The organism is Microbacterium aurugineum (assembly GCF_023101205.1).
GTDB lineage: Bacteria > Actinomycetota > Actinomycetes > Actinomycetales > Microbacteriaceae > Microbacterium > Microbacterium aurugineum.
Window position 1 is genome coordinate 1,013,311 of sequence record NZ_CP078078.1, and the last position, 456,776, is coordinate 1,470,086.

The following is a 456,776-nucleotide window of genomic DNA, read 5'->3' on the forward strand; positions in this document are numbered from 1 at the left end:
GTCTCCTCCGCCTGTATCCCAAGGAGCTCCGCCGGCGTCGTCGGTGTAACTCTCGGGTCGCTGATCCGTCCGCGGGTCAGCGACCCGAGAGCGCCTTCATGATGCGCTGCGGCGACACCGGCTGGGCGGTACCCAGGCGCTGCGCGAACACACTCACGCGGTACTCCTCCAGCAGCCAGCGCACCTCGACGAGCGAAGGCGTCGCGTCGCGGCGGAGGGGGATCGTGCCCCCGGCGTCCTCGAACGCGTTCGCCATGCGCTCGTACTCGGTCATGCGGGCGCGGTCCTTGCCCGGCTCGCTGGCGAGGGTCTTCAGGCGGTCGAGCATCCCCTCCAGGTAGCGGGGGAACTGTGCGAGACGGTCGACACCGGCGGCGGACACGAAGCCGGCATGCAGAAGGCCGCTCAGCTGGGTGCGGATGTCGTTGAGCGGTCCGAGCAGCGCGAGCGAATTCTGGGACTTGATGCCGCGTTCGACGTCGCGGGATCGGGTGAGGATGCGTGCGACCAGCGAGACGCACGCGAAGAGATCATCGACGAGCGTGGCCGAGACCGCGTCGCGCACCGTCGCGAAGTCCGCCTCGTTGCGCACGATCCCTTCCGGCACGACACGCTCGATGGCCTTGCGGGCGACGGCCGCCCGGCAGTCCTCGATGAGAGCGGCGGCGGACGGGTACGGCGAGGCGGCGAGTGCCAGCTTCTCCTGACTCGTGAGGTGCTCCTGCACATACGAGGAGGGGGAGGGCACACCGAGCAGCACCAGGCGCAGCACGCCGTCGCGGGTGGAGGCGGCAGCGGCCTCCGGGGTCGACTCGACCCGCACCGACACGCTCTTGCCCTGGTCCACGATGGCGGGATAGCCGCGCACGACACCGCCGGCGACCCGGGTGTCGAGCACCTCGGGCAGGTCTCCGAAGGTCCACCCCGTGAGGCCGGTCTGCTCGACCGGAGCCGCGGCGACGCGTTCGGGCCCGCGACCTCCACCGGAGCTCCCGGATCGGGGAGGGGCGGCGATCGAGCGGGCGACGCTGCTGCGCGCACGGTCGGAGAGTCGCGTCTGCAGCGCCCGCAGATCGCGGCCGGAGCCGACGATCCTGCCGCGCTCGTCCACGGCGCGGAAGTTCATGCGCAGGTGCGGAGGGACCCGCTCGTCGTCGAAGTCGGTCGCGGACACGAGCTGGTTCGCGAGCGGCTGGATCCGTCGGGCGAGCGCTTCCTTGAGCGTGCGCGGAGGGAGTCCGCCGTGCGACTCCGGGCCTTCCTCGATGAGCTCGGCGCCGAACTTCTCGGCCCAGTCGGCGGCGGGGACGACATGGCGCCGGATCGCCTTGGGGAGCGCGCGCAGCAGCCCCGTCACGAGTTCGGCGCGCAGCCCCGGAACCTGCCAGTCGAAACCGCGGTCCTCGATCTGCGCGAGCAGCGGCAGCGGCACGACCACGCTGACGCCGTCGTCGTCGGCGCCGGGCTCGAACCGGTACGCGAGACCGAGCACCTGGTCGCCCTGCGTCCACCGCGTCGGGAACTCGCGCTGATCCGCGCGTTCCTCGTCGTCGATCAGGTCGCTCTCGCGCATCACGAGCAGCTTCGGCGTGGTGGCCATGGCTTCGCGCCACCAGCTCTCGAAGGAGCGCACATCGAACACCTCGGCGGGGATGCGTTCGTCGTAGAACCGGAACACGGCCTCGTCGCCGGCGAGGATGTCGCGACGGCGCTCACGCTCCTCGAGCTTCTCGAGGCGTTTGCGCAGTTCGGCGTTGCTGCGCCAGAACGCACTCACCCGCTTGTCGATGCGCGCCGGATCCCACTCGCCCTCGACGAGCGCATGCCGTACGAAGAGTTCGCGCGACGCCGCCCGGTCGATGCGCGCGAACTGCACGCGCCGTCGCGGGATGATCTCGAGCCCGAACAGCGTCACCTTCTCGAAGGCGACCGCGGCCCCGGCATCCTTCGACCAGTGGGGCTCGGTGACCTGCCGCTTGGCGAGGTCGCCCGCCAGGGGTTCGGCCCAGGCCGGGTCGATCGCGGCGACCGTGCGGGCGAACGTGCGCGAGGTCTCGACGATCTCGGCGGCGATCACCGCGCGAGGACTCTTCTTGCGCAGCCCTGACCCGGGGAAGATCGAGAAGCGGATGCCGCGGGCGCCCCGATACTCCGCGATGCGGCGGCCTTTCGGCTCCTTCGCGGGGGAGTGCGACTTGCCGGCGGGTGCCGTGCGTTCGTCCAGGATGCCGATCTGCGAGAGCAGGCCGGACAGCAGGGCGCGATGGATGGCGTCGGGGTCGCTCGTCCCGGTCTCGTCGCGCGGGCGGTCGGGGGTCTTCACGAGGGTGCGGAGTTGACGGTGCACGTCGAACCACTCCCGCACCCGCACGTAGTTGAGGTGCTCGGAGCGGCAGAGTCGGCGGAACGCACTCGAGCCGAGCTCGCGCTGCTGCTCGCGCAGGTGATTCCAGAGGTTCAGCAAGGTCAGGAAGTCGCTCGTCGGGTCGACGAAGCGTGCGTGCTGCCGGTCGGCCTCCTCGCGGCGCTCCTCCGGCCGCTCGCGCACGTCCTGGATCGTCATTCCCGAGACGATCGCGAGCACGTCGCGAGTGACCGAGCCGCCCGATCCCGTGCGTCCCGCCTCGATGAGCATCCGTGCGAACCGCGGGTCGATCGGCATGCGCGAGATCTCACGCCCCGTGCGCGTGAGGTGCGGGGAGCCGTCACGGCGGGAGGGCTCGACCGCGCCGAGCTCGGTGAGCAGGTCGAATGCCGCCTTCACGCCGCGGGAGTCGGGCGGGGTCAGGAACGGGAAGGCGCTGATGTCGCCGAAGCCGAGCGAGAGCATCTGCAGGATGACCGATGCGAGTGACGTCCGCAGGATCTCGGGCTCGGTGAATTCCGGCCTCCGGTCGAAGTCCTCCTCCGAGTAGAGGCGGATCGCGATGCCGTCGCTGGTGCGGCCCGCGCGGCCCGAGCGCTGGTTCGCCGAGGCCTGCGAGATCGCCTCGATCGGCAGGCGCTGCACCTTGGATCGGTTGCTGTAGCGCGAGATCCGGGCGGTACCGGTGTCGATCACGTACTTGATGCCGGGAACGGTGAGACTCGTCTCGGCGACGTTGGTCGCGAGGATCACCCGGCGGCGCACGCCAGGCACCCGACTGCGCTCGAACACCCGGTGCTGATCTGCGGCCGAGAGGCGTCCGAACAGCGGAAGCACCTCGGTGGGGGCACGGTCGTTCGCGTATGCGCCGCGAACGGCGTCGGTCGCGTCGCGGATCTCGGCTTCGCCGGGCAGGAACACCAGCACATCGCCCGGCGCCTCCCGGTCGAGCTCGCGCAGCGCGGAGACGATCGCCGAGACCTCGTCCTCCGGGTCGCCGGCCTGATCGTCCTCGTCGGGGTCCTCCGACGGTCCGCGGTAGCGGATCTCCACGGGATAGGTGCGCCCGGACACCTCGATGATCGGAGCCGGGGTGCCGTCGGCCGCCGCGAAGTGCTTCGCGAAACTCTCCGGATCAATCGTCGCCGAGGTGATGACGACCTTGAGGTCGGGGCGCTCGGGCAGGATGCGTGAGAGGTAGCCGAGGAGGAAATCGACGTTGAGGGAGCGCTCGTGCGCCTCGTCGATGATGATCGTGTCGTAGCGCGTGAGCAGTCGGTCGCGGTGGATCTCGTTGAGGAGGATGCCGTCGGTCATCAGTGCGATGCGGGTGGCATCGGAGACCTTGTCGGTGAAACGCACCTTGTAGCCGACCAGGGTGCCGAGCTCGACCTGGAGCTCTTCGGCGACACGCTCTGCGATGGTGCGGGCCGCGAGGCGGCGTGGCTGCGTGTGGGCGATGCGCTCCCGCCCGAGTTCGAGGGCGATCTTCGGCAGCTGTGTCGTCTTGCCGGATCCGGTGGCCCCCGCGACGATCACGACCTGGTGGTCGCGGATGGCGTCGGCGATCTCGGCCCTGGCTGCGCTGACGGGCAGCTCCGGCGGATAGGAGATCACAGGGGAGGACATAGCCCTCCATCGTACGACGGGTTCGGCCCCCTACGATCAACGGGTGATCAACGCACTGCCTCCCGTCCGGTGGTTCCGCGAATTCGGGCGACCTCCGCGCATCCTCGGCCTCGATGTCGCCCGGGCCCTGGCCATCCTCGGCATGGTCGGAGCGCACATCGGCGAGACCGAGTCGTTCGACTGGTTCGAACCGTCGACGTGGACCTCTCTGGTGAACGGGCGTTCGTCGATCCTGTTCGCGGTGCTCGCCGGAGTCTCGATCGCGCTGATGACCGGGCGCAGCACGTTGCCTGAGCGCGAGCGCATCCCCGGCCTCCGACTGAATCTCATCGGCCGGGGTGCGGTGATCTTCGTGATCGGCCTGGCGCTGGAGATGCTGAACACCCCGATCGCGATCATCCTCACCCTTTACGGGCTCCTGTACGTCGCGGTGATCCCGTTCCTGCGCTGGCGGCCCTGGCAGTTGCTGCTCGCCGCCGCCGTGCTCGCGCTGCTCGGGCCCGCGCTGCTCGCGTTCCTGAACGCGGTGATGCTGCACCCCTTCGGGTCGGGCATCGGCTTCGTCCTGTACGGCACCTATCCGATCACGGTCTGGCTGGCGCTCGTCCTCGGCGGTATGGCCCTGGGGCGGATGCACGTGGAGCAGGTGCGCACCGCCGTGGTCGCGCTGATCGTCGGTTTCGTATTGGCGGTCGCCGGGTACGGCCTCGGTGCCCTCGGACAGGCCGCGGGGATCACCGGCGCCGTCAGCAGGAGCTCGTCGTTCAGCGGGAGCTCGTCGTTCGAGGGGAGCTCGTCCGGGTGGGCGGAGTACCCGCAGGCGCTCGCCGAAGCGGATCCCGGGGGAGCGGTGCTCCTGGCGGTCTTCTCGGTCGATCCGCACAGCGGGGGAACGGCCGAGGTCCTCGGCTCCGGGGGCTTCGCACTCGTCGTGATCGCGCTGTGTCTGCTGGCGAGTCGACCCTTGCGGGGGGTGCTGCTGCCGTTGGGAGCACTCGGATCCATGCCGTTGACGGCATACAGCGCGCATGTGCTCTCGATCGTCCTGGTGAGCGGACCCGGTGGGTTCTTCTCGAGCAACGATTTCTGGGCGGCGACCACGCTGGGGCTGCTGGTGCTCACGACGCTCTGGTCGATGTTCTTCGGGCGCGGTCCGCTGGAACGCCTGGTCGGGCGCGGCGCCGCGGCGATGGCGGCTGTCCCACACCGGTCCTAGGCTGGGGCGATGAGCATTCCTGCACTCGAACTGAACGACGGCAACTCCATCCCGCAACTCGGCTACGGCGTCTTCAAGGTGCCGCCGGCAGACACCGAGCGTGCGGTGAGCGAGGCGCTCGAAATCGGCTACCGCCACATCGACACCGCGGCGATCTACGGCAATGAAGAGGGCGTGGGCGCCGCCATCGCCTCCTCGGGCATCGCACGCGACGACCTGTTCATCACGACCAAGCTCTGGAACGACCGCCACCACGACGAGGAGCCGCGCGCGGCCATCGCCGAGAGTCTCGAGAAGCTCGGTCTGGAGAAGGTCGATCTGTACCTCGTGCACTGGCCCACGCCGGCCAAGGACGACTACGTGCACGCTTTCGCGAAGCTGGTCGAGCTGCGCGACGCGGGCCTCACCCGCAGCATCGGCGTCTCGAACTTCCTCGTGCCCCACCTGGAGCGCACGGTGAAGGAGACGGGCGTGGTTCCCGCAGTGAACCAGATCGAGCTGCACCCGGCCTACCAGCAGCGCGACGTGGTCGCCTGGGCCGACGCGAACGGCGTGCGCATCGAGGCATGGGGTCCGCTCGGGCAGGGCAAGTACGACTTGTTCGGGACGCCCGCGGTCGCGGATGCCGCCGCGGCGCACGGTGTCACCCCGGCACAGGCCGTGCTGCGCTGGCACCTGCAGAAGGGCATCATCGTGTTCCCGAAGTCGGTGCGCGCCGAGCGTCTGCGCGAGAACCTCGATGTGTTCGGCTTCGAACTGACCGACGCCGAGGTCGCGGCGATCGACGCCCTCGACCCGCTCGACGGCTCGGGCCGCGTGGGGTCGCACCCGGACGAGGTCAACTGACCCCGTGATACCGGGGCTCTCGGGCCCAGATGACGCCCCGTGTCGCCGTGCGCGACAGGGGGCGTCGTCGTGAGTACCGTCGAGGCATGACAGCTCCGTTCCGCGTCGTCGCCGTGTCGGGATCCCTGCACGAGCCCAGCAAGACCACCGCCCTGGTCCGCGCGATCACGGCCGCCGTCGCCGAGCGCGCCGACGTCGAGGCGCAGCTCATCGAGCTGACGCAGATCGGTCCCGGGCTGGCGGGTGCGCTGCACCGTGACCAGCTGGCGCCGGAGGTCGAAGCGCAGTTGCAGGCGATCGAATCCGCCGACCTGCTCATCGTGGGCAGCCCCGTCTACCGAGCCTCGTTCACCGGGCTCTTCAAGCACCTGTTCGACTTCGTCGGTCAATACGACCTCGTGGGAAAGCCCGTGCTGCTCGCCGCGACCGGCGGCGGGGAGAAGCACGCCCTGATCATCGAGCACCAGCTGCGGCCGTTGTTCGCGTTCTTCCAGGCGCTCACCCTTCCGCTCGGGGTGTACGCGAGCAACACGGACTTCGACGGCTACGAGATCGCTTCCGACGTGCTGCGCGCCCGCATCGCGCTGGCCGCGGATCGTGCCCTGCCTCTGGTCGGCTACGCGGCCTCCCGTCCGGTGGAGCTGCTGGTCGGCTGAGCGCGTCACCGTCGCGCGGCGTAGCGTGAAGGCATGACCAACCGGCTCGCCGACACCCTCAGTCCGTACCTCCGTGCGCATGCCGACAACCCCGTCGACTGGTATCCGTGGGGCGAGGAAGCGTTCGCGGAGGCGAGGCGACGCGATGTGCCGCTGTTGATCTCGATCGGCTACTCGACCTGTCACTGGTGTCACGTGATGGCACGCGAATCGTTCGCGGACCCGGAGACCGCCGCGCGGATCAACGAGGGCTTCGTCGCGGTCAAGGTCGATCGCGAGGAGCATCCGCAGGTCGACGGTGCCTACATGGCCGCGGCTTCGGCGTTCACCCAGAACCTCGGTTGGCCGCTCACGGTCTTCGCCACCCCGCGCGGGCGCACCTTCTTCGCCGGCACCTACTGGCCGCCGGAGGCTCGGCCGCCGATGCCGGCGTTCCGTGACGTCCTCGCCGCGGTCGGGGAGGCGTGGACACTGCGGCGGGTGCAGGCAGAGGAGTCGGCGGATGCCGTGACCGATGCGCTCACCCGTGCGGCGGAGGCCACGCCGTCCGAACTCCCGGACGTGGTCGCGATCGCGACGGCTGCGGAGTCGATCGCCCAGCGGGAAGATCAGCAGTTCGGTGGCTTCGGCGGCGCCCCGAAGTTCCCCGTCGCCACCACCTTGCGATTCCTGCAGCATCCGCTCGTGCGGGAGGGTGCTCCGGAGGCGGGGGCGTCAGCGGGGCGCGCGCTCGCCGCGATGACCCGATCGGACCTGCGCGATGCCGACGGCGGGTTCTTCCGCTACGCCACCCAGCGCGACTGGACGGTGCCGCACTACGAGCGGATGCTGACCGACAACGCGCAGCTGCTCGACGTCGCGCGCGACGCGGGGGAGGAGGACCTCGTCCGCGGGATCGTGTCATTCCTGACCGGGGTCCTGCAGCGAGACGGCGGCGGGTTCGGTGCCGCCCAGGATTCGGAGTCGTGGGTCGAGGGCGCTCGCAGCGAGGGCGGGTACTACCGGCGTGCGCTGCCCGAACGTGCGGGCCTTGCGCCGCCCGCTGTCGATGGCAAGGTGATCACCGGGTGGAACGGCCTCGCGATCGGTGCGCTCGCCCGGGCCGGGGCGACCTTCGGAGAGCGGAGCTGGATCGATGCCGCCGCGTCCGCCGCCGACGAGGTGCTGCGGGTCAACCGCGATGCCGACGGCGCTCTCGTCCGCGCGTCCTTCGAGGGGCGGGCCTCTGCCGCGGTCGCGACCGCGGCAGATCGTGGACTTCTCGCCGACGGTCTGTTCGCTCTGGCCCTGGCCACCGGCGAGGCGACCTGGGCGGTGGCGGCCCGCGGGATCCTCGACGACGCACTGGAGGGCACAGCGGGTGAGGATCCGTTGCTGTCGGCCCAAGGGATCGCGGCGTCGCCCGACCAGACCGACGGCGACCTGCCCTCGGATGCCGCGGCCGTGGCCGGCGCCGCACTGACCGCCTGGTGGCTGGGAGCGGGGGACCGGTATCGCGCCGCTGCTGTGTCGACGGTGAGCATGCTGGCCGCGCGGGCGCTGGAGCAGCCCTTCGCCCACGGCACCCTGCTGCGGGTGGCTGCGGGCCTCGCGATCCCGCCGCGCCAACTCGTCGTGGTCACCGGAGCGCGCGACAGTGCGCTCGGCCTCGCAGGCAGGGGCGCGGATGCCGAAGTCGTCGCCGTGGTCGCGCCCGATCAGGCGCGGGCGTTCACGGATGCCGGATTCAGCCTGTTCGAGGGCAAGGACGCGGTGGCGGAACGCGCCTATGACTGCCGCGCGTTCGTGTGCCGGTTGCCCGTGAGCGACCCGGCCGAGGTGTCGATCGGGCGGTGACGGTCAGTTCTGGTTGCGCGGATGCCGGCGGGCGGTGCGCTCGTTGCCGCGGCGGTAGTTCCCGGTCGCGCGCGCCATCAGCAGCTGCGCGTCGCCGCTCGCGGCCTGCGCGAGGAACTCCTGGGCCCGTGCACCGCGCAGCACGGTCGCGGTGACGCCGCGATGGCGGATGACGACGTCGTCACCGCGCACCGCGAACTCGAATCCGGAGGGGCTGCCCATGCGGCGAGCCTAGCGCCCGGTGATTCGGTGGCTCGACGGCGCGGTGCTCACACCCAGCCGGGCAGCCAGTTGTGCAGCAGCCAGAACTGGTACGGCACGCTCATCCCGGTCCACAGCGGCAGGAAGAACACCGACACGAGAACGACGAACGCGAGGAAGATCAGCACCGTGCGCTCGCCGGACTGCCGACGGTACAAGGGGTCTTCGCGTCGTCCGGCGATGACCCGCAGCGTCATGGCGAGCGCGAGCACGAGGAACGGCATCATCACCACCGTGTAGAACTGGAAGATCGTGCGCTCGGGGAACATCAGCCACGGGAGATAGGTGACCGCTAGGCCGACCAGGGGGACGGTCAGTGCGGGCGCGATCGGCTGCCGGGTGATCCAGCTCCGCACCAGCCGGTAGAGCAGGTACACCGCTGCCGCCACCCCGCCGTACCAGATGAGCGGATTCGGGACGGCGGAGATCACGCCGATGCAATGGTCCGTGCCGCAGCCGGTGGGATCGGAATCCACCCAGACCGCCGTCGGGCGCAGCAGGAACGGCCACTCCCAGGCGGGACTCGCGTAGGGGTGTCCGCGGCTCAGGCCGACGTGGAAGCCGAGCATCGACTCGTGGTACTTCCACAGCGCGAGCAGCGGGTTCGGGTCGCTCTGCCGGTCGTAGCCCCCCGAGGTCAGGAGCCACCCCGTCCAGCTGACCAGGTACACGGCCAGCGCGGGGAAGACGAAAAGGACGAACGAGACCGGCCCCTGCCGGAACGCGGCGGCGGTCGGCCACAGCACCACGCCGGCCCGACGCCTCGCCAACGCGTCGGTCACCACGACGTAGAGGCCGAAACCGGCGAGGACGTACAAGCCCGACCACTTCACGGCAGAAGCCGCACCCAGGGCGGCACCGGCGGCGATCAGCCACGGCCGGCGCCACAGCACCGGCCCCCAGAACGGGTCGGGCGTCTCGGGATCGCGTCGCTCGAGCTGCGGGATCGTGCGCTGCCGATCGATGAGGACGAACAGCACGCCGAGCAGGACGAAGAACGTCAGGATGCCGTCGAGCAGCGCGATCCGGCTCATCACGATGCTCAGGCCGTCGATCGCCAGGAGCGTTCCGGCGACGGATGCCACGACCACCGATCCGCTCAGACGCCGCGCGATCAGATACACCAGGAGGACCGAGCCCGCTCCGAGGATCGCGGTGGCCAGACGCCATCCGCCGCTGTTCTCGGGCCCGCCGATCGCCATGCCCAGCGCGATGAGCCACTTGCCGAGCGGGGGATGCACGATGAACGAGCCCGCATCCGAGAGCGGGAGGCTCTGCCCGGTCGCGAACGCCTCGTTCGCCTCGCCACCCCAGGTGCCCTCGTAGCCGAGCGTCCACAGGGACCAGGCGTCCTTGACGTAGTAGGTCTCATCGAAGGCGAGCTCATGCGGGTGGGACACGCCGACCAGGCGCAGCACCGCCGCCACCGCGGTGATCACCAGCGGCGCGAGCCACCGGATCGCGCGGCCCCAGTCCGGGTCCTGCAGCAGCCGGTCCCGCAACCGTCCGTAGTGCGTCAGCCGCGCCTCGGGGGCGGGCAGGAGCGGGTCGGGCGCGGTCACCGCTCCAGCCTAGACAACGCCCCTTTCGGGGGAGCTGCATCCGGCGCGCCTAAGCTGGGCGGGTGATCATCCTCGCCGCCACCCCGATCGGAAACCTGGGCGACGCGTCGCGACGCCTCGTGGAGGTGCTGGAGAACGCGGAGGTCGTCGTCGCGGAAGACACCCGCACCACGCAGCGTCTGCTCAAGGCGCTGCAGATCGACAATCGTCCTCGCCTGATCGCACTGCACGACCACAACGAGAAGCAGAAGGCCGCCGAACTGGCTGCGCTCGCGGCGGAGACCGACATCGTGGTGATGAGCGATGCAGGAATGCCGACCGTCAGCGACCCCGGCTACGGGCTGGTGGCCGAGGCCGTGGCGCAGGGGGTCACCGTCACCGCGATCCCCGGTCCGAGCGCCGTGCTGATGGCGCTCGCGATCTCGGGACTTCCGACCGACCGCTTCACGTTCGAGGGGTTCCTCCCGCGCAAGCCGGGGGAGCGGCGATCGACCCTCCGCGCCCTGGCCGCCGAGCCGCGCACCATGGTCTTCTTCGAGTCTCCGGCCCGGCTCGCGAGCGTTCTCGCCGACATGGGCGCTGCGTTCGGCGACGAGCGGCGGATCGCGGTGTGTCGTGAGCTCACGAAGCTGTACGAGGAGGTCCGCCGTGGCACCGCGGCCGAGCTCCACGATTGGGCCGAGAACGGCGTGAAGGGCGAGATCGTCGTCGTCGTCGAAGGAGCGGCGCGCCGGGATGCCTCCCCGGAAGATGCTCTGGCGCAGGTGCAGAGGCTGGTCGCGGAAGGCGTCCGCTTGAAGGACGCGTCCTCCGAGGTCGCCGCGCTCACCGGTCTCTCCTCCCGCGACCTCTACCAGGCCGCCCTCGCCGCCCGCTCCGGGGCCGGTGCCTGAGGTCGCCACGACTGCGGTTCGTAAGAATTGCGGGGAATCCGGGAACGTCCGCCGCGTTACCCTCAGGTCATGACGAACCCGACGCGTGCGACGAGGGAGGACACGTTCCGCGCCGCTGCAGCGGGGTTGAGTGCATCGTTCCTCGCCGTCGGCCTGGCGGAACTCGTCGCCGCGGTGGTGGAGCCGAGCGCGAGCCCGTTCGCCGTGATCGGGAGCGGGCTCATCGACCTCGCTCCGAGCTGGGCGAAGGACACCGCCATCGCGCTGTTCGGCACCGGTGACAAGGCGGCCCTGATCGTGGGCATCGCCGTGGTGCTCGTGGTCGTCGCCGCTGTCGCGGGAATCCTGGAGCGACGACGGTCCGGTGTCGGTGCCGTGGTCCTGGGAGCGCTCGGCGCTCTCGCCGTCGTCGCGGCGATGGTTCGCCCCGGCGCGGGGCCGTTCGCCTGGCTGCCCGGGCTGGTCGCCGGTCTCGTCGCCGTGGTCGTCCTGCGCCTCCTGATCGCCCGACTGCGTCCGGTCGCAGGGCTCGGACCCGACGACGAGGACCGGAGACGATTCCTGCTGTGGACCGCGGGTGTCGCCGCAGCGGGTGCCGTCGCGCTCATCGTCGGCAACGTCGCGCGCGGCGCGAGCCGATCGATCGAAGCGGTCCGCGACGCGCTGCGGCTGCCCTCGGCGGCACGCGCAGCAGCGGCGGTTCCCGCCGGTGCCGAGCTGGGGATCCCCGGCCTCGCCCCTGTCGTCACTCCGAACGTGGACTTCTACCGCATCGACACCGCGCTCATCGTGCCGCGGGTGGACCCGGCCGACTGGTCGCTGCGCATCCACGGGATGGTCGAGCGCGAGATGGAGATCACCTGGGACGAGTTGCTCGCGATGCCGATGCAGGAGTCCGACGTCACGCTCGCGTGCGTGTCGAACGAGGTCGGCGGATCCCTGATCGGCAATGCACGCTGGCTCGGGCTCCCCGTGCGGGATCTGCTCGCGCGCGCGGGCGTCGACGCCGATGCGGACATGGTGCTCTCGACCTCGGCCGACGGGTTCACGGCGTCCACACCGATCGAGGCCCTCACCGACGACAGCGATGCGCTGCTCGCGATCGGGATGAACGGCGAGCCGCTGCCGATCGAACACGGCTTCCCGGTGCGGATGGTGGTGCCGGGGCTCTACGGCTACGTGTCCGCCACGAAGTGGGTCACGCAACTGGAGGTGACGCGGTTCGACCGCGCCACCGCCTATTGGACGACACGCGGATGGTCCGAGCGCGGACCCATCAAGCTGCAGTCGCGCATCGACGTCCCTCGCCGGGGGCAGCAGGTCACCGCGGGGGATGCGGTCATCGCGGGGATGGCCTGGCAGCAGCACGTCGGCATCGCGGGAGTGGAGGTGCGTATCGACGACGGGCCGTGGCGCGCGGCCGAGCTCGCGACCGCGATCTCCACCGACACGTGGGTGCAGTGGAGCCTCGACTGGGTCGCGGAGAGCGGCACGCACACCATCGAGTGCCGGGCGCTCAACGTCGACGGCGAGACGCAGACATCCGATCCTGCGGCTCCCGCCCCCGACGGCGCGCAGGGTTGGCATCGCATCGACGTCTCGGTGGCCTGAGCGCGGGATGCGACCGCCGCCCACACGGCGTAACCACGCCCCGCATCCCACCTAGAATTGCTCCATGCCCGCAGGCGAATCGTTCTACATCACCACACCCATCTACTACCCGTCCGACGTGCCCCACATCGGCCACGGGTACACGACGGTGGCCGTCGACACGCTCGCACGGTGGCACCGCCAGGCGGGCGACGACACCTGGATGCTCACGGGCACCGACGAGCACGGCCAGAAGATGCTGCGGGCGGCCGCGGCGAACAACGTCACGCCGCAGGAGTGGGTCGACAAGCTCGTCAGCGAGAGCTGGTTCCCGCTGCTGACGACGCTCGACGTCGCCAACGACGACTTCATCCGCACCACCCAGGAGCGCCACGAGATGAACGTGCAGACGTTCTTCCAGCGCCTGTACGACCGCGGCTACATCTATGCGGGCGAGTACGAGGCGCTCTACTGCGTGGGCTGCGAGGAGTTCAAGCCCGAGTCGGAGATCGTCGACGGCACCGGTCCCTTCGAGGGCCTGAAGGTGTGCGCCATCCACTCGAAGCCGCTGGAGCTGCTGCAGGAGAAGAACTACTTCTTCAAGCTCAGCGAGTTCCAGGACCGGCTGCTCGAGCTCTACAAGACGCGACCCGACTTCGTGCGCCCCGACTCGGCGCGCAACGAGGTGGTGTCGTTCGTGAGCCAGGGCCTCAAAGACCTGTCGATCTCGCGGTCGACCTTCGACTGGGGCATCCCGCTCCCGTGGGACGAGTCGCACGTCATCTACGTGTGGGTCGATGCGCTCCTGAACTACGCCACGGCCGTCGGCTACGGCTCCGATGAAGAGACCTTCGAGCGTCGCTGGCCCGCCTACCACGTGGTCGGCAAGGACATCCTGCGCTTCCACGCCGTCATCTGGCCCGCTCTGCTGATGGCGGCCGGCCTCGAGGTGCCGCAGGGCGTCTTCGCGCACGGCTGGCTGCTGGTCGGCGGCGAGAAGATGTCGAAGTCGAAGCTGACCGGCATCGCGCCGACCGAGATCACCGATGTCTTCGGGTCCGACGCCTACCGCTTCTACTTCCTCTCCGCGATCGCCTTCGGACAGGACGGGTCCTTCTCGTGGGAAGACCTGTCCGCTCGCTACCAGGCTGAGCTCGCCAACGGCTTCGGCAACCTGGCTTCGCGCACGACGGCGATGATCGAGAAGTACTTCGAGGGCATCGTGCCGCCGGCGGCCGAGTACACCGAGAAGGACCTCGCCATCCAGAAGATCGTCGCGGAGGCGGCGGCGAACGCGGATGCGGCAGTCACGCAGTTCCGCATCGACGAGGCCATCGCCGCGATCTGGACGATCGTCGACGCCCTCAACGGCTACATCACCGAGAACGAGCCGTGGGCGCTGGCCCGCGACGAGGACCAGCGCGCGCGTCTGGGCACGGTGCTCTACACCTGCGCGGAGGGGCTGCGCGCACTCGCCGTGCTGCTGTCGCCCGTGATGCCGCAGTCGACCGAGAAGCTCTGGATCGCGCTCGGCGCTGCGGAGACCTTGGGTCGTCTGCAGGACCAGCCGATCCGCGAGGCCGGAGCCTGGGGCGTGCTGCGCCCCGGTACCAGCGTCAACGGCCTCGCACCGCTGTTCCCGCGGGTGGAGTCCACGGCCTGAGCCGGCCGGACGAGATGGCGGACACCTATGTGCGCGAGCGCTCGGGCGACGGCCGCAAGGATCTGAAGTACCCGGCCGCCCCCGAGCCGCTGACGGTTCCGGTGTACGACAACCATGCGCACCTGGAGATTGTCGACGGCGACGAGCCGCTGTCGCTGACCGAGCAGCTCGATCGGGCGGCGGCGGTGGGCATCGCCGGTGTCGTGCAGGCCTCCGGCGACATCGAGTCCTCGCGGTGGGCCGTCGAGGCCGCGGCCGCCGATCCGCGAGTCCTGGCTGCGGTCGCGATCCATCCGAACGACGCGCCGACGTATGCGGAGGAGGGGCGTCTCGACGAGGCGATCGCGGTGATCGACGAACTCGCCGCGCATCCGCGCACCCGCGCGATCGGCGAGACCGGGCTCGATTTCTTCCGCACGGAGCCGGAGCGACGGGCTCCGCAGTTCGAGTCGTTCGAGGCGCACATCGATCTCGCGAAGAAGCACGGCATCGCCATGCAGATCCACGATCGGGATGCGCACGACGCGGTGCTGGAGACCCTCGCCCGTGTCGGTGCTCCGGAGCGGACGGTCTTCCACTGCTTCTCGGGAGATGACGCGATTGCGCGCATCTGCGCGGACGCCGGCTACCACCTGTCGTTCGCGGGCAACGTCACGTTCAAGAACGCCCAGAACCTGCGCGACGCGCTGAAGGTCACGCCTCTCGATCGCCTCCTGGTCGAGACGGATGCGCCGTTCCTCACCCCCGTGCCACTGCGGGGCCGGCCGAACGCGCCCTACCTCGTCCCGATCACGGTGCGTTTCATGGCGGCCGAGCTCGGTGTGGAGGTGGATGAGCTGTGTGCCCAGCTCGCCGAGAACACGCTCAGGATCTACGGTTCGTTCGTCTGAACCTGTTCCACCGGCTTCGCAGTACACGTGTCGGGAGATTGCTCGTATGTCGGAGCAAAAGGGCGATTCCTCCCGACAAGCGCCCATCCTCCCGACAAGTGCGCAGCGGATGTCCGGTCGGTGATGGGCGGAAGGATCAGGCGGCGTCGATCGGATCGGGATCGGCAACCGGCTTCGCGCTCACGATGTGTGAGATCGGCTTCCACACCAGCAGCAGTGTGAGTGCCGCGCCGCCGAACGCGAACCACCACGGGGCGGTCAGGCCCCAGACCTGGGCGATCACGCCGCCGAGCGCCTGCCCGACGATCATGCCGCCGAACACTCCGACCATGTTCACGGAGGCCACGCGGCCCTGAAGCTCAGCGGGGACCAGCCGCTGCCGGACGGTGGTCGAGATCGTCGCCCACACGAACGCGTACGCGCCGAAGAAGAACATGATGATCAGCGCGACCCAGCCGGTGGTGGTCAGCGCGAACGACAGATGCATGAGCACTTCGAGCGAGAGCACGATGCGCATCAGGGTGGCGAAGGACACGTGCCGTTCGAGCCACCCGAAGCTGAGGGTCGCGAGGATCCCGCCCGCCGCCGATGCGGTCGTGAGTGCCCCGTACCCGACCGCGCCCATCTGCAGGTGTTCCGTCGCGTAGAGCACGAGCACACCCCAGGGAGCTGCCCACGTGATGTTGAAGACGAGGATGATCAGCACGAGCATCCGCACCGGGGGATTGCGCCACAGCCACCGCAGCCCCTCGGCGATGTCGGTGTGCACGGGCGAGTGGGCCTCGGCGGCTCGGGGCGGCACGGGCGTCTTCGCCATGCGGGAGATGAGGACGACCGCGAGTGCCACGCACACCGCTTCGAGCAGGAACGGCCAGGCCATGCCCGCGGCGAACAGGAACGCGCCCAGCGGGGGACCGGCGAACTGATTCGCGACCAGATAGCCGGCCTGCAGGCGGGCATTGCCGATGCCGAGGTCGGCGGGCTTCACGAGCATCGGCAGGAGGGTGCTCCCCGTCGTGTCGACGAACACCTCGGCGGTGCCGTAGAGGAAGGCGACGGCGAGCACGATCCAGATGTTCGCGACGCCCGTGACGAGGAACACGCACAGCGCGACGAGGACCACCGCGCGTGCGGCGTTCGCGAGCATGACCAGTCGGCGACGGTCGAAGCGGTCGGCGATCGCCCCCGCGTGCAGGCCGAAGAGCAGCCACGGGAGGAACTGCAGGATCGCCCCCGTCGCCACCAGCATGGGCGATGACGTCATGGATGCGATCAGCAGGGGAGCAGCGGCGAGGGCCACTCCGTCACCGACGTTGCTGGTCCACGACGACGCGAGCAGCCAGCGGAAATCCCGGCCCATGCGACGTGGGGCGACGATCTCTCCGAGTGATGGCACCAGAGAAGACTACTGACGGCGGGGGACATCTGCCGCGTGGGGGACAATGGGAGGATGACCGTCACCCTGCTCGGCGCCACCGAGATCCGCCGCCTCGCCGCTGAGCTCGACGTCACTCCGACGAAGAAACTCGGCCAGAACTTCGTCACGGACGCCAACACCGTCCGCAAGATCGTGCAGGCGGCCCGGGTGCAGCCGAGCGAGCGCGTGGTCGAGGTCGGCCCCGGACTCGGCTCGCTCACGCTGGCGATCCTGGAGACCGGGGCTTCGGTCACCGCGGTCGAGATCGATCACCGCCTCGCCGCGCGACTCGCCGAGACCGCCGCCGCGCACGGCGTGGAGGCCGAGCGGCTCACGGTCGTCGATGCCGACGCCCTGCGCATCACGGAACTGCCCGGAGAGCCGACCGTGCTGGTCGCGAACCTCCCGTACAACGTGTCGGTGCCGGTGCTGCTGCACTTCCTCGAGAGTTTCCCCTACCTGCAACGCGGCGTGGTGATGGTCCAGGCCGAGGTCGCCGAGAGGCTCGCCGCCGAGCCGGGCTCCAAGATCTACGGGTCGCCCAGCGTCAAGGCCGCCTGGTACGGCGAGTGGAAGCTCTCCGGCACCGTCTCCCGCCAGGTGTTCTGGCCGGTGCCGAACGTCGACAGCCTGCTCGTCGGCTTCGACCGTTCCGAAGGGGAGCGGGGGACCGAGGAGGAGCGTCGCCGCACGTTCCGGATCGTCGATGCGGCGTTCAACCAGCGCCGCAAGATGCTCCGCCAGGCTCTGTCGGGGATCTTCGGCAGCTCCGCGGCGGCGTCCGACGTGTTGATCGCCGCCGGTGTCGCGCCGACGGCGCGGGGCGAAGATCTCACTGTCGAGGACTACCACCGGATCGCGCAGCAGGCGGCGGCGTCCGATGTCCTCGACGACGACGTCGCCTCACCCAGTAATCTGGCACCGTGACCGACTCCCCCCGCTTCCGCCCCGATGTCCCCGAGCTGCACCGTCCGTATGCCGCGGACGAGAGCCGCTATCAGCAGTTCGCCTACCGCCAGGTCGGCACGTCCGGCCTGTATCTGCCCCCGATCTCGCTCGGGCTGTGGTGGAACTTCGGCGACAACATCCCGCTCGACAACCAACGCGCACTGCTGCGCCACGCGTTCGACCGCGGCATCACGCACTTCGATCTGGCGAACAACTACGGCCCGCCCTACGGCTCGGCCGAGAAGAACTTCGGTCGCATCTTCGCGGAGGACTTCCGTCCGTACCGCAACGAGCTGATCATCTCGTCGAAGGCCGGCTGGGACATGTGGCCCGGCCCCTACGGCGACTTCGCGAGCCGCAAGTACATCCTCGCCAGCGCCGAGCAGTCGCTGACCCGCATGGGCCTCGACTACGTCGACATCTTCTACTCCCACCGGGTCGACCCGGTCACCCCGATCGCCGAGACGATCGGAGCCCTCGACACCCTCGTGCGCCAGGGCAAGGCGCTCTATGTGGGCATCTCGTCCTACAGCGCCGAGCGCACGGCCGAGGCCGTCGCGGTCGCGAAGGACCTCGGCACGCCGCTGGTCATCCACCAGCCCGCGTACTCGATCCTCAACCGCTGGGTGGAAGACGGCCTGACCGACACCCTCGAGCAGTCGGGCCTGGGTGCGATCGCCTTCACGCCGCTGGCACAGGGGCTGTTGACCGACAAGTACCTGGGGGACGGCACGGCGGAGCGTGCGCAGAAGCGCGGTTCGCTGCCGGACGGGCGCCTCACCGACGAGGCCGTGCAGACGCTGCGAGCGCTGAACGAGGTCGCGCAGGGGCGTGGTCAGTCCCTCGCCCAGCTCGCGCTGCAGTGGACGCTGCGCAACCCCGTCGTGGCTTCCGCCCTGATCGGCGCCTCGCGTCCCGAACAGCTCGACGAGAACATCGCCGCGGTGAACGGACCCGCCTTCCAGACGGAGGAGCTCGCCCGCATCGACGAGCTGGCCGGCGCGATCGACGTGAATCTGTGGGCGAAGTCCTCGGAACTGTGATCCGCTCATGAGCCTCGCCGCGTCCACCGACTCCGTGCACGTACGCGCACCGGGCAAGATCAATGTCTTCCTCGGGGTCGGCGGTCGGCACGACGACGGGTATCACGCGCTGGCGACGGTCTTCCAGGCGGTGTCCCTCTACGAAGACGTCATCGCGCGCCCCGCTGACGAGTTCTCGGTCACCGTCTCCGGGGTGGAGGATGTCGACTCGGTTCCGCTGGACGACCGCAACTTGGCGATGCGCGCGGCCAAGCTCCTCGCCGTCGCCGTGGATCATCGAGGCGGCGTCGCCCTCGAGATCCGCAAGAGCGTGCCGGTCGCCGGCGGCATGGGCGGAGGCTCGGCGGATGCCGCTGCCGCCCTGGTCGCCTGCGATGCGCTGTGGGGAACGGGGTTGTCACAGGCACGGCTGCACGACCTCGCCGCCCGTCTCGGCGCGGATGTGCCGTTCGCCCTGCACGGCGGCACCGCGGTCGGAACCGGGCGCGGCGACCAGTTGAACCCGGCACTCGCCCGCGGACGCTTCGACTGGATCCTGGTGCCCAGTGAGGAGGGCTTGTCGACGCCCGTCGTCTACGGGCGCCTCGACCAGTTGCGCGAGGAGGAGGGCGCGCTCGCCGATGATCCGCCGCTGTCGCTCGACGTGCCGATCCCGGTCCTGCAGGCGCTCCGGTCGGGCGACCCGGGGCAGCTCGCCGCGTGTCTCGAGAACGATCTGCAGCCCGCAGCCCTCTCCGAGCGTCCCGATCTCGCCGACACGATCGCGCAGGGGGTCGCCGCCGGAGCATTGCAAGGCATCGTGTCCGGCTCGGGGCCGACCGTGGCACTCCTGTGCCCCGATCCGGAGACGGCCCAAGACGTGCAGTCCGCTCTGCGGGCGTCCGGATTCGATCCCCTGCACGTGCACGGCCCGGTTCCGGGCGCCCGCATCATCGGCTGACCGACGGTGCCCGCGGACGACCGTCCTGCGTAGCGACCGTGCTCGAAAGATGCACCTGCGCGCCCCGGCAGACATAATGAAGTGACGATGTGACCGTGCACACGCGAGGAGGCACCTGATGTCCAGTGCAGCCGAGCGTGCGCGGCAGCCGAGCATCCGCGATGTCGCCCGCCTCGCCGGGGTGTCTCATCAGACGGTCTCCCGCGTCCTGAACGACCACCCGAGCATCCGCCCCGAGACGAAGGCCAAGGTCCTCGACGCGATCTCCGTGCTCGACTATCGGCCGAACCTCGCCGCCCGCGCTTTGGTGACCAGCAAGTCGAATGTGCTCGGGATCCTGTCCGCGACGATCGGGGAGTTCGGGCCGACCTCCTCGATCGCGGGCATCGAGGATGCGGCGCGCGAGGAAGGCTACGCGGTCTCGACCCTCAACCTCCCGGCGACGACGCCGGAGGCGATCGGCAATGCGGTGCGCCAGCTGGCGCGCGAGCAGGTGGACGGCATCGTGGTGCTCGCCCCGCAGGTGCGCGTGTTCCATGTCCTCCGCGGCATGTCGGTCGACATGCCTTTCGTCACGCTGCAGACCGCGTCGGGTTCCGACGGGGTGAGCCTGTCGGCGGATCAGGTGGCGGGGGCCCGAGCGGCCACGGAGCATCTGATCTCCCTCGGCCACAGCGACATCCTGCACCTCGCAGGCCCGCAGGACTGGATCGAGGCGGAGTCGCGCATGCGCGGCTACCTCGACGGTCTGCGTGAGGCGGATCTGCCGACGTTCCCGCCGATCCGCGGGGACTGGACCGCCGACTTCGGGTACTTCGCAGGCAAGGAGCTCTCGCGACGGCGGGACTTCACGGCGGTGTTCGCCGCCAACGACCTGATGGCGATCGGGCTCATGCACGGCTTCCGCGACGCCGGACTCCGTGTGCCGCACGACGTGAGCGTGATCGGGTTCGACGACATCCCGGTCGCCGCGCATGTGGCTCCCACACTGAGCACGGTTCATCAGGACTTCCCCGAGCTGGGCCGGCGCGCCGTGCGGATCCTCCTCGCACAGATCCGCGGCGAGGAAGCCCCGGCGTTCGGCCCCTTGCAGACGGTCCTGCGCGCGCGCGAGTCCGCCGCCGCTCGCTGACGGGTTCGTACCGCGCTCCGCGCGACGTTCGAGATCATCGAATCCTTTCGATCCCTGGCCTCGCCTGGAGACGTGGGATCGCGTGGGTCGCGGTGGGGTCACGGTCGGTATCCGAAATGCCGGAGCGGACTTGACAGCGCCTCGTCGTGAGTGGACGATGTATTTCAATGTGAACGGTCACATCGAAGGTGACCGCACGTCGCAAGGAAGATCCGTGAGCACCACAGCAACGTTGCCTACCGTGTCAGGCCCCATCCTGGAGATGCGCAGCATCACCAAGGAGTTCCCGGGCGTCAAGGCGCTCGCCGACGTCTCGATCACCGTCCGCGCCGGCGAGATCCACGCCATCTGCGGCGAGAACGGCGCGGGGAAGTCGACTCTGATGAAGGTCCTCTCCGGGGTGTACCCCTACGGGACCTACGAGGGGGAGATCCTGCTCTACGGCCAGGAGCAGAGGTTCAAGGACATCGTCGCCAGCGAGCAGGCCGGCATCGCGATCATCCACCAGGAACTCGCGCTGATCCCCGAGCTGTCCGTCACCGAGAACATCTTCCTCGGCAACGAGATCCAGCGCGGCGGACGCATCGACTGGCAGGCCCAGAAAGAGCGCACGATCGAGCTGCTCGCGCGCGTGGGCCTGAACGAGGATCCGGATGCGCAGATCAAGACGCTCGGTGTCGGCAAGCAGCAGCTGATCGAGATCGCGAAGGCGCTCAACAAGGACGTCAAGCTGCTGATCCTCGACGAGCCGACCGCCGCCCTGAACGAGAACGACTCGCAGCACCTGCTCGACCTGATCCTCGGGCTCAAGGCCAAGGGCATCGCGTCGATCATGATCAGCCACAAGCTCAATGAGATCGAGCAGATCGCCGACGAGATCACGATCATCCGCGACGGTCGCACGGTCGAGACGCTCGACATCTCCCGTGGCGAGATCAACGAGGACCGGATCATCCGCGGCATGGTCGGTCGGTCGTTGGAGAGCCGCTACCCGGATCGCACGCCCGAGATCGGCGAGGTGTTCTTCGAGGTCAAGGACTGGTGGGTGCAGCACCCGACCGTCCCGGAGCGCATGGTCGTGAAGGGGTCGAACATCACCGTCCGGCGCGGCGAGGTCGTCGGCATCGCGGGACTCATGGGCGCGGGGCGCACCGAGTTCGCGATGAGCCTGTTCGGCCGCTCCTACGGCACGTTCCTCTCGGGCACACTGATCAAGGACGGCCAGGAAGTCGTGCTGCCCGACGTGGCGTCGGCGATCAAGCACGGCCTCGCCTACGTGAGCGAGGACCGCAAGGTGCTCGGGCTCAACCTGCTCGACACGATCAAGAGGTCGGTGGTCGCCGCGAAGCTCTCGAAGATCGCCAAGCGCGGCGTCGTCGATGCGCGCGCCGAGTTCGCCGTGGCCGAGGACTATCGCAAGGCCCTTCGCATCAAGACCCCGTCGGTCGAAGAGGGCGTCGGCAAACTCTCCGGCGGCAATCAGCAGAAGGTCGTCCTGGCGAAGTGGATGTTCACCGACCCCGACCTGCTGATCCTCGACGAGCCCACCCGCGGTATCGACGTCGGCGCGAAGTACGAGATCTACGCGATCATCAACGAGCTCGCGGCGCAGGGCAAGGGCGTCATCGTCATCTCGAGCGAGCTTCCTGAGCTCCTGGGCATCTCCGACCGCATCTACACCGTCTTCGAAGGTCGGGTCACCGACTGCATCCCAGCCGATCAGGCGACACCTGAGGACCTCATGCGCAGCATGACCTCCGCGACCCAGAAAGCAACCGCATGACCACCGACACCACCGCAACGAAGCGCGGCTTCCACTTCAAGGACATCACGAAGATGTTCGGAGGCGGTCAGTCGACCCTCCGCCAGTTCGGCATCCTCGGCAGCCTCGTCGTCATCCTCGTCGTCTTCCAGGTGCTGACCTGGATCGTCAAGGGCACGGGCCTCACGCTGTCCTCGGGCAACCTGATCAACGTCGTCAACCAGTACTCGTACATCCTGATCCTCGCGATCGGCATGGTGATGGTCATCATCATGGGCCACATCGACCTCTCGGTGGGGTCGGTGGCCGCGTTCACCGGCATCGTGGTCGCGAAGGCCATGGCCGACTGGAACCTCCCTTGGCCGCTCGGTGTGCTCCTCGGCCTCGGGGTCGGCGTGCTGGTCGGTGCCTGGCAGGGGTTCTGGGTCGCCTATGTCGGGGTGCCGGCGTTCATCGTGACGCTGGCGGGCATGCTGTTCTTCCGCGGTGCGAACCAGTGGGTCGGTGACTCGCAGTCCGTTCCCGTGCCGCAGGGCTTCAAGGTCATCGGTGCCGGCTACCTCCCCGAGCTGCCGTTCATCCCCGTGCCGTTCAACGTGTTCACCATGCTGCTCGCGCTGCTGGGCGTCGCATGGATCGTGTTCTGGGAGATCCGCACCCGGCGCGTGCAGCACAAGATGGGGGCCGAGACGGCGCCGCTGTGGGTGAGTGTCACCAAGGTCGTGCTCATCTCGGCCGTGATCCTGATCGCGGGCTGGCTGTTCGCCACCGGGCGTGAGGGCACCAGCTTCCCGATCTCGGGCATCATCCTGCTCGCCCTGGTGATCCTCTACTCGTTCATCACGAACAACACGGTCTTCGGTCGTCACATCTACGCGGTCGGTGGCAACCGGCAGGCCGCGCGCCTGTCGGGTGTGAAGGACCGCTGGGTCGACTTCTTCGTGATGATGAACATGTCGGTGCTCGCGTCGCTGGCCGGCATGATCTACGTCGCCAGGGCGACGGCCTCCGGTCCGCAGGACGGCAACGGCTGGGAGCTGGATGCGATCGCCTCGGTCTTCATCGGTGGCGCGGCTGTCTCGGGCGGTATCGGAACCGTGATCGGGTCGATCATCGGTGGTCTCGTCATGGCGTTCCTGAACAACGGCCTCGCCCTGCTCGGCGCCGGCGCCGACGTGGTGTCGATGATCAAGGGTCTGGTGCTCCTGTTCGCCGTCGGTGTCGACGTGTGGAACAAGCAGCAGGGTCGCCCGTCGATCATCGGCTTCCTGACGCGTCGATTCGGACGCAAGCAGGATCCGGCCACCGACACGTTCGATCCGACCAAGACGAACTATCCCACCAGCCAGAAGTACGAAGCCCCCGCCGTCGACGAGACGCGCGGTTAGGAGAGGTCGCTTCGCGCGCGCTCGCGTGACACGACCTTCACACACCAGAGAAAGAGATCACATGAAGAAGATTCTTCTGTCGGCGACAGCGCTTGTCGTCGCGGGCGCCTTCGCCCTCACCGGCTGCTCCTCGGAGCGCGGCGGTGGCACGGACTCGGGATCGGGGGACGAGGCCAAGGGTTTCGCCGCTGACGCCACGATCGGTGTCGCCCTTCCGGACAAGACCTCGGAGAACTGGGTCCTCGCCGGTCAGCTGTTCACGGACGGTCTCAAGAAGGCCGGCTTCAAGGCGGACGTGCAGTACGCGCCCGCCAGCAACACGGTCGCGGAGCAGCAGAACCAGATCCAGGCGATGGTCACCGGTGGCGCCAAGGTCATCATCATCGGTGCGAAGGACGGCAAGCAGCTCGCCACGCAGGTCGAGGCCGCTCGTGACGCGGGCGTGACCGTCATCGCCTATGACCGTCTGATCGAGAACACGGAGGCCGTCGACTACTACGTCGCGTTCGACAACTTCAAGGTCGGTCAGCTGCAGGGCCAGGCTCTGCTCGATGGACTCGCCGAGCGTGCGGGACACGAGGCTCCGTACAACATCGAGCTGTTCTCGGGCTCGCCGGATGACGCGAACTCCGCTGTGTTCTTCAACGGCGCGATGGACGTGCTCCAGCCGAAGATCGACGACGGCACGCTCAACGTCGTCTCCGGCCAGACCGAGATCGCCCAGACGGCGACCGAGGGCTGGAAGGCCGAGAACGCCCAGCGTCGCATGGACTCGATCCTCACCTCGACGTACAGCTCCGAGACGCTCGACGGCGTCCTCTCGCCGAACGACACGCTCGCTCGCGCCATCATCACCTCGGTGCAGCAAGCCGGAAAGCCGGTCCCGGTGGTCACGGGTCAGGACTCCGAGGTCGAGTCGGTGAAGTCGATCATGGAGGGCATCCAGTACTCCACGATCAACAAGGACACCACGCTCCTCGTCGAGCAGTCGATCAAGATGGTCGGCCAGCTCCAGAAGGGTGAAGAGGTCGACGTCAACGACACCGAGCAGTACGACAACGGCGTGAAGGTCGTTCCGGCTTACCTGCTCGACCCGATCATCGTGACCAAGGAGAACGCGGCAGAGGCATACGCCAACGTCCCGAGCCTCCTCGAGATCGTGAAGTCGTACCAGTAACTCGCACGGCACACATCCTCACGGATACGCGAACCGTCCGGGCCCTCGGGTCCGGGCGGTTCGTCGTTCAACCGGTGCACATGCCCGGGAGGCGCTCAGAACGGTGCGGTCACCGGATCGGCACTCGTGAAGGTCACCGTGTTCTGCGGAGGCGGCCGGTCGATGTACGTGCGACCGGTCGGGCTCGTCCACTCCAGCACGCCGCCCGAGGTCTGGTCGACGTGCCAGGGGGAGTGGTGTTTGAGCATGTGATGTCGTCGGCAGAAGGCGGCAAGGTTTCCGTGGGCGGTCGCCCCTCCGGTCGAGGCCGCATGATTGTGGTCGAGGTCGCACTTGCGCGCCGTGATCCCGCATCCGGGAAACCGGCACCGCTGGTCCCGCGCGCGGAGATGCCGCCGGAGATGCTCACTCGGGCGGTAGCGGTCGACAGCGAGCATTTCGCCAGAGATCGGATGCGTCAGCACGCGGTCCCAGCCGGTCGCGGAACCTGCCAGCGTGCGAGCGGTCGTGACGTCGATGGGGATCGTTCCGTCGAGCTCGGCCGGTGATGAGGTCGTCGGAGCGTCATCGTCCATCAGAGTGAGCACCGGCACCGTGACCTCGACGCGGGCGCGGACCTCGCCCAGCAGGCTGTCCGCCGTGTCATGGCCCGCGGGGGATCCTGTGAGAACGAGGTCGGCGAGCAGATCGGCGCGCAACTGATCGACCGTGCGGTCGTCGGCGGGGAGTCCGGCGGCCGAAGCGTCCTGTGCCGCTCGCGCGTTCTCCTCTTTCACCGCATGCGCCATCTGCGACAGCCGGTCGAGCATGCCGTGCAGGAGGACCGCGGGTCCGCGCGCCCCCAGCTCGGCCATCCCGTCGTCAAGGTCCTTCACCCACACGCGGCGCAGCTCGTGGGCATCGCGATGCCGCTCGGTGAGACTGCGCTCCTGGAACCGCTCGGCAAGACGCCGCACGATGCGCCGAAGCCGATTCGGGGATTCCGTCACGGCGACCTCCACGGCCTCCGCGGCGTAGGCGGCGCGATCCGCAGCCTCGTCGAGATGCGCGCCCGCCTCGACGATGACCCGGGAGTGCGCGGCACTGATGCGCCCTTCGCCCTGCGCCTCCCATACCGCCGGGAATCGGTCGACGAGCCACGAGGCCTCGGCCATCTTGCGCTCGATCGTGCGGTCGCTCAGGTGCTGCGCAGCGCCGATCTCGGCAGCGACCGTGCGGATCGCCATGTCGCCGTGATCGGGGTGGGCGGCGCCGCGGGCGATGTCGACGGCCAGGCGTCCGGCCATCGCGAGCATGCCGTCGCGGGCCGCCTGCATGCTGCTCAGCGTGCTCTCCGCGGCCTCGAGCGACGCGACCAGATCGGCGAGCATCGCCATCTGGGAATCGGTCGCGTCGAGCAGTGCGGTCATGACTTCAGTCCATCACCGACCACTGACATTCGAAGATGCATCCGATCAAAATTCACGTCTCCGGGGTCACGAAACGGTGACGAACGCGATCAACGGGCGGTGCTAGTCCCAGATCGGATCGTCGGGGTCGGGGGAGTCCGTGCCGTCGGCGTCGGTCATGATGCGCGCGCCGGCGATCCACGAGGTCAGTGCGTCGCCGTGGAGCGTATGAGGGTGCGGCACGCCGAGGAGGTCGGGGTTCGTCGCGACGGCGAGCGGCTCATCGCTCGCGAAGACGACGACGTTGCCGAGCGGGCCTTCGTCATCGTTCGGTTCTGCGTCGAGGACGACGGCGACATGGTCGAACACCGTGCGCAGGGTGGCTGACTGTCGCCGTGAGTACTCGAAGGGATGTCCGTCGAGCAGGTTGACCGCCACGACTCCCCCCGCTGCGGAGCGCGCGGCGACACGGCGATAGAACTCCTGGCTGGCCACGCGATGCCGGATGACGGCGGCATCCCAGAGATCGACGACCGTGAACCGCGCACCCATCCACTCGCCGGCAAGCTCCGCGTCCGCGACCGCGCGCGCATCACCGAAGATGACGCGCAGATCGGTGCCCGGAGACAGCGGCAGCGCGGCGATCACCGCCTCGTAGAGAGTGGGCTCGAACTCGACCACGAGCTGCGGCGATCCGGCGCGCGTGGCCTCGACGTAGCGTGCCAGCGTGAGGGCACCGGCTCCCAGGTGCACGGTGAACAGCGGCGCACCGGGCTCAGCGGCAGCATCCATCACTCTGGCGATGTGCTGCGTGTAGTCGTATTCGAGATCGGTGGGGTCGGTCATCGAGACGACGGACTGCGGGATTCCGTCGACGCTGAGTTCGTAGCGACCGGGCCGCCTTCTCGACTGCACCAGCTTCGCCTTGCGATCCTCGAGCAGAAGGGAGAACACCCGGCGACTCTTCGGCACCCGTCGATCTTAGAGCGCGGGGAGCCGGTCGGAGAACACGCCGACCGCGCGCGACTACCCTGGAAGGAACATGGCACATCTTCTCGGGGCTGAAGCCCTGCATCTCGAATACCCGACCAGGGTCGTCTTCGACTCCGTGACCCTCGGCATCGAAGAGGGTGATCGCATCGGCATCGTCGGCCGCAACGGCGACGGCAAGTCGAGTCTTCTCGGCATGCTCGCGGGGATCAAGGAACCGAACTCGGGCCGCGTCACGGTGCGCGGCGGCACGCGCATCGGTGTGCTCGATCAGGCGGACACCCTCCCCGACGACCTGACCATCAGCGCCGCAGTGGTCGGGGACACCCCGGAGTACGAGTGGGCCGGCGACGCGCGGATCCGCGACGTCATCGAAGGACTGCTCACCGACCTGCCCTGGGATGCGGAGATCGGCTCCCTCAGCGGTGGTCAGCGGCGCCGGGTGTCGCTCGCCAAGCTCCTCACCGGAGACTGGGACGTCATCGCGCTGGATGAGCCGACCAACCACCTCGACGTCGAGGCCATCACCTGGCTCGCGGGGCATCTCAAGAAGCGCTGGTCGCCGAACGCCGGGGCCCTCATGGTCGTGACCCACGACCGGTGGTTCCTCGACGAGATCAGCACCGAGACCTGGGAAGTGCACGACCGGATCGTCGAGCCCTTCGAGGGCGGCTACGCGGCATACATCCTGCAGCGCGTCGAACGCGACCGCATGGCGGCGGCGACCGAGGCGAAGCGCCAGAACCTCGCCAAGAAGGAACTCGCCTGGCTCCGTCGCGGTGCTCCCGCCCGCACGGCCAAGCCGAAGTTCCGCATCGACGCGGCCAACGAGCTGATCGCCGATGTGCCGGAGATCCGCGACAAGGTGTCGCTGCAGTCGCTCGCGGTCTCGCGCCTCGGCAAGGACGTGGTCGATCTGCTCGACGTCGGCGTGACCTACCCGACGGCGGACGGCGGCGAGAAGGTCGTGCTGCGCGACGTCGAGTGGCGCATCGCACCGGGGGAGCGTACCGGCATCCTCGGCGTCAACGGCGCCGGCAAGTCGACGCTCCTCGGGCTCATCTCCGGCACGGTCGAACCGACCACGGGTCGGGTCAAGCGCGGCAAGACCGTGAAGGTGCAGACCCTCACCCAGCGACTCGACGAGCTCACTCAGCACTGGAACGACCCGGTGCGCGTGATCATCTCCGGGCTGCGCACCTCCTACACGATGGGAGCGGGCTCCAAGGCGCAGGACCTCACTCCCGGTCAGCTGCTCGAGCGGCTCGGCTTCGATTCGGCCCAGCTCTCCACTCCGGTCAAAGACCTCTCGGGTGGGCAGCAGCGTCGCCTGCAGCTCCTGCTCGTGCTGCTCGACCAGCCGAACGTGCTGATCCTCGACGAGCCGACCAACGACCTCGACACCGACATGCTCGCCGCGATCGAGGACCTCCTCGACTCCTGGTCGGGAACGCTCCTGGTCGTCAGCCACGACCGCTACTTCCTGGAACGCGTCACCGACCAGCAGTACGCGATCCTGGACGGGCATCTGCGGCACCTGCCCGGAGGGGTCGACGAGTACCTGCGGCTGCGCCACCTCCAGTCTTCGACCGGACCGAAGCAGACCGCCACGGCCGCAGCGACCGCGACGACCGCCGCCACCTCCAAAGGTCTCGATGGCGCGGCCCTGCGCACGGCTCAGAAGGAGGTGTCGGCCCTCGAGCGGCGCATCCAGAAGCTCACGCAGCAGGTCAACGCCGCCAAGACCGCGCTGGCCGACCACGACCAGTCCGACTACGAGGGCCTCGGCGAGCGGATGAAGAAGATCAGCGAGCAGCAGGCCGAGATCGAGGAGCTGGAGCTGCGCTGGTTCGAACTCACCGAGGAGATCGGCTGACGGAGGAATATCCTTCTCTCACCGCTGTTGGGAGGTAGGGATGGAAGGCCTCGAAGTAACGGTCCTGCTCGGACTCACGATTCTCGTCGGAACCCTGATCGCCCCGCGCGTGCGTCTCGCGCTGCCCCTCGTCCTGGTCATCTTCGGGCTGCTCCTCGGCTTCGTGCCACCACTGCGCGAGGTGCAGCTGCCGCCGGAGACGGTGCTCCTGCTGTTCCTCCCGGTGATGCTGTTCTGGGAGAGCCTGACGACCTCATTGCGGTCGATCCGCCGCGACTTCCGCTACATCCTGCCGATGAGCACCGTGCTGGTCGTCGCCTCGGCCTTCGCCGTGGCCGGCATCGGTGTGCTGTTCAGGATGCCGTGGGAGATCGCGCTCATCCTGGGCGCCGCCGTCGCTCCGCCCGACGCCACGGCCGTCGCCGCCCTCGGGCGCCTCCTCCCGCGACGCATGTTCATGAAGCTCAAAGCGGAGAGCCTGACCAACGACGGCACGGCTCTGGTGCTCTACGCGATCGCGGTCGCGCTCGCGCTCGGCGGTCAGATCACGCCGCTGTCGGTGACCGTCGATCTGCTGATCTCGTATGTCGGGGGGATCGCGGCCGGTACCGTGGTCGCCGCTCTCGGCTACCTGCTGCTGCGCCGCACGGCCTCGACGATCGTGATCAACGTCGCGCTGCTGCTGATCCCGTTCACGGCGTTCCTCCTCGCCGAGACGGTGCGCGCCTCCGGTGTGCTCGCGGTCGTCGTCGCCGGACTCATCGTCGCCTACGTGTCGCCGCGGGTCACGACCGCGTCCTCCCGTCGCCAGGCTGATGCGGCCTGGCCGTTCGGAGTCTTCCTGCTCAACGGTGCGCTGTTCGTCCTGATCGGACTCGAAGTGCAATACGTCGTGCATGAGATCTCGGCCGCGGCGATCGGCCGCCTCGTGCTCATCACGCTCGCGGTCTGGGCGACGCTCCTGGTCGTGCGATACCTCTTCCAGCTGCTGAACGTGCCGTTCCAGCGGCGGACCGATCCTCGACCCGCGAGGGGCGCACGATCTCGGGCGCGGGTCGTGTCCACTCTGGCGGGGATGCGCGGGGCGGTGTCTCTCGCCATCGCCTTGTCCGTGCCGGCGAGCATCACCGAAGGCGGCGCTCTGAACGGACGCGATGAGATCGTGTTCGTCACCGCTGGTGTCATCCTGCTGAGCCTTCTCGTCCAGGGCCCGTTCCTGCCCGCGATCGTGCGCTGGGCCCGCTTCCCGGCCGACCACGTCGAGGACGAGGAGTACGAGCTCGCCGAGCGCGCGATCTCCGGGGCCGCCCTGGCCGCTCTCGACGACCTCGCCGCCGAACACGGCGTGGGGCAGGAGGTGCGCGACCGCGTGCGCTCCGAGGGGTATCAGATGCTCGAGTTCGCGAATGCGCGCGCCCTGGCACGAGAACAGGCGCTGGTGGATGCGGAAGCCGACGCCCTCGACGAGATGCTGGGGGAGCCGGACCCGCTGGGTGCCGGCACCGCCACACCTCCGAGCGTCACCGATACCGGGGTGGATCAGGCCGACCCGCCCGACGGCACGGTCCTGCAGATGATCGCGACCTCGACCGACGTCGACATCGCACAGCGCTCGCCGCTGGTCCGGCACGAGGAGCACACGCGGCTCAAGCTCGCCCTCCTCGACCGGAAGCGGGAGGTGCTGCTGGGGCTTCGCGGTGCCGGCACCGTCGATGACGTCGTGGTGCGCCGGATCTCCGCCCGCCTCGACCTCGAGCAGGTGCGGCTGCAGGGCATCGAGGAGTTCGACTGAGCCGGGCGGCACCCGCTCGTGACGCCGTGTGACAGACCGATTCCGCGCGCGGCGGGAGGCCTGTCTAACGTAGGCGAGTCCCACCAGGAAGGAACTCCTCTCGCATGTCTCGCCGCACCACCACCATCCTCGCCGCGCTCGCCGCCGTTCCGCTCTTCGTCGCGCTCTCCGGCTGCGCCACGGCGTCTTCCGACGCCGGTTCCGGGGGCGAGGGATCGTCCGGGAACGAGGTCGTCAAGATCGGTGTCGTCGGCAAGAGCGACGAGCAGTGGCCGGCGTTCGTCGACGCCGCGGCTGAAGAGGGGATCACAGTCGAGCTGGTCGACTTCGGTTCCTACGAGCAGCCGAACCCCGCGCTGACCGAGGGGGAGATCGACCTCAACCAGTTCCAGCACATCGTCTACCTCGCCGAGTACAACAACGCCTCGGGCTCCGACCTCACCCCGATCGGCTCGACCGCGATCTACCCGCTCGGCCTCTACTCGACGAAGTACGACGACGTCGACAGCATCCCCGAGGGGGAGACGGTCGCGGTTCCGAACGACGCCTCCAACCAGGCCCGTGCGCTGAACGTGCTGCAGCAAGCTGGCCTCGTCGAGCTCAAGAGCGGTGGAACACCGTACTCGGACCTCGCCGACGTCGACACCGGCAAGTCCAAGGTCGAGGTCACGGCGCTCGAGGCCGCGCTCATCCCGACCTCGCTCCCGGACGTGGCCGCCGCGATCATCAACAACGACTTCGTGCAGGACGCGGGTCTCACGTTCGATGACGCGATCGCGCAGGATGACCCCGAAGACGCCAGCGCCCTTCCGTACGTGAACGTCTTCGCGGCCCGCGCCGAAGACGCCGACAACGAGACGTACCGCACGCTGGTCGAGATCTTCCAGACGAACGAGGCCGTGCAGAAGGGTCTGCTCGACTCCTCCGGTGGCACCGCGGTGGCGCTGCAGACGCCGGTGGAGGATCTGGTCGCCTCACTGAAGAAGGTTCAGCAAGACGCCGCGGACAAGGAGTAGGACCGGGACCGGAGCAGCACATGTCGATCGTCACTCTGACGAACGTCTCCAAGACCTATCCGCCGCGCACCCGTGAGGGCGCCGAAGTCGTCGCCGTGGACGACGTCTCCCTCTCCATCGAGAAGGGCGACGTCTTCGGCATCATCGGCTATTCCGGGGCGGGCAAGTCCACGCTCGTGCGTCTGATCAACGCGCTCGAACCGGCCACGAGTGGCACCATCACGGTGGACGGCGTCGACATCACCGCGCTCACCGAGCGCCAGCTGCGCACGGTCCGCGGCGGGATCGGCATGATCTTCCAGCAGTTCAACCTGTTCTCCTCGCGCACGGTCAAGGCCAACATCGCCTACCCGCTCACGCTCGCCGGGTGGTCGAAGCCCGACATCGAGAAGCGCGTCGCCGAACTGCTCCGCTTCGTGGGCCTCGCCGACAAGGCCAAGGCCTACCCCGAGCAGCTCTCCGGCGGGCAGAAGCAGCGCGTCGGCATCGCCCGCGCTCTCGCCACGGGCCCCGCGATCCTGCTCGCCGACGAGGCAACCAGCGCTCTCGACCCCCAGACCACTCACGAGGTGCTCGACCTGCTCCAACGGGTCAACAGGGAGCAGGGCGTCACGATCGTCGTCATCACGCACGAGATGGATGTGATCCAGACGATCGCGACGAAGGTGGCCGTGATGGAGAACGGCCGCGTGATCGAACAGGGCGACGTGTTCGACGTCTTCTCCTCGCCGCAGAACCCGGCGTCGCAACGGTTCGTCGGGACGGTGGTGAAGGGCGTGCCCTCGCCGTCCGAGCGCTCCATCCTGCGCGAGCGGCATCAGGGGCGCCTGGTCACGTTCTCGTTCCGTGACGGCGACTCCTCACAGGCTCAGGTCTTCCTCGATCTCGCCGGTGCCGGGCTCGACTTCGAGCTCGTGTACGGAGGGATCAACGACATCCGCGGGCGCGCGTTCGGACACCTCACGCTCGCGATCCGCGGCGACGACGCCGTGATCGATCGCACCCTGGCCGAGATCGCGCAGCGCGTCGAAGTCACCGAGATCGCCGGAGAGGAGACCCGCTGATGGATCGCTTGAACGAACTGTGGCCCGAGCTGTGGAAGGCCGCGCTCGAAACGCTCTACATGACGACGTTCGCGCTCGTCCTCGGTGGCATCCTCGGCCTGGCGATCGGCGTCATCCTCTACGTCACGCGCCCCGGCGGACTCGCGCAGAACAGGCCGGTCGCGCTCATCGCCAACCTCGGGGTGAACTTCTTCCGCCCGATCCCGTTCGTCCTCTTCGTGGCGGTCGCCCAGCCGTTCGCCCGTGCGGTCGTCGGCACGGGGATCGGCACCACCGCCGGCGCGTTCATGATCGCGCTCGCCGCCGCCTTCGCGATCGGCCGCATCGTCGAGCAGCACCTCGTCTCGGTCTCGCCCGGCGTGATCGAAGCCGCCCGCTCGATGGGCGCCGGTCCGTGGCGCATCCTCTTCACCGTGGCGATCCCCGAGTCGCTCGGCCCGCTGATCCTCGGCTACACGTTCATCGTGGTCGCGCTCATCGACATGACGGCGATGGCCGGACTGATCGGCGGCGGCGGTCTCGGCGCGTTCGCCCAGATCTACGGGTTCCGGCAGTTCGAACCGGTCGTGATGTGGGTGGCGATCGTCCTGATCGTGGTGTTCGTGCACCTCGTGCAGATGCTCGGCACGCGGCTCGCGCGCAAGGTCATGCGTCGCTGACGGGAGCGCCGGTGCGAGGCGCGTGCTGCAGCGTGCGGCGTGTGCGGAAGACCCGCTCCGTGCCGGTGAGCGGATCGACGAAGCGCAGTTCGCGCGCGAGCAGCTGCAGCGGACGCTCGAAGTCGTCCGGCAGATCGTCGAGAAGGTCGGGGTAGAACCGATCGTTCAGGATGCCGATGCCGAGGGCGGCGAGATGCACACGCAGTTGGTGCATCTTGCCGCTGTGCGGGCGGAGGAGGGTGTGCACGACGCGCTCGTCGCTGTCGATGAGCTCGACGAGCGTTTCGGAGTTCGGCTCCTTCGTGTCGTCGACCTGCACGCGCACCTGACCGCGCGCCTTCACGATGTTGTTGCGGTAGACCACGGGGAATGAGGGGAGCGTCCCGCTCGCGGGGCGTGCGGACACGGCTTCGTACACCTTCTGCACCTGCCGGTTCTCGAACAGCAGCTGGTACGCGCCGCGCGTCGCCGGACGTGTCGCGAACATCAGCAGCCCGGCTGTGGCCCGATCGAGTCGATGGATGGGGGCCAGGTCGGGGTTGTCGAGCAGGTTGCGCAGTCGGACCAGCGCGGAATTCTGCAGGAACTTCCCGCCGGGGGTCGTGGGCAGGAAATGCGGCTTGTCGACGACGACGAGATGGTCGTCCTGATGCAGGATCTCGATCTCGAACGGGATCCGTGTCTCGACGGCGGGCTCGCGGTAGTACCAGACGAACTCGACGCTGCCCAGCGGCGCATCACGCGGGAGGGGAGAGCCGTCGGCACGCACGATGTCGCCGCGGTCGAAACGCTCGAGCAGTCGCTCCGGGTCGAGGTGGAAGAAGCGCTCGACCATGTAGGCGGCAGCCGTCGGCCACGGGCCGGTGAGCGGCACGTGCAGCCGCGTCGCGCCCACGCCGTCGCGGACGGGGAGGGGAGAGGGCATGCCCATCAGCGGCCTCCGGTCACGAGTCGAAGCTCAGGCTCAGTTTGCGCAGGAGTCCGGCGAGGCGCTCGCGGTCCGACCGGGAGAGAGCCTGCAGGAGATCGGCCTCCACATCGACGAGACGCGTGATGGCGGCATCCACGCGGATCCGGCCGTCGTCGGTGAGGGTCACCAGCACGCTGCGACCGTCCCCGGGGTCGGCCTCCCGGCGAACGAAGCGACGCCCGACCAGGCGGTCGATCCGGTTCGTCATCGTGCCGCTCGACACCAGCGTCTGCTGCAGGAGCTGCTTGGGGGAGAGCTGGAACGGGGCACCGGCGCGGCGCAGCGCGGACAGCACGTCCCATTCCCAGTGCTCGAGGTCGCTGCGGCGGAAGACCTCACGCCGCGCGCGGTCCAGGTGCTTCGACAGCCGGTCCATCCGCGACAGGACCTCGAGAGGGGAGAAGTCGAGGTCCGGCCGTTGCGTGTTCCACGCGCCGACGATCCGGTCGACCTCATCCACCTCGCTCATCCGCCCATTATCGCGCGTGCGGAGAGGTGAGCCCGGACGCTGCGGGCAGGTCGACCGCCATGAAGGTGCTGTGCGGGTCGAGCACGTAGGTTCCGAACGGCCCGCACACGCGGAAGCCGGCCGCGGCGTACAGCGCGCGCGCCGGCACGAAGAACTCCGCACTCCCGGTTTCGAGCGAGACCCGGCGGATGCCGCGGGCCGCGGCGTCAGCCAGGAGGAACGCGAGCATGGTGCGACCGAGACCGCGTCCGCGCAGAGCGGGGTCGGTGCGCATCGACTTGATCTCCTCGTGCCCGTCTTCGACGGCCGCCAGAGCACCGGTGGCGACGGGGCGGCCGTCGAGGCGCCCGGCGAACAAGCGCACGCCCGGGGCGAGCAGACTCTCGAACGCCAGTGCATGGCGGCTCTCCGCCGGCGCGGTGTGCTCCAGCTCGGCGTGATGGGCGACCAGGAACTCGGCGAGGTCGGGGCGTGCACCCACCACCCGTTCGATCGACATGCTCATGACACCAGCATCCCAGAGCGGTGTTTCGGAAGGATGACAGGGGGCGTGTCAGCGGATCCGGGGCCGGAGCATGGCAGACTTGACCGGTGGCGTCCTCGGGACGGCGCGGTCCGCCGTGGTGTAATGGCAGCACGACAGCCTTTGGAGCTGTGAGGTCTAGGTTCGAGTCCTGGCGGCGGAGCATGACTGGGAACAACCTCGCCATCATCGTCCTGGCCGCGGGCCAGGGCACCCGAATGAAGTCGCGCCTCCCGAAGGTGCTGCATCCGATCAGCGGACGCCCGCTCGTCGGGCACGTGCTCACCACCGCCGGACGGCTGCAGGCCGCGCACGTCGAGGTCGTCGTGCGGCACGAGCGCGACCAGGTCGTCGCCGCCCTGACCGAGGACTACCCCGGTGTGGTGTTCGTCGACCAGGACGACATCCCCGGCACCGGACGCGCTGTGCAGGTGGCCGTCGACGCTCTCCCCGCCGACTTCGACGGCGATGTGCTCGTCCTCTCCGGCGACTGCCCGCTGGCGGATGCAGAGACGCTCTCCGCCTTCCTGGCGGAGCACCGTGCCTCCGGTGCGCCGGCCACGCTGATGACCGCACTGGTCGACGACCCGACCGGCTACGGCCGCGTCGTGCGCGATGCCGACGGGGGAGTCGACCGCATCGTGGAGCAGAAGGACGCGAACGCCGAAGAGGCCGCCGTCCGCGAGATCAACGCCGGGATGTACGTGTTCCGCGCTGCGACGCTGCGGGACTACCTCCCTCGGGTCGGCGTCGACAACGCCCAGGGCGAGATGTACCTGACCGATGTCCCCGGACTGCTCCGCCGCGACGGCGATCGGGTGGCGGCCTCAGTCGTCTCCGACATCTCCGTCACCTTCGGCGTCAACGATCGCGCCCAGCTCGCCGAGGTCGGCCGTCTGCTCAATCAGCGCATCGTGCGCCGCTGGCAGCTCGAAGGCGTCACCGTGATCGACCCGGCCACGACCTGGATCGATGACGATGCGACGCTCTCGCCCGACGTCACGATCCTCCCCAACACCCAGATCCTGCGGGCTACGGCGATCGCCTCCGGCGCGGTCATCGGTCCAGACACGACTCTGGTCGACTGCGAGGTCGGCGAGGATGCGGTCGTCCGCCGCACGGACGCCACGCTCGCGGTGATCGGCGCCGAAGCGACGGTGGGCCCGTTCTCCTTCCTCCGCCCCGGCACGGTCCTGGGCGCCAAGGGCAAGATCGGCGCGTACGTCGAGACCAAGAACGCCGAGATCGGCGAAGGCAGCAAGGTGCCCCATCTCTCCTACGTGGGCGACGCCACGATCGGACGCGGCGTGAACCTCGGCGCGAGCACGATCACCGCCAACTACGACGACGTCAACAAGCACCGGACCGAGATCGGCGACGAGGTGCACACCGGGTCGCACACGGTGCTCGTGGCGCCCGTTAGGCTGGGAGCCGGTGCGAAGACCGGTGCAGGCGCCGTCGTCCGCAAGGACGTCCCCGCCGGCGCGCTGGCCATGAGCGTCGCCCCCCAGCGCAACATCGAGGGCTGGGTCGAGAAGAACAGAGCAGGCACGGGCGCGGCGGATGCTGCGTCCCGCGAGAATTCAGCGGAATAGGCGGACATGGCGCGCAAGAAGAAGACGGTCGATCTGGATCGCGACAACGGCGTGGCACCGGGGATCATCGCCAAGACCAAGAAGCGGCTCGTCGTCGCCGGTGGCCGCTCGCACCCCGAGCTCACCGCAGCCGTCGCCGAGGCGCTCGGCACCGAGATCGCGCCGGTCGAGCACCGCACGTTCGCATCGGGTGAGATCTACGCCCGCTTCGAGGTGTCGATCCGTGGAGTGGATCTCTTCCTCATCCAGACGTTCGGCGAGCCGGTCAACGAGTGGCTCATGGAGACGCTGATCATGATCGACGCGGCCAAGCGCGCGTCGGCCAAGCGCATCACCGTCGTCGCCCCCTACTATCCGTACTCGCGTCAGGACAAGAAGGGTCGCGGCCGTGAGCCGATCAGCGCCCGACTCGTCGCCGACCTGCTGAAGACCGCGGGCGCCGACCGTGTCATGAGCGTCGACCTGCACGCGGCGCAGATCCAGGGCTTCTTCGACGGTCCCGTCGACCACCTGTTCGCCAAGCCCGTGCTCCTCGACTACTTCGAGCGCACGCTGTCGCCGGCGGACCGTGAGATCCTCACCGTCGTCTCCCCGGACATGGGGCGTGTGCGCGTGGCAGACACCTGGTCCGACAGTCTCGGTGCCCCGCTCGCGATCATCCACAAGCGTCGTGATCCCAAGGTCGCCAACCAGGTCTCGGTGCATGAGATCGTCGGTGCCGTCGAGGGGCGCACGTGCCTCCTGGTCGACGACATGATCGACACCGGCGGCACGATCGTCAAGGCCGCACAGGCGCTCAAGGCGAACGGCGCTCACCGCGTCATCGTCGCTGCGACCCACGCGATCTTCAGCGACCCGGCATCCGAGCGCTTGCAGGACTCGTCCATCGACGAGGTCGTGATCACCGACACGATCCCGCTCACGGAGTCGCGCCGGTGGGAGAAGCTGACGATCCTCCCGATCGCGCCGCTGCTCGCCCGCGCGATCCACGAGGTCTTCGAAGACGGCTCGGTGACGAGCATGTTCGGCGGCGACGCGTAACGCATCGTCGTGGCACAGCCCGCGCATAGCCACGGTGCTTACGGTCGAAGAGCCGACCACCGGAGTCGACCGACGCCGAGCCGGGAGGACCACACCATGATCCGCACGACCGTACCGACCTCTGTCCGCAAGGGATCCGCGATCCTCGGGATCGCGGGGCTCTTCGTCCTCGCCGGATGCTCCGGCACTGCCGACGCCGAGCCGCCGGCAGACGGTGGGGCGACGGCCGACACCGGTTCGTCGTCGTCCTCCGGCGGCGATTCCACGGGGGACTACGCCGATGGCACCTACACGGCCGACGGTTCGTACCAGACGCCCGAGACGGTCGAGCAGATCTCCGTCACCCTGACCCTCGCGGACGGCGTCGTGACGGACGTCGAGGTCACGGGTGACCCGAAGGCGCCTGAGACCGAGCAGTACCAGGGCCAGTTCATCGCCGGAATCGCGGACGAGGTCGAGGGCGTCGCGCTCGACGAGTTGAACGTGAGTCGCGTCGCCGGTTCCTCGCTCACCAGTGGCGGGTTCAACGAGGCCGTCGCGTCGATCAAGGAGCAGGCGGCCGCCTAGGCGCCTGACGCCCATGGCGACCTGGCGCTTCGAGGCGATCGGAACGCACTGGGAGATCGAGACCGGCGATCCGCTCCCGGACGCCGAGCGCGTCGAGGTCTCGGCCGTGATCGCACGATTCGACCGCGAGTGGTCCCGCTTCCGTGATGACTCGGAGGTCATGCGGCTGGGGCGCGAGGGGGGAACGCTCGTCTCGGCCGATGCCGGTCCGATGCTCGAGGCGTACGGGCAGCTCTCCCGGGCGACCGGGGGAGCGGTGAACCCGCTCGTGGCCGACAGCCTCAGCGCGCTCGGGTACGATGCCGGGTATTCGCTCGTGGCCGGCGATCCGGTGCGCGCTCCGGGTGACTGGCAGCGACACGTGACCTGGACGCCGGGCGCGGCCACCGCATCCGTCCCCGCCCTCCTCGACGTCGGGGCACTCGGCAAGGGGCGCCTGGTCGATCTCGTGATGGGCACCCTGTCGACCGTGCCCGGCGATGTGGTGGTCGACGCCGGCGGCGACATCCGGGTCCGCGGTGCGGGGGTGCGGATCGGTCTGGAGCATCCCTACGACGCACGGAAGGCGATCGGGGTCGTCGAGGTGAAGGACCAGGCGCTGTGTGCCTCGGCCGTGAACCGGCGGGCGTGGGGGAGCGGGCTGCACCATGTCCTCGATGCCCGGACGGGCCTCCCGGTGCGCACCTGGGCGGCGACCTGGGCGCTGGCTGCGGACGCGATGACGGCGGATGCGGTCGCCACCGCGCTCTTCTTCGACGGCGGCCCCGAACTCGCCGCGGGCTGGGGTGTGGAATGGGTCCGCATGAGCACCGACGGCTCGGTGCAGCGCTCACCCGGATGCCCGGCGGAGCTGTTCCTCGTCACCGCGAAGAAGCGCCCTGCAGCGACGAATTAGGGAAGAGTGGACACCGTGATCACGTCATTCGCCGCCGCACGCCAACGGGTCCTCGCGGTGCTGGGTTCCCTGTCGATGTACCGCCTCGTGCTCTTCGCGCTCATCGCGCTCGCGGTCACGGCCTTCGTGCTGTCGCTGCTCGGGGTCATCGTCTCACCGACACCGGGGGAGATGGTGGCGTCCTTCCTGGTGCTGGCGGTCGTCATCTCCGCGGTCGACGCCGTGGCTCAGCGCATCCTCCACCTCCCGTGGCGTATCGAATCGTCGCTCGTCACCGCCCTGATCCTGCTGTTCGTGCTCCGCCCCGGCCTCGCCCCCGGCGCTCTACTGGGGCTCGCCCTCGCCGGAGCCGTCGCGAGCGTGTCGAAGTACCTGATCGCGTGGCGCGGCCGACACATCTTCAACCCCGCTGCGTTCGGTGCGGCCGTGGTCTCGATCCTGGGAGCCTTCGGAGCCTTCGAGTGGTTGGGCACCTCCTCGTCGTGGTGGGTGGGGACGCCGGTGCTGACCATCCCCGTGGCGGTGCTGGGCCTCGCGGTGCTGTGGCGCACCGAGAAGGTGCGTGTGGTGCTGGTCTTCCTGTTCGTCGCGGTGGCGACCTCGGTGGTGCGCCAGGCGGTGCAGGCCACGCAGTTCGACATCGGATTCGAACTGTCGACCGCACTGCAGTTCGCCGTGCTGCAGTCGCCCTTCCTGTTCCTCGGAGCTTTCATGCTCTCCGAGCCGCTGACCCTCCCGCCTCGGCGTCGCCAGCAGCTCGTCGTGGCCGTCGTCGTGGGAGTGCTCGCCGGCTGGCCGATCTCGGTGGCTGGTCTCTTCACCCTCGGGCAGGAGCGCGCGCTGCTCATCGGCAACCTCGTGGCCTTCGTCTTCGCCCTCCGCGGTTCGGTGCGGCTGGTGCTCGAGCGTCGTGCGTTCGTCACCCCGACCGCTCAGGAGCTCACCTTCCGGGCGAAGGGGCGGGTGCGTTTCCTCCCCGGCCAGTATCTCGAGCTCGACGTTCCGCACCGCCGTCCCGATGCCCGTGGAACCCGGCGGGAGTTCAGCATCGTGTCCGCCCCGGCTGATCTGCCGACGCTGCGCATCGCGTACAAGAACGGTGACCAGAAGCATCCCTCGAGCTACAAGCGCGCCTTGGCCGAGGCAGAGCCCGGAGCGACTTTCGCGGTCACCGGCACCTGGGGCGACTTCATCCTGCCGCGCGGAGACAGTCCGGTGCTGATGGTGGCGGCGGGCATCGGGGTGACGCCGTTCGTGTCGCAGTTGCGTCAGCTGCGGGCCACGGGGCAGCAGCGCGATGTGGTGCTCGTCTACGTGGCGTCCCAGGCCTCCGAGCTCGCGTTCCGCGACGAGCTCGGCGCGACCGGCGTGCGCACGGTCGTGTTCACCCGCGACGAGCCCACGGATCTGCCCGCGCATTGGGCCTGGGCGCAGGGAGCGCGCCTGGATGCGGAGATCCTGGAGCGCACGGTCGCCGACCTCGGCACGCGCCACGCCTTCATCTCGGGCCCGCCGCGGCTGATCGCCGACCTCGCCCCCGCGTTGCAGAAGGCTCGCAGCCTCACGACCGACGCCTTCGCGGGCTACTGACCCCCCGCCCCCGCCCCGGCCCGCCCCCCGCGTGTGGTGCATCCGTCGGGAGTTTGAACGGATGTCGGGCGATCTCCCGGTTTGGACCCGACGTCCGTGAAACCTCCCGGCAGGCGTGCGAGGCGTGTCTTCCTGCAGAACGCGAACGTGGTCGCCGTGTGTCCACAATCGGGCATTCCGGGCGTCGGAGGCGACCGCAGCGAAGGCAGGATCGTCGAATGCTCAGAGCCGCAGCAGTGACCGCCCAGCACGGCGGAGTCGTCCGAGGAACCCTTCTTCAGCGCTACGGGATCACCCGTCGGATGCGGGCCGACGAGGTGCGGGCGGGCGCACTCGTGCGGGTGAGACCGGGCGTGTTCGCCGTGCCGACCGCTGACCTGAGTATGCAGGAGGCCGCGGCTCACGGCGGGGCGCTGACCTGCACGCACGCCCTGCGGTTGCACGGCATCTGGGTGCTGTCCGCGGACGGTCCCCCGCACGTGTGGCTCGGAGGGAACGGGCGTGTTCATCACGCGGACTGCGAGTGCGTCGGGCACTACGACGCCGGGCGGGCGGGAGTCGGCCTCGCACCGTTGGAGGAGGTGCTCATCCACGTGTACCGCTGCGCTGGCGATGAGGTGTTCTTCGCCGCGCTCGAGTCCGCGTTGACGCAGCGCAAGATCTCTTCCGCCGCGCGTCAACGCATCCGCCGCCGCCTGCCCGCTCGCGCCCACTGGCTCGTCGATCTGGCGCGGTCCGACGCCGACAGCGGCCTCGAGTCGCTCCTGAGGCTCCGACTGCATCTGAGCGGCATCACGCTGGAGTGCCAGGTGCGCATCCCCACCGTCGGCAAGGTCGACTTCGTCCTCGACGGCCTTCTGATCCTCGAGGCGGATGGGAAGGGCAATCATGAGGCCCCCGGGCACCGGCATCGGGATCTGGTGAGGGATGCTGCCGCCTCGGTCCTCGGCTACGAGACACTGCGGTTCGACTACGCGCAGATCGTGCACGCGTGGCCGACCGTCGAAGCAGCGGTGATCGCGGCCATCCTCCGTATCCGGGGGCGTGACTGACCTGCGGACCATCCTTCTGCGCGTTCGTCGGGAGATCGGACGGATGTCGGGAGGAAGGGCCCGCCCCGACCTGCAACCGTCCGATCTCCCGACAAACGCAAGGGCAGGACGGGACGGGACGGGAGCCGCGCGGTCCGACGCGCCTCAGGCCTCGGAGGCCGCGCTCGCCGGCGTGGCCGGGATGCGGACCGTGAAGGTCGTGTCGCCCGGTTCGCTGGTGACGTCGATGGTGCCGTGGTGCCCTTCGACGATGGCCTTGACGATCGCGAGGCCGAGCCCGGTCCCGCCGGTCTGACGGGCTCGTGAGCTGTCACCGCGGGCGAAGCGAGCGAACAGCTCGTCGCGGATGGCGGGGTCGATGCCGGGGCCGTCGTCGTGGACCCGCAGCACCGCGTCCTCGCCGTCCTGCATGACGCTGAGCGTGACGGTCGTCCCTGCGGGGGTATGCGTGCGCGCATTCGCCAGGAGGTTGGCGACCACCTGGTGCATCCGCCCCGCGTCGCCCACGATGGTGACGGGCTCTTCGGGGACCTCGATCTGCCAGTGGTGGTCCACGGCCGTGGGACGCGCATCGGAGAGGCCTTCGAGGGCCAGCTGCGTGAGGTCCACCGTGCTGTAGACGAGCTCGCGTCCCTCATCGAGGCGCGCCAGCAGGAGCAGGTCCTCGACGAGTCGTGTCATCCGCAGCGACTGCGCCTGGATGCGCTCGAGGGAGGTCGTGGTGCTCTCGATCACCTCGGGGCGCTCAGCGCTCCGATCGGACTGATGCAGCGCGCGCAGCGACAGCTCCGAGTAGCCACGGATGGAGGCGAGCGGGGTGCGCAGCTCATGACTCGCGTCGGCGACGAAGCGTCGCATCCGCTCTTCGTTCTTCTGCCTCGAGGCGAGCGAGCTGTTCACGTGATCGAGGAGCTTGTTCAGCGATGCCCCGACGAGTCCGGTCTCGGTGCGCGGATCGGCCTCGTATGAAGGAACACGTTCCGTGATGGTCACCTCACCGCGATCGAGCTGCTGGTTCGCGACCCGGGTCGCCGTCATCGCGACGGCACGGAGTGGTCTCAGTCCCACGCGGATGGTGACCGCTGTGGTCAACGCGAGCAGGATGAGACCGCCGATCGTCGCGAGGGCGATGACGGTGAGCAGCTGGGCGAGCTGATTCTGGATCTCGTCGCGGGGGAGACCCGTGACGACGCCGACGCCGCTCGCAGTGTTCAGCGCCATGATCCGGTAGGAGCCGAGATCGGAGATCGAGACCGTGGCCACGGAGGTGCCGTTCAGCGCCGCGGCGATCTCGGCTATCTGCGTCGCGTCGAGCGGCTGCAGTGTGCCCGTGAACTCGTCGCCGGGAGTGTTCGTCACGACGACTCCGGAGGCGCCGGTGAGGGGGCTGACCACGGCCAGCAGGAGCCCCGACTGCGGCACGTTCTGCCCCGACAGGATGTTGGACGCGGTCGCGTCGCTCGGGGAGAAATTGTGCGCCCATCGCGCGACCTGGTCCGCGGAGGCGCTCAGCTTCTGATCGAGCTGATCCTCCATGGTCTTCCCCAGGGTCGCGCTCGTGATGATGGCGACGATGATGAGGATCAGCGACACGAACCCGATCACGGCCGTCATCAGCCGCGTCTGCAGGCTCATCGGCCTCCTCCGCACCGCCGCAGAGCTCACTGCGGAGCCTTGATCATGTACCCCACGCCGCGGACGGTGTGCAGCAGGGGCGTGCGTCCGGCGTCGATCTTCTTGCGCAGGTACGAGATGTACAGCTCCACCACGGAGGATTTGCCCCCGAAGTCGTAGCTCCAGACCCGGTCGAGGATCTGGGCCTTCGACAGCACACGGCGCTCGTTGCGCATCAGGTACCGCAGCAGCTCGAACTCGGTCGCGGTGAGCTCGATCTCGGTGCCGTCGCGGACGACCTCATGGCTGTCCTCATTGAGGGTGAGGTCTGCGACGCGCAGGATCGACTGCCCGTCATCGGCGGTGGCGTGACCGGTGCGGCGGATGATCGCGCGGAGACGCGCGATGACCTCCTCGAGGCTGAACGGTTTGGTGACGTAGTCGTCGCCGCCCGCCGTGAGCCCGGCGACGCGGTCGCCCACGGCATCCTTCGCGGTGAGGAACAGGACGGGGACGAGGTTCCCGGATTCGCGGAGCCGTCTCAGCACGGACATGCCGTCGAGATCCGGCATCATGATGTCGAGCACGAGCGCGTCGGGCTCGAACTCCCTGGCCACCTGCAGCGCCTCCATGCCGGAGGACGCGGTGCGCACCTCCCACCCCTCCATCCGCAGGGCCATCGCGAGCAGGTCGGTGAGCATCTGCTCGTCGTCGACGGCGAGGATCCGCAGGGGGGAGCCGTCGGGACGGCGCAGTTCGGGCAGGTCGCTGGTCATATCCCTATTCTGCGGAATCTCCTATGTGATTTCTATGGAGAGGGCTATGTGTTGCCTGAGAGCGGGAGATGTGATGTCGGCGGCGCTGACTACAGTGTCGGCATGGCCGACGACTCTGTTGCTCCTGTCCCTTCCGTCCACCGCCCCCGTACCGTCACCGAGGTCGCCGAGGTCGTGCGCCTGGCGTCCCGCGAGGCCGTACCTTTGACCGTCGTCTCGGGCGGGCACGGCCCGTGGTCGCACGGCCCTGCCGCGGGTGTCCGTCTCGAGCTCGGCGAACTGTCACAGGTCGAGGTCGACGGCTCCACCGTCCGCATCGGTGGCGGCGCGGTCTGGGGTGACGTCGCGACGGCGCTGGCCGCGCACGGTCTCGCCCTCAGCTCCGGCGACACCGCGTCGGTGGGAGTCGGCGGACTCACGCTCGGCGGAGGCATCGGATGGATGGCGCGCGCCTGGGGCCTCGCGGTCGATCAGCTCATCGGGGCTCAGGTCGTCACGGCGACGGGGGAGGTCGTCGAGGCTTCGGCGGATGCGCACCCCGATCTGTTCTGGGCTCTGCGCGGCGGCGGAGGGAACTTCGGCGTCGTCACCCGCTTCGATTTCGCAGCCCACCCGCTGCCCGGCATCGCCTTCTCGGAGAGTCGCATCGATGGCGACGAGACCGCCGTGCTGAAGGCCACCCGAGACCTGCTCCGTGACGCGCCTCGAGAACTCACGGTCACCTATATGGACGTCCCGCCGATGGATCCGAGCGCGCCGGCGGGTGCTCGTCTGAGCGCGGTGTGGGCCGCGCCGGAGCCCGACCGGCTGCGCGCCGTGATGGAACCGATCTCCGACCTCGACGGAGTGCAGACCGAAGTCACGACGCCGGCATATCGGGAGGTGCTGCTGGAGATGCCGGCCCCCGAGGGCGAGGAGCCCGCCTCGCCTCCCGGATTCATCGGGGGCAACGGTCTCTACGCCGAACTCGACGACGCGCTCATCGCGCAGCTGGTGGCCTTCCGCCGTTCGTATCCGGCATCGGTCCTGTTCCTGCGGTCCCTGGGTGGGGCCATCCGCGACGTCGCGCAGGAAGACACGGCGTTCCCCGCCCGCGCGGCGAACTGGTTCGTCCTCGCCGGCGCTTTCGACATCCCCGGCCTGATCGATGACGAGACCCGTGCCGCGATCGACGCGGACTGGAGCGTGATCGAGCGGGGGCGTCTGGCCGAGTACGGCAACTTCGCCGACACCGAGAGGCCGCAGGCCGTCTCCGGCATGTTCTCGGAACACGCCCTCTCGCGGTTGCGGGCCACGAAGGCCGCGTGGGACCCGCAGAACCTGTTCCACCGCAACCACAACATCACGGTGTGACGCACGAAGGGCCGGATACCTTGCGGTACCCGGCCCTTCGACGGCGAGCCTCAGTGCGTGTCTTCGGCTTCGATCTCCGTGCGGTCGCCCGACCACAGGGTGTGGAAGGTGCCCGGCTTGTCGATGCGCTTGTAGGTGTGCGCGCCGAAGAAGTCGCGCTGGCCCTGCACGAGGGCCGCGGGGAGGCGGTCGGCGCGGATGCCGTCGTAGTACGACAGCGACGACGAGAACGCCGGTGCGGGGATGCCCGCCTGGGCCGCAGTCACGACGACACGGCGCCATGACGCCTGGCCGCGCGCGAGCGCCTCGGCGAAGTACGGTGCGGTCATCAGCACCGGCAGATCGGGAGTCGCGGCGTAGGCATCGGCGATGCGGTTGAGGAACTGGGCGCGGATGATGCAGCCGCCACGCCAGATCTTCGAGATCGCGCCGAGGTCGATGTTCCAGCCGTACTCGGCCGCACCTGCGCGGATCTCGTCGAAGCCCTGCGAGTAGGCGACGATCTTCGACGCGTAGAGCGCCAGGCGCACGTCTTCGATGAACTGCTCGGTGTCCTCATCCGAGACCGTGAACTCCTCGTCGGGGCCGGGGAGTCCACCGGCGACGGCGCGCTGCTCGGGGTGTGAGGAGAGAGAGCGGGCGAACGTCGCTTCGGCGATGCCCGACACGGGAACGCCCAGCGACAGTGCGGTCTGCACGGTCCAGGCTCCGGTGCCCTTGGCCCCGGCCTGGTCGAGGATCACGTCGACGAGCGGCTTGCCGGTGGAAGCGTCGACCTGACGGAGCACCTCGGCGGTGATCTCGATCAGGTACGACTCCAGCTCGCCCTTGTTCCATTCCGCGAAGATCTCGGCGATCTCGGCGGGCGACTTGCCGGTGCCGCGACGGATGAGGTCGTAGGCCTCGGCGATGAGCTGCATATCGGCGTACTCGATGCCGTTGTGCACCATCTTGACGAAGTGGCCGGCACCGTCGTGTCCGATGTGCGTGACGCAGGGCTCACCCTCGGCGATCGCGGCGATCGACTTCAGGATCGGTCCGAGCGTGACCCAGGACTCGTCCGAGCCGCCGGGCATGATCGAGGGGCCGGTGAGTGCCCCTTCCTCGCCACCGGAGATGCCGGCGCCGACGAAGTTGATGCCGGTCTCGCGGACCGCCTTCTCCCGGCGGATCGTGTCGGGGAAGTAGGCGTTGCCGCCGTCGACGATGATGTCGCCGGGCTCGAAGACCTCGACCAGTGCGTCGATCACGGCATCGGTGGCGCCACCGGCCTTGACCATGATGATCGCGGTGCGCGGCTTCTGCAGTGAATCGGCGAACTCCTGGTAGGTGCGGGCCGGGACGAAGCCGGCCTCCGGGTGCTCGTCGAGGAGGGCCTGGGTCTTCTCGTAGCTGCGGTTGAAGATCGCCACGGTGTTGCCCTCGCGACTGGCGAGGTTGCGGGCGAGGTTCGATCCCATGACGGCGAGTCCGACGACTCCGATGTTCGCTGATGCTTCGGGCACAGAAGGCTCCTCGATCGTGAAGAAGGGGTGGATTCAGCGTATCGCTGTACGGGCGCTCTGCGCTCACCTGTGTCACGGTGCGAGACGTCTACGCTGGAGGCGAGATCGTGGTGCGTGCGCGGGAGGCTCTCAACTGGCCGCCGACGCCGCCGAGGAAAGGACCAGCGTGACGGGGATCGAGAAAGAGCTGCGCGCGGTCGTGGCGGTGCCGCTGCCGGAGGACCTGTGCCGACTGATCGAGGAGATCGAGCCCCGCGTCGAAGTGATCAGCGATCACGCACTCCTGCCGCCGATGCGCGGTCCCGCCGACTGGTCCGGAGATCCGGAGTACACGCGCACGCCGAGCCAGCAGCAGGCGTTCGACGAGCTGGTCGATTCCGCCGATGCGCTCTTCGGAATCCCCGACGTCGACGCCGAGGCACTGGCGAGGACCGTGACGGCGAACACGCGCCTGCGCTGGGTCATGACGACTGCCGCGGGCGGCGGTGCCACCGTGAAGGCCGCCGGTCTCGACCGGGACGCGCTCGATCGCGTCGTCTTCACCACGAGCGCCGGCGTGCACGGTGGCCCGCTCGCGGAGTTCGCGGTGTTCGGCGTGATGGCCGGAGCGAAGAACCTTCCGCGACTTCTCGCCGATCAGGGGACGCGCACCTGGCCGGACCGCTGGGAGATGCGTCAGCTCGACGAGATGATCGTGCTGGTGGTCGGGCTCGGCGGCATCGGTGCGGAGTGCGCGCGGCGCTTCCACGGGCTCGGCGCGCGGGTCTGGGGGACGACACGGTCCGGTGAGCCGGTGGCGGGCGTGGATCGCCTGGTGCGGATGGAGGAACTGACCGAAGCGGTGGCCCAGGTGGACGCGATCGTCGTCACGCTCCCGGGAACCGCTCAGACCCACCATCTGATCGGTGCCGAGGTGATCACCTCCGTGAAGCCGGGGGCGATCATCGCCAACGTCGGGCGCGGCTCCGTCATCGACGAGGACGCACTGCTCGGAGCCCTCGACGACGGTCGCATCGCCTTCGCCGCCCTCGACGTCTTCGAGCAGGAGCCGCTGGACCAGACGTCTGCGCTGTGGACGCACCCGAACGTGCTCGTGAGCCCGCACACCGCGGCCCTCAGCGCGAAAGAAGAGGAGCGGATCGCGCGACGCTTCGCGGAGAACGCCGGGCGCCTGCTCGACGGCCGACCGCTGAGGTCGGTGGTCGACACGGAGGAGTTCTATTGAGCGGGAGCCTGCGCATCGTCGTGATGGGCCCCAGTGGCTCGGGGAAGTCGACGGTGGGCGCGTTCCTCGCTCAGACGGTCGGCGCACGGTTCGTCGATGGCGACGATCTGCATCCGGAGGCGAACGTCCGCAAGATGGCGGCGGGAATCGCGCTGGATGACAATGACCGTCTGCCGTGGCTTCGCCTCGTCGGCGAGACACTGCGTGGCGAGGAGCGGATCGTCGTCGCGTGCTCGGCCCTCCGGCGCACCTATCGAGACCTCATCAGAGACGAGGCGCCCGATGCTTTCTTCGCGGAGCTCACGATCGCACGCGCGGTGCTCGAGGAGCGCATGCGCCTGCGTACCGACCACTTCATGCCCGCGGCGCTCCTGGACTCCCAGCTCGAGGCGCTCGAATCCCTTGAAGCCGATGAGGGTGGCATCCGCGTCGATGAGTCTGCGGATGTGCGTACGGCTTCCGCCGCCATCGCCGCAGCCGTGCAGAGGGAAGAAGGGCCTGCGCCCCGCGATCAGTCCTTGCGGTAGCTCGAACGTCCCATGGCGAAGAGGGCGCCGAAGCTGCCCACGACGGCGCACACGGTCATGGCGCCGATCAGCCAGAGGAGTGCGTGCGAAAGGAAGGCGCCGTCGAGCATGGGGTTCTCCGTGTTCTGCAGAAAAGGACCGGTGTCCTCAGCCTATCGGGTCATCCGGTACCATTGAGGCTGTACCTCGGCGAGGGATGCTTCTGCGCGTGCGCGATCATCCGTTATCGACGCGGCGAAGCAAGCCCGGTGGCTTTCCTCCTGCGTCAGCGAGTTCGAATATCCAAGACCACCGCGCGGCGCCTTCGCTGCGTGTCCCGAAGGAGAACCCCATGTCTGAAGACACCAAGGTCCAGGCCGAGCTCCGCGAGAGCTTCGGCAAGGGCTTCGCCCGCCGCCTCCGCGCCGCCGGCAAGATCCCCGCCGTCATCTACGGTCACGGCACCGAGCCCGTGCACGTCGCCCTTCCCGGCCACCAGGTCTCGCTCATCATCCGTCGCGCCAACGCGCTGCTGGAGCTCGACATCGAGGGCAAGAGCCAGCTCACCTTGGTCAAGGACGTCCAGCGCGACCCGGTGCACCAGATCATCGAGCACATCGACCTGCTCGTCGTGAAGAAGGGCGAGAAGGTCGCGATCGACGTTCCGATCATCGTCACGGGTGAGTCGGCTGCCGGCACCATCGTCAACCTCGACGCGACCACGCTGTCGATCGAGGCCGAGGCCACGCACATCCCGCAGAACATCGAGGTCTCGGTCGAGGGCCTGGAAGAGGGCGCGCACATCACCGCCGCCGACGTGAAGCTTCCCAAGGGCTCCACGCTGCTCTCCGACCCCGAGGTCCTCGTGGTCGCCGTCTCCGTTCCCGCGGCTCCGTCCGAGGACGAGTCCGCGGAGGAGACCGACGCTGCCGAGGAGACCGAAGAGGCCGCCGCGGAGTGATCTCCGACTGATTCATCACAGAGGGGACGCGATCCGATCGCGTCCCCTCTGTCGTATCCTGACCCGGGGCCCGCACCCGGGTATCGAGAGGACGAGGACATGGCATCCACCTGGCTCGTGGTCGGACTCGGCAATCCCGGGCCGCGATACGAGACGACCCGGCACAACATCGGCCAGATGGTCGTGGACGAGCTCGCGGCGCGGCGCGGCGAGACCTTCCGCGAGCACAAGGGCGGAGCGCGGGTCGTCGAGACCTGGCTGCGCCCCGGTGCGGACAAGCTGGTGCTCGCCAAGCCGAACACCTTCATGAACGTCTCGGGCACGCCGGTGGCCGCGTTGGTGCGGTTCTACTCCGTTCCCCCCGAGCAGGTCGTCGTGGTGCACGATGAACTCGACATCCCCTTCGACACGGTGAAGCTCAAGACCGGGGGCGGGCATGGCGGACACAACGGCGTTCGCGATGTGGCGCGCGCTCTGGGCACCGCCGACTTCCCGCGCGTGCGAGTGGGCATCGGGCGCCCGGTCGGGCGTCAGGATCCCGCGGACTGGGTGCTGGCGCCGTTCGGGAAGGACGAGCGGCCGAACCTGCCGATCCTCATCGCGGACGCCGCTGACGCGGTCGAACTGCTCGTGGGCGAAGGTCTGCTCGCGGCGCAGCAGAAGCACCACGCGCCGCGCTGACACGTTCAGACCGCGCGGAGGTCCGGGTCAGGACGTATACGTGGTGAAGCCTGCAGCGCTCCCGGCCGCGAGGGCCGTGACCAGCACGATGAAGAACAGGACCACGCCCACCACGGCGACCACGAGGGCCGCGATTCCGGCGCCCCTGCCCTTCTTCTTGGCGATCGCGATGATGCCGAGCACGATCGCGGCGATGCCCAGGATCGTTCCGAGCCAGAAGGACAGCTCGGCCCACAGCACCTGATCCCGGGCGGGGGACAGCAGGCTGAGATCGTCGGACGTCGTGGTCGTGACGCCTTGCGGAAGGACGCGTCCGATCTCGAAGGCGCTGATCCCCACCAGGATCGCGGGCACGACCGCGGCGACGAGCGAGAGGACCAGGGCGACGACGCCGAGGACGGCGGACGGGCGCGGCGCGGTCGCGGGGACGGCGTACGTCCCCGCGGGTGCGGCATAGCCTCCGACGGGCACCTGGTAGGCCCCAGGAGGCGCTGCCGGATACCCGGAAGGCGCCGGATACCCGGAAGGCGCCGGATATGCGGACGGTGCCGGGGACGCGGCGGGAGCCGGGTACGCGGGCGGTACCGGAGGTGGCAGCTGTGGATCAGTCACGACCCCATCCTAGGCGCGGCTCAGACCCGACGGAGCAGCCCCACGCGGTCATAGACGTCCGACAGGGTGGCATCGGCGACGGCATCGGCGCGGCTGGCGTTCTCCGCCAGGATGCGGTCGAGTTCCGCCGGATCGTCGAGCAGTTCGAGGGCCCGCGCGCGCACCGGCTCGAACTCCTCGACGACGACGTCGGCGAGGCCCTTCTTGAAGTCTCCGTAGCCGCGACCGGCGTACTCGTCTTCGATCGATGCGACCTGACGCCCGCTGAGTGCGGCATAGATCGTGAGCAGGTTCGAGACGCCCGGCTTGTTCTCCCGGTCGAAGCGCACGGAGCCCTCGTTGTCGGTGACCGCACGCATGATCTTCTTCGCCGATTTCGCGGGGTCGTCGAGCATCCACAGCACACCGGCATCGCTCTCCGCCGACTTCGACATCTTCGCCGTCGGATTCTGCAGATCGTAGATGCGGGCCGTCTCCTTCTGGATGACCGGCATCGGCACCGTGAACGTCGCGCCGAAGCGGGAGTTGAAGCGCTCGGCCAGATCGCGCGTGAGCTCGACGTGCTGCTTCTGGTCGTCGCCGACCGGAACGACGTCGGTCTGGTAGAGCAGGATGTCGGCTGCCATCAGCACCGGGTACGTGAAGAGCCCGACGCTCGTCGCATCGGCGCCGTAGCGGGTCGACTTGTCCTTGAACTGGGTCATCCGGCCGGCCTCGCCGAAACCGGTGATCGTGCTGAGGATCCAGGCGAGCTCGGCGTGGGCGCGCACGTGCGACTGCACATACAGGGTGGACAGCGAGGGCTCGATGCCTGCCGCGATGTACTGTGCAGCCGTGCGGCGCGTCTTCTCGCGGAGCTCGGCCGGGTCCTGGGCGACCGTGAGGGCGTGCAGGTCGACCACCGAGAAGTAGGCGTCGTAGGAGTTCTGCAGATCTCGCCACTGGAGCAGCGCGCCGATGTAGTTGCCGATCTGGAGGGAGTCGGCGGAGGGCTGCATTCCGGAGTAAAGGCGAGGTTTCGTCACAGGATCAATCCTATGGGGTGCGCGCCCTGCGCCTACGATGGCCGCATGGCCTCCCCTTCTCCTCCCGCGCGGTCGACAGGAAGAAGTGTCGCGCCTTTCGCGGCGGCGAATGCGCGAGGCGCGGCGTTTCTCGAGGCGTTGGGGGAGGACGCGCAGCGGCTCCATCCCGAGCTCCTCGCGCAGATGAGGGTCGAAGCGGCTCACGACAGCGCGGAGGGCCTGTTCGAGGTCGCGGGGAGCAGGTTCGGACGCCTTGCCGGTCTCGCCTCGCCGGTGGTCGGGCCGGGGTTGCTCGTGACACGGTTCGCCCGCGACGTGCCGTTCCGCATCGAGACGGTGTCAGGGCGGTCGCACGGCGGACGCGCAACGCTCGACACCGTCCGCGAGTTCCGTTTCCCCGGCGCGACACAGCACGTCGTGGATCGGCTCTTCGCGACCGGGCGTCCCGGCATCGTGCAGAACGCCTTGGGGGCCCGCGGCCGCGTGCAGATGCTCGAGCAGTGCTCGGTCACGGGCGACGGCGCACTGCGCATGAACACGCGCGCCGTCGCACTACGGGTGGGAGGACACCGGATCGCACTTCGCGGAATCCTGCGGATCGATGTCGAACTCGTCGACGGGTGGGACGAGGCTCACCGTCGACGCACGATCGACATGCGCGCGACGAGCCCCGTTCTCGGCACGGTCCTGGAGTATCACGGGTGGTACCGCTACGCAGGCGGTACCGCGTCAGGCTCGGATCAGTAGCGGTAGTCGACCACGACGGGCGCGTGGTCGCTCCACCGCTGGTCGTAGGCTGCGGCGCGCGCGACGTGGTAGGTCTCGACCCGCTCCGCGAGCGCCGGCGTCGCCAGGTGGTAGTCGATGCGCCACCCGGAGTCGTTGTCGAACGCCTGTCCGCGCATGGACCACCAGGTGTACGGGCCGTCGACCTCGCCGTGGAACTTCCGTCCGACGTCGACCCAGCCGAGACCCGGGCCCACGGTGCCGTCGACGCCGGTGACCTCGGTTCCCGCCTCACCGAGGAATCGGTCGAAGTAGGCGCGCTCCCGGGGGAGGAATCCGGCCTTCTTGCGGTTGCCGCGCCAGTTCTTGATGTCGAGCTCACGGTGTCCGACGTTGAGGTCTCCCGTCACGAGCGCGAGTGCTCCGTCGGTGCCGAGCTCACCGAGCCGGGTGCCGAAGGCATCGAGGAACTTCCACTTCTCCTCCTGCTTGGGGGTGTCGGCCTCGCCCGAATGGACGTACGCGCTGACCACCGTGAGCGGACGGTCGCCGATCAGGAAGTCGGCTTCGATCCAGCGGCCCTTGGAGTCGAAATCCTCCGGGCCGAACGCGGTGCGCGAAGCCACAGCCGGAACGCGGCTCGCGATCGCGACCCCGGCACGGCCCTTCGCCGTCGCCTCGTCGTGCACGAACGACCAGCCGGGGAGAGCGGCTTCGATGTGCTCGTCTTGTCCGCGGACCTCCTGGAGCGTGAGGATGTCGACACCGGCGTCGTCCAGCCACCCGCTCATCCCGTTGCGAGCCGCCGCTCGGATCCCGTTGACATTGACCGTGGCGATACGCAGATGAGGCATGCTCCCAGCCTAACGAGAGCCGCCGACATCCCTTCCCGACCGGTTCAGCTCCGCCAGCAGACGCTGCGCGAGCGGCGTCGTCGCTGCCGCGGGTGGGGGAGGGGACGCTTCGAGGTCGGCGAGTTCCTCCTCGGCGTCGCGCACGGCCCGATTCGCCACCCAGGCGCGGTACCAGGGCGCCTGGGTGCGGGCCGCGTGCGCTTCCCGCACCCGGATGCGCGCCGCCGTCAGCAGGGTCTGATACTCCGCGATCCGACGTTCGGCCTCGGTCTCCTGCAGGAGGGGGAGATCGTGGTCCTGCGCGGAGACCGCGATCCAGGAGGAGGCCACCAGCATGACGACCCCGTTCACGCGGAACCACAGCAGCAGACCGATGAAGATGGCGAACGTGGCCAGCAGCGGATTGGAGGGCGTGTAGCTCAGCAGGAATCCCGCCCCGTACTGGAGGATGGTCATCGCGCCACCGCCGAGGAGAGCCCCCGGCCAGATCGTGCGCCAGCGCAGCGACGTTCCGGTCAGGAAACGCACCATCGCCGCCAGCGCGGATGACATGAGCGCGAAGGACACGATGACCGTGCCGATGCGGATGCCGAGGTTGAGGCCGTCCGATCCGGAGTCCCAGCCGAGGAGGCTGAGCAGCCAGCTCAGCACCGCGGCGCTGGCCGAGCTGAGGAGCGAGCCGACGATCAGGGAGATGCCGAAGATCAGCGCAGCCAGCAGGTCGCGCGCCTTCAGGATCACGTAGCTGCGGCGGTCCGGTGGTAGCCCGAAGATGTCCCTGGTCGCGCGGCGGGAGAAGGTCACCCAGCCGATCGCCGTCCAGATCACGGTGCCGAGGGCGATCAGACCCGTGATGCTCAGCACTCCGGTGGTGCTCGCCGCGATCTCCTGCACCTGCTCGGGGGTGACGACACCGCCCTGTCCCTCGGGGAGGATCAGGTTCGGGATGTAGCTGTTGATCATGGCGATCAGGCCGTTGACCGCGTCCTCGCTGCCGCCGAGCCAGAGGCCGGCGATCGCGAAGGCGAGATAGATCGCCGCGAAGATGGCGAACAGCGCCTGGTAGCTCACGCCCGCCGCGAGGAGGAAGCCGTTGTGCTGCAGGAAGTGGCGCCAGACCCGCACGGGGAAGAGCGCGAGCGTGCGCTGGGTCAGCGCAGTGGCGCGTTCGACGGCCGCATCGAGGCGACCGGGCTCGGACGCGGCGTCAACGGGTTCAGACACATCCCCACCCTATCCAAGCGTGTGGGGCGGGAGAGAGGCGCTGACGCGAGAACAGGCAGTCCCCGGAAGGGAACCGCCTGTTCTCGAAGGAGTCTGAATCAGCGCGTCAGGGCTGCCCGCGGAGGATCGCCTGCTTGACCTCGGCGATCGCCTTGGTGACCTCGATGCCGCGGGGGCACGCCTCGGAGCAGTTGAAGGTCGTGCGGCAGCGCCAGACGCCCTCCTTGTCGTTGAGGATGTCGAGGCGCACAGCGGCGTTGTCATCGCGCGAGTCGAAGATGAACCGGTGGGCGTTCACGATCGCTGCGGGGCCGAAGTACTGCCCGTCGGTCCAGAACACGGGGCACGACGAGGTGCACGCGGCGCACAGGATGCACTTGGTGGTGTCGTCGAAGATCTCGCGATCGGCGATGGACTGGACGCGCTCCTTGCCCTTCTCCGGCACCGAGCTGGCGACCAGGAACGGCTGGACCTCGCGGTACGACGCGAAGAACGGCTCCATGTCGACGACGAGGTCCTTCTCCAGCGGCAGACCCTTGATGGCCTCGACGTAGATCGGCTTCGAGATGTCGAGGTCCTTGATCAGCGTCTTGCAGGCGAGGCGGTTGCGGCCGTTGATGCGCATGGCGTCGGAGCCGCAGATGCCGTGCGCGCAGGAGCGGCGGAAGGTCAGCGAACCGTCGACCTCCCACTTGATCTTGTGCAGGGCGTCGAGCACGCGGTCGGTGGAGTACAGCTCCACGTCGTAGTCGACCCAGTGCGGCTCGGCGTCGACCTCAGGGTCGAACCTGCGGATGTTGAAGGTGACGATGAAGGACTGGATGGCCGTCTCTTCGGTCGTGTCGGCAGGTGCTTCTGCGATGGCAGTCGACATGCTCAGTACTTCCTCTCCATCGGCGGGTAGTTGAACTCGCCCTGCTCGTTCTTCGTGAACACCACCGGCTTCCAGTCGAGCTTGATGTGATCGCTCGGCGTGGAGGAGTGCGGGTCGCCGGTCAGGTACGCCATGGTGTGCTTCATGTACTTGTCGTCGTTGCGCTTCGGGAAGTCGTCGCGCATGTGGCCGCCGCGGCTCTCCTCGCGGTTCTGCGCGGCGTAGACGACGACCTCGGCGATGTCGAGCAGGAAGCCGAGCTCCACGGCCTCGAGGAGGTCGGTGTTGAAGCGCTTGCCCTTGTCGTCGACGTGCACGTTCTTGTACCGCTCGCGCAGCTCGGCGATGACGCCGAGCACGTGCTGGAGGGACTCGTGCGTGCGGAAGACCTGCGCGCCCTTGTCCATCTCGTCCTGGAGCGTCTTGCGGAGCACGGCGATGCGCTCGGTGCCCTGGTTGTTGCGCAGATCCTCGAGCATGCCCGAGACGAATCCCGCGGGGTTCTCGGGGAGCGGCACGAACTCGGCGGTCTTGACGTACTCGACCGCGTTGCGACCCGCACGCTTGCCGAACACGTTGATGTCGAGCAGCGAGTTGGTGCCGAGGCGGTTGGCGCCGTGCACCGAGACGCACGCGCATTCGCCGGCCGCGTAGAGACCGGGGACGACGGTGGTGTTGTCCGCGAGGACCTCGCCGTCGTTGTTCGTCGGGATGCCGCCCATGGCGTAGTGCGCGGTCGGCATGACGGGCACGGGCTCGACGACCGGGTCGACGCCCAGATAGGTGCGCGCGAACTCGGTGATGTCGGGCAGCTTGGTCTCGAGGACCTCGGCGCCCAGGTGCGTGCAGTCGAGCAGCACGTAGTCCTTGTGGGGGCCGGCGCCACGGCCGTCGAGGACCTCCTGCACCATGCAGCGCGCGACGATGTCACGAGGAGCGAGGTCCTTGATGGTGGGGGCGTAGCGCTCCATGAAGCGCTCGCCCGAGGCGTTGCGCAGGATCGCGCCCTCTCCTCGTGCGCCCTCGGTGAGGAGGATGCCGAGGCCGGCGAGACCGGTCGGGTGGAACTGGAAGAACTCGAGGTCCTCGAGGGGGAGGCCCTTGCGCCAGACGATGCCGACGCCGTCGCCCGTGAGGGTGTGCGCGTTGGACGTCGTCTTGAAGATCTTGCCGAACCCTCCGGTCGCGAAGATGACGGCCTTGGCCTGGAACACGTGCAGTTCGCCGGTCGCGAGGTCGTAGGAGACGACTCCCGCGACCTGGGTGTTCCCGTCGGCGTCCTTCACCGTCAGCAGGTCGAGGACATAGAACTCGTTGAAGAAGTTGATGCCGAGCTTGACGCAGTTCTGGAACAGCGTCTGCAGGATCATGTGGCCCGTGCGGTCTGCGGCGTAGCAGGCGCGGCGGACCGGGGTCTTGCCGTGCTCGGCCGTGTGTCCGCCGAAGCGTCGCTGGTCGATCTTGCCCTCGGGCGTGCGGTTGAAGGGGAGACCCATGTTCTCGAGGTCGATGACCGCGTCGATGGCCTCCTTCGCGAGGATCTCCGCGGCATCCTGGTCGACGAGGTAGTCGCCGCCCTTGACGGTGTCGAAGGTGTGCCACTCCCAGGAGTCCTCTTCGACGTTGGCGAGCGCCGCGGCCATACCGCCCTGCGCCGCACCGGTGTGCGAACGCGTGGGGTACAGCTTGGAGATCACCGCGGTCTTCGCGCCGGGTCCGGCCTCGATGGCCGCACGCATCCCGGCGCCGCCGGCGCCGACGATCACGATGTCGAACTGGTGGTAGTGCACGCCGTCACGGACGACGGAATCCTGCGTCTCGGTAGTCACTTCTTCTTAGCCTTCTTCTCAGTTCCCGACCAGTGCGGCGCACTCGGACCACAGGACGCTGTCCTCGGTCACTCCCAGGCACGGGTCGAACGTGAAGACCACGAGCGTGCCGAGGATGATGAGCAGACCTGCGGCGAGGCCGAGCGCCCAGGTGAGCGCCTTACGAGCGGTGGTGTTCGTGACGTAGTCGTTCACGATCGTGCGCATGCCGTTCGCGCCGTGGATGAGCGCGAGCCACAGCATCAGGACGTCCCACCACTGCCAGAACGGCGTGGCGAACTTGCCGGCGATGAACGCGAAATCGAGGGCGTGGATGCCCTCGCCGAGCATGAGGTTGACGAAGAGGTGGCCGAAGATCAGGACGACGAGCACGATGCCCGACGCGCGCATGAAGACCCAGCCCCACTTCTCGAGGTTCACTCCGCGGCGACGGCGCACCGGGGCGGCGACGGTCTGTGCAGACATCAGTGTCCTCCTCCGAACCCGGCGAATGCGAGCATCAGGTGGCGGGGCACGAAGCCGGCCATGATGATGCCCCACACCAGCAGCACGCCCCAGAAGAGCTGGCGCTGGTACTTCGCACCCTTCGACCAGAAGTCGACGGCGATGATGCGCAGCCCGTTCATGGCGTGGAAGACGATGCCCGCCACGAGCACGACCTCACCGAGCGCCATGATGGGGTTCTTGTACGTGCCGATGACGGCGTTGTACGCCTCCGGCGACACCCTGATGAGTGCCGTGTCGAGCACGTGCACCAAAAGGAAGAAGAAGATGGCGACTCCGGTGATGCGGTGAAGCACCCACGACCACATGCCTTCGCGTCCCCGATAGAGGGTGCCGCGGGGGGTCTTTGACGTGGTTTCCGAAATCGACGGTGTCAAGCGCGCGCTCGTGGACACGGTCGTCCTCCCTGATCGATGTGCGTCGGTCGCGTGCGCTGCTCTCGTTCAAGTGTGTGCTCGTCGAAGTGGCAGGCACGCCCGATCGCTGTCCATCCTATTCCTGTCCGAACACGGGGAGCGACGAAGGCGAGCCTAAGTGTCCGCAACGGCTCAGGAGGCCGCGGGTACCCTGGCAGGGTGAGCGAGACCATCGAGGATTTCTATGCGGTCATTCCCGCCGGCGGCATCGGCAGTCGGCTGTGGCCGCTTTCCCGCGCGGATGCGCCGAAGTTCCTGCACGACCTGACGGGATCCGGGCACTCCCTGCTCCGCGACACCTGGGATCGCCTGGAGCCGCTCACCGGGCCGGACCGGATCGCCGTCGTCACCGGACGCGCCCATCGCGCTGCGGTCGAGGCGGAGCTGCCGGGCATCGCCGATCTGAACGTGTTCCTGGAGTCGGAGCCGCGGGAGTCGGCGGCGGCGATCGGACTGGCTGCCGCGATCCTGCATCGCCGCGAGCCCGACGTGATCGTCGGGTCGTTCAGCGCGGATCATGTGATCCGCAGCACCCGGGTGTTCGAGTTCGCCGTCCGCGACGCCGTCGAGGTCGCCCGCGAAGGCTACATCTGCACGATCGGCATCACCCCGACGGAACCCGCGATCGGCTTCGGCTACATCAAGAAGGGCCCGGAGCTCGTGGTCGAGGGTGCCAGGGAGGCCGCGCTCGTGGAGAGCTTCGTCGAGAAGCCCGACCTGGACACGGCGAAGGCGTACCTCGCGGACAGGGGCTACCTCTGGAACGCCGGCATGTTCATCGCGAAGGCGAGCGTGCTGCTCGACGAGATCGCGGCGAACGAGCCGGAACTGCATGCCGGACTGCTCGAACTCGCCGAAGCCTGGGACGATCGCGATCGGCGCGGACCCGCGGTGGATCGAATCTGGCCGCGCCTCAAGAAGATCGCGATCGATTACGCCGTCGCCGAGCCGGCCGCTCGCCGAGGACACCTCGCGGTCGTCCCCGGGCACTTCGACTGGGACGACGTCGGCGACTTCGCCTCGCTGACCAAGCTCATCAACAACGGACGCAAGAACGACCTCGCCGTCCTGGGGCCGAACGCACGTGTGCTCACCGACGGGGCGAGCGGGATCCTGGTCAGTCAGACGTCGCGGGTGATCAGCCTGGTGGGTGTCCAGGACATCGTCGTGGTCGACACCCCCGACGCCTTGCTCGTCACCACGGTCGAGCATGCCCAGCGGGTGAAGGGCGTCGTCGAGTCACTCAAGCTCACCGGCCGGGGGGACGTGCTCTGAGGCGTGCGCCGATGAGCACGATCCCACGCTCATCCGGTGGGTTGATTTCAGCTTTGTAACCTTTGGCCAGCACATGCGGGGCGAGCGTGTGCAAAAGCTGAAACAGTAGGTAACTTTGATCGATCCGCGATGGCCGCGGGTTCGTTGAGGGAGGCATCAGTTGACCATCTCCACCACCAAGAAGCTGCTCGGCGCGACGGTCGCCGCGGGCGTCATCTTCGCACTCGCCGGCTGCGGCCAGGCCCCGACCGACAGCGGGTCGGGTTCCGAGAAGCCGGTTGACTCCGACTTCCTCCCGTGCCTCATCTCCGACGCCGGCGGATGGAACGACAAGTCGTTCAACCAGTCCGCGAAGGAAGGCATGGACGCCGCCGCCGAAGAGCTGGACATCAAGCCGCTCGAGTTCGAGTCGGCGAACGACAACGACTACGCGCCCAACCTCGAGACCGCGGTCTCCGAGGGCTGCTCGCTCATCGTCTCGGTCGGCTTCAAGCTGTCGGCTGCGACCGTCGAGTCCGCCCTCGCGAACCCCGAGATCGACTACGCGATCATCGACGACTGGGCCGACAACGACTTCGACGGCAACGTCGATGCCCCGAACATCAAGCCGCTGGTCTTCGACACGGCTCAGGCCGCCTACCTCGGTGGCTACGCCTCGGCCGCCTGGTCTGCGCAGAGCGGCGTGAACAAGGTCGGCACCTTCGGCGGGATGCAGATCCCGTCCGTCGCCGTGTTCATGGACGGCTACCAGCTCGGTGTCGAGAAGTACAACGAGGACAAGTCCGCTTCGGTCCAGGTCTTCGGTTGGGACGCCGCGACGCAGAAGGGCTCGTTCACGGGCGGCTTCGACGCGAACGACACGGCCAAGCAGACCGCTCAGGGCGTGCTCGACCAGGGCGTCGACGTGATCCTGCCCGTCGGTGGCCCGGTCTACCAGAGCGCGGCAGCGGCGATCGCCGACAGCGGCAAGGACACGCTGATGCTCGGTGTCGACAGCGACCTGGCCGTGGCTGACCCGAGCGTCGCCGACATCACGCTGGTCTCGATCATGAAGGCGATCGACGTCGCCGTGAAGGACGCGACCATCGCGGCCGCCGCCGGCGACTTCGACCCGGCCCCGTACGTGGGAACGCTCGAGAACGAGGGCGTGAAGCTCTCCGGCTTCGGTGACTTCGAGTCCCAGCTGCCCGACGGGCTCCTCGACGAGCTCGCCGAGCTGCAGAAGCAGATCATCGCGGGCGACATCACGGTGGAGTCCGAGAACTCCCCGTAAGTCGTCGCAGGTCCAGCACGGGGCGAGTGGTGAGCAGGCTGCCACTCGCCCCGTGCCGTGGACGGACGATGATTCTCCTGGATGACTCTTCTGGATAAGGTGCAGATATGAAGCTCGAACTTCGCGGCATCACCAAGCGATTCGGCAGCCTCGTGGCGAACGACCACATCGACCTGGTGGTCGAACCCGGCGAGATCCACGCGCTGCTCGGCGAGAACGGCGCGGGCAAGTCCACGCTCATGAACGTCCTCTACGGCCTGTATCAGGCGGATGAGGGCGAGATCCTCCTCGATGACGAGGTGCAGCGCTTCCGCGGACCCGGTGACGCGATGGCGGCGGGGATCGGCATGGTCCACCAGCACTTCATGCTCGTTCCCGTCTTCACGGTCGCCGAGAACGTCATGCTCGGCCACGAGCAGACCAAAGCGCTCGGCACGCTCGACATCGCGAAGGCGCGAGAGCACGTGCGGTCGGTCGCGGCCCGCTTCGGATTCGACATCGACCCGGACGCGCTCGTGGGTGACCTCCCCGTCGGAGTGCAGCAGCGCGTCGAGATCATCAAGGCGCTCTCGCGCGATGCGAAGGTGCTCGTGTTCGACGAGCCGACCGCCGTGCTGACGCCGCAGGAGACCGACGAGCTGATGAACATCATGCGTCAGTTGCGCGACGAGGGCACGGCGATCGTGTTCATCACGCACAAGCTGCGCGAGGTGCGCGAGGTCGCCGACAAGATCACCATCGTCCGGCTCGGACGCGTCGTGGGTGAGGCATCGCCCACCGCGACGAACGCCGAACTCGCCTCCCTCATGGTGGGCAGGGCCGTCGAGCTCACGGTCCAGAAGGATCCGCCGCGCCTCGGCGAAGGAGGTCTCGAGGTCTCGGGACTGCGCATCCTCACGCCCACCGGCGCGATCGTCGTCGACGGCATCGATTTCTCCGTCCGCCCGGGCGAGGTCCTCGCGATCGCGGGTGTCCAGGGCAACGGCCAGACGGAACTGGTGGAGGCCATCGTCGGCCTCGCCGCCCGCGTGGAAGGCAGCATCTCCCTCGACGGCAAGGAACTCGTCGGCCGGAGCGTGCGTGCGATCCTCGACGCGGGGGTCGGGTTCGTGCCGGAGGACCGCACGGAGGACGGCCTGGTCGCCGGCTTCTCCGTCGCTGAGAACCTCATCCTGGACCGCTCGGACGATCCGGCGTTCAGTCGCGCGGGCACACTCCGCCGCGCCGCGCTCGACGAGTTCGCCCGTGCGCGCATCACCGAGTACGACATCCGCACCCAGGGGCCCGAGACGGCGGCAGGCACGTTGTCGGGCGGAAACCAGCAGAAGGTCGTCATCGCCCGTGAGATGAGTCGCGACCTGCGGCTGCTCGTCGCCGCGCAGCCGACCCGCGGTGTCGACGTCGGGTCGATCGAATTCATCCACAAACGGATCATCGAGACGCGGGATGCCAGCATTCCGGTGATCGTCGTCTCCACGGAGCTCGACGAGGTCGCGGCTCTGGCCGACCGGATCGCGGTCATGTACCGCGGCACGATCGTCGGCATCGTCCCCGGCGACACGCCCCGGGAGACGCTCGGACTCATGATGGCCGGAGCGGCCGAAGGGGAGGTGGCCGCGTGAGCGGAGCGACACCCGGCGCAGGAGATGTGACCAAGGGCATCCCGCCGCAGGAGCTCGCGACGAGCACCGGCACGGTTCCGCGCGACCCGTCCGACGTGCCCCCGCCTCCGCGCGGCAACGTCATCCTCAAGGAGATCCTCCGCGGCAACGCCGTGACGACGATCCTCGCGATCGTGCTGGCGCTCATCGTCGGCGGCATCCTCATCGCCGTCACGAACGAAGACGTGCAGGCGGCATCCGTCTACTTCTTCGCCCAGCCCGGTGACACCTTCGTCGCCGCCTGGAACGCCGTGTACAACGGCTACGAGGCGCTGTTCCGCGGGGCGATCTTCAACGCGAGGGGTGCCGACTTCGCGGCGCAGATCCGGCCGCTGACGAACACCCTCGGCTTCGCCGCCCCGCTCATCGCCGCAGGTCTCGGCGTCGCTCTGGCGTTCCGCGTCGGCCTGTTCAACATCGGTGCCCGCGGTCAGATGCTCATCGGTGTCGCCGTCGCGGCGCTGTTCACGTTCTCGCTCGACCTGCCGATCTGGCTGCACATCCCGGTCACCCTCCTCGCCGGTATCGCGGGCGGTGCGCTCTGGGGTGCGATCGCAGGACTCATCAAGGCGCGCACCGGTGCGCACGAGGTGATCCTGACGATCATGCTCAACTACATCGCGTACTACCTGCTGCTGTGGATGATCCGCACGCCGGGCCTGCTGCAGAAGCCGGGCACGAACCAGGCGCTCGGCTCGGCGACGCCCGAGAGCGCGCAGTTCCCGACGTTGCTGGGGCCGCAGTTCCCGCTGCTCGACCTTGGCTTCGTGATCGTGATCGTGGCGACGCTCTTCGTCTGGTGGCTGATCGAGCGCTCCTCACTCGGCATGCGCATGCGCGCCGTGGGGGAGAACCCGCATGCCGCGCGCGCCGCGGGTATCAGCGTGCAGCGCGTCTACGTGTACGCGATGCTGTTCGCCGGGGGGCTCGCGGGCCTCGCCGGGATGAACCAGATCCAGGGGGCGGTCACGACGGGCGTCACCGAGACCATCGACGCCGGCATCGGGTTCGACGCGATCACGGTCGCGCTCCTGGGCCGCAGCCGCGCGTGGGGCACGTTCGCGGCCGGCATCCTGTTCGGCGCGCTCAAGGCGGGCTCGTTCTCGATGCAGGCGCAGGACATCCCGGTCGACATCGTCCTCGTCGTGCAGTCGCTCGTGGTGCTGTTCATCGCTGCGCCGCCGCTGCTGCGCTCGGTGTTCTTCCTGCCGAAGACCGATGCGGAGAAGGCCGCCAAGGCGAGAGCCAAGGCCGCGAAGAAGGCGGTGGCCGCATGATGTCGCTCACACAGACCGTGTCCGCAGGCGGCGCCGTCCAGCTCGAGACCGTCAAGGAGCGGCACCTCAAGGCGCCGATCGTCCTCGCCGTCGCCACCGCGCTGCTGGCCCTGCTGTTCCTCACCGTGCCGCGCGACGGCATCAGCACGTTCCGGCTCTCGGACCCTTCGGCGGCGCTCGGGCTCCCGGATGTCGCCTTGCCCACGGCATCGACCTTCTGGGTAGTGTTCGGCATCCTGGTGGTTCTGACGGTCGGGGCGTTCCTCCGAGCCTGGATCTACCGTCCGCCGTCCCTCTGGCTGGTCATCGCCTACAGCGTGCTCGCCGTGTTCGCGTTCCTCGTCTGGGCGTCCGCCGGGGGACTGGTCCCCGTCACGAGTCTGCTGTTCGGAGCGGTGTCCCTGTCGGTGCCGCTCGTGTTCGGTGCGTTGGGCGGGGTGATCGGCGAACGTGCCGGCGTCGTCAACGTGGCGATCGAAGGACAGCTGCTCCTCGGGGCGTTCTCCGCCGCGCTGCTCTCCAGCATCACCGGCAACCCGTTCGTCGGGCTGATCGGCGCGATGGTCGGTGGCGTCCTGGTGGCCAGCGTGCTCGCCGCGTTCGCCATCAAGTACCTCGTCGAGCAGGTCATCGTCGGTGTGGTGCTGAACGTGCTCGTCACGGGTCTCACCGGATTCCTCTACGGCGCGCTCCTCGCGCCGAACGAGGAGGCGCTGAACACGCCGGTGCGGTTCCCCCGGGTGGAGATCCCACTGCTGAGCGACATCCCGATCATCGGACCCGTGCTGTTCAACCAGACGTTCATCGGATACCTGATGTTCGTGACCGTCGCCGTCGTCGCGTGGGGGCTGTACCGCACGCGGTGGGGCCTGCGCGTCCGCGCCGTGGGAGAGCACCCGCAGGCGGCTGACACCGTCGGCATCAAGGTGAACCCGACCCGCTTCTGGAACGTGCTGCTGGCCGGCGCGATCGCCGGCATGGGCGGCGCGTACTTCACACTCGTCTCGGTGCCGCAGTTCGGCAAGGAGATGACGGCGGGTCTCGGCTTCATCGCCCTCGCGGCCGTGATCTTCGGGCGCTGGGATCCCATCCGTGCGACGCTCGCGGCCCTGCTGTTCGGTTTCGCCACGAACCTGCAGAACCTGCTCTCGATCCTGAAGACGCCGATCCCCGGCGAGTTCATGCTCATGCTGCCGTACGTCGTGACCCTGCTCGCGGTCGCCGGGTTCGCCGGACAGATCAAGGCCCCTGCCGCCGACGGCAAGCCGTACATCAAGTCCTAGCCCTGCCGGGAAAGAGGGAAGTATCGCAATGACCGACATCGACTGGGATGAGTTGCGCCAGGTCGCCACGGAAGCCATGACGAAGGCGTACGCGCCGTACTCGCGCTATCGCGTGGGGGCGGCCGCTCTCGTCGGGGACGGGCGGATCGTGGCCGGGTGCAACGTCGAGAACGCCTCCTACGGGGTGACGCTGTGCGCGGAGTGCGCGCTCGTCGGAGACCTGCACATGTCGGGTGGCGGCCAGCTCGTCGCCTTCGTGTGCGTGAACAACGAAGGGCAGACGATCATGCCGTGCGGCCGCTGCCGTCAGCTGCTGTTCGAGCACGCGATGCCCGGGATGCTGCTCGAGACCGTCTCCGGCATCCGCACGATCGACGAGGTGCTGCCCGACGCGTTCGGGCCGCGCGACCTGGAGGACGCACGATGACGACGGTGGAGCCTTTCGACGCGGTGGATGTCATCCGCGCCAAGCGCGACGGGGGCGCGGTCCCCGAGGCCGCGCTGCGCTGGATGGTGGACGCGTACACGCGCGGCTACGTCTCGGACGCGCAGATGGCCTCGTTCGCGATGGCCGTCTTCCAGCGGGGGATGGAGCGCGACGAGATCCGCGTGCTCACCGACGCGATGATCGCCTCGGGGGAGCGGATGAGCTTCGCCTCCCTCGGCAAGAAGACCGTCGACAAGCACTCCACCGGCGGCGTCGGGGACAAGATCACGCTTCCGCTCGCGCCGCTCGTCGCGGCCTTCGGCGTCGCCGTCCCGCAGCTCAGCGGCCGCGGACTCGGTCACACCGGCGGCACGCTCGACAAGCTCGAGTCGATCCCGGGCTGGCGCGCGGCGCTCAGCAACGAGGAGATGTTCGCCCAGATGCAGGGCGACGTCGGCGCGGTCATCTGCGCCGCCGGTTCGGGGCTCGCCCCCGCCGACAAGAAGCTGTACGCGCTCCGCGATGTCACCGGAACCGTCGAAGCCATTCCGCTGATCGCCTCGAGCATCATGTCGAAGAAGATCGCGGAGGGAACGGACGCGCTGGTCCTGGACGTGAAGTTCGGCTCCGGCGCCTTCATGCAGGACATCGATCGTGCCCGCGAGCTCGCCCGCACGATGGTCGCGCTCGGCACCGATTCGGGCGTGGCGACCACCGCGCTCCTGACCGACATGAACGTCCCGCTCGGACTCGCGATCGGCAACGCCAACGAGGTCCGCGAGTCGGTGGAGATCCTCGCCGGCGGTGGTCCCGCCGATGTGCGGGAGCTGACGCTCGCCCTGGCGAGGGAGATGCTCGCACTTGCCGGACAGCCGGACGCCGACGTGGAGGCCGCCCTCGACGACGGGCGCGCGATGGACACCTGGAAGGCGATGATCCGCGCGCAGGATGGAGACCCCGACGCCCCGCTGCCCACGGCACGCGAGACGCACGTCGTCACCGCCCCGGAAGACGGTGTGCTCACGCGTCTGGACGCGCTCCCGTTCGGCGTCGCCGCCTGGCGACTGGGGGCGGGCCGTGCCAGGGCTGAGGACCCCGTGATCTTCGAGGCGGGAATCGACCTGCACGCGAAGCCGGGCGACCGCGTCACCACCGGGCAGCCGCTCTTCACGCTGTCCGCGGCGGACGAGGCCCGCTTCCCCCGCGCGATCGAAGCTCTCGAGGGCGCCTGGGCGATCGGTGGCGAGGTGCCGGAGGCCGGTCCCATCGTGCGCGAGCGCATCACGGCGTGACTGCGGACCGCTAGCCTGAACTGAGCACATCCGCGACGGAGGAGGATCACCATGTCGATCGACGCGAACGGCGATATCACGCTGCAGGGCGTCTCCCTGCGGAGCCTCCCGAAGGTGTCGCTGCACGATCATCTCGACGGTGCCCTGCGCCCCGCGACGATCATCGAGCTCGCGGACGCGATCGGCCTCGAGGTACCGAAGTCCGAACCCGCGGCGCTCGGTGCCTGGTTCGCGAAGCAGAGCGACTCGGGGTCGCTGGTGGAGTACCTCAAGACCTTCGATCTGACGACCGCCGTCATGCAGACCCCGGAAGGGCTCACCCGCGTCGCGCGCGAGTTCGTCCAGGATCTCGCGGCCGATGGTGTGGTCTACGGCGAGGTGCGCTGGGCTCCGGAGCAGCACCAGGCCCGTGGACTCACGCTCGAGCAGACCGTCGAAGCGGTGCAGCAGGGTATCGAAGAGGGCGAGGACGCCGCCGACCGCGATGGTCGGAGCATCCGCGTCGGCCAGTTGATCACGGCCATGCGCCACACCGATCGGGCCAGGGAGATCGCCGAGTTGGCGGTCGACTTCCGCGGTCGCGGCGCCGTCGGGTTCGACATCGCGGGGCCGGAGGACGGCTTCCCGCCGTCGAATCATCGCGCCGCGTTCGACTATCTCGCCGGCAAGTTCTTCCCGGTGACCGTACATGCGGGAGAGGCCGCGGGGCTCGCGTCGATCCGTTCAGCTCTGCTGGACGGGCGTGCGCTGCGACTGGGCCACGGCGTCCGCATCGCCGAGGATCTCCAGGTGGTGACGCAGGAAGGCGATGAGGTGCAGGTGCAGTTCGGCGACCTCGCCCGGTGGGTCCGCGACCGCGAGATCCCGCTCGAACTGTCGCCGTCCTCGAACCTGCAGACGGGGGCGATCGCGGCCTGGGGCAACACGCTGGCGGATCACCCGTTCGACCTGCTGTACCAGCTCGGGTTCTCCGTGACCGTGAACGTCGACAACCGCACGATGAGCGCCACGTCGCTCACGCGCGAGCTCGCGCTGCTCGTCGAGACGTTCGAGTACGACCTCGACGACCTCGAGACGTTCCAGTTCAACGCCGCCGCAGCCGCCTTCCTCCCGGTCGAGGAGCGGGAAGAGCTCGTCGAGTTGATCGCCGAGGGCTTCGACATCTGATCGTGGCTTCCGGGGGGAGGCGACGATGGCGGACAGCCGCGATCATCATCGCAGCCGCACTCGTCGCGAGCGGAGGCGGGCTCGCAGCGTATCTGTGGATGGGCCGCGCTCCGGCGGAGGCGGCGACGCCCACCCCCACTCCTCGCGCGTCGGTGACGGTTCCGCCGCTGACGCCGGCGGAGCAGCTGCTGGCGGACACCGACGATCCGCTCGCCTGCGCGGTGACGTTCACCGGCGAGGGCGCGCCGGCCGATCCCCAACTGCAGTGGCAGGGCGGCCTGTACCAGGCGCTTCCGATCCCGGCCCTCGACGGCCGTGTCTTCGCCGGCTGGTACGGAACTGCGGCGGATGCGGCGGCCTTCACGGTCGCGGCTCGGGTGAACGGCGCGGACCAGGTCGTGTGCGAAGAGCAGCGGATCGAACTCTTCGCCGCGTGGAAGACACCGGAGCAGAACGCGGCTGAGGGAGTTCAGGTACCGATCCTGATGTACCACCAGTTCACGGCGAACCCCGAGGGCGAGTCGGGGTGGCTGCGAGGCAACTACGCCTACATCGGTGATTTCGACGCGCACCTGAACCACATCTCCACCACGGGATTCTACCTGCCGACCTGGGATGAACTCAGTGCGTTCATCGACGGTCGGCTCTCCCTTCCGGCACGGAGCGTGATCATCACCGACGATGATGCCGATCAGACGTGGTTCGACCTCGCGGCACCCGTTGTCGAGAAGCACAAGCTGCTCGCGACCTCGTTCATGGTCACCGCCTACCGCTCCGATCCGCCGCCTTCGATCCACGTGCTGCGTCGTTCGCATACGCACGACATGCATCAGGCCGGCGCGAACGGCGACGGACTGATGGTCAACTGGACGGCGGATCAGATCGCGGCAGACCTGAACCTCTCGGGAGACACGCTCGGGGTTCGCGAGGTCATCGCGTATCCGTTCGGTCACTACAACGACACCGCGAAAGAAGGTGTCCTGAAGGCCGGTTACGAGATGGCGCGGACCATCGAGCCCGGCACGGTCCGGATCGGCACCGACAAGCTCGCCCTTCCCGTCGTGCGAATCGACTACGGAATGGGAGTGGACGCGTTGATCTCGCGCATCGGCTGAGGCTCAGGGGGCGAGCGGTGCGAGGAATTCGTCGACCAGGCGCGTGACCTCCGCATGCATCTCCTCGGAGGAGATCGTCGGGGTGCCGTCGCCGTCCTGCGGCCCGTAGTCGCCGAACGAGGCATGAGAGGCGCCGTCGATCTCGACCATCTCGGCATCCGCAGGCAGCTCATCGCGTGCATCGGCGATCTTGTCGGCCGTCGAGAGGCCGTCCTCACTTCCCGAGATGCTCAGGACCGGGAGCCCGCTCTGCGAGAGGTCGTTGGCGCAGTAGGAACCGAACAGCACCAGCGCATCGGCGTCCGGGGCGAGCTGGCAGGCGCGCACACCACCGAGCGAGTGTCCTCCGACGGCCCACACCCCGACTTCCGGAGCGGCGGACGTGAAGGCATCGAGGCCCCGAGGGTCGAAGAAGGCCAGATTCAGCCAGGGGCGGGTGATCACGACCGTGACACCGTCTTCCGCGAGGCCCTGGAGGATGGCGGCATAGGCCCAGGGGTCGACCTTGGCCCCGGGGATGAAGACCAGCCCGACGTCGGACTCGCCGTCCACCGGCTCGAGCACGATGCCCTGATCGGCATCCGTCACCGTGATCTGCGGGTTCTCCTGTACCGTCGCGAGCGGCTCGGGCTCCGCGGCCATGACACCGATCTGGCTCCACGCCACGACGCCGCCGACGCCGAGCACCACCACGATCGCCAGGCTCCACAGAACGCGCTTCAGGATGCGACGGCCACGAGTCTTCTCCACGCGTCAACGTTACTCCGCGGCGCGGCCCTCGCCGGCGACGGCAGGGTGCGTGCGGAGGTACTCCTCGAAAGCCTCAGCGGTCGTGCGTCGCGGTGTGTATCCGAACTCGCTCTTCAGACGTCCGTTCGCCAGCACCGGCCGATAGCGGAGGAACGGCACCTTCTCCGGTCCGTGCTCCGTGAGGCGGAGCGTCCGTCCGATCCGGAGACCTGCGGCCAGCACCCCCGCGGGGACCACGAGCTCGGGCTTGCGCAGTCGAGCCGCGATCTCCGGCACGGTCATGCGTCCGTCCCCGGCGACGTTGAAGATCCCGGGCGGGCCGTCCGTCGCCGCACGGATCATCGCTGCGGCGACGTCGTCCACCCAGACGAAGACGAACGGGGAATCCGAACCGGCGATGCGGAGGATCCGCCTTCCGTCCCAGAGCGCGGTGATCTGATTCCGCACGGACGGACCGAGGATCGTGCCGATGCGGAAGACCACCTGCTCGAGCTCCGGGTGGGCCGTACGGTACTCGGCGAGCATCTCCTCCACCAGCCGCTTGTGCCGTGCGTACGGGAAGGCGTCGTTGCCCCGCAGCGGCTGGTCCTCCTCGATCCAGTCCGGGTTGTCGGCGTGATAGCCGTAGGCGGCGCCGGAGCTGGAGACGACGATGCGGCGGACGTCGGCCTCCACGCAGGCGGCGAGGACGTTCGCCGAGCCGGTCACGTCGACGCGGTACTCGAGGGCGACGTCGCGACCCGGATTGACGATCGCCGCCAGATGCACGACGGTGTCGATCCGATGCTTCCGGAGCATCGGCGCGATGGCGGCGGGATCGGTCACATCCAGTGTCTCGTCGATGATGCCGTCGCGCGGCGTGCCCGGGCGCAGGTCCGCGGTGACGACGAGTTCGACATCGTCGCGCGCGGCGAGGGCCTCGGCGACGTGCGACCCGAGGAAGCCTCCGCCGCCGGTGATGAGCACCCGCGACATCAGGCGGCCTCGATGGGTGCGCGGCCGCTGCTGTCTCCGGTCGCGGTCCCCGTGCGGCGTCGCGTGTGGCGGGCCCAGAGCCCCGCGAGCACGAGACCCGCGATGATGTCCCAGATGCCCCACCAGCCCGCGACGACGGCCATGCCTCCGAGCCCGTCGAAGAACAGGAACACCAGGCCCAGACCGAGGCCGGCGTTGCGGATGCCGACCTCGAACGTCATCGCCTTGCGCTCACGGGTACCGAGGCCGCCCACGACGGCGGTGCCGTAGCCGAGTGCGAGCGCGACGGCGTCGTGGACGGCGACGACCAGCAGGATGACACCCAGGACCTGCACGAAGATCGCCCAGTTGCCGATGAGCGCCGCCACGATGAACCCGAGCAGGGCGATCAGGCTGAACCACTTCACGAACGGCTGCACCCGCGCGCTCATCCCCGGCACTTTCGCGCGGAGGAGCAGACCCGCCGCGAAGGGGAGACCGATGATGAGGAAGATCTCCAGCAGCATCCGCCAGGGGTCGAGCGAGACATCGCGCAACAGGGCGCTGGCGGTGGGATGCAGGGAAGCCCAGAACGTGATGCTGAGCGGCATCGCGAAGATGTAGATGAGGTTCCCGACCGCGGTGAGTGAGACCGAGAGCGCGACGTTGCCGCCGGCACGATGTGTCAGCACCTGCGAGATGTTGCCGGGCGGGCAGCACGCGACCAGGATCATCCCCAACGCCATCGACGGGGGGATGGGCAGCACGAGGGTCAGCAGGAACGTCGCGACGGGCAGCAGGAGCAGCTGCGCGAGGATCGCGATCACGAACGGCTTCGGGTGCTTCGCCACCACACGGAAGTCGCGTGGCGAGGTGTCGAGGGCGATGCCGAACATGATCAGCCCCAACACCACGTTCAGGATCGTCAACGTGCCGGGCGTGAACGACAGGACGACGTCGTCGATGTTCATGCCGAGGCCTCCAGTGCGCTCTTCTCGCGTCGCACCGCGCTGCGATAGGCGTCCTTGTTGACGTAGTACGCCATCCGGTCGAGGCCGAGGTAGTGATAGCCGCCGGAGGTGTCCGGCCACGCCGTGCCGGTTACGCGGTCGCGGAAGCGTGCGGCCCGCGCCGGGTCGTGCTCTGCGGCGTCGAGGTAGGTCGCGAGCAGATCGGCCTGTTCGTACCGGCCCTGCCAGCCGATCCCGGAGGCCTCGATCATGCCCATCACGTACAACCCGTTGAAGGAAGCGGGGAAGACGTTGAGGAACAACCGAGGCGACGCGCCGCGCCAGTGGAGGTGTTCGCGATCCACGAACGGATAGTCCAGGGTGTAGCCGGTCGCCAGCAGCACGAGGTCGTACTCGTCCGAACCCCCGTCGCGGAAGTGCACGGTCTTCCCGTCGAACCGATCGATGTCCGCACGGATGCGCAGATCGCCCTGCCCGAGGTGGTTGAGGATGAGGGTGTTCACGATCGGGTGAGATTCGTAGATGCGGTAGTCGGGCCGGGGGAATCCGAACCGCACGGGGTCTCCCGTGAACGCACGCAGCACGCGGCTGTCGACAGCCTGCTTGATCCGCGCCGGCAGGGGGCGCCCCTGGTTGAGGGTGTCGCTCGGCTTGCCGAACAGGTAGCGCGGCACGAAGTAGTACCCGCGGCGGACACTCATATCGATCGAGTCGGCATGATGCACGGCGTCCACCGCGATGTCGCAGCCGGAGTTGCCCGCGCCGATGAGCAGCACCCGCTTGCCCCGGAGCATCTCCGGGGATTTGTAGGCGCTGGTGTGCAGCAGCTCGCCGGTGAACTCGCCGCGGAACGAGGGCACGTTCGGTTCCGCGAGGGTGCCGTTCGCCAGCACGACCCCGGCATACCAACGGGTCTCCTCGCCGTCGGGGCCGCTGCTCGTGAGGTCCCACCCGCCGTCGCGCGGTTCGAGACGCGTGACCTTGGTCTCGAACCGGAACAGGTCGGTCAGCCCGAAGCGGTCGGCGTACTCCTGGAAGTACTCCTTCAGCACACGGTGGCCGGGGTAGTCGACCCGGGTGCGCATCGGGAACTCCGAGAACTCGGTCGTGGTGCGGGAGGAGATCAGGTGCGCCGACTCGTACATCGTGCTGCGCGGGTTCGTGATGTCCCACAGCCCGCCGACGCCGTGGGACGCCTCGTACCCGTCGACCCCGATACCGCGCCGGTGGAGCGCACGCGCCGCGGCCAACCCCGATGGTCCCGCCCCGATGACGGCATATCTGTTCATGATGCTCCCCGCACGTCGCTGTGCTCGAAAAACGCCCCCGTCCACCGATCGTATCCGGTGGGCGGGGGCGTCGAGATCCGTGGATCAGTCGGGCCGGAGGTGCTGCTGCCGGTCCACCACGGCGTCGCGCACGCGAGGGAACAGCGGGTGCTCGGGATCGAGTCCCGTCGTGCGTGTCGTGAACGCGGTGGCGTCCTCGGTGCGCAGCAGCGCCTGCAGTTCGACCGACTGCTCATCGGCGGGGTCATCGAACTCGAGCGCGGCGGCGACGGCGGCGACGAGCGCATCCGTCGGCAGGTCGCGTTCCGCAGCCATCGCGGCGGGTCCGATGAAGCGCTCGTGTCGCGAGATCTTGCGCAACGGCTGACGGCCGACGCGCTGCACGGTGTCGACGAGCGCGGGATTGCGGAAGCGGTCCAGGATGGTGGCCCGATAGGCGGCCAGGTCAGTGGGGTCGAGCCCGTGTTCGGCCACCAGGACTGCCGAGGTCTCCTCCAGCGCGGCCGAGACGCTCGAGGCGATCGCCGGGTCGGCCAGGGCATCCGAGATGCGCTCGATCCCCGCGCGTGCGCCGAAGTATGCGGTGGCGGCATGCCCCGTGTTCACGGTGAAGAGTTTGCGCTCGATGTACGGCGCCAGGTCGTCGACGAAGTGGGCACCGGGGATGTTCGGCAGCGCGCCGCCGAACGGGCCGGCCTCGATGGCCCACTCGTAGTACGGCTCCACCGTGACGTCGACGCCGCCGTCCGCCGGCTGTGCCGGGACGATGCGGTCGACCGCGGTGTTCGCGAAGACGGCGCGCGCGAGCAGCAGGTCGGCATCCGCCCCGGCCGCGGCCACGACCTCGCGGCGCAGCAGGTCGGTGGCCCCGATCGCGTTCTCGCAGGCCATGACCTGCAGCGGCGCGGCATCGGGGGAGCGGAGAGCCAACCCCGCCACGATCGACGGTGCCACGAACCGCAGCACGGTCGGCCCCACTGCGGTCGTGACGACATCGGCCGAGGCGACCTCCTCCGCCACGGTGGCCGGATCGGTGCGGCTGTTGACGGCGCGGAAGCCGGTGACGACGTGATCGGTCCCTCCGGGGCCGGCCTCGTGCACGGTGTACTCGGCGGTCGCATTGATCGCGTCGACCAGGGCATGGGCGACGTCGGAGAACACGACCTCGTAGCCTCCCTGGCGCAGCAGCAGACCGACGAAACCGCGACCGATGTTGCCGGCCCCGAAGTGGACCGCCTTCATCCCTCGTTCACCTCCGAGAGGAGGGCGTAGAGCGCCTCCGGTGTCTGAGCGGCGGAGAGCCGAGCCACGTCATCCTCCTCGGAGAACAGGATCGCGATGCGCGAGAGGATCTCCAGATGCTCGTCGCCGACGCCGGCGATGCCGATCACGAATGTCGTGGGATCGCCTGACCAGTCGACCCCGCCGTCGTAGCGGACGACCGACAGCGCGGAGGCGAGGATCGCGTCCTTCGCGTCGTTGGTGCCGTGCGGGATCGCCAGTCCGTTGCCCATGAAGGTCGAGACCGTCTCCTCGCGCTGTCGCATCGCATCGACGTAGGCCGGGGTGACGGCTCCGGCGGCCACGAGGATGTCCGTCGCCTCCTGCAGGGCCTCGTCCCTGGTCGCGCTACCGGGATGGATGCGCACCTGTTCGGGGGTGAGAACGCTCATTCTGCTTCCTTTCGCTGCTCGCGCACCATGTCCACGACCTCGTCGTACTTGGGCGAGTTCATGAAGTTGTCGACCGACACGTGGACCGAGTCCGGCGACTTGGCCGTGGCGCGCTCGGTGAGCTGCTGCTGGGTGATCACCACGTCGGCCGTGCCGTCGAGGTTGGCGATCGCCTGGTTGGTGACCGTGATGTCCTCGATGCCCGCCTTCTTGAGCTTGTTCCGCAAGACGCTCGCGCCCATGGCGGAGGAGCCCATACCGGCGTCGCAGGCGAAGACGATGCGCTCGATCGGAGTGGTCGCGACTGCAGTGGTGCTCGGGGCGGCCGCGGAGGCCGTGGTCGCCGTCGACGTGCGCAGCGCGTCCATCGCGGCGGACGACTTGCCCTTGTTCGCCTCGGTCTGTGCGATCGCGGCACCGAAGGAGTCACCCTCGGCTTCGAGGTCGCGCTTGCGCGAGGCCCGCAGGATGACGCCGGTGATGAGGAACGTCACCGTCGCGGCGATGATGACCGACAGGTACACGACGAGGAGGTTGCCGACACCGGGTCCGATGGCCGCGGCGGTCACCGCGATGATGCTGCCGGGGGCCGCGGGGAAGGCCAGGCCGCCGCCGAGGACCATGTTCGTGGTGACACCGGCCGCGCCACCCGCGATGAGTGCGAGGATCGTGGTCGGCTTGCTCAGCGCGTACGGGAAGTAGATCTCGTGGATACCGCCGAAGAACTGGATGATCGCCGCTCCGGGGGCCGAGGCCTTCGCAGCGCCCACGCCGAAGAAGGTGAATGCCAGCAGCAGGCCGAGCCCGGGCCCGGGGTTCGCCTCGATGAGGAAGAGGATCGACTTGCCGGTCTCCGCGGCCTGCTCGATGCCCAGCGGGGTGAACACACCGTGGTTGATGGCGTTGTTCAGGAACAGGACCTTCGCCGGCTCGACGATGATCGACACCAGCGGCAGCAGGTTGAGCGTGACGAGCCAGTCGACGGCTGTCCCCAGCACGGCACTGATGCCGAGCATGACGGGCCCGAAGGCGAAGAACCCGACGATCGCGAGGATCATGCCCAGGATGCCCGCCGAGAAGTTGTTGACCAGCATCTCGAAGCCGGGGCGGATCTTGCCGTCCCACAGGCGGTCCACCTGCTTCATGATCCAGGCGGCGATCGGACCCATGATCATGGCGCCGAGGAACATCGGGATGTTCGTGCCGACGATGACGCCGACGGTCGCGATCGTGGCGACCACTCCGCCGCGCTCGCCGTAGACCATGCGGCCGGCGGTGTTCGCGATCAGCAGCGGCAGCAGGTAGGTGACCATCGGGCCGACGAGGCCGACGTAGGCCAGGACGTTTCCGTCGGCACTCTCGGTGACGGCCGTCATCGCGCCCTGCCAGCCGAGGACGGCGGAGTCGCCGCCACCGCCGATGATCTCGGCGACGCCGGCCCAGTGCCAGCGGAAGGGACTCTCGGCCCCGAAGAAGCCCTTCGGGATGAAGAGCATCGTGATGAAGCCCCAGGCGATGAAGGCCGCGATGTTGGGCATGATCATGCCCGAGAGGAACGTGCCGAAGCGTTGCACTCCTACGCGGACGCCGCCGGTTCTCGTGGCGGCAGGTGACGTCGTCGTCATGATGTCGTCTCTTTCTTGTGGAGGGTGATTTCCGCGGCGAGCGTCGCCACGGCGGTTCGGGCGGAGGAGGCATCGTCAGCGGCCAGGGCGGCTTCGGCGAGGCTCCGCGCCTCGGACGGGGTGTGTTCGGAGAGTGCGTGTCGCACGTCGGCCAGCGCGGACGGGGCCATCGAGAGGCTCGTGGCGCCGAGCCCGACGAGCACGACCGCCAGCAGAGGGTCCGCCGCCGCTTCGCCGCAGATGCCGACGGGCTTCCCGAGACGCGCTCCCGCCTCGCCGACCTCGCGCACGAGGCGCAGGACGGCAGGATGCCAGGGGTCTTGGAAGCCGGCGACGGAGCCGAGCATGCGGTCCGCCGCCATCGTGTACTGGGTCAGATCGTTGGTGCCGATCGAGGCGAAATCGGCGTGCGCGAGCACGCGGTCAGCGAGCAGAGCATTCGCCGGGATCTCGACCATGACGCCGGCCGTCGTGAGCCCGTACTCGCGGGCGAGATCCGTGAAGTACCTGGTCTCCTCGACGGTGGCGACCATGGGGGCCATCACCCAGAGGTCGGCCTCGGTCTCGGCGTCCGCCTCGGCGAGGGCCGTCAGCTGCTCGCGGAGGATGTCCTCGCTCGCTCGCAAGGCACGAAGGCCCCGGAGCCCCAGCGCAGGATTCTCCTCGTGGGCGTCGTTGAGGAAGGCGAGGGGCTTGTCCGCACCGGCGTCCAGCATCCGCACCACGACCTTCTTGCCGGGGAACGCGGCCAGCAGCTCGCGGTAGGACTCGCGCTGCTGGGCGACCGTCGGCGCCTGAGCCGAGGAGAGGAACAGGAACTCGGTGCGGAAGAGCCCGACGCCCTCGGCCCCCCGAGCGACCGCATCCGCGGCGTCTGCGGGCTTCCCCAGATTCGCGAGCAGCGCGACAGGCGTGCCGTCGGCGAGGGCGCCGGGAGTCAGCGGAGCGGCGTCGGCTGCACGACGGGCGGCCGCGCGCTCCGTGGCGCGGCTCTTCTGCGCATCGGTGGGCTCGCGGGTCACGACGCCCGCGGCCGCATCCACGATCACCGTCTCACCCGTCACCAGCTGCGCGCCGTCCGCGACGCCCACGATCGCGACGATGCCCTTCTCCCGGGCGAGGATCGCGGTGTGCGAGGTGGGCCCGCCGTCGGTCGTGATCAGTGCGAGCACCTGATCCAGGTCGAGCAGGGCGGTGTCGGCCGGGGCGAGATCGCGTGCGACCAGGACGAACGGGTGCCCGGGGTTCGGGACACCGGGCGCCTCGACGCCGCGGAGGTGCGCGAGCACACGCTGAGCGATGTCATCGAGATCGGCGGCGCGCTCGCCGAGGTAGCCGCCGACGGCCTCGAGCGTCGCGCGGAAGCCGGCGAAGGCGTCGTGCACGGCCCACTCGGCGGTCGCGCCGGCATCGATGCGGGCGTCGACCTCGTCCTGGAGTGTCGGATCTTCGGCGATCATCGCCTGGGCCTCGAGCACCTCCTGAGCGGAGCCTCCTGCGGTCCGGCCGCGCTCGTTCAACTCCCGGGCGACGGTCGCGACGGCCTCGTGCACACGGGTGCGCTCGGCGTCTGCTCCGGCGGTGCTCGGCGTGTTCTCCGGAGCGGGCATCGCTTCGGACATGCGGATGACCGGTCCCTGTGCCACCCCGAGACCGATCCCCACACCCCGCAGCTCGCTCATCCGGCGGCCTCCTGATCATGGTCTGTGGTGAGGAGCTCGGTGAGGGTGTCGAGCACGCCCTCGGCACCGTCCCCCTCGGCGGCGAGCGTCACGTAGTCGCCGTACTCGACCGCCAGGGCGATGACACCGAGGATGCTCGCCGCATTGACCGGCTTGCCCGAATCCTTGGCGATCGTGACGGCGACGCCGGAGTCCTTCGCCGCCTGCGCGAAGAGTTTCGCCGGGCGGGCGTGCAATCCGTGGGAGGAGCCGATCCGGACGGTGCGGGTGGCGGTCATGATGTTCCTTTCGGGGTGTCGCCGGCGGCGGCGAGGATCGATCGGGCGTAGACGAGGGTGCGGGAGCCGTCCCGGTCCGTGAAGACGTCCCCGGGGAGCACCGCGACGGGCGCGTGCGCACGGGCGCGGATGGCTTCCAGCCGGTCGCCCAGGTGAGGGCCGACGAGGACGAGGTCGACATCGGAGTCCGACACGGAGCTCTCCATCCCCGCCGTCGCCTCCCAGCCGAGGCCGGCCGTCGCCGCCGCACTCCGGAGCCGCTGTGCGACGAACGTGCTCGACGCGCCGGCGCCGCACACCACGAGGATCCTCATCGATTCCCACCTTCCTGAGAACAGTCTGTGAACCGGAAGGATCCTGCGCCAACACGTTCCTTTCCGCCCCCGCGGAACAGCGCCTTCCGCCCGAGCGCGTCGGCAAGCTGACATCATGGAGACCACGTCGAGACAGTGCGGTCAGCACGCGGGAAGGGAAGGCTCATGTCGCGCCAGCGTCAGGACCAGCTCCTCGCCGTGCTGCTGCGACAAGAGGGCTGGGCGACGGCGGGCAGCCTCGCCGATCTGCTCGGAGTCACCCCGCGCAGCATCCGCTCCTACGTCGCCGCTCTGAACGCGCGGTCGCCCGGTGCCGACGTGATCGAGTCCTCTCCGGCGGGCTACCGCGCGGGACCCGGGGCTCGTGGAGCGCTCCGGAGGCGACAGGCCGGGGAATCCGCACCCCGTGACCGTCTGCACACGCTCGTGCGGCGGCTTCTGGATGTGCCGGCGGGGATCGACGTGTTCGACACCGCAGACGAACTCCACGTCAGCGAGGCCACCCTCGAAGCGGACCTGGTCCGCGTGCGGGGTCTGCTCGACGGCACCGAGCTCGTGCTCGAGCGCGACCGGGAGAACGTGCGACTCCGCGGCGACGAGGCCGCGCAACGACGTCTTCTCAGCCGACTCGCCCACGACGAGATGGACGACGCCTCCTTCCACCCCGAGACCTTCCGTCGTGCCCTCTCCGGGTCCGCGGTCGCCGCCAGCGCTGTGGGTCCCTTCAAGTCCGCGCTGGTCCGGGAACTGGGCGAGCTCGGCTACTACGTGAACGAGCTCGCGATCGCCGACGTCCTCCTCCACATCGCCATCGCGGCGGAGCGTGTCGCCGCCGGACACGCGCTCGACTCCTCACCGGCCGGTGCGCGGGAGGAGATCCCCCGGGTGGGTGCGGTCATCGCCCGGCTGGCGTCCGAGCACTTCTCGGTCGTGCTCGGTGAGGGCGACAGCGGTCACCTCGCCTCCCTCGTCCTGACCCGCATCGTCGCGCCGGGGGAGGCCGCGACCCGCGAGGTGGCACGCAGCGGGGTGGACCCCGCGGTCGAGGCCGCCGTCCGTGCGGAGATCAGCAGAGCCGCCGAGGACTTCCAGGTGGACCTCGTCGACGAGACGTTCGTGCTCCGGCTCGCGCTGCACGTGCAGAACCTGTTGCGACGAGCGGAGGAGAGCGCGTTGACGCGCAACCCGCTCACCCGCTCGCTCAAGACCACCTATCCGATGATCTTCGAAGTGGCGGTGTCGATCGCGAGCGGCCTTCACGACCGCGTCGGGACGCCCATCCACGACGACGAGATCGCGTACATCGCGATGCACGTGGGCGGGAGGCTGGAGCGCAGCCGCAAGGCCGAGTCGATCCTCACGGCCACGATCGTCTGCCCCGGATATCACGAGCTGCACGAGCTGCTCCGCTCGAGTGTCGACCGCTCGCTGGGGTCGGCGATCGAGGTCACCACCGTCGTGACCAACGTCGACCCCGATTGGGCGTCCTTCGACACCGACCTCGTGCTCAGCACGATCGAGCCGGGTCAGGCGGGCGACCGTTTCGTCCGGATCCAGCCGTTCCTGACCGATGCCGACGTCGACCGGATCCAACAGGCCGCCGCCCGGGTGCGCCGCGGACGACGGCTCACCCGCCTCCGCGGCGAGCTCGCCCGCTACTTCCTGGCGGACGCCTACGTGTTCCCGCTGCCGGACGAGGGGGAAGAGGCGATCATCCGCCGCCTCGGGGGGTTGCTGGTGCAGGCCGGGCTCATCGGTGAGGACTACATCGAGAACACGATCGTGCGCGAGCGGATGTCATCGACCGCGTTCACCGATGCGCTCGCCGTCCCGCATGCGCTGCAGATGACCGCGACCCGCACGGCCATCGCGATCGGGGTGGCGGACGGCTCGGCCGCCTGGGGGGACGGCCGGGTGCAGGTCGTCGCGCTCGCCGCGTTCAGCGAGAGCGACCGTGCGGCGTTCCAGACGGTGTTCGAGCAGCTGGTCGAGGTGTTCAGCGAACGCGAGAGCGTGCAGCGGATCGTCCGTCGGGGGTCGACGTTCGAGGCGTTCCTCGATGAGCTCGTCGCCGTGATCGACGGCTGACCGCCGTCACCCCCGCGGGGCGAGCACCTCGGCGAGCTGATCGAGGACGGCCTCCGCGGTGTCGGAGGCCGTCGTCTCGAGCACCACGGCATCCCCGGACGAGATGCCGAGGTCCATGACAGCCAGCACGCTGCTCAGGTCGACGGTGGTGCCGTCCTCCGTCCGCAGGGTCACGGGGGTGCTGTGCGACTGCGCGAGGCGCACCAGCTCCGCCACCGGACGGGCGTGCACGCCGTTGTGGGCGCTGACGATGAGGCGTCGGACCGGCATGTCAGGTGCGCTCGTCGAGCAGGTTCCGCACTCCGGCCTCGAGCTCCACGACGGCCGCGGCAGCGGCTTCGGGGGAGTCGGCCCGGGCGTCGATGTAGACCTTGAGCTTGGGTTCGGTTCCGCTCGGGCGCACGATCACGCGCGAGCCGTCGCCGAGGCGGTACCGCAGCACATCCCCGGAGGGTGCGCCCGGCGCGGCGTGCATCAGGTCCTCGGCCGAGGTGATCGAACGTCCGGCGATCTGCGTCGGCGGCAGCGTGCGCAGGGCGAGCATGACGTTGCCGATGACCGCGAGGTCCTCGACGCGCACCGACACCTGTCCGCTGGCGAAGTGCCCGTAGGTCTCGCCCAACTCGGCGAGCAGGTCGACGAGCGTCGCTCCGCGGTCACGGGCCTCGGCGGCGAGCCCGAGGATCGCGACGGCCGCCGACACTCCGTCCTTGTCGCGAACCGTCTCCGGGTTCACGAGGTAGCCCAGGGCCTCCTCGAAACCGAAGACGATCCCCGGGGCGCGCGAGATCCACTTGAAACCGGTGAGCGTCTCGTGGAAGTCGAGTCCGTGGTGGGCGGCGACGGCGCCGAGACCGGGGGAGGAGACGAGGGAGCATGCGAGGGAGGCGCCCGGTGTGCCGGCGGCCGCGCGGGCGGCACGTGCCCCGAGCAGCAGCCCGACCTCGTTGCCGGTGAGTCGACGCCACCCGTCCGCGGCCGTCTCGTCCGGAACCGCGACGGCCAGGCGATCGGCGTCGGGGTCGTTGGCCAGGATGAAGTCCGCCTTCACCCGCCGAGCCCGCGCGAAGGCGAGATCCATCGCTCCCGGCTCCTCCGGGTTCGGGAAGGAGACCGTGCGGAAGGTGGCGTCGGGCGTGAGCTGCTCATCCACGACGAAAGGCTGCGGGTAGCCCGCTTCGCGCACGATGCGCGACACCGTCTCCCACCCCACTCCGTGCATCGCGGTGTAGACCCATCGCATCCCGGTGGCACCGGCGGGTGCGGGGGCCACGGCGGCGGTGGCCGCGACATACGCGTCGACGACGTCCTCGCCGGCGGTCTCGTAGTCCGTCGAGCGCGGCAGCGCGGCGATCGAGCCGGCATCGGCCGTGCGCTGGATGTGCGCGGCGATCTCGGCATCCGCCGGGGCGACGATCTGCGAACCCTGGTCGGCGCCGCCGAGATAGACCTTGTAGCCGTTGTCGTTCGGCGGGTTGTGGCTCGCGGTCACCATCACACCGGCGTCGGCGCCGAAGTGCCGCACGGCGAAGGCGAGCACGGGCGTCGGCAGCAGGCGCGGCAGGAGGATCGCTCGCAGACCCGCGCCGGCGAACAGCTCCGCCGAGTCGGTCGCGAACACGCGCGAGTTGCGTCGCCCGTCGTAGCCGATCACGACGGTCGGGGTGGTTCCGTGCGTCTTCTCCCGCAGATACGCGGCGAAGCCCGCCGCGGCCTGGGCGACGAGCACCCGGTTCATCCGGTTGCTTCCGGCGCCGAGCTCGCCGCGGAGCCCCGCGGTGCCGAACTCCAGGCGTCCGCGGAACCGGTCGTCGAGTTCTGCGGCCGCTGCCGCCTCACCGGCGGACGCCCGCGTGATCAGGCCCGCGAGCTCGTCGCGTGTCTGGTGATCCGGGTCCTGACGCAGCCAGGCGCGCGCCTGCGCGAGTCTCTCCTCGTTCACAGGGCCTCGACCACCCTCGCCAGGAGAGCGGAGATCACCGGCTCCGCCTCACGACCGGCTTCGATCACCTCGGCGTGGCTCAGCGGGGTCTGCTGGATGCCCGCGGCCAGATTCGTGATGAGCGAGAACCCGAGGATCTCCATGCCGGCCTCGCGGGCGGCGATCGCTTCGAGCGCGGTCGACATGCCGACGATGTGTCCGCCGATGTGCTTCGCCATCTGCACCTCCGCCGGGGTCTCGTAGTGCGGACCGCGGAACTGCGTGTACACGCCCTCATCGAGCATCGGATCGATCGTGCGCGCGAGGTCGCGCAGTCGCTTCGAATACAGATCGGTGAGGTCGATGAACGTGGCGCCCTCGAGCGGCGAATCGGCGGTGAGGTTGATGTGATCGCTGATGAGCACCGGCTGACCGGGTCGCCAGGTCTCACGGATGCCACCGGCGCCGTTGGTGAGCACCATGATCTTGGCGCCCGTGGCCGCGGCGGTGCGGACGCTGTGCACGACGCGCCGGACGCCGTGGTCTTCGTAGTAGTGCGTGCGTGCGCCGATCACCAGGACGTTCTTGCCGCCGGGCGTGCGGATGCTGCGCAGCGTGCCGACGTGGCCCTCCAGTGCGGGCTTCGAGAAGCCGGTGACCTCGGTGGCGGGGATCGTGGCGACCGTCTCGCCGATGATGTCGGCGGCCTTGCCCCAGCCGCTGCCGAGGGTGAGGGCGATGTCATGGTTCTCGACACCGGACAGTCGCGCGATGTCGGCGGCGGCCTGCGCGGCGACCTCGAAGGGGTTCGCGGTCGGGTCGTCGAGGGGGTTGCTGTGCGTTTCGGGCATGGATCCACTCTAGGAAGGTGCAGGCTCGGGGGCCAGGATTGGGGAAGAATGGATTCCATGTCTTCCACCACTTTCGAGCGCACTCAGCGCGTCGCCGTCCTCGGCGGCGGTCCCGGCGGTTACGAGGCGGCCCTCGCGGCCGCTCAGCTCGGGGCCGAGGTCACCCTGGTCGAGCGGGTGGGGGTCGGCGGATCGGCCGTCCTCACCGACGTGGTCCCCTCCAAGAGCCTGATCGCGACCGCGGATGCCGCCGTCGCCATCTCCGAGGCGAGCGACCTCGGAGTCAACTTCTACGCCAAGGGCGAGAACGGCAAGCCCCTCAAGCCCGAGATCGCGATCAATCTCGCGGCCGTCAACAAGCGCCTCCTGGCCCTCGCCGGTCAGCAGTCGGAGGACATGCGTGCCACGCTCCTCGAGGCCGGGGTGCGCATCCTCTCCGGGCACGGACGACTCGAGGGGCCGACCGCGATCGTCGTGTCGACCGGTCAGGGCGGCACCGACTTCGACCGGGTCGAGGCCGACACGATCGTCGTGGCCGTGGGGGCATCGCCGCGTGAGCTCGACTCCGCCAAGCCCGACGGCAAGCGCATCCTCACATGGACCCAGCTCTACGACATGAAGGCGCTGCCCGAGCACCTCATCGTGGTGGGGTCGGGGGTGACCGGAGCGGAGTTCGCCTCGGCCTACATGAACCTCGGTGCGAAGGTCACGCTCGTCTCCAGCCGCGAGCAGGTGCTCCCGGGGGAGGACCAGGACGCCGCGCGCGTTCTGGAGAAGGTGTTCAAGCGCGGCGGGATGCAGGTGCTCTCGAAGTCCCGCGCCGACCGGGTCGAGGTCACCGACGACGGGGTGACCGTGACGCTGTCCGACGGCCGCACGGTCGACGGGAGCCACTGTTTGATGGCCGTCGGCTCCATCCCCAACACCGCGGGCATCGGTCTGGAGGAGGCGGGCGTCGAGCTCGATGATTCAGGTCATGTGCGCGTGAACCGCGTCGCTCGCACCTCGGTGCCCAACATCTACGCGGTCGGCGACTGCACGAACTTCTTCCCGCTGGCCTCCGTCGCCTCCATGCAGGGACGCACGGCGGTGTTCCACGCACTCGGCGACATCGTGATCCCGCTCGAACTGATCAAGATCACCTCGAACATCTTCACGGCACCCGAGATCGCGACCGTGGGTTTCTCGCAGAAGGACGCCGAGGACGGGGTGACCGACGGTCTCGTCTACAAGCTTCCCCTCGCCGCCAACCCCCGCGCCAAGATGATGGGCATCAAGGACGGCTTCGTCAAGATCATCGCCCGCAAGGGGTCCGGCACGGTGATCGGTGGCGTGATCGTGGCCCCGAAGGCGTCGGAACTGATCTACCCGATCGCCGTGGCCGTCGAACGTCGTCTCACGGTGGACCAGGTCTCGCGTGTGTTCGCCGCGTACCCCTCGCTGTCGAGCAGTATCACCGACGCGAGCAGGGCGATGCACCTCGTCAACATCTCCTGAGCTCTGCGGGCGCGACGGATCGCCGAGACCCCCGCCTGACGCCGAAACCCCGTGTGGCAGACATCTGCACCACGGGGTTTCGGCGTTCACCGGGGGTCTCGGCGAACAACGCGACGAGACCGGACGGTGGAGGTCAGCTGATGGTGAGCAGCTGATGTCCCGCGGAGACCGTCGTTCCGGCGTCCGCGTTGATGTTGCCGATGACGCCGTCCTTGTGCGCCTGGAGCGGCTGCTCCATCTTCATCGCCTCGAGCACGACGACGAGGTCGCCCTTGACGACCTGCTGACCGTCCTCGACCGCGATTTTGACGACGGTCGCCTGCATGGGGGACTTCACCGCATCGCCGGAGGCTCCGGCATTGGCGGTGGTCGCGTGGCTGCGGCGGGACGGCGGGACGGCAGCCGGGCGACCCGCGGTGCCCGGGGCGACGGCGACGCGATCGGGGAGGCTCACCTCGAGGCGCTTGCCGGAGACCTCGACGACGACCGTGTGGCGCGAATCGGCGGGTGCCGGGGCTTCGAGCTCACCGTCCCAGGCTGGGATGTCGTTGACGAACTCCGTCTCGATCCACCGGGTGAAGACTCCGAACTCGCCGTTCTCCGCGGTGAACGCGGGGTCGCGGACGACCTTGCGGTGGAACGGGATGACCGTGGGGAGTCCGGCGACCTCAAACTCGTCGAGTGCGCGGCGCGAACGCTCGAGCGCCTCGGCGCGGTCCTTGCCCGTGACGATGATCTTCGCGAGGAGCGAATCGAAAGCCCCCGAGACCGCGTCCCCGGCGGTGACGCCCGAGTCGAGGCGGATGCCGGGGCCGCCGAACGTCTTGAACACGTGGATCGGTCCGGGCTGGGGGAGGAATCCGCGACCGGGGTCCTCGCCGTTGATCCGGAACTCGAACGAGTGTCCCTGGGGCTCGGGGTCGTCGTAGTCGATGGTGCCGCCGGCCGCGATGCGGAACTGCTCGCGGACCAGGTCGATGCCGGTGACCTCTTCGGAGACCGGGTGCTCGACCTGCAGTCGGGTGTTCACCTCGAGGAACGACACCGTGCCGTCGGCGCCGATGAGGAACTCACAGGTGCCCGCACCGACGTAGCCGACCTCCTTCAGGATGGCCTTCGAGGCGGAGTACAGCTGCGCGTTCTGCTCGTCCGTCAGGAACGGGGCCGGAGCCTCTTCGACGAGCTTCTGGTGACGGCGCTGCAACGAGCAGTCGCGCGTCGAGATCACGACGACGTTGCCCGCGGCATCGGCCAGGCACTGGGTCTCGACGTGGCGCGGCTTGTCGAGGTACTTCTCGACGAAGCACTCGCCGCGGCCGAACGCGGCGACGGCTTCGCGGGTGGCCGACTCGAAGAGCTCGGCGACCTCGTCGAGCTCGCGGGCGACCTTGAGGCCGCGGCCGCCGCCGCCGTAGGCGGCCTTGATGGCGATGGGGAGGCCGAATTCCTTCGCGAAGGCGATGACCTCGTCGGCACCGTCGACGGGACCGGGTGTGCCGGGCGCGAGGGGCGCGCCGACCTTCTCGGCCACGTGGCGCGCGGTCACCTTGTCGCCGAGAGCCTCGATGGCCTCGGGAGACGGGCCGATCCAGGTCATCCCCGCATCGATGATCGCGCGCGCGAACTCGGCGTTCTCGGCCAGGAAGCCGTAGCCGGGGTGCACGGCGTCGGCACCGGCACGGCGGGCGATCGACAGGATCTTCTCGATCTGGAGGTACGTCTCCGCGCTGGTCGAGCCGCCGAGCGCGTAGGCCTCGTCGGCCAGACGCGTGTGCAGGGCGTCCCGATCCTGGTCGGCGTAGACGGCGACCGAGGCGATCCCGGAGTCACGAGCGGCGCGGATGATGCGTACGGCGATCTCGCCGCGGTTGGCGATGAGCACCTTGGCGATAGCAGGCATGCTTGCCAGCCTAGCGAGAAGGACCCCGATCCCTTTGACGACTCCCCACAAGAAAGTGGCAGAAACGTGGAGGGGAGTCTACGACCACAGGTCCGTCCACGCCACGTCGAGCTCGTTGGCCAGGCGCCGCACGGTCGACAGGGACATTCCCACGACGGTGGAGGGGTCGCCGTCCACGCGGGTGATGAAGGCCCCGCCCAGGCTGTCTACCGTGAACGCCCCTGCCACAAGCAGGGGTTCGCCTGACGCCACATACGCGGCGATCTCGGCATCGCTGACGTCGTCGGCGAAGGTCACCGCGGCCTCGGCGACCGCGGTCGCCTCGACGGGCGTCCGGCCGGGCGCGACACGGAAGACGGAGTGCCCGGAATGCAGGATGCCCGTGGCGCCGCGCATCTCCTGCCAGCGTCGCGTGGCCTCCTCGGGGGTGTAGGGCTTGCCGTAGACACGCCCGCCGAGTGCGAACATCGAATCCCCGCCGATCACGAGGCCGTCGAAGACCCCCTCCTCGGCGAGACCCTGCGCGACCGCGGCAGCCTTCGCCCGGGCGAGCAGCAGCACGAGCTCCGCAGGGGCCAGCGGGGTGCCGCGCTCTTCCTCCGCGGCGGCGGCGACGGCGTCCTCGTCGACGTCCGGGGAGACGGTGAGCGGTTCGATGCCCGCCTGCCGCAGCAGCATGAGTCGGGCCGGTGAGGTCGAGGCGAGGCAGACGCGCATGTCCACCACCGTATCCTCGAAGGATGACTTCCTCCGCAGCCGACGTGCTCGAGCTCGACATCACCGGCATCGCACACGGGGGCACCTTCATCGCCCGCCACGAGGGGCGCGTGGTCTTCGTCTCGGACGCGGTCCCCGGGGAGCGCGTCCGTGCGCGACTGATCGCCCCGCAGGACGGGGCCGATGCCTCGACCCGCAGCTTCTGGCGAGCGGAGACGATCGAGGTGCTGGAGGCGTCGGAGCATCGGCGGCCGCACATCTGGGCCGAGGCCGACGTCTCGAGGGATCCCGCGGACCGCCCCGGCGGAGCCGACCTCGGGCACATCGCGCTCGACCATCAGCGCGTGCTCAAGCGCCAGGTGCTGACCGAGGCGCTGGACCGTTTCGCCGGGGAGGGACTCGTCGCCCCGGAGATCGAGGCCGTCGACTCCGGAGACGGCACCGGATGGCGCACGCGCGTGACGCTGCACGTCGACGACGCGGGCGAGGTGGGGCCGTTCGCCGCACGCAGCCACCGGGTCGTCCCCGTGTCCTCCCACCCGCTCGCTCGCCCGGCCATCGCGGAGGCCGCGCTCGCGCTCCGCGGTGAGGCTCCCGGTCGGATCGAGCTCGTCGAGCCCGCCGACGGTCGCGTGCGCATCATCCGCCGCGAGGAGACGGCGCGTCCGGCCAAGGTCGCGCGAGGCTTCCGGCGCCGTCCGACTCCCGAGACGATCCAAGAACTCGTCGGAGACCGGCCCTTCCAGCTGGACGCGACGGGATTCTGGCAGGTCCATCCGCGGGCGGCCTCCGTGCTCGACGCCGCGGTGTACGGCATCCTCGACGGACACGTCGACGAGGCGAAGACGCACTACGACCTGTACGGCGGCGTCGGTCTCTTCGCCGCGACACTCGCCGATCTCGGCGGCACCGACATCGTCACGGTGGAGTCGAGCGCACGGGCCACTGCGCACGCGGCCGCCAACCTCGCGCCGCTCGAGGTCACCGCGGTCACCGCGCGGGTCGACCGCTTCCTGTCCACGCGCCGGAGCAGCGGTCGCACGGGGGCCGTGATCCTCGACCCGCCTCGCGCAGGAGCAGGCCGTCAGGTCGTCGAGGCCGTGCACGCGCTCGCGCCGGAGGCCGTCGCCTACGTCGCCTGCGATCCGGTCGCCCTCTCCCGTGATCTCGGGACCTTCCGGGCGCTGGGGTGGAACGTCGATCGTCTTCGAGGTTTCGATCTGTTCCCGCACTCGCACCACTTCGAGGTCGTCGCGCTGCTGACGCGCTGAGCCGTCGGCGACCGTCTGCGCGGACTCACTAGGCTGGGTGGATGAGCAGGGTCGCACTCATCGACGATCACGAGTCCGTTCGCCTCGGCCTCGAGGCCGCGTGCGCGCGCGACTCGCAGACGGTGGTCTTCTCCGGGAGCACGGTCGTGTCGTACCTGGAATGGCGGGCCTCGGCGTCTGCCGCTCCTGCCGACGTCGTGGTCCTCGACCTCACCCTGGGCGATGGCAGCACCGTGACCGAGAACGTGTCATCGCTGGTGAACGACGGCGCGAGCGTGGTCATCCACAGCGTCGCCGACCGTCCCGCTGCCGTGCGTGAGGCTCTGTCCGCCGGTGCCGCAGGGGTCGTCAGCAAGTCGTCCGCTCTCGATGACGTGATGGATGCGATCCGGACCGTCGCTCAGGGCGAAGCGCTCAACAACGTCGAATGGGCCAGTGCCGTCGACGGTGACCGGGCCTTCGCCGACGCGCAGCTCTCCAGCCGGGAGCGGGAGGTGCTCCGGCTGTATGCCGCGGGCCTTCCGCTGAAGGCGGTCGCCGAGCGTCTCGGCGTCGCCTACTCGACCGCCAAGGAGAACATCACACGCGTACGCGTCAAGTACGTCGAGGTCGGTCGGCCCGCACCAACGAAGGTCGATCTCCTCCGTCGAGCGATGGAGGACGGCATCGTCGCGGCAGACGGGGCGTCGAGTGCCCGCTGATCCGCTCAGCATCCGCGATGCCTGGAGCAAGATCCCGTCTCCGGGCAGCACGGAGACCGAGTTCGAGCGATTCACGGGCAAACGCATGGAGCGGATCCTCGCGATCGTCGTCGCGATCGGATCCTCCGCCTTGGGCGCCCAGGCGCTGTTCGCCGCGGTGAACACCCTGTCCCAGGCCGATGTGGTGCACATCGTGATGGTCGTCGTGGTGTTCGTCCCGCTCGCGGCGATGCTGGTCGCCTGCCTGGTCGGCCGCGGCGTGCGCACCTTCTCGGGCCTCTTCGCCGTGGTCTACCTGCTGGCGCTCGCCGCGTGGCCGACGGTCGTGGACCCCGCCGACAAGAGTGCCGGCGATCAGCCCTGGATCTTCTTCCTCGTGAACGTGGGGGTGGTCGCGGCGATGCTCGCGTTCCCCCTGCGGCTCCAGTTCGCGTGGGCGGCCGTGATGCCGTTCGTCTACGGTTACGTGCGTCTCGTGCAGGGCGAGTTCTCTCGGGAGTTCTGGGTCACGACCGCCTTCGATGTCTCCTTCACGCTCATCCTCGGCGTGGTGATCATCTCGCTCGGCTGGATGTTCCGCTCCGTCGCGGCCGGCGTCGACGAGGCACGAGGGCAAGCCGTCGCCTCCTACTCCACCGCAGCCGCTGCCGCCGCGGCCGAGGAGGAACGCGTGGCGATGTCGGCGCTCATGCATGACAGCGTCCTCGCGGCGTTGATCGCCGCCGAGCGGGCGGAGGGGGAGCGGGCGGAGGAGCTCGCGGTCGCGATGGCACGGGAGGCTCTCACACGTCTCGCGAACACGGAAGCCGCCGTGTCCCAGGAGGGCACCGACGAGCCCGTGGGGATCGCGCAGATCGTGGTCGAACTCCGCCGTTCGCTCTCGGAGCTCGGCGCCGACGCGATCGTCGAGGAGCGCGGCGGGATCGGAATGATCCCCGGACGGGCGGCGCGAGCCCTCGTGCTGGCCGCACGGCAGGCGATCGGGAACGCCGTGTCCCACGCGAACAGCCGCGGGTTGCACATCATCGTCGAGGCGTGTGGTGACCAAGGGATCTCCGTGACCGTGTCGGACACGGGGCCGGGTTTCGACATCACAGCGATCGGCGCCGACCGGCTCGGGATCCGCGCCTCCATCTTCGCCCGCATGGCCGGAGTCGCCGGCACCGCGGACATCCGATCCGATGAGCAGGGCACGACCGTCGTGCTGGGGTGGGAGCGCTCGTGAACCGGACCGTCCGCAGCGTCGCCACCTCGCTCGCCGTGGGGTTCTCGCTGTACTTCGCCGCGCGCGCGATCTGGTGGATCGAGCAGCCGACGGCGCCGTTGTTGATGATCGTCGCGATCGGCATCTACCTCGTGGCCGTGAACATCGCGATCCTGGGCGACGCGACGTCTGTGCGGATGCCTCTGTGGTCGGCGGTGCTGGCCCTGCTCGCGAGCGCCCTCATCCCCGCCCTGGTCACGTTCTCTCTGGAGCCCGCCGACCGCACCGCCCCTTTCGCCACCTGGTACATCGGCGGGCTCGGGCTCCTCGGTGTCGTGTGCATCGTCCGCCGTCGGTTCCTGATCGGCTGGCTGACGCTCGCGGTTCTCGTCGCGGCCTCCTCGGCATACCTCGGGGTCGGCGTGGCGCTCACCCTCGGCCTGGTCGGCTCGATCATGTGGATCGTCGTCGCCCGACTCCTCGTGATGTTCTGGGATCGCGCGGTGCGCGACACCGAACGGCTCGCCGAGATCCAGCAGGCGGTCTCGGCCTGGCACGCCACCCAGAGCGTGCGCCAGCGGGAGAGGCGTCTGCGCACGCAGTTCGCCCTGGCGGTCGCCGGGCCGGTGCTCGGTCGTGTCGTCGCCTCCCGTGGCGCCCTCGACGATTCGGAGCGACTCGAAGCGCGCCTCGCCGAGGGGCGGCTGCGCGACGAGCTGCGCGGAGCGGATCTGCTCAACGATGCCGTGCGCAACGCGATCGACGCCGCCCGTCTGCGCGGCGCCGTCGTCACGGTCTTCGACGAGGGCGGATTCGACGGCATCGACGAAACGCGACGCAGCGAGATCCGGGACGAGCTCGCCTCCGTGCTCATGCAGGCGCAGAGCGCGCGGCTCATCATCCGTTCGGCTCGCGATGCCCGTGTCGCGGTGACTGTCGTCGGACGTGCGGGGACGCGTGCCTCGGGCGACGATGACGCGGTCGACCTGTGGCATGAGATCGCTCGGGAGGCGGAAGCCGTCTGAAGACGCCGCGCTCCCGACGGGTTGAGGAGAGTGGGCGAGGGGCGGCGTTATCGCCAGCCCCTCGCCGTGCGGACAGTTACCCGAAAACCGTCCGCTGGTGGCCGATCAGCGTCTGTCTACCCTGGGACAGAGAGACCAGCCGAACGCGAAGCGTCTCCTCCAGTCTGGGGGTTCTTCCATTCGTTGTCTGTAGGTATTTTGGGGGACACGATTTCTCGCTCGATGAGGGATCATAGGACGATGGGAACGCGTCGGGGAACCAACCTTCCGCGGATGGGGGACTTCAATCAGTCCGTTGTCCTGGAGGCGATCCGACAGTCCGGGGAAGGGCTGAGCCGCATCGAACTCGCCTCCGCCACCGGGCTGTCCGCACAGACGGTGACGAACATCACCCGCCGACTCCTCGACGACGGATTCATCCGTGAGGCGGGGCGCACCATCAACGGTCCGGGCAAACCCCGCGTGACCCTGCGGCTCGTCCCGGACAGTCGCTTCGCGGTGGGGGTACACCTCGACCCCGCCATCATGACCTTCGTCCTGCTCGACCTGTCCGGCGCCGTCGTGCATCGGAAGAGCATACGCACCCCGGCGAAGGAACCGCGGTGGATCATCTCCGCCATGGCGGCCACCATCGACGCCTTGATCGCCGAGGCGGACGTGGACCGCGACCGGATCGCCGGAGTGGGAGTCGCCGCCCCCGGGCCTCTCGATGCGGAGAAGGGCACGGTGATCGACCCGCCGAAGCTGCGCGGCTGGCACCGGGTACGGCTGCGTGCGGTGCTCGCCGAAGCGACCGGTCTTCCCGTGCTGCTCGAGAAGGACACGACTGCCGCCGCGTCGGGCGAACTGTGGACGCGACGCGCGTCGGCCGACGATTCGTTCGTCTTCATCTACCTGGGTACCGGGATCGGGGCCGCCCTCGCCAGGGAGGGGGAGGTCGTGCCCGGGAGCACACGCAACATCGGAGAGGTCGGGCACGTGATCGTGGATCCGGACGGTCCGCGGTGCACCTGCGGTTCTCGGGGATGCGTCGAGGTCGTCTGCACGCCACAGGCCATCGTCGAACAGGCGGAGCGTGCGGGGGTGTTCCAGGACGATCGCGAGGCGAGCGATGTCGAGTCCGTCGACGAGCGCTTCGGGGAGCTCTGCGAGCGTGCCGGCCGCGGCGACGTCGCCGCTCTGGCCGTGCTGCGGCAGGCGGCTGTGCACATGTCCGTCCTGACCGCCGCGCTCGCGAACATGCTCGACGTGGACCGCGTCGTGTTCGGCGGCCCGTTCTGGTCGCGGCTCGCGGAGGTGTACCTCAGCGAGATCCCCGGTCGCCTCGATCGGGCGAGCGCGACACGGGCGGTGCGCACGCTGCCCGTCGACGGGACGGTCGTCGGCGACGACGTGGGCGCGGTGGGCGCCGGCTGCGTGGTGCTCGACTCCGTGCTCAGTCCCCGCGCCTCGGGGCTCCTGCTCGACGGCTGAGCTCTCACCGCCTGACGCACGAGGCGCAGGCCGGGGGCGTCACCCGGAGAAGCGCCCCCACGGGATGTCACGGCGCAGCGGACGCCGGAGCGGACGCTGCGTGCGGGTCCAGGCGGACACGGTCGGCTCATCGGCCACGGCGTCCGCCGCTTCGGACGCATAGGCCTCGCTGATAACCGCGATGAGTGCGGCCAGCTCTTCTTCAGTGGCTGAACCGCGCGTGATCGTGAGCATCGATGCCGCCTGCTCCGATGCGTCGACCCCGGCCTCTCGTGCGGTCACAGCGGGATGTTCCCATGCTTCTTCGGCGGAAGCTCGGCGCGCTTGCCCCGCAGCGCACGCAGTGCCTTCGCGATCGACACGCGCGTGTTCGCCGGCTCGATGATGCCGTCGAGCTCTCCGCGCTCCGCCGCGAGGAACGGTGAGGCGACGTTGTACGTGTACTCGTTCGCCAGGCGGGTACGCACGGCGGCGACGTCTTCGCCGGCGTCCTCGGCCTTCTTGATCTCGCCGCGGTACAGGATGTTCACGGCACCCTGCCCGCCCATGACGGCGATCTCCGCCGTCGGCCAGGCGAGGTTCACGTCGGCGCCGAGCTGCTTCGATCCCATCACGATGTACGCGCCGCCGTAGGCCTTGCGCAGGATCACCGTGACGAGCGGGACCGTGGCCTCCGCGTAGGCGTAGAGGAGCTTCGCGCCGCGGCGGATGACACCCGTCCACTCCTGGTCGGTTCCCGGCAGGTAACCGGGGACGTCGACGAGGGTGACGATCGGGATGGAGAACGCGTCGCAGAACCGGACGAAGCGGCTCGCCTTCTCGCCGGCTTCGATGTTCAGCGTTCCGGCCATCTGCGACGGCTGATTCGCGATGATGCCGACGGAGCGGCCTTCGATGCGGCCGAACCCGATCACGATGTTCGGGGCGAACAGCGGCTGCACCTCGAGGAAGTCGCCCTCGTCGACCACATGCTCGATGACGGTGTGGATGTCGTACGGCTGGTTCGTGGAGTCGGGGACGATCGTGTTCAGCACACGGTCGGCGTCGGTGGTCTCGAACTCGAAGGTGCTCTCGTACGAGGGCAGCTCCGCCATGTTGTTGTCCGGAAGGAAGCTCAGCAGCGTGCGCGCGTAGTCGATCGCGTCGTCTTCGTCCTCGGCGAGGTAGTGCGCGACGCCCGAGCGCGTGTTGTGCGTGAGTGCGCCGCCGAGTTCCTCCATGCCGACGTCCTCGCCGGTCACCGTCTTGATCACGTCGGGACCGGTGACGAACATCTGGCTGGTCTTGTCGACCATGATCACGAAGTCCGTGAGCGCGGGGGAATACACGGCGCCACCGGCCGCGGGGCCCATGATGATGGAGATCTGAGGGATCACGCCGGAGGCGCGGGTGTTGAGGCGGAAGATCTCGCCGTACTTGCCCAGGGCGACGACGCCCTCCTGGATACGCGCACCGCCTGAGTCGAGGATGCCGATGCAGGGCATCCCGCCGGCGAGGGCGAACTCCATGATCTTCACGATCTTCTCGCCGGCGACTTCGCCGAGTGAGCCGCCGAAGGTCGAGAAGTCCTGCGAGTACACCGCGACGGTGCGCCCGTTGATCGTGCCGACACCGGTGACGACCGAGTCGCCGTAGGGGCGGGAGCGGTCCATGCCGAAGGCGGTGGTGCGGTGGCGCACGTACTCGTCGAACTCGACGAAGCTTCCGGGGTCGACGAGCAGTTCGATGCGCTCACGGGCGGTCATCTTGCCCTTGGCGTGCTGCTTCTCCTTCGCCTTGGCTTCTGCGTCGACGACGGCTTCGGTGTAGCGAGCGCGCAGATCCGCGATCTTGCCGGCGGTGGTAAAGAGGTCGGGCTTGTCCGTCACGGATTCCACCCTAGCGTCGGGTCGGCCCGGTCTGTTGGATGCTCGGCACAACGGGGCGGCCGATCCTTTGGCGACCTACGTGCAGTGCTCAGTGTGCGGCGTCCGAATCCGCTGCCCTCGGGGCTTCGTTCTCCCGCTTCACGTCGGTGGTTTTCGCGGGATCGTTCTCCTCCAACTCCGGGTCCGACTTCGGGGAACGGCCGAGGGAGAGGGCCTTGCGACCGACCCAGCCGACTCCGCGGACGGTCGTTCCTGCCGCACCGGCCACGGCGTTGCCGGCATACCGCGCGCCGCGGAGCATCCGCAGCTCGAGCTTCTCCGCTCCCGGCACCGGTTCGAGCTCGAGCGGCAGATCGATCGGAGCCGCACCGAAAGCCTTGTGCGAGGTCGTGAGCACGCGACGGCCGAGGATGTTGTTCCCTGCCCCGCCGATGGCTGCGCCGACGCCGAACGGGAGGGCCTTGCCGATCACGGAGACGCCGCCCTTCGCGGCGAACTGCTTCACGAACATGCTCTTGAGCTGATCGACCAGGGGGCCGACGGCGGCGCGGGGGAGCGACTTCGTGACGAGTTCACCCCAGTACGACGATCTGCTCCCGCCGCGTCCGGCGACCTGCCCGGCGAGCTGACCGACCAGATCGACGCCCTCCTTGCCGAGCATCAAGGTCATCACCAGGGCGCGCGCACGGTCGGGGTTGGCGACCGCGATGCCGTGCACCTCAGCGACCGACTGCGCGAACAGGGCCGTCGACTCCACGAAGCCCACGGTCTCGACACCGGACAGCGCGAGAGTCACGCCGGTGCCGATGCCGGGAACGACGGCGGTCGCGCCCACCGCGGCGCCACCGGTGGTCACGGCGGCGAGATAGCGGCGTTCGAGGATCCGGATGATCTCGGTGGGCGTGGCCTCAGGGTTGCGAAGACGGATGCTGCGGATGTGCGCGAGCACGAGCGGGCGCTGGATCGAGAGCACGCGGTCGAGGCCGCGCACCATCATCGGGTGCTCGGAAGACCCGGAAGGGGGCACACCCTTGTCCCACGGAGCGTCATCCGGCAACGAGTGGATCTTGTGCACCTGGCGAGCCATGGAGTGATCTTACGAAGCTCGGCCGCGAAAACGCCGAAAGCCCGGTCCCTCGGAAGGAACCGGGCTTTCGCGCGACGGATCAGACGAAGAGGTTCGCCCGCTCGAGGTCTTCCGCGAAGTCGACCTCGACCGCGTACAGGTCGGAGACATCCATCGGCTCGAGCAGCAGGGCGTCTTCCGCGATGGCGAGCTCGAGGCCGCGCTCGAAGTAGTCCTGGTCCTCGACGCGCTGCAGCTGGCGCATGAACGCCTTCTTGTGCGTGGACGAGATGTAGTTGATGCCGACCGCCTCGCCGAGTCCGCCCTTGACGGTCTTGGAGAGCTCCTTGATGAAGCCCTCGGCCGTGACCGTGTACTTCACCTCTTCGTCGCTGACCTTCGAGGTGTTGACGGTCACGAACGACTGGTCGCGCTCGATGTAGGCGGCCGCACGGCCGAGGATCATCGGGTCGAAGACAACGTCGCCGTTCATCCACAGCACGCCGCCCTTGCCGGTGGCGCCGAGAGCGCGCAGCAGGCTCTTCGACGTGTTCGTCTCGTCGTAGCGCTCGTTGTGGACGTAGTTGACCTGGGGGAAGGCTTCGATGATGGTCTCTGCGCGGTAGCCGACCACGGTCGTGATGCGCGCGTCGGACCCGAAGGCGGCGCGGATGTTGTCGTGCTGCTGGCCCATGATCGTGCGGCCGTCGCTCAGTTCGGTGAGCGGCTTCGGCAGCGCGCGGCCGAGGCGTGAGCCCATGCCGGCGGCGAGGATGACGGTCTGAAGAGTCACGAGTGCTCCTAAAGGAAGTTGTGTTCACGGTCGGTTCACCGACCAGACACTTCGTCGTGCCGCGTTCATGGTAGCGATTCAGGCTGGGAAGCTCGGGGTGCGAAGGCTCCCGTTGCCATTTCGTGACCGAGTGCACACCGGACGCACAGGCTCGCACATGGAGCGCGATCGCCCCGGATCGCGGGGATCCGGCGGCGGTTTGTTGCGCGGCGGCTTGGCTTGCGCCCACCCCTTGATACCGTAGGACGGTGACTTCCTCCCCTGACGACCGCACCGCCCAGGTGGACGATACCGAAGCCTTCCCACGGGACACGTCGGCGAGCAGTTCGGCATCGTCCACGCAGGCCTCGGAGGCGTCGACGGATGCCGAGAAGCCCGCTCCCAAGAAGTCCGCGCCCAAGAAAGCTGCGGCCAAGAAAGCTACGGCCAAGAAGCCCGCGGCCACGGAGTCTGCCGCCAAGAAGCCTGCCGCCAAGAAGCCGACGGCCACGAAGACCACGACCGCACGTACCTCGGGGACGACGCCGGCGAAGACCAACGCGGCGAAGGCCGGCACGGCGAAGGCCGGCGCGGCGAAGAAGCCCGCGACCACGAAGACCGCCGCGAAGACTTCTGTGAAGGCTCCCGCGAAGTCCACGACGACGAAGGCTGCGGCGGAGAAGGCCGCCCCGACCGCCGAGGTCGTGGTCGAGCCGTTGCCGAAGGCGATGGACGAGCAGCCCGCGAAGACGACCAGCACCGCGCGAACCGCAGCGGACGCGCGGAAGGCGGCGGCGAAGAACACCGCCTCGCGAGCTGCCGCGACGAAGTCCTCCGGATCGACGGCTGCCTCGGACCGCGCCGCGGCCGTGCGTGTCGCCGCACCGCGGGCCGCCGTCACCGGGGCGAAGGCCGCTGCGCCGAAGCCTGCGGGACAGACGCCCGCGACGAAGTCCACGGCCGCGAAGACGGCGGCGGCGAAGACTGCAGCCGCCAAGTCGGCCGCCACCAAGTCCACCGCCCGCGCGGCGACCGCGAAGACGGCTGCAGCGAAGACCACGGCAGCGAAGAAGTCGGCGGCGGCGAGGGCGGCTGCGGCGAAGGCGAAGGCCGAGGCCGATGACGTGAAGGCCGCGCAGGCCGATGCCGCGCTCGTGATCGAAGACTCGCCGGTGACCGAGTCTGCTCCGTCGTCCGAGTCTGGTCCGTCGTCCGAGCTCGAGTCCGCCCCCGAGGCCGAATCGGCAACGACGGATGCCTCCGAGGCTGAGGTTCCGGCCGTGGACGACCAGGAGGCGCCCGGAACGAAGAGCGGTGAGGACCACGCCGAGCAGACGCTCGTCGCCGAGGCCGACGCAGCCGACGAGGTGACGACGCTCGAAGTCGTCGAGGCTGTCGCCGACTCCGACGATGCGGTGGCCGACGCCCCGGGACGGACCGACGCGACGTCCGCCGGGGAAGCGGTCAGCGTCCGCGGCCTCGTCAAGCAGTTCGGCGACAACCGGGCCGTCGGCGGGATCGACCTCTCGGTGCCTGCGGGTTCGTTCTACGGGGTCGTCGGTCCCAACGGTGCGGGCAAGACGACCACGCTCTCGATCGTCGCAGGCCTCCTGCGGGCCGATGAAGGCAGCGTCACGATCTGCGGTGTCGACCAGGCCGCGCAGCCGCAGGCCGCGAAACGGCTCATGGGCGTGCTGCCCGACCGGCTGCGGACGTTCGACCGGCTCACCGGACGCCAGCTCCTCTACTACTACGGACTCCTTCGAGGGCTCTCGGCTGACGTGATCGAGAAGCGTGCGGCCGATCTCGCCCGCGCATTCGACCTCGGTGACGCTCTCAGCCGGGTCGTCTCGGACTACTCGGCGGGTATGACGAAGAAGATCATGCTCGCCGGCGCGATGATCCACTCGCCGCGCGTCCTGGTGCTGGATGAGCCGTTCGAGTCGGTCGATCCGGTCTCCTCCGCGGTCATCCTGGACATCCTGCGCGCCTACGTCTCGCACGGCGGGACCGTGATCCTCTCCAGTCATGGGATGGATCTGGTCGAGCGCGTCTGCTCCCGAGTGGCCATCATCGTCGGCGGTGAAGTGCTCGCCGAGGGCACGATCGACGAGGTGCGCGCGGGGCAGACGCTCGAAGCGCGCTTCGTCGAACTTGCCGGCTCCAGCGGTGAGGTGGAGGGGCTCGAGTGGCTGCACACGTTCTCCGACTGAGGCTCGCTCTCCTTCTCGGGTCGCTCCGCGGCGAACGTCGGCTTCGGACGCTCCTCGTGTTCGCGGCCGTCATCGCCGTCACGACCGTGGTGTGCATCGCCGTGTTCACGCTGTCGGGTGCGCCCGTCCCGGTCGCGCAGGCGGTCACGGTGCTCGGTGGAGCCGCGCTGCTCCTGGGTTTCCTCGTGGGCCCGATCCTCGTCGGCGCGGTCGACCCGCTCGACCCGCGACGCTTCGCCGTGTTCGGTGTGGACGAGCGCCGGATGCCGTGGGTGCTCACCCTCGCCTCATTCGTCAGTGTGCCCAGTCTCGCCCTCGTCGCCGTCTACACGAGCGTCTGCATCGTCGCGATCGGAGACGGCACGCCCTGGCCCCTCGCGGTGCTGATGACGATCATCGGCATCCTCACGACCGTGCTCATATCGCGGATCGGCATGGCCATCAACGCCCTGCTGCTGCCGGAGCGTCGGTCCCGGGAGCTCACGGCGTTGTTCGCCCTCGCTCTGCTCGTGATCGCGTTCCCCGTGGCGGTGTTCCTCGGCTCCCTGCGCTGGGACGGGCTCGTGCCTGATTCCCTGTCGACGCTGTCGACCGTGCTCGGGTTCACTCCGTTCGCGGCGTCGCCCGCCTTCCTCTTCGCATCCGCGGCGGGCGAGACTGCGGCTGCCTGGGTCAGCGGCATCATCGCCGTCCTCACCGTCGGTCTCCTCTGGGCGGCCTGGACCTGGCTCGTGCGACGCCTGCTCACGACCACTGAGCGTCCCGTCGCCTCGCGAGAGCGCACCGGACTCGGCTGGTTCGGGCTGCTGCCGTCCAACGCGTTCGGTGCGATCGCCTCGCGGAGCCTCGTGTACTGGCTCCGGGATCGCCGCTACATCATGAACATCATCGTCGTCCCGGTCGCCGGTGTGCTCACGGTGCTGCCGCTGATCGTCGCCGGTGTGCCGGTCGAGATCGCCGCGCTCGTGCCGGTGCCGGTGATGGCACTGTTCTTCGGATGGCTGCCGCACAACGACGTCGCCTACGACTCGACCGCACTGTGGACGCACGTCGCGAGCGGCGTGCGTGGGCTTCCCGATCGCCTCGGTCGACTGGTTCCCGTGCTGCTCGTCGCGATTCCGGTCCTCGCGATCGCGGTACCGCTCTCGCTGCTGCTGATCGGAGACTGGAGTCTGCTCCTTCCGCTCGGCGGCCTCGCAGCGAGCCTGCTCTTCTGCGCCCTGGGCATCTCGAGCATCGTCTCGGTGGTCGCGCCGTACGCGGTCTCCCGTCCCGGCGACAGTCCGTTCCAGCAGCCGCAGCGGCCGACGTCGCGCGGTGCGTACGGGCCGGCTGCAGCGTTCCTCGGCGCGATCGTGCTCAGCGTCCCGACGATCTGGCTGTTCGCGGCCACGATCGTCGAGGGTTCGGCGTATGCGCCGGCGACGTTCTGGGTCGGCCTCCTCATCGGCATCGCCGTCCTCGCCGCGGGTGCGGTCATCGGCGGTCGAATCTTCGAGCGCAGCGGTGAGCGGCTGATGGAGTTCGTCGAGACCGCGTGACACCCGCCCGCGAGGGGCTCGACGCCGCTAGACTCACGGGATGAGTACTCCGCTGGACAGCCCCGATCAGGGCGGCGTGGCAACGCTTGATCGCGAACTGGAAGAGCTCCTCCGCGAGGAGAATCTCGAACCGGGCGACCATGAGCGCTTCTCGCATTACGTGAAGAAGGACAAGATCCTCGAGTCTGCGATCACCGGCAAGCCGGTGCGCGCGCTGTGCGGCAAGAAGTGGACGCCGGGTCGTGACCCGGAGAAGTTCCCGATCTGCCCCACGTGCAAGGAGATCTACGAGTCGATGATCGGCTGACCTCAGTCGGCCTCGACGTACACGGTGGGAATCGCCGGGTCGGACTTGCTGAGCGCGAGAGCGCGTACGGGAAGCTCCTCGCGCACCCGCAGGTGGTGCGTCCGCGCGGCCGCCGTTCCCTCCGTCCCCTCGTGTGCGGTGTCGATGTCGCCCGCCTCGACGAACGTCACCTGCAGCGGGCGGCCGTCGGGATGCTCCGCTGGCGTGTCCAGCTCCTCGAAGCCGTCGGAGACCACGACCGTCTCCGCGGTCGCGACGCCGTCGACGAGCGTCCGGAACGCGGCCTTGCGTCCGCCGTACGAGGCCTTGTCCGCGGACGCCTTGGCGACCGCGATCCAGGCCCCCGCCGCGTCCTGCCGTGCCGCGAGCTTGTAGACCATGCTCGCGGTCGGGTATCCGGAGCCGGTGACCACCGATGTCCCGACACCGTAGGCGTCGACCGGCGACGCGGCGAGTGCCGCGATCGCATACTCGTCGAGGTCGCTCGTCACGGTGATCCGTGTGGACGTCGCCCCGAGTTCGTCGAGCTGCACGCGCACATCACCGGCGACGATCGGGAGATCGCCCGAGTCGATACGCACGCCGCCCAGGTCGGTGCCCGCGACGCGGATCGCGGTCTCGACCCCGTTCCGGATGTCGTAGGTGTCGACGAGCAGCGTCGTGCCGACGCCCATGCTGTCGACCTGTGCGCGGAAGGCCTCTTCCTCGGTGTCGTGCAGGAGCGTCCAGGAATGAGCGGCGGTGCCCATCGTCGGGATGCCCCAGCTCCGCCCCGCTTCGAGGTTGCTGGTGGCGCTGAACCCTGCGATGTACGCGGCGCGTGCGGCGGCGACCGCGGAACGTTCAGCAGCACGGCGCGAGCCCATCTCCGCCAGCGGACGCTCGCCCGCGGCGATGCTCATCCGCGATGCGGCCGTGGCCACGGCGGAGTCGTGGTTGAGCACGCTCAGAGCGAGTGTCTCCAGCACCACGGCATCCGCGAACGTTCCCTCGACGGTGAGGATGGGGGAGCCGGGGAAGTAGAGCTCGCCCTCTCGATAGCCCCGGATCGTGCCCGTGAAGCGGTACTCCTCGAGGTGCTTCAGCGATGTCGCGTCGACCACATGCTCGTCGCGGAGGAATCGCAACTCGTCGTCACCGAAGCGGAACTCGCGCAGCAGTTCGAGGAATCGTCCGGTGCCTGCGACCACTCCGAATCGGCGGCCGCCGGAGAGTCGGCGGGAGAAGAGCTCGAAGACGCTCGGGCGGAAAGCCGTCCCGTCGCGGAGCGAGGCAGCGAGCATCGTCAGCTCGTAGCGGTCGGTGAGCAGCGCCGTCGACGTGGTCATGCGCTCAGCTTACTGAGCGTGCTGATGCACGCGGAGGTGCGCACGCGGGTAGGCTGGGGAGTCATGAACGACGCGCCCATCGGGATCTTCGACTCCGGTGTCGGCGGGCTCACGGTGGCGCGGGCCATCCGCGCCCAGCTGCCCCGTGAGTCGTTCGTCTATATCGGCGACACCGCCCATTCCCCCTACGGCCCCAAGCCCATCGCCGACGTGCGTCGCTATTCCCTCGAGGTGCTGGACACACTCGTCGAGCAGGGCGTGAAGATGCTCGTGATCGCGTGCAACACCGCCTCGTCGGCCATGCTCCGCGACGCACGCGAACGCTACGACATCCCGGTGGTCGAGGTGATCGGTCCCGCCGTCCGCCGCGCCGTCTCCACCACGAGGAACGGGCGCGTCGGCGTGATCGGCACGGTCGGCACGATCGGATCGCGCGCGTACCAGGACATGCTCGAGGTGAATGAGCGGCTGCAGGTGTTCACGGCTGCCTGTCCGCGCTTCGTCGAGTTCGTCGAAGCGGGGATCACCGGTACTCCCGAAGTGCTCGCCGTCGCCGAGGAGTACCTCGCCCCGCTGCGGGACGCCGGCGTCGACACCCTGGTCCTCGGCTGCACGCACTATCCGTTCCTGCGCGGTGCGATCAGCTACGTGATGGGGGAGGGCGTGACGCTCGTCTCCAGCGACGATGAGACCGCCGGCGACGTCTACCGCCAGCTGGTGCGGGGAGATCTCCTCGCGTCGCCCGATGCCACGGCCACCTATGTCTACGAGGCCACCGGCGTCTCGGCCGATGACTTCACCGCGCTGGCCAATCGCCTGATGGGCCGGGAGGTCCGCGACGTGCAGCTCGTCCAGACCGGCGTGATCACCCTTCCCGAGCACACCTTCGAGTAATACCGTGTCGAGCCATCCCGACTCGACGCATCACCCTGACCCGAGAGAAGCACATGACCGACATCGTCCGCGTCGACGGCCGTTCCACCGATCAGCTGCGTGAGATCACCATCGAACGCGGCTGGAGCGCACAGGCCGAGGGTTCGGCCCTGATCAGCTTCGGCGGCACGAAGGTGCTGTGCACCGCCTCGTTCACCAACGGCGTCCCGCGCTGGTTGACCGGCAAGGGCAAGGGGTGGGTCACGGCCGAGTACGCCATGCTCCCGCGCGCCACGAACAGTCGCAACGACCGCGAGAGCGTGAAGGGGCGCATCGGCGGACGCACGCACGAGATCTCCCGGCTCATCGGTCGCGCCCTTCGCGCCGTGGTCGACACCAAGGCGCTCGGTGAGAACACGATCGTCATCGACTGCGACGTGCTGCAGGCGGACGGGGGCACGCGCACCGCGGCCATCACCGGCGCGTACGTCGCGCTGGCCGACGCGATCGAGTGGGGGCGCGAGAAGAAGTTCATCGGCAAGAACTCCACGCCGCTGCTCGACTCCGTGGCCGCGGTGTCGGTCGGGATCATCGACGGCGAGCCCATGCTCGATCTGGCATACGTCGAGGACGTGCGCGCCGAGACCGACATGAACGTCGTGGTCACGGGCCGCGGACTGTTCGTCGAGGTCCAGGGCACAGCCGAGGGGGCGCCGTTCGACAAGCGCGAACTGGATGCGCTGCTCGAGCTCGGAGTGTCCGGATGCGACGAGCTGAAGGGCAAGCAGCTCGCCGCGTTGGCGGGGGAGTGACGATGAAGGTCGTCCTCGCGACGCACAATCCGCACAAGGTCGCGGAGTTCCAGCAGATCGTCGCGCAGGCACGACCCGACCTCGAGGTCGTCGGCTACGACGGCCCGGAACCGGTCGAGGACGGCGTGACCTTCGCCGAGAACGCACTGATCAAGGCGAGGGCGGCGGCGACGCACACCGGGCTCCCCGCTCTGGCCGACGACTCCGGTATCTGCGTCGACGTCCTGGGCGGTTCGCCCGGGGTCTTCTCCGCGTACTGGGCGGGCCAGAAGAAGGATGCCGGGGCGAATCTCGCGCTCCTGCTCGATCAGCTGCGCGACATCGCCGACCCGCATCGGACCGCGCACTTCACCTCGACCATCGCCCTGGTGATGCCCGACGGCCGGGAGCAGGTCGTCGAAGGCCGGTGGCCGGGGCGTCTGTCACACGAGGCGTCCGGTGGCGGTGGTTTCGGCTACGACCCGATCTTCATCCCCGACGGTCAGCCGCACGGCGAGGAGCGTACGGTGGGCGACTTCAGTGCGGAGGAGAAGCAGTCGCAGTCGCATCGTGCGCGTGCGTTCGCGGAACTGCTGCCGGTGCTCGCTGCACTCTGACGGCCGAAGAAGCGTAACCACTACGGTTGACGTACTTCACGTGTAGTGCTTATCGTGAAGGCATGCGTGAACTGACGTACTACATCGGTGTCTCCCTCGACGGCTTCATCGCGGGCCCCGCGGACGAGGTCGACTTCTATCCCGTCACCCCGGCGTTCGCCGAGTCGCTCGGCACGGAGTTTGCCGACGTGCAGCCGACCTTCGCCCGCGCGGGGCGCGGAGGGGCAGACGCTCCGGTGACGCAGTTCGACACGGTCCTCATGGGGCGCCGGACCTACGAGCCGGCGTTGCAGGTGGGGGTGACCGACCCCTACGCGCACCTGCGCACCATCGTGTTCAGCGGCACGCTCGCCGATCCCGTGGATCCGAACATCGAGATCGTGCGCACCGACCCGGTCGAACGCGTGCGGCAGGTGAAGGCCGAGGACGGGCTGGGGATCTACCTCGCCGGAGGCGCTCTGCTCGCCGGAGCGCTGATCGACGAGATCGATCGCCTCATCGTCAAGAAGTATCCGGTGATCGCGGGAGACGGGATTCCGATGGCGAGGTTCGCGTTCGCGCCGAAGTCGTTCGACCTCGAGGAAGCCCGGACCTTCGACAACGGATGCGTCGTGCTCACCTACGTGCGCACCCGTCGGTGAACTGCTGGTGACGCTGAGAATCGTTACCCTTCCCGACTAGCGCGAACACGCCTTCCGGCTGTGAATCCCGGTCTAGCCTGGGGGCATGCACGATCACGCACCCGCCGCCGGCGGCATCCGTTCGGCCAACAGTCGACGCCTGCTGGCGATCTCGCTGACGCTCACGGCGACCGTGATGGTCGTGCAGGTCGTCGGTGCGATCCTGACCGGTTCGCTCGCCTTGCTCGCCGACGCCGCGCACATGTTCACGGACGCCTCCGCGCTCGTGATCGCGCTCATCGCCGCGACCGTGGCCGCGCGACCGGCTGATGACCGACGGACCTTCGGGTATCAACGCGCCGAGGTGTTCGGCGCGTTGATCAATGCCGTGATCCTGATCGCCCTGGCCACCTGGGTGGCGATCGAGGGCATCGGCCGCCTGCTGAACCCCGGCGACGTCGAGGTCGCCGGCGGGCTCATGCTCGTGGTCGCCGTCGTGGGCCTGCTGGCGAATGCCGTCTCGATGTGGTTGCTCAGTCGTGCGCAGCGCACGAGCATCAATGTGCGCGGCGCTTATCTCGAGGTGATGGGCGACCTGATCGGGTCCGCCGCGGTCATCGTCGCCGCGATCGTGATCCTCCTGACGGGATGGATGCCGGCCGATGCGATCGCCTCCCTGTTCATCGCGGCGATGATCATCCCGCGAGCGATCGCGCTGCTGCGCGAAGTGTTCTCGGTTCTCGCCGAGTCGGCGCCCAAGGGGACCGCTGTCAGCGACATCCGCACCCACCTGCTGGGGTACGACGGTGTGGTCGGCGTGCACGACGTGCATGTGTGGCAGCTCACGCGGGGCGCGCCGGTGTTCACGGCGCATGTCACCGTCGAGCCGCAGCTGTTCGCCGACGGGAGGTCGACGCAGCTCCTCTCCGACATGCAGGCGTGCTTGGCCGATCACTTCGATGTCGAGCATTCGACCTTCCAGATCGAGCCGGCTGAGAAGTCGGACTGCGCGCCTCACCACGCCTGAACGCTCTGGTGCGGGGGAGAAGTCAGCGCTCCACGACGATGTCGTCCGGCTCCTTGTCGGGCCGCAACCCTCGCCATCGTGCGTGTCGGAGCACCCCATCGGGGGTCCAATTGGCGAACTCGACTTCGCCCACGAGCTCGGGATGCACCCAGAGTGCGTCGGACGCGTCGGGCGCGGGCACGCCGTCGAGGGGCGCTGTCTCCCTGCGCAGCGGGTCGAGGCGTGCGAGCAGATCGCGGAGGATGCGGTCGGTGAATCCGGTTCCCACCCTCCCGACGTAGCGCAACGGCGCTGATCCGCCTCGGCCGCCGGATCGGTCGGGCACCGCGAGCAGGAGCGAGCCGAGTGTGCTCTCCCGATCGCCTTTGCCCGGCCGGATCCCGACGATCACGGCCTCCTGCATGCGCGTGTGCTTGAGCTTCAGCCAGGACGGGCTGCGCTGCCCCGGGCGGTAACGGGACTGCGGGTCCTTCACCATGACGCCTTCGAGACCGAACTCCCTGCTGGCAGCGAGGGCCGCGTCGACGTCGTCGAAGACCGGAGGGATCTGTATCGGGGCGTCGAGACCCGCGACGACGTCTTCGAGCAGGATGCGGCGCTCGCGCAGCGGCATGCCCGTGAGATCGTGCCCGTCGAGGCTCAGCAGGTCGAAGAGCATGTACACGATCGGCGTGCGGACCACCTCCCGCTCGATCTCGCGCGGACGGGTCAGATGCATGCGGTTCTGCAGCAGGGAGAAGCTCGGGCGTCCCTGGCCGTCGAACGCCACGATCTCCCCGTCCACGATCGCGTCGGCGACGGGCAGGAAAGGGGCGCCGTCGGCGGTGAGTTCCGGATAGCGGGTCGTGATGTCGGTGCCGCGCCGCGCGTGCAGGAGCATCCGTCCGTCGGCCCAGGTGCCCAAGGCTCGGATGCCGTCCCATTTCACCTCGACCCAGGACGGATCGCTCAGCGCCCGCGCGACCCCGGCGGTGCCGTTCTCGGCGAGCATCGGCGCGAGGGGCGCGGCCGTGGCGCCCCGTGAAGGGGCCGAAGCGCCCCGCGGGTGACGGGGCCGGTGAGCCGGGGGAGGTGTTGGGGCCGACGAGGCCTCCTGCGGGCGGAGCCCGGCGAGCGGATCGATTCCCGCGGCTGCGCGGGCGAGTACCTCGTCGAGGTCGAGCTGGGCCAGATCCGGGTCATCGAGTTCGTCCCAGGTGCGCGGAGCCGCGACCCACGGCTGTGCCCGCCCCCGGAGCGAGTACGGCGAGATGGTCGTCTTCTTGCCGTTGTTCTGGCTCCAGTCCAGGAACACCTTCCCGCCTCGCTCGGCCTTCGACATGACGCTCGTGGCCAGATCGGGATGGTCGTTCTCGATCAGGCGGGCGAGTTCCTTCACGACCGCCGAGATCTCGTCGCTCGTCTGCTCCCCGGGGAGGGCCGCATACAGGTGCAGACCCTTGCTCCCGCTCGTGACCGGGAGCGGATCGAGCCCCATGTCCGTCAAGATGACGCGTGCGAAGCGCGCGACTTCGGCGCACTGTGCGAGTCCGACACCGGGGCCCGGGTCCAGGTCGAGAACGAGGCGATCGGGGCGACCCGGGCCCCCGTCCGGAGCGAAGCGCCACTGCGGCACGTGCAGTTCGATCGCGGCGACCTGAGCGAGCCACACCAGCGTCGGCACGTCCTCGACGAGGGGGTACTCCTTCGGGCCGTCCGAATGCTGGATCGCCTGCCGCGGGATCCAGGCCGGTGCCCCCGGTTCGAGCTGCTTCGTGAAGAACGCATCCGCGGGAGCGTCCCTCGTCCCGACGCCTTCGACCCAGCGCTTGCGCGTGACCGGGCGTCCGTCGAGGAGGGGCAGGATGAGCGGGGCGATCGCGCTGTAGTAGGCGATGACCTCGCCCTTGGTCGTGCCGGTGTCCGGGTAGACGACCTTGTCGAGATTCGTCACGCGCAGTCGGCGACCGTCCACCTGCACGATCTGCCCTGGTCCGACCATGCAGCCAGCGTAGTCAAGGGACTGGTCGCGACGGCTTCGACTGGTGTTCACTGGTGTCATGAGGACGATCTGGAAGGGCGCGCTGACATTCGGGCTCGTGAACGTGCCGGTGAAGGTGTACTCCGCCACGGAGGATCACGATGTGCCGCTGCATCAGGTGCATGAGAAGGACGGCGGCCGCATCCGGTACCAGCGCACGTGCGAGGTGTGCGGCGAGACGGTGGCCTATGCCGACATCGATCGCGCGTACGTCGACGACGGGCAGACGGTGGTGCTCACCAAGGACGACTTGGCCGCGCTGCCGGCGGAGAAGAGCCGGGAGATCGACGTCGTCGAGTTCGTGCCGTCCGACCAGGTCGATCTGCTCACCCTCGACAAGCCGTACTACCTCGAGCCGGACTCGAAGTCCCCGAAGGCGTACGTGCTGCTGCGCAAGACCCTGGAGCAGACGGATCGCACCGCGATCGTGCGCTTCACCCTGCGGCAGAAGACCAGGCTGGCCGCGCTGCGGGTCCGGGGGAAGGTGCTCGTGCTGCAGACCCTGCTGTGGGCCGACGAGGTGCGCGAAGCGGAGTTCCCTGCACTGGACGAGGACGTGCGGATCTCGAAGAAGGAGCTCGAGCTCTCCGCCTCACTCGTCGACAGCTATTCGGCCGACTTCGATCCCGAGGACTTCGTCGACGAGTACCAGAAGGAGCTCCGCACCCTCATCGACGCGAAGATCGAGGCGGGGGACACGTTCGACGTCGCCGAGACGTTCGGGGAGGCCGAGAAGGCTGCGGAGGGTGGCGAAGTCATCGACCTCATGGAGGCACTCCGCGCCAGCGTCGCGCGCACCAAAGAGGAGCGCGCGAAGAACGCAGGATGACGTCGTCCGCCGAGAGCTCGGCGCACGAGGTCAGGATCAGTGCTTGCCGTCGCCGTCCAGGTCGGGGGCGCGGTCGAACACGTCGGCATCCAGGACGAGCTCCTGTGCCTCTTCGGCATCGGTCACGACGTCTTCGCCGGCCGCCGCGGCCTTCTTCGCCTTGTGGCGCTCTGAGAGGTAATGCCACAGCGTGACGAGGGCGGTGCCGCCGACGGCAGCGAGGAGGATCAGGTCGATGTAGCTCTCGACGAAGTGGGCCACGGGCGGGATGAATCCGATCGCGTAACCGAACATCGTGAGGCCGAAGCCCCAGAGCACGGCGCCGATCAGGTTGTAGAGCGTGTACCGGCGCCACGGCATGTGACCTACGCCCGCCGCCACCGGCGCGAAGGTGCGCACGATCGGAACGAAGCGAGCGAGGATCACCGTGATACCGCCGAAGCGCTCGAAGAAGGCGTTGGTGCGCTCGACGTTCTTCTTGCTGAAGAGCCCCGATTCCTTCCGCTCGAAGACAGCAGGGCCGCCCTTGTGGCCGATCACGTAGCCGACCTCGCCGCCGACGAAGGCCGAAAGGCCGATCAACAGCGCGACGAACCAGACGTTGATTCCGAAGACACCGTGCTCCGAACCCGCGATCGGGTGGGAGAGGAGCCCTGCGATGACGAGCAGCGTGTCTCCAGGAAGGAGGAATCCTACGAGCAGGCCCGTCTCAGCGAAGACGATGAAGCAGACGACCAGCAACGCCCAGGGTCCGGCCGTTCCGATGATCGTCGCGGGGTCGAGCCAGGGGATGAGGGCGGTGGGAGCGTGCAGCATGGATTCGAGCACTGGCGGGATTCCCGTCGGTCGTGAGTGGTCGGCGTCAGAGCGGAGCGACGTCAGGGTGGTCTCGCGACGGCGCCATCGTCTCTCGTGCGGAAGGTGGGACTTGAACCCACACGCCCTGGGGCACAGGAACCTAAATCCTGCGTGTCTGCCAATTCCACCACTCCCGCGCGGTGGAATCAGTCTACTGACCGGCGAAACCCCCTGTCTGAGCATCAGCCCGCAGTTCATCGCACCCCGGAGCGGCTGAGAGCCGGCGTGCCTGTGGATAACTCCGACGCGGGGGAACCGATCGTTGCGAGGATGCCGGGGTGAGTCATCCGTCTGCCCTGGTCACCGAGCAGGTTCGGCGTCGCCTGCGCACGGAAGGGGTGGATCCCACGATCGATCCCGACGCCGCGCGGCGCATCGCGCACGCGGAGGTCCGTCGTCACGATGACGCTGCTCTCGCACGCGGCGGCGGCCTCATCGAAGACGAAGCGGCCTGTGTCCGTGACGTGCTGGCGTCTCTCAGCGGGTTCGGAGCGCTGCAGCCTCTGCTGGACGATCCCGAGATCGAGGAGATCTGGCTCAACGGCACCGGACACGTGCATGTCGCCCGTGAAGGCGTGGCGGAGCGGACCGGACTGCGCCTCAGCGACACGACGGTGCGCGACCTCGTCGAGCGGATGCTGCAGGCCACCGGTCGACGGGTCGACATCAGTCAGCCCTTCGTCGACGCCTCGCTGCCGGACGGCTCTCGTCTGCACGTCGCGATCGCCGACGTCGTGCGCGGGTCCTGGGCGGTCAACATCCGGAAGTTCCTCCCGAAGTATCGGTCGCTCGAGGCTTTGACGGCCCAGGGGATGATGCCCGCGGCGGTGGCTGAGCGGCTGCGGGCGGCGATGAACGACGGTCGCACGGTGATCGTCTCCGGTGCGACCCACGCAGGGAAGACGACGATGCTCGGCGCGCTGCTGGCCTCGTGCGCCGACTCGCAGCGCATCGTCACAGTAGAGGAGACCTTCGAGCTCGCGATCGAGGGTCCCGATCTGGTCGCATTGCAGGGGCGCCAGTCCAGTCTGGAAGGCACAGGGGAGATCACCCTGCGTCGATTGGTGAAGGAAGCGCTCCGGATGCGGCCGGACCGCCTGGTCCTCGGTGAGGTGCGTGATGCCGAAGCGCTCGACCTCGTGCTCGCGCTCAACACCGGAGTGCCGGGAGCGTGCACCGTGCACGCGAACTCCGCGACGGAGGCCCTCGAGAAGCTCAGCATGCTGCCGCTCCTGGCCGGCCGCAACATCGATCGCGGTTTCATCGCGCCGGCGATCGCCACGTCGATCGACCTCGTCGTCCATTGCGTGCGCGACCGCTCGGGCCGCCGCTTCGTGCAGGAGATCGTCGCGCCCACCGGAGAGATCGTCGAGGGACGCATCCGCACAGCGCGGGTCTATCTCGACGGCTCGACGACGCAACGGCGTGCCGACATGGATCGTGGCCCCGTTCACCGGATCGGGGTGAACTCGTGACGGTGCTGCTCGGGGCCGCGCTCGCCGCAGGTGTGCTCCTGTGCGTCTCGCCGTGGATGTGGCCGCCTCGTGCGAACGCGCAGCCGGCCGGCAGAGACGGACGACTCACGCGGTTGATCGAGGAAGCGGGCCTCGTCGCGCTCGTGCCGCGCGTGCTCATCGCGGTGATCGTGGCCGCGGGGATGCTGGCCGCTTCCGTGGTCTGGCTCCTGAGCGGACTGCCCGTGCTTGCCCTGCTCGCCGGAGCGGCGGGGGCGTCTGCGCCGATCCTGTTCCTGCGCGGTCGGCGGCTTCGGCTGCTTCGCGTGCGTCGGCAACTCTGGCCGGACATCTGTGACCTCCTGATCGCCTCGATCCGCGTCGGGCTCTCGCTCCCCGACGCGGTGGCGAGCCTGGCCGAGTCCGCGCCGACCATGCTCCGACCGGCCTTCGTCGTGTTCGCCCGAGACCTCCGGGCGAGCGGCAGATTCGAGACGAGCCTCGACCGGTTGAAGTCGTCCCTCGCCGATCCCATCGGCGATCGGATCGTGGAGACTCTGCGCATGGCTCGTCAGGTCGGCGGCACCGAGTTGATCAGTGTGCTCCGCGCGTTGTCGGCGTCCGTCCGCGCAGATGCCGCGCTTCGAGGAGAAGTCGAGGCGCGGCAGTCGTGGATCCGCGGTGCGGCGATCCTCGGGGCCGTTGCGCCGTGGATCATCCTCGGACTGCTCGTCATGCGCCCGGAGGGGGCTTCGGCGTACGGCACGCCCGAGGGGGTTCTGGTGATCTGCGTCGGAGCCGCGATCTCGGTCGCTGCCTTCCGGATCATGGTCCGCATCGGTCGACTTCCCGAGCCGCGGCGGTGGTTCGGGTGACGGAGGTGTCGGTCGTCGCGGTCGCGGTGCTGGTCGGTGGCACGTTCTCCGCCGGCGTGCTGAGCGTCCTGTTCGTGCTTCCGCGCTGGCGGGCAGCATCCCTGATCGTCCGTATCGGGCCCTACGTCCGTGACGTCGTGACCGACGAGCGGCTGCCCCCAGGCATCTTGCCTTCCTCCGGCGTGCTTCCCGCGCGTTCTCGAACGTTGTGGGACGCCGTTCGAGAGGCGTTCGAGCGTCTGCTCGGCGGAGGAGCCGCCCTTCGACAGCGACTCTCCCAAGCCGGGGTGGCGATCGAACCGTCCGTGTTCCGAGGCAAGCAACTGGGGTGGACGCTCGCCGGGATCGGCGGAGGTGCCATCGTGGTCATCCTCCTCGCGCTGGCGGGGCGGATGTCGGTGCCCACGAGTGTCATCCCGGTGGTGTTCGGGGCGCTCGCCGCCGTCGTGTACGACATGCAGCTCTCCGCACGGGCCAGGGCTCGCCGGGTGCGTCTCGCCGACGAGCTTCCGACGACGCTGGAGTTCCTGGCGCTGTGCCTTGCCGCCGGCGAAGGGTTCTTCGACTCCCTCCGACGTGTCGCCGCCGTCGGCACCGGTGAGCTGACAGCCGAACTCCGCCAGGTCGTCCTCGCGGTCGGGACCGGGTCGCCGTTGGCTGACGCGCTGAGCGAGACGGCGCGACGTCTGCAGCTGCCCGGGCTCTCGCGTGCCGTCGACCAGGTGATCGCCGCTCTCGAGCACGGAGCGCCGCTCGCCGCGGTGCTGCACGCACAGGCCGGCGATGCACGCGAGGACGCGAAGCGCACGCTCATCGAGCAGGCGGGGCGCAAGGAGATCCTGATGCTCTTCCCGCTGGTCTTCCTCATCCTGCCGCTGTCAGTGCTCTTCGCCGTGTATCCAGGACTGTTCATCCTGCGGCTCGGCATCGGCTGACCACCTCGCAGGGGAGGGGTCTCAGCCCTTGATGTACCGCCGCGTCATGTAGCTGCGGACGAGAGGGAAGGAGGCGAGGCGGAGGGGCAGCATGCTCAGCCAGAGGGTCAGGGGATGGGCGGGGGCGTAGATTCCCTTGACCCGTCGTCCGAGCCTCTGCTTGCGTTCCGCTTCGGGGCGGATCGCTGTCTCCCACGCCTGCAGCGCGGCCGGGATGTGGTCAGGTCTGGCGGTGAGTTCTGTGACGAGCCGGTCCGCTCCGCCCACGGCCAGAGATGAGCCGTAGCCGGCGAACAGCGTGACGCACCACGCGGAGTCGCCGACGAGCGCGACTCGACCCTTGCTCCAGGACGGCACCACCACTTGGCTGACGGTGTCGAAGTAGATGGAGTCGGCTTCCTGGAGGCCGGTGAGTACTTCGGGGATGATCCAACCGAGATCGCCGTAGATGCGTCTCAGCTCGGCGTGCACGTCGGCACCCGGGCGCGCATGATCGGCGCGGTAGCCGAAGAAGGCGACGTTGCGACCGTCGCCGGCGCTGATGACGGCGGCGGTGCGACCGCGCGAGGAGTGCGTGCCCGTGGTGCCCGGTGCGATGGATGCGGGGCGCCGCTCGAGCATGGACACGGCGATCTTGTGTTGCAGGTCGACGAGGAAGTCCTCCTCCGGCCCGAACAGCAGGGCGCGGGTGGCCGAGTGCAACCCATCCGCGCCGATCAGCAGATCGGCCGTCTCGACGGTGCCGTCGGTCAGTCCGACGCGGACCTCTCGGTCGTCCTGCTCGAAGGAGGTGAGCGTGGTGCCGAAGCGGATGGTCGTGTGATCCCGGACCCTTTCATACAGGACCGACTCGAGGTCGCCCCGTAGGATCGTCAAGGAGCGCGCGCCGGTGGTGGCAGCGATCGTGGCGCGATCCAGAGAGAAGAGGCGTGAGCCGTCGGACCGGTGATAGCTGAGCTCCGTGGTCTCGAACGAGCGGGCCTGGAGATCGCTCAGGATTCCGATTCGCTCTGCGGCGTCATACCCGATGCCGCCGAAGGTCACGGCATAGCCCCCGTCGCGGCGTGCGGGTGCGCGTTCGACGAGGAGAGTCTCCCACCCGGCCTGGTGCAGGCGGAGGGCGGTGGAGAGTCCGGCGATGCCGGCTCCGATGATGACTGCGCGCATGGATGTCGTCCTTCCTCGCGTCGTGGTCGAGATGACGCGCTTCCGACAGTATCGGAGTTTCAGGAATTATTGAACAGTCATGATGTTTGATATCGTGCTGCCTGGAGGGTGAGATGACCGACAGGCACACGCAGTGGCAGACCGCCGAACGACTGGCGCTGACGCTGACCGAGGGTGGGATGCAGCGGATGGCTGCGCGCACGCTCGCCGTCTTCCTGTTCACCGACCAGGAGACGGTCACAGCGGGTGAGATCGTCGAGCGGCTGGATGCCAGCGCCGGCGCGGTCTCCAGTGCGATCAAGTCGCTGCTCTCGGTGGGTCTCATCGAGCGTCTGCCCGCTCCCGGGAGTCGCCGGGAGCACTTCCGACTTCGCGACGATGCCTGGGCGACCCTGTTCACCGGCCAGAACACGATCATCGACGCCATGCTCCAGGTCGCCTCGGAAGGCGTCTCCGTCACCGGTGACGATGATCCGGCGCATCAGCGCCTGGCGCAGATGCACGCGTTCTATGAATTCCTGCGGGGCGAGATCCCCGCTCTGCTGCACCGCTGGCAGGAGCGGAACGGCTGACGCGAACTCTCTGGCAGGGGAGGCGCGGACGGCGGCGTCCTGCGGGCTGTGGATAACTTCCGCGCGGGTGATCTCACCCCGGGCAGACTGGCCGCATGATCACACGCCTGCGCTCGTTCTTCCGCGCTCTGTCGGCCGACGAATCCGGTGACGTTCCCGGCTGGGCTGTCGATGTAAAGCACATATGATGCATAGCAAACCTCGGTGTGTCCCACGCCTTGCCGATGCCACGAACGATGCGCTCCTCGCCTGTCTGTGCATGTCAGGACGCTAATACGCGATAGCGTGACCGCAGGGAGTCGAACTGCTCGTGTGCGGAAGACGGGAGCACGCGCGTGGCGACGGTGGAAGAGGTTGGCATGGACCCGATCATTGCAGTATTCCTTCAGGCGATCGATCTAGGCGTCAGCCTGGCCGGTGAAGCTCGCGCTCGCAAGGGTGCGAAGGATGCCTCCGCGCTGTTCCGTGGCCTTCGAAGTCTCGATTCAGACTCGCTGTCTGCATCGCTCAGTAAAGTTCGGCTGGCCGGGATGCTGGGATCGACCCTTAAGGCTCAGGACGCTAAGCGCGCATTGGCCAATCCTCAGCTATCCCGTCTGGTGACGGAACTGATATTCGTTTCACTCGTCGCAGAAGACAAGGAATCTGCTGACATGGTGAAGGATTCGCTGCGCTTGGTAGTTGCCAACACAGTGAGAAGCACGGCGAGCCAGGAAGACGCGAATAACTTCGGATTGCAGTTGGCCTCCGCTTTCGAGGAGCTATGTGTTGCCGCAGCGGAAAAGGTGATTCAAAACAGCCCTGACGCGTTCGTCGCCTTTCAACAGACAGGCCTCTTGCGTCGAGCAACAGCGATTCTCCAGAATATCAGCGACCACCATGAGGCAGTCGTTCGCGTCACGAACGCCGCGACAGCTCGCGAGCGTGATCGCTTCATCTCGGACTACCGCAAATCTTGCGCAGAGAAGCACGGATACATTACTCCGCCCGACTTTAAAACGAGTCGCAAGTTGCCTATGGAACAGCTGTATGTCCCGCCGCGTATATCAAGTAATCGTCGCAGCGTACACGCAGGCAATTTGAGCGTTGAGCAATTCATGACGTCGATTGACCGGACCGTCGTCTTGGGTGACCCGGGAGGAGGCAAATCCACCCTTTCTGGCTACATCGCTTCGCGTCTTGCCCGAGACAAAGCTGGCCCAGTGCCTTTCCATGTGGTTCTTCGTGAATTCGCAGCGCACGGCCAACGACTGTCCATAGTTGACTACATTGAGCACCAAATGGGTCCCGGATATGAAGTCAAAATGGAAGCAGGCGTAGTGCGTGACCTGCTGCTGACGGGTAAGGCACTGGTTATTTTTGACGGACTGGATGAGCTGTTGAACGCGGGGCAGCGTCGCGAGATGCAGCAGCGAGTCGAACTCTTTTCGATCCAGTACCCACACGCGCCAGTTCTCGTTACCTCGCGCCGGGTGGGCTACGAGCAAGCTCAGCTCGACGGCGCCATCTTTTCTACTTACCACCTCGGAAGCTTCGAACAAGAGCAAGTCGCAGAGTACGCGGTCAAATGGTTCTCAGCACAGGATGAGTTCACCGAGCAGAAGGCGGACGAGCGTGCCACGGCGTTCGTTGAGCAGAGCGCCGCTGTTCTTGACCTGCGCCGCAATCCATTGATGTTGTCGTTGATGTGCATCCTCTTTCGAGGCGAGAACTACATCCCGAAGAACCGTCCTGATGTTTACTCGAAGTGCGCCACCCTTCTGTTTGACCAGTGGGATGGAACGCGTGGGATCGAAGTGCCATTGCAGGCTCGGGACCATGTGGATGCTGCCATGAAGTACATCGCGTTCGAGTTCTTGCAATCGGACGCTCATGACACCGGCATCACTGAGCGCGTTCTTGTTCAGATGATGTCCAACTATCTCTACTCGGCAGGAGCGCTCGAAAATGAGGACCAAGCAGAGAAGGCCGCAAGGGAGTTTGTTGACTATTGTAGTGGCCGGGCTTGGGTCTTTACCGACGCGGGGAGCACCGGGGACGGTGAGCCTATTTACACCTTTACGCACCGTACGTTCATGGAGTACTTCGCAGCGGTGCACCTGACGCGCATCACCGATACGCCTGAAGCTTTGGCGTCACGACTGCTGCCTCAGATTGCTGCGGAGGAATGGGACGTTGTGGCACAGTTGGCTGTGCAACAAGTTAATTTCAGCACGGAAAGCGGTTCCGCTCGGGCTCTTGCCGCCATTCTTAAGGATGGTCGTAAACGAACACCGGAGAACCGAGCAAACGTCCTGTACTTCGTCGTTCGCTGTCTAGCGTTCGCAATTGTACCCGTATCACTTGTGCGTCAAATTGCTACTGCTTGTGTGTCGTTCGCGCTAACCACAAAACTTGCTCGTCGGGAGCGACACGAGATGCGCCCTCTGCTCGGCCTTCGAGTCTACGCGGATGATCGTGAAGCTAGTATCGCGGCACAGCAAGTCCAAGACGATTTGTCGAGCGCGATTACCGATCCTGCAACTCGTGAGATCAGCCGGTGGATATTGCTGCGGCTGCTGCTTCTATCGCAAACTGCATCGCTTGCTCCGATTTCTCCCGTGGACCCTGCATGGGAAACGCTGTTGGTCGACCTGGCGCACCAACAGAGGAATTTGCTCGTTGCGGAAGAACCTCTCGATGCTCCTGCCGCATCCCTGTTGGCATGGCATGGCGTGCTCGAAGATAAGTTGGCTCTTGAGATTATCCGGGACCCCGCTCTCCCATTCTGGGCGCGATATTTTGAAGACGACAACGTCGCATCGTGGTCGTCTGCTAACGCATCAGGATCGCGGCTATTCATAAAGTACGCGGCGTCGACGCGTACTCGTCTGCGGCCTGAACAACATGCGTGGGTGCTGACCCTTGCGAGCGCCTTCCTGGAAGACTTCTCCGTCCTACCTCGCGTCATGCCCGGCTTGTTCTCGCGCAGGGTCAGCCTACGAAGGAACGTTGGCACGACCGCCGAGACTGTCGAAGACATCGACATCCGCGTCGCAGATGCTGCGCTGCTGAGTGTGCTCGGCAACGCGGAGCTGATTGGTGGGTCGAGTCGTCACACGCGGGAGCGCACCGTTCATATGGTGCTCGGCGTGTTCGCCGCTGAGGACGGAGGTAGCCCTTTGGAGGCGCTAAAGGCCTTCGCCACTGCCGGGGTCCGAGACATTGCCGAGAAGTGGGAAGCGGGAGAGGTCTCGATTTTCCATACTGAACGTGGTTCCGAGGATGTTGATGTCCTATTCGAGTTCTCATCGGACGTCTACAGTGACGAGCAGGTTGCGCCCGACTAGAACGTCAGGGAGGCCAGTACGGGGCCAGGCTTGAAGCTGAGCCGTGGGACGAACAACTCACCGATGAGTTTCTGACCGCGCTCAGGCAAGAGTCGCCGGAGACCTACGCCGAGCTTGAGGCGGATGCAAGTTGAAAGATCGAACAGATCATGAGCAAGGTAGAGGGCCAGGGCTTGAGGGGGGTCTTCTCTCGCATTTTCTCAGGAGCGATACGTGGGGAGGATCAAGTACCCGAATACACCCGTTAAAGGCCGGGGTCTTTCGGGCACCCTCTGCCGGGACACTGCACCGGACCCCCTGCCAGGGGACTAGTCGAATCGTCCCGATGTTCCACTAGTCGCAACGTCGGGAGTTGGACTAGTGGCCGTGCCTCGGTGGGTGCCGTAGCGCTCGCCGCGTAGGATCGGGCACGCAGGCGATTGGAAGGTGCTGAGAGGGGCGCTGAGAGCTTGGTAGGACTGTCTGCGCCGTCGTGTCGCTAGTCCTGCGCGGCCCGCCGTTACTCGCTCGCGCATGTTCGCTGGGTTGCCGTGCACACAGTTATGCACAAGCTCGATTAGCTTTGAAGCTGAAAGTTACCCGTGAGTATGTAGGCACGTTGTAGGCCGGGATTCCGGACAATCCGACAGGCTTACTACCCATACCGACCGATACCGACCGTTGGCGGCCTACGTGACCACGGGAGGAAACCCGTTACTCGGGGAACTTCCTCGCCGGAATGTGTAGGGCGGAAAGTAGACTGTCTGTAGCGGAAGGGTTCTACCGATTCCTTCCGTAGAAAAGCGAAAGGCCCCCCAAATCTTTACGGGAACGGGAGGCCTCTCGTCAACACAGGTGTCACTGCCTTCACAGTGACTGGCGACCTTCGCCTTAGCGGCGGGGCCGGGGGCCGTTCGTAGTTGACGCTACGGGCGGCCTCCTCATTAGTGTATGTCAGATTCATTAGTGATTCGACCGGGTTATACCACGGGTCGAGCTACTTTGTCTTGGTGATTCTGTAGACCGTCGCGACGGAGACACCTAGAGCGCGGGCGATGTCGGGCACACTCTCCCCGGCGTCGCGGAGTGCCTGAGCCTGTCGAGTCTGCTTCGTGTCAGTGGCCTTCGGGCGTCCGCCTGTGCGTCCCTGTGCCTTCGCGGCGGCTAGTCCGGCAATCGTTCGCTCGGCAATGATGTTTCGTTCCATCTCCGCGAAGATCGACGCCATTTGGAGCATAGCCCTGCCCATTGGGGTCGATGAGTTGAGGCCGTCCGCGATGGACTCGATGAAGATTCCACGCTCGGTGAGGTCCGCGAGCAACTGTGCGATGTGCAGGGTGGAGCGCCCTAGCCTGTCGAGTCGGTAGACGACGATGGTGTCTCCCGGCTGAACATCTGCGAGGAGGTCATCGAGAGCGGGGCGGGATGTCTTGGTGCCAGATACGCCGTGGTCAACGTATCGGTTTCGCTTCAGCACCTTCACGCCGTCGAGCGCGTCATGTTGTAGTGCTTCGTCCTGCTTGCCAGTGCTCACGCGAAGGTATCCGAGTCGCGTCCCCGTGGTCGTCGTATCCATGCAGGAAGTCTCTCAGAAACTCGTTCGTTTTCGCAACTCAATACGGTGTGAGTTTTGAGGCGCGATTCTGGAGCGAGCTTGCTTGGATTCTCGGCACATGATCCCGTTCGCCGCGTCTCTCATCTCGGCTTCGTTTGTGAGAGGCGAGAAACCCCCCTCCCCGGAGACTGACCATGAGACTCCGGGGAGAGGCTGGAGGGGGAGGGACGGCGGGCGCGAGTGAGGAAACACCCGCCGCCCCGGTGGACGGTTGCGAGCATAGAGGGGCCTACTAGGAGCCGGGGGACTCGCATCCGTCCCTGTCGCGACGTGGGCGTGACACTTGGAGGAGAACCGCTCACGTCGCCGCGCTTAGATCAAGTTTTCAAATTGAACAGGCTCCGGGCGATGTATGCGCGGGTGTCGGCGTCGAGAGCGAGCTTCTTCAGCTTCGCGCCGTTCGCGCGATAGCCGCCGACAACGCCGAGATAATACGTGTAGAGCAAGGTGTCGCGAGTCTTCTTGTATAGGGCTTGCGAGGGCAGGAGCACGATGTGACGCCCCACGCGCACGACTCGACGCCCATTCACAAAGCTTCCCGACCGAATGCTGGTGTAACGGGATTTGTTCAACTTCGGGCCGGGTGCGACGGCGCGTGCCGTGGGCGGCTCGATACGTAGCTCTTGCTGACGTGCTGTCATTTGCGCTTGCAGAGACTCGCGTTGTGAGGAGGTCAGACTCTTCAACCAGATGCGGCGCGTCTCCGGCGCGATGTGGAGCGCCTGCTCCAAGAGAGGAATCATGACTATTCGTCTCGTAGGTATTTCGTTGTGTTCTCGAACCTTGGACGCCCTCTGCCAAGCTCCGACTGGTTCAGGACTGAGAGCCTTGCCGCGCGTTCGTCGGGGTCTGAGGTCGTAGCTTCGATGCGGTAGTGCGCTTCCTGGTACGCAAGCTCATGATCGACGGTTCCCGGCACGTAGTCCGTCAGGCCGTCAGGCTTTGGGCCGCGTCGAATCTTGACCTCGCCCCAGCGACGAATCTGTTCGTCGTCATCGTCGATGATGTCAAAGAGCGAGCTACCTTCTCGATCTTGATTCACTTCCAAGATCTCGTCAGTGATAACCATGACCGATCCGCGTTCGCCTAGGTGGATGAATGCGCCATGAATATCGTTGCGCTTCGTTCCCACGGCGGGGCCGTTGTTGACCCAGTGCACGGTATCCCCGGCGCGTAGCGGTGGATGCTTCTTCTTCGTTGTCGTCTCGGTCATGCTGTCGTCTCCTGTGTCGTAATCTGCTGAAATAGGTCTTCGAAGTCCCCGGCAATCTCTGGATACCCCTGTCTAGATAGGGCGAGAGACATGCGCTGGGCAATTTCCGGCGTCTCGTGAATGAGGGAAACAAGCGCGTATAGGGTTCGGTCATCCGACGCCAGGCGCTCGGCGGTATCGAGCGAGTCGATACCGAGTCCCTTTGAGAGCGTTTGAGTCAATTGGTTGACGGTCTGAGCGGCGCGAAGAGCTTCAGAGTTTCTGCCCATAGCTAGGGCGGTACGGCGTACCGTATCCGCGTCCCTCAGAGAGTCCGTGAGGGCTGACAGGAGGTCACTGACGCCCGCTGAGGCAGCCTGACTGTCACGGAGGGCTACGCGGCCCATTGCGCTCGTCTTGTAGCGGTAGAGAGACGCCTGAGAGACATGGTGTCTCTTCGCGATCTGAGGTACCGGCTCGCCGCTCGCCAAGTCGGCTTCAATCTTTCTCAAATCCTTGTGACTCAGGATGCTACTTGGTCTGCTCATGATGTTCGTTCCGATAAAAGTCAATGTTTGCAATCGACGTTGAACGCGGGTAACTAAAATGCGGTGATTCCGCATGAATCTTGTTGCTGAAGGAGGCGTGTACGCGTTCTAAGCTGTTTTCCTCTTCGGTGTCGACGCGATATTTTCGGTATATCTTTACAATCGTCCGTATAGACCCCTAGAGGTGACTCTGAGGTTGGATAGGTCGTCAACCGGGGCCCGGAGCGAAATACTCAGTTTTGAGAGTTCCTCCGCTGCGTGCGCCAGTTCTGTACGGCCCACGGACTACAGCCAAGCTCTGCGGCGGCTCTGCGCACGCTCAGATGTGCTACCGACTCATGCTGTTCATCGGTGTACGTACGGGAGAGGCCGCCCTTGCGTCCGTACGCCCGCGCTAGGTCTGGGTTGAGGAAGGGATTCACATACGTCATGCGTGGTACCACATGACAAGATCGCCGGTCTTCTCATCGACGGATGCGGATGCCTGATCCTTGAGCATTCGTAGGCGAGTTTCAAGAAGCTCAATCTCGCTGAGTGGGCCAACCCCGGCTTGCTTCTCGATCCTCTGGTTATTCTGCTTTTCCTTCAACATGAGTTTTAGTAGCGGGATGCGTTCACATGCGTCCTGATAAGAGAGGGCCATTCCCAAGCTGTAGACGTTTCCGTAGACTTCTTGTTCTAGCTTTGCGATCCACGCCAACTGAAGGTTGGTGGCAGGTTGATTTGAGTTGAGCCTTGAAAACTCTGCTCGAATCAGCTTGTGCGACTTGTTCAGCCATTCTGCAATGAATGAATCTCTATCGAACTCTTCCCCCGCCACCGTCTTGAGTGCCATTAGGGTTTCGAGTTGCTTGATTGTAGCCATGATTGTCCAATCGTCATCCTTTGGGGCAGTCGTATCCTTAAGCCCGCTAGTTCTAACCCATCCTTCTATCTTCTGTGACCCTTCTAGATCAGATCTGAGAGATATAGCTCTGTGATGGTTATAAATTAATATGTACCGGCTTCTAGTGCGTTTAGTCAATCGGCCCACCTGGCATCGCGATACAAAATGTGCTACAAGGAATTCAATTCGTGTTATCTGCGCTCGCGAAAACAAGGGGAAACATGTTATGTGATGCACGAATGCTGAGAAAGTGCTGCGAATTGACCCTTTATGCTACGGTTACCTACCTATAGACCTCTATAAACGTCGCATGTCATGCGGGAGGTATCGGGGTTATAGATGCATAGAAAAACCCGCTGTTCTCCGAGATTGGACAATCGAGGAACAGCGGGTCCGAGCAAGGATGCGTTGCTTGAATCTATTGTGCCATAGACTACGCTCTAGTATCCATTGTGGACCGGATAATGGGGCGTGTGTGCGATTCTTTGGACAAGAGGTCTATGATCTACCTATTGCTCGGTCGTGACCGGGTTCAGTTCGACGCGACCGAATCCACGGCCTCCGCGCCTGACGACGGGACGGTATCGGGAGCGGATCAGCGCCTGTTTAGTTTCTATGGGCACGTTGTCCCAAATCTTCCCGAACCGATCTACATACTCGAAAACCTGTTCACGCGACGCACCGTCTTGAAGTGCTTCTACCTCGCGGAAGAAGGTAGTGAGGTCGGCCGACTGTCCCGCATCGGCCATCAGTGCATCCCGATCTGCAGTGAGCCGTTCCTTCTCGGCTTCCAGTACCTTGAGCCGTCCCTTCAACTGAGGGCGAATGCTCTTAAGGTCGGGGTCTGAAATGGACTCTGCAAGGTCTTCGATTGCGCCGCGATTGGCCGTCAGAAGGCCGCTGAGCGTCTTCATTGCTTCCGTGTGATCCCCACCCTTGGGGGACCGAACGCGGCCCTCCTTGATGTCGCTGAGGATCAGGGCTTCAATCTCGTCATCTACGAGTGGAGCGGCGATAGACGAGTGTTGGCGCGTCTTGTCGTAGATCGTCTGAGAGCACTTGTAGTGCCTGTATACGTGGCGGGGACCGCCCTTCCGCTGGCTGTAGCTAGTCGTCCCGTGCATCGGTGCTCCACACTCGCAACGGAGCACGCCGCCTAGAAGTGTCTGGGCGCGAGCGCCCACGGGGGTACCCAGTTTGACCTTGGCTCTGAGCGCTTCCAGTTGTGTTTCGTCGATGATGGGTTGAATCCGACTCTCGGGTAGGCGTGTCCCCTTGTGGATCAAGATTCCTGCGTTGCGCTCTCGAATCAACACGCGATGAACAGTCGTCGCTGTCCAGTAGGTGCGGGCGTCGCGCTTGACCCCGTCGCGTCCGCGTCTCTGTCGCTTCATGCCGTCCGTCAGCGCGCCCGCGTTCGTCCACTCTTTCGCTATCTGGATCAGGGATACCGTGCCCGCTAGATACCGCTCGGTCGCGTCCCGGATCAGGTCGGCTTCGGACGGCCTCAGCGTGACCCCATCGACTTCATAGCCGAAAGATCGCGTACCAGCCTTGGGGATGCCCTTGGATGCGTCAGCGGCGATTTTGGCGCGAACACGTAGTGATGTGTTGGCAGACTCGGCGCGAGCTTGCTCCGAAACCATGATGATCAGTAGACGGCTGTTCGGCGTGGTTGAGTCCAGGTTGTCCCGGAGGAAGATGAGCCGTCCGCCCACCTTCTCGACGTCATCCAGCACAAGGCCCACCTGGCCGGCACCGCGCCGGGAGAGTCGGTCAAGTTTCCATACCGCGAGCGTTCCAACCTCACCTGTGGACACGGCCTTCACGGCGTTGTCGAAATCCTCTCGTGCTACATCCTTGTAGCCGCTCACGGAGTCCTGCCATACCTTCCGGACGGTCTTCCCCTCCTGCGTCGCCCAATCGCGGAGGTCGGCTTCCTGACGTTCCAGCGCATCCTTGCCTTCGCGGTCTACGCTCAATCGCAAGTAGAGGTCCACAAGGTCTCCGTTCATAGGTGAAACACTACTCCCGGCTGGGTGCTCGTGACATTGATGACGGCCGGGCTGGTGGTGCTGATCTGGGCGGTCGCAGGACCCGCGCTGACCGCGCTGTTCGAACAGGCGATCCAACGGGTGTCGGGGCTCTGACATGGCGGAAGGGCCCCGGTTCGCGGATGAGCGCGGTTCGAGCCCGGTGGAGTTCCTGTTGGTGGGAACGCTGCTCACGGCGCTCACACTCGCCGTCCTCCAACTCGCGCTCGCCGTCTACGTGCGAAACGTGGTCCACGATGCAGCGGTCGAAGGCGCATATCACGCTGCTCTCGCCGACACGAGTCCGGCCGAAGGAGTCGATCGCACCCGCGAGGTGATCACGCGTGCGATCGGCGCGGGATATGCCGAGGACATCCGGATCGGCACTTCGGGGCTCCCGGAGGAGGAAACCGTCGACGTGCGAGTGCGCTCGACCTTCCCCCTGCTGGGCCTGATCGGAATCCCGTTCACGATGGAGGTGGAGGCCCATGCACCCGTGGAGACGTTCGGTGGCCGGTGAGGAAGGATCAGCGGCGCTCGAGTTCATCGCGGTCGGCGTCATCCTCCTGGTGCCGATGGTCTACTTCGTGATCGCGCTCGGCGGCATCCAGGAGCAGACGCTCGGCGCAGAGGCGGCGGCGAGGCACATGGCGCGCGTGATCGCGCGGGCTCCGGACGCCGCATCCGCGACCGAGCGCGGAGAGGCGGTGCTCCGCGGGGTGATCGACGAGTACGGTCTGGATGCCGACGCGGTGGACGTGACGCTGACATGCACTCCGTCGGGCGTCGAATGCCCATCGTCGGGAGCGACCGTCTTCGTCACCGTCAGTACCCGGGTGACCCTGCCCCTGGTGCCGGAGCTCTTCGGCCTCGACCGTTCCACCGCGGTCCCCGTCCAGGCCACTTCGGCGCAGAAGGTGTCGCGGCTGTGGGGTGCGCGATGACGCGCGCCGGCCGGTCAGCAGACACAGCGGTGCCGGGGCAGGACGAGGGCAGCGTCCTCCTGCTGACGCTCGGCTACGTGCTTCTCGCGCTCGTGGTGATCTACGTCTGCGTCTGCGCGACGGATCTCTACATCGCGCAGAAGCGGCTGGACGCCCTCGCGGACTCGGCGGCGCTCGCCGGGGCGGATGGCTTCATCCTCGCGGTGACGGCCGACGGCGTCCGCGCCGAGTTGACGGATTCCGGGGTCGAGGAGCAAGCGGCAGCCCTTGTCGAAGGGGTGCCGGGCGAGACGGACCTCGTCGCGGCGGGAACGCCCGACGGGGTGTCGGCACGTGTGACGGTCGGCGTCGACTGGCGTCCGCCTTTGCTGTCCTCCCTCGTCCCGGAGGGCGTACGCCTGGAGTCCACGGCCACGAGCCGCACGGCCCTGTGGTGACCTACCGCACGGGGGCGCTCAGTTACCGTCCGGCTCCGGCCGCGATCTGGGTATGAACTTCGGGATCCACCGCAGGAATCCGGCTGCCCCGACGAGGCCGATGACGCCCATCGCTGCGGCCGCGAAGGGGAGCGCCGAGAAAGCGGTGATCGCCGACACCAGCAGCGGCGCGATCGCACCCCCGGCGTCGGTGAGCGTGCGCCAGGATCCGAGGAAGGCGGCGGGCTCGCGCTTCGGGGCGACATCCGCACCGAGGGTGAGCAGGATCCCGCTCGACAGGCCGTTGCCGACGCCGAGCACCGCGGCGAACATCCCGAACCACAGCACCGCCGCATCGAGCTCGTGCGTGAACGACAGCGCGAGGAAGCCGGCGCCCATGAGCACCATCGCGGGCATCGCCGCCCACAGTCGTCCGAAGCGGTCCATCACCTGCCCACTGGCGTAGAAGAGCGCGAAGTCGATCGCCCCGGAGACGCCGACCACGAGGGCGATCGTCGAGGCGTCCAGCCCCAGGGAGAGCCCCCACAGCGGGAGGACGACCTGCCGCGCGGAGCGCACCGCCGACAGCGACGCCGCGGCGAGTCCGAGACGGCCGAGCACCGCGCGCTGTCGCCACATGGTCTGGAAGATGCCCGTGCGCTCGACGGTCGGGATGGATCCGCTCACCGCCTCGCCGGAGTCCTCCATGGAACGCTCGGCCGGGGTGAGCGGAGCGGGAGGTGTCGTCTTCTCCGGATCGGGGCCGAAGAGCACGAGAATCACCATCACCACGAGGCAGCCCAGGAAGAACCAGATCGCGGCGCTCTCGGTGCCGAACAGCTGCAGCAGACCCGCTGCCACGAACGGGCCGATGAAGATGCCGAGGCGGAAGCTGCCGCCGAGCAACGAGAGCGAGCGCGCGCGGAAGGCGACCGGAACCCTGGTCGTCATGAACGCGTGACGGGCCAGGCCGAAGGCGGCCGCGCACACGCCCAGGACGAACACTGAGGCCGCCAGCACGCCGAGCGTCGGGGCGAAGACCATTCCCACAGCCGACAGGATCGCGATCACGCCGGCGATCACCATCGTGAACCGCTCGCCGATCCGCCCGACCGCCCATCCGGCAGGGAGGTTTCCGCAGAGCTGGCCGATGACGAGCGCGGAGGCGACGAGGGCCGCGAAAGCGACGTCGGCACCCATGGCGGCTGCGAGTACCGGGATGAGCGGGATCACGGCGCCCTCGCCGAGGGCGAAGAGGACCGTCGGCAGATACACCATCGGTCCGAACTGCCGAAGGACCGTCGATGCACTGCTCACGCCCTCACGCTACTCCCCGCAGGGAGGTGCTCCTGGACCCGGTCCCCGCGTGGGCAGACGGCACGTTAGGCTGAGGTGTCATGCTCGAACTAGATCTCTCCGCCGAAATCCAGGCGCTCAGGCACACCTTCGGCGACATCAGCGAGGTCGTCGATGTCTCCCGTCTCCGCGACGACATCGCGCGTCTCAGCGAAGAGGCCGGTGCTCCCGACCTCTGGGACGACACCGACAACGCGCAGAAGGTGACCAGCGCGCTCAGCCATCGTCAGTCCGAGCTCGCCCGCATCACCGGCATCGCGCAGCGCCTCGACGACCTCGAGGTGCTCGTCGGTCTCGCCAACGAGATGGACGACGAGGATTCCGCGCAGGAGGCGCGGACCGAGCTCGCGGCACTCACCGACCTGATCAACCAGCTCGAGGTGCAGACGCTCCTCGACGGCGAGTACGACGACCGGGCAGCGATCATCACGATCCGCTCCGGCGCGGGGGGCGACGACGCCACCGACTTCGCCGAGATGCTGATGCGCATGTACCTGCGCTGGGCAGAGCGCCACAAGTACCCCGTCAAGGTGATGGACACCTCGTACGCGGAGGGTGCGGGCATCAAGTCCGCCACCTTCGAGATCGATGCGCCCTACGCCTTCGGAACCATCTCGGTCGAAGCCGGCACGCACCGCCTCGCGCGTATCAGTCCGTTCGGATCCGCCGACAAGCGCCAGACGTCGTTCGCCGCGGTCGAGGTCATCCCGCTCATGGAGGAGGCGACCGAGGTCGACATCCCCGAGAGCGACATCCGTGTCGACGTCTTCCGCTCGTCCGGCCCCGGCGGACAGTCGGTCAACACGACCGACTCCGCGGTGCGCCTCACCCACCTTCCGACCGGCATCGTCGTGTCGATGCAGAACGAGAAGTCGCAGATCCAGAACCGGGCAGCCGCCATGCGCGTGCTGCAGACGCGGCTCCTGCTGCTCCAGAAGGAGCAGGAAGCAGCGAAGAAGAAGGAACTCGCCGGCAACATCACCGCGAGCTGGGGTGACCAGATGCGCTCCTACTTCCTCTACGGACAGCAGCTGGTGAAAGACCTCCGCACCGGCCAGGAGTCCGGGAACCCGGCCGCTGTGTTCGACGGCGATCTCGATGACTTCATCTCGGCGGGAATCCGCTGGCGCAAGCGCAAGATCGAGGACTGAGACAAGAAGAAGGGCCCCGGAGTGATCCCGGGGCCCTTCTTCTTGTCTCGGCGACAGCGCAGGAGTCAGTACGCGGCATCTTTCAGCGTGCCGGTCACGTCCTCATAGCTGTAGAGGATGCAGTGCACGGTGCGGTCGTCGCCACGGACCCAGGACGACTCCGTCGGCTGATACGTGTAGTAGTCGAGCACCGAATCCATGTAGGACGTGCCCACGTAGGCCTCGAATTCCGACAGGCAGCCATCCCATGCCTGGTCTTGGAGGGCGCCGTCACCGGGGAACTCCTCGCCTTCGAGGTCGTAGATGAAGAAGACCTCGTCCGTGTGAGGGTCGGCGCAGGGCACCACGGGGAGTTCGTAGATGTTCCCCTCTTCGTCGGAGTAGTCGACGAACGGCAGGCAGTCGCCCACGCGGAGATCGGCGAAGCTCACCATCTCGGCACCCTCGATGGCGCCCGAACCGTCGTCCGTCGAGGGGCGCTCGGCCGGGGCTCCGCTCGGGGAGCCGGCTCCTCCCGCCGCGGACGCGACTCCCAGCAGGACGAGCGACACGGCGACCGCGAGGATGGCGCCGATCGCCGCCACCACCATCCCGGTGATGCCCGGCCACTTCCGACCCCGCAGGAAGAGCGAGACGAGCGACAGGATGAATCCGATGGCGAGCAGGCTCCAGCCCGCGATCGCGATCACGGGGACGCAGGCGCCGATCACGCCGACGACCACCGTCACCAGGCCGATGATGCCGAGCACCGGCGTCCCGGTCGCGGCAGGGGGAGCGGCCGGGACCGCCCACGGATCACCGACGACGCCGGAAGCGCCCGGATAGCCGGTCATGGTCGGGCCCGCGACGGGTGTCGGATCCGCAGGCGCCATCATGTACGGCGGAGCGAACGGAGCAGGTTCCGGTGTGGCGGGGACGGGATCACCTTCGGGAGCAGGAGCAGGAGCGGGAGCAGGAGCAGGAGCGGGAGCGGGCGCGGGAGCGGGAGCAGGAGCGGGATCGGGCTCGGCGGGCCGCGGGGGAGCGGCCACGACGTGCTCGGTCCATTGCTGTCCGTCCCACCACCGCTGGTTCCCCGAACCGTCGTCGTACCACCCCGCAGGCGTAGTCATCTCGCGCTCCCGCTGTCGTGGTGTCTCAGGAGACGAAACAGGCGGTGATGGCCTCGGTGTCCCCGAGGACCTCGGCCAGACCGTTGATCGCGTCGAGATCCGTCAGAGTGCCGTCACTCTCGGCGATCGCACGCAGCGTGGCGTTGTCGAGGTCGGAGACGACGAGCAGGTCGGCGAGGCACAGGACCTGTTCCTCGGTGTACCCCTCGGTGCCGTCCAGCATGAGGATCGCCGTCAGTCCTGCGGCCACCTCGGGCGTGGTCGGGCGGGTGCCGTCGTCGGCACCGTCCGTCTCGCCCGGGTCGGTCGCCTCGCTCGACGGGGAGGTGCTCGGGAGGTTGTCGAGCTCTTCGCTCGCCGTCTGCGCGACCGCGAAGACGAACACGAAGAACATCACGACGCCGATGATCGTGCCGACGACGGCGAGGATAAGGCCCGCGATGCCGGGCCACTTCTTGCCCTTCAGGAAAAGCGAGATCAGCGAGACGATGAAGCCGGCGCCGAGCAGGATGAACCCGAAGAACCCGATCACGGGGATGAAGGCGAGGATCGTTCCGACCGCCGCGAGGCCGAGGCCGACGAGTCCGAGGATCGAGATCTTCTTCGGAGCGTCCTGGCCGGGCTGAGTGTACGGCGAAGCGGCGGGGTAACCCGACGGCGACGTCGTGTACCCCGCAGGGTAGTTCGGGGCGGAACCCGGGTAACCGGCGGCCGGCTGAGCCGGGGAGCCGTATTCGGGGACCTCGGAGGCGGGGACCTCGGGGGCTGACGGAGTCTCAGCCGCAGCGGGGGCCTCGGACTCGACCGGGGCCGCGGCCTCGGGAGCGAAGTGCTCGGTCCACTGCTGGCCGTCCCACCAGCGCTGGCGTCCGGATCCGTCGTCGTACCAGCCTGCTGGTGTCGTGGTCATGATTCCCCCTCGATGAATGCGATCGCTCCCTGGTGCGGCGACCCCTTCATGTATAGCAGTGGGCGGTGACGGGGGTGAGGCCTCCGGATGGGGAACAGTCCCCATTTCGTGCGCACAGGGACACGGTGTGCGGGGTGTCGCTCGCGACCAGCCGGAGGGGCGCGCTTAGGCTCGAATCGCCATGATTCGGTTCGAGAACGTCACCAAGCGCTACAGAGGGACGAAGAAGCCCGCTCTCTCCGGTGTCGACTTCGAAGTGCAGCGCGGGGAGTTCGTCTTCCTCGTCGGTGCCTCGGGGTCCGGGAAATCCTCCTGTCTGCGCCTCATCCTGCGTGAAGACGTGCCGACCTCCGGCCGCGTCGCGGTCCTCGGTCGGGATCTCCGCTCGCTCGCCAACCGCAAGGTGCCGTACTTCCGGCGCCACATCGGCTCGGTGTTCCAGGACTTCCGCCTCCTCCCTTCGAAGACCGTCTATCAGAACGTGGCTTTCACGCTGCAGGTCACCGGATCCTCGCGAGGATTCATCCAGCAGGCCGTACCGGAGGCACTCGCTCTCGTCGGACTCGACGGCAAGCAGAAGCGCATGCCGCACGAGCTGTCCGGTGGGGAGCAGCAGCGCGTCGCGATCGCCCGCGCACTGGTGAACCGCCCCCAGGTGCTGCTGGCCGACGAGCCCACCGGCAATCTCGACCCCGCGACCTCCGTCGACATCATGCAGCTCCTCGCCCGCATCAACGCGGGAGGGACCACCGTGCTGATGGCCACGCACGAGGCCGGCTTCGTCGACCAGATGCAGCGTCGCGTGATCGAGTTGCGCGACGGGGAGATGGTGCGTGATGAGGTGCACGGCGGCTACGGCGACACCTCGAACATCCCGCGCCTCGTGCCGGAGGAGGTCCGCGGTGCCGCTGCGGCCGCCGCCCTCACCGCGGTGCAGGAGGTGCAGCGCCAGACGGCCGATCTCTCGGTGGTGCGCGCTGCCCTCGCCGAGGAGCTCGCCGCGCAGCGGACCGCGGCCGCGGACCGGGGCCCGGATGTCGAAGCCGAGCCGTCCCCGCGGACGGTCGAGCCTCCGCAGACCGTCGAACCTCCGGAGCAGGCCTTCACGCCCGAGGCGGACGAGACCGCGCGGATCGTCGAACCGCCTGCCGTGGTCGAGCCACCCGCCGTCAACCGGCCCCGCACGCATCCGATCACCGTCCCGAATGTCGATGTCGCAGAGCTCGGAGTCGCCGACCGCCTCGGCCTCTCCGACGAAGACGACGAGGAAGTGGGCCCGACCTCATGAGAATCGGACTCATCCTCGCCGAGGCCCTGGGCGGCCTCCGGCGGAACATCTCGATGGTGATCTCCGTCGTCCTCGTGACCTTCGTGTCACTGACCTTCGTCGGCGCAGCGATCCTGATGCAGGGGCAGATCGGTGTCATGCGCGGGTACTGGGCCGAGCGCGCCCAGGTCGCCGTGTACATGTGCTCGGAGGTCTCCGAGTCGGAGACCTGTATCGATGGTGCGGCCAGCGAGGAGCAGGTCGCCGCGGTCCGCGCCCAGCTCGAGGGCGAGGCCCTGGCGCCGCTGATCAGCTCCATCACCTTCGACACGAAGGAAGAGACCTACGCCAAGCTCGTCGACCAGCTCGGCGCGGAGCAGGCGAGCGTTCTCACGCCGGACCAGGCGTTCGAGGTGTTCTTCGTCACGATGAAGGATCCGGGCCAGTCACAGGTGCTCGCCGAAGCCTTCAGCGGCCAGGCGGGGGTCGAACAGGTGACGGATCAGCTGCAATACCTCGATCCGCTGTTCTCGGCACTGACCGTCGCCACCTACATCGCGGTCGGCATCGCCGTGCTGATGCTCATCGCTGCGACGCTGTTGATCGGCACGACCATCCGGCTGTCGGCGTACGCCCGACGCAAGGAGATCGGGATCATGCGTCTGGTCGGTGCCTCGAACCGATTCATCCAGACACCCTTCGTCCTGGAGGGCGTCTTCGCGGCGTTCCTCGGCTCGGCGCTCGCGAGCGCTGCGGTCGTCGCCGGTATGCACTTCGGCGTCGAGGGCTACCTGAGAGGTCGGGTCCCCTTCATCACGACCTGGGTGACGATGCAGGACGCGGTTCTCGTCGTGCCCGTGCTGATCGGCATCGGGGTGGTGCTGGCCGCTCTGTCCGCCGGGTTCGCGATCCGCCGCTGGCTCCGTACCTGATAGCCTGAAAGGCTGCTCGGTCGGAAAGATCGATCGAGCTCATCACGGCAACAGGAGAGCATCATGCCCAGGGAACGCGGAGAGAAGGTCGTCGCGACCAATCGTCGCGCACGTCACGACTACACGATCGAGAAGTCGTACGAGGCGGGGATGGTGCTCACCGGCACCGAGGTGAAGTCGCTGCGTCAGGGACGCGCCAACCTCAGCGACGGCTACGCGTTCGTCAAGGGGAACGAGGTCTTCCTCGACTCCGTGCACATCCCGGAGTACTCGCAGGGGCACTGGACCAATCACTCGGCCAAGCGCGTCCGCAAGCTGCTGCTGCATCGCGAGGAGATCGCGAAGATCGCGCACGCGGTTTCTGCGGGCGGATACACGCTGATCCCTCTGAAGCTCTACTTCTCGGACGGCCGCGCGAAGGTCGAGATCGCCCTCGCAAAGGGCAAGCGCGAGTACGACAAGCGTCAGACCCTGCGAGAGCGTCAGGACACGCGCGAGGCCGAGCGCGCGATGCGCCTGCGCAACCGCGTGGGGGAGTAGCGCCCCGCCCTCAGCGGCGTGGTTCGAACCCGAACACCCGGCCGAGGAACGCGAGTTCGCGTTCGAGGGAGTCGACGATCGTCTCCGCACTGCGGAAACCGTGGCCCTCGCTCGGGTACAGCACGTACTCGTGATCGACGCCGCGCGCCGCCAGGGCATCGCGGATCGACTCCGACTGCGACGGCGGGACCACGCGGTCCTCGCCGCCCTGGAGGAGCAGCACCGGAACGTCGATGCGGTCGGCGTGGGTCAGCGGCGAACGCTCGATGTACACGTCTTCGTACTCGGGGAGGGGGCCGACGAGTCCATCGAGGTACGTCGCTTCGAAGTCATGGGTCTCCGCGGCCAGCAGCCGCAGATCCGCCACGCCGTAGCGGCTGATCCCCGCGGCGAACGCCCCGCCACGGACCAGCGCCGACAGGACCGTCCACCCTCCGGCCGACCCTCCGCGGATGGCGATGCGGGCGGGGTCGGCGAGTCCCGCGTCCGCGAGCCCGCGAGCGGCGGAGATCACGTCATCGACGTCGACGACACCCCATTGCCCGTCCAGACGCTCGCGGTAGGCCCGGCCGTAGCCCGTAGATCCGCCGTAGTTCACGTCGAGCACGCCGATGCCCCGGCTCGTGTAGTAGGCGATCGCCGTCGAGGAGGCGCCGGAGACGTGCGCCGTCGGCCCTCCGTGCACGAGCACGATGTACGGCGGGAGCTCGTCGTCGGGTGCGCTCGCATCCGGGTTCGCGGGAGGATACGCGAAGGCGTGCACCTCGCCGTGCGCACCATCGACCTCGATCGGCACCGCGCGCGGCATCCACCGTGCGTCCACAGGCTCCCCGCCGCGCACCGTGACGGTCTCTCCGGAGTCGACGTCGACGACCCACAGGCCCGGTGTGACGTGTGAGCCGTTCCCGGAGAGCAGCACCCGTGTGCCCTCGGCGTCGTCCACGCTCACATGTCCGTCCCCGGGGACATCGATCGGACGTGCGGCGCCATCCGCATCGATCACGACCACCAGGTCACGGCCGTTCGTCCGCACGGCCACGATCCGCCCGTCGTTCAGCGGCTGGTACCAGCGGTTGCCGAGCACCCAGAGCCCGTAGCCCGTGTCGGCATCCGCCGGTGCGAGCGGCTGCGGCTCGGCGCCCGGGACGTCGCCGTCGAGAGCGACGCGGTGCAGCCCCCATCGGCCGGCGGAGTCATCGGCGAACACCAGTTCCGCGTCGCCGAGCCACTCCGGTTGCAGAGCCGCTCGCGAGGGCACGGTGTGCACGTCGCCTGCGGGGAGAGCGATGAGCCGAACATGTGCCTCTTCCCACGGCATCCGGCCGGTGTCCCACTCGACCCAGGCGATCCGCTCGCCGTCGGAGGAGAGCGCCGGATGGGCGACGAAGCCCTCACTCTCCCGGATCACCCGGATCGCGCTCGCGTCGTCCGCCGCCGAACCGTCGACCGGGATCTCGATGATCGATCGGGTGTGCGGGGTCGTCGACAGGTCTTCACGCACGGCCAGCAGACGCCCGGCCTGCACCCGCAGGCCTCCGTGCGCCGCGCCCTGCGGGGTGAGGGGGACAGGCTCGGTGCCAGGGACGAGTCGACGCACTCGCTGATCAGCCGCATCGACGAAGTAGAGCGTGCCCTGGCGATCGGCTGTCCATGCGCCGCCCCCGTACTCGTGCACCCGCGAACGTGCGCTCCAGGGGGCGGGAAGGATCTCGTCCCCGGACGAACTCCGCACCGTCACGCGCCCCTTCTCGGACGGGACGGATTCCCCCCACCAGATCTCGGAGCCGACGAAGCGGGCGCCGTCGATGCGCGGGGACGAGACCGCCACGGATGCGGCGGAGAAGGGCGAGGGCCAGGAACCGTAAGGGGACGACATGCTTCGAGCCTATGGGCCGATGACACACGGCGTCACACACGTGCGGCGACCCGACAGGGTGATCTAGGTTTCTGGAAACGCCCCGGTTCGCCCCGGAGCGTGGAGCGACAGCCGAGCCCGGCACCCGCCCGCGAACGACGTCCTCTGTGTCGTGCGCGGTCCCCGGCCCGACTTGTCCCCAGGAGAGAAGATGTCTTCCGAGACCGAGACCTCAGGCACTCCTCGCGTGCCGTTCTCCTTCGAGCTCTACCCACCGCGTTCGGTGTCGAGCGAGGAAGCGCTGCACGACACCGTCCGATGCCTCGCCGCCGCGGGACCCGACTTCCTCTCGGTCACCTACGGGGCGGGCGGATCGACCGGTGGCCGCTCCCTCGACGTGCTCCGGTTCATCCGCACGCAGACCGACGTCGAGCCACTCGCGCACCTGACCTGCGTCGGCAACAGCTACGCGGGCGCCGCGACGCTGATCCGCGAGTTCCTCGATGCCGGCATCCTCAGCTTCCTCGCCCTGCGCGGAGACCCGCCCACAGGGCAGACCGAGGACGACCTCGGCGATCTGGAGAGTGCTGCCCAGCTCGTGCAGCTGATCGACCGCGTGCAGGCCGAACGGGCCCCCTACGAGGAGGCACCCGTCCCCGGACTCCCCGGTGCCGCGAGGGTCGATCCCCGCCGCAAGGTGAACATCGCGGTCGCCGCATTCCCGAAAGGGCATCCGCGGGCCACGCACCGCACGCAGGATGTGGAGGCGCTGCTCGCGAAGCAGGCCGCTGGGGCGACCTTCGCGATCACGCAGCTCTTCTTCCACCCTGACGACTACCTGGCGTTCGTCGAACGGGCTCGCAGCGCCGGGGTCACGATCCCGATCCTGCCGGGCATCATGCCGATCACCTCACCGGCCCGGCTCACACGCGTGCTCGAGCTCACGGGAGAGGACCTGCCGAGCGAGCTCGCCATCGCGCTCGACGTCGAGCCGACCGCGGAGGGGCGTCGAGAGATCGGCATCGAGTGGGCCGCACGCCTCGCTCGCGAGGTCGTCGCCGGGGGAGCGCCGGGCGTGCACCTCTACGCCTTCAACCAACACGAGACCGTCCTCACCGTCCTCGCAGAAGCCGGGATCCTCCCGGCCCTGCGTCACTAGACCCCGCCGAAAGGAAAGATCATGACCGCATTCCCCGAGGGCACCATCCTCGGCTATCCCCGGATCGGCCGTCGCCGTGAGCTCAAGAAGGCCGTCGAGGCGTTCTGGGCGGGCCGCATCGACGAGGAGGAGCTCGAGCGGACCACCCGTGAGCTGCGCGCATCGACGCGTGAGCGCCTCGCCGAGTTGGGGCTTGGACGCAAGGACTCCGCGATCCCCGAATCCTTCTCGTACTACGACCAGGTGCTCGATGCCGCCGTGACCGTCGGGGCCATCCCGACACGCTTCGAGGACCTCCGCGGTGCCGACGGCACGGTGGGACTCCCCGCCTACTTCACGATCGCCCGCGGGGAGGGCGATCGTGCGCCGCTCGAGATGACCAAGTGGTTCGACTCCAACTATCACTACCTGGTGCCGGAGATCGGCCCGGAGACGGTGTTCTCGCTTTCCAGTGACCGCCTCGTCCGGCAGGTTTCCGAGGCTGCCGAGGCGGGACTGGTCACGCGACCGGTCATCGTGGGCCCCGTCACCCTCCTCGCGCTGGCGAAAGCCTCGGATGACGCCCCGCAGGGCTTCGACCCGCTCTCGCGCCTCGATGACCTGCTCCCGGTCTACGTGGAGCTGCTCGCGCGACTTCGCGCCGAGGGAGCCGAGTGGGTGCAGCTCGACGAGCCGGCGCTCGTGAGCGAGTCGCTCCCTGCATCCGTCGCGCAGCTGTCGGATGCTGCCGCCCGCGCGCTGGACGTGCTCGGACGCGCACCGGAACGCCCCGCCATCCTCGTCGCCGCCCCGTACGCCGACCTCGGTGAGGTCTTCCCGGTGCTCGCGGCCGCGCCGATCGAGGCGATCGCTGTGGACCTCGTGCGCGGCGGCGTGCCCGCCCCGGCTGCAGGGCTCGAGGGCAAGACCCTCGTCGGCGGGGTGGTCGACGGGCACAACATCTGGCGCGGCGACCTCGCGCACGCGTTCGACCGGCTCGAGGCTCTCCGTGCGCTCGGCGCGGCCGTGTCCGCGTCGACGTCGACGTCGCTGCTGCATGTGCCCCACGACGTGACTGACGAGTCCCGGCTCGACGAGCGTCTGGTCTCGTGGTTGGCGTTCGCCGACCAGAAGGTCCAGCAGGTCGGTGTGCTGGCCCGGGGACTCAGCGTCGGCCGCGCGTCGATCGCCGCCGAGCTCGACGCGTCGTCCGCCGCGCTGGCGGATCGTCTCGCTGCACCGGGCGTTCGTGACGGTGCCGTCCGCGATCGTGCGCTCAGCACGGCCGACTTCTCCCGCGTGGGGTACGAGGAGCGTGAGACCGCGCAGGAGGCGCTCGGCCTGCCCGTGCTTCCGTTGACGACGATCGGCTCCTTCCCGCAGACCGGCGACATCCGGCGTGCGCGCGCCCGGTTCACCCGTGGCGAGATCCCCGCCGAGGACTACGACGACTTCCTGCGTCGCGAAGTGGCCAGCGTCGTCTCTCTGCAGGAGGACCTCGGGCTCGATGTGCTGGTCCACGGGGAGCCCGAGCGCAACGACATGGTGCAGTACTTCGCCGAGAACCTCGATGGCTTCGCGGTGACCGAGCACGGCTGGGTCCAGTCGTACGGATCCCGGGCCACACGACCGTCGATCCTCTGGGGCGACGTCTCGCGACCGGCTCCGATCACCGTGGGATGGTCCGCCTACGCGCAGTCGTTGACGAGCAAGCACCTGAAGGGCATGCTCACGGGTCCCGTGACGATCCTCGCCTGGTCGTTCGTGCGTGACGACCAGCCGCTCGGTGAGACCGCGAACCAGGTCGCGCTGGCGCTGCGCGATGAGATCGCCGACCTGGAGGCTGCCGGCATCGCGATCATCCAGGTCGACGAGCCCGCGCTGCGTGAACTCCTGCCGCTGAAGAAGGCGGACCAGCCCGCGTACCTCCGCTGGTCCGTCGACTCATTCCGACTCGCGACCGGTGGTGCCGCTGCCGGTACCCAGGTGCACACGCACCTCTGTTACTCCGAGTTCGGTGTCGTGATCGATGCGATCCGGGCGCTCGATGCCGACGTGACCTCGATCGAGGCGGCGCGCAGTCGCATGGAGGTCGTCGCCGACATCGCCGAGGTCGGGTTCGACCACGGCATCGGTCCGGGCGTCTACGACATCCATTCGCCGCGCGTGCCGACGGTCGAGGAGGTCGAGTCGCTACTGCGTCGCGCGGTGGAGGAGATCCCAACACGTCAGCTCTGGGTGAACCCGGACTGCGGCCTGAAGACCCGCGGCTACGAGGAGACGACCGCCTCGCTGCGCAACATCGTCGAGGCGACGCGCCGGGTGCGTGAGGACGTGAGCGTCCGAGTGTAGCCCACCCCGGGTCGACACCCCCGCGCAGGGTCGACACCCCCGCGCAGCGTCGACACCCCCCCCCGCAGCGTCGACACCCCCACGCAGGGTCGACACCCCCGCGCAGCGTCGAGGCCCCCTCTCAGAAACGTATCTGGGAGGGGCCTCGACGGTCAGAAGGGGCCTCGACGGTCAGCGGAGCGCGTCAGACCGCCCGGAGCACGGCCACGACCTTGCCGAGCACGACGGCCTCATCACCGAGGATCGGCTCGAAAGACGAGTTGCGGGGCAGGAGCCAGGTGTGCCCGTCGCGACGGCGCAGGACCTTGACGGTGGCCTCCCCGTCGAGCATCGCGGCCACGATCTCGCCGTTCTCCGCATTGTTCTGGGAGCGGACGACCACCCAGTCGCCATCGCAGATCGCGGCGTCGATCATCGACTCGCCGGAGACCTTGAGCATGAACAGGTCGCCCTTGCCGACCAGCTGGCGTGGCAGGGGGAAGATCTCCTCCACCTGCTGGTCCGCCGTGATCGGCACACCCGCGGCGATGCGCCCGACCAGGGGTACGAGCGCGGCATCGCCCACGGGGGTCGCGACATCGGCAGGGTTCTCGCCGCTCGCACCGGGCAGATCGATCAGGACCTCCATCGCGCGCGTCTTCCCGGGGTCGCGGCGCAGGTAGCCGCTGAGCTCGAGCTGTCCGAGTTGGTGCGTCACGCTCGAGAGTGACTTGAGGCCGACGGCGTCACCGATCTCCCGCATGCTCGGCGGGTACCCGTGGTGGGCGATCGAATTCTGGATGACCTCGAGGATCGCCATCTGCTTCGGGCTCAGGCTCTTGCGACGGCGGGTCCGCGGTGCCTCCGACTCGGGGGCTGAGTACTCGCTCATGGTGCTCCTTAAGTGCGTGATCCGACGTCGCTCTTCGAATGTCGGAGGCCCGTGGTGTGGTGTTCTCATCGAAACCGTATCCGAGAAACAGTCCGATCTGGAAGATCTGTTCGAGCGTGTCGGGCGAATCGCGTTTCCGGTTTCGAAGAACACTTGACAGATGTTCGAACTCGAAGATATCTTCGGAACGTAGCTTCGCATTCACGGCTCCCGGCCGAGACGGGAATGCGAACGCTACGCCAACTTCCTCCGGGCCCATCGCCCCGAGACAGGCTAAGGAGCACGACATGAGCAGCATCAGCGTCAGCACCGCAACGATCCTCCCGGCATCCGCACGCCCCCACACGCGACTGCGGCTGACGGCACGGGGTCGCGGTGTGCTGCTGGCTCTCGCCTCCGTGCCGCTGGCCATCGGAATCGCTTTCGCGGCGCTCAGCGGTGGCAGCGCCATCGCCTCCGGTGTCGATGCTCCCGCCGCGAGTGTCGAGACGCTGACGGTCCTGCCCGGGGACACCCTGTGGTCGATCGCCACCTCGGTCGCGCCGAACGCCGACCCGCGCGTCGTCATCGGAGAGATCAGCCGGATGAACGTGCTCCGTGGTGGCGAGCTCCAGATCGGTCAGGAGCTCGCGATCCCGGCGCAGTACATGGACTGAGCCCTCACCGGGATGTGCGTCATCCGCCCGACCGGCGGCCTAGCATGGGAAGGGTGACGCTCTCCCTCCACGATCTGCCGCTCCGTGACGACCTTCGCGGGCTGAAGCCGTACGGTGCCCCGCAGGCCCCTCTCCCGGTCGCTCTCAATGTCAACGAGAACACTCATCCGATCCCGGAGGCGGTCGCGAGTGACATCCTCGACGACATCGCGGTGGCGATCCGCGACGTGAACCGGTATCCGGACCGGGAGTTCACGACGCTTCGCGAGGCGTTCGCGGATTACCTCGGTCATGGGCTCACCGCCGACCAGATCTGGGCGGGCAACGGATCCAACGAGGTGCTGCAGCACATCCTGCAGGCGTTTGGAGGACCCGGGCGCACCGCCTTCGGGTTCGCGCCCACGTACTCGATGTATCCGCTCATCGCGCAGGGAACGGGGGCACGGTGGATTGCCGGCACCCGGGAGCCCGACTACTCGATCACGCCCGAGGATGCGGCCGCGCAGGTACGCGCCGCTGACCCCGATGTGGTCATCCTCTGCTCGCCGAACAATCCGACCGGGACGCCTCTCGGTCTCGATGTCGTCGAAGCCGTCTACGATGCTGCGCGCGGCGTCGTCATCGTCGACGAGGCGTACCAGGAGTTCGCTCCGCACGACGCGCTCTCCGCGCTCACGCTCCTCGAAGGGCGGCCTCGGCTCGCGATCTCCCGCACCATGAGCAAGGCATTCGCGTTCGCGGGCGCGCGGGTGGGCTATCTCGCGGCCGATCCTGCTTTCATCGACGCCCTCCGCCTGGTCCGACTGCCGTATCACCTCAGCGCGCTCACACAGGCCGCCGCCGTCGCTGCGCTGCGCAACGCCGATGTGATGCTCGGCATGGTCGAGGAGATCGTCGAGCAGCGCGACAGGATCACCGCGACCCTGGAGGCCCTCGGCTACACGCCGCACGAGACGTGGTCGAACTTCGTCCTGTTCGGAGGAGTCGCCGACCCGCGCGCGACCTGGCAGCAGCTGTACGACCGTGGTGTGCTGGTGCGTGACGTCGGCATCCCCGGGCACCTCCGGGTGAGCGCAGGAACCGAGTCCGAGACCACGGCATTCCTCGACGCCTTGGCCTCGATAGGATCGGCATCATGAGCAGCCCCGCACTGACCCCGCGCACCGCCAGCCGTGTGCGCAGCACGTCGGAGTCCACCGTCGAGCTCGAACTGAACCTCGACGGGACCGGTGCGAGCCGTATCGACACTTCGGTGCCGTTCTTCGACCATATGCTCACCGCCTTCGCGAAGCACTCGCTCACCGACCTGACGGTGCGGGCCTCGGGCGACACGGACATCGACGCGCACCACACCGTCGAAGACGTGTCGATCGTGCTCGGACAAGCCATCCTCGAAGCACTCGGCGACAAGTCGGGCATCTCGCGGTACGGCGATGCGCTCGTGCCCCTCGACGAAGCCCTCGCGCAGGCGGTCGTCGACATCTCCGGGCGTCCGTACCTCGTGCACACCGGCGAGCCGGCCGGGTTCGAGCACCACCTGATCGGTGGACACTTCACTGGGTCTCTCGTGCGCCACTCGTTCGAGGCCATCACCTTCAACGCCGCACTCACGGTGCACGTGCGCGTCCTCGGCGGGCGCGACCCGCACCACATCGCCGAGGCCGAGTACAAGGCCTTCGCGCGCGCCTTCCGCCAGGCCAAGGCTCTGGATCCGCTAGTCGACGGCATCCCGTCGACCAAGGGTGCGCTGTGAGCAGCGCGCCCCGCGTCGCCGTCTTCGACTACGACTCCGGCAACGTCCACTCCGCGGTGAAGGCACTGGCCGAGGCCGGCGCGGATGCGGTGCTCACCCGAGACCGTCAGACGGCTCTCGAGGCCGACGGACTGCTCGTCCCCGGCGTCGGTGCGTTCCAGGCCGTCCGTGAGGCACTGCGTACCCACGGCGGCGACGAGATCATCGACCGGCGGTTGGCCGGTGGGCGGCCGGTGCTCGGGATCTGCGTCGGCATGCAGGTGCTGTTCGAGCACGGTGTCGAGCGCGGACACGACACCGCGGGGCTCGGCGAATGGCCGGGGGCGGTCACCGAACTGAACGCTCCCGTGCTCCCGCACATGGGGTGGAACACGGTCGAGCCCGGCGCGGACAGCGTCCTGTTCCGCGGACTCGAGAAGGAGCGGTTCTACTTCGTGCATTCCTACGCCGCACAGGCGTGGGAGCTCGATGTGATCCCGCCCTTCCCGCAGCCGGTCCTCACCTGGACGACGTACGGCGATCCGTTCCTCGCCGCCGTCGAGAACGGCCCGCTCTCGGCCACGCAGTTCCACCCGGAGAAGTCGGGCGAGGCGGGCATCCAACTGCTGCGCAATTGGATCGGCAGCCTCTGACTCCTCCTGTGGACGTCATCCGTTTTGTCACCCGCCCTCGGGCGGACTACCCTCGGTTCTCGTGCCCGCTCCGGGCCGCAGAGCTTCCCGAACCAAGGAATCCATGAACGACTTCGCGCAGTCTCCCTCGCTCACGCTCCTTCCCGCAGTCGATGTCGCCGGTGGCAAGGCCGTCCGGCTGACCCAGGGGGAGGCCGGGACCGAGACCAGCTACGGCGACCCGTTGGACGCGGCGGGTGAGTGGGCGGCGCAGGGCGCCAAGTGGATCCACCTCGTCGACCTCGATGCGGCGTTCGGTCGGGGGAGCAACGCGCCGATCCTGCGCAAGGTCATCAAGCAGTTCAAGGGTGTGGACATCGAGCTGTCCGGCGGCATCCGTGACGATGCGACCCTGGAAGCGGCTCTCGAGAGCGGGGCCGCCAGGATCAACCTGGGCACCGCCGCGCTCGAGAACCCCGAGTGGGCCGCCGACGTGATCGGCCGCTACGGCGAGGCGATCGCGGTCGGCCTCGACGTGCGCGGCACGACGCTCGCCGCCCGCGGATGGACCAAGGAGGGCGGAGACCTCTGGGAGGTCCTCGGTCGTCTCGAAGACGCCGGCTGCAGCCGCTACGTGGTCACGGACGTGACGAAGGACGGCACGCTTCGCGGTCCGAACCTCGAACTGCTGCGCGAGGTCACCGCCCGCACGCCGAAGCCGGTCGTCGCATCCGGAGGCATCTCGAACCTCGATGACATCGCCGCGCTCCGTGCGCTCGTGCCGCTGGGCGTCGAGGGTGCGATCGTCGGCAAGGCACTCTACGCCGGCGCCTTCACACTGGCTGAGGCCCTGGATGTCGCAGGAGACTGACGCGCACTCCTGCGGGCCCGAGTCGCACAACCACGGCGACTCCGCCGGTGTCCCCTGGGAGGGGCGCAGCTTCGAGTCGAACCCGCACGCGGCGGACGACGGCTCCGCGGACCCCGCTCTGCTGGCCGCTCTGCTCCGCTTCCGCGCGGGGGAGGGGAGTCAGGTCGAGGTCGTCGACGCATTCCGTTCCGCGCGCGTGCTGATCCCGCTCATCGCCGAGAAGGGGGAGGAAGGCGTCGCGCCCAACGGCCTGCCGGTCGACAAGACGCAGGAGCTCTCGATCGTCACGGTCGCCGCTCCCGACGGGCGTCGCGTGCAGCCGGTGTTCTCGTCCGTCGAGACGATGCAGGCGTGGGATGCCACGGCGCGACCGATCCCGGTCGAGGCGCTCCGTGCCGCCTTGGCGGCTTCCGCTGAAGACACCGATCTGATCGTGCTCGACCCGACCTCCGAGACCGAGTTCGTCATCCGACGCCCCGCCGTCTGGGCGATCGCTCAGGGGCACCCGTGGGTGCCGAGCTTCCTCTCGACCGAGGTGGTCTCCGCGCTGCAGGAGAGCGTCGCGCACGAGCTGGCGGTGATCGATGTGGCCGTCGCTGCCGGCGACCCCGACGCGCGCCTGCGTGGACCGGAGCTGGTCGTGATCCTCGAACTGGTCGATGGGCTGGAGCGCGAGGTGCTCGATGCTGTTCTCGCCCGCCTCGCCCAGCGCTGGGCGTCCGATGACCGCATCGCCGTGCTCGCCGACTCACTGACCGTGAAGCTCCGCCGCAGCGCCTGAGCGTCGCGTCTCGCTCGCGTTCCGGCTGTCAGTTGACCGGACCGGTCCACTTCTCGCCGGGTCCCTTGCCGATCGGGTCCGGGATGGAGGAGGCCTCGCGGAAGGCGAGCTGAAGCGAGCGGAGACCGTCGCGCAGCGAGCGTGCGTGCATGTCGCTGATCTCGGGGGCGCCGGCGGTGATGAGTCCGGCGAGGGCGTTGATGAGCTTGCGCGCCTCATCGAGGTCGAGCTGGGCTGCCGCGTCCGGGTCGTCGGCGAGGCCGAGTTTGACGGCAGCTGCGCTCATGAGGTGCACGGCCGCGGTGGTGATCACCTCGACAGCGGGGACGTCGGCGATGTCTCGGGTGGCCGACGACGCGGCCTCCTCCTGACGTGCCCAGCGCTCTTCGCGCTCGCGTGCAGCCTCGTCCGATGCCTGGTTCGTCACTTCGCCTTGCTTTCTGTTAGACTTTGGCGGGCTCCGGAGCGTCATGCTCCGGATCGAAAGAGGATTCACTTCCCACCCGCGCTTGCCGTTCAAGGCTACCGGGTCTTGCACTCCACCGGCTCCGTTCGCAAAAACGGAGCCGGTAGACAGGGTGCGGAGCCGGCGTCTGAATGCCGGTGGGCGGGGACGATTCCGATTTCGCCCGTGATGCAGAGAGCGTCACGGTGGCCGAATCACATCGTCTAAGGAGTTCCGCATCAGCGATCCCCGTACCAATGAGCGCATCCGCGTCCCCGAGGTCCGCCTCGTCGGCCCCGCGGGTGAGCAGATCGGCGTCGTCCGCATCGAGGCCGCGCTGCGCCTCGCACAGGAAGCCGATCTCGACCTCGTCGAGGTCGCCCCGAACTCGAAGCCGCCCGTCGTCAAGATCATGGACTACGGCAAGTTCAAGTACGAGGCCGCCCAGAAGGAAAAGGAAGCTCGCCGCAACCAGGCGAACACGATCCTCAAGGAAGTCCGCTTCCGCCTGAAGATCGAGGCTCACGACTACACGACCAAGCTCAAGCGCGCCGAGGGCTTCCTCAAGGCGGGCGACAAGGTCAAGGCCATGATCCTGTTCCGCGGTCGCGAGCAGTCGCGTCCCGAGCAGGGTGTGCGTCTGCTGCGCAAGTTCGCCGAAGACGTGGCCGAGTTCGGCACCGTCGAGTCGAACCCGACCATCGACGGTCGCAACATGGTCATGGTCGTCGCGCCGCTCAAGAGCAAGTCGGAGGCCAAGCAGGAGCAGAACGCCGTCCGCGATGCTCAGCGCGCCGACAAGAAGCAGGCTGCTCGCGACGCGAAGGCCGACGCCCCGGCCGCAGCTCCGGCGGAGTAGCTCCCGCCCCCAGAACTCCCGCACCGCGGGTTGACACCGTCGCCTGAGAAGGCGCCATACGAAGGAAGAGAAGATGCCGAAGCAGAAGACCCACTCGGGTGCTAAGAAGCGCTTCAAGATCACCGGTAGCGGAAAGCTGAAGAAGCAGCAGGCCGGGATGCGCCACAACCTCGAGCACAAGTCGAGCCGTCGCACCCGTCGTCTGAACCAGGACCAGGTGCTGTCGAAGGCTGACACCAAGGTCGCGAAGAAGCTTCTCGGCCGCTGACGCGTCCGAACGCACGAATAGGAACACAGGAAAATGGCAAGAGTCAAGCGGGCAGTAAACGCCCACAAGAAGCGCCGGGTCATCCTCGAGCGCGCCTCCGGTTACCGCGGTCAGCGTTCGCGCCTCTACCGGAAGGCCAAGGAGCAGGTCATCCACTCCCTGGTCTACTCGTACCGGGACCGTCGCAAGCGCAAGGGCGACTTCCGTCGCCTGTGGATCCAGCGCATCAACGCTGCGGCTCGCCAGAACGGCATGACCTACAACCGCTTCATCCAGGGCCTCGGCCTCGCGGGTGTCACGGTTGACCGTCGTATGCTCGCCGACCTCGCGATCAACGACGCGGCGACGTTCACGACGCTCGTCGAGACGGCGAAGAAGGCTCTGCCCTCCGACGTCAACGCGCCGAAGTCGGCTGCGTAAGCACCTCTTCACACAGGGCGCTCTCCTTCGGGAGGGCGCCCTGTGGCGTTTCTCGGGGGAGGGCGGCCCTTGCGTGGATGGTGCGGGAACCGGCTGTGCGTTCCCTAGACTGTGATCGTGCTGGAGAACCCGCGTTCGCCCCGAGTCCGTGCCGTCGCCAAGCTGACCAAGCGCAGCGCGCGCACCGAGACCGGCCTGTTCCTCCTCGAGGGGCCGCAGTCCGTTCGTGAGGCGCTCACCTACCGTCCGGAGGCGATCGTCGAGCTGTTCGCGACACCGAGCGGCTGGGAGAAACACCCGGACATCCGGGGGAAGGCTGCCGACGCCGACATCGACGTCGAGTATGTGACCGAGTACGTGCTCAACGCGATGGCCGACACGGTGACTCCGCAGGGGCTGGTCGCGGTCGTCCACCAGACGCCGACGTCGGTGCGTGACATCTTCGAGGCCTCTCCGCGACTCGTGGCGATCTGCGAAGAGGTCCGCGATCCCGGGAATCTGGGCACGATCATCCGTGCCGCCGACGCCGCGGGTGCCGATGCGGTCGTGCTGACGGGGCGAACCGTCGACCCGTACAACCCGAAGGTCGTACGCGCCACGACCGGTTCGCTGTTCCACCTCCCCGTGTCGGTCGGGGGTGATCTCGCCGACGTGGTCACCCGTGCGCACGCGGCAGGCCTCCGCATCCTTGCGGCAGACGTGAAGGGTGACGACCTGCTCGTAGCCCGAGCGGAGGGCACTCTCGCCGAGCCGACCGGCTGGCTCTTCGGCAACGAGGCCCGTGGTCTCGAAGACGATGCGCTCGCGCTCGCCGATCGGGTGCTGAAGCTGCCGATCTTCGGTCGCGCCGAGTCTCTCAACCTGGCGACCGCCGCCAGCGTGTGTCTCTACGAGAGCGCCTTCGCTCAGCGGGCGGACTCCGCCGGCTGAGCGAAGCACACGAAGGAAGCGGGAAGCCGAGTCGATGAGGATTCTGATCGTCGAAGACGACGACCGGGTCGCCGGCGCGCTCGAAGCGTTCCTCGCCCGCTCCGGCTACGCCACGGTTCGTGCCGCGGACGGCGCGGCAGCGCTGGAACTCCTCGGCGCGGACACCGAGGTCGTCCTCCTCGATCTGGGGCTTCCCGACGTCGACGGCATCGATCTGTGTCGCCGCATCCGCGGGCGGTCGGAGGTGCCGATCGTGATCGTGACGGCGCGCAATCAGGTCGCCGAGCGCATCAAGGGACTGCGTGCGGGCGCGGACGACTTCGTGGTGAAGCCGTATGACGTGCATGAGCTCCTCGCCCGGATCGAGGCCGTGACCCGACGATCGCGTCCGATACGCCCGGAGTCCGACGCGCGGGTCCTGCTGCACGGCGGTGAGCTGCAGATCGATCTCGTGGCACGTCAACTGTCGGTCGACGGGGTGCCGATCGACCTGACGCGCAAGGAGTTCGACATCATCGCCGTGCTGGCGCGGTATCCGGGCGTCGCCGTGCCGAAGGAGCGTCTGATCCGCGAGGTGTGGAACACGGACTGGCGGGGCTTCGGCCACTCGCTCGAAGTGCACGTCGGGGCGATCCGGAAGAAGAGCGGGGCCCGGGGTCTCATCGAGACGGTCCGCGGAGTCGGCTACCGGCTGGCGGGCTCCTGAGCCATGCGCCGGCGTCTGGTCATCGTCTTCCTCGTGCCCCTCGTGGCGATCCTGGTCGCGCTGGGAGGCGCCGCGGGCTGGAGCGCTGCGCGCAGTGTCCAGCAGGCCTTCTACACGCAGCAGCTCGGTGATCTCGGCTACTTCGTCACGAGCGCCCGGCAGGCCCTCCGCTCCGGCAGCGCCGCGGTGATCGAGGCGGAGGCGGCGAGGTTCCGGGAGGTCTACGGGATCGAGGTCACGGTGTTCGACCTGGGTGGGAGCATCTGGGCGGCGGGCGACGACAGCCCAGGGGTGCTCGCGGAGGAAGACGCGGAACGAGTCAGACTGGCGCTGTCCGGCCGGCGCGCGGAGCAGCCCGCGGCGGTGTACCCGTGGACGGTCGCCGATGCCGCCCTCGCCGAGCCGGTCTTCGACGACGGGGATGTGATCGGGGCGGTGCTGGTCGCCGGTGACGCCGACGCGCCGCGCGCGGCGATCCTGCAACAGCTTCTGCTCATCTCCGCCATCGCGCTGGTGCTGATCGCCCTTGGAGTGCTGCTGGTGTTCCGTCTCGCGCGGTGGGTCCTCTCGCCGGTCGGGCGGCTCGACGAGGCGATGGCGGCGATCGAGCGCGGCGAGATGGATGCGCGTGTCGCGGAGGATGCCGGTCCACCGGAGCTGCGTCGCATGGCCAGGGTGTTCAACGGGATGGCCGACCAGATCGAGCGGGTGATGACCCGGCAGCAGGAGTTCGCGCTCAACGCCTCGCACGAGCTGCGCAACCCCCTCAACGCTCTCCTCCTGCGCGTCGAGCACCTGGCGACCGGACTCGGACGCGAGTGGGACGACGACGTCGAGGAGACGCGGGAGGAAGGACGCCGCATGACGAGGATCCTGGAGACGCTGCTCGGCCTCGCCCGCGGCGGACGCACCGATTCGACCATCTCCGCGGTCGACCTGGCGACGCTGGCAGCCCGTCGTCTCGACGCCTGGCGGGACGTGGCAGGACAGCGGGGGATCTCGTTGCAGACGTCAGGGGAGTCGTCCGTCATGAGCGTCACCGACCGGACGATCGTGGAGAGCGCGTTGGATGCCGTCATCGACAACGCCGTGAAGTACTCGCCGGAAGGCTCCGGGATCGAGATCGGTGCGGAGCGCTCGGGTGACGTCTGCCGGGTCACGGTCCGCGATCACGGGCCCGGGCTGACGCCGGAGCAGGCGGCCGCGGCGACGGACCGGTTCTGGCGGAACGCCGACACTCAGGACACGCCCGGTTCCGGTCTCGGGCTCGCGATCGCAAGCGACCTGCTCGAGACTGTGGGCGGGGAACTGACGGTCTCGTCGGCCGAGGGTGGCGGTCTCCTCGTCTCGCTGCTGCTCCACGACAGGACGAGGCCATGACCGCGCCGGTGCTGCGGCGACTCACCGCCGGCCTCCTCTCGTTCCTCCTGGTGGGAGCGTTGGCCGCGTGCAGTCAGCGCGCGAACGAATGGACCGACGGGGAGTACGTGATCGCCGCCGGCGGGTCCACCGGCGTCTATTACGACTACGGCAGTCATCTCGCCGAGGAGCTGTCGGGCTCGCTGGACATCGCGATGTCGGCCGACGAGACGGCCGGATCCGTCGACAACCTGTTGCGCGTGAGTTCCGGAGAGGCCGTGATCGGGTTCGCCCAGGGCGACGCGGCCGCGGATGCCGTGGCGGGAACGGGCGCGTTCGATGACCCGCTCCCGGTGCGCGCTCTCGCGCGTCTGTACGACGAGTACGTGCAGATCGTCGTGCGCGGGGACTCGGAGATCGACGACATCGGCGACCTGGCGGGTCGGACGATCTCGCTCGGGGCGGAGAACTCCGGGGTGACGGTGATCGCCGGACGTGTGCTGGACGCGGCCGGCGTCGACATCGCCACGATCCGGAACCCGCAACTCGACCTCAGCGAGTCCATCGACGCGATGGGGCGGGGAGAGATCGACGGCTTCTTCTGGGTCGGCGGATTGCCCACACCCGGCGTGGCGGAACTCGCCGACACCTCCTCCGTCCGGTTGCTCCCGATCGAGCAGGAGTGGGTGAACGAGGTGAACGACCGATACTCGCACGCGTACCGACCCGCGGAAGTGCCGGCGGGGACCTACGGACTCGTCGCCTCCGCGCCGACTATGGCGGTGCCGAACTATCTCGTCACGGCGTCCGCCACCCCGGACGCCGTCGCGAGGGACATCCTCGCCGGACTGTTCGAAGCACGCCTGCGTCTCGCGGCAGAGGTGCCCACGGCCGCGCTGCTGGACCGTCGCTCGGCGATCTTCACCGCCCCGGTCCCGCTGCATCCCGGCGCGATCGACTACTACCGGGACTTCCGCGGCTGACGCCTCAAGAAATCCTCAAGAAGTCTGACACCGTGCTCGACGCTCTGCCAAGGTGAGGTCGATCGCACACGATCGGATCCTGCTGCTCAGCTGTCGTTGGGGGGCGAGGCGGCAGGACCATCCCGCGGCCCGTGGGGGCGGGCCGTGGGGTACCCATGCAGAGCTGCATTGGTGCCGCGATCAGGTGATTACGAACGTGTAAATCTCACCGATGACCCTGGAACCCGGGGTACGACGTGGCTAGCTTGGAGAAATGATGACCTCTGATACCCCGCTCGTCGTGGTCGAGAACGTCCAGAAGCACTACGGCGAGTTCCAGGCGCTCACCGACATCGACCTGAGCGTGAACCCGGGAGAGGTCGTGGTCGTGATCGGCCCGTCCGGCTCCGGCAAGTCGACGCTGTGTCGCACGATCAACCGCCTCGAGACGATCACCAGCGGCAGCATCCGCATCGACGGCAAGGAGTTGCCCGCCGAGGGCAAGGGGCTCGCTCACCTGCGGGCGGACGTCGGCATGGTGTTCCAGTCGTTCAACCTCTTCGCCCACCTCACCATCCTCGAGAACGTGACCCTCGGTCCGATCAAGGTCCGTGGGCTCAAGAAGGCCGATGCCGAAGCCGAGGCGATGCTCCTGCTCAAGCGCGTGGGCGTGGAGCAGCAGGCGTCGAAGCTCCCGGCTCAGCTCTCGGGTGGTCAGCAGCAGCGCGTGGCGATCGCCCGTGCGCTGGCCATGCAGCCCAAGGTCATGCTGTTCGACGAGCCGACCAGCGCCCTCGACCCGGAGATGATCAACGAGGTCCTCGACGTCATGGTCGAGCTGGCCCAGGACGGCATGACGATGATCGTGGTCACCCACGAGATGGGCTTCGCTCGCAAGGCCGCCGATCGCGTCGTCTTCATGGCCGACGGACGGATCGTCGAGGAAGCCAAGCCCGAGGAGTTCTTCACGAACCCGAAGAGCGACCGCGCCAAGGACTTCCTCTCGAAGCTCCTCACGCACTGACGGCCCACACACCGACCACACAGACCCTGCACACACAGCACACGAAGGAGACGCACATGCGACGCACACGGACACTGGCGGGCATCGGAATCGCGGCGACAGCACTGCTCGCGCTCACGGCCTGCAACAGCGGCAGCCCGTCAACGCCCGGTGGCACCGATGGCGGTGACGCCGGAGAGGACAGCACCTGGTTCGAGGTCGCGACCGACGTCCAGCTCGAGGGCAGCCCCACGTTCGACAACATCAAGGACCGCGACCAGGTCGTCATCGGTGTCAAGGAAGACCAGCCCGGTCTCGGCTACCTCGACGTGACCACCGGTGAGCGCACCGGATTCGATGTCGACATCGCCCGCTGGATCGCCGCCTCGCTCGGCTACGACGAGGACAAGATCGAGTTCAAGCCGATCGCCTCCGCCAACCGCGAGCAGGCCATCGTGAACGGCGACATCGACTACTACGTGGGCACGTACTCGATCACCGACAAGCGCAAGGAGCAGATCGCCTTCGCCGGCCCGTACTTCATCACCGGGCAGGGACTGCTCGTCGCGGCCGACGACGACACCATCAAGAGCGAGGACGACCTGAACGCCGACACCACCGTGTGCTCGGCCACCGGCTCCACGCCCATCCAGAACATCCGCGAGAACTACCCGGATGTCCCCACCAAGGAGTTCGACCTGTACTCGGCCTGTGTCGAGGCGCTGCTCTCCGGCGAGGTCCAGGCGGTCACGACCGACCAGGCCATCCTCATCGGCTACGCGGCTCAGGACCCCGACAACCTGAAGGTGGTCGGTGAGCCCTTCACCGAGGAGCGCTACGGTGTCGGCCTGGCGAAGGACGACGCCGCGCTGCAGGAGTTCATCAACACGATGTTCACCGACGGCGGCGATGTCTGGCAGGCGATCTTCGACAAGAACCTCGGATCGTCCGGCATCGAAGTCAGCCAGCCGGCCGTCGACTGATCGAACAGAGGGGGCGGCTCCAGGGCCGCCCCCTCTCCGAATCGTGAAGGGGAGGGTGGCGTGGACGTCATCTTCGGAAACCTCGACCTGTGGGGCGAAGCGCTCAAGAACACGCTGATCATCTTCTTCGGCGGTGGACTGCTCGCGCTCATCCTCGGGATCATCGTCGGGGCGGCCCGCGTCTCACCCGTGCCCATCGCGCGCGGTGTCGGCACGGTGTACGTGAACCTGATCCGCAACACCCCGCTGACCCTCGTCTTCTTCTTCTTCATCTTCGGCTACCCGCAGCTCGGGCTGCCGAAGCTCAGCACCACAGTGCTGGGCATCCTGGCCATCGGCATCTATACGGCCACGTACGTGGCGGAGGTGCTGCGCGCCGGTATCAACACCGTCCCCGTCGGCCAGGCGGAGGCGGCCAGGGCGATCGGCCTCCCGTTCGGACAGGTGATGACTCTGGTCGTCCTCCCGCAGGCGTTCCGCTCGGTCGTGCCACCGATGATGAGCGTCTTCATCGCGCTTCTGAAGAACACGACCGTCGCGGCGGGCTTCTCGATCCTCGAGCTCGGAGCCGTCCGCTCCTACCTCAGCGAACGCGGAGAGAATGCGCTTTCGGTGCTGCTCTGGGTGGCCGTCATCTTCGTCGCGCTCGTCCTGCTCCTCAGCTGGCTCCAACGGTATCTCGAGAACAAGTGGAGGATCGCGCGATGACTTCCGTCCTGTACGACGTCCCGGGCCCCAAGGCGATCCTGCGCAACCGTCTGATCGGTGTCGCCACCGTCGTCGTGGTGCTTGCCCTGCTCGGGTTCATCGGCTACCGCTTCTACGTGAGCGGACAGTTCGACGCGTCCCGGTGGTACGTCTTCACCTTCAGCGCCGTCTGGGAGCAGATCTTCGGTGCGCTCGGCCGAACTCTCGCGGCGTTCGGGCTCGCAGCGATCCTCGCCATCGCGCTGGGATTCGTGCTCGCCATCGGTCGGATGTCCGATCATGCCTGGGTGCGTGTCCCCGTCACGGCGATCACCGAGATCTTCCGAGCCGTGCCGGTCCTCGTCTTCATGATGCTGCTCTACTACGGTCTGCCCGTCGCAGGCGTCAAGATGGACCCGTACTGGGCCGTCGTCATCGCGCTCATGGCGTACAACGGATCCGTCCTCGCCGAGGTGCTCCGCGCCGGCGTCGAATCCCTGCCCCGAGGGCAGAAGGAGGCCGGCTACGCGATCGGTCTGCGCAAGAGCGGCGTGATGCGCCTGATCCTGCTGCCACAGGCGATCCGGGCGATGCTCCCCGTGATCGTGGCCCAGCTGGTCGTGACGATGAAGGACACCGCGCTCGGTTTCATCATCACGTACCCCGAACTCCTCTACTTCGCGAAGCAGCTCACGTCTCAGCAGGGACGCCCCGTGCTGCAGTCGGCGTTCGTCATCGGCGGCATCTACATCATCATGTGCCTGATCCTCTCCGGGATCGCCAAGTGGCTGGAGATCCGCACCCGACGCTCGCCGCGTGGGCACGACGGCGTTCCGGCCGGCGGCGTGGATCCGCGTCCGCACCAGGACGGCACCGATACCGAGCTGATCACGCTGCAGCGCGGTGGGGGCGGGTTCGGCGGACCACCGCCTCAGGGCATCTGATCCGGTTGCGCCGTCGGTCGGTGGGGCGACGCGCCGGTAGACTCGACTCTCGTGTCAGAGTCTCCTGAAATCACCCCGGAAGCGGTCGAAGCCGCGGTCGCCGATGCCCTCGCGGCCATCGCCGCAGCCGCCGACACCGCCGAGCTGAAGGCGGCCCGCGCCGCACACGTTGCCGACGGATCGCCGCTTGCCGTCCTGAACGCCTCCATGCGACAGGTCGCCCCCGAGAATAAGGCCGCGTTCGGCAAGCTCGTGGGGCAGGGGCGCGGGCAGGTGACGAAGGCGCTCGCCGCCAAGGAGGCCGAGCTCGCCGAGGCGGAGGTCGCTGCGCGACTCGAGGCCGAGCGCATCGACATCACGGCCGTGCCGTCTCGCACCCGCGTCGGTGCCCGGCACCCGCTCACGCTCCTCCAGGACCAGGTCTGCGACATCTTCGTCGGAATGGGCTGGGAGATCGCGGAGGGACCGGAGCTCGAGCACGAGTGGTTCAACTTCGACGCCCTGAACTTCGACGTCGATCACCCCGCGCGTCAGGAGCAGGACACGTTCTACGTGGACCCGACATCGCGCCATCTCGTGATGCGCACCCACACGAGTCCCGTGCAGGTGCGCTCGATGCTCGACCGCGAGGTGCCGATCTACGTGCTGTGCCCCGGGCGGGTGTACCGGACCGATGAGTTCGACGCCACGCACCTGCCCGTGTTCACCCAGTTCGAGGGCCTCGTGATCGACAAGGGCATCACGATGGCGCACCTCAAGGGCACGCTCGACCACTTCGCGAGGCTGCTCTTCGGCCCCGAGGCCAAGACGCGTTTCCGTACCAACTACTTCCCCTTCACCGAGCCCTCCGCCGAGCTCGACCTGTGGCACCCGACCTTCAAGGGCGGCGCGCGCTGGATCGAGTGGGGCGGCTGCGGCATGGTCAACCCGAACGTGCTGCGCGCGGCCGGGATCGATCCGGAGGAGTACAGCGGCTTCGCGTTCGGCATGGGCATCGAGCGGGGCCTGATGTTCCGCAGTGACGTCCAGGACATGCGCGACATGGCCGAGGGTGATGTCCGATTCAGCGAGCAGTACGGGATGGTGGTGTGATGCGCGTCCCGCTTTCGTGGCTGCGTGAATACGTCGATCTGGCAGCGGATGCCACGCCCGAAGACGTCCTCGGCGCGCTGGTGACCGTCGGCTTCGAAGAGGAGGACGTGCACCGCTTCGACATCACGGGTCCCGTGGTGGTCGGACAGGTCGTGTCGCTTGAGGCCGAGCCGCAGTCCAACGGCAAGACCATCAACTGGTGCCAGGTGGATGTGGGCGAGGCGAACGGCGGCATCCGCGGCATCGTCTGTGGTGCGCACAACTTCGTGGCCGGTGACAAGGTCGTCGTGACGCTGCCCGGTGCCGTGCTGCCCGGTCCGTTCCCGATCGCCGCACGGAAGACCTACGGTCACGTTTCCGACGGCATGATCGCGTCCGCGCGGGAGCTGGGCCTCGGCGACGAGCACAACGGCATCGTCGTGCTGTCCGATCTCGGCATCGATGCTCCTGTCGGTACCGACGCGATCGCGCTGCTCGGTCTCGACGACGTGGCAGTGGAGATCAACGTCACGCCTGACCGCGGCTACGCGTTCTCGCTGCGCGGTGTGGCCCGCGAATACGCGCACGCCACCGGGGCGGACTTCCGCGATCCCGCCGAGCGCGACTTCGCCGAGTTGCAGCCGGGCACCGGACACACCACCGTGGTCGACGACGCCGCTCCCGTCCGCGGCCGGGTCGGTGCAAGTGAGTTCGTGACCCGCGTCGTGCGTGGGGTCGACCCCACGCGTCCGACTCCGCCGTGGATGGTCGCGCGACTCAGCCTCGCGGGCATGCGCTCGCTGGGCGTGCTGATCGACATCACCAATTACGTGATGCTCGAACTCGGTCAGCCGCTGCACGGATACGACCTCGACAAGCTCACCGGCGGCATCACGGTGCGGCGCGCGACCCCGGGCGAGAAGATGACCACGCTCGATGGCGTCGAGCGCTCGCTGCACGTCGAAGACCTGCTCATCACCGATGAATCGGGTCCGATCGGCCTCGCCGGTGTGATGGGCGGCGGCACGACGGAGATGAGCGACACCACCCGGAACGTGCTCATCGAGGCCGCGCACTTCGACCCGACGACCATCGCCCGCTCGGCTCGCCGTCACAAGCTGCCCAGCGAGGCATCCAAGCGCTTCGAGCGCGGCGTCGACCCGCTCATCCCGTTCGTGGCTGCGCGCCGGGCGGCCGATCTCATGGTCGAGCTCGCCGGTGGCACACTCACCGAGGAGGGCGGCGCCCTGTTCGCCGAGGTCTTCGTCGGAGAGATCGAGCTCCCGGCCGGCTTCGTGCAGGGGCTCATCGGCGTCGACTACACCGACGACGAGATCACCGGGGCGCTGACCACCATCGGTGCCGACGTGACCGCTTCCGACGCAGGCTCCGGCTGGACCGTGATCCCGCCGACCTGGCGCCCCGACCTGACCGACAAATGGACGCTGGCCGAAGAGGTCGCGCGCATCCACGGACTCGACCGCATCCCCTCGGTGCTGCCGACGCCGCCGTCCGGTCGCGGGCTCACCGCGCATCAGCAGGGTCGCCGTCGCGTGGCCGATGCCCTGGCCGCCGCGGGGCTCGTCGAGACGCCGTCGTTCCCGTTCACCACCGAGGTGCAGAACGACCTGCACGGTTCCGCGTCGGGGGAGCACCTGCCGAGCATCCGCCTGGCGAATCCGCTCGATGGTCAGGCGCCCTCCCTGCGTCGATCGCTCATCCCCGGTCTGCTGCAGACCGCGCACCGCAACATCTCGCGCGGGCTCACCGACCTCGCGATCTTCGAGACCGGCGTCGTCTTCCTACCCGAGCCCGGTGTGGAGTACGGGACGGAGGATGTGCCGCCCCTGGGGGAGCGCCCGTCGGAAGAGACGCTCGCCGCGCTGAACGCCTCGATCCCGCCGCAGCACCGGTTCGTCTCGGCGCTGCTCACCGGCCACGTGTCACCGCGCCAGCCCGGTCGCCCGGCCGAACCCGCCAGTCTGGTCGAGGCGCTGGACGCCGTCCGTGTGATCGCCGCCGCCGCCGGAGTCGAGATCGACGTCGTGCAGGCCGAGCGTGCCGCACTCCACCCCGGCCGCACCGGATCCCTCCGGATCGCCGGGGAAGAGGTCGGCTACGTCGGCGAGCTGCACCCCGCGGTGGCGGAGGGCGCCGACCTCCCCGGCCGTGCGACCGTGTTCGAGCTGGACCTCGACCGCGTCCTGTCGCTCGCGGGCGGCCGTGTCGTGGCCGCGTCGCTGTCGACGTTCCCTGCTGCCACGCAGGACGTCTCGTTGACGCTGTCGGCCGAGGTGCCCGCCGCGGATGTGCAGGCGGCTCTCGCCGAGGGCGCCGGTGCGATGCTCGAGTCCGTGCGTCTCGTCGACGACTATCGCGGGGAGGGGGTGCCGGAAGGCTCCAAGAGCCTGACGTTCGCCCTGCGGTTCCGCGCCGACGACCGCACCCTCACCGCTGCGGAGGCCACCGAGGCCAAGCTCGCGGGCGTCGCGGTGGCGGCCGAACGGTTCGGGGCGGCGCTGCGCGACTGAGCACTGCGCCGGGCGCGATCTGCTCTGAGCGGAAGCTCTTTCGCGGGTGGTCGATTCCTGCTGACATGAAGCCATGTCGGATGTGCTGATCCTCGGCGGTACGGGCTGGCTCTCGGGGCGGATCGCGCGTCGATGGGTCGATGCCGGTGCGGCAGTGACCTGTCTCGCCCGCGGAACGCGACCGGCGCCCGAGGGTGCCGAGCTCGTGCCCGGAGACCGGGAGGCCGCCGAGGCGTACGACGCACTCGCGCAGCGCGACTGGGACCATGTGGTCGACATCTCCTCGCAGGCGTCGCACGTCGCTCGTGCCGTCGACGCTCTCGGTGCGCGCACGGCACGGTGGACCTATGTGTCCTCGATGTCGGTGTACGCCGATGATGAGACGGTCGGGGCCGACGAATCAGCTCCCCGTCATCCGCCCGCCCGTCCCGGAGACGCCTACGAATACGGGGCGCAGAAGGCCGCGGCCGAAGACGCCGTCTCGGCGCTCGGAGCGCGGGCCTTCATCGTGCGCCCCGGGCTCATCGTCGGGGACGGAGATCCGAGCGACAGGTTCGGATACTGGGCGGCGGCGTTCACGCGCGCCGGCGCGGAGCCGGTGCTGCTGCCACCGCTCGAGGGGAGAGCTGCGCAGGTGATCGATGTCGACGACCTGGCCGAGTTCATCGTGACGGCGACTCGGAGCGGGGTGGTGAACGCGATCGGTGACAGGCATTCGCTCTCCGACATGCTGGAGGCGGTACGTTCGGCAGCAGGGCACACCGGTGACACGGTCGTCGCCGACGAGGACTGGCTCGTCGCTCGGGAGGTCGGGCACTGGGCCGGACCGCGGTCGCTTCCGCTGTGGCTGCCGCCGGAGATGACGGGATTCATGACGCGGTCCAACGCAGCGTTCCGTGCGTCGGGAGGCTCGCTCCGCGCCCTCGCCGACACGATCGGGCGGGTCCTCGTCGACGAGCGCGCCCGCGGCGTCGATCGGCCGCGACGTGCCGGACTCACCCGGGCGGAGGAACGCGCGCTCCTGGCCGATCGCTAGACTGCGAGCAGTGACACGGGGTGCCGCATCCGCGGCTGAGAACAGACCCGTCGAACCTGATCTAGTTCGTACTAGCGAAGGGATGTCGCGATGAGCGATCTTCTGCGTCCTGAATCCACCACCGATCTCGTCGGCTCCGCCGCGGCGCTGTGGGAGGTGGTGCGTGAGGCTCCGCCCTTGACGCATTGCATCACCAACGCGGTCGTCACGGGGTTCACCGCCAACGTGCTGCTCGCCGCCGGTGCGGCACCCGCGATGGTCGACATCGTCGGCGAGGCCGAGCTGTTCGCCGGGGTCGCCTCCGGCCTGCTGATCAACCTCGGCACGCCCACGCCGGAGCAGCGGGCTGCGATCCTCGAAGCCGTCGCCGGCGCGACCGCGTCCGGGACACCGTGGGTGCTCGATCCGGTCGCGATCGGCACCCTGCCGATCCGCACGGCGCTGGCGCATGACCTGGCCAATCAGCGCCCGACCGCGATCCGAGGCAACGCCTCCGAGATCCTCGCCCTCGCCGGAGTCAGCGCGGGTGGCCGAGGTGTCGACGCGACGGACAGCACGGATGCCGCTGCCGACGCTGCGGCTGCCCTGGCGACGAGGACGGGTGCCGTGGTCGCGGTCTCGGGGCCGGTCGATCTCCTCACCGACGGCGAGCGGATCCTGCGACTCGCGAACGGTCACGAGCTCCTGACCAGGGTCACCGGTGGCGGTTGTGCCCTCGGCGCGGTCATGGCCGCGCTCCTCGGCGCCGCCAGGGTGACGGGGCACGATGCGCTCACGGCGGTCGCCGCCGCGAGCCTCGGATACACGATCGCCGCCGAGCATGCCGCAACGACAGCACGGGGTCCGGGCAGTTTCGCGGTCTCGCTGCTGGATGCACTCGCAGCGCTGCGCCCGGAAGACCTCGTCGCCGAGGCTCGCGTCGAGAGCGGTGCACGGTGACCGTCGATCTCTCGCTCTATCTCGTGACCGATCCCGAGCTCTGCGGTGATCGTGGTGTCGTCGAGACCGTCCGTCAGGCTGTGGAGGGTGGTGTGCGCGTCGTCCAGGTGCGGGACAAGACCGCGACGGAGGCCGAGATCGTCGAACAGCTGATCGCGGTGTCGCAGGTGATCGACGGACGGGCGCTCCTCGTCGTGAACGACCGGTTGGATGCTGCCGTCGCCGCCCGCGAACGGGGTGCGCGCGTCCACGGCGTGCATCTGGGGCAGGGCGATGCGTCCGTGCGGCGGGCGCGCGAGGTACTGGGACCCGATGCGCTGATCGGCCTCACGGCGAACAGTGCCGCGCACCTCGAGGCCGTGCTCGCCCTGCCGGTGGGGACGGTCGACTACCTGGGAGTCGGCGTGATCCGTCCCACCGCGACGAAACCGGATCACCCGGCGCCGCTCGGAGTCGACGGATTCCGTGACTTCGTCGCACGCAGTCCGCTCCCGTGCGTCGCGATCGGCGGCGTGGGGCTCGACGATGCCGAGGCACTGCGGGATGCCGGTGCAGCCGGGATCGCCGTGGTCTCGGCGCTGTGCGCGGCGGAAGACCCCGCGGCGACCGCCCGTGCTTTCCGGCGACGGTGGCTCGCAGGTTCCGTTCCGCGTGTGCTGAGCATCGCCGGGAGTGATCCCTCCGGTGGCGCAGGGATCCAGGCAGACATCAAGTCGATCGCGGCCAACGGCGGATACGGCATGGCTGTCCCCACCGCGCTGACCGCGCAGAACACCCAGGGCGTGCGCGGCGTGCACGTGCCGCCGGCAGAGTTCCTCCGCGCCCAACTCGACGCGGTGTCGGATGACATCGTGATCGACGCGGTGAAGATCGGGATGCTCGCCGACGCCGAGGTCATCCGGACGGTCGCTGCCTGGCTCGACCGGGCCCGTCCGCCGATCGTCGTCCTCGATCCGGTGATGGTGGCGACTTCGGGGGATCGGCTCCTGGAGCCGGATGCGGAGCGGGAACTGCGGGATCTGCTCCGTCGCGCCACGCTCGTGACCCCGAACCTGGCCGAGCTCGCCGTGCTCTCGGGGCGCGACGTCGGGGACTGGTCGGAGGCGATCGCCGCTGCGGAAGACCTGTCGACGGATGTGGGGGTCGCCGTGCTGGTCAAGGGCGGACATCTCGCGGGGAACGACGCCCCGGATGCGCTGATCGACGCTCGTCACGGGCGACGTCAGGAGTACAGCGGGACGCGTATCGTCACCTCGAGCACCCACGGCACCGGCTGCTCGCTCTCCTCTGCCCTCGCCACGCTGTTGGCACGGGGTCTGGAGCCGGAGCAGGCGGTCCGCGCGGCGCGGAGCTGGCTGCGTGAATCGCTCCGTGCGGGGGAAGCACTGCGGGTGGGGCGCGGGCACGGCCCCATCAACCACTTCTCCGGACTGTGGGCGCGGGCGGACACGACGAGCGGAGTCGCTGCGTCGGAGGTCGCTGCCTCGGAGGTCGCTGCCTCGGAGGTCGCTGCCGAGTGGTGGGAGCGCATCGCCGACATCCGCGCACAGATCGACGAGTTGCCGTTCATCCGTGCCCTTGCAGACGGCTCGCTGGAGCGCGAGCCCTTCCTCGCGTACCTCGCGCAGGATGCCCTGTACCTGCGCGAGTACGCCCGGGTGCTGTCGGAGGCGGCGCGACGAGCCCCGACGTCGGCTGAGCAGGCGTTCTGGGCGCACTCCGCCCACGGGTCCATCGTGGGCGAGCTCGAACTCCATGCGTCGTGGTTGACGCCGCAGCAGGGGGTGAGCGCTGCGACGTTCGCCGCGGAGCCGTCGGCGGCGACCACGGCCTACCTCGATCACCTCAGGTCGGTCGCATTCGGTGGCGACTACGCCGAGATCGTCGCAGCCGTCCTTCCGTGCTTCTGGCTCTACACCGACCTCGGCCGGCGCCTGCATGCCGGCGAGTTCGGCGAGTACGCGCGGGATCCGCAGCATCCCTTCGCCTCCTGGCTCGCGACATACGCCGACCCTGCGTTCGAGGAGGCGACCGAGACGGCGATCCTCTACGCCTCCGGGGCGGCCGCACGGGCGGACGCCGCGACCCGCGCGAGGATGAGCCGCGTGTTCGAGGTCTCGAGCGCGCACGAGCTGGCCTTCTTCGCCGCACCGATGGAGTTCTCGCCCGCCGGATGACGGCCCGGATTTGCGGTGGCCGCCGGGGCCGCGCTACTGTCGCGACATGCCTTCGGCCGCCACCGCTTCTCCGACGCTCGCTCCGAGCGTCATCGCTGTGCGCCGACGCCGCGGCCGCCGACTGTAGGCGACCCCGCCCTCCTGCCTGCCCCCTTTCGGCGGTGAGTGCCGGTGTCGCCGCCTCCGGCCCCGCCCCTCGGTCCTCCTTTCGAGGAAGACCCGACCGTTAAGGTAGAAGCATGACGTATTCCGTCGCCGTCTCCGGCGCATCCGGCTACGCAGGCGGCGAGATCCTACGCCTCCTGGCAGACCATCCCGACATGGAGATCCGCACCGTCACGGCGCATTCGAACGCCGGGCAACCCCTCGTCGATCACCAGCCGCACCTGCGCTCCCTGGCGCACCTCACGCTGCAGGAGACCACACCGGACATCCTCTCCGGCCACGACGTCGTCTTCCTGGCGCTCCCGCACGGGCAGTCCGGTCAGTACACCGACGCGTTGGGCGACGCCCCGCTCGTGATCGACGCCGGAGCCGACCATCGGCTCACGTCGGCCGCGGCCTGGGACGCGTTCTACGGCGGTGCGTTCCATGAGGCGTGGACCTACGGCGTGCCGGAGCTCCTGGTCGACGGCGTGAAGCAGCGCGAGCACCTCCGGGGTGCGACGCGCATCGCCGCTCCCGGCTGCAACGCCTCCACCGTGAGCCTCAGCCTCGCCCCGGGAGTGGCCGCCGGGGTCATCGACGCCTCCGACATCGTCTCGGTGCTGGCGGTCGGCCCGTCCGGTGCGGGGAAGAGCCTCAAGACGAATCTCCTGGCGAGCGAGATCCTCGGATCCGCGAACCCGTATGCCGTCGGTGGAACCCACCGGCACATTCCCGAGATCCGTCAGGCGCTCGCCGCAGCCTCCGGCGTGGACCCCGACGGCATCCGGATCTCCTTCACCCCGGTGCTGGTCCCGATGTCGCGCGGCATCCTCGCCACCTCGACGGCGCCGATCGCGTCCGGCGCTACGGATGCGCAGATCCGGGACGCCTGGCAGAGCGCGTACGGGGAGGAGACCTTCGTGCAGCTGCTCCCGGAAGGACGATTCCCGCGGACCGCCGACGTGATCGGCGCGAACACCGCGCTGATCGGTCTCGCGATCGACCGTTCCGCCAACCGCGTCACCGTGGTCACCGCCGTCGACAACCTCGTCAAGGGCACCGCCGGCGCTGCCATCCAATCCATGAACATCGCGCTGGGACTGCCCGAGGCCCGCGCCCTCTCACTGAACGGAGTCGCGCCGTGAGCGTCACCGCCCCCGCAGGATTCGAAGCGGCCGGTGTCGCCGCAGGACTCAAGTCGACAGGCAAGCCGGACGTGGCCGTCGTCGTCAACCGGGGACCGCGCAAGGTCGGCGCCGCCGTCTTCACCGGCAACCGTGCCAAGGCGAATCCGATCATCTGGTCGCAGCAGGCCGTGGCTGATCGCGTCGTCGAAGCCGTCGTGCTCAACTCCGGAGGGGCGAACTGCTTCACCGGCTCCTTCGGCTTCCAGACGACGCACCAGACCGCGGAGAAGGCAGCCGAACTCCTCGGGGTCAGCGCCGGCGACGTGCTGATCTGCTCCACGGGGCTCATCGGCACCGGAGACGAGACCTTCCGGGCGAGGGTGCTCGCCGGCACCGAGCAGGCGATCGCCGAGCTCAGCGCAGACGGCGGGGACGACGCCGCTCACGCGATCATGACCACGGACACGGTCGCGAAGACGGCGGTGATCAGCCGCGACGGCTGGACCATCGGCGGCATGGCCAAGGGGGCCGGGATGCTCGCGCCCGGACTCGCCACGATGCTCGTGGTGATCACGACCGATGCCGTCCTCGAACCGCTGCAGGCCGACGAGGCCCTGCGCCGCGCGACCGGGAAGACGTTCGACCGGCTCGATTCGGACGGGTGCATGTCGACCAACGATCAGGTCACGCTTCTCGCCAACGGTGCCTCGGAGGTCGCCCCGGACCTGGACGACTTCGCCGCCGCCCTCAGGGAGCTGTGTCAGGAACTCGCGGTGAAACTGCAGGGTGACGCGGAAGGCGCGAGCCACGACATCACGATCGAGGTCCGGCAGGCGGTGTCCGAGCAGGACGCGGTCGAGGTCGGCCGGTCCGTGGCACGCAACAACCTCTTCAAGGCGGCGATCTTCGGCAACGACCCGAACTGGGGACGTGTGCTCGCCGCGATCGGCACCACGAACGCGCAGTTCGATCCCTATGACGTCGACGTCTGGATGAACGGCGTCCGCGTGTGCACCGAAGGCGGTCCCGACCGTCCGCGGGAAGAGGTCGACCTCACCCCGCGCGCCACCCACGTCGTGATCGATCTGAAGTCGGGCGAGGCCGCGGCCACGGTGCTCACCAACGACCTCACGCACGATTACGTGCACGAGAACAGCGCGTACGCCTCATGACCGACATCCAGGACACTCCGGCCGAGGTCGCCGCGCAGAAGGCCACGACCCTCATCGAGTCCCTCCCGTGGCTGAAGAAGTTCCGCGATCAGATCGTCGTCATCAAGTACGGCGGCAACGCGATGGTCTCGGAAGAGCTGCAGGACGCCTTCGCGCAGGACATCGCGTATCTCCGGTACGTCGGGGTGTTGCCGGTCGTCGTCCACGGCGGCGGTCCGCAGATCTCGAACATGCTGCAGCGCCTCGAGATCCCGAGTGAGTTCAAGGGCGGCTACCGCGTCACCAACACCGAGGCGATCAGCGTCGTGCGCATGGTGCTCACCGGTCAGGTGAACCCGCAGCTCGTCTCCAAGATCAACTCCCACGGGCCGATCGCCACCGGGCTCAGCGGTGAGGACGCCGGTCTCTTCGGCGGACGCCGTCGCGGCGTCGTGATCGATGGAGAAGAGGTCGATCTCGGACGCGTCGGCGATGTCGTCGAAGTCGACCCGACCCCGGTGCACGACCACCTCGTGGCCGGGCGCATCCCCGTGGTCTCGAGCATCGCGCCCGACCTCGACCACCCCGGTCAGTCGCTGAACGTCAACGCGGATGCGGCGGCGGCGGCGCTGGCGGTTGCTCTGAACGCCCGCAAGCTCGTGATCCTCACCGACGTGCCCGGACTCTACGCCGATTGGCCGAACCGCGACTCGCTCGTCTCGCACCTCACATCGGAGGCCCTCATCGACATGCTTCCGACGCTCGAGTCCGGGATGATCCCGAAGATGCGCGCGTGTCTCGACGCGGTCGAGGGCGGCGTCGATGCCGCGGCGATCATCGACGGACGGGTGCCGCATTCGGTGCTCGTCGAACTCTTCACCAGCAAAGGAATCGGGACCGAAGTGGTCCTGGGAAGGAATGAGGTGACGGCATGACCGTCTGGCAGGACGATGCGGCACGCGATCTCGTGCTCAACGCGGGGGAGCGGCTCGCGCTGCTGGTCCGCGGCGAGGGTTCGTACCTGTGGGATGCCGACGGCCGACGCCACCTCGATTTCCTCGCGGGAATCGCGGTGACCTCCCTCGGGCATGCGCACCCGGCCTTCGTGGAGGCGGTGTCGGCCCAGGCGGCGACGCTCGCCCACGTGTCGAACTACTTCGCCACTCCGCCCCAGCTCGCCCTCGCCGCACGTCTCAAGCGCCTCGCTGGTGCCGGGATCGACGGACGCGTCTTCTTCTCGAACTCCGGTGCGGAAGCGAACGAAGCCGCGTTCAAGCTCGCCCGTCTGCACGGCGGCGTCGAACGGCCGCGCATCCTCGCGCTCGAGAACGGCTTCCACGGACGCACCATGGGCTCGCTCGCCCTGACGGCGAAGACCTCGATGCGCGCGCCCTTCGAGCCGATGCCGGGTGGTGTCGAGCACATTCCGGCCACGATCGAGGCGCTGCAGGCGGCGATGGATGATCGGGTGGCCGCCGTCATCGTCGAGCCCATCCAGGGCGAGGCCGGTGTGGTGGAGCTGCCAGAGGGCTACCTCGCCGCTGCACGCTCGCTGACCCTCGCGCACGGCGCGCTGCTGATCGTCGACGAGATCCAGACCGGTGCCGGCCGCACGGGTGCGTGGTTCGGATTCAGTCATGAGGGCATCACGCCCGACGCGATCACCCTGGCCAAGGGCATCGGTGGTGGCTTCCCGATCGGTGCTCTGGTCACCTACGGTTCCGCCAGCGCGCTCTTCACGCCGGGGTCCCACGGCTCCACCTTCGGGGGGAACCCGCTCGCGACCGCGGTCGCCGACGCGGTGCTCGCCGAGATCGAGAGTGCCGGGCTGGTCGAGAACGCCGCCCGCCGGGGCGCCGAGCTGCGTGAGTTCCTGCTCGGCATGGACTCCCCGCTCGTCGACGGCGTGCGCGGACGCGGTCTGCTCATCGGCGTGGCGCTGTCCGCGCCGGTGGCCGGAGCCGTGGTCGCTGCCGCTCAGGAGCGCGGCCTCATCGTCAACGCCGCCAATCCGGAGACGGTCCGCATCGCGCCCGCCCTCACGATCGGTGACGCCGAGCTCGCAGAGTTCCGTGAGTTGTTCACCGCTGCCCTCGCCGACGTACAGGCTTCCCTCTCCGGAAAGGTATCCGCATGACCCGCCACCTGCTGCGTGACGACGACCTGACACCCGCCGAGCAGGCCGAGATCCTCAACCTCGCGCTCGAACTGAAGAAGGACCGCTGGGCGGACAAGAGTCTTGCGGGGCCGCAGACCGTCGCGGTGATCTTCGACAAGTCCTCGACGCGCACCCGGGTGTCGTTCGCGGTGGGCATCGCCGACCTCGGTGGCTCGCCACTCATCATCTCCACCGCCAGCAGTCAGCTCGGGGGCAAGGAGACACCGTCCGACACCGCACGCGTGCTGGAGCGCCAGGTCGCCGCGATCGTCTGGCGCACCTACGCGCAGTCCGGACTCGAGGAGATGGCCGCCGGCACGCGCGTGCCGGTGATCAATGCGCTCTCCGACGACTTCCACCCCTGTCAGCTGCTCGCTGATCTGCTGACGATTCGTGAGCACAAGGGCGAGTTGAAGGGTCTCACGCTCACGTTCTTCGGTGATGGGCAGAGCAACATGGCGCATTCCTACGCCCTCGCCGGCGTGACGGCGGGGATGCACGTGCGCATCGCGTCGCCCGAGGACTATGCGCCGCGCGCCGACGTCATCGAGGCAGCCGACCGCCGTGCGGCCGAGACCGGCGGATCGATCACGCTGTACACCGACGCGGTCGAGGCCGCCGCCGGGGCCGACGTGGTCGTGACCGACACCTGGGTCTCGATGGGCAAGGAGGAGGAGAAGATCGCGCGCATCCGTGACCTCGGCGGCTACAAGGTCACCCCCGAGACGATGACGCTCGCCGACCCGGAGGCGATCTTCATCCACTGCCTCCCGGCGGACCGCGGCTACGAGGTCGATTCCTCGGTCATCGACGGACCGCAGAGCGTCGTCTGGGATGAAGCAGAGAACCGGCTGCATGCGCAGAAGGCGCTTCTCGTGTGGCTGCTCGGCAAGAAGGACGCATGATGACCGACTCGACGCATGAAGGCACCAACGAGGGGGCGCTCTGGGGCGCACGTTTCGCCACCGGGCCCTCGCCCGAGCTGGTCGAGCTCAGCCGTTCCACGCATTTCGACTGGATCCTCGCTCCGTACGACATCGCCGGCTCGCATGCCCATGCGACCGCGCTCGAGGCCGCGGGATACCTCGAACCCGACGAGGCACGACGGATGCACGAGGGGCTGGATGCCGTGGCTCGCCGTGTCGCAGACGGTTCCCTCCGCCCGGTGCCGACGGACGAGGATGTGCACGGTGCGCTCGAGCAGGCACTGATCGCCGAGCTGGGACCGGAGCTGGGCGGGCGTCTGCGCGCAGGTCGCAGCCGCAACGACCAGATCGCGACGCTCGTGCGCATGTATCTGATCGACCACGCCCGGGTCATCGCGCGAGACATCCTGCGCGTCGTCGACGCACTGGTCGCCCAGGCGGAGGCGCACCCGACGGCGATCCTCCCCGGGCGCACCCACCTTCAGCACGCACAGCCCGTCCTGCTCGCCCACCACCTGCAGGCGCACGGGTGGCCGCTGGTGCGGGAGCTGGAACGGCTCGTGGATTGGCGTCGCCGCGCCGGTGTCTCGCCCTACGGCGGGGGAGCGCTGGCGGGTTCCACGCTCGGTCTCGATCCTGTGCTCGTGGCGACGGAGCTGGGCCTCGACCGTCCGGCCGAGAACTCGCTCGACGGCACTGCCGCTCGTGACGTCGTCGCGGAATTCGCCTTCATCACGGCGATGACCGGTGTCGATCTCTCGCGCCTCTCCGAGGAGATCATCCTCTGGAACACCCGCGAGTTCGGCTTCGTCACCCTCGATGACGGGTACTCGACCGGTTCCAGCATCATGCCGCAGAAGAAGAACCCCGACATCGCCGAGCTCGCCCGGGGCAAGTCCGGCCGTCTCATCGGCAACCTGTCGGGACTGCTGGCCACGTTGAAGGGCCTCCCGCTCGCGTACAACCGCGATCTGCAGGAGGACAAGGAGCCGGTCTTCGATTCGGTGCAGACGCTGGAGGTCGTGCTCCCCGCGTTCGCCGGCATGATCGCGACGCTCCGCTTCGACACCGCGCGGATGGCGGAACTCGCACCGCAGGGCTTCTCGCTCGCGACCGACGTCGCCGAGTGGCTCGTGAAGCGCCGGGTGCCCTTCCGCGACGCCCATGAGATCTCGGGTGCGCTCGTGCGCGCGTGCGAGGAGCAGGGGATCGGACTGGAGGACGCTTCCGATGAGCTGCTGCTCTCGGTGTCCCCGCATCTCGTGCCCGAGGTGCGTGAGGTCCTCACGATCGAGGGTTCGGTCGGGTCGCGGACCGGCGTCGGCGGCACCGCTCCGGAGCGGGTCGCCGAGCAGCGCGCCGAGCTCATCGCTCGCGCGCAGGCGGCCGCCCACGCCCTCGGCCTCTAGCCGACGGCGGGGCCGCCGGCCCGCAGCGGATCAGTGGAGGTCGGTGTCTGCCGACGACCGTTCCCACCGGGTGAACCGGACCGTGAGTCCGCTGCGCGTGGGCGCGGCGAGGAACGGTCCGGCGGATGCCGTCGCCGTGCCGTCGAACGGGGCGACCCGAACGAGACGCCACGGTCCGTTATCGGCGCGGGCGCGCACGATCACGGAGTCCGCCCAGCGGCTGACGCGTACCGTGATCTCGCTCTCGAGCCACTCATCGACGTGACCGACCGACCAGTCGGAGCCCCCGGCGGTGACCACGGCGCCGAGTCCGAGGTGGTCGTCGGCGTACTCCAGGCCGGTCTTGATCCAGTGCTCGTCGTCGATCCGCACGAAGACACCCGCCTGGTCGAACTGTCCGTCCCAGGGCGCGCGGAACGACACCTCCATCGCCTCGCCGACCGCGAGGGGTGCGAGCAGGGCGTGCTCGGTGTCGTGCACGAAGCCGTAGGCGGTGTGCCGCCAGGCGTCGCTGCCCTCCACGGCGGTGATGTCGAGGGGAGCCGAGCCGTCGGGGAGACCGGAGGGGGAGGCGGGGGCGGTGGTCCATGTTCCGTGGGACCAGGGGATGATGTGCGATTCAGGCATGTTCGCAGAATATAGCCAAATAGAGAATAAGTCGAGAGTTATGCGTGTTATGGTTATGCCATGGTCATCGCGGTACTCGCAGACATCGTGGGCTCTCGCCGGCTCGACGATCGCACCGCCGCGCAGCACGTCCTCGACGACACCATAGCCAGGGTCGAGGTCGACTTCCCGCTGGCTGCGCAGCCGCTCACGCCCACCGTAGGAGACGAGCAACAGGGTGTCTACCTCGATCTGAGCGACGCGATGGTGTCGCTCCTGATGATCCAGCTGCGGCTGCCGGACGGTATCGCCTTCCGGTTCGGGATCGGGGTGGGGGAGGTGCGTCAGGTCGAATCCGTCCATCGCGAGCTCGCGGACGGGCCCGGCTGGTACGCGGCTCGCGCCGCGATCGAGACCGTGCATGAGCGCGAGGGTCGCGCCGTGCCGCGCACGCGGTCCTGGATTGTCGGAGCCCCGGGGCAGGATGAGGTCATGGAGAGCACGATCGCCGCATCGAACGCCTACCTCCTCGTCCGTGACGAGCTGGTCGGCGCGATGAGCGAGCGGGAACGGCGACTCGCCTACGGCCGTCTGCTCGGTCGATCGCAGCAGGAGCTCGCGGCCGAGGAAGGGATCACGCAGCCCAGCGTCTCGAAGTCGCTGCGCACCGCGGGCACGGCCGCGCTCATCGAGGGAGTGGCCGCGCTTCGAGGGGACCGCGCATGATCGTCGCCGGCTTCATCCTGCTGGCGGTCGGCGCCGCCGACCTGGTGCGTCAATTCGCCCCGCGCCGGTGGATCGGCTACCTCACCGTCACTGTGGTCCTGCTCCTGCTCGGCAGCGTCAGCGACGCGCTTCTCCCCATGGCGCTCGCGCTGGTGGTCGGAGCGCTCTGGGTGTGGAGCATGCCCACCGAGCGCCCCGCCCCTCTGGGGTTCTGGCCCGCCGTCCTGCTCGCGGTCGTGAGCGTCGGTGCCGTCGTCGGGCTCGGCGCTCGTCCAGACGCCGGCCTGATCGGCGCGGTCTGGCGCCTCCGGTCACCGTTCGGAGAAGTCCCCTTCGATCTTGCTCTGCTGGCACTGGGCGCCGGGGTGTTCCTCCTGGAATCCGCGAATCTCGTGGTCCGTGCGGCGCTCGACGGGGAGCACACCTGGCGCCCGGCAGACCCGGCCGCGTCGCCGGTGACAGCGGTCGCCGACACCGCCGCCGCCGCAGAAACCGCCGCCGCCCCGGAAACCGCCGCCGCCAGTGAAACTGCCGCCGCCACGGAGACAGATGCTGAGGTGGCGTCAGCACCCCGCGATCCTCGCGGCGGATTCAAGGGCGGACGACTGATCGGACCGCTGGAGCGCATCCTCGTCCTGATCCTCACTCTCGCTGCGGCGTATCCGATCCTCGCCGCGATGCTCGCCGCGAAGGGCATCGTCCGATTCCCGGAGATTTCCCGCGACGGGGAAACCGGTGCTCGGGCGGAGTACTTCCTCGTCGGCAGCCTCGTCAGCTGGGTGATCGCCCTCGGCGCCGCTTTCCTGGTCTGGTGGGCGGCGCACAGCTGACGGAATCAGTTCGACGACCGGTACCAGTCCAGCTTCTCCTGGAGACGCCGCTGCTGCGCGAGAACGTCGGCGAGTTGCTTCTCGACCGTCGCGGCGTGCTCTTCGAGAAGAGCTATCCGCTCCGGAACGGTGTCGTCGCGCTGGCAGAGCTGGCCGTAGCGACGCAGGCGTTCCACCGGCATACCGGTCTCCCGGAGGCACTTGAGGAATTCCAGGAGTCCGAGCTCGGTATCGGTGTACGCGCGATGGCCGCCGGCTGTGCGAGACACCGCGGGCAGGATGCCCTCGCGCTCGTAGTAGCGGAGCGTGTCGATGCTGAAACCGGAGCGTGCCGCAGCCTCCGCCGGCGTGTACGTGGTCATGGTCCGAGCATAGAGCTTGACCTGGAGCGCACTCCAGGTTGCAGAGTGAGGTCATGACCACTCGGAACACCCCTGTATCCCCGCTCGTCCTGGGAGCGATGTCCTTCGGCACACTCGTCGATGAGGAGACCTCGTTCGCTCTGCTCGACCGCTTCGTCGAGCGCGGAGGAGTCTGGATCGACACCGCCGACTGCTACAGCTTCTGGGTGAGCGACACGGGGCAGGGCGGAGCGTCCGAGGAGGTGCTCGGACGGTGGCTCGCGGCGCGACCACATGCACGGCAGCAGATCCGCATCTCGACCAAGGTCGGCGCCGAGCCCCTGTGGCCGGGGTCGTGGCCCGAGCACCGGGCCGGGCTCTCTCCGCGTGCGATCCGCGCTGCCGTCGAGGGGAGCCTCGAGCGTTTGGGCATCGACCGGATCGATCTGCTCTGGCTCCACCAGGAGGACCGGACGGTGGCGATCGAGGAGACCGTGGATGCTCTCGCGGCGCTCACCGCCGACGCCACCGTGAGCCGCGTCGGCGCCTCGAACCACCCGGCCTGGCGCATCGAGCGTGCCCGTGCGCACGCGAAGTCCCTCGGAAGCACCCCCATCGACGCGCTCCAGCTGAACAGCACGTACCTGCGCACGCGCCCGGGCACGCTTCCGCCCGGGGTGGCCCATCCCTTCGGCGTGCTGAGCGACGAGCAGCGGGACTTCGCGGTGGCGAACGGGATCGAGATCTGGGCCTACACCCCGCTGCTCTCCGGCGCCTACGACAACCCCGCGAAGCCCGTGCCCGAGGTGTATGAGCACCCGGGAACCGCACGTCGGCTCGCCGCGCTGGATGAGGTCTCCGACGCACGGGGTCTCGGACGGGGTCAGATCGTGCTGGCATGGCAGCTCGCGCGGGGCATCCGCCCGATCCTCGGTGGCAGCAAGCTCGACCAGCTGGAAGTCGCGATGGACGCCGCCGCGATCGCCCTGTCCGTCGACGAGATCGCTCTCCTCGACGGACCGCTGTGAGGCGATTCGCCCCTGCCCGCGCTGATAGCCTGGAGCGCGTGTCAACTGCTGATCTGACGACCGCACCCCAGGCGATCGACCCCACGTTCGAGAACGTGTGGGACGAGCTCGTGTGGCGTGGCCTGGTCCATGTGTCCACCGACCAGGAGGCGCTGCGCGCCCTTCTCGCGGGGGACCCGATCACGTATTACTGCGGTTTCGACCCGACGGCACCCAGCCTGCACCTCGGCAATCTCGTGCAGCTGCTGACGCTGCGTCGCATCCAGCTCGCCGGACACAAGCCGCTCGGGCTCGTCGGCGGATCGACCGGACTCATCGGCGACCCCCGCCCCACGGCGGAGCGCACCCTGAACACGCGGGAGACCGTCGAGGAGTGGGTCGGGCGCCTGCGGACGCAGGTCGAGCGCTACCTCAGCTTCGAGGGGGACAACGCGGCTCGCATCGTCAACAACCTGGACTGGACCGCGCCGCTGAGTGCGATCGATTTCCTGCGCGAGATCGGCAAGTACTTCCGCGTCGGCACGATGTTGAAGAAGGATGCGGTCGCCGCGCGCCTCAACTCCGACGAAGGCATCAGCTACACCGAGTTCAGTTACCAGATCCTTCAGGGGATGGACTTCCTCGAGCTGTACCGCCAGTACGACTGCGTACTGCAGACGGGTGGATCCGACCAGTGGGGCAACCTCACCAGCGGCACCGACTTGATCCGGCGCGCCGAAGGTGTCTCCGTGCATGCGATCGGCACCCCGCTGATCACGAACAGCGATGGGACCAAGTTCGGCAAGAGCGAAGGGAACGCCATCTGGCTCGATGCCGCGATGTGCAGCCCGTACCGCATGTACCAGTTCTGGCTGAGCACGGCGGACAGTGACGTCATCGACAGGCTCAAGGTCTTCACGTTCCTCGGCAGGGCCGAGATCGAGGAGTACGCCGCGCTCGTCGAGACGGAGCCGTTCCGTCGCGCCGCTCAGAAGCGTCTCGCGCTCGAGGTGGTCGCGACCGTGCACGGCATCGATGCGACGGCAGCTGTGATCGCCGCATCCGAGGCACTGTTCGGGCAGGGGGACCTGACCGCGCTCGATGCCGGCACGCTCCGCACCGCGCTCGAGGAACTCCCGAATGCCACGGTCGCCGCCGACACTCCGGTGGTCGAGGCGCTGGTGGCGACCGGACTCGTGGCGAGCCTTTCCGAGGCTCGGCGCGCGATCGGCCAGGGTGGCGTGACGCTGGACGGCGAACGCGTGGAAGATGAGGCCGCCACCGTCCGGGGGACGCTCCCCGGAGGCGTGTCGGTGCTGCGTCGCGGCAAGAAGACCCTCGCCGGCGTCTTCATCGGCTGATCCAGACGGATGCCGTTCACTCCCAGCCACGCGCTCGTCGCGCTGCCGTTCGTGCGGACGCCCCTGGTGCCCGCGGCGATCGCGATCGGTGCGATGACCCCGGATCTTCCACTGTTCGTGCGGGGCGTCGGACTGAACTACACCTTCACCCACACGTTCGGGAACGTGCTGTGGACGGCGCTGCTCGCGTTCGTCCTGTTCCTGGTGTGGCGTGTGCTGTTGCGCCCGGCAGTACCCGAGCTCGCTCCGCTCTGGCTGGCCCGCCGACTTCCCCGTGAGTGGAGTGAAGGTGGGTCCGTCGCGGCGGGACGAGCCGTCGGGGTGGGGGAGAAGCGCTCGTATCCGGTCCTTCTCGCGGTGTCGCTCCTGATCGGTGTGCTCTCACACATCGTGTGGGACCTGTTCACGCATGAGGGCCGATGGGGTGTGCAGCAGATCCCCGCTCTCGATGAGATGTGGGGCCCGCTTCCCGGGTTCAAGTGGCTTCAGCACGGATCGAGCCTGATCGGTCTCGCGATCATCGGGATCTGGGCGTTGCTCTGGCTCCGTCGTCGTGTGCCGCGGCTGGACACCGCGCAATCGATCCCGCACGGGGTCCGCCTGGCGTGGTGGGTGTCGCTGCCGGTCATCCTGGTCGGAGCCTGGGCGGTGGGTCTCGCCGTGTTCGGTCCGCTCGATACGGAGTTCACGGTTCAGCACCTCGCTTACCGCGTGCTGCCTCCGGCGTGTGCGCTCTGGGGCGTGATCACCGTGGTGCTGTGCGTCGTGCTCGCGGTGCGCGGGCGTCGTCACCAGCGAGGCTGATCCGACCCCCAGGGGTGGGGAGCGTCGAACTCGAATCCTGGCAGGGCCGGACGTGCGGTCGTGAGGCTCGTGTCTCCGAGGACGAAGCGGGCGACGTGAGGATCGACGGCGAAGCCGCGTGCCGCGTTCGGCTGCCGACGTCGAGGCATCTGGAGGAGTTCTGCGGCGACCCGGCGCAGCGACGTCCGAACGACCCACGAGCCATCCGGGCGTGGAGGACGCTGTCGAAGCAGCGTCGTCACCGCGGCCGCGAGGAGATAGCCGGCGCTGTGATCGAGAGCCTGCACGGGGAGTGCTCCCGGGCGGTCGCCATCGGGTGATTCGATGAGCGCGATGCCGGACTCGGCTTGGACCAGGCTGTCGAATCCAGCCCGATCCGGATGCTCCGTGCCCCAGGCGCTGAGCTGGGCGACCACCAGCCCGGAGTGGCGGCGGGCGAGCTCCTCCGGATTCAGCCCGAGCCGATCGAGCGCGGCCGGACGGTATCCGAGGACGACGGCATCGGCCCGCTCGATCAGCTCCTCCAGTTGCGGGTCACGCGCATCCAGCACCGCGGACCGCTTGCCGTGTCCCGTGTCGAGATGCTGCCATTCCGGTTCGGGCAGCTGCGGTGGATCGATCCGCAGGACGTCGGCACCGAGCAGCGCGAGTGTCCGCGTGCACACAGGGCCGGCGATCACCCTCGTCAGGTCGAGTACGCGCATTCCCTGGAGGGGGCGGTGCTCTGAACGGGCATCGGCCGATGTCGAGCGCGACGAGGGGGAGGGCGACACCGCCTCCACGCGGTTGATCTCGAGCAGCGGGCGCGCACCGAGGAGGCGGTCGGTCGCGGGGGCCTCCGCCATCACCCGAACGGCCAGGCCTCCTGCGGCCGTGATGGCGGCGACGGCCGGTGCGCTCTGTTGTTCCGCGAGCACGTCGCGAACCGCCTCGGCACCTGCCCCTTCCTGCAGGCCGAGACCTGCGCGCAGGCGGGCCGCGTGATGGGGGTAGTTCCCGTGGGTGCGGATCCAGCCGTCGGAGGTTCGCCAGAACCCGGAGTACGGCGACCACACCGGCGGAGCGGCGCCGTCGAGGGTGAGCACACGGTCGCTTCCGTACGCGACGGCGACCCGCTCGGGGTCGAGGTCCTCGGGTGAGCGACCGGCGGCGACCATCACGGCGCTGACACTGGCCCAGGCGAGAGCGGCCGTGTCCAGCCGCGAGGAGAGCGGGATGACAGGGAGCGCCGCAGACGACCGGTCAGTGACCGCGATCCCGAGCTCGGCGAGCACACGCTCGAACAGCTCACCGCCGTCACGCGAGCCCCGACGATCGTCGTCATCCGCATGTGCGTGCGCCGTCTCGAGGAGCGGCTCATCCGGGAGCGTGGGCATGGCGCGATCGTACTCCGCCGCACCTGACGCAGCCGAAACGTCCCCTGATCCGGTCGAAACCCGACGGGCGAGGCGTCGACACGCCCGGGCGGTGGCCCTCGATTTGCCAGAACCCGGGAACCCACGTAACTTATTACTTGTTCGCCCCACAGGGACGCGGAGGAGCCGAGAGCTTCACCCCCCTCAAGCGGAGAACGAATCCCTTCCACTCTCTCTTGAGAGATCTGGCGCTTGCGTCTAGGATAGGGAATCCACCCTTCTGCGGCTGTCAACAGCTGCGCTGCGGATCACTGATCTGCACGGCGCGCCGATTTGACAAGCGAGACGGGGTGGGTAAGATAGAGAAGTTGCCCTGCGGGCCTGGTTGTGATGACTGGGTCGTGGGAGCATCCGATCCTTGAGAACTCAACAGCGTGCACTTGTCAAATGCCAAATTATCCTCGTCTAGCTTCGGCTGGGTGAGAATTCCTTTGGATCAAAGACCAGCCCTTCCGGGGGCTGGCAATGGATGAAGTCAGCAATGAATTTGTCTCTTTGGTCAGCATCAAACTCGCTGCGTTCATCGTTTTCCCGGTGTTCGTATGCATTTCTTTTTTACGGAGAGTTTGATCCTGGCTCAGGATGAACGCTGGCGGCGTGCTTAACACATGCAAGTCGAACGGTGAACACGGAGCTTGCTCTGTGGGATCAGTGGCGAACGGGTGAGTAACACGTGAGCAACCTGCCCCTGACTCTGGGATAAGCGCTGGAAACGGCGTCTAATACTGGATATGTGACGTGATCGCATGGTCTGCGTCTGGAAAGAATTTCGGTTGGGGATGGGCTCGCGGCCTATCAGCTTGTTGGTGAGGTAATGGCTCACCAAGGCGTCGACGGGTAGCCGGCCTGAGAGGGTGACCGGCCACACTGGGACTGAGACACGGCCCAGACTCCTACGGGAGGCAGCAGTGGGGAATATTGCACAATGGGCGCAAGCCTGATGCAGCAACGCCGCGTGAGGGACGACGGCCTTCGGGTTGTAAACCTCTTTTAGCAGGGAAGAAGCGAAAGTGACGGTACCTGCAGAAAAAGCGCCGGCTAACTACGTGCCAGCAGCCGCGGTAATACGTAGGGCGCAAGCGTTATCCGGAATTATTGGGCGTAAAGAGCTCGTAGGCGGTTTGTCGCGTCTGCTGTGAAATCCGGAGGCTCAACCTCCGGCCTGCAGTGGGTACGGGCAGACTAGAGTGCGGTAGGGGAGATTGGAATTCCTGGTGTAGCGGTGGAATGCGCAGATATCAGGAGGAACACCGATGGCGAAGGCAGATCTCTGGGCCGTAACTGACGCTGAGGAGCGAAAGGGTGGGGAGCAAACAGGCTTAGATACCCTGGTAGTCCACCCCGTAAACGTTGGGAACTAGTTGTGGGGTCCATTCCACGGATTCCGTGACGCAGCTAACGCATTAAGTTCCCCGCCTGGGGAGTACGGCCGCAAGGCTAAAACTCAAAGGAATTGACGGGGACCCGCACAAGCGGCGGAGCATGCGGATTAATTCGATGCAACGCGAAGAACCTTACCAAGGCTTGACATATACGAGAACGGGCCAGAAATGGTCAACTCTTTGGACACTCGTAAACAGGTGGTGCATGGTTGTCGTCAGCTCGTGTCGTGAGATGTTGGGTTAAGTCCCGCAACGAGCGCAACCCTCGTTCTATGTTGCCAGCACGTAATGGTGGGAACTCATGGGATACTGCCGGGGTCAACTCGGAGGAAGGTGGGGATGACGTCAAATCATCATGCCCCTTATGTCTTGGGCTTCACGCATGCTACAATGGCCGGTACAAAGGGCTGCAATACCGTGAGGTGGAGCGAATCCCAAAAAGCCGGTCCCAGTTCGGATTGAGGTCTGCAACTCGACCTCATGAAGTCGGAGTCGCTAGTAATCGCAGATCAGCAACGCTGCGGTGAATACGTTCCCGGGTCTTGTACACACCGCCCGTCAAGTCATGAAAGTCGGTAACACCTGAAGCCGGTGGCCTAACCCTTGTGGAGGGAGCCGTCGAAGGTGGGATCGGTAATTAGGACTAAGTCGTAACAAGGTAGCCGTACCGGAAGGTGCGGCTGGATCACCTCCTTTCTAAGGAGCATCTGACGCTTCGGCGTCCAGAACCCAGTTCGGGAACGTTCGTTTCTCGCTGGGAGCTCATGGGTGGAACATTTGACATGGCATCGAGATCTGATCTTGGAATGAGTACGCCGCTTGCGGTTGGAAGGTTCTGGGTGAGGGGGTCGGTGCCTGCACGCTGTTGGGTCCTGAGGGACCGGATGCGCTTTGACCTTCGGGTTGGAAGCATTTGGTTACTCTGGGCCTTTCGTTGTTTCCCCGGTGGGGAAGCGGTGAGGGGTACCGCCCGTACTTTGAGAACTACACAGTGGACGCGAGCATCTTGCAGCAGCCTTCGGGTTGTTGCACAAGATGATCTTAAAGATCATTAGTCAATTTCTGATTCCATTTTCGGATGGGGTCGAGTTTTTGATTCAAACTCATGTGATTTCAAGTCTTTAAGAGCAAACGGTGGATGCCTTGGCATCTGGAGCCGAAGAAGGACGTAGCAATCTGCGATAAGCCTCGGGGAACTGATAAGCAAGTTTTGATCCGAGGGTGTCCGAATGGGGAAACCCCGCTGGGCGGCGTGCCGACCTAGTGACTCCCGCCTGAATATATAGGGCGGGTAGAGGGAACGTGGGGAAGTGAAACATCTCAGTACCCACAGGAAGAGAAAGCAACCGCGATTCCGTTAGTAGTGGCGAGCGAAACCGGATCAGGCTAAACCTAGCGTGTGTGATAGCCGGCAGGCGTTGCACGTTGGGGGTTGTGGGACTTTTCAGTCATCTCTGCCGAGGTGGCGGCGTTACAAGAAGGTATAGACGAACGGTCTTGAAAGGCCGGTCATAGAGGGTGCCAACCCCGTAGTCGAAATGCTTCTCTTGGCGCGAAGAGTATCCCAAGTAGCACGGGGCCCGTGAAATCCCGTGTGAATCTGTCAGGACCACCTGATAAGCCTAAATACTCCCAGATGACCGATAGCGGACAAGTACCGTGAGGGAAAGGTGAAAAGTACCCCGGGAGGGGAGTGAAATAGTACCTGAAACCGTTTGCTTACAAACCGTTGGAGCCTCCTTAGTAGGGGTGACAGCGTGCCTTTTGAAGAATGAGCCTGCGAGTTAGCGATATGTGGCGAGGTTAACCCGTGTGGGGTAGCCGTAGCGAAAGCGAGTCTGAATAGGGCGATTCAGTCGCATGTCCTAGACCCGAAGCGAAGTGATCTATCCATGGCCAGGTTGAAGCACGTGTAAGAGCGTGTGGAGGACCGAACCCACTTAGGTTGAAAACTGAGGGGATGAGCTGTGGATAGGGGTGAAAGGCCAATCAAACTTCGTGATAGCTGGTTCTCTCCGAAATGCATTTAGGTGCAGCGTTGCGTGTTTCTTGCCGGAGGTAGAGCTACTGGATGGCCGATGGGCCCTACAAGGTTACTGACGTCAGCCAAACTCCGAATGCCGGTAAGTGAGAGCGCAGCAGTGAGACTGTGGGGGATAAGCTTCATAGTCGAGAGGGAAACAACCCAGACCACCAACTAAGGTCCCAAAGCGCGTGCTAAGTGGGAAAGGATGTGGAGTTGCTGTGACAACCAGGAGGTTGGCTTAGAAGCAGCCACCCTTGAAAGAGTGCGTAATAGCTCACTGGTCAAGTGATTCCGCGCCGACAATGTAACGGGGCTCAAGCACGCCACCGAAGTTGTGGCATTGACATTATTGGTAGGCCTTCGTGGTCCAGCCGTGTTGATGGGTAGGAGAGCGTCGTGTGGCCAGCGAAGCGGCGGTGTAAACCAGCCGTGGAGGCTACACGAGTGAGAATGCAGGCATGAGTAGCGAATGACGTGTGAGAAACACGTCCTCCGAAAGACCAAGGGTTCCAGGGTCAAGCTAATCTTCCCTGGGTAAGTCGGGACCTAAGGCGAGGCCGACAGGCGTAGTCGATGGACAACGGGTTGATATTCCCGTACCGGCGAAGAACCGCCCAAGCTAATCCAGTAGTGCTAAGTATCTGAATCCCAGTGACTGATCCCTTCGGGGTGACGCTCTGGGCCTAGCGTACGACCCCATTCTGGTGCGGTTAGCGTATTAACAGGTGTGACGCAGGAAGGTAGCCCAAGCCAGGCGATGGTTGTCCTGGTGCAAGTGCGTAGGCAGAGTCGTAGGCAAATCCGCGATTCATTGAAGCTGAGACACGATGCGGATAAAAAGTGGGTGATCCTATGCTGCCGAGAAAAGCATCGACGCGAGGTTCTAGCTGCCCGTACCCCAAACCGACTCAGGTGGTCAGGTAGAGAATACCAAGGAGATCGAGAGAATCGTGGTTAAGGAACTCGGCAAAATGCCCCCGTAACTTCGGGAGAAGGGGGGCCTTCGGCGTATAGGGATTTACTCCCGAAAGCGTTTGGAGGCCGCAGAGACTAGTGGGTAGCGACTGTTTACTAAAAACACAGGTCCGTGCCAAGTCGCAAGACGATGTATACGGACTGACGCCTGCCCGGTGCTGGAAGGTTAAGAGGACCGGTTAGCCGTAAGGCGAAGCTGAGAATTTAAGCCCCAGTAAACGGCGGTGGTAACTATAACCATCCTAAGGTAGCGAAATTCCTTGTCGGGTAAGTTCCGACCTGCACGAATGGCGTAACGACTTCCCAACTGTCTCAACCGCGAACTCGGCGAAATTGCATTACGAGTAAAGATGCTCGTTACGCGCAGCAGGACGGAAAGACCCCGTGACCTTTACTACAGCTTGGTATTGGTGTTCGGTGTGGCTTGTGTAGGATAGGTGGGAGACTTTGAAGCATGGACGCTAGTTCGTGTGGAGTCATTGTTGAAATACCACTCTGGTCACTCTGGATATCTAACTTCGAACCGTAATCCGGTTCAGGGACAGTGCCTGGTGGGTAGTTTAACTGGGGCGGTTGCCTCCCAAAAAGTAACGGAGGCGCCCAAAGGTTCCCTCAACCTGGTTGGCAATCAGGTGTCGAGTGTAAGTGCACAAGGGAGCTTGACTGTGAGACTGACAGGTCGAGCAGGGACGAAAGTCGGGACTAGTGATCCGGCAGTGGCTTGTGGAAGCGCTGTCGCTCAACGGATAAAAGGTACCTCGGGGATAACAGGCTGATCTTGCCCAAGAGTCCATATCGACGGCATGGTTTGGCACCTCGATGTCGGCTCGTCGCATCCTGGGGCTGGAGTAGGTCCCAAGGGTTGGGCTGTTCGCCCATTAAAGCGGTACGCGAGCTGGGTTTAGAACGTCGTGAGACAGTTCGGTCCCTATCCGCTGCGCGCGTAGGAAATTTGAGAGGATCTGACCCTAGTACGAGAGGACCGGGTTGGACGAACCTCTGGTGTGTCAGTTGTTCCGCCAGGAGCACCGCTGATTAGCTACGTTCGGGATGGATAACCGCTGAAAGCATCTAAGCGGGAAGCCGGCCTCAAGATGAGATTTCCATACCTTCGGGTGAGAGGCTCCCAGCCAGACTACTGGGTTGATAGGCCAGATGTGGAAGTGCAGTAATGCATGCAGCTGACTGGTACTAATAAGCCGATGACTTGATAACACACCGTTTGTTGGTGCTACGCGTCCACTGAGTGGTTCTCGATGTACGGTCGAGAACCGCATAACAACAATGACTTTGTTATGTGTTTGATTGAAACATCAATAGTGTTTCGGCGGCCATAGCGTGAGGGAAACGCCCGGTTACATTCCGAACCCGGAAGCTAAGCCTCACAGCGCCGATGGTACTGCAGGGGGGACCCTGTGGGAGAGTAGGACACCGCCGGACTCCTTTTAAACAAAATGGCCACCCAACGCTGGGTGGCCATTTTGCGTTTACACGAAGAGAACAGGGATCATCATGCCGGAAGAGGAAGAGCGCCGTCCGCGTCGCAACGACGACAAGGGATCGCGCAGCAATCGCCCTTCCGGCAAAGGTTCTGATCGCAGTCGTGATGGCGCTGCCCCCCGTAGTGAGGGCGGTGGTTACAAGCGTGATGGTGCTGCTCCTCGTCGTGAGGGTGGCGGGTACAAGCGTGATGGTGCTGCTCCTCGTCGTGAGGGTGGCGGGTACAACCGTGATGGCGCTGCCCCCCGTCGTGAGGGTGGCGGGTACAACCGTGATGGCGCTGCCCCCCGTCGTGAGGGTGGCGGGTACAGCCGCGACGGCGGCGCCCCTCGTCGTGAGGGCGGTTACAACCGCGACGGTGCCGCTCCCCGTCGCGAAGGTGGCGGGTACAACCGTGATGGTGCCGCCCCTCGTCGTGAGGGCGGCGGGTACAAGCGTGACGGTGCTGCTCCTCGTCGTGAGGGCGGGTACAAGCGTGATGGTGCTGCTCCTCGTCGTGAGGGTGGCGGGTACAAGCGTGATGGCGCTGCCCCTCGCCGCGAAGGTGGCGGGTACAAGCGTGATGGCGCCGCCCCGCGTCGCGAGGGTGGCGACCGGGATCGTTCGCGCTCCTACCCCCAACGTGGGGGAGCCGGACGCGAACGTCCCGCGCAGGCGGCGAACGAGCGTCCGCGGTTCGATGAGCCGCAGATCCCGGACGACGTCACCGCTCGTGATCTCAACGGCGCGGCTCGTAATGAGCTGAAGACGCTGAGCAAGGAGAATGCCGAGCACGTCGCGCGTCACCTCGCGATGGCCTCCCGCCTCATCGACGAGGACCCCGCGCTCGCCCACCAGCACGCGCTGGCCGCATCGCGCCGTGCCGGCCGTATCGCGATCGTCCGTGAGACTCTCGGCATCACCGCCTATGCCACTGAGGACTTCGCCCTCGCACTGCGTGAGCTGCGGACCTATCGACGGATCTCGGGCAAGGACGACCAGATCGCTCTGATGGTGGACAGTGAGCGTGGCATCGGCCGGTCCGATCGTGCGCTCGAGACCGGCAGGGCCGTCGATCGTTCGACGCTGGACACGCCCGTCCGCGTCGCGTTGGCGATCGCGATGTCGGGTGCGCGCCTGGATCAGGGCGACCTTGAACTCGCCCTCGGCGAGCTGGAGATCCCGGAGCTGGATCCGGATCGTGCGTTCGAGTGGAGCCCCGCGCTGTTCGCAGCGCGCGCTGCTGTGCTCGAAGACCTCGGCCGCACCGAGGAAGCCGAGTTCTGGTCGCACCGGGCCCAGGTCGCCGCTGAAGCTCTGGGAGTCGATGAGGCCGGTGACGAAGAGATCTTCATCGAAGACAGCATGATCGAGATCGACCTCGACGAGGACGACACCGATGCGCCGGCCGAGCCTGTTCAGGCCGAGCCTGTTCAGGCCGAGCCTGTTCAGGCCGAGCCTGCACCGGCCGAGCCCGCGCCGGTCGAACCCGAGGCTGTGGAGCCCACGGTCGAGGACGAGGTGCGCGAGCTCCTGGGCGAAGACGAGGCCGACGACACGGACCCGGAGGCGTAGTGGCGCTGTTCTCTCGCCGGCGCGCGGTCCGCACGCCTCTCGACGGGGTCGACACCGTGCTGGCTGACCTGGACGGCGTGGTCTACGCCGGACCCGGCGCGCTGCCGTTCGCGGTGGACAGCCTCAACCAGGCGGCGAAGTCCGCACGGCTCGGCTACATCACGAACAACGCGGCACGGACCGATGTCTCCGTCGCGGAGCATCTGAGCAGTCTCGGGCTCCAGGTCGAGGCCTCCGAGGTCGTGACGAGCCCGCAGGCCGCGATGCGTCTGATGGCGACGATCGTGCCGGCGCCGGCGACGATCCTGGTCGTGGGGGGTGACGGTCTCGTCGATGAGGTGCAGAAGGCCGGCTACACGGTGACGCGCAGCGCGGACGACGCGCCGAGTGCTGTGGTGCAGGGATTCGCTCCTGAGGTCGCCTGGACCGATCTGGCGGAGGCGGCGTTCGCACTCAAGCTTCCCGAAGAAGAGGGCGGCATCCCCTGGATCGCGACGAACACGGACTGGACGATTCCTCGTGAACGGGGAGTGGCTCCGGGCAACGGAACCCTCGTCTCTGCCGTCCACACAGCCATCGGTCGGCTGGCGACCGTCGCAGGCAAGCCGGAGGCGCCCATCTTCGAAGAGGCGCTCGCCCGTTTCGGTGCCGAGAAGGCGCTGTTCATCGGCGACCGCCTGGACACCGACATCATGGGGGCGAGCCGTGTCGGCATCGACTCGGCGCTGGTGCTGACGGGGATCGACCGCCCCAAGCACGTCCTCGCGGCACCGGAAGGCTCGCGTCCGACGTACATCCTCGGCGACCTCCGCGAACTGCACGAGCCTTATCCAGAGGTGACGGAGCGAGACGGTGTCTTCGTCGTGAACGGTGCCGCCGTTCGTGTCTCCGGGGCTGACGTCGAGATCGTGTCGGAGTCCGGGTCGCAGATCGATCTGCTGCGCGCCGGCGCCGCCGCCATCTGGGCGTCCGGTACCCCGGTGTTCGTCCTTCGCGTTCCCGAGCGCCTCTACGACGATCCCTTCCACCGCCCCTGAGCGATCTCGCGTGGCTCCTTCGCGCGTCGGAGGGGCCGCGTACAGTGGAACCGTGAGTGAAGAGACGACGAGCGAGCCGACCGACGGCCTGTGGAGCCGTCTGCGCCTGATCGAGGGGCAGCCGCTTCCCGTGCGCGCCGCCGCCTACGCGGCCGTGCACGATGAGCTCTCCCGCCGCCTCGAGAGCGGCGCGAAGCTCGATCCTCGGGAGACCTCGGGATCCCGATGACGCGACTCGACGCTGCCCTCGCCGCCCGAGGACTCGCCCGTTCGCGCAGCCATGCGGCGACTCTCATCGCCGAAGGCCTCGTGAGCGTCGCCGGCCGCCAGGTCGTGAAGGCGTCGACCGCCGTGGACGATGAGGCCGAGATCACGGTCGCGGGCTCCGACCACTACGTCGGCCGCGCGGCCCACAAGCTCATCGCCGGACTCGACGGGTTCGGCATCCCGGTGGAGGGACGACTCGTGCTCGACATGGGGGCGTCCACGGGAGGTTTCACGCAGGTGCTGCGCGAGCGGGGCGCCCGAACCGTGCTCGCTGTCGACGTCGGGCACGGCCAGATGGCTCCGTCCATCGCCGCCGACCCCGGGGTGATCACCGTGGAGGGCTTCAACGTCCGACACATGACGCGCGAGAATCTCGCCGAGGCCACCGGTGTCACGGAGCTCCCCGACCTCGCGGTCGGCGACCTCTCCTTCATCTCCCTCGAACTCGTGCTTCCGGCCGTCGCGGCGGTTGCGACCGCGGAGTCCGACATTCTGCTGCTCGTGAAACCGCAGTTCGAGGTCGGACGGACGGCGGTGCGCGGGGGACTGGTCACCGATCCCGCCACCCGTGCCGATGCAGTCGCGCGCACGGTGTGGAGCGCCTGGGACATCGGCTTGGGGATGCTCGGCATCCTTCCCTCACCACTTCTGGGAACGCACGGCAACGCGGAATATCTCGTGCACCTCGCGCCGGGGCGCGGCAGCAATCCGACAGAATGGTTGGACACCATCAATCGACTGGCAGGAGGACGATGAACGAGCGCAACATCCTGGTCGTCGCCCATGCCGGCCGGGTCGACACCGTCGACGCGGCGCGACGCGTGATCGATGCCCTGCGGGAAGCAGGAGCGCGGCCGGTCCTGGCCGCCGACGACCACGAGGCCCTCACGGCGGTGGACGCCTTCTTCGCCGGCACCGATGTTCTGGGCCGCTCCGTCGATCCGGCGGACCTCGAGCTCGCGATCGTGCTGGGCGGAGACGGCACGATCCTGCGCGCGGCTGAGCTGGTCCGCGATACGGGAGCGCCCGTGCTCGGCATCAACATGGGCCATGTCGGGTTCCTCGCCGAGATCGATCGAGACGACATGGACAAAGCCGTGCGCCGGGTGATCGACCGCGACTACGAGGTCGAGGAGCGACTCGCCCTGTCGGTGCGTGTGAAGGACGCCGCCGGCACGGTCGTGTATGAGACCTGGGCACTGAACGAGGCCACCGTGGAGAAGGCCAGCCGGGAGCGGATGATCGAGGTCGTCCTGGAGATCGACGGCAGGCCGTTGTCGAGCTTCGGATGCGACGGCATGGTCATCTCCACTCCCACCGGCTCGACCGCCTACAACTTCTCGGCCGGAGGACCGGTCATCTGGCCCAGCGTCGAGGCGATCGCGGTGGTGCCGCTGTCGGCGCACGCGCTGTTCGCCAAACCGCTCGTCGTCAGCCCCGGCGCCGCGGTCGCGATCGAGATGCTCGAGCGCACCGACGGGTCGGGGATCCTCTGGTGCGACGGGCGTCGCTCCCACGATCTCCCGCCCGGCGCTCGGGTCGTCGTCCGCCGGTCGTCGCGCCCCGTGCGGCTCGCGCGTCTGCACCCCACGGCTTTCACCGACAGGCTCGTGCGCAAGTTCCAGCTGCCCGTCGAAGGATGGCGCGGCCAAACCCTGGGGACGCCGTCATGATCGAGGAGATGCGCATGCAGGGGCTCGGCGTCATCGCCGATGCGGTGCTGCCCCTGGGCCCGGGGTTCACCGCGATCACCGGAGAGACGGGCGCCGGGAAGACCATGGTCGTCACCGGACTGGGGCTACTGCTGGGCCAGCGCGCCGACTCCGGGGCTGTCAGGGCCGGTGCCGCACAGGCATCGGTGGCGGGTGTCTGGATCGTTCCGGAGGGCGGAGACGTCGCTGAGATCGTCGAGGAGGCCGGCGGCGAGTTGGAGCCCGCAGGAGCGGGAACCGCGGAGTTGTACGTCTCGCGCACGCTCAGCGCCGAAGGACGCAGCAGGGCGAGCGTCGGAGGCCGGGCGGCGCCCGCAGGGGTCCTCTCGTCGCTGGCGGAAGAGCTCGTCGTGGTCCACGGACAGTCCGAGCAGCTGCGTCTGCGCTCCGCCGCGGCACAGCGCGACGCGCTCGACCGCTTCGGTGGGACGCCGATCACGGACGCCCTCGCGAAGTACACGGAGTCCTTCACCCGCTGGCGGGCACTGGACTCCGAGATCTCCGAGATCACCGAGAACCGGGACCGTCGTGCCGAGGAGGCCTCCCGCCTCCGTGAAGACCTGGCACTGATCGAGGCGACCGCACCGGAGCCGGGCGAGGACCAGGAACTCGCAGATCGGGCCGAACGTCTCGCGAATGCCGAAGAACTTCGTGTCGCCGCATCCCTCGCGCACGGAGCGCTCTCCAACGAGGACGGCGAACCTGACGCCTCCGCCCTCGTCGCGGAGGCCCGTCGCGTGATCGAGCGTGCGTCGGACGCCAAGCTGACCGAGATCGGGGCGAGCCTCGCGGACATCGGCTACCGGATCGCGGACGCTGCGGGACTCCTGTCCGCCTACCTCGCGGACCTCGACGAGTCCGGCCCTCATGAACTCGCCGCCGTGGAAGAACGTCGCGCGGCGCTGGGTACCCTCGTGCGCGCTCACGGCTCCCTCGACGAGGCATTGGCGCTCTGGCAGACGGGCTCCACGCGGCTCGCGGAACTCGATGACGACGGCGACCGCCTCGAGCGGCTCATCGCTGAGCGCGATGCGGCACGAGCCGAGCTGGACGCCGACGCGGCGACGCTGACGGCGACACGTACCGATGCCGCCGTCCGCCTCGGCGAGGCGGTGACCGCAGAGCTCCACGCCCTCGCGATGCCCGATGCACGGCTGGAGGTCGCGGTCTCCGAAGGGGCGGAGAGCACCCATGGTCGCGATGACGTCGCGATCCTCCTCGCTCCGCATCCGGGCGCCGAGCCGCGATCGGTCTCGAAGGGGGCCTCCGGTGGCGAGTTGTCCCGGGTCATGCTGGCCATCGAGGTCGTCATCGCCGCGACCGACCCCGTGCCGACCTTCGTCTTCGACGAGGTCGATGCGGGCATCGGAGGCGCCGCCGCGATCGAGGTCGGACGGCGACTCGCCCGACTCGCCGAGAAGTCGCAGGTCATCGCCGTCACCCACCTCGCGCAGGTCGCGGCCTTCGCGAACAACCACCTCTCCGTCGTCAAAGCCAATGACGGCGCGGTCACCGCCTCCAGCGTCCGGCGTCTGGAAGGCGGTGAGCGGGAAGCGGAGATGGCCCGACTGCTCTCGGGACTCGCCGATTCCGACGCTGCTCTCACCCACGCGCGCGAACTTCTCAGCCTCCGCGCCCCCGCCGCCTGATAGGATCGAAGCCCGTGATGAACTCTTCTTCCGCGGGACCCAAGAACGACACGACCAAGCACATCTTCGTGACTGGTGGTGTCGTTTCGTCTTTGGGCAAGGGACTGACGGCGGCCAGTCTCGGCAACCTTCTCACTGCCCGCGGTCTGCGCGTCGTGATGCAGAAGCTCGACCCGTACCTGAACGTCGATCCCGGCACGATGAACCCGTTCCAGCACGGTGAGGTCTTCGTCACGGACGACGGCGCGGAGACCGATCTCGACATCGGTCACTACGAGCGCTTCCTCGACATCAATCTGTCCGAGGCCGCCAATGTGACGACCGGCCAGATCTACTCGCAGGTGATCGCGCGCGAGCGTCGCGGCGAGTACCTCGGCGACACCGTGCAGGTCATCCCGCACATCACCGACGAGATCAAGCGTCGCATGCGTCTGCAGGCGAGCGAGGACCCGCGCCCCGACGTGATCATCACCGAGGTCGGTGGCACGGTCGGAGACATCGAGTCGCAGCCGTTCCTCGAATCCGCGCGCCAGCTCCGTCATGAGCTCGGACGGGACAGCGTGTTCTTCGTCCACGTCTCGCTGGTGCCGTTCATGGGCGCCTCGGGGGAGCAGAAGACCAAGCCCACCCAGCACTCCGTCGCAGCTCTGCGTCAGGTGGGTATCCAGCCCGACGCGCTCGTGCTCCGCAGCGACCGTCCGGTGAGCGCGAGCAACCGGAACAAGATCGCCCTCATGTGCGATGTCGACGTGGAAGGCGTCATCAACACGGTCGACCTGCCGAGCATCTACGACATCCCCTCCACGCTGAACGAGCAGGGCCTCGATTCGTACATCGTGCGTCGGCTCGGACTCGACCAGAAGGCGGCCGACGTCGACTGGACGCGCTGGAACAAGGTGCTCCACGCCGTGCACAACCCCAAGCACGAGGTGACGATCGGCCTGGTCGGCAAGTACATCGATCTTCCCGACGCCTACCTCTCGGTGACCGAAGCGCTCAAGGCGGGTGGCTTCGCACAGGAGACCAAGGTGAACATCCGCTGGATCCCCTCGGATCTGTGCGAGACGCCGGAGGGTGCCCAGGAGCAGCTGGCCGAGCTCGATGGCATCTGCGTGCCCGGCGGCTTCGGCATCCGCGGCATCGAGGGCAAGCTCGGTGCGCTCAAGTTCGCACGAGAGCAGGGCATCCCGACCCTCGGGCTGTGCTTGGGCCTGCAGTGCATGGTCATCGAGTACGCGCGGGACGTCGCCGGCATCGCGGGCGCGTCTTCCAGTGAGTTCGACCCGGAGACCGCCGAGCCCGTGATCGCGACGATGGCGGAGCAGGTGGACATCCTCGACGGCGGCGACCTCGGCGGCACCATGCGTCTCGGCCTGTACCAGGCGGCACTCGCCGAGGGATCCCTCGCGCGCGAGCTGTACGGGGCGCCGGAGGCCGCGGAACGGCACCGTCACCGCTACGAGGTCAACAACTCCTACCGCGATCGTCTCACCGACGCCGGTCTGGTGTTCTCCGGGCTCAACCCGGAACTCGACCTGGTCGAGTACGTCGAGCTGTCGCGTGACGTGCACCCGTACTACATCGCCACGCAGGCGCACCCGGAGCTGCGTTCGCGTCCGACCGCCCCGCACCCGCTGTTCCGCGGGCTGGTCGGCGCCGCGATCGAGCGTCACCGCGCGAGCGAGCTGTTCGACGTCAGTGCCGATGACTGAGTCGGCGGAGTACCTCCGCGACGAGCCTTTCGAGCCGGAGGTCCTCCAGAGCGACCGCGTCTACAAGGGCTGGGTCTGGGACGTGCGCTCCGACCGGGTGCGCTACGGCGACGGGGAGATCGTGCGCGAGTATGTCGCGCACACCGGCGCCGTGGCGATCCTCGCGCTCGACGACGAGGACCGCGTGCTGCTGATCCAGCAGTACCGCCACCCGATCCGTCACCGCGACTGGGAGCTGCCCGCCGGTCTGCTCGACGTGGACGGAGAGGCGCCGCTCGACGCCGCCCGTCGCGAGCTCGCCGAGGAGGCTGACCTCGTCGCCGCGCACTGGGAGCCGCTGGTCTCCTCGTGGACCACCCCGGGTGGCAACGACGAGATGATCCACATCTTCTTGGCCACCGGAGTCGCCGCGGCGTCTTCGGCACACGATCGGGAGGACGAAGAGGCGGACATCCGCGTCGAGTGGGTGCCGTTGGCGGACGCGGTGGACGCCGTCCTCGGCGGACGGATGCACAACGGCATCCTCTCGATCGGTGTGCTGGCCGCGGCGCAGAGGCTGCGCGACCGGGGCTGACGCATGCTGCTGGAGCGCGCTCTCGACGCCTACCTGCGTCACGTCACGATCGAGCGCGGTCTGAGCGAGCACACGATCGCGGCCTACCGGCGTGACCTCGGTGGGTACTGCGAGTGGCTGGCCGGGGAGGGGATCGCCGACACGTCGGAGGTGACGCCGGCCGTGATCGACCGCTTCATCACGGAGCGTGCGTCGGCAGACCCTGCTCCGGCCTCCACCTCGCTGGCGCGCCTGCAGTCGTCCGTGCGGGGCTGGCACCGGTACCTGGCGCGTGAGGGCATCGAGGTCGACGATCCGAGCGGGAGACTGCGTCCGCCCAAGGCCCCTCGTCGGCTCCCCAAAGCGCTGACGATCGACCAGGTCGAGAGACTGCTCGCCGCACCGTCGCCCGAGGACCCGATCGGGGTGCGGGATCGCGCTCTCCTGGAGCTCCTCTATGCCACCGGCGCCCGCGTCTCGGAGGCGACCGGGCTCGACGTCGACGACCTCGCCCACGGCGATGTACTGCGGCTGCGCGGGAAGGGCTCGAAGGAGCGCATCGTGCCGATCGGCTCCTATGCGCGAGAGGCGGTCGACGCCTATCTCACGAGGGTGCGGCCGGCGCTCGCGGCGAAAGGACGGGCATCGGCGCGGCTGTTCCTCGGTGCCCGTGGCGCGCCCCTGTCACGACAGAGCGCCTGGCTGGTGATCCGCGCGGCGGCGGAGAAGGCGCAGATCACGTCGGAGGTGTCGCCGCACACCCTGCGTCACTCGTTCGCCACACACCTGCTGCAGGGGGGAGCCGACGTCCGTGTCGTGCAGGAGCTGCTCGGACATTCCTCGGTCGCGACGACCCAGATCTACACCCACGTCTCGGTCGACACCTTGCGTGACATCTACGCGACCTCGCATCCCCGCGCCCGCTGACACCGCCCATCCGGGAGAGCCCCTGCCGCGTGCCGAGGCGGCTGCGGAACGGGCCGCCCGGTACAATCGACCAAGCACGAACGGAGCAGGAGAATCGGTGGCTGAGAAAGTGGCGAAGTCCAGGGCGAAGGCGCAGAAGGCCGACGAGACCCCCATGGGACCCACGGGCCGTCCGTATCACGGGTTCCCGACCCCCGAACCGTTGAAGTCCCACGGGCCCGCGCGCATCATCGCGCTGTGCAACCAGAAGGGCGGCGTCGGCAAGACGACCACGTCCATCAACCTGGCCGCGGCGCTCGCCGAGTACGGCCGCAAGGTGCTCGCGGTCGATTTCGACCCGCAGGGGGCCCTGTCCGCCGGGCTCGGCATCCCGACCCACGATGTGCCGACGATCTACGACCTCCTGCTCGACACCAAGCGCGACGCCCACGATGCGATCGTGAAGTCGAGCGTCGAAGGTCTCGACGTCATGCCGGCGAACATCGATCTGTCGGCCGCCGAGGTGCACCTGGTCAACGAGGTCGCACGGGAGACGATCCTCGCCCGGGTGCTGCGCCAGGTCGCGGGGGAGTACGACGTCATCCTCGTCGACTGCCAGCCCTCCCTAGGGATCCTCACGGTCAACGCGCTGACGGCGGCGCACGGTGTGATCATCCCGCTCGAGTGCGAGTTCTTCGCGCTGCGCGGCGTGGCCCTGCTCATCGAGACGATCGACAAGGTCCGCGACAGGTTGAATCCGTCCATCACGATGGACGGCCTGCTGGCCACGATGTACGACCCGCGCACCCTGCACTCGCGCGAGGTGCTCGAGCGTGTCGTCGAAGCATTCGGAGACGACGTGCTCGAGACCGTGATCGGCCGCACCGTGAAGTTCCCCGATGCCTCGGTGTCGGGGGTGCCCATCACCGAGTTCGCCCCCGAGCACGCGGCCGCTCAGGCATACCTGCGGCTGGCGCGGGAGCTGGTCGCCCGTGGCGCTGTCGCCTAGCGGAGAGTCCGTCGACCCTTCGGCCATCGAGCGCGCCGAAGACGTGAGCAGCGGATCGGACGAGCCCGTCGGATCCGCGGCGATCGAACCGGGCTTCCGGGTCTCCCTGTCGAATTTCGACGGACCGTTCGACCTGCTCCTGAACCTCATCTCGAAGCATGAGATGGACATCACCGAGGTCTCGTTGAGCGCGGTCACGAACGAGTTCATCGCCTACCTGGGCGAGCTCGAGAACGATGAGGAACTCGATCAGGCCTCCGAGTTCCTCGTGGTCGCGGCGACCCTGCTCGATATGAAGGTCGCCGGACTCCTCCCGCAGGGCGAGCTCGTGGACGCTGAGGCCGTCGCGCTCTTGGAGGCACGCGACCTGCTGTTCGCCCGGTTGCTGCAGTACCGGGCCTTCAAAGAGGTGTCGGCGTGGTTCTCCCGTTGCCTGCAACGCGAAGACAAGCGGCACGTCCGCGCGGCACGCCTCGATGAGAAGCACCGCTCGCAGACACCCGAGCTCGTGTGGTCGCTCACCGTGGACGACTTCGCGGCGCTGGCGTTGCTGGCCTTCGCGCCCCAAGAGATCCCGCATGTCGGACTCGACCATCTGCACGCACCGCTGGTCAGCATCCGCGAGCAGGCGGCGATCGTCGTCACCCTCCTGCGCGGCACCGAGTCGCTGAGCTTCCGCGAACTCGTCGCGGGCGTGAGCGAGCCGGGCATCGTCGTGGCGCGTTTCATCTCGGTGTTGGAGCTGTACCGGCACGCGGCGCTGACCTTCGAACAACTGGAACCGCTCGGCGAGCTCACGCTGCGCTGGGCAGCCGACTCCTGGTCGGACGAGACACTCGCGAGCCTGGGGGCCGACTATGACCGATGACCTGACCGAGACCGAGACGTCGATCGACGCGGAGACCGATACCGATACCGAGACCGAGACGGCGGACGGCGGGGTCGGCGTGTCCACCGAGATCCCGCTCTCCGAGCGGATCGAGGCCATCCTGTTGATCGTCGACGAGCCGCTGGGGCTGGTGGCTCTCGCCGCCGCCGTCGGTTCGCCGGTGCCGGCGGTGCGGCAGACGCTCGAGACGCTCGTCGACGACTACGACGGCAACGGCACGGGCCCGCGGCGCGGATTCGAGCTGCGCGAGGTCGGCGGCGGCTGGCGACTGTACGTCCGCGAGGAGCTCGACCCGCTCGTGGCGGCGTTCGTCGGCGGACAGGCGCCCGCGCGGCTTTCGCAGGCCGCGCTCGAGACGCTGGCCGTGATCGCCTACAAGCAGCCCGTCACCCGCAGCCAGGTCGCCTCCATCCGTGCGGTGAACGTCGATTCCGTCGTGCGCACGCTGCTCGCCCGCGGCCTGATCACCGAACTCTTCGCCGACTCCGAGACCGGCGCGATCAACTACGGCACGACCGACGCGCTCCTGCAGCACCTGGGCATCAACTCGCTCGACGAGCTGCCCCCGATCTCCCCTCTGCTCGATGACGGCGCAGACGGCTTCGACGAAGGGACCATCCGATGACCGGTTTCGAGGCATCCGCAGGATTCGAGGGTGCGCCCGAGGGTGTGCGCCTCCAGAAGGTCCTCGCCGGCGCGGGCGTGGCATCGCGCCGAGTGGTGGAGCAGTACATCACGGAAGGGCGCATCCGCGTCAACGGCGTCGTCGTCACGGAGCTCGGACGCCGGATCGACCCCGAGCGCGACCTCGTGGACGTCGATGGCACCGCGGTGCAACTCGACGTCTCCAAGCGGTACGTCATGCTGAACAAGCCGACCGGCGTCGTCAGCAGCATGAAGGACGAAAACGGCAGGCCCGACCTTCGCCGCTTCACGGAGCAGTTCGAGGAGCGCCTGTACAACGTCGGACGCCTCGACGCCGAGACGAGTGGTCTCTTGATCCTCACGAATGACGGGGCTCTCGCCCACGTGCTCGCTCACCCCTCGTTCGGCGTGACGAAGGTGTACATCGCGAAGGTCGAGGGGACGGTGCTGCCCCAGACGATCTCGAAGCTCACCAAGGGCATCGAGCTCGAAGACGGCCCCATCGCTGCGGACAAGGCGCGGCTGCTGGACACCTCGCGCGGGTCGAGCCTGGTCGAGCTGACCCTGCACTCCGGACGCAACCGGATCGTCCGTCGGATGCTCGCCGCGGTCGGTCATCCGGTCACGGAACTCGTGCGCCGGCAGTTCGGGCCGCTCCACCTGGGAACCCTCCCGGCCGGGAATACGCGGGAACTGACTAAAATCGAACTCGGCGCGCTTTTGACCTTGTCGCGCCGTGATTCCGGTGTCGCCGAGGCGCCAGGCGAGCAGGAGAACGAATGACCGATACGACGAGTGCGCCCACGGCGCGGAGGGCAGGCGCCGTCGCGCCTCGTCTCTCCGGGACCGTCCGCGTCGTCGGCGCCGGTCTGCTCGGGGCGAGCGTCGGCCACGCACTCCGGTCGAAGGGCATCGACGTCGTTCTGACGGACGCGTCGCCCGCACAGCTGCGCCTCGCCGTCGACTACGGGGCCGGCCGCCTCGCCACCGACGACGACACCCCCTCGCTCATCGTCGTCGCCGTGCCGCCGGATGTGACCGCGGACGTCATCCAAGCCGAACTCCAGCGCTTCCCGGACGCCGTGGTGACCGACGTGGCGAGTGTGAAGCTCGAGCCGTTCCGCACCCTGCAGTCGCGGGGCGTCGACCTCACCCGATACATCGGATCGCATCCGCTCGCCGGCCGTGAGCGCGGTGGGGCCATCTCCGCCCGCGCCGATCTGTTCGTCGGGCGACCGTGGGTCGTGTGCCGCGACGAGGACACGAAGGCGACGGACCTCGCCCTGGTCGAAGCGCTCGCCCTCGACGTCGGGGCGATGCCGCTCGAGATGACGCCGGAGGAGCATGACCGTTCGGTCGCGCTCACGTCGCACGTGCCTCAGGTCGTCGCGAGCCTGCTCGCCGCCCGCCTCGCGGAGGCGGAGGAGGGTGCGCTCCGTCTTGCAGGCCAGGGCGTTCGTGACACGACGCGCATCGCGGCCTCGGCTCCCGAGCTGTGGGTGCAGATCCTCGGCGCCAACGCCGGCCCCGTCGTCGAGATCCTCGATGCTCTCGCCGCCGACCTCGGAGAAGTGGCGGCCGCACTGCGGGAGCCGAGCGCGCCCGGAGCACGACGCGTGGTCGCCGAGACGATCCGCCAGGGCAACGACGGCGTCGACCGCCTCCCCGGAAAGCACGGCCAGAACCAGCGCTTCGAGTCGCTCGTCGTCATGGTCGACGACACCGCCGGTCAACTGGGTCGCCTGTTCGGCGAGCTCGGCGAACTGGGCGTCAACGTCGAAGACCTCCGACTCGAGCACTCGCCAGGGGCCCAGTTCGGCCTCGCCGAGATCAGCGTCGACCCGGCCGCGCTGCACGGGGCGATCACCGGACTCCAGGAACGCGGCTGGCGGATTGCAGGGAACACCAATGACTGACACCTCGAACGCATCCACGGCGCCCGCACACGTGGCCGATGCGACGAAGTTCATCGCGATCGACGGACCAGCCGGTTCGGGCAAGTCCAGCGTGTCGAAGGCCGTCGCGCGCACGCTCGGCTTCGGGTACCTCGACACCGGCTCCGCCTACCGCGCACTTGCCTGGCACGTGCTCGATCGCGGCGCCGACACCTCGGACCCCGAGGCGGTTCGCGCGGCGGCATCCGACTTCCCCGTGCGTCTGGGACTCGACCCTGACGACCGCACGGTTCGCGTCGGCGACACTGACATCACCGAGGGCATCCGTGATTCTCGAGTTTCCGCCGCGGTGAGCGGCGTGGCCCGCGTGCCCGAGGTGCGCGCGCAGGTCAACGAGCTGTTCCGCGCACTGGTCGCTGAATCCGCCTACCCCGCCGTGGTGGTCGAAGGCCGTGACATCACGACCGTCGTCGCTCCGGATGCGCCCGTGCGGATCCTGCTCACCGCGGCACCCGAAGTGCGTGCCGCTCGACGCGCCGGCGAACTCGCCGGCGAGAACGCGGCTGCTGTCGCCGCGGCGCTCCACAAGCGCGATGCCTCAGACAGTGCCGTCGTCGACTTCCTCAACGCCGCGGACGGCGTCGAGGTCGTCGACTCGACGGAACTCGATTTCCCCCAGACCATCGACGCCGTGCTCACGGTGATCGAGCGAATCCAAGGAGCACACCGTGGCTGACGACGAATACGAAGGCGGCCCCGACCAGCTCGCCGAGAAGATGGACCAGCTCGACGAGAATCTCGCCGAGCAGCGCGCGGAGACTCTGCGCGCCGGCCTCTCCGACTACGAGCTGGACGACGAGGACGCCGCGCTCCTCGCCGGTGTCACGCTCGGCGAGGACGGCATCCACTACAGCCCGGCTCTGCCCGTGGTGGCGATCGTCGGACGCCCGAACGTCGGCAAGTCCGCGCTCGTGAACCGCATCCTCGGACGCCGTGAGGCCGTCGTGGAGGACACACCTGGCGTGACCCGCGACCGCGTGACCTACAAGGCCGAGTGGGGCGATCGTCGCTTCTCGCTCGTCGACACCGGCGGGTGGGAGCCCGATGCGCGTGGCATCGACCGCTCGGTCGCGATGCAGGCGGAGGTCGCGATCGACCTGGCCGACATGGTGTTGTTCGTCGTCGACGCGATGGTCGGAGCCACCTCGACCGACGAGCACGTCGTGAAGCTGCTGCGCAAGAGCGGCAAGCCGGTGTTCCTCGTCGCCAACAAGATCGATGACGCCCGGCAGGAGCCGGAGACGGCACCGCTGTGGAGCCTCGGGCTCGGCGAGCCGTATCCCGTCTCGGCCATCCACGGGCGTGGTGTCGCCGACCTGCTGGATGCCGTGCTGAAGAAGCTTCCCGAGGTCTCGGCCGTCGCGAAGCAGGAGATCGGCGGCCCGCGTCGAGTGGCCATCCTCGGCCGCCCGAATGTCGGCAAGTCGTCGCTGCTGAACAAGGCCGCCGGTGAAGAGCGCGTCGTCGTCAACGACCTCGCCGGCACCACCCGCGACCCGGTGGACGAGGTCGTGGAGCTCGGCGGGAAGATGTGGCGCCTGGTCGACACAGCCGGCATCCGCCGCCGCGTGCACATGGCGCAGGGCGCGGACTTCTACGCCTCGCTGCGCACCTCTGCCGCGCTGGAGAAGGCCGAGGTCGCGGTCGTCGTGCTCGACGTCTCGGAGACGATCAGCGAGCAGGACGTGCGCATCATCGACCTCGTCCTCGAGTCGGGCCGTGCGCTCGTCCTCGCGTTCAACAAGTGGGATCGCCTGAACGACGATGACCTCGAGAACGCCGATCGCCGCCGCTACCTGGAGCGTGAGATCGAGCAGGACCTCGCACACGTGGCCTGGGCGCCGCGCGTGAACATCTCGGCGAAGACGGGGCGTCACCTCGACAAGCTCGTCCCCGCGCTGGAGACCTCGCTGGAGAACTGGGACCGCCGCATCCCGACCGGCAAGTTCAACGCGTTCCTCGCCGAGCTCGTCGCCGAGCACCCGCACCCGCTGCGCGGTGGCAAGCAGCCGCGCATCCTGTTCGGGACGCAGGCATCGACCCGCCCGCCGACGTTCGTGCTGTTCACCACCGGGTTCCTCGACCCGGGGTACCGCCGGTTCATCCAGCGCCGCCTGCGTGAGCTGTACTCCTTCGAGGGTACGCCCATCGTGATCAACATGCGGGTGCGCGAGAAGCGTCAGCGCTGATCTGTTCCGACGCGTGTCGCACCGTGGCGCCACGACCCCGATGCTGTGAAAGGCTGAAGGGGTGACGGTCGTACCTCCTGCCTCTGGTGAGCCGCGTCGCCCGGACGGGCCGCGGAACCCGGGTGATGCCTGGGTGATCGCGGCGTCAGGCGAGAAGTACTGGGGGCGTTTCGGCGCTGCCGGGCTTCTCGCCTTTGACCCGGCCCGGGGCATCCTGCTGCAGCATCGCGTCTCTTGGAGCCACTTCGGTGGCACCTGGGGGCTGCCCGGTGGGGCTCTGCACGAGGGCGAGAGCGCGATCGTCGGGGCGATCCGTGAGGCGCAGGAGGAAGCGGGCGTGCCTGATGGGGCGGTCCGTCCTCGGTTCACCAGCGTGCTCGATCTGGGCATCTGGTCGTACACGACGGTCATTGCCGATGTGCAGGTGCCCTTTGACCCGGTGATCAGCGACCCGGAGAGCGTGGCCCTCGAGTGGGTGCCCATCGATGAGGTCGACGAGCGACCGTTGCACCCCGGGTTCGCCGCGGCATGGCCGATGCTGCGGGCGCTGCTCGAGGTGCGGCCGGTGGTCGTGGTCGACGCCGCGAATGTCGTGGGGTCCGTGCCCGACGGCTGGTGGAAGGACCGTGCGGGAGCGGCGGCGCGCCTTCGTCTCCGGCTGGAGGCGCTGGTGGTCCCCGCGGAGGATCTGGATCTCGGCGGAGACGAGTGGTTCCCCGAGGTCTCGATGGTGGTCGAGGGCCAGGCACGGGACATCGATGACGAAGCGAGCACGGTCGCCGTGGTTCGAGCCGAGGCTGCGGGTGACGACGCGATCGTCGCCGAAGTCGAGCGACGCGTCGCTGATGTGCGCACAGTCGTCGTGGTCACCAGCGACCGGGAGCTCAGCGAACGAGCTGAGCGCGCCGGTGCGGTGAAGGTCCGATCTGCCGGGTGGGTGCTCCAACTGCTCGCGGCGCACGGCTGACTTCTGCTCCAGCTTCTCCGACATCGTCATTCAGACGAACATCACGCGTCGGGGTGGCGGGTCGGCGTAGTCACGCCCCAGCGGACTGTGCCAGGTGACGCTGCCGTCCTTCTCCTGCTGGGCGTTCCAGCGATGCGTGTCGGGAATGTCCGGATGCTTGAGGGTGTGATGGCTTCGGCAGAAGTGGCCGAGGTTGTCGAGGATGGTTTTTCCGCCCTTGGCGTGATCACGGTTGTGGTCGATCTCGCACCGGTGGGCCGGCATGCGGCACCCCGGGAACCGGCAATGACGGTCGCGCGCGCGGAGGAACCGGCGCATCCCTTCGGTGGGCGTGTAGGTGTCGGTCTCGATCACCATGCCGGACGGGTCGAGGAAGAGCCGGGTCCAGCCGGTGTTACGACCCGCGAGGTCGCGGGCGATGTCGGGATGCAGCGGTCCGTGGCCGTCGAGTTCGGCGGGGTTGTCGTCCGCACCAGTGAGCGTGGTCGCCGAGACCGTGACCTGCACTCGAGCGTGAATGCCGTCGAGGCCGTCTCCGTGCGCGGCGCTGGGGTCTGCGGTCAGGAGAAGATCGGTGAAGAGATCGGCTTCCGTCTGCGCCCACGTCCGCGTGTCGACAGGGAGATGCTCGACCGTGGGGTCGGTCGCGAACATGTCACCGTCGGCGCTTTGGATCACCCTGCTGTCGTACGGGTCGAACGCTGGGTCGTCGAGCGAGAGATGTCCGGGATCGATACCTTCGCCGTCGTCGTCGAACCACCAGGGGAGAGGCGTGACTTCGCGGTTGTCTCGGGCGCGTACGACCGCGCGGGTCATGCGGTTCAGCCTGTCGGCGATCGCGGTGGCGATCCACTCGGGGAGTACGGCGGTGAGCAGCGCCAACCCGTCGTCGAGCGACTTCACCGTCACGCATCGTTCTTCGGCGGCACGTCGGTGTCTTTCAACCAGCGTCTCGCCGACGAGGGCGGCAGCGACCTGACGTGCATGCGCTTTCGTGCGCGCAGCTGTGTCTTGTTCGGCGACAACGAGAACCGCGGCCTCGAAGAGCTCCATGACAGTGGCATCGACCTTGCGGTTGCGGATGGCTTCGGCGACGACGGCACCCGCCCTCGCGATCTCACGCACATGTTGGACGCTGACGGCCCCACTCGCGAAGGAGGCTCGGACGGCGGGGAGATGGGCCTGCAACGCCTGCGCATCGGCAAAGGCGAATTCCACCGAACCCTTCGAGAGATGGCCGGCCGCGGAGAACTCCGCGACCATAGAGCGGTAGATCGCTTCGCGATGGAACGGACTTGCGGCGACATCGGCGTCGTGGAGGGCGATCTGCTCGACGAGCAACTCTGCTGCTTCGGCTTCGAGCGCCGCGATCCGACGCCTCGTCGCGACCCACGCATCCACGATGCGACGCCTTTCGTCGAGGTCGAGATCGGTCGTGTTCGCCATGCCTCCAGTTTAGAACTTATGTTCGAAAGAGTCGAGGTGTCGGAGACGACGCATGCCGGGATATCAGTTCAGGCGGTCATCGTGGCGACCGCGCAGCTTGTCGATGTCGCGGCGTTCGCGTTTGGTCGGGCGCCCCGCGCCGCGATCCCGAAGGCCGAGGGCGGCCTGTGGCTCGCGTTCGGGTGTCTTATCCTCGTAGGCGAGCGCCGCGAGAGGCGCTCCGACGCGTTTGACCAGGAGCTGGCGGACGATGAGGATCCGGTCGAATCCCGCGATTCGGATGCGCAGTTCGTCGCCCACCCTGATCTGCTGCGCCGCCTTCACCTTGTCGCCGTTCACTCGTACATGCCCCGCACGGCATGCGGTGGTCGCCGCCGACCGCGTCTTGTAGACACGGATCGCCCAGAGCCAGCTGTCGACACGTGCGGCGTCCATCACCTGGTCCGCTTCCGCAACGCGATCAGGGCGCCGGCGACGATGAGGCCCTGGCCGAGGGTGTAGGTGAGCATCACCGCCGGGCTGCTCCAAGCCGGGAGCCCCGAGGGGAGGAACAGTCGGAATGCGAGGAGCGTGTCGCTGGCGAGGAAGAACGCTCCACCGACCGCGATGAGCGGGTGGCAGCGGGCCGCGAATGCCGCCGTGCCGCCGAGCACGAGTCCGTAGACGGCGACCGCGATCAGCAGCCCGCCCGTGTGCGGGCCCACGACCGCGATCATCGCGATCCACCAGCCGACGTAGACCGACGCCCACCACGGCATCCGCCGGCGTGCGAGGTGGCTAGCGAACAACAGGATGTATGCCAGGTGCGCGATACCGAAGAAGAGCAGCATCAGCGGCAGCTCCGGTGCGCCGGGGAAGAGGGCTCCCGCACTGTCGCCGAGCCAGGAGAACAGGACCGCTGCGAGGAGCAGGATCAGTGTCGCCGGAGGCTTCAGCCAGCGCGCGGACAGTGCCACCGGAACCGCCAGCAGCGGCATCAGGAGGAGTTTGGTCGGGCTGGCGAGCGGACGGTCCACCGCGAGGAGCACGACATGCAACAGCGAGACCGCGGCGTACGGGAGGAACGCCCACATGATGGACGAGGAAGGCGTCCGCCGCTGCATCTCCCCATCGTAGGGGCGCGGCGTTGCAGTCGCAGGGCTCGTGGTCTTCACGCGGACACTCAGGATTCGACGGTGACGTGATCGACGGTGTCGTCAACGCCCAGGTGTGCAGCGGGCCAGTAGCCCTCGGGGAAGTGTTCGCCGCAGGTGTCCGTCAGGTGCAGGACCACGGTTCCGTCGGAGGAGGCCTCGATCGTCTCGAGTGCGAGGTCGGCGAAGGCATCATCGAGTTCGTGTGGCTCGGGCTCACCGGTGCTGAAGTTCGTGACCACGGCGTCTGTCGCGAGCCGTCGCAACACATCGAGCCGCGCGATGACCTCGCGCAGACGGGGGAGGAGCGGCGTCACCTCATCGACAGTTGTTCCTTCGAGCATGAGGTCGAGCTCCGTGCCTGCGACCGAGACCCTGCCGACGAACCAGTCATGGGTGAGTACGGAGCCATCGGTGAGTTCGGACGTTGCCCGGGTGAAGGCGCCGAGCTCGGGGTCGTCGATGGTCGGGTGCGCATCGGTCATGCTTTCACGCTAGTGGCTGGCGAGCCCGCTGCACGCTCATGCGGTGAGGTCGAGCGCGACGAGAGTGCGCCCCGGCTTGAGTTCCGCCCTCTCGGTGAAGCCGGCGGCCAGGAACGTGCCGAGCGTGCCGTGGAACAGGTCGTTGGCGCGCTGCTTCTCGCCCCCGGTGTCGACCGGGTAGCCCTCGATCACGCGGGCGCCGGATCCGCGCGCATACTCGACGGCGGCGTCCAGCAGGATGCGGTTGAGTCCGGCTCCGCGATGCTCTCGCCGGACGACGAAGCACGTGACCGCCCAGACCGACTCGTCGTCGAAGGGCTCGGTCGTCGCGGCGGCGATGATGCGGGTGCGGGGGATCCGTGCTTGGCGGGTGCGGGGGCCGATCCGGATCCATCCGGCAGCCGCGCCGTCGATGTACGCGACGATGCCCGGCGGTGGTCCTTCGTCGATCTCGGCGCGGAACATCTCGGTGCGCTGCGGCGTCGTCGTCGCGTTCCACTCCTTGTTGGTCAGCACCGGCCAGATGCACTGGCAGCTCGCCCCGTCGCCGCCGCCCGTGAGCGCGTGCTGGACATCGTCCCAGCGGGGAGCGGTCGCCAGCTCGGTCGTGATCGTCGCCATGCACGTGACGGTACGCGCGACCACCGACACCCGCAACGCCTCGGTTCGCGGAGGCGGTCGAGATGCGGCTAAGATAGGGGAGTTGCCTGCGTGAGAGTGCAGAACAACGGGCTGTGGCGCAGCTTGGTAGCGCACTTGACTGGGGGTCAAGGGGTCGCAGGTTCAAATCCTGTCAGCCCGACCGAAGGGCTGTTGGCAATACTGATTGCAGAACAGCTAGAGAAAAGGGAAGGGCACCTGCTCGAATCAGGTGCCCTTCCCTTTTTCATGTCTGCGGCGCTGGATTCCGGTTCAGATAGTTGGATTCGACCGATTCTGGGGCCGAGAAGTCGAACGCGCCCGGTTTTCGGGCGCGTTCGATTGTCCTGGTGTTGCGGGGAGCGTGCCGGGCATGCCGCCGGCGGGTGTTGTCAGTGAGGGGAGGAGCTCAGGTACGCATCGGTGTCAGCGCGAGCACGTCATGCACAGATGACCCCGGCGATGTCGAAGATGATGTTCGACCGCCCCTCGGGATGGTGAGGTCACCGCTACCCGTGGTCTTCGTGTACCGGTTCGCCCAGACACGGTCGCGGCGGCGGATAGTGTGCACGCGTGGGGTCGTGCGCGCTCGTTCGATCTCTTGGTCGCTCAGGAACGCGGCGATCTTGCGAAGGTTGTGATTGACGATCAGGATCGTGACGAGGATCTGCGCTGCCGTGATGCCGCGAACTCGGCGGCGGCCAGCGGTCTCGATGTCCGCGTCGCCCGATGCCTTGAGCTGATCGTTCCCGGACTCGACGGTGTTGCGGGCGTGGTCGTGGAAGGTCTCCCACTCCTCGGTGCCGTAGTCGAAGGCCTGCTGGGGTGACTGCATTTCGGTGAGGTCGAACGCGGCTGAGTGCTTCTTGCAAATGGTGTCGAGGAACTCTTCTTCAAGTGTTTCGGGCTCGACCTCGGGGCGGGCCTTCTTGGCCGCGCTGAGCATCATCTCGCGGAGAGGGCAGGTGACGGTCGGGCTGGGGCCGAGGGCAGGGCAGCGCAGCATCACCTTTCCATCGGCGACCTTCGCCTTCTCCTTGACGTGCAACTGGTACGCCTTCCGCTCTTCGATGCGGGCACGGTGCGTTTGAACGTCGATCACATCGCCCAGACGATCCGGTGTGGCGTTCAAAAGGGGCTTCGGCGTGCTCGGGCAGTATGCATCGCCTTCGACGAACAAGGCGCCGTGCTGGCCACCCTTGACCCCGACGCGGTCGGATCGGTAGTCCGTGGACGGAGTGAACCCGGTCTTCAACGCCGGCTTCAGGAGTCGGAACGGCTTGGCGTTGGCCCAGTACTGCTTGTCCGCGTCGGCGACACCAGGGGCGAGGTCGAGCATCGCTGCGGCTTCAAGGAGGTGCGCGGCTTCTTCGGCGACCTCCATGTTCGGGATACTGAGCGACGCTGCGACCACGAGGCTCGGGAAGCGCTTTGAACCGGGCTGTTCAGCATCGACGCGGACGGCCAGGTTCGCCACCCACCCCCAGTCATAGTCCGCCGACTTCCCACGTTCGGGCGCGGTCTGGTCGACCTCGCCCTTCTGGTTGTCGACCCGCTCAGCTCTTCCGCTCTTCACATGCCACCCCGCGAAGGCATCCACGGGCCCCGGCGAGAGCTCGCCGAAGTTGGCTCCCTGCTCAGCCTTGACCTTGCTCGCAAGGTGCTTGCGGCTGTACCCCTTGGTTGTGGGTGTGCCGATGTAGGTCTGGTCGAAGGAGACGTCCAACTGCTTCGAGGCGCGACGGACGGCTCGAGGCTGAACCATGAACGTCATGCGGATGAACAGGCGGGTGTACTCGTCCAGGCGTGCTTTGTACTTCTCCGCACGCTCTGCGTCGTGATGGCGAAGGATCTCCTGGATTTGGGTGTGGGTCTTGGCGGTGTAGAGCTCCTGCGGGTATGGATCCATCAACGTCTTCATCCGGTGGAACGCGCGAATCGTGTTCGTATACCAGCGCTTCGTCGTGGCGACATGGGTAGCGAAGCTCGTGGGCGTCTCAGGCAGGTCGAGGAGCTCACTGGACTTCGTGGAGAGCCTGTGCTGCAGCACGTACGCGGCCCGACGGATGTGTAGCGGCGCCCCCTCCTGGGCAAGAAGAAGAAGCGCAGTGAGCAGCGCGCGGAAGGAGATCCTCGCGGGTCGTCCGCCCATTCCGTCGCGGTTGGCATCCTCGGCGGCCCAACGGTCGAGCTGCTCGAGGATGCCGGACTGCCTGACGCGAGTTTCGACCAACGCTACGGTCGAGTCGTCGAACTGCTGCAGGTTGCGGCCGCGGCCGAGGATCTCACGCTCGGTGATGCCGCATTCGTCGTTGTCGTCGAAGGCGCGGTAGTAGTCGATGTCGATGGAGGTCATCGTGCGACCTCCGCTCCGACGAGCTGGGCGGTGAAGTCGGCGACGTCGAGGACGTTTGCGTGCGCGTAGTAGCGGACGAGGGTCGTGTAGTGCTCGAAGCCGGCGACATCGCGGAGAACGGGCAGCGGCACGTTGTTGTTGATGTGGTGCAGCAGCCATGCCGCGCGAAGCGCTGCCGGAGTCGGGCGTACGGGCGCGGGGTGGTCGGTGAGGAAAGACTGGATGATGCGGGGCGGGTACTCGGCGATCCGCGGGCCACGGAACAAACGCTGGTCGGTGTCGGTGCGGCCGTCGATGCTGCGCAGCAGCACTCGAGCCCAGGCGCGACGGACGGGCACGCGTCGGCCGCGCTTGCCGACGACATCCACCAAAACGACGTCGCCGTCGCGGTGGATGTCGGAAACGCGGACCTCGACGATCTCGGCCGCGGTCAGCCCGGCACCGCCGGCCAGTCCGAGGAGCGCCTGAGCGTTCTGACGCTTCTTCATCGTTGTGAGCGAGTTCGCCCAACTATGCATCGACGCGATCTGCTTCGTGGTGAACGGGGAGCGGACCATCCCGTGCGGTGCTGAGATGGCGATGAGGTCGGCATCGGCGAGCTCGCGGCCGATCTTCACGAGCTGGCGAGACACGCCCCACCTGTGACCTTCAGAGCGGTTCTTGTGAACCGTCGAGAGGAATCGGTCGATGTTGCTCTGGGTGTAGACGCGAGGGATAGTCAGCTCGGTACCGGTGCGTGCCCAGACCCACATGTGGAAAGAGGCGGACATCGTCATCAGGCGGCGGGTCACGTCGAACGAGTGCGGCAGCATGGCGGCGGCGGTCTCGACGGTGAAGGACCGCGTAGCCGCCCACGCGCCAGCCATCGTGGCGCTGTTCGGGCGGAATTTGACGATGATGGGCGCCGCCAGCTCGGGCAGCTGGGGGTGAGTGGTGAGCAGCGCTGCGGTCTCGTCGAGGATGTCGCTGAGTCGGTGGTTTGGGTTCATGACCACCGTGTACGCGGCCAGTCGCCAGAGTGTGCGTGCGGCGTGTCGCACTACCCGCCCCACAGCGCACCGGCCTAGTCCCGAGAGCGTTCGAAGTCGGACCTCGATGGCGGGAGCGGTGCCCGCGACGGGAGGAACAGTCGAATCCGATCTAGCGCCGCAAGGTGCTCGAGCCCGGCGATACGGAGAAGGTCACGCGGCGGCGTACCCGCTTGCAAGTGGGTAAGTAACCAAGTCGTCCGCATCCGCGCCGGCCGCACATCCAGCTCCGTTGTGTGTCCGCGATGCAGGAAGTCAGTGACCTGCGCCGGCCGCACCCCCGCACGTCCGACACGAAAAACCCACTGGTCGTCACCCAGTTCTCCTATCGCTGCGCGGAGTCTGGGTTGCCACGCAGGGAGTACCGGGACGAGCCGTGGTCGCCCCGACCACACGAGGATGTGGATCTCGTCTCCGCGCATGTCGATGTCCCCGGTGCGCACGGACAGCAGCTCCCGGGTCGCGAGGCCTGCTCCGAACCCCATCGCGAGGAGGACAGCAGCGTCCCGACGGCGGACAGTCGACCCCTGTGCGCTGGCCCAGCTCCGGAGGGCGGCGATCTCGGCTGAGGTATATGGCGGAGTGGGATCAGACCGAGGGATAGGGGATGGGACGTCTGAGGGTGGAGTCACGGCGTCGACGATGGTGAGGAGGACGGACCGATAGGTGGCCCTGCTGCCGCGCGTGAACGACTCCATTCCTCGGTGGACGTACTCTTCGATCACTCGACGCCGGAACATCCGCGCGACGTCGAGTTCCAGGCCCTTGGTCTGCCACGCCCAAAGCACGAACGCCGTCGCGACCGGGTACAGCGAACGTGCCTCCCGGCCCGTCCGACTTGCCGTCTTGTTCACTGCGGCGGTGACGACCGGCTCCAGCGTCGTCCAGTACCGCGCCGCCTTCTTCGGTGCGAACGCTCCGTCGTCCGCCTCATTGTCAACGCTGGTATCGGTCATGGTCGAGCTGTTCCCGCTGACGGAGCGGCGTTCGTGGCACCTGGTTGATGCCCAACACCGTGGCGGACGTACGGCGAGTGAACAACACTCCGGGGATGTCTCGGTCGATGAGGAGAACCATTGGGGCGCCGACTCGGCATGTCGCGACGGCGACCAGCGCGGCGGATTCGGGATCGAGCACCGCACGGACCCCTGTGCCCACCTCTACCGTGCGGGTGACCTGACGCTTGTTCATGTCGAGGCGATAGGCGACGCCGTCATCCGTGGTCACGACGAAGACGCCGTCCATCTCGTCGAGCACCCGGTCCTGCGGCTCGTGGTCGATCTGCACGATGGCGCCTCCTTTCGGGTGCCAGCAACCCTACGAAGCCGTCGGCGGCGACTCCGCCGACTCAGCGACACTGCCGCGTGCACTCGGCGTGGTCTGACAGCAGGGGCACACCGCGCATAGGTGCATTGGGCGAGCCGTCTCGCCCATGAAAGGACCCTGTGCGCGCGTCGACCCCCGCAGAACTCCACGCTGAAGCCGAACGACTACGACGGGCCGAGGGGCCTATCGATCCCGTGGCCGACCGGTTCGCCGCGGTCGTTACCCTGGTCCTCGACGACCAGGTCGTACCTCAGCGCCGCGCCGTGAACTGGATCAGGTCACTGCATGCGTACGAAGATCACTGGCGAGAACTCGGCCGCGCGCCGCGCGAGAACACTCGTGCCAAGGCGACCCTCACGGATGAGGAACGTCACCTCGGCGAGTGGGCTCGATACCAGCGTCGCTTCGAGGGTGGCCTCAATGCCTATCAGCGTGCTCGGCTCGACGTCTCACCCGCGTTCGAGTGGGATCCCCTGGATCGCGTGTGGAATGAAAGGTTCGAAGAATGCGAACGATTCGTCGCTGCACACCGCACCCTTCCTCGACTACACGCGGCAGATCGAACGGAGTTCCTGCTGGCACGCTGGCTCGGCCGCCAACTGCTGAGACTGCGAAGCGGTCGGCTGGAGAAGGTTCGCACTCATCAGCTGCACCGACTCCTCCGAGAAGCGCGACGAGATTAGCTAGGTCGCACCGTGTGGTCACTCGCCGCTGGAGGACTTCTCAGGAACTCCACGACCACGCGTCGTGCCTCGCCTCCAGAAGAATCTCGTCAAGCCCACCGGCGAGCATCTTCTCAATAGCGGTGGGTTCGCGGTCAGGGTAGGGCGTGTTCAACCACTGCGCCCAGGTCCAGCGACTCGGGGTCCCGGTCTGCAGAACGCGAAGGACATCGGTCAGCCCGTCGACCACCCTCCCTTCGTGCAACTGGAACGCGGGGAAGAAATGGACGTCGTCGTCAGTGATCAGCATGAGGAGTCGAAGCGTGCGGCCGGCTTCCACCACCTCGGCTTCCGTCCATTCGAGGGCGCGGGCCATGCTCACCACGGTGTAGCAGGGGCCGATGATCCGAGCCCAGGGGTTCGGTTCATCTTCGGTCACTGCTCATCCTCGGGGTTTCGAGTGTGGCGCTGGCGGACGTCCTCGATGATCTCCTCGAGGCTGCGGAGTCCGTCGATGTAGTCCTGGGCATCACGAAGCGCTTGAGCGGAGGGCCTCAATCCGTCCAAGACTCCCGAGTGCAGGGACTCGGCTACGCTGTTCATCCGCTGCTCCCGCGCATTACGAAAACCGTCGTCGTCGGCAAGTCCGCGGAGGATGGCCAGGCTCGGCGTCGCCATCCTGAGGTTCGTCATGTCGAGGATCCCGAGGTTCCACTCGTGACCTTCGCGCCCGAGACTCGCCACGCGACGACCATCTGAAGTCTGTCCGCCCGCCCCGACATGCAGGTGCCCATGAGCGAGGAGTTCGGGATGCACAGCATCCCAGACCTCGCTGACCCGCGCGCGCGACGCCGCGGACGCCTCCAACGCCGCCTTCGGGAACCGATGCGGGTTCGTGCGGAGGATCTCACGGACAGGGCGGACAGGGGTGTTGGCGGGTGACTCGTGGGTGAGCATCAGGTCGGCGGGGCCGCCGGCTATGGCCTCGGCGACACTCTGGTCACTGATTGCCTCTTGGGGCCACCAGGTCAGCCCTTCGATCCTCGACTCGCGGTCGACAGAGGTGGCGCCACCCAGTGACAGCACGGAGCGCCCACCGATGGTGAGGCGCGCAGGCCGCGGGAGCAGCCACACGAGCTTGGAGACCCGCACGGCTTCGCCGGGGTACTTGTTCATGAGCGGGGCGATCTCACCCCACGGCTCATGATTCCCTCCGGTCACGTAGATGCCTGTGATGCCCGTCTCAGTGAGCGCCTTGTCGACCTCTTCCGGGGGCATCCACCAGTCGCCGAGCTGCAAGATGGTCGTGACGTCCGGCGCGAGGTAGGGGAGTGCCCTCGCCAGCATCCGGATCCAACCGACGTTGCCGTGAACGTCCCCCAACACTGCGACTCGCTGGTCTGGCAGCGTGATTTCGGCTGCGTGTTCTAGAGCGTCCACGGGTCTCCCATCGAGATGACGACGCGATAGACCGCGCTGGCGCGCACGTTGATGATCAGCGTCCCAGGTGGGTGGAGTGCAGGCACAGAGCCGTCGCGCGATCTGTCGTTGGGTCGGCGAAACGTGCGCGGTACCTAGGTACGTGAATCGCTCGGGTCGGTCGCGAAAGGGATTCGGCGGCGTGGCCCTCCCGTTCCCACGGCGGACGATTCCATGTGGCCCCGTGGGCTAGATCGAATAATCGAGGCCGTTGTGCAACATTCTGAGAAGATCGGGTTGTGAAGCGACCACTTGGATCCTGGCTGGTGCTCTCCGGGCCGAACAAGGACGGATCGCGCCACATCGGCATCCGCGTTCTCCCAGATGCCGCACGCCAACTCGAGAAGCGAGGCTACATCGTCGCGAACAAGATGTACGAGCGGTCCGTTGACCGGGGTCTGATGTCGAACATACGCATCGGCGACGTCTTCGATGTGCGGTTCGATGGCGACAAAGGCTGGTGGGCGTGGCGAGGCGGCGTCCGGCTCGGACGCCTGACATGCTCGTTGAGCAACTTCGAGGCCAAGGAGTGGCGAGAGGCTATGCCACGCATCGACGAGGGGACTTTGCAGGTCATTCGCCTCGTCGTCGACGCGGGCGGGATCGTGGTGAATGCTGGTGGGATCGTCCGGCCGCTCGGCGACGCGATCCCGCCGGTCAAGAAGGCGGTGCCCGATGCTCAGGAGCACGTGCCTACCCTGCGCGGTGTCGTTGGTACTGCGGGCGATGTACGTGTCGCGAAGGAGACCGTCGACGGTTCTCCGCGAGCGGGGCGGCAACCTGCCCCGCTGCCACGATCACGAAGGAGCATCTGGGAGCGCCTGACCAGGCAGTGACCCAGCGGTCTACCTGTTGGCGCCCAGCGTGCCCACTCACAGCAGTGAAAAGCCTGCTCACCCGAACTGTGTCCCATCCAGGATGACTTGCAAGCATTCGACACGCCGAGAGTAAAAATACAAGCACCATCTACTGGGAGTCGTGTACTTTAATCCCATGACCGCAGAACACGAGGCCCTCTCCGAGCTCCAGATGTCCGGACTGCTCGATGTCTTGAAGTGGGGTGCGCCCGTAGCGTTCGCTGCGACGGACCAGCTCTTCGACGAGGACCAGGGCCACGATCAGGGCGTCGTCGGCTATCTCAACTTCAAGCACCTTCGAGACCTCCTTGACCGGGCCACCTCGAATGGTCGTTTCAGGCTGGCCGAGGGCCTCGAGAGCGTCGGCGAGGATTTCCTCAAGCGTGGCATCACACCCGAGGCCTTCGACTCGATGCCGAGCCTTCATGAGGACTTGGTCGGACGCCGGGACTACAAGCAGTCTCCCGGCTGGGCTATCCAGGGGTACCGCGTGCTCCTGCAGTCCTTCCCCTTCGGAAAGATTGACGAGATCAAGTGGGTGCAGCGTAGCGACGCGAAGAAGCGTGTCGCTGACCAGCTATTCGTCCGCGACAACGCACTCTTCGACGATGAAGAGTTCGGCTTGGAGTCCATCCCAGGCATCCCAGACGATGATGACTTCGCTGGTGTGACGCTTATCGCAGCGCATGCCTTCCACCCCGCAACCAAACAGTTCGAGCTGTATATCGGACAGAGCAAGAACCCCGGGTACCCGGGAGACTCGTGCTGGCACTGGAAGGAACTGCTGCTCTCCGGCGGAGCTCCGACGGGCGGTACGGGTCTCCCGGTCACACATCAGATGCCGAGCGGTGGAGCCTCGACTGACGTCGACGACGTGCCGGTACGGATCAAGCGGGCTGGTGCGGGCGAAGGGGCGGGCGCGGCGAATGGTTGAGGCGCGTCGACCATCTCAGACGCTCGCCGCCGCGGCTTCGTTCTTCAACGGTGAGCGCCTCACTATGGCACGCCAGCTGAAGGGCCTGAAGAAGTCTCACCTGGCGAGCCGTATCGAGATGTCGCCGGCCTCGGTGACGGCATGGGAGAGCGGCGCCAAGCAACCTAACCGGGCCACGGTGGCGAAGCTCGCTTTAGCGCTGCAGGTGGAGCCCCAGTTCTTCGGGGGAGGAGCGCCGCCGAAGGCTAACAAGCCGCACTTTCGTTCGCTCCGCTCGACACCGCAGATCGCACAGGACGAGGCTGAGGCCTATGGCCGGTTCGTGGCGGAGATCGCCGGGATGCTCGAGAACGCCGTCGAGTTCCCTGAGGCGCTCCTGCCCGACCTGCCCGTGGATCCCGACGAACGTTCGATGACTCCCGAGGAAGCCGCGCGCGAGGCCCGCCAGTTCTTTGGCGTCGGCCCGGGACCGGTGCAGCACGTTGTGCGGCTTGTCGAGCGTAGCGGTGTAGTTGTCGTTTTCAGCGAGCCGGGGGTGGCGGCCATCGATGCGTACTCCTTGCATTCGGCAACCCGGCCGATCATCGTTCTGAACCCGGTGAAGGACGACTACTACCGGCAACGCTTCGACGCCGCTCATGAACTCGGGCATCTGATCATGCACCACGACGCTGAACCGGGTGGCAAGGTCGCCGAGGAGCAGGCTAACCGTTTCGCTTCCGAGTTCCTGATGCCCGCCGAAGAGATCGCCCCTTTCCTGCCCATTTCGACTGCGGGTAAAGCGTGGGCAACGCTGGCCGAGCTAAAGGAGTACTGGGGCGTCAGCCTCGCCGCGCTCCTCTACCGCGCGCGTGCTCTTGGTGTCATGAGCGACGTCTCGTACCGCAACGCGGTTATCCGCATGTCACAGAATGGTTGGCGTCGAGCGGAACCGGGACGAATCTCGTCGCTGGAGATGCCGTCGATATTGCCACGCGCCCGGGAAGTGCTGCATGAGGCCGGCGTAGACGAGGCCTCCTTCCTCGCCGGATCAGGCCTTCCAGTGGAGCTATACAAAACCGCGGCGAGCCGAGTGCCTGTTGTGGCGGCAGCATCATGAGGGTCGCGAGGGTCAGGATCGAGCGTTTCCGCGGCTTCGAGAGCGCAAGCGTTGTCCTTCCCGCTGATGCGGTTGTCGCTGGAGAGCCGCAGGCAGGACGAAGCGATTTCGTGGAGGCGCTTCGTCGTGTGCTCGATCCGCGCAGCACCCGAGTCCGCGTCAACCCTCTCGATATCTTCCGACCTGTCCGTGGCGACTCAAGCGAGCTATTGACCGAAGTTGAGGTCACACTTTTCGATCTGGGAGAGCATCTCGAGACCCTGTTCAGCGACAGCCTTGAAGCGTTTGACTCAGAGACCGTCGAGTCGGCCGGAATGGGGGGCGCGAGCCACGCAGTGCTTGGTGTTCGACTTTGCTACCGCATTCGCTACGACATCGATGCGGATAGTGGTGATCACTGGGTGGACTTCCCGGCGCGGAGCGACCCGGCAGCAAGCTCTTTCAAACGCGTTAGTCGGGTGGAGCGAGAAGCTCTTCCGATCCAGTTCATCGATAGCGCGCCAGCGCTGCAACTTCGCGCAGAAGGCGCGCTACGAACCCTGCTCGCGGCGTCTGATTCGACCGCGTTCGACGGTGTTCTCACGCAGCTCGATGAAGACGTACGTTCGGCGACAGGTGATTTCTCGAGCGCGCCGGTCGTAACCGAAGTGCTCGACAAGGTGTTGAACGCGGGCCCGAAGACGCTGTTCGGCGTCGACGACGCGGACAGTATCGACTTCGTCGCCGACGACGGATCGCTAGCGGCACTCCTTCGAGCTCTGCAACCAGCGCTGTCCCTCGGCGCGGCAGGATCCTTGCCCATCCGATCCCAGGGGTCCACTGTTCAGAGTGTTTTCTCGGTGGCCGAGGCGATTGCGGCCGCACGCGAGGCGGAGTCGGGCGTTGTGGTCATCGCCGATGACTTCGGCGACGGTCTGGACGCCTCATCCTCCGAGTACATGGCGGCTCTACTTCACTCCACCGCGGGCCAATCCATCCTTACTACCCGTCGTGCCGAGGTAGTCCGAGCGTTCAAGTCGGATGAGCTGATCCGCTTCGTGCACACCGCGAACGGTCGCGCTCAGTATCGGCTCTCGAGCACCACAGATAAAGCTTCCCGCGTCACGCGACGGCTGGTACTCGACCAATTGCTCGCTGCGCTCAGCACGCGCACGGTCGCGCTCGTCGAGGGTCCCCTCGACGCCGAAGGGTACGGTGCGCTCTCCGCGCGACTGTTCAAGAAGACGGGCAAAGACAAGTACGGCCTCGCCGCCAACGGAATTCGACTGATCGCTCCACCTGGCTCTGATGGTGGCATCACGCGGTTGCCCGCCATGGCCAAGGTCGCATTGGAGCTGGGGTTTCGAGTCCGCGCAATCGTCGACAACGACAAGCCCGGACAGGAAGACCCGGCGGTTGCCGAGTTAGCTGATCTCTGCGAGCAACTTGTGGTCCTTCCTACACGCACCGCAGTCGAGGCGGCACTCATCCGGGGTATTCCAGGCGAGAAGTTGCGCAAGATCGTTGTATCGCTCGCAGATCTCGGGATGCCGGCGTTGCCCGAGGAGGTCGAAGATGATGCAATCGCCGAACATCTCCTCAGCAAGAAGATCTTGAAGAAGCATGGACTTGGGCCTGCTTGGGTCGAGGCACTGACAACCCCACCGCCGACCGCGCGCGCCGTCATCGAGGCGCTTTGCGCTGGTGCCCCAGGACGGATCGACGTCCTCCCGCCATCATGACCTGGGAAGCACAGAACTCCGAGCAGGCGAAGGTCGTCGCGACGGAGAAGGAGTTGACGGTCGTGCTCGGCGGCGCCGGGGTCGGCAAGACCACGAGCGCACTGGCAGCTGCTGCTGCACATCTTGAGCGCGTTCGGGACTCTAAGTCCCACGAGAAGGTGCTGTTCCTTTCGTTCTCGCGGGCCTCCGTGGCACGGATCTCTTCGCGAGCGAGCGCGGTGGTGGGGAGGCATGCGGGCCGTATCGATGTGATGACGTTCCACTCGCTCGCCTTCTCAGTAGTACGACGATTCGGGAGCCTGGTTGGGCACGGCGACGCTGTGCTGGTGAGCCCGGCGCGAGAGAAGCTCGGACTCGCGCCGAGTGAGATCGGATACGCGCGGTTGATCCCACTAGCGCTGGAGATCGCGCGAGCATCGCCAGCGGTCGCGGGGCATCTTCGGTCGCAGTGGGGTCTTGTAATCGTGGATGAGTTCCAAGACACCGACGATGCGCAACAGGAGTTTCTCGGGCTGATCACCCCGACCAATCGCGTGATCCTACTCGGAGACCCGAATCAATGCATCTACACGTTCCGTGCTGCTGAGGGGGTCCGTGTTGACAGGATCGATGACGCGTGTGTTGCTGCAGGAAAGGAGAACACGGTCATACTTCCCGAAACGTCCTTTCGGGATCCGTCGGGGGTCATTCCGGCGGTGGCGCATGCCGTTCGAAAACGTGCCTTTGGGGCACCGGCACTCGCTTCCGCCCTCGAAGGCGGTCGCCTAGTTGTGCGCTCCGGCATCAGCCTTATCGATGAAGCGTCCACTGTGGCGCAACTCGTGACTGAGCTGAGCGCGGAGGGGCTCGGTGTTGCTGTATTCACCCATCACAACGACATGCTCGCTTCTCTGTCGGACGCGCTCGAGGCGGAGGGGATTGAGCACGAGATTGCTGGATTGAGCGATGCACTGGCGGCGGCCCTGGACGCGCAAGCGACAATGATGCGGTTCCGGTTTGGCGATGCGACCTGGGACAGTGTCATCGAGTCTATTGCGGTGTTTCTGACCAGCGCGCAGCGTGGACCGCAAGTGCCAGCGCTTGCGGTACATGTGTTGAATGGCACCGGTCCGCAGACGCTCCGTCAGCGCCTGGACGCGTTGCGCGACCGGCTCCTCGAAGCTCCCTCCGTTCACGTCGTAGTGCACGAGGCGCGCGTAGCGCACCATGCCCTGGGGCTCCCTCAAAAGTCTGGTGCTTGGGAGCAAGCAGGAGTGCTCCTCGCTGTAATGAATGCTCGGGCAGCGCGAACCGGTCGAGATCTGAGCGACACACAGATTGTTGCCTCGATTTGCGTCGAGGCGCGGGAGGCAAGCTACGCGGCACTCACCGACTCAGCGCTGGACCCGCGGGAAGTGCAGCTGATGAATCTGTACCAGACGAAGGGACGAGAGGCGGATGCGACCATCGTGGTGCTTCGTGAGGGCGATTTCATGGGCAAGGAAACAGAGCCATTCCCGAACACTAGCCGACTGCTCTACGTCGTCTTCTCTCGAGCCCGCGAGCGGATCATCGTGTTGCTCGTCGGAAGCAGATGGCATGCCGCCGTCGCACCGCTAGCGCGGCTAGCGGTATAGGCGGATTCGGTGCCTGGACACGTATCGCCATCCGCCCAGGTCACCCGCGTCGCGAGACCCCTCGTTCCGGCAATCGCCCGCTAGCTTGGACCAGAGCCTTGGATACGTTCCCGGTTGCGCTGGGATTTTCGCTTCGCGGTTCAATGCCCCGTCGACAGAGGAACGTATCCGTATCTCCACTGCCCGAACAGAGCGCTGAGCTCAGCCACTAGGTCGTCGGTGATCTGGTTCAGTGAGTCCGCGGTGTGTGTGGGGTGCACAGACGTGATGATACTTCCGGTGACGTCTGCCCGGTCGAGGGCCAGGGGCACGTTCGGGTGGATGACGTAGTGGACGAACCGGTTACGCACCGCGGATGTCTTCCGGTCGTCGAGGAACCCGCGAACCGCCGGCGAACGCAGAAACGCGCGCACGCGAACTGTGCTCGATGCCTTCGCATTTGGGTAGGCGTCGAGGATCTCGGACAGTGACGTCAACGCATGCCAGGTGCTGACCAGGCGAGCCCTGAACTCCGCAGGTTCATGTCCGCAACGGCTCAGCGGCAGCACGTGCGCGACTGTGTTGACGTCCTGTTCAACAAGGAGAAGCAGCAGCTTCGCCTCAATGTCGATGGCCGGGTCGTAACGGTCGTCGAGGAAGTCTTCGACCATGTAGTCGTCTTGGGTGATCCCCTCGAGCGGGCGGAGGTCGAGCGTCGATCTCAGCGCTTTCGGCCCGCCTGCGAACGGACTGTAAACGGTGAGCTGGCTACCAAGCGTCACCCCGAACTCGTTGAAGGTTCTCCCTCCCGCGCCGTCGAGCCGCCCGGGGATATCGAACCGCACTTGCAGAGGCACGGTGGCACCGATGACATGTCCGTGCAGGGAAAACACTCCGAGGTCGGGCGCGAGAGAGTGAGCCCATTTGGGCACGTTTTCGTGGAGCATCGCACGCTGGCCGATCCAGTAGGTGCGCATGTCTTCCCGAAATGTATGGAAGGTCTTGTGAGTGTCGTCGAGGAGTTTCACCGCGTGCCGTGCGCGCGCAACCGCATCGGAGTTCTCGTCGGTGAGCAGTTTCGCGAGCCGGGGAACCCCCACGTGTGGGTCGTCGGAGGTGAGGACGTCGCGCCCTTCGTAGACGATGCGGCTGAGAAAACTGGCAAGAACGAGCGGGCCGACTCCCGCGGCGACGTCACCTTTCGACGCAGACAGCATCGCGTCGGCGATCCAGATGACGTCTTCACCGAGGAGCCTGCGCGCGGCAAATCCCCGGTCTGCTGCATTGTCGGTCATGGTGAGTCTTTCGAGTATCGTCACGGCGGCGCTCGGGCCAGCGTTGGGCGCGATCTTACTCGAGAACGGAGGAGGCGCGGTGTCGGGACGAGCGTCGGGACAACTGCCCATGGCCGACCCATCGGCCCGGCCCCTTTCTGCTGCGGAGCACAGATCGAGACGACCTCGCCCGCTATGTGGCTCGCAAGCCTGGCATCATCGGTGTCATGCCCTTGCTTGGACCGAAACCTCTCCGCGCTCTCGCGTTCGTCGAGGCGCTGACATCTGAAGGTGTGTACCCTAGCCGTGAGGATGTACACGCCTTCGTGGAAGCGCGAACTTCCATGTGGGACTTCGACCCGATGCGCGAGAGCATGATGGTCTCCATCGTTGACTACCTCCTCGAAGCGCGACTTCTGCGACGGCGCAACGGGGCGCTCGAACTCACCCCGGCGGGCACCGCGCTTCTGCGAAACGCGGACCCCGAGGGTGGAGGAGCCGTCGAAGTCGTCGGACGCGTATCCGATCCATTCACTTACGCGGCGGTGCTCACCCAAATCGATAGCATTCCGAACTCTCTTGTCATTGACCCGTACTTGCAGTCGCGGGATCTCATGGTTCTTCTCCAGCTCCGCCATGTTGAACGGGTTCTCATTCGTCCCGCCCGGGCCCACGGAGTCACCCAGGAAGCGCGTCAGCATCAACTCCGCATCGCTGTGGGCGCCCGCCCCGATGTTCAGCTGCGCGCAGCTTCCGGCACGCCGAGCGAACTTCACGACCGCGTAGTTCTGTCGCGCGACGGTTCCCAAGCCCTTTTCCTAGGGACCTCGTTGGGCGGGACGCAAATGACAGTCCTCACTCGCGTCCAAGGCCCGACTGCCGCCGTTCTGCGCGACCACTACGAGGCGCTCTGGCAATCTGCAGAGGATATGGCTCCTATCGCTCGGGAACAGTCGATGGGTGAGTGACTGCGCTCGCCAACTCCGCCAGTCAGTGTCCATCAGCGGCAGACTGGGTCTCTCGCTCCACCGGTTCGCGGCGAGTTCAGATCACGACGCTCGCCAGGCCATGCGCTTGACTGGGCTCATGACTGAGCATCCCGCGACGCCCCAGCTAAACGGCCTCGACGTGTACATCATCACTTATGACGAAGAAGGCAACGAGGAGCGACTTCTCCCTTCCGAGCTCACCGGTGACGTCACAGACCGATCACCGCATCTCGGCATCAACAAGGGCACCTGGACTATTGATCGGATCAAGCACGGTCCGTTCATTGCCTCTGAGCCGCAGCTCAGACTGGTCAACGTCGGCAGCCTTGGTCGTGCCCTCGCCGTCAACGGCCATGGGACGACGCTGATCGTGGATCGGAGTGCGCCGCCGCTCGACGAAGACATTGCGGACGTTGACCAGCGCTACGACGTGGACATGATGGGCGAAGCGGTCGTAGCTAGCATCACCAAGCGATACCCAACTCAGCCCCCTGAGACAAACGCGGAGATCGCGTCGAGGCTCGAGCGTGTCGCGGCCGCCTACGATTGCCGAATCATTGACGTCAGCTTCACCCTGGCCGGCGGGGGGACGCCGGAGGAGATGCTCTCTGACTGGCCTGAAGGCGACGAACTATTGGAGCCTTTCCGAGCTCAGACCATCGACACCTTGACCACGATGGCACACGACGTGACGGTCTCCATAGCGACAGACGAGGGTAAGACCATGGCCGCACTGCTCGACGGGGCGGCGGCCATGGCTGACTACCTAAGCGCCACACAAACTGGCCCGCTCGATGCTTCTGCCGTGCTCAACCTGTTGCGGGGCGGGCACTTCAATCTGCTTATTGGGGAGTCCGAGTCCGACTACCTCGAAGTCAAGACTCAGATGCACGCAATCTCGGCACCCGGCGACACCGGCAAACGAGCGAAGGTCGAGCTGGCGCAGGATGTGGCTCGCTTCGCGAACGGCAGCGTCGATGCTGTCCTTGTGATCGGCTACCGTGAGCAGACTGGCGGTGGCAACCAGATCGGCAGCTTGACACCCGTTGCTGATGCGATCCTCAACATCCCCCAGATCCAGGAACTCTTGGATGCGCGTATCGTCCCGCCCCTCGACGGGCTCGTCATCGAGAAGTTCCCCACTTCCCACGTCGAAAGCGTGCTAGCTATCTATGTCCCGACGCAACCTAGCGAGATGCAACCATACTTAGTGCACGGCGCAATCGTCGGGGGCAAGGTCGAGGGTGCGTTCTTCAGCATCGTGCGCCGCCGTGGCGAAGGATCTATCACCACCTCCGCACAGCAAATTCACGCGTACATCGTTGCTGGGAGACGATATCTCCGCGAGCCAGCTACCTCGGGCGGGCCAGCGAACCAGGGCGGAGCGCCAGTATCCTCGTGATGATCGAGGGAATGAGCGACGGTATGCGTCAGCAAGAAGGGTTCCGGCCAGCTGGCCGGCAAACCAGGCGGGGCAGATGTGCGCTGTGCGGGACGACAGGAACCCTCACCAAAGCACATGTCCCCCCAAAGGCAGCTTTCAATGATGGCGAGTTCGCTTGGGGAGGAACGACCAGGGACAACCTGCTCACCTATGGACGAGCGCAGCGTGGGGGCGCGAACAGGTACGCACACTGCGAAGCTTGTAGAGCCTTCACATCTCCTTGGGATGATGAGTACATCCGATGGGCGCATTGCTTCGCCGGACACCTCGTTCGCTCGGCGTTGAAAGGCGAACGAACCCACATTGCCGGACAGCTCACCGGTGTGCGTCCCGGCAGATTCGTTCGGGCTGCGATTGCAGGAATGACTGCCTTGACACCCGGACTGATCGACACACACCCCGAGATTGTGCGGATGGTTCGCGAAGGCATCGCGGCTGAACCGCCTGAGGACATTCGATTCTTGATGGGCATCACACTAGGTCGGTCCGGGGTTCATATCGAGGGCAGCCACGGAGCCCGAGTGGTGAGGGCGATCCGCGATAGCAAGCGTGACGGGTGGACAGCCGGAACGTCACCGGCCTTGTCGGCCGTCGTGCATTTCCCTCCCTTCAGTCTGCTTCTCGCCGACCGTCAGCTGGTTGAGTCCTATCCTCACGTCGATTGCACCGAGTTCCTGAAGCTTGGAGTCGACGAGGAGGCAGACGTCTCCATCACCCTTCCCGTCGTCGACCTCCCTACGACGTCAGGCTCACCCGTACCAATATCCATGCTTCGTTTTGTAGAAGCCCTCGCTTGAGTCGCAGTCCTCCGATGTTGGACACGGAGCCCCACCGCGGCTCACTGGGATTGCCGCGTTCGAGGCGCTGGACGGGCGAGGCGGAGGGAGGGGCCGACGACGAATGAAGTTGGAGCCTTGCCCGACGGCACTCCGGGCTCGACCACTATCCCGAGGCAGCTTCTTGGATCGCCGTGGCGAGTTCGTCGTAGCCGACGACCGCGGTGGCGAGTTGCTGTGCTCGCAACCAAGTGAGAGTTGACTGCCCGGTTACCTCAAGCGCAACGCGCGAAAGCACGGCGAATCGCCAGTTCCCGATGTCGAGTTGGTCGAGCTGCTCTCGCCCGGCGAGATTCACCGCGAGAACGTAAGTGTCGGCGTTGTAGGTCGACTCGACGGCGTAAGTGTTCGTCTCAGGGTCGAGGAGCTTTCCGCGAAAACCTTAGAACGCGAGCGTGGACGGCTGTCGCTGCGCCCATCGCTGTACGAGTGCGCTGGACTTCACCTTGATGCGAATGTCGCCCCAGAGTACATCGAATGCGTCCCACTCGACGCGCACTGGCCGCTCAACCCCGGTAGCACGCCAAACGAGGTACTCGGCCAGCCACCCACGAACACTGTTCGTCGGGACGTCGGGTAGCGCGAACCGCAAGAAGTTGGAGACTGACGCGACGAGGCTTCGTTCAACCGCAGAAGTCGCAGGCGCCCGACATTGGCATCAGCGTCGAGCAGCTGGGGCACGGCTGGCGCCGGTCCTCTCGCGCGGCATTCCACTCGATGTCCGGCACATGAGTCGGGCAGTAGAACCGGAAGTGACCGTTCGTCCCGGTGACGGGGTGGATGATGAGCGTCAGCTCACTCATCGGCCGCCACCGGGAGCGGATGCCGCAGGCCGAGCAGTACCTCTCGCCGAGCTTGGAGATCTTGTCGGCGGGGTACGGGAAGTTGTACGACAGCTCCTTCATCGTCCAGATGCCAGCAGCGCTGTCGTCGGGATCTTCCTCGTACCCGGCGGGGAGGAACGGGAGTTGTTCGCCTTCGAACGGGCCGCCCTTCAGCGTGTACACGGGGCCGTCAAGCCAGCGGAGTGTGGGGACGACTGCGCTGGGGTCGAGCTCGTACCCAGTCATCTTCGGAAGGGGGACGGTTTGGCCGTCGAAAGGCCCGCCAGCGAAGAGATACTCCATGCCCAGAGGGTAGCGCTACCAGGCGACGTCGTACGCCGCCTGAATCGCATCCGCCAGCCCGTCACCACTGCTCTGCTTGGATCATGCATGATTGGGAAATGGCCCTCCCTTCGTTCATGTCGGTACACATTAAAAGTGAACGAACGATGCCGGGGCCCCCGGAGCGTGACGTCTGCATCATCGCGGGCACGGGCTTCATCGTTGAGCACTGCGACGAGATGTTCCTCGTCACCAACGGACACATCGTCACCGGATGCCACCGGTGGACGGACAAATACCTCGGAGTCCCCGCTCTGCCCCGCCGGCTGAAGATCAAGGTGCCGTTCTCGGCAGAGAACGCAGCCGGAGAGGGCGTCGCCCTCCTCGGGGTGCGTGAGCTTGTCATCGACCTTTTTGATACCGCTGATAACGCCAAGTGGCTCGTACATCCACAACTGGGTAGGCGCGCAGATGTGGTCGCTATCGCTCTCGAGGATGCTGCTCGCTCGTCGATACCCGACTTACCCACCGCGCTCCTTCCGTACTCGCTCCCGCAAGACGACGCGGAGATGGAGCTCGATACGGCACAGGACCTCAGCGTGGTGGGATTTCCGTTCGGGCTTCGGGGCGGCGCTGACTCTGCAATCTGGGTACGAGGAACCATCGCTTCTGAACCCGCTTTCGGGTTCGAAGGCGAGCCATGCTTTCTCATCGACGCCCGAACTCGAGCAGGTCAGTCCGGTTCCCCGGTGATCCGATCCGATACTCGACCAGAGTCGGATGGCCAAGGATGGAGTCTCGTTGGCGTCTATTCCGGTAGGACAGATGAAGCCTCCGATCTCGGGAGGGTCTGGTCGCTTTCGGTCTTACGAGCGCTCCTTGATGCGCGCCAACGCGATGTCTTGACCTTTTTGTGAGTCCTTGCGGGCCGCACCCTGGTCCGGATTCGTCGCTCCGCTGGGGTGCGCGGCGATCAAAAAGTCCGAACTGAACCTCTGTGCCCGCTAGCGTGCCCGCAGGCCCAGCTGCGAGCGGCCAAATACGCCCGGGATTCCGCGCTCGTTCTCGTGTCCCGCCGACGACGCCTCCTCTAAAGGCTCGCGTGCGGGCGCCGGGTGCCACCCTGAGTTTCTCGCCTCCCCTAGGTCTCATGAAGGTCTTGTACTCAGCTTTATGGCCGGCGTGAAAACGGTCATCGTGACCCATTTGCACCCTCCAAACTGCAGTCGATGGTTCGCACGGGGTTCTTGACGAACGCGCATCAGGTGCGGGAAGCCGCGTCGATACGATGTGGGGAAGCATCGCGTCGGCTGAGAGTCATCGTCGGCGGAAGGCACACCTGAAGGGGCAACATGGGCACATCCATCTGCACTATTCGACGAAGGCCTGAAGTTCAGAAAATCACGGTGAAAGTCGACATCGAGGTTGTGAGTTTACGTGCACACCGAATTTGACCCGTCGATGCTTCCGGAACTTCATGTCGTCAACTTCGATGAGCTCAAACAGACAAATGATGAGGATCCTTTCGTGCGCGAGGGCTTCGAGCTGCTGAAGGAAGCGTCGGTGCTGCTGATCGCGGTGGCTGGGATCCGCGCGAAAGGTCAAACCGGTGGATTGCAGCGCAACCACGCCATCGTCGTTGGTCACTACGCGCGCATGGCAAAGCTCATGACGAGTCTGATTCGGCAGATTGCCGATGGACACGGCGGCGATCAGCAGATCGCTGTGAGTCGTGAGTTCATGGACTCGGTATCTACAGTGATGTATCTTCTCGCCGATCCGGGCGACGGGAGTCGATACACGTCCTACGTCATGGACAGCCTCGTCGCGGAGCGTGAGTTTCTGAAGGACGTCCGCGAGCAAGTCACGCAGCGCGGTGATGTCATGCTCCCCATCGAGGAGCGGATCAATCGCTCAATCGCGGAAACTCTTGCAGCGGCCGGGGTGCGCGAAGAGGACATCCCGTCTCGGCGGAGCAACGGGTGGCCAAACGCCCAGGTGCGCCTCGAGTTGCTCGGTCCCACTGCCTACGCCGCGTATCGAACCGGATCCGGCGCGGTGCATGGCAGCTTCGCGGACATCTACAAAAACCATCTCGATGAGGTAGCTGGTGGTTTCGAGATCGAGACGCGACCGCAGCGCTTTCGTCCGCAGCCCCTTCTGTCTATGGCGCTCCTGTCGCTGATCACGCTGGGTGACTACAGCCGCGTGTTCCTGGGCGCGCCCTTACCGGAGGGCTTCGAGGAGCGTGGTCGCGCGCTCGTGGCGCTTCTGCGTGACGTCGACGACGAGCACGAGCGGTATCTGACTGAGCGCCGCGGTCGTCGCGATCCAGATGGAGGAGCTGCATCATGAACAAGTCCAGCGACAGTCCTGGTGGGATTCAGATCGTCGTCGAGAATCTGAGTGATGCGGGCGCCAGGCTTCTGGCCGCCGGCATCGAATCGAGCGGAAATGGTGGCGCACTCGCGCTGTTGATCGGCGCGGTGACGGAAGCACTACGTCCCGAAGATCGTGCGAAGACCCGGTTAGTGATGACCGGTGATCTTGTGGCGACGGTAAATGCGCGCGAGGACCGGACCAGTGCTCCCTACACGATGGAGCGCGGTGCGGGCATGGTTGCGGCGAAGACGATGCCGCCGAACGCCGAGGGCTTCGTTGACATCCTGATCCCGGTTCATTGGCTCCTGCCTCGCGACGATGCGAAGGAAACTGCCGAGCAGTCCCACCGACTTCGGCATCTCGCGGCGCACGAGGCAGTCCACGCCAGCATTTTTCACATCGGTGATGAGCCGTTCGATCTCCATCACCGGGAGGAGTTCGGCCATGCCGCGATGAACTTCATCTCGATGGCGAGCGAACAGATTGAGGAGCACCTCGCCGAGTATCTCGGATCGCAGATCACGGGGCACGAAGTCGAGCAGTCCGCGAGCAACGTCGAGGCATCAATCGAGGCGTGGCAGAACACGCTGGCGACCGAACTCCCAGCCATCCCCGAAAGTGACCCCGACTACTTCCAGCTCAGCATGCTCGTCACCTTCAATGCTCTGCACATCCTCTGGAAGACCCTTGCTTACCTAGCGGCGGCGCTTCGTGCCGAAGGTGGCTTCCGCGCCGTGCCCAGCGACATTGCGGCGCTGCCCGGTTGGCGTGAAAACATCGAACCGTGGTGGGACCGGTACCTGGAGCTTCTGGGAGAGATCCCGATGACCGTCGAGGTGAGTATCGCAGCCACTGACGAGGTCGTCCGCGAGATGGCGTTGCACTTGCAGACATGGGCTGACGAGCTTGGATTCGACTTCCACGACACGCCTCAGGGCGGGTTCTTCAGGATCAAGCTCTGGGATTGAAGGCAGACTCGCTCACTGAACACCTCCGAGGGAAACTCCCACGGTGCTGGCTGATTCCTGGGTGGGCTGACGTCGTCGTATCTGGCGCCGACCGCAGCAGGTGCGGCGAAGTATCAGCGTGACTGGTCGCGCCGCTATGCGACTTTCATGGCGCGGCGCTGACCCGCAGACGAGTACGTATACAGAGGCGGCGAGCCGATGTTGACGTGTCGGGGCAGTTGCGCGAACGGAGTGGCTGACCGCGCCGCTGCCGAAGGCGAACCCGCCCAGCTGATCCGCTCATGCTCGTCGCAGGAAAACTCAGGCGCAGCAACAGGAAACACAGGAAGACAGTGGGGCGCTGATCGGCGCCACGAGTGGTTGTGCCAACAGCCCACCGAAAAGCCCTGGTGGGAGGAACTTCCACCAGGGCTTCGTCGTTTCCGCCGGAGTGTCGCGTGCGTCGCGGTCGGCGTTCTCCTGCCCGTCGAGAAACGTCCTAGTCGCGCCGGGGTCGATACCTCCGGCCGAAGCTCCTCTCTGCACCCTTGTACGTCTCGACGAGTTCCCAGTCGTAGCGTCGGCCGCCGGGGATGTCGAAGATCCGGATGCCGTCGCCGAGGAACACCGGGGCGACGAAGACCTGCAGCTCATCGATGAGGTCGTGCTCGAGCGCTTGGCGGGCGATGTCCGCGCTGATGATCTGCACGTCCTTGCCATCGGCGATGACTTTGGCACGGCGGACGGCCTCGACGATGTCGACGTTGAGCGGGATGATCGTCGGATCGTCGGCGATCTCGTCGGGTCGGTGCGTGAGGACGAATTCTGTTCCTGACCATGCGCCACCGTACGCTTCGGCGGTCATCTCGTCGCGCTCGTCGCGCTGAGCCTTTGCGGCGTCATAGCCGGCTCTCCCCGAGATGATCACTCCGACGTCGCCGGCCATGCCCGCTGTCATCCCCTCGGGGGCCGGCTCTGCGGCTGACATCCAGCTCATGTCGTGCCCCGGACCGGCGATGAAGCCGTCGATCGAGCTGGTGAACCCCCACGCGACTTTGCCCATGGCTTCATCCGTTCCGGTCGTCTAGATGCGTCGGTGCGAACCCGTCGGCGGCATTCGCCATGTCACTGAGCACGAGAGTCATGTGAGCTCCAAACTACTTGTGTATCGCAATTGGTTTGAGCGTAGGCATGACCACTGGTAGATTGCAACTGGTTTCGTGAGGGGATGCAAAGTGGACACGCACCGATCCGGATGCCCGATCAACCTCTCGCTCGAGGTCTTCGGCGACAAGTGGTCGCTTCTCGTGCTGCGCGACGTCATGTTCGGCAACCGCCGCCACTACGGCGAACTGCTGGCGAACTCGGAAGAGCGCATCGCCAGTAACATCCTCGCGAACCGGCTCGCTCGACTCGTCGACCTGGGGATGCTCTCGCGTGCCGCGGATCCGTCCCACAAACAGAAGGTCCTCTACAGCCTGACCGAACCGTCGATCCAGCTCGTGCCGGTGTTCGCCCACCTCGGTGCGTGGGGTCGACGACACCTTCCTGCCTCTCCCGAGCTCGCCATCCGAGCAGAACTGCTCGAGAACGGGGGTCCCGCGCTCTGGGACACGTTCATGGATGAGCTCCGTGAACTGCACCTGGGGCTCCCGTGCGCCGACGGTGCCGCTGGCGTGCTCGACGATCTCACCGCGGCGTATCTCGCGGAGCGCGAGCGATCGGCTACGGCCTAGCTGATTCTCTGCGCTCATTCTTCGGACGTGTCAGACCGCATCCGTTGGTCGGGCGGGCCGATACGGGTCTCGGCATCGCCGCGCGACCGCTGTCAACCCCCTTCGTGGCGCGAGGGCACGCCTCGTACCGTGGCGTTTCGGCGATCGAACCGAACAATCTGCTCTGCCCACGCCCGTGAGTTCGTGCTGATCTCGCTTCTCGAGCTCGTCGACGACGAACTGTTGGTGGAGGTCCCCGTCCGCACCCGATCAGACGCGAGTCCCGAGGAAGGGAAGATGCCCATATGCGAGAACAACAGATCCGGCAGCTCGACGCGTGGTGGCGCGCCGCCAACTATCTCAGCGTGGGACAGATCTATCTTCGTGACAATCCGCTGCTCCGCCGCGAGCTTGCGGTCGACGATGTCAAGCCGCGCCTGCTCGGCCATTTCGGGACCGTTCCCGGGCTCAATCTGATCTATGCCCACGCGAATCGGCTGATCCGCGAACGCGATCTCTCCGCCCTGTACATCGCAGGACCGGGCCACGGAGGCCCGGGGATGGTCGCCAACGCCTGGCTCGACGGGACCTACACCGAGCGCTATCCCGCCGTGACCCGTGACCTGACCGGGATGACCCGACTCTTCCGCCAGTTCTCCGCGCCCGGAGGCATCCCGAGCCACGCGGCACCCGAGACGCCCGGGTCGATCCATGAGGGCGGCGAGCTCGGCTACTCGCTCAGCCACGCGTACGGCGCCGCCTTCGACAACCCCGACCTGACGGTCTTCTGCGTCGTCGGCGACGGTGAAGCCGAGACGGGTCCGCTCGCCACCGGGTGGCACGGGAACAAATTCCTCAACCCGGTTTCGGACGGTGCAGTGCTACCGATCCTGCACCTGAACGGCTGGAAGATCGCCAATCCCGCGCTGCTGGCGCGCATCCCCGAAGAGGAACTCGTCAATCTGATGCGCGGATACGGCCATGACCCGATCATCGTGTCCTTCGAGGCGACGGATGCGGCGGAGGATGTGCACCGTCGGTTCGGTGACGCACTCGAGACCGCGTTGGATCGCATCGCCGCGATTCAACGGACAGCTCGCGACGGGGCTGCGGCCGACCGCCCCGTCTGGCCGATGCTCGTCCTGCGGTCCCCCAAGGGGTGGACCGGTCCGGTGGAGGTCGACGGGCTGCCCGTCGAGGGCACGTGGCGTGCGCACCAGGTTCCGCTACCCTCCGCGCGGGACAGCGAGGAGCACCTGCGGCAACTCGAGGATTGGCTGCGGTCGTATCGGCCCGACGAGCTGTTCGACGACTCGGGTGCACCGCTGCCCGACACCGTCGCTCTCGCCCCGGGCGGTGATCACCGCATGTCAGCGACGCCTCATGCGAACGGTGGTCTGCTGCGGCAGGACCTCGACCTCCCGGACTTCCACGGGTTCGCGGTCGAGGTCGAGTCGCCCGGCGCAGCGGACGCGCAGGCCACCGCGGTTCTCGGCCGCTACCTGGCCGAGGTGATCCGGCGCAACCCGCGCACGTTCCGGCTGTTCGGTCCGGACGAGACCGCGTCCAATCGGCTGGCACCCGCGGTCTACGAAGCGACCGACAAGCAGTGGAACGCGCAGATCCTCGACCTCGACGAGCACCTTGCGCGTGCGGGCCGGGTGATGGAGGTGCTCAGCGAGCATCAGTGCCAGGGCTGGCTGGAGGGCTACCTGCTCACGGGAAGGCATGGCCTGTTCAACAGCTATGAGGCGTTCATCCACATCGTCGACTCGATGTTCAATCAACACGCGAAGTGGCTCGAGGCGTCGGCGCAGGTGCCGTGGCGCGCGTCGATCGCCTCGCTCAACTATCTGTTGTCGAGCCACGTGTGGCGACAGGATCACAATGGCTTCACGCACCAGGACCCCGGATTCCTGGACCTCGTCGTCAACAAGAGCTCCGACATCGTCCGGGTATACCTTCCCTTCGACGCGAACACGCTGTTGAGCACTTACGACCACTGCCTGCGCAGCGTCGACTACGTCAATGTCGTCGTGGCAGGCAAGCAGGACAGCCCGCAGTGGATGACGATGGACGAAGCGATCCTGCACTGTTCCCGCGGACTCGGCACGCTCCCGTGGGCAGGCACCGAATCGGACGGTGAGGAGCCCGACGTCGTCCTCGCGGCGGCGGGGGACGTGCCGACCGAGGAGATGCTCGCCGCCACGGCGATCCTGCGCGAGCGGGCGCCCGAGATCGCGACCCGCGTCATCAACGTCGTCGATCTGATGCGGCTGCAGTCCGAGGACGCTCACCCGCACGGGCTCTCGGATGCCGACTTCGACGGGCTGTTCACGACTGACCGGCCGATCATCTTCGCCTTCCACGGCTATCCGTGGCTCATCCACAGGCTGACCTACAAGCGGAACAACCATGCGAACCTTCACGTGCGTGGCTACAAGGAGAAAGGCACCACGACGACACCCTTCGACATGGTGCTGCTCAACGATCTCGATCGCTTCCAGCTGGTGATCGACGTACTCGACCGGGTGCCGGGCGCGGGCGAGCGCCACGCGACACTCCGCCAGGAGCTGCACGACTGGCGGATCGAGGCGCGCGCCTACACCCGCGAACACGGCGAGGACGAGCCGGCGATCGCCGACTGGCGCTGGCCGGAATAGATCTCCGTCGCCGAGCCAGTCGCGGCACGCTCGATACCGGATCGAGCGTGATCTCCTCACCGCATCCCATATAATGAAGATAGATTCATTTCAAAGGGGTGACCATGGTGAGATCACCGGAACAGAACGCCGCGCTGCGCGTGGCCACGCGCGAGCGGATCGAGACCGCCGCCGTGCGCGTCTTCGCGAGGCGCGGGTTCGCCGCATCGAGCATCAAAGACATCGCCGACGAGGCCGGCCTCAGCGCCGGCTCGATCTATCGCCACTACGCCAGCAAAGAGGCGCTGTTCGACGCCTTGCTCGAGCAGGCGTCATCCGGTCTGGTCGCAGCGTCCGCGATGCTCGCCGCCGATGCCGACCCCGTCGTCCTGGTACGTGAGTTCACCCGCGTGTTCGTGACCGATCTGATGAACGGGAACGGCGAGGCCGAGTTCTTCCTGGTCATCAACCAGGGATTCATCTCCGACACCCCGGCCGGTACTGCGGAACGACTGGCACGCACCCAGCGGCCGCTCTGGGATGCCTTCGAAGCCGTCGTACGTCGGGGGCAGGCGGCTGGACAGTTCGATGACGGCGATCCGGCGCAGCTGACCGCCTACTACTTCGCGATGCTCTCGGGCGTCGCCGGCATGCGAACGGTTCTCCCGACTGCGATGACCGAGGCGGGCATCGACCTGGTGCTCCGCCTGTTGATGAGAAAGGACGCTTCATGACGATCACAGTCGAACGCGGTGACACGCTGGGGGAGGCGTATCGCCGGCGCATCACCGAGGTCCTCGTTCAGGGGTTCGCCGAGGACTTCGAGTTCTTCTCGAAGGATCCACGGGTCCTCGCGGATGCGTTCGCGCATATGATCCTCCTCGACCGCTTCTTCGTGGCGCTGGTCGACGGAGAGCCCGCCGCGATCGCCTCGGTCACCGAGGGGCAGCAGGAGTGCTTCGACCCTGACCGTCGAGAGATCCAGCGCACGCTCGGTGGACTGCGCGGCCTTGTGTGCTCCTTCATCGTCCGGAGCCAGTTCCTCGGCGCGTACGAGGGTTCACGCCCCGGCCTGGCGGAGATCGGCTTCGTGACCACCGCGCCGCAGCACCAGGGCAAGGGAGTCGCCACGGCCCTGATGAGTCACCTGTTGCAGTTGCCCTACGACGAGTTCGTGCTCCGCGACATCAAAGACACGAATGCGCCCGCGCTCGGGCTCTATCGAAAGTTCGGCTTCACGGAGTCGAGCAGCCGCCGAGTGCGGTTCGCCGGACGTGCCGGGTTCTCCGCCTATGTGTCGATGAGTCTGAAGGCCGTGGCTTCGTAGCACTTGCGCTCCGGGTGGTTGGCGTTGCTACGGTGTTTCGGGTGAATCGCTCTTCGGTCTTGATCCCGTTCGTGCTCACCTCCGCTCTTCTCCTGAGCGCCTGCTCTGCGCAGGATCCGGAACCGCCCGGAGAAGACACGACCACGGGGGACGAGACGATCAGCGTCGACGGTGGCCCCGATGTCGCCGACGTCTTCGACCGGATCGGCAGCTGCGACACGGTCGCGACCCATGTCGCGCCGTACATCGAAGGTCTCGTGCCGTTGGATTCCAACGCGGTGGACGAATACGGTGCCTACTGTCAGTGGGAAGCCCCCGAAGACCTCGCCGACCTCGGAGATCTCGCGTCCGTCGAGGTCATGGTCGTTCCCAGCGAGACCAGTGAGGTGGAAGATCCCGACATCATCGAGCAGGCCGGTTTGACGCTCATCCCTGACGGTGCGCTCGACGCGGCGGGAGGCATCGCCTACGGTCTCGACGGTGAAACGGCTGTGGCCGCGGTCACCGTCACATCCGTCCGCGTGCCCGGCATCAACATCGACATCACCGGTGGACAGTGGGGAGACCGCCCTGCCCTCGACGGGCCCGCGGCCGTCGGCGTAGCGAAGGGGATCCTCGGCATCGGCTGAGGGTCAGCGCCGCACTGACGGTATCGAGCCGGTGATGCGGGCAGCGAGTCCGTCGGCGGCATCGAGGAACTCTTCGGGTCCGAGGATGGTGAAAGGGGCGTCGAATCGCAGGATCCACGACAGCAGTCCTGCCCAGGACCAGGATCCGACCCGGATGCGGCACTCGGAGGAGGAGACCTGTTCCATCTCGGCGTCGCCGAGCCAGGGCGCGGCGTCGGCGGCGGGGAGGTGCAGGAGGAACTCTCCCTGGCAGGGCCAGACGTCCTCGCTGACCGAGCCTTTGGAGCGCGCTGCGAGGAAGGTGAGAGCGTCTCCGGTCGGCAGAGCGCGCGGTGCGAAGGGTGTGCCTCCGGCGAACTTCGGGACCATCCTGTCGAGCCGGAAGATGCGCCAGTCGGACACATCGAGGTCCCAGGCGATGAGATACCATCGACCGTTCCGCGCCAGGACCGAGTGAGGCTCCACGCGACGAGGCGGGCGATCGGTCGACTCACCGTAGTCGAAGCGGAGAGTCCTCTGCTCCTGGACAGCAGCGCTGACCGCTTCGAGCACCTGCGGGTCGACCCGCGACTCGGCTGCGGTGTCGGTGAAGCGGATGCCGTCGATCCGGTGGCGCAACCTCGACGGCATCACCTGTCGCACGGTCGCCAGTGCGCGCGCCGCGGCCTCGTCGAGATCGACTCCGGTGGACGGGGAACTCTGCAGAGCCACGGCGATCGCCACCGCTTGCTCATCGTCGAACAGCAGCGGTGGAAGTTCTGCTCCGGCCGCGAGCCGGTAGCCACCGTCAGGCCCCTTGATCGCGGCGATCGAATATCCGAGGTCCCGTAGCCGGTCGACGTCTCGGCGGACGGTGCGCGTCGTCACCTCCAGCCGCTCCGCGAGCACGTGTCCCGGCCAGTCCCGGCGCGACTGCAGCAACGAGAGCAGCGCGAGCATGCGTGAAGACGTTCCCGACATGATTCCAGTATCCGCGAAGTAGAGGACTCATCCTGTCCTCTACTTCTTGCAGTGTGGGGTCACGGCATCCCGCCGTGACCAACGCAGAAGAAGGACACGCAGATGAGCATCACCACGACCACCCACCTCAACTTCCCCGGTACGGCGCGTCAGGCGCTCGACTTCTATCAGTCCGTGTTCGGGGGCACCGTCGTCGCGGCGACCTACGGTGACCTCGGCATGCCGGCCGATGCCCCCGGTGCGGACAAGATCGTCTTCGGCCAGGTCGAGAACGACTACGGGTTCCGCGTCATGGCCTACGACATCCCTGGGCAGGACGCCACTGACACGTCGCGCACCGCCGGGAGCACACGCCGTGAGAACGGCGTCACGGTGACCGATCGCACGTTCTTCCAGTCTGTGCGCGGCGAGACGCTCGATGAGGTCACCGGGATCTGGAACGCGCTCGCAGCCGGCGCGGACGTCGTCGAGCCCCTCGCCGCGTCGCCGTGGAGCCCGGGCTTCGGAATGCTCACCGACCGGTTCGGCGTGACCTGGGTGATCGACGTGCAGCCCGCACGCGGCGCCTGATCGGGCCGCGGCCGGCCCTCGTTCAGTGGGGGCCGGCCGCTACGATGTAGCCGCCTGATAATATGGCGGCTAATGAATGAGATTCTCGATCTGAAACACGAGCTTCTGCGATCACGGGCGGCCAGCGGGCCTGGCGCGGAGCTCATCTTGGGGCTGTTGACCACCGCACGCAAGATCGACGCCGCCTGTGCGGAGATCCTTGCCCGGTACGGGCTGTCGGAGGGGCGTCTCGCGGTGCTCCTGGCAGTGAGCGATACTCCCGGCATCGCGCCCGGGCAGGTGGCGGAACAACTGGGGGTGACCAGGGCCACCGTCACCGGCCTCACCGATGCCCTGGAGAAATCCGCCCTGCTGGAACGGTCGGCCGTGAGCGGGGACCGCCGCTCACTCAGCCTCCGGACTACCTCGGCCGGCGAAGCGCTCGTGGCCGAACTCAGCCCGATCTACCGTGACTGGCTGACGGTCATCGCGGTGGATGTCTCTGCGGATCAGGAGCGTGCGACGTCGGCTGCTCTCGCCGCGATCCAGCGGCGCCTGGACGAAACCCCGTGACCGTCGCCAGCCGCGGGGCCGCGAACGCCCACGACGTGCAGTCCGGCCGTGCGGAGTCGCGCACGCTTGCCAAGATCCTCGCCATCGATCACGGCGAGCTACTCGATCATGTGCTGCCCGCTGCGCCCGAGGCGTTGCGCGCGGCGGTGCGAGAGGCGCAACCGCTCGGTATCCTCGCCCGGATGCAGGCCATCGGCGTGGCCCTTCATGGGCAGCTCGGCGCAGAGGCGTGCACCGCACTGACCGAGCACGTCTCTGACACCGTGCGCGGTTGGGGCTGGTTCGCGCTCACCGCCGCACCGAGCGCGCAGGCACCGGCGGACCTGATCGGACTCGTGCTGCCGGCTGCCGACGACCCGCATTTCGGTGTGCGCGAGTGGGCCTGGATGACGGTACGCGTCCCGCTCGCGGCAGATCTCGCCGCGAGTATCCCGGCACTCGCGGCGCTCACCGACCATGCGTCGGAGCGGGTTCGGAGGTTCGCCTGTGAGACGTTGCGGCCCCGAGGCGTGTGGGCGAAGCACATCCCCGCGTTGAAAGCCGATCCGCAACTCGGAGAGGCGATTCTCGAACCGTTGCGAGCCGATCCCTCGCGCTACGTGCAGGACTCGGTCGCGAACTGGATCAACGACGCTGCCAAGACCCGACCGGACTGGGCGACCGCCCTCGGAGAGCGCTGGACGGCCGAGAGCGTGGAGACGAGCACCGCGAGGATCATCCGCCGCGGCCTCCGATCCCTGTAGCTCCCGGCGAGGTGCAAGGCACCGCGGCGATTTCCGTACGCTGGGCTCATGACGACGTCCGCCTCCGTTGTGCAGCGCCCGGTGCGCCGGCGGCTTCCGTGGGTGCTGATGCTTCTCGCCACGGTGCTCACCCTCGGAACCGTCGCGTTCATCTGGCTCGTGGCCGTGCCGGTGGGGCCCCTCGTCTGCGCTGCGGTGGATCCGCCGACGAGCAACTGCTTCCTGTCTCACCGTCAGGGGAGCGCGCTGGTGATGACCGTGGTCGTCATCGCCGTCTACCTCCTCGCCCTCCTCCCGGCGCTGCTCCGTCGCGCGCGGGGTGTGCTCGTCGTCGGAGTGGTCCTCCTCGCGTCCGCGCCGTTCGTGTCATACGCGGTGGTGGCCTGGGCGCCGGGCTTCGCGATGGCGTGAGAGCACCTCTGCACTGGTGAACGGGCGCTCGATCAAGGAAGATGTCGATCACCGCCTCGGTGAAGCGATCGCATCCGATCGGATCGCCACAGCATCTCGAACGAAAGGCCCACCGGAACGATGACCACCCTCACGATCGGAACTGCCCTCGGCGATCCCGACGCCAAAGTCGCGCTGGACGCGAGGCGTTTCAACCGCCACACGTTCTGGGTCGGTCAGAGCGGAAGCGGCAAGACCTACGCGCTCGGCGTGGTGCTCGAGCAGCTCCTTCTGGAGACCGAGCTGCCGATGATCGTCTTCGACCCGAACGGGGACTTCACCCGGTTGCAGGAGACGCGCCTCACGGCGAACGAGGCGGATGCGGCCAGAGTCGCGGCATCGGACATCCGTGTGTTCCGTTCCGGGGCAGGGGAGGGGGAACGACTGCACGCGCGGTTCGTCGATCTCTCGGCGGCCTCGAAAGCGGCGGTGCTGCAGATGGACCCGATCGCGGACGCGGACGAGTACAACGCCCTGATCCATCTGGAGCAGGACGCCGAGAGCCTGGACGGGCGCGGCATGGTGCCGGACCTGCTCGCGTCGGCCGACTCTGCCAAAGTGAGGCTCGCGAAACGTATCGAGAATCTGCAGGTACTCGAATGGAACCTGTGGTCTCGCGGTGCGAATTCCGTCGTCGACGTCGTCGATGAGCGGCCGCGTGTCACGGTCCTCGACCTCGGCGGCTTCGAGCACCCGGCGGAACCCAAGGTCGCCGCCCTCGCGGTGCTCGAACATCTCTGGGCGCGGCGCGAAGAGCGGCGCCCTGTGCTGATCGTGATCGACGAGGCGCACAACCTCTGTTCGCCCAACCCCGAGACCGCGGTCGAGCGGGCCCTCACCGAACAGCTCGTGCAGATCGCCGCCGAGGGACGGAAGTTCGGGCTGTGGCTGCTGCTCTCCACGCAACGGCCGACCAAGATCCATCCCAACGTGCTCTCGCAGTGCGACAACCTGGCGCTCATGCGCGTCAACGCGCCCCGTGACCTCGCGGAACTGGCCGACGTGTTCGGGTTCGCCTCGGAGGACGCCATCCGGCGCTCCGCGGAGTTCGTGCAGGGGCAGGCCCTCTTCGCGGGCGGGTTCATCTCGGCGCCGACATTCGTGCAGATGGGGGCGCGGATCACGGAGGAAGCCGGAGGAGACGTGAAGGTACCGCTGCGTGCCGAACGTTGAGAGGGTGTTCGGTGTGACAGACGAGAGGAAGACGCGGCGATCGGCTGCCGATGACGGGATCCTGCGGGTCCACCGAGCGTTGAGGTCGGGGTTCGGGACTGAAGCGGCCGTGTACGGCACGATCCTGGTCAGTGGCCTCGTCGCGGTGTCGTCCGCGCATGGCGAGACGTCCATCGCGGTGCTCCTGACCGTCGCGGTCACCGTCCTCGTGTTCTGGGGAGCCCACGTCTACGCCGGAACGGTGGCGAGGGTCAGCGACCGTGCGGAACGTGAGCAGGGGGAAGCGGTCGGCGTGCGAGCAGCGTTCGCCGCGTCCGTGAAGCACTCCCTCGGCATGCTCAGTTCCGCGACCGTCCCGGCCGTCATCCTGCTCGCGGGAACGACGCGGGTGATCCCCGACGGGCTCGCGAACGACCTCGCGCTCTGGTCGGGAGTCGTGATCCTCGCCTTCCTCGGCTATGTCGCCTTCCTCCGCCGGGGGAGTCCCTTCTTCGTCCGCGTCCTCGGCGCCCTCGGAACCGCATCCTTCGGGCTCGTCTTCGTCGTTCTAAAGGCTCTCGTGCACTGACGGTTCGTGCGGTCAAGGGCGTGGCCGCTCCGGGGCACGTCCGCGACCCGGGATAGGCGGCGCGCCCGTCAGGTGAGGATCACGAGTTCTCGCGTCGCGCGGGCGGAGACGACTCCGCGAAGACCGTGCGTCCCGCGATCACGGTCTGCACGACCCGGGCGCTCAGCAGCGTCTCGAGATCCCCACTGAACGGATCGGCGTCCAGGACCACGAAATCGGCCGCGGATCCGGGGGCGATACGTCCGCGCCAGCTTCCGTCGCCCATCGACGTCGCCGCATCTCGCGTGGCATGCGCGATCGCCCGTTCGAGCGGGAGCGCCTGCTCCGGGTGCACGCCTGCCATACCGGGCACCAGCGCGGACGCTCGGGTCGACGCGACGAACATGTTCGGGAGCGCCTGATGCGGAGCGGTCGGCGCATCGGTGGAGAAGGCGAGGAGCGCACCCGCCTGCTCGTACTCCGACCAGGCGAACGCGCGGTCGACGCGTTCGTCTCCGAGCTGTGCCGCCCAGTTCCCGAAGATCGCCGGGTCGGCGTGCACAGGCTGCATGGAGGCGGTGACGCCGAGGCGCGCCATCCGTTCCGCCGTTCCCGGCGCTGCGTACTCGAGGTGTTCGATGCGGTGTCGGCGCGGTCGTTCACCGTTGGTCGCGATCGCGTGCTCGATCGCGTCGAGGGCGAGCGTGCTCGCGGCGTCCCCGATCGCGTGCATGGCGATCTGCAACCCGGCCGCATCCGCCGCCGCGACGACCGGGAACAGGCGCTCGGCGGGCCAGATCGGCCCCGCGTTGGTGCCGTCCGCGTACGGCGCGCCCATGGCTGCCGTACAGGCATCGATGGTGCCGTCGAGGACGAGCTTGATGCCGAGCACGCGTGCCCCCGCCGTCGGTGTCGAGGCGTGCGCGGCGGCCTGCTCGACCTGCGCGAGGTTCGCGGCATCGTCGCCGATGTTCGCGACGAACCAGTGCGCGGCGACACGCAGAGGCAGTTCGCCGCGCTCGGCGGCGCGTGCGAGTGCGGCGAGCCCGAGCGCATCGAAGGCCATGTCCACCGCCCCCGTCACGCCGGCGGCGATGTAGGCGGACACGACTCGCCGGACCGCCGCATCGCGCTGCGCGTCGGTCGTGTTCGCGTCGCGGTGCGCCCAGGCATGCAACTGTGCGGCGGTCTCGTAGAGCATTCCGGTCGGCTCACCGGATGCGTCGCGGGCGATGCGTCCGCCGAGGGGATCGGGCGTGTCCCGCGTGATCCCCAGCTCCGCGAGAGCCGCCGTGTTCACCCAGCATGAGTGGTAGTCGTTCGCGTCGAGGTAGACCGGGATGTCGGCGACGACCGCGTCGATCATCGCGGCGGTCGGCTCTCCGTCCGGGATCGCATCGAAGAGCCAGCCGCGCCCGCGAAGCACGCCGGATGCCGCCTCGCGAGCCCTGCGAAGTCGGCGCTGTATCTCCTCGAGAGAGGTGGCATCCGTGAGCCCCACCTGCCCCAGGGCTTCGCCCATCATCAGCAGGTGGGTGTGTGCGTCCGTGAATCCGGGGAGCACGGTGCGACCTTCCAGGTCCACCACCGTGTCGGCGGCGGGCGCGTCGGTGTCGGATCCGACGTAGACGAACACGTCGCCGTCGACGACGACCGCGTCGGCCCATCGTGATTCGTCTCCGGTGAAGATCCGGCCGTTGCGGTAGAGGGTGCGGGTCATGCGTCGTTCTCCTGTGCGGTGAGGCGTTCCAAGCGGGTCGAGACCAGGGCGATGGCTCCGGTGGGGATGGCCAGGACGAAACTCGCGATCCCGAGTGCGACGGCGAAGCCCTGGTAGCCGAGGGCTCCGACGAGCGCTGCGCCGATCACCGGCGTGAGCGCTGATCCGACGAGGTACACCGCCAGCAGCGGGCCCGACCAACGGCCGTCGGCATCCAGCGCGGCAGAGGTCGAGACGAAGTACATGAACGCGATGGCATACACGGAGTTCCAGGCGATGAAGACGACGATGAAGGTGGTCGGGTCGGTCACGAAGCCTTCGCAGATCTTCAGGACTCCACCGGCGATCAGCAGGATCACGAGAGGGACGGCGCGCCCGAAACGGGCACCGACGATCATGAGCAGGACCGAACCGAGGAGTCCGCCGGCGGTCGCACCGCTGAGTGCGATCCCGAGGCCTTCCGGTGTCAGGGCTGCTTGTTCCGCGCCCATCACCCCGGCCATGGCCCAGAGCGAATCCTCGCTCACCGCCCACAGCGCGAACGTGATGAGGAGCCCGAAGCCCGCGATAGTGACCTTCCGCGAGCGGGCCGGGGAGACGCGAACCGTCCCGGTCGGCGGGATCTCGATCGGCATCGCCTCGGCGACGGCTGCTCCCGCCTGTGGAGCGACGACCGGTGCGGCGGGGAGCCACACCGAAGCGACCAGGCCGATCAGGTTGAACAGGGCCAGCGCGCCGAAGACGTCGATCGGCGCGAGCCCGATGAGGGGGATCACGGCGAGCACCACGGTGATGACCCCGCGATTGGCGAGCCCGTTGAAGCCGGCGACCCGGTCCGGGTTCCGGAAGGCGGCGAGGGCGGCGCCAGAGGCGGCGACGGCACCGCCGGCTCCTGCTCCTCCCAGGAGCAGGCCCGGGAGTATGGCCGCGGGGGCGAGCGCGGCGGTCGCGAAGCCGATCACGGCGAGGCTGAGGCCGGCGCGTGCCACGGTCCGACGGTGAATCCCGGCGCACAGCGGAGCGATGGCCAATCCGGTGACCGCGGTGAGTAGGAGGGTCGCGGTGACCAGCCAGCTCGCGGAGAGGACGTCGATTCCGAGGCCGCTCTGGGCGGCGGAGATCATGTACGGCGACAGGTTGACCCCGAGGTATCCCGCGATCCCGATGGCGAAGGTGGCGGTGGCGGTGGGGAGACGGAGGGGGATCCGGGTGCGGAGGTCGAGAGTGGTCATGAGGCTCCAAGGGGAGGGCACGGCATTGTGCGCGAGGGAGGGCAGAGGGCGTGCGTCGGTGGGCACGACTTCATAAACGAATGGTGTTCGTCAACGAATGGTGTTCACTATTATGCACAGGAGAGGGTTCGTGCGGAACCCCGATCTTCATGTCCGGTCTTCCGGAGAAAGCGAGCCCACCATGCCCAGGCCTTCGTCCCCGCTGCTCTCTCCGGAGATCATCGGATCCGCCGGGCTGGCGCTCGCGAAGGCGGGGAAGCCGTTCGGGGTCAACGCGATCGCGCGCGAGTTGGGCGTGCGGCCGTCCTCGTTGTACAACCACGCGGACGGCATGGATGAGATCCTCGAGCTCATGCGCGGCAGGCTCGTGGAGGAATACCGCGTCGAGTGGCGGGGTGAGCCCTGGCCCGAGTTCCTGCACGTGATGCTCCGCACGCAACGCCGGATGTACGCGGATCATCCGCAGCTCGTGCCCCTGCTGGTCGGCAAGACGATCACGAGCCCCGCGGTGATCGCCGTGTACGACGACCTGGCATCGGTGCTCGTCGACGGGGGATTTCCCGAAGATGAGGTGCTCTCGGTCATCGCCGTGCTCGACGCCTTCGCGATCGGCTTCGGTCTCGACCTCGCCTCACCCGACGAGATCTGGCAGCCCGAGGGCGAGACGCGCACTCTCGGTCGGCTCATCGACGGAGCCGAACAGGGGAGTGCGCGATCGGATCGCACGTTCGAGCTCGGCGTCGGTCTTCTCATCGACTCCCTGCGTGCACGGCTCACCCGGTGAGCGATCGTGAGATCCTCCTCGATCTGACGTAGCATGCACTCTGCCTCACCCACCGATCTCGAGGAGGACTCATGACGACCTGGAACCCCGAGGAGCTGGCCCGCATCGCCGCGCCGGAGATGTTCGACCTCTCCGCGCAGCTCGCAGACGGCACGACGCCGAAGACGGTCGGCATCTGGGCGGTCGCCGTGGATGGCCGCCTGTTCGTTCGCTCCTACACGGGCCTTGCAGGCAAGTGGTACGCCCCGGCTCTCGCGAGCCTGCGAGGGCGTGTGTCGGCGGGCGGCATCACGAAGGACGTCCGCTTCGAGCCCGTCACCGACGAGGCGACCAACGTGGCGATCGATGCCGAGTACCTCGACAAGTACACGCCGAGCCCCTACGCGCCGGAGATGGGGCAGGAGCCGGTGCGGTCGAACACCCTCGAGGTCATCCCGATCGACTGAGTGCGGTTCCGAGGCGTCGGGTGCGGCGCGGGAGTGGGCCCTCCCGAACGATCCGCCCCAGACGTATCGTCGAGAGGGCTCTCCGTCCTTCCCGGACGGTGGGGGAGGCGGCGAAGTTCGCTGCGCTCACGGCTGAATCCCCAGTCCATCAGCCTCGTAGCCCCCGCTACGTGAGCAGAGTATCGCTTAATCGTCTTGTCCGCCATTTGGGGGACAAAGATATTTTCGGAACTTTCTCGCTGAGACGTTCTGTTGCCTTCCGGGCGGCGTTGCCTAGGGTGGACACATGGACAGGTTGCTCGTCGTCGCCGCGCAGGTCGCCATCGCTCATGGGCACCGGGTCGAGGTGACGGAGCAGATCGACCCGCTCGCCGGGGAGCCTGTGGTCCTGTCCATCGTCGACCTCGACACCGGTATCCGCTACCGACGTGCAGAGGATCCGAGTGGCGACCTCTCTCGGTGGATCGGACGTGTGTTGGAGTGCACGGTGACCATCGGGGGAGCCGACTCCCGCACCTCTTTGCTCGTCGATCCCATCGGTCCGGGGGCGACCGGAGCGAAGCGCGCTCTGCGTGGCGCGGACGCCGCCGCGGATGCCGCGAAGGCCGAGGCCGACAGATGGGGCGGCGCCGACCGTCCACCTCCCGAGGAACACGAACGCTTCTGGTGACGCCGAAGCCGGGTGCAGGGCTCCCGTCGCTCATCGGAAGTCCCTGGACCGGTGTGTGAGGCCGGTGCGGAGATCCTCGAACCCGTCGGCGAGCACATTGACCACCCCCTCGCTCGACCGCTCCAGGATGCCGCGGATGATGAGAGCCGGTGAATCCCGGGCGACGCGACGGTAGCGGTTCCAGACCCCTGCCGAGCAGACGACGTTCACCAGACCGCTCTCGTCCTCGAGGTTCACGAAGGTGATCCCGGCGGCCGTCGCCGGTCGTTGCCTGTGAGTGACGAGTCCCGCGACCTCGATGCGCCGACCGACCTCGTGGCTCTGCAGATCGACGGCGGTGAGCACCCCGCGGGTGCGCAGTGCCTCCCGGAAATGCGCCATCGGATGGTCATCGGTGGACACGCTGGTCGCCCAGAGATCGGCGGAGAGACGCTCGTAGCTGGTCTGGTCGGCGAACAGGGGAGGCTGCACGGCGACCGTGGTCCCCGGGAGGAAGCGTGAGCGGTCGTCCGCCGCGGCTCCGGCCAGCCAGATCGCCTCTCGGCGCTCCAGCCCCAGACAGTCGAAGGCCCCTGCCGTGGCGAGGGCCTCCAGCTGTGCGGCGGTGGCATCCGTACGCCGCACCAGATCGTGCAGATCCCGGTAAGGACCGTGTGCGTCACGTTCCGCGACGATCCTCTCCGCCAACGGCACACCGATCCCCCGGATGCCGCTGAGGCCCAGTCGCACCGCGAATCCGCCGTCCCTGCGGTGGGCAGCGGACTCGTCGGGAGCCTCCCGGTCGAAGCGGAGGACAGCAGGTTGAGGAGCGGCGAGGCACTGCGTCCGGCCGGTGGGTCCGCCTTCGGAGTCATCGGCGAGCGGCTCCAACGAATCCGTCGCTCCGGACAGGTGCAGATCGGGCCGACGGACCTCCACTCCATGCCGCCGTGCATCCGCAGTGAGGGTCGCGGCGGAGTAGAAGCCCATCGGCTGCGCGCGCAACAGCCCGGCGAGGAACGCGGCGGGATAGTGCAGCTTCACCCAGGAGCTGGCGTAGACCAGCAGGGCGAACGACAGCGAGTGCGACTCGGCGAACCCGAAGTTCGAGAACGCCTGGATCTGCGCGTAGATCCGGTCAGCGGCGTCGGCATCGAGCCCTCGTCTGCTCATGCCCGCGTAGAGCTTGTCCTTGACCTTCTCGATCTTCTCCAGCCCGCGCTTGGAGCCCATGGCGCGCCGCAGCAGGTCGGCCTCATCCGCGGTGCAGTCACCGATCGCCGTCGCCATCTGGATGAGCTGCTCCTGGAAGATCGGAATGCCCAGCGTGCGTTTCAGGATGTCTTCCAGATCGCTGTGCGGGTAGGGGATCGTGAACTCCAAGGGGTCTTCACCACGCCGTGCGCGCTCCCGGTTCTCCTCGTCGACCCGGTCCTTGGCGATCTTCCGCCGCACGAACGGATGCACCGCACCGCCCTGGATGGGGCCGGGACGGATGAGGGCGATCTGGATGGCGAGGTCGTAGAAGCTCCGCGGCTGCAGACGGGGGAGCAGCCCGATCTGTGCGCGGGACTCCACCTGGAAGACACCGATGGAGTCCGCGCGACAGAGCATGTCGTAGACGGCGGGCTCCTCCTTGGGGATGGTCTCGAGCCGCCACTCCTCACCCGTGGCCTGTCGGATCAGATCGAAGCAGTGCTGGAGGGCGGCGAGCATCCCGAGGCCCAGGAGGTCGAACTTCACGAGCCCCATGAACGCGGAGTCGTCTTTGTCCCACTGGATGACGGTGCGGTTCTCCATGCGCGCATGCTCCACCGGTACGACCTCGCCGACCGGACGAGCGGTGAGCACCATGCCGCCGGAGTGGATGCCGAGGTGGCGGGGGGCTTTCAGCAGTTCGCCGGCATAGGCGAGCACGTTCTCGGGGATGTCGTGGTCCTCGGCCGGCTCCAGCCCCGCACCCCAGCCGTCGACCTGGCGGGACCAGGCGTCCTGCTGACCGGGGGAGTGACCGAGCGCTCTGGCCATGTCGCGCACCGCGTTCTTCGGCCGGTACTGGATGACATTCGCCACCTGGGCCGCTCGCTCCCGGCCGTACTCCTGGTAGACCCACTGGATGATCTCCTCGCGACGGTCGGAGTCGAAGTCGACGTCGATGTCGGGCTCCTCCGTCCGCGTGGTCGCGAGGAACCTCTCGAAGGGGAGACGGTAGAGGATCGGGTCGACCGCCGTGATCCCGAGCAGGTAGCAGACCGCGCTCGCCGCAGCCGAACCTCGTCCCTGGCAGAGGATGCCGCGTCTGCGTGCCTCGGTGACGATGCCGTGCACGATCAGGAAGTATCCGGGGAAGTCCTTCTCCTCGATCACATCCAGCTCACGGGCGATCCGGTGTTTGCCCTCCTCGTCCAGGCGGGGATACTTCGACGGCACGGCCGCCCAGACCAGGTGACGCAGCCAGCTCATCGGTGTATGCCCCTCCGGCACCTTCTGCTGCGGGAGCGCGGGTCGTGCCAGGCGCAGGGGGAAGGCGGAAGCCGTCGCCAATTCGAGCCCGTAGGAGATCGCTCCGGGATGCCGGTGGAAGCGCGCCGACATCTCTGCGCCGCTGCGGAGATGGGCGCCCCCGTGCGCGGGCAGCCAGCCGTCGAGCTCATCCATGCTCCGCACCGCGCGGACCGCAGCCACGGCCTCGGCGAGTGGCGCCTGTGCGGGAGTGGCGTAGTGCACGTTGTTGGTCGCCACCACCGGCAACCGCATCCGTCGTGCGAGCCCGGCGAGAGCGTCGTTGCGGCGGGTGTCCAACGGGTCCCCGTGGTCGAAGAGTTCGACGGCGACGTGATCGTTTCCGAACAGGTCGACCAGGGTTCGCAGCGGGGTGAGGCCGTCGCCTGCTTCGAGCCCGCGGCGCACGGCACCTTTGCGGCAACCGGTCAGGATCGTCCAGTGGCCTCCTGCGCGTTCGGCCAGATCGTCGAGGTCGTATACCGGTCGTCCTTTCTCGCCCCCGCGCAACTGCGCCGCGGTGATCGCCCCCGAAAGGCGGTGGTACCCCTCCTTCCCCCTGGCGAGGACCAGCAGATGTTCTCCCGCGGGGTCGGCGGAACCTCGTTGCGGCGCGGGCAGATCGAGGGACAGCTCGGCCCCGAAAACGGTCTGCAGCGGACTCTCCATGAGATCGGCGACTTCGGCGAAGCGTGCGGCACCGTAGAAGCCGTCGTGGTCCGTGAGCGCGAGTGCGGTCAGTCCGAGGCGGTCGGCTTCGGCGAGCAGATCTTCGGGGGAAGAGGCCCCGTCGAGGAACGAGTAGGACGAATGGGCGTGCAACTCGGCGTAGGGCACGGCATCGTGCGGACGGGGGATGCCGATGGGGGGAGTGCGCTTGCGGCGACGGCTGACCGGTCCGGGATCGCTCCGTGTGTTCTTCGGCTCGGCGCCCGGAGGGGGCGAGGGGGACTCCTCGCCGCTGAGGGTGCGCTCCAACTCGTTCCACGACAGGGGCGGATTGTGCCAACCCATCAGCGATACCTCCCCTCGGCCCACCAGCGCTCGCCGGTATGGAAGACCAGCCAGGCGCGATCCTGGTCATCGACGATCTGGAGCCGATGCCCGCGTTTCCCTCCCCCTGCGGCCCAGCGGCGTTCGTGAACGGGCCAGGGACCGGCCCAGGCCTGCACGGAGGCACCCTCGATGCGGGCGGGGTCTTGCGAGAGGGTTCCGCGTTCATCGACGCTGACCGTGGTCTCATCCGCGGCGAGGACTCCGATGGGGCGCGGGGGGTGGAACACCTCGGCGGGCAGAGGGTCGGGGAGGCTGCCGGGCCACGGCGATCCCGGATCCCGTGGAGGGACGGCGCGCTCTCCCCACGGGGTGAGCACCTGACGGTCGGCGAGCCAGCGACCACCGGAGATCGCCGCGGTGACCACGCCCTGATGGCCCAACATGGTCTGCACGCGCGAGACCGCGTGGTGCAGGCGCTCATCGGTGCCGGAGCCGAAGAGCCCCGGTTGGTGATGGGCGGCATCATCCACAGCGGCGGGGGTGATCCGTACGGCGGTGATGCCGCCGAACGCTCGTGCCTCGTCGATCGGTTCCTTCGCGGACTGCGTGGCCAAGGCCTCCAACTGCCAGCGCACCCGATCGACGAGGTCGGAGGCGTCGAAACAGGTGGGGTGCAGCCAGGATCTCGAGAAGACCGCCCCGTTGTCGTCGGTCAGATCGATCCGCACCTCCGTGCAGACGACCGAGGCCTCACCGAGAGCGAGCATCACCGCGTCGGCTGTCTGCCGCACCGCGAAGGCGATCTGATCGGCTCCGCCCAGCGGCGAGTCGAACTCGACGCTGCGCACGAGCTCGGGGTCGGGTGGGCGCGGGGTCAGGGGGCGGGAGTCGGCACCCGCGGCGAGCGCGTGCAGACGCGCACCGTGTTCACCGAAGCGGTCGCGCACGTCAGGCGCGGCGAGGGCGGTGAACTCGCCGAGGGTGCGTATGCCGAGCCGGAGGAGGAGTCCGGTGATCTGTTCGTCGCGCAGCACCTGCACGGGGTAGGGGGCCAAGAACTCCCGGGCGGTGCCGGACGGTACGACCGTCCAGGGCGTCGGGCCTCGAGCGGCGATCTCGGCGGTGAAGGGGCCGTCTGCGATGCCGATGCGCACCTCGGGGAAACCGGCCTCTCCGAGGACGGTGGCGAGTGACGCGGCGGCCTCCGCTTCCCCACCGTGATAGCGGGAGATGCCTCTGGCGCGGAGGATCGCGAGTCCGGGGCGCAGCAGAGTGACTCCCGGGGCGTGCTTCTCGATGAGCTGGAGCACGGGAAGGAAGGCGCGTTCGTCACGGGCCGGGTCGTGCGGGAGTACCTGGAGGGAGGAGAGGTGGCCCTGCGCGACTCGGCGGCGCTGACCGGTGCGGACGCCGTGCTCCCTGGCGGAGGCGGTGCAGGCGACGATCGTGTTGGCTTGCACCAGGGCGGTGGGCGGATGTGGGGGTGCGCCGCCGAGCGCGGCTCGCATCGGCCAGTCGGGGAACCACAGCACGAGGACACGGAGAGGGGCGTTCATCCTGCTTCCGCCCATCGCAACAGTTCCGGGGGAGCGGATTCACCGAGGGAGGACCTCTCCGGCGAGAGCGCAGGGAGTGCGGTGAGCTCTGCCCCGACGGCCTCGAGAGCGCCGTGCCCTCCCGGCAGCTGCACGCGCACACTCGAGGGGCGAGGGCTGTGTCGTGTCTGCGCCGTCACCGTCACGGTGCAGTCGGAGAGCAACCCCCAGCCGGCGCCGAGACCGTGCCAGTGCGGGTCATGAAGGCGTATCGTGCCCTCGCTCTGCGGCCATCGTCCGGTGCCGGGGGACTCGGTGACCAGAAGCGTGCAGCCGCGATCACGCAGGCGAGCGCTCAGCCGGGAGACGTCGGCGTCTCCGGCCCGGGTTCCGGGGGCGACGACGATCAGAGGCACGACCTCGGCCAGCGCGGAGGTCGCCGCGAGCCAGCGCTCGCCGGGGGTGGGCACGAGGATCAGGCGGGCGAGGTCGATGCCGAACGCGGCCGCTGCTTCGACGCCGAGCGTGGGCATGCCCACCACCGCGCACCAGTGCCCTTTCCGGGATGCGGCGCTGAGCAGCGCGAGCACCAGGCTCGGCGAGGGGGAGACGGTATAGGACGTGCCGGTCTGCAGGCCCTCTTCCGGCAGGAGCGCCGCGAAGGCGGGATCGAGGGGGAGCAGCGTATGCTCGCTGCGACGTCGTTGCATCCTGCTGATCTCGCGGCGCAGTCGCAGTACTTCACCCGCGCGGGAGTCGCTCGCCGGAGAGAGCGAGGTCACCGCATCGAGCCCGATCACCATGCGTCCATTCTCGAAGATATGTACGAATAAAACAAGTCGCACCGATGACGATAGTTCGTACATCGGACATCGCGTCGAGTTCTCCACAGGGCCCACGCGGGCGATCCGCCCATCTCCTAACCTGCGGGGATGGACATCCGGTTCGCCCTCATCGCCCTCGTGCACGTCGCCCTGGTCGTCGTCGGCGGCGCACTGATCGTGATCGACGCCCGCACGCACCGACTGCCCGACCTGATCGTGCTGCCGACGCTCGCATCACTCGCGGCCCTCACCGCGGTCGACGCCCTCCTCACCGGGCGCGGCGACGCGCTCCTCCGCGCCCTCCTCGGCCTGGTGATCCTCGGCGGGTTCTATGCCGTGCTGCGAGCGATCAGCCGCGCAGGGATGGGCGGCGGCGACGTGAAGCTCGCTGCCGTGATCGGCCTCGTGCTGGGGTGGCACGGGTGGGATTCGCTCGTGATCGGTGCCGCGGCGGCATTCGTGCTGGGCGCGTTCTACGCACTGGCGCTCATCCTCCTGCGTCGCGCGACGGGGGCGACCCGCATCGCCTTCGGGCCCTGGATGATCGCCGGAGCCCTTCTCGGCATCGTCCTCGGCTGAATCCGCCCGTCCTCGTGCCGACACCGCGAGGACGGGCTACCCTGAGCACATGGCACTCGCACGACTTCACGGCGGCCCGCTGGACGGGCAGATCATCCCTCTCGGCGATGCGGACGACAAGCTGATCGTCCCCTACAGCGAGACGCAGGTGGTGTACAACCGCCGCGGTGGGCCTCAGAACACCGGTCCGGATGACGGGCCCACGGAGGTCGACTACTGGTTCGAGGAGTCTCTCGAGGATCTCACGCTCGACGATGACTGAACCGTCTCGCACCGTCGAGGTCGAACGCAAGTACGACGTCGACATCGAGACCCCGTTGCCGCGCTGGGACGCGATCCCCGGCGTCGACGCCGTCACCGCCGGCGAGCGTCGCGCATTGGACGCCCGATACTTCGACACCGCCGACGGTGCGCTCGCTCGTGCCGGCGTGGCGCTGCGTCGTCGTACCGGCGGGCCGGACGCGGGCTGGCACGTGAAGGGTCCTCGCCAGGGCGACGGCCGGCTCGAACTCGGCTGGCCGCTCGGCGACGGTGACGACCTTCCTCCGGCCGTCGCGGAGACCGTCGCGACCTGGACGACCGCACCGCTCACCCCGCTGGCGCGCATCGAGAACGATCGCACCGCCTATCTGCTCAGCGGTCCGGACGGGGTCGTGGCCGAGTTCGTCGACGACCGGGTGCGGGCCACCGACCTCCGCGGCGGCGTGCAGCGCCAATGGCGCGAGTGGGAGATGGAGCTGGGGCCCGCCGCTCCCGACGATGAGCTGCGGCGCACGGCGTTCTTCGACGCCGTGGAGCACGCCGTCCTCGCCGCGGGCGGCCGCGAATCGGCATCCGGCTCCAAGCTCGCTCGCGCGCTCGGTTTCTAGGCAGAGGCCGCTCGCGAACGCAACCCCTTCCCCCAGGGGCGCGGCGCATGCTTGAGTGACAGCATGAGCCGACCGCCTGTGCTTCGATCGCTGCAGACGATCGTCCCCGAAACCGTTCTCGTGCAGGAGCAGGTGCGCGACGTCTTCGCGCAGCAGCCCGATCTCGGGCGGCTCGCGCAGCGGATCGTGACGACGTCGTTCAACGTCTCGGGCATCGACACCCGGCACACCGTGATCGATGAGCTGTCGCTGGAGTCGGAACCGGCCGACCCCGTCTTCTTCGACCGTCGTACCGGGATGCTCCTCGCGCCCGGCACGAGAGCACGAAACGACCTGTACACCCGGGAGGCGGCGAAGCTCTTCGTCGAGGTCGCGCGGCAGGCCCTCGACGCCGATCCTGAGATCGGCCCCGAAGACGTCACCCACGTCATCACGGTCTCCTGCACCGGATTCCACGCCCCGGGACCGGAGTACGAGATCGTCCGCGGACTCGGACTCTCCGATGCGGTGCAGCGATTCCATCTCGGCTTCATGGGCTGCTACGCGTCGATGCCGGCGTTGCGTGCGGCGAGCCAGTTCTGCGCCGCCGATGAGAACGCCGTGGTCCTGGTCGTCAGCGTCGAGCTGTGCACCCTCCATCTGCGTTCCTCCGAGGACCCGGACACGATCGTCGCCTCCTCGTTGTTCGCCGACGGTGCGGCAGCCGGCATCGTGACGTCCCGTGATCTTCCGTCGCCGTCCTCCTCGCTGCAGCTGGACCGTTTCCACACGGCCATCGCGCCGGAGGGCGAGAAGGACATGGCCTGGACGATCGGTGACACCGGCTTCGAGATGATCCTGTCGACCTCTGTTCCGCAGATCATCGGGGAGACGATCATCGGCGCCCTTCGACCGCTGTACTCGGCCGAGAATGGCCTGGCCGAAGCCTTCGAGGCCGGGACGGTGGGGGACCAGGTGCAGCATTGGGCCATCCACCCCGGCGGCCGCAGCATCCTCGACCGGGTGCAGGAGCGGATGCAGCTCAGCGACGCGCAGCTGCACCCGGCGCGGGAGGTCCTGCGGGAGAACGGCAACATGTCGAGCGCGACGGTGCTCTTCGTCCTCAAACGGATCCTGGAGGCTGAGGGGGCCAGTGGCGGAGAGCGCGTGGCGGCGATGGCTTTCGGGCCAGGGCTCACGGCCGAGAGCGCGCTGATGACCGTCGTCGCGCCGACCGGGTCATGAGCCCCGATCTCACGCTGCGAGATGTGGAGGTCCGCGAGCGGATGGACCATCCGCATGCGGACGCTCGGAAGCTGGCGCGGACCTACGGACGGTTCGGTCTCGTCAACGCGCTCGTCTCCCGGCCCGGGGCGATGTATCGGCGCGACATCCGTCCTCGCGCGGCGCGTACCGGGCGACTGCGGATCCTCGATGTGGGGGCCGGTGGGGGAGACCTCTGCCGATTGCTCGCGTGGCGTCTGCGTCGAGAGGGTCTCTCGGCGGAGGTCACCGCGCTCGACGCCGACGACCGTGCGATCCGCTGGGCAGCGGCGCATGATGGCGGTGCGGGCGTGCGATACCGCTGCGCGCTGACCACGGAGCTCGTCGCCGCGGGGGAGACTTACGACGTCGTGCTGTCCAACCACGTGCTGCACCACCTCGATGACGCCGAGCTTCAGGGCGTGCTCAGCGACTCCGTGCGCCTCGTCGCTGCGGACGGAGTGGTGGCGCACCACGACATCGCCCGCAGCCACACCGCGTACGCCCTGTTCGCCGCGGCCACCTGGCCCATCTCCCGCAGCCTCCTCGCCGACTCGTTCATCCGCGAGGACGGGCTCCTCAGCATCCGTCGCTCCTACACCCTCGCCGAGCTCGCGGCGGTCGCCCCAGACGGGTGGAGCGTACGCGGCGGTGCACCCTTCCGCGTGGAGCTGCGATGGGACGGGGCACATGCCCGACCATGACGTGCTGATCGTCGGCGCGGGGCCGGTGGGTCTGCTGCTGGGCTGCCTGCTGCTGCAGCGCGGTCTGCGGGTGGTGGTGTGCGAACGTCGAGCGGACGCGGATCAGCGGACCAGGGCCATCGGCATCCACCGCCCCGGGTTGGACGCGTTGGACGCCGCGGGCGTCGGACACGAGGTGCGCGCGGAGGCGCTTCGGCTCGAAGGTGGGGAGGTGCGCAGCCGTCGGCGCACCCTGGCGTCCGTCGACTTCGCATCGGATCGTCCGGTCCTGATCCTCCCGCAGCCGCGAAGCGGCGCGCTGCTGCGGGACCGGATGCACTCGCTCTCGGAGGAGGCCCTGATCACCGGATGCGCCGTTCGCCTCGTCCGGCAGGACGCGGATGCCGTGCACGTCACGGCGGACTCCGCCGTGGGAACCCGCATGATCTCGGCGGCCGTGGTCGTGGTGGCCGACGGCGTGCGGAGCCGTCTGCGTGAGGGGCTCGATACCGGATGGCGTCGTCGGGCCGGACGCGCCGCGTATTCGATGCTCGATGTCGAGGAGCCGACGTCGGAGAACCGGGCCGTCCTGCACTGCGAGCCGGAGGGTCTGGTCGAGTCCTTCCCCCTCCCCGGTGGTCGCCGTCGATGGGTGGTGCGGGGCAGTGCAGACGCCCTTCGCACCGCCGATGACTTCCGTGCGACGATCGAGCGGCGTACCGGGATCGGCATCGAACCGGCCGCCACGGACGCCCCCACTCCCTTTCTCGCCGCCCAGCATGCGGCGACGCGCCTCCATCAGGGCCGGGTGGTGCTTCTGGGCGATGCCGCACACGAGATCAGTCCGATCGGCGGACAGGGCATGAACCTCGGGTGGGTCGATGCCGTTCGTCTCGCGGAACGACTCTCCGGCACGCGGCCCGGCGCGGTGCCGGACCTGGGTCCGTACGACCGACGGGTGCGCCGATCGGCATCCCGGGCGCAGCGCCGCTCCGCGTTCTACATGGCGATGGGGGCGCCCGCCCCGGCGCCGGTGGTGCGCGGCAGAGAGATGCTGATGCGTACCCTCGGGTCGGCTCCGTTGCGCGGCTGGACGGCAGGGCTCCTCACGATGCGCGGCCTGTGACGCACGAAGGCCCGGTCCGCACTCTGCGAACCGGGCCTTCGTGATGTGAGGATCAGAAGTTGATCATGTGTCCCGCGAGGCCGTGGAAGCCTTCCTGCAGTGCCTCCGACAGCGTCGGGTGGGTGTGCACGTTGCGGGCGAGCTCGAGTGCCGTCAGGTCCCACTTCTGGGCCAGCGTCAGCTCGGGCAGGAGCTCGGAGACGTCCGGGCCGATCATGTGCGCGCCGATGAGCTCGAGGTGCTCCGCGTCGGCGATCAGCTTGACGAAGCCGACCGGCTCGCCGAGGCCGTGCGCCTTGCCGTTGGCCATGAACGGGAAGGTCGCGACCTTGATCTCGCGCCCCTCGTCCTTGGCCTGCTGCTCGGTGAGCCCGAACGATGCGACCTGCGGCGAGCAGAACGTCGCACGCGGCATCATCCGGTAGTCGCCGAGGGTCTGCGTCTCCGCGCCACCGATCGTCTCGGCGGCGACGACGCCCTGTGCCTCCGCCACGTGGGCGAGCTGCAGCTTGGCGGTCACATCACCGATCGCGTAGATGCCCTCGACGTTCGTGCGCATGTGATCGTCGATGTCGATCGCGCCGCGTTCGGTGAGCTTCACACCGGTCTTGTCGAGGCCGAAGCCCTCGATGTTCGGGGCGAAGCCGACCGACATCAGCACCTTGTCGGCCTCGATCGACGACTGCTGACCGTCCTTGCCCGTGTAGGTGACGGTGACGGAGGAGCCGTTGTCGACGACGGTCTCCACCTTGGTGGAGGTCAGGATGTCGACGCCGTAGTTCTTGTACTGCTTCGTGATCTCCTTCGACACGTCCGCGTCCTCGTTGGGGAGCGCGCGGTCGAGGAACTCGATGATCGTGACCTTGACCCCGTAGTTCGTCATCACATAGGCGAACTCCATGCCGATCGCGCCCGCGCCGACGATGACGATCGACTTCGGCAGCTCACGGGTCATGATCTGCTCTTCGTAGGTGACGACGTTCTCGCTGAGCGTCACGCCCGGCAGCAGACGGACCTTGGAGCCGGTGGCGATGATGGCGTTGTCGAAGGTGACCTCTTCGGACGTGCCATCGGCCTTGGCGACCGAGATCGCCTTCGGGCCGGTGAAGGTGCCGCGACCGTTGTACTCGGTCACCTTGTTCTTCTTCATCAGGAAGTGGATGCCCTTGACGCGACCCTCGGCGACCTCGCGGCTGCGATCGAACGCCTTGCCGAAGTCGATCGTGAACTCGCCGGAGATCCCGAAGAAGTCCGCCTTGTGGTTCAGGGTGTGCGCGAGCTCCGCGTTCTTCAGGAGCGCCTTGGAGGGGATGCAGCCGACGTTGAGGCAGACACCGCCCCAGTACTTCTCCTCGATGATGGCGGTGGACAGACCGAGCTGCGCGCTGCGAACCGCAGCGACGTATCCGCCAGGACCTGCACCAAGGATGACGACGTCGTAGTGTGGCATGCCTTAAGCCTATCGCTCCGACGGGGTGTCGGAATCGGTCGGAGCCCCACCTCGGCGGCGGCTCGCGACGATCCAGATGACCACTCCGGCGACGACCAGGACAGCGATGATCGCGAGCACCCAGACCCATGCGGAACCGGTGTCGGCATCGTCGGGGACCGGTGTCGGTGTCGAGGTCGCCTCAGGCTCCGTGGTCTGCTCCGTCGTCGGCGCTGCGCTGGTCGGGGCCGCCGTGGGCTCCGCGGTCGCAGACCCGTCGCCGACGGTCACCATGAAGGAGTACTCGCCGGAAGTGGGGTGTCCGTCGCTGGAGACGACCTTCCAGATCACGTGGTATTCGCCGGCCGGACCGGACCCCTGCAAGGGCTGGGTGACGATCGCGCCTTCGACCGTCGCCGCGCCCTCGGTGACCGACGTGCCATCGGGGGCGGTCACGACGACCTCCGTCGCACCCTCACCGTCGATGAGCTTGGCGCTGAAGGTCAGCGTGAGCTCTTCGGGGACGGTGTCGACCGATTCATCGGCAGCGGGAGACGACGACACGAGCGCGTCGTGCGCGGACGCCGAGAGCGGGGAGAAGAGCACGAGGAACGCGGCGAGCAGGGTCGCGGCGAGGGCGATCGGGGCGGCCGACGGGCGCAGAGCTTTGGTCTTCACCACTCCACCTTATGGATAAGCAGTATGTGACGGCTGAGTGTGAATGCGGCCTCCCGCGAGCGCCTCGGCATCCGTTAGTCTGGATGATCAGGAGGGCACAGTGACAGACAGCGACAGCCGACCGGCCGGTGAGGACGCGATCCACCGTTCCGGCGAGCAGAAACACGACGTGACGCAGACGTTCGGACACGATTCCGACCTGTCTTTCGTGCCGTTCGGGGTGGAATTGACCGACGTGGAGCAGACGGCCATCGCCGCACTGCCTGCGGGATCCGCGTTGCTGCTGGTGCGCTCAGGCGCTCTCGCCGGTGCGCGCTATCTGCTCGACACCGATGTGACCACGGTCGGGCGGCACCCCGAGGCCGACATCTTCTTCGACGATGTGACCGTCTCGCGTCGGCACGCCGAGATCACCCGCAGCGGATCCGCCTTCGAGATCATCGACCAGCGCTCCCTCAACGGGACGTATGTCAACGGGGAGCGCGTCGACCGCAGCGCGCTGGTCGACGGCTCCGAAGTGCGCGTCGGCAAGTTCCGTCTGAACTTCTTCGTCTCCCCTCACGATCGCGCGGCGGCGAACGACTGATGGCGGCCACTCCCGCCCGCGAACGTTCCGCGTCCGCGGGCTTGCTGAGTATCGGCCAGGTCCTTGCTCGGCTCACACCGGAGTTCCCCGACCTCACGTCCAGCAAGCTGCGCTTCCTCGAAGTGCAGGGCATCGTCAGCCCCTCCCGCACGGAGTCGGGCTACCGCAAGTTCTCCGCCTCGGACATCGAGCGGTTGCGCCTCGGTCTCACGCTGCAGCGCGATCACTATCTTCCGCTGAGCGTCATCCGGGAGCAGCTCGATGACGCCGCCGCCGGCGGGGAGGCATCCGCCCTCGCTCCGCCGCCCTCGATCACGCCGGCGCCGCGTCGCTACCGCCGAGATGAGTTGCTCGCCGCCGCCGGTGCGGGACCGCAGCTGCTCAACGATGCGATCAGCACCGGCGTCATCACGGCGCAGGAGAGCTACCCGGAAGCCACCGTCACGCTGCTGCGCGGTCTCGTCGCCCTCGACCGCCACGGCATCGAACCCCGGCACCTGCGGTCGTTGCGCCAAGGGGCTGAGCGGGAAGTCGCGCTCATCGAGTCGGCGATGTCCGCACTCCTGCGGCGGACCGACGCCGCGTCCCGGGCGAAGGCCAGCGAATTGGCGCCGGAACTGGCGACGCGGATCGATGAAGTGCGCTCGCTCTTCGTCAAGGATGCGCTGTCGCGAGTGCTTTCGTAACGAACTGATTGCGACACACCTTCGTTGTCGCACGGATGTCATTGCCGGTGCCCAGGCACTGCTCTACCGTGGAAGAAAGCGTTCCAGGGAGGATTTCAGATGAATGCGGATGAGCTCGCAGGAGACCCGCGGTTCGTACCCGAACTCCTCTTCACCGACGGCCTCCCGGCCATGGACGACGAGGTCGGATACCGCGGTGCGGTCGCAGCTCGTGCAGCTGGCATCACGTACCGTCAGCTCGACTACTGGGCGCGCACCGAGTTGGTGGAGCCCACCGTGCGCGGCGCCAGCGGCTCCGGTTCGCAGCGCCTCTACGGCTTCCGCGACATCCTCGTCCTGAAGCTGGTGAAGAGCCTTCTCGACACCGGCATCTCCCTCCAGCAGATCCGCACCGCCGTCGAGGAGCTGCGCCGCGCAGGCATCCGCGACCTCGCGGGCACCACGCTGATGAGCGACGGTGCCTCGGTCTACCTCTGCACGTCGAACGACGAGGTCATCGACCTCGTGAGCCGCGGCCAGGGTGTCTTCGGCATCGCCGTCGGCAAGGTCCTCCGCGAGGTGGAGTCGACCCTCGTGGCATTCGACCCGACCGCTCCGGACCCCGTCGACGAACTCACCGCTCGTCGCGCGAAGCGTTCCGCCTGACCACAACTTTCCGCTTCAGACGGAAAACGGCCGCCCTCGATGAGGGCGGCCGTTTCGTCGTGCGCGTCGTGCGGATCAGCTCTGCGGGCCGTTCTCCGGAACGGCGATCCGACCGGTGCGGATGATCCTGTCCAGGAGCTGGTCGAAGTCGGCGGCGAGTTCCTGCGCGGAATCGCCGGGCCAGATGTGCAGCGGCTTCGCGGCACCCTGGGCCTGCTGCAGCGAGGTGCGCTCGGGCAGCTGAGGGGAGAGCACGAGAGGTCCGAACATGTCGCGAAGCTCCTTGATGCGGAACTGGTGCTCGATGGACTGCGGGCGTACGCGGTTCACGACGATGCCGAGGGGCTGGAGCCGGGGCGAGAGTCCCCGACGGATCTCCTCGATGGCGCGGAGGGCGCGGTCGGCGGCGGCGACGGAGAACAGTCCGGGTTCCGTGACCACCATGACGCGGTCGCTGGCGGCCCAGGCGGTGCGGGTGAGCGCGTTCAGGGAGGGAGCACAGTCGACGAGGACGAGGTCGTAGTCGGCCTCGACCGAGGCGAGCGCCTCCTCGAGCTTCCACACGTCACGCACGCTCGGGTGCGGCCCGTCGAAGTTGATCGCGGAGGGGCTCCCGATCAGCACATCGATGGTGCCGGGGTGGACCTTCGCCCATCCGCTCGAGGTGATCGCCTGTCGGACGACCTTCTCCTTCGGGTTCGCCAGGACGTCGGCGATGTTGAGCCGACCTGCCACTTGGATGTCCATCCCGGTGGAGACGTCGGACTGAGGGTCGAGGTCGACGACGAGAGTCCGGACGCCCCGAGCGAAAGCCGCGGAGGCCAGCCCGAGTGTCACGGTCGTCTTGCCGACGCCCCCCTTGAGAGAGCTGACGCTGAGTACGTGCACGGACACCACGTTACCTTCCCCTAGGCTGGGGGAACACTCAGCCCCGCCCCATGCGCATCGAAAACGCTGTGCATCGAGCTCCCAGAGGTGTGCATGTTCCAGAAGATCCTTGTGGCGAACCGCGGCGAGATCGCGATCCGCGCCTTCCGTGCGGCTGTCGAGGTGGGGGCGCGCACCGTCGCGGTCTTCCCCCATGAAGACCGGGGTTCTGTGCATCGTCTCAAGGCCGACGAGGCCTACGAGATCGGCGAGCGCGGGCACCCGGTGCGGGCGTACCTCGATGTCGACGAGATCATCCGCGTCGCGCTGGAGTCGGGAGCGGATGCCATCTATCCGGGATACGGCTTCCTGTCGGAGAATCCCGAGCTCGCGGAGAAGGCCGCGGCGAACGGCATCGTCTTCATCGGTCCTCCCTCGAACGTGCTGGAGATGGCGGGCAACAAGGTCGAGGCCAAGCGGCACGCGATCGACGCGGGAGTCCCGGTCCTGCGGTCCACGGAGGCCTCCGACGACGTCGACGCACTCGTCGCCCAGGCAGAGGACATCGGGTTCCCGCTCTTCGCGAAGGCGGTCGCGGGTGGCGGTGGCCGGGGGATGCGCCGCGTCGAGACGTCCGGTGACCTCGCTCCGGCGTTGGCCGAGGCCATGCGCGAGGCCGCCAGCGCGTTCGGTGATGCGCGGATGTTCCTGGAGCAGGCCGTCGTCCGCCCCCGGCACATCGAGGTGCAGATCCTCGCCGACAAGACCGGCGAGACCGTGCATCTGTTCGAGCGCGACTGCTCCGTGCAGCGTCGTCACCAGAAGGTCGTGGAGATCGCTCCGGCGCCGAACCTCGACGACGACATCCGCACGGCACTGCACGGATACGCCGTCGCGTTCGCCCGCTCCATCGGGTACGAGAACGCGGGCACGGTCGAGTTCCTCCTCGAGACGGCGGGGGAGCGGGCAGGCGAAGTCGTCTTCATCGAGATGAACCCCCGCATCCAGGTCGAGCACACCGTGACCGAGGAGGTCACCGACGTCGACCTCGTGCAGAGCCAGATGCGGATCGCCTCGGGGCAGACGCTGGCCGACCTCGGTCTGCAGCAGGAGAATCTGCACCTGCGCGGCGCCGCGCTGCAGTGCCGGATCACAACCGAGGACCCGACGCAGGGCTTCCGTCCCGACACGGGGAAGATCACCACGTACCGCTCTCCCGGTGGGGCCGGGATCCGTCTCGACGGCGGCACCGTGCACCAGGGCGCACAGATCAGCCCGCATTTCGATTCGATGTTGGCGAAGCTCACCTGTCGCGGGCGGGACTTCCCGGCCGCGGTCGCTCGGGCGCGCCGAGCACTCGCCGAGTTCCGCATCCGCGGCGTCGCGACCAACATCCCCTTCCTGCAGGCTCTCCTCGAGGATGACGCCTTCATCGCCGGAGACGTGAGCACCTCCTTCATCGACGAGCGCCCCGGACTGCTTCGCGGCCGTGTCTCGAAGGACCGCGGGACGAAGCTCCTGAACTGGCTGGTCGACGTCACGGTCAACAAGCCGAACGGTGCCCACCCCGGTGTGATCGATCCCGCATCCAAGCTGCCGGCGATCGATCTGAGCGCGGAGCCGGCTCCCGGCTCCCGCCAGCGCCTCCTCGAGCTCGGGCCCGAGGGATTCGCCCGCAGCCTCCGGGAACAGACGGCGCTCGCGATCACCGACACGACCTTCCGCGACGCGCATCAGTCCCTCCTGGCGACGCGAGTGCGCACGAAGGACCTCGTGGCCGCGGCGCCCTACCTCGCCCGGTCGACCCCCGGACTCCTGTCCGTCGAGGCGTGGGGCGGGGCGACCTACGACGTCGCCCTCCGCTTCCTCGGTGAGGACCCGTGGGAGCGCCTCGACAAGCTGCGCGCCGTACTGCCGAATGTCGCGATCCAGATGCTCCTGCGCGGCCGCAACACGGTCGGCTACACGCCTTACCCGACGGCGGTCACCGAGGCGTTCGTCGCCGAGGCGGCGGCCAGCGGTGTCGACATCTTCCGCATCTTCGACGCGCTCAACGACGTGGAGCAGATGCGGCCGGCGATCGAGGCCGTGCGCAAGACCGGAACGGCGGTCGCCGAGGTGGCGCTCTGCTACACCGGGGACCTGCTCGATCCGGCCGAAGACCTCTACACCCTCGACTACTACCTGCACCTCGCAGACCAGATCGTCGACGCGGGGGCGCACATCCTCGCCATCAAGGACATGGCGGGGCTGCTGCGCCCGGCCGCCGCAGCGAAGCTCGTCGCAGCGCTGCGGGAGCGGTTCGACCTGCCGGTGCATCTGCACACGCATGACACCCCCGGCGGGCAGCTGGCGACCCTGCTCGCCGCGAGCGCCGTCGGGGTGGATGCGGTGGATGCCGCGTCCGCGCCGCTTTCCGGCACCACGAGCCAGCCATCGCTGTCGTCCCTCGTCGCCGCCCTCGCCCACACCGACCGGGACAGCGGCATCTCCCTCGACGGCGTCTCCGATCTCGAGCCCTACTGGGAGGCGGTGCGGCGGCAGTATGCGCCGTTCGAATCCGGGCTTCCGGGACCCACGGGACGTGTCTACCACCACGAGATTCCCGGTGGCCAGCTGTCGAACCTGCGCCAGCAGGCCAAGGCGCTGGGGCTCGCCGACGATTTCGAGCTCATCGAGGACATGTATGCCGCGGCCGATCGCATGCTCGGTCGCGTTCCCAAGGTCACTCCGTCCTCCAAGGTCGTCGGTGATCTGGCCCTGCACCTGGCCGCGGTGAAGGCGGATCCGGCCGACTTCGAGGCCAACCCCGAGAAGTACGACGTGCCGGACTCGGTCGTCGGTTTCATGGCGGGCGAACTCGGCGACCTTCCGGGTGGATGGCCCGAGCCGTTCCGCAGCAAGGTGCTCGCCGGACGCACGGTGCGCGTCGGCCTCACCGAGATCAGTGCTGACGATGAGGCCGCACTCGCCGGGACCAGTGCCGAACGCCGTGCACGGCTGAACACCCTGCTGTTCCCCGGTCCGAGCGCCGAGTTCGCGGAGCGGCGGGAGTTGTTCGGAGACCTCTCCGTGCTCGACACGGCCGACTACCTGTACGGGCTCGTGGCCGGGCAGGAGCACCTGATCGAGATCGATCGCGGCGTCCAGCTCTACGTGGGTCTCGAAGCCATCGGGGACGCGGACGACACGGGGATGCGCACCGTGATGACGACCCTCAACGGGCAGCTCCGGCCCGTCTTCGTGAGGGATCGGTCGATCGTCGTGGACGTGCACGAAGTCGAGAAGGCGGACACCTCCGTGCCCGGCCAGGTCGCGGCGCCCTTCTCCGGGGTGGTCACGCTGAAGGCCGAGGTGGGTGCAGCCGTCCGCGCCGGCGAACCCGTCGCATCCATCGAGGCGATGAAGATGGAGGCGGCCATCACGGCCCCCGTGGACGGCGTCATCGAACGTCACGCGATCGCCGAGACGCAGCAGGTGGATGCCGGAGATCTTTTGGTCGTGATCCGTCCAGCGCACTAATCTTGTGCGGGCGAGGCCAGCGCACGATGTGCGTACCCGGGGCCCGCACAGGCTGGGAGCGACATCGTGACACCGAAGAACACCACGGACCCCGAGGATAACCCGCTGGGGGTGCTCGACGAAGCCGCATCACTCGACACGGCAGGCATCGGGATCCTCGGGGCGACCGCGCAGGTCAGTGTGACGCTGCCGAAGGACGAGGACGACGACCTCGCCGACGACGGGGTCGTGGACGGCGAGGTCGTCGGCGAGCTCGTGATCGATCCGCCTCGCGTCGAGGAGCCGGCGTCCGACGCCCGTCCGGTCGAGACACCCACCGTCGCGGCGCCTCGAATCGTGCGGCCGTCTTCGGAGAAGGTCATCGATGCCGTCGTGGTCGACGAGCCCGAGACCCCCGAGACGCCTGCGGTCGTCGAAGTCACCGACGACGCGCGGCACCAGGCCGAAGAGGCAGCCGCCGCGGCACGATTCCTCGCACGAGCGAGCGCGGAAGCGCCGCCGTCTCCGTCGACATCTGCTCCCGTACGAACATCCGTCGAGAAGGAGAACAGATCCGTGTCCGCTCCGGAGGAGAAGAAGACCGTCATCTCGCAGTCCACCCGCACGACACCGCGCACCGACGTGACGCTGACGTCCAAGCGTCTGGACGACCTGGGAGAGTCCTCGCGCGAGTCCGCGGATCTCCTCACCGCCGACAGACTGCTCGATCCGCATCGGGTGGCCAAGCCGGAACCGGAGGGAGCGTGGAGCCACTTCCTGTACACGATCTCCGGGCGTCGGATCAACATCGGCGACGGCAGGCGCGCGCGGGAGCGCAAGGCGCTCTCGGCGAGGATCGCGGCTCCGCTCGCGGGCGGTGCACGCTTCGTCCCGGTGCTCTCCCGCAAAGGCGGTGTCGGCAAGACGACGATCACCGCGCTGCTGGGGATGGCACTCGCCGACGCCCGCGAGGACCGGGTGATCGCCGTCGATGCCAACCCCGATCGAGGAACCCTCGCGGAGCGCATCGTGCGGCCGCATCACAGCAAGTCGGTGCGTGATCTGGTCCGGATCCACGATGACGTCAAGGGCTACCACGACATCTCCGCCATCGTCGCGCGCGATGCGACCCGTCTCGATGTCCTCGCCTCCGACTCCGATCCGCGCGTCGCCGAGGCGTTCAGCGACAGTGACTACCGTGACGTGGCCGGCGTGGCTGCCCACTACTACTCGCTGGTCCTGACCGACACCGGCACCGGGATTGTCCACTCCGTGATGTCGGCGACGCTCGACCTCGCGGACCAGATCGTCATCGTCTCGGGATTGAGCGTCGATGAGGCTCGTCTGGCGTCCGAGACGCTCACCTGGCTCGAGACGAACGGCTTCGCGGAGCAGGCGCGTGAGGCGATCATCGTCCTCAACCAGTCCACGCCCGGAACCCCGTTGGTGCGTCTGAACGAGCTGGAATCCCACTTCGCCACCCGTGCGCGGAGCGTCGTCCGCGTGCCCTACGACCCGCAGATCGCGGGAGGGGGGACGATCGTCTTCGCGAACCTGTTGCCGGAGACCCGCATCGCTGCGCGTGAGCTGGCGGCGCTCCTGGTCGAGGGCCTGCGGGCCAGGGCCGCCTGATGTCGGTCCGAGAGATCCGCATCTTCGGCGACCCCGTCCTGCGCACTGTGTGTGCCCCGATCGAGGAGATCGACGAGGGGGTGCGCGCACTCGTGACCGACCTGGTCGACACGGTGGAGCTGCCGGGTCGCGCCGGCGTCGCCGCACCGCAGATCGGCGTCGCGCTGCGTGCGTTCAGCTACAACATCGACGGCGACATCGGCTACGTGCTCAATCCCGTCCTCACCGAAGTGCGGGGGGAGCCGGAGCCGACGGGCGAGGGATGCCTCTCGGTACCCGGACTGTGGCACGACGCACTGCGGCATCCGTGGGCACGCGTGGAGGGCATCGATCTCGACGGCAATGCCGTGGCGCTCGAGGGGGAAGGACTCCTCGCGCAGGCTCTGCAGCACGAGACCGACCATCTCGACGGCAAGCTCTTCCTGACAAGGCTCGATGCCGAGACGCGCAAGGTCGCCATGCGCGAGGTGCGGGAGAGCGTCTGGTTCTGACGGCCTGAACTCCCACCGCACGAAGAAGGGCCCCGCGCGAGCGGGGCCCTTCTTGCTGTCCGGGGTGTCAGCCGCCGATGGCGACGTTGGTCGTGGCGACCGGCTCGTCGTAGATCGCGGCGATCTCGTCGGCGAAGTCGTTCATGATGACGTTGCGCTTGATCGAGAGCTTCGGGGTGAGGTGGCCGGAGGCCTCCGTCCACTCGGAGTCGAGGATCGTGAACTTCCGGATCGACTCCGCGCGCGACACCCGGTCGTTCGCGGCGTCGACCGCCCGCTGCACCTCGGCGCGGACGGCGGCGTTCGTGGATGCATCCGCCAGCGACATCTTGGCATCGAGGCCGTTGTTCGCGAGCCAGGTCGGAAGCATCTCCGGGTCGAGCGTGATCAGAGCGGAGATGAACGGACGCTGGTCACCGACCACGACGACCTGCCCGATGATCGGGTTCGCACGGATCGGATCCTCGAGCGCAGCGGGAGCGACGTTCTTCCCTCCGGCGGTGACGATGATCTCCTTCTTGCGCCCGGTGATCGTGAGGAAGCCTTCGGAGTCGAAGCTGCCGATGTCGCCGGTGTGGAACCAGCCGCCGTCACTGAAGGCCTCGGCCGTCGCCTCGGGGTTGTTCCAGTACTCCTTGAAGACGTTGATGCCGCGGACCTCGATCTCGCCGTCCTCGGCGAGGCGCAGTCCGACACCCGGGAGAGCAGGGCCGACCGTGCCGATCTTCGACTTGTCGGCCAGGTTGACCGTCGCCGGGGCAGTCGTCTCGGTGAGGCCGTAACCCTCGAGGATGACGACGCCCAGGCTGTGGAAGAAGTGGCCGAGGCGCGAGCCCAGGGGAGCGGAGCCCGAGACGGCGTACACGACGTTGCCGCCCATCGCCTCGCGGAGCTTGCTGTAGACGAGCTTGTTGAACAGCGCGAACTTGAGCTTCATGCCGAGCGGGATCTTCTTGCCCTGCTCGAGCAGCTTCGAGTGCTCGATGGCGACGTCGGCCGCCGAGCGGAAGATCTTGCCCTTGCCGCCCGCCTCCGCCTTCTGCTCCGCGGAGTTGTAGACCTTCTCGAAGACGCGCGGGACCGCGAGGAGGAAGGTCGGCTTGAAGGAACCGAGCGCCGGCAGCAGCTGACGGGTGTCAGGCTGGTGTCCGGTGCGGACGCCGGCGTGGACGTCGAGGATGGAGATGAAGCGGGCGAACACGTGTGCGGTCGTGATGAACAGCAACGTGGACGCGCCGGGCGTCTGCACGACCTCGTCCAGGGCCTTGGCCGAGTTCCGGGAGAGCTCGACGAAGTTGCTGTGCGTGAGCACGCATCCCTTGGGGCGGCCGGTCGAACCGGAGGTGTAGATGAGCGTCGCGATGTCGGATCCGACGGCGAGGCTGCGGCGGCGCTCGATCTCTCCGTCCGTCACCGACGCACCCTGCGCGGTGAGGGTGTCGATCGCTCCGAGGTGCAGCTGCCAGACCTCCCGGATCAGGGGCAGGTCACCGCGGACCTCATCGAAGCGGGCGAAGTGCTCGGGGGACTCCACGATCAGCGCGATCGCGCCCGAGTCTTCGAGGATCCACTGGATCTGCGAGGGCGAGCTCGTCTCGTAGATCGGCACCATCACGGCGCCGGCGTAGAAGAGGGCGAAGTCGATGAGCGTCCACTCGTACGTGGTGCGCGCCAGGAAGCCGACCTTCTCACCGGGCTGGATCCCGGCGGCGGCGAAGCCCTTCGCCAGGGCGACGACCGCCGTCTGGAAATCGGCGGCGGAGATGTCGCGCCAGCCGTCGCCCTCCGGCACGGAGAAGAGGGCGCGATCCGGAGTGGCTTCGACGCGCTTGACCAGGAGGTCGGCGACGTTCGCATCGGGGTCGGCGGGGACGATCGCAGGGACTTCAAACTGGACCACGGCAGCTCCTTCGGTACCGGTCGGGCAGGGCGTGGCTTCGAGTCTAGGGCATGGAACCGAGTTGCGTCCGGGGTGAAACTGGGTCGCTCGCGCGGAAGCGCCGTGGACAAGACCGGGGTGGATGCGACCCTCGGCGCTAGACTTCCACTCGATGTTCTATTGGCTGATGAAGTACGTGGTGATCGGCCCCGTGGTCAAGGCGGTCTTCCGACCGTGGATCGTGGGGCGGAAGAACGTGCCCGCAAGCGGTGCGGCGATCCTCGCCAGCAACCATCTGTCCTTCGCCGATTCCATCTTCCTTCCGCTCATGATCGACCGGTCGATGTCGTTCCTGGCCAAGAGTGACTACTTCACGGGCCGGGGTCTGAAGGGATGGTCCACGAAGTTCTTCATGAAAGCCACCGGACAGATCCCGATCGACCGCTCCGGGGGGAAGGCTTCGGAGGCGTCCCTGAACACGGGCCTCCAGGTCCTCGGCGGAGGCGACCTCCTGGGCATCTACCCGGAGGGGACGCGGAGTCCCGACGGCACGCTGTACCGCGGCCGCACGGGGATCGCCCGTATGGCTCTCGAAGCCAAGGTCCCGGTGATCCCCGTGATCATGGTCGACACCGATACGGCGATGCCGATCGGACGGCGGTTGCCGCGCATCGTCCGCGTCGGGATCGTCATCGGGGAACCTCTCGACTTCTCCCGCTACGCCGGGATGGAGAACGACCGCTACATCCTCCGCTCCGTCACCGACGAGATCATGGTGGCCCTGCAGCGCCTCGGTGAGCAGAAGTACGAAGACGTCTACGCGTCGACGGTCAAGGACCGGCTCCCCACCCGCGTCACATAGCCTCCCGCGCGCATCTGCGTGGTCCCTGCGACCACTAGGCTGGAAGGCATGCTCCCGCACCACATCGAAGCACTTGATGCATGGCGTTCGCTTCCCATCAAGCAGCAGCCGCAGTGGCCCGACGCGGACCGCGTCGCCGACGTCTCGCGCCAGATCGCAACCCTCCCGCCGCTGGTCTTCGCGGGTGAGGTCGACAACCTCCGCGACCGGCTCGCCCGCGCGGCTTCGGGACAGGCGTTCCTGCTCCAGGGCGGCGACTGCGCCGAGACCTTCGCCGGCGCGACGGCCGAGCAGATCCGCAACCGCATCAAGACGGTGCTGCAGATGGCCGTGGTGCTCACCTATGGCGCGTCGATGCCGGTCGTCAAGATGGGCCGTATGGCCGGTCAGTTCGCGAAGCCGCGCTCGAGCGACTCCGAGACGCGCGGCGACGTCACGTTGCCGGCGTACCGGGGCGACATCGTCAACGGCTACGACTTCACCGAGGGCTCTCGTACGGCCGACCCGGGTCGGTTGCTCCAGGGGTACCACACGGCCGCGTCGACGCTGAACCTGATCCGCGCGTTCACCCAGGGTGGATTCGCCGACCTCCGCGAGGTGCACTCGTGGAACAAGGGCTTCGCGCAGAACCCCGCCAATCAGCGCTACGAGCGCATGGCGGCCGAGATCGATCGCGCGATCAAGTTCATGGAGGCGGCCGGCGCCGACTTCGACGAGCTGAAGCGCGTCGAGTTCTTCACCGGTCACGAAGGCCTGCTGATGGACTACGAACGACCGATGACGCGTATCGACTCGCGCACGGACACTCCGTACAACACGTCGGCTCACTTCCTCTGGATCGGCGAGCGCACCCGCGAGCTTGATGGCGCGCACGTCGACTACTTCTCCAAGATCCGCAACCCCATCGGCGTGAAGCTCGGACCGACGACGTCGCCCGAGACGGCGCTCCAGCTGATCGACAAGCTCGACCCGGACCGCGAGCCCGGCCGACTCACGTTCATCACGCGGATGGGCTCGGGCAAGATCCGTGACGCCCTGCCGCCCCTGCTGGAGGCGGTCCGCGATTCCGGTGCGCAGCCGCTGTGGGTCACCGACCCGATGCACGGCAACGGCATCACCACCCCGACGGGCTACAAGACGCGTCGCTTCGACGACGTGGTCGACGAGGTGCGCGGCTTCTTCGAGGCGCACCGCGCAGTCGGGACGTTCCCGGGTGGCATCCACGTCGAGCTCACCGGCGACGACGTCACGGAATGCCTGGGTGGATCCGAGCAGATCGACGAGGCGGCTCTCGCGACGCGTTACGAGAGCCTGTGCGACCCGCGCCTGAACCACATGCAGTCCCTGGAGCTCGCGTTCCTGGTGGCTGAGGAGCTCGAGAAGCGCTGATCTGCTCCTCGCGTCACGAAGAGAGCCGCCCTCCCCGAACCTCGGGAGGGCGGCTCTCTCGTGTGGGCTGGGGGATCAGCCGGTGAGCTGAATGGAGAGGTTCACCGTGCCCCCTCGCGGCAGTGACTTGTCCGCTCCCGGGTCCTGGCCGGTCACCGTGGCCATCTCCGCGAACCCCGGCAGGTCGCCCCAGGCCGCGTAGCTCGCCGTGAAGCCGTTGTCGGAGAGGATCTGTTTCGCTTCGTTCAGGGTCCTGTTCGTGACATCGGGGACCGGGAAGAGTTCGGGTCCCTTCGAGACGATCAGCTGCACCGTGTCTCCGGGGCGCCAATTGCCCTCGGAAGCCCGGTCCGCCACGCCGATGACGATGTCCTTGGCGACATCGTTGCTGAAGGCGTACTGGGACTCCTCGTTGACGACCAGGTCCTTTCCGGTCAAGGTCGAGGTCGCCTCGTCGACCGACATGCCGGACACGTCGGGGAAAGCACCCGCGGAGACGTACAGTTCCACGGAGTCGTCTTCGAAGACGGTGCATCCGTCACCGCAGGCATAGGCGTCACCGCCTGCGCGCGGGGTGACGTAGGCGTTGATGACGATGCCCGCGTCGGCATTCGAGAAGAGGATGAGGGTCTCGTCGTCGACGTTGACGTTGACCCCGGCAAGATAGTCGCGCGCGTCCTGCTCCGTTCGTCCGTTGAGCTTTTCGAGATCGTGCGAGGCGGGGCCTGCGGACACGATCACCGTGACGGCGTCACCTTTGTCGAGCCGAGTGCCTTCGCCGGGGTCGGTCTCGATCACGGTTCCGGCGTCGATGTCGACGGAGAACTCGTTTTTCTGCGTGGGGACGAAGCCGGCATCCACCAGCACGGCCGCGGCGTCGTCGTAGGTCTTGCCGGCGACGCTGGGCACAGCGATGAGCGACCCGGGGCCGGAGCCGAACCACCAGCCGACGCCACCCGCGAGCACGGCCAGCAGCAGCACCAGCGTGAGGAGGAAGGCGCCGCGCGCGCGCCGCTTCGACGCACGCCGTCGAAGGAGCGTCGCGTTGTCGATCGGGGCGGCCACGGGGGCGGCAGGATCCGCGATCACCATCGTGCTCGGCATCACCTTGGTGAGGTCGCCGGAGTCGCCGGGGCTGTGCTGCGGAGCGGTCGCGCGGGCGGCCATCGGGGTGATGCCGAGTTCGCGTTCGATCTCACGCAGACGCTCGAGCATCTGCTGGGCGTCGTCCGGGCGCTCGTCCGGCGACTTCTCGGTCGCCCAGAGCACGAGCTCGTCGAGCTGCTCCGGCACCGCGGGATTGCGGACGCTCGGACGCGGGACGGATTCCGTGGCGTGCTGGAAGGCGATCTGCATCGGCTGCTCGCCCTTGTACGGCTGCTCACCCACGAGCATCTCGTAGAGCATGATGCCGAGCGCGTAGATGTCGCTGCGCGCGTCGGCCGTGCCTCGGGTGACCAGTTCAGGCGCGAGGTACGCGATGGTCCCGAGCAGCTGCTGCCCGGTCGCCGTGTTCGCCGTGGTCGCTCTGGCGAGGCCGAAGTCGCCGATCTTGATGCGTCCGTCCTCCGCGAGGAGCACGTTCTCCGGCTTGACGTCACGGTGCACGATGCCGGCCCGGTGCGCGGCGGAGAGCCCGGCCAGGATCGCATCCATGATCGTGATGGTCTGCGGGATGGTGAGGCGCTTCTGCTCGCGCAGCAGCTCGCGCAGAGTGATCCCGGGGAGGTACTCCATCACGAGGTAGGCGAGCTCGCCGTCCTGCCCCTGGTCGAAGACGTTGACCACGTGCGGATCCGCCAGGCGGGCGGCCGCGCGGGCTTCCTGGATGAAGCGGCTCTGGAACGCGGAGTCATCGCTGAGGTGCGCATGCATCACCTTGAGGGCGATGCGCCGCTCCAGCCGAAGGTCGGTGGCGACGTACACCGTCGCCATCCCGCCACGGGCGATGCGAGCACGCACACGGTAGCGGCCGTCGACAAGCCGCCCGATGAGGGGGTCGGCCTGCTGATTGGTCGTCACGTCAGAATTCTATGGAGGACTGCCTGAAAGTCAGGGGAGCGGCTCACCTCTCGGCGGTGTCGGTTTTCCGGATGTCGTCACCCGTAGAGCGCGAGCCAGGCATAAGCTTGCGTCTCCCATTGGCCGTATCGGTCGGGATAGGCCGAGATCTGCACGGCCTGAGCGGCCGAGGTGAACGGCATGCTCTCCCAGCCGGGGATGTCGAGGAGCCCTCGCGTCGCCTGCCCGTTCGGATCGTGCTGACCACCGAAGAACACTCGCGTGCTGCGGTCCGCGTCCATGATCTGCGCGGGCGTTCCCCATCCGGTGCTCGGGCGTTGTTGGAAGATCCCGAGTGAATCGCGGTCGCCCCAGTCGAGGTTGCGGAGTCCCGACTCGACCATGCCGGTCGCGAGTGCCAGAGCGATGGCGCGATCGCTCACACCGAGCTCGCGGCCGATGCGGATGATGAGGGCGGCGTTCGACGCCTGCTCGGCGGTGAGGCTCGTGGAGCGCTGCCCGCCGGTCGTGGCGGTGCTCGACGCCGCAGGGGCAGGGGCGGCCTGCACGGCGAGTCGCTGACCGGGGTAGATGATCGATGACGGGCCGAGTCCGTTCAGGGTGAACAGCGCGTGGGTGGTGGTCCCGTACTTCTGCGCGATGCCGAACAGGGTGTCACCCGCGACGACGGTGTGGGCCGCCGCGGATGCAGGGGGAGTGGCAGGCGTGGCAGCCGGCGCGGCGGCCGCCTGCGGCGCAGCGGAGCCGGAGACGACGAGGCGCTGTCCCGGATAGATCACCGAAGCGCGTGTCAGCCCGTTCGCAGCGAGCACGGCATCCACGGTGGTGCCGTACTTCCGGGCGATCGCGTACACGGTGTCGCCGGCGACGACCTGATGCGATGTCGAGGTCGCCGTCGGAGCCGGCGCCGGCGCGACGGCCGGTGCGGCCGACGCCTGCAGGGTCAGGGTCTGGCCCGGGTAGATGACCGAACGCCACGAGAGCCCGTTCCAGGACAGCACGTCGACCGTGCGGAGCCCGAAGCGTGAGGCGATCGCCGAGACGGTGTCACCGGGCTGGACGACATAGTTCGACGGTGCGGACTGGGCGGGTACTGTGCGCACGGGCACGCTGCGCGGGCGCTCGATCGGCGAGAAGTCCGTCGTCGTCGTCGAGGCGGCGTCGGCGGGAGCGCTGGTGAGCGTGGCGGCCAGAGCCCCCAGGACGGCCGCAGGCAGTCCGAGCTGCAGGTTGCGCGTTCGACGCGTGGCGGTCTTGATTCCCAAGGCGAGCCCCCTTTTCGAGCACTTCACGCTGACACGGATGTAAACGGAAGTCAACAGAAGTGACGGAAGTGACGCATGGGGCTGATGGGTCGATATGCGGCATCCCGGCGGAGATGAGATAGTGGGCAACGTGTCTGAGAACGTTGCTGGAACCCCTGCCGCCGCTGCCGTCGAGTGGCTGACGATGCCCGACCTCGTCGAGGTGCTCGACGAGCCGCTCGGTCGCGTGCGCCGTCTGATCGACGAGCACTACCTGGTCGGGTCCCGTCGCACCGGCACCTTCGCCGTGCCGGCGGTGTTCATCGTCGACGGGCGTCCACTGAGCTCCTTGCGGGGAACGATCATCGTGCTCCAGGATGCGGGCTTCACCGACGACGAGCTGATCGACTGGCTGCTCGCGGACGAGGAGAGCCTGGGGCGTTCGCCGATCGACGCACTGCTGGCGGGGCACAAGAGCGCTGTGCGTCGACTCGCACGCACTCTCGCCTGAGGGGTCCGTCGGGTCAGGCGGAACGGACCGTCGCTGCGCGTGCGAGTTCACGCAGTTCGCCGACCGCGGCGTTGTCGAGCCGGGCGCCCGAGAGGGCGCGGTCGGCGTCCCGGGCGTAGTCCGCGATCATGGTCTCGACCTGAGCGAGCGCACCCGAGTCGGTGATCGTCGCCTGCAAGGAGGTCACCTGCTGCGGTGTCAGCTCGACGTCTCCGAGCATCTCGTCGAGCAGGTTCCTCGCTGAGGTGTCGAGCGCCTGCCGCGTGAGAGCGATCAGAACCGTGCGCTTGCCTTCCCGAAGGTCGTCACCGGCCGGTTTCCCGGTGACGGAGGCGTCGCCGAACACTCCGAGCACGTCGTCGCGCAGCTGGAAGGCCATCCCGATCGGGTGACCGAAACGGCGAAGCGCGTCCAGTTGATCGGCGTCGGCGCCGGCGAGTGCGCCGCCGAGGACCAGTGGCTGCTCGATGCTGTATCTGGCCGACTTGAGAGATGCCACCCGCAGCGCCCGATCGGCGTGGAGGGCTCCGTCGTTGACACTCCAGGCCGACTCCTCGGCGATGTCGAGGAACTGCCCCGTGGTCACGTCCCGGCGCATCCGGGCGTACTCGGAGCGCACGGCGCGCGCGTGCGGCTGGTCGTCCAGCGCGGCCTCGAGCAGATCATCGCTCCAGGCGACGAGAAGGTCGCCGAGAAGAATCGCGGAGGCGCGGCCGAACGACTCGGCATCTCCCGACCACCCGGCTTCGTCGTGCGACGTCTGGAGCGCGCGATGGGCCGCAGGCCTCCCGCGACGGGTGTCGGAGTTGTCGATCAGATCGTCGTGCACGAGAGCCGCGGATTGGAAGATCTCCAACGCGGCGCACACGTCCCAGAGCGCCTCGGTCTCTGCCGCGTCACGCTCGTGGAAGCGTGCGACGGCGCGCCAGCCGGCGTGGCAGAACCGGGCGCGCAGTCTCTTCCCTCCTTCGAGGGTGCCGGCCGCGGCATCGAGAAAGGAGACGGCGTCCGGGCCGTAGTCGGCGGATTCGTCGCGCATCCGTGCGAGGAAGCGGTCGAGGCGAGCGGCGACCGCGCCGGGGACGGGGGAGGAGGACGACACGACTCCCAGCATACGTAAAGCAAGGGGACGTCGAACTGCTAGCCCCGGACGCCTCCGCGCGCGTAGAATGGGAGGCACGATACCCGAGGGGGACGAAATGCCACTCTCCGAACAGGAGCAGCGTCTGCTCGACGAGATGGAACGCCATCTCCTTCACAATGATGCCGACGTCGTGAGCGCGCCGTCCGGCGATCGCGCACTGAGCTACCGAAATCTGGTCTACGGTGCTCTCCTTCTCCTCGCCGGTGTCGGCGGCCTCGTGGCCGGCGTCATCCTCGGCGGCGTATGGGGCATCGTGGTCGGCGTGATCGGATTCGTGGCGATGCTCGCCGGTGTCATCGTGGCCGTCACGCCCGTGCGGCGCACGGCTCCTGTGCAGCCTCGGGAACGCTCTGCGGCGAAGCGGCAGGATTCGGCCTCGTTCATGGACCGTATGAACGACCGCTGGGATCGTCGGCAGGACGGTCACTGACACCCCCACTCACTTCTCACGACAGAAGCCCGGATGCTGAGCATCCGGGCTTCTGTCGTTAACGCGCGGGCCGCCACGCTCCTCCACTGAGCCTCCACTTCACTCCACCGCGGAATTCCGCGGGATTTCGGCATGCCCTTTTGCTCGTGACCCGTGATTTCCTGGATTGGTCGTAGGTAAGTGGAGGAAAGTGGAGTAAAGTGGGGCGCACCTGGAGTTGGCCGGACGCAGAGGGGGTGATGGCCGATGTTGCTGGGTACGCACTCTCCGAAGCTGGACGACAAAGGACGGGTCATCCTTCCTGCGAAGTTCCGCGAGGACCTCGGTGGCGGCATCGTCGTCACCCGCGGCCAGGAGCGGTGCCTCTACGTGTTCAGCACGGCCGAGTTCGAGGCGATGCACGAGCGGATCCGCCAGGCTCCGCTCGCCAACAAGCAGGCGCGTGACTTCATGCGTCTGTTCCTCTCCGGTGCGAGTGCGGAGATGCCCGACAGTCAGAACCGCATCACCATCCCCGCGCACCTGCGTCAGTACGCAGGGCTGCAGAAGGAGCTCATCGTCACCGGAGTCGGCGCCCACGCCGAGATCTGGGACGCGGAGAGCTGGAACGCCTACCTCGCCGCTGGTGAGGAGACCTACTCCGACCTCGAGCAGGAGGTGATTCCGGGACTCTTCTGACCACGGCTGTGATGCCCCGCCGCTCCCGCCCCGACACACTTCCCCGGTGCCGGGTCGAGAAGCGGAGGGGGATCAGAGCCGATGGTCACCCCGAGAAAGATCATGAACCTCCGAGACATCCACACCCCCGTCCTGCTCGACCGCTGCGTCGAGTTGCTCGCTCCCGCCCTTCACGCGGACGGAGCGGTGCTCGTGGACGCCACGCTCGGTATGGGCGGCCACTCCGAAGCTCTGCTCGAGCGTTTTCCGAACATCCGACTGATCGGGCTCGACCGCGACACCGACGCGCTGCGCATCGCGGGGGAGCGGCTCGCCCGCTTCGGGGACCGCGTCACGCTGGTGCACACGGTGTACGACGAGATCGGACTGCACGCGCAGGGCGCGGCAGGGATCCTCTTCGACCTCGGGGTCTCCTCCCTCCAACTCGACGAGGCCGAGCGCGGATTCGCATACTCGAAGGATGCTCCTCTCGACATGCGCATGGACCAGACCAAGGGCGTCACCGCTGCCGATGTCATCGCGACGTACAGCGAAGGCAACCTGCGCCGCATCTTCGAGCGGTACGGGGAGGAGAAGCTCGCCGGTCGCTACGCGCGCTTCATCATCGAGGCGCGTCAGAAGCAGCCGATCACCCGCTCCGGCGAGCTCGTCGAGATCCTGATCGCGGCGACTCCCGCTGCCGCACAGCGTGCCGGGCATCCGGCCAAGCGCGTGTTCCAGGCCCTGCGCATCGAGGTGAACACCGAGCTCAACGTGCTGGCCGACGCGATCCCGTCAGCGATGGATGCGCTCGATGTCGGCGGACGCATCGTGGTGATGTCGTACCAGTCGCTCGAGGACCGGCTCGTCAAGCAGGCCTTCGCCGCGGCGTCGGCCTCGACAGCGCCGGCCGGGCTTCCGGTGGAACTGCCCGAACATGCTCCGCGGTTCCGCATCCTCACCAAGGGCGCGGAACTCGCCGGCGACGACGAACGCGCGCGCAACCCCCGGGCGATCCCGGTGCGGCTGCGCGCCGCCGAGAAACTGCGGGAGAGCGCATGAGTCTGAACGCGGTGGTCCGCAAGCCCGCGACGCCCCTCACCCCGACCCGCGAGCCGCAGAGGCGGTTGCAGCCCGTCACACGGCCGGCGGTCCGTCGCAAGCCGAAGCTCGCGTACGCGCTCGTCGCCCTGGGTGGGGCCCTGGCGATCGGTGCGGCACAGGTGGGGTTTTCGCTCGCGATCACCCAGGATTCGTTCACCTTGGCCGCGCTCTCCTCGCAGCAGCGTGAACTGGATCTCCGGTCCCACGCCTTGCAGGAAGAGCTCACCGGCCTCAGCTCGCCGCAGGTGCTCGCCAGCAGCGCTGCCGATCTCGGCATGGTCGTCGCCGGTTCTCCCTCGTACCTGCGGCTCAGCGACGGAGCGCTCTTCGGCACCGGAGCCGGCGCGGAGGGGATCTCGACCGTCAACCCCGACGGCGCGGCGGCTGTGGCCAACTCCCTGATCGTGGAACCGCCGCCGGCGGAGACCGTGACCGACGACGGCGACACGGCCCAGACGACGCCGGACCTTCCGCCGGCCATCACCGACGGGCTCCCGAGTCCCACCACGCACTGACCCGCACGAAATGACCGATGGAGAGATCGCATGACGACACGAGCAACCCGCGGTCCTCGGCGACGGACCGTCGTCGCCCTCGCCGTCATCCTCTCCGTGTTGGCGGCTTTCGTCGTACGCCTGATCGACATCCAGGTCGTGAGCGCCGACGAGCACGTCGCGCAGTCCCTCACCAAGATCGGCGCGGGGGACACGATCCCCGGCCGACGCGGATCGATCGTCGACGCGGGGGGCACCGTGCTCGCATCGAGCGTGCTGGTCTACGACGCGCAGCTGAATCCGAAGGTCATCATGCAGCTGGAGGAGAAGGATCCCCAGGTGCCGTGGGCCGAAGCGTCCGAGAAGATCGCCGCGATCACCGGGCAGACCGGCGATGAGGTGCGTGCCCTGGTGTCGGACGCGCTCGCAGAGAACTCGCAGAGTCAGTACGCGCCGCTCAAGAATTCGCTCACCACGGAGCAGTACATCGAACTGCGCGACCTGAAGCTCGCCTACCTCCACATGGCGGGCAGGGAGACCCGCGTCTATCCGAACGGTGCGGTCGCCGGGAACATCCTCGGCTTCCTGGACGGATCGGGGAAGGCGCAGGCCGGGATCGAGCAGCTGAGTGAGAAGTGCCTCGCACCCATCGACGGCGAGGAGTCGTACCGCAGGGGATCGAACGGCGTGGTGATCCCCGGCAGTGAACGCACGGTGGAGGCCGTCGACGGCGGTTCCGTGGAGCTCACCATCAACAGCGACCTCCAGTGGTATCTGCAGCAGATGATCGGTGAGGAGGCGCAGAAGCAGGGCGCCAAGGGCGGTACCGTCACGGTCGTCGAGGTCAAGACCGGCAAGATCCGCGCGGCAGCCGAATGGCCCTCGATGGACCCCAACGATCTGGACTCCTCGACGCCGGAGACCCGGTACAGCCAGATCTTCCACAAGGACTTCGAGCCGGGATCCACGTTCAAGGCGATCACGGCCGCCGCCGTCATCGAGGGCGCGGGCCTCACGCCGCGGAGCACGGTCACCGCGTCGTCGCGGGAGACGTTCCCCAACGGGGCCGTCGTGAACGACGCGTTCAGTCACCCCGCCTACAACTACACGCTCGCCGGTGGGCTCATCGATTCGTCGAACGTGGCGCTGTCGAAGTTCGGCACCATGGTCTCCCCGGACGTGCGCTACGACTACCTCGAGAGGTTCGGAGTCGGCCAGAAGACGCTCGACTTCCCCTCGGAGGTCGGCGGCATCCTCCACCCGGTCAGCGACTGGGACAGTCAGTCCCTCTACACGACGACGTTCGGCCAGTACTTCACGGTGACGGCGCCGCAACTCGCCGGTGCTTACCAGGCGATCGCCAACGGCGGGGAGAAGATCGATCTCTCCCTCGTCGAATCGTGCACGGCCGAGGACGGCACCGTCGTGAAGTCCGAGGCGCCGAAGCATGAGCAGATCATCAAGAAGCAGACCGCGGCCGAGCTGACGCGCATGCTGGAGAACGTGGCGGTGCAGGGCGGCAACGCGGACCGCATCCAGGTCCCGGGCTACCGCGTGACCAGCAAGACCGGTACCGCGCAGGTGTCCGACGGCAACGGCGGCTACAAGGCCGGCGTCTACTACACCAGCATGGTGGGGTTCGCCCCGGTGGACGATCCGCAGTACGTCGTCGTGGTCACCCTGGACGAGCCGACTAAGGTTGTATCGTCCGCGGCCACCGCATCCGCCTTCCAGAAGGCGATGACGCAGGTGATGAAGACCTATCGCGTGATGCCGTCCACTGTCCCGATGGACGAGCTCCTTCCCAAGTTCGGATAGTCGGCGAGAGCCGCGCATGGAGATGAAATGATCGCCCTGACGCTCGCTGAGATCGCCGCCGCAGTCGGCGGTGAACTGCGCGTGGCCGGAGAGGACACGACCGAGACCGTCGTCGACGGGATCGTCGACACCGACTCCCGCACGATGACTCCCGGCTCGGTCTTCGTCGCGAAGCCCGGCGCGGAGACCGACGGCCACCGGTTCGTGGGTGCGGCTGTCGCAGCAGGGGCCGCCGTGGCGATCGTCGAGCACACCGTCGACGTCCCCGTCAGCCAGGTCGTCGTGCCGGACGCCGTCGTGGCCCTCGGCGCCCTCGCGCGCGAGGTGGTCGCTCGCGTCCGTGCCGAGGGGCGCCTCCGCATCGTCGGCATCACCGGGTCGAACGGCAAGACGACGACCAAGAACTTCCTCGCGCGCATCCTGGAGGACGAGGGCGAGACCGTCGCTCCCGTCAAGTCGTTCAACAATGAGGTCGGCGCTCCCGTCACCATGCTCCGCGTGACGAAGAGCACCCGTTTCCTCGTGAGCGAGTTCGGTGCGGCCGCGCCGGGGAGCATCGCGCACCTCGCGGGCCTGGTGGAGCCGGATCTCGCCGTGGTCCTCATGGTCGGCATGGCTCATGCCGGAGGGTTCGGCGGGATCGAGGCGACGGCCAAGGCGAAGTCGGAGCTCGTCTCGGCAGCCCGCGTGCCCGGCACGGCCGTGCTCAACATCGACGATCCCCGAGTGGCCGCGATGAAGGATCTCGCGCTCTCGCGCGGCCTGGACGTCATCGGCTTCGGGCAGAGTGACGCCGCCGACGTGCGCGCGGTCGACATCGAGGTATCGGCCTCGGGCACGTCCTGCGTCATCGAGGTCGGCGGGGAGCGGCTCCCGTTGCGACTTCGCGTGCTCGGTGCACATCACATCACCAATGCCCTGGCGGCGATCGCCTCCGCCCTCGTCCTCGGCATCGCCCCGGCAGACGCCGTCGCGCGTCTGGAGACGGTGGAGATCGCCGAACGATGGCGTATGCAACCGCTCGGCAGCGATCGCGTCCGCATCATCAACGACGCCTACAACGCCAGCCCGGACTCGATGGCTGCGGCGCTGCGCACCCTCGCCCAGATCACCGGTCCCGACGAGCGGACGGTCGCCGTGCTCGGGGCCATGAGTGAACTCGGCGAGAGCGCGGGGGAGGAGCACGATCGGATCGGTCTGCTCGCCGTGCGTCTGAACATCCAGCGAATCGTCGTCGTCGGACCGGAGGCCAGGCGGCTCTATCTCGCCGCCGTCGGCGAAGGCTCCTGGGACAGTGAGGCCGTGCACCTTCCCGACCAGGACGCGGCGTACGAGTACCTCCGCACCGAGCTCCGCGACGGCGATCGCGTGCTCGTGAAGTCATCCAATTCCGTGGGCCTCCGGCATCTCGGCGATCGTCTGGGAGAATTGTTCTCGTGAGGTCTCTCATCATGTCGGCGGCGATCTCGCTCGCCTTCACCCTGTTCCTGACCCCCGTCTTCCTCCGGCTCTTCCGGAAGTGGGGCTGGGGACAGGTCATCCGTACCCCGGAGTCGGTCCACAATCCGAGCCATGAGGCGAAGCGCGGGACCCCCACGATGGGCGGCGTCATCTTCATCCTCGGCTCGATCGTGGGCTACTTCACGGGCGTCCTCGTCAGCGGCGAGGTTCCCGCCCTCTCGGCGCTCCTGGTGATCTGGCTGATGGTCGGCTTCGGTGCCGTGGGCTTCATCGACGACTACATGAAGGTGCGCAGCCAGCGGAGCCTCGGGCTGTCGGGCTGGCGCAAGGTCATCGGCCAGCTCATCGTGATCGTGCCCTTCGGTATCGTCGCCCTCAACTTCCCCAACAAGTGGGGGCAGACGCCTGCGAGCTCCGCGATCTCCCTCTTCCGCGACATCACCTGGCTCAACCTGTTCGCCTTCGGTGTCGTGCTCGGCTGGATCCTCTATCTGGTGTGGATCTCGGTCATCGGCGTCGCCACGTCGAACAGCGTCAACCTGACGGACGGGCTGGACGGCCTCGCCGCCGGTGCCGGTGTCATCGTCGTCGGTGCGTACAGCGTGATCGCGTTCTGGCAGTTCAAGCAGCCCTGCATCGGCGGAGACCCCGATGCGCTCGGCGGATGCTACGAGGTCCGCGATCCCTTCAACCTCGCCATCATCGCGGCTTCGGTCGCGGCGAGCCTCATCGGGTTCCTCTGGTGGAACGCCCCCAAGGCGAAGGTCTTCATGGGTGACGTCGGCTCGATGGCCATCGGTGGCGTGATCACCGCCATGGCGATCCTCACCCGCACCGAACTCCTCCTCCTCGTGATCGCCGGGGTGTTCGTGCTGTCTTCCGGTTCGGTCATCCTGCAGCGGGGCTACTTCAAGCTCACCCGAGGCAAGCGCCTCTTCCTGATGAGCCCGTTCCATCACCACCTGGAGATGCGCGGCTGGTCCGAGGTCACGATCGTCGTCCGCATGTGGATCATCGCCGGTCTGCTCGCCGTGTCGGCCGTCGGCCTGTTCTACGTCGAATGGCTCACCCGTGTCGACTGAGCGCCTCGCCGGACTCACCAGTTGGAACGCCGACTGGCGGGGTCTCCGGGTCGCGGTTCTCGGGCTGTCCATGACCGGCTTCTCCGTGGCCGATACGCTCACCGAACTCGGCGCGGACGTGCTGGTGCTCAGCGAATCCGCGGAGGAGGAATACGAGCGGCTGCTTCCGGTGATCGGTGCACGCCTCGAGCTCGGATCACTCGCCGAAGTCCCCGCCGTGCTGGTGGATTTCGCGCCGGAGGTCGTCATCGCTTCGCCGGGGTTCCCGCCCTCGCACCCGCTCATCCGGTGGGCACAGGAGTCGGGCGTGGCGATCTGGGGCGACGTGGAGCTCGCGTGGCGCGTCCGCGACAAGGTCGTCCGTGCCGACGGTTCGCCGGCCGACTGGGTGCTGATCACCGGGACGAACGGCAAGACGACCACGACTCAGCTGACCGCAACACTCCTCGTGGCGGGGGGCCTGCGCGCGGCACCGTGCGGCAACATCGGCGTGCCGGTGCTCGATGCCGTGCGCGACCCGGCGGGCTTCGACGTGCTGGTGGTCGAGCTCTCGAGCCATCAGCTCTGGTACCTCGGACAGTCCCGCCCCGAGGGTGAGCTGTTCCCGTACTCCGCCGTCTGCCTCAACCTCGCCGACGATCACCTGGTCTGGCACGGCAGTGCACAGGCGTACCGCGATGCGAAGGCCGTGGTCTATCGGAACACCCGTGTCGCCTGCGTCTACAACAAGGCGGATGAGGCCACCCGCCACATGGTGGAGGAGGCGGAGGTCGTCGAGGGGGCCCGCGCCATCGGCTTCGATCTCGGGATCCCAGGTCCGAGCGACCTCGGCATCGTGGAGGGGCTCCTGGTCGACAGGGCCTTCCTGGACGACCGTGCACGCAGCGCCCTCGAGCTCACGACCGTCGCCGCTCTCGATGAGGCGGGCCTCGCGGCTCCGCACATCGTGCAGAACATCCTCGCAGCGAGTGCGTTGGCGCGCTCCCTCGGTGTGGAGCCGGAGGCGATCCACGCAGCGCTCCAGTCCTTCCGCCTCGACGCCCACCGTATCCAGGTGGTCGCGCGACACCGGGGGATCACCTGGGTCGACGATTCCAAGGCGACGAATCCGCACGCGGCAGCGTCGTCGCTGCGTGCTTACCCGGGGGCCGTGTGGATCGTCGGGGGCGACCTCAAGGGCGTGGACATCGCCGAGCTCGTCGCCGAGGTCGGTACCACGGCTCGTGCGGCCGTCGTGATCGGCGTCGAACGTGCCTCCGTCGTCGCGGCATTCCGGCGACACGCGCCGACGGTGCCGGTGTTCGAGGTGGATGCTGGCGAGACTGGTCAGGTCATGAACCGTGTCGTGGAGATCGCGTCGGGGATCGTCGACGGCGAGGGCACAGTCCTGCTGGCCCCGGCTGCGGCGTCTTTCGATCAGTTCTCCGGCTATGCGGATCGCGGGCATCGCTTCGCCGAGGCGGTGCAGGACTGGATCGACCGGGGGAGCGCCGATGACACAGGTGTCCCGCCCTCCGCGCTCTGAGTCCGGAGGGCTCGCAGCCCGAGTCTCCCTCGGGCGTCGGTTCACTCCGGTGTCGACGGAGTTCCTCCTCATCGCATCGACCGCCCTGCTGCTGACGCTGTTCGGTCTGGTCATGGTGCTGTCCGCCACGAGTGCCTCCGCGGTCGCGAGCGGCAAGGACCCGATGGGCGGTGTGCTGCGTCAGGGGGTGTTCGCCCTTCTGGGGGTGCCGCTGATGTTCCTCGTCAGTCGGATGCCGGTCGCGTTCCTGAAGAAGATGGCGTGGCCCGCACTGTTCGGCGCGGTCGCTCTGCAACTGCTCGTGTTCACGCCGCTGGGTATCGAGGATGGCGGAAACCGGAACTGGATCCAGATCGCCGGGTTCACGCTGCAGCCCTCCGAGTTCCTCAAGCTCGCCCTGGCCCTCTGGATCGCGGCGGTGCTGCTGCGCAAACAGGCGATGCTCGGCACCTGGCATCACGTCTTCATTCCCGTGATCCCGGTCGGTGCGCTCGCGATCGGTACCGTGCTCGCCGGAAAGGACCTCGGCACCGCGATGGTGCTGGTCCTCATCCTCCTGGGGTGTCTGTTCTTCTCCGGGGTCAAGCTCCGGTTGTTCATCCTGCCCGTGATTCTCGGCGTCATCGCGGTGCTCGCCTACGCGCTGTCCAGCCAGGACCGCATGCGCCGCATCGTCGCCACGTGCGACGACATGGCGCTGTACGAGGGCGACTGCTATCAGTCGATCCACGGCATCTGGGGCATGGCATCCGGGGGGATCTTCGGACTCGGGCTCGGCAACTCCCAGGAGAAGTACGGATGGCTGCCTGCAGCGGGCAACGACTTCATCTTCGCCATCGTCGGAGAAGAGCTCGGGCTGATCGGCTGCATCGTCGTCCTGGCCCTGTTCACGTTCTTCACGGTCGGTGCGTTCCACATCATCCGGAAGACGCCGGATGCCTTCATCCGCGTCGCGGCCGGGGGAATCACGGTGTGGATCGTCGGTCAGGCCGTCCTGAACATCGGCGTCGTCATCGGTATCTTCCCCGTGATGGGCGTCCCTCTCCCGTTCATGTCGCAGGGAGGCACAGCACTGCTCGCCGTGCTGATCGCCTGCGGCGTGCTGCTCGCGTTCGCACGCACGATCCCCGTGACCGAGAAGCAGTCAGCGGAGCGGGGTAGGGTCGCCAGGTGACCTCGTATCTCCTCGCCGGCGGTGGCACCGCCGGCCATGTGAATCCCCTGCTCGCCGTCGCCGATGCGCTCCGTGAGCGCGTCCCCGACGACTCGGTCCTCGTGCTCGGCACGGCGGAGGGGCTCGAATCGCGACTCGTGCCCGAGCGAGGTTATGAACTACTGATCGTGGACAAGGTTCCGTTCCCGCGCCGACCGAACCGCCAGGCGGCCGCCTTCCCCGGGAGGTTCCGTCGGGCGATCGCCCAAGTGCGCGAGCACATCCGTCGGCACGACATCGACGTCGTCGTCGGGTTCGGCGGGTATGCGTCGGCGCCGGCGTACGTCGCCGCTCGTCGCGAGGGTGTTCCGTTCGTGGTGCACGAGGCCAATGCCAAGCCCGGACTGGCCAACGTGCTCGGTGCCCGCCGCGCGGCGGCCGTGGGCGTCGCGTTCGAGGGCACGCCTCTCCGTGGCAGCGAAGTGGTCGGGATGCCCCTGCGCCGCGAGGTGATCGCGCTCGATCGTTCGGCCGCTCGCTCGGAGGCCGCGGAGCACTTCGGGCTCGACGCCCAGCGTCCCGTGCTGCTCGTCTTCGGTGGTTCGCTCGGTGCACAGCGCCTCAACGAGGCTCTGGCGGATTCCTGGCAGGACATCCTCGCAGCGGGCTGGCAGCTGCTGCATGTGACCGGCGAACGCAGCGATCTGGCGGACCCCGGAGTCGACGGCTACGCGTTGCGTCGGTACGTGGATCGCATGGACCTGGCCTTCGCGCTCGCAGACCTGATCGTGTCGCGGTCCGGCTCGGCGACGGTGAGCGAGATCAGCGCGCTGGGGATCCCCGCGCTCTACGTGCCCTATTCGGTGGGCAACGGTGAGCAGCGACTGAACGCGGCCTCTGCAGTGGCGGCCGGTGCTGCCGAGCTCTTGGACGACGCCACCTTCGACGGCGACGCAGTACGCCGGATCGTCGTGCCCCTCTTGGGGGATCAGGCGCGGATCGGCCGGATGGCGGCCGCCGCCGCGACGGCAGGAACGCGCAACGGCACGGAGAACGTGATCACCCTGATCGACCGCGCGCTGCATGCGGCCTGACGCGGTCGACACCACCGAACGAAAAGTAGACTGAACCGGACATGATCAGACCCGACCTCTCCCTCCCACTTCCCGAGACGATCACCTCCGCGCACTTCATCGGCATCGGCGGTTCCGGCATGAGCGGGCTCGCGAAGATGTTCCTCGACGCGGGCATCCGCGTCTCCGGAAGTGACCGCGCCGACAGCGACAACCTGCGGGCGTTGGCCGCGGCGGGAGCCACAGTCCATGTCGGTCACGATGCCGCGTACCTGGGCGACGCCGACACGGTCGTGCACACCGGCGCGATCTGGCCCGAGAACCCCGAGTTCGTCACCGCGAAGGCGCGTGGCCTGCACGTGATCCACCGTTCCCAGGCGCTGCACTGGCTGATCGGGTCCCGTCGCCTGGTGTCGGTCGCCGGCGCGCACGGTAAGACAACCTCGACGGGCATGATCGTCACCGCACTGCGGGAGCTCGGGGCCGATCCCCATTTCGTCAACGGCGGTGTGATCGAGCAGCTCGGAACGTCGAGCGCCACCGGATCGGGCGACCTGTTCGTCGTCGAAGCAGACGAATCGGACGGCACCTTCCTGCTCTACGACACCGCGGTCGCTCTCATCACGAATGTGGATCCGGATCACCTGGACCACTACGGTTCGGACGAGGCCTTCCATGACGCGTTCGTCCGGTTCGCGGATGCCGCCTCGGAGGCCGTCGTGATCTCTAGCGACGATGCCGGGGCGCTCCGAGTCGGCGCCGGGATCACCCACCCGAACGTGCTCACGTTCGGTCAAGCGGCCGATGCGGATGTGCGCGTCACCGACTTCGTGACCGACGGAGGCGTCGCAGCGACCATCACCCACGGTGGCGAGCAGGTGCGGATGCAGCTCGCCGTCCCCGGTGTGCACAACGCCATCAACGCGGCCGGCGTCGTCACGGTGCTGCGCGCCCTCGGGTATCCGCTCGTCGACGCGGTCCGCGCCGTCGAAGGTTTCGCGGGAACGGTTCGCCGCCTCGAACAGCACGGGGTCGCGCGCGGCGTGACCGTGTACGACGACTACTCGCACCATCCGACCGAGGTCAGGGCGGCACTGGAGGCGATGCGCAGCATCGCGGGCACGGGGCGGGTCATCGCGATCCAGCAACCGCACACCTACTCCCGCACGCAGCACATGTACCAGGAGTTCGCCGATGTTCTCGAGGAGTTCGCCGACCACACGGTGATGCTGGACGTCTACGGGGCTCGTGAGGATCCGGTCCCCGGAGTCACCGGCGAGCTGGTGAGCAACGCGTTCCGCGACCCGTCGCACGTGCACTTCGTGGCGGATTGGCAACAGGCTGCCGACTACACGGCTACCGTGGCGCGCGACGGAGATTTCGTCGTGACCCTCGGCTGCGGCAACGTGTATCAGATCATCCCGCAGGTCTTGGAGTCCCTCCGCCGGACCGACGAGGCCTAGCCGATGCGTCGGCCCGCACCGCTTCCGTCCACCCCGGAGAGTTCGGGGGAGAAGGGCGCCGCGACGCAGGCGACGCGCCGTCCGAGTCGGCCCGGCGCCGCGGTGGAGGAGAAGTCCGCTGCCGCGGCGGAGGAGAGGCCCGCTGTCGCCGAGGAGCGCGCACCGGCGGAGGACGCGACGCTCGATGCGCCGGAACCGACCTCGACGAGGGATGTCTGGCGCGCGGCGCGCGCGCGGCGCAAGGCTCTCCGCGCAGAGATCCGCCGGTTCACCCAACGCTCTCGGCGACGACGGATCATCTGGTGGAGCAGCCTCGCCGCCGTGGTCGTCGTGATCGGAGGGAGCATCGCGGCCGCGTATAGCCCGCTGTTCGCCGTCGAGAAGATCACGGTCGTCGGGGCGACCAGCCTCGATCCCTCCGCGGTCGAGGCGGCGCTCAGCGATCAGCTCGGCACGCCGCTGGCTCTGGTCGATTCCAGTGAGGTGAAGGCCGCGCTGCTGGCGTTCCCTCTCATCGAGACGTATGCGCTGGAGGCGCGGCCTCCGCATGACCTGACGGTGCGCATCGTCGAACGCACCCCGGTCGGCGTGATCCGCTCGAACGCTGGATTCACGCTCGTGGACGCGGCGGGGGTGGCGCTTTCGACCACGCCCGATCAGCCCGCAGGGCAGCCTCTGATCGAGATCGACAGCGGGGTCGATTCCGCGGCGTTCCGCAGCGCGGGGCTCGTCGTGAGGTCCTTGCCCGCCGATGTCCGATCACAGTTGGCGGGGGTCGCGGCGACCACCCAGGACGACGTGACCCTGACGCTGAGCAGTGGGCTGACGGTGGTCTGGGGGAGCGCGGAGGACTCGGGTCTCAAGGCACTGACCCTCTCAGCGGCGATGGGCGCCCATCCCGGGGCACGGTCGATCGACGTCACGTCGCCCGAAGTCGCCGTCGTCGGCTGACCTCTTTCGTGGGGAATGGCGCGACACGCCCAAGTGGTTGCGTGCGCGCGGCCAGGCGGCGCTTACCTTCGATCAAGAGAACGCAATACCGGGAAATACTTTACACCTCTAGTTGAGGTTTAAGGTTCATCCTTTTCAGGCTCGAATAATCGGAGGCCGGCCATGAGCCAGAACCAGAACTACCTCGCCGTGATCAAGGTCGTCGGCGTCGGCGGTGGCGGCGTCAACGCCGTCAACCGCATGATCGATCTCGGTCTCCGCGGAGTCGAGTTCATCGCCGTCAACACCGACGCCCAGGCGCTGCTCATGAGCGATGCCGACGTCAAGCTCGACGTCGGTCGGGAACTCACGCGTGGTCTCGGCGCCGGAGCAGACCCCGAGGTGGGGCGCCGTGCCGCGGAGGACCACGCCGAGGAGATCGAGCAGGCCCTGACCGGTGCGGACATGGTCTTCGTGACCGCCGGCGAGGGAGGCGGCACCGGAACCGGTGGTGCTCCCGTGGTGGCCCGCATCGCGAAGTCCATCGGCGCGCTCACCATCGGTGTCGTCACCAAGCCGTTCTCGTTCGAAGGTCGCCGTCGCCAGAGCCAGGCAGAGGCGGGCGTCGCGAAACTCAAGGAAGAGGTCGACACCCTCATCGTGGTGCCGAACGACCGTCTCCTCGAGATCAGCGACCGTGGGATCTCCATGATCGAGGCCTTCGCCACCGCGGACCAGGTGCTCCTCGCCGGTGTCCAGGGCATCACCGACCTGATCACGACCCCGGGTCTGATCAACCTCGACTTCGCCGACGTCAAGTCGGTCATGCAGGGCGCAGGTTCCGCCCTCATGGGCATCGGCTCCGCCCGCGGTGCCGATCGCGCGATCAAGGCCGCCGAGCTCGCGGTCGAATCGCCGCTGCTCGAGGCCTCCATCGAGGGTGCGCACGGCGTGCTGCTCTCGATCCAGGGAGGTTCGAACCTCGGCATCTTCGAGATCCACGACGCGGCCGACCTCGTCAAGGAAGCGGCACACCCCGAGGCGAACATCATCTTCGGTACCGTCATCGACGACACTCTCGGCGATGAGGTGCGCGTGACCGTCATCGCGGCCGGATTCGACGGCGGTGAGCCTTCGCTCCGACTGGACCCGATGGTCGTCTCCCGGCCTTCGGCGACGGCTCTCCCCGAGGTCTCCCTCGACGAGGAGCCGGAGGCGAAGAGCGACGCGGCACCGGCGGAGCCGGTGCAGCAGCGAGTGCCGACCACCAGCATCGAGCCGGCTTTCGCAGACGACGACATCGACATCCCCGAATTCCTGAAGTGACCACTGCGGCCGACGGGCAGGGGCGGTCGGACCTGGCGGCGCGGCTGACGGCGATCGACGAACGCATCGCCGTCGCCGCGCGCGCCGCGGGGCGGGATCCGGCGGAGATCACTCGCATCGTCGTGACGAAGTTCCATCCGGCCTCTCTGGTCCGTGAACTGCGCGCGCTCGGTGTGAGCGACGTGGGAGAGAATCGGCAACAGGAGCTGTCGGCGAAGCAGGCGGAACTCGCAGCCCTCGACCTGACCTGGCACTTCATCGGCCAGGGGCAGACGAACAAGGCCGCGGCCATCCGGCGCAGCGCCGACGTCGTGCATTCCGTCGACCGGGGCCGATTCGCCGACGCGCTGGACCGCGCGGCCCAGGACGATGGCCTCCTCGACGTGCTCGTACAGGTCAACCTGACCGACGATCCTGGTCGCGGGGGAGTGGCACCCGCTGACGCCGTCGCACTCGCCGAGCACGTGCTGGCGCTGCCATCGCTCCGTCTGCGGGGCGTCATGGCGGTCGCGCCACTGGATGAGGAACCCGGCGCTGCATTCGCGCGCTTGCGTGCCGTCGCTGAGGGCGTCCGCGCCGTTCAGCCCTCCGCATCGTGGATCTCCGCCGGGATGACCGGCGACTTCGTGGAGGCGATCGACGCCGGCGCGACACACCTGCGGATCGGCTCCGCAATCACCGGCCCCCGGCCCGACCGGGGTTAACCTGTGAAAAGACCAGCCCCAAACGTTCGAACCGGAGGACACGATGGGTAACCCGCTGAAGAAGACCATGGTGTATCTCGGCCTCGCCGACGAGGAAGAGGTCTACGAGGAGGAGGCGCAGGCTCCTGCGCGCGCTCACCGCGAGCGCGACCGCGAGCGCGAAGAGCCGGCTCCGGCTCCCGTCACGCCCCTCCGTCGTCCCGTCGCCGTCCGCCAGCCCTCTGCAGGAGCCGTGAACGAGATCCTCACCGTCCACCCCAAGCAGTACCGCGACGCTCAGCTGATCGCGGAGAGCTTCCGCGAGGGCGTCCCGGTCATCATCAACCTCTCCCAGATGAGCGATGCCGACGCGCGCCGTCTCATCGACTTCGCGAGCGGGCTCTCCCTCGGCCTGTACGGCCGTATCGAGCGGGTCACCTCGAAGGTGTTCCTGCTCTCGCCGGAGAACATCGCGGTTTCGGGCCACGGGGGCATCGCGCACGCAGACGCTGAGTCTGCGGGCTTCGACCAGTCGTAGCTCGTGGAGTTGGTCTCCGTCGCAGCGAGCATCGTTCATCTGGTGCTGCTGCTCTACATCTTCGTGCTCTTCGCGCGCCTCATCCTGGACTACATCCCCCTCTTCAATCGGGAGTGGCGTCCCAAGGGGTTCGGTCTGGTCGCCGCTGAGGCTGTCTACACGGTCACGGATCCGCCCATCCGGTTCTTCCGGCGGCTCATCCCGCCACTGCGGATCGGTTCCCTGTCGCTCGATTTCGGGTTCACGCTCACCCTGTTGATCGTGCTGGTCCTGATGAACATCGTGCGGCTGTTCATCCGCTGAACTCCCGGCGATCCGCCCGGATCCGCCACGTGGACTTCGTGTTCTCTGGGTGTCGTGACATCGCGGCGCTGAGGCGCGGGGGCTATGCTGGCACCCAGGTGCGCGCCCCGGGTTCGCGCCACATCACGACCACGCCATACATCGATACTGGCATTCGTACTCATCGAAAGAGGAGCCACTCATGGCACTTACCCCGGATGACGTCGTCACCAAGCAGTTCCAGCACGTCCGCTTCAAGGACGGCTTCGACCCGGATGAGGTCGACGACTTCCTCGACGAGATCGTCATCGAGTGGCGCAAGGCTCTCGAAGAGAACGTCGAGCTGAAAGCCAAGCTGGCCGCCTACGAGTCCGGCGAGGCCCCCGAGGCCGCCGCTCCGGCCGCGGCACCTGCGGCGCCCGAGACTCCGGCTCCCGTGGCCGAGGTTCCCGCAGAGCCTGCTCCGACCGGCTCCGCGACCGCGACCGCCGGCATCATCGAGCTCGCACAGCGTCTGCACGACGAGCACGTCGCCGAGGGTGAGGCGAAGCGCAACGCGCTCATCGCCGAGGCCGAGACCGAGGTCGCCCGGATCCGCACCGAGGCCGAGGCCAAGCAGCGCGAGGAGTCGGCACGCCTGGAGCGCGAGCGCAACACGCTCGAGGCTCGCATCACCGAACTCCGCAACTTCGAGCGCGACTACCGCTCGCAGCTGCGCGGATACATCGAAGGCCAGCTCCGCGAGCTCGACGAGAAGTCGGCGTCCACGGACTCCACGCCCGTCTCCGCGATCGGTCTGTAAGGCGCCCTCTTGTCAGGACGTCGTCCCCTTCGTCGGTCGGCGGCCGGTGCGATCGTTGCGATCCTCGCAGCGCTCGTACTGGCCGCCGATCAGTTTGTGAAGTACCTCACGATCGAGAACCTGCCGCTGCAGGTACCGGTCCCGGTTCTCGGTGAGTTCCTTCAGCTGTACTACGTCCGCAACCCCGGCGCGGCATTCTCGCTCGGCTCCGAGGTCACCTGGATCTTCACGATCGCCCTCGCGGTCGTCGCGTCGATCATCATCTGGAAGGCGTTCGGGCTCAAGTCCCGGCTGTGGGCCGTGGTTCTCGGCTGCCTGCTCGGCGGCGTGCTCGGCAACCTCACCGATCGACTGTTCCGGGAGCCCGGGTTCCCGGTGGGACATGTCGTCGACATGATCTCGATGCCGTGGATGATGCCGGCCATCTTCAACGTCGCGGACATCTTCATCGTCACCGGCATGATCTCGGTGGCCCTGCTCGTGGTCTTCGGCCTGCGCTTCGACGGCACGCGCGAGCGCGATCACGCGGTGGTCGAGACCGAGGAAGAGGCGGAAGCTGCGGCGATCGCCGCCGAGGCGGCGACCGAGACGGACGCGGACGAGGTGGACGCGGGCGACGATGACGCACCTTCGGAGGATGCGGCTCCCGCATCGGAAGGCCGCTGACGTGGAGTCCCGATCTCTGCCGGTTCCTGACGGCTTGGACGGCACGCGGGTGGATGCCGCGCTCGCGAAGCTGATGGGTTTCTCCCGCACCTTCGCTGCGGATGTCGCCGCGGCCGGCGGAGTCCGTCTGGACGGCGTGACGCTCGACAAGTCTGACCGCTTGCGCGGTGGTGGCTGGCTCGAAGTCGAATGGGCGCCGAAGGAGGCGCCGCGAGTCATTCCGATCGCGGTTCCCGAGCTCGGGGTCGTGTACGACGACGACGACATCATCGTGGTCGACAAGCCCACGGGCGTGGCCGCGCATCCGTCCGTCGGGTGGGAGGGCCCCACCGTCGTCGGCGCACTCGAGGCCGCCGGATTCCGCGTCGCGACGAGCGGTGCCGCCGAGCGTCAGGGGATCGTGCACCGGCTGGACGTCGGCACGAGCGGCCTCATGGTCGTGGCGAAGTCTGAGCAGGCGTACACGACGCTGAAGCAGGCGTTCAAGGACCGTACGGTCGAGAAGATCTATCACGCGGTCGTGCAGGGGCATCCTGATCCGCTGGCGGGAACGATCGACGCGCCCATCGGGCGCCATCCGAACCACTCCTGGAAGTTCGCCGTCGTTCCCGACGGGAAGCCCTCGGTGACCCACTACGAGACGCTCGAAGCTTTTCCGGGCGCTTCGCTCCTCGAGATCCATCTCGAGACGGGGCGCACGCATCAGATCCGCGTGCACATGGCTGCTCATCGGCATCCGTGCGTCGGCGATCCGCTGTACGGCGCCGACCCCACGATGTCAGCCCGGCTCGGGCTCACACGTCAGTGGCTGCACGCACATCAGCTCGCGTTCGCGCACCCGGCGACGGGGGACTGGGTGCAGTTCGAGTCGCCCTATCCGGCAGACTTCCGCCACGCGTTGGACGTCCTGCGCGGCGAATAGTCGGCGCTGCGCCGGCCCGATGTCGGTGTCGTGCGCGACACTGAGCGCATGAGCATCGAGGTTCGTCCTGCAACCGTGTTCGACGACGTCGCAACCCTCGTCGGGCCGAAGAAGCCGACGTCGAACGTGTGCTTCTGCCTGAGCTATCGCATCGGCAACAAGGAGAACCTTGCGCTGAAGGGTCCGGCCCGCGCCGACCGGGTGCGTGAGCTGTGCCACGAGGACCCTCCCCCGGCGTGATCGCCTATCTCGACGACGAGCCTGTCGGCTGGGCGGCACTGCATCCGCGGCGCGAGACGAGCTTCGCCCGCAATCGGCTCATCCCGCAGATCGATGACCTCGGCGTCTGGTCGCTGTGGTGTTTCCGGGTACGCCCCGGGTACCGGAAGCAGGGCATCTCCCATGCGCTGATCGACGGTGCTGTCGCATATGCGACGGAGCGCGGCGCGCCCGCCATCGAGGGCTATCCGGTAGACAACGGGGGCGAGAAGGTGAATCTGACGATGGCGTACGTCGGCACGCGAGCGCTCTTCGAGAGTGCAGGATTCGTGAAGGCCGCGGATACGGGTTCCGTACTCGACGGGTTCCCGCGGGTGCTGATGAGGCTCGACCTGGGGACGCCACAGAGATCGTCGAAGAAAGCGTGACCACAGACAGAGCGAGGCTGACGTCTCAATTCCTACATGACTTTCGGAGTTAGGCGTCGTCGATTCACTGCCGTGAGGGAACCTCGACGCAGCCCCGGCGCCGACCTCCGGTGTCGGGGCTCCGCCGTAGACTCGAAGGCATGGCATCCGACTCCTTCGTCCACCTGCACGTGCACAGCGAGTACTCCATGCTGGACGGTGCGGCGAAGATCAATGCGATGACCCAGGCAGCCGCCGAATACGGGATGCCGGCTATCGCGGTGACCGATCACGGCAACACTTTCGCGGCATTCGAGTTCTACAACGCGGCGCGGAACGCGGGTATCAAGCCCATCATCGGGCTCGAGGCATACATGACCCCGGGCACGCACCGCAGCGACAAGACGCGCGTGCAGTGGGGCTCACCCGACCAGAAGAGCGACGACGTCTCCGGTTCGGGCGCGTACACCCACATGACGATGTGGAGCCAGAGCACCGCGGGCATGCACAACCTCTTCCGGATCAGCTCCCGGTCGAGCATGGAGGGTTACTACTTCAAGCCCCGCATGGACCGCGAGCTGCTCCAGACCTACGGCAAGGGCATCATCGCGACTACAGGATGCCCCTCCGGCGAGGTCCAGACGCGACTGCGGCTGGGGCAGTACGACGCGGCGCGCGCGGCGGCTGCAGAGTTCCAGGACATCTTCGGCAAGGAGAACTACTTCGCCGAGATCATGGACCACGGTCTCTCCATCGAGCGACGGGTGATGACCGACCTGCTCCGCCTCGCGAAAGACCTCAACATCCCGCTCGTCGCGACCAACGACTCGCACTACACGCACCAGCACGAGGCCGACGCTCACGAGGCTCTGCTGTGCGTGCAGTCGGGTTCCACCATGGACGATCCGAACCGATTCAAGTTCGACGGCGACGGCTACTACATCAAGACCGCCGCCGAGATGCGGCAGCTGTTCCGCGATCACCCCGAGGCCTGCGACAACACGCTCCTGATCGCCGAGCGCTGCGAGGTCGAGTTCGACACCTCGGCGAACTACATGCCGCGCTTCCCGGTCCCCGACGGTGAGACCGAGGACAGCTGGCTCATCAAGGAGGTCGAGGCGGGCCTGCACTACCGGTACCCCGGTGGCATCCCCGACAAGGTGCGCAAGCAGGCCGAGTACGAGACCGGCATCATCCTGCAGATGGGCTTCCCCGGCTACTTCCTCGTCGTCGCGGACTTCATCAACTGGGCCAAGGACAACGGCATCCGTGTCGGTCCCGGCCGTGGTTCGGGTGCCGGGTCGATGGTCGCCTACGCGATGCGGATCACCGATCTCGACCCGCTCGAGCACGGTCTGATCTTCGAGCGCTTCCTCAACCCCGACCGTGTCTCGATGCCCGACTTCGACGTCGACTTCGATGATCGTCGCCGCGGCGAGGTCATCGAATACGTCACCGAGAAGTACGGATCCGAGCGCGTCGCCCAGATCGTCACATACGGCACGATCAAGTCGAAGCAGGCGCTGAAGGACGCCGGGCGCGTTCTCGGCTTCCCCTTCAGCATGGGGGAGCGCCTCACGAAGGCGATGCCGCCGCCCGTGATGGGCAAGGACATGCCCCTGGACGGCATGTTCGACTCGGCGCACCCCCGGTACAAGGAAGCGAGCGAGTTCCGCACGCTGATCGAGACCGACCCGGAGGCCAAGACCGTCTTCGACCGTGCTCTCGGTCTCGAAGGGCTGAAGCGTCAGTGGGGCGTCCACGCCGCCGGCGTGATCATGTCGTCCGATCCGCTGCTCGACATCATCCCGATCATGAGGCGCGAGCAGGACGGCCAGATCGTCACGCAGTTCGACTACCCGTCGTGTGAGTCGCTCGGGCTGATCAAGATGGACTTCCTCGGGCTGCGCAACCTCACGATCATCTCCGATGCGCTCGACAACATCCGGACGAACCGGGGCGAAGAACTCGACCTCGAGCACCTCGGTCTCGACGACCCGGGTGTGTATCAGCTGCTCGCGCGCGGAGACACCCTGGGCGTCTTCCAACTCGACAGTCCGCCGCTGCGCTCGCTGATGCGCCTGATGAAGCCGGACAACTTCGGTGACATCTCGGCCCTCATCGCCCTGTATCGCCCGGGCCCGATGGGCGCGAACTCGCACACCAACTACGCACTGCGCAAGAACGGGGTGCAGGAGATCACCCCCATCCATCCCGAGCTCGAAGCGCCGCTCGCGGAGATCCTGGAGGAGTCGTACGGGCTCATCATCTACCAGGAGCAGGTCATGGCCATCGCTCAGGCCGTCGCCGGCTTCAGCCTCGGACAAGCAGACATCCTCCGTCGCGCGATGGGCAAGAAGAAGAAGTCGGAGCTCGACAAGCAGTACGAGGGCTTCGCCGGCGGGATGAAGGAGCGCGGCTTCGGCGAGGACGCGATCAAGGCGCTGTGGGACATCCTGCTGCCCTTCTCGGACTACGCCTTCAACAAGGCCCACTCCGCGGCGTACGGACTCGTGTCGTACTGGACCGCATACCTCAAGGCGCACTATCCCGCCGAGTACATGGCGGCGTTGCTCACCAGCGTGGGCGACTCCAAGGACAAGATGGCCCTGTACCTGAACGAGTGCCGTCGCATGGGGATCAAAGTCCTTCCGCCCGACGTCTCGGACTCGATCAACTTCTTCGCGGCCGTCGGAGACGACATCCGCTTCGGCCTCGGCGCTGTGCGCAACGTCGGCAGCAACGTCGTCGAAGGGATCGTGCAGGCGCGCAAGGGGGAGCGGTTCACCTCGTTCCACCACTTCCTCGACACCGTGCCGCTGCATGTCTCGAACAAGCGCACCGTGGAGTCCCTGATCAAGGCCGGCGCCTTCGACTCGATGGGCGACACCCGCCGAGCGCTCATGGAAGTGCACGAAGACGCGGTCGAGGCAGCCGTCGACCGCAAGCGCAACGAGGCACAGGGCGCGATCGGGTTCGACTTCGACAGTCTCTACGACGGCATGGAAGAGGCCGCTCCGGCCAAGGTGCCGGCCCGCCCCGAGTGGGTCAAGAAGGACAAGCTCGCCTTCGAGCGGGAGATGCTCGGCCTGTACGTCTCCGATCACCCGCTGGCCGGGCTCGAGGTGCCGCTCGCGAAGCATGCGTCGATCTCGATCCATGACCTCAACAACTCCGAAGACCTGCAGGACGGCGATCAGGTGACTGTGGCGGGCCTCGTGACCAGTGTGCAGCACCGCGTGGCCAAGGCGAGCGGTAATCCGTACGGCATGATCACGGTCGAGGACTTCAACGGCGAGGTCACCGTGATGTTCATGGGCAAGACGTACACCGAGTTCCAGCACACCCTGCAACAGGACGCGATCCTCGCCGTGCGCGGGCGCGTGTCCCGTCGTGATGACGGCCTCAACCTGCACGCGCAGTCCGCGTTCGCGCCCGACATCGGCTCGTTCGATGCCGCAGGGCCACTGTCGTTGGTCTTGGCGGAGCAACGTGCCACCGAGCGGGTGATGGGTGAGCTCGCCGAGGTCCTGCGTCGGCACAACGGCGACACGGAGGTGCTGCTCCGCGTGCACCGCGGCGGCACTGCGAAGGTCTTCGAGGTGCCCATGCCGGTGAAGGTCTCGGCAGACCTCTTCGGTGACCTCAAGTCCCTTCTCGGACCCACCTGTCTGGGGTGAGCGGGTAGGATCATGAGCCGTCGGCAGCACGACGAATCCCCCCGTCGAGCACGGTGACGAAAGGACCACGCATGAGCACGGAACTCCCTGAGCCGGGTGTCGAAGATGCGGACTTCAGCGATGACGACGGTGTCCTCTACGACGACGAGGTGACTCCGGAGTACGGGATCCTCGGATTCACCCTCCGTGAGCTGCTCATCGTCAGCGTGTGGCTGGTCTCCTTCGTCGTGTCGTTCTTCCCGCTGGCCGGGGGCGCCTCGCTCTGGGGTGTCGGAATCCAGTGGATCCTTCCGGTGGGTCTCCCCACGGTCGCCGTGTTCCTGCTCGTGCTCCGTCGCTTCTCGCCGGACGGTATCCGTCGCGTAGGGTCGCTCGGCATCGACCAGTTCGCCTCTGTAGCCTTCTCGGTCGCAGCCGTCGTCTGGGCCGGGAACGTGTGGCTCACGATCTCCGGGCTGATCGCCACCGGGTTCTGGTCGCTTCCGTGGAGCGGGGTGGTGATGGCCGTCGCCGCTCTGGCTCTGGTCGTGCTCACGGTGTTCGCTCCACTCATCCCGGGGCTGAAAGAGGACTTCCACGGACGTCTGGTCACCCTCGCCCACCGCAATGCCAACCCGGTGCGCCCCGTCATCGCGCGACCGCGACCCGAACCGGTCGCCACGGAGCCCGAGCCGCAGGCCGCCACCGACGGCGACCGGACGGATGTGAGCCTGGATGCTTCCGCGCCTCCTCCGGTCGCAGACGACAGCCGGGATTCCGGGAGCCAGGCCACGGACGAGGTCGAGCGCGTCGACCTCGCCGCGCAGGTGCCCCTCACGGCACACGCGTCCGGTGGTGACATCGGCACCGTGCACGGCACGGATGACGAGGAGTACGTGCCCACGTACTCTCGGCGTTCTCGGGGGCAGGAGCCCGAGATCGTCTCGGACACCGGGAGCATCGAGTCCCTCCTCGAGACCGCTGCGACATACGAGACCGCTGTCGTCCCCGACGACACGGAAGCTCCGATCGTGGAGGGTTTCGCCGACGCGGACCTCGATGCGACGAATCCGCGCGAGTCGACTCCGGTCGCGCAGCCGTTCTGGATCCTCGCGCCCTCTGAGCGTGACGTCCACGACGAGCGCGGCGACGCGTTGTTCCGCATCGGCCCGAATGCCTGGGCGCTCGTGATCGAAGACCGTGGAGGTGCCTACGTCGTGCGACATGACGACGGGCGGATCGGCTACCTCCACGACATCTCCGACATCACGAAAGGCTGAAATGCGCACGATCGATCTGCGGGGGCGCGAGCTCTCGCCCGCTGACATGCTCGCCGCCGTACCGCGCGCCACACAGGCGCGTGCCGAGGCGCTCGACACCGCCGCCCGCCTCGTCGACGACGTCCGCGACCGCGGTGAGGCCGCTCTCCGCGAGCAGGCGGAACGCTTCGACCGGGTCGCCGGACACTCCGTCCGGGTTCCTGCCGCGCACATCGAAGAGGCGCTGGCCGACCTCGCCCCCGAAGTGCGTACCGCTCTCGAGGAGGCGATCCGCCGCGTGCGACTGGCCTCCGCAGCCCAGGTGCCGGCTTCGCAGGTCACCCGCATCGGCGACGGTGCCGTCATCACGCAGCGCTGGCAGCCCGTCCACCGCGTGGGTGTGTACATCCCCGGTGGGAAAGCGGTCTACCCGTCCAGCGTGATCATGAACGTCGTGCCGGCTCAGGTGGCAGGTGTGGAGCAGATCGCATTGGCATCGCCGCCGCAGGCGGATCAGGGAGGGCGAATCCACCCGACGATCCTCGCCGCGGCCGCCCTGCTGGGCGTGACCGAGGTCTATGCGATGGGCGGAGCGGGGGCGATCGGCGCGTTCGCGCACGGTGTCGCCTCGCTCGGGCTCGACCCCGTCGACGTCGTCTCCGGGCCCGGCAACAACTACGTCGCCTCCGCCAAGCGCGCGGTCGCCGGCGTCGTCGGGACGGACTCGGAGGCCGGCGCGACCGAGATCCTGGTCGTCGCCGATGCCGATGCCGATCCGCGCCTCATCGCCGCCGACCTCGTGAGCCAGGCGGAGCACGACGAACAGGCATCCGCGGTACTGGTCACGGACGCCGCCGAGCTCGCTGCACGCGTCGCCACCGAAGTCGAGCGGATCTCCGTCCGCACCCGTCACAGCGAGCGTGTCGCCGCGTCCTTGGGAGGACCGCAGTCGGCGATCGTCCTCGTCGACGATCGCGCCATGGCGACCGCGTTCAGCAACGCCTACGCGCCCGAGCACCTCGAACTCCACCTCGCCGATGCCGAGAGCGCCGCGTCGGCCTTCACGAGCGCCGGAGCGGTCTTCGTCGGAGACCAGACGCCGGTGAGCCTGGGGGACTACATGGCGGGGAGCAACCACGTGCTCCCGACCGGCGGTCAGGCGCGGTATGCACCGGGACTCGGCGCGTACACGTTCCTGCGTCCTCAGCAGGTGATCTCCTACGACAGGGCCGCACTGGCCGCTGTCCGAGCGGGGGTCGTCGCTCTCGCCGAGTCCGAGGCGCTGCCGGCGCACGGTGAGGCGATCGAGGCGCGCTTCACCGCGTAGGATCGGTCAGATGCACTGCCCCTTCTGCCGTCATCCCGACTCCCGCGTCATCGACTCCCGCACGAGTGACGACGGGCTCTCGATCAGGCGGCGTCGTCAGTGCCCAGAGTGCGGGGGCCGTTTCACGACCACCGAGACGGCGAGCCTCAACGTCATCAAGCGTTCCGGCGTGATGGAGCCTTTCAGCCGGGAGAAGGTCATCTCCGGCGTGCGCAAGGCGTGTCAGGGGCGGCCGGTGACCGAGGCCGATCTCGCCATCCTCGCGCAGCGCGTGGAGGAGGCTGTTCGCCAGACGGGGGTGTCGCAGCTCGACACGAACGAGATCGGTCTGGCCATCCTCGGTCCGCTGCGTGATCTCGATGAGGTCGCTTTCCTCCGCTTCGCCAGCGTCTACCAGGCGTTCGACTCGCTCGAGGACTTCGAGGCGGCGATCACCGACCTCCGCGCCGACCACACGAAGCAGGAGGCCGAGGAGCGGTAATCTGGCAGGGATGTATCCGCTGCTCTTCCGCGCTGTCCTCTCGCGCTTCGATCCCGAGTTCACCCATCACGCCGGCATGGCGGTGATCCGCGTCCTCGGAGTGCCGCCGTTCTCCTGGGCGACCCGTGCCCTGACCGCGCCGGATCCGTCCTTGCGTGTCGACGCACTCGGGCTCAGCTTCCCGTCGCCCTTCGGCATCGCGGCCGGTTTCGACAAGAACGCCGTCGGCGTCCGCGGACTGGCGGCCCTCGGGTTCGGCCACGTGGAGATCGGTACCGTGACGGCGATCCCGCAGGAGGGGAATCCCAAGCCGCGTCTGTTCCGTCTGTTGGCGGACCGCGCCGTCGTCAACCGGATGGGGTTCAACAACGACGGCGCTGATGCGGTCGCCCGTCGCCTCGCTCGACTGCGCCGTGGCGCACCGGACACGGTGATCGGCGTCAACATCGGTAAGAGCCGCATCGTGGACGTCGAGGATGCGACCGCCGACTACGTGGCCTCGGCAACCCGCCTCGCCCCGCTGGCCGACTACCTCGCGGTGAACGTGTCCTCGCCGAACACCCCGGGACTGCGCGGGCTGCAGGCAGTGGAGACGCTGGCACCGTTGCTCCGGGCGGTCAAGGAAGCATCGGGGTCCACGCCGCTGCTCGTCAAGATCGCTCCGGATCTTCCGGATGACGAGATCACCGCCATCGCGGAGTTGGCCGTGGCCGAGGGGCTCGCCGGAATCATCGCGCACAACACCACGATCAGTCGAGACGGACTGCTCACGGACGCGGCGTCGGTCGAAGCCGCGGGCGCGGGCGGACTGTCGGGGGCGCCGCTGAAGAAGCGCTCGCTCGAAGTGCTCCGGATCGTGCGTGACGCCGTACCGGCAGAGTTCTGCGTGATCGCGGTCGGTGGAGTCGAGACCCCGGCCGATGTGCAGGAGCGTCTGCAGGCCGGTGCCACTCTCGTTCAGGGTTACACGGGATTCCTGTACCGCGGTCCGTTCTGGGGCCGCGAGATCAACAGGGGGCTGGTCAGTCGGGGTACTGGCCGCGCTTGACCTGCGGCTTCGGCAGTCGCATGAAGCGCATCTGCAGCGCGCGCATCGCGGCGTACCAGCCGAGGCCGCGCTCGAGGCGCTCCTTGCCGAACTTCGCTGCGGCCTTCCGCTTGACCCGCATCCCGAGCAGCACCATGCCGCCGATCGCGATCACGAGATACCCCATCATGACGATGTAGGCGTAGAACGAGATCATCATGTTCGTCGGCAGGAGCGAGGCGAGGATGACCAGCACCATGACGCCCATCACGAACTCGGCCGGGTGCCACCCCGCGTCCACGTAGTCGCGCACCCAGCGGCGCTGCGGGCCCTTGTCGCGGACCGGGAGGTACTTCTCCTCGCCGGCGGCCATGCCGGCCTGGGCGCGAGCGCGACGCTCGTTGAGCTCGGCTTTGGCAGCCGCCTTCGCCTCTTTGGTGTTGGCGACCAGGGGGCGGCGACGTGCTGCCTCCTGCTCCGCGCGGGTCGGCGTCGCGCGCCCCTTGCCGACGGCAGTCGTCTCGGAGGCGTCGTCGTTCGTCGAAGGGGAGGCGGGGTTAGTGGACACGGAGTTCCTCGGTTCGCTGGCGGGGGATCACCTTAAGATTACTCGCATGACCTCTCCTGTTCTTCCCCCTGAGCCCGATGCCGCCGTTCTCGAAGCCGTGGCCACCGGAATCCCCGCTGCGCTGTCGGATCTCGGACACCTCGTGCGGATCCCCGGGATGGCATGGCCGGCGTTCGATCAGACGCAACTGGAGCGCAGCGCGGCAGCTGTCGCGTCACTGGCCGAGGACACCGGTGTCTTCGATGAGGTCCGTGTGCTGCGCGCAGCGATCCCCGGCACCGAGGAGCAGGGGCAGCCGGCGGTCCTCGCCACCCGTGCGGCGCGGAACGGGAAGCCGACGATCCTCCTCTACGCGCACCACGACGTGCAGCCTCCGGGGGACGACGCCCTATGGGAGACGCCGCCGTTCGAGCCGACGGTGCGGGACGGACGTCTCTACGGGCGTGGTGCGGCGGACGACAAAGCGGGGGTCATGGCGCACATCGCGTCGATCCGGGCGGTCAGCGAGGTCCTCGGGGACGATCTCGACCTGGGTATCGCGATGTTCATCGAGGGGGAGGAGGAGTACGGTTCCCGCTCCTTCGCGCAGTTCCTCTCCGACAACAAGGAGGCTCTGCGCGCAGACGCGATCGTCGTGGCGGACTCCGGCAACTGGGACTCCGTGACGCCGGGACTCACGGTCTCGCTGCGCGGCAACGCGCGCTTCACGCTACGTGTGGGCACACTCGACCACGCGTCGCACTCGGGGATGTTCGGCGGTGCGGTGCCCGACGCGATGATGGCCACCGTCACGCTGCTCGCGACGCTCTGGGATGAGGACGGGGCGGTCGCGGTCGAGGGGATGACCGCGCGCGATGCGGCCACTCCGGACTACACCGAGGCGACGCTGCGGGATGAGGCCGGGCTGCTTCCCGCCACCACACCGATCGGCAACGGGACGATCCTCAGCCGGATCTGGAACAAGCCCGCGGTCACCGTCATCGGTATCGACTCCACGACCGTCGCCGCAGCCTCCAACACGCTCCTTCCCGAGGTCACCGTGGTGATCAGTGCTCGTGTCGCACCGGGCCAGACGGGGCAGGAAGCCTACGAGGCGCTCGAAGCCCACCTCCGCGCCCATGCACCGTTCGGCGCGGAGCTCACGTTCTCCGACGTCGATCTCGGCGACGGCTTCCTGGTCGACACGAGCGGGTGGGCCGTGGCGTTGACCCGTGACGCGATGCGCGACGGCTACGGAGTCGCTCCGGTCGACCTCGGCGTGGGCGGATCCATCCCCTTCATCGCGGATCTGGTGCGGGAGTTCCCCGCCGCACAGATCCTGGTGACCGGGGTCGAAGACCCCCACTCGCGGGCGCACAGCCCGAACGAGTCGCTGCACCTGGATACGTTCCGCCATGCCGTCGCGAGCGAGGCTCTGCTCCTGGCTCGGATGAATGCCACCCAACTCTGAGCCTCACAGCGTCTGCGGCGGTAGAATCGTCCGAGAAGCCGTGCACCTGCGGCCCGTCACAAGGAGCGACATGAGCGACACCACCCTCTCCCCAGAGACCACCCGCGCACACGGCGTCACCCTGACCGACGCTGCCGCCACGAAGGTCAAGAACCTCCTCGAACAGGAGGGGCGCGACGATCTGCGCCTCCGTGTCGCCGTGCAGCCCGGTGGCTGCTCGGGCCTGATCTATCAGCTGTACTTCGACGAGCGCTACCTCGAAGGCGATGAGACCGTCGACTTCGACGGCGTCGAGGTGATCATCGACAACATGAGCGTCCCGTACCTCGATGGTGCGGCGATCGACTTCAAGGACACGATCTCCGAGCAGGGCTTCACGATCGACAACCCCAACGCGGCGGGTAGCTGCGCGTGCGGCGACAGCTTCCACTGATCCTCGCTTCGCGGACCACGGCCGCCGTCACCGATCGGTGACGGCGGCCGTTCTGCATCCAGCAACCTGCGTGGATGGCATGAATCAGGTGTGAGGTTGCCCTAGACTTGGGTGTGCTCTGTTCGCGATCTGAAAGGTGCATCGTGCCCTCGAAACGCAGCCTTCGTTGGGCCGCCCTCCCTGTGGGAGTTGCGGCAGCCTTGGCCCTGGCGGGATGCTCTCCCACCGAGCTGAACGGCTTTCTTCCGGGCTTCGTGGAGGGTGGCCCCGCAGCCACCAATCAGACCGAGCGCGTCTCGTCGCTCTGGGTGAACTCGTGGATCGTGCTCCTCGCCGTCGGAATCATCACCTGGGGCCTGATGGCCTGGGCTGCCATCGCGTACCGCCGTCGCAAGGGCCAGACCGGCCTGCCGGTGCAGATGCGCTACAACATGCCGATCGAGATCTTCTACACGATCGTGCCGCTCTTCCTCGTGCTGGGCATGTTCTTCTTCACGGCTCGCGACCAGACCGCGATCGAAGCCAAGTGGGACGACCCCGATGTCGAGATCACCGCGATCGCCAAGCAGTGGGCATGGGACTTCCAGTACGACGGTGACAAAGAGGACAACTCCGACGCCGTATGGACGATGGGCATCCAGGCTCAGCCGGACAAGGACGGCAACATCGACCAGGCGCAGCTGCCCACGCTGGTGCTGCCCGTCGACAAGAAGGTCACGATCAACCTTCAGTCGCGTGACGTCATCCACTCCTTCTGGATCATCGACTTCCTCTACAAGAAGGACATGTACATCGGGAAGGACAACTCGTGGTCCTTCATCCCGACCCGCGAGGGCGAGTACGCCGGTAAGTGCGCCGAGCTCTGCGGTGAATACCACTCGATGATGCTCTTCAACGTGAAGGTCGTCTCCGAGGACGATTACGAGGCCTACCTCCAGACGCTCGAAGAGAAGGGCAACACGGGCGACATCACCGACGCCTACGACCGTCTCTCGAACTTCCCGGGAACGACCCCGACGACCGACACCGAGGAAGGAGGGGAGTAAGCCATGTCGACCACTGAAGCTCCCCGTACCGACGAGGCTCCCAGATCTCGTCCCACCAGTCTGCCCGCCCGCCAGGCCGCTCTCATGAGCTCCTCGCGCGTGGAGCAGAAGGGCAACATCGTCGTCAAGTGGATCACGTCCACCGACCACAAGACCATCGGGTACATGTACCTGATCGCCTCGGTGATGTTCTTCCTCCTCGGCGGTGTGATGGCCCTCGTCATCCGTGCTGAGCTGTTCGCGCCGGGAATGCAGATCATCCCGACCAAGGAGCAGTACAACCAGCTGTTCACGATGCACGGCACGATCATGCTGCTGATGTTCGCGACGCCGCTGTTCGCAGGTTTCGCCAATGCGATCCTTCCGCTGCAGATCGGTGCGCCCGACGTCGCCTTCCCGCGTCTGAACGCCTTCGCCTTCTGGCTCTTCCTCTTCGGCTCGACCATCGCGGTCGCGGGCTTCCTCACGCCGCAGGGCGCGGCCTCCTTCGGCTGGTTCGCCTATCAGCCACTCGCCGGAGCGTCCTTCTCGCCGGGTGCCGGTGGGAACCTGTGGATGGTGGGACTGGGAATCTCCGGTTTCGGAACGATCCTCGGTGCCGTCAACTTCATCACCACGATCATCACGATGCGTGCTCCTGGTATGACGATGTGGCGCATGCCGATCTTCTCGTGGAACACGCTCATCACGAGCCTTTTGATCCTGATGGCGTTCCCGGTCCTCGCTGCGGCCATCTTCGCCGCAGCCGCGGACCGTATCCTCGGCGCCCACATCTACGACCCGGCCAACGGTGGTGTCCTGCTCTGGCAGCACCTGTTCTGGTTCTTCGGGCACCCTGAGGTCTACATCATCGCCCTGCCGTTCTTCGGCATCGTGTCGGAGATCTTCCCGGTCTTCAGCCGCAAGCCGATCTTCGGGTACAAGACGCTCGTCTACGCCACGATCGCGATCGCCGCGCTCTCGGTGGCGGTGTGGGCTCACCACATGTACGTCACCGGCTCGGTCCTGCTGCCGTTCTTCGCTCTGATGACGATGCTGATCGCGGTGCCGACCGGCGTGAAGATCTTCAACTGGATCGGAACGCTCTGGCGAGGTTCCGTGACCTTCGAGACGCCGATGGTGTTCGCCCTCGGGTTCCTGGTCTCGTTCGTCTTCGGTGGTCTGACCGGTGTGATCCTGGCAGCCCCGCCGCTGGACTTCGCGCTCTCCGACTCCTACTTCGTCGTCGCGCACTTCCACTACGTGGTGTTCGGCACGGTCGTGTTCGCCATGTTCGCCGGCTTCTACTTCTGGTGGCCCAAGTGGACCGGGCGCATGCTCAACGAGCGTCTCGGCTACGTGCACTTCTGGTTGCTCTTCATCGGCTTCCACATGACGTTCCTCATCCAGCACTGGCTGGGTGTCGACGGAATGGTCCGTCGCTACGCGGATTACTCGGCCGCCGACGGTTGGACCTGGCAGAACCAGGTGTCGACGATCGGTGCGATCATCCTCGGCGCTTCGATGCTTCCGTTCTTCCTGAACGTCTGGATCACGGCTCGCAAGGCACCGAAGGTCACGGTCAACGACCCGTGGGGGTACGGCGCTTCGCTCGAATGGGCGACGTCCTGCCCGCCGCCGCGTCACAACTTCACGTCGATCCCGCGCATTCGCAGCGAGCGTCCTGCGTTCGACCTGAACCACCCGGAGGCCGCCGAGTTCGCGACCACGGCACCCGGCGAGCGAGAGGCCCACTAAGTCATGCGCGACAATGTCATTCTCTGGTGGATCCTGACGGCGTTCTTCGCCCTCGTCGGTGTCATCTACACCGGCTGGCACATCCTGGCCACGCCGGCGGACGACTTCGCCATGCGGATCGAGTGGGTCGGTACGGTCGCTCTGTTCTTCTCGGCGTTCATGGCCGCGATGATCGCGTTCTACCTGGACCGCACGCACAAGGCGCAGAGCGGTGAGCTCCCCGAAGACATCCTCACCGCGGACATCGACGACGGTGACCCCGAGCTCGGCGAGTTCAGCCCGTGGTCCTGGTGGCCGATCGTGCTCGCCGCTTCTGCGGGAGTCTTCGTCGTCGGCCTGGCTGTGGGGCACTTCCTGCTCCCGATCGGCCTCGCGATCTTCGTCGTCGCGATCGTCGGCTGGGTGTACGAGTACTACCGCGGCAACTTCGCTCGCTGACGCGACTGACGTCGAGAAGGCCCCCGGATCCGTCCGGGGGCCTTCTTCATGTTCAGCGCGAGGCGGTCAGGCGCGGGTTCGGATGCGCGCAATCCCGGTCAGTGGGTCGACCGGACGTCGGTGCGTCCCGTCGGCGTCTTCGACCGGATAGCCTTCGCGCACCCAGTACTCGAAGCCGCCGATCATCTCACGCACGTTGTAGCCCAGTCGGGAGAACTCGAGTGCGCCCTTGGCACCGGCGTTGCAGCCGGGGCTCCAGCAGTACACCACGACCTCGGCGTCGGGGGAGATCTCACGCGGTGCTCGCGCCGCGATCTCGCTGTAGTGCATATGGATGGCGCCGGCCACGCGCCCCTGTGCCCATGCCTCTTCGGACCGTACATCGACCACGACGATGTCGCTCTGGGCCTGACGGGCTGCATGGACATCGCTGGCGTCGGTCTCGTAGGCGAGTTTGGCGGCGTAGTAGTCGGCACGGTCGATCATGTGCCCAGCCTATTTCGCCGAGATCCGCGGCGTCCTTCGTGTTCCTGCCGATCGGCGTGCGAAAACGGTCAGCGATATCGCCGCCGCGGTCAGAGGCGTACAGTCATCTGCACGCGGGGCCCGTGGCGCAGGAGACCGAGCTCCTCCTCGACCTGGACCGGGCTGCGCAGCAGAGGGGCGTCCGGCGTCGTCACGGCGAAACCGCAGGACGCGTAGAACGGCGCATTCCAGGGGACATCCGCATATGTGCGAAGCGTCATCCTCGAGCTGCCACGGCGTCGGGCCTCCGCCATCGCAGCCGCCAGCAGTCGGCGTCCGATACCGCGTCGCCCGAACTCCGGAAGCACCGAGAGCTGCTCGAGGTGAGTGCCTCCCTCGATTTCCAGCACATGCGCGAAGCCGATGAGGTCCGACGACGAGGTCTCATCGCCGTCGTGCTCGGCCACGAGTACGAACCCGGGCACCGTGGCACGCTCGTGCGGGGGCGTGGGCGGCGGCCAATCGACGGCACCCAACCTCTCGACGAGCAGGGTATCCGCGGCGATCTCGATGCGCTCCGTGGCTGCGTCGTCGGCGGGACGTGCCTCGCGGATCAAGACCTCCATGATCACCCGTCGGCGACGGCGGCGATCGCCTCGATCTCCACGAGCTGGTCGTCATAGCCGAGGACCGTCACGCCCAGCAGGGTGCTGGGCACATCGTGCGCGCCGAAAGCGGCATGGATCACATCCCACGCCGTGACGAGGTCTGCTTGCGACGTGGACGCCACGAGCACGCGCGTGCTGATCACGTCGGTCAGGTCGGCGCCCGCGACGTCCAGTGCGCCCTTGAGCGTCTCGACGCAGCGTGCCGCCTGGGCCGCGTAGTCTCCGGGCGCAGCGGTCGAGCCGTCATCGTTGAGCGGGCACGCGCCGGCGAGGAAGATGAGGCGGGATCCGGCCGGTGCGGTGGCAGCGTAGGCGTAGGGGGTTTCCGCGAGGTTGTCGGCACGGATCAGGCGGACGACGGATGACATATGGTTCGATCCTTTCATCGGGCGGGTGACGAAGAAGGCCCCGTTCGTGTGAGCGGGGCCTTCGTCGATGGGGGAGTGGCGACTACTCGCCGTCCTCCGACTTCTTCTTCCGAGGCTTCTTCACCGGCTCGGTGGCGATCACCGTGCTGGGGGTGTTCGGCGTCTCGTCGACGTGCGTCTCATCGACGGTGAGCGGGGCGTCAGGGAAGCCTGCGCGCTCGTGGGCGCCCTGGATCTCTGCGGCCTCGGTCTCTTCGTTGTGAGCCGTGACGTGATGCTGGTGGGCGTCGGCTGCCTCGACCTCGGCCTGCGTGAGCGGAGCGATACGGTCCTCGAAGAACCAGCGGGAGATCGAGGAACGGAGGTTCTCCGTCCACGGGATGCGGCCCTTGGCGTTCGGGCGAACCACGAGGGGCTCGTAGCTGTCGACGTCGATGAGCTTCCAGCGGTCGTACTTGTCGACGGGCTGGTGCACCTCGATGAACTCACCACCGGGGAGGCGGACGATGCGTCCGGACTCGTATCCGTGCAGGACGATCTCACGATCCTTCTTCTGCAGCGCGATGCAGATGCGCTTGGTGACGAAGTATCCGAGGATCGGGCCGAGGAACAGGAGCGCCTGCAGCGTGTGGATCACGCCTTCCATCGTGAGCATGAAGTGCGTCGCGATGAGGTCGGACGAAGCCGCTGCCCACAGGACCGCGTAGAAGATGACGCCGGCGGCACCGATCGCCGTACGCGTCGCCGCGTTGCGGGGACGCTGAGCGATGTGGTGCTCGCGCTTGTCTCCGGTGACCCATGCCTCGAGGAAGGGATAGATCGCGACGATCACGATGAACAGACCGAGCACCAGGACCGGGGCGATGATCCCGAACGACCACGTGTGGTTGAGGAACACGATGTCCCAGTTCGACGGAGCCAGGCGCAGCGCGCCGTCGGCGAACCCGATGTACCAGTCGGGCTGGGTACCGGCGGAGACGGGCGAGGGGTCGTAGGGGCCGTAGTTCCAGATCGGGTTGATCTGGAAGAACGTCGCGATCAGCACGATGGTGCCGAACACGATGAACAGGTAGCCGCCCATCTTCGACATGTACACCGGCATCATCGGGTAGCCCACGACGTTGTCGTTCGTGCGGCCGGGGCCCGCGAACTGCGTGTGCTTGTTGACGATCATCAGCATCAGGTGCACGACGATCAGCGCGATGACCAGCATCGGGAGCAACAGGATGTGCAGGGTGTACAGACGTCCGACGATGTCGGTTCCCGGGAACTCGCCACCGAAGAGGAGGAACGAGGTCCACGTGCCGATCAGGGGGAGACCCTTGATCATGCCGTCGATGATGCGGAGGCCGTTACCCGAGAGCAGGTCGTCGGGGAGCGAGTAGCCGGTGAAGCCCTCTGCCATCGCGAGGATGAACAGGACGAAACCGATGACCCAGTTGAGCTCGCGCGGCTTGCGGAATGCGCCGGTGAAGAACACGCGGAGCATGTGCACGCCGATTCCGGCGATGAACACCAGAGCGGCCCAGTGGTGGATCTGACGGACCAGGAGGCCGCCTCGCAGATCGAAGGAGATGTGCAGCGAAGACTCGAGAGCCGCCGACATCTCGATCCCGCGCATCGGAGCGTAGGCGCCGGTGTAGTGGGTCTCGACCATCGACGCGTCGAAGAAGAACGTCAGGAAGGTTCCGGAGAGGAACACGACGACGAAGCTCCACAGCGCGATCTCGCCGAGCATGAACGACCAGTGGTCGGGGAAGATCTTCCGTCCGAGTTCCTTGACGAAACCGGAGATGCTGGTGCGCTCATCGATGTAGTTCGACGCGGCACCGACGAAGCGACCGCCGAGGGGCGCCTTGGTGTCGTTGTCGTCTTTGGACAGCGTTGCGGTGCTCAATGGCGCTCCCAGAAGCTCGGGCCGACGGGTTCCTTGAAGTCGCTGCGTGCGACCAGGTAGCCCTCGTCATCGACGGTGATGGGCAGCTGCGGCAGCGGACGTGCCGCAGGGCCGAAGATGACCTTGGCGTGGTCCGTGACGTCGAACTGCGACTGGTGGCACGGGCACAGGAGGTGGTGCGTCTGCTGCTCGTAGAGGGCCACGGGGCAGCCGACGTGCGTGCAGACCTTGGAGTAGGCGACGATGCCGTCGTACGACCAGTCCTTGCGGTCCTCGGCCTCGATCAGCTGCTCGGGACGCAGGCGCATCATGAGGACGATGGCCTTCGCCTTCTCCTCGAGGTAGCCGTCGTGGTGGCTGAGCGTGGCGAGCTCTTCGGGGATCACGTGGAACGCGGATCCGAGGGTCACGTCCGCAGCGCGGATCGGGGTGCCGTCGGGGTCGCGGACCAGGCGGCTGCCCTCTTCCCACATCGTGTGCTTGAGGAGTGCGACCGGGTCACCGGCGAGGGGGTCGTCAGGCGTGGAGTGCGGTGCGAGGCCACGGAACAGCGTGACTCCGGGGATGATCGAGGCGACGATCGCGGCGAACAGGGAGTTGCGGATCATGGAGCGGCGCCCGAAGCCCGACTCCTCGTTCGCGTCGGAGAAGGCCTTGATCGCAGCCTCGCGCGTCGAGTCCTTGCCGCGCGTGGGGTGACGGTGCTCGATGAACTCCTTGTCGGACATGAGCGCCTTGGACCAGTGGATCGCACCGATTCCGAGGGCCAGGAGCGCAAGAGCGATCCCGAGACCGATGAAGAGGTTGTTCTGCCGGATGTCGATGAGCGCGCCGCTCTCGATCGGGAACAGCATGTAAGCGGCGACCGCCCAGATGCTTCCCGCGAGCGAGAGGTAGAACAGCGTGTAGACAGTGCGGACAGCGGCCTTCTCAGCGCGCGGGTCCTTATCGGTCATCCGCTCGCGATGCGGCGGAAGCCCGGGGTTCTGCACGGGATCGCTGACTGCGACACCCAGCCCCGGAGAGGGCTGGTAGGCCCTGTCAAGAGCCTGCGAGTCGTCGTCGTGTGCCATGGTGCTCCTCGTACGTTCCTCTTCGATGAATAAGCGTCAGTTGGACTTCGCCGTGATCCACACGGTGGCGGCGACGAGCGCGCCGATACCGAAGATCCACACGAACAGTCCCTCGGAGACCGGTCCGAGGGAGCCGAGCGAGAAGCCGCCGACCTGCACGGACTGCTGCTGGAAGAGCAGAGCCGAGATGATGTCGCGCTTGTCCTCGTCGGACAGGTTCATGTCACCGAAGACCGGCATGTTCTGTGGGCCGGTGACCATGGCCGCATAGATGTGCAGGGCACTGGTCTCGGTCAGGGCGGGGGCGTACTTGCCCTCGGTGAGTGCACCACCGGCTGCGGCCACGTTGTGGCACATGGCGCAGTTCACGCGGAACAGTTCGGCTCCGTGCGAGACGTCGCCTTCCCCGTCGAGGATGCGCTCGTCCGGGAAGGTCGGGCCGGGGGCCGTGGACTGCACGAACGAGGAGATCGCGAGGATCTGCTCTTCGGTGAACTGCGGCTCCTTCTGCGGCGCCTGCGGTCCCTGCATCTGCAGAGGCATGCGACCGGTCGACAGCTGGAACTCGGTCGCCAGCTCGCCCACGCCGTAGAGGCTGGGGCCGTTGGCGGTTCCCTGCAGGTCGAGACCGTGGCAGGTGGCGCAGTTCGCCGTGAACAGCTTCTCGCCGTCTTCGACGGTCAGCTGGGTCGTCGCAGCCTGCGTGTCGGACGCTGCGAATGCGGCGGTTGCACCGGCATAGACCGCGCCGGTGATCATGAGGCCTGCTCCGATGAGCGCGGCCGCCGCCAAAGGGCTGCGACGACCGCTGGAACGGCGCTTCTTCTCTCGTGCCATCTCGGGGATCAGCTCCGCTCTTATTTCAGGAAGTAGATAACGAGGAACAGCACGATCCAGACGACGTCGACGAAGTGCCAGTAGTAGGACACCACGATCGAGGAGGTCGCCTCCTTGTGCCGGAAGTTCTTGACGGCGTAGGCGCGGCCGATGACGAGCAGGAACGCGACGAGCCCACCGGTGACGTGCAGGGCGTGGAAGCCGGTCGTCAGGTAGAACGCCGAGGCGTAGGAGTCGGCGCCGATCGGCATGCCTTCAGCGACCAGCTGTGCGTACTCCCAGACCTGGCCGGACACGAAGATCGCGCCGAGGGCGAAGGTGAGGAAGAACCACTCGACCATTCCCCAGCCGAACAGACGACGGCGGCCGGCGCCGTTCTTCTGCCCCTTGCCGATCTTGTAGGGCTGCAGGTCTTCTGCCGCGAACACGCCCATCTGGCACGTGAACGAGGACAGGACCAGGATCGCAGTGTTCACTGCGGCGAACGGGACGTTCAGCAGCTCGGTCCGGTCAGCCCACAGCTCCGGTGAGGTGCTGCGGAGGGTGAAGTAGATCGCGAAGAGTCCCGCGAAGAACATCACCTCACTGCCGAGCCACACAATGGTGCCGACAGCTACCGGGTTGGGCCGCTTAATCGTTCTCGCCGCCGGGGCATACGTCGCTGAGGTCGTCACCCCTCCATTATGGCCGATCTCGGGCGTGATTCTTGCACCAGCGGCCTTCGATTCACCCGTCTTCGACTTAGGGGACCCTAAGAAAACCCTGCGAATACCTGGTGAATCCGCGGGAAACAGCGGTCGGCCGCGGATCGGAGCTCCGACGGGAAGGATCTGCATGTTTTCTCCGCGCCGATAGGATCGCACACATGGCTGATTCGCTGACCTGGTCCGACGTGCTCACTTCTCTGCTGGAACGTCGCGATCTCAGCGTCTGGGAGTCCACCTGGGCCATGCGCCAGATCATGCAGGGCGACGTCAGCGAAGCCCAGCTCGCAGGCTTCCTCATCGCGTTGCGGGCGAAGGGCGAGACGACCGATGAGATCGTCGGTTTCCGTGATGCGATCCTCGAGGCGGCCGTTCCCCTGCCGGTGTCGCCGGATGTGCTCGACATCGTGGGAACGGGCGGCGACCGCGTCGGCACGGTGAACGTGTCGACCACGGCGGCGATCGTCATCGGTGCGACCGGAGTTCCGGTGGTCAAGCACGGGAATCGCGCCGCGAGCTCGGCCTCGGGTTCGTCCGACGTCCTCGGGGCGCTGGGACTCGAGCTCTCCCTCGATCCGGCGGCCGTGGCGACCATCCTCGACCGCACCGGCATCACGTTTGCGTGGGCGGGCGCTTTCCACCCCGGTTTCAAGCACGCGGGCGCCGTGCGCGCCGAGCTGGGTGTCCCCACCGTCTTCAACATGCTCGGGCCGCTCTGCAATCCCGCGCGTGCCGAAGCCAATGCCGTGGGCGTCGCGCAGATCGAGCGCGTGCCGCTCATCACCGGTGTCTTCCGGACCCGCGGCGCCACGGCGCTCGTCTTCCGTGGGGACGACGGCCTCGACGAACTCACCACGACCGGGCACAGCCGGATCTGGGAGGTCACGCGCGGCGACATCCACGAGCATGACCTCGACCCGCGCGACCTCGGCATCCCGATCGCGGATCTCGCCGACCTGATCGGTGGCTCGCCCCAGCACAACGCGGAGGTGCTCCGACGCACGCTGGCGGGGGAGCCCGGCGCTGTGCGCGACATCGTGCTGCTGAATGCCGCTGCCGGCATCGTGGCGTTCGAGCTGTCTCAGGACGCAGGTCAGGTGCAGCGTCCGATTCTGGAGCGCCTGCGCGAGGGCTACGAGAAGGCGTCGGCAGCGATCGACGACGGGCGCGCGCTCGCGAAGCTCGACCAGTGGATCGGTGTGAGTCGCGAGCTCTCGTCACCGAAGGAGTGACCGTGGATCCCGTCGACGCGCTGCTCGAGATCGCCTCCCTGCTGGAGCGTGAGCGTGCGTCGCGGTATCGCGCGAAGGCCTTCCGCCAGGCAGCTGCGACCCTGCGGGATCTGCCCGACGACGTTCAGCGCGATCCCACGCGGCTGCGTGCAGCCAAAGGTATCGGCGAGTCCACGTTCGCGGTGATTCGCCAGGCGCAGGCCCGGCAGGTCCCCGACTACCTCGTCGAGTTGCGCGGTGATGTCGAGCCCGAGCGCATGTCGGAGCTCCGGGGGAAGCTCCGCGGCGACCTGCACGCTCACACGGACTGGTCGGACGGGACCACACCGATCTCGGTGATGGCTGCCGCTGCCAGGGCGCTCGGACATGAGTACCAGGCGATCACCGATCATTCGCCGCGCCTCCGGGTCGCTCGGGGGCTGTCGGCCGAGCGCCTTCGGGAGCAGATGCCGCTCGTCCGCGCGGAATCCGGTGACGGCTTCACGCTGCTCGCGGGCATCGAGGTCGACATCCTGGAAGACGGGGGCCTCGACCAGGAGGACGGTCTGCTCGCCGAGCTGGACATCGTCGTGGCGTCGGTTCATTCCAAACTGCGCATGGATGCGCGGGCGATGACCGCACGCATGATCGCCGCGGTCGGGCACCCTCGGGTCAACGTGCTCGGGCACTGCACCGGACGCCTCGTGCAGGGCGACCGAGGAACGCGCCCTCCGTCGACGTTCGATGCCCAGGCCGTTTTCGCCGCGTGCGCGGAGAACGGCGTGGCGGTCGAGATCAACTCGCGACCGGAGCGGCAGGATCCGCCGGACGATCTGATCGCGATCGCTCTCGCTGAGGGATGCCTGTTCTCGATCGATTCGGATGCGCACGCGCCCGGCCAGCTCTCGCTGCTCGACCACGGAGCAGAACGTGCAGAGCGCGTCGGCGTCCCGTCATCGCGGATCGTCACGACCTGGGGTCTCGAGCGGCTGCGCGCCTGGGCGGAGTGATTCGCCGTCGGACCCGGCCGTCAGTCTGCGGCGAGGGCGGCGTTCGACACGGCCGTGAGGGCACGCGTCATCGAGCCGCCGAGGTTCCATTTCTCGGCGAGAGCCGTTGCGGCATCCGCCTCCGCGGGGTCGAGCACGCGCAGGGGGACGTCGGGGGCCGTGATCGGCAGCGACGTCGCGACCGCGACCACCGTTGGGGCGACGTCGAGATAGTCGGACGCGGCGAGCAGCTTCGCCCGTACTCCGGCGCTCATCCCTTCGCCCGCTTTCGCCGCGGCACGGATGCCCTCCAGGTCTGCGTGCGTCTGCAGCAGGGTGGCCGCGGTCTTCTCACCCACGCCGGCGACGCCGGGCAGGCCGTCCGAAGCATCGCCGCGCATGGTCGCGAAGTCGGCGTACTGCGAGGGGAGCACCCCGTACTTCGCGACGACGGTGGCGTCGGTCACGACCTCGAGGTTGCTCATTCCGCGGGCGGTGTAGATGACGCGGACGTCACGTGCATCGTCCACCAGCTGGAACAGGTCACGGTCGCCGGTGACGATGTCGACGGGCATCGCGGCCTTCGTGGCGAGGGTGCCGATCACATCGTCGGCCTCGTGCTCGGCGACGCCGATGATGGGAATGCCGATGGCCGCCAGAGTCTCGCGGATGAGGGGGATCTGCGCTTCGAGGGGGTCGGGGACCTCTTCGACATCGGGGCCGCTGGCGACCACCTCCACGACACGGTGGGTCTTGTAGGTGGGGATGAGGTCGACACGCCACTGCGGTCGCCAGTCGTCGTCCCAGCAGGCGATCACGTGCGTGGGCTCGTAAAGGGTGACGAGCTTGGCGATGATGTCGAGGAGACCGCGAGCAGCATTGATCGGGGAGCCGTCCGGTGCCGTCACCTTGTCGGGGACGCCGTAGAACGCACGGAAATAGAGGCTGGCGGTGTCGAGCAGCATCAGTCGATCGGTCACGAACGACAGTCTGGCACGGCGGTCCGACGCAGGGTGCGGAGAGCGGACTGTCCTGGCGCTCAACATCCCGTGGCGCGGGGTCGTTCGGCACAGGTGCGAGCGACGAGAGCGGTGTCGGCCTCGTAGATGCGGATCCGCTGCGCGGAACCCTCGATGGCGAGTTCGCCGGTCACCGGGAACCAGCCTCCACCGATGTCGACCTCGGCCGTGTAGTACGCCGTGACGTGGGTGAGGAAGGTTCCGCGTGCGCGATAGGTATGGCTCGTCGGCGTCGGGGTGAACGGCGCCTGCCCGAGTACGGTCCACGTCTGGCCGCTGCCTGCTGTGGTCGCTGTGCTGCCATCCCCATAGGAGAAGACGAAACGAGCGGGGGAGAACCGCACGCTGACCGGTCGGCCCAGGAGAGTGCCGCTGCGGGTCTGCACCGATGCCGAAGCCACGAAGTTCATCGGCAGCCCTGCGACGCCCACGTTGCCGGGCTCGCCCACTGTCGTCACGGGTGCGGGCGCGAACTGTGCGACATCGGTGATCGTGAGCGGCACGCCGTCGTCGTTCGTCACGCGTTCCGCCGAGATCCCACAACTCGTGGTTCGCACCGGATCGGGAACACACGGCGGCGGTGCGTCGGGGGTGCCTGGTGAACCGGGGGAAGCGCCATCCGGAGACTTCTCCGTTTCGGTGGCTGAAATGAGGACCTTGTCTCCATCGGTGCCAGACAACAAGTCCGCTCCGCTGTCGCCGTTCGTCTGCGCAAGCAGCGACGACAGCAAGGCTACGGCGAGAATTGCAGCTAGGAGACGTCGCACGCGCTGTCCTCAGTCCTTGCGGCGTGGTCGATTAGGACTCGAGCGCTCTCAACCTTGAAAGTGGTGTCGATCGCATAAATGTCTGGACGTTCTGGATTTACTACGGACTGCCCATCCGCGTCGATGACGTCGACGCCAGACACGTCGACACACACGGTTGCATCTACGTACCCGAGCGTTTGGTCGAAGCTAGTGCCAAAGAAGCTCCTAACCCGCGCAGCGCCCTGGATCGAGTAGCCACGAGCGTGGAGATTTGAGAAGTTCTCCTTGTCTGATGCTTGGAAGTCACCACTCGTATAGAAGTAGGTGGCCTCGAAGGTCTCTGGGTTTTCCGGATCCACCTGATTCAACGCGTCGTTGTACGCGCGGTAGGTGGCCTCGGCGGCGGCGAACGCTTCTTCTTCGGACGCGAAGGCGGCGGTCGGGGTCGGGGTCGGCACGGGGTCGGGGGTGCACCCCGCGAGCAGCGCGACGGCAGCCACGAGGATCGCAAGTCGCGTCGGATGGGCAGGGGTCAGGGGAGTAGCCGGTGTCACCCCGCCACCGTAGGAGGAATGGGCCTCGGCCGGTTCGAGTTATCCACAGGGAGGGTGTTCGGATCCGACTCCTGCGGTGCGCGAACTTCTGATAGCCTTAACCGTCACTCGTGGCGTGCATGCGCATGCCCTCGTGACGAGAAAACCAAAATCCAACTGCTGAGAAGCATGCTGTCGGCCGTGCGCGGTCGTTGACTCTCAGCCCGAGTCTCCATTCAACAAGGACAACCCACTACATGACTACCGCAACGACCGCCCCGGCCACCAAGCAGGTCGCCATCAACGACATCGGATCTGCTGAGGACTTCCTGGCCGCGGTCGAGAAGACCCTGAAGTTCTTCAACGACGGCGACATCATCGAAGGCACGATCGTCAAGATCGACCGCGATGAGGTCCTCCTCGATGTCGGCTACAAGACCGAGGGCGTCATCCCCTCGCGCGAGCTCTCGATCAAGCACGACGTCGACCCCAACGAGGTCGTCGCTGTCGGCGATCTGGTCGAGGCACTCGTCCTCCAGAAGGAGGACAAGGAAGGCCGTCTGATCCTCTCCAAGAAGCGTGCTCAGTACGAGCGTGCATGGGGAGACGTCGAGAAGATCAAGGAGAACGACGGCGTCGTCACCGGTACGGTCATCGAGGTCGTCAAGGGTGGACTCATCGTCGACATCGGCCTCCGTGGCTTCCTCCCGGCCTCGCTCATCGAGCTGCGTCGCGTCCGCGACCTCACGCCGTACCTCGGCCAGGAGATCGAGGCGAAGATCCTCGAGCTCGACAAGAACCGCAACAACGTCGTCCTGAGCCGCCGCGCGCTGCTCGAGCAGACGCAGTCGGAGTCGCGCACCACGTTCCTGAACAACCTGCACAAGGGTCAGGTCCGCAAGGGTGTCGTCTCGTCGATCGTCAACTTCGGTGCGTTCGTCGACCTGGGTGGCGTGGACGGCCTCGTGCACGTCTCCGAGCTGTCCTGGAAGCACATCGAGCACGCCTCCGAGGTCGTCGAGGTTGGCCAGGAGGTCACCGTCGAGATCCTCGAGGTCGACCTCGACCGCGAGCGCGTCTCCCTGTCGCTGAAGGCGACGCAGGAGGACCCGTGGCAGGTCTTCGCCCGCACCCACGCGATCGGTCAGGTCACGCCGGGTAAGGTCACGAAGCTCGTTCCGTTCGGTGCGTTCGTTCGCGTCGCAGACGGCATCGAGGGCCTCGTCCACATCTCCGAGCTCTCCAGCAAGCACGTCGAGCTGGCTGAGCAGGTCGTCTCCGTCGGCGAAGAGGTCTTCGTCAAGGTCATCGACATCGACCTCGAGCGTCGTCGCATCTCGCTGTCGCTGAAGCAGGCCAACGAGTCGGTCGACCCCAACGGCACCGAGTTCGACCCGGCTCTGTACGGCATGCTCGCCGAGTACGACGAGAACGGCGAGTACAAGTACCCGGAGGGCTTCGACGCCGAGACCGGTGCGTGGAAGGAAGGCTTCGACGCCCAGCGCGAGGCATGGGAGCAGGAGTACGCTGCAGCCCAGGCTCGTTGGGAAGCGCACAAGGCTCAGGTCGTCAAGGCGGCCGAGGCCGAGGCCGCAGCCGGAGAAGACTTCGGTGGCCAGGCCTTCGCCACCGAGGTTGCCGGCGCCGGCACCCTGGCGGACGACGAGGCTCTCGCAGCTCTGCGCGAGAAGCTCTCGGGCGGCAACGCTTAAGCACGTCTCTGAAACGGGTCGTCGCCTCGCCTTCGGGCGGGTGCGGCGGCCCGTTTCGCGTACCCGCTGTTCCCTCCACGTCTTGCGTGACGGAACATTACGGCCCCATTCGTAACATCGGAGCCCGTCGGCCAGCATGAGGGTATGACCACGCTGTTGCCCTCGCCGCGCCTCGCCGACGCATCGACTGCGGCCGGGACGGCGCAGAGCGTGCGGCTCGACGGTGTTGAGCGTTCCTTCCCGCTGTCGCACGGGCGACGCGACGTGCTCCGGGGGATCGACCTCGACATCAGCGCCGGCGAGATCCTCGCGGTGGTCGGTCCGTCCGGCTGCGGCAAGTCGACGCTCCTGCGCCTCGTCGGCGGACTGGACACCCCGACCCGTGGCAACATCCGCCTCGATGCCGTCGGCGTCACCGATGTCGACGAGCGCACCGCCATCGCCTTCCAGGAGCCCCGGTTGCTGCCGTGGCGCACGATCGCCCAGAACGTCGAACTCGGTCTGCCCCGCGGAACGGCTCGTCGTGCCGGACGTGAGCGTGTGCGGGAGCTGCTGCACCTGGTGGGCCTCGAACAGGCCGCCGATCAGCGTCCGCGCGAAGTCTCCGGCGGAATGGCCCAACGTGCCTCGCTCGCCCGCGCTCTCGCCCGGAACCCTGGTGTGCTGCTGCTCGACGAGCCCTTCGGCGCGCTCGACGCTCTGACGCGCCTGCGCATGCACGATCTGCTCCTCAAGATCCATGCGGCCGAGCCCACCACCGTCCTCCTCGTCACGCACGACGTCGAAGAGGCCCTCTATCTCGCCGACCGAGTGCTGTTGCTGCGAACGCTGAACGGTGCAGACGTCGACGAGCCGTCCATCTCGCGCACGATCCTCGTGCCGGGCATCCGTCCTCGCGACCGCGCCGATCGCGGACTCGCCGACCTGCGCGCCGAGCTTCTCGAAGGCCTCGGCGTCGACACCCACCACCGCATCACCGAGGAGTCCAGATGAGCATCACCACCCGCCGAATCATCCCCGCGATCGCGGTCGCCGGGACGATGATGCTCGTCGCGACCGGCTGCGTCGCCGGCGAGAACGCCACCGCATCCGACACCGGGAGCACCTCGGGGTCCACGGAGTGGTCGTCCGACACGCTGTCCGTCGACTTTGCGACATACAACCCGCTCAGCCTCGTCGTCCGCGACCAGGGTCTTCTCGAAGACATCCTCGGGGACGACGTCGACGTCGAGTGGGTGCAGTCGGCCGGCTCGAACAAGGCCAACGAGTTGCTTCGCTCGGGGTCGGTGGATGTCGGCTCGACAGCCGGATCGGCTGCGTTGCTCGCGCGTGCCAACGGTTCTCCGATCCAGGTCATCGACATCTACTCGCAGCCGGAATGGTCGGCCATCGTCGTCGGCCCGGACAGCGACATCACTTCGATCGAAGACCTCAAGGGCGCCTCGATCGCAGCCACGAAGGGCACGGACCCGTACTTCTTCCTGCTGCAGGCGCTCGAAGAGGGCGGGCTGTCTCTCTCCGACGTCGAAGTGCAGAACCTCCAGCACGCCGACGGCAGGGCCGCGCTCGACGGCGGCTCGGTGGACGCATGGGCCGGACTCGACCCGATCATGGCCGCGGCAGAGGTCGAGTCGGGGGACAAGTTGATCTACCGCAACGTGGACTTCAACACCTACGGCTTCCTCAACGCCACCGAGGACTTCCTCAGCAACCACCCCGACCTCGCGCAGGCCGTCGTGGACGCCTACGAGAAGGCGCGCGAGTGGGCACTCGAGCACCCCGAGGAGACCGCGGCGCTGCTCGCCGAGGTCGCCGGTATCGATTCCGAGGTCGCGACGACAGTGATCCAGGAGCGTTCGAACCTCGACGTCAGCGGGATCCCGGGCGACGACCAGATCGCGGTGCTCGAGAAGATCGCTCCCGTGCTCGTCGAATCCGGCGACGTCCAGGGTGGCAAGGAGTCCGTCGACAAGGCGCTGGCATCGATCGTGAACGACACGTTCGCGAAGAAGGCGGTCGGCGGCGAGTGACGATTCCGGATCGGCTGATCGTCCCCGCGGACTCGCAGGACACCCTCGACTTCGCCACGGGGAATCTCGCGAGCTCGGAAAGCGCGAGTCGCCGCACCTGGGATCGTCCCGCGGTGCGGATACTCGGCGGGCTTCTGCTGCCGGCGGTCATCCTCCTCGTGTGGCAACTCGCGACGACGTCCGGTCTCGTCGAGTCCTATCGGCTGCCGACGCCCGCCTCGGTCTATCAGGCGGGCGTCGAGCTGGCCGAGAGCGGGCAGCTCTGGACGCATATCGCGATCTCGGTGCAGCGCGTCCTCCTCGGGTTCGCGATCGGATCGGTGATCGGGCTCGCCGCGGCGGGCATCGTGGGGCTGTCCCGCTGGGGCGATGTGCTCCTCAGCCCGACGCTCGCTGCGGCCCGGGCGGTGCCGTCGCTCGCCTGGGTGCCGCTTCTCATCCTGTGGATGCAGATCGGCGAGGAGTCGAAAGTCACACTGATTGCGATCGGCGCGTTCTTCCCGGTCTACACGACGGTGGCCTCGGCTCTCCGGCACGTCGACCCGCACCTGGTCGAAGCCGGACGCTCGTTCAGCCTGCGCGGATGGTCTCTGTTCCGCACGGTGCAGCTTCCCGCCGTCGTCCCCTCGGTTGTGTCGGGCCTTCGTCTCGCGCTCGCGCAGGCGTGGCTGTTCCTCGTCGCTGCGGAGCTGATCGCCTCGTCCATGGGCCTCGGCTTCTTGCTGACCGACTCGCAGAGCACGGGGCGCATCGACCGCATCCTCCTCTCCATCGTGCTGCTCGCACTGCTCGGAACGCTGACCAGCGGCATCCTCGCGCTGCTGGAGAAGTACCTGCTCCGCCGATGGGTGTGAGCGTGACCGAGGCACGGCTGCAGGAGTCGCGGGTGTACGCGGCGGCTTCCGGGTTCGGCGACGCGAACGTCACCGAGGAAGCATATGCACGGGGCACGGCGGACCCGATCGCGTTCTGGGAAGAGGCAGCGCGTCGGCTCGAGTGGTCTGTCCCGTGGGAGACGGCGCACGAGTGGGATCCGCCGGTCGGGGACGCCGTCCCTGCCGCGCGCTGGTTCGTCGGCGGGCGTCTCAACGTCGCCGTCAACTGTGTCGATCGGCATGTCAACGCCGGACGGGGCGATAAGGTCGCGCTGCACTTCGAAGGCGAACCCGGCGATCGCCGCGCCGTCACCTACGCCGAGCTGCAGGAGCGTGTCGCCCGCGCGGCAAACGCCTTGGTCGCACTCGGCATCCGACCGGGTGACCGCGTGGTGATCTACCTCCCCGTGCTCGTGGAGACGATCGTCATCACGCTCGCGTGCGCGCGGGTGGGTGCCGTGCACTCTCTCGTCTTCGGCGGGTTCTCTGCGGAGGCGGTGCGGTTCCGGCTCTCGGACACCGGGGCGAAGCTCCTCGTCACGAGCGACGGTCAGTACCGACGCGGCGTCGCCGCGGAGGTCAAGTCGACGGCCGACGTCGTCGCCGCTGGTCTTCCCGAGCTCGAGCACGTTCTCGTGCTCCGCCGCACGGGCCAGGACGTGCCGTGGACCTCCGGTCGAGACGTGTGGTGGCACGACGTCGTCGACTCGGCCTCCCCGGTGCATGAGGCGGACTCGTTCGACGCCGAGCATCCGCTCTTCATCATCTACACCTCCGGCACCACCGGAAAGCCCAAGGGGCTCGTGCACACCTCCGGCGGATACCTCGCCCAGGCGAGTTGGGCCCATTGGGCGCACTTCGATGCCAAACCCGATGACGTGCACTGGTGCACCGCCGACCTCGCATGGGTCACCGCGCACACCTACGAGATCTACGGCCCGCTCTCCAACGGACTCACACAGGTCATCTACGAGGGGACGCCGGACACCCCGCATCGCGAACGTCACCTCGAAATCATCGAGCGCTACGGGGTGACGGTCTACTACACGGCGCCGACGTTGATCCGCACTTTCATGACATGGTTCGGTGCCGAGCTTCCCGCCGGTCACGACCTGTCGACCCTTCGGCTCCTCGGCACGGTCGGCGAGGCGATCAACCCCGAAGCGTGGGTCTGGTTCCGTCGCAACTTCGGTCGCGACGAACTGCCGGTGATCGACACGTGGTGGCAGTCCGAGACCGGTGCCGCGATGATCGCCCCGCTCCCGGGGATCACGAGCCTCAAACCGGGGTCGGCGTCGGTGCCGCTTCCGGGGATCGATGTCGCGGTGGTCGATGCGGACGGACGCGAGGTGCCGCCCGGCCGTTCCGGGACACTCGTCGTCCGACGTCCCTGGCCGGGGATGGCACGTACCGTGTGGGGAGATCCGCAGCGCTATCGGGACGCGTACTGGTCCACCTTCGCCGGACTCGGTGAGTTCGGCGGTTTCTACGTCGCCGGCGACGGTGCCACCCGGGACGCCGACGGGTACATCTGGATCCTCGGTCGTCTCGACGACGTCGTGAACGTCTCCGGTCATCGACTCTCCACGATCGAGATCGAATCGGCGCTCGTCGCTCACGACACGGTCGGAGAGGCCGGGGCTGCCGGAGTCTCCGACCCGGTCACGGGGCAGGCCGTTGCGGTCTTCGTGACCCCGTCCGGGCGTGCAGACGTGACCCCGTCCGATCTGCGCACCCAGGTCGCTCAGGCGATCGGCCCCGTCGCCAAGCCGAAGCACATCGTCGTCGTCCCCGATCTGCCGAAGACGCGTTCGGGCAAGATCATGCGCCGACTCCTGGCACAGTTGTGGGAGGCCGAGCAGGACCGCCGCGCGGGGCGCGAGCCGCTTCCGCTCGGCGACACCACCTCGCTGCAGAACCCTTGGGCCGTCGACGACATCGCCGACGCGCTCACCGACGCCGAACTGAGGACAGCATGACGGAAGAACACCGTTTCGGATTCCGCACCCGAGCCCTGCATGCCGGGGGCACCCCCGACGCGTCGACCGGCGCGAGGGCGGTGCCGATCTATCAGACGACGTCCTTCGTCTTCGATGACGCCGCGGATGCGGGCAACCTCTTCGCCCTGCAGAAGTACGGCAACATCTACTCCCGCATCGGCAACCCGACCGTCGCGGCACTCGAGGAGCGTCTGGCGTCGCTCGAAGGCGGCATCGGTGCGGTGGCGACCGCGTCGGGGATGAGCGCGGAGTTCATCACCTTCGCTGCGCTCGTCGGTGCCGGCGACCACGTCGTCGCCGCAGCCCAGCTCTACGGCGGTACGGTGACGCAACTGGACGTGACACTGCGGCGGTTCGGCGTCGAGACCACGTTCGTCGCCTCGACCGACCCCGCTGACTTCGCTGCGGCGATCCGTCCGGAGACCAAGGTCGTCTACGTCGAGATGATCGGCAATCCGTCGGGTGAGATCGCCGATATCGAGGGGCTCTCCGCCGTCGCGCACGAGGCCGGAGTGCCGCTCGTCGTGGATGCGACGCTCGCCACGCCGTACCTCGCACGCCCGCTGGAACACGGCGCAGACATCGTGATCCACTCCGTGACGAAGTTCCTCGGCGGTCACGGTACGACTCTCGGCGGTGTCGTGATCGAGAAGGGCACGTTCGACTGGGGAAACGGCAAGTTCCCGCAGATGACCGAGCCTGTCGAGTCGTACGGCGGCATCAAGTGGTGGGACAATTTCGGCGAGTACGGCTTCCTCACCAAGCTCCGCTCCGAACAGCTCCGCGACATCGGCCCGGCGCTCAGCCCGCAGGCGGCGTTCAATCTGCTGCAGGGGATCGAGACGCTGCCGCAGCGGATCGATGCGCACCTCGCGAACGCACGGGTCGTCGCGAACTGGCTCGCCACCGATCCCCGGGTCGCGTACGTCACCTGGGCAGGACTCGAGGGACACCCGCACCACGAGCGTGCGGCGAAGTACCTGCCTCTCGGACCGGGTTCCGTCTTCGCGTTCGGCGTCGCAGCGGACGACGGCCGGAGCGCGGGGGAGAGCGTGATCGAGAACCTGCAGCTCGCCTCTCATCTTGCGAACATCGGTGACGCCCGCACGCTGGTCATCCATCCCGCGTCGACCACGCACCGCCAGCTCACCGAGGAGCAGCTCGCCGGCGCCGGTGTGCGCCCCGACCTGATCCGCATCTCCGTGGGCCTGGAAGACCCCGAAGACATCATCTGGGACCTCGACCAGGCACTCACGACCGCGACGGGAGCGAACCGATGACCGCGACGGAAACCACCGGCGGCGAGGCGTGCAGCTTGCCGTCGACGACGGAGGCCGTTTCCTGCGCACTCCCCGGCACCGCCGCCGCACATCCGGAGCGGAGCTGGCGAGGACCGAATCAGCAGGAGCGCTTCTCGCTGCTCCGGCGCGCGACGTCGATCGCGATCGTCGGGGCATCGAACAACCCTGCGCGCGCCTCCTTCTTCGTGGCGACGTATCTGCTCTCCAGCACGGCGTATGACGTGTATCTCGTCAACCCGCGCGAGAAGGAGATCCTCGGGCAGCCGGTCTACGCATCGCTGAGCGATCTGCCCGTCGTCCCCGACATCGTCGATGTGTTCCGCCGGCACGATGACCTCCCCGGCGTCGCGCAGGAGGCGATCGACATCGGCGCGCGGACGCTCTGGTTGCAACTGGGATCCTGGAACGAGGAGGCGGCAGCGATCGCGGAGTCGGCAGGATTGTCGGTCGTGATGGATCGGTGCATCAAGATCGAGCACGCACGCTTCCACGGCGGGCTCCACCTCGCAGGTTTCGACACGGGCGTGATCAGCTCACGGCGGCAGCTGCTCGCACGCTGAACCGCAATCGGGCGAACCCTAGACTGGCGTCATGCCTCTCATCGCGCTCACCGGCGGTATCGCCTCCGGGAAGTCGACTATCGCCCGGCGTCTGGCGGAGCACGGCGCGATCGTCGTTGATGCCGATCAGATCGTGCGCGACGTGCAGGCTCCGGGCTCAGCGGTGCTCGATCGCATCGCGGAGACCTTCGGCACCGAGGTCATCGGCGGGGACGGCGCGCTCGATCGCACTGCCCTCGGTTCGCGGGTCTTCGGAGAGCCCGAGCTCCTCTCTCAGCTGAACGCGATCGTGCATCCCGCGGTGCGCGAGGAGTCTCAGCGTCGATTCGACGATGCCTTCGCCGGTGATCCGCACGCCGTCGTCGTGTACGACGTGCCTCTCCTGGTCGAGGCCCGAGTGGACGATCCGTGGGATCTCATCGTGGTCGCCCACGCGCCGTCGGCCGTTCGACGCCGTCGACTCGTCGAACTGCGAGGCTTGGACGAACGTGCGGCGCAGGACCGCATCGATGCCCAGGTGTCCGATGATCGGCGACTCGCCATCGCCGACGTCGTGATCGACACGTCGGATACCCTCGAGCGGACTCGTGAGCAGACGGACGCTCTCTGGGAGCGGATCAGCGCGCAGTGACCTTCTCCGGTCACGCGCGTGGTTCACGTGAGTATCGGCGTCTCATCGTCGGCCTGTTCTTCGCGGGCATCGCGACCTTCGCGCAACTCTATTCCGCGCAGGGCGTGCTGCCGCAGATCTCCTCCGACCTCTCGGTCAGCCCGGCGACGGCGGCCCTCAGCGTGTCGGCTGCCACCCTCGGCCTGGCGCTGGCCGTGGTCCCATGGTCGATGGTGGCGGACCGCATCGGTCGCGTACCTGCGATGGCCACAGGTGTGCTCACGGCCACCGTCGTCGGTCTCTCGGCGCCGCTGAGCAACGAGATCTTCGCTCTGCTCGCCCTGCGATTCGTGGAGGGAGTGGCGTTGGGGGCGGTCCCCGCAGTGGCTCTCGCATATCTCAGCGAGGAGGTCGAGGCGGGCTACGCTGCTGCGGCGGCCGGCAGCTACATCGCGGGCACCACAGTGGGTGGATTGCTCGGCCGGATCGGCGCGGGGATCGTCGGCGAAGTGGCCGGATGGCGGGCCGGGGTGCTGGCCGTCGCCGTGATGTGCGCGGTGGCCGCGGTGCTCTTCCTCTGGCTCACTCCCCGCGCCCGAGGATTCGTCCCCGGACGACTGCGTACGGATCGGGGTCCGGGCATCCTCGAGAAGCTCCGTGGGCCGTTGCGATCTCCTCGCCAGTGGGCGCTGTACGCGCAGGGGTTCCTGTTGATGGGAGCGTTCGTCGCGGTCTACAACTACCTCGGCTTCCACCTCGCGGCAGAGCCGTTCGACCTGCCGGCGTGGCTGGTGACGATGCTCTTCCTCGCCTACCTCGCGGGCACGGTGTCCTCGCCGTGGGCCGGCGTGCTCGCTTCGCGGATCGGACGCTTCCCCGTGCTGCTCGCCTCGATCGGCGTCATGGCTGTGGGCGCCGTGCTGCTGCTGGCGCAGGTCGCGGTGTTGGTGTTGTTGGGGCTCGTGCTCTTCACGGGCGGCTTCTTCGGAGCCCATGCCATCGCCTCGGGGTGGACACCGGTCGCGGCCACCCCCGGCAGCAGGGCCCAGGCGTCGTCCCTGTACTACTTCGCCTACTACGCCGGATCCAGCCTGTTCGGATGGATGCTCGGCCTCGTGTTCGTGGGCGCGAGCTGGGGATGGTTCGTGGCGGCCGTCATCGTGATGTGCGCGGCCGCGGCTCTCGCCGCTATCTCGGTCCTTCGTGGCGCTCCGGGCGTTCACCGGTCTTCCTGATCCCCGCGTCTCTCTCCGTTCGAGGTCGAGTCCGCCGCTCACGGCCTCGATGTCGGAGGGGCGGCATACGCTGGAGTCATGCAACCCACGCGCAGCGTCCGCCCCTTCGAGGTCATCAGCGAGTACGCGCCGGCCGGAGACCAGCCGCAAGCGATCGCCGAACTCGCGGCACGTATCAATGCGGGGGAGACCGACGTCGTGCTGCTCGGAGCGACAGGTACCGGAAAGTCGGCGACCACCGCATGGCTCGTCGAGCAGGTGCAGCGTCCGACGCTCGTGCTGGCGCACAACAAGACCCTGGCCGCGCAGCTCGCGAACGAGTTCCGTGAGTTGATGCCGAACAACGCGGTCGAGTACTTCGTGTCCTACTACGACTACTACCAGCCCGAGGCCTATGTGCCGCAGACGGATACTTTCATCGAGAAGGACTCGTCGATCAACTCCGAAGTCGAGCGGCTCCGGCACTCGACGACGAACTCGCTGCTCAGCCGACGCGACGTCATCGTGGTCTCCACGGTCTCGTGCATCTACGGTCTCGGTGCGCCCGAAGAGTATCTCCGGGCGATGGTGGCACTGCAGGTGGGGGAGCGCTATGACCGTGATGCACTCATCCGGCAGTTCATCGCCATGCAGTACAACCGCAACGACGTCGACTTCTCCCGCGGCAACTTCCGTGTCCGCGGCGACACGATCGAGATCATCCCCGTCTACGAAGAGCACGCCATCCGGATCGAGCTGTTCGGAGACGAGATCGAAGCGCTGTACTCACTCCACCCGCTCACCGGTGAAGTCATCGAGAAGCTCGACTCCGTGCCGATCTTCCCCGCCTCGCACTATGTGGCCGGGACCGATGTGATTCAGCGTTCGATCGGCACCATCGAGGCCGAGCTTGAGGAGCGTCTGGCGGAGTTCGAACGGCAGGGCAAGCTCCTCGAGGCGCAGCGTCTGCGCATGCGGACCACCTTCGACCTCGAGATGCTCCAGCAGTTGGGGTTCTGCTCGGGGATCGAGAACTACTCGAGGCACATGGACGGTCGCGAGCCGGGGGAGCCGCCGCACACGCTGCTCGACTTCTTCCCCGACGACTTCCTCATGGTGATCGATGAGTCGCATGTGACGGTGCCGCAGATCGGGGCGATGTACGAGGGAGATGCCTCCCGCAAGCGCACCCTCGTCGACCACGGGTTCCGACTCCCGAGCGCGATGGACAACCGTCCGCTGCGCTGGGACGAGTTCAAGAACAGGATCGGTCAGACCGTGTATCTGTCGGCCACCCCCGGCAAGTACGAGATGGGGATCGCTGACGGTGTCGTCGAGCAGATCATCCGTCCGACCGGGCTGGTGGATCCCCACATCGTGGTCAAACCCTCGAAGGGGCAGATCGACGACCTGCTCGAAGAGATCCGCCTCCGTGTCGAGCGCGACGAGCGCGTGCTCGTGACCACCCTGACGAAGAAGATGGCCGAGGAGCTCACCGACTTCCTCGGCGAGCACGGTGTGCGGGTGCGCTACCTGCACTCCGACGTCGACACGTTGCGTCGTGTGGAACTGCTCAGCGAGCTGCGGTCCGGGGTCTACGACGTGCTCGTGGGCATCAACCTGCTCCGAGAGGGTCTCGACCTTCCTGAAGTCTCGCTCGTGGCGATCCTCGACGCCGACAAGGAAGGGTTCCTCCGTTCGGGGACCTCACTGATCCAGACGATCGGGCGTGCCGCTCGAAACGTTTCGGGTGAGGTGCACATGTACGCCGACAAGATGACCGATTCTATGGCGAAGGCCATCGAGGAGACCGACCGTCGTCGCGAGAAGCAGATCGCGTACAACAAGGAGAACGGCATCGACCCACAGCCGCTTCGCAAGCGCATCGCGGACATCACCGAGGTGCTGGCACGCGAAGGTGCTGACACTGCAGAGATGTTGTCGGGTCGTGGTCGCGCGTCGGGCAAGGGCAAGTCGCCGACGCCGAGCCTTCGCCGGACCGGCATCGCCGCCGAAGGGGCCCAGCAGCTCGAGGCCACGATCCAAGATCTCTCGGATCAGATGCTCGCGGCCGCATCCGAGCTGAAGTTCGAGCTCGCGGGGCGACTGCGCGACGAGGTGCAGGACCTGAAGAAGGAGCTTCGCGCGATGGAGCGCGCGGGACATGCGTGAGCGAGGCGGGGATCGATGGATGCAGCAGGAGACGAACTCGCCGACCGGATCAGAGCACTGTTGAGCGCCGACGTGGAGATCGAGGAGCGGCGCATGTTCGGCACGCGGGCCTTCCTCGACGACGGCCGCATCCTCTTGGGAGCGCGACCGGGCGGCGTCCTCCTGGTGCGGGTCGATGACGAGAGCGGGGCGACGCTGCTCACCCGACCGGGGGTCGCGCGCGCGGTGATGGGATCACGCACGATGAGCTCAGGCTGGCTCGACGTCGTGCCCGGTGTGATCGAAGACGACGACGAGCTGATGTTCTGGCTCGACGTCGCGCGGGAGTCGACAGGGTCAGCCGTGGCGACGCCGGAGACGGACTGACATCAGGGGCAGTGCACGAGCGGTTTCGGCCCGGAACGGTCGATCGTGTGCAGCGTCATGGGTGCCCCGCAGAGCGGACATGCCCGTTCGGCTCGTTCCGCAGGGCTGGGCGGAGGAGTCTTCTCGTACGGACCGACCGAGGCGGGGCCGGCGAACCGGATCAGGTTCGTGTTCACCCAGGAGTAGACGCCCCCTGCCTCGCGGATTCGCGTTCGGAGGGGCGGGCGGTCGGAGTCCTTTGCCATGTTGGTTAGTGTACTAATGATTAGCGCGGATGTATAGTTTCCCCTGTGACGGCGACCGATGACCTGCTCAAGTTGGAGAACCAGCTGTGCTTCGCGCTGGTGACCGCGGCGCGCAACGTCGTCGCCCTCTACCGACCGATCCTGGAGCCGTTGGGTCTCACGCATCCGCAGTACCTCGTGATGCTCGCGCTCTGGGAGAGGGCCCCGCGCACGTTGAATGAGCTGGCGGTCGACCTCGCACTCGAACCGGCCACGGCATCGCCTCTGGTCAAGCGGCTCGAAGCTGAAGGGCTGGTGGCCAGGCAGCGCAGCACTGAGGACGAGAGACGTCTCGAGATCACGCTGACGACGGCGGGGGCGGCCCTGCGCGAGAGAGCCGTCGACGTCCCTCGTCGAGTCATGGCGGCGGTGGGCATGGACGTCGACGAGATCGCGGCACTCAGGGACGGCCTCAGCCCGTTCGCAGGGCGGCGTCCCGAGCTCGGCTGACTCGTCATCGCTTTCGCCTCGACCCGCGTCGGAGGCGGAAGAGATCGCGAGAGGCTCCAGCGGAGCCGATGTCGGTGGCCCCTCGTAGACTTGTCGGGTGCCCATCGTCCCCGTTGCTTCCTCAGGAAAACTCAGTGTCCGCGGTGCCCGCGTCCACAATCTCAAGAACGTCGACATCGACATCCCACGCGACTCTCTGGTCGTGTTCACCGGCCTGTCCGGGTCGGGGAAGTCCAGTCTCGCGTTCGACACGATCTTCGCCGAGGGGCAGCGTCGCTATGTCGAATCGCTGAGCGCCTATGCGCGCCAGTTCCTCGGTCAGGTCGACCGTCCAGACGTCGACTTCATCGAGGGGCTGAGCCCGGCGGTCTCGATCGACCAGAAGTCCACCAACCGCAACCCGCGGTCGACCGTCGGCACGATCACCGAGATCTACGACTACATGCGTCTCCTCTGGGCGCGCATCGGCGTCCCGCACTGTCCCGAGTGCGGTGAGCGGATCCAGCGTCAGACGGTGCAGCAGATCGCCGATCAGCTCATGGAGCTGCCCGAGCGCACCCGGTACCAGGTCGTCGCCCCGATCGTCTCGCAGAAGAAGGGCGAGTTCGTCGACCTGTTCCGCGAACTCGGTGCCAAGGGGTACTCCCGTGCGATCGTCGACGGGGAACTGATCCAGCTCGCTGAGCCGCCGACGCTCAAGAAGAGCTACAAGCACGACATCGCCGTGGTGGTCGACCGCCTCGTCGCTTCCGATGACATCCTCGGTCGCGTCACCGACTCCGTCGAGACCGCACTCGGGCTCGCCGGGGGAGTGGTGCAGATCAACTACGTCGACGGCGAGGGCGACGACGCGTGGCAGACGTTCTCCGAGAAGCTGGCGTGCCCGAACGGGCACGCGCTCACCCTCACCGAGATCGAGCCCCGCACGTTCTCTTTCAACGCGCCGTTCGGTGCTTGCCCCGCGTGCTCCGGCCTCGGCACCCGGATGTCCGTCGACGTCGACCTGATGCTCGGCGACGAAGACCTCTCGATCCGTGAGGGTGTCATCATCCCGTGGACCACCCAGGGCAAGGGTCTGTTCCAGTACTACGAGCGCCTTCTCGAAGGGCTCTCGCGTGACCTCGACTTCTCGTTGGACACGCCCTGGCGCGAGCTCCACTCCGATGTGCAGGACGCCGTGCTGCGGGGGGAGAACTACAAGGTCACCGTCAAGTGGAAGAACCGTTACGGGCGTGAGATGCGCTACGCCTCCGGTTTCGAGGGCGTTGTGCCCTACATCGAGAGGCAGTACCTGCAGGCGGAGTCGGACAACCAGCGCAACCGGTGGGGCGAATACCTCCGCGAGGTGCCGTGCCCGGTCTGCGACGGCGACCGGCTCAAGCCCGAGGTGCTCGCCGTCCAGGTCCACGGCCACTCGATCGCAGAGGTCTCGCACCTGAGCCTCGCCGACGCCCGCGCGTTCATGGAGACGCTGACCCTCACCGACCGCGAGGCGAAGATCGCTGCGCAGGTTCTGCGTGAGATCCGGCTTCGTCTCGACTTCCTGCTGCAGGTCGGGCTCTCGTACCTCAATCTCAGCCGCTCGGCGGGGTCGCTCTCCGGTGGTGAGGCGCAGCGCATCCGGTTGGCCACGCAGATCGGTTCCGGCCTCACCGGCGTGCTCTACGTGCTCGACGAGCCCTCCATCGGACTCCACCAGCGTGACAACCGTCGCCTGATCGAGACCCTGCTCACGCTGCGCGATCTCGGCAACACGCTCATCGTGGTGGAACACGACGAGGAGACGATCGAAGCGGCAGACTGGGTCGTCGACATCGGACCCGGTGCCGGCGTCAACGGCGGCGAAGTCGTGCATTCGGGCCCCTACTCGGCTCTGCTCAACGACAGCGCGTCGATGACGGGGGAGTATCTCTCCGGCCGCCGCGAGATCCCGATGCCGACGAAGCGTCGCAAGATCGACAAGAAGCGGATGCTGAGTGTCGTCGGTGCGCGGGCGAACAACCTCCGCAACGTCACGGCCGACTTCCCGTTGGGCGTGCTCACCGCGGTCACCGGCGTGAGCGGTTCCGGAAAGTCGTCGCTCGTCAACGACATCCTCTACCAGGTGCTCGCTTCTCGGTTGAACGGTGCCCGCACGGTTCCGGGAAAGCACACGCGCGTGACGGGACTCGACAACCTCGACAAGGTCGTGCACGTGGACCAGGCGCCGATCGGCCGCACCCCGCGATCGAACCCGGCGACGTACACCGGCGTCTTCGACCGCATCCGCACCCTGTTCAGCGAGACGCCCGAGGCGAAGGTCCGCGGGTATCTGCCCGGCCGCTTCAGCTTCAACGTCAAGGGCGGCCGCTGTGAGGCCTGTTCCGGCGACGGCACCATCAAGATCGAGATGAACTTCCTGCCCGACGTGTACGTCGACTGCGAGGTCTGCCACGGCAAGCGGTACAACCGCGACACCCTGGCGGTGCACTACAAGGGCAAGAACATCGCCGAGGTCCTCGAGATGCCGATCGAGGAGGCGGCCGAGTTCTTCGAGCCGATCCAGGCCATCCACCGCTACATGAAGACCCTCGTCGACGTCGGGCTCGGTTACGTGCGTTTGGGGCAGTCGGCGACGACACTCTCGGGCGGGGAAGCGCAGCGTGTCAAACTCGCCACCGAGCTGCAGCGCCGGAGCAACGGACGCAGCATCTACGTGCTCGACGAGCCGACCACGGGCCTGCACTTCGAAGACGTGCGCAAGCTTCTCGAGGTCCTGAACGGTCTGGTCGACAAGGGCAACACCGTGATCGTCATCGAGCACAACCTCGATGTCATCAAGTCCGCCGACTGGGTGATCGACCTCGGCCCCGAGGGCGGTTCCGGCGGCGGTCAGATCGTGGCCACGGGCACCCCGGAGCAGATCGCGCGTGTCGAGGAGAGCCACACCGGTCTGTTCCTCGGCGAGATCCTGGGTGAGGGGCGCGCCGCGCGGAAGGCCAGCTGATGGCCGACGTGCTGCCGTACAAGCCGCGCCCGGGGGAGATCCCGACCGACCCCGGTGTGTATCGCTTCCGGGATGCCGCCGGGCGCGTGCTCTACGTCGGCAAGGCGAAGAACCTGCGTCAACGGCTCTCGAACTACTTCGCGCCCCTGCGGACGCTGCACGAGCGCACTCGAAGGATGGTCACCACGGCGGCCTCCGTCGAGTGGACCGTCGTCTCCACGGATGTCGACTCCCTGCAGCTCGAGTACATGTGGATCAAGGAGTTCGATCCACCCTTCAACGTGCGCTACAAGGACGACAAGTCCTACCCCTTCATGGCGGTCACGCTCGCGGACGAGGCACCTCGTGTGATCGTCACCCGAAACAGGAAGATTCCTGGAGCACGGTATTTCGGTCCGTTCCCGAAGGTCTGGGCGGTGCACGAGACGATCGATCTGATGATCAAGGCGTTTCCGATCCGCACCTGCAGCGACTCCAGCTACCGGCGCGCCATGCAGACGGGCAGACCCTGCTTCCCCGGACAGATCGGCAAGTGCGGTGGCCCGTGCTCGATGACGGTGAGCATCGAGGAGCATCGCGCGATGGTCGACGACTTCGTCGCGTTCATGGCCGGCGGTGATGAGCGCTTCACCCGGGAACTCACGAAGCGGATGCTGGCTGCATCCGCGGCGATGGACTACGAGGCCGCGGCGAAGTACCGCGACAAGCTCTCCGCGATCGAGGCTGTGTTGGGGAAGAGCGCGCTCGTGCTGCCCGCGGACGAGGACGCGGATCTGTTCGGCATCGCGGAGGACGAGCTCTCCGCCGCGGTGCAGCACTTCGTGATCCGCGGCGGCCGAGTGCGCGGTGTGCGCGCGCTGACCATCGAGAAGGAGATCGACATCTCCAGTGGCGAGCTCGTCGAGCAGGTGCTGCAGCAGGCATACGGTGAAGCGCAAGACGTCCCTCGTCGCATCCTGGTTCCGACACTGCCCGACGACGCCGCGGAACTCGAGACGTGGTTGCGCGAGCGACGCGGCAAGAGAGTCGAGATCGCCGTCGCCCAGCGCGGCCAGCGCGCCGACCTGCTGCGCACGGCGACATTGAACGCGCAACAGGCGCTGATCCGGCACAAGACTCGACGCACGACAGACTATGTCGCCCGTACCCAGGCCCTCACCGACCTGCAGGAAGCGCTCGGCATGGACGAAGCCCCGCTGCGGATCGAGTGCTTCGACATCTCGCACCTCGGAGGGACGAATGTCGTCGCGTCGATGGTCGTCTTCGAAGACGGGCTGCCTCGCAAGGACCAGTACCGGTCGTTCAACATCGCCGAGACCACGGACGACACCGATTCGATGTACCAGGTGCTCCGTCGGCGGTTGGCCTACCTCGACCGTCCCGAAGAGGAGTCCGAGGTGGTCGACCCGACGACCGAAGAGGTCGTGTCCGAGGACGTCGGCGCAGCGACGGTGCGTCGCAAGCCCCGCTTCGCCTACCCACCCCAGCTTCTGCTGGTCGATGGCGGGCAGCCCCAGGTGGAGGCCGCAGCACGAGCACTCCGCGACGCGGGGCACACCGAGATCGCGGTCTGTGGAATCGCGAAGCGCCTCGAAGAGGTCTGGCTGCCCGGAGACGATTTCCCCGTCATCCTGCCTCGCACGAGTGAGGCCCTCTATCTGTTGCAACGACTGCGTGACGAGGCACACCGATTCGCGATCACGCATCAGCGCAAGAAACGGCGCAACGACATCAGTTCGGTGCTCGCAGAAGTGCCGGGACTCGGCAGCTCACGGATCAAGGTGCTGCTCAAGCATTTCGGCTCGGTGACCGCGCTCCGTGCGGCCGCCCCGGCGCAGATCGAAGAAGTCCAGGGAATCGGCCCCGTGCTCGCCCAGAACATCCACACGCACCTGTCCACTCGCTAGGCTGGAGTCCGAGGGGGAGAGGGAGCACTGAGTAATGGCTGACGAGGAAAAGGGCGAGTTCCTCATCGTCACAGGGATGTCTGGCGCGGGTCGGACCACCGTGGCGAACGCTTTGGAAGATCTCGGCTGGTACGTGGTCGACAACCTCCCGCCGCAGATCCTGCGCCCTCTGCTCGACCTGACCGACATGGGCGGCACCGCATTGCCAAAGGTCGCTGCCGTCGTCGATGTGCGCGGCCGCAATCTCTTCGACGACTTCCCCGGCGTGGCGCGTGCCCTGCGCTCGCGCGGCTCCGTGCGGGTCCTGTTCCTCGACGCCTCCGACGATGTGCTGGTGAGACGGTTCGAGTCCGTCCGACGCCCGCACCCGCTGCAGGGCGAAGGTACCCTGCTCGATGGCATCCGTGTCGAACGAACCCGGCTGGCCCCGATCCGCGAGGGCGCCGACATGGTGATCGACACGTCCACGCTGAACATCCATCAGCTGGCGACCCAGGTCTCGGACATCTTCTCGGAAGAGGGCGAAGCCCGTCACCGCGTCACCCTGCTCAGCTTCGGTTTCAAGTACGGGCTGCCGACCGACGTCGATATCGTCGCCGACATGCGGTTCCTGCCGAATCCGTTCTGGAATGAGGAGCTGCGCGGTCTCACCGGCCAGGACGAACGGGTCAGGGAGTACGTCCTGTCCCGCGAGGGTGCGACGGAGTTCCTGGATGCCTACTCGTCGGCGCTGGTGCCGGTGCTGGAGGGATACCAGCGCGAGAACAAGAGTCACTCGACGATCGCGATCGGCTGCACCGGGGGGAAGCACCGCTCGGTCGCGATGTCGGAAGAGCTTGCGCGCAGGCTCGCCGCCGTCCCGGGCGTCGCCGTGAGCGTCCGTCACCGGGACCTCGGCCGAGAGTAGCGAGCCTTCCGGCCGAGTAAGCTGGACGTTTGCGTCGCGATCCGACGCGTGAACGTGAAGGAGTGTCGTGGCACTAACCACCGACGTCAAGGCCGAGCTGGTCAGCATCCGCAACGCACCCCCGACGGTGCGGGTTGCGGAAGTCACCGCGATCCTCCGGTTCGCCGGTGGTCTGCATTCGATCGCCGGTCGCGTGGCCGTGGAGGCCGAGGTGGACGCGGAGACGCTCGCACGTCGCGTCGCGCGAGACCTCGCCGAGATCTACGGAGTGCGCCCCGAGATCGCGCAGGTGCAGTCGAGCACCGCGAACGACGGAGCGCGGTGGGCCGTCCGTGTGATCGCCCAGGGCGAGACCCTCGCGCGCCAGACCGGTCTCCTCGACCAGCGCCGTCGCCCCGTGCGCGGGCTTCCGAACCGCCTCACCACTGGCTCTCGTGCCGAGGTCGCCGGTCTCTGGCGCGGCGCGTTCCTGGCGGCGGGGTCCCTGAGCGAGCCCGGTCGATCCGCGATGCTCGAGGTCGTCTGCCCCTCGTCGGAAGCGGCGATGGCACTCGTCGGCGCTGCCCACCGTCTCGGTGTCGCCGCCAAGGCGCGCGAAGTGCGGGGCATGCCTCGGGTCGTGGTGCGTGAGGGTGAGGCGATTCGCACGATCCTCAACGAGATGGGGGCGCAGAAGACCGCCATCGCATGGGAAGAGCTGCGTCAGCGACGTGAGGTCCGCGCCGGTGTCAACCGCCTGGTGAACTTCGACGACGCCAACCTGCGTCGGTCCGCCCAGGCTGCCGTGGCCGCATGCGCGCGTGTCGAGCGGGCGTTGGAGATCCTGGCCGACGAGGTGCCCGATCACCTGAAGGTCGCCGGTGAGCTTCGTCTCGCACACCGCGACGCCAGCCTCGACGAGCTCGGTCACCACGCCGATCCGCCCCTGACGAAGGACGCCGTCGCCGGCCGCATCCGTCGTCTGCTCGCGATGGCGGACAAACGCGCGCAGCAGGAGGGCATCCCCGGAACGGAAGCCGCCGTCCCCGTCGGACTCGACGTCTGATCCGTATCCTTCGACGAAGACCCGCCGCCCACGATGAGGGCGCGGGTCTTCGTCATGTGGCGGAAGGTTCGAGGGCGCATCCGCGTTGTCGTCAGTAGGATGAATCACGTCCGCTCTACGCCGCACATCGGCGGCGCGGAGGATCGGCAAGCGCCGCGGCGCGGCGCGGATTGGATGAAAGCGATATGGCGACCTACACGCTCCCCGACCTTCCCTACGACTTCGCAGCGCTCGAGCCGCACATCAGCGGCAAGATCATGGAGCTGCACCACGACAAGCACCACGCGGCCTACGTCGCCGGCGCGAACACTGCTCTCGACCAGCTCGCCGAGGCCCGTGAGAGTGGCAACCTCGCGAACGTGAACAAGCTCGAGAAGGACCTCGCGTTCAACCTCGGTGGTCACGTGAACCACTCGATCTTCTGGACGAACCTGTCGCCGAACGGCGGGGGACAGCCCGAGGGTGAGCTGAAGGCCGCCATTGACGAGTACTTCGGCTCGTTCGAGAAGTTCCAGGCGCACTTCACGGCTGCCGCCACCGGCATCCAGGGTTCCGGATGGGCCGTGCTCAGCTGGGATTCGATCGGCTCGCGTCTGATCATCCAGCAGCTGTTCGACCAGCAGTCGAACACTGCGCAGGGCACGATTCCGCTGTTCCAGCTCGACATGTGGGAGCACGCGTTCTACCTCGACTACCTCAACGTCAAGGCGGACTACGTCAAGGCGGCGTGGAACATCGCGAACTGGGAGAACGTCGCCCAGCGTCTCGAGGTCGCCCGTAAGCAGACGAACGGCCTGCTGGTACTGTCGTAATCGGGTTGCGTCCCGGCGGGCCTCGGCTCGTCGGGACGCTCTCTCAGCCAAAAGACCCCCGCGCATCACGCATGCTGGAAAGTGGCGTGCTGCGCACGAGAAACAGGGAGACCTGAGTGTCTGTCAAGATCGGTATCAACGGCTTCGGCCGCATCGGACGCAACTACTTCCGCGCGGCTCTCGCGCAGGGAGCAGACCTTGAGATCGTCGCCGTCAACGACCTCACCGACAACAAGACCCTGGCGCACCTGCTGAAGTACGACTCGGTCGGCGGCGTCCTCGACGCCGAGATCAGCTACGACGACGACAGCATCACCGTCAACGGCAAGACCATCAAGGCCTTCGCCGAGCGCGACCCCGCCGGTCTTCCGTGGGGTGAGCTGGGTGTCGACATCGTCATCGAGTCGACCGGTTTCTTCACCAAGGCCGAACTCGCCAAGAAGCACATCGAGGCCGGTGCGAAGAAGGTCCTCATCTCGGCTCCGGGTACCGGTGTCGACGGCACGTTCGTGATGGGCGTGAACGAGGACACGTACAACCCGGAGACGGACCACATCATCTCCAACGCGTCGTGCACCACGAACTGCCTCGCGCCGCTCGCACAGGTCTTCAACGACGCGTTCGGAATCGACCGCGGCTTCATGATGACCGCGCACGCGTACACCGCAGACCAGAACCTGCAGGACGGTCCGCACAGCGACCTCCGTCGTGCACGCGCCGCCGCGATCAACATCACGCCCGCGTCGACCGGCGCTGCCAAGGCGATCGGCGAGGTGCTCCCGGAACTCCAGGGCAAGCTCAGCGGCTCGTCCTACCGCGTCCCGGTTCCCACCGGCTCGATCGTCGACCTCACCCTCATCACCGACCGCGAGAACCTGACGGTCGACGAGGTCAATGAGGCCTACAAGAAGGCTGCGGCCGAGGGTCGCCTCGCGGGCTTCCTCCAGTACAACGAGGACCCGATCGTCTCGAGCGACATCGTGCACAACCCGCACTCGTCGATCTTCGACTCCACCCTCACCAACGTCAGCGGAAACCTGATCAAGGTGTCCAGCTGGTACGACAACGAGTGGGGTTACTCCAACCGTCTGGTCGACCTGACCGAGTACGTGGCCGAGCGCCTCTAAACTCAGAAACATGACTCTGCGCACCCTGGACACTCTGGGGTCGCTCGAGGGCAAGCGTGTCATCGTCCGTTGTGATCTCAACGTCCCCCTGCGGGATGGGATCATCACGGACGATGGCCGTGTCCGCGCCTCGCTGCCGACCCTCAACACACTGATCAACGCGGGCGCCCGCGTCATCGTGTGCTCCCACCTCGGACGCCCGGACGGCGCGCCCGACCCGCAGTACAGCCTGGAGCCGGTGGCACAACGCCTCTCCGAACTCCTCGGCTCCCCGGTCGCGTTCGCACGCGACACGGTCGGCGAGTCGGCGACGGATGCCGTCGAGTCGCTCGAGGACGGTGGAGTCGTCGTCATCGAGAACCTGCGGTTCAACCCGGGGGAGACCTCGAAGGATGAGGCGACGCGTGCGGCCTTCGCGGCAGAGCTCGCGAAGCTCGGCGACGTGCTCGTCTCCGACGGGTTCGGGGTGGTGCACCGCAAGCAGGCGAGCGTCTACGAACTCGCCGAGCTGCTGCCTTCCGCTGCCGGTCTGCTGATCGCAGCCGAGCTCGATGTGCTGGACCGTCTGACCGAGAATCCGGAGCGTCCCTATGCGGTCGTCCTCGGAGGCTCGAAGGTCAGCGACAAGCTCGGCGTCATCTCGCATCTGCTTCCGCGGGTCGACAAGATCCTCGTCGGTGGCGGGATGCTGTTCACCTTCCTCAAGGCACAGGGCCACGCCGTGGCATCGAGCCTCCTGGAGGAGGACCAGCTCGACACCGTGCGCGGCTACATCGCCGAGGCCGCCGAGCGCGGTGTGGAGCTCGTGCTCCCCACCGACGTCGTCGTGGCCGCGTCCTTCGGCGCGGACGCCGCACACGAGGTCGCTGCGGCCGACGCGATCGAATCCACGCCGTTCGGCGCCTCGGGCATCGGCCTGGACATCGGTCCCGAGACGGCGGCGCGATTCGCCGAGGTGATCCGCGGCTCGAAGACGGTGTTCTGGAACGGCCCGATGGGCGTGTTCGAGTTCCCCGCCTTCGCAGCGGGGACCAAGGCCGTCGCGCAGGCGCTCACCGAGGTCGACGGTCTCAGTGTCGTCGGCGGGGGCGACTCCGCTGCCGCGGTGCGTCAGCTGGGCTTCTCCGATGAACAGTTCGGTCATATCTCGACCGGCGGCGGCGCGAGCCTCGAATTCCTCGAGGGCAAGAAACTACCTGGGCTGGAGGTCCTCGGATGGGCGTGAACTCCCGTACCCCGCTGATCGCGGGAAACTGGAAGATGAATCTCGACCACCTTCAGGCGGTCGCGTTCGTGCAGAAGCTGCACTGGACGTTGAAGGATGCGAAGCACGAAGACGGGTCCGTCGAGGTGGCGGTCTTCCCGCCCTTCACGGACATCCGCAGCGTGCAGACGCTCATCGATGCGGACAAGATCCCCTTCGCTCTCGGCGCGCAGGATGTCTCGGCGCACGACTCCGGTGCGTACACCGGCGAGGTGTCGGGCGCATTCCTGGCGAAGCTCGACGCGAAGTACGTCATCATCGGCCACTCCGAGCGTCGCGAGTACCACTCCGAAGGCGACGACGTCGTGGCGGCCAAGGTGCAGGCTTCCCTCAAGCATGGCCTCGTTCCGGTGATCTGCGTCGGTGAGACGGCAGAGGACCTCGAGAAGTTCGGTGCGAGCGCGGTTCCCGCCGGTCAGCTCGAGGCCGCACTCCAGGGTGTCTCCGCGCAGGCGGACATCGTCGTGGCGTACGAGCCGGTGTGGGCCATCGGCTCCGGTCAGGCGGCGACTCCGCAGCAGGCGCAGGATGTCTGCGCCGCACTGCGTGGGGTCATCGCAAAGGTTCTGGGCGACGAGGCCGCGGCGCGCACGCGGATCCTCTACGGCGGATCCGTGAAGGCGGCGAACATCGCCAGCTTCATGCGTGAGCCCGATGTGGACGGCGCTCTCGTCGGTGGGGCAAGCCTCGTCGTGGACGAGTTCGCGGCGATCATCCGCTTCGAGAAGCACGTCGGCGTGTGAGTGCAGCGGGGCTGCGGCCCCGCTGCACCGTATACTTGACCGTTACGGGGGCGCTCCGGCCCCATCGAAAGGCTCTTTCTCGTGGCAATTCTTGAGTTCGTCCTGCAGGTCGTGCTGGGTATCACCAGCGTCCTGCTGACCCTCCTCATCCTCTTGCACAAAGGTCGCGGCGGTGGCTTGTCCGACATGTTCGGTGGCGGCATGACGTCTGCCGTCGGCTCCTCCGGCCTTGCGGAGCGGAACCTGAACCGCTTCACCGTCGTCCTGGCTCTGACGTGGTTCATCTCCATCGTCGCGCTGGGCCTCATCACGAAATTCGAGGTCATCTGATGGCTACCGGTGGAAACGCGATCCGCGGCACCCGCGTGGGCTCCGGCCCGATGGGGGAGCAGGACCACGGTTATCACGCCGACCGCATCGCGGTCTCGTACTGGGACGGGCTCGGCAACGAGACCGTGCGCTACTTCGCAGCCGGTCTCCCGGAAGAGGAGATCCCGGAGACGATCGACCACCCGCAGTCTGGTCTGCCTGCCGGGCGCGACAAGGAGAATCCGCCCGCGCTCGCGAAGGCGGAGCCCTATAAGACGCACCTCGCGTACGTGAAGGAGCGTCGTACAGACGAGGAAGCGGTCCAGCTGCTCGACGACGCGCTCACGCAGCTGCGTGAGCGTCGGGGCCAGTGACCTCGACCTGACATCGAAGAAGCCGCCGCGAGTGATCGCGGCGGCTTCTTTCGTCTCGCCCGGGTGCGGGGCCTCAGCGGCACCCGGCAGCGGCGTCGATGTACTCCTGTGGCGGATAGCCGTATGCCCAGACTCCGTTGGCGTCATCGGTGTATCCCATGCTGATCGCCCAGGCGGTCGCCCACTTCTCGATGCTGTCCTGCGTGGAGGCGTCGTACATGTCCTCGCACTTCACGCTGATCGCGTGGCCCACCTCGTGTGCGACGAGTGCTTTGCTCCGCTCAGCGGGCCACTGTTCGGCGACCGAGTTCGACAACTCGATGATCGCGCGATCCGGGTCGTCCCACCACCACGTCGTGTAGCCGCCCATGCTGCCGTTGTACCCCGCGCCGTTCACCACGGGAGCCCAGTCGAACTCCAGCAGGACCCCGGGGGCGAGTGACCGCGCGAAGGCCTCGATCTCCAGTCTCGCGTTCTGCAGGGGCCCCGCCTTCTCCGCCAGTTCTTGGGCCTCGGTGGCGACGACCTCGGCTGCGGCTCCCTGCAGGGACAGGTACGTCGTCGCCGCAGCGGCGTCCAGGGTGGTCGTCGCGGCGGCGTCTGCAGCGGCGTTCCGCAACGCGATCACGGCATCGTTCCTCGCGGAGAGATGCGCCTTCTCGAAGCCGACGGCGGCTTCGCCCGCTGTCGCGAGAAGGGTCACCCCGCTCCGGGAGACACCATCACCGACGGTGGCGATCTCGGTCGTCACCGTGCGCAGATCGTCGGAGAGGCGGCTTGTCGATGCCAGGTGCTGCTCCAGAAGCGTCGTCGCTCCGAAGAGCTCCCAGAACCACACCGGCTTCTCGCCGGATGAGGGAACCTCGGTCGCCACGATCTCCTCGGCGGAGGCAGCGACGATCTCCGCGTCCTCGGACGCTGTGGTCAGCGCGGCCCCCAGCTCCGCGTCCACGGCGACAGCCGGCTTCTCGACGGAGAGGATCTGCTCCGCCGCATCGGTGACATCGCGCAGTTCGGTGATGTCGCTGCGAACCTCCGTCTTCGCCGTGGACGCCGTCTCCGCGGCCTCGGCGTACCGCGATGCGGCGTTGTCGTAGCCGAGGTTCGCAGCCACCTGCGTGATCGAGAGAGCGGCGATCACCGCGACACCGCCGACCAGTCCCAGGATCAGCCCACGGCGGTTCTTCCGCTGTGCGGGAGGGGAGAGGGGAGGCGGGGTGGACGAGAACGCGACAGGTAGTCGATGCTCGCCGGAAGAAGGCGTCGGCGTGTCGAGAGGTGGCGGGGTCGGGATTGTCACATCGTGCCCATTCGGTGGGGCCTTCCGGCCGGTGGCTGCCTGCATCGATGCTGTCAGCGTATTCGACTGCCGGGCGGAGAGAGGAGAAGGCCCCCACCGCGGGGGTGGGGGCCTTCTGGAGCGGAGGGGCTGACGGGAATCGAACCCGCATCATTAGTTTGGAAGACTAAGGCTTTACCACTAAGCTACAGCCCCGGATCCGAGACTCCGGAAGTCTCAGTGCCGACTCAACGACTATACCGGACTCTGGCGCATGCTCCGGTCCGTTAGACTCGGTGGGGCTGAATCTGCGTGCGGATTCCCCGGGGCGTAGCTCAGCTTGGTAGAGCGCCCGCTTTGGGAGCGGGAGGTCGCAGGTTCAACTCCTGTCGCCCCGACACGGCCCCACAGACCTTACAGCCGCGATACCGCGCGGAAATCACAAGGAGAACACACCAGCATGGCGAACAGCACCGTCGAGAAGCTGACCCCGACCCGGGTCAAGCTCACCATCACGGTCACCCCGGACGACCTCAAGCCCAGCATCGCGCACGCCTATGAGCACATCGCTCAGGACGTGCAGATCCCCGGCTTCCGCAAGGGCAAGGTTCCGGCGCCCATCATCGATCAGCGCATCGGCCGCGGTGCCGTCATCGAGCACGCGGTGAACGAGGGCCTGGACAAGTTCTTCCGAGACGCCACGGTCGAGCACAAGCTGCGTGTCGTCGGTCGTCCCGCGGCGGACATCACCCAGTGGCCGAGCGAGAAGGACTTCTCGGGCGATCTGCTCGTCGACATCGAGGTGGACGTCCGTCCGGAGATCGAGCTCCCCTCCTACGACGGCATCACGGTGACCGTCGACGCCGTCGAGGCGGATGACGCTGCGCTCGACGCTGAGCTCGACAACATGCGTGCCCGCTTCGGCACGCTCGTCCCGGTCGACCGTCCGGCCACGAAGGGTGACTTCGTGGACCTCGACCTCGTCGCCACCATCGACGGCGCCGAGATCGACCGCGCCGAGGGCGTCTCCTACGAGATCGGCTCCGGCGAGCTGCTCGAGGGCATCGACGACGCGATCGAGTCCCTCACCGCGGGGGAGGACACCACGTTCCGCTCGGCTCTCGTCGGCGGCGACCACGCCGGCTCCGAGGCCGAGGTCTCCGTGACGGTCAAGGCCGTCAAGGAGCGCGAGCTGCCCGAGGCGGACGACGACTTCGCTCAGATCGCGAGTGAGTTCGACACGATCGCGGAACTCCGCGAGAGCCTCGCCGAGCGTGTCGCTCAGCAGGGCGTCTTCACGCAGGGCTCCGCGGCGCGCGACAAGCTCGTCGAGGTGCTTCTCGAGCAGATCGAGATCCCGGTTCCGCCGCAGCTCATCGAAGACGAGGTCCACAACCACCTCGAGGGCGAAGGCCGTCTCGAGGACGACGTGCACCGTGCCGAGGTCACCGAGGCGAGCGAGAAGCAGTTCCGCACGCAGGTGCTGCTCGACACGATCGCCGAGCAGGCCGACGTGCAGGTCTCGCAGGAGGAGCTCAGCCAGTACCTCATCCAGTCGGCCGCGCAGTACGGCATGGCGCCGCAGGAGTTCGTCGAGGCTCTGCAGTCCTCGAACCAGCTCCCCGCGCTCGTCGGTGAGGTCGCCCGCAACAAGGCCCTCGCGATCGCGCTCGGCAAGGTGAAGGTCGTCGACAGCAACGGCAAGGCCGTCGACCTGTCCGACTTCATCGTGACCGATGACGAGGCCGCTGAGGCTGAGGCTGAGACCGCCGAGGCCGAGGAGAAGCCCGCCAAGAAGGCCCCGGCCAAGAAGCCGGCCGCCAAGAAGGCTCCGGCCAAGAAGGCCGACGAGGCTGACGACGCCGAGAAGCCGGCCGCCAAGAAGCCGGCCGCCAAGAAGGCTCCGGCCAAGAAGGCTGCCGACAAGGCCGAGTGATCGACACGATCCAGTGAAGAGGGCGGATGCTGCGGCATCCGCCCTCTTTTCCTATCGAGGGGACAACCATGACGAAGAGCTGGGACGAGCGCGTGGATGAGGTGTGGGCGCAGGCCTCCGGCGAGGAGGTCGGAGCCGACACGGTCGCGCGCATCGACGCACTGGCCGCGGAGCGCGGACCCGATGACGCCCGTGCGGAGTTCGAACGGGCCGGTGCCCGTGACTCTGCGGGCTTGCCGGCCGAAGCGGTCGCGCTGTATCGACGGGCTCTCACTTTGGGGCTCGACGAGGAGCACCGTCCGCAGTGCGTGATCCAGTTGGCGAGTTCGTTGCGGAACCTCGGTGAGTACGACGACGCCCTCGCCGTCATCCGCGCGGAGGAGGAACGGTCGGCCGACGGTCCGTACCGCGATGCCGTCGCCACGGTGCACGCGCTCATCCTGGCGAGCGCGGGTCGGCCGGCACAGGGCCTCTCCGTGGCGTTGCTCGCCCTGGTGCCCCACCTTCCGCGTTACCACCGGTCGATGACGGCATACGCCCTCGAGATCGCTCACGCCGACACCTGATATGCCGACGGCGAACACGGCCTGGGTGCCGCGCCTGCGCCGGTAGATTCGAATCACTGAAACACGGAATCAGGAGCTGACATGGCTGCAGAACCCCTCCTCGCAACGAGCGTCTTCGACAGGTTGCTGAAGGACCGCATCATCTGGCTCGGCTCGGAGGTGCGAGACGAGAACGCGAACGAGATCTGCGCGAAGATCCTTCTTCTCGCCGCAGAGGACTCCGAGCGAGACATCTACCTCTACGTGAACTCGCCCGGAGGCTCGATCACCGCCGGCATGGCGATCTACGACACGATGCAGTTCGTGCCGAACGACATCGTCACGGTCGGAATCGGTATGGCCGCATCGATGGGGCAGCTGCTCCTCACCGCGGGCACCAAGGGCAAGCGCTACATCACCCCGAACGCGCGTGTGCTGCTTCACCAGCCGCACGGTGGCTTCGGCGGGACGTCGAGTGACATCCAGACCCAGGCGCAGCTCATCATGTCGATGAAGAACCGTCTCGCGGAGATCACCGCGGCCCAGACCGGCAAGTCGGTCGAGCAGATCAACGCCGATGGTGACCGCGACCGCTGGTTCACCGCCGAGGAAGCGCTGGAATACGGCTTCGTCGACCACATCCGCGAATCGGCCTCCGACGTCATCGGCGGCGGCGGAACCGACCAGGACACCGAGTAACGGAAAGCGAAAGGACGCTCATGTACACACCCACCTTCCGCTCATCCGGTGACCTGCCCTCCAGCCGCTACGTGCTCCCGCAGTTCGAGGAGCGCACCGCCTACGGCTTCAAGCGTCAGGACCCGTACAACAAGCTGTTCGAAGACCGCGTGATCTTCCTCGGCGTGCAGGTCGACGATGCGTCTGCCGACGATGTGATGGCTCAGCTCCTCGTCCTGGAGAGCCAGGACTCCGAGCGCGACATCACGATGTACATCAACTCGCCCGGTGGCTCGTTCACCGCGATGACGGCGATCTACGACACGATGCAGTACGTCGCGCCGCAGATCCAGACCGTGGTCCTCGGGCAGGCGGCCTCGGCGGCCGCCGTGCTGCTCGCGGCCGGTGCGCCGGGCAAGCGACTCGCGCTTCCGAACGCTCGCGTGCTCATCCACCAGCCCGCGATGGGCGAAGCCGGTCACGGACAGGCTTCCGACATCGAGATCCAGGCCGCGGAGATCCTCCGCATGCGGACCTGGCTCGAGGAGACCCTGGCCGGGCACACGAACCGCACCCCGGAGCAGGTGAACCGCGACATCGATCGCGACAACATCCTCTCTGCCACGCAGGCACTCGAGTACGGCATCGTCGACCAGGTGCTCACCACGCGCAAGCGCGTCTGAGCGTCTCAGACATCGAAAGGACGCCCGTCGGATCCGACGGGCGTCCTTTCGTCGTCTCCGGCGGATGTGCAACCTCCTTCGCTCGGTCTGCGCATATGAGCACGCAGGTGCGCGGACGCAGTATTGGGCCTACCCTGGAGGAGGAAGGAGGATTCCGTGGAAGAAGATCTGCTCATGGTTCGCGTCGCCGAGCTGTATTACGACGAGGACAAGACCCAGGACGAGATCGGCGGACTTCTCAAGATCTCCCGCTGGAAGGTCGGTCGTCTGCTCACTCAGGCGAGGGAACGCGGAATCGTGCGTATCGAGATCGTGCATCCTCGGGCACGGCGCCTCGGCCTCGAACGGCTCCTCGTCGAGAGGTTCGGACTGACGGACGCCGTCGTCGTTCCTTCGCCGGAGGGTGACGATGGGACGCTGGAGCGGGTCGCGCAAGCCGCGGCCGATTTCCTCACCGCTCTGCGACCGGTTCCCCGCACCCTCGGCGTGAGCTGGGGTCGCACCCTGCGCGCCGTCGCGGAGGCCCTTCCCGACGGGTGGGCCAACGGCGTCACCGTGGTGCAGCTCAATGGGGGAGTGAGCCTGAACCGCCGTTCCGGGGGCGCCGCGGGGCTGGCCGTCACGATCGCCCAGCGGGCGTCGGGTCAGGTATCGCTGCTCCCCAGTCCCGCCATCCTCGAGCGAGTCGAGACCAAGCAGGCCATCGAGTCGGACCGCACCGTCGCGGCCGTGCTCGAAGAGGCTGCGGAGGCGCAAGCGTTTCTCTTCACCGCAGGCCCCTGCGACGCCTCGTCCGCCCATGTCGAGAACGGATACCTCCGTGCGGAGGACGTGGAGGAACTCGCGCGCCGAGGCGCGGTCGGCGACGTTCTCGGCCGCTACGTCGACGCGGAGGGCAACATCGTCGACTCGCAACTCGACGCCCGGACGGTCGGCGTCTCGCTCGACCGTCTTCGCGGAGCCACCCATGCGATCTTCGTGACGGCGGGTCCCGCCAAGCACGACATCGCACGTACAGTCGTGACCAGTCGCCTGTGCGGCGTTCTGGTGACCGATGAGACCACAGCACGAGCATTGTTGGAGGAACAGTGACGACCAAAGAACTCAGCCGCAGGACGGCGGTGGATGTTCTCGGCGCCGAGCCGGACGACGCCACTCTCCGGCGCTTCCTGCACGGACTTCCGGGAGTGGACGCCGTCGGTCTGGAACAGCGCGCAGCCGGACTCGGCACGCGTTCGATCAAGACCACGTCGAAAGCCTGGGCGCTCGACACCATCATCAAGCTGATCGACCTCACGACGCTGGAGGGGGCGGACACCCCCGGCAAGGTGCGCTCGCTCGTCGCCAAGGCGAAGACCCCCGATGCGGCCGATCCGTCGACACCGCGCGTTGCTGCGGTCTGCGTCTACGGCGACATGGTCGGCGACGCGGTGAGCGCGCTCGGCGGTCTGCACGGCGACCCCGACGACGGTCTGATCTCGGTCGCGGCGGTGGCCACGGCATTCCCGAGTGGGCGCTCATCGCTCGCGATCAAGCTCGCCGACACCGCTGAGGCGGTCGCCGCCGGCGCTGACGAGATCGACATGGTCATCGACCGCGGGGCGTTCCTCTCCGGCCGCTACGGGCTCGTGTTCGACCAGATCGCCCAGGTCAAGGAAGCCTGCCGGCGTGAGGACGGCTCGTACGCCTCTCTCAAGGTGATCCTCGAGACCGGTGAGCTGAACACGTACGACAACATCAAGCGCGCGTCCTGGCTCGGCATCCTTGCCGGTGGCGACTTCATCAAGACCTCGACCGGCAAGGTCCAGCCAGCCGCGACGCTCCCCACGACGCTGCTCATGCTCGAGACCGTCCGCGATTGGTATCGCGGGACCGGGGAGAAGATCGGTGTGAAGCCCGCCGGTGGCATCCGCTCCTCGAAGGACGCGGTGAAGTACCTGGTCACCGTCGCCGAGACGGTGGGCGAGGAGTGGCTGCAGCCGCACCTCTTCCGTTTCGGAGCCTCCAGCCTGCTCAACGACGTTCTCCTGCAGCGTCAGAAGCTCACTTCCGGCCACTACTCGGGCCCCGACTACGTCACGATCGACTGACGGGAAGACGAACATGTCATTTCTGGAATACGCTCCGGCACCGGAGTCCACCGCGATCCTGAACCTCAAGGACAGCTACGGTCTGTTCATCGACGGCGAGTTCGTCGACGGCTCCGGTTCGTCCTTCTCGACGATCTCGCCGTCGAGCGAGAAGCACATCGCCGAGATCGCCTCCGCCAGCGACGAGGACGTCGACCGTGCGGTCGCCGCCGCGCGCCGCGCCTATGACAAGACGTGGTCGAAGATGAGCGGACGCGACCGTGGGAAGTACCTCTTCCGCATCGCCCGCCTCGTGCAGGAGCGCGCCCGTGAACTCGCGGTCGCCGAGAGCCTCGACAACGGAAAGCCGATCAAGGAGAGCCGCGACGTCGACGTGCCCCTCGTCGCCTCCTGGTTCTTCTACTACGCAGGGTGGGCAGACAAGCTCGATCACGCCGGACTCGGGGCGAACCCGCGCGCGCTCGGCGTCGCCGGACAGATCATCCCGTGGAACTTCCCCCTGCTGATGCTCGCGTGGAAGATCGCGCCCGCTCTCGCGGCCGGGAACACCGTCGTGCTCAAGCCCGCCGAGACCACCCCGCTGACGGCGCTCCTCTTCGCGGAGATCCTGCAGCAGGCCGACCTTCCGGCCGGTGTCGTGAACATCGTGACCGGAGCCGGCGCGACCGGATCGACGCTGGTGCGCCACCCCGACGTGGACAAGGTCGCCTTCACCGGTTCCACGGGGGTCGGTCGTGACATCGCCCGGGCCGTGGCAGGAACCGCCAAGAAGGTCACCCTGGAGCTCGGCGGCAAGGCGGCGAACATCGTGTTCGACGACGCGCCGATCGATCAGGCCGTCGAGGGCATCGTGAACGGCATCTTCTTCAATCAGGGCCATGTGTGCTGTGCCGGAAGCCGTCTGCTGGTCCAGGAGTCGATCCACGACGAGGTCGTCGACCGACTCAAGACTCGCCTGTCGACGCTGCGGCTGGGGGACCCCCTCGACAAGAACACCGACATCGGTGCGATCAACTCCGCCGCGCAGCTCGCGCGGATCCGCGAGCTCAGCGACATCGGTGAGGCGGAGGGCGCGGAGCGGTGGACCGCTGACTGCGCCATCCCCGAGCAGGGGTTCTGGTTCGCTCCGACGATCTTCACCGGGGTCGAGGCGTCGCACCGCATCGCCCGCGATGAGGTCTTCGGCCCTGTGCTGTCGGTGCTGACCTTCCGCACCCCGGCGGAGGCGATCGCGAAGGCGAACAACACACCGTACGGCCTCTCCGCCGGCATCTGGTCAGACAAGGGATCGCGCATCCTCGCGGTGGCCGACCGACTGCGCGCCGGGGTGATCTGGGCCAACACGTTCAACCGATTCGACCCGTCGAGCCCGTTCGGCGGTTACAAGGAATCCGGGTACGGCCGCGAGGGCGGACGTCAGGGACTCACCGCCTACCTCAAGGGAGCCGCAGCATGAGCAAGCGTCTGACCGTTCCGAAGACGTACAAGCTGGCGATCGGCGGCGCCTTCCCGCGCAGCGAGTCCGGACGCACCTATGAGGTGCTCTCACCCAAGGGCGCGTTCCTCGCGAACGCCGCCAAGGGGTCACGCAAGGACGCCCGCGATGCTGTGGTCGCCGCGCGTGCCGCGGTGAAGGGCTGGTCGGGTGCGACCGCCTACAACCGCGGGCAGGTGCTGTACCGCGTCGCCGAGGTGCTCGAAGGCCGCAGGGCGCAGTTCATCGACGAGATCGTGGCGCAGGAGGGGGCTTCGTCGTCCGCTGCTGCCGCTCAGGTCGACGAGGCGATCGATCTGTGGGTCTGGTACGCCGGATGGTGCGACAAGTACGCCCAGGTGGCGGGCAATGCGAACCCGGTGTCCGGTCCGTACTTCAACATCTCCGTACCGGAACCGACCGGTGTAGTGGCCATCGTCGCCCCGCAGGACTCGTCGTTGCTCGGATTGGTCTCGGTCGTCGCGCCGGCTCTGGTCGCGGGTAACACCGTCGTGGTCGTCGCGAGTGAGCAGCACCCCCTGTCGGCGATCAGCCTCGCGGAGGTTCTGGCCACGAGCGACGTCCCCGGCGGCGTCGTCAACGTGCTCACCGGTTCGCCGGCCGAGATCGCCCCGTGGCTCGCCTCGCATCAGGACGTGAACGCCCTCGATCTGGCCGGCGCGGGCGACCTCGACTGGGTCGACATGCAGATCGCGGCCGCCGACACGCTCAAGCGCGTGCTCACACCGGGTGAAGTGATCGCCTCCCCGGAGCGGATCGGTGCCTTCACCGAGGTGAAGACCGTCTGGCACACCAAGAGCATGGTCTGATCCGCGTCCGCGGATCTCTCCGAATGCTGCGGCGTCTCGACCGGTGCGCACCGGTCGAGACGCCGCAGTGTCGTCCGGCATCCGACGTGTCCGCGCCAATGCGGCCGTGTGTCACATGCAGCGGTTAGGCTCGAAGGACGATCTCTGATCCCCCCATAGGAGGACGCGCATGGCACGCATCGGTGAAAGCGCTGACCTGTTCAAATGCTCTTTCTGCGGAAAGAGTCAGAAGCAGGTCCAGCAGCTCATCGCCGGCCCCGGCGTGTACATCTGCGACGAGTGCGTCGAGTTGTGCAACGAGATCATCGAGGAACGGATGGCGGAGTCGTCCGCCGATGGGGCAGCGGAATTCGAGTTGCCCAAGCCTCGTGAGATCTTCTCCTTCCTCGAGGAGTACGTCGTCGGCCAGGAGCCCGCGAAGCGCGCTCTCTCGGTCGCGGTCTACAACCACTACAAGCGCGTCCGCGCGCACGGCACACTTCAGACGGCGGAGCAGCGTGCCGAAGAGGTCGAGATCGCGAAGAGCAACATCCTCCTCATCGGCCCGACAGGCTGCGGGAAGACCTATCTCGCGCAGACGCTCGCCAAGCGCCTCAACGTTCCCTTCGCCGTCGCGGATGCCACGGCGCTGACCGAGGCCGGCTATGTCGGTGAAGACGTCGAGAACATCCTGCTCAAGCTCATCCAGGCCGCCGACTACGACGTCAAGCGCGCCGAACAGGGCATCATCTACATCGACGAGGTCGACAAGATCGCCCGCAAGGCGGAGAACCCGTCGATCACGCGTGATGTCTCGGGCGAGGGTGTGCAGCAGGCACTGCTCAAGATCATCGAGGGCACGGTCGCCTCGGTGCCCCCGCAGGGCGGACGCAAGCACCCGCATCAGGAGTTCCTGCAGATCGACACGTCGAACGTCCTGTTCATCGTCGCGGGAGCCTTCGCCGGCCTGGAAGACATCGTGTCGGCGCGGGTCGGCAAGCACGGCATCGGCTTCGGCGCCCCGTTGCATGACAAGGGCAAAGACCTCGATCTTTTCAGCGAAGTGCTCCCGGAAGACCTGCACAAGTTCGGCCTGATCCCCGAGTTCATCGGGCGTCTCCCCGTCGTCACGAACGTCTCTCCCCTCGACCAGGACGCCCTGATCGACATCCTCACGGGGCCTCGCAATGCGCTGGTGAAGCAGTACCAGCGCATGTTCGAGATCGACGGTGTGCAGCTCGAGTTCGAAGAGGATGCACTGCGATCGATCGCCGACCTCGCCGTGGAGCGCAAGACCGGCGCGCGTGGTCTCCGCGCGATCCTCGAGGATGTCCTCGGACCCATCATGTTCGAGATCCCGTCGGCGGAAGACGTCGCCAAGGTCATCGTGACTCGGGCGGCCGTCGAAGAGGGCGCGCCGCCGACCATCGTGATGGAGCGCAAGCGCAAGAGCGCGTGACCGGACGCCCGGCGCCCTGGACGACGCCGTCGAGCGAGACCATCGTCGAGGACCGATGATGCCATCCTCGTCGAGGAGTATCGGCATGGCGCGGGGATCGTCGCGATAGGCACGAAAGCGGTCAGCGTCCCACGATTCCGTCGCTGAGTCCCCGCCGTTTCAGGAGCGGTTCGATCTCGGCGTCGCGTCCACGGAAGTCACGGTAGGCGGCGAGAGGATCTTTCGAGCCCCCGACACCGAGCAGCCGCTCGCGGAACCGATCGCCGTTGCCGCGAGTGAGACCGCCGTTGTCGCGGAACCACTCGACGGTATCGGCGTCGAGCACCTCGCTCCAGATGTACGAGTAGTAGCCCGCGCTGTATCCGCCGGAGAACACGTGGGCGAAGTAGGTGGAGGAGTAGCGCGTCGGCACCGCGGGGTCATCGAGGCCGATGTCGGCCAACGCGGCAGCCTCGAACGCGGCGACGTCGATGACCTTCGCGTCGGTGCCCAGCCGGTGCCAGGCTTGGTCGAGCCAGGCAGCAGCCAGGTACTCGCTCGTCGCGTGCCCCTGGTCGAACGTCTCGGTGGCGCGCAGACGCTCCACGATCGCGGGATCCAGAGGGGCGCCGGTCTCATGATGACGCGCGTAGTTGTCGAGGACCTCCGGCCACAGGATCCACATCTCGTTCACCTGGCTCGGGAACTCGACGAAGTCGCGGAACACGTTCGTCCCCGCGAAGTGCGGGTACGTCACGCGCGCGAAGAGTCCGTGCAGGGCATGCCCGAACTCGTGGAACAGCGTCGTCACCTCGTCGAGCGTCAACAGGGTCGGCTCCCCGTCACCCGGCAGCGGCACGTTCAGGTTGTTGACGACGACGGGAGCCGTGCCGCGCAGTCGCGACTGACTCACGATCGCGTTCATCCAGGCGCCGCCGCGCTTCGAGTCACGCGTGTAGAGGTCGAGCACGTAGAGGCCGACAGGTGAGCCGTCGGCGTTGCGCACCTCGAAGACCCGCGCACCCGGGTGGTAGGCGACGAGATCCTCACGCTCGGCGAAGGCGACGCCGTACAGCCGCGTCGCCGCGTAGAAGACACCGTCCTGCAGGACACGCTCCGCTTCGAACCAGGGGCGCAGGGCACTGGAGTCGATGTCGTAGCGCGCAGTGCGGACCCGCTCGGTGTAGAACGCCCAGTCGTGGGCTTCGACGGCGAACGGGGCAGGCTCGGTCTCGTCGACGAGCGCCTGGAGCGCCGCCCGCTCTTCGCGCGCATTCCGCGCTGCGGGACCGGCGAGGCGACGCAGCATCTGCTCGACAGCGTCCGGAGTACCGGCCGTCTCGTCGGCGGTGACGTAGGCGGCATGCGACTCGTACCCCAGCAGAGCCGCTCGCTCCGCGCGCAGCCGCACGATCTCGGTCAGCACGGCACGGTTGTCGTTCGCGTTCCCTCGGGAAGCGCGTGCGAGCGATGCCGCCATGATGCGACGTCGAGACTCTCGCACGCGCAGCTGGGCCAGCGCCGGGTGCCCGGTGAAGAGCGGAAGCGTGATGAGGAACTTCCCCTCCAGCCCCCGGTCGGCCGCCGCACGTGTGGCCGCCGAGAGCTCACCGCTGCTCAGACCCTCCAGCTCGGCCGCGGAGTCGAAGACGACGGCGAGGTCGTTCGTGTCGTTGAGCAGGTTGCGCTCGAAGGTGTTGGTCAAAGTGGACAGCCGCTGGTTCAGCGCGGTCAGCCGCGTCTTGGCCTCGTCATCCAGGCCCGCGCCCGCGTGCGTCATCTCCCGGTGATGGCGTTCCACCAGATACCGCTGCTCGGCGTCGAGGTCCAGAGCATCGCGCTGCTCGTACACCTGCCGTATCCGCCAGTACAGGGCGCCGTCGAGCGTGATCGCGTCCTGGTGTGCGGCCATGAGCGGCGCGAGCTGCTCGTCGATCTCCTGGATCTCCGGCGTCGCGTCTGCTGAGCTCACGGTGTAGAAGACGTGTGCGACGCGGTCGAGCAACTCGCCGGAGCGTTCCAGAGCCTCCACGGTGTTCTCGAACGTCGGCATCGACCGGACCATCGTGATGCGCTGGATCTCGCGGAGCTGCTCGTCGAACCCCGCCTGGAACGCCGGGAGATAGTGCTCGGGCCGGATCGCCGGGTAGTCGGGGAGGCCGTACGGGAGGGGCGACGGCTGCAGCAACGGGTTCGTGGCGTCGGTCATCCTCCGAGCCTATCCATCGACCTGCGCAGGCTCAGGAACCGTCTTCGCTCAGGCGCGTCATCACCCGCCGCAGTGCTTCCACGACCGTGCGGACCGAGCGTCGACGCAGGTTCTCCGGACGTGCGAGCACGTCGATCATCCGATGGGTGCTCACCCCTTCGAGCGGGATGCGCACGATGTCCCGATCGTCCACACTGCGCGACGTGTATCGTGGCAGCATCCCGAGCACCCCGCCGGCGGCGACCACGGCGGAGACGGCACCGTAGTCGTTGATGCGGTGATGGATCTCGACGGGCCGGTTGGCGACGGCGGACACGGCGCGGAGCACGTCGTCGGGGGAGTAGCCGATGCGGCTGGTGACCCACCGTTCGCCGGCGACATCGGCCGGTATGAGGCTCGACCGGGTGGAGAGCGGGTGCGACTTCGACAGGGCGACGTCGAGGGGCTCGCGTACGAGCGTCAGACTCCGCATCCCCGCTGTCGGCCAAGGTGCCGAATGCTCCATGCGATGCGCCAGGACGAGATCGTAGCGCGCCGTCAATGCGGGGAACTCGCTCTGTGCGACATCTTCGTCGGTCACCTGCACGCTCGGTGCGGACGCGTCGCCCGTGAACTCGCGCAACAAGGGTCCGAACAGCGCTTGCCCCACGCTGTGGAATCCGCTGACGCTGACGACCCCGGTCGGGGAGTCCTCGAACTCCTCCACGGCATGCCGGGCTGCGGCCATGGCATCGATCGCCTCGGTCGCCGCCGCTGCGAGGACCGCGCCCGCGGGAGTGAGGGAGAGGGTCCGTCCCTGCTTCTTGGTGAGGGGTGTGGGGAAGCCTCTCTGGAGTGCCGTGAGCTGCTGCGAGACCGCGGAGGGGGTGACCCGGAGGGCGTCGGCCACGGCCGTGACGCTTCCGAGCGCGCCGAGTTCGCGCAGGATCTGCAACTGATGGAGCTCCATCCGCAAAACATTAGCATTTGCTAAATGATCACTGCAGACGATGGCGATTGCTCTACATGGTCGGATGCGGTGGGATCGGAAGCATGAAGGCACTGTTCAAGGATGCACCGGGTGCCGGGCTCGAGCTCGTCGAGCGTCCGGACCCGACCGCCGGCCCCGATGAGGTCGTGATCCGGGTCCTGCGCACCGGGATCTGCGGCACCGACCTGCACATCCTCCGCTGGGACGACTGGGCGGCCTCGGCGATCGCCGCCCCGCTGATCCCCGGCCATGAGTTCTACGGCGAGGTCGTTGAGGTGGGACCCTCGGTGCACGACATCGCCGTCGGGGACCGCGTCTCGGGAGAAGGGCACATCGTGTGTGGCACGTGCCGCAACTGTCGAGCAGGTCGTCGTCAGATGTGCATCCGCACGATCGGCCTCGGGCTGCAGCGGGACGGCGCCTTCGCGGAGTTCCTCGCGCTGCCCGCGGCGAACGTCTGGGTGCATCACGCCGATGTGACGCCGGAGCTCGGAGCGATCTTCGATCCGCTGGGGAACGCCGTCCACACGGCGCTGACCTTCCCGCTCGTCGGCGAAGACGTTCTGGTGACGGGCTGCGGTCCGATCGGACTCATGGCGATCGCCGTCGCCCGGCACGCCGGAGCCCGCTTCATCGCGGCGACCGATGTGAGCGCCCCGCGGCTGGAGATGGCACGCCGGATGGGCGCCGACGAGGTCGTCGACGTCTCGGTGCGGGACATCCGCGACGCGCAGCACGCCCTCGGCATGCGGGAAGGCTTCGACATCGGATTCGAGATGAGCGGCGCGGCATCGGCGCTCCCGGCGCTGATCGACAACATGAACCACGGCGGGCGCATCGCCATGCTCGGTCTGCCGAGCAGCGGCTTCGAGATCGACTGGGGCAAGCTGGTCACCCACATGCTCACGATCAAGGGGATCTACGGGCGCGAGATGTTCGAGACCTGGAACGCGATGGGGGCGATGCTCCAGACGAGCGCGACCCTGCGCGATGCCATCGGACGTGTGATCGCCGACGTCGTCCCGGTGCGCGACTGGCGAAGAGGCTTCGCTGCGGCGGAGTCAGCGGGAACAGGCAAGATCATCCTCGACTGGACGGAGTTGTGATGTACGGAACCTTCAAGGACCACGTGGCGGGAGAGCTGGCGGCCATCGAGGAGGCCGGGCTCACCAAGCATGAGCGTGGCATTCGCGGCCCCCAGAGTGCCGAGATCACGGCGGACGGCGCGGAGGTGCTGAACTTCTGCGCGAACAACTACCTCGGCCTCGCCGATGACCCGCGCATCCTGGATGCGGCGACCGGGGCACTGCAGGAATGGGGCTACGGGCTCGCGAGCGTCCGCTTCATCTGCGGTACGCAGGAGCAGCATCTCGAGCTCGAACGCCGTCTCGCCGACTTCCTCGGGACGGACGAAGCGATCCTCTACTCGTCATGCTTCGATGCGAACGGGGGAGTGTTCGAGACGCTCTTCTCCGCGGAGGACGCCATCATCTCGGACGAGCTCAACCACGCGTCGATCATCGACGGCATCCGGCTCTCGAAGGCGCGCAGGCTCCGCTACCGCAACCGTGACCTGGCCGACCTCGAGGAGCAGCTGCGGGCGGCGTCGGATGCGCGGCACAGGGTCATCGTGACCGACGGGGTCTTCTCGATGGACGGCTACATCGCACCCCTCGCTGCGATCTGCGACCTGGCCGAGCGCTACGACGCCCTGGTGTTCGTGGACGACTCCCATGCCGTCGGGTTCGTGGGCGAGAACGGGCGGGGGACGCCGGAGCTGTGCGGGGTCGCCGACCGCGTCGACATCTACACCGGAACATTCGGGAAGGCCCTGGGCGGAGCATCCGGCGGCTACGTCGCATCGCATGCGGAGATCGTCGCGCTGCTGCGTCAGCGTTCGCGCCCGTACCTGTTCTCGAACACGCTCGCGCCCGCGATCGTCGCCGGGACCCTGACCGCACTCGATCTCGTGGAGGGCTCGGCAGACCTCCGGTCGCGTCTGCGCAGCAACGCGGCACTCTTCCGCGAGCGGATGGAAGCCGAGGGATTCGACCTGCTTCCCGGTGAGCATCCGATCGTCCCGGTGATGTTCGGGGATGCCGCGAAGACAGGGCGGATCGCTCGCGAGATGCAGGAGCGGGGGGTCTACGTCACCGCCTTCAGCTTCCCGGTCGTCCCCCGCGACCTGGCGCGGATACGGGTGCAGCTCTCGGCGGCGCACACGCCGGAGCAGGTGGAGAGATGTGTCGCGGCGTTCGTCGCGGCCCGTGCTGCCGTGGCCTAGACGGGAGTGCAAAGGAAACCTTGCAAAGAAGTACTTGCAAAGAAGTCTTTGCAAGAGTATCTTTGCATGCATGACGAACGAGACGCAGGTACGCACCCTCGACGCCGGTGCACTGAAGGCTCTGGCGCATCCGCTCCGAGTGAAGATCTTCGACCTGCTCGCCTCACGCGGCCCGCAGACCGCCAGCTCACTCGCGGCCCTCGTCGGAGAGACCTCCGGATCCACGAGTTATCACCTCCGCGCTCTCGCCGCCCATGACCTGATCCGCGAGGTCGAGGGGCGGGGCACCGCACGGGAGCGCTGGTGGGAGCGGCCCAAGGGGCGCATCGACGTGCCCGGGCCCGATGACATGACGTCGCCGGCCAACCGCGCGGCGGCACAGATCGTGACCTCGGAGTTCTTCCGCCTGCGTCACGAGACGTTGATGTCGTACCTGAACCGCCCGCAGTCGGAGGTGCCCGAGGCCTGGAGCGAGGTGGGAATCACGATCACGACCCACCTCGACATGACTCCCGACCAGGCGATGTCCCTTCGGCAGGAGCTCGAGGCGATCGTCGAGAGTGCCATCGAGCGCTACCGAGGTCAGACCGGACCCGACGTGCGGCGGGTATCGCTCCGCGCGGAACTCTTCGACCTGCCGACGCCGTCGACCGCGGTGCAGGGTTCGACCGACGATGCTGTGGAGGAATCATGACCAGTGCGACACTTCACCTGACGGCGCCGACGCAGACCGAGCGGGGGCTGCTGAAGCTGGCCGACCGCCTCACGGTCTACGTCGAGCACCGGATCGCCCGACGTGCACAGAAGCGCGTGCTCGCGCTCGTCCTCCTTCGCGAACAGCAGGCGCGCCGACACGATCCCCGCGCGGTGGACCACCTGCTCGCGCAGCTGGGGGCTCCCCGCCGCTGACTGTTCCGGACACGCGCCGACGCCCCCGCTGAATGCCGAGACCCCCTGCTGCCTACGCGGCCAGCAGGGGGTCTCGGCGCTACACGGGGGTCTCGCGTCAGTCCTCGAAGGGGCGCGCGATGATCTCGCCGGAGCGGTCCTGGAAGACCTCCCAGCCGGCATCGAGCTCTGCGATCGCGCGGCCCTCGAGCCACGTGAGCGTCCAGTGGCCCGTGAGACCTTTCGACTCCACCTCGGCGATGGCGGCCCGGAGGGACGCGGGCACCGAGGCCGGAGCTTCCGACCCTGCGGCCCAGCGCGTACCGAGCTGCATCAGGATGCCTCGACCGGGGCGAGCTCGATCGCCGTCACCGCGAACTCCTCCGATTCACTGAACTCGAGCTCGGCGATGCGACCGACCGCACGCAGGTCGTCCGCCGCTGCACGGAGTGCGTCGAGCTTCACGGAAGGCGCGGAGATCGCGGCGCGGGACACCGGGGTCTTCTGCGACGCCTTGGCTTCGGTCTTCGCACGACGGATGCCGATCAGCGCCTCGCTCGCGGCGGCGAGGACCGCCGGATCGCCGTCGATGCCGAGGGGCGTCGGCCACGCGGCCGTGTGCACCGAACCCTCCTCGAACCACGACCAGGACTCTTCGGTCGCGAACGAGAGCACCGGGGCGAGCAGACGGAGCAGCGTCGAGAGCGCAAGGCGCAGCGAGAGTGCCGCGGAGGCCTGCCCCACGTCGGTCTGGTCGTAGGCACGCTCCTTGACCAGTTCGAGGTAGTCGTCGCAGAACGTCCAGAAGAACGCCTCCGTGAGCTCCAGGGCCCGCGCGGCGTCATACCGGTCGAAGGCCTTCGTGGCTTCGACGACCACGTCGTCGAGCGCGGTCAGCATCGACGCATCCAGTGCGTGGGTCACCTGCGCACCTTCCGGCACGGGGAACGACAGCACGAACTTCGCGGCGTTGAGCACCTTGATCGCCAGACGGCGGCCGATCTTCACCTGCGTGGGGTTCTGCGGGTCGAAGGCGGCGTCCATGCCGAGGCGGCTCGATGCGGCCCAGTAGCGCACCGCGTCCGAGCCGTGGGCGTCGAGCACGTCGGCGGGAGTGACGACGTTCCCCTTCGACTTCGACATCTTCTTGCGGTCGGGATCGACGATGAAGCCGGAGATCGCGGCGTTGCGCCACGGTGTCCGGTCATCCTCGAGCGTGGAACGCAGCATCGTGGAGAAGAGCCAGGTGCGGATGATGTCCTGTCCCTGCGGGCGGAGATCGAACGGCGCAGTGAGCTGCCAGAGCTCCTCGTCGCGCTGCCAGCCCCCGGCCAGCTGCGGCGTGAGCGACGATGTCGCCCAGGTGTCGAGGATGTCCGCTTCGGCCTCGAACCCGCTCGGCACACCGCGCTGGTCCTCGGTGTACCCCGCCGGCACATCGGTCGTCGGGTCGATCGGGAGCGTCGCCGCATCCGGGGTGAGCACGCGGTCGTAATCGCGCTCCCCGTTCTCGTCGAGGGCGTACCAGAGGGGGATCGGCACGCCGAAGAAACGCTGACGGGACACCAGCCAGTCGCCGGTCAGGCCACCGACCCAGTTCTCGTACCGCACCCGCATGAACTCCGGGTGCCAGGCCAGTTCCTGACCGTGTGCGAGGAGCTTGTCGCGCAGCTCGCCGTCACGGGCGCCGTTGCGGATGTACCACTGGCGCGTGGAGACGATCTCGAGCGGACGGTCGCCCTTCTCGAAGAACTTCACGGCGTGGTTGAAGGGCTTGCCGACCGCGGTCATGTCGCCGGTCGCCTGCAGCTTCTCGACGATCGCCTTGCGCGCGCTGAAGACGGTCTTGCCCGCGAGCTCCTCGGCGTACCAGGCGATCGCGTCGCTGTTCGCCACAGAGGAGGGTGCTTCGGGCAGGAAGCGACCATCGAGGCCGATCGTGGTCATGTTCGGCAGCGGCTGGTCCTCGGTGGTCCGCAGCTCGCGCCACCACACGATGTCGGTGACGTCACCGAAGGTGCAGACCATCGCCGCGCCGGTGCCCTTGTCGGGCTGGGCGAGGTGATGACCGTGGATCTCGATCTCCGCACCGAAGAACGGCGTCGTCACCTTGGTGCCGATGAGGTGCTTGTGGGGCCCTTCCGGATGCGTCACGAGAGCGATGCAGGCGGGAAGCAGCTCCGGGCGGGTGGTGTCGATGGCGATCGATCCCGAGCCGTCGGCGAAGGGGAACTCGATCGTGTGATACGCCGCCTGCTGGTCGCGGTCCTCGAGCTCGGCCTGCGCGATCGCGGAGCGGAAGTCGATGTCCCACAGGGTCGGGGCCAGGGCCTGGTAGGCTTCGCCGCGCTCGATGTTGCGGAGGAACGCGAGCTGGCTCTGACGGATCGTGTCGTCCGAGATCGTGCGGTAGGTCTGCGTCCAGTCCACGCTCAGACCGAGCTGGCGGAACAGCGCCTCGAACTGCTTCTCATCCTCGATCGTGAGGCGCTCGCAGAGCTCGATGAAGTTGCGACGGCTGATCGGCTGCTGGTCGGCGGCACGGCTCGACTTGTTGTCGCCGCCCTCGAACGGCGGGACGAAGTCCGGGGTGTAGGGGAGGGACGGGTCGCAGCGCACGCCGTAGTAGTTCTGCACACGGCGCTCGGTGGGCAGGCCGTTGTCGTCCCAGCCCATCGGGTAGAACACGGTCTTGCCGCGCATGCGCTCGTATCGCGCCTTCACGTCGGTGTGGGTGTACGAGAACACGTGGCCGATGTGCAGGCTGCCGGAGGCCGTCGGCGGCGGGGTGTCGATCGAGTACACGCCCTCACGGCCGGCCTGTGCCGCACGCAGGCGGTCGAACAGGTACGTCCCCTGCTCCGCCCACGCGGAGTCCCACTTCGCTTCGAGGCCTTCGAGAACGGGCTTGTCGGGAATCTGGTTCTGCGTCGATTCGGATGCAGGCATGGAAGGTCTCCTCGAACGATGTATGCGGCACTGTGTGAGCGTGCCTGAGTGTGGGTGTGCCGATCAGTCTACCGAGCGTCCCGGAGAGCGGCCGACCTGGCATATCGACCCAGTCCAACAATTCGCCGTAGGATGGGATCACCCCGACCCGCTCTTTCTGAGGAATCGTCATGCCCGCACACCCCGCGCGCCGCCTGCTGCCCTTCGCCGCGCTCGCCGCCACCACCGCTCTGGTGCTGAGCGCCTGCGCCACCCCCGGTTCCGACGGGGACGGCGGAGAGCTCGTCTGGTCCATCGAGGGGGCGAACCTCTCGGCCGGGCACATGGATCCGCAGGTGAGTCAGCTCGACGTCTCCGGCATGGTGCAGCGGGCGGTGCTCGACTCGCTCGTGTTCCAGGAGGACGACGGATCCTTCTCACCCTGGCTCGCGAAGGACTGGACCGTCTCGGACGACAGCACCGAGTACACGTTCACTCTCCGCGACGACGTGACCTTCACCGACGGTGAGAAGTTCGACGCCGCCGCGGTCAAGGCGAACTTCGACCGCATCGTCGACCCCGAGACCGCGTCCGCGCAGGCGGCCAGCATGCTCGGCGCCGACTTCTACGAAGGCACCGAAGTCGTCGACGAGCACACGGTGACGGTGACCTTCACGCAGCCGTACGCACCCTTCCTGCAGGCCGCGAGCACGCCGCAGCTGGGCTTCTACTCGCCGGCCGTCCTCGAGACCTCGGCGGACAAGCTGAAGGCGGGCGGGCCCGACATCACCGTCGGCACCGGTCCGTTCGAACTCACCGAGTACACCCCGGATCAGGAGATCGTCTACACCCGCAACGACGACTACGCGTGGGGGCCGCACGATACGAAGGCCCCGAAGTTCGAGACGCTCCGCGTGGAGATCCAGCCGGAGGCCGCCGTCCGCACCGGCGTGGTGACGAGCGGTGAGGCCGACCTCGCCAGCAACATCCCGCCGAACCTCGCGAAAGACCTCGGCGACGGCATCACGGTCGACTCGATCGAGTACCCCGGTCTGCCGTACTCGCTCTACCTGAACGAGAAGTACGGGGTGTTCGCCGACGAGAAGGTGCGTCAGGCGTTCGCTCGCGGCATCGACATCGACGCCGCCGTGGAAGAGATCTACTTCGGCCAGTTCCCGCGTGCATGGAGCATCCTCGGTTCGACGACCCCGGGCTACGACGCGTCGCTCGAGGGCAGCTGGCCGTTCGACCAGGACGCCGCGAACACGCTCCTAGACGAGGCCGGGTGGACCGCACGCGACACCGACGGCATCCGGATGAAGGACGGCGAGCGGCTCTCGGTGCGATGGATCGCCTGGACCCCGGTGCCGGATGACCGTGCCGCTCTCGCGAACGCGATCCAGTCCGATCTCAAGGGGATCGGCTTCGAGGTCGAGCGCGAGGTGCTCGAGCCCGGGGCGTACAACGAGCAGTACGAGCCGAAGACCTTCGACCTCACCGACTGGGGTTTCTCGGGCGTCGACCCCGATCTGCTGCGCAGCCACCTGCACACCGACGGATTCCAGAACGCGTCGCAGGTGAGCGACCCGCAGATCGACGCACTGCTGGAGCAGGCCGTCGCGACCAGCGACCAGGATCAGCGCAATGAGCTGTACACGCAGCTGCAGCAGTGGAACGCCGAGTACACGGCCATCGTGCCGCTCTACAGCCCCTCGGCGATCACGGCTGTCGGCGACCGCGTCGAGGGCCTGCAGTACGACCTCTACGGTCGGCCGCTGTTCTACGATGTGACGGTCGGCTGAACCACCGGCTGAGCGGAGGGCACGAGTGGTGAAGACTGCTCTCGTCCGCATCGCCGGCCTCGCCGCCTCCGTCGTGCTCGTCCTGTGGGGTGCGGCGACCGTCGCCTTCCTCGCGTTCCGGGTGGTCCCCGGAGACCCGGTGTCGGTGATGCTGGGACCCCAGGCGCAGGTGAGTGAAGCGGTCAAGGACGGCATCAGGGCCGATCTCGGGCTCGATCGACCACCGTTCGAGCAGTACCTCGGCTTCATCGGTCAGCTCGCGCGGGGCGACCTGGGGGAGTCGTACCAGCTGCGGATGCCCGTGACGGAGGTGATCGGGCGTCAACTCGGTGCGACGGTGCAGCTGTCCGTGCTGGCGCTGCTGATCGCGGTCGTCCTCGCGCTCGCCGTGGCGGTGTTCGTCCGCGGGCAGGTCGGACGCACGGTCGCCGCCGGTATCGAGCTGGTCATCCTCTCCTCGCCGGTGTTCTGGATCGGGCTCGTCCTGCTCAGTGTCTTCGCCTTCGGGCTGGGCTGGTTCCCGGTGTCGGGTGCCCGTAACCCCGCCACCCTCGTGCTGCCGGCGATCACTCTGGCGCTTCCCGTGGCTGCGCTGCTGAGTCAGGTGCTACGCGACGGACTGGTGCAGGCGGAGCGCATGCCGTTCGCCGAGACCGTCCGGGCCCGTGGTGCGAGCCCTTCGTGGTTCACGCTGCGGCACGGGCTCAGACACGGCGCGGCTTCCGGCGTCACCCTGACCGCGTACCTCACGGGATCCGTCCTCGGGGGTGCCGTGCTCGTGGAGACCGTGTTCGCACGTCCGGGTCTGGGCAGGGTCACGCTCGCCGCGATCAACGACCGCGATCTTCCCGTCATCACGGGCATCATCCTGCTGAGCGCCCTGGCGTTCGTCGTGGTGAACCTCGTCGTCGAGCTCGTGCATCCGCTTATCGATCCCCGGGTGGTCGCGGCTCCGTCTCGAGGCACCCGTCGAGGCACCCGTCGAGGCACCCGTCGAGGCACCCGTCGAGGCACCCGTCGAGGCACCCGATGAAGCGGGCGCAACGCGTGCTGCTGTGGGCCGCCGTCGCCGTCCTCGCCGTGATCGCGTTCTCGGCGCTCTGGCCCGCTGCCCTCGCGACCCACGACCCTCTCCAGACGGAGGTGCGCTCCGCCCTGCTCCCGCCGAGCGCGGAGCACCTGTTCGGCACCGACCAGAGCGGGCGCGACGTCTACTCCCGGGTCGTCTACGGAGCCGGACGCTCCCTCGGCATCGGACTGCTCGCGACCGTCGTCGCCCTCACGGTCGGTCTGCTCCTCGGAGCCTTCGCGGGGGTCGCGCCGCGGGGCGTCGACGCCACGGTGATGCGGGTGAACGACATCCTGATGGCCTTTCCCGAGTTCCTCGTGGCGCTCGTCGTCGTCGCGGTACTCGGCCCGGGGACGGTGAACATCGCGATCGCGGTGACGCTGGCGGCGGTTCCCGTGTACATCCGACTGGCACGGGTGCAGACGCAGACCCTCCGGGCCGCCGAGCACGTGGAGGCTGCGCGCATCCTCGGGGTGCCGCGAGCGACGGCCTTCCTGCGGCACGTCGCTCCCGGTGTGCTCGGCGCGCTGAGCGTGCTGGCGACGATCGGCATCGGGTCGAGCATCCTCGCCGCGGCGGGGCTCAGCTTCCTCGGGCTCGGGCCGTCCGAGCCGACACCGGAGTGGGGGCTGATGCTGGCGGGCGGCCGCAACGTGCTCGGGCAGGCATGGTGGATCTCGGTCTTCCCCGGCATCGCGATCACCCTCACCGTCGTCTCGGCGACCGTCGTCGGGCGCATCCTCCGCGCGCGCGGAGACGGGAGGACGGCATGAGCGCTGCACTGCAGGTGCGGGGTCTGCGCATCTCCTTCGAGGGTGAGCCGGTCGTGGACGACGTGTCCTTCACCGTCGACCGCGGAGAGTGCATCGCGATCGTGGGGGAGTCCGGGGCGGGCAAGTCCCTCACGGCACGCGCACTGCTGGGTCTGACTCCCGCGGGGGCCGACGTCGCGCTGGATGAGCTCATCGTGGACGGCACCGACACCGCCGGGCTCACGGAGCACGCGTGGCGTGCGGTGCGCGGCGCCGGGATCGCCCTCGTCTCCCAGGATGCACTGGTCTCTCTCGATCCTCTGCGACGGATCGGGACCGAGATCGCCGAGCCGCTGCTCCTTCATCGGCTCGTCCGCGGACGCGCGGAGCGGGCGGCTCGGGTGCGGGATCTCCTGCGGAAGGTGTGGATGCCGGATCCCGACCGCCGTGCCCGCCAGCACCCGCACGAACTCTCCGGGGGCCTGCGGCAGCGCGCGCTCATCGCTTCCGCGCTCGCTGCGGTTCCGGCCGTGCTGGTGGCGGATGAGCCGACGACCGCTCTCGACGCGACCGTGCAGGCGCGGATCCTCGGGTTGCTGCGCGAGATCACGGATGCCGGAACAGCTCTCGTGTTCATCAGTCATGACTTCGCGGCCGTCCGCCGGATCGCCGACCGCGTCCTGGTGATGAGGGGCGGCGTCATCGTGGAGTCCGGGCCGGTGGCCGAGGTGCTCGAGAATCCACGGCACGAGTACACGAAGCAGCTCCTCACGGCCACGATCCACGAACCGCGAGCCTCGGTCCCCGCCGACTCGCCGCCGGTGCTGATCGCGGACGGGGTGTCACGGAGCTTCGGCACGGTGCCTGCGGTCATCGACGCCTCGTTCACGCTGAAGGACGGGCGGACGCTCGGCGTCGTCGGCGAATCGGGGTCGGGCAAGACGACGCTGGCCCGCATGATCGTCGGCGTCGACGCACCGGACTCCGGCTCTCTGCAGTGGACCACCGAGCGCAGGGTGCAGCTCGTGCACCAGAATCCGCTCGGGGCGTTCGACCCGCGCTGGACGATCGGCCATTCGCTGCGTGAGGCGCTGGAAGCCGGGGGAGTGCCTCGCGCTCAGCGGCCGGCGCGCGTAGCCGGGCTCCTCGCCGAGGTCGACCTCGCCCCGGAACTCGCCGAGCGGCGTCCGAGCGCGCTCTCCGGCGGGCAGCGGCAACGCGCGGCCATCGCGAGGGCGCTCGCCGCGGATCCGCAGGTGCTCGTGCTCGACGAACCCGTCTCGGCGCTCGATCCGTCGGTGCGGGAGCGGGTGCTGCGGGTGCTCGCACGGTTGCAGCAGGAACGGCAGCTGACGATGATCTTCGTCTCGCACGACCTCGACGTGGTCGGAGCGGTCGCAGACGAGGTGCTGGTGATGCAGGACGGGCGGATCGTCGAGCAGGGCACCACCGCGGCGGTGTTCGCGACGCCTCAGCACCCGTTCACTCGGGAGCTGCTCGATGCCGGCGGCGCTGCCGATCGTTGACCGGCCGTCAGTCCTTGATCTGGATGCCGATGCCCGCCGCGATCACCGGAGCGAGCTGCTGCACCTGGAACGAGGTGAGGGTGGCCCCGCGGAGGCTGTTGGCATCGAGGAACGCGACGGCGTCGAGGCCGCGCAGATCCAGGTCTTTCGCCCGCATGCCTCGGGAATCGACCTCCTCGGTCGACGTGGAGGTGAATCGCACGCGGGTGAGCTCGGCCTGGGGCATGTCGATCGTGCGGATGGTGCACTCCGAGATCTCGAGGTCGGTGACCTTCGACGCGCCGAGGTTCAGGTAGTCGATGCGCACGTCGCGCAGGTCGAGTTCCGAGATACGCGCCTCGCTCAGGTCGAGCGTGCCGATGCGTCCTCCGCTGATCCGCATCCGCCGCACTCCGGCGTCCCGCAGGCGGAGTGAGGCGATCCGCGCGCCCGACATGTCGACGTCGATGACGGTCGCTCCGGTGAGATCGACGGCGTCGGCATCGGCCCTCACGGCGCACTGTTCGAGCGTCGCGTAGGCGAGGTCGACGGTGCCGGTGAGGTCGAGGCTCGACCCCAGGATGTCGGCACTGCGCGCAGCGGCGGCCTGCTCGAGGACGGACGGGAGGTCGGGAGCGGTCACGCGGGGCGGGGCCGGTGATTCCGAGGTGCGGGCCATCCTTCGAGGGTAGGTGCTGCCACGGACAGCGTCGGAGGTCGGATGCCGCGTACACTGGAGGGACGAGCATCGATCCGGCCATCACCGGGGAGCTCTCGGAAGAACGGTGCGGCCCCCGGGCGGTGCTCAGTAGAACCGAGCGGGGCAGGCCCGTCACAGCCGCAGTGAGAGTGGTCGCGTCGCACGGCGTGGCACGCGAGGTGGTACCGCGGTCCGTGAGGGTCGTCCTCGCAGGAGCATCCGCCACGACGAACACTGCGAGACACGATGACCTACCCCCGTTCCTCCTTCGGCCCCGCCGCCGACTCCGTCGCGCCCAGCCCCCGCTTCCCGCAGATCGAGGAAGAGGTGCTCGCGTTCTGGAAGTCCGACGACACCTTCCGCGCCTCGATCGAGCAGCGTGAGGGCGCACCGGAATGGGTGTTCTACGACGGTCCGCCGTTCGCGAACGGCCTGCCGCACTACGGACACCTCCTGACCGGCTACGCCAAGGACGTCTTCCCGCGCTTCCAGACCATGACCGGCCACAAGGTCGATCGGGTCTTCGGATGGGACACCCACGGTCTGCCGGCCGAGCTCGAGGCCATGAAGCAGCTCGGCATCACCGAGAAGTCGGAGATCGAGGACATGGGCATCGACGTCTTCAACGCGAAGGCGAAGGACTCGGTGCTCACGTACACGCGCGAGTGGCAGGACTACGTCACCCGCCAGGCGCGCTGGGTCGACTTCGACCGCGGCTACAAGACGCTCGACCTCGGGTACATGGAGAGCGTGCTCTGGGCGTTCAAGACCCTGTACGACAAGGGCCTCGCGTACGAGGGATACCGCGTCCTGCCGTACTGCTGGCGAGACGAGACGCCGCTCAGCGCCCATGAGCTGCGCATGGACGACGACGTGTACCAGATGCGCCAGGATCCGTCCGTCACGGTGACCTTCCCGCTCACGGGAGCCAAGGCCGAAGCGCTCGGACTCACGGGCGTCCGTGCCCTCGCCTGGACGACCACGCCTTGGACCCTGCCGACCAACGTCGCGCTCGCCGTCGGTCCCGACATCGAGTACGTGGTGCTCCCCGCGGGACCGGCAGGTGCCGCCGACGTCCATCAGACGGCGGGGACCGAGGATGCCGCCATCGAGTCCTCCGCACATCGCTACCTCCTCGCCCGTGACCTCCTCGGCGGCTATGCCAAGGACCTCGGCTACGAGAGCACCGAGGACGCGCTCGCCGCGGTGGACGCGACCGTGCGTGGCGCGCAGTTGCAGGACGTCACGTACGACCGCCTCTTCGACTACTACGCCGACGCCGAGACCTACGGCACCGAGAACGCCTGGCGGATCCTGGTCGACGACTACGTCACCGTGAGCGACGGCACGGGCATCGTCCACCAGGCTCCGGCCTACGGTGAGGACGACCAGCGGGTCGCGGGCGCTGCCGGCATCCCCACGATCCTCTCGCTGGACGACGGTGGCCGGTTCCTCCCGAACGTCACCGATGTCGCGGGTCAGTTGTGGATGGAGGCGAACACGCCGCTGGTGCGCCTGATCCGGGAGCACGGCCGCCTCATCCGGCTCCAGAGCTACGAGCACTCGTACCCCCACTGCTGGCGCTGCCGGAACCCCCTGATCTACAAGGCCGTGTCGAGCTGGTTCATCCGGGTGACCGACATCAAGGACGACCTGCTCGCGAACAACGAGCAGATCACCTGGGTGCCCGAGAACGTCAAGCACGGACAGTTCGGCAAGTGGCTCGAGGGCGCCCGCGACTGGTCGATCAGCCGCAACCGCTACTGGGGTTCTCCGATCCCGATCTGGAAGAGCGACGACCCGGAGTACCCGCGCGTCGACGCCTATGGGTCCCTGGAAGATCTCGAACGGGACTTCGGGACGCTGCCGCGCAACCCTGAGGGCGAGATCGACCTGCACCGCCCCTACATCGACGCCCTGACGCGTCCGAATCCGGACGACCCGACGGGCAAGAGCACGATGCGCCGTATCGAGGACGTCTTCGACGTGTGGTTCGACTCGGGATCGATGCCATACGCGCAGGTGCACTATCCGTTCGAGAACCAGGAGTGGTTCGACTCGCACTCACCGGCGGACTTCATCGTGGAGTACATCGGCCAGACCCGCGGCTGGTTCTACGTCATGCACGTGCTCTCGACCGCGCTGTTCGACCGCCCGGCGTTCACGGGGGTCAGCTGTCACGGCATCGTGCTCGGCAGCGACGGCTACAAGATGTCGAAGTCACTGCGCAACTACCCGGACGTGTCCGAGGTGCTCGACCGAGACGGCTCCGACGCGATGCGCTGGTTCCTGATGTCGAGCTCGGTGCTGCGAGGCGGAAACCTCGCGGTCACCGAGGAGGGCATCCGCTCGGGCGTCCGCGAGTTCCTGCTGCCGCTGTGGAACTCCTGGTACTTCTTCGCGACCTACGCCAATGCCTCCGGCGCCGACGGGTACGAGGCGTCCTGGCGCACGGACTCCTCGGATGTCCTCGACCGCTACATCCTCGCCAGGCTCGGCGATCTGGTCCGCGAGGTACGTGCGGATCTGGAGGGTCTCGACTCGACCACCGCCTCCGCGCGTCTGCGTGACTTCGCCGAGGTGCTGACCAACTGGTACATCCGTCGCTCCCGTGATCGCTTCTGGACCGGCGTCACGGAGGATCCGAAGAGCCGTGAGGCCTTCGACACGCTCTACACCGTGCTCGAGACGCTCACCCGCGTGGCGGCACCCCTCGTGCCGCTCGTCAGCGAGCGCGTGTGGCAGGGGCTCACCGGCGGACGCAGCGTGCACCTGACCGACTGGCCCGACGACGCGCAGTACCCGGCCGCGGACGAGATCCGCGACGCGATGGATGCGGTCCGCGAACTCTCCAGCGTCGGCAACGCCCTGCGCAAGAAGGAGAAGCTCCGCGTGCGTCTGCCGCTCGCGCGCCTCACCGTCGTGTCGCCGCTCGCGGGGACACTCGGGCAGTTCGAGGACATCCTCCGCGAGGAGCTCAACGTCAAATCCGTCGAGGTCGTGCCGCTCACGGACACGACCGCGGTCGAGTACGGCATCGACCATCGACTGAGTGTGAACGCTCGCGCGGCCGGTCCGCGCCTCGGCAAGGACGTGCAGAAGGCGATCCAGGCCGCACGCTCGGGCGACTGGCACGAAGTGGACGGCGTGGTCATCGCCGGCGGCATCGCGCTGGAGCCGGCGGAGTACGAGCTCGTGCTCGAGACGACGGGTCGTCCCGACGGCGAAGCGCTCGCGATCGTCCCGAGCGGAGGGTTCGTCCTGCTCGACACGCAGACGACGCCCGACCTGGAGGCCGAGGGACTGGCCCGCGACGTCATCCGCGCCGTGCAGGAGACCCGCAAGAACGCGGACTTCGACGTCAGCGACCGCATCCGCCTGGAACTGCGTTTCGCGAGTGCCGAGGACGCGGATGCGGTGGCAGCCGCCTTCGAGGTCGCCGATGTCGCGGGGGAGACCCTCGCGTTGGAGCACGCGCTTCACCGTGACGACGCCGTGCTTCCCGCCGCCGAGTTCACGGCGGACATCCCGAGCGGGACCTACGCCAACCGTGGCGACTTCACGATCGCCGTCACCAGGATCGGAGCAGGCGCATGAGTGACAGGGAACGGGCGGATGCCGTCTACGACGCGCTGCTGAGCAGGGCGGGCGAGCGGTGGGTGCAGCCTCGCAAGGAGCGCACCGCGCGCATCCTCGCCTTCCTCGACGACCCGCAGCGCACCTATCGCGTCGTGCACCTCACCGGCACGAACGGCAAGACGTCGACGGCACGGATGATCGAGAGCCTCCTGCGCGCGCACGGCTTGCGGACGGGGCTGTTCACCAGCCCGCACCTCGAGCGCTTCACGGAGCGGATCATGATCGACGGAGAGCCGATCTCCGACGAGGCGGTGGCGGATGCGTGGGACGAGATCGAGCCGTTCGTCGACATCGTGGACGCCGAGTTCGAGGCCGCGGGAGACGCGCCGCTGACGTTCTTCGAGCTGCTCACGGTGCTGGCCTTCGTCGCGGTGGCGGATGCTCCCGTCGACGTGCTGGTGCTCGAGGTGGGCATGGGCGGTGAGTGGGATTCCACGAACACGGCAGACGGCGACGTCGCGGTGTTCGCGCCGATCGACATCGACCACGCGGACCGCCTGGGCGGGACGATCGCGGAGATCGCGCAGACCAAGGCCGGCATCATCAAGGAAGGTGCCGCGGTCGTATCCGCGCAGCAGCCCCCGGAGGCCGCTGAGGTCCTGCGCCGAGTGGCGGCCGAGCGCAACGCGACCATCGCGTTCGAGGGCGAGGAGTTCGGTCTCACCGAGCAGAAGCTCGCGGTCGGGGGACAGCTGCTCAGCGTCCGGGGACTGGCCGGGGAATACGCCGAGGAGTACCTCCCGCTGTACGGCGCTCACCAGGGTCACAACGCCGCACTCGCCGTCGCCGCCGTGGAATCGCTGATCGGCGGTGCGTCTCAGGCGATCGCCCCGGACATCATCTCTGACGGCCTGCAGGGCACGACGTCGCCCGGCCGGTTGCAGCTGCTCGGCATCGCGCCGACCGTGATCGTCGATGCCGCCCACAACCCGCACGGTGCCAAGGCGCTCGCGCAGGCTCTGGACGACAGCTTCGACTTCGATGAGTGGGGTCTCGTGCTCGGCGTACTCGCCGACAAGGACGCCGCGGGCATCGTCGCGGAGCTGGCACCACGGGCCGCGCACGTGTTCGCCACCGCTCCGGAGTCCGATCGCGCGAGCGACGCGGATGCGATCGCCGACCTCGTCGAGCAGACCGGACAGCGTGCGACCGTGCACGACTCGCTCGCCGACGCCGCCGACGCCGCCCGTGAGTGGGCCGCATCCTCCGATCGTCGTGCCGTGATCATCGCAGGTTCCGTCGTGCTCGCCGGCGAGGCGATCGCCCTGGCCGAGGAAGAGGACTGGAAGTCGGGGTGGCGCGCATGACCGCCGATGCGCCTGCCGCGCGCTCGCCTCGGCCGCCGCGCACCCTCGTGCAGAAGCTCGCGCCCGTCGTGCTGGGGTTCGAGGCGATCGTGGTGTTCCTGGTCGGGCTCACGATCTTCGGGCTGCGACAGCTTCCCGAGGGCATCGAGCAGTGGTGGGGGATCGTCGGCGGGGCGGTCCTCGCTCTCGTGTGCATCCTCATCGCCGGCATGATCACGAAGCCGTGGGCACTCACCGCCGGATGGGTCGTCCAGGCCCTCGTCGCCCTGTCGGCGTTCTTCGTGCCGGCGATCCTGCTGGTCGTCCTGATTTTCGGCGGCATGTGGGCGTATGCGACCATCGGAGGGGCTCGATTGGACGCACGACGTTCCGCGGCTCCCACGACCGAGACTCAGACAGAGAGTGAATGACATGGCCACCGAAGAAACCCTCGTCCTCGTCAAGCCCGATGGCGTCGCCCGCGGCCTCACCGGCGCGATCCTCGCCCGCATCGAGGCGAAGGGGTACGCCCTCGTCGACATCCGCTTGGTGGAGCCCGACCGCGACCTTCTCGCCGAGCACTACGCCGAGCACGAGGGCAAGCCGTTCTACGAGCCGCTGCTGGAGTTCATGCTCTCCGGCCCGTCCGTCGCGATCCGTCTCGCGGGTAACCGGGTGATCGAAGGATTCCGCTCGCTCGCGGGAACCACCGACCCGACGACCGCCGCGCCCGGCACGATCCGCGGAGACTTCGGCCGCGACTGGGGACTCCCCGTGCAGCAGAACCTCGTGCACGGCTCGGACAGCCCCGAGTCGGCTGCACGCGAGCTCGGCATCTGGTTCGACTGAGTCCGTCCGCCCGCACGCCGACGAAAAGCCCGCCCGCCGAATCTCGGCGGGCGGGCTTCTCGTCTGCGGAGACCGCGGATCAGAAGAGGATCCTGCTCATCTCGCCCAGGAAGTCGAGCCCCTGGAGCTGTGCGAGGAGGATGATCAGCGCATAGGCGACGATCGTGGCGAGCGGCACCCACGGCATGAGCGTGTCGGCGCGGGCCATGACCTTCTCGTTCCGGGTGAACGTGCCGTTGCGGGTCAGATGGACCATCGTCGCGAAGAAGGTGGGGATCGTGACTGCCCACGTGACCATGCACCAAGGGCAGAGGACGAAAAGGTCGTAGAGGCTCTGGCCGATGAGCCAGCACACGAGGCCGAAGGCGAACGTGATGCCGAGTCCGAACGCCGCCCAGAACCAGCGGGGGAACCGTGCGCCGGCGAGGATCGCGACGCCCACCACCAGGGGCGCCATCCATCCGGTGAGGCCCATGATCGGGTTGGGGAAGCCGAAGACCGATCCCTGCCACGACTCCAGGTTCGTGCTGCACTGGATGAAGGGGCTCAAGTCGCAGGCGAGGGCTTCCTTCGGGTTCTCCAGCAGTGCGAACTTCTCGACGGTCAGCTCGAAAGCGGCGAACCACCCGATGACGCTCGCGATGATCAACCACACGGCATAGAAGACGGGGCGGGTGCGCTGCTCGCTCATACGGGCGATTATCTCAGCGGCGGCTATGGATAGGACGACAACAGGCCGGAGAAAACGCGCTGGTCACGACCTGATGCCATGAACGGGGCCACTTGGTGCGATAATGGCCTGTGACGCGATGAACGGCCCCGCCGCGACACGCGTCGACGCAGACTTCGGGGTCCTATGCCCCACGCGATCAGAGCCATGAGCCGGTCGCACACCGAGTGAGTTCGCGGAACCCGCGGGTACCGCATGAGATTTCATGGAGCACCCAGTGCTCCGTGCAGGGAGTAAGCCAGAGATGGCCGATGAGAACAATGACAACAACGTACCTGCCCTCGATCTCCCGGCTGACGCCGCGGATGCGCTGACGGAGCCCGCTGCTCCGGAGGCCGACGAGCTCACCGGGTCTTCGAGCGACGACGCCGCGGCAACGGAGGCCGCCGCAGACGCAGCCGATGCCGCTGCGGACGCTGCCGCGGACGATGTCGCCGCAGGGTACGCCGCCGCCGAGGACGCCGCAGCCGCCGCCGATGACGCGGCGGATGCGGTCGCACGCGATGCCGCCGATCACGACGAGGCACGTGAGGGCACTGACTCCGAGAGTACTGACTCCGAGAGCTCCTCCGACGCTGGCGAGAGTGCCGTGGCCGAGGCCGCTGCCGATGAGCAGGTTGCGATGACGGAGCCGGCGGAGGAGAAGCCCTCGACGGACGAACCCCCTGTCGAGGAAGCGCCCGCTGCTGCCGCCGAGACAGCTGCCCCCGAGGCTGCTGCTCCCGAGGCGCCGGCTCCGGTGACCGCTGTGTCGCTGGGCCTGCTGCCCGAGGTCTTCGTCTCGCAGGTCTCCACCCAGCTGCACTTCTACGCTCCGGAGATCGTGCCGCTGCCGGCGCGTCCCGGTCGCGAGCGCGTCTTCGACCGCATCGCCGACCGCGATCAGCCGCAAGACGAGTCCGCGCCGCGCGGTCGCGGACGTCGCCGTCGTGGCGGCTCGGACGGGGATGACCAGCGCGACGAGCCGCGCCAGCGTCAGCGTGTCGTCGAGTACATAACGGAGCCGAAGGCCATCAAGGGTTCGACCCGTCTCGAGGCGAAGAAGCAGCGCCGCCGCGATGGGCGCGACGCCGGCCGTCGTCGTCCGGTCGTGACCGAGGCCGAATTCCTCGCGCGCCGCGAGTCCGTCGACCGCAAGATGGTCGTGCGCTCCAAGAACGGTCGCACGCAGATCGGTGTACTGGAAGACGGCGTCCTCGTCGAGCACTACGTCGCCCGCAACCAGGATGCGTCGCTGATCGGCAATGTGTACCTGGGTCGTGTCCAGAACGTGCTGCCGAGCATGGAGGCCGCGTTCGTCGACATCGGTCGCGGTCGCAACGCCGTGCTCTACTCGGGTGAGGTCGACTGGGACGGCGTCGAGACGGGCAATCAGCCGCGGCGCATCGAGCTCGCACTGAAGCCGGGTGACCGTGTGCTCGTGCAGGTCACGAAGGATCCGGTCGGACACAAGGGCGCGCGCCTGACGAGCCAGATCTCCCTCCCCGGCCGCTACCTCGTGTACGTCCCCGGCGGGTCGATGAACGGCATCAGCCGAAAGCTCCCCGACAACGAGAGGGCGCGCCTCAAGCGCATCCTCAAGGAGGTCCTCCCCGAGTCCTCCGGCGTGATCGTCCGCACCGCGGCCGAAGGAGCGACCGAAGACCAGCTCACGCGCGACGTGCAGCGTCTCACCTCGCAGTGGGAGCACATCCAGAAGCAGGTCGAGAGCCAGCAGGCGCCTGCGCTCCTGCACGCCGAGCCGGACCTGCTCGTCAAGATCGTGCGTGACGTCTTCAACGAGGACTTCACGAAGATGCTGATCCAGGGGGAGGACGCGCAGCAGACGATCCGCGCCTACCTGGAGAGCGTCGCCCCCGATCTGCTCGAGCGGGTCGAGGCGTACGAAGACGAGACGGACCCGTTCGATGCCTTCCGCATCACGGAGCAGATCGAGAAGGCCCTCGACCGCAAGGTCTGGCTGCCCTCGGGTGGGTCGCTCGTGATCGACCGGACCGAGGCCATGACGGTCGTCGACGTCAACACCGGCAAGTTCGTCGGCTCGGGGGGAAATCTCGAGGAGACGGTCACCAAGAACAACCTCGAGGCGGCCGAGGAGATCGTCCGCCAGCTGCGGCTGCGCGACATCGGCGGCATCATCGTGGTCGACTTCATCGACATGGTGCTGGAATCCAACCGTGACCTCGTGCTCCGTCGTCTGATCGAGTGCCTGAGCCGTGACCGGACGAAGCACCAGGTCGCCGAGGTGACCTCGCTCGGTCTGGTGCAGATGACCCGTAAGAAGCTCGGTCTGGGCCTGCTCGAGACCTTCAGCGAGGCGTGCGAGGTCTGCGCGGGCCGCGGCGTCATCGTGCATCATGATCCGGTCGTGAAGCACCGCTCGGGCAACAGCAACGGCGGCAGCAACGGAAACGGTCAGGGCGGTCGTCGCCAGCGCGGCGGCAACGGCGGGAACGGTCAGAGCCAGAGTGCTCCGGCGGCCCCGCACGTCACCCACAGCATCACCGAGGGCGCGAAGTCCGCGCTGGCTCAGATCGCGGCGTCGACCATCGCTCCCGCCGCGGATGGGACGGCGGAGACGCCGGCGCCGGTCGCAGCGGACGAGGCACCCGTGGCGGCGGAGCGCCCCAAGAAGGCACGCAAGAAGCGCGGCGGGGATCGCAAGGGGCCCAAGAGTCCTGCGGAAGAGCTTCTCGATTCGGTGCTCGATGCGCTTCCCGAGCCGAAGGCTCCGGGGCAGGGTCGAGGACGCCGTCGGGTGAGCACGGCGGCGCTGACCGGCACCCCGGTGTCGGTGAACTCCGAGCCGTCAGCGCCGGTCGCGGGCGCGGACTCGGAGTCCTGACGCGATCAGCCGGCGCACCAGCTCCTTGCCCTGCACCTGCTGGGCGCCGGCGGCGACGAGTCGGGGGATCATCTCCTGCGGCACGTCGTAGTGATCGAGGTCGAAGGCGCGCGCGGGGACGTCGTGCGCCCTCGCGAAGTCGTGCAGCTCATCGAGGCTCTCATCGCTCACCAGATGCGCCCACAGGCGTCCGTGAGCGGGCCAGAGGGGGGAGTCGACGAGCACGGTCACCTGGTCAGCCTACGACCGTGCCGTCGGGTCGGGACGCGGAACGCGAGCAAGAACCGCCGGAGTCGGCGTGGCTTTGCGACACCGGTCCGCATCCGGTAAAGTAGTCCCTTGGTGCGTATGCCGCGTCTTCCTCGTCGGTTGAGGCGGAGAGCCTTGCGTTCGCGCCCGTCGTCCTGCGACGCATGCAAGCAACAGTCTTCCCGTGACATTCTCGGAGCTGAAGTGCTCCCCAACGAAACAAGGTATGAAGTGGTTTACGCAGTAGTGCGCGCCGGTGGGCGGCAGGAGAAGGTCGAGGTCGGCACGATCGTTCAGCTCGACCGTGTCAAGGCTGCCCAGGGCGAGAAGATCGAGCTGGCCGCTGTGCTGCTCGTCGACGGCGCCACGGTGACCACCGACGCTGACTCGCTGGCGAAGGTCAAGGTCACGGCTGAGGTCATCGGCAACCTCCGCGGCCCGAAGATCATCATCCAGAAGTACAAGAACAAGACCGGCTACAAGAAGCGTCAGGGCCACCGCCAGGAGCTCACGCGCGTCAAGATCACCGGCATCAAGTAAGCCCGAGGGGACTAGGACATGGCACATAAAAAGGGCGCAAGCTCAACCCGTAACGGTCGTGACTCCAACGCTCAGCGCCTCGGCGTGAAGCGCTTCGGCGGTCAGCAGGTTCTCGCCGGCGAGATCATCGTCCGTCAGCGCGGCACGCACTTCCACCCCGGCGTCAACGTCGGCCGTGGTGGCGACGACACGCTGTTCGCTCTGGCCGCAGGCGCGGTCGAGTTCGGCGCGAAGGGCGGCCGCAAGGTCGTCAACATCGTCGCTGCAGCTGAGTGATCTCAGCGCGACACTAGTCATCCGGTTCGGGGCGGGCTTCGGCTCGCCCCGTCCGTGTATCTGCACACCGAAACAACACAGGAACTCAGGGGAACCAGGACATGGTCACGTTCGTCGATACCGTCACACTGCACCTTCGTGCGGGTAAGGGCGGCAACGGCTGCGTCTCCGTGCACCGCGAGAAGTTCAAGCCGCTGGGCGGCCCGGATGGCGGCAACGGCGGTGACGGCGGCGACGTCGTCCTCGTGGCCGACCCGCAGACCGGCACGCTGCTCTCCTACCACCACTCGCCGCACCGCTCCTCCGGCAACGGCGGCCCCGGTATGGGCGATCACCGATCCGGATTCCTGGGCGAGACGCTCGAGCTCCCCGTCCCGGTCGGCACCGTGGTGAAGAACACCGCAGGTGACGTCCTGATCGACATGATCATCCCCGGCGAGCGTTTCGTGGTCGCCAAGGGGGGAATGGGCGGACTCGGCAACGCTGCGCTGGCCACCCCGAAGCGCAAGGCTCCCGGCTTCGCCCTGCTCGGGACTCCCGGCTACGAGGGCGACGTCGTCCTCGAGCTGAAGACGGTCGCCGACATCGCTCTCGTCGGGTACCCGTCCGCGGGCAAGTCGAGCCTGATCGGTGCCATCTCCGCGGCCCGCCCGAAGATCGCCGAGTACCCGTTCACGACGCTCCACCCGAACCTCGGAGTCGTCCAGGTCGGCGACTTCCGCTACACGGTCGCCGACGTGCCCGGTCTCATCGAGGGCGCGAGCGAGGGGCGCGGACTCGGTCTCGAGTTCCTCCGTCACGTCGAGCGGTGCTCCGCACTGCTGCACGTGCTCGACTGCGCCACGCTGGAGCCTGGACGCGACCCGATCTCGGATCTCGACGTCATCCTCGCCGAGCTCGGCGCCTACGAGGTTCCCGAAGGGCAGACCCCTCTGCTCGAGCGTCCGCAGTTCGTCGCGCTGAACAAGGTCGACGTCCCCGAAGCCCGCGATCTCGCTGAGCTGGTGCGTCCCGACCTCGAGGCCCGCGGGTTCCGGGTGTTCGAGATCTCCACGGTCTCGCACGAGGGACTGCGTCCGCTCACCTTCGCACTGGGTGAGCTCGTCGAGAAGCACCGCGCGGAAGCGGCGATCGAGACGCCGCCGGAGCGCGTGGTCATCCGCCCGCGCGGATCCAAGAAGGACTTCTCCATCCGTGTCGAGGGTGGCACGTACGGCAACGTGTACCGCATCCTGGGGGAGAAGCCGGTGCGGTGGGTGCAGCAGACCGACTTCCAGAACGAGGAGGCCGTGGGATACCTCGCCGACCGTCTGGAGAAGCTCGGTGTCGAGGATGAGCTCTTCCGCCTCGGCGCGGTCCAGGGCTCGACCGTGGTGATCGGCGAGGGCGACAGCATCGTCTTCGACTGGGAGCCCACCATGTCCTCTGCCGCGGAGCTGATGAGTGCTCCCCGTGGAACAGACCCTCGCCTCGCCCCCAACGCTCGTCGGACGACGTCGGAGCGCCGCGAGCAGTACTACGAGCGCATGGACGCCAAGGCGGAAGCGCGTGCCGAGGTGGAAGCGCAGCGTCTCGCCGCATACCGCGAGGACGGCGAGTGACCGCACGAACCCGCGCGGATCTCGCGACCGCGTCCCGCATCGTCGTCAAAGTCGGCTCATCGTCGATCAGCGGTGACTCGTCGTGGCGGATCCCCGTCATCGTCGAGGCCTTGGCCGCTGCCCATGCGCGTGGTGCTGAGGTCGTGCTGGTGTCGTCCGGGGCGATCGCGTCCGGGATCCCGTTCCTCCGGCTGGATGCGCGTCCGACCGACCTCGCGACGCAGCAGGCTGCGGCGGCCGTGGGGCAGAACATCCTCCTGTATCGGTATCAGGAATCGCTGCGCCCGTTCGACATCGTCGCGGGACAAGTGCTCCTGACGACCGGTGACCTCGAGAACCCCACCTCGCGCTCCAATGCGCGACGTGCGATGGAGCGTCTGCTCGGACTGCGCACCCTTCCGATCGTGAACGAGAACGACACCGTCGCCACACAGGAGATCCGGTTCGGAGACAACGACCGCCTCGGCGCCCTGGTCGCCCAGTTGATCGAGGCGGACGCGCTCATCCTGCTCAGCGACATCGAGTCGCTGTACACGAAGCCTCCGACGGACCCCGACGCCGAGCCGATCGACATCGTCGCGCCTGACGCCGACCTCACCGGACTGGAATTCGGATCGACCGTGGTCAACAGCGTCGGCACCGGCGGCGCCGCCACCAAGGTCTCGGCAGCGCGCCTCGCCGCGGCCTCGGGTATCGGCGTCCTCGTCACCAGCGCCGACCTGGTGGATCAGGCACTCTCCGGTGCGGAAATAGGAACCTGGTTCGAACCCGCCACCTCCTAAACTGGGCGGATGACCGATCAGACCCCGCAGGTGCGCCTGGAGCGCGCCAAAGAGGCCTCCCGAGCCACCGCAGCCCTCACGAGCGACGACAAGGCCCGGGTGCTCGAAGCGATCGCCGTCGCGCTCCAGGAAGCTGCGCCGCGCATCATCGAAGCGAACGGTCGCGATATCGAACGTGGCCGTGCGGACGGTATCGGGGAGTCGTTGATCGATCGTCTGCGCCTCGACGAGAAGCGCGTCGCCGCGCTGGCCGCGGCCGTGCGCGAGGTCGCCTCGCTGCCCGACCCGGTCGGCCGTGTGGTGGGCGGACACCGGATGCCCAACGGGGTGGCACTCGAACAGGTGCGGGTGCCGTTCGGGGTGGTCGGCGCGATCTACGAGGCGCGTCCCAACGTGACCGTCGACATCGCCGCGCTCGCACTCCGCTCCGGAAACGCCGTGGTGCTGCGAGGTGGCAGTGCCGCGCGCGAGTCCAACACGGTGCTCGTCGAGGTCATGCGCGGAGCGATCGAGCGGGGAGGACTCACGGCGGAGGCGATCCAGACCGTCGACGACTTCGGGCGCGACGGAGCGAAGGCCCTCATGCACGGTCGTGGGTTCATCGACGTCCTGATCCCACGGGGGAGCGCCGGCCTGATTGAGGCGGTCGTGACGGAGTCCACCGTGCCGGTCATCGAGACGGGAGCGGGGAACGTGCACATCGTGCTCGACGAGACCGCCCCCGACGAGTGGGCGCGCGACATCGTCGTGAACGCCAAGGTGCAGCGGCCGAGCGTGTGCAACGCGGTGGAGACGGTGCTCGTGCATCGACAGGCGGCACCGCGGCTCGTGCCGCTGGTGGCCAGCGCCCTGCAGAGTGAGGGGGTCGCGATCCACGGTGACGACGTGGTGGCGGGTCTCATGTCGAACGTGATCCCCGCCACGGAGGAGGACTGGGCCACCGAGTACCTGAGCCTCGATATCGCGATGAAGGTGGTGGACTCGCTCGACGAGGCACTCGACCACATCCGTCGGTACAGCACGGGTCACACCGAGTCCATCATCACGACGGATTCACGCAATGCGGAGCGCTTCCTCGCGGAGGTGGACTCGGCTGTCGTGATGGTGAATGCCTCCACCCGTTTCACCGATGGCGGCGAGTTCGGCTTCGGCGCGGAAGTCGGCATCTCGACCCAGAAGCTGCATGCGCGGGGACCGATGGGCCTCGCCGAACTGACCAGCACGAAATGGCTTGCGCGTGGATCGGGGCAGACCCGCGGCTGAGCGCTAGACTGGGAGACGCTGTACCTCACAGGATCCCGAACAGCACGCCACGAAACGGAGTCAGGATGAACCTCGTCGCACAGATCGCGATGGCCGCTGCCGAAACCGAGCACCACGGCAACGTCGCGCTCGAAACGGTGATCTTCGGGGTCATCGCCGCGATCGTGTTCGCCTTCCTCGCGCTGGTGACCCTGTCTTACAAGAACGTCGCCAACCGGCACTCGGCGAAGGCGGAGGCCTGGGCGGCGAAGCACGGCAAGGACGGCCACGAGGCGGGACACGGCCACTAGGCCCCCATGAGCGACGCTGCGACCCCGCGCACCCCGCGCATCGGCGTGATGGGCGGTACGTTCGACCCCATCCATCACGGCCACCTGGTCGCAGCGAGCGAGGTTGCGAACTCCTTCGGCCTCGATGAGGTCGTCTTCGTCCCCACCGGGCACCCGTGGCAGAAGTCGGGCGTCTCGCCGAGCGAACACCGCTACCTGATGACCGTGATCGCCACCGCTTCGAACCCGCAGTTCACCGTGAGCAGGGTCGATGTCGACCGCGAGGGTCCGACCTACACGATCGACACGCTGCGTGACCTGAAGAAGGATCGGCCGGATGCGGAGCTCTTCTTCATCACCGGCGCGGATGCCGTGGCGCAAATTCTCAGTTGGAGGGACCATGATGAGTTGTGGGAGTTGGCCCACTTCGTCGCGGTCTCTCGGCCAGGACATGTCCTGAGCACAGACGGCCTCCCGAGCGACAACGTCAGCCAACTGGAAGTGCCGGCGCTGTCGATCTCGTCGACGGACTGCCGTGAACGCGTTCGCGACGATCAGCCGGTCTGGTATCTGGTCCCTGATGGGGTCGTACAGTACATCGCGAAGCATCATCTGTATCGGAGCAAGGCATGAGTACATCGGATCAGCAGGGGCAGGGTCCGCTGACGCGCAAGCAGTTGCGAGAGATCCGGTTGACGGGTTCCACCCCGGTGATCTCCTCGGAGGAAGCCGCTGCGGCGGCCGAAGCGGCACCGCCCGCGCCGCCGCTGCCGCCTGTCGTCGCACCCGCAGAGGTCGAAGAGTCCGCCGCGGCGGAACCGGACGCGGCACCGCGGTCGGCCTCCGACGCCGACGAAGGCGGCAGCGTCGAGTCGAAGCGCGGTGAAGCCCCGCTGACCCGGCGCCAAGCGCGTGAGCTCGAGAAGGTCCGGACCGCGTCGGTACCCGTCGTCGAGGCGGAGGTCACGGAAGAGGCCGAAGTCGAAGAGCCGTCTGAGACGGCGGCCGGCGCGGACGAGCCGGCGGAGATCGTCTCGGGGATCCCGACCTTCATCTCCGTGAACGAAGAGCCCGGCGACGCCGACGACGATGATGTGGACGACGAGGTCGCCGTGGCGCCGGTCAGTGCGTCCGTCGCGGCGGATGCCGTGGGCGAGGTCCCCCTCGAAGCCGAAACCGAAGCCGAAGCCACGGAAGAACCGGCCGAACAGCCCGTGACCGACGACGTCGAAGCCGTTCTCGGTCTCACGACCGACGGCGACGACCAGGCGGCCGATGAGGATGTCTTGGCCGATGTGGGTGCTGACGACGAACCCATCGAGGAGCGTCCCACGGTCAACTCCGCGTTCGGCGAGGGAATCCTTGCGGATGCCTCCGATGCATATGCGCCGTTCCGTCCGTCGTTCGACGAACTGCTCGCCGTCGGCGACTCCACCGGTTCGCAGCACTCCGCTCCGAACGCTCTGATCTTCACCCCGTCGCCGGGGGAGGGGTCGCTCTCGGGGCCCGTCGCGTCCACGGGCGAGATCCTGGTCACCGGGTCTTATGAGCTCCCGCAGGGCATGGGCTCGCAAGGACATGCACTCGGAACGACCGATGGCAAGGACATCGACGCGGTCCTCATCGACGGGGAGCTCCCGCCGGCGTCCTCGCCCACACCGATCGCCGCGAGTTCGGCGATCAGCACCATCAAGCCCGCGGGTGAGGTCATCCGACCTCCTGCCCCCGAGAAGGGGAACCGACTGATGGTGACCCTCGCCATCATCGCCGGCGGCCTCGCCCTCGCGATCGGCGTCGTTCTCGTCATCGCCTTCACCACGAAATTGATTTGATGCAATCACCTGAAACTGCCGAAGAGATGCTGCTCCTCGCAGCACAAGCCGCCGTCGACAAGGGCGGTGAGGACCTCGTCGCGCTCAACGTCTCCGAGCCCCTCCCGCTCGTCGACATCTTCCTTCTCGTCACCGGGAACAGTGAGCGGAACGTCGCCGCTATCGCCGATGAGATCGAAGACCGTCTGATCGAGTCGGGGCACAAGCGTGTCCGTCGCGAGGGTCGTGCGGAGGCCCGATGGGTCCTACTGGACTTCGGAGACCTGATCGTGCACGTCTTCCATCAGGAAGAGCGCGTGTACTACGGCCTCGAGCGTCTCTGGAAGGATTGCCCCGTCGTTCCGATCGACGTGGTCGAGCCCGCCGCAGACGCCAGCTGACATGCCCACGCACCTCATCACCGGTGCAGGGTCCGGCATCGGAGCGGTCCTCGCCCGTCGTCTTCGGGATCGCGGGGATGACGTGGTCGCCCTCGTGCGCGACGCCGGGCGTGCCCGGGAGGTCGCGGAGGCGCTACCGGGCGTTCGTGTGCTCGTCGGCGACCTCGCGCAACCGGGCCGTCTGTCGTGGGCGCTCTCGAAGCAGCAGCTCCCGGATCGCATCGATTCCCTGATCCATGTCGCGGGAGTCGTCGATCTCGGCGCGGTGGCCGACCTGCCGCCCGCGCGCTGGGAGCAGCAGCTCGCGGTGAACCTCGTCGCGCCCGCCGAGCTCACACGTCTCCTGCTTCCGGTCCTCCGTGTGTCGCAGGGACAGATCGTGTTCGTGAACTCCGGTGCGGGACTCCGCGCCCACGCTGGCTGGTCCGCCTATGCGGCGTCGAAGCATGGGCTCCGCGCTCTCGCTGATGCGCTGCGGGCCGAAGAGGCGCAGCACGGCGTTCGCGTCACGTCGATCTACCCGGGGCGCACGGCCACCCCGATGCAGGAGCGCGTGCATCAGCAGGAGGGGCAGGACTACGATGCCGAGCGTTTCATCACGCCGGAGTCCGTCGCCACGACGATCCTGACCGCACTCGACCTCCCGCGCGACGCGGAGATCACCGACCTCACGGTGCGACCGGGCCGCTGACCCGGCGCCGGGTTGGGCTCAGGCCGTCAGCCGTGTGCGACGGGCGAGCATGCCGCGATCGGCGCGCGTCTGCGGGGGGATCGCCGAAAGGAGCGACCGCGTGTACGGGTGCTCGGGACGACGGTAGACCTCTTCTGTGTCTCCGATCTCGACCAGGTTGCCCAGGTACATCACCGCGACGCGATCGGCGATATGACGCACGAGCGAGAGGTCGTGTGCGATGAAGACGATCGACATGCCCAGCCGTTCACGCAGGTCGCACAGCAGGTCGATGATCTGCGCGCGGATCGAGACATCCAGTGCAGACACCGGTTCGTCGCACACCAGGACGTCGGGGTCGAGGGCGAGCGCCCTCGCGATACCGATCCGCTGACGTTGACCGCCCGAGAACTGGTGGGGGAATCGCGAGCCCATCTCCGGAGTCAGGCCCACGAGTTCGAGCAGCTCTGCGACACGTGCACGTCGGGTCGCCGGTGTCCCGGTATGAGTGGCGGCGAGTGGTTCCGCGATGATCTGCTGCACGGTCATCCGCGGATTCAGCGACAGGTACGGGTCTTGGAACACCATCTGCACTCCGCGTCGCAGGATCTTCCGGTCGCGCAGTCGTCCCTTGGTCACGTCCTGATCGCGGTAGCGCAGGGTGCCCGCGTCCGGGGAATCCAGGCCCACGAGCATGCGCGCCAGTGTGGACTTGCCACTGCCTGATTCGCCGACGACCGCCAGGATCTCGCCCTGTCGGAGCTCGAGATCGACGCCGGCGACCGCGGCGACGCGATGCGCGCGGCGACCACTGCCCGAGCGGAACGTGCGCTCCAGGCCGCGTCCTTCGAGGATGGGGGCGCCACCGTCGTCTTCTGCGGCGGCGCTCACATCCCGCGGCATCGAGTTCAGCAACTGCACCGTGTACGGATGCTGCGGCTTCGTCAGCACCTCATCGGCGGACCCTGACTCCACGATGCGTCCCGTGCGCATGACCGCGACCTGATCGGCGACCTCCATCACCACACCGAGATCGTGCGTGATGAGCAGGATGCCCATCCCCAGCCGCTCGCGCAAGGAGAGCAGCAGGTCGAGGATCTGCGCCTGCACCGTCACATCGAGCGCGGTCGTCGGTTCATCCGCGATGATGAGATCAGGATCCAGTGCGATCGCCATGGCGATCAGGATGCGCTGGCGCTGACCGCCGGAGAACTGGTGCGGATAGTCGTGCACGCGCTTGTCGGGGGTGGGGATACCGACGAGGGTCAGCAGCTCGACCGCGCGTGCTTCGGCAGCGCGGCGGCCGATGCTGCGATGAGCGCGGATGAGGTCGATGATCTGCTCGCCGATGCTGAGGACCGGGTTCAAAGCGGAAAGGGCATCCTGCATGACCAGGCTGACGCGCACGCCACGCAGGCGTCGATGCTGCTCGGCGGAGAGGGAGAGGAGGTCGGTCCCGCTCAGCGACATGGTCGACGCCTCGACGTCTCCGTCGTCGAGGAGTCCCATGATCGCGCGTGCGGTCATCGACTTGCCCGAGCCCGACTCACCGAGCAGCGCGAACACCTCGCCGCGTCGCACGACGAGATCGATGTCGTCGACCACGCGGTGCCGGCGTCCCTCGCCGGTGAGGGTGACGGTGAGTCCCTTCACGTCCAGGACCACGGCGTTCTGGGGGGCGGATGTGTTCTCCATGGATGCCATCATGCCAGCATCCTGGCTCTGAAATGTTTCGAACAGGAAACATTTCAGCCGAAGATAATCACCAGGGTTGACTTCTGTGCCGAAATCTTCCAGATTCGAGGAATCTCCCGCTCGTCGACTGGGAGTGGCACCCGCATCATCGAACCGAAGGAGCGCATTCGTGCTCGAACAAGCTGGCCGGTATACCGGCTACACCGCGTACGACTATCTCGAAGCCGGCAAGGACTACCGCGAGTTCCGCTACGCCCCGCAGATCGGCCGCGTGCCGGCGTATGACCTCGGGCTGAGCGACGCCCAGCAGGAACGCACCGAGCGTCTGCTCCGCGAGGAGACCGTGATCTCCCTGCACGAGCATGTGCAGGTGTTCCCCGAGGACATGGGCGAGCTGCGCGACCACATCCGCCAGGGCCGCGAACCCACCGCCTACCAGGGCCTGGCCCGCTCGGGTCTCACGGCCGTGTTCGACAACGGCATGGACGGCACCTGCTGCATCTCCAGTGACGCCGGATGGAAGTACCAGGACGTGCTGTTCGACCTCGGTGTGCGCATGGCCGACCTCGCACACCAGGACTTCGTGATCAAGGCCGAGTCGATCAAGGACATCCGTCACGCCGCAGAGACCGGCCGTGTCGCACACATCTTCGCTCTCGAGGCCTCGACGATGATCGAGAACGAGGTCGACCGCCTCGACGTCCTCTACGGCTTCGGCGTGCGTCAGATGGGCATCGCCTATTCCGAGGCCAACATGCTCGGCGGTGGGCTCAAGGAGCGCGGCGACGGCGGACTGACGTACTTCGGCGAGCGCGCCGTCGAGCGGATGAACAAGCTCGGCATCGCGATCGACATCTCCCACTCCGGAGACCAGACGTGCCTCGACGTGATCGCCCACTCCACCAAGCCGGTGTTCATCACGCATGCCGGTGCGCGCGGGCTGTGGCCGACGAACCGCATGAAGACCGATGAGACGATCATCGAGTGCGCGAAGCGCGGCGGCGTGATCGGTATCGAGGCGGCCCCGCACACGACGATCTCGCCCCAGCACCCGCGGCACTCGCTGGAGTCGGTCATGGATCACTTCCAGTACTGCGTCGACCTGGTGGGCCTCGAGCACGTCAGCTTCGGTCCCGACACGCTGTTCGGCGATCACGTGGGCCTGCACGACGCGTTCTCGTCGAACCTGTCGCTCGGCCAGGCGCACGCCAACGTCGACTACGAGAAGCAGCCGTACGTCGACGGCATCGAGAACCCGGCCGAGGCCTTCTACAACATCATCGGCTGGCTCGTGAAGCACGACTACTCCGACGACGAGATTCGCGCCGTCGTCGGAGGGAACACCCTGCGCGTACTCGAGGAGGTCTGGGTCTGATGAAGTACAGCAAGTTCCTCGCCCTCGGTGCGGCCGCGGCTCTCGCCGTCGGTCTCGCCGCGTGCGCCCCGTCTGCGCCGGAACCGGGGGAGTCGTCCGGCTCCTCCGGCCCCAGCGACGAGACGATCAGCATCGGCACGACGACGGACGTCGTGAACTTCAATCCGGTCCTCGGAAACAGCCGCACGGACTCGTGGATCACGAACCTGATGTATCCGCATCTGCTGAGCATCAGTGACGACGGCACCAAGGAAGCGCATGTCGCCACCGACTGGGGCTACGTGGATGACACCACCGGCTTCTACGAGATCCGCGACGATCTGACCTGGAGCGACGGCGAGCCCCTGACCGCCGAGGACGTCGCGTGGACGCTCAACGCCGTCAAGCGCGACCAGGCACCCGGCACGTTCTACGGACAGCTGGGCAACCTCGACACGGCGACCGCCGTATCGGACACGAGGGTCGAGCTCTCGCTCACCCAGCCGGACTCGTCGATCATCGAGGAGATCGGGTTCTGGGGTGTCGTCGTTCCGCAGCACGTGTTCGAGCCGCAGGGGTCGATCGCGGAGTTCGCGAACGACGGCAGCGACGGCGGCTGGGTCGGCATGGGGCCCTTCATCATGAGCGACTTCCAGGTCGGCCAGCACTACACCCTGGAGCGCGTGGAGGACTATCCGCTCGTCGAGGGCGGAGTGCCCGGACCCGCAGAGGTCGTGTACCGCGTGTATCCCGACGTGAACACCGAGATCCTGGCGCTGCAGAGCGGCGAGATCGACGTGATCGCGAACGCGTTGCCGCCGGCGCAGGTCGAACAGCTCAGCAGCACCGACGGCCTGCAGGTCATCGAGGCGCCGGGACTCGGGTACGCCCACCTGGTCTACAACATGGACAAACCCGACCTCGCGAAGACCGAGGTGCGCCAGGCGCTCGCCCACGCGGTCGACTACGACGCGATCCGCACCGTGGTGCTCCAGGGGCAGGCCGTCTCGACGGGTTCGAGTGCGCTGATGCCGGTGCTCGCGAAGTACTACGACGACTCGGTGAAGGAGTACGAGTTCGATCCCGAGAAGTCACGCTCCCTCATGGAGAAGGCCGGCTACACGGCGGACGCGAGCGGCAAGTTCCCCCTCTCGTTCCGGCTGATCTACTCGCTGCAGGACAGTGTGACCAGCCAGTGGGCGCAGATGGTGAAGGACAGTGCGGCGGAGGCCGGCATCACGATCGAGCTGCAGGGCACGGAGCGCAACACCTACCTCTCGATGACCAATGAGGGGGACTACGACATCTATGCGGGCAACTTCGCCATCATGGACGACCCGGTGACGAACTTCGCGCTCTCGTACCTCCCCGGCGGAGCGATCAACTACACCCACGTGGACGACCCCGACCTCAACGCGCTGATCGAGGAGGGCATGGTCACCTTCGAGGAAGACGAGAAGATCTCGATCATGCGCGAGGCGAACAAGATCGTGCACGAGCAGGTCTACGACAACATCATGTACACGCAGAATCTGTTCTTCGCGGCCAGCGATGAATGGGCCGGCTTCATCTCGAAGCCGAGCGAACTGCTCTCGATCGTGAACCCGCTCTCGCTCGCGAGCGCGTACCCGGTCGAGTAACCACCACTGCACTCTCGAGGAAGGTCGCCCGGGTGTCCCGAGCATCGTTCATTCTCCGTCGCGCAGGTCGAGGTCTGCTCACGATCTGGTTCGCCGTGACCGTGACGTTCCTGCTCCTGCGTCTGCTTCCCGGCGATCCGGCGCTGGCGCTGGCGAGCCCGAACATGACGGACGACATCCGGGCGACCATCCTCGAGCAGTACGGGCTGGACCAGCCCCTGATCGTGCAGTACGGGCTCTACATGTGGCAGCTGTTGCAGGGCAACCTCGGAATCTCGTTCACGCAGTCGATCCCGGTGACCGACGTGCTCCTGCAACGGCTGCCGTGGACGCTGCTCCTGACCGTCACAGCCTTGGTGCTCACCATCGTCATCGGCGTGCCGCTCGGTGTCGCCGCCGCCTCCCACAAGGGAGGGCTCATCGACAGGGCCGTGCAGGTCGTCGGTGTCACGGGACAGTCGCTGTTCGTCCCCAGTGTCGCGATCCTCCTGTTGTTCGTGTTCGGGCTGAACCTCGGCTGGTTCCCGATCGGCGGTGCGTACACCAACAACACCTACGGGTTCGATTGGTACCTCAGCGTCGCGCAGCACCTCGTCCTCCCCGCGGTATCACTCATGCTCATCCAAGTCGGCTCCTACGTGCTCACCATGCGGTCGACGCTCATCGAGACGCTCGGGGAGGACTACATCCTCCTGGCCAAGGCGAACGGCATCCGCGGCAGCCGCATTCTCTGGAAGCACGCGCTGCGCAATGCGCTGCTTCCCACGACCACGCTGATCGGCCTGCAGCTCGGATTCCTGGTCGGGGGCGCGGTGCTCACCGAGACCGTCTTCGCCTACCCCGGTATCGGCCGTGGCATCTACGAGGCGGTCACCCAGCTCGACTTCCCTGTGCTGCAAGGGGCCTTCCTCATGCTCGCCATCACCGTCGTGGTCGCGAACACGATCACCGACATCATCTACGGCTACCTGGACCCGAGAGTGAAGACCTCATGACCGCTCCGATGCCCTCGTCCGAGACCCTCGCACCGAGTGAACCGACCGCCACGGGCAGCGAACGGGCGAGCGCGCACACCTGGCGCGCGTTCCGCCGTGACCCGCTCGGGATGATCTCACTCGGCCTTCTGATCCTGCTCGTCATCGTCGCGCTCGCTGCTCCGCTGATCGCGCCCTATCCGGCCAGCTACGGCCCCGACGTGCTGCGGCCGCCGAGCAGCGACCATTGGTTCGGCACCGACGCCCTCGGGCGCGACGTGTTCTCCGAAGTGATCTGGGGCACGCAGCAGAGTGTGCTCGTCGCGGTCGCCGCCTCACTGATCGCGATCGTCTTCGGCACGATCATCGCCGTGCTCGGCGCCTACTTCCGCAAGCTCGACAGTGTCATCAGCGTGATCGTCGACATGACGCTCTCGCTGCCGGTGCTGCCGCTCATGATCCTCATCGCCGCGCTCGTGGGGCCGAGCACGTCGACGATCATCTTCGTCGTCGCGGCGTTCTCGTGGCCGGAAGTGACCCGACTCGTGCGTTCACAGGCGCTGACCGTCGTCGGGCTGCCCTACGTCGATGCCTCGCGCCTGATGACCACCTCGCCGGTCTGGATCATCACGAAGCACATCCTCCCCGCCGTGACACCGGTGGTGGTGGTCTCGGTGGTCGTGACGGCGTCGCGGGCGGTGCTCTCGGCGGCGGGACTCGCCTTCCTGGGCCTCGGGGATCCGACCACCTGGTCCTGGGGGCGCATCCTCTACGAAGCGCAGCAGGCCGGTGCCATGGTGAGCGCCTGGTGGCTGACGCTCTTCCCCTCGATCGCGATCCTGATCCTGGTGCTCTCGGCCACGCTGCTCTCGATCGCCTACAACGACGCGCGCAACCCGCGCCACCTCGCCCGATAGGAGCCTGTGATGACCGAGTTCGACCAGCGACTCGCCCCCGAGTTCTTCGACCGTGTGCAGACACGCGTGCGCGAGCGCATGGCCGAGGAAGGCTTCGACGCGTTCCTCACCGACAGTCCGGAGGACATCGCGTACCTCACCGGCTTCTTCCACCACCCGTCCGAGCGCCCCGTGGCGGTCTGGCTCGAAGCGACGGGCAGGGTCGTCATGTTGCTGCCGGAGCTCGAGCGCGAGTACGCCCAGTCCCAGTCCTCCCGGGCGGAGCTGGTCTCGTTCTTCGAGTTCCCCGGAGTCGTCGCACCGTTCGAGGTGCTGGCCCGTGCGGTCACACCGCGGGGCAGGGTGGGATTCACCTCCACCATGCCGTATTCACGACTCGTGGCTGCACGGGAAGCGATGCCCGGTGCAGACCTCGTCGGGTCGGACCTGGTCACCCGCACCCGCTTCGTGAAGTTCCCCGAAGAAGTCGTGCTGCACCGCGAGGCCGCTCGCATCACCGATCGGATGCTCGACGCCGGTGTGGCGCTGGTGACGGAGGCCATCGGCGCCGGGGGAGACCTGCCGACCGAGGCCGAACTCGAACGTCACGTCACCGCGGCAGGCACGGGCATCATGTACGCCGAGCATCACAACGTGGTGGTGGCCTCGCTGCTCGCTGGTGGGCTCGTCTACTCGGGCGCGAACTCCGCGTTCCCGCACGGTCTTCCGTCGGTCAACCGCCTCAAAGCCGGCGACACCTTCATGCTGTCGCTGGGATGCGCAGTCGGTGGTCGCTTCATCGAAGGCGAGCGCACCTTCGTGCTGGGCGAGCCCACAGCGGAGCAACGCCGCTATCACGACACGGTCCATGCGGCCCAGCTGCGTGGACGCGAGACCATCCGCGCCGGGCTCGAATGCCGTGAGGCGAACCGGCTGTGCCTCGACGTGATCCGCGATGCGGGTCTGGGCGAGTTCATCCGCCACCGCCAGGGACACGGAATCGGCCTCGGCATGCACGAGGCTCCCTGGCTGGAGGATGGCGATCCCACACTGTTGGAAGCGGGCATGGTCGTCTCGAATGAGCCCGGCATCTACGTTCCGGGGCATGCCGGATACCGCATCAGCGACAGCATGCTCGTGACCGACACCGGTGCCGAGCCGTTGACCTCCTTCCCCCGCAGCCTCGACGACTGCACCATCGCGCTCTGACGCCCCGGAATTCGAGAGAGAGACAGAGAACCATGACGACCACCCCGCCGGTGTCCCCGGAGTTCGCCGCAGCCACCAGTGACCACGAATGGGTCGAGATCAACGGAAACCACCTGGCCGTCGAGGTACTCGGCCCTGAGGGTGCGCCGGTCATCATCACCCATCACGGCGCACCGGGGCTCGGGTCGCGCGCCGAACCGCGCGCCAGCTTCGGCCGCCTCGCCGACGAGTACCGCGTCGTGGTGTTCGATGCACGCGGCAGCGGGGTGAGCGAGGGCGAGGGGATCTACAGCCATGAACAGTGGGCTGCGGACATCGACGGGCTGCGGGAGTGGATCGGTGCCGAGAAGATCGTGATGGCGGGTGGCTCCTACGGTGGGTTCATGGCGATGGAATACGCCCTGCGGTATCCGGAGCGCGTGGCCGCGATCGTGCTGCGCGACACGTCGCCCGACAACTCCAACGCGCACCTCGCGCGCGAGAACGCCTTGGCCTCTGACCGCGTCACGATCGACATGGAGAAGTTCGACCGCATCGACGTCGGGCAGGTGTACGACGACGAGGACCTGAAGGACTGCTGGCGCGAGATCCTCCCGTTGTACGACTTCGTCTACGACCCGGAGGCCACCGAACGCAAAGTGCAGGCGACGCCGTATCGCTATCGCGCGCACAACTACGCCTTCTCGGTGAACCTCCCGAACTACGATCTCAAGCCGCGGCTGCCGGAGATCGGTGTGCCGACACTCATCACGGTGGGGCGGACGGACTGGATCACGCCAGTATCGTGTAGCCAGACGATCGCCGATCTCATCCCGGACTCCGAGATGGTGGTGTTCGAGAAATCGGGGCACTCCCCGCAGATCGAGGAGGCAGAGGCGTGGACGAAGACCGTGCGCTCGTTCCTGCACCGGGTGTACCCGCCGACCCGATGAGCAGCGTTCACCTGACGAGGGAAGTGAGCGATCTCGATCGACGGATCGTCGTCGCTCTGCAGCAGGACGGCCGGGCGAGCTGGACGTCGATCGCGGAGTTCGCGGGGGCCCCCGTCTCCACTGTGACCCGTCGCGGACAGCAACTGCTCGCCGAAGGGCTGGTCCGGGTGGGCATCGTGCCGACCCTGGGCAGCGAAGGGCACGTCGAGACCTTCTTCGTGCGGATCAATTGCACGCCCGGATCGCAGCTGACCGTCGCGCAGGCGCTGATCGGCTCGCCGTACGTGCGGTTCGTGACCCTGGTCACCGGAAAGTTCGACGTCTTCGCGGAGGTCGTCATCCCCGGCGACTCGGCGACCTATGCACACGTGCTCACGGATCTGCAGGCCATCCCGGGAGTCGAACGCTGGCGAAGCGACCTGGTCGTGCACACCTACAAGGTGAGCTTCGACTGGGGGCGACAGCTCTATGACGCCCATGCCGAAGCCGCGAGCGATCCGCAGTCGTACATGCCGGCGCCGAACACGTGCGATCCCACGCACTTCGACGATGCCGATCGAGCCATCGTGGAGGAGCTTCGCCACAACGGACGCGCGTCGTTCCAGTCGATCGGCGACACGCTCGACATGAACGAGAGCAGTGTGCGCCGTCGCTATGAGCGCATGCGCAACGCCGGGTGCCTGACCACGGTGACCATGGTGCCGGCGTCGGCGTTGGGCATGAGCGCGGAGACCCTGCTGATCCTGCGGGTCGAGCCGTCGCGGATCGCTTCCGTGGCGCAGACTCTGGCGCAGCACGTGTCCGTGCGATTCCTCGCGGCCGCGCTCGAGGAGAACTCGCTCTACTGCGAGATCATCCTGCCGAGCACCGAGACGCTGCACGACTTCCTCACCGGAACCATCGCGCACCTCAAGGGCGTCAGAGGCTGGAACGCGGCGATGGAGCTGGTCTTCATGAAGCGCGGTTTCATCGAGACACCGTGGTGGCGGGCTCAAGTCGCCTCGGCGGGGTCTGCCGAGCCCGGGTCATAGGCCGACGGCACCCTCGGCGCGCGGTGTCAAGGGGCTTCCGCGCCACGCTTGTGTGGCGCACTCTCTTCAGAGAGGAAGTCCTGGAGGGCCTACATGTCTGAACTGCCGGATCCGCGTTTCATGCTCAACCGCATCACGGCGTCGGAGTGGGTGATCAACGACCTTCGCTACTCGCCGAACGATCCGCGTCACGTGGTGGCGTGCGTGTACGAACTCGCCGAGACCGAAGTCGAGGTCACGTGGTTGCGCGATCTGCCGCTCGCGACACGCTACGGGACGGTGTTCGAGGTGCTCGAGGACGTCGAACGGTTGGGTGACTCGAATCGAGCGACACGGCCGATCTCCATCCCCCGTCAGCCGCCGCTGTTGGCGACCTAAAGACCCTGCCGGCGACGCTCCGGGTCAGAGCAACTGCAGGTCGGTGATGCAGGTGGGGTCATCCGGCGACGTGGTGGAGATCGGTACCGCTCCGGTGAAGCCCGCGCTCTCGACGCTCAGCGTCGCCTCGATGCCCCGAGGCACCCAGAGGCCCGTGAAGCCGTTGTCGTGAGTGCGCCGTGTCTCGTCGACGAGCACGGTTCCGTCAGCAGCGGTCAGGGTTATCCGCACCTCGGTGTCGGAGAGTTCGCCGATGCACGTCGTGAGGCTGTGGAAGTGGCACTCATGGGTCTGATCACGGAACGGCGCGACGGAGATATACACCGCGTCGCGGGGCAACGGCAGTCGGCCTTCACGGCCGTTCGCATCGCGAAGGACGAGTGCGTCCGGTTCGACGGACGCAAGGAGATCGGCCGGCCGGTCCGCGACGGGCATCGCATCCAGTCGCTCGACGACGTCGCCGACCTCGAGCCCGGTGAGGCCGTGCGCGGCGAGTATCTCCTGCGCCGCTGAGTCGACACCGGTGGGAGAAGGGGAAGCCGCGCATCCGGCAAGCGCGATCGCAGCGACGGCCAGCGCGGCGAATGCCGTGGATGGCTTCCATCTCCGTCGGCGCGAGGCGGAGAGAACAGGCGTGGTCGTGCGGAGAGGCTGATTCACGATGAAGTCCTTCGTACGAGGTGGGGCCGGTGTCAGCGGAGCACGCCGACACCGGCCCCTGAGCGGGATCAGAGAGCGGCCAGGAGGTCGTTCATCTCCTGGATCTCGTCGGTCTGGGCCTCGATGATCGCCTCGGCGAGTGCGATCGCCTCCGGGTCGTTTCCGTCCTCGACCTGCACCTGCGCCATCTCGATGGCGCCCTCATGGTGCACGATCATCTGTTCGAGGAAGAGGCGGGATGCTTCGAGGCCGTCGGCGGCGCGCAGCTGAGCGAGGTCGTCCTCGCTCATCATCCCGTCCCCGTGGTCCATCCCGCTCATGTCGCGATCGTCCGAGCGGATACCCCACTCGCCCAACCACCCTTGGAGTTGGTCGATCTCCGGCCCCTGAGCGGCCTTGATTCGCTCGGCGAGGTCGGTCACCGCGGGGTCTACGCCCTCTGCATCGAGCACGAGGTCGCTCATCTCGATCGCCTGCTCGTGGTGGACGACCATCATTGATGCGAACATGACGTCGGCATCGTTGACGCCGGTCGAGGGCGACGCGGATCCGTGATCCATGCCGGGCATGGAAACGTCGTCGGTGCCGGTTCCGCAACCGGACAGAAGCAGGGCAGCGGACACGGTGAGCGCGGCTGTTGCCGCAGCACGAATCTTCATGGGATATCTCCAATATGCATGGTCGTTGCGCGCGCGCCGGACGGCGCCGCGCGAGGTGAGAAGCCGGGAGCCGGCGGAGGAGTGCGGGCTCGACAACTGCTCAGGTGCGACTGATGCAGAGAACGTGAAGAGAGGGAGCGCGGGGCAAGGCCTGTGCGCGGAAGGAACGAAGGAATCGTGACTGGAGGAGTGGCTGGAGCCAGCCTCGGATCAGGCTCGGCACGAGAAGGAGCACGAGGGCGAGGAGGAGCCCGAGGACGCACATCATTGCCATGCTGACGTGATCGTCGGTTCCGCACGCCGGGCACGACATCTGGGTCGTGTCGGTGGGGCTCCCGGCCGGGGGTGCTTGCATGATGCCGTGTTGCACCGACGCGGGGTGTTCCCCCGAGATCGACGCGGGGTGGCCCCCCGAGATCGCCGCCGCTGCGGGGGCGTCCGCCGCCGCGGTTCCGTGCAGATTCAGGGTGTGCATGCCGATGAGCCCGACGATGATCGCAGCGACGAGCAGCACGCCCGACAGCACGCCTCGGAAGACGCTCGATGAGCTCCTTCCGGACCACGTCGCCGCCACCGGTGCCATGAATGTAAGTCTACGGGCCCAGGTGTAAGTGATCGCCCGGGAGGGAGGCGGTCGCGGGGTCAGACCTCGGTGTCGTCGGCGTCGTCGTCGGCTCCGGCGGCGACGCGGTCGGCCTCGGCGCTGTCGATGAGCGCGTCGTCCACGTCCGGGTCGAGGATGCGCTCACCGTCGACTTCCTGGGTGGGTGCTCCCTCGCGGTCCTCGTCGTCGGGGATCGGCGGAATCGGGGGAATGATCGGGTTCGACATGATCGCATCCTTTCGTCGAGATGTGTCGACGATACGACGGACCGTGCGCGGGCTGAACCGGGTTGACGGTCGTGAGGACGCGCGCTAGGACGGCTCCGCGAACGGAAGAAGCCCCCGGAGAACCGGGGGCTTTTCGGTGGACCTGAGGGGACTCGAACCCCTGACCCCCTGCATGCCATGCAGGTGCGCTACCAGCTGCGCCACAGGCCCAGACGCTGTTCCGAACCAGCCGGAGCAACTTGAAAAGAGTACTACACGAATCGACGCGAGCACCAATCCGGGTGAGCATCCCGGGCGCGTCCTCGCGTGCAGCAGGAGTGTGCAGGAACAAGCGCACGGGCCGGGACGTTGAAGTCGGCGTGAGCATCCTCGACAGTCTGGTGATCGGCGCAGGCCAGGCCGGTCTCTCGGCATCGTTCCACCTCTCGCGGCTCGGGATCTCGCACGTGGTCCTCGACGCCGACGAGCGGCCCGGCGGCGCGTGGCAGCACCGATGGGACGCGCTGACGATGCGTGACGTGCACGGTGTCGCGGAGCTTCCGGGCGACACCCCGCCGCCGCGTGACGGTGCGCGCGCCAACGAGGCCGTGCCCGCCTCCTTCGCCCGATACGAGAAGACCCATGCGCTTCCCGTGCTCCGCCCGGTGCACGTCGAGCGAGTGGAAGACCAGGATGGAGTGCTCGTCGTGCGGGCCCGGGAGGGGGAGTGGACGAGTCGCACGCTCATGAATGCGACCGGTACCTGGTCGCACCCGTTCCTGCCGCACTTCCCCGGCATGGAGACGTTCGTCGGAGAGCAGCTGCACACCGTGGACTATCCGGGGCCGGAGCACTTCATCGGCAAACGCGTGCTCGTGGTGGGGGGAGGAGCGTCCGCCGTGCAGTTCATCGGAGCGCTCGCGCCGATCACCGAGACCCTGTGGGTCACCCGCCGGGAGCCGGTCTGGCGGGACGACGACTTCACCCCTGAGGCCGGGGCCGCAGCGGTCGCCCTCGTCGAGCAGCGCGTCGCGGCCGGGCTTCCTCCGCAGAGTGTGGTCAGCGTCACCGGGCTCATGCTGCGCCCGCAGGAGCGCGCGGCCGAGCGTCTCGGAGCGTATGCCGACCGACGCCCCTTGTTCGAGCGGATCGAACCCGACGGTGTGCGCTGGGCGGACGGGAGTTTCGAGCGGCTCGACGTCATCCTGTGGGCCACGGGGTTCCGCCCCGCGATCACTCATCTGGCTCCTCTCCACCTGCGCAGCGCGGCCGGAGGTATCCAGCTCGACCGGAACGGGCGAGGCACGACCGCTGTCGTCGATCCCCGCGTGCAGCTGGTCGGTTACGGCCCCTCGGCGAGCACGATCGGTGCGAACCGTGCCGGTCGCTCGGCCGCGAAGGGTGTCCAGCGAGCACTGCGATCGTCGGACGACCGCGTCACCACCGGTTGAGCACATCCTCGGCGAAGCCTTCGATGCCGTCGACGCGCACCCGCGTTCCCCTATCGTCCAGCGCCCACCCCGTCCAGACTCCGAACAACTGGTCTGTTCTGCTGGCGATGACGACCGCGTTGGTGCGGGAACGCTTGTCGTAGAACGGGGAGAACGTCAGATCGGCGGTTTCGCCGTGTACTCGCCACGGACGCAGGAAGTTCTCGGAGTCGTAGTCCCACACCAGCTCTTCGCTGATCTTCGACAGGTGGCCATCGACCACGAGGGCGTTCTCCGTCGCCCCCGAGCCGTCCGTCCATTTCGAGCCGAGCTGCAACCCGACGACCCGCCCGTCGACGATGCCACTTCCGGCCGCCCAGTTCCAGTGCACGCGATACGGCCAGCGACCACGACCGTGGTCCAGCACCGCCCAACTACCGGTGGGCACCTCGTGTGCGATGTCATCGACCGTGACAGTTCCCGTCGTGGGCCGACCCACGTCTTTCACCGTGTACTGAAACCGCGCGGTGCGCTCTGACCGTCGCCACGGCACGACGACGCCGAGCGATTCGTGACCCACCGGACGCGCCGCGAACAGGTCGAACGACAGCCTCGGGGCGCTGCCCCGCAGACGCGTCCCGTCGACGGCGTCATCGATCTCGAGGGTGAGCCGACGGGTGCGCGCACTGGCAGGCCCCTCTCCGAGCGAGGAAGGCAGCGTCGCGCTGCGTCCGCCGGCGGAGATCACGGTGGATCCGACATCCTGGCCCGTCGCTCGATCCAGGACCCAGATTTCATGCAACGCCAAGTAGTCGACGCACGAGACCGTGAACGCGATGATGTGCGAGGGCGACATCACGTTCCAGTACTCCCAGCGCTTGTTGCGCCCCCAGTGTCGGCGGCCGGGGATGCCGGATGTGTCGTGCAACGGTGTGCGCGACCAACCGAGGGCTTCCGGATTCAGTGCTCCGTGTGGATTGGTGAGGGAGACGCGTCGCGTGATCTCACGCTCGATCAGCGGTGTGGGCATCGTCGTCCTGGTGTCCGGGAAGATGCCATTCGGGTCGGCACCTTTGCCCCGAGTGTAGAGGAACGGAAACTCGCGGACGGCGATTCCGGTCCGAGCCGACGTCAGCTCAGGCGCGTAGGGTGAGGGCATGTCACGCATCCTCGTGTTCGGCGGCCACGGCCGTATCGCCCTCCTGCTCGCTCCCTTGCTCGTCGAGCGAGGCGATGAGGTGACGGGGGTGATCCGCAACCCGGCCCATGCCGCCGACGTCGAAGCCGTCGGGGCGAAAGCGCTGGTCGCCGATGTCGAGAGTATGGACGTCGAGGCACTCGCCGAGATCATCCGCGGTCACGACGCGGTCGTCTGGTCCGCCGGTGCCGGGGGCGGATCCCCGGAGCGCACCTACGCGGTCGATCGCGATGCCGCGAAGCGCTCCATGAACGCGGCGGAGCGGGCCGGCGTGCGGCGCTATGTGATGGTCTCGTGGCTCGGGTCGACGGCGGACCACGGCGTTCCCGAGGACGACTCCTTCTTCCCCTACGCCGATGCCAAGTGGGCTGCGGACGAACACCTGCGCGCGAGCGGGCTCGAGGGCACGATCCTCGCACCGGGCGCGCTCACCTTCGACGAACCGACCTCACGGATCCAGATCGACCCCACGGGGCGGGGTGCGGTGTCTCGAGCCGATGTGGCCGCCGTCATCGCCGCGTCGCTGCACGGGCCGTGCACGATCGGGCGCACGATCCGCTTCGGCAATGGCGACCCGGCGTCGGCGGTGCCCATCGCCGACGCGCTCGGCTGCTGACACGGCGGCGCCGCGGAGAAGTCACCATGTCCCGACCCCGCCGATGGGCCGCAGGTGCCCTCGTCATCGTCGCGACCACGGTTCTCTGCGTCTCACCGGCGGCTGCGGCGTCGAGCGCTGTGCCGACGACGACTCCGACCGTCGCCGCAACCGCTGCCGAGCCCGGTGACTCGACCGCCCACGCGACCGCGCTCGTGCGAGGGATGTCGGTGGCGGAGCAGGCATCCACCGTGGTCATGGGGCATGTGGCAGGGACTGATCCGGCGATGCTCCGTTCGTACATGGAGTCCGGCCTCGGCGGGTTCATCCTCATGGGTGCCAACATTCCGGCGACCGAGGGCGAACTGCAGAGTCTGACCACCGCCCTGACGGTGGATCCCGAGCTGCCTCCGCTGATCGCGGTCGACCAGGAAGGTGGCATCGTGTCGCGCCTGCACGGTGATGACTACCCGGCGTCCTCGTCGTTGAAGCACCTCCCGGTCGCCGAGACGACCTCGGCGTTCACCGCCCGCGGTTCGCTGGTCGGGCGCGCGGGGATCACGGTGAACTTCGGAACTGTCGCCGACGTCACCGCAGATCCCGGGACCTTCATCTACGGACGTGCCCTCGGCACCGACCCGGCGAGCGCCGCCGACCGGGTATCCGCCGCGACCACCGCCCAGGAGCAGTTCGTCGCCTCCACCCTCAAACACTTCCCCGGACACGGTGCAGCGCCCGGCGACTCGCATCATGTGATCCCGAGCACGACGATGGGACTCGACCAGTGGCGCGAGACCGAGGCGGTGCCCTTCGCGGCGGGGATCGACGCCGGGGCATCCCTCCTGATGTACGGCCACCTCGCCTACACGGCCGTCGACGCATCGCCGGCGTCTCTTTCCGCAAAGTGGCATGAGATCGCCAGGGAGGAGCTCGGCTTCGACGGGGTCGCGGTGACGGATGATCTCGGAATGCTGTTGTCATCCGGCGATCCCGCCTATGCGGATCCGGTGGCGAACGGAGTGTCCGCGATCGCGGCGGGAAACGACCTCGTGCTGATGATCGCCGGTTCCGATGCGAGTACGGCGGGCGCGATGGCGGCGGGCATCGCCACGGCGGTGGAGAAGGGCACCCTGCCGGCGGAGCGACTCGAAGAGGCGGCGACGCGCGTCGTCGCACTGCGGCTGGAGCTCGCTGCGGCCGCGGCACCGTGGGCGGTCTGCGACGATTGCACGCCGGCGGGCTGACCGGTGCTCAGGCGGCCTCGCGTGCTCCGTCGCCGAGCCAGGCGTTCAGCAGCGCGGTGCGGAGGGCGGTGCCACGCTCGGCGAAGACTCGCTGCCTGCGCACATACTCTGCTTTTCCCTCGGGTGTCTCGATGGGCACGGGAACCACATCCCACGCGGAGAGATCGTACGGTGCCGCCTGCATGTCGAGGAGTCGGATGTCTCGCGCGAGTTCGAACGAATCCAGGAGCAGTTCGCCGGGGATCAGGGGACCGAGCTTCGTCGCCCACTTGTACAGGTCCATGCCCGCGTGCAGACAGCCGGGCTGCTCGAACAGAGGCTGCTCGTCGCGGCTCAACGCGGTGCGATTGCGAGGGACGGCTTCGGGAGTGAAGAAGCGGAAGGCGTCGAAGTGGGTGCAGCGGAGGTCGTGATTCTCGACCACGGCGTCCGTCCCGGCCTGCCCCAGTCGCAGCGTAACCGCGTGGCGGTGCTCCTCGGCGCGATACACCATCGCCCACTCGTGCAGACCGAAGCAGCCGAACTGCCCGGGACGCGATGCCGTGCGGCGGAGCATCTTCTCGATGAGAGCCGCCAGCTCCGCCTTCTCCTGGCCGAACGCGAAGGCATCGGGCACAGCGCTCCCCGCAGACCGTCCGGGGGAGTACCAGCGCCAGTCGAGGCGTTCGACGGCGTCGGCCAGCTCGACACCCGCTCCGGGATGCCAGCGACGCAGCTGTGCGGGCTTGTAGGAGTAGTACGTGAACAGGAAGTCCCAGACCGGGTGCTTCTCGGCCCTGGTCGCACGATCCCGGTGGGCAGCGGTGAGGGCATCCGCGCGGTCGCGATGCGCCTCTTCACGGAGCAGCCAGTCCTGACGGGCGAGAGACATGTCAGTGCAGGATGCCGGCCTCGCCGAGCAGATCGCGCAGCCCGGCGCCGTCTTCGGCGCTCACCCAGGGGGCGACGTCTTCGGAGTGGGGCTCGCGGCCGGCGCGGCCGCCGGCCAGGACCGCCTCGGCGGGAAGAAGGCGACGGATGGCCACCCCGGCGACGGAATCGGGATGCTCGTCCATGAACTGCGAGTAGATGGCCTCGTCGTGCTGTCCGTCGTCTCCGATCAGGAGCCATTTGACATCGGGGAACTCCGTGGCGAGACGTCGCAGGTTGGTGAGCTTGTGCTCGCGCCCGCTGCGGAACCATCGCTCATGCGTCGGTCCCCAGTCGGTGAGGAGCATGGAACCCGCGGGGAAGAGATGGCGTCCGAGGAAGCGCCACAGCGTCGGGGCGACGTTCCACGCGCCGGTCGAGAGGTACACCATCGGGGCACCCGGATGCTGTCGCAGCAGCTGGTCGAGCAGCACGGCCATCCCCGGCACGGGGAGGCGCGCGTGTTCGTCGAGCACGAAGGAGTTCCAGAAAGCGATGAAGGGACGAGGCAGGGCCGTCACCATCACGGTGTCGTCGACATCGGACACGACGCCGAACCTGGTGCCCTCGGCGACGACGAAAGCTCGTGCCTCCACGGGCTCCTGTCCCTCCACGGAGAACGTGAACGTCTGCCAACCCGGTTCCAGGTCGACGTGGATCGTCGAGTCGACCACCCCGCCACGATCGGCGACGACCTGGTGCGTGGAGTCGCCGATCTGCACGGTCACCGCGGCGAAACCCACCGGGATGCCGACGAAGCTGCGCCAGCCGCGGACACTCGCCGGCTCCCCGTCGCGTGTGCGGCGCTGCGGGGGGACGATCAGCACGCGACCCACGACACGCACCCAGCCGGGACCCCCGTATCCGGGAAACGGGAGGATGGTCGCGACGCGGCCACGACGGCGCGCGCGACCTTCACGCCAGACATGCAGGCGGTGTTCGAGTCGGGCGAACCAGTGGATCCGGGGCGCCGGGGGAGCGGATGCCATTGCCTCAGTCTTTCACGTCGGCGTCGGCCTCTGTCTCCGGAGCCTTCAGGTGACGGGCCTCAGCCCGGTGCAGCAGCTTCTTGCCGAGGTAGATCAGCAGCAGGAACACGGCGATCACACCGACGAAGATGTACCCCGCGAAGTGCACGCGGTCGACGAGTTCCCGGAAGCTGCCCGCCGCGAGGGAGGTGACGCTCACGTAGGCGGTCGCCCAGAGGACGCACGCGGGTGCCGTCCAGGCGAGGAACTTGCGGTACGGGTATTCGCTCATGCCGACGGTCAGGGGCACCAGCGAATGCAGGACGGGCAGGAAGCGCGAGAGGAAGATCGCGATGCCGCCGCGGCGTTCGAGGTAGTTCTCGGCGCGCACCCAGTTGTGCTCGCCGATCCGTCGTCCCAGCCAGGACACACGGATGTGGGGTCCCAGCCAGCGCCCGAGCCAGAATCCGATGCTCTCGCCGATCAAGGCGCCGATCACGACCGCGACGCCCATCGCGATGCCCTCCAGGGGAGTCGCCACCCCCATCGAGGCGATGATCACGATCGTGTCACCGGGAACGATGAGCCCGATCAGGATGCTCGTCTCGAGCATGACAGCGAGTCCGGCGATCAGGGTGCGAGCGACCGGATCGACCGACTGCACGGTGTCGAGGAGCCAGATCAGGAGGTCGTCCACCCCATGAGGATACGGGAGCAGCCCGGTCCTAGGCTGGAAAGGTGCCCGAACCGCTGAGTGCTCATCCGCTTCCCACCTGGGTGGAGCCGTCATCCGTGTTTCGGATGATCGAGGCGCGGGGCCTCGACGTCTTCTGGCTGGATGCGGGCGCGCGGGCGACGGAAGGCTGGAGCTTCATCGGGACGGGGAAGCGTTCGAGCCTCCCGCGTGACGTGCCTCTCGACGCCCCCTCGACCGACCCGTCGCGGCCGCCGTTCACCGGGGGGTGGGTGGGCTGGCTCGACTACGAGAGCGGAGCATCGGCGTCCGGCGCACCGTTCGCACAGTCGGAGGAGACGCCAGGAGGGTCCTGGTTGCTCGTCACGCATGTCGTCGCCTTCGATCATGCACGCCGTCGCACCTGGGCACTCTCCTCCGCAGATGACCTCGAGGTCTGGACGGACGAGGTCCACGCAGCGACGGAAGTCGTTGAGCGTCCCGGCCGTGAGGAATCCTTTGCGGGCGCGGCGGCCGCCCCGCGCGTCGCGGAGCCCAGGCACACCCCACACGAATACCTCGCACTCATCGAACGCTGCCGTGACCTCATCCGCGCAGGCATCGCCTACCAGCTGTGCCTGACCACACGCTTCACCGTTCCCGGCATCCATGACCCGGTCGCCGTGTACGACCGCCTCCGAGGAGCGACCCCCGCCCACCACGGCGGTTTCGTCCGCATCGGAAACCACACGCTGCTGAGCGCCAGTCCGGAACAGTTCCTCCACGCCGAAGGGGGAGTGATCCGGACGCGCCCCATCAAGGGAACGAGGCCCCGGAGCGCCGATCCCCTCGAAGACGCCGCGCTCGCCGCAGAACTCGCCGGCGACCGCAAGGAGCGTGCGGAGAACGTCATGATCGTCGACCTCATGCGCAACGACCTGTCGCGGGTGTGCGTGCCGGGGACGATCCGCGTGGAAGGGCTTTGGGTGGTCGAGAGCTATCCCGCCGTGCACCAGCTGGTGAGCACCGTGAGCGGAAGGGCAGACCCGGGGGCCACGGTCGGCGCCCTTCTCGACGCGACCTTCCCCGCCGGCAGTATGACGGGAGCGCCCAAGCTCTCGGCGATGACCAGGCTGCACGAACTCGAAGGCGGCGCGCGGGGAGTGTACGCGGGGTGCTTCGGCTACATCGGCGCGGACGGGGTGCTCGACCTCGCCATGGTCATCCGCAGCATCCTCCTCGACGGAGAGAAGGCGGTGGTCGGTGCGGGCGGCGGAATCACCTGGGGTTCGATCGCCGCTGCCGAGGTCGCCGAGGTGGCGATCAAGGCGCGGGCGCCGCTCGCCGCCCTCGGTGCGGAAACGCCTGCGTCCTGGCGTTCCGATATCCTGAACTGATCCCGCTTTTCCCTTCAGATTGGTCGTGCGTTCGTTGTCTGAGAACCTGTCCACCGCCCCTGCCGACGACGAGGCCCCGTCGGCGCACGCCATCCAGAACAAGTGGCAGAAGTACTGGGCGGAGAACGGCACGTTCCTCACGGGCGGCGACGACGACACCCGGCCGCGCCGATACGTGCTCGCGATGTTCCCGTACCCGTCCGGCGACCTGCACATGGGCCACGCGGAGAACTACCTCTACTCCGACATCGTGGCGCGCTTCTGGCGCCACCGCGGGCACAACGTCCTGAATCCGATCGGCTGGGACTCGTTCGGGTTGCCCGCGGAGAACGCCGCGATCCGTCAGGGAGCCGACCCTCGGGACTGGACCTATCAGAACATCGCGCAGCAGAAGGTGGGCTTCGAGGCGTACGGCGTCTCGTTCGACTGGAGCCGCGTGCTGCACACCTCCGACCCCGAGTACTACCGCTGGAACCAGTGGCTGTTCTTGAAGCTGTACGAGCGCGGGCTGGCGTATCGCAAGAAGAGTCCGGTCAACTGGTGCCCGAACGACCAGACGGTGCTGGCGAACGAGCAGGTCGTCGACGGACGCTGTGATCGCTGTGGCGCCGAGGTGGTCAAGAAGAAGCTCACGCAGTGGTACTTCCGGATCACCGACTACGCCGACCGTCTGCTCGACGACCTGAACCAGCTCGAGGGATTCTGGCCGCACAAGGTGCTGCAGATGCAGCGCAACTGGATCGGTCGCTCGGTGGGGGCCGACGTCGACTTCCTGATCGAGGGTCGCGAGGAGCCGGTCACGGTGTTCTCGACGCGCCCCGACACGCTGCACGGCGCGACGTTCTTCGTGGTCGCACCCGACTCCGACCTGGCATCCGAGCTCGCCGCCGGTGCCTCCGAAGATGTGCGTGAGCGCTTCCAGACGTACCTGGAGCAGGTGCAGAAGGAGACCGACATCGATCGGCAGTCCACGGATCGCCCGAAGACCGGTGTGTTCCTCGAGCGCTACGCGATCAACCCGGTCAACGGCGAGAAGCTGCCGGTGTGGGCAGCGGACTACGTGCTGGCCGACTACGGACACGGGGCGGTCATGGCTGTCCCGGCGCACGATCAGCGCGACCTGGACTTCGCCCGTGCGTTCGACCTGCCCGTCAAGGTCGTCGTCGACACGACCGCTCCCGTCACGGGGGCGATGCCCGTGATCGAGGTCGATGAGGACGGCGTGCCGATCGACACCGGTGCCGCGCTCGAGGAGCAGAGCCCCGCAGCCACCGGCATCGCCCTCACGGGCGAAGGTCGCATGATCAACTCGGGCGCTCTGAACGGTCTGTCCAAGCGCAACGCCATCGCGCGCGCGATCGAGCAGCTGGAGGCATCGGGCACCGGCCGTGCCGCCAAGAACTACCGTCTGCGTGACTGGCTGATCTCGCGTCAGCGGTTCTGGGGTACACCGATCCCGATGCTGCATGCCGAGGACGGGAGCATCATCCCGGTTTCCGAGGACAAGCTCCCTGTGAAGCTGCCGAGCGTCGAGGGGCTCGACCTCAAGCCCAAGGGGACGTCGCCGCTGGGCGGTGCCGAGAGCTGGGTCCGTACGACGGACCCGCAGACGGGCGACCCGGTGCTGCGCGACCCCGACACGATGGACACGTTCGTGGACAGCTCGTGGTACTTCCTGCGCTTCCTCTCGCCGAACAGCGACACCGTGGCGTTCGATCCCGCGCAGGCGGCCCGCTGGGCGCCGGTCGACTCCTACATCGGCGGCGTCGAGCACGCGATCCTGCACCTGCTGTACGCGCGCTTCATCACGAAGGTGCTCTTCGACATGGGGCTGATCGACTTCACCGAGCCCTTCTCGAACCTGATCAACCAGGGCATGGTGCTGCTCGACGGGCAGAAGATGTCCAAGAGCAAGGGCAACCTGGTGCTCTTCCAGGAGGAGCTCGACGCCCATGGCGCCGACGCCCTGCGTGTCGGGCTGGCGTTCGCCGGGCCGGTGGAAGACGACAAGGACTGGGCCGACGTCTCGACGACCGGTGCTCAGAAGTTCCTGGCGCGCGCGATGCGCGTCGCCGGCGAGGTGTCGAGCCCCGTCGACGTGGTCTTCGACGGCGGTGACGCCGCTCTCCGCCGCGCGACGCACAAGTTGCTCTCGGAGGCACCGGCACTCGTCGAGCAGACGAAGTTCAACGTCCTGGTCGCGCGCCTCATGGAGCTCGTGAACATCACCCGCAAGACGATCGATGGCGCCGCCGGTGCAGGGGACCCCGCCGTGCGCGAGGCGGCGGAGACGATCGCCGTGATGCTCGACCTCATCGCGCCGCACACCGCGGAGGAGATGTGGGAGATGCTCGGTCACGAGCCTTCCGTCGGCCTCGTGACGTGGCGCTCCGCCGACCCGGCGCTTCTGGTCGAGGACACGGTCACGGCCGTCGTGCAGGTCGGGGGCAAGGTGCGTGCGCAGCTCGAGGTTCCGGCGCGGATCGGCGAGTCCGAGCTCGAGGCGCTGGCCCGTGCGGACGAGCGTGTGATCCGTTCCATCGGAGACCGCGAGATCGTGAAGGTCGTCGTGAGGGCGCCCAAGATCGTCAGCTTCGTCGTCAAGGGCTGATCGCCTCTTCTCCACGGTGGACGCCCGGGACGGGTTGTCCACCGTGGATGTTTCGGGACGCTCGGGGGATCCGCGCCCTCGCCTAGCTTGGCCGGATGGCATCCCCGCAGGCACCGTCTCCGCCGCCGCTCCGGCATCGGCTGCGGCTGAGCATCGGCGCGGCCGTGGTGCTGGGACTCGTGGTCCTGTCGGCGGCCGTCGGCTTGGGGATCCTGCGCGGGCAGGCATCGCCCGCCGACTCCGTCTCGCTCACGGACGACGGATCGAGGTCGGTGGGGAGCAGCGGAGACCTCTACGTCCACGTGCTCGGCGCGGTGGTGACCCCCGGTCTCTACGTGCTCGATCCGGACGCGCGACTCGTCGATGCCCTGGCGGCAGCCGGCGGGACCACGGACGTCGCCGACCTCGCCGCGGTGAACCTCGCGCGGGTGCTCGAAGACGGTGAGCAGATCGTCGTGCCGACCGTCGGCGCCGTTGCGGACGAGTCGGGGGCCGCCCCGCCCGGCGATGACCGCATCGATCTCAACACCGCTGACCAGGCGGCGCTGGAGACTCTCCCGCGCATCGGTCCGGCACTCGCGGGACGGATCATCGCCTGGCGGGAAGAGAACGGTCGCTTCCGCTCCGTGGATGACCTGCTCGCCGTCCCCGGGATCGGGGAGAAGCTCCTCGCAGGCATTCGCGATGGCGCACGCGTGTGAAACCCCGTGATCTGCGGCTGGTGCCGTTGGCTGCAGCGGTGTGGGCGGGTGCCCTGCTGTTCGTCTTCGTCCCGATGTCGGCGTGGTGGACGGCGGGTGGCGGTGTCGTTGGCGTGGTGATCCTCGTGCTCGTGAGACGTCGTGGAGTAGTCCGACGGCTTCCGGGCGGCGGAGGTCTCGCCGTACTGGTTCTCGCTGCTCTTGCAGCCACGGGCCTTTCTGTGGTCCTTGCCCTCCACGCCGGGGCGCAAGCTCTGCTCAGATCCTATCGAGCGAGTGTCCGACGCGCCAAAGGGCTTCAGTGTGGTGTGCTTCGGTGCACGCTGGCCCCAGTGTCATCTTGAAGCAGATCACAACGGCGCAAGGCGTTCTAGCTACTTCGACCTCCGGAAGTGCAGTGCGACGTTGCAGATGCTGATCATGGTCGAGCCGTGTGAACACGAGCCACGCCGTCCGATACGAAACGTCCACCGCGATAGTTCCACCGGACTGGTCGACCATGATCCCTGGCGTGCTGGTTGCTGCATTCCAACTCAGAGCGAGCGCGTTCATTGGGTAGGGACCACATGTAGTGTTTAGCCCAGCCGAAGCGATCTTGAGAGCGGCGAAGAACAGGGTGCCTAATCAAACGCTACTTCCGCCGATGAAGTTGAGCCAGGACCAAGGAGGTCTCTGTGACCCTCATCGTGGCAAACATCTACGACGGCGACCGAGTCTCGATAGTCTCCGACACCGAGGTGACCTGGGATCCGGGCACCACAACGGCTCCGCCTGGCACGATCGCGAAGATTGTCATCTTGCGGCGAGGTCTCGCGATCGGTATCAGCGGGCCGTACCCGGAGCAACGTATCCGAGACGTTATCTCCGTGCGAGGACAGCCGCTTGCCGAGATCGTCGAGATGCTCGAACAAGACACGCACGCAGGATTCGTCATCGCCTCGCTCGAACCAGCCCAACTCATCACAGTCGTGGGAGGTGAAGTCAACGATCGCACCTCCATCGGACAAGCGTGGACTGGAGATAGAGCGGCCTACTCGACGTATCAGAGCAAGTTCCTCACCGAATGGGTTGGCAAGAAGGAGATGGACGTGCCATTCCGGCAAATGTCTGCGATGAGTTTTCAGACGAGCTTTGCACTCCACGACACAGTCGGCGGTCATACAGTACGCGTAGACAGTGACGTCTCGGGATTCCTTTTTGTCCCAGATAGCAGGGTCGTCGTCGGCGGCACCATTCACACCACCATCTACTTTGCCGGATCTGGCGCCACTCCCGGAGCGTTCGGTCTGTTCGATGCGAACCGGGGTTTCGGGCGGCTATTCCTCCACGAAGCCCCGGATACTCCAGTGGAGGTACTTGTCTCTTCGCCCGAGTCGTTCCGTCGTGAGGCGCTAGAGAGGTACAAGCAAGAACTCCTCCACGCGCGTCCATTGTTCTCCCGTGTTTGATGGCGACCGTATTGAGGTGGGAGGTCTGATCACTCTTCGCCTTCGTTGACCGGCGAAAACGCGCAGACCGCACCGAAAGCTCTACCGTGGTCGTGGAGGCGCGTCGGCGGTTGCGGCGTAACATCGAGACGTGACTGTTGTCGTTGTAGATACCAATGCCCTTCCAAGGGGGCACTTCTCTTTGCCCGCTCTTGAAAGGCTACTGAAAGTGGCAGGCGACGCTTCGACAGTCGTCGTGCCCGAGGTTGTCGTGTGGGAGTGGGCTGAACATGCCCATTCGTCCTATGTCGCAGTCGAAGAGGCAGCGAAGGCTGTTCGGGTCGACCCGAGCATTCTCAGTCGACCGGTCGTCGATCCCGCTCCAGCAGTCGAGGAACTCGCCGAACGCATCCTGAACAGCCTCCCTGTTCAAGTCAAACTGTGGTCGCCCGACCGAGAGGTCTGGCGAGCTGCGCTACGCGACCAAGTCCTGCAGGTCGGCTCGGGCGAAACGAAGAGCGATGTCAAGACGGGGGCAGCAGACGCAGTCGTTCTCGCTTGCGTTGAAGCTGAGTCGAGCGAGGCGGAGGACGTCGTACTCCTCGTGACCAATGACAGGAAGCTCCGGAGCAATGCCCTCCTCTTCGACAACGTGCGTTGTTCGACGGGCGACAAGGGGTTGCTTGCGGCTATGTACTCGTTCACGCCTGCAACCGACGATCTCGAACTCCGTCTGATGGAACAACTGCCCGAGTACATGAACGAACTTATCGGCGTGGGGGGCGACGCTGTTTCCTTCTCAGAGTATGGCGTTAGCGTGCATTTTGGGGACGGGCATGGCGGCTGGCCAGCGGGAGCGGTGCTCTCATCGTTATGGTTCAACCGCATTGATATCGCAGAGATTCACGATCTGCAAGTAGAGTCCGGGGAAGGGAAGCGGCGAGGGCTGGCAGAACTTCGGGTGTTCGGGGTGATCAAGGGCATGATCCTCGAGTATCACGACCCCAAGCTTGGTGCATTGACTGCTTCGCGCACGGAGGTCGATTTCAGCCAAGATTTCGTCGATGTCACGGTCGAAGTGGAGTGGGACCTCAACTGGAGGATTCATCAGGTCCGTGCCACGGGATCGGCAGTCTTAGTGCAGGTTGGTCCAATGGAGGACGAGTCCGACGATGATGGTGTGAACCATTTTTGGGCGATGGCGGAGGCGTAGAGATCCGACGGCTTGAACAACCGAGGATCAGCCGTGAGGGTCCGGCGCGGCGGGTGCAGCAGGCGCGGCGCTCGCTGAATCGGCACGGATCGCTGCCGGCCGCGCCGGCACTGGCGTCCGAGCTGATTGGCAATGATGTGGCCGAGGTACGTACGACGAGTGATCACCTCCCAAAATGCGACGCTAGAGAGCGACCAACTGGACGGTCGCTCTCTCTGCGAGCCGATACTGCTGATAAGTGAAACTATCGAGGGCTTCATGACAGGGGGGGTGAAGAGAGACGGGGCGAGCATGGGGATCCGCACGGAGACGCGGATTTCGAGATCGAGATCAGTTCGAATGGACAACGGGGTTAGGCACGCCGGCAAGACCGCCAGTGGTCAGGTGATGAACGCCAGCGCGGGATTCACCGCTGAGCGGAGAGCCCCCGCCCACACCGGACCTGCGTGTCTGGCGATCGTGGGTCGGAGCTGGTGTGGGTAGCCTCTGGCACACTGGCGGGGTGACCGAACTCGATCATCAAGACATCGTCTGGGCTGAAAACTTTGGGGCTCATTGGGGTGCGACATACCCGACTCCGCAAGGCAGCGTCGAGGACATCTCACGCGCTTTCGGTGACGCTGTTGATGGCCCCCTAAACGCTTTGGCGATCGCGCATCAGAAGCGGTTTCTCGGTATCGCGGACCATGTTGAACTCACCGATGCGCAGGCTCGTGCAGCCGCACCGTACTTGACGGCTCTGGCCGATGTCGTGCTCCGGGAGATGCAATGGGCGCTTTACTGGCGGCGCCAGAAGCTCGATAGAGGGGAGTCTGACCCGGGGATTGGGTATCTGACCTTACGTGCGGAACCAACGTTTCGCGATTATCTAGCGGCGACGGGGCCGACGACTGAGGGCAGAGTGAGGACCACGACGACAGATGGAGTCGAGTACTTCAATCAGCCAACGACGACACCCAAGGGTCAGAACCTTCGTCACGACGCGATCGTTGACGGCGTGTCCAGGATGTCGTTCTCGGAGCGCCGCAAAGCTAAGAAGGCCCGGGAGGTAGCTGAGGCTGAACGAGCGCTTGCTGCCCACCGCGCTCAACAACAGTGGGATCTTGACCAGAGACGACGCGCTCGCGAGGCAACCCGGCGGCGAGAAGAGCAGGCCCGTCTCGAGCAAGAGGAGATCCGTCGGCGGCGGCCGGAGCCTCCATCGCCCCAGCCTTATGGAGTGAACCATCAAGGAGCCGAACGTCTGGTTGCCGATTGGATGCGGCATCTTGGCGTGCACGACGCGTCCGTAACGCAGTACAGCGGGGACGGTGGTATCGATGTCGACAGTCGCCACATCATCGCTCAAGTGAAGAACCTTCACGTCGCAGCGAGTGTGCCAATCGCGCACATCCGCGATCTGTTCGGCACCGCGCAACATCGTCACAAGGGAGCGGTGCTATTCACGAGCGGTATGGTCTCGTCGAATGGACTCGCATTCGCAGACGAGACCGGACTTGCCCTAATCAGGTACGACGCCGAGAAGGGCACGCTCGCGGGACTGAACCAACGGGGGCGGCAGGTGGTCGCGGCCGGGTTCCCGCTGGTCTTCGGGTTCGATGAGTTCTAGTTTCGCCTTGTCTGCTGAGCAGCGTGGATTTGGCACAAGCGACGATTCGCGCGCCGTTGAGGCGCTGGAGCTACGTCGCCGCCCGGGACTCGCGCTGGCGTGCCAGTGACGATCCCTCGAACCTTCGCAGCCAGCCCTGGTGGTACCCCGCAGCGGAGTATCGGCGCCCGGTCGTCTCGCCCGCGCCGACGATGTCGGCGTAATGCGAGAGCAACCCATCCCAGTCAGAGTGGTGCACGGTCCCCGGAGTGACAAAGGGGAGCGACTCGGCCGCGAGGCTGGGCTTCCGCGTGTTGCACATCGCGTGCAGGGTTGTGAGGTTCGCCGTTTCGCTGGTTCCGCCGTGGGCGTGAGCAAGCACGTGGTCGGCTTCGGGCGCGAGTGTGCCCAGTATGCGGGGTGGACGGGGCCGCGGCGGTAGTGCGCGTAGTACGGGAGCTCGGCGGGGAACACGTCGCTGATCGCGACGAGAATGTAGCGGGGGATGGTTCTGCCACCGCAGTAAGCGCAGAGGAAGCCGTCCCGGAGGAAGACCTCGGCGCGCGTCTGTTTGGAGACTCGACGTGAGGTGCGGGCATCGGCCCCGACCGTTGTCGTGGTGTGGAGCGTGAGACTGCCCGTCCAGACCTCGCCCGCTATCGGTTCGAGGAACACACGGGCACGATCAGTCGATACGGGGAGCACGGCGGTGACCTCGTCGAGGATGCCGGCGTACCAGGCGACCGCGTCGTCGCGGAGAACGTGGATCTCGCGGGTCATGTCTTGTTTACTCGGCGGATCAGGCTCGGACGGCAGCATCTTGGGAGGCAGGATGTGGCCCAACTACTGAACGGCCTTACGCTCCTTGCGAAGAGCTTTCTTGTCATCCTTCGAAGCCCAGCCGAGTAGCTTCTTATACTCCTGAGCAGAGCCATGGCAGACCGCGGACTTGCCGTCGCGGAACCTGATCTCGAAGAGGATCGTCGCTTGCCCCGGGTTACCGAAACTCGTCACGGTGAGATCGGCGGGCGTCTTTCCCACCTCGAACAGTGCCGACGTTGCCGTGACGCTGTTAAGGAACCGATCCGACTTCATCTCGATCGACTCCACGGTTTGACGACTGATCGACCATCGTTTCATGCCCCATGGCGTCGAGATCTCACGCGACATCACCCGATAGTCCTTCTTCAGAGGAAGATCCCCAGCTACCACCTGCATGCGATCAGCATAGGGGTGTCCCGGCTCTGGAGCGTGGCGCCTGCCCAGTCGCACGCCATGTCCCTATTATCCCGAACGAGATCCCGGTCGGCGTCGGTGATCTCCAGTGCGCGTAGACAGCGTGTCAGCCGCGGTTGAGTCCGTGGGTGATGCTGTCCAGCGCCCGCTTGAAGTGGCTCTCGGCGGCGTTGATGTCTCGGAGTGGCGTTGAGGGGTCGAAGACTCGCAGGAGCGAGTACTGGAAGGCCGACGGATCTCGCTCCTTCAGTGCGACGTTACCGCCGTGACCGTTGGCCGCGTAGGTGCGCCAGCGCTGCAGGATGTTCTCGGCGCCGTCGGCCTTGCCTACGTAGTGGCGACCGTCGCGGGTGTCGGTGATCAGGTAGATCCCGACGACCGACGAGAGTGCTGTCTGCCAAGCGGCGTACCGGCGCTCCTTCACGACGGCCTTCAGCATGTCGTACGAGACGACCAGATGGTCGAATCCCGGAAAGCGCGGAGGCTGAGCGTCGGCGACCTCGAGCACGGGGTAGGTCGCTGCGGTTGGGCCGTAGATGCGCCACACCCGCCCCGCCTTCCACCCGATTACGAGCCGGCCGCGCAGGTCACGGAGGTGATCAGTCTCGACGAGGTCGAACTCACGGAGCTCACCGTCGTTGGAGAGCTCTCCCCGGTTCTCTACGACGCGCCAGAGGCGCCCACGATCGCCGCCCTCCGGCATGAGCACGACCCAGAAACGCGGAGGCGACGCGGGGAAGATCTGCGACTTCGCCGACTGGCGGCGCGTGTACGCGCGGATGTCGTCGTCCGTCGAATCTGCATGTATGCCGGCGAGGCGGCTCGACGCCGGCTCCGCGTTGTAGGCGTGTCTGATCACCAACACGTCCTGGATGGACAGCGACTCCGAGTCGAGGATCGTTCCGAGCGTCAGCGGCATGGGACTGAGACTATCGACGAGGAGGCCGAGCGCGATGGGCGAGGGTGATCTGCTCGCGAGACCGAAGTCCCGACTCGAACGGCCCCCAGCGAAGTCGCCAGGGGCCGTTCGAGTCGTGCTCAGCAGATCACTGCAGGGTGAACGTCGCGCGCCCGATCTCGGTCATGCCGAGGTCGTTGGAAGCGACCAGCTCGACGGGCGTGGTCTCGTCATCCAGCTCGTAGGCGACGGCATTGGCGACGGTGCCGCCGTTCTTGATGTCCTGAAGCTGCGAGTCGAGGAACTGAGCATCCGGGAGGGAGGCGACGTTGAGTTCGTTCACAGCGTTCGGGTCGTTGTCCTGAATCGCAGTGAAGGTGCCGATCCAGGCGGTCGTCGGATCGATCGCGTCGTCGGAGGTGTTGGTGACCTCGTACCAGAACGCGATGACGGGCTTCTCGCCGTACTCGTTGCCGGGCTGGCCGACAGCGATCTTCTTCGTGTCGGTGATGGTGACCGTGTACTCGGGCAGGGTCAGCACGTTGTCGGCGAACGATGCATCGCTGATTGCGTCCTCGACGGTGGCCGCGTCCTCGGAGACAGCAGTGGTTGTCTCCGGCTTCGGCTCGGTGGCCGGGGCCGAGCATCCGCTGAGCAGCAGGGCGACGACCCCAAGAGCGAGCACGGCAGAGTTCTTCTTCGATAGGCGCATGAGCGCATCCCCCAAGAGTGAATATGAGCGCTGACGTCAGGCCAGCAAATCTCAAGCTAGCGGCTCACAGGCATCGCAAAGTCCTGGAGAGAACTCCAGACAGCGATCGTTATCAGCACGTCATCGTCCGCGGTGTGGATCCGGTGTCGATCGGGCCACTCGGCGATCTGCCCCAGCTGGTGAGGTCGGTGAGACCGGGCGTGATGAACGGGGCGGGGACAACCAATCGTCGTCCCCAGAGGTGCGAGGGAGCGAGAAGATTCATGTAATCGCCGCCAGGTGGCCGGCCAAGGGCTCCGCATTCATTCGACTTCAGCGCTAGCCGTTTCTACCGTTCCGGTGCCTTCTTTCGGTCTCAGAGCACGAGGGAGGATCCCTTTCTGCACCAGCGGCGATATGTATCGGTTGTCGGCCGCTGCCGGGCTTACCGTGACGCGTGGTCGCGGCACGTTCGTAGCGTGGCGGGGTGTCGCAGCGAGAAATCCGCACGGAGGACCGTCGATCGCGTGTGAAACGCCGTGATCTGCGGCTGGTGCCGTTGGCTGCAGCGGTGTGGGCGGGTGCCCTGCTGTTCGTCTTCGTCCCGATGTCGGCGTGGTGGACGGCGGGTGGCTGTGTCGTTGGCGTGGCGATCCTCGTGCTCGTGAGACGTCGTGGAGTAGTCCGACGGCTTCCGGGCGGCGGAGGTCTCGCCGTACTGGTTCTCGCTGCTCTTGCGGCCACGGGTCTGTCTGTGGTCCTTGCCCTCCCCGCACGTGAGCGAGTCGCCGAGTGGTCGGGGAGCGTGGTGGAAGTCACGGGGACGGTGACCTCGTCGGCGTCGATCGGCCGAGATGGGCGATTGTGGTTTGACGCGCAGGCGAAGACCCTCGGCACTCGCGGTCGCCCGACCGTGCTGCCTGCGCCCGTGCGCATCGGCATCGAACCGGGTGACGGTTTCGACCTCGGTGCACGGATCCGCGTCGTGGGCGAGGCGTCGGCGACGGATGCGGGGGAGCGCGCCGCCCTGGTCGTCTTCGCGAGCGAGGCGGAGGTGGTCGAGCCTGCGGGTGGTGTGTTCGGTGCTGCGGCGATCCTCAAGCACGCCTTCGTCGAGCGGTCGTTGCGTCTGCCCGAACCCGGTGCCGGTCTGCTGCCGGGGCTCGCGGTGGGCGACACCAGGGCGGTCACCCTGGAGCTCAACGACGACATGCGCACGAGTGGACTCAGCCACTTGACGGCGGTGAGCGGCGCGAACTGCGCGATCGTCGTCGTCGCGCTCTTCTGGCTGACGGCGTTGTGCGGAGGAGGGCGGGCGTTGCGCGTCGTGCTCGCCCTCGCGGGCTTGGCCGGGTTCGTCGTCTTGGTCACTCCGGAGCCGAGCGTCATCCGTGCAGCGGTCATGGCGGCCATCGGGATGCTCACCGTGCTGCTGGGTCGTCCGAGTGCGGGCGCGGGCATGCTCTCCCTGTGCACCGCGGGCATACTCCTCGCCGATCCGTGGCTCGCGACGTCACCGGGTTTCGCGCTCTCGGTGGCGGCATCCGGGGCGTTGATACTGCTCGCCCCGCCTCTTGCCCGGGGGCTGGCGACAGTCATGCCCGACACGGTGGCGCTGGCGATCGCGGTCCCGCTCGCCGCGCAACTGGCATGTGGGCCGATCATCGCCTTGTTCGCAGAGCAGCAATCGCTGATCGGGGTCGCTGCGAATCTCCTCGCCGCTCCGGCGGCGCCGATCGCCACGGTGATCGGTCTGCTGGCGTGTCTTGCTGCGCCGTTGCCGTTCCTCGCTGATCTGCTGACAGCGGCGTCCTGGCTTCCCGCCGCCTGGATCGCGACGACCGCCACGACGACGGCACGACTGCCGAACGCGCAGCTGCTGCTTCCGGCGGGGATCGGCAGCGCGGTATTGGTGGCACTCGTCAGCGTGTGCGTGTCGGTCGTCCTCCTCCGATCCGCTGATGTTCCGCGCCGGCCGTCCACCGTGCGTGCGATGGTGTTCCTGCGGCGCGGCGCGGCGGCGGTCCTCATCATCGTGTCGTCGCTCGCCGGTGCCCGCATTCTCCTCGACGGTCCGCTCGCGACCGTGGCGTCGCCGGAGGGATGGTCCGTCGCCGCGTGCGACGTCGGTCAAGGAGATGCGCTGATCGTGCGCTCCGGCGACCGCGTCGCACTGATCGACACCGGGCCGGCGCCGGAACCGCTGGAAGCGTGTCTGCGGTCTCTCGGGGTGGACCGGATCGACCTCCTCGTCCTGACACATTTCGACCTCGACCACGTCGGCGGGACCACCGCCGTCGTTGGTCGGGTGGACGCGGTGCTGCACGGACCCGTCACCGAGGATTCCGAGCGGCGCCTCCTCGCCGTGCTCCTCGACGGGGGTGCACGTGTCGACGAGGCGTGGGCAGGCCAGCGGGGCGAACTCGGGGAGGCGACGTGGCGTGTCCTCTGGCCCCGGAGAGGGTCTCCCGTGTTTCCCTCAGGGAATGACGCCAGCGTGGTGATGGAGTTCGACGGGGGAGGAGTGCCGCGATCCCTGTTCCTCGGAGACCTCGCTGCGGCCTCCCAGCGCCTGCTGATGCGTGCGGCAGACCTCGGCGGGTACGACGTGGTCAAGGTGGCCCATCACGGCAGCGCGGATCAGGACCCCGGCCTGTACGAGGCGCTTCGGGCCCGGGTGGCGTTGTTCAGCGTCGGTGCGGACAACGACTACGGTCATCCGCGTATCGAGACTCTCGACCTTCTGACAGCGACCGGGGCGCAGGATCTGCGCACGGACCAGCAGGGGAGGATCCTGCTCGGTGTGCACGGCGACGAACTGCAGGTGTGGACGGAGCGTGCAGGTGAGGAGTGAGGAGAATGCCAGCCGAGCGGTGTCGGTGAGCGCCGGTAGGCTGGACCCATGGCAGCTTCGCGTACCCCCTCTCGCAGTGGTGCGAAGCCCACCAAGATCCCGCAGGTGTCGTGGCGCGAACCGCACCCCGCGCCGATCGTGCTCGTCTCGGGGCCGGAAGAGGTGTGCGCAGAGCGTGCGATCGCCGGCGTGCGCGACTACCTGCGCGCGGAAGATCCTGCACTCGAAGTCAGTGACGTGCGGGCCGACGACTACGCCCCGGGCACACTGCTGTCCCTCACTTCTCCCTCGCTGTTCGGAGAACCGCGACTGGTGCGCGTGTCGGGTGTCGAGAAGTGCTCCGACGCCTTCATCCAGGAGGCCGTGTCGTACCTCGACAACCCCCAGGAGGGGGCGACGGTCATCCTTCGCCACACGGGCGCCAGCGTGCGTGGCAAGAAGCTGCTCGACGCTCTTCGCGCCGGTACCGGCGGAGGCATCGAGATCGCCTGCCCGGCGGTCAAGCGCGACAGCGACCGAGTGGACTTCGCCGCCGGAGAGTTCCGGGCGGCCAAGAAGCGCATCGCGCCGGCAGCCCTGCGTGCGCTCGTCTCCGCGTTCGCGGACGACCTGACCGAACTGGCGGCGGCCTGCCAGCAGCTCATCGGCGACGTCGACGGAGACATCTCGGAAGAGATCGTCACGAAGTACTACGGCGGTCGCGTCGAGGTCTCGGCGTTCGTCGTCGCGGATACGGCCATCGCCGGCCGCTACGGCGAAGCGCTCGTCGCGCTCCGGCACGCGCTGTCGTCCGGCGCCGACCCGGTGCCGATGGTCGCCGCCTTCGCGATGAAGCTCCGGACGATGGCGCGCGTGGCAGGCAACCGCGAGCCCAGCCGACAGCTCGCGCAGCGCCTGGGGATGAAGGATTGGCAGGTCGATCGTGCCCGCCGCGACCTGGCCGGCTGGAACGAGCGCTCTCTCGGGATGGCCATCCAGGCGACCGCCCGAGCCGATGGTGAGGTCAAAGGAGCGGCCCGCGACCCGATCTTCGCCCTGGAGCGCATGGTCACCGTGATCGCCACGCGCCAGCCCTTCGGCGAGTAACCGTCCCCCGCTTTCTCGATCCCGCGGGGGCCTCGAACCCGAGGGGACGAAGAAGGCCCGCCCCGATGAACGGGACGGGCCTTCCTGAGAAGCTTCGGCTCAGAGGGAAGCGACCTGCTTGGCGAGCGACGACTTGCGGTTCGACGCCTGGTTCTTGTGCAGGACACCCTTGCTGACGGCCTTGTCGAGCTTGACGGAAGCCTTCTTCAGGCCGGCCTCGGCTGCTGCCTTGTCGCCGGCGGTGACTGCCGTGCGGGTGGAGCGGATGAGGGTCTTGAGCTCGCTCTTCACGGCCTTGTTGCGCTCGTGTGCCTTCGCGTTGGTCTTGTTGCGCTTGATCTGCGACTTGATGTTTGCCACGTGTGGACGCTTTCTGTACAGGAGTGTTCGGAATGCCGGCAGCAGAAGAGGGCTGCTGCACAGCGGTCGTGAGGGAAGAACCCACACGCAAGCCAAGAGTCGAGTCTACCAGCAGACGGGGCGCTCGCGCGAAACGGCGAGCAGAATGCGAAACTCGGTCGCGCAATCGATGGTACCGGGTGCAGAATCATCACTGTCCCGACATCGATGTCAAGGAGCCCCATGATCCCTGCACGTGATCGTCCGTCTGTGCCCGTCGGGCTCCGTTGGTCCGCAGCGACCTCGGCCTTCCAGATCGAGGGGGCCCGTCCCACGGGGTCGACCGGGCGCTCCATCTGGGACGACTTCCTCGAACGGCCGGGCGCGATCATCGACGGGTCGACGGCGGACCCTGCATGTGACAGCTACCGACGACCGGAGTCCGACGTGGCCCTCGCCGCGGGGCTGGGCCTCGACCGTTACCGGTTCTCCATCCCGTGGGCACGCGTGCAACCCGGAGGTCGGGGCTCGGGGGACCGCGCGGCGCTCGACCATTACTCCCGGCTGGTCGACCGCTTGCTCGAGGCCGGGGTCGCACCGTTCCCGACCCTGTTCCACTGGGAGATGCCCAGCGAGGTCGAGGCCGACGGTGGCTGGCTCCAGCGCGACACGGCCGAGCGCTTCGCCGACTACGCGACCATCGTCGCCGCCCGTCTCGGCGATCGCGTCGAGCAGTGGTACACGCTCAACGAGCCGGCGATGACGACGTTGCAGGGGTATGCGGTCGGCGCGCTCGCTCCCGGGAAGGAACTGCTCTTCGGCGCCCTGCCCACCGCCCACTATCAGCTCCTCGCGCACGCCCGTGCGGCTACGGTGCTGCACGGTCACGGAGCCGCCTCCGTCGGCCTCGTGAACAATCACACCTGGGTCCTCCCGCTCCGCGACACCGCCGAGGACCACCAGGCCGCCGCCGTGTACGACGTGATCCACAACCGCGTTTTCAGCGAACCGCTCCTCGCCGGCCACTATCCGGATCTCGAGGCACTCGGGCTGCCACCGCTGCCCGTGCGCGACGGGGATCTGGAGGAGATCGCACGGTCGATCGACTTCTACGGCATCAACTTCTACAACCCCACGACGGTCACCGCTGCGGCGGAGGGAAGCCCGATACCGTTCGACATCGTGCCGACCCCCGGCGTCCCCGTCACCGGCTTCGGACCCGAGTGGCCCATCATGCCCGGTGCCCTGCGCGATCTGCTGATCGACCTGCACACGCGGCATCCGCATCTCCCGCCCGTGATCATCGGAGAGAACGGGGCGTCCTTCCCTGAGCCCGAGCGGGCTGCGCTCGTGGACGACACCGATCGCATCGACTATCTCTCAGGTCACATCGCGGCGGTCGGCGAGGCGATCGACGCCGGGGTGCCCGTCGAGGAGTACACGGTGTGGTCGCTCCTGGACAACTGGGAGTGGGCCGACGGGTACACCCAACGGTTCGGATTGGTGCACGTGGACTTCGAGACGGGCGAGCGCACACCCAAAGCGTCGTACGAGTGGTATCGCGACCTCATCGCGCGGTCGCGGGCGGCATCCGTCGCCGCGGAGGAGGCGCGGTGACCGGCGTCTCCGGCACCCGCACGGTCAAAGCGGGCGCACGATGGATGTCGGTGTTCACGCTGGCGTGGCTCGCGATCTGGACGGTGCAGCTCACTCCCGTGCAACTGCTGCTTCCTCTGCAGCTCGACACTCCCGAAGACGACTGGATCCGCGGGGTCGTGTCTTCGGGGCTCGTCCTCGGGATCGGGGGGCTCGCCGGTATCGTCGCGGGTCCCGCCGCCGGGGCGCTCTCCGATCGTGCGGCCGCGGGACGCCACCGCCGACGCCCCTGGGCCCTCGGGGGCGTTCTGCTCACCGCCGTGTGTCTCATCCTCACCGGTTTCGCCGAGGGACCCTGGGCCGTGGGCGCGGGCTGGGTCGGTGTGTCGATCGGCGTCGCCGTCTCCTCCGCAGCTTTCACGGCGCTCATCGCCGACCAGCTGCCCTCGACGCAGCGCGGCGCGGCGTCCGCAGCGGTGGGATCGAGTCAGGCGGTGGGCATCGTGCTCGGTGTCGGACTGGTGGTACTGCTCGGGCTCGACGTCCGCGCCGGCTATCTGCTGCTCGCCGCGGTGATCGCCGTCGTCGGCACCGGTGCGGCCCTGCTGCTGCCCGACCCGCCGAGTACCGAGGCGCTGCGGCCGAAACCTGGCGGACGCCGACCGCTCGCCTCCCTCCGCGACCGCGACTTCGCTTGGATGCTCTCGGGACGCCTCGTGACGAACGTCGGCAATGCTCTCGGCACCGCGCTGTTCCTCTTCTTCCTCTTGCATGGTCTCGGTCAGCCGACCGCTGCCGCTCAGGACAATCTCCTGCTGCTGATCGTGGTGTACACCGTGTTCGTCGTGCTCGCTTCCGTGGTCACCGGCATCGTGTCGGACCGGACAGGGAACAGGCGCACGCTCACCGTCGCCGCAACCGTCGTCCAGGCGGCCTCGGGCGTGGCGATCGCCCTGGTGCCCACGTTCGAGATGACCATGGTGGCCGCGGCTCTCATGGGATTGGGGTACGGAGCCTTCTCGACGGTCGGTCTCGCGTTCGCGGCCGACCTGCTCCCTGACGCACAGGATCACGCCAGGGACCTCGGGATCGTCAACGTCACCGCAGCCCTGGGACAGCTGATCGGACCGGTGCTCGGTGCGGCACTGGTCGCTCTCGTCGGCGGCTTCTGGCTCGTCTTCGTCGCTGCTGCCGTGCTGTCGCTGGTGGGAGGACTGCTCACCGCGTTCGCGCGCAAGCCGTCGCGCTCATGAGCCGGGCTGCTCCTCTTCCACCGTCGCGATGGCCAGCTGCAGCACGGCATTGAAGACCCGTGGCCGCATCGCCGTGACCAGGTGCGTCGTGCGGGGCACGATGAGGAGCTCCGCATGGGGCGCGAGACGTCGGAACAAGGACTCGTTCAGACGCAGCTGGTCGTACTGCCCGTTCACGAACCAGAGCGGGACCGCGATCCGGGGGACCGCGGCGGCGATGTCCAGCGCGGCGAGGCTGCGCAGCGCCGTGTCCTGCATGTCCAGCGCATATCCACCGGCGGCGAAGTCGTATCTGGTCTCCGTGGGGATGGTGGCCTCGAGGACGCGACCGGTCAGCCACATACCGCGATCGGGGAGCGAGTCGACCGCCCGGGCGAAGAGGCGATAGGCGCGAAGTCCCGCGCCATGGGGGAGCGAGGTGCACGACGCCGCGACGAGCGCGGCCACCGGCGGTCGCTGTGCCCCGCCGACGTAGGCGAGACACAGCAGCCCACCCATCGAATGCCCCACGAGCACGACGGGGCCCTTCTCCGCTGCCGCACGTACGGCGGCATCGATCGTGTGGAGCGCCTCGTGCAGCGTGAAGTCCTCGTCCATGCGGCTCCCGTGCCCGGGGAGATCGACCGCGGTCGACGCATACCCCTGCTCGTCGAGATACGTGGTCTGTCCGCGCCACATCGTCGCGGACGTGCGGATGCCGTGCACGAAGACGATCTGGGTGCTCACGCGAACAGCATAAGGAAAGCGGGGCCGGTGGATGAACCACCGGCCCCGCTTCGACGCGAACGTCCGAGGGTGCTACTTCTCCCAGCCGACGTTCTCGACGGGCTGGATGCCGAACAGGTCGAGACCCACGTAGGGCTCCGGCGTCAGGTTGGCGAGGCCTTCCTGGACCGTGTAGATCTGTGGGCCGTTGTACAGCGGGATCAGGCCCCAGCGCTTGTAGATCTCGGGCTCGAGCTCCATCGCGGCAGCGGTCTGCGCCTCGGGGTCGGACTGCGACTCGACCTTGTCCTTGATCTCGGCGTCGAGTTCGGCGTCACCGACACCCGACAGGTTGAGACCCGAGTCCGAGCAGTACAGCTGGCAGAACCAGGCGGCACCGAACGGGTCGGACGAGGTGAAGCGGAGACCGGAGACGTCCCAGTTCTTCGAGGTGTAGTCCGAGGAGAACTGGCTGGCGGGACGGACCTCGACCTGGACGTCGATGCCGACCTCCTTCTCCTGCGCCTGCAGCGACTGTGCGAGAGCCTTCGAGGTGGCCGTGTCGTTCCAGATGGGGTAGACCACCGAGAGCTTCACGCCGTCCTTCTCACGGATGCCGTCCGAACCCTCGGTCCAGCCGGCTTCGTCGAGCAGCTTCTTGGCGCCCTCGACATCGAACTCCCAGCCTGCGGCCTTCATCGAGTCGGTGTAGCCGGGCTGGAACGAGAACAGGGTCAGCGAGCCGGCCGGGTCCTCTTCATAGCCGAGGCCGTTCCACGCGATCTGCTTCTGCTGGTCGATGTTGATGGCCTTGAAGAACGCCTCGCGGACCTTGACGTCCTCGAACTGCGGCTTGGAGGAGTCGACCTGCAGGATCGTGTTGGCCGTCTGCTGCGCGCGGTAGACCTTGGCGCCGTCGACGTCCTTGACCTGGTCGATGAGCTCCTGGGAGCCCGTCTCCACCATGTCGACCTCGCCGTTCTTGAAGGCGTTGACGCCGGCCTGGCCGTCCATACCCGTCATGGTGACCTTGTCGAGCAGCGGAGCGTCGCCCCACCACTCGGGGTTCGGCTTGAACGAGATGTAGCCCTTGGTCGCGTCATACTCGTCGACCGTGTAGGGACCGGCGCCCCACTCAGGGTGCGGGTTCTCGATCATCGCTTCGTTGAAGGTGTCCGGGTCTGCGAGTGCCGGGTGGATGACGCCACCGTTGAAGGGCATCTGCGGCCAGGCGAACTCGCCCTTGAAGGTGACGATCGCCGTCTTGGCGGTGTCGCCCTGCTCGACGGACTCGATGTCCTTGTAGCCGTCGGTGGCGTTCGGGTTGAAGCCCTCGTCGTAGGAGCGGTTGGCCTTCCACGTGGCGTCGATGGCGGTCCAGTCCATGTCCGTGCCATCGTTCCAGTGGGCCTCGTCGGTGAACGTGAAGGTCAGGACCGTCTTGCCATCCTTGACTTCGTTCTTCCACTCGTCGAGGTAGTTGTCGTTCTTGTACTGCGTGCCGTCCGGCTCCATCAGGATCAGCTGCGGCGTGTACCACGCGGCGATGCGTGCGGTGTCGGCGCTGCCGTCACTGTTGAAGGCGTTCAGCTGCGGCGGCACCTCACGGATCGCGAAGTTGACCTCGCCACCCTCCTGGAGGTTCTCGCGAGGCTGCGGGTTGTAGTCCGCCATCTCGACGTCGGTCTTCTCGCCGTTGTCGCCATTGTCGCCACTGCCGCTGTTGCCGGCAGCGCACCCGCTGAGCGCGAGTGCGAAAGCGCCGGTGAGTGCCAGCGCTCCCATCAGCTTGTACTGCTTCATGGTGCTCCTTTCGCCTTTCGGCGTGTCATAAGGGGAGAATAGTTCGCCCGGTACACGAATGCGGCCGAGCCAAGTGAATGCCGCCTAACCGTTATCGGACGGTGATCCGTCTCCGGTCAGGAGACGTTCGACAGGCCCGAGGTGGTCTCTGGATCGAAGACGATCCGCTGCCGCGTCCGCTCGATGTCGGGGTCGGGGACCGGGATCGCCGACAGCAGCGCCTTGGTGTACGGATGCCGGGGATTGTCGAAGACATCGTCCACGTCGCCGTGCTCCACGAAGTCGCCCAGGTACATGACGGCGACGCGATCCGCGATGTGACGCACCACGGAGAGGTCGTGAGCCACGAAGAGGTACGACAGGCCGAGCTTGACCTTGAGGTCGTCCAGGAGGTTGATGACGCCCGCCTGAATCGACACGTCGAGCGCTGACACCGGCTCGTCGAGCACCACGATCTTGGGGTTCGTCGACAGTGCACGGGCGATGCCGATGCGCTGCCTCTGCCCGCCGGAGAACGCCTGCGGGAACCGATCGCGATGCGCCGGGTTGAGGCCCACGAGGTCCATCAACTCACCGACGCGTCGGTTCACCTCCGCCTTCGGGGTGCCGATGGCCGTCAGCGGCTCGGAGATGATGTCCGCGACCGTCATGCGCGGGTCGAGCGCACCCATCGGGTCCTGGAACACGATCTGGATGTCGCGCCGCAACTCCCGCTCCACCTTGCGACTGCGGATGTCGTTGACACTCGTCCCGGCGATGACGATGTCACCCTCGGTCTGCTTGACCATGTCCATGATCTGCAGCAGCGTCGTGGTCTTCCCGCTCCCGGACTCGCCCACGATCGCCATGGTCTCGCCTTCGCGGACGTCGAAGCTGATGCCCTTGACGGCATGCACCTCGCCGACCTTGCGCTTGAGGAAGGCGCCCTTGAGGAGCGGGAAGGTCTTGGTGAGGTTCTTCACCTCGAGCGTGATGGGACGCTCCTCGCGGGGCAGGCGGGTGAGTTCGCTCTCCGGCGCCTCCCTGACCGGATACACCGGCAGTCCGCCGAGCAAGCCGCCGTCCTCGATCTCATTCGAACGGATGCAGGCGGCGCGATGTGCCTCGCCACCGCTGGTCAGGACGGGGAGGAGTTCCGGTTCACGCGTCCGGCACGCATCCATCACGATCGGGCAGCGGTCGGCGAACGGGCAAGCGTCGGGGAGGTTGATCAGGAGGGGCGGGTTGCCCTTGATCGGGGTCAGCGGTTCCTTCTCGGCCTTGTCCACGCGGGGGATCGCGCCGAGGAGGCCGATGGAGTAGGGCATCCTCGTCTGGTGGAACAGCTCGCGCACGGGCGCCTGCTCCACGGGCTTGCCGGCGTACATCACCATGACGTCGTCCGCGGTGCGGGCCACCACGCCCATGTCATGCGTGATCATCATGACAGCGGCGCCGGTCTCGGCCTGCGCCTTCTCGATCAGGTCGAGGATCTGCGCCTGGATCGTGACGTCGAGCGCCGTCGTCGGCTCGTCGGCGATGATCAGCTTCGGGTCGTTCGCCATCGCGATCGCGATCACCACGCGCTGACGCATTCCTCCGGAGAACTCGTGGGGGAACGCCTTCATCCGCTTCTCGGGCTCGGGGATGCCCACGAGCTTGAGCAGATCGATCGCCCGGGCGTTCGCCTCCTTGACGCTGAGGTTGCGGTGCACCGTGAGCGCCTCGATCAACTGGGTGCCGATCGTGTACACGGGCGTCAGCGAGGTCAGCGGGTCCTGGAACACCATCGAGATGCCGTTGCCACGGATCCGGGAGAGCTGCGCGTCGGTCTTTCCGAGAAGCTCCTGCCCGTCGAACAAGATCGAGCCGGAGATCTTCGCGTTCTCGTCGAGCAGGCCCATGACGGCCAGTGAGGTGACGGACTTCCCGGAGCCGGACTCACCGACGATGCCGAGGGTCTTGCCGGCCTCCAGGTCGAAGGAGACGCCGCGCACGGCGTCGACACGGCCGGCTTCGGAGGCGAAGCTGACGGTGAGGTCGCGGACGGACAGTACGGGGCTCATGCGCGGCCTCCTGCAGCCGAGGTGGGGTCGAGGGCGTCACGCAGGCCGTCGGCGATCAACGCCATCGACACGGTCAGCAGCGTGAGCGTCAACGCCGGGAAGTAGAAGAGCCACGGAGAGCTCGTGATCGACGTGCTGCCCTCTCCGATGAGTGATCCGAGGGAGACGTCGGGGATCTTCACACCGAAGCCGATGAACGACAGGCCGGTCTCCGTCGTCACGGCCGCGACGATACCGAGCGTGAAGTTGATGACCAGCAGAGATCCGATGTTGGGGACCAGGTGTCGCAGCACGATGCGTGTGCCGCGGACGCCCATGTAGCGCGCCGCCTGCACGTACTCCCGCTCGCGAAGCGACAGTGCCATGGTCCAGATGATGCGCGCGGGGAAGAACCAGCTCACGAAGATCATCACGAGGGCGATGACCCACCAGACGCCTCCCGAGTCGTTCGAGATGACGGACAGCATCAGGAAGGTGGGGACAACCATCATGAAGTGGATGACCAGCAGCGCGATGCGTTCGAACCAGCCGCGGAAATAGGCGGCGGCCGTGCCGACGAGGGCCGACAGGATGGTGGTTCCGACCGACACCGTGATCGCGATCATGAGCGAGCGCTGCAAGCCGACCGCGGTCTGGGTGTAGGTGTCGTTTCCGGCGCCGTTCGTGCCGAACCAGTGCGCTGCCGAGGGCGGCGTGCTCAGTGCGAGGAAGTCCATGTCATTGACGGCGTACGGAGACAGCACCGGGCCGAGGGTCGCGAACAGGATCAGGGCGAGCAGGACGACGATGCCGCCGACGGCCGGCTTGTTGCGCATGTAACGGCGTGTGTAGAGCGTCCACTTCGAGAGGGACTTGCGGGGAGCTGCCTCGGTGGACGGCTCGACCAGCGGATCGATCATTTCGGTGGTCATATCAGCTCACCCTCACTCGCGGGTCGAGGACGACGACGACGACGTCCGCGAGGACAGCGCCGATCGCCGTCAGCACGGCGCCGAACGCGGCGACCGCCACCACGCCGTTGATGTCGTTCTGGTTGATGGTGTCGAGGAAGTAGCGGCCCATGCCCTGCCAGGCGAAGATCGACTCGGTCAGGATCGCGCCGGTGAAGATCGTCGGGATCGTGAAGGCGACCTGCGTCGCGACCGGGATGAGCGACGTGCGGAGGGCGTGTTTGCGGACCGCCTGCGCTTTGGTCAGTCCCTTGGCGCGAGCGGTGCGCACGTAGTCCGCGTTGATGTTGTCGAGCAGGAGCGAGCGCTGGAGGAAGTGGTACTGGGCGTAGCCGACGAGCACGAGCGCGATCGTGGGCAGCGTGACGTGCTGGAGCGCGTCGATGATGGTCGGGAAGAAGCCGGTCACGCCCGGGCTGGAGGAGCCGGTGACGTAGAAGATCCGCACCCCTGTCCACTCGTTGAGGGCGATGGCGAGGAGCACGACCGCGAGGCCGGCGACGATGATGTTGATGTTCATCGTGATGATCGAGGTCGCCTGGCCGATGCGGTCGGCGAGCTTGTACTGGCGGGACGCGGTGTAGACACCCAACCAGATGCCGAGCACGGCGGCGATGATCGTCGCACCGAGCACGAGCTCCGCGCTGACCCACATGCGGTAGGCGACCTGCTCGTTGACCGACTGCCCGGTGGGGCTCGTGCCCCAGTCCCAGCGGAACAGGATGCCGCTGAACCAGTTCCACCACCGCTCCATGAGCGGCACGGTGTCGCTGAGGTTGCGCGGGATCAGGACGTTGTCGATCTGCTCCGGCGTCAGGGGTGGTCGTCGCCCCACGTAGTTGCTGCGCGGGTCGAGGAATCCCCACGCGAGGAAGAACGTGAGGTTCGTCGCGACCACGATCATGAGCAGCCAGCCGAGTGTTCGGCGCAGGAGGTACTTGATCAAGGGGTCAGTCTTTCTCTTCTACAGACGCGCTCGGGATCAGCCGACGCAACGCTGAGTCAGTTGGATTACGGAATCGCCATCCACCGAACTCTGCGATGCGACAACCGCCACGGGGTCTGTGATGGAGTCTTATCGCTTGCGGGATCCGGTGTCACGGAATATCCCAGGCAACTTCGGGAGACTATCACCGGAATGCGGGAATCGGGGATTAGCGCCCCCTCACCGTAGAATCGAGGGGACATGTCCCCACGCGCTCTCACACCTCTCCAGCCTGCCTCGACGCCGGCTGCGCAGATCCGCAATTTCTGCATCATCGCCCACATCGACCATGGCAAGTCGACGCTCGCCGACCGGATGCTCCAGATCACCGGCGTCGTCTCGGACCGCGACATGCGAGCCCAGTACCTCGACCGCATGGACATCGAGCGCGAGCGCGGGATCACCATCAAGAGCCAGGCCGTTCGGATGCCGTGGGAGCTCGACGGTCAGACCGTAGCCCTGAACATGATCGACACACCCGGCCACGTGGACTTCACCTACGAGGTCTCGCGTTCGCTCGCGGCCTGCGAGGGAGCCATCCTGCTCGTCGACGCGGCGCAGGGAATCGAGGCGCAGACGCTCGCGAACCTGTACCTCGCGCTGGAGAACGACCTCCACATCATCCCGGTGCTGAACAAGATCGACCTGCCGGCCGCCGACCCCGAGAAGTACGCGAAGGAACTGGCCTCGCTCATCGGAGGCAAGCCCGAGGATGTGCTGCGCGTCTCGGGCAAGACCGGCGTCGGCGTCGAGGAACTGCTCGACCGGCTGGTCCAGGACATCCCGGCTCCGGTCGGCGACGCGGATGCCCCCGCCCGCGCGATGATCTTCGACTCGGTGTACGACGCGTACCGCGGTGTCGTCACGTATGTGCGCATGGTGGACGGCAGTCTCTCGCCGCGCGAGCGCATCCAGATGATGTCGACCGGGGCCAACCATGAGGCGCTCGAGGTCGGCGTGTCGAGCCCGGAGCCGACCCCGACCAAGGGGCTCGGCGTCGGCGAGGTGGGCTACCTGATCACGGGTGTGAAGGACGTTCGCCAGTCGAAGGTCGGAGACACGATCACCACGTCTCGGAAGCCGGCATCGGAACCTCTGCCGGGGTACACCGACCCGAAGCCGATGGTCTTCTCCGGTATCTACCCGATCGACGGCAGTGACTACGCCGAGCTCCGCGAGGCCCTCGACAAGCTCAAGCTCTCGGACGCCTCGCTCCAGTACGAGCCCGAGACCTCGGTCGCGCTCGGTTTCGGTTTCCGCTGTGGTTTCCTCGGTCTGCTCCACCTGGAGATCGTCACGGAGCGCCTCGCCCGCGAGTTCGGACTCGACCTCATCACGACCGCGCCCAGCGTGATCTACGAGGTGCTCACCAGTGACACGGGTGAGACGGTCACCGTGACCAACCCGAGCGAGTACCCGGACGGGCGGATCGGATCGGTCTCGGAGCCCATGGTGAAGGCCGCGATCCTGCTGCCGAAGGACTACGTCGGCACCGTGATGGAGCTGTGCCAGTCGCGCCGCGGCACCCTGCTCGGAATGGAGTACTTCTCCGAGGAGCGTGTCGAGCTGCGCTACAACATGCCGCTCGGTGAGATCGTGTTCGACTTCTTCGACCAGCTGAAGTCCAAGACGCAGGGCTACGCCTCTCTCGACTACGAACCCTCCGGACAGCAGGAAGCCGACCTCGTCAAGGTCGACATCCTCCTCCAGGGCGAGAAGGTCGACGCCTTCAGCTCGATCGTCCACCGGGACAAGGCCTACGCCTACGGCACGATGATGGCCGAGCGCCTGCGCAAGCTCATCCCTCGTCAGCAGTTCGAGGTCCCGATTCAGGCGGCGATCGGCGCGCGCATCATCGCCCGTGAGACCATCCGGGCGATCCGCAAGGACGTGCTGGCGAAGTGCTACGGCGGCGACATCACCCGTAAGCGCAAGCTCCTCGAGAAGCAGAAGGAGGGCAAGAAGCGCATGAAGATGGTCGGCCGCGTCGAGGTCCCCCAGGAGGCGTTCATCGCCGCGCTCTCGGGAGACGTCGAAGGCAAGGACAAGAAGTAGTCGTGCCGCTGCCCGCGTATCCGCGGGGGATGACGCGTCATCCGCTCGTCGCTGTGCCCGAGGGCATGCTCGGCGAGGAGAACTCGACCACCGTGGCACCGGCGGTACGCGACGCGGTCGCGGCGCTGGTGAGCACGTGGGAGTTCAAGCGGCGCGCGGGTTTCGAGGCACCTGCGGGTGCACCGATGCCCGAACTCGAGGGCGTGCTCGCCAAGCGTGTCTTCGGCATCCGCTTCGCGGAGCCCGTGCGCGTCGTCTGGGCCGACGCGAGTGGTTTCGGTTACGAGACCCGTCCGGGGCATCCGATCTACGGCGAGGAGTCGTTCCGGATCGACGAGCGGGGCGTGTTCACCGCCCGGTCCGTCTCGCGCCCTTCGACCTGGTTCTGGCGGATGCTCGCGCCTGCGCTGCGGAGGATGCAGCGCTCGACCCACGCCGAGTACGTCCGGATCGTCCAGGAGGCGGCCAGGGCAGCGGAGGCGGAGAGCCCGCGCTGAGCGGTTCGGAGCCGGCATGTGACCTCGTGCGGCGCGTGGGGGTGTTCGCTCAGGCAACGCGAAGTAGGGTGGAGGTCATGCGGCGCGGGACTTTCCGAGACGACACGGTGGACTATGCGGCCGTGGGTGCGACCCATGCGCCCGATCTGATGCACTACCCGCCGGAGCGCAGCATCCCGGCGGAGGAATCCTGGCGGATCGGCAGCGGCGTCGAGCGGTTCCAGACCGCCGGGGAAGCTCTCCTGTCCTGGACGGCGCAGCGCGCTGCAGGGCTCTCGGTCGAAGACGTGCGGCCGGCACCCGGACCCGCATACGCGGGCGTGAGCTTCGACGCGGAGGGGAATCCGATCGCCCCGAGCAAGCGCGATGTCGAGCCCCGCTACGACGCCGAGGGCATGCCGTTCGTCGGCGCAGGGATGACGTTGCACCTGCGCGGACGAGTCGCGGGGATGCGCGCCGACGCCGAGCTCCGCGTGATCTCGGTCACGGAAGAGACCCGGCGCATCGGATTCGTCCTCGGCACCGTCGGCGGGTCCGTCGTCAGCGGTGAGGAGTCGTTCGACGTCGACTGGCGTGAGGACAACGACGAGGTGTGGTTCACCGTGCGAGCGTTCGACGCACCGAACGCCCTCATCTACCGGACGATTCCCGCTCTCATGAAGCGTCGTCGCCGCGAGCTGTTCGCGCGCTACCTGCGGGCGATCTCGCCGCTCTACGCGACCCCCGTCTGATGGCGGGACCGCTCCCTCTCGGAGATCCGGCGCCGACGGACGGGCATCTTCCCTCCGACCTCGTGATCGACCCGAACGTCCCGTTCTCCGCCTACCTGCACATTCCGTTCTGCACCGTTCGCTGCGGTTACTGCGACTTCAACACGTACACCTCGACCGAGCTGCGCGGGGCGAAGCAGGAAGACTACGCATCGACGTTGATCTCCGAGATCGCGCTCGCCCGTCGGGTGCTGGCTGATGCCGGGGCACTGCGTCCGATGGACACGGTCTTCTTCGGGGGTGGCACTCCGACACTCCTCCCCGCGGGAGACCTTGCCCGCATGCTCGAGGCGGCGACCGGAGCCTTCGGCCTCGCAGACGGGGCGGAGGTGACCGTCGAGGCGAACCCCGACACCGTGACCCCCGCGGTCGCCCGCACACTCGCCGACGCCGGCGTCACGCGGATGTCGGTGGGCATGCAGTCCGCCGTTCCCCACGTGCTCGCGTCCCTCGATCGCACGCACCGCCCCGAGAACGTGCGCACCGCGGTGGCTGCGGCGAAGGACGCCGGACTGGCGGTGAGCGTCGACCTGATCTACGGCGCACCGGGGGAGTCGCTCGCGGATTGGGAGGCCTCTCTCGATGCGGCACTCGCCCTCGAGCCCGACCACATCTCGGCGTACGCGCTCATCATCGAGGACGGCACCAAGCTCGCGCGCCAGATTCGTCGGGGCGAGGTCCCGACGCCGGACGATGACCTGCAGGCCGACATGTACGAGCTCGCCGATGCCCGCCTCGGGGCCGGGGGTTTCGATTGGTACGAGGTGAGCAACTTTGCGCGCACTCCGGAGCGACGCTCGCGGCACAACCTTGCCTATTGGCGGGGGACTGACTGGTGGGGGTTCGGCCCCGGTGCGCACAGCCACGTGGCCGGTCTGCGGTGGTGGAACGTGAAGCACCCGGCCGCCTACGCGCAGAGGCTCGCGGCATCCGAGTCGCCGGCGGCGGGAACCGAGCGCCCCGATGAGGAGTCGCGCACGCTGGAGCGGATCCTGCTGCTCAGCCGGATCCGCGAGGGGATCGCCGTCGATGAGGTGCCCGCCGGGAACCGGAGCCGGGTCGCGGGCCTCATCGCCGATGGCCTCGTCGACCCTGCGGCCGCGATCCGGGGGCGCATCCAGCTGACTCTGCGAGGGCGGCTCCTCGCGGATGCCGTGGTACGTGCGCTGACCGACTGACGCCGGAGCGCTGTCAGCCCGGAAGCAGGTCCATGCCCGCGGTGCGGCGCTGCGGCACCGTCGCACTGACCGTATCGAACACCCGCGTCCGACGCTCGGAGCCGTACACGGGCCAGCCCGGATCTCCGCCGCTCACGAACCCGACCCACGCTGTGTTCATCTCGGTCGCGAGTGCGCCCGGTGCCGCGGTGCCGGCGAGTCGTCGCGCCTCCTCATCGTCGAGCCGGTCGAACACGAAGCCGAGTTCGAGCGCATGCGCCGCTCGGAGGGCTCGAACGGGACTGGGCCACGCGAATTCGTAGACGTGCGTGCTCTCGGGGCGTGCGGATGCCACACGGCTCAGCGGTGCGCGCAGCATCATGTCGGTGACGAGTTGCCCGAAAACCTCTCCCGTGTTGGCTCCGGGGAATGCGGACCGGTACTCGGACACCGAGCGGCGCGGGATGCGCGAGAGGAGACGTGCGGCCTGCAGCTTGAACTCGCTGATGCCGGCGAGCGCCTCGGGCGGGAACCACAATCGGTACTCGTCGGTGTTGCTGCCGATGAGCAGTGGCGTGTCGATCTCGCCGAGGACCTCGTGAGGGGACCGCGGAAGGCTGTCCGGATCGATCGCGATCTGGAAGCCGGGTGCGCCGCCGAGCGGGGAGGAGCCTGCGGACTGTTCTCTCCTCGCGTCGAGGAGCTGCGCGGGCGAGAGCGCGGCGAACGAGTCCCGATCGGCGTGGACCCCGAGGCGCTTCGCGAGCTGCGCCGTCACACGTCCCGCCTTCTTCGGGGTCTGCGCCTGGAGCGGGCCCGACTCGATGATCGCGCGACTGATGAGAGCGCGGGAGTCGTCTCGGGCGAGCAAGGCCGCCACGATCGCGCCGCCCGCCGATTCCCCCATCGCCGTGATGTGTGATGGATCCCCGCCGAACGCCGAGATCTCGCGGTGCACCCACTCCACGGCCGCAGCAGCGTCGCGCAGACCGAGATTGCGGGGGGCGCCGTCGAGGACGGAGAAGCCCTCGGAACCCAGACGGTAGTTGATGGAGACGAAGACGATGCCCGCCCTGGCGAACACCGCCCCGTCGTAGAGCGGCAGCGCGGCAGTGCCCCGCTCGAGCGCTCCGCCATGGATCCACAGCAGCACGGGGGCATCGGACGCGTCGGTCGGAGCCCACACGTTCGCGGTCAGGATGTCGTCACCGTCGAGGATCACCGACCCCAGCAGCTCGCCGATCGGACCCGCGTACGGCACCTGCGGTGAGGTCGGGCCGAAGCGGGTGGCCTCGCGGACGCCGGACCAGGCATCGACCGGCTGGGTGGCGCGGAATCGGTTCGCCCCGAACGGCGCCTGCGCATAGGGAATGCCGAGGTAACGGACGACCCCGCCCTCCTCGGTGCCGCGGACGATGCCGCACGACAGGGTGGCCTGGGGTGAGGTGGTCATGAGCGTCATCCTAGGGTTGTGCGTCTGCAGTACGGAGATCACCGAGCTGAACGGGGTAGGATTGGCACTCTGAACGTCCGAGTGCCAGCGGAAGGGAAGGCGATGGTCACAGAGCGAGGACTCCAGGTTCTCCGCGCGATCGTGCAGGACTACGTCGAGACCCACGAACCCGTCGGCAGCCGTTCCATCGTGGACCGCCACTCCTTCGGCGTTTCCGCGGCGACCATCCGCAACGACATGGCGCTGCTCGAAGACGAAGAACTCATCACGGCGCCGCACACGTCTTCAGGGCGGGTGCCCACCGACAAGGGCTATCGCGTCTTCGTGAATCATCTCGCGCAGCTGCGACCGCTCTCCTCGGCGCAGCGCTCCGCCATCGAGTCGTTCCTCGGCGAGCCGGCCGACCTCGACGACCTCATGGTGCGCACGGTCCGGGTGCTGACCCAGCTCACCGGCCAGGTCGCACTCGCGCAGTACCCCTCGTTCGCCCGCGCACACGTCACGCACGTGGAGCTCGTCGCGCTGGCGCCCAATCGGCTCCTGATCGTCCTCGTCACCGACGCCGGGGGAGTGTCGCAGCGTGTGGCCATGTTGCCGGAGGCGATCGACGAGGCCGAGATGGCGGTGCTGTGGGCGCGCCTGTCCGCGCTGATCACGGGGCAGGGCATCGGCGAGGCATCCGACCGGCTTCAGGGGCTGCTCGCGGCGGATGAGGTGGCCAAGGACCGCGTGCTGCGCTCGATCGCCGGTGTCGTGATGGATGAACTCGGCGGGTTCCGGCAGGAGCGTCTGGTGATGGCGGGTGCCGCCACCCTCGCACGTCGAGAACAGGACTTCCGTGGAAGCATCCATCCGCTTCTCGAAGCGATCGAGGAGCAGGTGACGCTGCTGCGGCTGATGAGCGAGATGGTGACCGACGAGCACGGACTCGCGGCCAGCATCGGCACGGAGAACGCGCCGTTCGGCCTCGGTGAGGCATCGATCGTCGCCAGCAACTACGCCGCCCCCAGCGGTACGGCGCGAGTCGGCGTCATGGGGCCGACGCGCATGGACTACCCGAGCAACCTCGCCGCAGCACGGGCCGTAGCCCGCTACCTGTCGCGGATGCTCGACGAAGATGAGGCAGGCCGCTGACGCGGCCGCCGAGAGAACACACGCAGAAAGGCGATTGTGGCGGACCACTATGAGGTTCTCGGGGTGTCCCGGGACGCTTCCACCGACGAGATCAAGAAGGCGTATCGACGTCTTGCGCGACAGCTGCACCCGGATGTGAATCCCGGTGAGGACGCAGCGGAGCGCTTCAAGCTCGTCACCCACGCGTACGACGTCCTCAGCGATGACGACTCGCGTCGCCGCTACGACATGGGCGGCGGGGACGGCGCTGCCGGCAACTTCGGCGGCTTCGGCGGCTTCGGGGACATCTTCGAGACGTTCTTCGGCGCGTCGCAGGGCGGTGGGCGCGGCGCGCGTCCGCGTTCGCGTCGGGAGCGCGGGCAGGACGCACTCGTGCGGGTGTCCCTCGACCTGGGCGATGTGGTGTTCGGTGCACATCGCGACATCGAGGTCGATACGGCCGTGCTGTGCGAGACCTGTCAGGGGTCCTGCTGCCAGGAGGGCACCTCGCCCGTCACGTGCGACATCTGCGGTGGCTCGGGGCACGTGCAGCGACAGGTGCGGAGCCTCCTCGGCAACGTCGTGACCTCCCAGCCGTGCGGCACCTGCGAGGGGTACGGCACCACCATCCCGCATCCGTGCGGCACCTGCGGCGGGCAGGGACGCGTGCGCTCGCGTCGGACGGTCTCCCTCGACATCCCGGCCGGCGTCGAGACCGGACTCCGCCTCCAGCTCCCCGGTTCCGGGGAGGTCGGCAAGGCGGGCGGTCCGAACGGAGATCTGTACGTCGAGGTGACGGTCAACGCCCACCCGGCGTTCAGCCGTGACGGCGATGACCTGCTCGCGACGCTCGAAGTGTCGATGACCGACGCGATCCTCGGCACCGAGACCACGATCCAGGGACTGGATGGTGAGGTCGATCTCGAGATCCGGGCCGGCGTGCAGTCCGGTGACGTGCTGACCATCAAGGGGCGAGGCATCACCCCGCTCCGTGGCACGCAGCGCGGTGATCTGCGCGTCGGCGTCCAGGTGCTCACCCCGACCAGACTCGATTCGGCGCAGCGGGCTCTCATCGAGGACTTCGCGAAGAAGACCAAGGCCCCGGACCCCCAGCTCGCGCAGTTCCAGCAGGGCCTCTTCTCGAAGCTCCGCGATCGTTTCCGCAGCCACTGATCATGGCTCTGCACTTCTTGGTCGAGTCGGCCTCGGACGCGGTTGTCGGCGATGTCGTCTCCTTGACCGGGGCCGAGGCGAAGCACGCGGCCGTCGTCCGTCGACTTCGAGTCGGTGAAGAGGTGACCGTCGGTGACGGAGCCGGAGTGTGGCTGACCGGTGCAGCGGAGGAGGTGTCCCCGACACGCGTGGAGGTGCGAATCGCCCGGCGCTCGGAGCACCCGGCTCCGTCTCCGCGGATCACCCTCGTCCAGGCGCTGGCGAAGGGCGACCGGGACGAGCTCGCCGTGCAGGCGGCCTGCGAGCTCGGAGTCGACGAGATCGTGCCCTGGCAGGCGGCGCGCAGTGTCTCCCGCTGGGAAGGGCCGAAGGCGGTGAAGGGCCGCGAGCGGTGGGCGACCATCGTCCGCGAAGCCGCCAAGCAGGCCCACCGCTCGTGGCTTCCGGACGTCGTCGCCCCGGCGTCGACGAGACAACTCGCCGAACGTGCGAGCTCACAGCGTGTCCTCGTGCTCGACCCCACCGCGGCGGTGCGCCTGTCGGAGATCGAGGCAGACGGCCGCGATCTGATGCTGGTGGTGGGGCCGGAAGGCGGGATCTCGGACGAGGAACTCGACCGGCTTACCGAGGCGGGTGCCGAGCGCGTACGTCTCGGCGACACGGTGCTGCGCACATCGACGGCAGGTCCGGCCGCGATCGCCGTGCTCTCCGTGACCCTCGGGCGCTGGTGACCTCCCGCGCCGAGGCGACAGGGGAGCGGGCATGCCGCGATCAGTAGACTTGAGCACATGACGGAACCCTCGATCTTCACGCGCATTCTGAACGGGGAGATCCCTGCCGAGATCCTCGGGGAGACGGAGCGGGTCTTCGCGCTGCGGGACATCGCTCCGCAGGCTCCCGTGCACCTGCTCGTCGTACCCAAGTCCGCCGACTACCGCGACGTCACCGAACTCGCTGCCGGAGACCCGTCGCTCCTGGCCGAGATGGTCGCGTTCGCCACGGAGTTGGCTGCGAAGCACAGCGACGACGGCGACTTCCGCCTCGTCTTCAACACCGGCGCCGGTGCCGGACAGACCGTTTTCCACGTCCATGCGCATGTGCTGGCCGGAGGATTGACTGAGAAGAGTGTCGGTGCCTGAGAATCACGAACCGCAGGAGCGCAGCCTGGGCGGCCGGCCTCCCGAGTCCGTCGAGACGATCTATGCCGACGGAGTCGCCATGGTGCAGCTGCTCGGTCCGCAGGACCGTCTGCTGCGGATGCTCGAGAGGGAGCATCCTGACGTCCAGGTGCTCGTCCGCGGGAACGAGATCACCCTCAGCGGTGACACCGACGCGGTCGGGAAGGCGAAGGCGCTCGTGGAGGAGCTGCTTGCAATGACCCGGGCCGGGCACGATCTGGCTCCGAGCGACGTCTCCAGTTCCGCACGCATGCTGCGTCAGGAGGGGGGACCGCGGCCCAGCGAGGTGCTCGGTGAGGCGATCCTGACGACGCGCGGGAAGGTGATCCGTCCGAAGACCCTCGGCCAGAAGGAGTACGTCGACGCGATCGAGGAGAACACGGTCGTCTTCGGCATTGGTCCCGCCGGTACCGGCAAGACCTACCTCGCGATGGCGAAGGCCGTTCAGGCGCTGCAGCGCAAGGAGGTCACCCGGATCATCCTCACGCGGCCCGCGGTCGAGGCGGGGGAGCGGCTCGGGTTCCTTCCCGGCACGCTCACCGACAAGATCGACCCGTACCTGCGGCCGTTGTACGACGCCCTCAACGAGATGATGGACCCGGAGATCGTCCCGCGTCTGATGGCGACGGGGACCATCGAGGTCGCTCCGCTCGCGTACATGCGCGGGCGCACGCTGAACGATTCTTTCGTCGTGCTCGACGAGGCCCAGAACACCACGCCCGAGCAGATGAAGATGTTCCTCACCCGTCTCGGCTTCGGCACGCGGATGGTGGTGACGGGCGACATCACCCAGGTCGACCTCCCGCAGGGCTCGTCTGGTCTCCGACTCGTGACGCGTGTGCTCGACGGTATCGACGACATCCACTTCGCGCGGCTCACCAGCGCCGACGTCGTGCGGCACTCGCTGGTCGGCCGCATCGTCGACGCATACAGCGAGTACGACGAGAAGCGCACCGCCCAGCGCTTCGAACGCGAACAGGCCGCCGAGTTCGCCAACAGGGCCGACCGCCGAGGGGCGCAGCGCCCCGGACCGCGGGACCGCATGCCGAAACGAGGACTCTCATGATCGAGATCAACAACGAGTCGGCCATCGACGTCGACGAGACCGTGCTGCAGCGGCTCACGGACTACAACCTCGCGCAGCTCCACGTCAGCCCGGATGCCGAGGTCGCCATCGTCCTCGTGGACGAGGGTGCCATGGAGGCGCTTCACGTGCAGTGGATGGACGAGCCCGGTCCCACCGACGTGCTCAGCTTCCCGATGGACGAGCTCCGTCCCGGCACCGAGGACCGTCCGACCGCTCCCGGACTGCTGGGCGACATCGTGCTGTGCCCCCAGGTGGCCGAGACACAGGCTCAGGCGGCGAAGCACACGCTGATGGACGAGCTCATCCTGCTCACCACGCACGGGCTGCTCCACCTCCTCGGCTTCGATCATGCTGAACCCGACGAGGAGCGTGAGATGTTCGGACTGCAGAAGGAGCTGATCCAGGGCTTCGCCGCGTCCGAACGCCGCCGATGACGGCCGTCCTCCTGCTCATCGGAGCCGTCCTGCTGGTCGCCTTCGGCGGTCTCATGGCCGCGATCGATGCCGCGTACGGTGTCACCTCCCGCGTCGGTCTCGCCGATATGGCGAATGAGGGGCGCAAAGCGAAGGCTCTGCGACGCATCGCCGCCGATCTGGATGCGCACGTCAACGCCGTCGCCTTCATCCGCGTGCTGGCGGAGGTCACCGCAGCCGTCCTCGTGACGGTCGCGTTCACGATCCTCATCGACAACAACTGGTGGGCGATGCTCGCCGCCGCGGTGCTGATGACGGCGATCACGTTCGTGCTCGTCGGTGCGAGTCCGCGCTCCTTCGGCCGCCAGCACGCCGAAGGCATGATCCGCCGGACCGCGTCGATCGTGCGCGGCCTCCGCATCATCCTCGGCCCGCTCGCCCAGGCTCTCGTGGTGCTGGGCAACAGGGTCACGCCGGGCACCGGTCGCAGCTCCTTCACGAGTGAGGATCAGTTGCTCAGCATGGTCGACGAGGCCGCCTCCAACGACCTCATCGAGGAAGACGATCGCGACCTCATCCACTCGGTGTTCGACTTCACCGATCAGTTCGTCCGCGCCGTGATGGTGCCCCGGACCGAGATGGTGACGGTCGATGCGACCGCCACGACCGACGAGGCAATGTCGCTGTTCCTGAACCGCGGCGTCTCGAGGATGCCGGTCGTGGATGATGACGCGGATGACGTCGTCGGCGTTCTGTATCTCAAGGACCTCGTGCAGTTCGCGTATCGCGATGACAGCGCCTGGCGGGCCGCGTCGATCCGGCCGATCGCACGGCCTGCGACCTTCGTGCCGGAGTCCATGCGCGCGGAGACCCTGCTGCAGCAGATGAAGCGCGACGCCGTGCACGTGTGCCTGGTGATCGACGAGCACGGAGGAATCTCGGGGCTCGTGACGCTGGAGGACCTGATCGAGGAACTCGTGGGAGAGATCTCGGATGAGTACGATCAGGTATCCGCAGAATTCGTCGACCTCGGTCACGGACGATACCGCGTGAGCGCGCGTCTCTCCCTCGAAGACGTGGGTGATCTCTTCGGCCTCGAGCTCGAGGATGAAGACGTCGACTCGATCGGCGGCTTGCTCGGCAAGGCGCTGGGACAGGTTCCGCAGCCCGGCGCGACGGCCACCGTGGCAGGGCTGGTTCTGACGGGTGGGGCATCTCGTGGTCGTGGTCGCGGGATCGCGACGGTGTTCGTGGAACGGGCGGCAGGGGAACCTGTCGCGACGCAGGATGAAGGAGAGCGAGACGATGACTGAGGAAACCCGAAGCGGGTTCGTGACGTTCGTCGGTCGACCCAACGTCGGCAAGTCGACGCTGACGAACGCTCTCGTCGGTGAGAAGATCGCGATCACCAGTGAGAAACCCCAGACGACACGGCGCGCCATCCGCGGCATCGTGAACCGCCCGGAAGGGCAGCTCGTCATCGTCGACACCCCGGGGATCCACAAGCCGCGCACGTTGCTCGGCGAACGCTTGAACGACCTCGTGGAGCAGGTGCTCGGTGACGTCGACGTGATCGGATTCTGCGTCCCGGCCAATGAGAAGGTCGGCCCGGGGGATCGACGGATCGCGGCTTCGCTCGACGGCTACCCGCGGGCGAAGAAGATCGCGATCGTGACGAAGACCGATGCGGCGGCGCGTGACGAGATCACCGCGAGGCTGCTCGAGGTGGATGCTCTGCGTGAGGACTGGGCAGCGGTCATCCCGCTCTCGGCACTCACCCGCGATCAGCTCGATGTGCTCTCCGATGAGATCCTGCTGCTGATGCCGAAGGGCCCCGCCTTGTATCCGGAGGGGATCACGACAGATGAGTCCGAGGAGGACCGCATCGCCGAGATGATCCGCGAAGCAGCGCTCGAAGGAGTGCGTGACGAGCTCCCGCACTCGATAGCGATCGTGATCGACGACATCGCGCCGCGCGAGGGCACCGACCTGACCGACGTGCACGCCTCGATCGTGGTGGAACGCGATAGCCAGAAGGCGATCATCATCGGTCACAAGGGCAAGCGTCTCAGCGAGGTGGGAGCTCGTGCCCGTACCGGTATCGAAGAACTGCTCGGCACCCGTGTGTTCCTGGGCCTGCATGTCAAGGTCGCGAAGGAGTGGCAGCGCGACCCGAAGCAACTCGGCAGACTCGGCTTCTGACATGCGAGCAGGTCACACGTCGATGGCGGCGGGAAGGCCGCCGACCCCGGCGACATGAACGATCGCAGCGAAGACCCGAATCCGCTGCGCGACGAGGTCTTCATCCGAGTGTTCGATGAGCACTGGGCAGCTGTGCGGCACCACATCGAAGGAGTCGTCGCGGATGACCAGGAAGTCACCGAGATCGTCTCGGAGGTCTTCCTGAGCGCGTGGACCCGGCTCCGGCCTGTTCGTCCACCCGGCCGGGTCTGGTTGCTCCGCGTCGCCGACCGGCACCTGCGTGCGCGTGTCGGACCGAAGTCGATGCCGCACAGTGCGCTCGAGGCCGTGCATCAGGGGGTCTTCGGGGAGGACGAGGAATCCGGCCGACAGGGTCGTTTCGAAGTCATCCGTGCTTTGGGTGTCCTCACTCAGGAACAACGGCGTATCATCATGCTGACGTACTGGGATGGACTCGCGGTGGGGGAGATCGCGCAGTTGTTGCGCGCTTCCGAGTTCCGCGTGCGGAAGAGGCTGAGCCGAGCACAGGATCGCCTGCGTGCGGAGCTGGGCCTGGGAGGGGGTGATGACGGGTGATGACGCAGAACGCGGTGCTCGAGCGCATGCTGACCGACGCCGACCCTGCTTCCACGCCTCGTGACGCGTCGCCGGATGTACGGGCACTCGCGACCCGCGATCGCATCCTCCGCACGACGCGTGCTCCGAAACGACGTCGCGCGCGCACGCTCGGGTGGGCCGGCGGTCTCACCGCGGTCGCGGCGTCCGCGGCGCTGGCGTTCGCCGTCTTCGCACCGCAGGGTGCCGCCGTCGCCGGAACGCCGTCGCCGCTCGACTTCAGCGGCTCGTCGACCGTCGCCCAGATCGTCGATGAGGCGGGCGTCGCCCTCGCGAACTCGACCGGGCCTTCGATTCCTTCGCGCACGGTCAGGACGGCCTCGTGGGGATTCTCGGTCGAGGTCGACACGAAGACCACGACCGTCGTCCCCCAACTGTCGACGCTCACCTGGGAGCCCGACGGCTCCGGACGGATGATCATCATCGCGGGCGTTCCGTACGATCCGGAAGACGCGGTCGCCAGCAATGGGGCCGAGGTCACCAGCAGCGGCGAGGTCGTCACCGATCTGATCATGGGAGAAGGCGACTTCGAGACCCCGTGGAAGACGGTTCCCGGCGAGACCGGCGAGGACATGGTCGCCATGCTCCGCGCGTTCGGCATGCCGGAGGATCCGACGGCCTTCGACGTGGAGACGGCGATGACCACGGCGCTCGACCAGTGGACGCTGACCGACGCGCAGCACGAGGAACTGCTCGTTCTGCTCGCGGAGACGGGCGGCGGCGAAGCTCTCGGGACGACGACGGATCGACTGGGCCGACCGGTGTCCGGCATCCGCGTCCTGTCACCGGACGGGTCCGTGAGCGACCTGATCCTGGTGTCGCGCGAGACCGGTCGGATCGTCGGCATCGAACGCACGGTGCTGAAGGACGACGGGGTGTTCTCCGCGGGCGCCATCATCTCCTACCGGATGTGGGACCTCGATGCGGACACCGTCCGATGAAGCTCCGCACCGTGCTGGCGGCCGTCCTGTTCGGCGCCGTCCTGGCGTGGGGAGCGGTGCCGACCATGGCTTCGGCGCGCGATGATCATGACGTCGATCCGCTGGTCGCGGCGATACTCGACGACGTCCCCGGTGGTGTGATCGTCGATGCGACTCACGCCGTGTGGCCGGCGCTGGACATGGCTCTGAGCGTGCCGTCGGTATCGGACCTGACGGCGCGCTCCGTCGGGAGCTGTGCGACCGCCAGGTTCTGCGCATACAACGCGCTCTCCCTGGCCGGAGCGTCGCTCTCCTTCGGAGGCTGCGGAGTCAGCACCGTGCCGCCGAGCTTCACCGTGCGGTCCGTGGCGAATGCGCGCAGTGCCGGATACGTCTACGCACGCAACGGTGCCACCGTGTTGAAGACGGTGAGCGCCGGAAACTGGGCGAACGTGTCCGGTACCGTGAACAACCTTCGCTGCGCCGCCTGAGCGAGTCCGCCGATGTCGACGTCGAAGAAGCTCCTCGAAGCACGACATTGGGTCGCGACGTCGTGGGGCTCGCCCGAGGCATGGGAGTTCACCGACGTCAGCCTTCCGCCACCGACGGCGGGTGAGGTGACGATCCGTGTGCGCGCCGCGGGGGTGAACCCGGCCGACGCGAAACACGTCGCCGCGGCGAGGTCCGACTCCGCTCTCCCGGTCCCGATCGGCTACGAGGTCTCCGGTGAGATCATCGCGATCGGACCGGACACGCGGATCGGCTCCGGGACCGCGTCGGAGGGCGATGAGGTCGTGGCTTTCCGGGTGCGGGGCGGATACGCGACGGCACTCACCGTTCCCGCAGAGAAGGTGTTCGCGAAACCGTCGACCCTCTCGCATCCGGAGGCGGCGAACCTGCTGCTCGTGGGCACCACGGCCGCCGAGATGCTCGCGGTCACCGGGGCGACGCCAGGGGAGACCATCCTCCTCCACGGTGCCTCAGGCGCGGTCGGGGTGAGCGTCTTGCAACAGGCCCGGCTGCGAGGCATCCGTGTCATCGGTACGGCGAGCGAGAACCGCTTCGATGAGGTGACCCGATTCGGCGGCATACCTGTCCGCTACGGCACGGGGCTCGCCGATCGCGTGAGAGAGGTGGCGGCGGGGCCCATCTCGGCGGCACTCGATGCTGTCGGTACGGACGAGGCCGTGGACGTGTCGCTCGCTCTCGTGTCCGCCCCTCGCCGCATCGTCACGATCGCGGCCCCCGGTCGCGCCGCGGCCGCAGGGTTCCTCGCGATCGCGGGTTCCCTGCCGGCCAGTGCCCGCTTCCGCGACGAGGTGCGGCGAGAGCTGATCGCGCTGGCCCAGAACGGCGACCTCGTGGTGCCCCTCGCGCAGACCTTCCCGCTCGAGGGAGCCCAAGACGCCCACCGCCTCCTGGCGACGGGACACCCCGGAGGGAAGCTGGCTCTGATCCCGGAGGTCAGTCGGTCTCGCGAAGTGCGGAGCTGACGACCACCACTCCTTCTCCGTACTCGGCGTCCATCGCTTCCTGGATCGTGCCGTCATCCCAGACGACCTGTACCCAGACATATCCGCGATCCGTCCCGACCGTGACCGCTTCCGTGCCGAGGCGTGCCGCGATGTCGTCTTGGACCCGTGCGAGCTCATCCTCGGGAGTCGCGCCGTCGACTCCTCCCGTCGGATCCTCCGGAGCGATCGAGTCGTACAGTGCGGCCATGATCGGCGGATCGGTCAGGGTGAGTCGCTCGCCGTCGTAGGTGGCGTACACCGCATAGTCGCCCCAGGTCGTCTCGCCGCTGTCGTCGCTGCCTTCGACGCCGTCCCAGGTCCAGCCGTCCAACGGCACGCCGTGGCACTGCGGCGGGTAGGACTCCAGGATCGCCCCCAGGCACAACTGCACGTCCCCGCTCGCGTCCAGCACCATGCCCACCCCGACCACACGCCCCTCCGGCGGCGCGGGGTGCGCCTCTTCCAGCCGTTGATCGGACGGAACCGTGGTGCTCGTGGGTGCCGCCGCGGGTCCGGGGACGAACGCGCAACCGCCGAGGAAGAGGAGACCGACGGCGGATACCGCGGCGAGGGCCAGAGGACGTAGCGATGTGCTCATGTGCGGGAAGTGTCGCGCGGCGCGCAATCGTCTCAGATCCGTCGAAGTGGAGGCGTGTTCCCTGCTAGCATGACGACATGCCTTTCGGCGGTCTGCTTCTTCTTAGCTGCCGCGACGAGTCCTCAAGCTAGGGCCTCCCTCGTCGCGGCGCTTGTGTTGGCCCGTTCATTTCGACGAAGAGAAGAAGCCCCATCATGCAGAACACTCAGCGCCCGTCCGCGATGCCGATCCACAAGTATCGGCCGTTCCACGAGCAGATCAACGTCCACCTGCCCGACCGCACCTGGCCGGACGCCCGAATCACCGAGGCTCCCCGCTGGTGCGCCGTCGACCTCCGCGACGGCAACCAGGCTCTGATCGACCCGATGTCGCCGGAGCGCAAGCGGGTCATGTTCGAGCTGCTCGTGAGCATGGGCTACAAGGAGATCGAGGTCGGTTTCCCGTCGGCGAGCCAGACCGACTTCGATTTCGTCCGTCAGCTCATCGAAGAGAACCTGATCCCGGACGACGTGACCATCCAGGTGCTGACCCAGGCCCGCGAGCACCTCATCGAGCGCACCTACGAGTCGATCGCCGGTGCGAAGCAGGCCATCGTGCATCTCTACAACTCCACGAGCGTGCTGCAGCGCGAGGTCGTCTTCCGCACCGACAAGCAGGGCATCATCGACATCGCGCTCGAAGGAGCGCGCCTGTGTCGGAAGTTCGAGAAGACGATCCCCGACACGAAGGTGTACTACGAGTACTCGCCCGAGAGCTACACGGGTACTGAGCTCGAGTTCGCGGTCGACATCTGCAACCAGGTCATCGAGGTGTTCGAGCCGACGGCGGACCGCAAGGTGATCATCAACCTGCCGGCCACCGTCGAGATGGCTTCTCCGAACGTCTACGCCGACTCCATCGAGTGGATGAGCCGGCACCTGAACCACCGCGAGAACGTCATCCTCTCCCTGCACCCGCACAATGACCGCGGCACCGCGATCGCGGCCGCGGAGCTCGGCTACATGGCCGGTGCCGACCGCATCGAGGGATGCCTGTTCGGCAACGGCGAGCGCACGGGCAACGTCGACATCGTGGCTCTGGGGATCAACCTCTTCACGCAGGGCATCGACCCGCAGATCGACTTCAGCGACATCGACCAGGTCAAGCGCACGGTCGAATACTGCAACCAGCTCCCCGTGCCGGAGCGCAGCCCGTGGGCCGGCGACCTGGTCTTCACCGCCTTCAGCGGATCGCACCAGGATGCGATCAAGAAGGGCTTCGAGGCGATGGAGGCGCGGGCGACCGCCGAGGGCGTGACGGTCGACGAGATCGAGTGGGCCGTTCCTTATCTGCCGGTCGACCCGAAGGACCTCGGACGTTCGTACGAGGCGGTCATCCGCGTCAACTCGCAGTCCGGCAAGGGCGGAGTCGCCTACCTGCTGAAGTCGGACCACGCGATCGACCTGCCGCGCAAGCTGCAGATCGAGTTCTCGGGGGTCGTGCAGGCCAAGACCGATGCCGAAGGCGGTGAAGTCACGTCCGACCAGATCTGGTCGATCTTCAACGACGAGTATCTGCCTGCCGATGACTCGACGGCCAAGTGGGGGCGCTTCGAGCTGCTCGCCACGCAGACCCGCAGCGACATGTCGGGTGACGTCGTGCTCGATGTCGTCCTGCGTGACGATGACGACCAGCTGGCCGTGTCGGGGAACGGCAACGGACCTGTGGCCGCCTTCGTCGAGGTGTTGCGCGGCCAGGGCTTCGACATCACGGTGTACGACTATGTCGAGCACGCTCTCAGCGCGGGCGGCGACGCGCAGGCCGCGGCCTACGTCGAGTTGCAGGTCGGCGACCAGCGGCTGTGGGGTGTCGGTATCGACGGCGATATCTCCACCGCATCGCTCAAGGCGATCGTGTCGGGTGTGAACCGTTCGATCCGCACTCGTCAGCACGAGCTCGCAGCGGTCTGATCTCCGACGTGGAACGCCCCCGGCCTTGTACCGGGGGCGTTTCGCATTCGGATCACTCTGATCGTCTGCTGCCGTGCCGCATCCCGGAAGCCGAGGTTCAGAGGTCGGCGCTGGGCTTCACGATCGCGATCGCACCCGTCTCCGCGGCGACCTTGCGTCGGTAGATGCGGCGCTGCTCCGGGAGGGAGACGTCGAACGTGACGGCGAGGACGCGGATGACGGCGGTGACCGCGATCCCGATGATCGCCGCGAGCGTGATCGGCATCCCCAGTGCGACGGCGATCACGATGAAGGTGCACCCCGCGCCGGCGGCCACCGCATAGAGGGATCCGACGTGCATGATCGCGGTCGGCAACCCCATGAGCATGTCGCGCAGGACGCTTCCGCCCACCGCGGCGCAGACCCCGATGAACACGGCCGGGACCTCGGGGATCCCGAACGCGAGAGCCTTGCTCGTCCCGAACGCGCCGAACATCCCGATCACGACGGCGTCGAGGACCACGATCGCGGTGTTCAGCCGCGTGAAGAGGCCGGCGAGCAGCATCCCGAAGAGGGCCGCACCACCGGCCGTCACGAGGTACCACTGGTTCTGCAGGGTCGCGGGCGTCTGCCCGAGCAGGATGTCGCGGATCAGACCGCCGCCCATCCCGATCATGATCCCGATGATGGCGACACCGAGCCAGTCGAGCCGGCGTTGGCCCTGGAACCCCGAGGCGAACATCGCACCCTGGACCCCGCCCAGGCCGACGCCGAGCAGGTCCGCCCACAGCGGAATGATGAAGAGCGGTTCGGTCACGCGTCCATTCTCGCGCACGGAGGATAATCGAAGGGTGCCCACCTATCGAGACGAAGCGGTGATCCTGCGCACCCACAAACTCGGTGAGGCGGATCGCATCGTCACGATGCTCTCCCGACGTCATGGCAAGGTCCGTGCGGTGGCGAAGGGGGTGCGCCGCACCTCGTCGAAGTTCGGCGCCAAGCTCGAGCCGTTCATGGTGGCCGACGTGCAGCTCTACCAGGGACGCTCGCTCGACATCGTGCAGCAGGCCGAGTCGCTCGGCTCCTACGGCGCGGACATCGCGGCGCACTACGACCGCTTCACCGCGGCGAACGCCATGGTGGAGACGGCCGATCGGCTGAGCGATGCCGAAGCGACCTCCGACCAGTACCTGCTCCTCGTCGGCGGACTGCGTGCTCTGTCGCGCGGCGAACACGGAGCACGGAGCATCCTCGACTCCTACCTGCTGCGGGTGATGTCCCTGTCGGGGTGGGCGCCGTCCCTCGACGAGTGCGCCCGATGCGGCGTCCCCGGCCCGCATGCGCGGTTCGTCGCACAGCTGGGCGGAGTGGTGTGCGAGAACTGCGCTCCGGCGGGAAGCCCGCGCGTCGCCGAGAGGACGCTGGCGCTGCTCCGCTCCCTCCTCGCGGGGGAGTGGGACGTGATCGATGCCGCTTCGCACGCCGACACGGCCGCAGCCTCCGGCCTCGTCTCCGCTTATGCCCAATGGCACCTGGAGCGCGGCATCCGCTCGCTCGCGCATGTGTCCGACATCCCCTCCGAAGGAGCACGGTGACTCCCAAGCCGTACACGCACAAAGACGCCGTTCCGTATCGTCCCTTGGACTGGACCGGTGTGTATCCTCCCGCTTTCGCTGCGGTGCCGGAGCACGTGGCGATCGTGATGGACGGCAACGGTCGGTGGGCGAATCGCCGGGGGCTCAATCGCATCGAAGGTCACAAGGCAGGGGAGGAGGTGCTCCTCGACGTGGTCGCCGGTGCGATCCAGGCCGGCGTGAAGCACCTCTCCGTGTACGCGTTCTCGACGGAGAACTGGGCGCGTTCCCCCGAAGAGGTCCGCTTCCTCATGGGATACAACCGTGACGTGCTGCACCGGCGACGCGATCAACTGAACGAGTGGGGCGTGCGCATCCGGTGGGCGGGGCGCAAGCCGAGGCTCTGGGGAAGTGTCATCAAGGAGCTGCAGTACGCCGAGCAGCTGACCCGCGGCAACGACGTCCTCACCCTCACGATGTGCGTGAACTACGGCGGAAGGGTGGAGCTGGTCGACGCGATGCGGGCCATCGCCGAGGATGTCGCTGCCGGACGCGTGAAGCCGAAGGCGATCAGCGAGAAGATGGTCCGCCGCCACCTGTATGTGCCCGACATGCCGGATGTCGACCTGTTCCTGCGCAGCTCCGGGGAACAGCGCACCTCGAACTTCCTGCTCTGGGAGTCGGCCTATGCCGAGATGGTGTTCCTCGACACGCTCTGGCCGGACTTCTCCCGGGAGGAGCTGTGGCGGGCGATCGGGATCTACGTGGCGCGCGACCGTCGCTTCGGGGGCGCGATCGACACCCCCGACGCCTCAGCCTGAGAGCGCAGCCACCGCTCCGTCTCCCGCGGATGACGCAGCCGGACGATCGTGAGGTGGGGAAAGTCGTCCTGCAGCTCGGGGAAGCGCTCGGCCCACTTGTGGAGCGTGGCCGTCTGCCACGCGAGGATGTTCTTCTCGGGATCGCGGCTGAGCATATTCCACGGCCCCTTCTCGCGGTTGCCGTTCCAGAGCTCTCGTCGCAGGGCGCCGCGGGCCAGGGTGCGCCTGATCAGACGTCTGCGCACCACGGGATACGGATAGTCGAGCCAGATCGCGAGCTGCGCGCGCGGGGTGAGGACGGCATCCGTGCCCTTGCTCGTGTACTGCCACTCGGTGATCCAGCGGTCGTCCGACGCGAAGGCGCGTACGTCGTCGAGGAACTCCGACCTCGGAGTCCAGCCCGGCCCATGGAACAGCCCGTCGATCTCGACGTGACGAAGGTCCCACATCTCCGCGATGCGACCTGCCAGTGTGGTCTTCCCCGACCCGGACACCCCGGCCACCAGCACCCTCTGCGGGCGGAAGGGGAGCGGGTCGTCCACGGAGAGCATCCGAGAATCCTATCCGCTGGTCCCCGCAGCAGCGGAATAGCTCACAGGCGCATGCGGTTGGATGAAAGTGTGACTGAACCCATCTCCATCGACATCTGGTCCGACATCGCCTGCCCCTGGTGCTACATCGGCAAGCGCAACCTCGAGAAGGGTCTCGAAGCCGTAGCTGCCGACGCGGATGCGCCGCAGGTCGACATCACGTTCCACTCGTTCGAGCTCTCACCCGACACCCCCGTCGACTTCGACGGGGACGAGATCGACTTCCTCGCCGGCCACAAGGGCATGCCCCGCGACCAGGTCGAGCAGATGCTGGCGAACGTGACCGGTGTCGCCGCCGACGCGGGGCTCCAGTACCGCTTCGATCTGCTGCAGCACACCAACACGGTGAAGGCGCACGAGCTGCTCCACTTCGCGAAGGCCGAGGGGTTGCAGCACGAGATGGAGGAGCGGCTCATGTCCGCCTACTTCACCGAGGGCAAGCATGTCGGGCGCATCGACGATCTCGTCGCGCTCGCGGTCGAGGTCGGTCTCGACGCCGACCGTGCTCGTGCGGCGCTGGAGAGTGAGCAGTACCTGCCCGCCGTGCGTCAGGACCAGGCTCAGGCGCGCGCCTACGGCATCCAAGGGGTGCCGTTCTTCGTCGTCGACGGCCAGTACGGCATCAGCGGTGCGCAGCCGCCGGCCGCGTTCGAGAACGTCCTTCGCGATCTCTGGGCGAAGCGCGGGGAGACCGAGGCGGAGGCCGCCGCGGTCTAGCGGGGCAGCGCCGCTTCGATCGCGCTGACGATCTCGGGGGCGTCCGGCTTCTGCTTCGGACGGAAGCGCAGGACGTCCCCGTCCGGCAACACGAGGAACTTCTCGAAGTTCCACTCCACCCGTCCGGCCTTCCCACCGGCATCGGGGGTCTCCTTGAGCGCCTTGTAGAGCTCGGCGGCGTTCTTGCCGTTCACCTTGACCTTGTCGGTGACGGGGAAGCTCACGCCGTAGGTGGTCGAGCAGAACTCGAGGATCTCATCGACCGAACCCGGCTCCTGACCGAAGAACTGGTTGCACGGGAATCCGACCACGGTGAACCCGCGGTCACCGTAGAGACGCTGCAATTCCTCGAGCTGTTCGTACTGGGGCGTGAGGCCGCACTTCGACGCGACGTTCACGACCAGCACCACATCGGCGCCGAGATCGTCGAGCGTCTTCTGCTCGCCTTTCGCGTCGGTGAACGGGATCGTGCGGAGCGAGGATTCGGTCATATCCACAGCTTAGATCGCCGCATCCCTCCCGGCTCCGCGTCTGGGAGAATAGAGACGACATGACTCTCGCCACCGCCGCCCGCCCCCTTCGCATCGGTCCGATCGATCTCGACGTGCCGGTCGTCCTCGCACCCATGGCGGGGATCACGAACACCGCATTCCGACGTCTGTGCCGTGAGTACGGAGCCGGACTCTATGTGAGCGAGATGATCACCTCGCGCGCACTCGTCGAACGCAACGAGACGACGATGCGACTCATCAGGCACCACGAGTCCGAGACCCCGCGCTCCATCCAGCTCTACGGCGTCGACCCGAAGACCATCGCGGAAGCGGTGCGCATCATCGTCGCCGAAGACCACGCCGATCACATCGACCTCAACTTCGGGTGTCCGGTGCCGAAGGTCACCCGTCGCGGCGGGGGAGCGGCGTTGCCCTGGAAGTCGAAGCTGTTCGCAGACATCGTCGATCAGGCCGTCAAAGCCGCCGGGGATGTGCCTCTCACCGTCAAGATGCGAAAGGGCATCGACAAGGATCACCTGACGTTCCTCGATGCCGGTCGAGCCGCCGAAGATGCCGGCGCGGCTGCTGTCGCGCTGCACGCGCGCACCGCGGGCGAGTTCTACTCCGGACACGCAGACTGGAACGCCATCGGCGAGCTGAAGCAGGCCGTCACCAGCATCCCGGTGCTCGGCAACGGCGACATCTGGTCGGCCGACGACGCCGTGCGGATGATGGCCCAGACCGACTGCGACGGGGTCGTGGTCGGTCGCGGTTGTCTCGGACGCCCGTGGCTGTTCGGCGAACTCGCCACGGCATTCGGGGGCGAGGGAAAGGTCGTCGACGCGACGCTCGGCTTCGTGGCGGACGCCTTCCGCCGACATGCCGAACTGCTCGTCGAGTTCTTCGAGGACGAGGACCGGGGCTGCCGGGATGTGCGCAAGCATGTGTCGTGGTACTTCAAGGGGTATCCGGTCGGTGGGGACATCCGGACGGGACTCGCCACCGCGTCCAGCCTGGCGGAGATCGACGAGCTGCTCGGACGGCTCGATCACACGGCGCCGTACCCCGGCGCGGACGCGGAGGGCCAGCGCGGACGGGCAGGACACCCCAAGCGCACGGCGCTGCCGGACAAGTGGTTGGAGTCGCGCGAGCTCGCGTCCTCCGCCTCGGAGATGATGCGTGGAGCGGAGATCGAGAACAGTGGCGGCTGACTCCCCGGTCGGGCTTCGCGCCGACGGCTACGATGCGCGAGACGCCGAGCGCTTCTTCGCCGAGACCCATCGATCCGAGCGCAACGACTTCGCCAGAGACCGCGCTCGCGTGCTGCACTCCGCCGCGCTGCGCCGTCTCGCCGCCAAGACGCAGGTGCTGAGCCCCGCGAGCACGGCGGACTTCGCGCGCAACCGACTGACCCACTCGCTCGAGGTGGCCCAAGTCGGACGGGAACTCGCGGTGGCACTCGGCGTCTCCGCGGATGTCGTCGATACCGCGTGTCTCAGCCACGATCTGGGACACCCGCCGTTCGGTCACAACGGCGAACGGGCACTCAACGAGTGGGCCGAGCACATCGGCGGCTTCGAGGGCAACGCGCAGTCGCTGCGCATCCTCACCCGGCTCGAGGCGAAGGTCCTCGACGATGACGACCGCTCCGTCGGCCTGAACCTGACCCGTGCGAGCCTCGACGCGACGTGCAAGTATCCGTGGACGGTGGACAGCCCCGTGCCGGATCCCGGGGGCCGCCTGAAGTTCGGCGTGTATCCCGAGGACGAGGCCGTCTTCCGCTGGATGCGCGAAGGCGCGCCTGGTCGGTTGCGCTGCATCGAGGCGGAGATCATGGATCTCTCCGACGACATCGCCTACTCGGTGCATGATTTCGAGGACGCGATCGTCAACGGCTACGTCGATGTCGCCCAGCTCGCGGACCCCCTCGCCCACGATGCCCTCGTCGGACGCATCCAGCAGTGGGTCGGATACGACTTCACCAGGGACGAGCTCGCCGATGCCCTGTATCGCCTGGCATCCCAGCCGATGTGGCTCGCGTCGTTCGACCGTTCCCGTCAGGCTCTCGCCCGCCTGAAGAACCTGACGAGCGACCTGATCGGCCGCTTCGCCCGCGCGTCGGTCTCCGCCACCAAAGACGCCTACGGTTCGACCGCACTCGTGCGCTACAACGCGCACGTGATCGTGCCGCGGGTGGTCGAGGTCGAGATCGCTGTCCTGAAGGGGATCATGGGCCAGGCGATCGTGACGATCGAAGCGCGAAAAGGCGTCTACAAGGAGCAGCGGCGGGTGCTGAAGCGTCTCGCCGACGCGCTCTGGTCGACGGATGCGCTGTGGTCCGCCGGTTCGGACGTTCTCGAGCCCGCGTTCGCCGCGGACTTCGTGGCGGCCGAGGACGATGCCCAGCGTGCGAGGGTCGTGGTCGATCAGATCGCCAGCCTCACCGACCAGAGCGCGATCGACTGGCACAATCGCCTGGTCGGGGAGATCGATCCTGCCGAGGTCGGCATCTGGACCCCGCGTCACGCACGACCCGGTGCGCGCGCGCACACCGAGCGGCGGCCCGTCGCCGAAGGGGCGCACTGATGCCACGCATCCGGCAGGCCGACGTCGACGAGGTCAAGGCGCGCACGAACATCGCGGACATCGTCGGTGAGCGGGTCGCTCTCAAGTCGGCCGGCGTGGGATCGCTCAAGGGCCTGTGCCCGTTCCACGATGAGAAGAGCCCCAGCTTTCACGTGCGTCAGCAGGTGGGCTACTACCACTGCTTCGGCTGCGGCGAGTCGGGCGATGTCTACTCGTTCCTGCGCGAGATGGATCACATCAGCTTCACTGAGGCCGTCGAGCGCTTGGCCGGACGCATCGGATACACCCTGCACTACGAAGACGGGGGAGCGGCACCGGAGACGAGCGGTCGAAGTCGCCTCTACGCGGCGAACACGGCGGCGGCGGAGTTCTTCCGGGCGCAGCTGCTGTCGCCGGACGCCGAGGCCGGCCGTCGCTTCCTCGGAGAACGCGGATTCGACGCCGGTGCCGCCGCGCACTTCGGAGTGGGGTTCGCCCCGCGCGGGTGGGACGGGATGCTCAAGGCCCTCACGGCGCAGGGGTTCACCCGCGAGGAACTCAGCACGGCAGGACTCGTCTCGACCGGACAGCGGGGGGTCTACGACCGGTTCCGTGGGCGTCTGGTGTGGCCCATCCGCGACGTCTCCGGTCAGACGATCGGATTCGGCGCGCGCAAGCTCTTCGATGACGACAACGGGCCCAAATATCTGAACACCCCGGAGACCCCGATCTACAAGAAGGCGCAGGTCCTCTACGGACTCGACCTCGCGAAGCGGGACATCGCGCGGGGCGATCCTCGACGTGTCGTGGTGGTCGAAGGGTACACCGACGTGATGGCGTGCCACCTGGCCGGTCTCACGACGGCCATCGCGACCTGTGGCACGGCGTTCGGCACCGAGCACATCAAGGTGCTGCGTCGTGTGATGGGCGACGACAACGCCTCGGGCGAGGTCGTGTTCACGTTCGACGGCGACGAGGCCGGTCAGAAGGCGGCGCTGCGTGCGTTCACCGAGGACGATCGATTCAACGCACAGACCTTCGTCGCGGTCGCACCGGATGGGCTCGATCCGTGCGATCTGCGACTCCAGCGGGGCGACGCCGCCGTGCGCGGACTGATGGACAAGAAGCAGCCGATGTTCGAGTTCGCGATCGACCGCAAGCTGGCCGGCTTCGACCTCGGCACGGTGGAAGGACGCGTCGGTGCTCTTCGCGCCGCAGCACCGATCGTGGCGGAGATCCGCGACCGGCTTCTGCGCCCGGGCTACGAACGGGTCCTGGCACGCCGGCTCGGGATGGATCCGACCGAGGTGCGCAGCGAGGTCGAGCGCGCGGCCCGCGGTGCCTCGATGGCTCCGCCGGTGCGTCGGGAGGCTCCGCAACAGGTCGATGGGGCGACGGGTGCGCCCGTGATGGCGCCGGTCACGCTGGCGACTCTGCCGCGCAGCCCCGATGTGGCCGTTGAGCGCGACGCCCTGATGGGCGCCCTGCAGTACGGGCATCAGGTCGACCAGGCACTGCTGAGCAGGGCACTGGCCGTGCCGTTCCGCACTCCGGGGCTGGACGCGGTGCGCGAAGCCGTGGTGGGGGCGCCGGATCGGACGAGGGCGGGCTGGGTGACGGAGGCGGTGAACGCGGTGCGTGAGCCGTATCGTTCGCTCGCCGGTGAACTGCTGATGACTCCGTTCCCTGCGCGCGACGAGGAGCGGGCCGTCGCGACCGTGTCAGACCTGGCCCGCAGACTCGTGCTGCGCCAGCTCGAGTCCGAGAAGCAGGAGCTCCTCGGGGCGGTGCAGCGTGTGCCCGCAGACTCCGACGGCGGACGTGCGCTGCGCATGCGCCTGCGCGACATCGACGCCGAGCGTCAACGCTTCGCCGAGTCGTAACCCCGCGCGGCATCGCGCAGCGGGCAGGATGGAGACATGTCCCGCAAGCCCGAACCCAAGAACGCCATCGATTGCTCCGATCTGGTGATCGACCGGATCGGTCATGGCATGCCGACGCGGGCCGTCGACGGTGTCACGTTCTCGCTCGCGCCCGGGGAGCTCATCTGCGTCGCGGGGCCGACCGGATCCGGGAAGTCGACGCTGGTGGCGGCCCTCGCCGGCTCCACCGATCCCTCGGTGAAGGTCGTCGGAGGCAGCGCACAGGTGTGCGGGGTGAACGTCCGCCGCCCCGGACGCAAGCACCGGATCCTCACCTATCGCGCCGGTTTCGTCCCCCAAGGGGCGGGCGCCGATCTTCCGCCGCGCCTGACGGTCAACGAGGTGATCGCCGAACCGATCCTGATCCGCGAACGGCGGGTCAACACCAAGGCTCTGTCGATCCGCGTGGCCACGCTGCTGGACGAACTCCACCTTCCGCTCGGGACGGCGGCGAAGTTCCCCTATGAGCTCAGCGCCGGTATGCGTCAGCGCGTGGCGATCGCCCGCTCCTTCGTCCTCGAGCCGCGGGTGCTCATCGCGGATGAGGTGCTCGCCAACCTCGACCTCGAGGTCCGCCCCGTGGTCTTCGATGCGATCACCCGTCGCCGCAAGGAACAGTCGATGGCGGCGCTGCTCGTCACGAACGACGCGGACTTCATCCGCGAACTGAACGCCGAGACTCTCATGCTCCGTGGTGGTCATGTGGTCGCCCGCGGTGTCGGCCGGGATCTGCTCTGGGTGCCGAACGCGGAGTCGGATTCGCGGCGCTGACGCCGACACGCCCGGCATACGCGAAGGGCGCCCCGGTGTCATGAACTTCGTCGGGAGTTTGCTAAGCTTGTCGAGTTGCCCGCGCAGCGGGCGCATTCCTCGGTAGCTCAATTGGCAGAGCAGCCGGCTGTTAACCGGCAGGTTCTTGGTTCGAGTCCAAGCCGGGGAGCCAATGACGAAAGCCCCCTCTTCGGAGGGGGCTTTCGTCATTCCCACGGGCGCTCTGCGCACCCGGTGCGGATGGTCAGCGGGCTGCGCCCTCGAGCGTTCCTTCGACGGGGCCGGCCGGATCGGCGAGCAGGCAGGAGAGCACGCGTCCGTCTGGCTGGTCCCAGGTCTCTGCCGTGGGGGGGATCAGATACACGATGAGTGCCGACTTCTCGCGCGCGACTCCGACGAACTCGGTGAACGCCTCACCCACGCACTCCGTCGTGTATGCGTCGACCGTTTCGATGCTGAAGTCCTCCTCCCGCACGGTGACCTGGTGGAAGACCTCTTCGTCGTGCGGTTCGTCGCACGGCACGACCTCGGCGTCCTCGGGCATCCCGGAGGCGGCTTCGACGCGGCAATCGCCGACCTGCACGGCAGGAGTCGTGACGTTTTCGGTCTCCGCGCCGTCCGCCGTCGAGCTCGGCTCCGGTGCGGAGGCGGATCCACCACAACCGGTCAGAACGACCGAGAGGGTCAGGGCGCCGGTGGCGAGGAACAGGGAGAGTCCGGGATGGAGCTTCATTCGGGTCATCCTTCGAGGTCGTCCACGCCGGGCATCCAACTTGCGCCCGGGCGTCCCCATCCACGCTTGCGCGCGATCTTCTGCACGGTCTTCCAGTCCCCGTCGGAGAGGCGATCCACGTAGAGGATGCCGTCGAGGTGGTCGAACTCGTGTTGCATGATGCGGGCACGCCATCCGTCCACGTCGATCGAGACAGGCTGCCCGTCGAGGTCGGTCGCTGTGACGCGGACGCGCTCGGAGCGTCGAAGCGGGAACCGCTCGCCGGGGAAAGACAGGCAGCCCTCCGACTCCAGCTCCGGGTCGGGGTCGCCCGGCTCCAGGGGAACCATCCAGAGCTCCGGATTGATGAGCACGCCGCGCCAGGGCTCATCGTCGTCGTCGACGTAGGCATAGGTGTAGATGCGCAGGGGCACACCGACCTGAGGTGCGGCGAGCCCGACGCCCGGGGCGGTGTCCATCGTCTCGAACATGTCCTCGACGAGGGTGCGGATCTCGTCCGTGATCTCGTCGACGGGTGAAGCGGGGGAGTGCAGGACGGGGTCGCCCATGATGCGAATCGGTAGTACAGCCACGTCACAACCCTAGTCGGCACGATGCGGCAGGTAGGCTCATATCGTGACTGCTGGGGTGTGGATGAATGCGGTGGACGACGTCGGCGACCAGCTCGTCGGCGCCTTTCAGAACCCCGGTCTGCTTCTGGGGATCCCTCTCGCCCTCGCCGGCGCCGTCTTCATGTCGCTGGGAGCGCAGTATCAGCACCGCGGCGTGGAGAAGGTCGAGCGTCTCAGCG

Annotated in this window: 424 protein-coding genes, 7 tRNA genes, 3 rRNA genes, 2 pseudogenes and 1 riboswitch (2 of these 437 only partly in view); of the genes and pseudogenes, 301 read left to right on the top strand and 135 right to left on the bottom strand. The window is 67.5% G+C overall.

The window, feature by feature from the left end:
* Positions 1–49, top strand: the final stretch of a protein-coding gene (locus KV397_RS04975) for a hypothetical protein (RefSeq protein WP_261812307.1). Its footprint begins 920 nt before the window's first position; only the last 49 of its 969 coding nucleotides appear in the window; its start codon lies off the left edge, out of view; its stop codon occupies positions 47–49.
* A gap of 27 nt (positions 50–76) precedes the next feature.
* Here KV397_RS04975 and hrpA read toward each other — a convergent pair.
* A pseudogene (hrpA, locus tag KV397_RS04980) lies at positions 77–3,997 on the bottom strand (ATP-dependent RNA helicase HrpA); the annotation flags it as partial.
* A 40-nt stretch (positions 3,998–4,037) separates the two neighbouring features.
* On the opposite strand from hrpA, the gene KV397_RS04985 reads away from it, so the two are divergent.
* The 4 genes from KV397_RS04985 (at position 4,038) to KV397_RS05000 (ending at position 8,548) form a co-directional block, all read left to right on the top strand.
* Entirely contained in the window at positions 4,038–5,210 is a 1,173-nt protein-coding gene (locus KV397_RS04985; protein ID WP_261812308.1) for a DUF1624 domain-containing protein, read from the top strand.
* Between the two features lie 9 nt (positions 5,211–5,219).
* Complete coding sequence (locus KV397_RS04990; protein ID WP_131491557.1) at positions 5,220–6,056, top strand: aldo/keto reductase; 837 nt, start codon at positions 5,220–5,222, stop codon at positions 6,054–6,056.
* Between the two features lie 86 nt (positions 6,057–6,142).
* A complete protein-coding gene (gene msuE / locus KV397_RS04995; RefSeq protein ID WP_131491558.1) occupies positions 6,143–6,712 on the top strand; it encodes an FMN reductase in 570 nt (189 codons plus the stop codon).
* Positions 6,713–6,745: 33 nt separating this feature from the next.
* On the top strand, positions 6,746–8,548 hold the full coding sequence (locus tag KV397_RS05000; protein WP_261812309.1) for a thioredoxin domain-containing protein: 1,803 nt from the start codon (positions 6,746–6,748) through the stop codon (positions 8,546–8,548).
* Between the two features lie 3 nt (positions 8,549–8,551).
* On the opposite strand, the gene KV397_RS05005 is transcribed toward KV397_RS05000, so the two are convergent.
* Together KV397_RS05005 and KV397_RS05010 are read right to left on the bottom strand one after the other, a co-directional pair.
* Positions 8,552–8,770 (bottom strand): hypothetical protein, encoded by a 219-nt coding sequence (locus KV397_RS05005; protein ID WP_261812310.1) that lies wholly within the window; start codon positions 8,768–8,770, stop codon positions 8,552–8,554.
* Between the two features lie 47 nt (positions 8,771–8,817).
* Positions 8,818–10,371, bottom strand: a complete 1,554-nt coding sequence (locus tag KV397_RS05010) for a dolichyl-phosphate-mannose--protein mannosyltransferase (RefSeq protein ID WP_261812311.1) — start codon at positions 10,369–10,371, stop codon at positions 8,818–8,820.
* Positions 10,372–10,433: 62 nt separating this feature from the next.
* Between KV397_RS05010 and rsmI the strand changes: the two genes are divergently transcribed.
* The 4 genes from rsmI to KV397_RS05030 all read left to right on the top strand — a co-directional run bounded on the left by rsmI (position 10,434) and on the right by KV397_RS05030 (position 15,407).
* Positions 10,434–11,264, top strand: a complete 831-nt coding sequence (gene rsmI, locus KV397_RS05015) for a 16S rRNA (cytidine(1402)-2'-O)-methyltransferase (protein ID WP_261812312.1) — start codon at positions 10,434–10,436, stop codon at positions 11,262–11,264.
* A 69-nt stretch (positions 11,265–11,333) separates the two neighbouring features.
* A complete protein-coding gene (locus KV397_RS05020; RefSeq protein WP_261812313.1) occupies positions 11,334–12,875 on the top strand; it encodes a molybdopterin-dependent oxidoreductase in 1,542 nt (513 codons plus the stop codon).
* Between the two features lie 64 nt (positions 12,876–12,939).
* A complete protein-coding gene (gene metG / locus KV397_RS05025) occupies positions 12,940–14,517 on the top strand; it encodes a methionine--tRNA ligase (RefSeq protein WP_261812314.1) in 1,578 nt (525 codons plus the stop codon).
* 14 nt (positions 14,518–14,531) lie between these two features.
* The gene (locus tag KV397_RS05030) at positions 14,532–15,407 is read left to right on the top strand and encodes a TatD family hydrolase (protein ID WP_261812315.1); all 876 of its coding nucleotides are present in this window, start codon (positions 14,532–14,534) and stop codon (positions 15,405–15,407) included.
* A gap of 136 nt (positions 15,408–15,543) precedes the next feature.
* Here KV397_RS05030 and KV397_RS05035 read toward each other — a convergent pair whose 3' ends face one another.
* Positions 15,544–16,803 carry an MFS transporter gene (locus KV397_RS05035; protein ID WP_261812316.1) on the bottom strand — a complete coding sequence of 420 codons (1,260 nt, stop codon included), beginning with the start codon at positions 16,801–16,803 and terminating at the stop codon, positions 15,544–15,546.
* A gap of 54 nt (positions 16,804–16,857) precedes the next feature.
* Between KV397_RS05035 and rsmA the strand changes: the two genes are divergently transcribed.
* The 7 genes from rsmA (at position 16,858) to KV397_RS05070 (ending at position 25,214) form a co-directional block, all read left to right on the top strand.
* The gene (gene rsmA / locus KV397_RS05040) at positions 16,858–17,751 is read left to right on the top strand and encodes a 16S rRNA (adenine(1518)-N(6)/adenine(1519)-N(6))-dimethyltransferase RsmA (protein ID WP_047519161.1); all 894 of its coding nucleotides are present in this window, start codon (positions 16,858–16,860) and stop codon (positions 17,749–17,751) included.
* Positions 17,748–18,815 carry an L-glyceraldehyde 3-phosphate reductase gene (gene mgrA, locus KV397_RS05045; RefSeq protein WP_261812317.1) on the top strand — a complete coding sequence of 356 codons (1,068 nt, stop codon included), beginning with the start codon at positions 17,748–17,750 and terminating at the stop codon, positions 18,813–18,815. The genes rsmA and mgrA overlap by 4 nt, the downstream gene beginning before the upstream one ends.
* Positions 18,816–18,822: 7 nt before the next feature.
* Entirely contained in the window at positions 18,823–19,755 is a 933-nt protein-coding gene (locus KV397_RS05050) for a 4-(cytidine 5'-diphospho)-2-C-methyl-D-erythritol kinase (RefSeq protein WP_131491566.1), read from the top strand.
* Positions 19,756–19,873: 118 nt separating this feature from the next.
* The gene (locus KV397_RS05055) at positions 19,874–20,887 is read left to right on the top strand and encodes a LacI family DNA-binding transcriptional regulator (protein ID WP_047519167.1); all 1,014 of its coding nucleotides are present in this window, start codon (positions 19,874–19,876) and stop codon (positions 20,885–20,887) included.
* 157 nt (positions 20,888–21,044) lie between these two features.
* Positions 21,045–22,670, top strand: coding sequence for a multiple monosaccharide ABC transporter ATP-binding protein (gene mmsA, locus KV397_RS05060; protein ID WP_407665276.1), 1,626 nt, complete (start codon positions 21,045–21,047; stop codon positions 22,668–22,670).
* Positions 22,667–24,037 (top strand): multiple monosaccharide ABC transporter permease, encoded by a 1,371-nt coding sequence (gene mmsB, locus KV397_RS05065; protein WP_047519171.1) that lies wholly within the window; start codon positions 22,667–22,669, stop codon positions 24,035–24,037. The genes mmsA and mmsB overlap by 4 nt, the downstream gene beginning before the upstream one ends.
* Positions 24,038–24,098: 61 nt before the next feature.
* On the top strand, positions 24,099–25,214 hold the full coding sequence (locus KV397_RS05070) for a substrate-binding domain-containing protein (protein WP_131491567.1): 1,116 nt from the start codon (positions 24,099–24,101) through the stop codon (positions 25,212–25,214).
* A gap of 95 nt (positions 25,215–25,309) precedes the next feature.
* On the opposite strand, the gene KV397_RS05075 is transcribed toward KV397_RS05070, so the two are convergent.
* Positions 25,310–26,623 carry an HNH endonuclease signature motif containing protein gene (locus tag KV397_RS05075; RefSeq protein WP_261812318.1) on the bottom strand — a complete coding sequence of 438 codons (1,314 nt, stop codon included), beginning with the start codon at positions 26,621–26,623 and terminating at the stop codon, positions 25,310–25,312.
* 102 nt (positions 26,624–26,725) lie between these two features.
* Positions 26,726–27,574, bottom strand: a complete 849-nt coding sequence (locus KV397_RS05080) for a spermidine synthase (RefSeq protein WP_131491569.1) — start codon at positions 27,572–27,574, stop codon at positions 26,726–26,728.
* 70 nt (positions 27,575–27,644) lie between these two features.
* On the opposite strand from KV397_RS05080, the gene KV397_RS05085 reads away from it, so the two are divergent.
* The 5 genes from KV397_RS05085 to KV397_RS05105 all read left to right on the top strand — a co-directional run bounded on the left by KV397_RS05085 (position 27,645) and on the right by KV397_RS05105 (position 33,999).
* The gene (locus KV397_RS05085; protein WP_261812319.1) at positions 27,645–29,468 is read left to right on the top strand and encodes an ABC-F family ATP-binding cassette domain-containing protein; all 1,824 of its coding nucleotides are present in this window, start codon (positions 27,645–27,647) and stop codon (positions 29,466–29,468) included.
* Positions 29,469–29,508: 40 nt separating this feature from the next.
* On the top strand, positions 29,509–31,260 hold the full coding sequence (locus tag KV397_RS05090; protein WP_261812320.1) for a Na+/H+ antiporter: 1,752 nt from the start codon (positions 29,509–29,511) through the stop codon (positions 31,258–31,260).
* Between the two features lie 104 nt (positions 31,261–31,364).
* Complete coding sequence (locus KV397_RS05095) at positions 31,365–32,276, top strand: MetQ/NlpA family ABC transporter substrate-binding protein (protein ID WP_248570104.1); 912 nt, start codon at positions 31,365–31,367, stop codon at positions 32,274–32,276.
* A gap of 20 nt (positions 32,277–32,296) precedes the next feature.
* On the top strand, positions 32,297–33,340 hold the full coding sequence (locus KV397_RS05100; protein WP_248570103.1) for a methionine ABC transporter ATP-binding protein: 1,044 nt from the start codon (positions 32,297–32,299) through the stop codon (positions 33,338–33,340).
* Positions 33,340–33,999 (top strand): methionine ABC transporter permease, encoded by a 660-nt coding sequence (locus KV397_RS05105; protein ID WP_248570102.1) that lies wholly within the window; start codon positions 33,340–33,342, stop codon positions 33,997–33,999. Before KV397_RS05100 ends, KV397_RS05105 begins: the two co-directional genes overlap by 1 nt.
* Here the strand turns inward: KV397_RS05105 and KV397_RS05110 are convergent.
* The 3 genes from KV397_RS05110 to KV397_RS05120 are packed head-to-tail and all read right to left on the bottom strand — an operon-like array spanning position 33,986 to position 35,943.
* Positions 33,986–34,924 carry a pseudouridine synthase gene (locus tag KV397_RS05110; protein ID WP_261812321.1) on the bottom strand — a complete coding sequence of 313 codons (939 nt, stop codon included), beginning with the start codon at positions 34,922–34,924 and terminating at the stop codon, positions 33,986–33,988. The genes KV397_RS05105 and KV397_RS05110 overlap by 14 nt on opposite strands.
* A 19-nt stretch (positions 34,925–34,943) precedes the next feature.
* The gene (locus tag KV397_RS05115; protein WP_047519203.1) at positions 34,944–35,438 is read right to left on the bottom strand and encodes a MarR family winged helix-turn-helix transcriptional regulator; all 495 of its coding nucleotides are present in this window, start codon (positions 35,436–35,438) and stop codon (positions 34,944–34,946) included.
* Positions 35,439–35,445: 7 nt separating this feature from the next.
* Entirely contained in the window at positions 35,446–35,943 is a 498-nt protein-coding gene (locus tag KV397_RS05120) for a GNAT family N-acetyltransferase (RefSeq protein ID WP_248570101.1), read from the bottom strand.
* A 109-nt stretch (positions 35,944–36,052) separates the two neighbouring features.
* On the opposite strand from KV397_RS05120, the gene KV397_RS05125 reads away from it, so the two are divergent.
* The 7 genes from KV397_RS05125 (at position 36,053) to KV397_RS05155 (ending at position 42,701) form a co-directional block, all read left to right on the top strand.
* Positions 36,053–36,124, top strand: a tRNA-Gln gene (locus tag KV397_RS05125).
* A 1-nt stretch (position 36,125) separates the two neighbouring features.
* On the top strand, positions 36,126–37,556 hold the full coding sequence (gene glmU / locus KV397_RS05130) for a bifunctional UDP-N-acetylglucosamine diphosphorylase/glucosamine-1-phosphate N-acetyltransferase GlmU (protein ID WP_047519207.1): 1,431 nt from the start codon (positions 36,126–36,128) through the stop codon (positions 37,554–37,556).
* A gap of 6 nt (positions 37,557–37,562) precedes the next feature.
* The gene (locus tag KV397_RS05135) at positions 37,563–38,597 is read left to right on the top strand and encodes a ribose-phosphate diphosphokinase (RefSeq protein ID WP_047519209.1); all 1,035 of its coding nucleotides are present in this window, start codon (positions 37,563–37,565) and stop codon (positions 38,595–38,597) included.
* A gap of 96 nt (positions 38,598–38,693) precedes the next feature.
* Positions 38,694–39,164 carry an FMN-binding protein gene (locus KV397_RS05140; RefSeq protein WP_047519211.1) on the top strand — a complete coding sequence of 157 codons (471 nt, stop codon included), beginning with the start codon at positions 38,694–38,696 and terminating at the stop codon, positions 39,162–39,164.
* Between the two features lie 13 nt (positions 39,165–39,177).
* Positions 39,178–40,059, top strand: a complete 882-nt coding sequence (locus tag KV397_RS05145; protein WP_261812322.1) for an FAD:protein FMN transferase — start codon at positions 39,178–39,180, stop codon at positions 40,057–40,059.
* Between the two features lie 15 nt (positions 40,060–40,074).
* Positions 40,075–41,649 carry an FAD-dependent oxidoreductase gene (locus tag KV397_RS05150; RefSeq protein ID WP_261812323.1) on the top strand — a complete coding sequence of 525 codons (1,575 nt, stop codon included), beginning with the start codon at positions 40,075–40,077 and terminating at the stop codon, positions 41,647–41,649.
* A 218-nt stretch (positions 41,650–41,867) separates the two neighbouring features.
* Complete coding sequence (locus KV397_RS05155) at positions 41,868–42,701, top strand: DUF559 domain-containing protein (RefSeq protein WP_261812324.1); 834 nt, start codon at positions 41,868–41,870, stop codon at positions 42,699–42,701.
* 144 nt (positions 42,702–42,845) lie between these two features.
* Here KV397_RS05155 and KV397_RS05160 read toward each other — a convergent pair whose 3' ends face one another.
* Together KV397_RS05160 and KV397_RS05165 are read right to left on the bottom strand one after the other, a co-directional pair.
* A complete protein-coding gene (locus KV397_RS05160; RefSeq protein WP_261812325.1) occupies positions 42,846–44,336 on the bottom strand; it encodes a sensor histidine kinase in 1,491 nt (496 codons plus the stop codon).
* A gap of 26 nt (positions 44,337–44,362) precedes the next feature.
* Complete coding sequence (locus KV397_RS05165) at positions 44,363–45,091, bottom strand: response regulator transcription factor (RefSeq protein WP_047523621.1); 729 nt, start codon at positions 45,089–45,091, stop codon at positions 44,363–44,365.
* A 102-nt stretch (positions 45,092–45,193) separates the two neighbouring features.
* On the opposite strand from KV397_RS05165, the gene KV397_RS05170 reads away from it, so the two are divergent.
* Complete coding sequence (locus tag KV397_RS05170) at positions 45,194–46,444, top strand: FAD-binding oxidoreductase (protein WP_261812326.1); 1,251 nt, start codon at positions 45,194–45,196, stop codon at positions 46,442–46,444.
* Between the two features lie 50 nt (positions 46,445–46,494).
* Here KV397_RS05170 and gndA read toward each other — a convergent pair whose 3' ends face one another.
* The gene (gndA, locus tag KV397_RS05175) at positions 46,495–47,949 is read right to left on the bottom strand and encodes an NADP-dependent phosphogluconate dehydrogenase (RefSeq protein WP_261812327.1); all 1,455 of its coding nucleotides are present in this window, start codon (positions 47,947–47,949) and stop codon (positions 46,495–46,497) included.
* 166 nt (positions 47,950–48,115) lie between these two features.
* Here gndA and KV397_RS05180 point away from each other — a divergent pair, with 166 nt between their 5' ends.
* Positions 48,116–49,174, top strand: coding sequence for a D-2-hydroxyacid dehydrogenase (locus tag KV397_RS05180; protein ID WP_261812328.1), 1,059 nt, complete (start codon positions 48,116–48,118; stop codon positions 49,172–49,174).
* A complete protein-coding gene (locus KV397_RS05185; RefSeq protein ID WP_153244503.1) occupies positions 49,171–49,701 on the top strand; it encodes a gluconokinase in 531 nt (176 codons plus the stop codon). Before KV397_RS05180 ends, KV397_RS05185 begins: the two co-directional genes overlap by 4 nt.
* Here KV397_RS05185 and KV397_RS05190 read toward each other — a convergent pair.
* Entirely contained in the window at positions 49,686–49,811 is a 126-nt protein-coding gene (locus KV397_RS05190; RefSeq protein WP_256534750.1) for a hypothetical protein, read from the bottom strand. The two genes, KV397_RS05185 and KV397_RS05190, sit on opposite strands and share 16 nt — an antisense overlap.
* 221 nt (positions 49,812–50,032) lie before the next feature.
* On the opposite strand from KV397_RS05190, the gene KV397_RS05195 reads away from it, so the two are divergent.
* Together KV397_RS05195 and pth are read left to right on the top strand one after the other, a co-directional pair.
* Complete coding sequence (locus KV397_RS05195) at positions 50,033–50,641, top strand: 50S ribosomal protein L25/general stress protein Ctc (protein WP_131492701.1); 609 nt, start codon at positions 50,033–50,035, stop codon at positions 50,639–50,641.
* Positions 50,642–50,740: 99 nt separating this feature from the next.
* Positions 50,741–51,322 carry an aminoacyl-tRNA hydrolase gene (pth, locus tag KV397_RS05200; protein ID WP_131492699.1) on the top strand — a complete coding sequence of 194 codons (582 nt, stop codon included), beginning with the start codon at positions 50,741–50,743 and terminating at the stop codon, positions 51,320–51,322.
* Positions 51,323–51,349: 27 nt separating this feature from the next.
* Here the strand turns inward: pth and KV397_RS05205 are convergent, their stop codons facing one another.
* Both KV397_RS05205 and trpS read right to left on the bottom strand, forming a co-directional pair.
* Positions 51,350–51,934 (bottom strand): hypothetical protein, encoded by a 585-nt coding sequence (locus tag KV397_RS05205; RefSeq protein ID WP_205802336.1) that lies wholly within the window; start codon positions 51,932–51,934, stop codon positions 51,350–51,352.
* 20 nt (positions 51,935–51,954) lie between these two features.
* Positions 51,955–52,959, bottom strand: a complete 1,005-nt coding sequence (gene trpS / locus KV397_RS05210; protein WP_081997047.1) for a tryptophan--tRNA ligase — start codon at positions 52,957–52,959, stop codon at positions 51,955–51,957.
* Between the two features lie 45 nt (positions 52,960–53,004).
* Here trpS and KV397_RS05215 point away from each other — a divergent pair, with 45 nt between their 5' ends.
* Positions 53,005–53,706, top strand: a complete 702-nt coding sequence (locus KV397_RS05215) for a DUF4166 domain-containing protein (RefSeq protein ID WP_261812329.1) — start codon at positions 53,005–53,007, stop codon at positions 53,704–53,706.
* Here the strand turns inward: KV397_RS05215 and KV397_RS05220 are convergent.
* The 6 genes from KV397_RS05220 to sdhC all read right to left on the bottom strand — a co-directional run bounded on the left by KV397_RS05220 (position 53,700) and on the right by sdhC (position 59,365).
* Positions 53,700–54,539, bottom strand: a complete 840-nt coding sequence (locus KV397_RS05220) for an exodeoxyribonuclease III (RefSeq protein ID WP_261812330.1) — start codon at positions 54,537–54,539, stop codon at positions 53,700–53,702. The two genes, KV397_RS05215 and KV397_RS05220, sit on opposite strands and share 7 nt — an antisense overlap.
* A 9-nt stretch (positions 54,540–54,548) precedes the next feature.
* Positions 54,549–55,763 carry a YihY/virulence factor BrkB family protein gene (locus KV397_RS05225; protein ID WP_131492694.1) on the bottom strand — a complete coding sequence of 405 codons (1,215 nt, stop codon included), beginning with the start codon at positions 55,761–55,763 and terminating at the stop codon, positions 54,549–54,551.
* 106 nt (positions 55,764–55,869) lie between these two features.
* Entirely contained in the window at positions 55,870–56,637 is a 768-nt protein-coding gene (locus KV397_RS05230) for a succinate dehydrogenase iron-sulfur subunit (RefSeq protein ID WP_047523608.1), read from the bottom strand.
* Positions 56,638–56,639: 2 nt separating this feature from the next.
* A complete protein-coding gene (gene sdhA / locus KV397_RS05235) occupies positions 56,640–58,466 on the bottom strand; it encodes a succinate dehydrogenase flavoprotein subunit (RefSeq protein WP_047523607.1) in 1,827 nt (608 codons plus the stop codon).
* Between the two features lie 18 nt (positions 58,467–58,484).
* Positions 58,485–58,931 (bottom strand): succinate dehydrogenase hydrophobic membrane anchor subunit, encoded by a 447-nt coding sequence (locus tag KV397_RS05240; RefSeq protein ID WP_047523606.1) that lies wholly within the window; start codon positions 58,929–58,931, stop codon positions 58,485–58,487.
* Positions 58,931–59,365, bottom strand: coding sequence for a succinate dehydrogenase, cytochrome b556 subunit (gene sdhC, locus KV397_RS05245; RefSeq protein WP_072591539.1), 435 nt, complete (start codon positions 59,363–59,365; stop codon positions 58,931–58,933). The genes KV397_RS05240 and sdhC overlap by 1 nt, the downstream gene beginning before the upstream one ends.
* A gap of 180 nt (positions 59,366–59,545) precedes the next feature.
* On the opposite strand from sdhC, the gene KV397_RS05250 reads away from it, so the two are divergent.
* The 9 genes from KV397_RS05250 to KV397_RS05290 all read left to right on the top strand — a co-directional run bounded on the left by KV397_RS05250 (position 59,546) and on the right by KV397_RS05290 (position 70,156).
* Positions 59,546–60,661: a mannose-1-phosphate guanylyltransferase gene (locus KV397_RS05250; RefSeq protein ID WP_131492692.1), complete on the top strand. Its 1,116-nt coding sequence runs from the start codon at positions 59,546–59,548 to the stop codon at positions 60,659–60,661.
* Between the two features lie 160 nt (positions 60,662–60,821).
* Positions 60,822–61,934 (top strand): BMP family lipoprotein, encoded by a 1,113-nt coding sequence (locus KV397_RS05255; protein ID WP_047523604.1) that lies wholly within the window; start codon positions 60,822–60,824, stop codon positions 61,932–61,934.
* Between the two features lie 107 nt (positions 61,935–62,041).
* Positions 62,042–63,556, top strand: coding sequence for an ABC transporter ATP-binding protein (locus KV397_RS05260; RefSeq protein ID WP_261812331.1), 1,515 nt, complete (start codon positions 62,042–62,044; stop codon positions 63,554–63,556).
* A complete protein-coding gene (locus tag KV397_RS05265; RefSeq protein ID WP_261812332.1) occupies positions 63,553–64,872 on the top strand; it encodes an ABC transporter permease in 1,320 nt (439 codons plus the stop codon). The genes KV397_RS05260 and KV397_RS05265 overlap by 4 nt, the downstream gene beginning before the upstream one ends.
* Positions 64,869–66,155 carry an ABC transporter permease gene (locus tag KV397_RS05270; RefSeq protein ID WP_047523600.1) on the top strand — a complete coding sequence of 429 codons (1,287 nt, stop codon included), beginning with the start codon at positions 64,869–64,871 and terminating at the stop codon, positions 66,153–66,155. Before KV397_RS05265 ends, KV397_RS05270 begins: the two co-directional genes overlap by 4 nt.
* Before the next feature lie 28 nt (positions 66,156–66,183).
* A complete protein-coding gene (locus tag KV397_RS05275) occupies positions 66,184–66,582 on the top strand; it encodes a cytidine deaminase (RefSeq protein ID WP_047523598.1) in 399 nt (132 codons plus the stop codon).
* Positions 66,579–67,874 (top strand): thymidine phosphorylase, encoded by a 1,296-nt coding sequence (locus tag KV397_RS05280; protein ID WP_261812333.1) that lies wholly within the window; start codon positions 66,579–66,581, stop codon positions 67,872–67,874. Before KV397_RS05275 ends, KV397_RS05280 begins: the two co-directional genes overlap by 4 nt.
* Before the next feature lie 51 nt (positions 67,875–67,925).
* Positions 67,926–69,041, top strand: a complete 1,116-nt coding sequence (locus KV397_RS05285; RefSeq protein WP_261812334.1) for an adenosine deaminase — start codon at positions 67,926–67,928, stop codon at positions 69,039–69,041.
* A gap of 2 nt (positions 69,042–69,043) precedes the next feature.
* The gene (locus tag KV397_RS05290) at positions 69,044–70,156 is read left to right on the top strand and encodes a polysaccharide deacetylase family protein (RefSeq protein WP_315972136.1); all 1,113 of its coding nucleotides are present in this window, start codon (positions 69,044–69,046) and stop codon (positions 70,154–70,156) included.
* A gap of 3 nt (positions 70,157–70,159) precedes the next feature.
* Here the strand turns inward: KV397_RS05290 and KV397_RS05295 are convergent, their stop codons facing one another.
* The 10 genes from KV397_RS05295 to KV397_RS05340 all read right to left on the bottom strand — a co-directional run bounded on the left by KV397_RS05295 (position 70,160) and on the right by KV397_RS05340 (position 79,692).
* The gene (locus KV397_RS05295) at positions 70,160–70,906 is read right to left on the bottom strand and encodes an alpha/beta hydrolase (RefSeq protein WP_261812335.1); all 747 of its coding nucleotides are present in this window, start codon (positions 70,904–70,906) and stop codon (positions 70,160–70,162) included.
* 9 nt (positions 70,907–70,915) lie between these two features.
* Positions 70,916–71,881, bottom strand: a complete 966-nt coding sequence (locus KV397_RS05300; protein ID WP_261812336.1) for an SDR family oxidoreductase — start codon at positions 71,879–71,881, stop codon at positions 70,916–70,918.
* The gene (locus KV397_RS05305) at positions 71,881–72,831 is read right to left on the bottom strand and encodes a bile acid:sodium symporter family protein (RefSeq protein WP_261812337.1); all 951 of its coding nucleotides are present in this window, start codon (positions 72,829–72,831) and stop codon (positions 71,881–71,883) included. Before KV397_RS05305 ends, KV397_RS05300 begins: the two co-directional genes overlap by 1 nt.
* Complete coding sequence (locus KV397_RS05310) at positions 72,828–74,120, bottom strand: flavin-containing monooxygenase (RefSeq protein WP_261812338.1); 1,293 nt, start codon at positions 74,118–74,120, stop codon at positions 72,828–72,830. Before KV397_RS05310 ends, KV397_RS05305 begins: the two co-directional genes overlap by 4 nt.
* 84 nt (positions 74,121–74,204) lie before the next feature.
* Positions 74,205–75,362 carry a mannitol-1-phosphate 5-dehydrogenase gene (locus tag KV397_RS05315; protein WP_261812339.1) on the bottom strand — a complete coding sequence of 386 codons (1,158 nt, stop codon included), beginning with the start codon at positions 75,360–75,362 and terminating at the stop codon, positions 74,205–74,207.
* On the bottom strand, positions 75,359–75,793 hold the full coding sequence (locus KV397_RS05320; RefSeq protein WP_047523583.1) for a PTS sugar transporter subunit IIA: 435 nt from the start codon (positions 75,791–75,793) through the stop codon (positions 75,359–75,361). The genes KV397_RS05315 and KV397_RS05320 overlap by 4 nt, the downstream gene beginning before the upstream one ends.
* Entirely contained in the window at positions 75,790–77,418 is a 1,629-nt protein-coding gene (locus KV397_RS05325; RefSeq protein WP_261812340.1) for a PTS mannitol transporter subunit IICB, read from the bottom strand. The genes KV397_RS05320 and KV397_RS05325 overlap by 4 nt, the downstream gene beginning before the upstream one ends.
* On the bottom strand, positions 77,415–79,100 hold the full coding sequence (ptsP, locus tag KV397_RS05330) for a phosphoenolpyruvate--protein phosphotransferase (RefSeq protein WP_261812341.1): 1,686 nt from the start codon (positions 79,098–79,100) through the stop codon (positions 77,415–77,417). The genes KV397_RS05325 and ptsP overlap by 4 nt, the downstream gene beginning before the upstream one ends.
* Complete coding sequence (locus KV397_RS05335) at positions 79,097–79,378, bottom strand: HPr family phosphocarrier protein (protein ID WP_153244494.1); 282 nt, start codon at positions 79,376–79,378, stop codon at positions 79,097–79,099. Before KV397_RS05335 ends, ptsP begins: the two co-directional genes overlap by 4 nt.
* Entirely contained in the window at positions 79,375–79,692 is a 318-nt protein-coding gene (locus KV397_RS05340) for a PTS sugar transporter subunit IIB (RefSeq protein ID WP_047523580.1), read from the bottom strand. The genes KV397_RS05335 and KV397_RS05340 overlap by 4 nt, the downstream gene beginning before the upstream one ends.
* 165 nt (positions 79,693–79,857) lie before the next feature.
* On the opposite strand from KV397_RS05340, the gene KV397_RS05345 reads away from it, so the two are divergent.
* Complete coding sequence (locus KV397_RS05345; RefSeq protein WP_134351748.1) at positions 79,858–81,780, top strand: BglG family transcription antiterminator; 1,923 nt, start codon at positions 79,858–79,860, stop codon at positions 81,778–81,780.
* Between the two features lie 6 nt (positions 81,781–81,786).
* On the opposite strand, the gene KV397_RS05350 is transcribed toward KV397_RS05345, so the two are convergent.
* Genes KV397_RS05350 through KV397_RS05360 form a run of 3 tightly spaced genes read right to left on the bottom strand, consistent with a single transcriptional unit; the run spans position 81,787 to position 84,552 of the window.
* Complete coding sequence (locus tag KV397_RS05350; RefSeq protein ID WP_261812342.1) at positions 81,787–82,050, bottom strand: HPr family phosphocarrier protein; 264 nt, start codon at positions 82,048–82,050, stop codon at positions 81,787–81,789.
* 1 nt (position 82,051) lies between these two features.
* Positions 82,052–83,722: a phospho-sugar mutase gene (locus tag KV397_RS05355; protein WP_131492676.1), complete on the bottom strand. Its 1,671-nt coding sequence runs from the start codon at positions 83,720–83,722 to the stop codon at positions 82,052–82,054.
* The gene (locus KV397_RS05360) at positions 83,719–84,552 is read right to left on the bottom strand and encodes a purine-nucleoside phosphorylase (protein ID WP_131492674.1); all 834 of its coding nucleotides are present in this window, start codon (positions 84,550–84,552) and stop codon (positions 83,719–83,721) included. Before KV397_RS05360 ends, KV397_RS05355 begins: the two co-directional genes overlap by 4 nt.
* Before the next feature lie 48 nt (positions 84,553–84,600).
* Here KV397_RS05360 and KV397_RS05365 point away from each other — a divergent pair, with 48 nt between their 5' ends.
* A complete protein-coding gene (locus KV397_RS05365) occupies positions 84,601–86,049 on the top strand; it encodes an NAD(P)H-quinone dehydrogenase (protein WP_205802335.1) in 1,449 nt (482 codons plus the stop codon).
* A gap of 133 nt (positions 86,050–86,182) precedes the next feature.
* On the opposite strand, the gene KV397_RS05370 is transcribed toward KV397_RS05365, so the two are convergent.
* Positions 86,183–87,949 (bottom strand): acetyl/propionyl/methylcrotonyl-CoA carboxylase subunit alpha, encoded by a 1,767-nt coding sequence (locus KV397_RS05370; protein ID WP_047523574.1) that lies wholly within the window; start codon positions 87,947–87,949, stop codon positions 86,183–86,185.
* A 78-nt stretch (positions 87,950–88,027) separates the two neighbouring features.
* Complete coding sequence (locus tag KV397_RS05375) at positions 88,028–88,666, bottom strand: Maf family protein (RefSeq protein WP_261812658.1); 639 nt, start codon at positions 88,664–88,666, stop codon at positions 88,028–88,030.
* A gap of 23 nt (positions 88,667–88,689) precedes the next feature.
* Between KV397_RS05375 and KV397_RS05380 the strand changes: the two genes are divergently transcribed.
* The 5 genes from KV397_RS05380 (at position 88,690) to KV397_RS05400 (ending at position 94,340) form a co-directional block, all read left to right on the top strand.
* On the top strand, positions 88,690–89,937 hold the full coding sequence (locus tag KV397_RS05380; RefSeq protein ID WP_261812343.1) for a class I SAM-dependent RNA methyltransferase: 1,248 nt from the start codon (positions 88,690–88,692) through the stop codon (positions 89,935–89,937).
* 41 nt (positions 89,938–89,978) lie between these two features.
* Complete coding sequence (locus KV397_RS05385) at positions 89,979–90,638, top strand: response regulator transcription factor (RefSeq protein ID WP_047523572.1); 660 nt, start codon at positions 89,979–89,981, stop codon at positions 90,636–90,638.
* Entirely contained in the window at positions 90,628–91,863 is a 1,236-nt protein-coding gene (locus KV397_RS05390; protein WP_131492667.1) for a sensor histidine kinase, read from the top strand. The genes KV397_RS05385 and KV397_RS05390 overlap by 11 nt, the downstream gene beginning before the upstream one ends.
* The gene (locus KV397_RS05395; RefSeq protein WP_261812344.1) at positions 91,860–92,867 is read left to right on the top strand and encodes a hypothetical protein; all 1,008 of its coding nucleotides are present in this window, start codon (positions 91,860–91,862) and stop codon (positions 92,865–92,867) included. Before KV397_RS05390 ends, KV397_RS05395 begins: the two co-directional genes overlap by 4 nt.
* A gap of 273 nt (positions 92,868–93,140) precedes the next feature.
* Positions 93,141–94,340, top strand: coding sequence for an ROK family transcriptional regulator (locus KV397_RS05400; RefSeq protein WP_248570348.1), 1,200 nt, complete (start codon positions 93,141–93,143; stop codon positions 94,338–94,340).
* A 39-nt stretch (positions 94,341–94,379) separates the two neighbouring features.
* Here KV397_RS05400 and KV397_RS05405 read toward each other — a convergent pair whose 3' ends face one another.
* The 4 genes from KV397_RS05405 to KV397_RS05420 form a co-directional block, all read right to left on the bottom strand.
* Positions 94,380–94,574 carry an acyl-CoA carboxylase subunit epsilon gene (locus KV397_RS05405; protein WP_047523627.1) on the bottom strand — a complete coding sequence of 65 codons (195 nt, stop codon included), beginning with the start codon at positions 94,572–94,574 and terminating at the stop codon, positions 94,380–94,382.
* 44 nt (positions 94,575–94,618) lie between these two features.
* The gene (locus tag KV397_RS05410) at positions 94,619–96,208 is read right to left on the bottom strand and encodes an acyl-CoA carboxylase subunit beta (RefSeq protein WP_372491404.1); all 1,590 of its coding nucleotides are present in this window, start codon (positions 96,206–96,208) and stop codon (positions 94,619–94,621) included.
* Between the two features lie 88 nt (positions 96,209–96,296).
* Positions 96,297–97,295, bottom strand: a complete 999-nt coding sequence (locus KV397_RS05415; protein ID WP_261812345.1) for a hypothetical protein — start codon at positions 97,293–97,295, stop codon at positions 96,297–96,299.
* Positions 97,296–97,374: 79 nt separating this feature from the next.
* Positions 97,375–98,067, bottom strand: a complete 693-nt coding sequence (locus KV397_RS05420) for a phosphocholine cytidylyltransferase family protein (protein WP_047523569.1) — start codon at positions 98,065–98,067, stop codon at positions 97,375–97,377.
* 248 nt (positions 98,068–98,315) lie between these two features.
* On the opposite strand from KV397_RS05420, the gene KV397_RS05425 reads away from it, so the two are divergent.
* Genes KV397_RS05425 through KV397_RS05435 form a run of 3 tightly spaced genes read left to right on the top strand, consistent with a single transcriptional unit; the run spans position 98,316 to position 102,107 of the window.
* Positions 98,316–100,259, top strand: coding sequence for an ABC transporter ATP-binding protein (locus KV397_RS05425; protein WP_261812346.1), 1,944 nt, complete (start codon positions 98,316–98,318; stop codon positions 100,257–100,259).
* Positions 100,235–101,800 (top strand): hypothetical protein, encoded by a 1,566-nt coding sequence (locus KV397_RS05430; RefSeq protein ID WP_261812347.1) that lies wholly within the window; start codon positions 100,235–100,237, stop codon positions 101,798–101,800. Before KV397_RS05425 ends, KV397_RS05430 begins: the two co-directional genes overlap by 25 nt.
* Positions 101,801–101,840: 40 nt before the next feature.
* Positions 101,841–102,107 carry a DUF3039 domain-containing protein gene (locus KV397_RS05435; protein WP_026049764.1) on the top strand — a complete coding sequence of 89 codons (267 nt, stop codon included), beginning with the start codon at positions 101,841–101,843 and terminating at the stop codon, positions 102,105–102,107.
* A 2-nt stretch (positions 102,108–102,109) separates the two neighbouring features.
* Here the strand turns inward: KV397_RS05435 and KV397_RS05440 are convergent, their stop codons facing one another.
* The gene (locus KV397_RS05440) at positions 102,110–103,435 is read right to left on the bottom strand and encodes a nicotinate phosphoribosyltransferase (RefSeq protein WP_261812348.1); all 1,326 of its coding nucleotides are present in this window, start codon (positions 103,433–103,435) and stop codon (positions 102,110–102,112) included.
* A 63-nt stretch (positions 103,436–103,498) separates the two neighbouring features.
* On the opposite strand from KV397_RS05440, the gene murI reads away from it, so the two are divergent.
* The 5 genes from murI (at position 103,499) to KV397_RS05465 (ending at position 107,363) form a co-directional block, all read left to right on the top strand.
* Positions 103,499–104,329 carry a glutamate racemase gene (gene murI, locus KV397_RS05445; protein ID WP_131492660.1) on the top strand — a complete coding sequence of 277 codons (831 nt, stop codon included), beginning with the start codon at positions 103,499–103,501 and terminating at the stop codon, positions 104,327–104,329.
* 53 nt (positions 104,330–104,382) lie between these two features.
* The gene (gene rph / locus KV397_RS05450; protein ID WP_131492658.1) at positions 104,383–105,120 is read left to right on the top strand and encodes a ribonuclease PH; all 738 of its coding nucleotides are present in this window, start codon (positions 104,383–104,385) and stop codon (positions 105,118–105,120) included.
* Between the two features lie 2 nt (positions 105,121–105,122).
* Entirely contained in the window at positions 105,123–105,716 is a 594-nt protein-coding gene (gene rdgB, locus KV397_RS05455; protein WP_261812349.1) for an RdgB/HAM1 family non-canonical purine NTP pyrophosphatase, read from the top strand.
* A 62-nt stretch (positions 105,717–105,778) separates the two neighbouring features.
* The gene (locus tag KV397_RS05460) at positions 105,779–106,357 is read left to right on the top strand and encodes a dihydrofolate reductase family protein (RefSeq protein ID WP_261812350.1); all 579 of its coding nucleotides are present in this window, start codon (positions 105,779–105,781) and stop codon (positions 106,355–106,357) included.
* 85 nt (positions 106,358–106,442) lie between these two features.
* Entirely contained in the window at positions 106,443–107,363 is a 921-nt protein-coding gene (locus KV397_RS05465; protein ID WP_261812351.1) for a cation diffusion facilitator family transporter, read from the top strand.
* A gap of 22 nt (positions 107,364–107,385) precedes the next feature.
* On the opposite strand, the gene ligD is transcribed toward KV397_RS05465, so the two are convergent.
* A complete protein-coding gene (gene ligD / locus KV397_RS05470) occupies positions 107,386–109,344 on the bottom strand; it encodes a non-homologous end-joining DNA ligase (RefSeq protein ID WP_261812352.1) in 1,959 nt (652 codons plus the stop codon).
* A 58-nt stretch (positions 109,345–109,402) separates the two neighbouring features.
* Here ligD and ku point away from each other — a divergent pair, with 58 nt between their 5' ends.
* A complete protein-coding gene (gene ku / locus KV397_RS05475; RefSeq protein WP_047524296.1) occupies positions 109,403–110,212 on the top strand; it encodes a non-homologous end joining protein Ku in 810 nt (269 codons plus the stop codon).
* A gap of 36 nt (positions 110,213–110,248) precedes the next feature.
* Here ku and KV397_RS05480 read toward each other — a convergent pair whose 3' ends face one another.
* Complete coding sequence (locus KV397_RS05480; protein WP_261812353.1) at positions 110,249–111,028, bottom strand: DedA family protein; 780 nt, start codon at positions 111,026–111,028, stop codon at positions 110,249–110,251.
* A gap of 97 nt (positions 111,029–111,125) precedes the next feature.
* Positions 111,126–111,207 (bottom strand) — tRNA-Leu (locus tag KV397_RS05485).
* Positions 111,208–111,348: 141 nt separating this feature from the next.
* Between KV397_RS05485 and KV397_RS05490 the strand changes: the two genes are divergently transcribed.
* Genes KV397_RS05490 through KV397_RS05500 form a run of 3 tightly spaced genes read left to right on the top strand, consistent with a single transcriptional unit; the run spans position 111,349 to position 114,334 of the window.
* The gene (locus tag KV397_RS05490; RefSeq protein ID WP_261812354.1) at positions 111,349–112,545 is read left to right on the top strand and encodes a CpaF family protein; all 1,197 of its coding nucleotides are present in this window, start codon (positions 111,349–111,351) and stop codon (positions 112,543–112,545) included.
* Positions 112,542–113,399, top strand: a complete 858-nt coding sequence (locus tag KV397_RS05495; protein WP_261812355.1) for a type II secretion system F family protein — start codon at positions 112,542–112,544, stop codon at positions 113,397–113,399. The genes KV397_RS05490 and KV397_RS05495 overlap by 4 nt, the downstream gene beginning before the upstream one ends.
* Positions 113,387–114,334 carry a type II secretion system F family protein gene (locus tag KV397_RS05500; RefSeq protein ID WP_261812356.1) on the top strand — a complete coding sequence of 316 codons (948 nt, stop codon included), beginning with the start codon at positions 113,387–113,389 and terminating at the stop codon, positions 114,332–114,334. The genes KV397_RS05495 and KV397_RS05500 overlap by 13 nt, the downstream gene beginning before the upstream one ends.
* A gap of 21 nt (positions 114,335–114,355) precedes the next feature.
* Here KV397_RS05500 and KV397_RS05505 read toward each other — a convergent pair whose 3' ends face one another.
* The gene (locus tag KV397_RS05505; RefSeq protein WP_261812357.1) at positions 114,356–115,501 is read right to left on the bottom strand and encodes an FAD-dependent oxidoreductase; all 1,146 of its coding nucleotides are present in this window, start codon (positions 115,499–115,501) and stop codon (positions 114,356–114,358) included.
* Between the two features lie 113 nt (positions 115,502–115,614).
* Here KV397_RS05505 and KV397_RS05510 point away from each other — a divergent pair, with 113 nt between their 5' ends.
* Positions 115,615–116,073, top strand: coding sequence for a GbsR/MarR family transcriptional regulator (locus KV397_RS05510; RefSeq protein WP_047524307.1), 459 nt, complete (start codon positions 115,615–115,617; stop codon positions 116,071–116,073).
* A gap of 335 nt (positions 116,074–116,408) precedes the next feature.
* On the top strand, positions 116,409–119,402 hold the full coding sequence (locus KV397_RS05515) for an NACHT domain-containing protein (RefSeq protein ID WP_261812358.1): 2,994 nt from the start codon (positions 116,409–116,411) through the stop codon (positions 119,400–119,402).
* A gap of 976 nt (positions 119,403–120,378) precedes the next feature.
* Here the strand turns inward: KV397_RS05515 and KV397_RS05520 are convergent.
* From KV397_RS05520 to KV397_RS05545, 6 genes are all read right to left on the bottom strand, one after another.
* Positions 120,379–120,957 carry a recombinase family protein gene (locus KV397_RS05520; protein WP_261812359.1) on the bottom strand — a complete coding sequence of 193 codons (579 nt, stop codon included), beginning with the start codon at positions 120,955–120,957 and terminating at the stop codon, positions 120,379–120,381.
* A 356-nt stretch (positions 120,958–121,313) separates the two neighbouring features.
* The gene (locus KV397_RS05525; RefSeq protein WP_261812360.1) at positions 121,314–121,739 is read right to left on the bottom strand and encodes a hypothetical protein; all 426 of its coding nucleotides are present in this window, start codon (positions 121,737–121,739) and stop codon (positions 121,314–121,316) included.
* 2 nt (positions 121,740–121,741) lie between these two features.
* Positions 121,742–122,209 carry a hypothetical protein gene (locus KV397_RS05530; protein ID WP_261812361.1) on the bottom strand — a complete coding sequence of 156 codons (468 nt, stop codon included), beginning with the start codon at positions 122,207–122,209 and terminating at the stop codon, positions 121,742–121,744.
* Positions 122,206–122,736: a helix-turn-helix domain-containing protein gene (locus tag KV397_RS05535; RefSeq protein ID WP_261812362.1), complete on the bottom strand. Its 531-nt coding sequence runs from the start codon at positions 122,734–122,736 to the stop codon at positions 122,206–122,208. The genes KV397_RS05530 and KV397_RS05535 overlap by 4 nt, the downstream gene beginning before the upstream one ends.
* Before the next feature lie 427 nt (positions 122,737–123,163).
* Entirely contained in the window at positions 123,164–123,601 is a 438-nt protein-coding gene (locus KV397_RS05540) for a hypothetical protein (RefSeq protein WP_261812363.1), read from the bottom strand.
* 530 nt (positions 123,602–124,131) lie between these two features.
* Positions 124,132–125,637, bottom strand: a complete 1,506-nt coding sequence (locus KV397_RS05545; protein WP_261812364.1) for a recombinase family protein — start codon at positions 125,635–125,637, stop codon at positions 124,132–124,134.
* A gap of 136 nt (positions 125,638–125,773) precedes the next feature.
* Between KV397_RS05545 and KV397_RS05550 the strand changes: the two genes are divergently transcribed.
* The 3 genes from KV397_RS05550 to KV397_RS05560 are packed head-to-tail and all read left to right on the top strand — an operon-like array spanning position 125,774 to position 127,036.
* Positions 125,774–126,175, top strand: a complete 402-nt coding sequence (locus KV397_RS05550) for a TadE/TadG family type IV pilus assembly protein (RefSeq protein WP_261812365.1) — start codon at positions 125,774–125,776, stop codon at positions 126,173–126,175.
* Positions 126,144–126,599: a TadE family protein gene (locus KV397_RS05555; protein WP_261812366.1), complete on the top strand. Its 456-nt coding sequence runs from the start codon at positions 126,144–126,146 to the stop codon at positions 126,597–126,599. Before KV397_RS05550 ends, KV397_RS05555 begins: the two co-directional genes overlap by 32 nt.
* Complete coding sequence (locus KV397_RS05560) at positions 126,596–127,036, top strand: pilus assembly protein TadG-related protein (protein ID WP_261812367.1); 441 nt, start codon at positions 126,596–126,598, stop codon at positions 127,034–127,036. The genes KV397_RS05555 and KV397_RS05560 overlap by 4 nt, the downstream gene beginning before the upstream one ends.
* An 18-nt stretch (positions 127,037–127,054) precedes the next feature.
* On the opposite strand, the gene KV397_RS05565 is transcribed toward KV397_RS05560, so the two are convergent.
* Positions 127,055–128,293 carry an MFS transporter gene (locus tag KV397_RS05565; RefSeq protein WP_261812659.1) on the bottom strand — a complete coding sequence of 413 codons (1,239 nt, stop codon included), beginning with the start codon at positions 128,291–128,293 and terminating at the stop codon, positions 127,055–127,057.
* A gap of 119 nt (positions 128,294–128,412) precedes the next feature.
* Between KV397_RS05565 and prfB the strand changes: the two genes are divergently transcribed.
* Positions 128,413–129,522: a peptide chain release factor 2 gene (gene prfB, locus KV397_RS05570; protein WP_047524313.1), complete on the top strand. Its 1,110-nt coding sequence runs from the start codon at positions 128,413–128,415 to the stop codon at positions 129,520–129,522.
* Positions 129,523–129,587: 65 nt separating this feature from the next.
* Here prfB and KV397_RS05575 read toward each other — a convergent pair whose 3' ends face one another.
* Positions 129,588–130,634: a DUF2510 domain-containing protein gene (locus KV397_RS05575; protein ID WP_261812368.1), complete on the bottom strand. Its 1,047-nt coding sequence runs from the start codon at positions 130,632–130,634 to the stop codon at positions 129,588–129,590.
* Between the two features lie 25 nt (positions 130,635–130,659).
* Positions 130,660–131,544, bottom strand: coding sequence for a DUF2510 domain-containing protein (locus tag KV397_RS05580; protein WP_261812369.1), 885 nt, complete (start codon positions 131,542–131,544; stop codon positions 130,660–130,662).
* Positions 131,545–131,725: 181 nt separating this feature from the next.
* Here KV397_RS05580 and ftsE point away from each other — a divergent pair, with 181 nt between their 5' ends.
* The 3 genes from ftsE to smpB all read left to right on the top strand — a co-directional run bounded on the left by ftsE (position 131,726) and on the right by smpB (position 134,283).
* On the top strand, positions 131,726–132,832 hold the full coding sequence (gene ftsE, locus KV397_RS05585) for a cell division ATP-binding protein FtsE (protein WP_261812370.1): 1,107 nt from the start codon (positions 131,726–131,728) through the stop codon (positions 132,830–132,832).
* Complete coding sequence (gene ftsX, locus KV397_RS05590) at positions 132,829–133,743, top strand: permease-like cell division protein FtsX (RefSeq protein ID WP_047524316.1); 915 nt, start codon at positions 132,829–132,831, stop codon at positions 133,741–133,743. Before ftsE ends, ftsX begins: the two co-directional genes overlap by 4 nt.
* 63 nt (positions 133,744–133,806) lie before the next feature.
* Positions 133,807–134,283, top strand: coding sequence for an SsrA-binding protein SmpB (gene smpB, locus KV397_RS05595; RefSeq protein ID WP_047524317.1), 477 nt, complete (start codon positions 133,807–133,809; stop codon positions 134,281–134,283).
* 10 nt (positions 134,284–134,293) lie between these two features.
* Here the strand turns inward: smpB and KV397_RS05600 are convergent, their stop codons facing one another.
* On the bottom strand, positions 134,294–136,159 hold the full coding sequence (locus KV397_RS05600; protein WP_261812371.1) for a S9 family peptidase: 1,866 nt from the start codon (positions 136,157–136,159) through the stop codon (positions 134,294–134,296).
* A gap of 190 nt (positions 136,160–136,349) precedes the next feature.
* On the opposite strand from KV397_RS05600, the gene KV397_RS05605 reads away from it, so the two are divergent.
* Both KV397_RS05605 and metE read left to right on the top strand, forming a co-directional pair.
* The gene (locus tag KV397_RS05605) at positions 136,350–137,297 is read left to right on the top strand and encodes a methylenetetrahydrofolate reductase (RefSeq protein ID WP_261812372.1); all 948 of its coding nucleotides are present in this window, start codon (positions 136,350–136,352) and stop codon (positions 137,295–137,297) included.
* A gap of 21 nt (positions 137,298–137,318) precedes the next feature.
* Positions 137,319–139,628, top strand: a complete 2,310-nt coding sequence (metE, locus tag KV397_RS05610) for a 5-methyltetrahydropteroyltriglutamate--homocysteine S-methyltransferase (RefSeq protein WP_261812373.1) — start codon at positions 137,319–137,321, stop codon at positions 139,626–139,628.
* A gap of 184 nt (positions 139,629–139,812) precedes the next feature.
* Here metE and lexA read toward each other — a convergent pair whose 3' ends face one another.
* Positions 139,813–140,499, bottom strand: a complete 687-nt coding sequence (lexA, locus tag KV397_RS05615) for a transcriptional repressor LexA (RefSeq protein ID WP_047524321.1) — start codon at positions 140,497–140,499, stop codon at positions 139,813–139,815.
* 287 nt (positions 140,500–140,786) lie between these two features.
* Between lexA and KV397_RS05620 the strand changes: the two genes are divergently transcribed.
* From KV397_RS05620 to KV397_RS05645, 6 genes are all read left to right on the top strand, one after another.
* The gene (locus tag KV397_RS05620) at positions 140,787–141,155 is read left to right on the top strand and encodes a LysM peptidoglycan-binding domain-containing protein (RefSeq protein WP_261812374.1); all 369 of its coding nucleotides are present in this window, start codon (positions 140,787–140,789) and stop codon (positions 141,153–141,155) included.
* A gap of 44 nt (positions 141,156–141,199) precedes the next feature.
* Entirely contained in the window at positions 141,200–142,294 is a 1,095-nt protein-coding gene (locus KV397_RS05625; RefSeq protein ID WP_197055679.1) for a histidinol-phosphate transaminase, read from the top strand.
* Positions 142,291–142,908, top strand: coding sequence for an imidazoleglycerol-phosphate dehydratase HisB (gene hisB / locus KV397_RS05630; protein ID WP_047524324.1), 618 nt, complete (start codon positions 142,291–142,293; stop codon positions 142,906–142,908). Before KV397_RS05625 ends, hisB begins: the two co-directional genes overlap by 4 nt.
* Positions 142,905–143,540, top strand: coding sequence for an imidazole glycerol phosphate synthase subunit HisH (hisH, locus tag KV397_RS05635; protein WP_131492626.1), 636 nt, complete (start codon positions 142,905–142,907; stop codon positions 143,538–143,540). Before hisB ends, hisH begins: the two co-directional genes overlap by 4 nt.
* Positions 143,541–143,643: 103 nt before the next feature.
* Positions 143,644–144,390: a bifunctional 1-(5-phosphoribosyl)-5-((5-phosphoribosylamino)methylideneamino)imidazole-4-carboxamide isomerase/phosphoribosylanthranilate isomerase PriA gene (gene priA, locus KV397_RS05640; protein ID WP_047524326.1), complete on the top strand. Its 747-nt coding sequence runs from the start codon at positions 143,644–143,646 to the stop codon at positions 144,388–144,390.
* On the top strand, positions 144,374–145,171 hold the full coding sequence (locus KV397_RS05645) for an SseB family protein (protein ID WP_131492624.1): 798 nt from the start codon (positions 144,374–144,376) through the stop codon (positions 145,169–145,171). Before priA ends, KV397_RS05645 begins: the two co-directional genes overlap by 17 nt.
* 28 nt (positions 145,172–145,199) lie before the next feature.
* Here the strand turns inward: KV397_RS05645 and KV397_RS05650 are convergent, their stop codons facing one another.
* A complete protein-coding gene (locus KV397_RS05650; protein WP_047524328.1) occupies positions 145,200–145,598 on the bottom strand; it encodes a DUF1844 domain-containing protein in 399 nt (132 codons plus the stop codon).
* A 232-nt stretch (positions 145,599–145,830) separates the two neighbouring features.
* On the opposite strand from KV397_RS05650, the gene infC reads away from it, so the two are divergent.
* From infC to argH, 22 genes are all read left to right on the top strand, one after another.
* Positions 145,831–146,475, top strand: a complete 645-nt coding sequence (infC, locus tag KV397_RS05655) for a translation initiation factor IF-3 (protein WP_081997100.1) — start codon at positions 145,831–145,833, stop codon at positions 146,473–146,475.
* A gap of 73 nt (positions 146,476–146,548) precedes the next feature.
* A complete protein-coding gene (gene rpmI, locus KV397_RS05660; protein ID WP_017828564.1) occupies positions 146,549–146,743 on the top strand; it encodes a 50S ribosomal protein L35 in 195 nt (64 codons plus the stop codon).
* Between the two features lie 33 nt (positions 146,744–146,776).
* Positions 146,777–147,163 carry a 50S ribosomal protein L20 gene (rplT, locus tag KV397_RS05665; RefSeq protein ID WP_047524330.1) on the top strand — a complete coding sequence of 129 codons (387 nt, stop codon included), beginning with the start codon at positions 146,777–146,779 and terminating at the stop codon, positions 147,161–147,163.
* Between the two features lie 117 nt (positions 147,164–147,280).
* Entirely contained in the window at positions 147,281–148,093 is an 813-nt protein-coding gene (locus KV397_RS05670) for a TrmH family RNA methyltransferase (protein WP_134351668.1), read from the top strand.
* Between the two features lie 34 nt (positions 148,094–148,127).
* Entirely contained in the window at positions 148,128–148,799 is a 672-nt protein-coding gene (locus KV397_RS05675; protein ID WP_047524331.1) for a response regulator transcription factor, read from the top strand.
* Between the two features lie 3 nt (positions 148,800–148,802).
* Positions 148,803–150,179 (top strand): sensor histidine kinase, encoded by a 1,377-nt coding sequence (locus KV397_RS05680; RefSeq protein ID WP_261812375.1) that lies wholly within the window; start codon positions 148,803–148,805, stop codon positions 150,177–150,179.
* On the top strand, positions 150,176–151,141 hold the full coding sequence (locus tag KV397_RS05685) for a TAXI family TRAP transporter solute-binding subunit (protein WP_261812376.1): 966 nt from the start codon (positions 150,176–150,178) through the stop codon (positions 151,139–151,141). The genes KV397_RS05680 and KV397_RS05685 overlap by 4 nt, the downstream gene beginning before the upstream one ends.
* A 256-nt stretch (positions 151,142–151,397) precedes the next feature.
* Positions 151,398–152,144 carry an amino acid ABC transporter ATP-binding protein gene (locus tag KV397_RS05690; RefSeq protein ID WP_194239376.1) on the top strand — a complete coding sequence of 249 codons (747 nt, stop codon included), beginning with the start codon at positions 151,398–151,400 and terminating at the stop codon, positions 152,142–152,144.
* A 56-nt stretch (positions 152,145–152,200) separates the two neighbouring features.
* A complete protein-coding gene (locus KV397_RS05695) occupies positions 152,201–153,106 on the top strand; it encodes a glutamate ABC transporter substrate-binding protein (protein ID WP_261812377.1) in 906 nt (301 codons plus the stop codon).
* A gap of 60 nt (positions 153,107–153,166) precedes the next feature.
* Complete coding sequence (locus KV397_RS05700) at positions 153,167–153,814, top strand: amino acid ABC transporter permease (protein WP_047524336.1); 648 nt, start codon at positions 153,167–153,169, stop codon at positions 153,812–153,814.
* Positions 153,811–154,737 (top strand): amino acid ABC transporter permease, encoded by a 927-nt coding sequence (locus tag KV397_RS05705; protein WP_131492618.1) that lies wholly within the window; start codon positions 153,811–153,813, stop codon positions 154,735–154,737. Before KV397_RS05700 ends, KV397_RS05705 begins: the two co-directional genes overlap by 4 nt.
* 51 nt (positions 154,738–154,788) lie before the next feature.
* Complete coding sequence (gene pheS, locus KV397_RS05710) at positions 154,789–155,829, top strand: phenylalanine--tRNA ligase subunit alpha (protein ID WP_261812378.1); 1,041 nt, start codon at positions 154,789–154,791, stop codon at positions 155,827–155,829.
* A complete protein-coding gene (gene pheT / locus KV397_RS05715; protein ID WP_261812379.1) occupies positions 155,829–158,339 on the top strand; it encodes a phenylalanine--tRNA ligase subunit beta in 2,511 nt (836 codons plus the stop codon). Before pheS ends, pheT begins: the two co-directional genes overlap by 1 nt.
* Positions 158,340–158,412: 73 nt before the next feature.
* Positions 158,413–159,375 carry an NAD-dependent epimerase/dehydratase family protein gene (locus KV397_RS05720; protein WP_261812380.1) on the top strand — a complete coding sequence of 321 codons (963 nt, stop codon included), beginning with the start codon at positions 158,413–158,415 and terminating at the stop codon, positions 159,373–159,375.
* A gap of 6 nt (positions 159,376–159,381) precedes the next feature.
* A riboswitch (TPP riboswitch) is annotated at positions 159,382–159,475 on the top strand.
* Positions 159,466–160,314, top strand: coding sequence for a hydroxyethylthiazole kinase (gene thiM / locus KV397_RS05725; protein WP_261812381.1), 849 nt, complete (start codon positions 159,466–159,468; stop codon positions 160,312–160,314). Its footprint overlaps the riboswitch before it by 10 nt.
* Positions 160,311–162,491: a bifunctional hydroxymethylpyrimidine kinase/phosphomethylpyrimidine kinase gene (locus tag KV397_RS05730; protein ID WP_261812382.1), complete on the top strand. Its 2,181-nt coding sequence runs from the start codon at positions 160,311–160,313 to the stop codon at positions 162,489–162,491. The genes thiM and KV397_RS05730 overlap by 4 nt, the downstream gene beginning before the upstream one ends.
* A 239-nt stretch (positions 162,492–162,730) precedes the next feature.
* Positions 162,731–163,783: an N-acetyl-gamma-glutamyl-phosphate reductase gene (argC, locus tag KV397_RS05735; protein ID WP_261812383.1), complete on the top strand. Its 1,053-nt coding sequence runs from the start codon at positions 162,731–162,733 to the stop codon at positions 163,781–163,783.
* Positions 163,780–164,937, top strand: coding sequence for a bifunctional glutamate N-acetyltransferase/amino-acid acetyltransferase ArgJ (gene argJ, locus KV397_RS05740; protein ID WP_047524343.1), 1,158 nt, complete (start codon positions 163,780–163,782; stop codon positions 164,935–164,937). Before argC ends, argJ begins: the two co-directional genes overlap by 4 nt.
* Complete coding sequence (gene argB, locus KV397_RS05745; protein ID WP_131492606.1) at positions 164,934–165,851, top strand: acetylglutamate kinase; 918 nt, start codon at positions 164,934–164,936, stop codon at positions 165,849–165,851. The genes argJ and argB overlap by 4 nt, the downstream gene beginning before the upstream one ends.
* Positions 165,848–167,053: an acetylornithine transaminase gene (locus KV397_RS05750; protein WP_131492604.1), complete on the top strand. Its 1,206-nt coding sequence runs from the start codon at positions 165,848–165,850 to the stop codon at positions 167,051–167,053. The genes argB and KV397_RS05750 overlap by 4 nt, the downstream gene beginning before the upstream one ends.
* Entirely contained in the window at positions 167,050–167,979 is a 930-nt protein-coding gene (gene argF, locus KV397_RS05755) for an ornithine carbamoyltransferase (protein ID WP_261812384.1), read from the top strand. The genes KV397_RS05750 and argF overlap by 4 nt, the downstream gene beginning before the upstream one ends.
* Complete coding sequence (gene argH, locus KV397_RS05760; protein ID WP_131492600.1) at positions 167,979–169,409, top strand: argininosuccinate lyase; 1,431 nt, start codon at positions 167,979–167,981, stop codon at positions 169,407–169,409. The genes argF and argH overlap by 1 nt, the downstream gene beginning before the upstream one ends.
* Positions 169,410–169,439: 30 nt before the next feature.
* Here argH and KV397_RS05765 read toward each other — a convergent pair whose 3' ends face one another.
* Positions 169,440–170,036, bottom strand: a complete 597-nt coding sequence (locus tag KV397_RS05765; protein WP_261812385.1) for a DUF1349 domain-containing protein — start codon at positions 170,034–170,036, stop codon at positions 169,440–169,442.
* A gap of 60 nt (positions 170,037–170,096) precedes the next feature.
* Here KV397_RS05765 and KV397_RS05770 point away from each other — a divergent pair, with 60 nt between their 5' ends.
* Together KV397_RS05770 and KV397_RS05775 are read left to right on the top strand one after the other, a co-directional pair.
* Complete coding sequence (locus KV397_RS05770) at positions 170,097–170,741, top strand: SatD family protein (RefSeq protein ID WP_261812386.1); 645 nt, start codon at positions 170,097–170,099, stop codon at positions 170,739–170,741.
* Entirely contained in the window at positions 170,738–171,571 is an 834-nt protein-coding gene (locus tag KV397_RS05775; protein WP_248570073.1) for a hypothetical protein, read from the top strand. The genes KV397_RS05770 and KV397_RS05775 overlap by 4 nt, the downstream gene beginning before the upstream one ends.
* Before the next feature lie 5 nt (positions 171,572–171,576).
* Here the strand turns inward: KV397_RS05775 and KV397_RS05780 are convergent, their stop codons facing one another.
* Positions 171,577–171,933, bottom strand: a complete 357-nt coding sequence (locus KV397_RS05780) for a MerR family transcriptional regulator (protein WP_047524351.1) — start codon at positions 171,931–171,933, stop codon at positions 171,577–171,579.
* A 53-nt stretch (positions 171,934–171,986) separates the two neighbouring features.
* Here KV397_RS05780 and KV397_RS05785 point away from each other — a divergent pair, with 53 nt between their 5' ends.
* From KV397_RS05785 to KV397_RS05795, 3 genes are read left to right on the top strand one after another with little or no spacing between them, the layout of a single operon-like run.
* Complete coding sequence (locus KV397_RS05785) at positions 171,987–172,940, top strand: aldo/keto reductase (protein WP_131492595.1); 954 nt, start codon at positions 171,987–171,989, stop codon at positions 172,938–172,940.
* 38 nt (positions 172,941–172,978) lie between these two features.
* A complete protein-coding gene (gene tyrS, locus KV397_RS05790) occupies positions 172,979–174,280 on the top strand; it encodes a tyrosine--tRNA ligase (RefSeq protein ID WP_261812387.1) in 1,302 nt (433 codons plus the stop codon).
* Between the two features lie 9 nt (positions 174,281–174,289).
* Positions 174,290–175,084 (top strand): DUF4184 family protein, encoded by a 795-nt coding sequence (locus KV397_RS05795; RefSeq protein WP_261812388.1) that lies wholly within the window; start codon positions 174,290–174,292, stop codon positions 175,082–175,084.
* Here the strand turns inward: KV397_RS05795 and KV397_RS05800 are convergent.
* On the bottom strand, positions 175,069–176,460 hold the full coding sequence (locus KV397_RS05800) for a CoA transferase (protein WP_261812389.1): 1,392 nt from the start codon (positions 176,458–176,460) through the stop codon (positions 175,069–175,071). The genes KV397_RS05795 and KV397_RS05800 overlap by 16 nt on opposite strands.
* 593 nt (positions 176,461–177,053) lie before the next feature.
* Between KV397_RS05800 and KV397_RS05805 the strand changes: the two genes are divergently transcribed.
* The 21 genes from KV397_RS05805 to KV397_RS05905 all read left to right on the top strand — a co-directional run bounded on the left by KV397_RS05805 (position 177,054) and on the right by KV397_RS05905 (position 199,426).
* A 16S ribosomal RNA gene (locus tag KV397_RS05805) occupies positions 177,054–178,577 on the top strand.
* Positions 178,578–178,992: 415 nt separating this feature from the next.
* Positions 178,993–182,097, top strand: a 23S ribosomal RNA gene (locus tag KV397_RS05810).
* 108 nt (positions 182,098–182,205) lie between these two features.
* A 5S ribosomal RNA gene (rrf, locus tag KV397_RS05815) occupies positions 182,206–182,322 on the top strand.
* The 16S, 23S and 5S rRNA genes sit together here, the layout of an rRNA operon.
* A 166-nt stretch (positions 182,323–182,488) precedes the next feature.
* Positions 182,489–183,127 carry a hypothetical protein gene (locus tag KV397_RS05820; protein WP_261812390.1) on the top strand — a complete coding sequence of 213 codons (639 nt, stop codon included), beginning with the start codon at positions 182,489–182,491 and terminating at the stop codon, positions 183,125–183,127.
* Between the two features lie 47 nt (positions 183,128–183,174).
* Positions 183,175–183,936 carry a hypothetical protein gene (locus tag KV397_RS05825; RefSeq protein WP_261812391.1) on the top strand — a complete coding sequence of 254 codons (762 nt, stop codon included), beginning with the start codon at positions 183,175–183,177 and terminating at the stop codon, positions 183,934–183,936.
* Complete coding sequence (locus tag KV397_RS05830) at positions 183,936–184,973, top strand: HAD-IIA family hydrolase (RefSeq protein WP_153244447.1); 1,038 nt, start codon at positions 183,936–183,938, stop codon at positions 184,971–184,973. The genes KV397_RS05825 and KV397_RS05830 overlap by 1 nt, the downstream gene beginning before the upstream one ends.
* A 52-nt stretch (positions 184,974–185,025) precedes the next feature.
* Positions 185,026–185,202 (top strand): hypothetical protein, encoded by a 177-nt coding sequence (locus KV397_RS05835; protein ID WP_165875382.1) that lies wholly within the window; start codon positions 185,026–185,028, stop codon positions 185,200–185,202.
* Complete coding sequence (locus KV397_RS05840) at positions 185,199–185,996, top strand: TlyA family RNA methyltransferase (RefSeq protein WP_131491342.1); 798 nt, start codon at positions 185,199–185,201, stop codon at positions 185,994–185,996. The genes KV397_RS05835 and KV397_RS05840 overlap by 4 nt, the downstream gene beginning before the upstream one ends.
* A complete protein-coding gene (locus KV397_RS05845; RefSeq protein WP_047521820.1) occupies positions 185,993–186,913 on the top strand; it encodes an NAD kinase in 921 nt (306 codons plus the stop codon). Before KV397_RS05840 ends, KV397_RS05845 begins: the two co-directional genes overlap by 4 nt.
* Positions 186,910–188,601, top strand: coding sequence for a DNA repair protein RecN (gene recN, locus KV397_RS05850; RefSeq protein ID WP_261812392.1), 1,692 nt, complete (start codon positions 186,910–186,912; stop codon positions 188,599–188,601). Before KV397_RS05845 ends, recN begins: the two co-directional genes overlap by 4 nt.
* Before the next feature lie 17 nt (positions 188,602–188,618).
* The gene (locus KV397_RS05855) at positions 188,619–190,313 is read left to right on the top strand and encodes a CTP synthase (RefSeq protein ID WP_261812393.1); all 1,695 of its coding nucleotides are present in this window, start codon (positions 188,619–188,621) and stop codon (positions 190,311–190,313) included.
* Complete coding sequence (locus KV397_RS05860; protein WP_261812394.1) at positions 190,306–190,887, top strand: NUDIX domain-containing protein; 582 nt, start codon at positions 190,306–190,308, stop codon at positions 190,885–190,887. Before KV397_RS05855 ends, KV397_RS05860 begins: the two co-directional genes overlap by 8 nt.
* Before the next feature lie 3 nt (positions 190,888–190,890).
* On the top strand, positions 190,891–191,793 hold the full coding sequence (xerD, locus tag KV397_RS05865; RefSeq protein ID WP_261812395.1) for a site-specific tyrosine recombinase XerD: 903 nt from the start codon (positions 190,891–190,893) through the stop codon (positions 191,791–191,793).
* A 154-nt stretch (positions 191,794–191,947) separates the two neighbouring features.
* Positions 191,948–192,781, top strand: a complete 834-nt coding sequence (locus KV397_RS05870; protein ID WP_194239375.1) for a ParA family protein — start codon at positions 191,948–191,950, stop codon at positions 192,779–192,781.
* Between the two features lie 43 nt (positions 192,782–192,824).
* Positions 192,825–193,649 (top strand): segregation and condensation protein A, encoded by an 825-nt coding sequence (locus KV397_RS05875; protein ID WP_261812660.1) that lies wholly within the window; start codon positions 192,825–192,827, stop codon positions 193,647–193,649.
* A complete protein-coding gene (gene scpB, locus KV397_RS05880) occupies positions 193,639–194,295 on the top strand; it encodes an SMC-Scp complex subunit ScpB (protein WP_261812396.1) in 657 nt (218 codons plus the stop codon). The genes KV397_RS05875 and scpB overlap by 11 nt, the downstream gene beginning before the upstream one ends.
* A complete protein-coding gene (locus KV397_RS05885) occupies positions 194,292–195,098 on the top strand; it encodes a pseudouridine synthase (RefSeq protein ID WP_261812397.1) in 807 nt (268 codons plus the stop codon). The genes scpB and KV397_RS05885 overlap by 4 nt, the downstream gene beginning before the upstream one ends.
* Complete coding sequence (locus KV397_RS05890; protein ID WP_134351623.1) at positions 195,095–196,231, top strand: prephenate dehydrogenase; 1,137 nt, start codon at positions 195,095–195,097, stop codon at positions 196,229–196,231. Before KV397_RS05885 ends, KV397_RS05890 begins: the two co-directional genes overlap by 4 nt.
* Entirely contained in the window at positions 196,224–196,946 is a 723-nt protein-coding gene (gene cmk, locus KV397_RS05895; protein ID WP_261812398.1) for a (d)CMP kinase, read from the top strand. The genes KV397_RS05890 and cmk overlap by 8 nt, the downstream gene beginning before the upstream one ends.
* A gap of 40 nt (positions 196,947–196,986) precedes the next feature.
* The gene (gene der, locus KV397_RS05900; protein WP_231555022.1) at positions 196,987–198,459 is read left to right on the top strand and encodes a ribosome biogenesis GTPase Der; all 1,473 of its coding nucleotides are present in this window, start codon (positions 196,987–196,989) and stop codon (positions 198,457–198,459) included.
* Between the two features lie 61 nt (positions 198,460–198,520).
* Positions 198,521–199,426, top strand: a complete 906-nt coding sequence (locus KV397_RS05905) for an NUDIX domain-containing protein (RefSeq protein WP_261812399.1) — start codon at positions 198,521–198,523, stop codon at positions 199,424–199,426.
* 30 nt (positions 199,427–199,456) lie between these two features.
* On the opposite strand, the gene KV397_RS05910 is transcribed toward KV397_RS05905, so the two are convergent.
* From KV397_RS05910 to KV397_RS05930, 5 genes are all read right to left on the bottom strand, one after another.
* The gene (locus KV397_RS05910; protein ID WP_261812400.1) at positions 199,457–200,872 is read right to left on the bottom strand and encodes an HNH endonuclease signature motif containing protein; all 1,416 of its coding nucleotides are present in this window, start codon (positions 200,870–200,872) and stop codon (positions 199,457–199,459) included.
* Positions 200,873–200,935: 63 nt separating this feature from the next.
* Positions 200,936–201,307 (bottom strand): RNA-binding S4 domain-containing protein, encoded by a 372-nt coding sequence (locus KV397_RS05915; protein ID WP_194239265.1) that lies wholly within the window; start codon positions 201,305–201,307, stop codon positions 200,936–200,938.
* On the bottom strand, positions 201,307–201,975 hold the full coding sequence (locus KV397_RS05920; RefSeq protein WP_153244438.1) for a lysoplasmalogenase: 669 nt from the start codon (positions 201,973–201,975) through the stop codon (positions 201,307–201,309). Before KV397_RS05920 ends, KV397_RS05915 begins: the two co-directional genes overlap by 1 nt.
* A 59-nt stretch (positions 201,976–202,034) precedes the next feature.
* Positions 202,035–202,490: a hypothetical protein gene (locus KV397_RS05925; protein ID WP_261812401.1), complete on the bottom strand. Its 456-nt coding sequence runs from the start codon at positions 202,488–202,490 to the stop codon at positions 202,035–202,037.
* 36 nt (positions 202,491–202,526) lie between these two features.
* Positions 202,527–203,111 carry a GNAT family N-acetyltransferase gene (locus tag KV397_RS05930; RefSeq protein ID WP_261812402.1) on the bottom strand — a complete coding sequence of 195 codons (585 nt, stop codon included), beginning with the start codon at positions 203,109–203,111 and terminating at the stop codon, positions 202,527–202,529.
* Between the two features lie 107 nt (positions 203,112–203,218).
* Here KV397_RS05930 and KV397_RS05935 point away from each other — a divergent pair.
* Positions 203,219–203,292: transfer RNA gene (locus tag KV397_RS05935), tRNA-Pro, on the top strand.
* Between the two features lie 246 nt (positions 203,293–203,538).
* Here KV397_RS05935 and KV397_RS05940 read toward each other — a convergent pair.
* The 6 genes from KV397_RS05940 to KV397_RS05965 form a co-directional block, all read right to left on the bottom strand.
* Positions 203,539–205,485 (bottom strand): hypothetical protein, encoded by a 1,947-nt coding sequence (locus tag KV397_RS05940; RefSeq protein ID WP_261812403.1) that lies wholly within the window; start codon positions 205,483–205,485, stop codon positions 203,539–203,541.
* A complete protein-coding gene (locus KV397_RS05945; protein WP_261812404.1) occupies positions 205,482–206,474 on the bottom strand; it encodes a tyrosine-type recombinase/integrase in 993 nt (330 codons plus the stop codon). The genes KV397_RS05940 and KV397_RS05945 overlap by 4 nt, the downstream gene beginning before the upstream one ends.
* A 74-nt stretch (positions 206,475–206,548) precedes the next feature.
* Entirely contained in the window at positions 206,549–207,469 is a 921-nt protein-coding gene (locus KV397_RS05950; RefSeq protein ID WP_261812405.1) for a site-specific integrase, read from the bottom strand.
* Positions 207,450–207,800, bottom strand: a complete 351-nt coding sequence (locus KV397_RS05955; protein WP_261812406.1) for a hypothetical protein — start codon at positions 207,798–207,800, stop codon at positions 207,450–207,452. The genes KV397_RS05950 and KV397_RS05955 overlap by 20 nt, the downstream gene beginning before the upstream one ends.
* A 762-nt stretch (positions 207,801–208,562) precedes the next feature.
* Positions 208,563–208,940, bottom strand: a complete 378-nt coding sequence (locus tag KV397_RS05960; RefSeq protein WP_261812407.1) for a hypothetical protein — start codon at positions 208,938–208,940, stop codon at positions 208,563–208,565.
* Positions 208,937–209,941, bottom strand: coding sequence for an antitoxin VbhA family protein (locus KV397_RS05965; RefSeq protein WP_261812408.1), 1,005 nt, complete (start codon positions 209,939–209,941; stop codon positions 208,937–208,939). Before KV397_RS05965 ends, KV397_RS05960 begins: the two co-directional genes overlap by 4 nt.
* Before the next feature lie 278 nt (positions 209,942–210,219).
* Here KV397_RS05965 and KV397_RS05970 point away from each other — a divergent pair, with 278 nt between their 5' ends.
* The 5 genes from KV397_RS05970 to KV397_RS05990 all read left to right on the top strand — a co-directional run bounded on the left by KV397_RS05970 (position 210,220) and on the right by KV397_RS05990 (position 216,207).
* Positions 210,220–210,816 (top strand): hypothetical protein, encoded by a 597-nt coding sequence (locus KV397_RS05970; RefSeq protein ID WP_261812409.1) that lies wholly within the window; start codon positions 210,220–210,222, stop codon positions 210,814–210,816.
* A gap of 157 nt (positions 210,817–210,973) precedes the next feature.
* On the top strand, positions 210,974–211,771 hold the full coding sequence (locus KV397_RS05975) for a hypothetical protein (protein WP_136042248.1): 798 nt from the start codon (positions 210,974–210,976) through the stop codon (positions 211,769–211,771).
* A complete protein-coding gene (locus KV397_RS05980; protein WP_261812410.1) occupies positions 211,764–212,870 on the top strand; it encodes an XRE family transcriptional regulator in 1,107 nt (368 codons plus the stop codon). Before KV397_RS05975 ends, KV397_RS05980 begins: the two co-directional genes overlap by 8 nt.
* Entirely contained in the window at positions 212,867–214,591 is a 1,725-nt protein-coding gene (locus KV397_RS05985; protein WP_261812411.1) for a hypothetical protein, read from the top strand. Before KV397_RS05980 ends, KV397_RS05985 begins: the two co-directional genes overlap by 4 nt.
* Positions 214,588–216,207, top strand: coding sequence for an ATP-dependent helicase (locus tag KV397_RS05990; protein WP_261812412.1), 1,620 nt, complete (start codon positions 214,588–214,590; stop codon positions 216,205–216,207). The genes KV397_RS05985 and KV397_RS05990 overlap by 4 nt, the downstream gene beginning before the upstream one ends.
* Positions 216,208–216,347: 140 nt before the next feature.
* Here KV397_RS05990 and KV397_RS05995 read toward each other — a convergent pair whose 3' ends face one another.
* Complete coding sequence (locus tag KV397_RS05995; protein WP_261812413.1) at positions 216,348–217,481, bottom strand: hypothetical protein; 1,134 nt, start codon at positions 217,479–217,481, stop codon at positions 216,348–216,350.
* 206 nt (positions 217,482–217,687) lie between these two features.
* On the opposite strand from KV397_RS05995, the gene KV397_RS06000 reads away from it, so the two are divergent.
* Entirely contained in the window at positions 217,688–218,428 is a 741-nt protein-coding gene (locus KV397_RS06000) for a hypothetical protein (protein ID WP_261812414.1), read from the top strand.
* 118 nt (positions 218,429–218,546) lie between these two features.
* A complete protein-coding gene (locus KV397_RS06005; RefSeq protein ID WP_261812415.1) occupies positions 218,547–219,851 on the top strand; it encodes a hypothetical protein in 1,305 nt (434 codons plus the stop codon).
* 1,501 nt (positions 219,852–221,352) lie between these two features.
* Here the strand turns inward: KV397_RS06005 and KV397_RS06010 are convergent.
* Positions 221,353–221,856, bottom strand: a complete 504-nt coding sequence (locus KV397_RS06010) for a hypothetical protein (RefSeq protein WP_261812416.1) — start codon at positions 221,854–221,856, stop codon at positions 221,353–221,355.
* Between the two features lie 83 nt (positions 221,857–221,939).
* Between KV397_RS06010 and KV397_RS06015 the strand changes: the two genes are divergently transcribed.
* From KV397_RS06015 to KV397_RS06025, 3 genes are all read left to right on the top strand, one after another.
* Positions 221,940–222,752 (top strand): serine protease, encoded by an 813-nt coding sequence (locus KV397_RS06015; protein WP_261812417.1) that lies wholly within the window; start codon positions 221,940–221,942, stop codon positions 222,750–222,752.
* Between the two features lie 520 nt (positions 222,753–223,272).
* On the top strand, positions 223,273–224,190 hold the full coding sequence (locus tag KV397_RS06020; protein ID WP_261812418.1) for a DUF5677 domain-containing protein: 918 nt from the start codon (positions 223,273–223,275) through the stop codon (positions 224,188–224,190).
* On the top strand, positions 224,187–225,185 hold the full coding sequence (locus tag KV397_RS06025; protein WP_261812419.1) for a hypothetical protein: 999 nt from the start codon (positions 224,187–224,189) through the stop codon (positions 225,183–225,185). Before KV397_RS06020 ends, KV397_RS06025 begins: the two co-directional genes overlap by 4 nt.
* 478 nt (positions 225,186–225,663) lie before the next feature.
* On the opposite strand, the gene KV397_RS06030 is transcribed toward KV397_RS06025, so the two are convergent.
* On the bottom strand, positions 225,664–226,227 hold the full coding sequence (locus KV397_RS06030) for a dihydrofolate reductase family protein (protein WP_261812420.1): 564 nt from the start codon (positions 226,225–226,227) through the stop codon (positions 225,664–225,666).
* A 172-nt stretch (positions 226,228–226,399) separates the two neighbouring features.
* Between KV397_RS06030 and KV397_RS06035 the strand changes: the two genes are divergently transcribed.
* From KV397_RS06035 to KV397_RS06055, 5 genes are all read left to right on the top strand, one after another.
* Complete coding sequence (locus KV397_RS06035; RefSeq protein ID WP_261812421.1) at positions 226,400–226,900, top strand: winged helix-turn-helix transcriptional regulator; 501 nt, start codon at positions 226,400–226,402, stop codon at positions 226,898–226,900.
* Between the two features lie 284 nt (positions 226,901–227,184).
* A complete protein-coding gene (locus tag KV397_RS06040; RefSeq protein ID WP_407665277.1) occupies positions 227,185–229,542 on the top strand; it encodes a phosphoketolase family protein in 2,358 nt (785 codons plus the stop codon).
* Positions 229,543–229,646: 104 nt separating this feature from the next.
* Complete coding sequence (locus KV397_RS06045) at positions 229,647–230,255, top strand: TetR/AcrR family transcriptional regulator (RefSeq protein ID WP_261812422.1); 609 nt, start codon at positions 229,647–229,649, stop codon at positions 230,253–230,255.
* Positions 230,252–230,848 (top strand): GNAT family N-acetyltransferase, encoded by a 597-nt coding sequence (locus KV397_RS06050; protein ID WP_261812423.1) that lies wholly within the window; start codon positions 230,252–230,254, stop codon positions 230,846–230,848. Before KV397_RS06045 ends, KV397_RS06050 begins: the two co-directional genes overlap by 4 nt.
* Before the next feature lie 41 nt (positions 230,849–230,889).
* Positions 230,890–231,477: a hypothetical protein gene (locus tag KV397_RS06055; RefSeq protein ID WP_261812424.1), complete on the top strand. Its 588-nt coding sequence runs from the start codon at positions 230,890–230,892 to the stop codon at positions 231,475–231,477.
* Positions 231,478–231,480: 3 nt separating this feature from the next.
* Here KV397_RS06055 and KV397_RS06060 read toward each other — a convergent pair whose 3' ends face one another.
* Positions 231,481–232,437 (bottom strand): helix-turn-helix transcriptional regulator, encoded by a 957-nt coding sequence (locus tag KV397_RS06060; RefSeq protein ID WP_261812425.1) that lies wholly within the window; start codon positions 232,435–232,437, stop codon positions 231,481–231,483.
* Positions 232,438–232,539: 102 nt separating this feature from the next.
* On the opposite strand from KV397_RS06060, the gene KV397_RS06065 reads away from it, so the two are divergent.
* The 6 genes from KV397_RS06065 to KV397_RS06090 all read left to right on the top strand — a co-directional run bounded on the left by KV397_RS06065 (position 232,540) and on the right by KV397_RS06090 (position 236,493).
* On the top strand, positions 232,540–233,007 hold the full coding sequence (locus KV397_RS06065) for a VOC family protein (RefSeq protein ID WP_261812426.1): 468 nt from the start codon (positions 232,540–232,542) through the stop codon (positions 233,005–233,007).
* 72 nt (positions 233,008–233,079) lie between these two features.
* Complete coding sequence (locus tag KV397_RS06070; RefSeq protein ID WP_261812427.1) at positions 233,080–233,559, top strand: MarR family winged helix-turn-helix transcriptional regulator; 480 nt, start codon at positions 233,080–233,082, stop codon at positions 233,557–233,559.
* Complete coding sequence (locus KV397_RS06075) at positions 233,556–234,302, top strand: DNA alkylation repair protein (RefSeq protein ID WP_261812428.1); 747 nt, start codon at positions 233,556–233,558, stop codon at positions 234,300–234,302. Before KV397_RS06070 ends, KV397_RS06075 begins: the two co-directional genes overlap by 4 nt.
* A 48-nt stretch (positions 234,303–234,350) precedes the next feature.
* The gene (locus KV397_RS06080; RefSeq protein WP_261812429.1) at positions 234,351–234,713 is read left to right on the top strand and encodes a hypothetical protein; all 363 of its coding nucleotides are present in this window, start codon (positions 234,351–234,353) and stop codon (positions 234,711–234,713) included.
* A 120-nt stretch (positions 234,714–234,833) separates the two neighbouring features.
* A complete protein-coding gene (locus tag KV397_RS06085; protein ID WP_261812430.1) occupies positions 234,834–235,925 on the top strand; it encodes an ATP-binding protein in 1,092 nt (363 codons plus the stop codon).
* Positions 235,926–235,938: 13 nt separating this feature from the next.
* Positions 235,939–236,493: a hypothetical protein gene (locus KV397_RS06090; RefSeq protein ID WP_261812431.1), complete on the top strand. Its 555-nt coding sequence runs from the start codon at positions 235,939–235,941 to the stop codon at positions 236,491–236,493.
* A gap of 79 nt (positions 236,494–236,572) precedes the next feature.
* On the opposite strand, the gene KV397_RS06095 is transcribed toward KV397_RS06090, so the two are convergent.
* On the bottom strand, positions 236,573–238,192 hold the full coding sequence (locus KV397_RS06095) for an amidohydrolase (protein ID WP_261812432.1): 1,620 nt from the start codon (positions 238,190–238,192) through the stop codon (positions 236,573–236,575).
* Positions 238,189–239,424, bottom strand: a complete 1,236-nt coding sequence (locus KV397_RS06100; RefSeq protein WP_261812433.1) for an MFS transporter — start codon at positions 239,422–239,424, stop codon at positions 238,189–238,191. Before KV397_RS06100 ends, KV397_RS06095 begins: the two co-directional genes overlap by 4 nt.
* Before the next feature lie 181 nt (positions 239,425–239,605).
* Here KV397_RS06100 and KV397_RS06105 point away from each other — a divergent pair, with 181 nt between their 5' ends.
* From KV397_RS06105 to KV397_RS06115, 3 genes are all read left to right on the top strand, one after another.
* Positions 239,606–240,208: a TetR/AcrR family transcriptional regulator C-terminal domain-containing protein gene (locus tag KV397_RS06105; RefSeq protein ID WP_165875378.1), complete on the top strand. Its 603-nt coding sequence runs from the start codon at positions 239,606–239,608 to the stop codon at positions 240,206–240,208.
* Positions 240,209–240,279: 71 nt separating this feature from the next.
* Entirely contained in the window at positions 240,280–240,654 is a 375-nt protein-coding gene (locus tag KV397_RS06110; protein ID WP_134351575.1) for a DUF2255 family protein, read from the top strand.
* A gap of 286 nt (positions 240,655–240,940) precedes the next feature.
* A complete protein-coding gene (locus KV397_RS06115; RefSeq protein ID WP_047521905.1) occupies positions 240,941–241,324 on the top strand; it encodes a hypothetical protein in 384 nt (127 codons plus the stop codon).
* Between the two features lie 30 nt (positions 241,325–241,354).
* On the opposite strand, the gene KV397_RS06120 is transcribed toward KV397_RS06115, so the two are convergent.
* From KV397_RS06120 to KV397_RS06130, 3 genes are read right to left on the bottom strand one after another with little or no spacing between them, the layout of a single operon-like run.
* Entirely contained in the window at positions 241,355–244,819 is a 3,465-nt protein-coding gene (locus tag KV397_RS06120) for an error-prone DNA polymerase (protein ID WP_261812434.1), read from the bottom strand.
* Positions 244,819–246,357 (bottom strand): DNA polymerase Y family protein, encoded by a 1,539-nt coding sequence (locus KV397_RS06125; RefSeq protein WP_261812435.1) that lies wholly within the window; start codon positions 246,355–246,357, stop codon positions 244,819–244,821. Before KV397_RS06125 ends, KV397_RS06120 begins: the two co-directional genes overlap by 1 nt.
* The gene (locus KV397_RS06130; protein ID WP_248540665.1) at positions 246,354–247,139 is read right to left on the bottom strand and encodes a hypothetical protein; all 786 of its coding nucleotides are present in this window, start codon (positions 247,137–247,139) and stop codon (positions 246,354–246,356) included. Before KV397_RS06130 ends, KV397_RS06125 begins: the two co-directional genes overlap by 4 nt.
* Positions 247,140–247,268: 129 nt before the next feature.
* On the opposite strand from KV397_RS06130, the gene KV397_RS06135 reads away from it, so the two are divergent.
* The 6 genes from KV397_RS06135 (at position 247,269) to KV397_RS06160 (ending at position 251,659) form a co-directional block, all read left to right on the top strand.
* Positions 247,269–247,739, top strand: coding sequence for a prepilin peptidase (locus KV397_RS06135; RefSeq protein WP_047521913.1), 471 nt, complete (start codon positions 247,269–247,271; stop codon positions 247,737–247,739).
* A 49-nt stretch (positions 247,740–247,788) separates the two neighbouring features.
* Positions 247,789–248,001 carry a hypothetical protein gene (locus KV397_RS06140; RefSeq protein ID WP_047521915.1) on the top strand — a complete coding sequence of 71 codons (213 nt, stop codon included), beginning with the start codon at positions 247,789–247,791 and terminating at the stop codon, positions 247,999–248,001.
* The gene (locus KV397_RS06145; protein WP_261812436.1) at positions 247,994–248,608 is read left to right on the top strand and encodes a CYTH domain-containing protein; all 615 of its coding nucleotides are present in this window, start codon (positions 247,994–247,996) and stop codon (positions 248,606–248,608) included. The genes KV397_RS06140 and KV397_RS06145 overlap by 8 nt, the downstream gene beginning before the upstream one ends.
* Positions 248,609–248,671: 63 nt before the next feature.
* Positions 248,672–249,832 (top strand): type III polyketide synthase, encoded by a 1,161-nt coding sequence (locus tag KV397_RS06150; RefSeq protein ID WP_261812437.1) that lies wholly within the window; start codon positions 248,672–248,674, stop codon positions 249,830–249,832.
* Complete coding sequence (locus KV397_RS06155) at positions 249,829–250,554, top strand: methyltransferase domain-containing protein (protein ID WP_261812438.1); 726 nt, start codon at positions 249,829–249,831, stop codon at positions 250,552–250,554. The genes KV397_RS06150 and KV397_RS06155 overlap by 4 nt, the downstream gene beginning before the upstream one ends.
* Positions 250,541–251,659, top strand: a complete 1,119-nt coding sequence (locus KV397_RS06160; protein ID WP_261812439.1) for an FAD-dependent oxidoreductase — start codon at positions 250,541–250,543, stop codon at positions 251,657–251,659. Before KV397_RS06155 ends, KV397_RS06160 begins: the two co-directional genes overlap by 14 nt.
* Before the next feature lie 52 nt (positions 251,660–251,711).
* On the opposite strand, the gene lpdA is transcribed toward KV397_RS06160, so the two are convergent.
* Together lpdA and KV397_RS06170 are read right to left on the bottom strand one after the other, a co-directional pair.
* Positions 251,712–253,109, bottom strand: coding sequence for a dihydrolipoyl dehydrogenase (gene lpdA / locus KV397_RS06165; RefSeq protein WP_047521923.1), 1,398 nt, complete (start codon positions 253,107–253,109; stop codon positions 251,712–251,714).
* A gap of 9 nt (positions 253,110–253,118) precedes the next feature.
* Positions 253,119–253,766: a copper resistance protein CopC gene (locus KV397_RS06170; RefSeq protein ID WP_261812440.1), complete on the bottom strand. Its 648-nt coding sequence runs from the start codon at positions 253,764–253,766 to the stop codon at positions 253,119–253,121.
* Positions 253,767–253,866: 100 nt separating this feature from the next.
* Between KV397_RS06170 and KV397_RS06175 the strand changes: the two genes are divergently transcribed.
* The 3 genes from KV397_RS06175 (at position 253,867) to KV397_RS06185 (ending at position 255,683) form a co-directional block, all read left to right on the top strand.
* Positions 253,867–254,352 (top strand): FHA domain-containing protein, encoded by a 486-nt coding sequence (locus KV397_RS06175; RefSeq protein ID WP_047521927.1) that lies wholly within the window; start codon positions 253,867–253,869, stop codon positions 254,350–254,352.
* Entirely contained in the window at positions 254,352–255,038 is a 687-nt protein-coding gene (ftsR, locus tag KV397_RS06180) for a transcriptional regulator FtsR (protein ID WP_131491299.1), read from the top strand. The genes KV397_RS06175 and ftsR overlap by 1 nt, the downstream gene beginning before the upstream one ends.
* Positions 255,039–255,137: 99 nt before the next feature.
* A complete protein-coding gene (locus KV397_RS06185) occupies positions 255,138–255,683 on the top strand; it encodes a MerR family transcriptional regulator (RefSeq protein ID WP_047521931.1) in 546 nt (181 codons plus the stop codon).
* Between the two features lie 75 nt (positions 255,684–255,758).
* Here KV397_RS06185 and KV397_RS06190 read toward each other — a convergent pair whose 3' ends face one another.
* Positions 255,759–256,571 carry a ParA family protein gene (locus KV397_RS06190; RefSeq protein WP_047521976.1) on the bottom strand — a complete coding sequence of 271 codons (813 nt, stop codon included), beginning with the start codon at positions 256,569–256,571 and terminating at the stop codon, positions 255,759–255,761.
* Between the two features lie 93 nt (positions 256,572–256,664).
* Between KV397_RS06190 and KV397_RS06195 the strand changes: the two genes are divergently transcribed.
* The 3 genes from KV397_RS06195 (at position 256,665) to KV397_RS06205 (ending at position 262,174) form a co-directional block, all read left to right on the top strand.
* The gene (locus KV397_RS06195; protein WP_261812441.1) at positions 256,665–260,072 is read left to right on the top strand and encodes a pyruvate carboxylase; all 3,408 of its coding nucleotides are present in this window, start codon (positions 256,665–256,667) and stop codon (positions 260,070–260,072) included.
* Positions 260,073–260,138: 66 nt separating this feature from the next.
* On the top strand, positions 260,139–261,683 hold the full coding sequence (locus KV397_RS06200) for a MinD/ParA family ATP-binding protein (RefSeq protein WP_261812442.1): 1,545 nt from the start codon (positions 260,139–260,141) through the stop codon (positions 261,681–261,683).
* Positions 261,683–262,174 carry a peptide deformylase gene (locus KV397_RS06205; protein WP_153244383.1) on the top strand — a complete coding sequence of 164 codons (492 nt, stop codon included), beginning with the start codon at positions 261,683–261,685 and terminating at the stop codon, positions 262,172–262,174. Before KV397_RS06200 ends, KV397_RS06205 begins: the two co-directional genes overlap by 1 nt.
* A gap of 67 nt (positions 262,175–262,241) precedes the next feature.
* Here the strand turns inward: KV397_RS06205 and KV397_RS06210 are convergent, their stop codons facing one another.
* On the bottom strand, positions 262,242–264,074 hold the full coding sequence (locus tag KV397_RS06210) for an AMP-dependent synthetase/ligase (RefSeq protein WP_153244382.1): 1,833 nt from the start codon (positions 264,072–264,074) through the stop codon (positions 262,242–262,244).
* Positions 264,075–264,225: 151 nt separating this feature from the next.
* On the opposite strand from KV397_RS06210, the gene KV397_RS06215 reads away from it, so the two are divergent.
* Positions 264,226–264,915 (top strand): lysophospholipid acyltransferase family protein, encoded by a 690-nt coding sequence (locus tag KV397_RS06215; protein WP_052193411.1) that lies wholly within the window; start codon positions 264,226–264,228, stop codon positions 264,913–264,915.
* 48 nt (positions 264,916–264,963) lie between these two features.
* Positions 264,964–266,304, top strand: coding sequence for a class II 3-deoxy-7-phosphoheptulonate synthase (locus KV397_RS06220; RefSeq protein WP_131491295.1), 1,341 nt, complete (start codon positions 264,964–264,966; stop codon positions 266,302–266,304).
* 75 nt (positions 266,305–266,379) lie between these two features.
* Here KV397_RS06220 and pknB read toward each other — a convergent pair whose 3' ends face one another.
* Positions 266,380–268,326 (bottom strand): Stk1 family PASTA domain-containing Ser/Thr kinase, encoded by a 1,947-nt coding sequence (gene pknB / locus KV397_RS06225; RefSeq protein WP_131491294.1) that lies wholly within the window; start codon positions 268,324–268,326, stop codon positions 266,380–266,382.
* A gap of 77 nt (positions 268,327–268,403) precedes the next feature.
* Entirely contained in the window at positions 268,404–269,591 is a 1,188-nt protein-coding gene (locus KV397_RS06230; protein ID WP_131491293.1) for a LysM peptidoglycan-binding domain-containing protein, read from the bottom strand.
* Between the two features lie 121 nt (positions 269,592–269,712).
* Between KV397_RS06230 and KV397_RS06235 the strand changes: the two genes are divergently transcribed.
* Positions 269,713–270,081 carry an Rv2175c family DNA-binding protein gene (locus KV397_RS06235; RefSeq protein ID WP_323131586.1) on the top strand — a complete coding sequence of 123 codons (369 nt, stop codon included), beginning with the start codon at positions 269,713–269,715 and terminating at the stop codon, positions 270,079–270,081.
* A 13-nt stretch (positions 270,082–270,094) separates the two neighbouring features.
* Here KV397_RS06235 and KV397_RS06240 read toward each other — a convergent pair whose 3' ends face one another.
* Complete coding sequence (locus KV397_RS06240; protein ID WP_261812443.1) at positions 270,095–271,183, bottom strand: polyprenyl synthetase family protein; 1,089 nt, start codon at positions 271,181–271,183, stop codon at positions 270,095–270,097.
* 97 nt (positions 271,184–271,280) lie between these two features.
* Here KV397_RS06240 and KV397_RS06245 point away from each other — a divergent pair, with 97 nt between their 5' ends.
* From KV397_RS06245 to KV397_RS06365, 25 genes and pseudogenes are all read left to right on the top strand, one after another.
* Complete coding sequence (locus KV397_RS06245; RefSeq protein WP_131491291.1) at positions 271,281–271,655, top strand: DUF3040 domain-containing protein; 375 nt, start codon at positions 271,281–271,283, stop codon at positions 271,653–271,655.
* Between the two features lie 246 nt (positions 271,656–271,901).
* Positions 271,902–272,333 carry a division/cell wall cluster transcriptional repressor MraZ gene (mraZ, locus tag KV397_RS06250; protein ID WP_017830220.1) on the top strand — a complete coding sequence of 144 codons (432 nt, stop codon included), beginning with the start codon at positions 271,902–271,904 and terminating at the stop codon, positions 272,331–272,333.
* A gap of 102 nt (positions 272,334–272,435) precedes the next feature.
* A complete protein-coding gene (gene rsmH, locus KV397_RS06255) occupies positions 272,436–273,374 on the top strand; it encodes a 16S rRNA (cytosine(1402)-N(4))-methyltransferase RsmH (RefSeq protein ID WP_153244378.1) in 939 nt (312 codons plus the stop codon).
* The gene (locus tag KV397_RS06260; protein ID WP_134351543.1) at positions 273,371–273,931 is read left to right on the top strand and encodes a hypothetical protein; all 561 of its coding nucleotides are present in this window, start codon (positions 273,371–273,373) and stop codon (positions 273,929–273,931) included. The genes rsmH and KV397_RS06260 overlap by 4 nt, the downstream gene beginning before the upstream one ends.
* 30 nt (positions 273,932–273,961) lie before the next feature.
* Positions 273,962–275,728, top strand: coding sequence for a peptidoglycan D,D-transpeptidase FtsI family protein (locus KV397_RS06265; RefSeq protein ID WP_153244377.1), 1,767 nt, complete (start codon positions 273,962–273,964; stop codon positions 275,726–275,728).
* 27 nt (positions 275,729–275,755) lie between these two features.
* A complete protein-coding gene (locus tag KV397_RS06270) occupies positions 275,756–277,168 on the top strand; it encodes a UDP-N-acetylmuramoyl-tripeptide--D-alanyl-D-alanine ligase (RefSeq protein WP_153244376.1) in 1,413 nt (470 codons plus the stop codon).
* The gene (mraY, locus tag KV397_RS06275; protein WP_047522001.1) at positions 277,165–278,271 is read left to right on the top strand and encodes a phospho-N-acetylmuramoyl-pentapeptide-transferase; all 1,107 of its coding nucleotides are present in this window, start codon (positions 277,165–277,167) and stop codon (positions 278,269–278,271) included. The genes KV397_RS06270 and mraY overlap by 4 nt, the downstream gene beginning before the upstream one ends.
* A complete protein-coding gene (gene murD / locus KV397_RS06280) occupies positions 278,261–279,796 on the top strand; it encodes a UDP-N-acetylmuramoyl-L-alanine--D-glutamate ligase (RefSeq protein WP_261812444.1) in 1,536 nt (511 codons plus the stop codon). Before mraY ends, murD begins: the two co-directional genes overlap by 11 nt.
* The gene (gene ftsW / locus KV397_RS06285; RefSeq protein WP_047522004.1) at positions 279,765–280,970 is read left to right on the top strand and encodes a putative lipid II flippase FtsW; all 1,206 of its coding nucleotides are present in this window, start codon (positions 279,765–279,767) and stop codon (positions 280,968–280,970) included. The genes murD and ftsW overlap by 32 nt, the downstream gene beginning before the upstream one ends.
* Positions 280,967–282,043, top strand: coding sequence for a UDP-N-acetylglucosamine--N-acetylmuramyl-(pentapeptide) pyrophosphoryl-undecaprenol N-acetylglucosamine transferase (locus KV397_RS06290; protein WP_261812445.1), 1,077 nt, complete (start codon positions 280,967–280,969; stop codon positions 282,041–282,043). The genes ftsW and KV397_RS06290 overlap by 4 nt, the downstream gene beginning before the upstream one ends.
* Before the next feature lie 41 nt (positions 282,044–282,084).
* Positions 282,085–283,485 (top strand): UDP-N-acetylmuramate--L-alanine ligase, encoded by a 1,401-nt coding sequence (gene murC, locus KV397_RS06295; RefSeq protein ID WP_153244373.1) that lies wholly within the window; start codon positions 282,085–282,087, stop codon positions 283,483–283,485.
* Positions 283,486–283,488: 3 nt separating this feature from the next.
* Entirely contained in the window at positions 283,489–284,436 is a 948-nt protein-coding gene (locus KV397_RS06300) for an FtsQ-type POTRA domain-containing protein (RefSeq protein WP_153244372.1), read from the top strand.
* Positions 284,437–284,598: 162 nt separating this feature from the next.
* A complete protein-coding gene (gene ftsZ, locus KV397_RS06305; protein WP_047522013.1) occupies positions 284,599–285,741 on the top strand; it encodes a cell division protein FtsZ in 1,143 nt (380 codons plus the stop codon).
* Positions 285,738–286,445: a YggS family pyridoxal phosphate-dependent enzyme gene (locus KV397_RS06310; RefSeq protein WP_261812446.1), complete on the top strand. Its 708-nt coding sequence runs from the start codon at positions 285,738–285,740 to the stop codon at positions 286,443–286,445. The genes ftsZ and KV397_RS06310 overlap by 4 nt, the downstream gene beginning before the upstream one ends.
* Positions 286,446–286,488: 43 nt before the next feature.
* Positions 286,489–286,962: a cell division protein SepF gene (locus KV397_RS06315; protein WP_047524065.1), complete on the top strand. Its 474-nt coding sequence runs from the start codon at positions 286,489–286,491 to the stop codon at positions 286,960–286,962.
* 3 nt (positions 286,963–286,965) lie between these two features.
* Complete coding sequence (locus KV397_RS06320) at positions 286,966–287,265, top strand: YggT family protein (RefSeq protein WP_047524064.1); 300 nt, start codon at positions 286,966–286,968, stop codon at positions 287,263–287,265.
* 181 nt (positions 287,266–287,446) lie between these two features.
* A complete protein-coding gene (locus tag KV397_RS06325) occupies positions 287,447–288,046 on the top strand; it encodes a DivIVA domain-containing protein (protein ID WP_047524063.1) in 600 nt (199 codons plus the stop codon).
* Between the two features lie 9 nt (positions 288,047–288,055).
* A complete protein-coding gene (lspA, locus tag KV397_RS06330) occupies positions 288,056–288,712 on the top strand; it encodes a signal peptidase II (protein WP_081997080.1) in 657 nt (218 codons plus the stop codon).
* Position 288,713: 1 nt separating this feature from the next.
* The gene (locus KV397_RS06335; protein ID WP_131491278.1) at positions 288,714–289,634 is read left to right on the top strand and encodes an RluA family pseudouridine synthase; all 921 of its coding nucleotides are present in this window, start codon (positions 288,714–288,716) and stop codon (positions 289,632–289,634) included.
* Positions 289,635–289,682: 48 nt separating this feature from the next.
* A pseudogene (locus KV397_RS06340) lies at positions 289,683–290,281 on the top strand (GNAT family N-acetyltransferase).
* 140 nt (positions 290,282–290,421) lie between these two features.
* Positions 290,422–293,940 (top strand): DNA polymerase III subunit alpha, encoded by a 3,519-nt coding sequence (dnaE, locus tag KV397_RS06345; RefSeq protein WP_261812447.1) that lies wholly within the window; start codon positions 290,422–290,424, stop codon positions 293,938–293,940.
* A gap of 71 nt (positions 293,941–294,011) precedes the next feature.
* Positions 294,012–295,199, top strand: coding sequence for a hypothetical protein (locus KV397_RS06350; RefSeq protein WP_261812448.1), 1,188 nt, complete (start codon positions 294,012–294,014; stop codon positions 295,197–295,199).
* 1 nt (position 295,200) lies between these two features.
* Positions 295,201–296,505 (top strand): histidinol dehydrogenase, encoded by a 1,305-nt coding sequence (hisD, locus tag KV397_RS06355; RefSeq protein ID WP_261812449.1) that lies wholly within the window; start codon positions 295,201–295,203, stop codon positions 296,503–296,505.
* A 10-nt stretch (positions 296,506–296,515) separates the two neighbouring features.
* A complete protein-coding gene (nrdR, locus tag KV397_RS06360; RefSeq protein ID WP_047524059.1) occupies positions 296,516–296,986 on the top strand; it encodes a transcriptional regulator NrdR in 471 nt (156 codons plus the stop codon).
* Between the two features lie 10 nt (positions 296,987–296,996).
* Positions 296,997–298,034 (top strand): quinone-dependent dihydroorotate dehydrogenase, encoded by a 1,038-nt coding sequence (locus KV397_RS06365; RefSeq protein WP_261812450.1) that lies wholly within the window; start codon positions 296,997–296,999, stop codon positions 298,032–298,034.
* Here the strand turns inward: KV397_RS06365 and KV397_RS06370 are convergent.
* Positions 298,009–298,581, bottom strand: a complete 573-nt coding sequence (locus tag KV397_RS06370; RefSeq protein WP_047524057.1) for a DUF3043 domain-containing protein — start codon at positions 298,579–298,581, stop codon at positions 298,009–298,011. The genes KV397_RS06365 and KV397_RS06370 overlap by 26 nt on opposite strands.
* Positions 298,582–298,627: 46 nt before the next feature.
* Here KV397_RS06370 and KV397_RS06375 point away from each other — a divergent pair, with 46 nt between their 5' ends.
* The 5 genes from KV397_RS06375 to KV397_RS06395 all read left to right on the top strand — a co-directional run bounded on the left by KV397_RS06375 (position 298,628) and on the right by KV397_RS06395 (position 303,685).
* The gene (locus KV397_RS06375) at positions 298,628–300,031 is read left to right on the top strand and encodes a dipeptidase (protein ID WP_261812451.1); all 1,404 of its coding nucleotides are present in this window, start codon (positions 298,628–298,630) and stop codon (positions 300,029–300,031) included.
* Between the two features lie 70 nt (positions 300,032–300,101).
* Positions 300,102–300,464, top strand: coding sequence for an iron-sulfur cluster insertion protein ErpA (erpA, locus tag KV397_RS06380; RefSeq protein WP_017830247.1), 363 nt, complete (start codon positions 300,102–300,104; stop codon positions 300,462–300,464).
* A 143-nt stretch (positions 300,465–300,607) separates the two neighbouring features.
* Positions 300,608–301,510 (top strand): aa3-type cytochrome oxidase subunit II, encoded by a 903-nt coding sequence (ctaC, locus tag KV397_RS06385; RefSeq protein ID WP_261812452.1) that lies wholly within the window; start codon positions 300,608–300,610, stop codon positions 301,508–301,510.
* A gap of 3 nt (positions 301,511–301,513) precedes the next feature.
* On the top strand, positions 301,514–303,247 hold the full coding sequence (gene ctaD / locus KV397_RS06390; RefSeq protein ID WP_047524054.1) for an aa3-type cytochrome oxidase subunit I: 1,734 nt from the start codon (positions 301,514–301,516) through the stop codon (positions 303,245–303,247).
* 3 nt (positions 303,248–303,250) lie between these two features.
* Positions 303,251–303,685, top strand: a complete 435-nt coding sequence (locus KV397_RS06395; RefSeq protein ID WP_153244367.1) for a cytochrome c oxidase subunit 4 — start codon at positions 303,251–303,253, stop codon at positions 303,683–303,685.
* 66 nt (positions 303,686–303,751) lie between these two features.
* On the opposite strand, the gene KV397_RS06400 is transcribed toward KV397_RS06395, so the two are convergent.
* From KV397_RS06400 to ctaE, 7 genes are all read right to left on the bottom strand, one after another.
* On the bottom strand, positions 303,752–304,171 hold the full coding sequence (locus KV397_RS06400) for a rhodanese-like domain-containing protein (RefSeq protein WP_153244366.1): 420 nt from the start codon (positions 304,169–304,171) through the stop codon (positions 303,752–303,754).
* 89 nt (positions 304,172–304,260) lie between these two features.
* Positions 304,261–304,776, bottom strand: coding sequence for a GNAT family N-acetyltransferase (locus tag KV397_RS06405; protein ID WP_261812453.1), 516 nt, complete (start codon positions 304,774–304,776; stop codon positions 304,261–304,263).
* Positions 304,777–304,778: 2 nt separating this feature from the next.
* Entirely contained in the window at positions 304,779–305,186 is a 408-nt protein-coding gene (locus KV397_RS06410) for a RidA family protein (RefSeq protein WP_261812454.1), read from the bottom strand.
* A gap of 82 nt (positions 305,187–305,268) precedes the next feature.
* Complete coding sequence (qcrB, locus tag KV397_RS06415; RefSeq protein WP_131491267.1) at positions 305,269–307,083, bottom strand: cytochrome bc1 complex cytochrome b subunit; 1,815 nt, start codon at positions 307,081–307,083, stop codon at positions 305,269–305,271.
* Positions 307,080–308,156 carry a cytochrome bc1 complex Rieske iron-sulfur subunit gene (qcrA, locus tag KV397_RS06420; protein WP_131491266.1) on the bottom strand — a complete coding sequence of 359 codons (1,077 nt, stop codon included), beginning with the start codon at positions 308,154–308,156 and terminating at the stop codon, positions 307,080–307,082. Before qcrA ends, qcrB begins: the two co-directional genes overlap by 4 nt.
* A 36-nt stretch (positions 308,157–308,192) precedes the next feature.
* Positions 308,193–308,993, bottom strand: coding sequence for a cytochrome bc1 complex diheme cytochrome c subunit (gene qcrC, locus KV397_RS06425; protein WP_047524047.1), 801 nt, complete (start codon positions 308,991–308,993; stop codon positions 308,193–308,195).
* Between the two features lie 20 nt (positions 308,994–309,013).
* Positions 309,014–309,667, bottom strand: a complete 654-nt coding sequence (gene ctaE, locus KV397_RS06430) for an aa3-type cytochrome oxidase subunit III (RefSeq protein ID WP_131491265.1) — start codon at positions 309,665–309,667, stop codon at positions 309,014–309,016.
* A gap of 191 nt (positions 309,668–309,858) precedes the next feature.
* On the opposite strand from ctaE, the gene trpD reads away from it, so the two are divergent.
* Together trpD and KV397_RS06440 are read left to right on the top strand one after the other, a co-directional pair.
* Positions 309,859–310,929 (top strand): anthranilate phosphoribosyltransferase, encoded by a 1,071-nt coding sequence (gene trpD / locus KV397_RS06435; RefSeq protein WP_261812455.1) that lies wholly within the window; start codon positions 309,859–309,861, stop codon positions 310,927–310,929.
* A gap of 2 nt (positions 310,930–310,931) precedes the next feature.
* On the top strand, positions 310,932–311,918 hold the full coding sequence (locus KV397_RS06440) for a PHP domain-containing protein (RefSeq protein ID WP_261812456.1): 987 nt from the start codon (positions 310,932–310,934) through the stop codon (positions 311,916–311,918).
* Positions 311,919–311,938: 20 nt separating this feature from the next.
* Here KV397_RS06440 and KV397_RS06445 read toward each other — a convergent pair whose 3' ends face one another.
* The 3 genes from KV397_RS06445 to KV397_RS06455 form a co-directional block, all read right to left on the bottom strand.
* Positions 311,939–312,877, bottom strand: coding sequence for a 5'-3' exonuclease (locus KV397_RS06445; RefSeq protein ID WP_261812457.1), 939 nt, complete (start codon positions 312,875–312,877; stop codon positions 311,939–311,941).
* A 59-nt stretch (positions 312,878–312,936) separates the two neighbouring features.
* On the bottom strand, positions 312,937–313,437 hold the full coding sequence (locus tag KV397_RS06450) for a hypothetical protein (protein ID WP_261812458.1): 501 nt from the start codon (positions 313,435–313,437) through the stop codon (positions 312,937–312,939).
* Between the two features lie 230 nt (positions 313,438–313,667).
* Positions 313,668–314,165: a hypothetical protein gene (locus KV397_RS06455; protein WP_261812459.1), complete on the bottom strand. Its 498-nt coding sequence runs from the start codon at positions 314,163–314,165 to the stop codon at positions 313,668–313,670.
* A gap of 290 nt (positions 314,166–314,455) precedes the next feature.
* On the opposite strand from KV397_RS06455, the gene rpsA reads away from it, so the two are divergent.
* From rpsA to KV397_RS06510, 11 genes are all read left to right on the top strand, one after another.
* Positions 314,456–315,910 (top strand): 30S ribosomal protein S1, encoded by a 1,455-nt coding sequence (gene rpsA, locus KV397_RS06460; protein WP_047524042.1) that lies wholly within the window; start codon positions 314,456–314,458, stop codon positions 315,908–315,910.
* Between the two features lie 144 nt (positions 315,911–316,054).
* The gene (locus tag KV397_RS06465; RefSeq protein ID WP_261812460.1) at positions 316,055–316,903 is read left to right on the top strand and encodes an ABC transporter ATP-binding protein; all 849 of its coding nucleotides are present in this window, start codon (positions 316,055–316,057) and stop codon (positions 316,901–316,903) included.
* Positions 316,900–317,940 carry an aliphatic sulfonate ABC transporter substrate-binding protein gene (locus tag KV397_RS06470; RefSeq protein ID WP_261812461.1) on the top strand — a complete coding sequence of 347 codons (1,041 nt, stop codon included), beginning with the start codon at positions 316,900–316,902 and terminating at the stop codon, positions 317,938–317,940. Before KV397_RS06465 ends, KV397_RS06470 begins: the two co-directional genes overlap by 4 nt.
* A complete protein-coding gene (locus tag KV397_RS06475; protein ID WP_261812462.1) occupies positions 317,937–318,794 on the top strand; it encodes an ABC transporter permease in 858 nt (285 codons plus the stop codon). The genes KV397_RS06470 and KV397_RS06475 overlap by 4 nt, the downstream gene beginning before the upstream one ends.
* Positions 318,785–320,794 (top strand): acetate--CoA ligase, encoded by a 2,010-nt coding sequence (gene acs, locus KV397_RS06480; protein WP_261812463.1) that lies wholly within the window; start codon positions 318,785–318,787, stop codon positions 320,792–320,794. Before KV397_RS06475 ends, acs begins: the two co-directional genes overlap by 10 nt.
* Positions 320,791–322,095, top strand: coding sequence for an O-acetylhomoserine aminocarboxypropyltransferase/cysteine synthase family protein (locus KV397_RS06485; RefSeq protein ID WP_261812464.1), 1,305 nt, complete (start codon positions 320,791–320,793; stop codon positions 322,093–322,095). Before acs ends, KV397_RS06485 begins: the two co-directional genes overlap by 4 nt.
* Positions 322,092–322,676, top strand: a complete 585-nt coding sequence (locus KV397_RS06490; RefSeq protein ID WP_261812465.1) for a CoA-binding protein — start codon at positions 322,092–322,094, stop codon at positions 322,674–322,676. The genes KV397_RS06485 and KV397_RS06490 overlap by 4 nt, the downstream gene beginning before the upstream one ends.
* Positions 322,677–322,707: 31 nt before the next feature.
* Positions 322,708–323,307: a dephospho-CoA kinase gene (gene coaE, locus KV397_RS06495; protein ID WP_261812466.1), complete on the top strand. Its 600-nt coding sequence runs from the start codon at positions 322,708–322,710 to the stop codon at positions 323,305–323,307.
* Positions 323,304–324,521 carry an MFS transporter gene (locus tag KV397_RS06500; protein ID WP_261812467.1) on the top strand — a complete coding sequence of 406 codons (1,218 nt, stop codon included), beginning with the start codon at positions 323,304–323,306 and terminating at the stop codon, positions 324,519–324,521. Before coaE ends, KV397_RS06500 begins: the two co-directional genes overlap by 4 nt.
* 78 nt (positions 324,522–324,599) lie before the next feature.
* Positions 324,600–326,672 (top strand): excinuclease ABC subunit UvrB, encoded by a 2,073-nt coding sequence (gene uvrB / locus KV397_RS06505; protein WP_153244353.1) that lies wholly within the window; start codon positions 324,600–324,602, stop codon positions 326,670–326,672.
* A 15-nt stretch (positions 326,673–326,687) separates the two neighbouring features.
* Entirely contained in the window at positions 326,688–327,038 is a 351-nt protein-coding gene (locus KV397_RS06510; protein WP_248540622.1) for a TfoX/Sxy family protein, read from the top strand.
* Positions 327,039–327,040: 2 nt separating this feature from the next.
* On the opposite strand, the gene KV397_RS06515 is transcribed toward KV397_RS06510, so the two are convergent.
* Positions 327,041–327,283, bottom strand: a complete 243-nt coding sequence (locus tag KV397_RS06515; RefSeq protein WP_081997077.1) for a hypothetical protein — start codon at positions 327,281–327,283, stop codon at positions 327,041–327,043.
* Positions 327,284–327,328: 45 nt separating this feature from the next.
* Between KV397_RS06515 and KV397_RS06520 the strand changes: the two genes are divergently transcribed.
* The 11 genes from KV397_RS06520 to KV397_RS06570 all read left to right on the top strand — a co-directional run bounded on the left by KV397_RS06520 (position 327,329) and on the right by KV397_RS06570 (position 339,246).
* On the top strand, positions 327,329–327,772 hold the full coding sequence (locus KV397_RS06520; RefSeq protein WP_261812468.1) for a MarR family winged helix-turn-helix transcriptional regulator: 444 nt from the start codon (positions 327,329–327,331) through the stop codon (positions 327,770–327,772).
* A gap of 97 nt (positions 327,773–327,869) precedes the next feature.
* Complete coding sequence (uvrA, locus tag KV397_RS06525; protein WP_047524031.1) at positions 327,870–330,758, top strand: excinuclease ABC subunit UvrA; 2,889 nt, start codon at positions 327,870–327,872, stop codon at positions 330,756–330,758.
* Positions 330,758–332,665: an excinuclease ABC subunit UvrC gene (gene uvrC, locus KV397_RS06530; protein WP_261812469.1), complete on the top strand. Its 1,908-nt coding sequence runs from the start codon at positions 330,758–330,760 to the stop codon at positions 332,663–332,665. The genes uvrA and uvrC overlap by 1 nt, the downstream gene beginning before the upstream one ends.
* Positions 332,666–332,699: 34 nt before the next feature.
* Positions 332,700–333,572: an RNase adapter RapZ gene (rapZ, locus tag KV397_RS06535; RefSeq protein ID WP_047524029.1), complete on the top strand. Its 873-nt coding sequence runs from the start codon at positions 332,700–332,702 to the stop codon at positions 333,570–333,572.
* Positions 333,573–333,639: 67 nt separating this feature from the next.
* On the top strand, positions 333,640–334,617 hold the full coding sequence (whiA, locus tag KV397_RS06540; RefSeq protein WP_017830285.1) for a DNA-binding protein WhiA: 978 nt from the start codon (positions 333,640–333,642) through the stop codon (positions 334,615–334,617).
* A gap of 185 nt (positions 334,618–334,802) precedes the next feature.
* A complete protein-coding gene (locus KV397_RS06545; protein ID WP_017830287.1) occupies positions 334,803–335,429 on the top strand; it encodes a superoxide dismutase in 627 nt (208 codons plus the stop codon).
* A gap of 116 nt (positions 335,430–335,545) precedes the next feature.
* On the top strand, positions 335,546–336,556 hold the full coding sequence (gene gap / locus KV397_RS06550; protein WP_047524027.1) for a type I glyceraldehyde-3-phosphate dehydrogenase: 1,011 nt from the start codon (positions 335,546–335,548) through the stop codon (positions 336,554–336,556).
* Between the two features lie 10 nt (positions 336,557–336,566).
* A complete protein-coding gene (locus KV397_RS06555) occupies positions 336,567–337,781 on the top strand; it encodes a phosphoglycerate kinase (protein ID WP_047524026.1) in 1,215 nt (404 codons plus the stop codon).
* Positions 337,772–338,563: a triose-phosphate isomerase gene (gene tpiA / locus KV397_RS06560; RefSeq protein ID WP_047524025.1), complete on the top strand. Its 792-nt coding sequence runs from the start codon at positions 337,772–337,774 to the stop codon at positions 338,561–338,563. The genes KV397_RS06555 and tpiA overlap by 10 nt, the downstream gene beginning before the upstream one ends.
* Positions 338,564–338,644: 81 nt before the next feature.
* Positions 338,645–338,893 (top strand): preprotein translocase subunit SecG, encoded by a 249-nt coding sequence (gene secG / locus KV397_RS06565; RefSeq protein ID WP_047524024.1) that lies wholly within the window; start codon positions 338,645–338,647, stop codon positions 338,891–338,893.
* Positions 338,893–339,246, top strand: a complete 354-nt coding sequence (locus tag KV397_RS06570; RefSeq protein WP_017830291.1) for an RNA polymerase-binding protein RbpA — start codon at positions 338,893–338,895, stop codon at positions 339,244–339,246. Before secG ends, KV397_RS06570 begins: the two co-directional genes overlap by 1 nt.
* Positions 339,247–339,319: 73 nt before the next feature.
* Here KV397_RS06570 and KV397_RS06575 read toward each other — a convergent pair whose 3' ends face one another.
* Both KV397_RS06575 and KV397_RS06580 read right to left on the bottom strand, forming a co-directional pair.
* Entirely contained in the window at positions 339,320–340,546 is a 1,227-nt protein-coding gene (locus KV397_RS06575; RefSeq protein WP_261812470.1) for a hypothetical protein, read from the bottom strand.
* 124 nt (positions 340,547–340,670) lie between these two features.
* Positions 340,671–340,741 (bottom strand) — tRNA-Gly (locus tag KV397_RS06580).
* Between the two features lie 108 nt (positions 340,742–340,849).
* Between KV397_RS06580 and KV397_RS06585 the strand changes: the two genes are divergently transcribed.
* The 10 genes from KV397_RS06585 (at position 340,850) to clpX (ending at position 350,199) form a co-directional block, all read left to right on the top strand.
* Positions 340,850–340,923, top strand: a tRNA-Pro gene (locus tag KV397_RS06585).
* A 62-nt stretch (positions 340,924–340,985) separates the two neighbouring features.
* Positions 340,986–342,461, top strand: coding sequence for a trigger factor (gene tig, locus KV397_RS06590; RefSeq protein ID WP_047524022.1), 1,476 nt, complete (start codon positions 340,986–340,988; stop codon positions 342,459–342,461).
* A gap of 68 nt (positions 342,462–342,529) precedes the next feature.
* A complete protein-coding gene (locus tag KV397_RS06595; RefSeq protein WP_261812471.1) occupies positions 342,530–343,027 on the top strand; it encodes a tetratricopeptide repeat protein in 498 nt (165 codons plus the stop codon).
* A gap of 81 nt (positions 343,028–343,108) precedes the next feature.
* Positions 343,109–343,705, top strand: coding sequence for an ATP-dependent Clp protease proteolytic subunit (locus KV397_RS06600; protein ID WP_017830295.1), 597 nt, complete (start codon positions 343,109–343,111; stop codon positions 343,703–343,705).
* Between the two features lie 20 nt (positions 343,706–343,725).
* Positions 343,726–344,367, top strand: a complete 642-nt coding sequence (locus KV397_RS06605; protein ID WP_047524020.1) for an ATP-dependent Clp protease proteolytic subunit — start codon at positions 343,726–343,728, stop codon at positions 344,365–344,367.
* A gap of 156 nt (positions 344,368–344,523) precedes the next feature.
* Positions 344,524–345,459: a sugar-binding transcriptional regulator gene (locus KV397_RS06610; protein ID WP_227991681.1), complete on the top strand. Its 936-nt coding sequence runs from the start codon at positions 344,524–344,526 to the stop codon at positions 345,457–345,459.
* A 29-nt stretch (positions 345,460–345,488) separates the two neighbouring features.
* Positions 345,489–346,457 (top strand): deoxyribose-phosphate aldolase, encoded by a 969-nt coding sequence (gene deoC / locus KV397_RS06615; protein WP_052193791.1) that lies wholly within the window; start codon positions 345,489–345,491, stop codon positions 346,455–346,457.
* Positions 346,458–346,470: 13 nt separating this feature from the next.
* A complete protein-coding gene (locus tag KV397_RS06620; RefSeq protein WP_047524017.1) occupies positions 346,471–347,913 on the top strand; it encodes an aldehyde dehydrogenase family protein in 1,443 nt (480 codons plus the stop codon).
* Positions 347,910–348,761, top strand: a complete 852-nt coding sequence (locus tag KV397_RS06625) for an aldehyde dehydrogenase family protein (protein WP_153244344.1) — start codon at positions 347,910–347,912, stop codon at positions 348,759–348,761. Before KV397_RS06620 ends, KV397_RS06625 begins: the two co-directional genes overlap by 4 nt.
* A 169-nt stretch (positions 348,762–348,930) precedes the next feature.
* Positions 348,931–350,199 carry an ATP-dependent Clp protease ATP-binding subunit ClpX gene (clpX, locus tag KV397_RS06630; protein ID WP_047524015.1) on the top strand — a complete coding sequence of 423 codons (1,269 nt, stop codon included), beginning with the start codon at positions 348,931–348,933 and terminating at the stop codon, positions 350,197–350,199.
* A gap of 121 nt (positions 350,200–350,320) precedes the next feature.
* Here clpX and KV397_RS06635 read toward each other — a convergent pair whose 3' ends face one another.
* Both KV397_RS06635 and KV397_RS06640 read right to left on the bottom strand, forming a co-directional pair.
* Positions 350,321–352,387: a M3 family metallopeptidase gene (locus KV397_RS06635; RefSeq protein ID WP_261812472.1), complete on the bottom strand. Its 2,067-nt coding sequence runs from the start codon at positions 352,385–352,387 to the stop codon at positions 350,321–350,323.
* Positions 352,388–352,418: 31 nt separating this feature from the next.
* On the bottom strand, positions 352,419–353,336 hold the full coding sequence (locus tag KV397_RS06640) for a LysR family transcriptional regulator (RefSeq protein ID WP_261812473.1): 918 nt from the start codon (positions 353,334–353,336) through the stop codon (positions 352,419–352,421).
* A gap of 83 nt (positions 353,337–353,419) precedes the next feature.
* Between KV397_RS06640 and tdh the strand changes: the two genes are divergently transcribed.
* The 4 genes from tdh to KV397_RS06660 all read left to right on the top strand — a co-directional run bounded on the left by tdh (position 353,420) and on the right by KV397_RS06660 (position 356,550).
* Positions 353,420–354,463 (top strand): L-threonine 3-dehydrogenase, encoded by a 1,044-nt coding sequence (gene tdh, locus KV397_RS06645; protein ID WP_131491242.1) that lies wholly within the window; start codon positions 353,420–353,422, stop codon positions 354,461–354,463.
* On the top strand, positions 354,463–355,641 hold the full coding sequence (locus tag KV397_RS06650; RefSeq protein WP_261812474.1) for a glycine C-acetyltransferase: 1,179 nt from the start codon (positions 354,463–354,465) through the stop codon (positions 355,639–355,641). The genes tdh and KV397_RS06650 overlap by 1 nt, the downstream gene beginning before the upstream one ends.
* A 70-nt stretch (positions 355,642–355,711) precedes the next feature.
* Entirely contained in the window at positions 355,712–356,335 is a 624-nt protein-coding gene (locus KV397_RS06655; RefSeq protein WP_131491240.1) for an ArsR/SmtB family transcription factor, read from the top strand.
* Positions 356,332–356,550 (top strand): hypothetical protein, encoded by a 219-nt coding sequence (locus tag KV397_RS06660; RefSeq protein WP_261812475.1) that lies wholly within the window; start codon positions 356,332–356,334, stop codon positions 356,548–356,550. Before KV397_RS06655 ends, KV397_RS06660 begins: the two co-directional genes overlap by 4 nt.
* A 97-nt stretch (positions 356,551–356,647) precedes the next feature.
* Here the strand turns inward: KV397_RS06660 and KV397_RS06665 are convergent, their stop codons facing one another.
* Both KV397_RS06665 and valS read right to left on the bottom strand, forming a co-directional pair.
* The gene (locus KV397_RS06665) at positions 356,648–356,863 is read right to left on the bottom strand and encodes a hypothetical protein (protein ID WP_047524009.1); all 216 of its coding nucleotides are present in this window, start codon (positions 356,861–356,863) and stop codon (positions 356,648–356,650) included.
* The gene (valS, locus tag KV397_RS06670; RefSeq protein WP_261812476.1) at positions 356,863–359,478 is read right to left on the bottom strand and encodes a valine--tRNA ligase; all 2,616 of its coding nucleotides are present in this window, start codon (positions 359,476–359,478) and stop codon (positions 356,863–356,865) included. The genes KV397_RS06665 and valS overlap by 1 nt, the downstream gene beginning before the upstream one ends.
* Before the next feature lie 170 nt (positions 359,479–359,648).
* On the opposite strand from valS, the gene KV397_RS06675 reads away from it, so the two are divergent.
* Genes KV397_RS06675 through KV397_RS06690 form a run of 4 tightly spaced genes read left to right on the top strand, consistent with a single transcriptional unit; the run spans position 359,649 to position 364,606 of the window.
* On the top strand, positions 359,649–361,259 hold the full coding sequence (locus tag KV397_RS06675) for an ABC transporter substrate-binding protein (RefSeq protein WP_131491237.1): 1,611 nt from the start codon (positions 359,649–359,651) through the stop codon (positions 361,257–361,259).
* A gap of 28 nt (positions 361,260–361,287) precedes the next feature.
* Positions 361,288–362,292 (top strand): ABC transporter permease, encoded by a 1,005-nt coding sequence (locus tag KV397_RS06680; protein ID WP_261812477.1) that lies wholly within the window; start codon positions 361,288–361,290, stop codon positions 362,290–362,292.
* Complete coding sequence (locus tag KV397_RS06685) at positions 362,289–363,101, top strand: ABC transporter permease (protein ID WP_261812478.1); 813 nt, start codon at positions 362,289–362,291, stop codon at positions 363,099–363,101. Before KV397_RS06680 ends, KV397_RS06685 begins: the two co-directional genes overlap by 4 nt.
* The gene (locus KV397_RS06690; RefSeq protein ID WP_261812479.1) at positions 363,098–364,606 is read left to right on the top strand and encodes a dipeptide ABC transporter ATP-binding protein; all 1,509 of its coding nucleotides are present in this window, start codon (positions 363,098–363,100) and stop codon (positions 364,604–364,606) included. Before KV397_RS06685 ends, KV397_RS06690 begins: the two co-directional genes overlap by 4 nt.
* Positions 364,607–364,613: 7 nt before the next feature.
* On the opposite strand, the gene KV397_RS06695 is transcribed toward KV397_RS06690, so the two are convergent.
* Positions 364,614–365,264, bottom strand: coding sequence for a pentapeptide repeat-containing protein (locus KV397_RS06695; protein ID WP_261812480.1), 651 nt, complete (start codon positions 365,262–365,264; stop codon positions 364,614–364,616).
* 267 nt (positions 365,265–365,531) lie between these two features.
* On the opposite strand from KV397_RS06695, the gene ileS reads away from it, so the two are divergent.
* From ileS to ndk, 4 genes are read left to right on the top strand one after another with little or no spacing between them, the layout of a single operon-like run.
* Entirely contained in the window at positions 365,532–368,882 is a 3,351-nt protein-coding gene (ileS, locus tag KV397_RS06700; protein WP_261812481.1) for an isoleucine--tRNA ligase, read from the top strand.
* Positions 368,879–370,231, top strand: a complete 1,353-nt coding sequence (locus KV397_RS06705; protein WP_047524002.1) for a bifunctional folylpolyglutamate synthase/dihydrofolate synthase — start codon at positions 368,879–368,881, stop codon at positions 370,229–370,231. The genes ileS and KV397_RS06705 overlap by 4 nt, the downstream gene beginning before the upstream one ends.
* Positions 370,228–370,641: a DUF4233 domain-containing protein gene (locus KV397_RS06710; protein WP_231555074.1), complete on the top strand. Its 414-nt coding sequence runs from the start codon at positions 370,228–370,230 to the stop codon at positions 370,639–370,641. The genes KV397_RS06705 and KV397_RS06710 overlap by 4 nt, the downstream gene beginning before the upstream one ends.
* A gap of 1 nt (position 370,642) precedes the next feature.
* Positions 370,643–371,059, top strand: a complete 417-nt coding sequence (gene ndk / locus KV397_RS06715) for a nucleoside-diphosphate kinase (protein WP_047524000.1) — start codon at positions 370,643–370,645, stop codon at positions 371,057–371,059.
* A gap of 79 nt (positions 371,060–371,138) precedes the next feature.
* Here ndk and KV397_RS06720 read toward each other — a convergent pair whose 3' ends face one another.
* Entirely contained in the window at positions 371,139–371,750 is a 612-nt protein-coding gene (locus KV397_RS06720) for a vitamin K epoxide reductase family protein (RefSeq protein ID WP_131491229.1), read from the bottom strand.
* Between the two features lie 283 nt (positions 371,751–372,033).
* On the opposite strand from KV397_RS06720, the gene KV397_RS06725 reads away from it, so the two are divergent.
* Entirely contained in the window at positions 372,034–374,634 is a 2,601-nt protein-coding gene (locus KV397_RS06725) for an Rne/Rng family ribonuclease (RefSeq protein ID WP_261812482.1), read from the top strand.
* On the opposite strand, the gene KV397_RS06730 is transcribed toward KV397_RS06725, so the two are convergent.
* Positions 374,599–374,865, bottom strand: coding sequence for a DUF4031 domain-containing protein (locus tag KV397_RS06730; RefSeq protein ID WP_232761685.1), 267 nt, complete (start codon positions 374,863–374,865; stop codon positions 374,599–374,601). The two genes, KV397_RS06725 and KV397_RS06730, sit on opposite strands and share 36 nt — an antisense overlap.
* Positions 374,866–375,114: 249 nt before the next feature.
* Between KV397_RS06730 and rplU the strand changes: the two genes are divergently transcribed.
* From rplU to KV397_RS06780, 10 genes are all read left to right on the top strand, one after another.
* A complete protein-coding gene (gene rplU / locus KV397_RS06735) occupies positions 375,115–375,423 on the top strand; it encodes a 50S ribosomal protein L21 (RefSeq protein ID WP_028501602.1) in 309 nt (102 codons plus the stop codon).
* Positions 375,424–375,441: 18 nt separating this feature from the next.
* On the top strand, positions 375,442–375,699 hold the full coding sequence (rpmA, locus tag KV397_RS06740) for a 50S ribosomal protein L27 (protein ID WP_017202370.1): 258 nt from the start codon (positions 375,442–375,444) through the stop codon (positions 375,697–375,699).
* A 101-nt stretch (positions 375,700–375,800) separates the two neighbouring features.
* Positions 375,801–377,300, top strand: a complete 1,500-nt coding sequence (gene obgE / locus KV397_RS06745; RefSeq protein ID WP_153244334.1) for a GTPase ObgE — start codon at positions 375,801–375,803, stop codon at positions 377,298–377,300.
* Positions 377,297–378,082 carry a glutamate 5-kinase gene (gene proB / locus KV397_RS06750; RefSeq protein WP_047519871.1) on the top strand — a complete coding sequence of 262 codons (786 nt, stop codon included), beginning with the start codon at positions 377,297–377,299 and terminating at the stop codon, positions 378,080–378,082. Before obgE ends, proB begins: the two co-directional genes overlap by 4 nt.
* 9 nt (positions 378,083–378,091) lie before the next feature.
* Positions 378,092–379,345, top strand: coding sequence for a glutamate-5-semialdehyde dehydrogenase (locus KV397_RS06755; RefSeq protein WP_131491226.1), 1,254 nt, complete (start codon positions 378,092–378,094; stop codon positions 379,343–379,345).
* 65 nt (positions 379,346–379,410) lie between these two features.
* Positions 379,411–379,635 (top strand): hypothetical protein, encoded by a 225-nt coding sequence (locus KV397_RS06760; RefSeq protein WP_047519875.1) that lies wholly within the window; start codon positions 379,411–379,413, stop codon positions 379,633–379,635.
* A 6-nt stretch (positions 379,636–379,641) separates the two neighbouring features.
* Entirely contained in the window at positions 379,642–380,247 is a 606-nt protein-coding gene (gene nadD / locus KV397_RS06765; RefSeq protein ID WP_047519877.1) for a nicotinate-nucleotide adenylyltransferase, read from the top strand.
* Positions 380,244–381,446: a hypothetical protein gene (locus KV397_RS06770; RefSeq protein ID WP_261812483.1), complete on the top strand. Its 1,203-nt coding sequence runs from the start codon at positions 380,244–380,246 to the stop codon at positions 381,444–381,446. The genes nadD and KV397_RS06770 overlap by 4 nt, the downstream gene beginning before the upstream one ends.
* On the top strand, positions 381,446–381,826 hold the full coding sequence (gene rsfS / locus KV397_RS06775; RefSeq protein ID WP_261812484.1) for a ribosome silencing factor: 381 nt from the start codon (positions 381,446–381,448) through the stop codon (positions 381,824–381,826). Before KV397_RS06770 ends, rsfS begins: the two co-directional genes overlap by 1 nt.
* Position 381,827: 1 nt before the next feature.
* Complete coding sequence (locus tag KV397_RS06780) at positions 381,828–382,517, top strand: SDR family oxidoreductase (RefSeq protein ID WP_261812485.1); 690 nt, start codon at positions 381,828–381,830, stop codon at positions 382,515–382,517.
* Between the two features lie 18 nt (positions 382,518–382,535).
* On the opposite strand, the gene KV397_RS06785 is transcribed toward KV397_RS06780, so the two are convergent.
* On the bottom strand, positions 382,536–384,203 hold the full coding sequence (locus tag KV397_RS06785; protein ID WP_261812486.1) for a dipeptide ABC transporter ATP-binding protein: 1,668 nt from the start codon (positions 384,201–384,203) through the stop codon (positions 382,536–382,538).
* A 157-nt stretch (positions 384,204–384,360) separates the two neighbouring features.
* On the opposite strand from KV397_RS06785, the gene KV397_RS06790 reads away from it, so the two are divergent.
* The 8 genes from KV397_RS06790 (at position 384,361) to KV397_RS06825 (ending at position 392,605) form a co-directional block, all read left to right on the top strand.
* Positions 384,361–385,566: a dipeptidase gene (locus KV397_RS06790; RefSeq protein ID WP_131491222.1), complete on the top strand. Its 1,206-nt coding sequence runs from the start codon at positions 384,361–384,363 to the stop codon at positions 385,564–385,566.
* Positions 385,566–387,185: an ABC transporter substrate-binding protein gene (locus KV397_RS06795; protein ID WP_261812487.1), complete on the top strand. Its 1,620-nt coding sequence runs from the start codon at positions 385,566–385,568 to the stop codon at positions 387,183–387,185. Before KV397_RS06790 ends, KV397_RS06795 begins: the two co-directional genes overlap by 1 nt.
* Before the next feature lie 32 nt (positions 387,186–387,217).
* Positions 387,218–388,180 carry an ABC transporter permease gene (locus KV397_RS06800; RefSeq protein ID WP_261812488.1) on the top strand — a complete coding sequence of 321 codons (963 nt, stop codon included), beginning with the start codon at positions 387,218–387,220 and terminating at the stop codon, positions 388,178–388,180.
* Positions 388,177–389,076, top strand: a complete 900-nt coding sequence (locus tag KV397_RS06805; protein WP_261812489.1) for an ABC transporter permease — start codon at positions 388,177–388,179, stop codon at positions 389,074–389,076. Before KV397_RS06800 ends, KV397_RS06805 begins: the two co-directional genes overlap by 4 nt.
* A 9-nt stretch (positions 389,077–389,085) precedes the next feature.
* Complete coding sequence (locus KV397_RS06810; RefSeq protein ID WP_261812490.1) at positions 389,086–390,264, top strand: M24 family metallopeptidase; 1,179 nt, start codon at positions 389,086–389,088, stop codon at positions 390,262–390,264.
* A gap of 32 nt (positions 390,265–390,296) precedes the next feature.
* Entirely contained in the window at positions 390,297–391,196 is a 900-nt protein-coding gene (locus KV397_RS06815; RefSeq protein ID WP_232761693.1) for an alpha/beta fold hydrolase, read from the top strand.
* A gap of 23 nt (positions 391,197–391,219) precedes the next feature.
* The gene (locus tag KV397_RS06820; protein WP_227991675.1) at positions 391,220–392,227 is read left to right on the top strand and encodes an Lrp/AsnC family transcriptional regulator; all 1,008 of its coding nucleotides are present in this window, start codon (positions 391,220–391,222) and stop codon (positions 392,225–392,227) included.
* 93 nt (positions 392,228–392,320) lie between these two features.
* The gene (locus tag KV397_RS06825) at positions 392,321–392,605 is read left to right on the top strand and encodes a hypothetical protein (protein WP_131491217.1); all 285 of its coding nucleotides are present in this window, start codon (positions 392,321–392,323) and stop codon (positions 392,603–392,605) included.
* A gap of 24 nt (positions 392,606–392,629) precedes the next feature.
* On the opposite strand, the gene KV397_RS06830 is transcribed toward KV397_RS06825, so the two are convergent.
* From KV397_RS06830 to KV397_RS06850, 5 genes are all read right to left on the bottom strand, one after another.
* On the bottom strand, positions 392,630–393,265 hold the full coding sequence (locus tag KV397_RS06830) for a CueP family metal-binding protein (protein ID WP_261812491.1): 636 nt from the start codon (positions 393,263–393,265) through the stop codon (positions 392,630–392,632).
* A gap of 68 nt (positions 393,266–393,333) precedes the next feature.
* Complete coding sequence (locus KV397_RS06835; RefSeq protein ID WP_261812492.1) at positions 393,334–393,924, bottom strand: DUF305 domain-containing protein; 591 nt, start codon at positions 393,922–393,924, stop codon at positions 393,334–393,336.
* A gap of 100 nt (positions 393,925–394,024) precedes the next feature.
* Positions 394,025–394,507: a DUF6153 family protein gene (locus KV397_RS06840; RefSeq protein WP_261812493.1), complete on the bottom strand. Its 483-nt coding sequence runs from the start codon at positions 394,505–394,507 to the stop codon at positions 394,025–394,027.
* Positions 394,508–394,566: 59 nt separating this feature from the next.
* The gene (locus KV397_RS06845) at positions 394,567–394,755 is read right to left on the bottom strand and encodes a hypothetical protein (RefSeq protein WP_131491214.1); all 189 of its coding nucleotides are present in this window, start codon (positions 394,753–394,755) and stop codon (positions 394,567–394,569) included.
* A 137-nt stretch (positions 394,756–394,892) separates the two neighbouring features.
* Positions 394,893–394,965 (bottom strand) — tRNA-Ala (locus KV397_RS06850).
* Positions 394,966–395,114: 149 nt separating this feature from the next.
* Here KV397_RS06850 and KV397_RS06855 point away from each other — a divergent pair.
* Complete coding sequence (locus KV397_RS06855) at positions 395,115–396,185, top strand: NAD(P)/FAD-dependent oxidoreductase (protein ID WP_261812494.1); 1,071 nt, start codon at positions 395,115–395,117, stop codon at positions 396,183–396,185.
* On the opposite strand, the gene KV397_RS06860 is transcribed toward KV397_RS06855, so the two are convergent.
* On the bottom strand, positions 396,172–397,323 hold the full coding sequence (locus tag KV397_RS06860) for a DUF2804 domain-containing protein (RefSeq protein ID WP_261812495.1): 1,152 nt from the start codon (positions 397,321–397,323) through the stop codon (positions 396,172–396,174). The genes KV397_RS06855 and KV397_RS06860 overlap by 14 nt on opposite strands.
* On the opposite strand from KV397_RS06860, the gene KV397_RS06865 reads away from it, so the two are divergent.
* Both KV397_RS06865 and KV397_RS06870 read left to right on the top strand, forming a co-directional pair.
* Positions 397,322–397,978, top strand: coding sequence for an SDR family oxidoreductase (locus tag KV397_RS06865; RefSeq protein WP_153244327.1), 657 nt, complete (start codon positions 397,322–397,324; stop codon positions 397,976–397,978). The genes KV397_RS06860 and KV397_RS06865 overlap by 2 nt on opposite strands.
* Positions 397,979–398,004: 26 nt before the next feature.
* Positions 398,005–399,201 (top strand): glycoside hydrolase family 3 N-terminal domain-containing protein, encoded by a 1,197-nt coding sequence (locus tag KV397_RS06870; RefSeq protein WP_261812496.1) that lies wholly within the window; start codon positions 398,005–398,007, stop codon positions 399,199–399,201.
* Positions 399,202–399,208: 7 nt separating this feature from the next.
* On the opposite strand, the gene KV397_RS06875 is transcribed toward KV397_RS06870, so the two are convergent.
* Genes KV397_RS06875 through KV397_RS06885 form a run of 3 tightly spaced genes read right to left on the bottom strand, consistent with a single transcriptional unit; the run spans position 399,209 to position 401,775 of the window.
* Entirely contained in the window at positions 399,209–400,072 is an 864-nt protein-coding gene (locus KV397_RS06875) for a 3-methyladenine DNA glycosylase (protein ID WP_261812497.1), read from the bottom strand.
* Position 400,073: 1 nt separating this feature from the next.
* Positions 400,074–401,099 (bottom strand): App1 family protein, encoded by a 1,026-nt coding sequence (locus KV397_RS06880; protein ID WP_134351417.1) that lies wholly within the window; start codon positions 401,097–401,099, stop codon positions 400,074–400,076.
* Between the two features lie 4 nt (positions 401,100–401,103).
* Positions 401,104–401,775: a DedA family protein gene (locus KV397_RS06885; protein WP_261812498.1), complete on the bottom strand. Its 672-nt coding sequence runs from the start codon at positions 401,773–401,775 to the stop codon at positions 401,104–401,106.
* 41 nt (positions 401,776–401,816) lie between these two features.
* On the opposite strand from KV397_RS06885, the gene KV397_RS06890 reads away from it, so the two are divergent.
* From KV397_RS06890 to KV397_RS06915, 6 genes are all read left to right on the top strand, one after another.
* A complete protein-coding gene (locus KV397_RS06890; RefSeq protein WP_261812499.1) occupies positions 401,817–403,148 on the top strand; it encodes an anthranilate synthase component I family protein in 1,332 nt (443 codons plus the stop codon).
* A 34-nt stretch (positions 403,149–403,182) separates the two neighbouring features.
* A complete protein-coding gene (gene leuS / locus KV397_RS06895; protein WP_131491207.1) occupies positions 403,183–405,759 on the top strand; it encodes a leucine--tRNA ligase in 2,577 nt (858 codons plus the stop codon).
* Positions 405,760–405,854: 95 nt separating this feature from the next.
* On the top strand, positions 405,855–406,460 hold the full coding sequence (locus KV397_RS06900; RefSeq protein WP_261812500.1) for a ComEA family DNA-binding protein: 606 nt from the start codon (positions 405,855–405,857) through the stop codon (positions 406,458–406,460).
* Positions 406,461–407,134: 674 nt separating this feature from the next.
* Positions 407,135–407,908, top strand: coding sequence for a hypothetical protein (locus KV397_RS06905; protein WP_261812501.1), 774 nt, complete (start codon positions 407,135–407,137; stop codon positions 407,906–407,908).
* 130 nt (positions 407,909–408,038) lie between these two features.
* On the top strand, positions 408,039–409,100 hold the full coding sequence (locus KV397_RS06910; protein WP_261812502.1) for a hypothetical protein: 1,062 nt from the start codon (positions 408,039–408,041) through the stop codon (positions 409,098–409,100).
* Positions 409,101–409,602: 502 nt separating this feature from the next.
* Complete coding sequence (locus KV397_RS06915) at positions 409,603–410,709, top strand: restriction endonuclease (protein WP_261812503.1); 1,107 nt, start codon at positions 409,603–409,605, stop codon at positions 410,707–410,709.
* A 70-nt stretch (positions 410,710–410,779) separates the two neighbouring features.
* On the opposite strand, the gene KV397_RS06920 is transcribed toward KV397_RS06915, so the two are convergent.
* The 4 genes from KV397_RS06920 to KV397_RS06935 all read right to left on the bottom strand — a co-directional run bounded on the left by KV397_RS06920 (position 410,780) and on the right by KV397_RS06935 (position 413,534).
* On the bottom strand, positions 410,780–411,070 hold the full coding sequence (locus KV397_RS06920) for a hypothetical protein (RefSeq protein ID WP_261812504.1): 291 nt from the start codon (positions 411,068–411,070) through the stop codon (positions 410,780–410,782).
* A 461-nt stretch (positions 411,071–411,531) separates the two neighbouring features.
* Positions 411,532–411,906 (bottom strand): hypothetical protein, encoded by a 375-nt coding sequence (locus KV397_RS06925; protein ID WP_261812505.1) that lies wholly within the window; start codon positions 411,904–411,906, stop codon positions 411,532–411,534.
* 124 nt (positions 411,907–412,030) lie between these two features.
* Positions 412,031–412,843: a GIY-YIG nuclease family protein gene (locus KV397_RS06930; protein WP_261812506.1), complete on the bottom strand. Its 813-nt coding sequence runs from the start codon at positions 412,841–412,843 to the stop codon at positions 412,031–412,033.
* A 127-nt stretch (positions 412,844–412,970) separates the two neighbouring features.
* Entirely contained in the window at positions 412,971–413,534 is a 564-nt protein-coding gene (locus KV397_RS06935; RefSeq protein ID WP_261812507.1) for a DUF5067 domain-containing protein, read from the bottom strand.
* A gap of 466 nt (positions 413,535–414,000) precedes the next feature.
* Between KV397_RS06935 and KV397_RS06940 the strand changes: the two genes are divergently transcribed.
* Both KV397_RS06940 and holA read left to right on the top strand, forming a co-directional pair.
* A complete protein-coding gene (locus tag KV397_RS06940) occupies positions 414,001–416,367 on the top strand; it encodes a ComEC/Rec2 family competence protein (RefSeq protein ID WP_261812508.1) in 2,367 nt (788 codons plus the stop codon).
* A 48-nt stretch (positions 416,368–416,415) separates the two neighbouring features.
* A complete protein-coding gene (gene holA / locus KV397_RS06945; protein ID WP_232761706.1) occupies positions 416,416–417,453 on the top strand; it encodes a DNA polymerase III subunit delta in 1,038 nt (345 codons plus the stop codon).
* Positions 417,454–417,552: 99 nt separating this feature from the next.
* On the opposite strand, the gene rpsT is transcribed toward holA, so the two are convergent.
* Positions 417,553–417,813 carry a 30S ribosomal protein S20 gene (gene rpsT, locus KV397_RS06950; RefSeq protein ID WP_047519918.1) on the bottom strand — a complete coding sequence of 87 codons (261 nt, stop codon included), beginning with the start codon at positions 417,811–417,813 and terminating at the stop codon, positions 417,553–417,555.
* A gap of 222 nt (positions 417,814–418,035) precedes the next feature.
* On the opposite strand from rpsT, the gene KV397_RS06955 reads away from it, so the two are divergent.
* The gene (locus tag KV397_RS06955; protein WP_261812509.1) at positions 418,036–419,409 is read left to right on the top strand and encodes a glycoside hydrolase family 1 protein; all 1,374 of its coding nucleotides are present in this window, start codon (positions 418,036–418,038) and stop codon (positions 419,407–419,409) included.
* A complete protein-coding gene (locus KV397_RS06960; protein WP_261812510.1) occupies positions 419,406–420,641 on the top strand; it encodes an MFS transporter in 1,236 nt (411 codons plus the stop codon). Before KV397_RS06955 ends, KV397_RS06960 begins: the two co-directional genes overlap by 4 nt.
* Here KV397_RS06960 and KV397_RS06965 read toward each other — a convergent pair.
* The 5 genes from KV397_RS06965 to KV397_RS06985 form a co-directional block, all read right to left on the bottom strand.
* Entirely contained in the window at positions 420,636–421,367 is a 732-nt protein-coding gene (locus tag KV397_RS06965) for an alpha/beta fold hydrolase (protein WP_261812511.1), read from the bottom strand. The two genes, KV397_RS06960 and KV397_RS06965, sit on opposite strands and share 6 nt — an antisense overlap.
* A 72-nt stretch (positions 421,368–421,439) precedes the next feature.
* Positions 421,440–423,149, bottom strand: a complete 1,710-nt coding sequence (locus KV397_RS06970; RefSeq protein WP_047519925.1) for an ABC transporter family substrate-binding protein — start codon at positions 423,147–423,149, stop codon at positions 421,440–421,442.
* 116 nt (positions 423,150–423,265) lie between these two features.
* The gene (locus KV397_RS06975) at positions 423,266–425,194 is read right to left on the bottom strand and encodes an ABC transporter ATP-binding protein (protein WP_047519927.1); all 1,929 of its coding nucleotides are present in this window, start codon (positions 425,192–425,194) and stop codon (positions 423,266–423,268) included.
* Complete coding sequence (locus KV397_RS06980; RefSeq protein WP_047519929.1) at positions 425,191–426,105, bottom strand: ABC transporter permease; 915 nt, start codon at positions 426,103–426,105, stop codon at positions 425,191–425,193. The genes KV397_RS06975 and KV397_RS06980 overlap by 4 nt, the downstream gene beginning before the upstream one ends.
* Position 426,106: 1 nt before the next feature.
* On the bottom strand, positions 426,107–427,090 hold the full coding sequence (locus tag KV397_RS06985; protein WP_047519931.1) for an ABC transporter permease: 984 nt from the start codon (positions 427,088–427,090) through the stop codon (positions 426,107–426,109).
* 240 nt (positions 427,091–427,330) lie between these two features.
* Between KV397_RS06985 and lepA the strand changes: the two genes are divergently transcribed.
* From lepA to hemW, 4 genes are all read left to right on the top strand, one after another.
* Positions 427,331–429,184 carry a translation elongation factor 4 gene (gene lepA, locus KV397_RS06990; protein ID WP_047519933.1) on the top strand — a complete coding sequence of 618 codons (1,854 nt, stop codon included), beginning with the start codon at positions 427,331–427,333 and terminating at the stop codon, positions 429,182–429,184.
* 2 nt (positions 429,185–429,186) lie between these two features.
* On the top strand, positions 429,187–429,681 hold the full coding sequence (locus KV397_RS06995) for a DUF1990 domain-containing protein (RefSeq protein WP_261812512.1): 495 nt from the start codon (positions 429,187–429,189) through the stop codon (positions 429,679–429,681).
* 77 nt (positions 429,682–429,758) lie between these two features.
* Positions 429,759–430,412, top strand: coding sequence for a DUF1990 family protein (locus KV397_RS07000; protein ID WP_047519935.1), 654 nt, complete (start codon positions 429,759–429,761; stop codon positions 430,410–430,412).
* Positions 430,412–431,629: a radical SAM family heme chaperone HemW gene (gene hemW, locus KV397_RS07005; RefSeq protein WP_261812513.1), complete on the top strand. Its 1,218-nt coding sequence runs from the start codon at positions 430,412–430,414 to the stop codon at positions 431,627–431,629. The genes KV397_RS07000 and hemW overlap by 1 nt, the downstream gene beginning before the upstream one ends.
* Before the next feature lie 13 nt (positions 431,630–431,642).
* Here hemW and KV397_RS07010 read toward each other — a convergent pair whose 3' ends face one another.
* The gene (locus KV397_RS07010) at positions 431,643–433,061 is read right to left on the bottom strand and encodes a carboxylesterase/lipase family protein (RefSeq protein ID WP_261812514.1); all 1,419 of its coding nucleotides are present in this window, start codon (positions 433,059–433,061) and stop codon (positions 431,643–431,645) included.
* Between the two features lie 102 nt (positions 433,062–433,163).
* Here KV397_RS07010 and hrcA point away from each other — a divergent pair, with 102 nt between their 5' ends.
* From hrcA to KV397_RS07070, 12 genes are all read left to right on the top strand, one after another.
* Positions 433,164–434,195, top strand: a complete 1,032-nt coding sequence (gene hrcA / locus KV397_RS07015) for a heat-inducible transcriptional repressor HrcA (protein ID WP_261812515.1) — start codon at positions 433,164–433,166, stop codon at positions 434,193–434,195.
* Between the two features lie 36 nt (positions 434,196–434,231).
* Positions 434,232–435,347 (top strand): molecular chaperone DnaJ, encoded by a 1,116-nt coding sequence (gene dnaJ, locus KV397_RS07020; RefSeq protein WP_131491196.1) that lies wholly within the window; start codon positions 434,232–434,234, stop codon positions 435,345–435,347.
* A gap of 2 nt (positions 435,348–435,349) precedes the next feature.
* Positions 435,350–436,078, top strand: a complete 729-nt coding sequence (locus KV397_RS07025) for a 16S rRNA (uracil(1498)-N(3))-methyltransferase (protein WP_261812516.1) — start codon at positions 435,350–435,352, stop codon at positions 436,076–436,078.
* A gap of 57 nt (positions 436,079–436,135) precedes the next feature.
* The gene (locus KV397_RS07030; RefSeq protein ID WP_232761720.1) at positions 436,136–436,486 is read left to right on the top strand and encodes a histidine triad nucleotide-binding protein; all 351 of its coding nucleotides are present in this window, start codon (positions 436,136–436,138) and stop codon (positions 436,484–436,486) included.
* 79 nt (positions 436,487–436,565) lie between these two features.
* Positions 436,566–437,591, top strand: a complete 1,026-nt coding sequence (locus KV397_RS07035) for a PhoH family protein (RefSeq protein WP_261812662.1) — start codon at positions 436,566–436,568, stop codon at positions 437,589–437,591.
* Entirely contained in the window at positions 437,588–438,046 is a 459-nt protein-coding gene (ybeY, locus tag KV397_RS07040) for an rRNA maturation RNase YbeY (RefSeq protein ID WP_047519949.1), read from the top strand. The genes KV397_RS07035 and ybeY overlap by 4 nt, the downstream gene beginning before the upstream one ends.
* Positions 438,043–439,338, top strand: coding sequence for a hemolysin family protein (locus tag KV397_RS07045; protein ID WP_047519951.1), 1,296 nt, complete (start codon positions 438,043–438,045; stop codon positions 439,336–439,338). The genes ybeY and KV397_RS07045 overlap by 4 nt, the downstream gene beginning before the upstream one ends.
* Positions 439,313–440,227 carry a GTPase Era gene (gene era, locus KV397_RS07050; protein WP_407665282.1) on the top strand — a complete coding sequence of 305 codons (915 nt, stop codon included), beginning with the start codon at positions 439,313–439,315 and terminating at the stop codon, positions 440,225–440,227. Before KV397_RS07045 ends, era begins: the two co-directional genes overlap by 26 nt.
* Before the next feature lie 54 nt (positions 440,228–440,281).
* Complete coding sequence (locus tag KV397_RS07055) at positions 440,282–440,803, top strand: RNA polymerase sigma factor (protein ID WP_261812518.1); 522 nt, start codon at positions 440,282–440,284, stop codon at positions 440,801–440,803.
* Positions 440,803–441,783, top strand: coding sequence for a hypothetical protein (locus tag KV397_RS07060; RefSeq protein ID WP_134351385.1), 981 nt, complete (start codon positions 440,803–440,805; stop codon positions 441,781–441,783). The genes KV397_RS07055 and KV397_RS07060 overlap by 1 nt, the downstream gene beginning before the upstream one ends.
* Complete coding sequence (locus KV397_RS07065) at positions 441,780–442,253, top strand: hypothetical protein (RefSeq protein ID WP_261812519.1); 474 nt, start codon at positions 441,780–441,782, stop codon at positions 442,251–442,253. The genes KV397_RS07060 and KV397_RS07065 overlap by 4 nt, the downstream gene beginning before the upstream one ends.
* A gap of 12 nt (positions 442,254–442,265) precedes the next feature.
* Positions 442,266–443,255 (top strand): NADP-dependent oxidoreductase, encoded by a 990-nt coding sequence (locus KV397_RS07070; protein WP_261812520.1) that lies wholly within the window; start codon positions 442,266–442,268, stop codon positions 443,253–443,255.
* Here KV397_RS07070 and KV397_RS07075 read toward each other — a convergent pair.
* Positions 443,227–443,874 (bottom strand): hypothetical protein, encoded by a 648-nt coding sequence (locus KV397_RS07075; RefSeq protein ID WP_261812521.1) that lies wholly within the window; start codon positions 443,872–443,874, stop codon positions 443,227–443,229. The two genes, KV397_RS07070 and KV397_RS07075, sit on opposite strands and share 29 nt — an antisense overlap.
* A 194-nt stretch (positions 443,875–444,068) precedes the next feature.
* Between KV397_RS07075 and leuA the strand changes: the two genes are divergently transcribed.
* Positions 444,069–445,823: a 2-isopropylmalate synthase gene (gene leuA, locus KV397_RS07080; RefSeq protein ID WP_261812522.1), complete on the top strand. Its 1,755-nt coding sequence runs from the start codon at positions 444,069–444,071 to the stop codon at positions 445,821–445,823.
* A gap of 97 nt (positions 445,824–445,920) precedes the next feature.
* Here the strand turns inward: leuA and KV397_RS07085 are convergent, their stop codons facing one another.
* Positions 445,921–446,619 carry a trimeric intracellular cation channel family protein gene (locus tag KV397_RS07085; RefSeq protein WP_047520132.1) on the bottom strand — a complete coding sequence of 233 codons (699 nt, stop codon included), beginning with the start codon at positions 446,617–446,619 and terminating at the stop codon, positions 445,921–445,923.
* Positions 446,620–446,653: 34 nt separating this feature from the next.
* On the opposite strand from KV397_RS07085, the gene recO reads away from it, so the two are divergent.
* Together recO and KV397_RS07095 are read left to right on the top strand one after the other, a co-directional pair.
* Positions 446,654–447,397 carry a DNA repair protein RecO gene (gene recO / locus KV397_RS07090; RefSeq protein WP_047519966.1) on the top strand — a complete coding sequence of 248 codons (744 nt, stop codon included), beginning with the start codon at positions 446,654–446,656 and terminating at the stop codon, positions 447,395–447,397.
* Positions 447,394–448,197, top strand: coding sequence for an isoprenyl transferase (locus KV397_RS07095; protein ID WP_131491188.1), 804 nt, complete (start codon positions 447,394–447,396; stop codon positions 448,195–448,197). The genes recO and KV397_RS07095 overlap by 4 nt, the downstream gene beginning before the upstream one ends.
* On the opposite strand, the gene KV397_RS07100 is transcribed toward KV397_RS07095, so the two are convergent.
* The gene (locus KV397_RS07100) at positions 448,137–448,748 is read right to left on the bottom strand and encodes a P-loop NTPase family protein (protein ID WP_261812523.1); all 612 of its coding nucleotides are present in this window, start codon (positions 448,746–448,748) and stop codon (positions 448,137–448,139) included. The genes KV397_RS07095 and KV397_RS07100 overlap by 61 nt on opposite strands.
* A gap of 69 nt (positions 448,749–448,817) precedes the next feature.
* Here KV397_RS07100 and KV397_RS07105 point away from each other — a divergent pair, with 69 nt between their 5' ends.
* On the top strand, positions 448,818–449,504 hold the full coding sequence (locus tag KV397_RS07105) for a DsbA family oxidoreductase (RefSeq protein ID WP_047519972.1): 687 nt from the start codon (positions 448,818–448,820) through the stop codon (positions 449,502–449,504).
* Here the strand turns inward: KV397_RS07105 and KV397_RS07110 are convergent.
* Positions 449,501–449,995 carry a glutathione peroxidase gene (locus KV397_RS07110; RefSeq protein ID WP_047519974.1) on the bottom strand — a complete coding sequence of 165 codons (495 nt, stop codon included), beginning with the start codon at positions 449,993–449,995 and terminating at the stop codon, positions 449,501–449,503. The genes KV397_RS07105 and KV397_RS07110 overlap by 4 nt on opposite strands.
* 59 nt (positions 449,996–450,054) lie before the next feature.
* Here KV397_RS07110 and dusB point away from each other — a divergent pair, with 59 nt between their 5' ends.
* From dusB to KV397_RS07135, 5 genes are all read left to right on the top strand, one after another.
* Positions 450,055–451,206 (top strand): tRNA dihydrouridine synthase DusB, encoded by a 1,152-nt coding sequence (gene dusB, locus KV397_RS07115; protein WP_261812524.1) that lies wholly within the window; start codon positions 450,055–450,057, stop codon positions 451,204–451,206.
* The gene (locus KV397_RS07120) at positions 451,196–452,581 is read left to right on the top strand and encodes a deoxyguanosinetriphosphate triphosphohydrolase (protein ID WP_261812525.1); all 1,386 of its coding nucleotides are present in this window, start codon (positions 451,196–451,198) and stop codon (positions 452,579–452,581) included. The genes dusB and KV397_RS07120 overlap by 11 nt, the downstream gene beginning before the upstream one ends.
* Positions 452,581–454,443 (top strand): DNA primase, encoded by a 1,863-nt coding sequence (dnaG, locus tag KV397_RS07125; RefSeq protein ID WP_131491184.1) that lies wholly within the window; start codon positions 452,581–452,583, stop codon positions 454,441–454,443. The genes KV397_RS07120 and dnaG overlap by 1 nt, the downstream gene beginning before the upstream one ends.
* Before the next feature lie 36 nt (positions 454,444–454,479).
* Positions 454,480–455,253, top strand: coding sequence for an ATP-binding cassette domain-containing protein (locus KV397_RS07130; RefSeq protein ID WP_131491183.1), 774 nt, complete (start codon positions 454,480–454,482; stop codon positions 455,251–455,253).
* A gap of 96 nt (positions 455,254–455,349) precedes the next feature.
* Positions 455,350–455,425: transfer RNA gene (locus KV397_RS07135), tRNA-Asn, on the top strand.
* A 72-nt stretch (positions 455,426–455,497) separates the two neighbouring features.
* Here the strand turns inward: KV397_RS07135 and KV397_RS07140 are convergent.
* Positions 455,498–455,986, bottom strand: a complete 489-nt coding sequence (locus KV397_RS07140; RefSeq protein ID WP_261812526.1) for a septum formation family protein — start codon at positions 455,984–455,986, stop codon at positions 455,498–455,500.
* A gap of 5 nt (positions 455,987–455,991) precedes the next feature.
* Entirely contained in the window at positions 455,992–456,558 is a 567-nt protein-coding gene (gene def, locus KV397_RS07145; protein ID WP_131491181.1) for a peptide deformylase, read from the bottom strand.
* Positions 456,559–456,619: 61 nt separating this feature from the next.
* Between def and KV397_RS07150 the strand changes: the two genes are divergently transcribed.
* Positions 456,620–456,776, top strand: the start of a protein-coding gene (locus tag KV397_RS07150) for a DMT family transporter (protein ID WP_261812663.1). Its footprint extends 953 nt past the window's final position; only the first 157 of its 1,110 coding nucleotides appear in the window; it begins with the start codon at positions 456,620–456,622; its stop codon lies beyond the right edge, outside the window.

Bases quoted from the DNA above. Each gene is read 5' to 3' on its own strand.
- KV397_RS04990 (WP_131491557.1), top strand. From the start codon at position 5,220: ATGAGCATTCCTGCACTCGAACTGAACGACGGCAACTCCATCCCGCAA.
- msuE (WP_131491558.1), top strand. From the start codon at position 6,143: ATGACAGCTCCGTTCCGCGTCGTCGCCGTGTCGGGATCCCTGCACGAG.
- KV397_RS05000 (WP_261812309.1), top strand. From the start codon at position 6,746: ATGACCAACCGGCTCGCCGACACCCTCAGTCCGTACCTCCGTGCGCAT.
- KV397_RS05005 (WP_261812310.1), bottom strand. From the start codon at position 8,770: ATGGGCAGCCCCTCCGGATTCGAGTTCGCGGTGCGCGGTGACGACGTC.
- KV397_RS05020 (WP_261812313.1), top strand. From the start codon at position 11,334: ATGACGAACCCGACGCGTGCGACGAGGGAGGACACGTTCCGCGCCGCT.
- metG (WP_261812314.1), top strand. From the start codon at position 12,940: ATGCCCGCAGGCGAATCGTTCTACATCACCACACCCATCTACTACCCG.
- KV397_RS05030 (WP_261812315.1), top strand. From the start codon at position 14,532: ATGGCGGACACCTATGTGCGCGAGCGCTCGGGCGACGGCCGCAAGGAT.
- rsmA (WP_047519161.1), top strand. From the start codon at position 16,858: ATGACCGTCACCCTGCTCGGCGCCACCGAGATCCGCCGCCTCGCCGCT.
- KV397_RS05050 (WP_131491566.1), top strand. From the start codon at position 18,823: ATGAGCCTCGCCGCGTCCACCGACTCCGTGCACGTACGCGCACCGGGC.
- KV397_RS05055 (WP_047519167.1), top strand. From the start codon at position 19,874: ATGTCCAGTGCAGCCGAGCGTGCGCGGCAGCCGAGCATCCGCGATGTC.
- mmsA (WP_407665276.1), top strand. From the start codon at position 21,045: ATGTATTTCAATGTGAACGGTCACATCGAAGGTGACCGCACGTCGCAA.
- mmsB (WP_047519171.1), top strand. From the start codon at position 22,667: ATGACCACCGACACCACCGCAACGAAGCGCGGCTTCCACTTCAAGGAC.
- KV397_RS05070 (WP_131491567.1), top strand. From the start codon at position 24,099: ATGAAGAAGATTCTTCTGTCGGCGACAGCGCTTGTCGTCGCGGGCGCC.
- KV397_RS05075 (WP_261812318.1), bottom strand. From the start codon at position 26,623: ATGACCGCACTGCTCGACGCGACCGATTCCCAGATGGCGATGCTCGCC.
- KV397_RS05085 (WP_261812319.1), top strand. From the start codon at position 27,645: ATGGCACATCTTCTCGGGGCTGAAGCCCTGCATCTCGAATACCCGACC.
- KV397_RS05090 (WP_261812320.1), top strand. From the start codon at position 29,509: ATGGAAGGCCTCGAAGTAACGGTCCTGCTCGGACTCACGATTCTCGTC.
- KV397_RS05095 (WP_248570104.1), top strand. From the start codon at position 31,365: ATGTCTCGCCGCACCACCACCATCCTCGCCGCGCTCGCCGCCGTTCCG.
- KV397_RS05100 (WP_248570103.1), top strand. From the start codon at position 32,297: ATGTCGATCGTCACTCTGACGAACGTCTCCAAGACCTATCCGCCGCGC.
- KV397_RS05105 (WP_248570102.1), top strand. From the start codon at position 33,340: ATGGATCGCTTGAACGAACTGTGGCCCGAGCTGTGGAAGGCCGCGCTC.
- KV397_RS05110 (WP_261812321.1), bottom strand. From the start codon at position 34,924: ATGCCCTCTCCCCTCCCCGTCCGCGACGGCGTGGGCGCGACGCGGCTG.
- KV397_RS05115 (WP_047519203.1), bottom strand. From the start codon at position 35,438: ATGAGCGAGGTGGATGAGGTCGACCGGATCGTCGGCGCGTGGAACACG.
- KV397_RS05120 (WP_248570101.1), bottom strand. From the start codon at position 35,943: ATGAGCATGTCGATCGAACGGGTGGTGGGTGCACGCCCCGACCTCGCC.
- glmU (WP_047519207.1), top strand. From the start codon at position 36,126: ATGACTGGGAACAACCTCGCCATCATCGTCCTGGCCGCGGGCCAGGGC.
- KV397_RS05135 (WP_047519209.1), top strand. From the start codon at position 37,563: ATGGCGCGCAAGAAGAAGACGGTCGATCTGGATCGCGACAACGGCGTG.
- KV397_RS05140 (WP_047519211.1), top strand. From the start codon at position 38,694: ATGATCCGCACGACCGTACCGACCTCTGTCCGCAAGGGATCCGCGATC.
- KV397_RS05145 (WP_261812322.1), top strand. From the start codon at position 39,178: ATGGCGACCTGGCGCTTCGAGGCGATCGGAACGCACTGGGAGATCGAG.
- KV397_RS05155 (WP_261812324.1), top strand. From the start codon at position 41,868: ATGCTCAGAGCCGCAGCAGTGACCGCCCAGCACGGCGGAGTCGTCCGA.
- KV397_RS05160 (WP_261812325.1), bottom strand. From the start codon at position 44,336: ATGAGCCTGCAGACGCGGCTGATGACGGCCGTGATCGGGTTCGTGTCG.
- KV397_RS05165 (WP_047523621.1), bottom strand. From the start codon at position 45,091: ATGACCAGCGACCTGCCCGAACTGCGCCGTCCCGACGGCTCCCCCCTG.
- KV397_RS05170 (WP_261812326.1), top strand. From the start codon at position 45,194: ATGGCCGACGACTCTGTTGCTCCTGTCCCTTCCGTCCACCGCCCCCGT.
- KV397_RS05190 (WP_256534750.1), bottom strand. From the start codon at position 49,811: ATGCTCGACGGCGCCTTCCTTTCGCACGCACTCCTCTGGCTGATCGGC.
- KV397_RS05195 (WP_131492701.1), top strand. From the start codon at position 50,033: ATGTCTGAAGACACCAAGGTCCAGGCCGAGCTCCGCGAGAGCTTCGGC.
- pth (WP_131492699.1), top strand. From the start codon at position 50,741: ATGGCATCCACCTGGCTCGTGGTCGGACTCGGCAATCCCGGGCCGCGA.
- KV397_RS05215 (WP_261812329.1), top strand. From the start codon at position 53,005: ATGGCCTCCCCTTCTCCTCCCGCGCGGTCGACAGGAAGAAGTGTCGCG.
- KV397_RS05220 (WP_261812330.1), bottom strand. From the start codon at position 54,539: ATGCCTCATCTGCGTATCGCCACGGTCAATGTCAACGGGATCCGAGCG.
- KV397_RS05230 (WP_047523608.1), bottom strand. From the start codon at position 56,637: ATGTCGACTGCCATCGCAGAAGCACCTGCCGACACGACCGAAGAGACG.
- KV397_RS05240 (WP_047523606.1), bottom strand. From the start codon at position 58,931: ATGTCTGCACAGACCGTCGCCGCCCCGGTGCGCCGTCGCCGCGGAGTG.
- KV397_RS05260 (WP_261812331.1), top strand. From the start codon at position 62,042: ATGAAGCTCGAACTTCGCGGCATCACCAAGCGATTCGGCAGCCTCGTG.
- KV397_RS05270 (WP_047523600.1), top strand. From the start codon at position 64,869: ATGATGTCGCTCACACAGACCGTGTCCGCAGGCGGCGCCGTCCAGCTC.
- KV397_RS05275 (WP_047523598.1), top strand. From the start codon at position 66,184: ATGACCGACATCGACTGGGATGAGTTGCGCCAGGTCGCCACGGAAGCC.
- KV397_RS05280 (WP_261812333.1), top strand. From the start codon at position 66,579: ATGACGACGGTGGAGCCTTTCGACGCGGTGGATGTCATCCGCGCCAAG.
- KV397_RS05285 (WP_261812334.1), top strand. From the start codon at position 67,926: ATGTCGATCGACGCGAACGGCGATATCACGCTGCAGGGCGTCTCCCTG.
- KV397_RS05300 (WP_261812336.1), bottom strand. From the start codon at position 71,881: ATGTCGCGGGTGCTCATCACCGGCGGCGGAGGCTTCCTCGGGTCGCAC.
- KV397_RS05305 (WP_261812337.1), bottom strand. From the start codon at position 72,831: ATGAACATCGACGACGTCGTCCTGTCGTTCACGCCCGGCACGTTGACG.
- KV397_RS05310 (WP_261812338.1), bottom strand. From the start codon at position 74,120: ATGAACAGATATGCCGTCATCGGGGCGGGACCATCGGGGTTGGCCGCG.
- KV397_RS05315 (WP_261812339.1), bottom strand. From the start codon at position 75,362: ATGAAGGCGGTCCACTTCGGGGCCGGCAACATCGGTCGCGGTTTCGTC.
- KV397_RS05320 (WP_047523583.1), bottom strand. From the start codon at position 75,793: ATGAGCGTTCTCACCCCCGAACAGGTGCGCATCCATCCCGGTAGCGCG.
- KV397_RS05325 (WP_261812340.1), bottom strand. From the start codon at position 77,418: ATGACGACGACGTCACCTGCCGCCACGAGAACCGGCGGCGTCCGCGTA.
- ptsP (WP_261812341.1), bottom strand. From the start codon at position 79,100: ATGAGCGAGCTGCGGGGTGTGGGGATCGGTCTCGGGGTGGCACAGGGA.
- KV397_RS05335 (WP_153244494.1), bottom strand. From the start codon at position 79,378: ATGACCGCCACCCGCACCGTCCGGATCGGCTCCTCCCACGGATTGCAC.
- KV397_RS05340 (WP_047523580.1), bottom strand. From the start codon at position 79,692: ATGAGGATCCTCGTGGTGTGCGGCGCCGGCGCGTCGAGCACGTTCGTC.
- KV397_RS05345 (WP_134351748.1), top strand. From the start codon at position 79,858: ATGTCGCGCCAGCGTCAGGACCAGCTCCTCGCCGTGCTGCTGCGACAA.
- KV397_RS05350 (WP_261812342.1), bottom strand. From the start codon at position 82,050: ATGCCGGTCCGACGCCTCATCGTCAGCGCCCACAACGGCGTGCACGCC.
- KV397_RS05360 (WP_131492674.1), bottom strand. From the start codon at position 84,552: ATGCCCGAAACGCACAGCAACCCCCTCGACGACCCGACCGCGAACCCC.
- KV397_RS05365 (WP_205802335.1), top strand. From the start codon at position 84,601: ATGGATTCCATGTCTTCCACCACTTTCGAGCGCACTCAGCGCGTCGCC.
- KV397_RS05370 (WP_047523574.1), bottom strand. From the start codon at position 87,949: ATGCCTGCTATCGCCAAGGTGCTCATCGCCAACCGCGGCGAGATCGCC.
- KV397_RS05375 (WP_261812658.1), bottom strand. From the start codon at position 88,666: ATGCGCGTCTGCCTCGCCTCGACCTCACCGGCCCGACTCATGCTGCTG.
- KV397_RS05380 (WP_261812343.1), top strand. From the start codon at position 88,690: ATGACTTCCTCCGCAGCCGACGTGCTCGAGCTCGACATCACCGGCATC.
- KV397_RS05385 (WP_047523572.1), top strand. From the start codon at position 89,979: ATGAGCAGGGTCGCACTCATCGACGATCACGAGTCCGTTCGCCTCGGC.
- KV397_RS05400 (WP_248570348.1), top strand. From the start codon at position 93,141: ATGGGGGACTTCAATCAGTCCGTTGTCCTGGAGGCGATCCGACAGTCC.
- KV397_RS05405 (WP_047523627.1), bottom strand. From the start codon at position 94,574: ATGCTCACGATCACGCGCGGTTCAGCCACTGAAGAAGAGCTGGCCGCA.
- KV397_RS05415 (WP_261812345.1), bottom strand. From the start codon at position 97,295: ATGGCTCGCCAGGTGCACAAGATCCACTCGTTGCCGGATGACGCTCCG.
- KV397_RS05435 (WP_026049764.1), top strand. From the start codon at position 101,841: ATGAGTACTCCGCTGGACAGCCCCGATCAGGGCGGCGTGGCAACGCTT.
- KV397_RS05440 (WP_261812348.1), bottom strand. From the start codon at position 103,435: ATGACCACGTCGACGGCGCTGCTCACCGACCGCTACGAGCTGACGATG.
- murI (WP_131492660.1), top strand. From the start codon at position 103,499: ATGAACGACGCGCCCATCGGGATCTTCGACTCCGGTGTCGGCGGGCTC.
- rph (WP_131492658.1), top strand. From the start codon at position 104,383: ATGACCGACATCGTCCGCGTCGACGGCCGTTCCACCGATCAGCTGCGT.
- rdgB (WP_261812349.1), top strand. From the start codon at position 105,123: ATGAAGGTCGTCCTCGCGACGCACAATCCGCACAAGGTCGCGGAGTTC.
- KV397_RS05460 (WP_261812350.1), top strand. From the start codon at position 105,779: ATGCGTGAACTGACGTACTACATCGGTGTCTCCCTCGACGGCTTCATC.
- KV397_RS05465 (WP_261812351.1), top strand. From the start codon at position 106,443: ATGCACGATCACGCACCCGCCGCCGGCGGCATCCGTTCGGCCAACAGT.
- ligD (WP_261812352.1), bottom strand. From the start codon at position 109,344: ATGGTCGGACCAGGGCAGATCGTGCAGGTGGACGGTCGCCGACTGCGC.
- ku (WP_047524296.1), top strand. From the start codon at position 109,403: ATGAGGACGATCTGGAAGGGCGCGCTGACATTCGGGCTCGTGAACGTG.
- KV397_RS05480 (WP_261812353.1), bottom strand. From the start codon at position 111,028: ATGCTGCACGCTCCCACCGCCCTCATCCCCTGGCTCGACCCCGCGACG.
- KV397_RS05505 (WP_261812357.1), bottom strand. From the start codon at position 115,501: ATGCGCGCAGTCATCATCGGAGCCGGCATCGCCGGACTCTCCACCGCC.
- KV397_RS05510 (WP_047524307.1), top strand. From the start codon at position 115,615: ATGACCGACAGGCACACGCAGTGGCAGACCGCCGAACGACTGGCGCTG.
- KV397_RS05520 (WP_261812359.1), bottom strand. From the start codon at position 120,957: ATGGATACGACGACCACGGGGACGCGACTCGGATACCTTCGCGTGAGC.
- KV397_RS05525 (WP_261812360.1), bottom strand. From the start codon at position 121,739: ATGATTCCTCTCTTGGAGCAGGCGCTCCACATCGCGCCGGAGACGCGC.
- KV397_RS05530 (WP_261812361.1), bottom strand. From the start codon at position 122,209: ATGACCGAGACGACAACGAAGAAGAAGCATCCACCGCTACGCGCCGGG.
- KV397_RS05535 (WP_261812362.1), bottom strand. From the start codon at position 122,736: ATGAGCAGACCAAGTAGCATCCTGAGTCACAAGGATTTGAGAAAGATT.
- KV397_RS05540 (WP_261812363.1), bottom strand. From the start codon at position 123,601: ATGGCTACAATCAAGCAACTCGAAACCCTAATGGCACTCAAGACGGTG.
- KV397_RS05545 (WP_261812364.1), bottom strand. From the start codon at position 125,637: ATGAACGGAGACCTTGTGGACCTCTACTTGCGATTGAGCGTAGACCGC.
- KV397_RS05550 (WP_261812365.1), top strand. From the start codon at position 125,774: ATGGCGGAAGGGCCCCGGTTCGCGGATGAGCGCGGTTCGAGCCCGGTG.
- KV397_RS05555 (WP_261812366.1), top strand. From the start codon at position 126,144: ATGCACCCGTGGAGACGTTCGGTGGCCGGTGAGGAAGGATCAGCGGCG.
- KV397_RS05560 (WP_261812367.1), top strand. From the start codon at position 126,596: ATGACGCGCGCCGGCCGGTCAGCAGACACAGCGGTGCCGGGGCAGGAC.
- KV397_RS05565 (WP_261812659.1), bottom strand. From the start codon at position 128,293: ATGGTGTATCTGCCGACGGTCCTCTTCGCCCTCGGCGAGGGCGCCGTG.
- prfB (WP_047524313.1), top strand. From the start codon at position 128,413: ATGCTCGAACTAGATCTCTCCGCCGAAATCCAGGCGCTCAGGCACACC.
- KV397_RS05575 (WP_261812368.1), bottom strand. From the start codon at position 130,634: ATGACTACGCCTGCGGGGTGGTACGACGACGGTTCGGGGAACCAGCGG.
- KV397_RS05580 (WP_261812369.1), bottom strand. From the start codon at position 131,544: ATGACCACGACACCAGCAGGCTGGTACGACGACGGATCCGGACGCCAG.
- ftsE (WP_261812370.1), top strand. From the start codon at position 131,726: ATGATTCGGTTCGAGAACGTCACCAAGCGCTACAGAGGGACGAAGAAG.
- ftsX (WP_047524316.1), top strand. From the start codon at position 132,829: ATGAGAATCGGACTCATCCTCGCCGAGGCCCTGGGCGGCCTCCGGCGG.
- smpB (WP_047524317.1), top strand. From the start codon at position 133,807: ATGCCCAGGGAACGCGGAGAGAAGGTCGTCGCGACCAATCGTCGCGCA.
- KV397_RS05600 (WP_261812371.1), bottom strand. From the start codon at position 136,159: ATGTCGTCCCCTTACGGTTCCTGGCCCTCGCCCTTCTCCGCCGCATCC.
- KV397_RS05605 (WP_261812372.1), top strand. From the start codon at position 136,350: ATGTCTTCCGAGACCGAGACCTCAGGCACTCCTCGCGTGCCGTTCTCC.
- metE (WP_261812373.1), top strand. From the start codon at position 137,319: ATGACCGCATTCCCCGAGGGCACCATCCTCGGCTATCCCCGGATCGGC.
- lexA (WP_047524321.1), bottom strand. From the start codon at position 140,499: ATGAGCGAGTACTCAGCCCCCGAGTCGGAGGCACCGCGGACCCGCCGT.
- KV397_RS05620 (WP_261812374.1), top strand. From the start codon at position 140,787: ATGAGCAGCATCAGCGTCAGCACCGCAACGATCCTCCCGGCATCCGCA.
- KV397_RS05625 (WP_197055679.1), top strand. From the start codon at position 141,200: ATGGGAAGGGTGACGCTCTCCCTCCACGATCTGCCGCTCCGTGACGAC.
- hisB (WP_047524324.1), top strand. From the start codon at position 142,291: ATGAGCAGCCCCGCACTGACCCCGCGCACCGCCAGCCGTGTGCGCAGC.
- priA (WP_047524326.1), top strand. From the start codon at position 143,644: ATGAACGACTTCGCGCAGTCTCCCTCGCTCACGCTCCTTCCCGCAGTC.
- KV397_RS05645 (WP_131492624.1), top strand. From the start codon at position 144,374: ATGTCGCAGGAGACTGACGCGCACTCCTGCGGGCCCGAGTCGCACAAC.
- rpmI (WP_017828564.1), top strand. From the start codon at position 146,549: ATGCCGAAGCAGAAGACCCACTCGGGTGCTAAGAAGCGCTTCAAGATC.
- rplT (WP_047524330.1), top strand. From the start codon at position 146,777: ATGGCAAGAGTCAAGCGGGCAGTAAACGCCCACAAGAAGCGCCGGGTC.
- KV397_RS05675 (WP_047524331.1), top strand. From the start codon at position 148,128: ATGAGGATTCTGATCGTCGAAGACGACGACCGGGTCGCCGGCGCGCTC.
- KV397_RS05680 (WP_261812375.1), top strand. From the start codon at position 148,803: ATGCGCCGGCGTCTGGTCATCGTCTTCCTCGTGCCCCTCGTGGCGATC.
- KV397_RS05685 (WP_261812376.1), top strand. From the start codon at position 150,176: ATGACCGCGCCGGTGCTGCGGCGACTCACCGCCGGCCTCCTCTCGTTC.
- KV397_RS05690 (WP_194239376.1), top strand. From the start codon at position 151,398: ATGACCTCTGATACCCCGCTCGTCGTGGTCGAGAACGTCCAGAAGCAC.
- KV397_RS05695 (WP_261812377.1), top strand. From the start codon at position 152,201: ATGCGACGCACACGGACACTGGCGGGCATCGGAATCGCGGCGACAGCA.
- KV397_RS05705 (WP_131492618.1), top strand. From the start codon at position 153,811: ATGACTTCCGTCCTGTACGACGTCCCGGGCCCCAAGGCGATCCTGCGC.
- pheT (WP_261812379.1), top strand. From the start codon at position 155,829: ATGCGCGTCCCGCTTTCGTGGCTGCGTGAATACGTCGATCTGGCAGCG.
- KV397_RS05720 (WP_261812380.1), top strand. From the start codon at position 158,413: ATGTCGGATGTGCTGATCCTCGGCGGTACGGGCTGGCTCTCGGGGCGG.
- thiM (WP_261812381.1), top strand. From the start codon at position 159,466: ATGAGCGATCTTCTGCGTCCTGAATCCACCACCGATCTCGTCGGCTCC.
- argC (WP_261812383.1), top strand. From the start codon at position 162,731: ATGACGTATTCCGTCGCCGTCTCCGGCGCATCCGGCTACGCAGGCGGC.
- argB (WP_131492606.1), top strand. From the start codon at position 164,934: ATGACCGACATCCAGGACACTCCGGCCGAGGTCGCCGCGCAGAAGGCC.
- KV397_RS05750 (WP_131492604.1), top strand. From the start codon at position 165,848: ATGACCGTCTGGCAGGACGATGCGGCACGCGATCTCGTGCTCAACGCG.
- argF (WP_261812384.1), top strand. From the start codon at position 167,050: ATGACCCGCCACCTGCTGCGTGACGACGACCTGACACCCGCCGAGCAG.
- argH (WP_131492600.1), top strand. From the start codon at position 167,979: ATGACCGACTCGACGCATGAAGGCACCAACGAGGGGGCGCTCTGGGGC.
- KV397_RS05765 (WP_261812385.1), bottom strand. From the start codon at position 170,036: ATGCCTGAATCGCACATCATCCCCTGGTCCCACGGAACATGGACCACC.
- KV397_RS05770 (WP_261812386.1), top strand. From the start codon at position 170,097: ATGGTCATCGCGGTACTCGCAGACATCGTGGGCTCTCGCCGGCTCGAC.
- KV397_RS05775 (WP_248570073.1), top strand. From the start codon at position 170,738: ATGATCGTCGCCGGCTTCATCCTGCTGGCGGTCGGCGCCGCCGACCTG.
- KV397_RS05780 (WP_047524351.1), bottom strand. From the start codon at position 171,933: ATGACCACGTACACGCCGGCGGAGGCTGCGGCACGCTCCGGTTTCAGC.
- KV397_RS05785 (WP_131492595.1), top strand. From the start codon at position 171,987: ATGACCACTCGGAACACCCCTGTATCCCCGCTCGTCCTGGGAGCGATG.
- KV397_RS05795 (WP_261812388.1), top strand. From the start codon at position 174,290: ATGCCGTTCACTCCCAGCCACGCGCTCGTCGCGCTGCCGTTCGTGCGG.
- KV397_RS05800 (WP_261812389.1), bottom strand. From the start codon at position 176,460: ATGCCCACGCTCCCGGATGAGCCGCTCCTCGAGACGGCGCACGCACAT.
- KV397_RS05820 (WP_261812390.1), top strand. From the start codon at position 182,489: ATGGCGCTGCCCCCCGTAGTGAGGGCGGTGGTTACAAGCGTGATGGTG.
- KV397_RS05825 (WP_261812391.1), top strand. From the start codon at position 183,175: ATGGCCTCCCGCCTCATCGACGAGGACCCCGCGCTCGCCCACCAGCAC.
- KV397_RS05840 (WP_131491342.1), top strand. From the start codon at position 185,199: ATGACGCGACTCGACGCTGCCCTCGCCGCCCGAGGACTCGCCCGTTCG.
- KV397_RS05845 (WP_047521820.1), top strand. From the start codon at position 185,993: ATGAACGAGCGCAACATCCTGGTCGTCGCCCATGCCGGCCGGGTCGAC.
- recN (WP_261812392.1), top strand. From the start codon at position 186,910: ATGATCGAGGAGATGCGCATGCAGGGGCTCGGCGTCATCGCCGATGCG.
- KV397_RS05855 (WP_261812393.1), top strand. From the start codon at position 188,619: ATGAACTCTTCTTCCGCGGGACCCAAGAACGACACGACCAAGCACATC.
- KV397_RS05860 (WP_261812394.1), top strand. From the start codon at position 190,306: ATGACTGAGTCGGCGGAGTACCTCCGCGACGAGCCTTTCGAGCCGGAG.
- xerD (WP_261812395.1), top strand. From the start codon at position 190,891: ATGCTGCTGGAGCGCGCTCTCGACGCCTACCTGCGTCACGTCACGATC.
- KV397_RS05870 (WP_194239375.1), top strand. From the start codon at position 191,948: ATGGGACCCACGGGCCGTCCGTATCACGGGTTCCCGACCCCCGAACCG.
- scpB (WP_261812396.1), top strand. From the start codon at position 193,639: ATGACCGATGACCTGACCGAGACCGAGACGTCGATCGACGCGGAGACC.
- KV397_RS05885 (WP_261812397.1), top strand. From the start codon at position 194,292: ATGACCGGTTTCGAGGCATCCGCAGGATTCGAGGGTGCGCCCGAGGGT.
- KV397_RS05890 (WP_134351623.1), top strand. From the start codon at position 195,095: ATGACCGATACGACGAGTGCGCCCACGGCGCGGAGGGCAGGCGCCGTC.
- cmk (WP_261812398.1), top strand. From the start codon at position 196,224: ATGACTGACACCTCGAACGCATCCACGGCGCCCGCACACGTGGCCGAT.
- der (WP_231555022.1), top strand. From the start codon at position 196,987: ATGGACCAGCTCGACGAGAATCTCGCCGAGCAGCGCGCGGAGACTCTG.
- KV397_RS05910 (WP_261812400.1), bottom strand. From the start codon at position 200,872: ATGGCGAACACGACCGATCTCGACCTCGACGAAAGGCGTCGCATCGTG.
- KV397_RS05915 (WP_194239265.1), bottom strand. From the start codon at position 201,307: ATGGACGCCGCACGTGTCGACAGCTGGCTCTGGGCGATCCGTGTCTAC.
- KV397_RS05920 (WP_153244438.1), bottom strand. From the start codon at position 201,975: ATGCAGCGGCGGACGCCTTCCTCGTCCATCATGTGGGCGTTCCTCCCG.
- KV397_RS05925 (WP_261812401.1), bottom strand. From the start codon at position 202,490: ATGACCGATGCGCACCCGACCATCGACGACCCCGAGCTCGGCGCCTTC.
- KV397_RS05930 (WP_261812402.1), bottom strand. From the start codon at position 203,111: ATGGCGACGATCACGACCGAGCTGGCGACCGCTCCCCGCTGGGACGAT.
- KV397_RS05940 (WP_261812403.1), bottom strand. From the start codon at position 205,485: ATGACCTCCATCGACATCGACTACTACCGCGCCTTCGACGACAACGAC.
- KV397_RS05945 (WP_261812404.1), bottom strand. From the start codon at position 206,474: ATGAACCCAAACCACCGACTCAGCGACATCCTCGACGAGACCGCAGCG.
- KV397_RS05950 (WP_261812405.1), bottom strand. From the start codon at position 207,469: ATGACCGATACCAGCGTTGACAATGAGGCGGACGACGGAGCGTTCGCA.
- KV397_RS05975 (WP_136042248.1), top strand. From the start codon at position 210,974: ATGACCGCAGAACACGAGGCCCTCTCCGAGCTCCAGATGTCCGGACTG.
- KV397_RS05980 (WP_261812410.1), top strand. From the start codon at position 211,764: ATGGTTGAGGCGCGTCGACCATCTCAGACGCTCGCCGCCGCGGCTTCG.
- KV397_RS05985 (WP_261812411.1), top strand. From the start codon at position 212,867: ATGAGGGTCGCGAGGGTCAGGATCGAGCGTTTCCGCGGCTTCGAGAGC.
- KV397_RS05990 (WP_261812412.1), top strand. From the start codon at position 214,588: ATGACCTGGGAAGCACAGAACTCCGAGCAGGCGAAGGTCGTCGCGACG.
- KV397_RS05995 (WP_261812413.1), bottom strand. From the start codon at position 217,481: ATGACCGACAATGCAGCAGACCGGGGATTTGCCGCGCGCAGGCTCCTC.
- KV397_RS06000 (WP_261812414.1), top strand. From the start codon at position 217,688: ATGCCCTTGCTTGGACCGAAACCTCTCCGCGCTCTCGCGTTCGTCGAG.
- KV397_RS06005 (WP_261812415.1), top strand. From the start codon at position 218,547: ATGACTGAGCATCCCGCGACGCCCCAGCTAAACGGCCTCGACGTGTAC.
- KV397_RS06010 (WP_261812416.1), bottom strand. From the start codon at position 221,856: ATGGAGTATCTCTTCGCTGGCGGGCCTTTCGACGGCCAAACCGTCCCC.
- KV397_RS06015 (WP_261812417.1), top strand. From the start codon at position 221,940: ATGCATGATTGGGAAATGGCCCTCCCTTCGTTCATGTCGGTACACATT.
- KV397_RS06025 (WP_261812419.1), top strand. From the start codon at position 224,187: ATGAACAAGTCCAGCGACAGTCCTGGTGGGATTCAGATCGTCGTCGAG.
- KV397_RS06030 (WP_261812420.1), bottom strand. From the start codon at position 226,227: ATGGGCAAAGTCGCGTGGGGGTTCACCAGCTCGATCGACGGCTTCATC.
- KV397_RS06040 (WP_407665277.1), top strand. From the start codon at position 227,185: ATGCGAGAACAACAGATCCGGCAGCTCGACGCGTGGTGGCGCGCCGCC.
- KV397_RS06045 (WP_261812422.1), top strand. From the start codon at position 229,647: ATGGTGAGATCACCGGAACAGAACGCCGCGCTGCGCGTGGCCACGCGC.
- KV397_RS06050 (WP_261812423.1), top strand. From the start codon at position 230,252: ATGACGATCACAGTCGAACGCGGTGACACGCTGGGGGAGGCGTATCGC.
- KV397_RS06060 (WP_261812425.1), bottom strand. From the start codon at position 232,437: ATGTCGGGAACGTCTTCACGCATGCTCGCGCTGCTCTCGTTGCTGCAG.
- KV397_RS06065 (WP_261812426.1), top strand. From the start codon at position 232,540: ATGAGCATCACCACGACCACCCACCTCAACTTCCCCGGTACGGCGCGT.
- KV397_RS06070 (WP_261812427.1), top strand. From the start codon at position 233,080: ATGAATGAGATTCTCGATCTGAAACACGAGCTTCTGCGATCACGGGCG.
- KV397_RS06080 (WP_261812429.1), top strand. From the start codon at position 234,351: ATGACGACGTCCGCCTCCGTTGTGCAGCGCCCGGTGCGCCGGCGGCTT.
- KV397_RS06085 (WP_261812430.1), top strand. From the start codon at position 234,834: ATGACCACCCTCACGATCGGAACTGCCCTCGGCGATCCCGACGCCAAA.
- KV397_RS06095 (WP_261812432.1), bottom strand. From the start codon at position 238,192: ATGACCCGCACCCTCTACCGCAACGGCCGGATCTTCACCGGAGACGAA.
- KV397_RS06100 (WP_261812433.1), bottom strand. From the start codon at position 239,424: ATGACCACTCTCGACCTCCGCACCCGGATCCCCCTCCGTCTCCCCACC.
- KV397_RS06105 (WP_165875378.1), top strand. From the start codon at position 239,606: ATGCCCAGGCCTTCGTCCCCGCTGCTCTCTCCGGAGATCATCGGATCC.
- KV397_RS06110 (WP_134351575.1), top strand. From the start codon at position 240,280: ATGACGACCTGGAACCCCGAGGAGCTGGCCCGCATCGCCGCGCCGGAG.
- KV397_RS06115 (WP_047521905.1), top strand. From the start codon at position 240,941: ATGGACAGGTTGCTCGTCGTCGCCGCGCAGGTCGCCATCGCTCATGGG.
- KV397_RS06120 (WP_261812434.1), bottom strand. From the start codon at position 244,819: ATGGGTTGGCACAATCCGCCCCTGTCGTGGAACGAGTTGGAGCGCACC.
- KV397_RS06125 (WP_261812435.1), bottom strand. From the start codon at position 246,357: ATGAACGCCCCTCTCCGTGTCCTCGTGCTGTGGTTCCCCGACTGGCCG.
- KV397_RS06130 (WP_248540665.1), bottom strand. From the start codon at position 247,139: ATGGTGATCGGGCTCGATGCGGTGACCTCGCTCTCTCCGGCGAGCGAC.
- KV397_RS06135 (WP_047521913.1), top strand. From the start codon at position 247,269: ATGGACATCCGGTTCGCCCTCATCGCCCTCGTGCACGTCGCCCTGGTC.
- KV397_RS06140 (WP_047521915.1), top strand. From the start codon at position 247,789: ATGGCACTCGCACGACTTCACGGCGGCCCGCTGGACGGGCAGATCATC.
- KV397_RS06145 (WP_261812436.1), top strand. From the start codon at position 247,994: ATGACTGAACCGTCTCGCACCGTCGAGGTCGAACGCAAGTACGACGTC.
- KV397_RS06150 (WP_261812437.1), top strand. From the start codon at position 248,672: ATGAGCCGACCGCCTGTGCTTCGATCGCTGCAGACGATCGTCCCCGAA.
- KV397_RS06155 (WP_261812438.1), top strand. From the start codon at position 249,829: ATGAGCCCCGATCTCACGCTGCGAGATGTGGAGGTCCGCGAGCGGATG.
- KV397_RS06160 (WP_261812439.1), top strand. From the start codon at position 250,541: ATGCCCGACCATGACGTGCTGATCGTCGGCGCGGGGCCGGTGGGTCTG.
- lpdA (WP_047521923.1), bottom strand. From the start codon at position 253,109: ATGCCACACTACGACGTCGTCATCCTTGGTGCAGGTCCTGGCGGATAC.
- ftsR (WP_131491299.1), top strand. From the start codon at position 254,352: ATGGCGGCCACTCCCGCCCGCGAACGTTCCGCGTCCGCGGGCTTGCTG.
- KV397_RS06185 (WP_047521931.1), top strand. From the start codon at position 255,138: ATGAATGCGGATGAGCTCGCAGGAGACCCGCGGTTCGTACCCGAACTC.
- KV397_RS06195 (WP_261812441.1), top strand. From the start codon at position 256,665: ATGTTCCAGAAGATCCTTGTGGCGAACCGCGGCGAGATCGCGATCCGC.
- KV397_RS06205 (WP_153244383.1), top strand. From the start codon at position 261,683: ATGTCGGTCCGAGAGATCCGCATCTTCGGCGACCCCGTCCTGCGCACT.
- KV397_RS06215 (WP_052193411.1), top strand. From the start codon at position 264,226: ATGTTCTATTGGCTGATGAAGTACGTGGTGATCGGCCCCGTGGTCAAG.
- KV397_RS06220 (WP_131491295.1), top strand. From the start codon at position 264,964: ATGCTCCCGCACCACATCGAAGCACTTGATGCATGGCGTTCGCTTCCC.
- KV397_RS06245 (WP_131491291.1), top strand. From the start codon at position 271,281: ATGCCACTCTCCGAACAGGAGCAGCGTCTGCTCGACGAGATGGAACGC.
- mraZ (WP_017830220.1), top strand. From the start codon at position 271,902: ATGTTGCTGGGTACGCACTCTCCGAAGCTGGACGACAAAGGACGGGTC.
- rsmH (WP_153244378.1), top strand. From the start codon at position 272,436: ATGAACCTCCGAGACATCCACACCCCCGTCCTGCTCGACCGCTGCGTC.
- KV397_RS06260 (WP_134351543.1), top strand. From the start codon at position 273,371: ATGAGTCTGAACGCGGTGGTCCGCAAGCCCGCGACGCCCCTCACCCCG.
- KV397_RS06265 (WP_153244377.1), top strand. From the start codon at position 273,962: ATGACGACACGAGCAACCCGCGGTCCTCGGCGACGGACCGTCGTCGCC.
- KV397_RS06270 (WP_153244376.1), top strand. From the start codon at position 275,756: ATGATCGCCCTGACGCTCGCTGAGATCGCCGCCGCAGTCGGCGGTGAA.
- ftsW (WP_047522004.1), top strand. From the start codon at position 279,765: ATGACACAGGTGTCCCGCCCTCCGCGCTCTGAGTCCGGAGGGCTCGCA.
- murC (WP_153244373.1), top strand. From the start codon at position 282,085: ATGATCAGACCCGACCTCTCCCTCCCACTTCCCGAGACGATCACCTCC.
- KV397_RS06300 (WP_153244372.1), top strand. From the start codon at position 283,489: ATGCGTCGGCCCGCACCGCTTCCGTCCACCCCGGAGAGTTCGGGGGAG.
- ftsZ (WP_047522013.1), top strand. From the start codon at position 284,599: ATGAGCCAGAACCAGAACTACCTCGCCGTGATCAAGGTCGTCGGCGTC.
- KV397_RS06315 (WP_047524065.1), top strand. From the start codon at position 286,489: ATGGGTAACCCGCTGAAGAAGACCATGGTGTATCTCGGCCTCGCCGAC.
- KV397_RS06325 (WP_047524063.1), top strand. From the start codon at position 287,447: ATGGCACTTACCCCGGATGACGTCGTCACCAAGCAGTTCCAGCACGTC.
- dnaE (WP_261812447.1), top strand. From the start codon at position 290,422: ATGGCATCCGACTCCTTCGTCCACCTGCACGTGCACAGCGAGTACTCC.
- KV397_RS06350 (WP_261812448.1), top strand. From the start codon at position 294,012: ATGAGCACGGAACTCCCTGAGCCGGGTGTCGAAGATGCGGACTTCAGC.
- hisD (WP_261812449.1), top strand. From the start codon at position 295,201: ATGCGCACGATCGATCTGCGGGGGCGCGAGCTCTCGCCCGCTGACATG.
- nrdR (WP_047524059.1), top strand. From the start codon at position 296,516: ATGCACTGCCCCTTCTGCCGTCATCCCGACTCCCGCGTCATCGACTCC.
- KV397_RS06365 (WP_261812450.1), top strand. From the start codon at position 296,997: ATGTATCCGCTGCTCTTCCGCGCTGTCCTCTCGCGCTTCGATCCCGAG.
- KV397_RS06375 (WP_261812451.1), top strand. From the start codon at position 298,628: ATGACCTCTCCTGTTCTTCCCCCTGAGCCCGATGCCGCCGTTCTCGAA.
- erpA (WP_017830247.1), top strand. From the start codon at position 300,102: ATGAGCGACACCACCCTCTCCCCAGAGACCACCCGCGCACACGGCGTC.
- ctaD (WP_047524054.1), top strand. From the start codon at position 301,514: ATGTCGACCACTGAAGCTCCCCGTACCGACGAGGCTCCCAGATCTCGT.
- KV397_RS06395 (WP_153244367.1), top strand. From the start codon at position 303,251: ATGCGCGACAATGTCATTCTCTGGTGGATCCTGACGGCGTTCTTCGCC.
- KV397_RS06400 (WP_153244366.1), bottom strand. From the start codon at position 304,171: ATGATCGACCGTGCCGACTACTACGCCGCCAAACTCGCCTACGAGACC.
- KV397_RS06405 (WP_261812453.1), bottom strand. From the start codon at position 304,776: ATGGAGGTCTTGATCCGCGAGGCACGTCCCGCCGACGACGCAGCCACG.
- KV397_RS06410 (WP_261812454.1), bottom strand. From the start codon at position 305,186: ATGTCATCCGTCGTCCGCCTGATCCGTGCCGACAACCTCGCGGAAACC.
- qcrA (WP_131491266.1), bottom strand. From the start codon at position 308,156: ATGGCACACGACGACGACTCGCAGGCTCTTGACAGGGCCTACCAGCCC.
- qcrC (WP_047524047.1), bottom strand. From the start codon at position 308,993: ATGGCACGAGAGAAGAAGCGCCGTTCCAGCGGTCGTCGCAGCCCTTTG.
- trpD (WP_261812455.1), top strand. From the start codon at position 309,859: ATGGCTGATTCGCTGACCTGGTCCGACGTGCTCACTTCTCTGCTGGAA.
- rpsA (WP_047524042.1), top strand. From the start codon at position 314,456: ATGACTACCGCAACGACCGCCCCGGCCACCAAGCAGGTCGCCATCAAC.
- KV397_RS06465 (WP_261812460.1), top strand. From the start codon at position 316,055: ATGACCACGCTGTTGCCCTCGCCGCGCCTCGCCGACGCATCGACTGCG.
- KV397_RS06470 (WP_261812461.1), top strand. From the start codon at position 316,900: ATGAGCATCACCACCCGCCGAATCATCCCCGCGATCGCGGTCGCCGGG.
- acs (WP_261812463.1), top strand. From the start codon at position 318,785: ATGGGTGTGAGCGTGACCGAGGCACGGCTGCAGGAGTCGCGGGTGTAC.
- KV397_RS06485 (WP_261812464.1), top strand. From the start codon at position 320,791: ATGACGGAAGAACACCGTTTCGGATTCCGCACCCGAGCCCTGCATGCC.
- KV397_RS06490 (WP_261812465.1), top strand. From the start codon at position 322,092: ATGACCGCGACGGAAACCACCGGCGGCGAGGCGTGCAGCTTGCCGTCG.
- coaE (WP_261812466.1), top strand. From the start codon at position 322,708: ATGCCTCTCATCGCGCTCACCGGCGGTATCGCCTCCGGGAAGTCGACT.
- uvrB (WP_153244353.1), top strand. From the start codon at position 324,600: ATGCAACCCACGCGCAGCGTCCGCCCCTTCGAGGTCATCAGCGAGTAC.
- KV397_RS06510 (WP_248540622.1), top strand. From the start codon at position 326,688: ATGGATGCAGCAGGAGACGAACTCGCCGACCGGATCAGAGCACTGTTG.
- KV397_RS06515 (WP_081997077.1), bottom strand. From the start codon at position 327,283: ATGGCAAAGGACTCCGACCGCCCGCCCCTCCGAACGCGAATCCGCGAG.
- uvrC (WP_261812469.1), top strand. From the start codon at position 330,758: ATGGCCGACGTGCTGCCGTACAAGCCGCGCCCGGGGGAGATCCCGACC.
- rapZ (WP_047524029.1), top strand. From the start codon at position 332,700: ATGGCTGACGAGGAAAAGGGCGAGTTCCTCATCGTCACAGGGATGTCT.
- KV397_RS06545 (WP_017830287.1), top strand. From the start codon at position 334,803: ATGGCGACCTACACGCTCCCCGACCTTCCCTACGACTTCGCAGCGCTC.
- KV397_RS06555 (WP_047524026.1), top strand. From the start codon at position 336,567: ATGACTCTGCGCACCCTGGACACTCTGGGGTCGCTCGAGGGCAAGCGT.
- tpiA (WP_047524025.1), top strand. From the start codon at position 337,772: ATGGGCGTGAACTCCCGTACCCCGCTGATCGCGGGAAACTGGAAGATG.
- KV397_RS06570 (WP_017830291.1), top strand. From the start codon at position 338,893: ATGGCTACCGGTGGAAACGCGATCCGCGGCACCCGCGTGGGCTCCGGC.
- tig (WP_047524022.1), top strand. From the start codon at position 340,986: ATGGCGAACAGCACCGTCGAGAAGCTGACCCCGACCCGGGTCAAGCTC.
- KV397_RS06595 (WP_261812471.1), top strand. From the start codon at position 342,530: ATGACGAAGAGCTGGGACGAGCGCGTGGATGAGGTGTGGGCGCAGGCC.
- KV397_RS06600 (WP_017830295.1), top strand. From the start codon at position 343,109: ATGGCTGCAGAACCCCTCCTCGCAACGAGCGTCTTCGACAGGTTGCTG.
- KV397_RS06605 (WP_047524020.1), top strand. From the start codon at position 343,726: ATGTACACACCCACCTTCCGCTCATCCGGTGACCTGCCCTCCAGCCGC.
- KV397_RS06620 (WP_047524017.1), top strand. From the start codon at position 346,471: ATGTCATTTCTGGAATACGCTCCGGCACCGGAGTCCACCGCGATCCTG.
- KV397_RS06625 (WP_153244344.1), top strand. From the start codon at position 347,910: ATGAGCAAGCGTCTGACCGTTCCGAAGACGTACAAGCTGGCGATCGGC.
- clpX (WP_047524015.1), top strand. From the start codon at position 348,931: ATGGCACGCATCGGTGAAAGCGCTGACCTGTTCAAATGCTCTTTCTGC.
- KV397_RS06635 (WP_261812472.1), bottom strand. From the start codon at position 352,387: ATGACCGACGCCACGAACCCGTTGCTGCAGCCGTCGCCCCTCCCGTAC.
- KV397_RS06640 (WP_261812473.1), bottom strand. From the start codon at position 353,336: ATGGAGCTCCATCAGTTGCAGATCCTGCGCGAACTCGGCGCGCTCGGA.
- tdh (WP_131491242.1), top strand. From the start codon at position 353,420: ATGAAGGCACTGTTCAAGGATGCACCGGGTGCCGGGCTCGAGCTCGTC.
- KV397_RS06650 (WP_261812474.1), top strand. From the start codon at position 354,463: ATGTACGGAACCTTCAAGGACCACGTGGCGGGAGAGCTGGCGGCCATC.
- KV397_RS06655 (WP_131491240.1), top strand. From the start codon at position 355,712: ATGACGAACGAGACGCAGGTACGCACCCTCGACGCCGGTGCACTGAAG.
- KV397_RS06660 (WP_261812475.1), top strand. From the start codon at position 356,332: ATGACCAGTGCGACACTTCACCTGACGGCGCCGACGCAGACCGAGCGG.
- KV397_RS06665 (WP_047524009.1), bottom strand. From the start codon at position 356,863: ATGCAGCTCGGTACGCGCTGGGCCGCAGGGTCGGAAGCTCCGGCCTCG.
- valS (WP_261812476.1), bottom strand. From the start codon at position 359,478: ATGCCTGCATCCGAATCGACGCAGAACCAGATTCCCGACAAGCCCGTT.
- KV397_RS06675 (WP_131491237.1), top strand. From the start codon at position 359,649: ATGCCCGCACACCCCGCGCGCCGCCTGCTGCCCTTCGCCGCGCTCGCC.
- KV397_RS06685 (WP_261812478.1), top strand. From the start codon at position 362,289: ATGAAGCGGGCGCAACGCGTGCTGCTGTGGGCCGCCGTCGCCGTCCTC.
- KV397_RS06690 (WP_261812479.1), top strand. From the start codon at position 363,098: ATGAGCGCTGCACTGCAGGTGCGGGGTCTGCGCATCTCCTTCGAGGGT.
- KV397_RS06695 (WP_261812480.1), bottom strand. From the start codon at position 365,264: ATGGCCCGCACCTCGGAATCACCGGCCCCGCCCCGCGTGACCGCTCCC.
- ileS (WP_261812481.1), top strand. From the start codon at position 365,532: ATGACCTACCCCCGTTCCTCCTTCGGCCCCGCCGCCGACTCCGTCGCG.
- KV397_RS06705 (WP_047524002.1), top strand. From the start codon at position 368,879: ATGAGTGACAGGGAACGGGCGGATGCCGTCTACGACGCGCTGCTGAGC.
- KV397_RS06710 (WP_231555074.1), top strand. From the start codon at position 370,228: ATGACCGCCGATGCGCCTGCCGCGCGCTCGCCTCGGCCGCCGCGCACC.
- ndk (WP_047524000.1), top strand. From the start codon at position 370,643: ATGGCCACCGAAGAAACCCTCGTCCTCGTCAAGCCCGATGGCGTCGCC.
- KV397_RS06720 (WP_131491229.1), bottom strand. From the start codon at position 371,750: ATGAGCGAGCAGCGCACCCGCCCCGTCTTCTATGCCGTGTGGTTGATC.
- KV397_RS06725 (WP_261812482.1), top strand. From the start codon at position 372,034: ATGGCCGATGAGAACAATGACAACAACGTACCTGCCCTCGATCTCCCG.
- rpmA (WP_017202370.1), top strand. From the start codon at position 375,442: ATGGCACATAAAAAGGGCGCAAGCTCAACCCGTAACGGTCGTGACTCC.
- obgE (WP_153244334.1), top strand. From the start codon at position 375,801: ATGGTCACGTTCGTCGATACCGTCACACTGCACCTTCGTGCGGGTAAG.
- KV397_RS06755 (WP_131491226.1), top strand. From the start codon at position 378,092: ATGACCGATCAGACCCCGCAGGTGCGCCTGGAGCGCGCCAAAGAGGCC.
- KV397_RS06760 (WP_047519875.1), top strand. From the start codon at position 379,411: ATGAACCTCGTCGCACAGATCGCGATGGCCGCTGCCGAAACCGAGCAC.
- nadD (WP_047519877.1), top strand. From the start codon at position 379,642: ATGAGCGACGCTGCGACCCCGCGCACCCCGCGCATCGGCGTGATGGGC.
- KV397_RS06770 (WP_261812483.1), top strand. From the start codon at position 380,244: ATGAGTACATCGGATCAGCAGGGGCAGGGTCCGCTGACGCGCAAGCAG.
- rsfS (WP_261812484.1), top strand. From the start codon at position 381,446: ATGCAATCACCTGAAACTGCCGAAGAGATGCTGCTCCTCGCAGCACAA.
- KV397_RS06780 (WP_261812485.1), top strand. From the start codon at position 381,828: ATGCCCACGCACCTCATCACCGGTGCAGGGTCCGGCATCGGAGCGGTC.
- KV397_RS06785 (WP_261812486.1), bottom strand. From the start codon at position 384,203: ATGATGGCATCCATGGAGAACACATCCGCCCCCCAGAACGCCGTGGTC.
- KV397_RS06795 (WP_261812487.1), top strand. From the start codon at position 385,566: ATGAAGTACAGCAAGTTCCTCGCCCTCGGTGCGGCCGCGGCTCTCGCC.
- KV397_RS06805 (WP_261812489.1), top strand. From the start codon at position 388,177: ATGACCGCTCCGATGCCCTCGTCCGAGACCCTCGCACCGAGTGAACCG.
- KV397_RS06810 (WP_261812490.1), top strand. From the start codon at position 389,086: ATGACCGAGTTCGACCAGCGACTCGCCCCCGAGTTCTTCGACCGTGTG.
- KV397_RS06815 (WP_232761693.1), top strand. From the start codon at position 390,297: ATGACGACCACCCCGCCGGTGTCCCCGGAGTTCGCCGCAGCCACCAGT.
- KV397_RS06825 (WP_131491217.1), top strand. From the start codon at position 392,321: ATGTCTGAACTGCCGGATCCGCGTTTCATGCTCAACCGCATCACGGCG.
- KV397_RS06835 (WP_261812492.1), bottom strand. From the start codon at position 393,924: ATGAAGATTCGTGCTGCGGCAACAGCCGCGCTCACCGTGTCCGCTGCC.
- KV397_RS06840 (WP_261812493.1), bottom strand. From the start codon at position 394,507: ATGGCACCGGTGGCGGCGACGTGGTCCGGAAGGAGCTCATCGAGCGTC.
- KV397_RS06845 (WP_131491214.1), bottom strand. From the start codon at position 394,755: ATGTCGAACCCGATCATTCCCCCGATTCCGCCGATCCCCGACGACGAG.
- KV397_RS06865 (WP_153244327.1), top strand. From the start codon at position 397,322: ATGTCACGCATCCTCGTGTTCGGCGGCCACGGCCGTATCGCCCTCCTG.
- KV397_RS06860 (WP_261812495.1), bottom strand. From the start codon at position 397,323: ATGCCCTCACCCTACGCGCCTGAGCTGACGTCGGCTCGGACCGGAATC.
- KV397_RS06870 (WP_261812496.1), top strand. From the start codon at position 398,005: ATGTCCCGACCCCGCCGATGGGCCGCAGGTGCCCTCGTCATCGTCGCG.
- KV397_RS06875 (WP_261812497.1), bottom strand. From the start codon at position 400,072: ATGTCTCTCGCCCGTCAGGACTGGCTGCTCCGTGAAGAGGCGCATCGC.
- KV397_RS06880 (WP_134351417.1), bottom strand. From the start codon at position 401,099: ATGGCATCCGCTCCCCCGGCGCCCCGGATCCACTGGTTCGCCCGACTC.
- KV397_RS06900 (WP_261812500.1), top strand. From the start codon at position 405,855: ATGGCATCCCCGCAGGCACCGTCTCCGCCGCCGCTCCGGCATCGGCTG.
- KV397_RS06925 (WP_261812505.1), bottom strand. From the start codon at position 411,906: ATGCAGGTGGTAGCTGGGGATCTTCCTCTGAAGAAGGACTATCGGGTG.
- KV397_RS06930 (WP_261812506.1), bottom strand. From the start codon at position 412,843: ATGCCGCTGACGCTCGGAACGATCCTCGACTCGGAGTCGCTGTCCATC.
- KV397_RS06935 (WP_261812507.1), bottom strand. From the start codon at position 413,534: ATGCGCCTATCGAAGAAGAACTCTGCCGTGCTCGCTCTTGGGGTCGTC.
- holA (WP_232761706.1), top strand. From the start codon at position 416,416: ATGGCAGCTTCGCGTACCCCCTCTCGCAGTGGTGCGAAGCCCACCAAG.
- KV397_RS06955 (WP_261812509.1), top strand. From the start codon at position 418,036: ATGATCCCTGCACGTGATCGTCCGTCTGTGCCCGTCGGGCTCCGTTGG.
- KV397_RS06970 (WP_047519925.1), bottom strand. From the start codon at position 423,149: ATGAAGCAGTACAAGCTGATGGGAGCGCTGGCACTCACCGGCGCTTTC.
- KV397_RS06975 (WP_047519927.1), bottom strand. From the start codon at position 425,194: ATGAGCCCCGTACTGTCCGTCCGCGACCTCACCGTCAGCTTCGCCTCC.
- KV397_RS06980 (WP_047519929.1), bottom strand. From the start codon at position 426,105: ATGACCACCGAAATGATCGATCCGCTGGTCGAGCCGTCCACCGAGGCA.
- lepA (WP_047519933.1), top strand. From the start codon at position 427,331: ATGTCCCCACGCGCTCTCACACCTCTCCAGCCTGCCTCGACGCCGGCT.
- KV397_RS07000 (WP_047519935.1), top strand. From the start codon at position 429,759: ATGCGGCGCGGGACTTTCCGAGACGACACGGTGGACTATGCGGCCGTG.
- hemW (WP_261812513.1), top strand. From the start codon at position 430,412: ATGGCGGGACCGCTCCCTCTCGGAGATCCGGCGCCGACGGACGGGCAT.
- KV397_RS07010 (WP_261812514.1), bottom strand. From the start codon at position 433,061: ATGACCACCTCACCCCAGGCCACCCTGTCGTGCGGCATCGTCCGCGGC.
- hrcA (WP_261812515.1), top strand. From the start codon at position 433,164: ATGGTCACAGAGCGAGGACTCCAGGTTCTCCGCGCGATCGTGCAGGAC.
- KV397_RS07025 (WP_261812516.1), top strand. From the start codon at position 435,350: ATGGCTCTGCACTTCTTGGTCGAGTCGGCCTCGGACGCGGTTGTCGGC.
- KV397_RS07030 (WP_232761720.1), top strand. From the start codon at position 436,136: ATGACGGAACCCTCGATCTTCACGCGCATTCTGAACGGGGAGATCCCT.
- KV397_RS07035 (WP_261812662.1), top strand. From the start codon at position 436,566: ATGGTGCAGCTGCTCGGTCCGCAGGACCGTCTGCTGCGGATGCTCGAG.
- ybeY (WP_047519949.1), top strand. From the start codon at position 437,588: ATGATCGAGATCAACAACGAGTCGGCCATCGACGTCGACGAGACCGTG.
- KV397_RS07045 (WP_047519951.1), top strand. From the start codon at position 438,043: ATGACGGCCGTCCTCCTGCTCATCGGAGCCGTCCTGCTGGTCGCCTTC.
- era (WP_407665282.1), top strand. From the start codon at position 439,313: ATGAAGGAGAGCGAGACGATGACTGAGGAAACCCGAAGCGGGTTCGTG.
- KV397_RS07055 (WP_261812518.1), top strand. From the start codon at position 440,282: ATGAACGATCGCAGCGAAGACCCGAATCCGCTGCGCGACGAGGTCTTC.
- KV397_RS07060 (WP_134351385.1), top strand. From the start codon at position 440,803: ATGACGCAGAACGCGGTGCTCGAGCGCATGCTGACCGACGCCGACCCT.
- KV397_RS07065 (WP_261812519.1), top strand. From the start codon at position 441,780: ATGAAGCTCCGCACCGTGCTGGCGGCCGTCCTGTTCGGCGCCGTCCTG.
- KV397_RS07070 (WP_261812520.1), top strand. From the start codon at position 442,266: ATGTCGACGTCGAAGAAGCTCCTCGAAGCACGACATTGGGTCGCGACG.
- KV397_RS07075 (WP_261812521.1), bottom strand. From the start codon at position 443,874: ATGAGCACATCGCTACGTCCTCTGGCCCTCGCCGCGGTATCCGCCGTC.
- leuA (WP_261812522.1), top strand. From the start codon at position 444,069: ATGCAGAACACTCAGCGCCCGTCCGCGATGCCGATCCACAAGTATCGG.
- KV397_RS07100 (WP_261812523.1), bottom strand. From the start codon at position 448,748: ATGCTCTCCGTGGACGACCCGCTCCCCTTCCGCCCGCAGAGGGTGCTG.
- KV397_RS07110 (WP_047519974.1), bottom strand. From the start codon at position 449,995: ATGACCGAATCCTCGCTCCGCACGATCCCGTTCACCGACGCGAAAGGC.
- dusB (WP_261812524.1), top strand. From the start codon at position 450,055: ATGACTCTCGCCACCGCCGCCCGCCCCCTTCGCATCGGTCCGATCGAT.
- dnaG (WP_131491184.1), top strand. From the start codon at position 452,581: ATGCCACGCATCCGGCAGGCCGACGTCGACGAGGTCAAGGCGCGCACG.
- KV397_RS07130 (WP_131491183.1), top strand. From the start codon at position 454,480: ATGTCCCGCAAGCCCGAACCCAAGAACGCCATCGATTGCTCCGATCTG.
- KV397_RS07140 (WP_261812526.1), bottom strand. From the start codon at position 455,986: ATGAAGCTCCATCCCGGACTCTCCCTGTTCCTCGCCACCGGCGCCCTG.